The organism is Streptomyces sp. NPDC001594 (genome assembly GCF_042893675.1).
Classification (GTDB): domain Bacteria; phylum Actinomycetota; class Actinomycetes; order Streptomycetales; family Streptomycetaceae; genus Streptomyces.
Map to the genome: position 1 here is coordinate 56,263 of NZ_JBIAVB010000003.1, position 451,826 is coordinate 508,088.

General features: G+C 72.7%; 409 protein-coding genes, 2 tRNA genes, 2 pseudogenes and 2 riboswitches (2 of these 415 only partly in view). Of the genes and pseudogenes, 185 read left to right on the forward strand and 228 right to left on the reverse strand.

Features of this window, described 5'->3' with window-relative positions; all coding sequences use genetic code 11:
* A protein-coding gene (locus tag ACFY0O_RS06555) for an IclR family transcriptional regulator (protein WP_358893116.1) crosses the window boundary here: on the reverse strand, positions 1–581 show its 5' portion. 247 nt of this gene lie to the left of the window's left edge; the window shows 581 of its 828 coding nt (coding positions 1–581); it begins with the start codon at positions 579–581; the stop codon falls past the left edge of the window.
* 137 nt (positions 582–718) lie between these two features.
* Between ACFY0O_RS06555 and ACFY0O_RS06560 the strand changes: the two genes are divergently transcribed.
* From ACFY0O_RS06560 to ACFY0O_RS06575, 4 genes are all read left to right on the forward strand, one after another.
* Positions 719–2,242 carry an aldehyde dehydrogenase (NADP(+)) gene (locus tag ACFY0O_RS06560; protein ID WP_388943594.1) on the forward strand — a complete coding sequence of 508 codons (1,524 nt, stop codon included), beginning with the start codon at positions 719–721 and terminating at the stop codon, positions 2,240–2,242.
* A 100-nt stretch (positions 2,243–2,342) separates the two neighbouring features.
* Positions 2,343–2,564: a hypothetical protein gene (locus ACFY0O_RS06565; protein ID WP_358893118.1), complete on the forward strand. Its 222-nt coding sequence runs from the start codon at positions 2,343–2,345 to the stop codon at positions 2,562–2,564.
* A 60-nt stretch (positions 2,565–2,624) separates the two neighbouring features.
* Positions 2,625–3,824 carry a TerD family protein gene (locus ACFY0O_RS06570; protein WP_388943596.1) on the forward strand — a complete coding sequence of 400 codons (1,200 nt, stop codon included), beginning with the start codon at positions 2,625–2,627 and terminating at the stop codon, positions 3,822–3,824.
* 113 nt (positions 3,825–3,937) lie between these two features.
* Positions 3,938–4,114, forward strand: a complete 177-nt coding sequence (locus ACFY0O_RS06575) for a hypothetical protein (RefSeq protein ID WP_358893120.1) — start codon at positions 3,938–3,940, stop codon at positions 4,112–4,114.
* Between the two features lie 61 nt (positions 4,115–4,175).
* On the opposite strand, the gene ACFY0O_RS06580 is transcribed toward ACFY0O_RS06575, so the two are convergent.
* Positions 4,176–5,633, reverse strand: a complete 1,458-nt coding sequence (locus tag ACFY0O_RS06580) for an alkaline phosphatase PhoX (RefSeq protein WP_388943599.1) — start codon at positions 5,631–5,633, stop codon at positions 4,176–4,178.
* Positions 5,634–5,841: 208 nt separating this feature from the next.
* Positions 5,842–7,338 (reverse strand): hypothetical protein, encoded by a 1,497-nt coding sequence (locus tag ACFY0O_RS06585; RefSeq protein WP_388943601.1) that lies wholly within the window; start codon positions 7,336–7,338, stop codon positions 5,842–5,844.
* A gap of 352 nt (positions 7,339–7,690) precedes the next feature.
* Between ACFY0O_RS06585 and ACFY0O_RS06590 the strand changes: the two genes are divergently transcribed.
* The 3 genes from ACFY0O_RS06590 to ACFY0O_RS06600 all read left to right on the forward strand — a co-directional run bounded on the left by ACFY0O_RS06590 (position 7,691) and on the right by ACFY0O_RS06600 (position 10,439).
* Positions 7,691–9,532: an endonuclease/exonuclease/phosphatase family protein gene (locus tag ACFY0O_RS06590; RefSeq protein WP_388943604.1), complete on the forward strand. Its 1,842-nt coding sequence runs from the start codon at positions 7,691–7,693 to the stop codon at positions 9,530–9,532.
* Between the two features lie 58 nt (positions 9,533–9,590).
* Positions 9,591–10,040: a GNAT family N-acetyltransferase gene (locus ACFY0O_RS06595; protein WP_388943606.1), complete on the forward strand. Its 450-nt coding sequence runs from the start codon at positions 9,591–9,593 to the stop codon at positions 10,038–10,040.
* 144 nt (positions 10,041–10,184) lie between these two features.
* Positions 10,185–10,439 carry a hypothetical protein gene (locus tag ACFY0O_RS06600; protein WP_351883552.1) on the forward strand — a complete coding sequence of 85 codons (255 nt, stop codon included), beginning with the start codon at positions 10,185–10,187 and terminating at the stop codon, positions 10,437–10,439.
* 77 nt (positions 10,440–10,516) lie between these two features.
* On the opposite strand, the gene dapD is transcribed toward ACFY0O_RS06600, so the two are convergent.
* Both dapD and ACFY0O_RS06610 read right to left on the reverse strand, forming a co-directional pair.
* Complete coding sequence (dapD, locus tag ACFY0O_RS06605) at positions 10,517–11,497, reverse strand: 2,3,4,5-tetrahydropyridine-2,6-dicarboxylate N-succinyltransferase (protein WP_388943609.1); 981 nt, start codon at positions 11,495–11,497, stop codon at positions 10,517–10,519.
* 9 nt (positions 11,498–11,506) lie between these two features.
* A complete protein-coding gene (locus ACFY0O_RS06610; RefSeq protein WP_388944495.1) occupies positions 11,507–12,922 on the reverse strand; it encodes an MFS transporter in 1,416 nt (471 codons plus the stop codon).
* Positions 12,923–13,018: 96 nt separating this feature from the next.
* Between ACFY0O_RS06610 and ACFY0O_RS06615 the strand changes: the two genes are divergently transcribed.
* A complete protein-coding gene (locus tag ACFY0O_RS06615) occupies positions 13,019–13,894 on the forward strand; it encodes a winged helix-turn-helix transcriptional regulator (protein ID WP_388943612.1) in 876 nt (291 codons plus the stop codon).
* A 47-nt stretch (positions 13,895–13,941) separates the two neighbouring features.
* On the opposite strand, the gene ACFY0O_RS06620 is transcribed toward ACFY0O_RS06615, so the two are convergent.
* Positions 13,942–14,481, reverse strand: a complete 540-nt coding sequence (locus ACFY0O_RS06620) for a TetR/AcrR family transcriptional regulator (protein WP_388943614.1) — start codon at positions 14,479–14,481, stop codon at positions 13,942–13,944.
* A complete protein-coding gene (locus tag ACFY0O_RS06625) occupies positions 14,481–14,804 on the reverse strand; it encodes a DMT family transporter (RefSeq protein WP_388943615.1) in 324 nt (107 codons plus the stop codon). The genes ACFY0O_RS06620 and ACFY0O_RS06625 overlap by 1 nt, the downstream gene beginning before the upstream one ends.
* Positions 14,805–14,911: 107 nt before the next feature.
* On the opposite strand from ACFY0O_RS06625, the gene ACFY0O_RS06630 reads away from it, so the two are divergent.
* Positions 14,912–15,763 (forward strand): hypothetical protein, encoded by an 852-nt coding sequence (locus ACFY0O_RS06630; RefSeq protein ID WP_388943616.1) that lies wholly within the window; start codon positions 14,912–14,914, stop codon positions 15,761–15,763.
* Here the strand turns inward: ACFY0O_RS06630 and ACFY0O_RS06635 are convergent.
* The 9 genes from ACFY0O_RS06635 to ACFY0O_RS06675 form a co-directional block, all read right to left on the reverse strand.
* The gene (locus tag ACFY0O_RS06635; protein ID WP_388944498.1) at positions 15,750–17,069 is read right to left on the reverse strand and encodes a hypothetical protein; all 1,320 of its coding nucleotides are present in this window, start codon (positions 17,067–17,069) and stop codon (positions 15,750–15,752) included. The genes ACFY0O_RS06630 and ACFY0O_RS06635 overlap by 14 nt on opposite strands.
* A gap of 257 nt (positions 17,070–17,326) precedes the next feature.
* A complete protein-coding gene (locus ACFY0O_RS06640; RefSeq protein ID WP_007263433.1) occupies positions 17,327–17,671 on the reverse strand; it encodes a metal-sulfur cluster assembly factor in 345 nt (114 codons plus the stop codon).
* Complete coding sequence (gene sufU / locus ACFY0O_RS06645) at positions 17,668–18,129, reverse strand: Fe-S cluster assembly sulfur transfer protein SufU (protein WP_388943618.1); 462 nt, start codon at positions 18,127–18,129, stop codon at positions 17,668–17,670. The genes ACFY0O_RS06640 and sufU overlap by 4 nt, the downstream gene beginning before the upstream one ends.
* A gap of 25 nt (positions 18,130–18,154) precedes the next feature.
* Positions 18,155–19,411 (reverse strand): cysteine desulfurase, encoded by a 1,257-nt coding sequence (locus ACFY0O_RS06650; RefSeq protein ID WP_358893131.1) that lies wholly within the window; start codon positions 19,409–19,411, stop codon positions 18,155–18,157.
* A complete protein-coding gene (gene sufC, locus ACFY0O_RS06655; RefSeq protein ID WP_358893132.1) occupies positions 19,408–20,172 on the reverse strand; it encodes a Fe-S cluster assembly ATPase SufC in 765 nt (254 codons plus the stop codon). Before sufC ends, ACFY0O_RS06650 begins: the two co-directional genes overlap by 4 nt.
* 7 nt (positions 20,173–20,179) lie before the next feature.
* Positions 20,180–20,497 (reverse strand): bifunctional 3-phenylpropionate/cinnamic acid dioxygenase ferredoxin subunit, encoded by a 318-nt coding sequence (locus ACFY0O_RS06660; protein WP_042820167.1) that lies wholly within the window; start codon positions 20,495–20,497, stop codon positions 20,180–20,182.
* A complete protein-coding gene (gene sufD / locus ACFY0O_RS06665) occupies positions 20,497–21,675 on the reverse strand; it encodes a Fe-S cluster assembly protein SufD (protein WP_358893133.1) in 1,179 nt (392 codons plus the stop codon). Before sufD ends, ACFY0O_RS06660 begins: the two co-directional genes overlap by 1 nt.
* 64 nt (positions 21,676–21,739) lie before the next feature.
* Positions 21,740–23,155, reverse strand: a complete 1,416-nt coding sequence (gene sufB / locus ACFY0O_RS06670) for a Fe-S cluster assembly protein SufB (RefSeq protein WP_358893134.1) — start codon at positions 23,153–23,155, stop codon at positions 21,740–21,742.
* Complete coding sequence (locus ACFY0O_RS06675) at positions 23,152–23,907, reverse strand: helix-turn-helix transcriptional regulator (RefSeq protein ID WP_388943622.1); 756 nt, start codon at positions 23,905–23,907, stop codon at positions 23,152–23,154. The genes sufB and ACFY0O_RS06675 overlap by 4 nt, the downstream gene beginning before the upstream one ends.
* 210 nt (positions 23,908–24,117) lie before the next feature.
* Here ACFY0O_RS06675 and ACFY0O_RS06680 point away from each other — a divergent pair, with 210 nt between their 5' ends.
* From ACFY0O_RS06680 to ACFY0O_RS06695, 4 genes are all read left to right on the forward strand, one after another.
* On the forward strand, positions 24,118–25,044 hold the full coding sequence (locus tag ACFY0O_RS06680; RefSeq protein WP_388943625.1) for an ABC transporter ATP-binding protein: 927 nt from the start codon (positions 24,118–24,120) through the stop codon (positions 25,042–25,044).
* Positions 25,041–25,808 (forward strand): ABC transporter permease, encoded by a 768-nt coding sequence (locus ACFY0O_RS06685; RefSeq protein ID WP_388943627.1) that lies wholly within the window; start codon positions 25,041–25,043, stop codon positions 25,806–25,808. The genes ACFY0O_RS06680 and ACFY0O_RS06685 overlap by 4 nt, the downstream gene beginning before the upstream one ends.
* Before the next feature lie 197 nt (positions 25,809–26,005).
* On the forward strand, positions 26,006–27,142 hold the full coding sequence (locus ACFY0O_RS06690; protein WP_388943630.1) for a hypothetical protein: 1,137 nt from the start codon (positions 26,006–26,008) through the stop codon (positions 27,140–27,142).
* Positions 27,143–27,146: 4 nt separating this feature from the next.
* Entirely contained in the window at positions 27,147–28,136 is a 990-nt protein-coding gene (locus ACFY0O_RS06695) for a heme A synthase (RefSeq protein ID WP_388943632.1), read from the forward strand.
* Positions 28,137–28,187: 51 nt separating this feature from the next.
* Here the strand turns inward: ACFY0O_RS06695 and ACFY0O_RS06700 are convergent, their stop codons facing one another.
* The 3 genes from ACFY0O_RS06700 to ACFY0O_RS06710 all read right to left on the reverse strand — a co-directional run bounded on the left by ACFY0O_RS06700 (position 28,188) and on the right by ACFY0O_RS06710 (position 30,718).
* Positions 28,188–29,282, reverse strand: coding sequence for an amidohydrolase (locus ACFY0O_RS06700; RefSeq protein ID WP_388943634.1), 1,095 nt, complete (start codon positions 29,280–29,282; stop codon positions 28,188–28,190).
* Between the two features lie 95 nt (positions 29,283–29,377).
* Complete coding sequence (locus tag ACFY0O_RS06705) at positions 29,378–29,737, reverse strand: hypothetical protein (protein WP_388943637.1); 360 nt, start codon at positions 29,735–29,737, stop codon at positions 29,378–29,380.
* 39 nt (positions 29,738–29,776) lie between these two features.
* Positions 29,777–30,718, reverse strand: coding sequence for a heme o synthase (locus ACFY0O_RS06710; protein ID WP_388943640.1), 942 nt, complete (start codon positions 30,716–30,718; stop codon positions 29,777–29,779).
* Between the two features lie 320 nt (positions 30,719–31,038).
* Between ACFY0O_RS06710 and tkt the strand changes: the two genes are divergently transcribed.
* The 5 genes from tkt (at position 31,039) to pgl (ending at position 37,843) form a co-directional block, all read left to right on the forward strand.
* The gene (gene tkt, locus ACFY0O_RS06715; RefSeq protein ID WP_388943642.1) at positions 31,039–33,141 is read left to right on the forward strand and encodes a transketolase; all 2,103 of its coding nucleotides are present in this window, start codon (positions 31,039–31,041) and stop codon (positions 33,139–33,141) included.
* Positions 33,142–33,175: 34 nt separating this feature from the next.
* On the forward strand, positions 33,176–34,294 hold the full coding sequence (gene tal, locus ACFY0O_RS06720) for a transaldolase (RefSeq protein ID WP_388943645.1): 1,119 nt from the start codon (positions 33,176–33,178) through the stop codon (positions 34,292–34,294).
* 2 nt (positions 34,295–34,296) lie between these two features.
* A complete protein-coding gene (gene zwf / locus ACFY0O_RS06725) occupies positions 34,297–35,826 on the forward strand; it encodes a glucose-6-phosphate dehydrogenase (protein WP_388944501.1) in 1,530 nt (509 codons plus the stop codon).
* Positions 35,823–36,860, forward strand: coding sequence for a glucose-6-phosphate dehydrogenase assembly protein OpcA (gene opcA / locus ACFY0O_RS06730; protein ID WP_388943648.1), 1,038 nt, complete (start codon positions 35,823–35,825; stop codon positions 36,858–36,860). Before zwf ends, opcA begins: the two co-directional genes overlap by 4 nt.
* Positions 36,861–37,060: 200 nt before the next feature.
* A complete protein-coding gene (gene pgl, locus ACFY0O_RS06735) occupies positions 37,061–37,843 on the forward strand; it encodes a 6-phosphogluconolactonase (protein ID WP_358893145.1) in 783 nt (260 codons plus the stop codon).
* 64 nt (positions 37,844–37,907) lie between these two features.
* On the opposite strand, the gene pgi is transcribed toward pgl, so the two are convergent.
* The 13 genes from pgi to ACFY0O_RS06800 form a co-directional block, all read right to left on the reverse strand.
* On the reverse strand, positions 37,908–39,560 hold the full coding sequence (gene pgi, locus ACFY0O_RS06740) for a glucose-6-phosphate isomerase (RefSeq protein WP_388944504.1): 1,653 nt from the start codon (positions 39,558–39,560) through the stop codon (positions 37,908–37,910).
* A 162-nt stretch (positions 39,561–39,722) separates the two neighbouring features.
* A complete protein-coding gene (locus ACFY0O_RS06745; protein WP_007263454.1) occupies positions 39,723–40,058 on the reverse strand; it encodes an RNA polymerase-binding protein RbpA in 336 nt (111 codons plus the stop codon).
* Positions 40,059–40,165: 107 nt separating this feature from the next.
* Positions 40,166–40,399: a preprotein translocase subunit SecG gene (gene secG, locus ACFY0O_RS06750; RefSeq protein ID WP_358893201.1), complete on the reverse strand. Its 234-nt coding sequence runs from the start codon at positions 40,397–40,399 to the stop codon at positions 40,166–40,168.
* A gap of 115 nt (positions 40,400–40,514) precedes the next feature.
* Positions 40,515–41,303 carry a triose-phosphate isomerase gene (gene tpiA, locus ACFY0O_RS06755; protein ID WP_358893146.1) on the reverse strand — a complete coding sequence of 263 codons (789 nt, stop codon included), beginning with the start codon at positions 41,301–41,303 and terminating at the stop codon, positions 40,515–40,517.
* 6 nt (positions 41,304–41,309) lie between these two features.
* Positions 41,310–42,524, reverse strand: coding sequence for a phosphoglycerate kinase (locus ACFY0O_RS06760; protein WP_388943652.1), 1,215 nt, complete (start codon positions 42,522–42,524; stop codon positions 41,310–41,312).
* A 138-nt stretch (positions 42,525–42,662) separates the two neighbouring features.
* The gene (gene gap, locus ACFY0O_RS06765; protein WP_358893148.1) at positions 42,663–43,670 is read right to left on the reverse strand and encodes a type I glyceraldehyde-3-phosphate dehydrogenase; all 1,008 of its coding nucleotides are present in this window, start codon (positions 43,668–43,670) and stop codon (positions 42,663–42,665) included.
* Between the two features lie 231 nt (positions 43,671–43,901).
* Entirely contained in the window at positions 43,902–46,859 is a 2,958-nt protein-coding gene (locus tag ACFY0O_RS06770) for a M14 family zinc carboxypeptidase (RefSeq protein WP_388943657.1), read from the reverse strand.
* Between the two features lie 167 nt (positions 46,860–47,026).
* The gene (gene whiA / locus ACFY0O_RS06775; RefSeq protein WP_030237199.1) at positions 47,027–48,022 is read right to left on the reverse strand and encodes a DNA-binding protein WhiA; all 996 of its coding nucleotides are present in this window, start codon (positions 48,020–48,022) and stop codon (positions 47,027–47,029) included.
* Positions 48,013–49,077 carry a uridine diphosphate-N-acetylglucosamine-binding protein YvcK gene (gene yvcK / locus ACFY0O_RS06780; protein WP_388943659.1) on the reverse strand — a complete coding sequence of 355 codons (1,065 nt, stop codon included), beginning with the start codon at positions 49,075–49,077 and terminating at the stop codon, positions 48,013–48,015. Before yvcK ends, whiA begins: the two co-directional genes overlap by 10 nt.
* Entirely contained in the window at positions 49,074–50,021 is a 948-nt protein-coding gene (gene rapZ / locus ACFY0O_RS06785) for an RNase adapter RapZ (protein WP_358893151.1), read from the reverse strand. The genes yvcK and rapZ overlap by 4 nt, the downstream gene beginning before the upstream one ends.
* On the reverse strand, positions 50,018–52,018 hold the full coding sequence (uvrC, locus tag ACFY0O_RS06790; RefSeq protein WP_388943662.1) for an excinuclease ABC subunit UvrC: 2,001 nt from the start codon (positions 52,016–52,018) through the stop codon (positions 50,018–50,020). The genes rapZ and uvrC overlap by 4 nt, the downstream gene beginning before the upstream one ends.
* A 119-nt stretch (positions 52,019–52,137) precedes the next feature.
* Positions 52,138–52,944, reverse strand: a complete 807-nt coding sequence (locus ACFY0O_RS06795) for a hypothetical protein (protein WP_388943665.1) — start codon at positions 52,942–52,944, stop codon at positions 52,138–52,140.
* 4 nt (positions 52,945–52,948) lie between these two features.
* Positions 52,949–53,569 carry a papain-like cysteine protease family protein gene (locus ACFY0O_RS06800; RefSeq protein WP_358893154.1) on the reverse strand — a complete coding sequence of 207 codons (621 nt, stop codon included), beginning with the start codon at positions 53,567–53,569 and terminating at the stop codon, positions 52,949–52,951.
* Between the two features lie 241 nt (positions 53,570–53,810).
* On the opposite strand from ACFY0O_RS06800, the gene ACFY0O_RS06805 reads away from it, so the two are divergent.
* Entirely contained in the window at positions 53,811–54,779 is a 969-nt protein-coding gene (locus ACFY0O_RS06805) for a hypothetical protein (protein ID WP_388943667.1), read from the forward strand.
* Between the two features lie 12 nt (positions 54,780–54,791).
* On the opposite strand, the gene ACFY0O_RS06810 is transcribed toward ACFY0O_RS06805, so the two are convergent.
* Positions 54,792–55,223, reverse strand: coding sequence for a Rieske (2Fe-2S) protein (locus ACFY0O_RS06810; protein WP_388943670.1), 432 nt, complete (start codon positions 55,221–55,223; stop codon positions 54,792–54,794).
* An 82-nt stretch (positions 55,224–55,305) separates the two neighbouring features.
* On the opposite strand from ACFY0O_RS06810, the gene ACFY0O_RS06815 reads away from it, so the two are divergent.
* Positions 55,306–56,193: a carbohydrate kinase gene (locus tag ACFY0O_RS06815; RefSeq protein ID WP_388943672.1), complete on the forward strand. Its 888-nt coding sequence runs from the start codon at positions 55,306–55,308 to the stop codon at positions 56,191–56,193.
* Here ACFY0O_RS06815 and ACFY0O_RS06820 read toward each other — a convergent pair.
* Entirely contained in the window at positions 56,183–56,788 is a 606-nt protein-coding gene (locus ACFY0O_RS06820) for a TetR/AcrR family transcriptional regulator (protein WP_388943675.1), read from the reverse strand. The genes ACFY0O_RS06815 and ACFY0O_RS06820 overlap by 11 nt on opposite strands.
* Before the next feature lie 69 nt (positions 56,789–56,857).
* Here ACFY0O_RS06820 and ACFY0O_RS06825 point away from each other — a divergent pair, with 69 nt between their 5' ends.
* Positions 56,858–57,508 carry an NAD(P)-dependent oxidoreductase gene (locus ACFY0O_RS06825; protein ID WP_388943677.1) on the forward strand — a complete coding sequence of 217 codons (651 nt, stop codon included), beginning with the start codon at positions 56,858–56,860 and terminating at the stop codon, positions 57,506–57,508.
* Between the two features lie 141 nt (positions 57,509–57,649).
* Here ACFY0O_RS06825 and uvrA read toward each other — a convergent pair whose 3' ends face one another.
* Positions 57,650–60,589, reverse strand: coding sequence for an excinuclease ABC subunit UvrA (gene uvrA, locus ACFY0O_RS06830; RefSeq protein WP_388943679.1), 2,940 nt, complete (start codon positions 60,587–60,589; stop codon positions 57,650–57,652).
* Between the two features lie 189 nt (positions 60,590–60,778).
* Here uvrA and ACFY0O_RS06835 point away from each other — a divergent pair, with 189 nt between their 5' ends.
* The 5 genes from ACFY0O_RS06835 to ACFY0O_RS06855 all read left to right on the forward strand — a co-directional run bounded on the left by ACFY0O_RS06835 (position 60,779) and on the right by ACFY0O_RS06855 (position 66,516).
* Complete coding sequence (locus tag ACFY0O_RS06835) at positions 60,779–61,474, forward strand: maleylpyruvate isomerase family mycothiol-dependent enzyme (RefSeq protein WP_388943682.1); 696 nt, start codon at positions 60,779–60,781, stop codon at positions 61,472–61,474.
* A gap of 9 nt (positions 61,475–61,483) precedes the next feature.
* The gene (locus tag ACFY0O_RS06840) at positions 61,484–62,140 is read left to right on the forward strand and encodes an MBL fold metallo-hydrolase (protein ID WP_388943685.1); all 657 of its coding nucleotides are present in this window, start codon (positions 61,484–61,486) and stop codon (positions 62,138–62,140) included.
* A 139-nt stretch (positions 62,141–62,279) separates the two neighbouring features.
* Positions 62,280–63,563, forward strand: a complete 1,284-nt coding sequence (locus ACFY0O_RS06845; protein WP_388944506.1) for an MFS transporter — start codon at positions 62,280–62,282, stop codon at positions 63,561–63,563.
* A gap of 385 nt (positions 63,564–63,948) precedes the next feature.
* Positions 63,949–64,311, forward strand: coding sequence for a hypothetical protein (locus tag ACFY0O_RS06850; protein ID WP_388943688.1), 363 nt, complete (start codon positions 63,949–63,951; stop codon positions 64,309–64,311).
* An 87-nt stretch (positions 64,312–64,398) separates the two neighbouring features.
* A complete protein-coding gene (locus ACFY0O_RS06855; RefSeq protein WP_388943691.1) occupies positions 64,399–66,516 on the forward strand; it encodes a hypothetical protein in 2,118 nt (705 codons plus the stop codon).
* Between the two features lie 59 nt (positions 66,517–66,575).
* Here ACFY0O_RS06855 and ACFY0O_RS06860 read toward each other — a convergent pair whose 3' ends face one another.
* From ACFY0O_RS06860 to uvrB, 4 genes are all read right to left on the reverse strand, one after another.
* The gene (locus ACFY0O_RS06860) at positions 66,576–67,562 is read right to left on the reverse strand and encodes a TerC family protein (protein WP_388943694.1); all 987 of its coding nucleotides are present in this window, start codon (positions 67,560–67,562) and stop codon (positions 66,576–66,578) included.
* A 251-nt stretch (positions 67,563–67,813) separates the two neighbouring features.
* Positions 67,814–69,757 carry a TerD family protein gene (locus ACFY0O_RS06865; protein WP_388943696.1) on the reverse strand — a complete coding sequence of 648 codons (1,944 nt, stop codon included), beginning with the start codon at positions 69,755–69,757 and terminating at the stop codon, positions 67,814–67,816.
* Positions 69,758–69,803: 46 nt separating this feature from the next.
* On the reverse strand, positions 69,804–70,382 hold the full coding sequence (locus ACFY0O_RS06870) for a TerD family protein (RefSeq protein WP_358893165.1): 579 nt from the start codon (positions 70,380–70,382) through the stop codon (positions 69,804–69,806).
* 77 nt (positions 70,383–70,459) lie between these two features.
* Positions 70,460–72,619 (reverse strand): excinuclease ABC subunit UvrB, encoded by a 2,160-nt coding sequence (uvrB, locus tag ACFY0O_RS06875; protein ID WP_388943698.1) that lies wholly within the window; start codon positions 72,617–72,619, stop codon positions 70,460–70,462.
* Positions 72,620–72,887: 268 nt separating this feature from the next.
* Between uvrB and ACFY0O_RS06880 the strand changes: the two genes are divergently transcribed.
* From ACFY0O_RS06880 to ACFY0O_RS06890, 3 genes are all read left to right on the forward strand, one after another.
* Positions 72,888–73,790 carry a glycerophosphodiester phosphodiesterase gene (locus ACFY0O_RS06880; protein WP_388943701.1) on the forward strand — a complete coding sequence of 301 codons (903 nt, stop codon included), beginning with the start codon at positions 72,888–72,890 and terminating at the stop codon, positions 73,788–73,790.
* Positions 73,791–73,936: 146 nt separating this feature from the next.
* On the forward strand, positions 73,937–74,500 hold the full coding sequence (locus ACFY0O_RS06885; RefSeq protein ID WP_388943703.1) for a methylated-DNA--[protein]-cysteine S-methyltransferase: 564 nt from the start codon (positions 73,937–73,939) through the stop codon (positions 74,498–74,500).
* Between the two features lie 163 nt (positions 74,501–74,663).
* Positions 74,664–75,974 (forward strand): MFS transporter, encoded by a 1,311-nt coding sequence (locus ACFY0O_RS06890; protein WP_388943705.1) that lies wholly within the window; start codon positions 74,664–74,666, stop codon positions 75,972–75,974.
* An 18-nt stretch (positions 75,975–75,992) separates the two neighbouring features.
* Here ACFY0O_RS06890 and ACFY0O_RS06895 read toward each other — a convergent pair whose 3' ends face one another.
* Positions 75,993–76,367, reverse strand: coding sequence for a cupin domain-containing protein (locus ACFY0O_RS06895; RefSeq protein ID WP_358893170.1), 375 nt, complete (start codon positions 76,365–76,367; stop codon positions 75,993–75,995).
* Between the two features lie 159 nt (positions 76,368–76,526).
* On the opposite strand from ACFY0O_RS06895, the gene ACFY0O_RS06900 reads away from it, so the two are divergent.
* Positions 76,527–77,459 carry a pseudouridine-5'-phosphate glycosidase gene (locus ACFY0O_RS06900; RefSeq protein WP_388943708.1) on the forward strand — a complete coding sequence of 311 codons (933 nt, stop codon included), beginning with the start codon at positions 76,527–76,529 and terminating at the stop codon, positions 77,457–77,459.
* Positions 77,456–78,349 (forward strand): carbohydrate kinase family protein, encoded by an 894-nt coding sequence (locus tag ACFY0O_RS06905; RefSeq protein ID WP_388943710.1) that lies wholly within the window; start codon positions 77,456–77,458, stop codon positions 78,347–78,349. Before ACFY0O_RS06900 ends, ACFY0O_RS06905 begins: the two co-directional genes overlap by 4 nt.
* A gap of 18 nt (positions 78,350–78,367) precedes the next feature.
* Here ACFY0O_RS06905 and ACFY0O_RS06910 read toward each other — a convergent pair whose 3' ends face one another.
* Complete coding sequence (locus ACFY0O_RS06910; RefSeq protein ID WP_388943712.1) at positions 78,368–79,009, reverse strand: uridine kinase; 642 nt, start codon at positions 79,007–79,009, stop codon at positions 78,368–78,370.
* Positions 79,010–79,101: 92 nt separating this feature from the next.
* On the opposite strand from ACFY0O_RS06910, the gene ACFY0O_RS06915 reads away from it, so the two are divergent.
* Positions 79,102–80,547, forward strand: coding sequence for a WGR domain-containing protein (locus ACFY0O_RS06915; protein ID WP_388943714.1), 1,446 nt, complete (start codon positions 79,102–79,104; stop codon positions 80,545–80,547).
* Between the two features lie 97 nt (positions 80,548–80,644).
* On the opposite strand, the gene ACFY0O_RS06920 is transcribed toward ACFY0O_RS06915, so the two are convergent.
* On the reverse strand, positions 80,645–81,016 hold the full coding sequence (locus ACFY0O_RS06920; protein WP_388943716.1) for a cupin domain-containing protein: 372 nt from the start codon (positions 81,014–81,016) through the stop codon (positions 80,645–80,647).
* 152 nt (positions 81,017–81,168) lie between these two features.
* On the opposite strand from ACFY0O_RS06920, the gene ACFY0O_RS06925 reads away from it, so the two are divergent.
* A complete protein-coding gene (locus ACFY0O_RS06925) occupies positions 81,169–81,828 on the forward strand; it encodes a DUF2293 domain-containing protein (RefSeq protein WP_388943718.1) in 660 nt (219 codons plus the stop codon).
* Here the strand turns inward: ACFY0O_RS06925 and ACFY0O_RS06930 are convergent.
* Positions 81,821–82,504 carry a chaplin gene (locus ACFY0O_RS06930; protein ID WP_388943721.1) on the reverse strand — a complete coding sequence of 228 codons (684 nt, stop codon included), beginning with the start codon at positions 82,502–82,504 and terminating at the stop codon, positions 81,821–81,823. The two genes, ACFY0O_RS06925 and ACFY0O_RS06930, sit on opposite strands and share 8 nt — an antisense overlap.
* Positions 82,505–82,633: 129 nt before the next feature.
* Here ACFY0O_RS06930 and ACFY0O_RS06935 point away from each other — a divergent pair, with 129 nt between their 5' ends.
* Positions 82,634–83,182, forward strand: a complete 549-nt coding sequence (locus tag ACFY0O_RS06935) for a hypothetical protein (RefSeq protein ID WP_358893180.1) — start codon at positions 82,634–82,636, stop codon at positions 83,180–83,182.
* Here the strand turns inward: ACFY0O_RS06935 and ACFY0O_RS06940 are convergent.
* On the reverse strand, positions 83,163–84,368 hold the full coding sequence (locus ACFY0O_RS06940; protein WP_388943724.1) for an SWIM zinc finger family protein: 1,206 nt from the start codon (positions 84,366–84,368) through the stop codon (positions 83,163–83,165). The genes ACFY0O_RS06935 and ACFY0O_RS06940 overlap by 20 nt on opposite strands.
* Positions 84,365–87,160, reverse strand: coding sequence for an SNF2-related protein (locus tag ACFY0O_RS06945; protein WP_388944509.1), 2,796 nt, complete (start codon positions 87,158–87,160; stop codon positions 84,365–84,367). Before ACFY0O_RS06945 ends, ACFY0O_RS06940 begins: the two co-directional genes overlap by 4 nt.
* Positions 87,161–87,421: 261 nt before the next feature.
* On the opposite strand from ACFY0O_RS06945, the gene ACFY0O_RS06950 reads away from it, so the two are divergent.
* Positions 87,422–87,682: a DUF6343 family protein gene (locus tag ACFY0O_RS06950; protein WP_358893182.1), complete on the forward strand. Its 261-nt coding sequence runs from the start codon at positions 87,422–87,424 to the stop codon at positions 87,680–87,682.
* A gap of 39 nt (positions 87,683–87,721) precedes the next feature.
* Here the strand turns inward: ACFY0O_RS06950 and ACFY0O_RS06955 are convergent, their stop codons facing one another.
* From ACFY0O_RS06955 to rpsA, 4 genes are all read right to left on the reverse strand, one after another.
* Complete coding sequence (locus ACFY0O_RS06955; RefSeq protein ID WP_388943726.1) at positions 87,722–88,126, reverse strand: tetratricopeptide repeat protein; 405 nt, start codon at positions 88,124–88,126, stop codon at positions 87,722–87,724.
* Between the two features lie 226 nt (positions 88,127–88,352).
* Positions 88,353–88,988 (reverse strand): dephospho-CoA kinase, encoded by a 636-nt coding sequence (gene coaE, locus ACFY0O_RS06960; protein ID WP_388943728.1) that lies wholly within the window; start codon positions 88,986–88,988, stop codon positions 88,353–88,355.
* 82 nt (positions 88,989–89,070) lie between these two features.
* A complete protein-coding gene (locus tag ACFY0O_RS06965) occupies positions 89,071–90,009 on the reverse strand; it encodes a PAC2 family protein (protein ID WP_388943730.1) in 939 nt (312 codons plus the stop codon).
* A 202-nt stretch (positions 90,010–90,211) separates the two neighbouring features.
* A complete protein-coding gene (gene rpsA, locus ACFY0O_RS06970) occupies positions 90,212–91,726 on the reverse strand; it encodes a 30S ribosomal protein S1 (protein ID WP_042812805.1) in 1,515 nt (504 codons plus the stop codon).
* A gap of 372 nt (positions 91,727–92,098) precedes the next feature.
* On the opposite strand from rpsA, the gene ACFY0O_RS06975 reads away from it, so the two are divergent.
* Together ACFY0O_RS06975 and ACFY0O_RS06980 are read left to right on the forward strand one after the other, a co-directional pair.
* Positions 92,099–92,947 carry a class I SAM-dependent methyltransferase gene (locus ACFY0O_RS06975; protein ID WP_388943732.1) on the forward strand — a complete coding sequence of 283 codons (849 nt, stop codon included), beginning with the start codon at positions 92,099–92,101 and terminating at the stop codon, positions 92,945–92,947.
* Positions 92,948–92,951: 4 nt separating this feature from the next.
* Positions 92,952–95,603: an ATP-dependent RNA helicase gene (locus tag ACFY0O_RS06980; protein WP_388943734.1), complete on the forward strand. Its 2,652-nt coding sequence runs from the start codon at positions 92,952–92,954 to the stop codon at positions 95,601–95,603.
* Here ACFY0O_RS06980 and ACFY0O_RS06985 read toward each other — a convergent pair.
* The 3 genes from ACFY0O_RS06985 to ACFY0O_RS06995 all read right to left on the reverse strand — a co-directional run bounded on the left by ACFY0O_RS06985 (position 95,590) and on the right by ACFY0O_RS06995 (position 98,019).
* Entirely contained in the window at positions 95,590–96,567 is a 978-nt protein-coding gene (locus ACFY0O_RS06985; protein WP_388943737.1) for a DUF3068 domain-containing protein, read from the reverse strand. The two genes, ACFY0O_RS06980 and ACFY0O_RS06985, sit on opposite strands and share 14 nt — an antisense overlap.
* Positions 96,568–96,579: 12 nt before the next feature.
* Positions 96,580–96,723 (reverse strand): SPW_0924 family protein, encoded by a 144-nt coding sequence (locus tag ACFY0O_RS06990; protein WP_358893189.1) that lies wholly within the window; start codon positions 96,721–96,723, stop codon positions 96,580–96,582.
* Positions 96,724–96,813: 90 nt separating this feature from the next.
* On the reverse strand, positions 96,814–98,019 hold the full coding sequence (locus tag ACFY0O_RS06995; RefSeq protein WP_388943740.1) for a lytic murein transglycosylase: 1,206 nt from the start codon (positions 98,017–98,019) through the stop codon (positions 96,814–96,816).
* Positions 98,020–98,174: 155 nt separating this feature from the next.
* On the opposite strand from ACFY0O_RS06995, the gene ACFY0O_RS07000 reads away from it, so the two are divergent.
* On the forward strand, positions 98,175–99,032 hold the full coding sequence (locus ACFY0O_RS07000; protein WP_388943742.1) for a DUF4184 family protein: 858 nt from the start codon (positions 98,175–98,177) through the stop codon (positions 99,030–99,032).
* 95 nt (positions 99,033–99,127) lie between these two features.
* On the opposite strand, the gene polA is transcribed toward ACFY0O_RS07000, so the two are convergent.
* On the reverse strand, positions 99,128–101,848 hold the full coding sequence (polA, locus tag ACFY0O_RS07005) for a DNA polymerase I (protein ID WP_388943744.1): 2,721 nt from the start codon (positions 101,846–101,848) through the stop codon (positions 99,128–99,130).
* Positions 101,849–101,951: 103 nt separating this feature from the next.
* On the opposite strand from polA, the gene ACFY0O_RS07010 reads away from it, so the two are divergent.
* The 8 genes from ACFY0O_RS07010 to ACFY0O_RS07045 all read left to right on the forward strand — a co-directional run bounded on the left by ACFY0O_RS07010 (position 101,952) and on the right by ACFY0O_RS07045 (position 111,559).
* Positions 101,952–104,222: an FdhF/YdeP family oxidoreductase gene (locus ACFY0O_RS07010; protein WP_388943747.1), complete on the forward strand. Its 2,271-nt coding sequence runs from the start codon at positions 101,952–101,954 to the stop codon at positions 104,220–104,222.
* 48 nt (positions 104,223–104,270) lie between these two features.
* Positions 104,271–104,735: a PaaI family thioesterase gene (locus ACFY0O_RS07015; protein ID WP_388943749.1), complete on the forward strand. Its 465-nt coding sequence runs from the start codon at positions 104,271–104,273 to the stop codon at positions 104,733–104,735.
* Positions 104,736–104,877: 142 nt separating this feature from the next.
* On the forward strand, positions 104,878–105,531 hold the full coding sequence (locus ACFY0O_RS07020) for a Tat pathway signal sequence domain protein (protein ID WP_388943751.1): 654 nt from the start codon (positions 104,878–104,880) through the stop codon (positions 105,529–105,531).
* 299 nt (positions 105,532–105,830) lie between these two features.
* Positions 105,831–107,063 carry a branched-chain amino acid ABC transporter substrate-binding protein gene (locus ACFY0O_RS07025; RefSeq protein WP_388943753.1) on the forward strand — a complete coding sequence of 411 codons (1,233 nt, stop codon included), beginning with the start codon at positions 105,831–105,833 and terminating at the stop codon, positions 107,061–107,063.
* A gap of 101 nt (positions 107,064–107,164) precedes the next feature.
* Positions 107,165–108,094: a branched-chain amino acid ABC transporter permease gene (locus ACFY0O_RS07030; RefSeq protein ID WP_388943756.1), complete on the forward strand. Its 930-nt coding sequence runs from the start codon at positions 107,165–107,167 to the stop codon at positions 108,092–108,094.
* A complete protein-coding gene (locus tag ACFY0O_RS07035; protein WP_388943759.1) occupies positions 108,091–109,914 on the forward strand; it encodes a branched-chain amino acid ABC transporter permease in 1,824 nt (607 codons plus the stop codon). The genes ACFY0O_RS07030 and ACFY0O_RS07035 overlap by 4 nt, the downstream gene beginning before the upstream one ends.
* Positions 109,915–109,916: 2 nt before the next feature.
* Positions 109,917–110,846 (forward strand): ABC transporter ATP-binding protein, encoded by a 930-nt coding sequence (locus ACFY0O_RS07040; RefSeq protein ID WP_388943761.1) that lies wholly within the window; start codon positions 109,917–109,919, stop codon positions 110,844–110,846.
* Positions 110,843–111,559 carry an ABC transporter ATP-binding protein gene (locus ACFY0O_RS07045; protein WP_079425826.1) on the forward strand — a complete coding sequence of 239 codons (717 nt, stop codon included), beginning with the start codon at positions 110,843–110,845 and terminating at the stop codon, positions 111,557–111,559. The genes ACFY0O_RS07040 and ACFY0O_RS07045 overlap by 4 nt, the downstream gene beginning before the upstream one ends.
* 70 nt (positions 111,560–111,629) lie before the next feature.
* Here the strand turns inward: ACFY0O_RS07045 and ACFY0O_RS07050 are convergent, their stop codons facing one another.
* Positions 111,630–112,286 carry an ANTAR domain-containing response regulator gene (locus ACFY0O_RS07050; protein WP_079425828.1) on the reverse strand — a complete coding sequence of 219 codons (657 nt, stop codon included), beginning with the start codon at positions 112,284–112,286 and terminating at the stop codon, positions 111,630–111,632.
* A 99-nt stretch (positions 112,287–112,385) separates the two neighbouring features.
* On the opposite strand from ACFY0O_RS07050, the gene ACFY0O_RS07055 reads away from it, so the two are divergent.
* Together ACFY0O_RS07055 and ACFY0O_RS07060 are read left to right on the forward strand one after the other, a co-directional pair.
* Positions 112,386–112,460 (forward strand) — tRNA-Leu (locus tag ACFY0O_RS07055).
* A 110-nt stretch (positions 112,461–112,570) separates the two neighbouring features.
* Positions 112,571–113,317 carry a transcriptional regulator gene (locus ACFY0O_RS07060; protein WP_388943765.1) on the forward strand — a complete coding sequence of 249 codons (747 nt, stop codon included), beginning with the start codon at positions 112,571–112,573 and terminating at the stop codon, positions 113,315–113,317.
* Here the strand turns inward: ACFY0O_RS07060 and ACFY0O_RS07065 are convergent.
* From ACFY0O_RS07065 to ACFY0O_RS07080, 4 genes and pseudogenes are all read right to left on the reverse strand, one after another.
* A complete protein-coding gene (locus ACFY0O_RS07065; RefSeq protein ID WP_388944512.1) occupies positions 113,286–113,801 on the reverse strand; it encodes a GNAT family N-acetyltransferase in 516 nt (171 codons plus the stop codon). The two genes, ACFY0O_RS07060 and ACFY0O_RS07065, sit on opposite strands and share 32 nt — an antisense overlap.
* Positions 113,798–114,688 carry an MFS transporter gene (locus ACFY0O_RS07070; RefSeq protein WP_388944515.1) on the reverse strand — a complete coding sequence of 297 codons (891 nt, stop codon included), beginning with the start codon at positions 114,686–114,688 and terminating at the stop codon, positions 113,798–113,800. The genes ACFY0O_RS07065 and ACFY0O_RS07070 overlap by 4 nt, the downstream gene beginning before the upstream one ends.
* 34 nt (positions 114,689–114,722) lie before the next feature.
* Positions 114,723–114,932: pseudogene (locus ACFY0O_RS07075) on the reverse strand (MFS transporter); the annotation flags it as partial.
* 123 nt (positions 114,933–115,055) lie between these two features.
* Complete coding sequence (locus ACFY0O_RS07080) at positions 115,056–115,493, reverse strand: Rrf2 family transcriptional regulator (protein ID WP_388943767.1); 438 nt, start codon at positions 115,491–115,493, stop codon at positions 115,056–115,058.
* Positions 115,494–115,595: 102 nt separating this feature from the next.
* Between ACFY0O_RS07080 and ACFY0O_RS07085 the strand changes: the two genes are divergently transcribed.
* The 3 genes from ACFY0O_RS07085 to ACFY0O_RS07095 all read left to right on the forward strand — a co-directional run bounded on the left by ACFY0O_RS07085 (position 115,596) and on the right by ACFY0O_RS07095 (position 117,785).
* Positions 115,596–116,261 carry a MerR family transcriptional regulator gene (locus ACFY0O_RS07085; RefSeq protein ID WP_388943772.1) on the forward strand — a complete coding sequence of 222 codons (666 nt, stop codon included), beginning with the start codon at positions 115,596–115,598 and terminating at the stop codon, positions 116,259–116,261.
* 38 nt (positions 116,262–116,299) lie between these two features.
* Positions 116,300–116,551 (forward strand): EF-hand domain-containing protein, encoded by a 252-nt coding sequence (locus ACFY0O_RS07090; protein WP_079431655.1) that lies wholly within the window; start codon positions 116,300–116,302, stop codon positions 116,549–116,551.
* Positions 116,552–116,684: 133 nt separating this feature from the next.
* Positions 116,685–117,785 (forward strand): serine hydrolase domain-containing protein, encoded by a 1,101-nt coding sequence (locus ACFY0O_RS07095; protein ID WP_388943774.1) that lies wholly within the window; start codon positions 116,685–116,687, stop codon positions 117,783–117,785.
* A 74-nt stretch (positions 117,786–117,859) separates the two neighbouring features.
* On the opposite strand, the gene pyk is transcribed toward ACFY0O_RS07095, so the two are convergent.
* Together pyk and ACFY0O_RS07105 are read right to left on the reverse strand one after the other, a co-directional pair.
* A complete protein-coding gene (pyk, locus tag ACFY0O_RS07100; RefSeq protein ID WP_079425842.1) occupies positions 117,860–119,287 on the reverse strand; it encodes a pyruvate kinase in 1,428 nt (475 codons plus the stop codon).
* Between the two features lie 156 nt (positions 119,288–119,443).
* Positions 119,444–120,163, reverse strand: coding sequence for an SIMPL domain-containing protein (locus ACFY0O_RS07105; RefSeq protein WP_388943776.1), 720 nt, complete (start codon positions 120,161–120,163; stop codon positions 119,444–119,446).
* 153 nt (positions 120,164–120,316) lie between these two features.
* Here ACFY0O_RS07105 and ACFY0O_RS07110 point away from each other — a divergent pair, with 153 nt between their 5' ends.
* Positions 120,317–122,122, forward strand: a complete 1,806-nt coding sequence (locus tag ACFY0O_RS07110; protein WP_388943779.1) for a bifunctional metallophosphatase/5'-nucleotidase — start codon at positions 120,317–120,319, stop codon at positions 122,120–122,122.
* Between the two features lie 61 nt (positions 122,123–122,183).
* On the opposite strand, the gene ACFY0O_RS07115 is transcribed toward ACFY0O_RS07110, so the two are convergent.
* Both ACFY0O_RS07115 and ACFY0O_RS07120 read right to left on the reverse strand, forming a co-directional pair.
* The gene (locus tag ACFY0O_RS07115; RefSeq protein ID WP_388943781.1) at positions 122,184–123,593 is read right to left on the reverse strand and encodes a lysine N(6)-hydroxylase/L-ornithine N(5)-oxygenase family protein; all 1,410 of its coding nucleotides are present in this window, start codon (positions 123,591–123,593) and stop codon (positions 122,184–122,186) included.
* Positions 123,590–124,963, reverse strand: a complete 1,374-nt coding sequence (locus tag ACFY0O_RS07120) for a pyridoxal phosphate-dependent decarboxylase family protein (protein WP_388944517.1) — start codon at positions 124,961–124,963, stop codon at positions 123,590–123,592. Before ACFY0O_RS07120 ends, ACFY0O_RS07115 begins: the two co-directional genes overlap by 4 nt.
* A gap of 283 nt (positions 124,964–125,246) precedes the next feature.
* Here ACFY0O_RS07120 and ACFY0O_RS07125 point away from each other — a divergent pair, with 283 nt between their 5' ends.
* Positions 125,247–127,064 (forward strand): hypothetical protein, encoded by a 1,818-nt coding sequence (locus ACFY0O_RS07125; RefSeq protein WP_388943784.1) that lies wholly within the window; start codon positions 125,247–125,249, stop codon positions 127,062–127,064.
* On the opposite strand, the gene pepN is transcribed toward ACFY0O_RS07125, so the two are convergent.
* The 5 genes from pepN to ACFY0O_RS07150 all read right to left on the reverse strand — a co-directional run bounded on the left by pepN (position 127,061) and on the right by ACFY0O_RS07150 (position 132,921).
* Positions 127,061–129,580, reverse strand: coding sequence for an aminopeptidase N (gene pepN, locus ACFY0O_RS07130; protein ID WP_388943786.1), 2,520 nt, complete (start codon positions 129,578–129,580; stop codon positions 127,061–127,063). The two genes, ACFY0O_RS07125 and pepN, sit on opposite strands and share 4 nt — an antisense overlap.
* A gap of 84 nt (positions 129,581–129,664) precedes the next feature.
* A complete protein-coding gene (locus tag ACFY0O_RS07135; RefSeq protein WP_388943789.1) occupies positions 129,665–130,003 on the reverse strand; it encodes a chorismate mutase in 339 nt (112 codons plus the stop codon).
* 77 nt (positions 130,004–130,080) lie between these two features.
* The gene (locus tag ACFY0O_RS07140; RefSeq protein ID WP_388943791.1) at positions 130,081–131,229 is read right to left on the reverse strand and encodes a sensor histidine kinase; all 1,149 of its coding nucleotides are present in this window, start codon (positions 131,227–131,229) and stop codon (positions 130,081–130,083) included.
* Positions 131,230–131,235: 6 nt separating this feature from the next.
* Complete coding sequence (locus ACFY0O_RS07145; protein ID WP_388943794.1) at positions 131,236–131,892, reverse strand: response regulator; 657 nt, start codon at positions 131,890–131,892, stop codon at positions 131,236–131,238.
* 210 nt (positions 131,893–132,102) lie between these two features.
* Positions 132,103–132,921 carry a serine protease gene (locus ACFY0O_RS07150; protein ID WP_388943797.1) on the reverse strand — a complete coding sequence of 273 codons (819 nt, stop codon included), beginning with the start codon at positions 132,919–132,921 and terminating at the stop codon, positions 132,103–132,105.
* Between the two features lie 221 nt (positions 132,922–133,142).
* Between ACFY0O_RS07150 and ACFY0O_RS07155 the strand changes: the two genes are divergently transcribed.
* On the forward strand, positions 133,143–133,826 hold the full coding sequence (locus ACFY0O_RS07155) for an HAD family acid phosphatase (protein WP_388943800.1): 684 nt from the start codon (positions 133,143–133,145) through the stop codon (positions 133,824–133,826).
* 139 nt (positions 133,827–133,965) lie between these two features.
* Here the strand turns inward: ACFY0O_RS07155 and ACFY0O_RS07160 are convergent, their stop codons facing one another.
* The 4 genes from ACFY0O_RS07160 to ACFY0O_RS07175 form a co-directional block, all read right to left on the reverse strand.
* Positions 133,966–134,643 carry a DUF4360 domain-containing protein gene (locus ACFY0O_RS07160; RefSeq protein ID WP_388944519.1) on the reverse strand — a complete coding sequence of 226 codons (678 nt, stop codon included), beginning with the start codon at positions 134,641–134,643 and terminating at the stop codon, positions 133,966–133,968.
* A 75-nt stretch (positions 134,644–134,718) separates the two neighbouring features.
* On the reverse strand, positions 134,719–135,390 hold the full coding sequence (locus ACFY0O_RS07165) for a DUF4360 domain-containing protein (protein WP_388943803.1): 672 nt from the start codon (positions 135,388–135,390) through the stop codon (positions 134,719–134,721).
* 502 nt (positions 135,391–135,892) lie between these two features.
* Positions 135,893–136,801 carry an SDR family oxidoreductase gene (locus ACFY0O_RS07170; RefSeq protein WP_388943805.1) on the reverse strand — a complete coding sequence of 303 codons (909 nt, stop codon included), beginning with the start codon at positions 136,799–136,801 and terminating at the stop codon, positions 135,893–135,895.
* Positions 136,802–137,175: 374 nt separating this feature from the next.
* Positions 137,176–137,973: an SDR family oxidoreductase gene (locus ACFY0O_RS07175; protein ID WP_388943808.1), complete on the reverse strand. Its 798-nt coding sequence runs from the start codon at positions 137,971–137,973 to the stop codon at positions 137,176–137,178.
* Positions 137,974–138,029: 56 nt separating this feature from the next.
* Here ACFY0O_RS07175 and ACFY0O_RS07180 point away from each other — a divergent pair, with 56 nt between their 5' ends.
* Genes ACFY0O_RS07180 through ACFY0O_RS07200 form a run of 5 tightly spaced genes read left to right on the forward strand, consistent with a single transcriptional unit; the run spans position 138,030 to position 142,422 of the window.
* Positions 138,030–138,770: an enoyl-CoA hydratase family protein gene (locus ACFY0O_RS07180; RefSeq protein ID WP_388943810.1), complete on the forward strand. Its 741-nt coding sequence runs from the start codon at positions 138,030–138,032 to the stop codon at positions 138,768–138,770.
* 11 nt (positions 138,771–138,781) lie between these two features.
* The gene (locus tag ACFY0O_RS07185) at positions 138,782–139,633 is read left to right on the forward strand and encodes a CoA transferase subunit A (protein ID WP_388943813.1); all 852 of its coding nucleotides are present in this window, start codon (positions 138,782–138,784) and stop codon (positions 139,631–139,633) included.
* Positions 139,630–140,358: a CoA-transferase subunit beta gene (locus ACFY0O_RS07190; RefSeq protein ID WP_388943816.1), complete on the forward strand. Its 729-nt coding sequence runs from the start codon at positions 139,630–139,632 to the stop codon at positions 140,356–140,358. Before ACFY0O_RS07185 ends, ACFY0O_RS07190 begins: the two co-directional genes overlap by 4 nt.
* A gap of 1 nt (position 140,359) precedes the next feature.
* Positions 140,360–141,457 (forward strand): NAD(P)H-dependent flavin oxidoreductase, encoded by a 1,098-nt coding sequence (locus tag ACFY0O_RS07195; RefSeq protein ID WP_388943819.1) that lies wholly within the window; start codon positions 140,360–140,362, stop codon positions 141,455–141,457.
* A gap of 29 nt (positions 141,458–141,486) precedes the next feature.
* Complete coding sequence (locus tag ACFY0O_RS07200) at positions 141,487–142,422, forward strand: tyrosine-protein phosphatase (RefSeq protein ID WP_388943821.1); 936 nt, start codon at positions 141,487–141,489, stop codon at positions 142,420–142,422.
* Positions 142,423–142,500: 78 nt separating this feature from the next.
* On the opposite strand, the gene ACFY0O_RS07205 is transcribed toward ACFY0O_RS07200, so the two are convergent.
* The 5 genes from ACFY0O_RS07205 to ACFY0O_RS07225 form a co-directional block, all read right to left on the reverse strand.
* Positions 142,501–144,189 (reverse strand): DEAD/DEAH box helicase, encoded by a 1,689-nt coding sequence (locus ACFY0O_RS07205; RefSeq protein WP_388943824.1) that lies wholly within the window; start codon positions 144,187–144,189, stop codon positions 142,501–142,503.
* 102 nt (positions 144,190–144,291) lie between these two features.
* Positions 144,292–144,495, reverse strand: a complete 204-nt coding sequence (locus ACFY0O_RS07210) for a cold-shock protein (protein WP_030010141.1) — start codon at positions 144,493–144,495, stop codon at positions 144,292–144,294.
* Positions 144,496–144,730: 235 nt separating this feature from the next.
* Complete coding sequence (locus ACFY0O_RS07215; RefSeq protein ID WP_388943826.1) at positions 144,731–145,888, reverse strand: acetyl-CoA C-acetyltransferase; 1,158 nt, start codon at positions 145,886–145,888, stop codon at positions 144,731–144,733.
* A 30-nt stretch (positions 145,889–145,918) separates the two neighbouring features.
* On the reverse strand, positions 145,919–146,581 hold the full coding sequence (locus ACFY0O_RS07220; protein ID WP_388943828.1) for a TetR family transcriptional regulator: 663 nt from the start codon (positions 146,579–146,581) through the stop codon (positions 145,919–145,921).
* 15 nt (positions 146,582–146,596) lie between these two features.
* On the reverse strand, positions 146,597–147,403 hold the full coding sequence (locus tag ACFY0O_RS07225; protein WP_388943830.1) for an SDR family oxidoreductase: 807 nt from the start codon (positions 147,401–147,403) through the stop codon (positions 146,597–146,599).
* 71 nt (positions 147,404–147,474) lie between these two features.
* Here ACFY0O_RS07225 and ACFY0O_RS07230 point away from each other — a divergent pair, with 71 nt between their 5' ends.
* On the forward strand, positions 147,475–148,620 hold the full coding sequence (locus ACFY0O_RS07230) for an acyl-CoA dehydrogenase family protein (RefSeq protein ID WP_388943833.1): 1,146 nt from the start codon (positions 147,475–147,477) through the stop codon (positions 148,618–148,620).
* A complete protein-coding gene (locus ACFY0O_RS07235) occupies positions 148,620–149,705 on the forward strand; it encodes an acyl-CoA dehydrogenase family protein (RefSeq protein WP_388943835.1) in 1,086 nt (361 codons plus the stop codon). Before ACFY0O_RS07230 ends, ACFY0O_RS07235 begins: the two co-directional genes overlap by 1 nt.
* On the opposite strand, the gene ACFY0O_RS07240 is transcribed toward ACFY0O_RS07235, so the two are convergent.
* The 4 genes from ACFY0O_RS07240 to ACFY0O_RS07255 form a co-directional block, all read right to left on the reverse strand.
* On the reverse strand, positions 149,672–150,397 hold the full coding sequence (locus ACFY0O_RS07240) for a class I SAM-dependent methyltransferase (protein ID WP_388943836.1): 726 nt from the start codon (positions 150,395–150,397) through the stop codon (positions 149,672–149,674). The genes ACFY0O_RS07235 and ACFY0O_RS07240 overlap by 34 nt on opposite strands.
* A gap of 117 nt (positions 150,398–150,514) precedes the next feature.
* A tRNA-Lys gene (locus ACFY0O_RS07245) sits at positions 150,515–150,588 on the reverse strand.
* A gap of 354 nt (positions 150,589–150,942) precedes the next feature.
* On the reverse strand, positions 150,943–151,878 hold the full coding sequence (locus ACFY0O_RS07250; RefSeq protein ID WP_388943838.1) for an alpha/beta hydrolase: 936 nt from the start codon (positions 151,876–151,878) through the stop codon (positions 150,943–150,945).
* Positions 151,875–152,603 carry an SDR family NAD(P)-dependent oxidoreductase gene (locus ACFY0O_RS07255; RefSeq protein WP_388943841.1) on the reverse strand — a complete coding sequence of 243 codons (729 nt, stop codon included), beginning with the start codon at positions 152,601–152,603 and terminating at the stop codon, positions 151,875–151,877. The genes ACFY0O_RS07250 and ACFY0O_RS07255 overlap by 4 nt, the downstream gene beginning before the upstream one ends.
* A 119-nt stretch (positions 152,604–152,722) precedes the next feature.
* Between ACFY0O_RS07255 and ACFY0O_RS07260 the strand changes: the two genes are divergently transcribed.
* The 4 genes from ACFY0O_RS07260 (at position 152,723) to ACFY0O_RS07275 (ending at position 155,223) form a co-directional block, all read left to right on the forward strand.
* Complete coding sequence (locus ACFY0O_RS07260) at positions 152,723–153,349, forward strand: PadR family transcriptional regulator (protein ID WP_388944522.1); 627 nt, start codon at positions 152,723–152,725, stop codon at positions 153,347–153,349.
* Positions 153,346–154,080, forward strand: a complete 735-nt coding sequence (locus ACFY0O_RS07265) for a VWA domain-containing protein (RefSeq protein ID WP_388943843.1) — start codon at positions 153,346–153,348, stop codon at positions 154,078–154,080. The genes ACFY0O_RS07260 and ACFY0O_RS07265 overlap by 4 nt, the downstream gene beginning before the upstream one ends.
* A 36-nt stretch (positions 154,081–154,116) precedes the next feature.
* The gene (locus ACFY0O_RS07270) at positions 154,117–154,626 is read left to right on the forward strand and encodes a pyridoxamine 5'-phosphate oxidase family protein (protein WP_388943845.1); all 510 of its coding nucleotides are present in this window, start codon (positions 154,117–154,119) and stop codon (positions 154,624–154,626) included.
* 165 nt (positions 154,627–154,791) lie between these two features.
* Positions 154,792–155,223 (forward strand): hypothetical protein, encoded by a 432-nt coding sequence (locus ACFY0O_RS07275; RefSeq protein ID WP_388943848.1) that lies wholly within the window; start codon positions 154,792–154,794, stop codon positions 155,221–155,223.
* Positions 155,224–155,247: 24 nt separating this feature from the next.
* Here the strand turns inward: ACFY0O_RS07275 and ACFY0O_RS07280 are convergent, their stop codons facing one another.
* Entirely contained in the window at positions 155,248–155,682 is a 435-nt protein-coding gene (locus tag ACFY0O_RS07280) for an ATP-binding protein (protein WP_388944525.1), read from the reverse strand.
* 138 nt (positions 155,683–155,820) lie between these two features.
* On the opposite strand from ACFY0O_RS07280, the gene ACFY0O_RS07285 reads away from it, so the two are divergent.
* Entirely contained in the window at positions 155,821–156,363 is a 543-nt protein-coding gene (locus ACFY0O_RS07285) for a GntR family transcriptional regulator (RefSeq protein ID WP_388943850.1), read from the forward strand.
* Positions 156,360–157,142: a GntR family transcriptional regulator gene (locus tag ACFY0O_RS07290; protein ID WP_388943853.1), complete on the forward strand. Its 783-nt coding sequence runs from the start codon at positions 156,360–156,362 to the stop codon at positions 157,140–157,142. The genes ACFY0O_RS07285 and ACFY0O_RS07290 overlap by 4 nt, the downstream gene beginning before the upstream one ends.
* A gap of 121 nt (positions 157,143–157,263) precedes the next feature.
* Here the strand turns inward: ACFY0O_RS07290 and ACFY0O_RS07295 are convergent, their stop codons facing one another.
* The 3 genes from ACFY0O_RS07295 to ACFY0O_RS07305 all read right to left on the reverse strand — a co-directional run bounded on the left by ACFY0O_RS07295 (position 157,264) and on the right by ACFY0O_RS07305 (position 164,435).
* Positions 157,264–158,724 carry a glutamate synthase subunit beta gene (locus ACFY0O_RS07295; protein WP_388943856.1) on the reverse strand — a complete coding sequence of 487 codons (1,461 nt, stop codon included), beginning with the start codon at positions 158,722–158,724 and terminating at the stop codon, positions 157,264–157,266.
* A complete protein-coding gene (gltB, locus tag ACFY0O_RS07300; protein WP_388944528.1) occupies positions 158,717–163,300 on the reverse strand; it encodes a glutamate synthase large subunit in 4,584 nt (1,527 codons plus the stop codon). The genes ACFY0O_RS07295 and gltB overlap by 8 nt, the downstream gene beginning before the upstream one ends.
* Positions 163,301–163,703: 403 nt before the next feature.
* Positions 163,704–164,435 carry a VIT1/CCC1 transporter family protein gene (locus tag ACFY0O_RS07305; RefSeq protein WP_358896938.1) on the reverse strand — a complete coding sequence of 244 codons (732 nt, stop codon included), beginning with the start codon at positions 164,433–164,435 and terminating at the stop codon, positions 163,704–163,706.
* 270 nt (positions 164,436–164,705) lie between these two features.
* On the opposite strand from ACFY0O_RS07305, the gene ACFY0O_RS07310 reads away from it, so the two are divergent.
* The 7 genes from ACFY0O_RS07310 to ACFY0O_RS07340 all read left to right on the forward strand — a co-directional run bounded on the left by ACFY0O_RS07310 (position 164,706) and on the right by ACFY0O_RS07340 (position 173,411).
* Positions 164,706–165,686: an ADP-ribosylglycohydrolase family protein gene (locus ACFY0O_RS07310; protein WP_388943858.1), complete on the forward strand. Its 981-nt coding sequence runs from the start codon at positions 164,706–164,708 to the stop codon at positions 165,684–165,686.
* A gap of 587 nt (positions 165,687–166,273) precedes the next feature.
* Positions 166,274–167,530, forward strand: coding sequence for an ADP-ribosylglycohydrolase family protein (locus tag ACFY0O_RS07315; RefSeq protein WP_388943861.1), 1,257 nt, complete (start codon positions 166,274–166,276; stop codon positions 167,528–167,530).
* The gene (locus ACFY0O_RS07320) at positions 167,527–168,672 is read left to right on the forward strand and encodes an ADP-ribosylglycohydrolase family protein (protein WP_388943863.1); all 1,146 of its coding nucleotides are present in this window, start codon (positions 167,527–167,529) and stop codon (positions 168,670–168,672) included. Before ACFY0O_RS07315 ends, ACFY0O_RS07320 begins: the two co-directional genes overlap by 4 nt.
* Positions 168,669–170,459 carry an ADP-ribosylglycohydrolase family protein gene (locus tag ACFY0O_RS07325; RefSeq protein WP_388943865.1) on the forward strand — a complete coding sequence of 597 codons (1,791 nt, stop codon included), beginning with the start codon at positions 168,669–168,671 and terminating at the stop codon, positions 170,457–170,459. Before ACFY0O_RS07320 ends, ACFY0O_RS07325 begins: the two co-directional genes overlap by 4 nt.
* Positions 170,456–171,376 (forward strand): ribokinase, encoded by a 921-nt coding sequence (rbsK, locus tag ACFY0O_RS07330; RefSeq protein WP_388943867.1) that lies wholly within the window; start codon positions 170,456–170,458, stop codon positions 171,374–171,376. Before ACFY0O_RS07325 ends, rbsK begins: the two co-directional genes overlap by 4 nt.
* Positions 171,373–172,605 carry a CaiB/BaiF CoA transferase family protein gene (locus tag ACFY0O_RS07335; protein WP_388943870.1) on the forward strand — a complete coding sequence of 411 codons (1,233 nt, stop codon included), beginning with the start codon at positions 171,373–171,375 and terminating at the stop codon, positions 172,603–172,605. The genes rbsK and ACFY0O_RS07335 overlap by 4 nt, the downstream gene beginning before the upstream one ends.
* Positions 172,602–173,411, forward strand: coding sequence for an HpcH/HpaI aldolase/citrate lyase family protein (locus tag ACFY0O_RS07340; protein WP_388943873.1), 810 nt, complete (start codon positions 172,602–172,604; stop codon positions 173,409–173,411). Before ACFY0O_RS07335 ends, ACFY0O_RS07340 begins: the two co-directional genes overlap by 4 nt.
* Before the next feature lie 128 nt (positions 173,412–173,539).
* Here ACFY0O_RS07340 and lgt read toward each other — a convergent pair whose 3' ends face one another.
* The 11 genes from lgt to hisI all read right to left on the reverse strand — a co-directional run bounded on the left by lgt (position 173,540) and on the right by hisI (position 182,572).
* The gene (gene lgt, locus ACFY0O_RS07345; protein WP_388943876.1) at positions 173,540–174,496 is read right to left on the reverse strand and encodes a prolipoprotein diacylglyceryl transferase; all 957 of its coding nucleotides are present in this window, start codon (positions 174,494–174,496) and stop codon (positions 173,540–173,542) included.
* A gap of 89 nt (positions 174,497–174,585) precedes the next feature.
* Positions 174,586–175,512, reverse strand: coding sequence for a thioredoxin domain-containing protein (locus ACFY0O_RS07350; RefSeq protein ID WP_388943879.1), 927 nt, complete (start codon positions 175,510–175,512; stop codon positions 174,586–174,588).
* Positions 175,513–175,607: 95 nt separating this feature from the next.
* Positions 175,608–176,450 carry a tryptophan synthase subunit alpha gene (trpA, locus tag ACFY0O_RS07355; RefSeq protein WP_388943881.1) on the reverse strand — a complete coding sequence of 281 codons (843 nt, stop codon included), beginning with the start codon at positions 176,448–176,450 and terminating at the stop codon, positions 175,608–175,610.
* Entirely contained in the window at positions 176,447–177,700 is a 1,254-nt protein-coding gene (gene trpB / locus ACFY0O_RS07360) for a tryptophan synthase subunit beta (protein WP_388943884.1), read from the reverse strand. The genes trpA and trpB overlap by 4 nt, the downstream gene beginning before the upstream one ends.
* Before the next feature lie 216 nt (positions 177,701–177,916).
* The gene (trpM, locus tag ACFY0O_RS07365) at positions 177,917–178,126 is read right to left on the reverse strand and encodes a tryptophan biosynthesis modulator TrpM (RefSeq protein WP_045950210.1); all 210 of its coding nucleotides are present in this window, start codon (positions 178,124–178,126) and stop codon (positions 177,917–177,919) included.
* Between the two features lie 7 nt (positions 178,127–178,133).
* Positions 178,134–178,943, reverse strand: a complete 810-nt coding sequence (gene trpC / locus ACFY0O_RS07370) for an indole-3-glycerol phosphate synthase TrpC (RefSeq protein WP_388943887.1) — start codon at positions 178,941–178,943, stop codon at positions 178,134–178,136.
* A gap of 182 nt (positions 178,944–179,125) precedes the next feature.
* Positions 179,126–179,608, reverse strand: coding sequence for a DUF2752 domain-containing protein (locus tag ACFY0O_RS07375; protein WP_388943889.1), 483 nt, complete (start codon positions 179,606–179,608; stop codon positions 179,126–179,128).
* Positions 179,609–179,661: 53 nt separating this feature from the next.
* Positions 179,662–179,913: an HGxxPAAW family protein gene (locus ACFY0O_RS07380; protein WP_358896960.1), complete on the reverse strand. Its 252-nt coding sequence runs from the start codon at positions 179,911–179,913 to the stop codon at positions 179,662–179,664.
* A 142-nt stretch (positions 179,914–180,055) separates the two neighbouring features.
* The gene (locus tag ACFY0O_RS07385; protein WP_358896962.1) at positions 180,056–180,691 is read right to left on the reverse strand and encodes a TIGR02234 family membrane protein; all 636 of its coding nucleotides are present in this window, start codon (positions 180,689–180,691) and stop codon (positions 180,056–180,058) included.
* 14 nt (positions 180,692–180,705) lie between these two features.
* Positions 180,706–182,196: an anthranilate synthase component I gene (locus tag ACFY0O_RS07390; RefSeq protein ID WP_388943892.1), complete on the reverse strand. Its 1,491-nt coding sequence runs from the start codon at positions 182,194–182,196 to the stop codon at positions 180,706–180,708.
* A gap of 19 nt (positions 182,197–182,215) precedes the next feature.
* On the reverse strand, positions 182,216–182,572 hold the full coding sequence (gene hisI / locus ACFY0O_RS07395; RefSeq protein WP_351883298.1) for a phosphoribosyl-AMP cyclohydrolase: 357 nt from the start codon (positions 182,570–182,572) through the stop codon (positions 182,216–182,218).
* Positions 182,573–182,664: 92 nt separating this feature from the next.
* Here hisI and ACFY0O_RS07400 point away from each other — a divergent pair, with 92 nt between their 5' ends.
* Together ACFY0O_RS07400 and ACFY0O_RS07405 are read left to right on the forward strand one after the other, a co-directional pair.
* Positions 182,665–183,297, forward strand: coding sequence for a TIGR03085 family metal-binding protein (locus tag ACFY0O_RS07400; RefSeq protein ID WP_388943896.1), 633 nt, complete (start codon positions 182,665–182,667; stop codon positions 183,295–183,297).
* A 289-nt stretch (positions 183,298–183,586) separates the two neighbouring features.
* On the forward strand, positions 183,587–184,030 hold the full coding sequence (locus ACFY0O_RS07405; RefSeq protein WP_388943899.1) for a hypothetical protein: 444 nt from the start codon (positions 183,587–183,589) through the stop codon (positions 184,028–184,030).
* A gap of 65 nt (positions 184,031–184,095) precedes the next feature.
* Here the strand turns inward: ACFY0O_RS07405 and hisF are convergent, their stop codons facing one another.
* The 8 genes from hisF to hisD are packed head-to-tail and all read right to left on the reverse strand — an operon-like array spanning position 184,096 to position 189,809.
* Positions 184,096–184,851 (reverse strand): imidazole glycerol phosphate synthase subunit HisF, encoded by a 756-nt coding sequence (gene hisF / locus ACFY0O_RS07410; RefSeq protein WP_388943902.1) that lies wholly within the window; start codon positions 184,849–184,851, stop codon positions 184,096–184,098.
* A complete protein-coding gene (locus tag ACFY0O_RS07415) occupies positions 184,848–185,258 on the reverse strand; it encodes a RidA family protein (protein ID WP_388943905.1) in 411 nt (136 codons plus the stop codon). Before ACFY0O_RS07415 ends, hisF begins: the two co-directional genes overlap by 4 nt.
* Positions 185,255–185,986, reverse strand: a complete 732-nt coding sequence (gene priA, locus ACFY0O_RS07420; protein WP_344154086.1) for a bifunctional 1-(5-phosphoribosyl)-5-((5-phosphoribosylamino)methylideneamino)imidazole-4-carboxamide isomerase/phosphoribosylanthranilate isomerase PriA — start codon at positions 185,984–185,986, stop codon at positions 185,255–185,257. The genes ACFY0O_RS07415 and priA overlap by 4 nt, the downstream gene beginning before the upstream one ends.
* A complete protein-coding gene (gene hisH / locus ACFY0O_RS07425) occupies positions 185,986–186,627 on the reverse strand; it encodes an imidazole glycerol phosphate synthase subunit HisH (RefSeq protein ID WP_358896974.1) in 642 nt (213 codons plus the stop codon). The genes priA and hisH overlap by 1 nt, the downstream gene beginning before the upstream one ends.
* A complete protein-coding gene (locus ACFY0O_RS07430; RefSeq protein ID WP_167747577.1) occupies positions 186,624–186,791 on the reverse strand; it encodes a hypothetical protein in 168 nt (55 codons plus the stop codon). Before ACFY0O_RS07430 ends, hisH begins: the two co-directional genes overlap by 4 nt.
* Before the next feature lie 2 nt (positions 186,792–186,793).
* Entirely contained in the window at positions 186,794–187,387 is a 594-nt protein-coding gene (gene hisB / locus ACFY0O_RS07435) for an imidazoleglycerol-phosphate dehydratase HisB (RefSeq protein ID WP_079426023.1), read from the reverse strand.
* Positions 187,384–188,490 carry a histidinol-phosphate transaminase gene (locus ACFY0O_RS07440; protein ID WP_358896977.1) on the reverse strand — a complete coding sequence of 369 codons (1,107 nt, stop codon included), beginning with the start codon at positions 188,488–188,490 and terminating at the stop codon, positions 187,384–187,386. Before ACFY0O_RS07440 ends, hisB begins: the two co-directional genes overlap by 4 nt.
* Positions 188,487–189,809: a histidinol dehydrogenase gene (gene hisD / locus ACFY0O_RS07445; protein WP_388943910.1), complete on the reverse strand. Its 1,323-nt coding sequence runs from the start codon at positions 189,807–189,809 to the stop codon at positions 188,487–188,489. The genes ACFY0O_RS07440 and hisD overlap by 4 nt, the downstream gene beginning before the upstream one ends.
* Positions 189,810–189,931: 122 nt before the next feature.
* On the opposite strand from hisD, the gene ACFY0O_RS07450 reads away from it, so the two are divergent.
* The 3 genes from ACFY0O_RS07450 to ybaK are packed head-to-tail and all read left to right on the forward strand — an operon-like array spanning position 189,932 to position 192,807.
* Positions 189,932–191,533: an oxidoreductase gene (locus ACFY0O_RS07450; protein WP_388943913.1), complete on the forward strand. Its 1,602-nt coding sequence runs from the start codon at positions 189,932–189,934 to the stop codon at positions 191,531–191,533.
* 34 nt (positions 191,534–191,567) lie between these two features.
* The gene (locus tag ACFY0O_RS07455) at positions 191,568–192,308 is read left to right on the forward strand and encodes an LON peptidase substrate-binding domain-containing protein (protein ID WP_388943915.1); all 741 of its coding nucleotides are present in this window, start codon (positions 191,568–191,570) and stop codon (positions 192,306–192,308) included.
* A 4-nt stretch (positions 192,309–192,312) separates the two neighbouring features.
* The gene (ybaK, locus tag ACFY0O_RS07460; protein ID WP_388943918.1) at positions 192,313–192,807 is read left to right on the forward strand and encodes a Cys-tRNA(Pro) deacylase; all 495 of its coding nucleotides are present in this window, start codon (positions 192,313–192,315) and stop codon (positions 192,805–192,807) included.
* A 35-nt stretch (positions 192,808–192,842) separates the two neighbouring features.
* Here ybaK and ACFY0O_RS07465 read toward each other — a convergent pair whose 3' ends face one another.
* Genes ACFY0O_RS07465 through ACFY0O_RS07480 form a run of 4 tightly spaced genes read right to left on the reverse strand, consistent with a single transcriptional unit; the run spans position 192,843 to position 196,632 of the window.
* On the reverse strand, positions 192,843–193,472 hold the full coding sequence (locus ACFY0O_RS07465; protein WP_388943921.1) for a hypothetical protein: 630 nt from the start codon (positions 193,470–193,472) through the stop codon (positions 192,843–192,845).
* A gap of 34 nt (positions 193,473–193,506) precedes the next feature.
* Positions 193,507–194,283: an ABC transporter permease gene (locus ACFY0O_RS07470; RefSeq protein WP_388943923.1), complete on the reverse strand. Its 777-nt coding sequence runs from the start codon at positions 194,281–194,283 to the stop codon at positions 193,507–193,509.
* Positions 194,280–195,317: an ABC transporter ATP-binding protein gene (locus ACFY0O_RS07475; RefSeq protein WP_388943925.1), complete on the reverse strand. Its 1,038-nt coding sequence runs from the start codon at positions 195,315–195,317 to the stop codon at positions 194,280–194,282. Before ACFY0O_RS07475 ends, ACFY0O_RS07470 begins: the two co-directional genes overlap by 4 nt.
* A 28-nt stretch (positions 195,318–195,345) precedes the next feature.
* Positions 195,346–196,632, reverse strand: a complete 1,287-nt coding sequence (locus tag ACFY0O_RS07480) for an NYN domain-containing protein (protein ID WP_388943928.1) — start codon at positions 196,630–196,632, stop codon at positions 195,346–195,348.
* A 212-nt stretch (positions 196,633–196,844) separates the two neighbouring features.
* Between ACFY0O_RS07480 and ACFY0O_RS07485 the strand changes: the two genes are divergently transcribed.
* Positions 196,845–197,012 (forward strand): hypothetical protein, encoded by a 168-nt coding sequence (locus ACFY0O_RS07485; RefSeq protein ID WP_358896992.1) that lies wholly within the window; start codon positions 196,845–196,847, stop codon positions 197,010–197,012.
* A 121-nt stretch (positions 197,013–197,133) separates the two neighbouring features.
* Here the strand turns inward: ACFY0O_RS07485 and dnaE are convergent, their stop codons facing one another.
* The gene (gene dnaE, locus ACFY0O_RS07490) at positions 197,134–200,673 is read right to left on the reverse strand and encodes a DNA polymerase III subunit alpha (protein WP_358899349.1); all 3,540 of its coding nucleotides are present in this window, start codon (positions 200,671–200,673) and stop codon (positions 197,134–197,136) included.
* A 169-nt stretch (positions 200,674–200,842) separates the two neighbouring features.
* Between dnaE and ACFY0O_RS07495 the strand changes: the two genes are divergently transcribed.
* The 5 genes from ACFY0O_RS07495 to ACFY0O_RS07515 all read left to right on the forward strand — a co-directional run bounded on the left by ACFY0O_RS07495 (position 200,843) and on the right by ACFY0O_RS07515 (position 206,793).
* On the forward strand, positions 200,843–202,168 hold the full coding sequence (locus ACFY0O_RS07495) for a DUF2252 domain-containing protein (RefSeq protein WP_358899350.1): 1,326 nt from the start codon (positions 200,843–200,845) through the stop codon (positions 202,166–202,168).
* 85 nt (positions 202,169–202,253) lie between these two features.
* Positions 202,254–202,946, forward strand: a complete 693-nt coding sequence (locus tag ACFY0O_RS07500; RefSeq protein WP_388943932.1) for a hypothetical protein — start codon at positions 202,254–202,256, stop codon at positions 202,944–202,946.
* Positions 202,947–202,990: 44 nt separating this feature from the next.
* Positions 202,991–203,785 carry a DsbA family protein gene (locus ACFY0O_RS07505; protein ID WP_388943934.1) on the forward strand — a complete coding sequence of 265 codons (795 nt, stop codon included), beginning with the start codon at positions 202,991–202,993 and terminating at the stop codon, positions 203,783–203,785.
* Between the two features lie 127 nt (positions 203,786–203,912).
* Positions 203,913–205,592 carry an alkaline phosphatase D family protein gene (locus ACFY0O_RS07510; protein ID WP_388943936.1) on the forward strand — a complete coding sequence of 560 codons (1,680 nt, stop codon included), beginning with the start codon at positions 203,913–203,915 and terminating at the stop codon, positions 205,590–205,592.
* Between the two features lie 232 nt (positions 205,593–205,824).
* Positions 205,825–206,793 (forward strand): zinc metalloprotease, encoded by a 969-nt coding sequence (locus ACFY0O_RS07515; RefSeq protein ID WP_388944530.1) that lies wholly within the window; start codon positions 205,825–205,827, stop codon positions 206,791–206,793.
* A gap of 84 nt (positions 206,794–206,877) precedes the next feature.
* Here ACFY0O_RS07515 and ACFY0O_RS07520 read toward each other — a convergent pair whose 3' ends face one another.
* A complete protein-coding gene (locus ACFY0O_RS07520; RefSeq protein WP_358899354.1) occupies positions 206,878–207,456 on the reverse strand; it encodes a dienelactone hydrolase family protein in 579 nt (192 codons plus the stop codon).
* Between the two features lie 64 nt (positions 207,457–207,520).
* Between ACFY0O_RS07520 and ACFY0O_RS07525 the strand changes: the two genes are divergently transcribed.
* A complete protein-coding gene (locus ACFY0O_RS07525; RefSeq protein ID WP_388944533.1) occupies positions 207,521–208,558 on the forward strand; it encodes a mechanosensitive ion channel family protein in 1,038 nt (345 codons plus the stop codon).
* A 5-nt stretch (positions 208,559–208,563) separates the two neighbouring features.
* Here ACFY0O_RS07525 and ACFY0O_RS07530 read toward each other — a convergent pair whose 3' ends face one another.
* The 4 genes from ACFY0O_RS07530 to ACFY0O_RS07545 all read right to left on the reverse strand — a co-directional run bounded on the left by ACFY0O_RS07530 (position 208,564) and on the right by ACFY0O_RS07545 (position 213,066).
* Positions 208,564–210,156, reverse strand: a complete 1,593-nt coding sequence (locus tag ACFY0O_RS07530) for a Na+/H+ antiporter (protein WP_388943939.1) — start codon at positions 210,154–210,156, stop codon at positions 208,564–208,566.
* A 74-nt stretch (positions 210,157–210,230) separates the two neighbouring features.
* Positions 210,231–211,172 carry an RluA family pseudouridine synthase gene (locus ACFY0O_RS07535; RefSeq protein ID WP_388943942.1) on the reverse strand — a complete coding sequence of 314 codons (942 nt, stop codon included), beginning with the start codon at positions 211,170–211,172 and terminating at the stop codon, positions 210,231–210,233.
* Between the two features lie 52 nt (positions 211,173–211,224).
* Positions 211,225–211,791, reverse strand: coding sequence for a signal peptidase II (gene lspA, locus ACFY0O_RS07540; protein WP_388943945.1), 567 nt, complete (start codon positions 211,789–211,791; stop codon positions 211,225–211,227).
* 66 nt (positions 211,792–211,857) lie between these two features.
* On the reverse strand, positions 211,858–213,066 hold the full coding sequence (locus tag ACFY0O_RS07545) for a TraR/DksA family transcriptional regulator (RefSeq protein ID WP_388943948.1): 1,209 nt from the start codon (positions 213,064–213,066) through the stop codon (positions 211,858–211,860).
* A gap of 587 nt (positions 213,067–213,653) precedes the next feature.
* Here ACFY0O_RS07545 and ileS point away from each other — a divergent pair.
* Positions 213,654–216,800, forward strand: coding sequence for an isoleucine--tRNA ligase (gene ileS, locus ACFY0O_RS07550; protein WP_388943950.1), 3,147 nt, complete (start codon positions 213,654–213,656; stop codon positions 216,798–216,800).
* Between the two features lie 147 nt (positions 216,801–216,947).
* Here ileS and ACFY0O_RS07555 read toward each other — a convergent pair whose 3' ends face one another.
* The 16 genes from ACFY0O_RS07555 to rsmH all read right to left on the reverse strand — a co-directional run bounded on the left by ACFY0O_RS07555 (position 216,948) and on the right by rsmH (position 234,897).
* The gene (locus ACFY0O_RS07555) at positions 216,948–218,168 is read right to left on the reverse strand and encodes a DivIVA domain-containing protein (protein ID WP_358898570.1); all 1,221 of its coding nucleotides are present in this window, start codon (positions 218,166–218,168) and stop codon (positions 216,948–216,950) included.
* A gap of 82 nt (positions 218,169–218,250) precedes the next feature.
* Complete coding sequence (locus tag ACFY0O_RS07560; RefSeq protein WP_362055456.1) at positions 218,251–218,547, reverse strand: YggT family protein; 297 nt, start codon at positions 218,545–218,547, stop codon at positions 218,251–218,253.
* A gap of 60 nt (positions 218,548–218,607) precedes the next feature.
* Complete coding sequence (locus ACFY0O_RS07565; RefSeq protein WP_045949551.1) at positions 218,608–219,225, reverse strand: cell division protein SepF; 618 nt, start codon at positions 219,223–219,225, stop codon at positions 218,608–218,610.
* Positions 219,226–219,374: 149 nt separating this feature from the next.
* The gene (locus tag ACFY0O_RS07570; protein WP_388943955.1) at positions 219,375–220,094 is read right to left on the reverse strand and encodes a YggS family pyridoxal phosphate-dependent enzyme; all 720 of its coding nucleotides are present in this window, start codon (positions 220,092–220,094) and stop codon (positions 219,375–219,377) included.
* Positions 220,095–220,097: 3 nt separating this feature from the next.
* Positions 220,098–220,829, reverse strand: a complete 732-nt coding sequence (gene pgeF, locus ACFY0O_RS07575) for a peptidoglycan editing factor PgeF (protein WP_388943958.1) — start codon at positions 220,827–220,829, stop codon at positions 220,098–220,100.
* Positions 220,826–222,028 (reverse strand): cell division protein FtsZ, encoded by a 1,203-nt coding sequence (gene ftsZ / locus ACFY0O_RS07580; protein ID WP_007263607.1) that lies wholly within the window; start codon positions 222,026–222,028, stop codon positions 220,826–220,828. Before ftsZ ends, pgeF begins: the two co-directional genes overlap by 4 nt.
* Positions 222,029–222,308: 280 nt before the next feature.
* Positions 222,309–223,142 (reverse strand): cell division protein FtsQ/DivIB, encoded by an 834-nt coding sequence (locus ACFY0O_RS07585; protein WP_388943961.1) that lies wholly within the window; start codon positions 223,140–223,142, stop codon positions 222,309–222,311.
* Between the two features lie 23 nt (positions 223,143–223,165).
* Positions 223,166–224,257 (reverse strand): undecaprenyldiphospho-muramoylpentapeptide beta-N-acetylglucosaminyltransferase, encoded by a 1,092-nt coding sequence (gene murG, locus ACFY0O_RS07590; RefSeq protein WP_358898578.1) that lies wholly within the window; start codon positions 224,255–224,257, stop codon positions 223,166–223,168.
* A 6-nt stretch (positions 224,258–224,263) separates the two neighbouring features.
* Positions 224,264–225,625 carry a putative lipid II flippase FtsW gene (ftsW, locus tag ACFY0O_RS07595; RefSeq protein WP_388943964.1) on the reverse strand — a complete coding sequence of 454 codons (1,362 nt, stop codon included), beginning with the start codon at positions 225,623–225,625 and terminating at the stop codon, positions 224,264–224,266.
* A gap of 68 nt (positions 225,626–225,693) precedes the next feature.
* Entirely contained in the window at positions 225,694–227,139 is a 1,446-nt protein-coding gene (gene murD / locus ACFY0O_RS07600; protein ID WP_388943967.1) for a UDP-N-acetylmuramoyl-L-alanine--D-glutamate ligase, read from the reverse strand.
* On the reverse strand, positions 227,121–228,191 hold the full coding sequence (mraY, locus tag ACFY0O_RS07605; RefSeq protein ID WP_358898583.1) for a phospho-N-acetylmuramoyl-pentapeptide-transferase: 1,071 nt from the start codon (positions 228,189–228,191) through the stop codon (positions 227,121–227,123). The genes murD and mraY overlap by 19 nt, the downstream gene beginning before the upstream one ends.
* A complete protein-coding gene (murF, locus tag ACFY0O_RS07610) occupies positions 228,188–229,606 on the reverse strand; it encodes a UDP-N-acetylmuramoyl-tripeptide--D-alanyl-D-alanine ligase (RefSeq protein ID WP_388943970.1) in 1,419 nt (472 codons plus the stop codon). The genes mraY and murF overlap by 4 nt, the downstream gene beginning before the upstream one ends.
* Entirely contained in the window at positions 229,603–231,297 is a 1,695-nt protein-coding gene (locus ACFY0O_RS07615) for a UDP-N-acetylmuramoyl-L-alanyl-D-glutamate--2,6-diaminopimelate ligase (RefSeq protein WP_388943972.1), read from the reverse strand. Before ACFY0O_RS07615 ends, murF begins: the two co-directional genes overlap by 4 nt.
* Before the next feature lie 43 nt (positions 231,298–231,340).
* Complete coding sequence (locus tag ACFY0O_RS07620; RefSeq protein WP_388943973.1) at positions 231,341–233,305, reverse strand: peptidoglycan D,D-transpeptidase FtsI family protein; 1,965 nt, start codon at positions 233,303–233,305, stop codon at positions 231,341–231,343.
* Positions 233,306–233,422: 117 nt separating this feature from the next.
* Complete coding sequence (locus ACFY0O_RS07625) at positions 233,423–233,971, reverse strand: hypothetical protein (RefSeq protein ID WP_388943975.1); 549 nt, start codon at positions 233,969–233,971, stop codon at positions 233,423–233,425.
* Complete coding sequence (gene rsmH, locus ACFY0O_RS07630) at positions 233,968–234,897, reverse strand: 16S rRNA (cytosine(1402)-N(4))-methyltransferase RsmH (RefSeq protein ID WP_358898633.1); 930 nt, start codon at positions 234,895–234,897, stop codon at positions 233,968–233,970. The genes ACFY0O_RS07625 and rsmH overlap by 4 nt, the downstream gene beginning before the upstream one ends.
* Positions 234,898–235,175: 278 nt before the next feature.
* Between rsmH and ACFY0O_RS07635 the strand changes: the two genes are divergently transcribed.
* From ACFY0O_RS07635 to ACFY0O_RS07650, 4 genes are all read left to right on the forward strand, one after another.
* Positions 235,176–235,790 carry a beta-class carbonic anhydrase gene (locus tag ACFY0O_RS07635; RefSeq protein ID WP_388943978.1) on the forward strand — a complete coding sequence of 205 codons (615 nt, stop codon included), beginning with the start codon at positions 235,176–235,178 and terminating at the stop codon, positions 235,788–235,790.
* 137 nt (positions 235,791–235,927) lie between these two features.
* Positions 235,928–236,938 carry an AAA family ATPase gene (locus ACFY0O_RS07640; protein ID WP_388943981.1) on the forward strand — a complete coding sequence of 337 codons (1,011 nt, stop codon included), beginning with the start codon at positions 235,928–235,930 and terminating at the stop codon, positions 236,936–236,938.
* Positions 236,938–238,299: a DUF58 domain-containing protein gene (locus ACFY0O_RS07645; RefSeq protein WP_388943984.1), complete on the forward strand. Its 1,362-nt coding sequence runs from the start codon at positions 236,938–236,940 to the stop codon at positions 238,297–238,299. Before ACFY0O_RS07640 ends, ACFY0O_RS07645 begins: the two co-directional genes overlap by 1 nt.
* A complete protein-coding gene (locus tag ACFY0O_RS07650) occupies positions 238,296–240,722 on the forward strand; it encodes a transglutaminaseTgpA domain-containing protein (RefSeq protein WP_388943987.1) in 2,427 nt (808 codons plus the stop codon). The genes ACFY0O_RS07645 and ACFY0O_RS07650 overlap by 4 nt, the downstream gene beginning before the upstream one ends.
* A 322-nt stretch (positions 240,723–241,044) precedes the next feature.
* On the opposite strand, the gene ACFY0O_RS07655 is transcribed toward ACFY0O_RS07650, so the two are convergent.
* From ACFY0O_RS07655 to ACFY0O_RS07665, 3 genes are read right to left on the reverse strand one after another with little or no spacing between them, the layout of a single operon-like run.
* Positions 241,045–241,686, reverse strand: coding sequence for a TetR/AcrR family transcriptional regulator (locus tag ACFY0O_RS07655; protein WP_358898597.1), 642 nt, complete (start codon positions 241,684–241,686; stop codon positions 241,045–241,047).
* A 14-nt stretch (positions 241,687–241,700) separates the two neighbouring features.
* Complete coding sequence (locus tag ACFY0O_RS07660) at positions 241,701–243,788, reverse strand: YhgE/Pip family protein (RefSeq protein ID WP_388943990.1); 2,088 nt, start codon at positions 243,786–243,788, stop codon at positions 241,701–241,703.
* Complete coding sequence (locus tag ACFY0O_RS07665) at positions 243,760–244,638, reverse strand: ATP-binding cassette domain-containing protein (protein ID WP_388943993.1); 879 nt, start codon at positions 244,636–244,638, stop codon at positions 243,760–243,762. Before ACFY0O_RS07665 ends, ACFY0O_RS07660 begins: the two co-directional genes overlap by 29 nt.
* Before the next feature lie 202 nt (positions 244,639–244,840).
* Here ACFY0O_RS07665 and ACFY0O_RS07670 point away from each other — a divergent pair, with 202 nt between their 5' ends.
* The 5 genes from ACFY0O_RS07670 (at position 244,841) to ACFY0O_RS07690 (ending at position 249,062) form a co-directional block, all read left to right on the forward strand.
* Positions 244,841–245,323, forward strand: coding sequence for an SAV_6107 family HEPN domain-containing protein (locus ACFY0O_RS07670; protein ID WP_388943996.1), 483 nt, complete (start codon positions 244,841–244,843; stop codon positions 245,321–245,323).
* Positions 245,324–245,399: 76 nt separating this feature from the next.
* Positions 245,400–246,158 (forward strand): class I SAM-dependent methyltransferase, encoded by a 759-nt coding sequence (locus tag ACFY0O_RS07675; protein ID WP_388944000.1) that lies wholly within the window; start codon positions 245,400–245,402, stop codon positions 246,156–246,158.
* Between the two features lie 312 nt (positions 246,159–246,470).
* Positions 246,471–246,872, forward strand: a complete 402-nt coding sequence (locus ACFY0O_RS07680) for a DUF3040 domain-containing protein (protein WP_358898606.1) — start codon at positions 246,471–246,473, stop codon at positions 246,870–246,872.
* Positions 246,873–246,962: 90 nt separating this feature from the next.
* Positions 246,963–247,577: a DUF4126 domain-containing protein gene (locus ACFY0O_RS07685; protein WP_388944002.1), complete on the forward strand. Its 615-nt coding sequence runs from the start codon at positions 246,963–246,965 to the stop codon at positions 247,575–247,577.
* 51 nt (positions 247,578–247,628) lie between these two features.
* Positions 247,629–249,062 (forward strand): phytoene desaturase family protein, encoded by a 1,434-nt coding sequence (locus ACFY0O_RS07690; RefSeq protein WP_388944005.1) that lies wholly within the window; start codon positions 247,629–247,631, stop codon positions 249,060–249,062.
* 75 nt (positions 249,063–249,137) lie between these two features.
* Here the strand turns inward: ACFY0O_RS07690 and ACFY0O_RS07695 are convergent, their stop codons facing one another.
* The 5 genes from ACFY0O_RS07695 to ACFY0O_RS07715 form a co-directional block, all read right to left on the reverse strand.
* On the reverse strand, positions 249,138–250,028 hold the full coding sequence (locus ACFY0O_RS07695; RefSeq protein WP_388944008.1) for a hypothetical protein: 891 nt from the start codon (positions 250,026–250,028) through the stop codon (positions 249,138–249,140).
* A gap of 52 nt (positions 250,029–250,080) precedes the next feature.
* Entirely contained in the window at positions 250,081–250,995 is a 915-nt protein-coding gene (gene metF, locus ACFY0O_RS07700) for a methylenetetrahydrofolate reductase [NAD(P)H] (RefSeq protein WP_388944011.1), read from the reverse strand.
* Between the two features lie 138 nt (positions 250,996–251,133).
* Positions 251,134–251,781, reverse strand: coding sequence for a thiamine phosphate synthase (gene thiE, locus ACFY0O_RS07705; RefSeq protein ID WP_388944013.1), 648 nt, complete (start codon positions 251,779–251,781; stop codon positions 251,134–251,136).
* Positions 251,782–251,858: 77 nt separating this feature from the next.
* On the reverse strand, positions 251,859–252,224 hold the full coding sequence (locus ACFY0O_RS07710; protein WP_042803199.1) for an Rv2175c family DNA-binding protein: 366 nt from the start codon (positions 252,222–252,224) through the stop codon (positions 251,859–251,861).
* Between the two features lie 206 nt (positions 252,225–252,430).
* Positions 252,431–253,597 carry an NAD(P)/FAD-dependent oxidoreductase gene (locus ACFY0O_RS07715; RefSeq protein ID WP_388944537.1) on the reverse strand — a complete coding sequence of 389 codons (1,167 nt, stop codon included), beginning with the start codon at positions 253,595–253,597 and terminating at the stop codon, positions 252,431–252,433.
* A 197-nt stretch (positions 253,598–253,794) separates the two neighbouring features.
* Positions 253,795–253,907: riboswitch (TPP riboswitch) on the forward strand.
* Here ACFY0O_RS07715 and thiO point away from each other — a divergent pair.
* The 3 genes from thiO (at position 253,905) to ACFY0O_RS07730 (ending at position 256,134) form a co-directional block, all read left to right on the forward strand.
* A complete protein-coding gene (gene thiO / locus ACFY0O_RS07720) occupies positions 253,905–255,137 on the forward strand; it encodes a glycine oxidase ThiO (protein WP_388944016.1) in 1,233 nt (410 codons plus the stop codon). It overlaps the preceding riboswitch by 3 nt.
* Complete coding sequence (gene thiS, locus ACFY0O_RS07725) at positions 255,134–255,334, forward strand: sulfur carrier protein ThiS (RefSeq protein WP_358898620.1); 201 nt, start codon at positions 255,134–255,136, stop codon at positions 255,332–255,334. Before thiO ends, thiS begins: the two co-directional genes overlap by 4 nt.
* Before the next feature lie 5 nt (positions 255,335–255,339).
* Positions 255,340–256,134 (forward strand): thiazole synthase, encoded by a 795-nt coding sequence (locus ACFY0O_RS07730; RefSeq protein WP_388944018.1) that lies wholly within the window; start codon positions 255,340–255,342, stop codon positions 256,132–256,134.
* Between the two features lie 359 nt (positions 256,135–256,493).
* Here ACFY0O_RS07730 and ACFY0O_RS07735 read toward each other — a convergent pair whose 3' ends face one another.
* Positions 256,494–256,751: a hypothetical protein gene (locus ACFY0O_RS07735; RefSeq protein ID WP_388944021.1), complete on the reverse strand. Its 258-nt coding sequence runs from the start codon at positions 256,749–256,751 to the stop codon at positions 256,494–256,496.
* A gap of 319 nt (positions 256,752–257,070) precedes the next feature.
* Between ACFY0O_RS07735 and ACFY0O_RS07740 the strand changes: the two genes are divergently transcribed.
* The 5 genes from ACFY0O_RS07740 (at position 257,071) to ACFY0O_RS07760 (ending at position 262,558) form a co-directional block, all read left to right on the forward strand.
* Positions 257,071–258,327, forward strand: a complete 1,257-nt coding sequence (locus tag ACFY0O_RS07740) for a helix-turn-helix transcriptional regulator (protein WP_388944023.1) — start codon at positions 257,071–257,073, stop codon at positions 258,325–258,327.
* 14 nt (positions 258,328–258,341) lie between these two features.
* Complete coding sequence (locus tag ACFY0O_RS07745; RefSeq protein ID WP_388944024.1) at positions 258,342–258,707, forward strand: hypothetical protein; 366 nt, start codon at positions 258,342–258,344, stop codon at positions 258,705–258,707.
* Positions 258,708–259,110: 403 nt separating this feature from the next.
* Positions 259,111–261,024 (forward strand): Stk1 family PASTA domain-containing Ser/Thr kinase, encoded by a 1,914-nt coding sequence (pknB, locus tag ACFY0O_RS07750; RefSeq protein ID WP_388944027.1) that lies wholly within the window; start codon positions 259,111–259,113, stop codon positions 261,022–261,024.
* Positions 261,025–261,030: 6 nt separating this feature from the next.
* The gene (locus ACFY0O_RS07755; protein ID WP_388944030.1) at positions 261,031–261,891 is read left to right on the forward strand and encodes a deoxyribonuclease IV; all 861 of its coding nucleotides are present in this window, start codon (positions 261,031–261,033) and stop codon (positions 261,889–261,891) included.
* 100 nt (positions 261,892–261,991) lie between these two features.
* A complete protein-coding gene (locus ACFY0O_RS07760) occupies positions 261,992–262,558 on the forward strand; it encodes a DUF4396 domain-containing protein (RefSeq protein ID WP_388944032.1) in 567 nt (188 codons plus the stop codon).
* A 7-nt stretch (positions 262,559–262,565) separates the two neighbouring features.
* Here ACFY0O_RS07760 and ACFY0O_RS07765 read toward each other — a convergent pair whose 3' ends face one another.
* Positions 262,566–263,198 carry a sulfite oxidase-like oxidoreductase gene (locus ACFY0O_RS07765; RefSeq protein ID WP_358899409.1) on the reverse strand — a complete coding sequence of 211 codons (633 nt, stop codon included), beginning with the start codon at positions 263,196–263,198 and terminating at the stop codon, positions 262,566–262,568.
* 172 nt (positions 263,199–263,370) lie between these two features.
* Between ACFY0O_RS07765 and bfr the strand changes: the two genes are divergently transcribed.
* Positions 263,371–263,847: a bacterioferritin gene (gene bfr / locus ACFY0O_RS07770; RefSeq protein ID WP_037926968.1), complete on the forward strand. Its 477-nt coding sequence runs from the start codon at positions 263,371–263,373 to the stop codon at positions 263,845–263,847.
* A gap of 4 nt (positions 263,848–263,851) precedes the next feature.
* Here the strand turns inward: bfr and ACFY0O_RS07775 are convergent, their stop codons facing one another.
* Both ACFY0O_RS07775 and ACFY0O_RS07780 read right to left on the reverse strand, forming a co-directional pair.
* Positions 263,852–264,109, reverse strand: a complete 258-nt coding sequence (locus tag ACFY0O_RS07775; RefSeq protein ID WP_388944036.1) for a bacterioferritin-associated ferredoxin — start codon at positions 264,107–264,109, stop codon at positions 263,852–263,854.
* A gap of 154 nt (positions 264,110–264,263) precedes the next feature.
* Positions 264,264–265,628: a class II 3-deoxy-7-phosphoheptulonate synthase gene (locus ACFY0O_RS07780; protein ID WP_362055387.1), complete on the reverse strand. Its 1,365-nt coding sequence runs from the start codon at positions 265,626–265,628 to the stop codon at positions 264,264–264,266.
* Positions 265,629–265,958: 330 nt separating this feature from the next.
* On the opposite strand from ACFY0O_RS07780, the gene ACFY0O_RS07785 reads away from it, so the two are divergent.
* A complete protein-coding gene (locus tag ACFY0O_RS07785; protein ID WP_388944038.1) occupies positions 265,959–267,860 on the forward strand; it encodes a chorismate-binding protein in 1,902 nt (633 codons plus the stop codon).
* A gap of 217 nt (positions 267,861–268,077) precedes the next feature.
* On the opposite strand, the gene ACFY0O_RS07790 is transcribed toward ACFY0O_RS07785, so the two are convergent.
* The 4 genes from ACFY0O_RS07790 to ACFY0O_RS07805 all read right to left on the reverse strand — a co-directional run bounded on the left by ACFY0O_RS07790 (position 268,078) and on the right by ACFY0O_RS07805 (position 272,004).
* On the reverse strand, positions 268,078–269,109 hold the full coding sequence (locus tag ACFY0O_RS07790) for a 6-phosphofructokinase (RefSeq protein ID WP_358899414.1): 1,032 nt from the start codon (positions 269,107–269,109) through the stop codon (positions 268,078–268,080).
* A 156-nt stretch (positions 269,110–269,265) separates the two neighbouring features.
* A complete protein-coding gene (locus ACFY0O_RS07795) occupies positions 269,266–269,910 on the reverse strand; it encodes a response regulator transcription factor (RefSeq protein WP_358899413.1) in 645 nt (214 codons plus the stop codon).
* Between the two features lie 83 nt (positions 269,911–269,993).
* Complete coding sequence (macS, locus tag ACFY0O_RS07800; protein WP_388944041.1) at positions 269,994–271,208, reverse strand: MacS family sensor histidine kinase; 1,215 nt, start codon at positions 271,206–271,208, stop codon at positions 269,994–269,996.
* Positions 271,209–271,254: 46 nt separating this feature from the next.
* Positions 271,255–272,004 (reverse strand): lysophospholipid acyltransferase family protein, encoded by a 750-nt coding sequence (locus ACFY0O_RS07805; protein WP_388944540.1) that lies wholly within the window; start codon positions 272,002–272,004, stop codon positions 271,255–271,257.
* Positions 272,005–272,196: 192 nt separating this feature from the next.
* On the opposite strand from ACFY0O_RS07805, the gene ACFY0O_RS07810 reads away from it, so the two are divergent.
* Both ACFY0O_RS07810 and ACFY0O_RS07815 read left to right on the forward strand, forming a co-directional pair.
* Complete coding sequence (locus ACFY0O_RS07810) at positions 272,197–272,976, forward strand: alpha/beta hydrolase (protein ID WP_388944044.1); 780 nt, start codon at positions 272,197–272,199, stop codon at positions 272,974–272,976.
* On the forward strand, positions 272,969–273,520 hold the full coding sequence (locus ACFY0O_RS07815; RefSeq protein ID WP_388944047.1) for a hypothetical protein: 552 nt from the start codon (positions 272,969–272,971) through the stop codon (positions 273,518–273,520). The genes ACFY0O_RS07810 and ACFY0O_RS07815 overlap by 8 nt, the downstream gene beginning before the upstream one ends.
* A 665-nt stretch (positions 273,521–274,185) precedes the next feature.
* Here ACFY0O_RS07815 and ACFY0O_RS07820 read toward each other — a convergent pair.
* The 8 genes from ACFY0O_RS07820 to ACFY0O_RS07855 form a co-directional block, all read right to left on the reverse strand.
* Positions 274,186–275,055: an IS3 family transposase gene (locus ACFY0O_RS07820; RefSeq protein WP_388944050.1), complete on the reverse strand. Its 870-nt coding sequence runs from the start codon at positions 275,053–275,055 to the stop codon at positions 274,186–274,188.
* The gene (locus ACFY0O_RS07825) at positions 275,052–275,348 is read right to left on the reverse strand and encodes a transposase (protein WP_388944053.1); all 297 of its coding nucleotides are present in this window, start codon (positions 275,346–275,348) and stop codon (positions 275,052–275,054) included. Before ACFY0O_RS07825 ends, ACFY0O_RS07820 begins: the two co-directional genes overlap by 4 nt.
* A 356-nt stretch (positions 275,349–275,704) precedes the next feature.
* Entirely contained in the window at positions 275,705–276,493 is a 789-nt protein-coding gene (locus ACFY0O_RS07830) for an endonuclease/exonuclease/phosphatase family protein (RefSeq protein WP_388944055.1), read from the reverse strand.
* Positions 276,494–276,568: 75 nt separating this feature from the next.
* Positions 276,569–277,510, reverse strand: coding sequence for an ROK family glucokinase (locus ACFY0O_RS07835; protein ID WP_358897497.1), 942 nt, complete (start codon positions 277,508–277,510; stop codon positions 276,569–276,571).
* Between the two features lie 62 nt (positions 277,511–277,572).
* Positions 277,573–278,049 carry a DUF5304 family protein gene (locus ACFY0O_RS07840; protein WP_388944057.1) on the reverse strand — a complete coding sequence of 159 codons (477 nt, stop codon included), beginning with the start codon at positions 278,047–278,049 and terminating at the stop codon, positions 277,573–277,575.
* Between the two features lie 64 nt (positions 278,050–278,113).
* On the reverse strand, positions 278,114–279,286 hold the full coding sequence (locus ACFY0O_RS07845; RefSeq protein WP_388944060.1) for an ArsA family ATPase: 1,173 nt from the start codon (positions 279,284–279,286) through the stop codon (positions 278,114–278,116).
* Between the two features lie 496 nt (positions 279,287–279,782).
* A complete protein-coding gene (locus ACFY0O_RS07850) occupies positions 279,783–280,226 on the reverse strand; it encodes an SRPBCC family protein (RefSeq protein ID WP_358897503.1) in 444 nt (147 codons plus the stop codon).
* A gap of 119 nt (positions 280,227–280,345) precedes the next feature.
* Positions 280,346–281,128, reverse strand: a complete 783-nt coding sequence (locus ACFY0O_RS07855) for a metallophosphoesterase (protein ID WP_388944063.1) — start codon at positions 281,126–281,128, stop codon at positions 280,346–280,348.
* Between the two features lie 254 nt (positions 281,129–281,382).
* Here ACFY0O_RS07855 and ACFY0O_RS07860 point away from each other — a divergent pair, with 254 nt between their 5' ends.
* Positions 281,383–283,179, forward strand: coding sequence for an AMP-dependent synthetase/ligase (locus ACFY0O_RS07860; RefSeq protein WP_388944065.1), 1,797 nt, complete (start codon positions 281,383–281,385; stop codon positions 283,177–283,179).
* Positions 283,180–283,188: 9 nt separating this feature from the next.
* Here the strand turns inward: ACFY0O_RS07860 and ACFY0O_RS07865 are convergent, their stop codons facing one another.
* The 7 genes from ACFY0O_RS07865 to ACFY0O_RS07895 form a co-directional block, all read right to left on the reverse strand.
* Positions 283,189–284,805, reverse strand: coding sequence for a GMC oxidoreductase (locus ACFY0O_RS07865; RefSeq protein ID WP_388944068.1), 1,617 nt, complete (start codon positions 284,803–284,805; stop codon positions 283,189–283,191).
* A gap of 105 nt (positions 284,806–284,910) precedes the next feature.
* Positions 284,911–286,053, reverse strand: a complete 1,143-nt coding sequence (locus ACFY0O_RS07870; protein ID WP_358897510.1) for a glycosyltransferase family 4 protein — start codon at positions 286,051–286,053, stop codon at positions 284,911–284,913.
* 21 nt (positions 286,054–286,074) lie between these two features.
* Positions 286,075–287,208: a hypothetical protein gene (locus ACFY0O_RS07875; RefSeq protein WP_388944071.1), complete on the reverse strand. Its 1,134-nt coding sequence runs from the start codon at positions 287,206–287,208 to the stop codon at positions 286,075–286,077.
* Positions 287,209–287,408: 200 nt separating this feature from the next.
* Positions 287,409–288,464: an NlpC/P60 family protein gene (locus ACFY0O_RS07880; protein WP_388944074.1), complete on the reverse strand. Its 1,056-nt coding sequence runs from the start codon at positions 288,462–288,464 to the stop codon at positions 287,409–287,411.
* 249 nt (positions 288,465–288,713) lie between these two features.
* Positions 288,714–289,766, reverse strand: a complete 1,053-nt coding sequence (locus ACFY0O_RS07885) for an NlpC/P60 family protein (protein WP_388944077.1) — start codon at positions 289,764–289,766, stop codon at positions 288,714–288,716.
* 254 nt (positions 289,767–290,020) lie between these two features.
* Positions 290,021–291,385 carry an NYN domain-containing protein gene (locus ACFY0O_RS07890; RefSeq protein WP_358897566.1) on the reverse strand — a complete coding sequence of 455 codons (1,365 nt, stop codon included), beginning with the start codon at positions 291,383–291,385 and terminating at the stop codon, positions 290,021–290,023.
* A gap of 39 nt (positions 291,386–291,424) precedes the next feature.
* Positions 291,425–291,667: a hypothetical protein gene (locus ACFY0O_RS07895; protein WP_079426254.1), complete on the reverse strand. Its 243-nt coding sequence runs from the start codon at positions 291,665–291,667 to the stop codon at positions 291,425–291,427.
* A 125-nt stretch (positions 291,668–291,792) separates the two neighbouring features.
* On the opposite strand from ACFY0O_RS07895, the gene ACFY0O_RS07900 reads away from it, so the two are divergent.
* Positions 291,793–292,515, forward strand: a complete 723-nt coding sequence (locus ACFY0O_RS07900) for a rhomboid family intramembrane serine protease (protein ID WP_388944080.1) — start codon at positions 291,793–291,795, stop codon at positions 292,513–292,515.
* Positions 292,512–292,793, forward strand: coding sequence for an Lrp/AsnC ligand binding domain-containing protein (locus tag ACFY0O_RS07905; protein WP_344153804.1), 282 nt, complete (start codon positions 292,512–292,514; stop codon positions 292,791–292,793). Before ACFY0O_RS07900 ends, ACFY0O_RS07905 begins: the two co-directional genes overlap by 4 nt.
* 70 nt (positions 292,794–292,863) lie before the next feature.
* On the opposite strand, the gene ACFY0O_RS07910 is transcribed toward ACFY0O_RS07905, so the two are convergent.
* The 6 genes from ACFY0O_RS07910 to ACFY0O_RS07935 all read right to left on the reverse strand — a co-directional run bounded on the left by ACFY0O_RS07910 (position 292,864) and on the right by ACFY0O_RS07935 (position 300,106).
* Positions 292,864–294,264, reverse strand: a complete 1,401-nt coding sequence (locus ACFY0O_RS07910; RefSeq protein ID WP_388944082.1) for an aminotransferase class V-fold PLP-dependent enzyme — start codon at positions 294,262–294,264, stop codon at positions 292,864–292,866.
* A 231-nt stretch (positions 294,265–294,495) separates the two neighbouring features.
* Positions 294,496–294,612, reverse strand: a riboswitch (SAM riboswitch).
* A 78-nt stretch (positions 294,613–294,690) separates the two neighbouring features.
* Complete coding sequence (gene trpD / locus ACFY0O_RS07915) at positions 294,691–295,755, reverse strand: anthranilate phosphoribosyltransferase (protein WP_388944083.1); 1,065 nt, start codon at positions 295,753–295,755, stop codon at positions 294,691–294,693.
* 166 nt (positions 295,756–295,921) lie between these two features.
* Complete coding sequence (locus tag ACFY0O_RS07920; RefSeq protein WP_388944086.1) at positions 295,922–297,547, reverse strand: cytochrome bc complex cytochrome b subunit; 1,626 nt, start codon at positions 297,545–297,547, stop codon at positions 295,922–295,924.
* On the reverse strand, positions 297,544–298,602 hold the full coding sequence (locus ACFY0O_RS07925; RefSeq protein ID WP_358897526.1) for a Rieske 2Fe-2S domain-containing protein: 1,059 nt from the start codon (positions 298,600–298,602) through the stop codon (positions 297,544–297,546). The genes ACFY0O_RS07920 and ACFY0O_RS07925 overlap by 4 nt, the downstream gene beginning before the upstream one ends.
* Positions 298,599–299,408 (reverse strand): c-type cytochrome, encoded by an 810-nt coding sequence (locus ACFY0O_RS07930; protein ID WP_388944090.1) that lies wholly within the window; start codon positions 299,406–299,408, stop codon positions 298,599–298,601. The genes ACFY0O_RS07925 and ACFY0O_RS07930 overlap by 4 nt, the downstream gene beginning before the upstream one ends.
* 77 nt (positions 299,409–299,485) lie before the next feature.
* On the reverse strand, positions 299,486–300,106 hold the full coding sequence (locus ACFY0O_RS07935) for a heme-copper oxidase subunit III (protein WP_045946897.1): 621 nt from the start codon (positions 300,104–300,106) through the stop codon (positions 299,486–299,488).
* A gap of 200 nt (positions 300,107–300,306) precedes the next feature.
* On the opposite strand from ACFY0O_RS07935, the gene ACFY0O_RS07940 reads away from it, so the two are divergent.
* Positions 300,307–300,711, forward strand: a complete 405-nt coding sequence (locus tag ACFY0O_RS07940) for a hypothetical protein (protein WP_388944093.1) — start codon at positions 300,307–300,309, stop codon at positions 300,709–300,711.
* Between the two features lie 100 nt (positions 300,712–300,811).
* Here ACFY0O_RS07940 and ACFY0O_RS07945 read toward each other — a convergent pair whose 3' ends face one another.
* The 4 genes from ACFY0O_RS07945 to coxB form a co-directional block, all read right to left on the reverse strand.
* Positions 300,812–302,062, reverse strand: a complete 1,251-nt coding sequence (locus ACFY0O_RS07945; RefSeq protein WP_388944096.1) for an Ig-like domain-containing protein — start codon at positions 302,060–302,062, stop codon at positions 300,812–300,814.
* 138 nt (positions 302,063–302,200) lie between these two features.
* Positions 302,201–302,599 (reverse strand): cytochrome c oxidase subunit 4, encoded by a 399-nt coding sequence (locus tag ACFY0O_RS07950; RefSeq protein WP_358897530.1) that lies wholly within the window; start codon positions 302,597–302,599, stop codon positions 302,201–302,203.
* Positions 302,596–304,323 (reverse strand): cytochrome c oxidase subunit I, encoded by a 1,728-nt coding sequence (gene ctaD, locus ACFY0O_RS07955; protein WP_358897531.1) that lies wholly within the window; start codon positions 304,321–304,323, stop codon positions 302,596–302,598. Before ctaD ends, ACFY0O_RS07950 begins: the two co-directional genes overlap by 4 nt.
* Positions 304,320–305,294, reverse strand: coding sequence for a cytochrome c oxidase subunit II (coxB, locus tag ACFY0O_RS07960; protein ID WP_358897532.1), 975 nt, complete (start codon positions 305,292–305,294; stop codon positions 304,320–304,322). The genes ctaD and coxB overlap by 4 nt, the downstream gene beginning before the upstream one ends.
* A gap of 338 nt (positions 305,295–305,632) precedes the next feature.
* Here coxB and ACFY0O_RS07965 point away from each other — a divergent pair, with 338 nt between their 5' ends.
* Positions 305,633–307,015 carry a cysteine desulfurase/sulfurtransferase TusA family protein gene (locus tag ACFY0O_RS07965; protein ID WP_388944099.1) on the forward strand — a complete coding sequence of 461 codons (1,383 nt, stop codon included), beginning with the start codon at positions 305,633–305,635 and terminating at the stop codon, positions 307,013–307,015.
* 169 nt (positions 307,016–307,184) lie between these two features.
* On the opposite strand, the gene ACFY0O_RS07970 is transcribed toward ACFY0O_RS07965, so the two are convergent.
* Positions 307,185–308,159, reverse strand: a complete 975-nt coding sequence (locus ACFY0O_RS07970) for a carbohydrate kinase family protein (protein WP_358897536.1) — start codon at positions 308,157–308,159, stop codon at positions 307,185–307,187.
* Positions 308,160–308,349: 190 nt separating this feature from the next.
* Between ACFY0O_RS07970 and ACFY0O_RS07975 the strand changes: the two genes are divergently transcribed.
* Both ACFY0O_RS07975 and ACFY0O_RS07980 read left to right on the forward strand, forming a co-directional pair.
* Positions 308,350–308,550: a hypothetical protein gene (locus ACFY0O_RS07975; RefSeq protein WP_388944102.1), complete on the forward strand. Its 201-nt coding sequence runs from the start codon at positions 308,350–308,352 to the stop codon at positions 308,548–308,550.
* A 92-nt stretch (positions 308,551–308,642) separates the two neighbouring features.
* Complete coding sequence (locus ACFY0O_RS07980) at positions 308,643–310,124, forward strand: hypothetical protein (RefSeq protein ID WP_388944105.1); 1,482 nt, start codon at positions 308,643–308,645, stop codon at positions 310,122–310,124.
* A gap of 103 nt (positions 310,125–310,227) precedes the next feature.
* On the opposite strand, the gene ACFY0O_RS07985 is transcribed toward ACFY0O_RS07980, so the two are convergent.
* Entirely contained in the window at positions 310,228–310,584 is a 357-nt protein-coding gene (locus tag ACFY0O_RS07985; protein WP_030029080.1) for an iron-sulfur cluster assembly accessory protein, read from the reverse strand.
* 336 nt (positions 310,585–310,920) lie between these two features.
* Between ACFY0O_RS07985 and nadA the strand changes: the two genes are divergently transcribed.
* Positions 310,921–312,108, forward strand: a complete 1,188-nt coding sequence (gene nadA, locus ACFY0O_RS07990; RefSeq protein WP_358897544.1) for a quinolinate synthase NadA — start codon at positions 310,921–310,923, stop codon at positions 312,106–312,108.
* Positions 312,109–312,168: 60 nt separating this feature from the next.
* On the opposite strand, the gene ACFY0O_RS07995 is transcribed toward nadA, so the two are convergent.
* The 3 genes from ACFY0O_RS07995 to ACFY0O_RS08005 all read right to left on the reverse strand — a co-directional run bounded on the left by ACFY0O_RS07995 (position 312,169) and on the right by ACFY0O_RS08005 (position 317,017).
* Positions 312,169–315,288 carry an efflux RND transporter permease subunit gene (locus ACFY0O_RS07995; protein ID WP_388944109.1) on the reverse strand — a complete coding sequence of 1,040 codons (3,120 nt, stop codon included), beginning with the start codon at positions 315,286–315,288 and terminating at the stop codon, positions 312,169–312,171.
* 154 nt (positions 315,289–315,442) lie between these two features.
* Positions 315,443–316,162: a response regulator transcription factor gene (locus ACFY0O_RS08000; protein ID WP_358897548.1), complete on the reverse strand. Its 720-nt coding sequence runs from the start codon at positions 316,160–316,162 to the stop codon at positions 315,443–315,445.
* Positions 316,163–316,195: 33 nt separating this feature from the next.
* A complete protein-coding gene (locus ACFY0O_RS08005; RefSeq protein ID WP_388944112.1) occupies positions 316,196–317,017 on the reverse strand; it encodes an adenosylcobinamide-GDP ribazoletransferase in 822 nt (273 codons plus the stop codon).
* A 70-nt stretch (positions 317,018–317,087) separates the two neighbouring features.
* Between ACFY0O_RS08005 and ACFY0O_RS08010 the strand changes: the two genes are divergently transcribed.
* A complete protein-coding gene (locus ACFY0O_RS08010; protein ID WP_388944115.1) occupies positions 317,088–317,885 on the forward strand; it encodes a hypothetical protein in 798 nt (265 codons plus the stop codon).
* Positions 317,886–317,954: 69 nt separating this feature from the next.
* Here the strand turns inward: ACFY0O_RS08010 and ACFY0O_RS08015 are convergent, their stop codons facing one another.
* Together ACFY0O_RS08015 and ACFY0O_RS08020 are read right to left on the reverse strand one after the other, a co-directional pair.
* Positions 317,955–318,233 carry a hypothetical protein gene (locus tag ACFY0O_RS08015; protein WP_388944117.1) on the reverse strand — a complete coding sequence of 93 codons (279 nt, stop codon included), beginning with the start codon at positions 318,231–318,233 and terminating at the stop codon, positions 317,955–317,957.
* 14 nt (positions 318,234–318,247) lie between these two features.
* The gene (locus tag ACFY0O_RS08020; RefSeq protein ID WP_358897555.1) at positions 318,248–319,042 is read right to left on the reverse strand and encodes a PspA/IM30 family protein; all 795 of its coding nucleotides are present in this window, start codon (positions 319,040–319,042) and stop codon (positions 318,248–318,250) included.
* Between the two features lie 261 nt (positions 319,043–319,303).
* Here ACFY0O_RS08020 and ACFY0O_RS08025 point away from each other — a divergent pair, with 261 nt between their 5' ends.
* A complete protein-coding gene (locus ACFY0O_RS08025) occupies positions 319,304–319,903 on the forward strand; it encodes a DUF3043 domain-containing protein (RefSeq protein ID WP_388944120.1) in 600 nt (199 codons plus the stop codon).
* A gap of 77 nt (positions 319,904–319,980) precedes the next feature.
* Positions 319,981–320,724 carry a class I SAM-dependent methyltransferase gene (locus ACFY0O_RS08030; protein ID WP_358897568.1) on the forward strand — a complete coding sequence of 248 codons (744 nt, stop codon included), beginning with the start codon at positions 319,981–319,983 and terminating at the stop codon, positions 320,722–320,724.
* 52 nt (positions 320,725–320,776) lie between these two features.
* Here ACFY0O_RS08030 and ACFY0O_RS08035 read toward each other — a convergent pair whose 3' ends face one another.
* Complete coding sequence (locus tag ACFY0O_RS08035; RefSeq protein WP_045946916.1) at positions 320,777–320,986, reverse strand: hypothetical protein; 210 nt, start codon at positions 320,984–320,986, stop codon at positions 320,777–320,779.
* 93 nt (positions 320,987–321,079) lie between these two features.
* Between ACFY0O_RS08035 and ACFY0O_RS08040 the strand changes: the two genes are divergently transcribed.
* The 5 genes from ACFY0O_RS08040 to ACFY0O_RS08060 all read left to right on the forward strand — a co-directional run bounded on the left by ACFY0O_RS08040 (position 321,080) and on the right by ACFY0O_RS08060 (position 327,393).
* Entirely contained in the window at positions 321,080–322,294 is a 1,215-nt protein-coding gene (locus ACFY0O_RS08040) for a bifunctional adenosylcobinamide kinase/adenosylcobinamide-phosphate guanylyltransferase (RefSeq protein WP_388944123.1), read from the forward strand.
* Between the two features lie 53 nt (positions 322,295–322,347).
* Positions 322,348–323,427, forward strand: coding sequence for a nicotinate-nucleotide--dimethylbenzimidazole phosphoribosyltransferase (gene cobT, locus ACFY0O_RS08045; RefSeq protein WP_358897560.1), 1,080 nt, complete (start codon positions 322,348–322,350; stop codon positions 323,425–323,427).
* 81 nt (positions 323,428–323,508) lie between these two features.
* Positions 323,509–325,398, forward strand: coding sequence for a phosphatidylglycerol lysyltransferase domain-containing protein (locus ACFY0O_RS08050; RefSeq protein ID WP_388944126.1), 1,890 nt, complete (start codon positions 323,509–323,511; stop codon positions 325,396–325,398).
* Positions 325,395–326,120 carry a hypothetical protein gene (locus tag ACFY0O_RS08055; RefSeq protein ID WP_388944129.1) on the forward strand — a complete coding sequence of 242 codons (726 nt, stop codon included), beginning with the start codon at positions 325,395–325,397 and terminating at the stop codon, positions 326,118–326,120. The genes ACFY0O_RS08050 and ACFY0O_RS08055 overlap by 4 nt, the downstream gene beginning before the upstream one ends.
* Positions 326,121–326,211: 91 nt before the next feature.
* Positions 326,212–327,393 carry a sensor histidine kinase gene (locus ACFY0O_RS08060; RefSeq protein ID WP_388944544.1) on the forward strand — a complete coding sequence of 394 codons (1,182 nt, stop codon included), beginning with the start codon at positions 326,212–326,214 and terminating at the stop codon, positions 327,391–327,393.
* A 708-nt stretch (positions 327,394–328,101) separates the two neighbouring features.
* Here ACFY0O_RS08060 and ACFY0O_RS08065 read toward each other — a convergent pair.
* Together ACFY0O_RS08065 and ACFY0O_RS08070 are read right to left on the reverse strand one after the other, a co-directional pair.
* On the reverse strand, positions 328,102–328,416 hold the full coding sequence (locus ACFY0O_RS08065) for a 4a-hydroxytetrahydrobiopterin dehydratase (RefSeq protein WP_358895711.1): 315 nt from the start codon (positions 328,414–328,416) through the stop codon (positions 328,102–328,104).
* Between the two features lies 1 nt (position 328,417).
* Positions 328,418–329,686: a Twin-arginine translocation pathway signal gene (locus ACFY0O_RS08070; protein WP_388944132.1), complete on the reverse strand. Its 1,269-nt coding sequence runs from the start codon at positions 329,684–329,686 to the stop codon at positions 328,418–328,420.
* Between the two features lie 91 nt (positions 329,687–329,777).
* Here ACFY0O_RS08070 and ACFY0O_RS08075 point away from each other — a divergent pair, with 91 nt between their 5' ends.
* Positions 329,778–329,906: a hypothetical protein gene (locus tag ACFY0O_RS08075; protein ID WP_388944135.1), complete on the forward strand. Its 129-nt coding sequence runs from the start codon at positions 329,778–329,780 to the stop codon at positions 329,904–329,906.
* Positions 329,899–330,156, forward strand: coding sequence for a hypothetical protein (locus ACFY0O_RS08080; RefSeq protein WP_388944138.1), 258 nt, complete (start codon positions 329,899–329,901; stop codon positions 330,154–330,156). The genes ACFY0O_RS08075 and ACFY0O_RS08080 overlap by 8 nt, the downstream gene beginning before the upstream one ends.
* A gap of 467 nt (positions 330,157–330,623) precedes the next feature.
* On the opposite strand, the gene ACFY0O_RS08085 is transcribed toward ACFY0O_RS08080, so the two are convergent.
* The 5 genes from ACFY0O_RS08085 to ACFY0O_RS08105 form a co-directional block, all read right to left on the reverse strand.
* Complete coding sequence (locus ACFY0O_RS08085) at positions 330,624–331,445, reverse strand: endo alpha-1,4 polygalactosaminidase (protein WP_388944141.1); 822 nt, start codon at positions 331,443–331,445, stop codon at positions 330,624–330,626.
* Positions 331,442–332,131, reverse strand: a complete 690-nt coding sequence (locus ACFY0O_RS08090) for a spherulation-specific family 4 protein (RefSeq protein ID WP_388944143.1) — start codon at positions 332,129–332,131, stop codon at positions 331,442–331,444. Before ACFY0O_RS08090 ends, ACFY0O_RS08085 begins: the two co-directional genes overlap by 4 nt.
* The gene (locus ACFY0O_RS08095; protein ID WP_388944145.1) at positions 332,128–333,726 is read right to left on the reverse strand and encodes a hypothetical protein; all 1,599 of its coding nucleotides are present in this window, start codon (positions 333,724–333,726) and stop codon (positions 332,128–332,130) included. Before ACFY0O_RS08095 ends, ACFY0O_RS08090 begins: the two co-directional genes overlap by 4 nt.
* Positions 333,723–335,252 carry a GT4 family glycosyltransferase PelF gene (pelF, locus tag ACFY0O_RS08100; RefSeq protein ID WP_388944148.1) on the reverse strand — a complete coding sequence of 510 codons (1,530 nt, stop codon included), beginning with the start codon at positions 335,250–335,252 and terminating at the stop codon, positions 333,723–333,725. The genes ACFY0O_RS08095 and pelF overlap by 4 nt, the downstream gene beginning before the upstream one ends.
* Positions 335,253–335,391: 139 nt before the next feature.
* Positions 335,392–337,428 carry a hypothetical protein gene (locus ACFY0O_RS08105; RefSeq protein WP_388944151.1) on the reverse strand — a complete coding sequence of 679 codons (2,037 nt, stop codon included), beginning with the start codon at positions 337,426–337,428 and terminating at the stop codon, positions 335,392–335,394.
* A gap of 357 nt (positions 337,429–337,785) precedes the next feature.
* Here ACFY0O_RS08105 and ACFY0O_RS08110 point away from each other — a divergent pair, with 357 nt between their 5' ends.
* The 5 genes from ACFY0O_RS08110 (at position 337,786) to aceE (ending at position 346,661) form a co-directional block, all read left to right on the forward strand.
* Entirely contained in the window at positions 337,786–339,315 is a 1,530-nt protein-coding gene (locus ACFY0O_RS08110; RefSeq protein ID WP_388944154.1) for a leucyl aminopeptidase, read from the forward strand.
* 342 nt (positions 339,316–339,657) lie between these two features.
* The gene (lpdA, locus tag ACFY0O_RS08115; RefSeq protein ID WP_079426331.1) at positions 339,658–341,046 is read left to right on the forward strand and encodes a dihydrolipoyl dehydrogenase; all 1,389 of its coding nucleotides are present in this window, start codon (positions 339,658–339,660) and stop codon (positions 341,044–341,046) included.
* Between the two features lie 57 nt (positions 341,047–341,103).
* Complete coding sequence (gene sucB, locus ACFY0O_RS08120; RefSeq protein WP_388944157.1) at positions 341,104–342,861, forward strand: 2-oxoglutarate dehydrogenase, E2 component, dihydrolipoamide succinyltransferase; 1,758 nt, start codon at positions 341,104–341,106, stop codon at positions 342,859–342,861.
* Between the two features lie 212 nt (positions 342,862–343,073).
* Positions 343,074–343,700, forward strand: coding sequence for a GntR family transcriptional regulator (locus tag ACFY0O_RS08125; protein WP_388944546.1), 627 nt, complete (start codon positions 343,074–343,076; stop codon positions 343,698–343,700).
* A 279-nt stretch (positions 343,701–343,979) separates the two neighbouring features.
* Entirely contained in the window at positions 343,980–346,661 is a 2,682-nt protein-coding gene (gene aceE / locus ACFY0O_RS08130; RefSeq protein WP_388944159.1) for a pyruvate dehydrogenase (acetyl-transferring), homodimeric type, read from the forward strand.
* 52 nt (positions 346,662–346,713) lie between these two features.
* Here the strand turns inward: aceE and ACFY0O_RS08135 are convergent, their stop codons facing one another.
* Entirely contained in the window at positions 346,714–348,093 is a 1,380-nt protein-coding gene (locus ACFY0O_RS08135; protein ID WP_388944161.1) for a protein kinase, read from the reverse strand.
* 126 nt (positions 348,094–348,219) lie between these two features.
* On the opposite strand from ACFY0O_RS08135, the gene ACFY0O_RS08140 reads away from it, so the two are divergent.
* The gene (locus ACFY0O_RS08140; RefSeq protein ID WP_388944549.1) at positions 348,220–348,738 is read left to right on the forward strand and encodes a DUF4240 domain-containing protein; all 519 of its coding nucleotides are present in this window, start codon (positions 348,220–348,222) and stop codon (positions 348,736–348,738) included.
* A 19-nt stretch (positions 348,739–348,757) separates the two neighbouring features.
* On the opposite strand, the gene ACFY0O_RS08145 is transcribed toward ACFY0O_RS08140, so the two are convergent.
* A complete protein-coding gene (locus tag ACFY0O_RS08145) occupies positions 348,758–349,528 on the reverse strand; it encodes an SDR family NAD(P)-dependent oxidoreductase (RefSeq protein WP_388944164.1) in 771 nt (256 codons plus the stop codon).
* 87 nt (positions 349,529–349,615) lie between these two features.
* On the opposite strand from ACFY0O_RS08145, the gene ACFY0O_RS08150 reads away from it, so the two are divergent.
* Entirely contained in the window at positions 349,616–350,269 is a 654-nt protein-coding gene (locus tag ACFY0O_RS08150; RefSeq protein ID WP_388944167.1) for a TetR/AcrR family transcriptional regulator, read from the forward strand.
* Positions 350,270–350,314: 45 nt separating this feature from the next.
* On the opposite strand, the gene ACFY0O_RS08155 is transcribed toward ACFY0O_RS08150, so the two are convergent.
* Together ACFY0O_RS08155 and glnA are read right to left on the reverse strand one after the other, a co-directional pair.
* Entirely contained in the window at positions 350,315–350,575 is a 261-nt protein-coding gene (locus tag ACFY0O_RS08155; protein ID WP_388944170.1) for a hypothetical protein, read from the reverse strand.
* Positions 350,576–350,751: 176 nt separating this feature from the next.
* Positions 350,752–352,161 (reverse strand): type I glutamate--ammonia ligase, encoded by a 1,410-nt coding sequence (gene glnA / locus ACFY0O_RS08160; protein ID WP_042815812.1) that lies wholly within the window; start codon positions 352,159–352,161, stop codon positions 350,752–350,754.
* 190 nt (positions 352,162–352,351) lie between these two features.
* Between glnA and ACFY0O_RS08165 the strand changes: the two genes are divergently transcribed.
* Positions 352,352–352,819 (forward strand): RDD family protein, encoded by a 468-nt coding sequence (locus ACFY0O_RS08165; RefSeq protein ID WP_388944173.1) that lies wholly within the window; start codon positions 352,352–352,354, stop codon positions 352,817–352,819.
* 94 nt (positions 352,820–352,913) lie between these two features.
* Here the strand turns inward: ACFY0O_RS08165 and ACFY0O_RS08170 are convergent, their stop codons facing one another.
* From ACFY0O_RS08170 to ACFY0O_RS08190, 5 genes are all read right to left on the reverse strand, one after another.
* Complete coding sequence (locus ACFY0O_RS08170; protein ID WP_358895694.1) at positions 352,914–353,606, reverse strand: DUF4191 domain-containing protein; 693 nt, start codon at positions 353,604–353,606, stop codon at positions 352,914–352,916.
* 10 nt (positions 353,607–353,616) lie between these two features.
* Positions 353,617–353,814: a hypothetical protein gene (locus tag ACFY0O_RS08175; RefSeq protein WP_079426347.1), complete on the reverse strand. Its 198-nt coding sequence runs from the start codon at positions 353,812–353,814 to the stop codon at positions 353,617–353,619.
* A 225-nt stretch (positions 353,815–354,039) separates the two neighbouring features.
* A complete protein-coding gene (lipA, locus tag ACFY0O_RS08180; RefSeq protein ID WP_358895693.1) occupies positions 354,040–354,987 on the reverse strand; it encodes a lipoyl synthase in 948 nt (315 codons plus the stop codon).
* Positions 354,988–355,097: 110 nt separating this feature from the next.
* Positions 355,098–355,907 carry a lipoyl(octanoyl) transferase LipB gene (lipB, locus tag ACFY0O_RS08185; RefSeq protein WP_358895692.1) on the reverse strand — a complete coding sequence of 270 codons (810 nt, stop codon included), beginning with the start codon at positions 355,905–355,907 and terminating at the stop codon, positions 355,098–355,100.
* 77 nt (positions 355,908–355,984) lie between these two features.
* The gene (locus tag ACFY0O_RS08190; RefSeq protein ID WP_388944178.1) at positions 355,985–356,293 is read right to left on the reverse strand and encodes a hypothetical protein; all 309 of its coding nucleotides are present in this window, start codon (positions 356,291–356,293) and stop codon (positions 355,985–355,987) included.
* Between the two features lie 174 nt (positions 356,294–356,467).
* Here ACFY0O_RS08190 and ACFY0O_RS08195 point away from each other — a divergent pair, with 174 nt between their 5' ends.
* Complete coding sequence (locus tag ACFY0O_RS08195) at positions 356,468–357,907, forward strand: regulator (RefSeq protein ID WP_388944181.1); 1,440 nt, start codon at positions 356,468–356,470, stop codon at positions 357,905–357,907.
* 285 nt (positions 357,908–358,192) lie between these two features.
* Here the strand turns inward: ACFY0O_RS08195 and ACFY0O_RS08200 are convergent, their stop codons facing one another.
* From ACFY0O_RS08200 to ACFY0O_RS08210, 3 genes are all read right to left on the reverse strand, one after another.
* Positions 358,193–359,443, reverse strand: a complete 1,251-nt coding sequence (locus ACFY0O_RS08200; RefSeq protein ID WP_388944184.1) for an FAD-dependent oxidoreductase — start codon at positions 359,441–359,443, stop codon at positions 358,193–358,195.
* A gap of 193 nt (positions 359,444–359,636) precedes the next feature.
* The gene (locus ACFY0O_RS08205; protein ID WP_388944187.1) at positions 359,637–360,527 is read right to left on the reverse strand and encodes a TIGR01777 family oxidoreductase; all 891 of its coding nucleotides are present in this window, start codon (positions 360,525–360,527) and stop codon (positions 359,637–359,639) included.
* A 245-nt stretch (positions 360,528–360,772) separates the two neighbouring features.
* Positions 360,773–361,462 carry a VIT family protein gene (locus ACFY0O_RS08210; RefSeq protein ID WP_388944190.1) on the reverse strand — a complete coding sequence of 230 codons (690 nt, stop codon included), beginning with the start codon at positions 361,460–361,462 and terminating at the stop codon, positions 360,773–360,775.
* A gap of 186 nt (positions 361,463–361,648) precedes the next feature.
* On the opposite strand from ACFY0O_RS08210, the gene ACFY0O_RS08215 reads away from it, so the two are divergent.
* Positions 361,649–362,680: a PP2C family protein-serine/threonine phosphatase gene (locus tag ACFY0O_RS08215; RefSeq protein WP_388944192.1), complete on the forward strand. Its 1,032-nt coding sequence runs from the start codon at positions 361,649–361,651 to the stop codon at positions 362,678–362,680.
* A 52-nt stretch (positions 362,681–362,732) separates the two neighbouring features.
* Complete coding sequence (locus ACFY0O_RS08220) at positions 362,733–363,638, forward strand: nuclease (RefSeq protein ID WP_388944195.1); 906 nt, start codon at positions 362,733–362,735, stop codon at positions 363,636–363,638.
* Between the two features lie 41 nt (positions 363,639–363,679).
* Here the strand turns inward: ACFY0O_RS08220 and ACFY0O_RS08225 are convergent, their stop codons facing one another.
* A complete protein-coding gene (locus ACFY0O_RS08225; protein WP_388944198.1) occupies positions 363,680–363,937 on the reverse strand; it encodes a hypothetical protein in 258 nt (85 codons plus the stop codon).
* Between the two features lie 106 nt (positions 363,938–364,043).
* Between ACFY0O_RS08225 and ACFY0O_RS08230 the strand changes: the two genes are divergently transcribed.
* Positions 364,044–364,415, forward strand: a complete 372-nt coding sequence (locus ACFY0O_RS08230; RefSeq protein ID WP_388944201.1) for an ArsC/Spx/MgsR family protein — start codon at positions 364,044–364,046, stop codon at positions 364,413–364,415.
* A gap of 10 nt (positions 364,416–364,425) precedes the next feature.
* Here ACFY0O_RS08230 and ACFY0O_RS08235 read toward each other — a convergent pair whose 3' ends face one another.
* Positions 364,426–365,283, reverse strand: coding sequence for an alpha/beta fold hydrolase (locus ACFY0O_RS08235; RefSeq protein ID WP_388944204.1), 858 nt, complete (start codon positions 365,281–365,283; stop codon positions 364,426–364,428).
* A 66-nt stretch (positions 365,284–365,349) separates the two neighbouring features.
* Between ACFY0O_RS08235 and ACFY0O_RS08240 the strand changes: the two genes are divergently transcribed.
* Positions 365,350–365,790: a MarR family winged helix-turn-helix transcriptional regulator gene (locus tag ACFY0O_RS08240; protein WP_388944207.1), complete on the forward strand. Its 441-nt coding sequence runs from the start codon at positions 365,350–365,352 to the stop codon at positions 365,788–365,790.
* Between the two features lie 40 nt (positions 365,791–365,830).
* Here the strand turns inward: ACFY0O_RS08240 and ACFY0O_RS08245 are convergent, their stop codons facing one another.
* Positions 365,831–366,178: a hypothetical protein gene (locus ACFY0O_RS08245; protein WP_388944210.1), complete on the reverse strand. Its 348-nt coding sequence runs from the start codon at positions 366,176–366,178 to the stop codon at positions 365,831–365,833.
* Positions 366,179–366,318: 140 nt separating this feature from the next.
* Between ACFY0O_RS08245 and ACFY0O_RS08250 the strand changes: the two genes are divergently transcribed.
* Positions 366,319–366,852: a hypothetical protein gene (locus ACFY0O_RS08250; protein WP_388944213.1), complete on the forward strand. Its 534-nt coding sequence runs from the start codon at positions 366,319–366,321 to the stop codon at positions 366,850–366,852.
* Here ACFY0O_RS08250 and ACFY0O_RS08255 read toward each other — a convergent pair.
* A complete protein-coding gene (locus ACFY0O_RS08255) occupies positions 366,845–367,789 on the reverse strand; it encodes a Gfo/Idh/MocA family protein (protein ID WP_388944552.1) in 945 nt (314 codons plus the stop codon). The two genes, ACFY0O_RS08250 and ACFY0O_RS08255, sit on opposite strands and share 8 nt — an antisense overlap.
* A 203-nt stretch (positions 367,790–367,992) precedes the next feature.
* Between ACFY0O_RS08255 and glnII the strand changes: the two genes are divergently transcribed.
* Positions 367,993–369,012, forward strand: a complete 1,020-nt coding sequence (glnII, locus tag ACFY0O_RS08260) for a glutamine synthetase (RefSeq protein ID WP_388944215.1) — start codon at positions 367,993–367,995, stop codon at positions 369,010–369,012.
* 411 nt (positions 369,013–369,423) lie between these two features.
* Entirely contained in the window at positions 369,424–370,059 is a 636-nt protein-coding gene (locus ACFY0O_RS08265; protein WP_388944218.1) for a winged helix-turn-helix domain-containing protein, read from the forward strand.
* A gap of 60 nt (positions 370,060–370,119) precedes the next feature.
* Here the strand turns inward: ACFY0O_RS08265 and ACFY0O_RS08270 are convergent, their stop codons facing one another.
* Together ACFY0O_RS08270 and ACFY0O_RS08275 are read right to left on the reverse strand one after the other, a co-directional pair.
* Positions 370,120–371,616 carry a PepSY-associated TM helix domain-containing protein gene (locus ACFY0O_RS08270; RefSeq protein WP_388944220.1) on the reverse strand — a complete coding sequence of 499 codons (1,497 nt, stop codon included), beginning with the start codon at positions 371,614–371,616 and terminating at the stop codon, positions 370,120–370,122.
* Between the two features lie 77 nt (positions 371,617–371,693).
* The gene (locus tag ACFY0O_RS08275) at positions 371,694–372,866 is read right to left on the reverse strand and encodes a hypothetical protein (RefSeq protein ID WP_388944223.1); all 1,173 of its coding nucleotides are present in this window, start codon (positions 372,864–372,866) and stop codon (positions 371,694–371,696) included.
* Between the two features lie 65 nt (positions 372,867–372,931).
* Here ACFY0O_RS08275 and ACFY0O_RS08280 point away from each other — a divergent pair, with 65 nt between their 5' ends.
* The 7 genes from ACFY0O_RS08280 (at position 372,932) to ACFY0O_RS08310 (ending at position 379,919) form a co-directional block, all read left to right on the forward strand.
* Positions 372,932–373,555: a rhomboid-like protein gene (locus ACFY0O_RS08280; RefSeq protein ID WP_388944226.1), complete on the forward strand. Its 624-nt coding sequence runs from the start codon at positions 372,932–372,934 to the stop codon at positions 373,553–373,555.
* Positions 373,556–373,682: 127 nt separating this feature from the next.
* Positions 373,683–374,477, forward strand: coding sequence for a tyrosine-protein phosphatase (locus tag ACFY0O_RS08285; protein WP_388944229.1), 795 nt, complete (start codon positions 373,683–373,685; stop codon positions 374,475–374,477).
* Between the two features lie 68 nt (positions 374,478–374,545).
* A complete protein-coding gene (locus ACFY0O_RS08290; protein WP_388944232.1) occupies positions 374,546–376,471 on the forward strand; it encodes a hypothetical protein in 1,926 nt (641 codons plus the stop codon).
* A gap of 176 nt (positions 376,472–376,647) precedes the next feature.
* The gene (locus ACFY0O_RS08295) at positions 376,648–377,544 is read left to right on the forward strand and encodes a metal-dependent hydrolase (RefSeq protein WP_358895671.1); all 897 of its coding nucleotides are present in this window, start codon (positions 376,648–376,650) and stop codon (positions 377,542–377,544) included.
* Entirely contained in the window at positions 377,541–378,584 is a 1,044-nt protein-coding gene (locus tag ACFY0O_RS08300) for a PDR/VanB family oxidoreductase (protein WP_388944235.1), read from the forward strand. The genes ACFY0O_RS08295 and ACFY0O_RS08300 overlap by 4 nt, the downstream gene beginning before the upstream one ends.
* Positions 378,585–378,622: 38 nt before the next feature.
* Positions 378,623–379,339 carry a TetR/AcrR family transcriptional regulator gene (locus ACFY0O_RS08305; RefSeq protein WP_388944238.1) on the forward strand — a complete coding sequence of 239 codons (717 nt, stop codon included), beginning with the start codon at positions 378,623–378,625 and terminating at the stop codon, positions 379,337–379,339.
* 55 nt (positions 379,340–379,394) lie between these two features.
* A complete protein-coding gene (locus tag ACFY0O_RS08310; protein ID WP_365146430.1) occupies positions 379,395–379,919 on the forward strand; it encodes a GNAT family N-acetyltransferase in 525 nt (174 codons plus the stop codon).
* 51 nt (positions 379,920–379,970) lie between these two features.
* Here ACFY0O_RS08310 and pulA read toward each other — a convergent pair whose 3' ends face one another.
* Complete coding sequence (gene pulA, locus ACFY0O_RS08315; RefSeq protein WP_388944242.1) at positions 379,971–385,355, reverse strand: pullulanase-type alpha-1,6-glucosidase; 5,385 nt, start codon at positions 385,353–385,355, stop codon at positions 379,971–379,973.
* A gap of 82 nt (positions 385,356–385,437) precedes the next feature.
* On the reverse strand, positions 385,438–387,132 hold the full coding sequence (locus ACFY0O_RS08320) for a carbohydrate-binding module family 20 domain-containing protein (RefSeq protein ID WP_388944245.1): 1,695 nt from the start codon (positions 387,130–387,132) through the stop codon (positions 385,438–385,440).
* A 250-nt stretch (positions 387,133–387,382) separates the two neighbouring features.
* Between ACFY0O_RS08320 and ACFY0O_RS08325 the strand changes: the two genes are divergently transcribed.
* Positions 387,383–388,060, forward strand: coding sequence for an HNH endonuclease family protein (locus ACFY0O_RS08325; RefSeq protein WP_388944555.1), 678 nt, complete (start codon positions 387,383–387,385; stop codon positions 388,058–388,060).
* 58 nt (positions 388,061–388,118) lie between these two features.
* Here the strand turns inward: ACFY0O_RS08325 and ACFY0O_RS08330 are convergent, their stop codons facing one another.
* Positions 388,119–389,669: a M4 family metallopeptidase gene (locus ACFY0O_RS08330; protein WP_388944248.1), complete on the reverse strand. Its 1,551-nt coding sequence runs from the start codon at positions 389,667–389,669 to the stop codon at positions 388,119–388,121.
* A 384-nt stretch (positions 389,670–390,053) separates the two neighbouring features.
* Here ACFY0O_RS08330 and ACFY0O_RS08335 point away from each other — a divergent pair, with 384 nt between their 5' ends.
* The 6 genes and pseudogenes from ACFY0O_RS08335 to ACFY0O_RS08360 form a co-directional block, all read left to right on the forward strand.
* Positions 390,054–390,365, forward strand: coding sequence for a hypothetical protein (locus ACFY0O_RS08335; protein WP_388944251.1), 312 nt, complete (start codon positions 390,054–390,056; stop codon positions 390,363–390,365).
* Positions 390,289–390,819, forward strand: coding sequence for a DUF6879 family protein (locus ACFY0O_RS08340; RefSeq protein WP_388944254.1), 531 nt, complete (start codon positions 390,289–390,291; stop codon positions 390,817–390,819). Before ACFY0O_RS08335 ends, ACFY0O_RS08340 begins: the two co-directional genes overlap by 77 nt.
* 13 nt (positions 390,820–390,832) lie before the next feature.
* Positions 390,833–391,681, forward strand: a complete 849-nt coding sequence (locus tag ACFY0O_RS08345; RefSeq protein WP_388944257.1) for a helix-turn-helix domain-containing protein — start codon at positions 390,833–390,835, stop codon at positions 391,679–391,681.
* Positions 391,682–391,908: 227 nt separating this feature from the next.
* Positions 391,909–392,136 carry a hypothetical protein gene (locus ACFY0O_RS08350; protein ID WP_388944260.1) on the forward strand — a complete coding sequence of 76 codons (228 nt, stop codon included), beginning with the start codon at positions 391,909–391,911 and terminating at the stop codon, positions 392,134–392,136.
* Between the two features lie 59 nt (positions 392,137–392,195).
* On the forward strand, positions 392,196–392,729 hold the full coding sequence (locus tag ACFY0O_RS08355) for a class IV adenylate cyclase (protein ID WP_388944262.1): 534 nt from the start codon (positions 392,196–392,198) through the stop codon (positions 392,727–392,729).
* Positions 392,730–392,794: 65 nt separating this feature from the next.
* Positions 392,795–393,274, forward strand: a pseudogene (locus ACFY0O_RS08360) (radical SAM protein); the annotation flags it as partial.
* A gap of 381 nt (positions 393,275–393,655) precedes the next feature.
* Here ACFY0O_RS08360 and ACFY0O_RS08365 read toward each other — a convergent pair.
* The gene (locus ACFY0O_RS08365) at positions 393,656–394,087 is read right to left on the reverse strand and encodes a VOC family protein (protein ID WP_388944557.1); all 432 of its coding nucleotides are present in this window, start codon (positions 394,085–394,087) and stop codon (positions 393,656–393,658) included.
* A gap of 195 nt (positions 394,088–394,282) precedes the next feature.
* Between ACFY0O_RS08365 and ACFY0O_RS08370 the strand changes: the two genes are divergently transcribed.
* From ACFY0O_RS08370 to ACFY0O_RS08380, 3 genes are all read left to right on the forward strand, one after another.
* A complete protein-coding gene (locus ACFY0O_RS08370) occupies positions 394,283–395,527 on the forward strand; it encodes a helix-turn-helix domain-containing protein (RefSeq protein WP_388944265.1) in 1,245 nt (414 codons plus the stop codon).
* A gap of 88 nt (positions 395,528–395,615) precedes the next feature.
* Positions 395,616–395,765 (forward strand): hypothetical protein, encoded by a 150-nt coding sequence (locus ACFY0O_RS08375; RefSeq protein ID WP_388944268.1) that lies wholly within the window; start codon positions 395,616–395,618, stop codon positions 395,763–395,765.
* The gene (locus ACFY0O_RS08380) at positions 395,758–396,015 is read left to right on the forward strand and encodes a hypothetical protein (RefSeq protein WP_388944271.1); all 258 of its coding nucleotides are present in this window, start codon (positions 395,758–395,760) and stop codon (positions 396,013–396,015) included. Before ACFY0O_RS08375 ends, ACFY0O_RS08380 begins: the two co-directional genes overlap by 8 nt.
* Positions 396,016–396,221: 206 nt before the next feature.
* Here ACFY0O_RS08380 and ACFY0O_RS08385 read toward each other — a convergent pair whose 3' ends face one another.
* The 5 genes from ACFY0O_RS08385 to ACFY0O_RS08405 are packed head-to-tail and all read right to left on the reverse strand — an operon-like array spanning position 396,222 to position 402,071.
* Complete coding sequence (locus tag ACFY0O_RS08385; RefSeq protein ID WP_388944273.1) at positions 396,222–397,220, reverse strand: LacI family DNA-binding transcriptional regulator; 999 nt, start codon at positions 397,218–397,220, stop codon at positions 396,222–396,224.
* 4 nt (positions 397,221–397,224) lie between these two features.
* On the reverse strand, positions 397,225–398,823 hold the full coding sequence (locus ACFY0O_RS08390; protein ID WP_388944275.1) for a glycoside hydrolase family 13 protein: 1,599 nt from the start codon (positions 398,821–398,823) through the stop codon (positions 397,225–397,227).
* A gap of 52 nt (positions 398,824–398,875) precedes the next feature.
* Positions 398,876–399,763, reverse strand: coding sequence for a sugar ABC transporter permease (locus tag ACFY0O_RS08395; protein ID WP_388944278.1), 888 nt, complete (start codon positions 399,761–399,763; stop codon positions 398,876–398,878).
* Positions 399,764–399,765: 2 nt separating this feature from the next.
* On the reverse strand, positions 399,766–400,788 hold the full coding sequence (locus ACFY0O_RS08400) for a carbohydrate ABC transporter permease (protein WP_388944281.1): 1,023 nt from the start codon (positions 400,786–400,788) through the stop codon (positions 399,766–399,768).
* An 8-nt stretch (positions 400,789–400,796) separates the two neighbouring features.
* The gene (locus tag ACFY0O_RS08405) at positions 400,797–402,071 is read right to left on the reverse strand and encodes an extracellular solute-binding protein (RefSeq protein ID WP_388944284.1); all 1,275 of its coding nucleotides are present in this window, start codon (positions 402,069–402,071) and stop codon (positions 400,797–400,799) included.
* 222 nt (positions 402,072–402,293) lie between these two features.
* On the opposite strand from ACFY0O_RS08405, the gene ACFY0O_RS08410 reads away from it, so the two are divergent.
* The 3 genes from ACFY0O_RS08410 to ACFY0O_RS08420 all read left to right on the forward strand — a co-directional run bounded on the left by ACFY0O_RS08410 (position 402,294) and on the right by ACFY0O_RS08420 (position 406,270).
* Positions 402,294–404,186, forward strand: a complete 1,893-nt coding sequence (locus tag ACFY0O_RS08410; RefSeq protein WP_388944286.1) for an alpha-amylase family glycosyl hydrolase — start codon at positions 402,294–402,296, stop codon at positions 404,184–404,186.
* A gap of 26 nt (positions 404,187–404,212) precedes the next feature.
* Positions 404,213–405,250 (forward strand): LacI family DNA-binding transcriptional regulator, encoded by a 1,038-nt coding sequence (locus ACFY0O_RS08415; RefSeq protein ID WP_388944289.1) that lies wholly within the window; start codon positions 404,213–404,215, stop codon positions 405,248–405,250.
* A gap of 102 nt (positions 405,251–405,352) precedes the next feature.
* Positions 405,353–406,270 (forward strand): phosphatase PAP2 family protein, encoded by a 918-nt coding sequence (locus ACFY0O_RS08420; RefSeq protein ID WP_388944292.1) that lies wholly within the window; start codon positions 405,353–405,355, stop codon positions 406,268–406,270.
* Positions 406,271–406,285: 15 nt separating this feature from the next.
* Here the strand turns inward: ACFY0O_RS08420 and ACFY0O_RS08425 are convergent, their stop codons facing one another.
* From ACFY0O_RS08425 to ACFY0O_RS08435, 3 genes are all read right to left on the reverse strand, one after another.
* Positions 406,286–406,624 carry a hypothetical protein gene (locus ACFY0O_RS08425; RefSeq protein ID WP_388944295.1) on the reverse strand — a complete coding sequence of 113 codons (339 nt, stop codon included), beginning with the start codon at positions 406,622–406,624 and terminating at the stop codon, positions 406,286–406,288.
* Between the two features lie 149 nt (positions 406,625–406,773).
* Positions 406,774–407,286: a hypothetical protein gene (locus ACFY0O_RS08430; RefSeq protein ID WP_388944297.1), complete on the reverse strand. Its 513-nt coding sequence runs from the start codon at positions 407,284–407,286 to the stop codon at positions 406,774–406,776.
* A 67-nt stretch (positions 407,287–407,353) separates the two neighbouring features.
* Complete coding sequence (locus tag ACFY0O_RS08435) at positions 407,354–410,341, reverse strand: bifunctional [glutamine synthetase] adenylyltransferase/[glutamine synthetase]-adenylyl-L-tyrosine phosphorylase (RefSeq protein ID WP_388944300.1); 2,988 nt, start codon at positions 410,339–410,341, stop codon at positions 407,354–407,356.
* A gap of 223 nt (positions 410,342–410,564) precedes the next feature.
* On the opposite strand from ACFY0O_RS08435, the gene ACFY0O_RS08440 reads away from it, so the two are divergent.
* Both ACFY0O_RS08440 and ACFY0O_RS08445 read left to right on the forward strand, forming a co-directional pair.
* Positions 410,565–412,958, forward strand: coding sequence for a PIG-L family deacetylase (locus tag ACFY0O_RS08440; RefSeq protein ID WP_388944303.1), 2,394 nt, complete (start codon positions 410,565–410,567; stop codon positions 412,956–412,958).
* Positions 412,959–413,240: 282 nt separating this feature from the next.
* Positions 413,241–415,319 carry a PIG-L family deacetylase gene (locus tag ACFY0O_RS08445; protein WP_388944306.1) on the forward strand — a complete coding sequence of 693 codons (2,079 nt, stop codon included), beginning with the start codon at positions 413,241–413,243 and terminating at the stop codon, positions 415,317–415,319.
* 65 nt (positions 415,320–415,384) lie between these two features.
* On the opposite strand, the gene ACFY0O_RS08450 is transcribed toward ACFY0O_RS08445, so the two are convergent.
* Entirely contained in the window at positions 415,385–416,746 is a 1,362-nt protein-coding gene (locus ACFY0O_RS08450) for a glutamine synthetase family protein (RefSeq protein ID WP_358899530.1), read from the reverse strand.
* 174 nt (positions 416,747–416,920) lie between these two features.
* Between ACFY0O_RS08450 and ACFY0O_RS08455 the strand changes: the two genes are divergently transcribed.
* The 3 genes from ACFY0O_RS08455 (at position 416,921) to ACFY0O_RS08465 (ending at position 418,772) form a co-directional block, all read left to right on the forward strand.
* Complete coding sequence (locus tag ACFY0O_RS08455; RefSeq protein ID WP_388944309.1) at positions 416,921–417,337, forward strand: hypothetical protein; 417 nt, start codon at positions 416,921–416,923, stop codon at positions 417,335–417,337.
* A 71-nt stretch (positions 417,338–417,408) separates the two neighbouring features.
* Positions 417,409–418,059, forward strand: coding sequence for a DUF3105 domain-containing protein (locus ACFY0O_RS08460; RefSeq protein WP_388944310.1), 651 nt, complete (start codon positions 417,409–417,411; stop codon positions 418,057–418,059).
* Positions 418,056–418,772, forward strand: a complete 717-nt coding sequence (locus tag ACFY0O_RS08465) for a DUF305 domain-containing protein (protein WP_388944313.1) — start codon at positions 418,056–418,058, stop codon at positions 418,770–418,772. Before ACFY0O_RS08460 ends, ACFY0O_RS08465 begins: the two co-directional genes overlap by 4 nt.
* On the opposite strand, the gene ACFY0O_RS08470 is transcribed toward ACFY0O_RS08465, so the two are convergent.
* Both ACFY0O_RS08470 and ACFY0O_RS08475 read right to left on the reverse strand, forming a co-directional pair.
* Positions 418,741–419,667 (reverse strand): alpha/beta fold hydrolase, encoded by a 927-nt coding sequence (locus ACFY0O_RS08470; protein WP_388944316.1) that lies wholly within the window; start codon positions 419,665–419,667, stop codon positions 418,741–418,743. The genes ACFY0O_RS08465 and ACFY0O_RS08470 overlap by 32 nt on opposite strands.
* A complete protein-coding gene (locus ACFY0O_RS08475; RefSeq protein WP_388944319.1) occupies positions 419,664–420,371 on the reverse strand; it encodes a DUF998 domain-containing protein in 708 nt (235 codons plus the stop codon). The genes ACFY0O_RS08470 and ACFY0O_RS08475 overlap by 4 nt, the downstream gene beginning before the upstream one ends.
* Before the next feature lie 275 nt (positions 420,372–420,646).
* On the opposite strand from ACFY0O_RS08475, the gene ACFY0O_RS08480 reads away from it, so the two are divergent.
* Together ACFY0O_RS08480 and ACFY0O_RS08485 are read left to right on the forward strand one after the other, a co-directional pair.
* Positions 420,647–422,323 (forward strand): DUF4352 domain-containing protein, encoded by a 1,677-nt coding sequence (locus ACFY0O_RS08480; RefSeq protein WP_388944321.1) that lies wholly within the window; start codon positions 420,647–420,649, stop codon positions 422,321–422,323.
* Between the two features lie 78 nt (positions 422,324–422,401).
* Positions 422,402–424,156 carry an NAD+ synthase gene (locus tag ACFY0O_RS08485; protein ID WP_388944323.1) on the forward strand — a complete coding sequence of 585 codons (1,755 nt, stop codon included), beginning with the start codon at positions 422,402–422,404 and terminating at the stop codon, positions 424,154–424,156.
* A 63-nt stretch (positions 424,157–424,219) separates the two neighbouring features.
* On the opposite strand, the gene ACFY0O_RS08490 is transcribed toward ACFY0O_RS08485, so the two are convergent.
* Positions 424,220–425,269, reverse strand: a complete 1,050-nt coding sequence (locus tag ACFY0O_RS08490; protein ID WP_388944325.1) for an endonuclease/exonuclease/phosphatase family protein — start codon at positions 425,267–425,269, stop codon at positions 424,220–424,222.
* Between the two features lie 307 nt (positions 425,270–425,576).
* Between ACFY0O_RS08490 and panB the strand changes: the two genes are divergently transcribed.
* The 3 genes from panB (at position 425,577) to ACFY0O_RS08505 (ending at position 428,405) form a co-directional block, all read left to right on the forward strand.
* Positions 425,577–426,437 carry a 3-methyl-2-oxobutanoate hydroxymethyltransferase gene (gene panB, locus ACFY0O_RS08495; RefSeq protein ID WP_388944328.1) on the forward strand — a complete coding sequence of 287 codons (861 nt, stop codon included), beginning with the start codon at positions 425,577–425,579 and terminating at the stop codon, positions 426,435–426,437.
* Between the two features lie 106 nt (positions 426,438–426,543).
* The gene (locus ACFY0O_RS08500; protein ID WP_388944331.1) at positions 426,544–427,566 is read left to right on the forward strand and encodes an ATP-binding cassette domain-containing protein; all 1,023 of its coding nucleotides are present in this window, start codon (positions 426,544–426,546) and stop codon (positions 427,564–427,566) included.
* Positions 427,563–428,405, forward strand: a complete 843-nt coding sequence (locus ACFY0O_RS08505; protein ID WP_388944334.1) for an ABC transporter permease — start codon at positions 427,563–427,565, stop codon at positions 428,403–428,405. The genes ACFY0O_RS08500 and ACFY0O_RS08505 overlap by 4 nt, the downstream gene beginning before the upstream one ends.
* 62 nt (positions 428,406–428,467) lie before the next feature.
* On the opposite strand, the gene ACFY0O_RS08510 is transcribed toward ACFY0O_RS08505, so the two are convergent.
* Complete coding sequence (locus tag ACFY0O_RS08510; RefSeq protein WP_388944337.1) at positions 428,468–431,926, reverse strand: BTAD domain-containing putative transcriptional regulator; 3,459 nt, start codon at positions 431,924–431,926, stop codon at positions 428,468–428,470.
* Positions 431,927–431,989: 63 nt separating this feature from the next.
* Here ACFY0O_RS08510 and ACFY0O_RS08515 point away from each other — a divergent pair, with 63 nt between their 5' ends.
* Positions 431,990–432,790, forward strand: coding sequence for a site-2 protease family protein (locus ACFY0O_RS08515; RefSeq protein ID WP_388944340.1), 801 nt, complete (start codon positions 431,990–431,992; stop codon positions 432,788–432,790).
* Between the two features lie 4 nt (positions 432,791–432,794).
* Here ACFY0O_RS08515 and ACFY0O_RS08520 read toward each other — a convergent pair whose 3' ends face one another.
* Positions 432,795–432,977 (reverse strand): hypothetical protein, encoded by a 183-nt coding sequence (locus ACFY0O_RS08520; protein ID WP_388944342.1) that lies wholly within the window; start codon positions 432,975–432,977, stop codon positions 432,795–432,797.
* 175 nt (positions 432,978–433,152) lie between these two features.
* Here ACFY0O_RS08520 and ACFY0O_RS08525 point away from each other — a divergent pair, with 175 nt between their 5' ends.
* On the forward strand, positions 433,153–435,210 hold the full coding sequence (locus ACFY0O_RS08525) for a TerD family protein (RefSeq protein WP_388944345.1): 2,058 nt from the start codon (positions 433,153–433,155) through the stop codon (positions 435,208–435,210).
* A 40-nt stretch (positions 435,211–435,250) separates the two neighbouring features.
* Here the strand turns inward: ACFY0O_RS08525 and npdG are convergent, their stop codons facing one another.
* A complete protein-coding gene (gene npdG / locus ACFY0O_RS08530; RefSeq protein ID WP_358899495.1) occupies positions 435,251–435,955 on the reverse strand; it encodes an NADPH-dependent F420 reductase in 705 nt (234 codons plus the stop codon).
* 96 nt (positions 435,956–436,051) lie between these two features.
* Between npdG and ACFY0O_RS08535 the strand changes: the two genes are divergently transcribed.
* Positions 436,052–436,675 (forward strand): hypothetical protein, encoded by a 624-nt coding sequence (locus tag ACFY0O_RS08535; RefSeq protein WP_388944348.1) that lies wholly within the window; start codon positions 436,052–436,054, stop codon positions 436,673–436,675.
* A 13-nt stretch (positions 436,676–436,688) separates the two neighbouring features.
* Here the strand turns inward: ACFY0O_RS08535 and ACFY0O_RS08540 are convergent, their stop codons facing one another.
* Positions 436,689–436,943: a hypothetical protein gene (locus ACFY0O_RS08540; protein WP_388944350.1), complete on the reverse strand. Its 255-nt coding sequence runs from the start codon at positions 436,941–436,943 to the stop codon at positions 436,689–436,691.
* Between the two features lie 81 nt (positions 436,944–437,024).
* Here ACFY0O_RS08540 and map point away from each other — a divergent pair, with 81 nt between their 5' ends.
* Positions 437,025–437,882, forward strand: a complete 858-nt coding sequence (gene map, locus ACFY0O_RS08545) for a type I methionyl aminopeptidase (RefSeq protein WP_358899498.1) — start codon at positions 437,025–437,027, stop codon at positions 437,880–437,882.
* 131 nt (positions 437,883–438,013) lie between these two features.
* Positions 438,014–438,661, forward strand: a complete 648-nt coding sequence (locus tag ACFY0O_RS08550; protein ID WP_388944352.1) for a heme oxygenase (biliverdin-producing) — start codon at positions 438,014–438,016, stop codon at positions 438,659–438,661.
* 33 nt (positions 438,662–438,694) lie between these two features.
* Here ACFY0O_RS08550 and ACFY0O_RS08555 read toward each other — a convergent pair whose 3' ends face one another.
* On the reverse strand, positions 438,695–439,345 hold the full coding sequence (locus ACFY0O_RS08555) for a PhzF family phenazine biosynthesis protein (protein ID WP_388944354.1): 651 nt from the start codon (positions 439,343–439,345) through the stop codon (positions 438,695–438,697).
* Between the two features lie 328 nt (positions 439,346–439,673).
* Here ACFY0O_RS08555 and efeO point away from each other — a divergent pair, with 328 nt between their 5' ends.
* From efeO to efeU, 3 genes are read left to right on the forward strand one after another with little or no spacing between them, the layout of a single operon-like run.
* Positions 439,674–440,825, forward strand: coding sequence for an iron uptake system protein EfeO (gene efeO, locus ACFY0O_RS08560; RefSeq protein WP_388944357.1), 1,152 nt, complete (start codon positions 439,674–439,676; stop codon positions 440,823–440,825).
* A 31-nt stretch (positions 440,826–440,856) separates the two neighbouring features.
* The gene (gene efeB, locus ACFY0O_RS08565; RefSeq protein WP_388944360.1) at positions 440,857–442,143 is read left to right on the forward strand and encodes an iron uptake transporter deferrochelatase/peroxidase subunit; all 1,287 of its coding nucleotides are present in this window, start codon (positions 440,857–440,859) and stop codon (positions 442,141–442,143) included.
* 22 nt (positions 442,144–442,165) lie between these two features.
* Positions 442,166–443,002, forward strand: a complete 837-nt coding sequence (gene efeU / locus ACFY0O_RS08570) for an iron uptake transporter permease EfeU (RefSeq protein ID WP_388944361.1) — start codon at positions 442,166–442,168, stop codon at positions 443,000–443,002.
* A gap of 85 nt (positions 443,003–443,087) precedes the next feature.
* On the opposite strand, the gene ACFY0O_RS08575 is transcribed toward efeU, so the two are convergent.
* Positions 443,088–443,849 (reverse strand): SDR family oxidoreductase, encoded by a 762-nt coding sequence (locus ACFY0O_RS08575; RefSeq protein WP_388944363.1) that lies wholly within the window; start codon positions 443,847–443,849, stop codon positions 443,088–443,090.
* Between the two features lie 109 nt (positions 443,850–443,958).
* Here ACFY0O_RS08575 and ACFY0O_RS08580 point away from each other — a divergent pair, with 109 nt between their 5' ends.
* Complete coding sequence (locus ACFY0O_RS08580; RefSeq protein ID WP_388944366.1) at positions 443,959–445,296, forward strand: multidrug effflux MFS transporter; 1,338 nt, start codon at positions 443,959–443,961, stop codon at positions 445,294–445,296.
* Between the two features lie 9 nt (positions 445,297–445,305).
* A complete protein-coding gene (locus tag ACFY0O_RS08585) occupies positions 445,306–446,322 on the forward strand; it encodes a small ribosomal subunit Rsm22 family protein (protein ID WP_388944367.1) in 1,017 nt (338 codons plus the stop codon).
* On the opposite strand, the gene ddaH is transcribed toward ACFY0O_RS08585, so the two are convergent.
* The gene (gene ddaH / locus ACFY0O_RS08590) at positions 446,319–447,128 is read right to left on the reverse strand and encodes a dimethylargininase (protein ID WP_358898417.1); all 810 of its coding nucleotides are present in this window, start codon (positions 447,126–447,128) and stop codon (positions 446,319–446,321) included. The two genes, ACFY0O_RS08585 and ddaH, sit on opposite strands and share 4 nt — an antisense overlap.
* A gap of 151 nt (positions 447,129–447,279) precedes the next feature.
* On the opposite strand from ddaH, the gene ACFY0O_RS08595 reads away from it, so the two are divergent.
* A complete protein-coding gene (locus ACFY0O_RS08595; RefSeq protein WP_388944370.1) occupies positions 447,280–447,930 on the forward strand; it encodes a TetR/AcrR family transcriptional regulator in 651 nt (216 codons plus the stop codon).
* A gap of 164 nt (positions 447,931–448,094) precedes the next feature.
* The gene (locus ACFY0O_RS08600) at positions 448,095–448,844 is read left to right on the forward strand and encodes a bifunctional DNA primase/polymerase (RefSeq protein ID WP_388944373.1); all 750 of its coding nucleotides are present in this window, start codon (positions 448,095–448,097) and stop codon (positions 448,842–448,844) included.
* Between the two features lie 52 nt (positions 448,845–448,896).
* Here the strand turns inward: ACFY0O_RS08600 and yaaA are convergent, their stop codons facing one another.
* Both yaaA and ACFY0O_RS08610 read right to left on the reverse strand, forming a co-directional pair.
* On the reverse strand, positions 448,897–449,697 hold the full coding sequence (yaaA, locus tag ACFY0O_RS08605; protein ID WP_388944376.1) for a peroxide stress protein YaaA: 801 nt from the start codon (positions 449,695–449,697) through the stop codon (positions 448,897–448,899).
* A 276-nt stretch (positions 449,698–449,973) separates the two neighbouring features.
* Positions 449,974–450,930 carry a winged helix-turn-helix domain-containing protein gene (locus tag ACFY0O_RS08610; RefSeq protein ID WP_358898411.1) on the reverse strand — a complete coding sequence of 319 codons (957 nt, stop codon included), beginning with the start codon at positions 450,928–450,930 and terminating at the stop codon, positions 449,974–449,976.
* A 309-nt stretch (positions 450,931–451,239) separates the two neighbouring features.
* On the opposite strand from ACFY0O_RS08610, the gene ACFY0O_RS08615 reads away from it, so the two are divergent.
* Positions 451,240–451,826 carry the beginning of an RNB domain-containing ribonuclease gene (locus ACFY0O_RS08615; RefSeq protein WP_388944379.1) on the forward strand. 868 nt of this gene lie beyond the right edge of the window, so only the first 587 of its 1,455 coding nucleotides appear in the window; the start codon lies at positions 451,240–451,242; its stop codon lies off the right edge, out of view.

The window sequence follows — 451,826 nt, forward strand, 5'->3', positions numbered from 1 at the left end:
ATGGTGTGCTCGGTGACGGCCTCCAGCCGCTTCGGGAGCATCCGGCGCACCTCCTCGTCGGTGTGCGTGGCCAGCAGCGCCTTGCCGAGGGCGGTCGAGTGGACGGGCAGCCGCCGGCCGACCCGGGTGAAGGGGCGCAGGTAGTGCCGTGAGGGCCGGGTCGCGAGGTAGACGACGCTGGTCCCGTCGAGGCGGGCCAGGTGGATGGTCTCGGTGGTGTCGTCGGAGAGCCGGTCCAGGCTCGGCCGGGCGGCGGCGACCACCTCGTCCCCGTCGATGTAGGAGCTGCCGACGAGCAGGGCCCGGACGCCGATGCCGTAGCGGGTGCCGGTGGCGTCCGTCTCCACCCAGCCCAGGTTCACCAGGGTGCGCAGCAGCATGTAGAGGCTGGACTTGGGCAGGGAGAGGTCGCTCTGGATGTCGGCGAGGCTGTGCAGTCCCGGATGGGCCGCGAAGTGCTCCAGCAGCAGGACCGTGCGCACCGCCGACTTCACCGGCGGCGCCGCGGCGGGGAGTCCCGTCCCGGCCGTCGCGGGAGGGCCGTCCGTACCGTCCGTACCGTCCGTCTCGGCTGTCGTCATGCGCCTGGTTCCCCTCTGGTCGGCCCGATCGCCTCTTGTCACCCGGTGGACGCGGAACCTAGAGTCCGCAGCAGAAGTGATCATTCATTCACCGGAACGGCGTTCAGAGTACTGAACGATCCGGGGAGGAGCGGGCCATGACGGCGAATCCAGTCTGGAGTGTGGACCCCCGCACCGGGAAGCAGCGCGAACGGGTTGCGGTGGAGGCCACAGCCCCGGACGTGGACCGGGCCGTGCGGGCGGCCCACGCCGCCCGCGGCGCCCTGGCGGACGCGGGCGCCCGGGCCGCCTTCCTGCGGGCCGCCGCCGACCTGCTCGACGGGGCCGCCACCCAGGTCGTGGCGACCGCCGACGCCGAGACGGCCCTGGGCGCCGCCCGCCTCACCGGCGAGCTCGCCCGCACCACCGGCCAGCTGCGGGCCTTCGCCGACGTGGTCGAGGAGGGTGCCTACCTCGACGTCCGGATCGACCGGGCCGACCCCTCCCTCACCCCGCCGCGCCCCGAACTGCGCCGCTACAAGGTGCCGCTGGGGGTGGTCGCCGTCTACGCCGCCTCCAACTTCCCGCTCGCCTTCTCCGTGCCCGGCGGGGACACCGCGAGCGCCCTGGCCGCCGGCTGCCCGGTCGTCGTCAAGGCCCACCCGGACCACCCGGCCACCTCCGAGCTGTGCGGGGAGCTGCTGCGCCGGGCGGCCGTGGCGGGCGGGCTGCCGGCCGACGTGGTGACGGTGGTCCACGGCTTCGACGCCGGTCTGGAACTGATCCGCCACCCGCTGGTCTCCGCCGCCGGGTTCACCGGTTCCATCCGGGGCGGCCGCGCCCTGTTCGACGCGGCTGCCGCCCGGCCGGTGCCCATCCCCTTCCACGGCGAGCTCGGCTCCCTCAACCCCGTCGTGGTCACCCCGGCGGCCGCCGCGGAGCGCGCCGAGGAGATCGGCTCCGGACTCGCCGCCTCCGTGACCCTGGGCGTCGGCCAGTTCTGCGTGAAGCCCGGCCTGGTCCTGGTCCCCGCGGGGGCGGACGGGGACCTGCTCACCGCCGCGCTCGCCAAGCAGCTCGGGCAGACCGCTCCGGGCGTGCTGCTCGACCACCGGATGCGGGAGAACTTCGTGGCCGGGGTCCGGGAGCGGGCCGCCCTCCCCGGGGTCGGCGCCCCCGTCGCCCCCGGGCCCGGCGGGGAGCACACCGTCGGCGCCGGGTACCTGGACGTGGCGGCGGCGCGCCTGCTGGAAGGCGGCCCGTACGAGCTGCTCCTGGAGGAGTGCTTCGGCCCGGTGACCGTCGTGGTCCGCTACTCCGGCGCGGACGAGGCCGCCGCCGTGCTGGGCCGGCTCGGCGGGAACCTGAGCGCCACGCTCCAGCTGTCACGGGCCGAGACCGAAGGCGCCCCGGGCCCGGCCGCCGCGCTGATCGCGCAGGTCACGGGGCTCGCGGGGCGGATCGTGGTGAACGGCTGGCCCACCGGCGTCGCGGTGGCCCCGGCCCAGCACCACGGCGGCCCGTACCCGGCCGCCACCTCGCACTCGACCTCCGTCGGCGGCACGGCGATCGAGCGCTGGCTGCGCCCGGTGGCCTACCAGTCGGTGCCGGACCCGCTGCTCCCGCCGGAGCTGCGCGAGGACAACCCGCTGGGCCTCCCGCGCCGGGTCACCGGCCCCTGAGCCGGCCCCGCAGGGGTGGGGCGCCGGAGCGGGGCGACCGGGCGGGGGCGGGGCGGTAATTCCGTTGCCGCCCCTCCCCCGCCGGGGCAGGCTGCGCCCCATGAGCCGGGCACAGGGATTCTCGTACGCAGCACACGGCGACGGCACGGTCGTCATCACGCACCGGGGCCGCACCGCGGCCACCCTGCGCGGCGGGCGGGCCGGGAAGTTCCTCGCGGAGGTGGAGTCGGGCGACGCCCAGCTGGTGATGGCCCGCTGGACCGGCTCCTACAAGTTCGGCAACGAGCGCACGGCCCGCGACCACCCCCGCAACCGGCGCTGAAATCCGCCGAGGGTAAGGGAACGGCAAAGCGGTGCCGGTCGTTCTCCCGGCATGACCGCTATGACCCCTGGTTCCAACCTGCCGCTCAACACCACCCGCGTGACGGTGGACGTGGCCGCTCCGGTACGGCTCGACGTTTCGGGCCTGCTGCTCGCGGCGGACGGCAAGGTGCGCTCCGACGCCGACTTCATCTTCTACAACCAGCCCACCGGGCCCGGCGTCAGCTACCGGTCCGGCGGCGGGACGGCGCCGGACTCGATCACCGTGGACACGGGCGCGCTGCCGCCCGGTATCGAGCGGATCGTGGTCACGGCCAGCCCGGACGCGGCGGGCCAGAGCTTCCAGGGCGTCGAGCCCACCGCCACCGTGCGGGACGCGGCCGGCGGCGCGGTGATCGCCACCTTCACCCCGCCCCGGCTCGGGACGGAGACCGCCCTGGTGGTCGTGGAGGTCTACCAGCGCGGCGGGGTGTGGAAGGTGCGCGCGGTCGGCCAGGGGTACGCCAACGGGCTGGCGGGCATCGCCACCGACTTCGGGGTCTCCGTCGACGAGGAGCCGGCCGCCCCCGCCGCGCCGGCGGTCCCCGTGGCCGCCCCGCCCATGCCCTCGGTGCCCCCGGCCGCCCCCTCCGCTCCCCCGGCCCCGGCCCCGGCCTCCGCGCCCGCGCCCGCCGCCGCCTCGGGGAAGATCAACCTGGACAAGGGCCGGGTCAGCCTGCAGAAGAACCAGACCGTCTCCCTCGTCAAGGGCGGCCGCCCGCTGCTGTCGCAGGTCAAGATGGGCCTCGGCTGGGAGCCCGCGTTCGGCGGCCGCGACATCGACCTCGACGCGTCCGTCATCGCCTACGGGCCGCAGCGCAACTTCGTCGACGCCTGCTACTTCGGCAAGCTGTCCATCCTGGGCGGCTCGGTCAAGCACTCGGGCGACAACCTGACCGGTGAGGGCGCCGGGGACGACGAGGTGATCGTCGTGGACCTCGGGCGGCTGCCCGCCGAGATCAGCGGGCTGGTCTTCACCGTCAACTCCTTCTCCGGCCAGAAGTTCACCGAGGTCGCCAAGGCCTACTGCCGGCTCATCGACGCGGCGACCGACGAGGAGCTCGTGCGCTTCGACCTGACCGGCGCCGAACCCCAGACCGGCGTCATGATGGCCAAGCTGATCCGGCAGTTCTCCGGCGAATGGGAGATGACCGCCATGGGCGACTTTGTGAAGTCCCGCACAGTGCGCGGCATGGTCAAACCGGCCGCCGAGTCACTCTGAGCAGGTCGGCGGGCCTGTGCGGCCGCCGGTCACCCGAGCCGCCGCGGCCCGGGTGACCGATGCCACGCGTAATCCGGAGGTGGCTGTCAGTGCTCAGCCGTAGCCTTGGAGGCATGCAGACTCCACTCCGGCCCGCGGGTCCCGCTCGCCCGTCCGCCGCCGAGGCGAACGAGGCGATACGGCTGCTCGTCGAGACCCGGGCGGACGGGGAGTGGCCGTCGGAGGCGTACGAGTTCCTCCTGGAGGAGTGGGCCGCGGCCTCCCGCGAGGAGATGGCCACGGCCCTCTAGCGCCACCGGCAGGGCTCCCGCGCCGCCCGGCGGGACCTCCGCGGCGCGGGGTGAGACGCCGTCAGCGCGGGGAGCGCCGCCAGGGGCCGGTGATCGCGAGCATGATGCCCGGCTCCTGGATGTTGGCGTACAGGGTGCGCCCGTCCGGCGAGAAGCAGACCCCGGTGAACTCCGAGTACTCGGGCTTCTCGGGCGTCCCGATGTTCAGTTCGTTGCGCGCCAGCGGGTAGACGCGGCCCGACTCGGTGGCCCCGAGCAGGTGCTGGAGCCCGTTGCCGTCCTCGGCGATGACCAGGCCCCCGTACGGGGAGACGGTGATGTTGTCGGGGCCGTCGTAGCCGCCGTCGGCCCCGGGGTCGGCGTTCACCCCGATGAGGACGACGAGGCGGATCGTGCGCCGCTTGGGGTCGTAGAACCACACCTGCCCGTCGTGCGCGGCGCCGGGGCTCTCCTCGCGCGCGTAGGAGGAGACGAAGTAGGCGCCGCCGTCGGCCCACCACATGCCCTCCAGCTTGCGCGCCCGGGTGACGGCGCCCGCCGCGAACTGCTTGCGGACCGACAGGCTCCGCGCGTCACGGTCGGTGACCTCTACCCAGTCGACCCCGTACACGGTCCCGGTCTTCGTGGCGCGCGAGAGGTCGTCCACGAACTGCCCCGCCTTGTCGAAGCACTTGGCGGCAGCCAGCACCCCGGCGCCGTCGGCGAGGGTACGCAGCCGGCCGCGCCCGTGCCGGAAGCCCTGCGGCGGGGTCCAGCGGTAGAGCAGCCCGTTGGGGCCCGAGGCGTCCTCGGTCAGGTAGGCGTGGCCCTGGCGCGGGTCGATGACCACGGCCTCGTGCGCGTACCGCCCGAAGGCCTTGACCGGCCGCGGGTCGCGGTTGGCCCGCCGGTCGTGGGGGTCCACCTCGAAGACGTAGCCGTGGTCCTTGGTCATGCCGTTCTTGCCGGCCAGGTCCTCGGTCTCCTCGCAGGTCAGCCAGGTGCCCCATGGGGTGGCCCCGCCCGCGCAGTTGGTGGAGGTGCCCGCGATGCCCACCCATTCGGCGACCTCGCCGCCGCGCCTGACCTCGACGACGGTGCAGCCGCCGGAAGCGGCCGGGTCGTAGACGAGGCCCTCGGTCAGCGGGACGGGGTGCGTCCAGCCCGTCCGCGGGCCCTTCAGCTCGTGGTTGTTGACGAGGAGGGTGGTGCCGCGGGCCCCCTCGAAGGCGGCGGTGCCGTCGTGGTTGGACGGGGTGCTCTCGCCCGAGTCGAGGGTGGTGACACCGCTGTGGGTGATGACGCGGTAGCTGAACCCGGCGGGCAGCGCGAGCAGTCCGGCGGGGTCCGGCACGAGCGGGCCGTAGCCGGGCGTGCCCGGGTGGCCGTGCCCCCGCGCCGCGTCGGCCGCGCCGGGGCCCGGGTCGTCTGCGGCCAGCGCCCCGGGGGCGGTGGCGAGGGCGCCCACCGTTCCGGTGAGGGCGACGCCCGCACCGGCGAGGGCGGTGCGGGCGGTGAAGTCTCTGCGGCTGAGGGGCATCGGATCTCCTGGGGTGGGGAGGTGGTGCGCCTGACGTACGGTCGTCGGCGCACACGCTCCCGGCCGTACGTGAACGGCGGCTGAACTACCCCCGAACACGGACCGGCCCCTTGCCCCCGGCCGGAATGGCGAACTCCGGCCGCGGGAACGGCCTGTTACGGTCCCTTCCCCACAGCACCCCACGCCCTCCCCCGACCCGTGCCTCAGGTCAGGACTGCCGGGACCGCGCCTTGAACGCGGCCTTCCGGGCCTCCTTCGCGGCCTTCTTGTCCGGATGCAGCCGCCCCATGGCCTCCAGCACGTGGGCCGTCGCCGGGTGCTCCACCCGCCACACCTGGTCGAAGAAGCCAGCGTGGTGCTCAGTCAGGCTCCCCATCAGCAGGGGCAGCTCCTCGGTCTCCCCGTCGGCGGCGAGCTGCGCCGCGATGGTGTCCACCGTCAGCCAGAACACCATCTCCTGGTCCGGGACCGGCACGTCCGCCGCCCCGTGCTCCGCCAGCCAGACCCGGGCCAGCCCGCCCAGCTGCGCGTCGTCCAGCACGGCCCGCACCGCCGGCTCGGCCTCCGGTCCGGCCGGGGTGAGGGCCTGCTGGCAGCGCAGCCGGCGCAGCGGCGCGGCCTCGTCGTCACCGCGGGCCGCGGCGAGCAGTTCGGCGACGGCGTCCGGCAGGTCCCGGCCCGCCAGCCACTGCTCGATCTCGGCCTGGGCGGCGTCCTCGGGGTAGAAGGAGACGGCGTCGAGCAGCGCGTCGGCGCCCTTGCCGGCCAGCTCCCCGACGGCGGGGGCCTCCACCCCGGCCTCCAGCATCCGGGCGCGGACGCCGTAGAGCCCGAGCGGGGTCAGGCGGACCATCCCGTAGCGGGTGATGTCCTCGTCGTCAGCGGCATCGGCAGCGGCATCGGCATCGGCGTCAACGAGGTCGTCGGCCTCCGCCATCAGGGCCTCGTCGACGGGCTGGTAGTCGACCAGTCCGATCGGCTCCAGCTGCCGGAACTGGTCGTCCAGGCGCATCATCGCGTCCGAGACCTGCTCCAGGACGGCGTCGGTCGGCTCTCCCCCCTCGTCCGGAATGATCATCGACGCGGCGAGCACGGGCAGCGGGATCCGGCCGTCGGCCGGGGCGCCCTCGGAGACGCTGAGCAGGTAGAGGTTGGCGAGCACCCCGTCGAGGAAGTCCGCCTCGCGCTGCGGGTTCCAGTCGAGCCGGTCGAAGTCGATGTCGCCGCCCGCGTCCATCGCGTCGACCAGGTCGTCCAGATCCGGCACGGCGGCGTCCGCGAGGACCGAGTCCATGGCCGCCAGCCACAGGTCGAGCACGTCGGCGGGGGCCCCGCCGGTCAGCAGCGGGAGGTCCTCCCCGGGGGCGGCCATGCCGTACTCGGGTTCGGCGCCGTCCGCCCCGTCGCCGCCGTCGTCCTCCGGCTCGGTCACGTCGACCAGGCCGGTGTCCACGGCCACCCTCCAGGCCTGGCTCGCGTACACCGGGGCGTCCTCGTCGGCGGGATCGAGGCCGAGCACCTCGGCGGCCGCCGGCAGCTGGTCGGCGACGAGTTCGCCGCCGACGTCGACGCGGATGCCGGGTCCGGCCCAGCGGGCGAGGCGTACGGCGCGGGCGAACAGCGGGGCGACGAGGGCGTCGCGGGCCAGCTCCGCATCGGAGTGCAGCCGTACCGGCGGCAGCGTGGAGTGCGGCTCTGCGGACATGGGGTGGTTCTCCTCGGACGGGGCGCACGGGACGGGCGGGGCGGATCGGAACGGGCGGGGCTATCGGGACGGAGCGGGATGGAGCGGAACGGCAGGAGGAACGGCATCGGCAGCGGTCGGGGTCGGGGTCGGTCACGGAGGGACCGTCAGACCGGGTGCGGCGATCCAGCGTAGACGCATCCAGGGCGCCCCCGGTGGAGCGGAACCGTCAGTTCATCCCACAGTCAGCCGTCGTATTTCCTGGAGACCTTGACAACTTTGCTGGTCGCACAGGACATTGACGCGCGTAGACGTTAAGGGACCGTCAAATCCCACCCCCCTCTTCTTCCTCCACACACCGGAGTTCCCTCACATGCGCTCATCGCATCCCCGTTCCGCCGCCGTCGCCGCCCTCGTCGCCGCCGCGCTGGCCTCCGGCCTGCTCGCGGGCACGGCCGACGCGGCCGAAGGCGCCGTGTCCGCCGATCCGGTACGCATCCACGACATCCAGGGCACCACCCGGATATCGCCCCTCAACGGCAAGGCCGTCGCCGACGTGCAGGGCATCGTCACGGGCGTGCGCACCTACGGCTCGCGCGGCTTCTGGATCCAGGACCCCGACGCCGACGACAACCCCGCCACCAGCGAGGGCATCTTCGTCTTCACCAGCTCCGCCCCGACCGTGACCGTCGGCGACGCCGTCAAGGTCTCGGGCACGGTCGGCGAGTACGTCCCCGGCGGCGCGGCCTCCGGCAACCAGTCGGTCACCCAGATCGCCAAGCCGACCGTGACCGTGCTCTCCTCCGGCAACGCACTGCCCGAGGCCACCGCCGTCAACGAGTACTCCGTCCCGGCTGAGTACGCCCCGGCGGGCGACCCGGCCGCCGGCGGCAGCATCAACGGCCTGACCCTGGAGCCCTCGCGCTACGCCCTGGACTACTACGAGTCCCTGGAGGGCATGAACGTCCGCATCGGCAACTCCCGCGTGGTCGGCGCCACCGACCCGTACGCGGAGATGTGGGTGACGGTGAAGGGCTGGGAGAACACCCTCAAGCGCGGCGGCACCCTCTACGGCTCGTACGAGTCCCAGAACACCGGCCGCCTCCAGGTCCAGCAGCTCGCGCCGCTCGCGCAGCAGCCCTTCCCGGTGGCCAACGTCGGCGACAAGCTGACCGGTACCACCGAGGGCCCCCTCGACTTCAACCAGTTCGGCGGCTACACCCTGGCGGCCCGCACCCTGGGCACGGTCAAGGCGGGCACCCTCGCCCCCGAGAAGACCAAGGCCCAGTCGCCGGGCGAGCTCGCGGTGGCCACGTACAACGTGGAGAACCTCGACCCGAGCGACCCGCAGGAGAAGTTCGACAACCTGGCCAAGGCGGTCGTCCAGAACCTGGCCTCGCCCGACATCGTGGCCCTGGAGGAGATCCAGGACGACAACGGCGCCAAGAACGACGGCACCGTCTCGGCCGAGGAGACCATCAAGAAGTTCACCGCGGCCATCGTCGCGGCGGGTGGCCCGGCCTACCAGTGGCGCTCCATCAGCCCCGAGAACAACAAGGACGGCGGCGAGCCCGGCGGCAACATCCGCCAGGTGTTCCTCTTCAACCCGGCCCGGGTCTCCTTCACCGACCGCGCGGCGGGCGACGCGCTGACCGCGACCGGCGTGGCCAAGGAGAACGGCAAGGCCGCCCTGACCCACTCCCCCGGCCGGATCGACCCCGCGAACCCGGCGTGGGCCGACAGCCGCAAGCCGCTGGCCGGCGAGTTCGTCTTCCGCGGCCGCACGGTCTTCGTGATCGCCAACCACTTCAGCTCGAAGGGCGGCGACGAGGGCCTGACCTCGCAGCACCAGCCCCCGGTGCGCAAGTCGGAGGACAAGCGGCTGCTCCAGGCGCAGGCGGTGAACACCTTCGTCAAGGACATCCTCGCGGCCGACAAGAACGCGGACGTGCTCGCCCTCGGCGACATCAACGACTTCGAGTTCTCGAACACGGCCAAGGCGCTGGAGGACGGCGGGGCGCTGTACTCGGCCATCAAGTCGCTGCCGAAGGCGGAACGTTACTCCTACGTGTACCAGGGCAACGCCCAGGTACTGGACCAGATCCTGGTCAGCCCGGCGATCAAGAACTACGCCTACGACAGCGTGCACATCAACGCCGAGTTCTCGGTCCAGAACAGCGACCACGACCCGCAGGTCCTGCGCTTCCGCCCGTAACCCCCGCCGCACGGGGCCCGGCCGCCGCCACGGCCGGGTCCCCTGCCACACTCCGGTCATGATCTTCCGCACCGCGACCCGCCAGGACCTGCCCGCCGTACTCGCCCTGCTGGCCGACGAGGAGCGGGTCGTCGACCCGGCCTCGGTCCTCGTCGGCGAGGCGCACGAACGGGCCTTCGCCGACATCGAGGCGGACCCGCGCAACGAGATGCTGGTTCTCGTGGACGGGGAGGCGGTCCTCGGCTGCCTCCAGCTGACGTACATCCCGGGCCTGGGCCAGGGCGGCCGGGAGCGGGCGCTGGTGGAGGCCGTACGGATCCGCGCCGACCGGCGCGGCGGGGGGCTGGGCGCGGAGCTGATGCGGCTGGCCGCGGAGCGGGCCCGCGCACGGGGCTGCGGGCTGGTCCAGCTGACCAGCGGCAAGCGGCGCTCGGCCGCGCACCGCTTCTACGAGCGGCTCGGCTACGCCCGTAGCCACGAGGGTTTCAAGCTGCGGCTTGAGCCCTGAGCGGACCCCTGGCGCGGCAGCCGAAGACCTCCACGCTCCGGCGTGACGCTGGACACACCGGTGCCCACATGGGCCGGTTGTGGTGTTGAGTGTCCCCCACGCCCGATCTTGTCCGTCTTGTACCGCCCGCATTCTGGAGGCCGCGTGTTCCCCTCCATCTCCCTCGTCCAGGAAATCGGCGTCGCCGTCCTGCTCGTGGCCGCCCTCGTCTGGGTGTTCGGTCTGGGCCACATGCTGTGGGACAGCCGCTTCCACCCCCCGGAGCCGGACGCCCGCGAGGGCCTGCCGGTCATCCCGTCCCAGCGCACGGCGTCGGCACATCCGATGGAGTCGGTGGAACTGACCCAGGCGGAGAAGGATGCCTTCGCGGGCCTCATCCGCACCCTCCCCCTGCACTGACCGCACCCGGCACACGGCGAAGCGCCCCCCACCCCTCGCCGGGGTGGGGGGCGCTTCGGCCGTCCGGCCCGCGCGGGTCAGTTGTGGCTGTGGAGGACCTCGTTGAGGCCGCCCCAGTTCGCCTTGTACGGGCGGGCTTCGACGGCGCCGGTGACCGAGTTGCGGCGGAAGAGGATGTTGTCGGCGCCGGAGAGCTCCAGGGCCTTGACGATCTGACCGTCCGGCAGGGTCACCCGGGTGCCGGCGGTGACGTAGAGGCCGGCCTCGACGACGCACTCGTCGCCCAGCGCGATGCCGATGCCCGCCTCGGCGCCGATCAGGGTGCGCTCGCCGATCGAGATGATCTGCTTGCCGCCGCCCGAGAGGGTGCCCATGGTGGACGCGCCGCCGCCGATGTCGGAGCCGTCGCCGACGACGACGCCCGCGGAGATGCGGCCCTCGACCATGGAGGTGCCCAGGGTGCCGGCGTTGAAGTTGACGAAGCCCTCGTGCATGACGGTGGTGCCCTCGGCGAGGTGCGCGCCGAGGCGGACGCGGTCGGCGTCGGCGATGCGCACGCCCTTGGGGGCGACGTAGTCGGTCATGCGGGGGAACTTGTCGATCGAGGTGACCTGGAGGTGCAGGCCCTCGGCGCGGGCGTTCAGCCGGACGGTCTCGACCTGGTCGACGGGGACCGGGCCCAGCGAGGTCCAGGCGACGTTGGCGAGGAGGCCGAAGAGGCCGTCCAGGCTCTGGCCGTGCGGCTTGACCAGGCGGTGGCTGAGCAGGTGCAGGCGCAGGTACGCGTCGTGCGCGTCGAGCGGCTTGTCCTCGAGGGAGGCGATCACGGTGCGGACGGCTACGACCTCGACCCCGCGGACCGCGTCCGAGCGGATGGCCTTGGCCGCGGCGGCGCCGAGGAGCTCCACGGCCTGCTCGGCGGTGAGGCGCTCGGTGCCGGCCGGGCCGGGCTCGGCGGAGAGCTCGGGGGCGGGGAACCAGGTGTCGAGGACGGTGCCGTCGGCGGCGAGGGTGGCAAGTCCGGCGGCGACGGCGCCGGTGGTACGCGTAGCAGTCATGCCCGAAACCTAACCGGCGACGGGCCGCGGCCGCGAACCGGTCTCATGTGCCGGGCGCGCGTCGCGGCCGCCCTCCGCGTCCCCGGCCGCCCCGGGCTCCGCCCCGGCCACGCCGCCGGCCACGCCCCCGGCCGCTTCCCGCCCGCCTTCCCCGGCGCCTTCCCCGGCGGCTTCCCGGAGGGTCTCCGCTGCCTGCGGGCGGGCCCCTGCGGCCGCGCGGCCCTGCCGCCGCGACAGCCGGAGCAGCACCGCCCCGGCCCCGGCGGCCAGCGCCGCGCACACGGGCCACAGCAGCCAGGGCGCCGCGGCGTAGAGGGCTCCGCCGGCCGGCGGGGCGAGGACGGTCCCGCTGACCGAGACGCCGGCGTACAGGCTCTGGAAGCGGCCGACGGCGTGGGCGGGGGCCTGGTCGGCCACGTAGGCGGTGGCGGTGGTCTTGTAGAGGATCTCGCCGAGGCTGACCAGCACCATCATGGCGACGGCGGTGGCCACTCCCGCGCCGGCCGTCAGCGCGGCGTACCCGGCGCCGACCAGGAGCAGCCCGGTGCCGGTGACGGCGAGCGGCGGCCTGGAGCGCAGGGCGACGGCGGCGGGCAGTTCGAGGAGCAGGATCACGGCTCCGTTGAGGGCGATGACCAGCCCGAAGGCACGCACGTCGAGGCCGTGGTCGGCGAGGAACACCGGGAAGGTGAAGTACTGCTGCCGGTACACGGTGTCCGTGACGAGGATCGCGCCGAGCAGCACCAGGACGGCGGGCCGCGCCCGCAGTTCGGCCCACACCCCGCCGCGGCCCCGACCCCCGTCCGGGGCCGCTGGGGGCACCTCCCGTGCCCGAAGGGCTACGGGGGAGGGGGTGCGGACGGCGCCGCGCGCCGGGACGACGCGGGCGGTCCAGAGGGCGAAGAAGAGGGTGCCGAGGCCGTCGGCGAGGAAGAGCCAGTCGTACGAGAGCCCGGCCGCGACCACGGCCCCCAGCGGCGGGCCGAGGGTGAAACCGCCGTTGGACACGCACCGGACGACGGCGTAGGCCTGCCGGCGGGCCCCCTCGGGGACGGTGACGGCCACCAGCGCGGAGTTGGCCGCCCGCACCACCCCGTTCGCGTACTGGGCCAGCGGCAGGGCCGCGTACAGCAGCGGGGTCGCCAGCAGCGGAAGGGTCGTCAGGGTCAGCCCGCCGAGGGCGGAGGCGGCGAGCAGCACCCGGCGGTGGCCGAAGCGGTCGCCGTACCAGCCGCCGGTGAAGTTCCCCGCCACCAGGCCGATGCCGCCGATGCCGGTGACCACGCCGGCCTGGGCGGCGCCGAGGCCGCGCGGGCCGGTCAGGTAGAGGAAGACGAAGACGAAGGTGAAGCTGACGACGGCGTTGACGAACACCCCCGCAGCCAGCAGCCACACGACCCTCGGTACGTCCTTGAACCCCTGCAGCACACCCGTGCCCCCTCATCCCGTCGGAGTAAGTTCCTTTTGGGAACGGACTATGTCAGCATGACAGCCTGGGGTCAACGGACATAAGGAGTTCCCATGGCCCAGCGCACGCACCTCGGTGACGCGGACTGCTCCATCGCCCAGGCCCTCGACGTGGTGGGCGACTGGTGGACGCTGCTGATCGTGCGCGACACCGCGCGCGGGCTGTACCGCTTCGAGGAGCTCCAGCGGGAGCTGGGGGTGTCCCGCAAGGTGCTCGCCGAGCGGCTGAAGCTGCTGGTCGAGGCCGGGGTGCTGACGCGCGAGCCGTACCAGGAGCGCCCGGTGCGGCACGAGTACCGGCTGACCCCGCGCGGGCGGGGGCTGCTGCCGGTCCTGGTGGCCCTCCAGGACTGGGGCGACACCTGGGTCCTGGGAGAGGGAGAGATGACCGCGACGACGGAGGAGTCCTCGAAGGAGGCCGCGCGGGTCCACGCGCTGCGCGGCACCCGGCTGCCGGAGCTGCTGCTGCCGGACGCCTCCGGCGGGCTGCGCGACCCGGTGGCGGACACCCCGTTCACCGTCCTGTACTGCTTCCCCGGCGCGTACGCCCGCGCCGAGTCCTACCCGCCCGGCTGGGGCGGGATCCCGGGCGCGCGGGGCTGCACGCTGGAGTCCTGCACCTTCCGCGACCAGCTGGCGGAGTTCACCGCGGCCGGCGCCACCGTGCACGGGGTCTCGACGCAGCGGCCGGACGAGCAGCGGGAGTTCGCGGAGGCCGAGCGGCTGCGGTTCCCCCTGTTGTCGGACGCGGACCTGGGGCTGGTGACGGCCCTGCGGCTGCCGACGTTCCGCGCGGCGGGGGTGAGCCGGATCAAGCGGTTGACGCTGGTGCTGGACCGGGAGCGGGTGGTGCGGGAGGTGTTCTATCCGGTGCGGGACATCGAGGCGGGCGTGGCCGCCGCACTGGCCGCGGTGCGGGCGGCGGAGTAGCGGGGGTCCGCTGCGCGGGGCCGTCTCCCGGCCTCGCGCAGCGGACCCTAGGCCGGGGGGAGCAGCCGGGTCAGGAGGGCGCGGGCGGAGCGCTCGTCGTACGGGGTGTCCGTCAGGAGGGTCTGGAGGGTGAGGCCGTCCAGCAGCGCCACCAGAGCCCGTGCCGTCACCGGATCGGTGTGGTCCGCCAGGGCGTCCACCACCGCCTCGCACCACTCGGCGGCGACCGGCCGCAGCGCGGGGCGGCGCAGGGCCTCCAGGTAGAGCTCGTACTCCAGCTCCGCCCGGCCCCGGCCCGCTCCCAGCAGCTCCCCCGGCAGGCGGGCCAGCGCCCCCGCCAGGTCCTCCCCCGGGCGCAGCACCAGCTCCGGCGCGTACGCCTCGTTGGCCTGCCGCAGGGCCGCCACCAGCAGGTCGTCCAGGGTCTTGAAGTGGTACGTGGTCGAGCCCAGCGGAACGTCCGCCTCCGCCGCCACGCTGCGGTGGCTCAGCCCGGCGATCCCCTTGGCCCCGACCACCCGGATCGCGGCGTCGACGATCCGCTGCCTGCGCCCGGGGTCGTACCGGCGCACCGGGGCGGCGGCCATCAGTGGGTCGCCCCGCCCACGTTGAGCAGGACCACCCCGGCGATGACCAGCGCGATCCCGGCGACCTTCGCGGCGGTGGCGGCCTCGCCCATGAACACCATGCCGATCGCGGCGATGGCGGCCGTACCGACCCCGGCCCAGATCGCGTACGCCGTGCCCACCGACATCGACTTGAGGGTCTGGGCGAGCAGGGTGAAGGCGATGGCGTAGCCCAGCAGGGTGCCCAGCGAGGGCCACAGCCGGGTGAAGCCCTCGCTGTACTTCATGGCGGTGGTGCCCGCGACCTCGGAGACTATGGCCAGGGCAAGCAGTACGTACGGCATGCGTACGACTGTACGCATCGATGCGTACACATGTACACACGCAGACCCCGGGACACCGGCGCGCATCGGAGCTACGGTGTCCCCACTCAGGGGACAGGGGGCCGCTCATGGCGATGCATCATGGGACCCATCCGGGCGGCGGCTGGCTGCCCCCGGGGCGGCCCGGGCCCGGGGTGGTGCCCCTGCGGCCGCTCGGGACCTCGGACATCCTCGGCGGCGCCCTCGCCGCCCTGCGCCGTTACGGCGGCACGCTGTGCGGGGCGCTGCTGCTGGGGCAGCTGATGGCGGGGCTGCTGGTCGCCGCGGCGGCCGGGGCCGCGACGCTGGCCTCGCTCAGCCCGAGGTCGGGCAGCCGGGTCTTCGTCTGGACCCTCTTCCCCGCGGCGGGCCTGTTCCTGCTGTTCACCTGCGCGCTGGCCACCGCCCTGATCGCGGCCCTGCTGCGCCCGGCGGTACTCGGTCGCCCCGTGACCGCGCCGGGACTGCTGCTCGCCGCGCTGCCCCGCACCCCGGCGGTGCTCGGCGCCCAGCTGCTGGCCCTGCTGGCCGCGGCCGGCCCCCTCGCGGTCCTGCTCGCGCTGGGCGTGCCGCCCCTGGCGGTGCTCCCCCTGCTGCCCGTCGCGCTGTGGCTCGGGGTGCTGTCCTCCCTGGCGCCGACCGCCGCCGGGTACGAGCGGCTCGGGCCGGTGGCGGCGCTGCGGCGCTCGGCGCACCTGGTGCGCGGCGCGTGGTGGCGGGCCCTGGCCGTGACCGCCCCGGCGGTGGTGTTCACCGGGGCGGCGGCGTACGGGCTGCTGCTGTGGCTCGGGCTGCCCGGCGCCCTGTCGGCGCTGGTGCTGCTGCCGGCGTTCCCGCAGCTGCCGGCCGGACTGCTCTACGTGGACCGGCGGATCCGCCGCGAACACCTCGCCGAGGCGTTCGCGGCCGATGGCCGGCCCGGAGCCCCTAGGACAGGGTGAACCAGGCGGCGCGGGACTTCTTGAACTCCGGGTGCGTGAGGTCCTTGGCCTCGATGCCGTCCCCGTAGAGGTCGGCCGATCCGCTGTCGGTGATCAGCTGGACGCGGGCGCCCGGCACCGACAGGTCGGGGACCTCGACGACGGCCTCCCAGCCGCCGGGGTCGGTGGTGGGCAGGTCGGCCCGCTTGACCGGCGCGTGTCCGGCGACGCCGTCCCACTGGTAGAGGGCGTACGGGGCTGCATTGTCGCCGTTGGCGACGGCCTCGTCCCAGGAGCCGGCCAGGATCAGGTACTGGTCCTGGGCGTTCTTGCGGATGTCGCGGACCGACAGCCCGCCGAGGTCCAGCTCGATCGCGGAACCGAACGTCGCCGCCGACCCGTTGGAGAGGACCTTGTCGAAGTTGGTGACGGGGACCAGGAGTGCCTTGCCGCCGGGCACCGCCGGGGCGAGCGGGGCGCGGAAGCCCACGTAGGCGGTGGTGGTCGAGCCGGGGGCGAACTCCAGGCCCTCCACGTTGAACCCGTCGATCTGCTTGGGCGCCTGGCCCGTCGCCGTGCCCGCCGCGAAGCCGTACGCGTCACCGTGCGCCTGGTCCCAGGCGACGAGGTCCTCGCGCAGGTGCTTGTACGAGCGCCCGTACGCGAGCTGCGTGGCGGAGCCGGAGCCGCTGACGGTGGTGGTGAACACCGTGTTGCGGGGGGCCTTGTACTCGCCGTCCTTGTTGTTGCCGAGCGAGCCGGTCCAGTAGACGGTGTTGCCGATCCGGGTGGCGCCCTCGATGTCCACCTCCTTCGTCACCCCGAGCTGGGAGCTGAAGTCCCAGGTGCGCACGGGCGCGTCGGAGCGGGAACGGTCGTACAGGCGCAGCACGTTGTTCTCGTCGTCGGCGACCACGGTGAACCCGCCGCCGACGTCCACGGCGGCCGAGGAGTCCGAGGCGCCGCTGAAGTAGCGGGCGTCGGCCGGGTTCTGGACGGCGGCGGAGGCGGCGTAGGAGAGGGTCTTGGTGGCGGTCTTGCCGCCGAGCCCGGTGACCTTGATCGTCAGGGTCGTGTAGCCGCGGCTGTGCGCGGTGACCGCCAGCCGGCGCACGGCGCCGGCGCCGGTGACCGTGACGTCGCCGGTGCCGGCGACGGAGGCCTTGCTGGAGGCGGAGGCGCTGACGGTCAGGGCGGAGACGTCGGCGCCGCTCTGGCCGACGGTGACGTCGACGGTCTGGTCGCCGACCCCGGCCACCGAACCCGACAGGTAGCCGGCGGACAGCGAGATGGTCGGGGTCCCGTAGGTGACCGCGTGCGCGGGCATGACCGTCGCGGCGACGATCAGAGCGGCGATTCCCGCGGTACTCGCGATACCGAGCTGCTTCTTCAAGGTGGCGTCCTCTCCCTCACGGCGGCGTCACACCGTGACGGCCGTCGAGAAGATTCGGCCACCACGGCCAACTCCCGGTGCACACCGTCCGTCCGCCGGAAGAACCCGGAAGAACGGGCAGGGCAGGGCCCGCGGAAGCAGGGAGGGCCCCCGGCACGACCGTGCCGGGGGCCCTCCTGCGACCGCGTGGGTCAGACGTTGAAGCCGAGCGCGCGGAGCTGCTCACGGCCGTCGTCCGTGATCTTGTCCGGGCCCCACGGGGGCATCCAGACCCAGTTGATGCGGAGCTCGTTGACGATGCCCTCCGTCGCCGACTTCGCCTGGTCCTCGATGACGTCCGTCAGCGGGCAGGCCGCCGAGGTCAGGGTCATGTCGAGGGTGGCGATGTTCGCGTCGTCGATGTGGATGCCGTAGATCAGGCCCAGGTTGACGACGTCGATGCCCAGCTCGGGGTCGACCACGTCGTAGAGGGCCTCGCGGACCTCCTCCTCGGTGGCCGGCTTGATCGACGCCTCGGGCGTCGCGTTCTCGGTCATGCCGTCTTCCTCTCCGCGTCACCCAGTGCCTGGGCGGTCGCGTCCTTCCACGCCATCCAGCTCAGCAGAGCACACTTCACGCGCGCCGGATACTTGGAGACACCGGCGAACGCGACCGCGTCCTCCAGCACCTCCTCCATCTCCCCGTCCGGCTCGATCTTGCCCTTGGACTGCATCAGCTCCAGGAACACGGCCTGGATCTTCTGCGCCTCGGGCAGCTGCTTGCCGACCAGCAGCTCGTTCAGCACGGACGCGCTGGCCTGGCTGATGGAGCAGCCCTGGCCCTCGTAGGAGACGTCGGTGAGCGTCTCCCCGTCGTACTTCACGCGCAGGGTGATCTCGTCGCCGCACGTCGGGTTGACGTGGTGCACCTCGGCGTCGCCGTCGCGCAGGCCGCGCCCGTGCGGGTGCTTGTAGTGGTCCAGGATCAGTTCCTGGTACATCGAATCCAGCTTCACAGCGTCCTCGTCCTCATCGCCTTCGTCAGCCGAAGAAGTTCCGTACGTGCTCCAGCCCGTCGACCAGCGCGTCGACGTCGGCGGGAGAGGAGTACAGGTAGAAAGACGCCCGCGTGGTCGCAGGAATTCCGTAGCGCAGGCAGACCGGGCGCGCGCAGTGGTGTCCCACGCGGACCGCGATGCCCTGCTCGTCCAGGACCTGGCCCACGTCGTGCGGGTGGATGTCGCCGAGCACGAAGGAGATCGCGGCGCCGCGGTCCTCGGCCGTGGTGGGGCCGATGATCCGCAGGTCGGGGACCTCCTGGAGGCGCTTGACCGCGTACTCGGTGATCGCGTGCTCGTGGGCGGCGATCTTGTCCATGCCGATCGAGGTCAGGTAGTCCACGGCCGCGCCGAGGCCGACGGCCTGGGCGATCGGGGGCGTGCCCGCCTCGAACTTGTGGGGCGCCGGGGCGTACGTGGAGGAGTGCATCGAGACGGTCTCGATCATCTCGCCGCCGCCGAGGAACGGGGGCAGGTCCTCCAGGAGCTCCTGGCGGCCCCACAGGACGCCGATGCCGGTCGGGCCGCACATCTTGTGGCCGGTGAAGGCAACGAAGTCGGCGCCGAGCGCCTGCACGTCCAGCGGCATGTGCGGAGCGGCCTGCGAGGCGTCGATCAGCACCAGCGCGCCGACCTCCTGCGCCCGCCGGACGATCGCCTCGACCGGGTTGACCGTGCCCAGGATGTTGGAGACCAGCGTGAAGGAGACGATCTTCGTCTTCTCCGTGATGACCTCTTCGATGTTGGACAGGTCGAGCCGGCCGTCGTCGGTGAGGCCGAACCACTTCAGCTTCGCGCCCGTGCGCTGCGAGAGCAGCTGCCACGGCACGATGTTGGAGTGGTGCTCCATCTCCGTGATGGCGATCTCGGTGTCGCGGTCGACCCGGTAGGGCTCGTCGGCCCAGCCGAGCATGTTCGCGACCAGGTTGAGCGACTCCGAGGCGTTCTTGGTGAAGATCACCTCGTCGCGGCTCGGCGCGTTGATGAAGGCGGCGACCTTGTCGCGGGCGCCCTCGTACAGCGCCGTGGCCTCCTCGGCGAGCACGTGCACGCCGCGGTGGACGTTGGCGTTGTGCTGCTCGTAGTACTCGTTCAGCGCGTCGAGCACCTGGCGCGGCTTCTGCGAAGTCGCCGCGTTGTCCAGGTAAACGATCTTCTTCCCGTCGTGGACCACACGATCCAGCAGGGGGAAGTCCTTGCGGATCGCCTCGATGTCGAGGAGGCCAGGCAGCTGTGTCACGCGGTCGCGCCACCCTTCACGTACTTGTCGTAGCCCTCGTTCTCCAGCTGGTCGGCGAGCTCGGCGCCGCCGGACTCGGCGATGCGGCCGTTCGCGAACACGTGCACGAAGTCGGGCTTGATGTAGCGCAGGATGCGCGTGTAGTGGGTGATCAGCAGGGTGCCGACCTCACCGGTCTCGCGGACGCGGTTGACGCCCTCGGAGACGATGCGCAGGGCGTCGACGTCAAGGCCGGAGTCGGTCTCGTCGAGGATCGCGATCTTCGGCTTGAGGAGCTCCAGCTGGAGGATCTCGTGGCGCTTCTTCTCACCGCCGGAGAAGCCCTCGTTGACGTTGCGCTCGGCGAAGGCCGGGTCCATCTGGAGCTGCTCCATGGCGGACTTGACCTCCTTCACCCAGGTGCGCAGCTTGGGGGCCTCGCCGCGGATGGCGGCGGCGGAGGTCCGCAGGAAGTTGGAGACCGAGACGCCGGGGACCTCGACCGGGTACTGCATGGCGAGGAAGACGCCGGCGCGGGCGCGCTCGTCGACGGACATCTCCAGGACGTCCTCGCCGTCGAGGGTCACGGTGCCACCGGTGATGGTGTACTTCGGGTGACCGGCGAGGGAGTACGCCAGGGTGGACTTGCCGGAGCCGTTGGGGCCCATGATGGCGTGCGTCTCACCCTGCTTGACCGTCAGGTCGACACCCTTGAGGATCTCGCGGGCGCCGTTCTCGGCCTCGACGGAGACGTGCAGGTCGTGGATTTCAAGCGTTGCCATGGGTACCTCAGGACTCCTGGGTGAGGGAGACGAGCACGTCGTCCCCTTCGATCTTTACGGGGTAAACGGGGACGGGGCGCGTCGCGGGCAGACCGGAGGGCTTGCCGGTGCGCAGGTCGAAGGCCGACCCGTGCAGCCAGCACTCGATCATGCAGTCCTCGACCTCACCCTCCGAGAGCGAGACGTTCGCGTGCGAGCAGATGTCGTTGATCGCGAACACCTCCCCCTCGGTGGAGACGATGGACACCGGCGTGCCGTCGAGTTCCACCCGCTTGGGGGTGTTCTCCTCCAGCTCGCTCAGCGCGCAGGCCTTGACGTACGTCATCAGACGGCCGCCGCCAGCTCGGCCTCGATCTTCGCGATGAGGCGCTCCTCGATGTCCTCGACACCGATCTGCTGGACGAGCTCGGCGAAGAAGCCGCGCACGACGAGGCGGCGGGCCTCGTCGGCCGGGATGCCGCGCGCCTGGAGGTAGAAGAGCTGCTCGTCGTCGAAGCGGCCGGTGGCCGAGGCGTGGCCGGCGCCGACGATCTCGCCCGTCTCGATCTCCAGGTTCGGCACCGAGTCGACGCGCGCGCCGTCCGTCAGGACGAGGTTGCGGTTCATCTCGTAGGTGTCGGTGCCCTCGGCGGACTTCTGGATGAGGACGTCGCCGATCCAGACCGCGTGGGCGTCCTGGCCCTGGAGCGCGCCCTTGTAGACCACGTTGGACTTGCAGTGCGGGGCGTCGTGCGTGACCAGGAGGCGGTGCTCCTGGTGCTGGCCGGCGTCCGTGAAGTACAGGCCGAGCATCTCGGCCTCGCCGCCGGGGCCCGCGTAGGTGACGCGCGGGTGCAGGCGGACGAGGTCGCCGCCGAAGGTCACGACGACGGACTTGAAGCTCGCGTCGCGGCCGATGAGGGCGTTGTGCTGCGAGGTGTGGACCGCGGTGTCGTCCCAGTCCTGGACGGACACGAAGGTCACCTTGGCGCCGTCGCCGACGAGGACGTCGACGTTGGCGGCGCGCACGCCGTCACCGGTGTGGTCGATCACGATGATCGCCTCGGCGAACGGCTTGATGTCGAAGACGGTGTGCCCGAAGGTCGTGCCGCCCTCACCGTGCAGGGCGACCCGGATGGGCTCGGCGAGCACGGTCTCCTTGGGCACGGTGACGACCGTGGCCTTGGCGAACGAGGAGAAGGCCTGGGCGGCGACGCGGTCGACGGGGGTGCCGGCCTTGCCGATCCGCTCGTCGTCGCGCTCGACGGACTCGACGGTGACGCCCTCGGGGGCGTCGATCTGGGCCTTCATGGTTCCGTTGGCGACCGCGGTGCCGTCGTGCAGGCCCTTGAGGCGGGCGAGCGGGGTGAACCGCCACTCCTCCTCGCGGCCGTGCGGGACCGGGAAGTCGGCCACGTCGAAGGACGGGGGCGCGCTCATCCGGGTGGCGACGGTGGACTCGGCGGCCACCGCGATCGCGCCGGCGGTCGTGGAGCCCGCGGCGATGTTCTGAGCCTCAGCCATGGCTGTCGTTCTGCTCTCTTCCTGCGTCAAAGAATGTGCTGCGGGTGGACGGGAGGGCCGGTGCTTAACCGACCGAGCCCTCCATCTGCAGCTCGATCAGCCGGTTCAGCTCCAGCGCGTACTCCATCGGCAGCTCCTTGGCGATCGGCTCGACGAAGCCGCGCACGATCATGGCCATGGCCTCGAACTCGGTGAGGCCGCGCTGCATGAGGTAGAAGAGCTGGTCGTCGGAGACCTTGGAGACGGTGGCCTCGTGGCCCATCGTCACGTCGTCCTCGCGGACGTCGACGTAGGGGTAGGTGTCCGAGCGGGAGATGGTGTCGACCAGGAGCGCGTCGCACAGCACGTTGGACTTGGAGCCCGCGGCGCCCTCGCCGATCTCGACCAGGCCGCGGTAGGAGGTGCGGCCGCCGCCTCGCGCCACCGACTTGGAGACGATGTTCGAGGAGGTGTTCGGCGCCATGTGGACCATCTTGGAGCCGGCGTCCTGGTGCTGGCCCTCGCCCGCGAAGGCGATGGACAGGGTCTCGCCCTTGGCGTGCTCGCCCATCAGGTAGACGGCCGGGTACTTCATGGTGACCTTGGAGCCGATGTTGCCGTCGATCCACTCCATGGTCGCGCCCTCGTACGCCACGGCGCGCTTGGTGACCAGGTTGTAGACGTTGTTCGACCAGTTCTGGATGGTCGTGTAGCGGCAGCGGCCGCCCTTCTTGACGATGATCTCGACCACGGCGCTGTGCAGCGAGTCCGAGGAGTAGATCGGGGCGGTGCAGCCCTCGACGTAGTGGACGTAGGCGTCCTCGTCGACGATGATCAGCGTCCGCTCGAACTGGCCCATGTTCTCCGTGTTGATGCGGAAGTAGGCCTGGAGCGGGATGTCCACGTGGACACCCTTGGGGACGTAGATGAACGAGCCGCCCGACCACACCGCGGTGTTGAGCGAGGCGAACTTGTTGTCGCCGACCGGGATGACCGTGCCGAAGTACTCCTGGAAGAGCTCCGGGTGCTCCTTGAGCGCGGTGTCCGTGTCGAGGAAGATGACGCCCTGCTCCTCCAGGTCCTCGCGGATCTGGTGGTAGACGACCTCGGACTCGTACTGGGCCGCGACACCGGCGACGAGGCGCTGCTTCTCCGCCTCGGGGATGCCGAGCTTGTCGTACGTGTTCTTGATGTCCTCCGGCAGGTCCTCCCAGGAAGCGGCCTGCTTCTCGGTGGAGCGCACGAAGTACTTGATGTTGTCGAAGTCGATGCCCGAGAGGTCGGAGCCCCAGTTCGGCATGGGCTTCTTGTCGAACAGCTTGAGGCCCTTGAGGCGGAGGTTCAGCATCCACTCCGGCTCGGACTTCTTCGCCGAGATGTCGCGGACGACGTCCTCGGACAGACCCCGCTTGGCAGCGGCGCCGGCCGCGTCGGAGTCGGCCCAGCCGTATTCGTAGGTGCCCAGGCCATCGAGCTCAGGGTGAGCAGTCTCCGTGGTCATGCGGGGTTCCTCCCGGCCGTACTTGCAGATGCTGGTGTGTCGTGCTGTGCCGCGCTTCGCGGGATGAACGTGGTGCACACCCCGTCGCCGTGGGCGATGGTGGCGAGGCGCTGCACATGCGTCCCGAGCAGGCGGGAGAAGACCTCGGTCTCCGCCTCGCACAGCTGCGGGAACTGCTCGGCGACGTGTGCGACCGGGCAGTGGTGCTGACAGAGCTGTTCACCGCTGTGCGGACCGGGAGCGCTCTTCGCCGTAGCAGCGTACCCGTCCGCGGTCAACGCCTTCGCGAGGGCCTCGGTACGGTCCGCCGGTCCGGCCGCCTCGACGGCTTCCCGGTAGGTCTCCGCCTGCGCCGCCATCCTCGCCCGGGCGAAGGCGGCGACGGCCGCCTCGCCCTTCTCGCCGCCGCCCACGGACTGCGCGATCCAGCGCAGGGCGTCCGCGGCGAGCTTGTCGTAGGACTGGTCGAAAGCGTCGCGTCCGCAGTCGGTGAGCGCGAAGACCTTGGCGGGCCGGCCCCGGGTGCGTGCGCCGTACACACGCTGCTCACGGGGTGCGACCACGTCGTCGGCGACGAGCGTGTCGAGGTGGCGGCGGACGGCGGCCTGGGTGAGGCCGAGACGCTGCGCGAGGTCGGCGACGGTGGAGGGACCGTGGTCCAGGATGGACCTCGCGACCCGGTTGCGGGTTGACCGCTCCCCGGTCGCGAGCTCCCCCTGGGGGGCCTCGCTCGTCCGTTCGCCGTATTTCACAACGCCATTGTTGCGTAATTACCGGAGCCCCGACAAGCCGTGACGGACGCCACTACTGGTGTCCTCCATCACTAAGGGTTACCTAATCTGTCCACGGAGAGTGATCGAAAGCGCCCGGCTCCACCACCCCTGGCCAGGGAGGATGCCCGCCAAGGGGGAACCTTCCCCCGGCACCCGTGAGAGCCCCTACCGCTCCGTAGACTCACCCGCATGAGCAACGACCCCGCCGTGGAAATCCGCGGACTGGTGAAACGGTACGGATCGAAGACGGCCGTCGACGGCCTGGACCTCACCGTCCCCGGCGGCGCGGTCACCGCGGTCCTCGGCCCCAACGGCGCGGGCAAGACCACCACGATCGAGACCTGCGAGGGCTACCGCCGCCCCGACGCCGGCACCGTCCGCGTCCTGGGCCTGGACCCGGCGGCCGAGCCGGAGGCCCTGCGCCCGCGGATCGGCGTGATGCTCCAGTCCGGCGGCGTCTACTCCGGCGCCCGCGCCGTCGAGATGCTGCGCCACATGGCCAAGCTGTACGCCGACCCCCTGGACGTCGACACCCTGGTCGAGCGCCTCGGCCTCGGCAGCTGCGGCCGCACCCCCTACCGCCGGCTCTCCGGCGGCCAGCAGCAGCGGCTCTCCCTGGCCATGGCCGTCGTCGGCCGCCCCGAGCTGGTCTTCCTGGACGAGCCCACGGCCGGCCTGGACCCGCAGGCCCGCCGCGCCACCTGGGAGCTCGTACGGGAGCTGCGCGCCGACGGGGTCGCCGTCGTCCTCACCACCCACCACATGGACGAGGCCGAACAGCTCGCCGACGAGGTGGCCATCGTGGACGCCGGCAAGGTCATCGCCCACGGCAGCCCCGAGCAGCTGTGCCGCGGCGGCGCCGAGAACACCCTTCGCTTCTCCGGCCGCCCCGCCCTCGACCTCGCCTCCCTCCTCAAGGCCCTGCCCGACGGCACCGAGGCCGCCGAGCTCACCCCGGGCTCCTACCGGGTCACCGGCGACGTGGACCCGCAGCTGCTGGCCACCGTCACCTCCTGGTGCGCCCAGCACGGGGTGATGCCCAGCAGCCTCACCGTGGAACGGCACACCCTCGAGGACGTCTTCCTCGAACTGACCGGTAAGGAGCTGCGCGCATGAGCGCCGGTACGTTCACCCCCCGGCCGGGGGCCGCGCCGGTCTCCCGGATGATCTGGGCGCAGACCGCGCTGGAGACCCGGATGCTGCTGCGCAACGGGGAGCAGCTGCTGCTCACCGTGATCATCCCGGCGCTGCTGCTGACCCTGTTCTCCGTCGTCGACATCGTCGACACCGGTGCCGAGAACTCCGTGGACTTCCTCGCGCCGGGCGTGCTGGCGCTCGCCGTGATGTCCACCGCCTTCACGGGCCAGGCCATCGCCACCGGTTTCGACCGCCGCTACGGGGTCCTCAAGCGGCTCGGGGCCTCCCCGCTGCCGCGCTGGGCGCTGATGGCCGCGAAGACCCTGTCGGTGCTGGTCACCGAGGTGCTCCAGATCGCCCTGCTGACGGTGATCGCCCTCGCGCTGGGCTGGTCCCCGCACGGCAACCCGCTCGCGGTGGCGGCGCTCGTCCTGCTGGGTACCGCCGCCTTCTCCGGTCTCGGGCTGCTGATGGCGGGCACCCTCAAGGCCGAGGTGACGCTGGCCGCCGCCAACCTGGTGTTCCTGCTGCTGCTGGTCGGCGGCGGGGTGATCGTGCCGCTGGAGAAGTTCCCCGGCGCGGCCCAGGCCGTCCTGGGGCTCCTGCCGGTCTCGGCGCTGTCCCACGGCCTGCGCGAGGTGCTCCAGCACGGCGCCGGGCTCCCGCTGGGCGACGTGGCGGTCCTGGCCGGCTGGGCGGTCCTGGGGCTCGGCGCGGCCGCGAAGTGGTTCCGCTGGGAGTAGGGGGGCACGGCGGGCGGAGCCGGCGCGGCGCGGTACCGACGCCGCCGGTCCGGCTCCGGTTCCGCCGGGGCGGGGTGACGCTGCTCTCCGCCCCGCGGCCGTCCGGCGGGAGTGAATCACCGCCGCCGGACGTTGGGCATGCGGGAGGCTGACCACCTCCACGGACAGCGGACGGGCGACGCCGGGGGACGACGGGCATGGGGCAGCGGGAGGCCGTACTACGGCTGGACGGGCAGTGGGCGCGGATCCGCTCGGGGGCCGCGCAGGCGGATCCCGGCGAGGCGGACCGGCTGCTCGGCGAACTGATCGGGGCGCTGCGCGAGCCCGCCCGGACCGACCCCGAGTGCGCGGCCCGGCTGGGGCTGCGCCTGGGCGACCTCGCCGGGCGCCGGTTCGCCGCCGGGGACCGGGCGGGGGCGCTGTCCGCCATCGAGGAGGGCCTGCGGCACGCGCAGCAGGCCGCGGGGCACGCGCCCGAGTACGCCCGGTGGTACGCCCGGGGGCTGATCAACCAGGGGGTCTGGCTGGCCTGGCCGCTGAGCGACGCCGCCCGGCTGCCCCGGCATCCGCTCGGCGAGGCCGGGGAGGAGCGCCCGGGCGCGATGGAACGGGCGGCCGGCGAGCGGGCCCGTGACCTGACCCGGGCCGCCGTCGAGGTGTGGGCCGGGCTCGACCAGGACGACCCCGTCAACCGGCGCGGGCTCGCCCAGGCCAAGGTGTTCCTCGGCGACCGCCTGGCGGAGCTGGGCCTCGCCGCCGACGCCGTCGCCTGGGCGGTGGACGCCGAGGCCGGGTTCCGCCGGCTGCTGCTCGCCTCCCCCGGGCCCGAAGAGGCCCAGGAGGCGGAGGAGGCCCTCGACCACATCGGCCGCCAGCTGGAGCTGCGGCTGCGCTACCTGTCGTTCGACTCCCTGGCCGGGCTGCGGACCGGCGGGCTGCTGCCCGAGCGGCTGCTCCCGCAGGCCGTGGTGGCCGCCCGGATCCAGGGGGCGTCCGAGGAGGACGTCGCCGCCCGGCTGGGGCTGGAGGCCGAGCAGGTCGCCACCATGCTGGAGGTCACCCCCTGGCGTGCGGTGTGGCGCGTCGAGGTGCGCGGCGCCGACGGGCTGTGGGCCGTGGTGCCCGCCCCCTGGCGGGGCTCGGCCGAGGTGCGCGGGCGCACCGCCGAGGAGGTGGGGACGGAGGTGGTGCGGGGCTTCATGGCCTCCCCGCAGTACCCCGGCGACGCCGCCCTGTGGCGGGTGCGGGTGTGGTGGCACGAGGAGGGCGACCCGGCCGGAGCCAGGTTCCGCCTGGTGGTCGGGCCCGACGCCCCCGCGGCCACCCCCTCGTGAAAGTTTGCACAAAGCGGCGCATACGATAGGGGCCGTGTTGAACCCATTCGCATACCTCGCCGCCCGCTGGACCCCGTCACCCCGGATCGTCCAGCGTGCCGCCGCCATCGCGGTCCTGATGAGCGTCGTCATCGTCGTCACCGGCGGCGCGGTGCGGCTGACCGGTTCCGGTCTCGGCTGCGACACCTGGCCCAAGTGCACGGACGACAGCCTGATCGTCACCCAGGCGCAGGGCTTCCACGGCGCCATCGAGTTCGGCAACCGGATGCTCACGTACGTGCTGTGCGCGGCCGTCGGCGGAGTGATCCTCGCGGCCCGCTCCGCCAAGCCCTGGCGGCGCTCCCTGACGAAGCTCGGCTGGACCCAGTTCGCCCTCGTCATGGGCAACGCCGTCCTCGGCGGCATCACCGTCCTGACGGGCCTGAACCCGTACAGCGTGGCCGGGCACTTCCTGCTGGCCACCAGCCTGATCACGGTCACGACGATCACCTGGCAGCGCACCCGCGAGGGTGACGCGGCCCCCCGCCCGCGCGTGCCGGGCCCGGTGCGCAAGCTGTCGTGGGCGCTGATCGCCACCACCCTGGTGCTGATCGCGGCGGGCACGGTCGTGACCGGCTCCGGGCCGCACGCCGGCGACAAGAGCGAGATCAAGCGGATGCCGTTCGACTGGGCGGCCACCGCCCACGTCCACGCGATCGCCGCCTGGCTGGTGTGCGCGCTGGGCGTGGCGATGTGGCTGGTGCTGCGCGTGGTCGACGCCCCCGCCGACACCCGGGCGCGCGCCCGCGACCTGCTGGTCGTGCTGCTCGCCCAGGGCGCGATCGGCTACGTGCAGTTCTTCACCTCGCTGCCCGAGGTGCTGGTCGCCGTCCACATGCTCGGCTCCTGCCTGGTGTGGATCTCCGTGCTGCGCCTGGCCCTGAGCCTGCGCGAGCGCTCCGACACCGCGATCGAGACCCCGGCGCCCGAGGACGCGCGGCTCTCGGCGGTCTGACCGAAGGCCGAAGGCCGCACGGCCGCAGGCCGGACGGCCGGCCCGGAGCACTCAGCTCCCTTCGTCCAGCCGGTAGACGCGGCGGGCGTTGCCCGCCGCGAGCATGGCCGCGACCCGGTCGGCGTCCCGCCAGGACCAGGCCCCGTCGGCCACCCAGCCGCCCAGCACCCGCCCGAGCGCCTCGCGGAACACCAGGGCGCCGACGGCGTGCAGCTCGGGCAGGCCTCGACCCCCGCTGGAGAACAGCAGCTTCCCGAAGGGCGCGAGCTCCAGCAGCTCGGCCAGTACGGCCGCCGCCCGCGCCCCCGTGCGGGCGAGGGCCGGCCCGAGGTCGGCGTGGACGTGCGGGTACGCCGCCGCGAGCCGCGCCGCGTGCCGGTGGTGCGGGTACCCCCCGAGCAGGACGAGCCGCGCCCCCGGGCCCTCCGTGGCCCGGGCGACCCCGGTAAGCGCCTCCGGTGCGGCCCCGCCGGTGTGCAGTTGGAGCGGCAGCCCACAGGTCACCGCGCTCCACAGCAGGTGCCGCAGCAGCACGGGGTCCCGTACCGGCCCGCCCCTGGCCCGCGCGGCCAGCCACCGCCCGGCCGCCCCGCGCACCTCGCCGGGCCCGGGCGGCTGCGGGTGCGCGGCCAGCGCGGCGGCGTACCCGGCGTGCGGCCCGCAGCCGAAGGCGACGGCGCCGGAGGCGGCGTGGTGGACGGCTCCGGCGAGGTCGGCGAGGAAGGCGGTGACGCTCCCCGAGGTGTCGGCGGCCTGCTCGGCGAGCGACTCCAGCCGGACCACCTCGAAGGCCTCGGCGTCCCCCGCGAGGGCCAGCTCCTTGGGGCCGGTGAGGTCCCCGGGGACTCCCGTGTCGACCAGGTACGCGCCCGCCCCGGAGCCCCGCAGCAGCCTGCGCGCGCTCTCGGCGGCCCCGAGTTCGCGCCGCCGGGCCAGGTAGCGGGCGGGCGCGCAGTGCGGCTCCAGGCCCAGCAGGGGCGGGCACCAGCGGCGTACGGCGAAGCCGGTCTGGGTGTCGAAGAAGGTGGTTCCGGGGGCGGGCGGGCCGGCCGAGTGGACCAGCTGGGCCTCGAAGGTGGCGAGCCCGAGCTCGCTGCGGAGCACCCCGTGGCAGTGCTGGTCCACCAGGGGCGGCGTTTCGATCATCCGGTCACCCCGTCGCGGACGTGAGGAAGCGGCTTCCACACGTCCTAACGGGTGAGCGGGGTATGAAGTATTGCCCCGGTCGTTGACCGGCCGGTTCAGGCGGCGGGGTTGGCCGGTCCGCCCACCTGGATCCCGGCCATGCGGGTCCACTCGTACGGGCCGGTCTTCACGCGCGCGGCGAGCTCCCCGTCGAAGTCCTCGTGGAGGGTCAGCCCGGCCTTCTCGGCGGCGAGCTGCGCCACGGCGTACGTGGGGGCGACCAGGTCGCCCCAGCCGCCGTCGGTGCCCACGAGGACGATCCGGGTGCCGGCCTGGCCGATGTGGGCGAGCTGGCCCTCGGCGCCGCCGTGCTGCTTGGCGAACGCGCCGATCTGCCGGGCCAGCTTCGCCGCCGTGCGGCTGTGCTTCTTGTCCGCGGCCTCTGCGGTCTGTGCGGTGTCTGCGGTGTCTGCCATGGACCGCATGCTACCGGCGGGTAATCAAGGGAGGAAGTGTCAGCGGAGGAAGGGATCCACGGCCACGGCCACGAACAGCAGCGACACATAGGTGATCGACCAGTGGAACAGCCGCATCTCCTTGAGCTTCGCGCCCGTGACCCCGGCCTTGGCCCGGGCGTTCAGCGCGTGCGCCTCCCACAGCCACCAGCCGCCCGCCAGCAGCGCGACGGAGGTGTAGAACCAGCCGGTGTACCCCAGCGGGGTGAGCAGCAGCGAGACGGCGACCATCACCCAGCTGTAGATGACGATCTGGCGCGCCACGGCCTTGTTGCCCGCCACGACCGGCAGCATCGGCACGCCGACACGCGCGTAGTCGTCCTTGACCTTCATGGACAGCGGCCAGTAGTGCGGCGGCGTCCAGAAGAAGATGACGAGGAAGAGGATGACGGCGGCCCAGGAGACCTCGTTGCGCACGGCCGACCAGCCGATGAGCACCGGCATGCAGCCGGCGATCCCGCCCCAGACGATGTTCTGCGCGGTCCGCCGCTTCAGCAGCATCGTGTAGACGACCACGTAGAAGAGGAGCGCGCCGAGGGCGAGCGCGGCCGACAGCCAGTTGACGAGCAGGCCGAAGAACAGGGTCGAGACGACCCCGAGCGTGATGCCGAAGACCAGGCACTCGCGCGGGCTCACCATGCCGGTCACCAGCGGCCGCTGCGACGTGCGGTCCATCAGGGCGTCGATGTCCCGGTCGATGTACATGTTGAGCGCGTTCGCGCCGCCCGCCGACAGATAGCCGCCGAAGCAGGTGGCGAGCACCAGCCACAACGACGGCACGCCCTGTTCGGCGAGGAACATCACCGGCACTGTGGTGATCAGCAGAAGTTCGATGATCCGCGGCTTGGTCAAAGCCACGAAAGCCATGGCCCGGGCCCCGAACGGCCGGTGACCGGGGCTCGTCCCGAGCACCCCCGCTGGACGGGATTCGACGGCCGTCACGCACACCCCTGAGAGAGAATCCAGCAAGCTTCCGAAGCGATGCCTCCAGTAAATGAAGGCTCGGTAAAGGCTTGCGCGTACCACGCCACTGTAGACGTAGCTCTTGCCCCGCCCTGCGCGGGGGTCGCCTCGTGTTGAGCCGATCGGACCGCCGGCAAGATCATCGGCGGCGGATCCCAGGTGAACAGCGGACACCGGGACGGCGACGCACGACCGGCACTCGAATAGCCGCACGCGCTGGCGGGGGTAGGCTCGGAATCGCCCCGGTGTCACCGTTCGTCACCGGGAAAACAACATGTGGAGAGGAGCCCTGACCAACGGTGAGCACCAAGCCGACCACCCCAGAGCTCGAGTGGACCGAACTGGACCAGCGGGCCGTCGACACCGCCCGCATCCTGGCCGCCGACGCGGTCCAGAAGGTCGGGAACGGACACCCCGGTACGGCGATGAGCCTGGCCCCCGCCGCGTACACGCTTTTCCAGAAGGTCATGCGCCACGACCCGTCCGACCCGCAGTGGGTCGGCCGCGACCGTTTCGTGCTCTCCGCGGGGCACTCGTCCCTGACCCTCTACACCCAGCTCTACCTCGGCGGCTTCGGTCTGGAGCTGGAGGACCTCGAGTCCTTCCGCACCTGGGGCTCCAGGACCCCCGGCCACCCGGAGTACGGCCACACCCCCGGCGTCGAGACCACCACCGGCCCGCTGGGCCAGGGCGTCGCGAACGCGGTGGGCATGGCCATGGCCGCCCGCTACGAGCGCGGCCTGTTCGACCCGGAGGCCGCGACGGGCGCCTCCCCCTTCGACCACATGGTCTACGCGATCGCGGGTGACGGCTGCCTGCAGGAGGGCATCTCCCACGAGGCGTCCGCGCTGGCCGGCCACCAGAAGCTCGGCAACCTGGTGCTGCTGTGGGACGACAACCACATCTCCATCGAGGGTGACACGGAGACGGCCGTCTCCGAGGACACCATGAAGCGCTACGAGGCGTACGGCTGGCACGTCCAGCGCGTCGAGCAGCAGGAGAACGGCGACCTCGACCCGAAGGCCCTCTTCGCCGCCCTCCAGGCCGCCAAGGCCGAGACCGGGCGCCCGTCCTTCATCGCGGCCCGCTCGATCATCGCCTGGCCCGCCCCGCACGCCCAGAACACCGAGGCCGCCCACGGCTCGGCCCTCGGCAACGACGAGGTCGCCGCGACCAAGCGCGTGCTCGGCTTCGACCCGGAGAAGACCTTCGAGGTCTCCGACGAGGTCCTCGCCCACACCCGCGGCCTGGTGGACCGCGGCCGCGAGGCCCGCGCCGCCTGGGAGAAGGACTTCTCCGCCTGGCGCACCGCCAACCCGGAGCGCGCCGCCTCCTTCGACCGCATCGAGTCCAACGAGCTGCCCGAGGGCTGGGAGGACAAGCTCCCCGTCTTCGAGACCGGCAAGGGCGTCGCCACCCGCGCGGCCTCCGGCAAGGTCCTGGAGGCGCTCGGCGCGGTCATCCCGGAGCTGTGGGGCGGCTCGGCCGACCTGGCCGGCTCCAACAACACCACCATCGACAAGACCTCGTCGTTCCTGCCGGTGGGCAACCCGCTGCCGGAGGCCGACCCGTACGGCCGGACCGTCCACTTCGGCATCCGCGAGCACGCCATGGCCGCGACCATGAACGGCATCGCCCTGCACGGCCACACCCGCATCTACGGCGGCACCTTCCTGGTGTTCTCCGACTACATGCGCAACGCCGTCCGCCTGTCCTCCCTGATGCACCTGCCGGTGACGTACGTGTGGACGCACGACTCCATCGGCCTCGGCGAGGACGGCCCGACCCACCAGCCGGTCGAGCACGTCGCCTCGCTGCGCGCCATCCCGGGCCTGAACGTGATCCGCCCGGCCGACGCCAACGAGACCGCCATCGCCTGGCGCGAGATCCTGCGCCGCCACACCAAGGTGTTCGGCAAGGGCGCCCCGCACGGCCTGGCCCTCACCCGCCAGGGCGTGCCGACGTACGACCGCAACGAGGACGCGGCCAAGGGCGGCTACGTGCTGTTCGAGGCCGAGGGCGGCCCCGCCCAGGTGGTCCTGATCGGCACCGGCTCCGAGGTCCAGCTCGCCGTCGCCGCGCGCGAGGCGCTGCAGGCCGAGGGCGTGCCCGCCCGGGTCGTCTCGATGCCCTGCGTCGAGTGGTTCGAGGAGCAGTCCCAGGAGTACAAGGACAGCGTCCTGCCGCCTTCCGTCAAGGCGCGAGTCGCGGTCGAGGCCGGCATCGGCCTGACCTGGCACCGTTACGTCGGGGACGCGGGCCGGATCGTCTCGCTGGAGCACTTCGGTGCCTCGGCCGACGGCGCCGTGCTGTTCCGCGAGTTCGGCCTCACCGCCGAAGCCGTGACCGCAGCCGCCAAGGCCAGCATCGATTCAGCACGTCTCACCGCCGCTGCGCGCTGACCCGGTACAAGAACCAGTAGGAGATGCAATTCCGATGACAGACGCACTCAAGCGCCTCTCCGACGAGGGCGTGGCGATCTGGCTGGACGACCTGTCCCGCAAGCGCATCACGTCCGGCAACCTCGCCGAGCTGATCGACCAGCAGCACGTGGTCGGTGTCACCACCAACCCGTCGATCTTCCAGAAGGCCATCAGCAGCGGTGACGGCTACGAGCAGCAGCTCGCCGACCTCGCCGCCCGCAAGGTCACCGTCGACGAGGCCATCCGCATGATCACCACGGCGGACGTCCGCGACGCCGCCGACATCCTGCGGCCGGTCTTCGACGCCACCGACGGCCAGGACGGCCGGGTCTCGATCGAGGTCGACCCGCGCCTGGCCCACGACACCAAGGCCACCGTCGCCGAGGCCAAGCAGCTCGCCTGGCTGGTGGACCGCCCCAACACGCTCATCAAGATCCCGGCGACCAAGGCCGGCCTGCCGGCGATCACCGAGGTCATCGGCCGGGGCATCAGCGTCAACGTCACGCTGATCTTCTCGCTGGAGCGCTACCGCGAGGTCATGGACGCCTACCTCGCGGGCCTGGAGAAGGCCAAGGCCGCCGGCCTGGACCTCTCCCTGATCCACTCGGTCGCCTCGTTCTTCGTGTCCCGCGTGGACACCGAGATCGACAAGCGCCTGGACTCCGTCGGCACCGACGAGGCCAAGGCCCTGAAGGGCAAGGCGGCCCTCGCCAACGCCCGTCTGGCCTACGAGGCGTACGAGGAGGTCTTCTCCTCCGACCGCTGGGCGGCCCTGGACCGGGCCCACGCCAACAAGCAGCGCCCCCTGTGGGCGTCCACCGGCGTCAAGGACCCGGCGTACAAGGACACCCTGTACGTGGTGGACCTCGTCGCCCCCGGCACCGTCAACACCATGCCCGAGGCGACCCTGGACGCCACCGCCGACCACGGCGAGGTCACCGGGGACACCATCCGCGGCACGTACGGGCAGGCGCGCGCCGAGCTCGACGCGGTCGCGAAGCTGGGCATCTCGTACGACGATGTGGTGCAGCTGCTCGAGGACGAGGGCGTCGAGAAGTTCGAGGCGGCCTGGAACGACCTGCTGAAGTCGACCGAGGCGGAGCTCAAGCGCCTGACCCCCGCGGAGGACTGAGTATTTTGTCGGTGAACGGAGCGAACCCGCTTCGTGACGCACAGGACCGGCGGCTCCCGCGCATCGCGGGACCGTCCGGCCTGGTGATTTTCGGCGTTACGGGTGACCTGTCGCGCAAGAAGCTCATGCCCGCCGTCTACGACCTCGCCAACCGCGGCCTGCTGCCCCCGGGCTTCTCGCTGATCGGTTTCGCCCGCCGCGAGTGGCAGGACGAGGACTTCGCCCAGGAGGTGTACGAGGCCGTCAAGCAGCACTCGCGCACCCCCTTCCGTGAGGAGGTCTGGCAGCAGCTGGTGCAGGGCTGCCGGTTCGTCCAGGGCGAGTTCGACGACGACGCGGCCTTCGAGACGCTCAAGCAGACGATCGACGAACTCGACAAGGCCCAGGGCACGGGCGGCAACTTCGCCTTCTACCTCTCGGTGCCGCCGAAGTTCTTCCCCAAGGTGGTCCAGCAGCTCAAGAACCACGGGCTGGCGCAGAAGGAGGGCTCCTGGCGGCGTGCCGTCATCGAGAAGCCCTTCGGTCACGACCTCAAGAGCGCGGAAGAGCTCAACCAGGTCGTCCACGAGGTCTTCCCCCGGGACGAGGTCTTCCGGATCGACCACTACCTCGGCAAGGAGACCGTCCAGAACATCCTGGCGCTCCGCTTCGCCAACACCATGTTCGAGCCGATCTGGAACCGGTCGTACGTCGACCACGTGCAGATCACCATGGCGGAGGACATCGGCATCGGCGGCCGGGCCGGCTACTACGACGGCATCGGCGCCGCCCGTGACGTCATCCAGAACCACCTGCTCCAGCTGCTGGCGCTCACGGCGATGGAGGAGCCCGGCTCCTTCCACCCCAAGGCCCTGGTGGCGGAGAAGCTGAAGGTGCTCAGCGCCGTCGAGGTCCCCGAGGACCTGGGCAAGCACACCGTGCGCGGCCAGTACTCGGCGGCCTGGCAGGGCGGCGAGAAGGTCAAGGGGTACCTGGAGGAGGACGGGATCAACCCGAACTCCAAGACCGACACCTACGCGGCCATCCGCCTGGAGATCAACAACCGCCGCTGGGCGGGCGTCCCGTTCTACCTGCGCACGGGCAAGCGCCTGGGCCGCCGGGTGACCGAGATCGCGGTGGTCTTCAAGCGGGCGCCGTACCTGCCGTTCGAATCGGGCGCGACCGAGGAGCTGGGGCAGAACGCCCTGGTCATCCGGGTCCAGCCGGACGAGGGCGTGACGGTCCGCTTCGGCTCCAAGGTGCCCGGCACCTCCATGGAGGTCCGGGACGTCACGATGGACTTCGCCTACGGCGAGTCCTTCACGGAGTCCAGCCCCGAGGCCTACGAGCGGCTCATCCTCGACGTCCTCCTCGGCGACGCGAACCTCTTCCCGCGCCACCAGGAAGTCGAGCTGTCCTGGAACATCCTCGACCCGATCGAGGAGTACTGGGACAAGCACGGCAAGCCCGCGCAGTACCCGGCGGGCACGTGGGGGCCGGTCGAGGCGGACGAGATGCTCGCACGAGACGGACGGAGCTGGCGCCGGCCATGAAGATCGACCTCACGGAGACCACCTCCAGCAAGATCAACGCCGCGTTGGTGCAGGCGCGCCGGGACATCGGCACGCCGGCCATCGGCATGGTCCTCACGCTGGTGATCGTGACCGACGAAGAGAACGCGTACGACGCGCTCAAGTCGGCGAACGACGCCTCCCACGAACACCCTTCGCGGATCGTCGTCGTGGTCAAGCGGGTCAGCCGCTCCCCGCGCAGCCGCCGCGAAGCCCGGCTCGACGCGGAGATCCGTGTCGGAGCGGACTCCGGTACCGGCGAAACCGTCGTACTGCGCCTGCACGGCGAACTGGTCGACCACGCCCAGTCCGTCGTACTGCCCCTGCTGCTGCCGGACGCCCCCGTGGTGGTCTGGTGGCCGGAGGGCGCTCCGGCGGACCTGGCGGGCGACCCGCTGGGCGCACTGGGGCAGCGCCGGATCACGGACACGTACTCCTCCGAGCACCCGATCGAGGCGCTCGGCGCCCGGGCGGCGGCGTACGCCCCGGGTGACACGGACCTGTCCTGGACCCGGATCACCCCGTGGCGCTCGATGCTGGCCGCCGCGCTGGACCAGGTGACGCTGTCGCCGGTCGTCTCGGCGACCGTCGAGGGCGAGGACGAGAACCCGAGCTGCGAGCTGCTGGCCATGTGGCTGGCGGACCGTCTCGGGGTCCCGGTCAACCGGACCCTGTCAGGGGGGCCGGGGCTGACCGCCGTGCGCATGGAGACCAAGGACGGCTCGATCGTCCTGGACCGCGCGGACGGCTCGCTGGCCACGCTGTGCATGCCGGGGCAGCCCGACCGGGCGGTGGCGCTGAAGCGGCGTGAGACGGCCGAGCTGCTGGCGGAGGAGCTGCGCCGGCTGGACCCGGACAACACGTACGAGGCGTCCCTGAAGTTCGGCGTCTCCCGGCTGTCCGCCGAGGCTCCGGCGGCGCCGGCGGCTCCGGCTCCCGCCGAGGCGGAGGCTCCGGCGGAGAAGCCGGCCGCCGCCAAGCCGGCGCGCGCGTCGAAGCGGGCCTCGGCGAAGTAGCCGGTCCGCCGGGGGCGGGGCGGGGGGGTTCCTCTCCCCGCCCCGCCCTTCGCCCGTTCCTCCCCCAGCTACCGCTGGGAGGTGCCCCCAGGGGCTCCGCTCCCGGACCCCCGCGCCTCAAACGCCGGCGGGGCCGTAAACAGCCCGCGCGGCGTTTGAGCGCACCACCAGAACTACCGAGAAGGCGGCAGCACATGGGTATGACGACTCCCCAGGTGGTCGTCCACCGGGACAAGGAGCTGATGGCCCAGGCCGCAGCCGCCCGGCTCATCACCAAGATCGTGGACGCGCAGGCCGCCCGCGGCAGCGCCTCCGTCGTCCTGACCGGCGGCCGCAACGGCAACGGCCTCCTCGCGGCCCTCGCCGCGGCCCCCGCCCGGGACGCGATCGACTGGTCGCGCATCGACCTCTGGTGGGGCGACGAGCGCTACGTCCCCGCCGACGACCCCGAGCGCAACCACGTACAGGCCCGTGAGGCCCTCCTGGACGCCGTCCCGGTGGACCCGGCGCGGGTTCACGCGATGCCCGCCTCCGACGGCCCGTACGGCGCCGACGTGGACGCCGCCGCGGCCGCGTACGCCGCCGAGCTGGCGCGGGCGGCCACGCCCGAGGACCACGGCCCGGTCCCCCGGTTCGACGTGCTGATGCTGGGCGTCGGCCCGGACACCCACGTGGCCTCCCTGTTCCCCGAGCACCCCGCGTCCCGTGAGACCGACCGCACCGTCGTCGGGGTCCACGGCGCCCCCAAGCCCCCGCCGACCCGCGTCTCGCTCACCCTCCCCGCGATCCGCGCGGCCCGTGAGGTGTGGCTGCTGGCGGCCGGCGAGGACAAGGCGGGGGCGGTCGCCATCGCCCTCGGCGGGGCGGGCGGGGTGCAGGCCCCGGCGGCCGAGGCCTACGGCCGCAGCCGCACGCTCTGGTTGCTGGACCGCGCCGCCGCGGCCAAGCTCCCCTCCGGGCTGTACCCGCCGGCCTCCTCCTGAGCCGGGAAACGACGAGCGCCCCGTCCCGGTCGCCCGACCGGTACGGGGCGCTCCGCCGTTCCCGCTACCGCCCGCGCAGCTCCCGGTAGGCGGCCACCAGGGCCCGCGTCGACGGGTCCAGGCCCGGGACGTCCGCGCCCTCCGTCAGCGCCGGCTCCACCCGCTTGGCGAGCACCTTGCCGAGCTCGACGCCCCACTGGTCGAAGGAGTCGATGTTCCACACCGCGCCCTGGACGAACACCTTGTGCTCGTAGAGGGCGATGAGCTGGCCCAGCACGGCGGGGGTCAGCTCACCCGCGAGGATCGTCGTCGTGGGGTGGTTGCCCTGGAAGGTCTTGTGCGGGACGAGCGCCTCGGCGACGCCCTCCGCCCGCACCTCCTCGGCCGTCTTGCCGAAGGCCAGGGCCTGGGTCTGGGCGAAGAAGTTGGCCATCAGCAGGTCGTGCTGGGCCTTGAGCTCCGGCTCCAGCTCCGCGACCGGGCGGGCGAAGCCGATGAAGTCCGCCGGGATCACCTTGGTGCCCTGGTGGATCAACTGGTAGTACGCGTGCTGCCCGTTGGTGCCGGGCGTGCCCCACACCACGGGGCCGGTCTGCCAGTCCACCGGGTTGCCGTCGCGGTCCACGGACTTGCCGTTGGACTCCATGTCCAGCTGCTGCAGGTAGGCCGTGAAACGGGAGAGGTAGTGGCTGTACGGGAGCACGGCGTGCGACTGGGCGTCGAAGAAGGCCCCGTACCAGATGCCCAACAGGCCCAGCAGCAGCGGGGCGTTGTCCTCGGGCGCCGCGGTGCGGAAGTGCTCGTCCACGGTGTGGAAGCCGCCCAGCAGCTCCCGGAAGGAGTCCGGGCCGATCGCGATCATCAGCGAGAGCCCGATGGCCGAGTCGAAGGAGTAGCGGCCGCCGACCCAGTCCCAGAAGCCGAACATGTTGGCCGGGTCGATGCCGAACTCGGTGACCTTCTCGGCGTTGGTGGACAGGGCCACGAAGTGCCGTGCCACGGCGGCCTGGTCCCCGCCGAGGCCGGCCAGCAGCCACTGGCGGGCCGAGGTGGCGTTGGTGATGGTCTCGATGGTGGTGAAGGTCTTGGACGCGATGATGAACAGCGTCTCGGCCGGGTCCAGGTCCCGTACGGCCTCGTGGAGGTCGGCGCCGTCGACGTTGGAGACGAAACGCACCGTCAGGGAGCGGTCGGTGAAGGCGCGCAGGGCCTCGTACGCCATCGCCGGACCGAGGTCGGAGCCGCCGATGCCGATGTTGACGACGTTCCTGATGCGCCGGCCGGTGAAGCCGGTCCACTCCCCCGAACGGACCTGGTCGGAGAAGGCCGCCATCTTGTCGAGGACCTCGTGGACGGCGGGGACGACGTTCTCGCCGTCGACCTCGACGACCGCGTCAGCGGGGGCGCGCAGCGCGGTGTGCAGGACCGCGCGGTCCTCGGTCACGTTGATCTTCTCGCCTCGGAACATGGCGTCCCGCAGCTCGCTCACGCCGGTCGCCGCGGCCAGTTCGCGCAGCAGCGTGAGGGTCTCGTCGGTGACGAGGTGCTTCGAGTAGTCGATGTGCAGGTCGCCGACCCGCAGGGTGTATCCGGTGCCCCGTTCCGGATCCGTCTCGAACAGCTCCCGCAGATGCGTCTGCCCCAGCTCTTCCCGGTGCTTGCCGAGCGCGTTCCACTCGGGCAGCCGGTTGAGCCTCGTACGGCTTTCCGCGTTCATCTCGGACATCAACCCACTTCTTCCGTCCTGTTGTGCCCCGCCACCTCCAACCTAAGGGATCCGAAGGGGGACAACGCACACAAAGGGGCCCGGCCCGCGGGATTCGTACTCCCACGGGCCGGGCCCCCAGTCACGTTCGAGCGTGGCCCGGCCGAAGCCGTCTCAGATCTCGCCGCGGAGCTTGGCGAGGGCCTCGGCGAGGATCGCCTCGCCGTCGGCGTCGGTGCGGCGCTCGCGGACGTAGGCGAGGTGCGTCTTGTACGGCTCGGTGCGCGGCGGCGCGGGCGGGTTGTCCCGGTCCTGGCCGGCGGGGAAGCCGCAGCGCGGGCAGTCCCAGGTGTCGGGGACCTGTGCGTCGCTGGCGAAGCTGGGCTGCGTCTCGTGCCCGTTCGAGCACCAGAAGGAGATGCGCAGGCGGGGCGCGGATTCACCGCGCTCGGCCTCGCCCATCGGCCCGGCTCCGACCCGACTTCCACGAATCGCGTTGCCACTTGCCACGGTCGTAACTCCCTGCGTGATGGTGCCGCCCAGCGTGAGGGTATACCCGCTGTGGGCGCCTCAGTTTACGTAAAGACCGAGCGGGCCGGGCGAAATGGCCGGAACCGTCAGCTGCCGTTCGACTTCATGAGCAGGCCGAGCGCGACGATGCAGGCGAACCACAGCAGGCCGATGACGACCGTGATGCGGTCGAGGTTGCGCTCCGCCACGGAGGAGCCGCCGACGGAGGACTGCATGCCGCCGCCGAACATGTCGGAAAGGCCGCCGCCCTTGCCCTTGTGCATCAGCACGAGCAGCATCAGCAGAGCGCTGAAGACGATCAGGGCGATCGAGAACCCCATAACCACGGCTGACTCCTACTTTTTCTGGGCTTGCTGAGAGGAAGCGGGGCCGGCTGCCGCGCGTACGCGGCCCCCGGCCCCCGCAAGGGTACGACGGATCGGCCCTACCGCATACTCACTGGTCGCGGAAGCGGACGATCTTGACGAACTCGTCCACGTCCAGCGCCGCGCCGCCGATCAGGGCGCCGTCGACATCGGGCTGGGCCATGATCGCGGCGATGTTGCCGGACTTGACGGAGCCGCCGTACTGGATGCGGACCTTGTCGGCCAGCTCCTGGGAGTACAGCTCGGCGAGGCGGCCGCGGATCGCCCCGCAGACCTCCTGGGCGTCCTCGGGGGTGGCGACCTCGCCGGTGCCGATCGCCCAGACGGGCTCGTAGGCGATCACGATGGACTCGACCTGCTCGGCCGGGACGTCCTTGAGGCCGCCGTCGACCTGGGCGAGGGTGTGCGGGACCTGCTGTCCGGCCTTGCGGACGTCGAGCCCCTCGCCGACGCAGAGGATCGGGGTGATCCCGTTGCGGTAGGCGGCCTTGACCTTGGCGTTGCAGATCTCGTCGGTCTCGCCGTGGTACTGGCGGCGCTCGCTGTGGCCGACGGCCACGAACGTGCACTTCAGCTTGGCGAGCATCGGGCCGGAGATCTCGCCGGTGTAGGCGCCGGAGTCGTGGGCCGAGATGTCCTGGGCACCGTACTTGATCTTCAGCTTGTCGCCGTCGACCAGGGTCTGGACCGAGCGCAGGTCGGTGAAGGGCGGGAGTACGGCGACGTCGACCGCGTCGTAGTCCTTGTCGGCGAGCGCGAAGGCGAGCTTCTGGACGTGGGCGATGGCCTCGAGGTGGTTGAGGTTCATCTTCCAGTTGCCCGCCATGAGCGGGGTGCGGCCGTTTTCGACAGACGTCATTGTGGTTCAGCCCTCCAGGGCGGCGAGGCCGGGGAGCGTCTTGCCTTCGAGGTATTCGAGGCTGGCGCCACCACCGGTGGAAATGTGACCGAAGGCGTTCTCGTCGAAGCCCAGGATCCGGACGGCCGCGGCGCTGTCGCCGCCGCCGACCACGGTGAAGGCCTCGCTGTCGACGAGGGCCTGTGCGATCGCGCGGGTGCCGTTCGCGTAATCGGGGTGCTCGAAGACACCGACGGGTCCGTTCCAGAAGACGGTCTCGGCGTCGGCGATCTTCGAGGCGTACAGCTCGCGGGTCTTGGGGCCGATGTCCAGGCCCTCCTTGTCCGCGGGGATCTGGTCGGCGTCGACGGTGGTGAAGTCGGCCGGGGTGCCGCCCTTGATGTCGGGGAAGTCCGCGGAGGCGAGGATGTCGACGGGGAGGACCAGCTCGACGCCGTTCTTCTCGGCGCGCTCCATGTACTCCGTGACCGTCGGGATCTGGTCCTGCTGGAGGAGGGAGATGCCGACCTCGTAGCCCTTGGCCTTGAGGAAGGTGTACGCCATGCCGCCGCCGATGAGGATGCGGTCGGCCTTGCCGAGGAGCTGGTCGATGACGGCGAGCTTGTCGGAGACCTTGGCGCCGCCGAGCACGACCACGTAGGGGCGCTTGACCTCGGCGGTCAGCTTCTTCAGGACGCCGACCTCGGTGGCGATGAGGTAGCCGGCCGCGTGCGGGAGCAGCTTGGGCAGGTCGAAGACCGAGGCGTGCTTGCGGTGGACGGCGCCGAAGCCGTCGCCGACGTAGAGGTCGGCGAGCTCGGCGAGCTGCTCGGCGAAGGCCACGCGCTCGGCCTCGTCCTTGGAGGTCTCGCCGGCGTTGAAGCGCAGGTTCTCGATGACGGCGACCTGGCCGTCATCGAGGGCGGCGACCGTCTCCCGGGCGGAGGATCCGACGGTGTCGGTGGCGAAGGCGACCTTCGCGCCGAGCAGCTCGCCGAGCCGCTTGGCGGCGGGGGCGAGGGAGAAGTCGGGCTCGGTGCCGGTGCCCTTGGGGCGGCCCAGGTGCGAGGCGACGACCACGCGGGCGCCCGCCTCGGCGAGCTTGGCGATGGTGGGCTGGACGGCGCGGATGCGGCCGTCGTCGGTGATGACGCCTTCCTTGAGCGGCACGTTGAGATCGGCGCGTACGAAGACCCGCTTGCCGGCGACGCCGTCCGCGAGGAGTTCGTCGATCGTCTTCATGTGTTTCTACTCCTTGTCCCCATACAGGGCTGTTACAGGTGCAGGGCGGATGGGACGGGGCAAGCGACAGGGCCCGTACGGCGCCTCATCGCGCCGAGCGGACCCTGTGCTCACATGGTGTTGCCTTGCCCTACGTTCTCAGAGCTGACCGCCGACGAAGACGGTGAGGTCGACGAGGCGGTTGGAGTAGCCCCACTCGTTGTCGTACCAGCCGACGACCTTGACCTGCGTACCGTCCTGCACCATGGTCAGCGAGGAGTCGAAGGTGCACGAAGCCGGCCAGTTCACGATGTCGGAGGAGACGATCGCGTCCTCGGTGTAGTCGAGGATGCCCTTGAGCTGGCCCTCGGCGGCCTTCTGGAAGGCGGCGTTGATCTCTTCCTTGGTGGTCTCGCGGGAGAGCTCCAGGACGAGGTCGGTGACCGAGCCGGTGGGGACCGGGACGCGCATGGCGATGCCGTCGAGCTTGCCCTTGAGCTGCGGCAGGACCAGCGCGGTCGCCTTGGCGGCACCGGTGGAGGTCGGGATGATGTTCTCGGCGGCGGCGCGGGCGCGGCGCAGGTCGGAGTGCGGGAAGTCCAGGATGCGCTGGTCGTTCGTGTACGCGTGGACCGTCGTCATCATGCCCTTGACGATGCCGAAGTTCTCGTCGAGGACCTTGGCCATCGGCGCCACGCAGTTGGTGGTGCAGGAGGCGTTGGAGATCACGTGGTGCTGGGCGGCGTCGTACTTGTCCTGGTTGACGCCCATCACGATGGTGATGTCCTCGTCCTTGGCCGGGGCCGAGATGAGGACCTTCTTCGCGCCGGCCGCGATGTGCTTGGCGGCATCGGCCTTCTTCGTGAAGATGCCGGTGGACTCGATCACGATGTCGGCGCCCAGCTCGCCCCAGGGGAGGTTCGCGGGGTCCCTCTCGGCGAAGGTCTTGAAGGTCATGTCGCCCACGGTGATGGTGTCATCGGTGTGGGAGACGTCGTGCTTCAGACGGCCCAGGATGGTGTCGTACTTGAGCAGGTGCACCAGGGTGCCGTTGTCCGTCAGGTCGTTGACACCGACAACCTCGATGTCCGCCCCCTGCTCGAGAAGCGCCCGGAAGTAGTTGCGGCCAATGCGGCCAAAACCATTGATGCCTACGCGGATCGTCACGAACCGATCTCCTCGTTGGTGCGCCGGCCTGTCCCGCCGGCGAGCTGTATGGGATGTCCCCGACCGCTTACGACCCTACCTCTCCGTGAGCTTCGGAGTGGAATCGACCGGGGACTGACACTCCCCCGCTTCGCGGGGGTACCCACCCGGGGCCTGGACCACTGCCGTGGCAAGGGACCCCGGGGGGCTTTGGTCCCGGTCACTCAACGTGAGCGCCGGAGGGGTCGTTGATCAGCCGTTCAGGGCGCGGAGGGCCTTACCGATCAGTAGGGCGCGGTCGGCCGCGGCCGGGAGGTGTTCCAGCCCGAAGCCGAACAGGACCGTGTCACGCGTAGTGACGGCCGCGTAGGACTTGAACAGCTCTCCGGTCCTGGACCAATCTCCCGGGACGTCAGGACTTCCGGCAGGGGCACCCTGGGCGGTCCAGGCTCCGAGGGAGGTCTCGAAGCCCTCCACGGCCTGGTCGGTGCCGCCCACGGAGACCCGGGCGTCGTCCGCGAAGACGCCGCGGCCGCCGGAACCCGGGTCGGTGATGTACGACAGGGAGACCTCGACGGTCTTGCCCGCGTAGGGGCTCAGGTCGAAGGAGACCTGCTTCCAGCCGTCGGACGAGCCGGTGAAGCTGTTCCACGCCCCGCTGGTTCCGCTCGGTGAGCAGCCGCCGCTCCCGACGGTGAGGTAGTGGCGCAGGAACGGGTGGTCGTTGACGAGGAACCCGGCCCCGCACTCCGCCGGGACGGTGGTGGAGCTCAAGCCGCCCACGTCCGGAAGTGTGGTCCAGTCCTCCGCGCCGACCGTGTGGGCCTCCAGGACGGCGTGGTCGTAGCCCTGCTCGGTGTTCCAGTTGAGGGCCGTCTTCAGCTTCGGCTGGTCGGCGGCCGTGACCTTGGTGAGGTCGACGGTGCGGGTGAGGCGCTTCCAGTCGTCGTCCTCGTGGGTGGCCGACGCCATGCCGGTGCCCGAGTAGGGGGCGTACGGGTTCACGATGCCGGCGTACTGGCCCGCCTGCGCGCTCTTGAACTGCGGGAACTGCGCCGGCGGCAGGGAGTCGGAGGTGACGCTGAAGGCTCCGGGGGTGTTCAGCGGGTTGCCGGCGGCGTCGCCGAGGGCGCCGCCCGCTCCGGCGAGGGCGCCGGCGCCGGTGAAGCCGCTGGGGCCCTTGGTCGTGGCCCGGGTGTAGGCGCCGAGGTAGTACTGGCTGAAGTCGTCGGTCAGGGCCCGGCCGACCTGGGCCCGGCCGCCCGCGAGTTCACCGGCCTCGACGAGCTTGCCGCCCTCGTTGAGGAAGTCGCGGACCGCCAGCTGCGTGGGGCCGCCGGGGGCGCCCGCGCCGGTGTAGTGGACGGCCGTGCGGAAGTGGGAGAGCACGCCGAGGTGGTGCGGGGCGCCCTGGGTCGCCACGTCCCACACGGCGGCGGACTTCCCGTTGGCCCGCAGCGCGTCCACGTAGCTCTGGGCGTGCTGCGCCTTGGCTCCCTCCTCCGCGATCACCAGGACGTCCGCGCGGGGGCGTTCGGCCACGGTGTAGGTGAAGTGCTCGCTGGAGACGGGCTTGCCGCGGTCGCGGCCGGTGAACCAGACCTCGACCTTGTCGCCCGGCTTGGCGCCGTCGACCTTGGCCCGGTACTCGTCGAACCAGTTGTTGTCCTCGCCGCCGTAGACGTCGCCGCCCTTCCAGGCCTTGAGCTCGTCGTCGTGCGTACGGCCGCCGTTGATCCGGAAGTTGAGGAGCTTGTCCCCCAGCGCCTTGCGGGCGGTGACGGAGACCGTCTGGTCCTCGCCGCGGGCGACGTAGGAGGTGGTGAAGGGGTCGAGGGTGAAGTCGGCGGCGCTCATCCCGACCGAGGAGACGGGCTTGTCCGGGTGGGCGGCGCTCTCCCCGACGGACAGCGCGAAGGGGACGTTCTTGGCGAACTCCTGCCGGATCAGCTTCTCGTCGTCCGGAAAGTTGAAGCCGGACGCGCAGTCCTCGGGCTTCCAGCGGTCGTTCGGGTCGATCGCGGAGGCCGTCTGGCAGGTGGTCATCTCCGGCGTGAACATCATGACGCCGTTGGCGTTGGCGGCGTGGCCGTCGGCCTCGCCGTTGGTGGTGTACAGCTCGGAGGAGATCTGCGGGTAGTAGCCGGGGACGGCCGGGTGCTCCGGGGTGCCGGCGAGGGCCTTGTAGGCGACGTCGTCCGGGGTCGGGGTGGCGACCTGCCAGCCGACTCCGTACAGCAGGAGCTCGGAGGCCGAGTGGTAGTTGATCGCGTACCGGAAGCCGATCCGCTTCTCGAAGGTGTCGAGGGCGACGGTCTCGGGCTCGGACCGGGCCTTGGGGCCGCGGTAGGTCTCGCTGGAGGGGCTCGGTGAGGAACCCTCGTTGTCCCAGCCCCACTTGTAGGCGAAGTTGCGGTTGAGGTCGACCCCGTCCACTGCGGTGATCCGGCCGTCGCCGTTGTTGTCGTGCAGGTTCTTGCGCCAGAGGCGGGCGTCGTCGGAGGTGAAGGTGTAGTCGTAGCCGTCGGGGTTGGCGGAGAGCAGGAACCACAGCTCGGTGGAGTCCACCAGCCGGGTGATCCGGGCGTCCTTGCCGTAGTTGTCGAGGGTGTGGTGCATCAGCCGCCGGGTCATCTCGGGGGTGATCCACTCGCGGGCGTGCTGGTTGGACATGTAGAGCACGGACGGCTTGTCGCCGTCCCGGGTCCGCTTCGCGTCCTTGGTGACCTTGAGGGCGAGGATGTCCTTGCCCAGGACGGTCTTGCCGATGGAGACGACCTTGGTCAGGCCGGGGTTCTCCTGCGCGGTCCGCAGGATCTCCTCCTGGAGGCCGCCCTTGCCGCTGTAGGGGCGGAAGACCCCGTCGCCGGCGGCCTTGGTGCGGGCCAGGCCCTGGGCGGAGAGCTTGCGCTCGGCGAGCTTGACCCCCTGGGCGGCGAGCGCCGCGGCCTGCTCCCCGGTGAGGAAGAGCTCGACCTTCGCGGTCCCGGCCTGCGGTGCCCGTTCGGCGAGCTCCTGGGCGTCCTGGCCGGCGGCGAGGACGAGCGGGACCTGGTCGCGGGTGATGTCGGCGTCGTAGACGTGTACCTCGTCGGCGCCGGGTGCGGCGCCGGAGGCGGGCCGCGCCTGGGCCGCCGCGGGCATGGCGGCCAGTGTGGTCCCGATGACGAGTGCGCTTGCCGCGAGGATCGTTCTCGCGCGTTGCCTCATGTGCCCCCCTGGGCGTCGTCAGCCACGAAAGCGTTCGGGGGCCAGGCTCACGATCCGGCGATGCCCATGTCAATGGGACAAACGGGACCCGGCCCGCACGGACGATCGTGCGGGCCGGGTCCGCCGGGCCCGGCGGGGTGGGCGGGCGCGGACGGGGAACTCCCGTCTCAGCCGGCCATGTTGTCCGCCAGCTCCTCGCTGAGGTCCAGGTTGGACTCGGTGCCGGGGATGCCGAGGTCCTGCGCCCGCTTGTCGGCCATCGCCAGCAGGCGGCGGATCCGGCCCGCGACGGCGTCCTTGGTCAGCGGCGGGTCGGCGAGCGCGCCCAGCTCCTCCAGGGAGGCCTGCTTGTGCTCCATGCGCAGCCGGCCGGCCGCGGCGAGGTGCTCGGGGACCTCCTCGCCGAGGATCTCCAGCGCGCGCTGGACCCGGGCTCCGGCGGCCACCGCGGCCCGCGCCGAGCGGCGCAGGTTGGCGTCGTCGAAGTTGGCGAGGCGGTTGGCCGTGGCGCGCACCTCGCGCCGCATCCGCCGCTCCTCCCAGGCCAGCACCGACTCGTGCGCGCCGAGGCGGGTCAGCAGGGCGCCGATCGCGTCGCCGTCGCGGACGACGACCCGGTCCACGCCGCGCACCTCGCGCGCCTTCGCGGCGATCGAGAGCCGTCGGGCGGCACCCACCAGGGCCAGGGCTGCCTCGGGGCCGGGGCAGGTGACCTCCAGCGAGGAGGAGCGGCCCGGCTCGGTGAGGGAGCCGTGGGCCAGGAAGGCACCGCGCCAGGCCGCCTCGGCGTCACAGGTCGCCCCGGAGACCACCTGCGGGGGCAGCCCGCGGATGGGGCGGCCGCGGCCGTCCACGAGGCCGGTCTGGCGGGCCAGCTGGTCCCCGCCGGCGACGACCCGGACCACGAAGCGGCTGCCGCGGCGCAGGCCGCCCGGGGCCATGACCACCAGGTCGGAGGAGTGGCCGAAGATCTCCAGGATGTCCTTGCGCAGCCGTCTGGCGGCGATCCCGGTGTCCAGTTCCGCCTCGATGACGATCCGGCCGCTCACCAGGTGCAGGCCGCCCGCGAACCGAAGGATCGCCGAGACCTCCGCCTTCCTGCAGCAGGTCCGGGTGACGGGGAGGCGGGAGATCTCATCCTTCACCGCAGGCGTCATCGCCATGGGCCGATCCTTCCATGCATCCGAAAAATACGGTCGTACGCGGCGGCCAGCAGCTCCGGGTCGTGCTTCGGAGAGCCGTCCTGCCTGGCCACCGGCGCCAGCTCGACCGCCGCACCGAACCGCTTCGCGGCATCGGCGAGGGACTCGCGGTCGGGCACGGCGGCCTCGTCGGCCAGCACCACGTCCAGGGCGAGTTTAGGGGCGTGTCGGGCCAAAACCTCCAAATGACGCTGCGGAGAGAAGCCCTCTGTTTCGCCCGGCTGGGGGGCGAGGTTCAGCGAGAGGACCTTGCGGGCCTTCGTCGCCGCCAGCGCGTCCAGCAGCTCCGGCACCAGCAGGTGCGGGATGACGGAGGAGAACCAGGAGCCCGGCCCGAGCACCACCCAGTCGGCGTCGAGCACGGCGGCGACGGCCTCCGGCACGGCCGGCGGGTCGCCCGGCACCACCTGGACGGAGAGCACCTCGCCCGGGGTCAGGGCCACGGTGGCCTGCCCCCGGACGGTGTCCACCTCGTCCGGGCGCGCCGGATCGTGCCCCTTGACCAGGGCCTGGAGCTCCAGCGGCACCGCCGACATCGGCAGGACCCGGCCCTGCGCCCCGAGGAGCTTCCCCACGAGGTCGAGGGCTTGGACGGGGTCGCCGAGCTGCTCCCACAGGGCGACGATCAGCAGGTTGCCGACGGCGTGCCCGTGGAGGTCCCCCTGGGACTGGAAGCGGTGCTGGATGACGCGGGCCCAGGTCTGGCCCCAGTCGTCGTCCCCGCACAGCGCGGCCAGCGCCTTGCGCAGGTCGCCGGGCGGCAGCACGCTCAGCTCCTCGCGGAGCCGGCCGCTGGAGCCGCCGTCGTCGGCGACGGTGACCACCGCGGTGAGCTCCCCGGTGATCCGGCGCAGGGCGGCGAGGGAGGCCGACAGGCCCATGCCGCCGCCGAGGGCGACGACCTTGGGCGCGACCACCTTGGCGGCCCCGCGGCGGCCGGCGCGGCCCGCGCCGTCCTCGCCCCGGGCGGGGGTCAGACGGCGCAGGCGGCGCAGCCGCAGGGTCCGTCCGGTCACTCGCGCCCCATGTCCCGGTGGACGACGACGGTCTCGACTCCCTCGGAGGCGAGCCGGGCGGCGAGCTTCTCGGACATGGCGACGCTGCGGTGCTTGCCGCCGGTGCAGCCGACCGCGATGGTCACGTACCGCTTGCCCTCGCGCCGGTAGCCGGCGGCGATGAGCTGGAGCAGCTCGGTGTAGCGGTCGAGGAACTCCTTGGCGCCGGGCTGGCTGAAGACGTAGCCCGACACCTCCTCGTTGAGCCCGGTGAAGGGGCGCAGCTCGGGGACCCAGTGCGGGTTGGGGATGAAGCGGCAGTCGACGACGAGGTCGGCGTCGACGGGCAGGCCGTACTTGAAGCCGAAGGACATCACGGTGGCCCGCAGCTCGGGCTCCTCGTCGCCCGCGAACTGGGCGTCCATCTTCGCGCGCAGCTCGTGCACGTTCAGGCTGGAGGTGTCGATGACCAGGTCGGCGTCCCCGCGCAGCTCGCGCAGCAGGTCGCGCTCGGCGGCGATGCCGTCGACGATGCGGCCGTCGCCCTGGAGGGGGTGCGGGCGGCGCACCGATTCGAAGCGGCGGACCAGGGCGTCGTCGGAGGACTCCAGGAAGACGATGCGGCGGGTGACCCCGCGGGCCTCCAGGTCGGCGAGGGACTCGCGCAGGGCGTCGAAGAACTGGCGGCCGCGGACGTCGACGACGACGGCGATGCGCGCCACGTTGCCCTGGGAGCGGGCGCCGAGCTCCACCATGGTGGGGATCAGCGCGGGCGGCAGGTTGTCGACGACGAACCAGCCGAGGTCCTCCAGGCACTTGGCCGCCGTGCTGCGGCCGGCTCCGGACATGCCGGAGATGATCACCAGCTCGGGGATGGCGGCCTCGGCGTTGTCGCCGGACTCCGCTGTCGTGCCCGTACTCACCTGTGCTCCGTCTCGGTCGTGCTCGGTCTCGTGCTCGGTCATTGCTCGGTCCCCCGTTCGGACGCAGGCCCCGCGGGCGCGGGGGCCTCGTCCTCAATGATCTCTCCTGTCGCCGTGTTGACGGCAGGACCGGCGGGAACGGCCTGGGCGAGGGCCGCCGCCACGGTCTCGGCCGTCTTGCGGCCTATGCCGGGGACCTCGCAGATCTGGTCGATTGTCGCCTGTCTCAGCTTCTTCACCGAACCGAAGTGCTTCACGAGGGCGAGCCGGCGGCTCTCGCCGAGGCCGGGCACCTCGTCCAGGGGGCCCGCTTTCAGCCGCTTGCCGCGCTTGCTGCGCTGGTACTGGATGGCGAAGCGGTGGGCTTCGTCACGCACCCGCTGGAGCAGGTAGAGGCCCTCGCTGGTGCGGGGCAGGACCACCGGGTCGTCCTCACCGGGCAGCCAGACCTCCTCCAGCCGCTTGGCGAGGCCGCACACGGCGACGTCGTCGATGCCGAGCTCCTCCAGGGCCCGCTTGGCCGCCGCCACCTGGGGCTGCCCGCCGTCGACGACGACGAGCTGGGGCGGGTAGGCGAACCGCTTGGGGCGGCCGTCATCCTCAGGCTCGCCGTCCTCGGGGGACCACTCCCCCGTCTTCAGCTTCTCCTGGAGGTAGCGCTTGAAGCGCCGCGAGACGACCTCGTGCATGGAGCGGACGTCGTCCTGCCCCTCGAAGCCCTTGACCTGGAACCTGCGGTACTCGCTCTTACGGGCGAGTCCGTCCTCGAAGACGACCATGGACGCGACCACGTCCTCGCCCTGGAGGTGGGAGATGTCGAAGCACTCGATGCGCAGGGGCGCCCCGTCGAGCTCCAGCGCCTCGGCGATCTCCTCCAGGGCGCGGGAGCGGGTGGTGAGGTCGGCGGCGCGTTTGGTCTTGTGCAGGGCGAGGGACTGCTGGGCGTTGCGGTGGACGGTCTCCATCAGGGACCTCTTGTCCCCGCGCTGCGGGACGCGCAGGCTGACCTGGGACCCGCGCCGCTGCGCCAGCCACTGCCCGAGCGCGGCCGCGTCGTCGGGGACCACCGGGACGAGCACCTCCTTGGGCACGCTCTCGCCGCTCTCCTCCCCGTAGAGCTGCTGGAGGGCGTGCTCGACGAGCCCGGCGGTGTCGACGGCCTCGACCTTGTCGGTGACCCAGCCGCGCTGGCCGCGGACCCGGCCGCCGCGGACGTGGAAGATCTGCACGGCCGCTTCCAGCTCGTCCTCGGCGACGGCGATCAGGTCGGCGTCGGTGGCGTCCGCGAGGACGACGGCGTTCTTCTCCATGGCCCGGCGCAGGGCCCCTATGTCGTCGCGCAGCCGGGCGGCCTTCTCGTACTCCATCTCCTCGGCCGCCGCGTGCATCTCCTTCTCCAGCCGGGAGAGGTAGGCGCCGGTGCGGCCGGCCATGAAGTCGCAGAACTCCTCGGCGAGTTCGCGGTGGTCCTCGGGGCTGATCCGGCCGACGCAGGGCGCCGAGCACTTGCCGATGTAGCCGAGCAGACAGGGCCGGCCGATCTGGGCGGAGCGCTTGAAGACCCCGGCCGAGCAGGTGCGCACGGGGAACACCCGGAGCATCAGGTCGACGGTCTCGCGGATCGCCCAGGCGTGCCCGTAGGGCCCGAAGTAGCGCACGCCCTTCTTCTTGGGCCCCCGCATGACCTGCACGCGCGGATACTGCTCGTTCAGGGTGACGGCGAGGGACGGGTAGCTCTTGTCGTCCCGGTACTTCACGTTGAACCGGGGGTCGAACTCCTTGATCCAGGAGTACTCCAGCTGCAGCGCCTCGACCTCGGTGGAGACGACGGTCCACTCGACGGAGGCGGCCGTGGTGACCATGGTGGCGGTGCGCGGGTGCAGGCCGGCGAGGTCCTGGAAGTAGCTGGCCAGCCGCTGGCGCAGGCTCTTGGCCTTCCCGACGTAGATCACCCGGCGGTGCTCGTCGCGGAACTTGTAGACCCCAGGGGAGTCGGGAATCTCCCCGGGCTTGGGTCGGTAGCTGGAAGGGTCGGCCATGCCGCCCACCCTACTGGCGCGCTACGACAACGAACCGTACCGGCGGCCATCCACAGCCTCGCGGGGCCCGGCCCGGCCACCACGGCCGGGCCGGACCCCGCGGGAAGGGGGCCCGGGGGTCAGCCCCCGGCGGTGCGGCGCCGCCGCAGGAGGGCGACGGCCCCCGCCGCGCCCAGCGCCAGCGCCCCGGCCCCGCCGGCGAGCACCACCCCCGGCCCGCCCCCGGCACCGGTACCGTCACCGGCGGCGGACGGCCCCGCCTCGGTGTAGCCCCCCGCCAGGCCCCGCCGCGCGTACGCGGACCCCGGCAGCTTGTCCCCGTACGCCGTGGCGACCCGCGCCCGGTACGCCCCGAGCGAGACCCCGGCCGGGCCCACGGCCCGCACGGCGTCCTCGTCCAGCGGCAGCACCCGCTCGCCCCCGGCGACGTACCAGGCGTCGATCTGCGGCTCCCGGAACACGGTCCCGCCGGGCAGTTTCGCGGCTCCGAGCGCCGCGTAGCGGAACTCGTCGTCGCCAGTGGCGATGTTCACGACCTGCCAGCCGGCCCCGGTCTTCGCGGTCCACAGGGCCGCCTTCTGCCCGTCCGAGGACACGGCCTGGGAGGCCAGGAACTCCAGCCTGGCCACGGGGGCCCCGGCCTTCCCTGCGACGAAGTCCGGCGCCAGGTAGCTGACGGGGACCGCGTCCCCCTCGATCCGGGGCCGGGCCGCGGCCACCGACACCTTCCCCTCCCGGGCGAAGAACCTGGACAGGGTCGCCAGGGTGTCCGGCGCGGCGGCGGCCTCGTGGGCGGCGGCCCGGTTCTCGGCGGTGGCGGTCGGCGGCGGGGGGACGGGCGCGGCCGAGGCCTGTCCGCCCAGGGCGGCGGCCAGGGCGGCGGCCGCGAGGGCCACGGCGGCGGCGCGTGCGGTCTTGGCGGTCACGCGGTCACGCCCCGATCCGGTAGAGGGAGTGGGTCCAGGAGAAGGTGTCGTTGTCCACGTACCAGGCGTGCGAGGCCCAGTTGTAGCGGTCGTTCGAGGGCCAGGGGTCGCCCCAGTAGACCCAGCTGCTCGCGGTGTCGTACCCGTAGAGGACGTGCATGTGGCCGCCGCCGCCCGACCACTGGATCCGGGTCTCGACGGGCCGGTTGGCGTTGATCTCGGTCTGGACGGTGGAGTACTGGAGCCAGCCGGTCACGTAGCTGCCGGAGTTGATGCCGGCCCAGCGCAGCGCGGTCTGGACGTTGCCCAGCGTGGCCTGGTTGTTGGGGCACTCGGTGCCCTGCTGGCGGTTGAAGGCGGCGTTGCAGAACTGGTTCTGGCTGTAGGCGCGGCCGAACCAGGTGGCGATGGTGTTGCCGCTCGCGGCCCAGCACCAGTTGTTCTTCTGCTGCGCCTGCATGGTGATGTCGAGCCGCTTGTACGCCAGTGCCTGGGCGGCGGCGCCCGGGTCCGCGGCCGGGGCGGCGGTTGCGGTGCCGGCGCCGAGACCGAGGGGCAGCAGTACGAGCAGCAGGGCGGATATCAGTGAGGCGGCCGGCGAAAGCCGCCCTCTTCTGTTGCGCATCGCGTTCCTCCCGAGGTGGGGACCCGAGGTGGTGGGGGGGATGGAGGAGCGCGTCCGGACGCTGTGGAGGAGCATCAGGGTGTTGTCGCGATCAGGTCAACACGCTTCAATACGCGGTGACATTGCAGTGTGAACGGTGGGACTGCGGTGTGAACGGTTGCTCTCGTTCCACCTGGTCTCCCGGACCCGCGGCCCGGCCCCCCACCCCGGCGCGTGTGAACGTTCACAGAGGAGAGTCGCCATGCGGCCGACCGGCGACACGCCCGCCGCGGCGGACCCCGCGGACACCACGGACGCGGCCGGACTCGGGCGGCTGCTGCACGCCGGCCCCTTCCACCTGGCCCTGCGCGCCGCCCTCGCCGCGCGCGGACTGCCCCTGCACCGGGTGCAGCACCGGCTCGCGGCGCGCGGCATCAAGCTCGGGGTGACCAGCCTCAGCTACTGGCAGCAGGGCGCCCGGCGCCCGCGCCACCGGGAGTCGCTGCGGGCCGTGTCCGCCCTGGAGGAGATCCTGGAGCTCCCCCGGGGCTCCCTGCTGCGCCTGCTGGCCGAACCGGCCCCGCCCCCCGGCCCGGCCCGCCCGGCCGCCCGCCCGTACCGGGCCCTGGTGAGCGTCGGCGCCGTGGTGGAGGGGCTGGTGGCGGCGATGGAGCTGCCGGCGGACGGCGGCCTGCACTCGGTCGGCCACCACGAGCGGGTCCGCATCGGCCCGGACGGCGAACTGCGCACGCGCGAGTCGCAGCAGATCGTGCGGGCCCACCGCGACGGGGTCGACCGCTACCTGGCCGTCCACCACGGCGACCCCGGCTGCGACGCGGCCCGGGTGGCGGTGACGGCGTACGAGAACTGCCGCACGGGCCGGGTGCGCTGCCACCAGGAGGCCGGGGTGGTGGTGGCGGAACTGCTCTTCGACGCGCGGCTGCGGCGCGGGGACACGTACGTCTTCGGCTACGGCGTCGAGGACGGCACGGGCGCGCGCAGCACGGAGTACGTCCGCGGGTTCAGCTACGCGGGCGGCCAGTACATGCTCCAGGTCCGCTTCGACGAGGCGGCGCTGCCGGTCCGCTGCCACCGCTTCGCCCGCGCCTCCCCGCAGGCCCCGCGCCGGGGCCTGGCCGACCTCACCCCCAGCGGCGGACACCGCGCGGTCCACCTGGTGGAGCAGGCGGTCCGCCCGGGGATCCTGGGCATCGCCTGGGACTGGGGTTAGCGGCCGCCCCGGTCAGCCCGCGATCAGCTTGCCGTTCTCCGCCTTGACCGGGACGGCCGGGAGGGGCTCGGCGGCCGGGCCGCGCAGGACCTTGCCGGTGGTGACGTCGAAGCGGCTGCCGTGGCAGGGGCAGTTGCCCTCGCCCTTGTCGACCGTGTCGAGGACGCAGCCGGCGTGGGTGCACTGGGCGCTGAACGCCTTGTACTGGCCCTCCGTCGGGCAGCTGACGACGAGCTTGTGCTCACGGAACAACTTCGCGCCGCCGACCGGGACCTCCGTCGCGGCACCCAGCTCGACCGGCTCCTTCGGGACGGCGGGGCCGCCCGCGCCGCTGCCGCCCCCGGTCGAGCAGGCGGAGAGCGCCGTCCCCGCGCCCACGGCCCCGGCGAGCGCGGCGGCGCCCTTGAGGACGGTACGGCGGGCGGCGGGCTGGGACGCGGACATGCGGTTCTCCTGGCACGAGGTGGCGGGCCCCGGGCGGGGCCCACCCGACCCTACCGGCGCCCGATGGGATAGCTTCCCCCGCGTGATCGTCGTCGGCGGAGAAGCCCTGATCGACCTCGTGCCCCTGGCGCAGCCGCCGGGCGCGCTGCTGCCCCGGCCCGGCGGCGGCCCGTACAACACCGCTCTGGCGCTGGGCCGCCTCGGAGCCGCGGTGGCCTTCTGCTCCCGGGTGTCGGCGGACGGCTTCGGCGAGACCCTGCTGGCCGGGCTGCGGGCCGCCGGGGTGGACCTGGCGCTGGTGCAGCGGGGGCCCGAGCCGACCACGCTGGCCGTGCCCTCGCTGGGCCCGGACGGCTCGGCCGCGTACGGGTTCTACGTGGAGGGCACCGCCGACCGGCTGTTCGCCCTGCCGCCCGCGCTGCCGCCGGGGGCGCGGGCCCTGGCGCTGGGGACCTGCTCGCTGGTGCTGGAGCCGGGGGCGAGCGCGTACGAGGCGCTGCTGCGGCGGGAGTCGGGGCGCGGGCTGCTGACCCTGCTGGACCCCAACATCCGCCCGGCCCTGATCGCGGACCCGGCCGGCTACCGGGCGCGGTTCCTGGCGCGGCTGCCGTACGTGTCCGTGCTGAAGCTGTCGGAGGAGGACGCGGACTGGCTGGGCGGCCGGGTCGGGGACTGGCTGGCGGCGGGGCCCTCGGCGGTGGTGCTGACCCGGGGCGCGGCGGGGCTGACGGTGTGGACGGCGGACGGGGCCGAGCACAGCGCCGCGGCCCGCCCGGTGACGGTCGCGGACACGATCGGCGCGGGCGACACCGTCAACGCGGCGCTGCTGCACCGGCTCGCGGGGGCGGGGGACCCCGGCGCGGCGGACTGGCCCGACGTGCTGGCGTACGCGGCCCACGCGGCCGCGCTGACCTGCACCCGGGCCGGCTGCGAGCCGCCGTACGCGGCCGAGCTCGGCCTCAGCCGATAGCGGCCCACAGGGTACGGGCGAGCGCGGGGGCGAACTCCTCGACCGGCTGGACCGTCTCGGCGCCGGAGAAGTGCAGGAAGAACGCCCGCTGGAAGCAGGCGCCCAGCAGCAGCGCGGCGGTGGCGCGGGGGTCGGCGTCCGCCCGGAGCCGGCCGGCGTCGAGCTCCCGGCGCAGCCGTCCTTCGAGGGCGTCGCGCACCACGTGCGGGCCCTGGCCGATCTCCTGGACCCCCTCGCGGTGGCGGGTGAGCAGGGCGGGCTCGGCGAACAGGGAGGCGGCCATCGGCATGGCCTCGGCGTAGAACAGCGAGGCGTGCCGCGCGATGTCGGCGAGTGCCTCCTGGAGGGGGCCCTCGCCGGGGCCGCCGCCCAGCGCGGCCATGAGCGGCCCGGCGTTGGGCGTGCGCTCCATGAGCACCCGCACGAACAGCTCCTCCTTGTTGGCGTAGTGCTTGTAGAGCGCGGCCTCGGAGCAGCCGGCCTCCCGGGCGATGGCCTTGGTGGTGGTGTTGGCGAGGCCGACGGTGCGCATCAGGGTCTCGGCGGCGTCCAGCAGCCGCTCGGAGGCGGGGCGGGTTGACTTCGGGGTGGGCATTCACTCACCCTAGTGGACAAGGGGGTGAGTGAATACTCACCCACCACTTCTCACCGACAGGGACCCACGATGAAGATCACGGTGTTCGGAGCGACGGGCGGTGTCGGCCGCGAGGTGGTCCGGCAGGCCCTGGCGGCCGGCCACGAGGTGACCGCGGTCGTCCGCGACCCCGCCCGGCTGGACGTGCCCGCCCAGGACCGCCTCACGGTGGCGGTGGTGGCCGACCTGACGCAGGAGTCGGCCCTGCTGCCGGTCCTGGCGGGGCGCGACGCGGTGGTCTCGGCGCTCGGCGCCGCGGGCAACAAGCAGGCCCGGCTGGCGCCGGTCACCGGCCCGGCCCTGCGGTCGGTGGTCGCGGCGATGGAACGGACGGGGGTCGGGCGTCTCACGGCGGTCAGCGCGGCGCCGCTGGGGCCGGACGCGGAGGGGGACGGCCTGCTGCTGCGGAAGGTGGGCTACCCGCTGCTGAAGTGGGCGCTGCGCGACCTGTACGCGGACCTGGCGGTGATGGAGGCCGCCATCGCCGCGAGCGGACTCCGCTGGACGGTCATCCGCCCGCCCCGCCTCCTGAACCGGCCCGGCACCGGCCGCTACCGCCGCGCCCTCGACGCCAACGTCCCGGCCGGCCGTGTCATCGCCCGCGCGGACGTGGCCACGGCACTCCTGGACACCCTGTCCGACCCCTCGACGGCGGGCCACGCGGTGGGCGTAGCCGCATAGCCCCCACCGCCCCCACCCAGCCCCGCCGGCGATTGAGGCGCGGGCGCGGTAGCGCCGTGTGGTGAGCCGCACCGGCGCCCGAGGTGGAAACGGAGAAAGGGCGGGGCGGGGAGCGACTCCCCGGCCCCGCTCCGGGCTCGGCTACGCCTTGCGCCGCGCAGCGGCCCGCTTCGCCGGCGCGGCCGCCGCCTTCTTCCGCGCGCCCCGCGCCGCCGGCACCGGCGCCGCGTCGGAGATCCGCTCCGCCCCCAGGATGTCCCGCAGGAACTTCCCCGTGTGGCTCGCGCCCACCGACGCGACCTGCTCCGGCGTGCCCTCGGCGACGACGAGACCGCCCCCGTAGCCGCCTTCGGGGCCCATGTCCACGACCCAGTCCGCGGTCTTGATGACGTCCAGGTTGTGCTCGATGACGATCACCGAGTTCCCCTTGTCCACCAGCCCCGACAGCACCTTGATCAGCTTCGAGATGTCCTCGAAGTGCAGACCGGTCGTCGGCTCGTCCAGCACGTACACCGTCCGCCCCGTCGACCGCTTCTGCAGCTCCGACGCCAGCTTCACGCGCTGTGCCTCGCCGCCCGACAGGGTCGGCGCGGACTGGCCGAGGCGGACGTAGCCCAGCCCCACCTCGTTCAGCGTCTTCAGGTGCCGCGCGATCGTCGGGACCGCCTCGAAGAACTCCAGCGCCTCCTCGATCGGCATGTTCAGGACTTCCGCGATGGACTTGCCCTTGTAGTGGACCTCCAGCGTCTCCCGGTTGTACCGGTCGCCGTGGCAGACCTCGCACGGGACGTACACGTCCGGCAGGAAGTTCATCTCGATCTTGATCGTGCCGTCACCGGAGCAGTTCTCGCACCGGCCGCCCTTGACGTTGAAGGAGAAGCGCCCCGGCAGGTAGCCGCGGACCTTCGCCTCCATCGTCTCCGCGAACAGCTTGCGCACGTGGTCGAAGACGCCCGTGTACGTCGCCGGGTTGGACCGCGGGGTCCGGCCGATCGGGGACTGGTCGACATGCACGACCTTGTCGACCAGGTCGTCGCCCTCCACCCGCGTGTGCCGGCCGGGTACGGACCGTGCGCCGTTCAGCTCGCGCGCCAGGTGCGTGTACAGGATGTCGTTGACCAGGGTGGACTTGCCGGAGCCCGACACGCCCGTGACCGCCGTGAGGACGCCCAGCGGGAAGGACACGTCGATGTCCCGCAGGTTGTTCTCCTTGGCTCCGTGGACGGTGAGCCGGCGCTCCCCGTTCACGGGCCGGCGGACGTCCGGGACGGGGATGGACCTCTTGCCGGACAGGTACTGCCCGGTCATCGACTCGCCGTTCTTCAGCAGCTCCTTCAGCGAGCCGCTGTGCACCACCTTGCCGCCGTGCTCCCCGGCGCCCGGGCCGATGTCCACGACCCAGTCGGCCACCTTGATGGTGTCCTCGTCGTGCTCGACGACGATGAGCGTGTTGCCCATGTCCCGCAGCCGCACCAGCGTCTCGATCAGCCGGTGGTTGTCACGCTGGTGCAGGCCGATGGACGGCTCGTCCAGCACGTAGAGCACGCCGACCAGGCCGGAGCCGATCTGCGTGGCCAGCCGGATGCGCTGGGCCTCGCCGCCCGACAGGGTGCCGGCGGCGCGGTTGAGGGAGAGGTAGTCCAGGCCCACGTCGACCAGGAAGCGGAGCCGCTCGTTGACCTCCTTGAGGACCCGCTCGGCGATCTTCTTGTCGCGGGCGTCGAGCTTGAGCCGGCCCAGGAAGTCGGCGCACTCGCTGATCGACATCGCGGCGACCTCGGCGATGGAGCGCTCCATCACCGTCACCGCGAGGACGATCGGCTTCAGGCGCGTGCCCTCACAGGTCGGACAGGGCACCTCGCGCATGTAGCCCTCGAAGCGCTCGCGGCTGGCGTCGCTCTCGGACTCGGCGTGCCGCCGCTTGACGAACGGCACGGCGCCCTCGAAGGCCGTGGTGTAAGCGCGCTCGCGCCCGTACCGGTTGCGGTAGCGGACCTCGATCTGGGTCTTGTGCCCGTACAGCAGGGCCTTCTTGGCCCGCTGCGGCAGTCCGGCCCACGGGATGTCGGTACGGAAGCCCAGCTCCCCGGCGAGCGCGCCGACCAGCCGCTGGAAGTAGTCCTTGGTGTGCCCCAGCGACCAGGGCGAGACCGCGCCCTCGTCCAGCGACTTGTCCTCGTCCGGGACGATCAGCTCCGGGTCCACCTCCATCCGCGTACCGATGCCGGTGCACTCGGGGCAGGCGCCGAAGGGGGAGTTGAAGGAGAAGGAGCGCGGCTCCAGCTCCTCGAAGGACAGGTCGTCGTACGGGCAGTAGAGGTGCTCGGAGTACATCCGCTCACGCTCGGGGTCGTCCTCGGCGAGGTCGACGAAGTCCAGGATGACCATGCCGCCGGAGAGGCCGAGCGCGGTCTCGACGGAGTCGGTGAGCCTGCGCTTGGCGCTGTCCTTGACGGTGAGGCGGTCGATGACCACCTCGATGGTGTGCTTCTCCTGCTTCTTCAGCGTGGGCGGCTCGGAGAGCTGGATCGTCTGGCCGTCCACCCGGGCGCGGCTGTAGCCCTTGGTCTGGAGGTCGGCGAAGAGGTCGACGAACTCGCCCTTGCGCTCACGGACCAGCGGGGACAGCACCTGGAAGCGGCTGCCCTCGGGGAGCGCGAGGACCTTGTCGACGATCGCCTGCGGCGACTGCCGGGAGATCGGGCGCCGGCACTCGGGGCAGTGCGGCTTGCCGATGCGGGCGAAGAGCAGGCGGAGGTAGTCGTAGACCTCGGTGATCGTGCCGACGGTGGAGCGGGGGTTGCGCGAGGTCGACTTCTGGTCGATCGAGACGGCCGGGGAGAGGCCCTCGATGAAGTCGACGTCGGGCTTGTCCATCTGCCCCAGGAACTGGCGGGCGTACGACGAGAGCGACTCGACGTAGCGGCGCTGGCCCTCGGCGAAGATCGTGTCGAAGGCCAGGGAGGACTTGCCCGAGCCGGAGAGTCCGGTGAAGACGATGAGGGAATCGCGGGGCAGGTCGAGCGAGACGTTCTTCAGGTTGTGCTCGCGAGCGCCACGAACGATGAGACGGTCGGTCACGCCGGTCCGCACCTTTCTTGAGAGAGCGGGGGCACAGGCCCCCGGCTTGTCCAGGGTATGGGGGGCGCCTCTGCGATGGACTGTGTCTGGACTATCGAGCGTATAGCACGCACATTCGATTTACGGCACGCGCAAGAGGGCTTCACCCGATCGTGTGGCGGCGCCCTCCCGGCCACTAGGCTCGGACCCATGACTGATCATGTGCACGACCTGGCCTCTGTACGTGAAGCCACCGAACGGCTGCTGAACGCGGTCGCGAAACTGGACAACGCCTCCCTCTCCGAGGAGTCACATCTCCCGGGCTGGACCCGCGGCCACATCCTGGCCCACCTGGCGCGCAACGCCGACGCCCTCGTCAACGTCTTCGAGGGCCGCCCCATGTACGAGAGCGCCGCCGCCCGCGACGCGGACATCCAGCGCGACTCCGGCCGGCCCCTGGAAGAACACCTGACGGACCTCCGTGATTCCGCGGCCCGCTTCCTCGCCACCGCCGAGCCCGCCCAGGACTGGCAGCGCACCGTCGAGCTGCGCAACGGGGTCACCGACCTGGCGGCGAACGTGCCGTTCCGCCGGCTCGTCGAGGTCGAGCTCCACCACGTCGACCTGAACATCGGCTACGAGCTCTCCGACCTCCCGGACGAGTTCGCCGAGCGGGAGATCGCCTTCCTCGCCGACCGCTGGTCCGGCCGCCCCGACGTCCCGCCGGTCACCCTGCAGTACCCGGACGGCCGGTTCGTCGCGCGCACGGGCGGCACCGAGGGCACCCCGGTGGTCCTCAGCGGCGCGCAGGACGACCTGCTCGGCTGGCTGGCCGGCCGCGGACCCAAGGGCGCCCACCTCGCCATCGAGGCCGGCGACGCCGTGCCCGAACTCCCCGCGCTCTAGGATTCCGACATGACGTACAGCGGAGCGGTGAAGGTCGGCGGTCCCGCCGACGTGCACGAACTCGCGGACCTGATGATCTCCAAGGTCGCCGTGGGTTCCATGAACAACAACGCGTACCTGCTGCGCTGCCGGGCCACCGGCGAGCAGCTCCTGATCGACGCGGCGGCCGAGCCGGACACGCTGCTGAACCTGATCGGCGACGACGGCATCGCGTCCGTCGTCACCACGCACCGGCACGGCGACCACTGGGGCGCGCTCCAGGCCGTCGTCGACGCCACCGGGGCGCGGACCTACGCGGGCGCCTTCGACGCGGAGGGCATCCCGGTCCCCACGGACGTCCCGGTCCAGGACGGGGACACCATCACGGTCGGACGGGTCTCGCTGACCGCCCGCCACCTGGTCGGCCACACCCCGGGCTCCATCGCCCTGGTCTACGACGACCCGCACGGGCACCCGCACGTGTTCACCGGCGACTGCCTCTTCCCCGGCGGCGTGGGCAACACCGGGGGCGACGCGAAGAACTTCGCCAGCCTGATCGACGACGTCGAGACCAAGATCTTCGGTCAGCTGCCCGACGAGACCTGGGTCTACCCGGGCCACGGGAACGACACCATGCTCGGCACGGAGCGCCCCCACCTCGCGGAATGGCGCGAGCGGGGCTGGTGACCGGGCGCATGTGCCGCCGTCAACGTCCGGCGGCACATGCGCTCCTTCCGGTCGACCTCGACCGAACGCGTGTCCCGGGGCGGCCGGCCGGTGTAGTTGCTGCACCATGCGACAGCACCCCTCCCCGCCCCCCGTCCCGATGCTGCGGCTCGCCTTGGCCTCCCTGGTCGGGACCGCCATCGAGTTCTACGACTTCTTCGCCTACGGCACGGCCGCCGCCCTGGTGCTCGGCCCGCTGTTCTTCCCCTCGTTCTCCCCGCTCGCGGGAACCCTCGCCGCCTTCGGCACGTTCGGCGTCGGCTTCCTCGCCCGCCCGCTGGGCTCCGTCCTCTTCGGGCACGTCGGCGACCGCTACGGGCGCCGTCCGGTGCTGCTCGCCTCGCTGCTGCTGACCGGCCTGGCCACGGTGGGCGTCGGGTGCGTGCCCTCGTACGCCTCCCTCGGGACCGCCGCGCCCCTGCTGCTGCTCCTGCTGCGCTTCCTCCAGGGGCTCGGACTCGGCGGGGAGTGGGGCGGGGCGGTGCTGCTGACCGCCGAGCACGCCCCCGAGGGGCGGCGCGGGCTGTGGTCCAGCTTCCCGCAGATGGGGCCGGCCGCCGGGTTCCTGCTGGCCAACGGCCTCACCCTGGCCCTGTCCGGCCTGCTGAGCGAGGCGCGGTTCGCCGCGTGGGGCTGGCGGGTGCCGTTCTGGTGCGCCGGGCTGCTGGCGCTGGCCGGGCTGTGGCTGCGCCGCTCGGTGGAGGAGACCCCGGAGTTCCGGGCCCTCACCGAGACCGGCCGGCGGGCGGAGGCCCCGCTCCCGGAGGTGCTGCGCGTCCACTGGCGGCTGCTCCTGCTGACCGGCGGGGCGATGTCGGTCGGGTACGCCGTCTTCTACGCGGTCACCACCTGGTCCCTGGCCTACACCACCGGCCCGCTGCACATGGACCGCACCCTGATGCTGGCCGTGGTGATGGCCGCCGTCCTGCTGAAGGGCCTGGTGACGGCCCCGCTGGCGGCGCTGGGCGACCGCTGGGGGCGGCGGCCGATGTGCCTGGCCGGCAGCGCCGCCTGCGCACTGTGGATGTTCCCCTTCGTGGCCCTGCTGAGCAGTGGGGATCCGCTGCTGGCGGCGGTGGGCTGCGTCGGCGCGCTGCTGGCGATGGTCCTGATGTACGCGGTGGTGGGCGCGTACCTGCCGGAGCTGTACGCGCCGCGGATCCGCTGCACCGGCGCGGCCGTCGGCTACAACCTGGGCGGGGTCCTGGGCGGGGCGCTGACCCCGATCGTGGCGACGGCCCTGGCGACCGGCTCCGGCCCGCCGTGGGGCGTGGCGGTGTACCTGACGGCGGTGGCCCTGACCAGCCTCGCCTGCTTCGCCCTCCTGCCGGAGACCGCGCCGTCCCCGGCACGCGCGGCGCGGAGCGAGCCCGCTGTGGCGTGACCCGCCCCGATCCGGAACCGGTACAGCGGCAAGTCGGCCATCCGTCGGACCGGCATAGCCCAAATGGTGTATCCATATGCACGGAGCGCGCCTCATGCCGGGCCTAACTCCCGCGGCCCGTACGGGAATGCACCCGAAGGGCCAGGTCTCGCATGCGCTCCGTCCGGTTCCGGCGGAGCGCGGGGATGGCGGGTGCAGCGCATGGAGAGGCGGTCGGTGTTCGGCTCATACCGTCATCAGGCGGCAGCGGACCGCGGGCGGCTACCGGCCAGGCGTACGCGCGTGCGGCCATCAGCCCACTCCCCGACGCCCCGCCCGGGTGCGTCGGCGGACGAGCCGGACGGACCGGCCTGACGCGGCGAACGCACCGCTCCGAGGATCACTCATGACACCCGCACCCGACGACCCCTCCGCTCCCGTCGCCCAGGGCGGAAGCCAGCACTTACCGGCGGCGGCCTTCTTCGCCCCGCAGTACGCGCCGCAACAGCCCGTCCTCCTGCCCCACGCCTGGCCGGGTCCGGGGTACCCGGCGGCGGACTTCCACTCCGAGCTGAGGGCCCTGCGCGAGTCCCTCGCCGGCATGTCCTCGAAGCTCGACGGGATCCGGGATTCAACCGACCGGATCACGGACCACGAATCCCGCCTGAGGGCTCTGGAGAGCCGCCGCTGGCCGATCCAGGTGGTGATGGCGGTCACGGCCGTACTGGCCGCCGGCGCAGCCCTCGTGGCGCTCTTCCTCAAGAAGTAACCCGCCCGGCCTCCATGCGGCGCCCCCTGCCGTATGGAGGCCGGGCACAGCCGTTCAGCGCCAAGTCCCGCAGAGTGGAGAACCAACATGTCCGCGCCACCTCCCGGCCCCTTCCCCCTGCCGTCCACCCGCGAGTGGCAGGAGAGGTGGGTGGAGGCCGTTCTGGCCACCCCGGGCGTCACCGCGCCCCGGGCCGCACTGGAGAGCATCGCGCCGTTCATAGTCCGTCCGAAGGACTCCCTCACGAATCCCGAGGAGGAACCCGACGGTGTCCGGCGGCTGCGGGCCGACCGATTCCGGTGGGTGCGCACCGACGCCGGACAGATGATGCTGGCCACGGTGAACATGCACGGCGTCGGGGGCGTCGTCTGGGAGCACAACGAGCGCATCAGCTCGGGGTGGCACTCCGTCGCGAACCCGGCCCAGCCCCACGGCTCCCCCACCCTGTCCCGCGTGCGGCCGTGGTCGCGGCTGACGGAGGACGGGGCGGAGCGGACCTTCACGGCGCTGGAGAGCGCCGCCGCCACCCGGCACTCCCTGGTCGCCCGGGTGGACCAGGCCGCCAACTCCCTGGAGAACCACGACGGGATGCGTGCGTACGACCTGCTTGAGGATCTGGCCCTCAACGGGCAGGTCGAGCCCTGCATGTACGTCGCCCAGCACTTCAGCCTGGACGAGGAACCCCCCGAGCAGCCGGACGGCCGGACGCGCTATCCGTCGTCCTACTGGGGCTGGATGGCCGTACGCGGCAACAACAGGACGAAGTACCGCCAGGAGCTCTTCGACATCTCCTCCTCCGAGGTGCTGACCGGCGTCCCGTTCAAGAAGCTGGGGCAGGAGGACAACCGCATCTCGGTCAACCCGAGCTACTGGCTTGCAGCCCTGTCGGAACTGCTCAACCAGGAGTACGCGGAAGCCGAGCAGGCCGGGAACACGGACAGCCGGGCGCACCGCGCCAAGGCCATCGCGTCGGTCGAGTCCCAGCTGGTGATCGGCTCCTCCGCACCCGAGCGGCTGTTCCGCATCGTGCAGGGCAGCAACCGGCGCGACCACGTGCACCCGCCGCTCGAGTTCGGGCCCAACGACCGCGGGCGGGCCCTGGGCCGCGGTGTGCTCGGCGCGTACTCCGCGCAGGGGCTGCTGGACGACCGGACCGCCGACGTGCTCGCCGGTCTCGCCCCGGTGACCGAGCTCCCCGGGATTCCCGCCGACGCGACGACCGCAGAACTGCGCGACATCCGCTCGATGCGGCTGCTCATGGAGCTGTTCCCCGTCCAGTCACAGTCTTCCAAGCGGGCACAGATCCGGTCCGCCCTGGGCGAGCCGGCGGCGTCGCAGCTCATCGGCAAGGACATCAACCGCAGGGTCAGGGCATGGTCCGCCCTGACGTCGGAGTCCTTCGCCAGCCCGTGGAACCCTCGTGTCGCCGAGGTCCTCACCAAGGCGCACGGGCACAAGGGCGTCACGCTGTCCGGCCGGCGGCTTCCGGAGCTGCTGGCCTCGGCCGAGACGGACCGGGAGGCATTCGACGAGCTCCTCCTCTTCCGCGCGCCCCACTGGCTGGCCTCATTCGACATCATCGACGCCGACCGCGGTTCCATCGTCGGCCAGCGCGAGGACGACGAGGGCAAGGAAGCGCAGAAGGTACGCCGTACCGTGGCGAACGTCCTGGAGGCGATGCGCAAGAACCCGGTGATGGCCGTCGGTCTGCTACGGGAGATCTTCAACGCCATGAATGAGGGGGACCGCAGGCCGGGACAGGTCGACGCGACCGGCGCTCCGACGCCCGGCACTGCCACCCGGGCCTGGTTCAACCGGACGTTCACGAAGGAGTCCGGCACCCGCGCCTACACCAGACGGGGCACCACGGCCGGAAACGACCCCGACGCGCCGGTGACCGCCGACGCGGATCCGGCGGACGAGTCCTTCGTCGATCCCACGGCTCCGGCCGACGCCCTGGACGAGACGCCGACGCAGGCCCTGCACCGGTTGGTGCAGGAACTGGACCGCCAGGTGACGGCGGCCGCCGAGATCGTGACGGACCTGGCCGACCACGTGAAGGACGTGCGCGAGGCGGCCACGGCGGCGGGCCTGGACCACGCGATGGAAGCGGCGGAGGCGGACGAACTCGCGACGCGGGTGACCCGGATACTCCGCAGCCTCCGGAAGATTCCGGAGACCGTCTCCGACCTCGGCCCGTTGTAGCGGGGACGACGACGGGCCCGGGAGGGTGCTCCCGGGCCCGTCGTGTGCGCGGGCGCTCGTCAGGCGTCCACGCTCCGGGTCTCCTGGGCGGCGGTTTCGGTCGCCGCCTGCTTCTTCGAGGCGATCAGGCTGGTGATCGTGGTGATCACCAGGACGCCGCAGATGACGCCCAGGGAGACCGGGATGGAGATCTGCGGGACGTGCACCCCGGACTCGTGCAGGGCGTGCAGCACGAGCTTGACGCCGATGAAGCCCAGGATCACGGACAGGCCGTAGCTGAGGTGGACCAGCTTCTTGAGCAGGCCGCCGATGAGGAAGTACAGCTGGCGCAGGCCCATGAGGGCGAAGGCGTTGGCGGTGAAGACGATGTACGGGTCCTGGGTGAGGCCGAAGATCGCGGGGATGGAGTCCAGGGCGAAGAGGACGTCGGTGGTGCCGATGGCGAGCATGACCACCATCAGCGGGGTCAGGATCCGCTTGCCGTTGTCGCGGATGAACAGCTTGGTGCCGTGGTAGCGGTCGGCGACGCCGAACTTCTTCTCGATGGACTTCAGGAGGCGGTTCTCCTCGAACTCCTCTTCCTCCTCGCCCTTGCGGGCCTCCTGGATCAGCTTCCAGGCGGTGTAGACGAGGAAGGCGCCGAAGATGTAGAAGACCCACGAGAAGCTGGTGATGATCGCGGCGCCCGCGGCGATGAACACCGCGCGCAGGACCAGGGCGATCAGCACGCCGACCAGCAGGACGCGCTGCTGGAGGTGGGAGGGCACCGAGAACTTCGCCATGATCAGGACGAAGACGAACAGGTTGTCCACGCTCAGGGACTTCTCGGTGATGAAGCCGGCGAAGAACTCCTGGGAGGCCTGGCCGTTGCCGAAGAACAGCAGGCCCAGACCGAAGAGGACGGCGAGGACGATCCAGACGACCGTCCAGATGCCCGCTTCCTTGACGGACACGTCATGGGGCTTGCGGCCGATGAAGAAGTCGGCGCCGATGAGGATGCCCAGACCGAGAATGGTCAGCACCCATAGGGTCAACGAAACGTCCACGGTATTCACGCCTCCGGCGGATGGCTCAGCACAGGGTCAGCGTCATCGCTGCCGGAGGTCTCTTCCACCCGGGCGGCTCGCGGGCCGCGGGCCGGCGCCCCGGGACCACTGCGTCGATGGAACCGAGCAGTCCGTATTGACGGGTACGCCGCGCAGGAAATAGCAGGAATACTCCCCTCCGCAGGCTCCAGAGTACCCGCGGAAGGGGTCAAAGGTAAAGGGATCCCCAAAGAAGGGTCACCCGATGGTCATCAGCGGGCCCGTGCGACGCGCTCCAGTGCCTGCTCCAGGACCCGGCTGCCCTGCGGGGGCAGGTCCGGCTCGAAGGTCCAGGCGTGCTGGACCCAGGGGTCGGCGAGGTGGTGGTCCGGTACGGGAGACAGCCTCATCAGCGAACGCCACAGCGGGTCCAGCAGCGGCCCGTACGCCGAGGCCTCGTCCCGGTCCGCCACCATCAGCAGGTGCACGCCGACCGAGGGGCCCTCGTCCGCCAGGTAGCGCAACTGGGTGACGGCCCGGTCGTCGAAGCCGTGCGGGAAGTCGTGCACGACGAGCAGCTGCTCGGCCGGGTCCAGGTCCGGGGGAAGGTCCTCGGGCGCGCCCGCGCGCAGGGCCATCTGCACGAGGTCCACCCGGCGGGTCAGCCGCGCGAGGGTCTGCGCCACCCCGGCGGCGCCCGTCGCGGGCGGCCCGGCCAGCACCCCGGCGCGGACCAGCGGGGCCAGCGAGGCGGCACCCGCGCCGGCCGCGTCGATCACGTGGACGGAGATCCGGCCTGCCGGGTGGACGGCGAGCAGCCGGGCGGCGTGGGCGACGGCCATGTCCATGGCGGCGCGGCGCAGCCGGTCGGTGTCCATCGTCATGGCGGCTTCGGAGCCGGTGCGGCCGTTGTCGATCCACAGGCCGCGCTCCATCGGGAGCCGCATCAGCATGGGGATCTTCAGCCCGGGGCTCTCGGGCAGGCTGAGGTTGCCCAGGCGCAGGGCGAGGGGGCCCTCCTCCGGGACGCCCTGGCCGTGCCAGACGGGGTTGTCCCAGCGGGCGTACGCGGCGGGGAGGGCGGGTTCGACCACGTCGGACTCGGCGGTGAGCTGGGCCAGGTCCCGGTCGAGGACGGCGCGGGCCTGGGCGACCAGGTCGTCGCGGCGGGCCCGGGCGGTCTCCCGGGCGTCGCCGCCGGCGCCGCCGAGGCGGTGGCGCGGGTCGGACAGGGCCTCGTCCAGCTCCCGGTCCAGCCGGGAGTCGGCGAAGTCGACGGCGCCGCGGTAGGCCGCGACGCTGCGGGCCAGGTCCTCGAACATGCCCCAGACCTGGTTGTAGAGCCGCTCGTCCATGGACCAGCCGGTGGCGTCACCGGCGACGGGGACGGGCGGCCCGTCGGGGTCGGCGGGGGCGGCCGCGGGGCGGGGGGCCGGTTCGGGCGCCTCGGTGGTGGTGCGGCGGCGGCGCGGGTGGGCGTAGTCGACGGTGGGCCGGCCGTCGGCGGGCGCGGCCGGGGCGGGGTCCGGGGTGCCGGCGTAGGGGACCCCGGAGACCGGGAGCGGCTCCGGCGGCCCGGGTGCTGCCGCGGGCTCCGGCGGGGCCGGCTGGCGCGCGGTGTCCCGCGCGTGCGGCGGAAGGGCGGCGAGCGAGCGGTCGCCGCCCCCGGTGGGCGCGGCCGTGCGCAGGGCGTCGGCGGCCAGGGCCTCGGCCTCGGGCGCGGCCAGTCCCCCGTCGGCGAGGAGGGCGGCGAGTCCGGCGGCGTACCCCTGGCCGACGGCCCGGACCTTCCAGGCGCCCTGGCGGCGGTAGAGCTCCAGGGCGATCAGGGCGGTCTCGGCGTCCAGATCGGTGAGGGCGAAGGAGGCGAACTCGCTCCCGCCCGCCTCTGCCACCGCGAGGTGCGGGGCGGGGACGGCGCCGAAACGCGGGGGGCCGCCGGGCGGCAGGACGAGGAGCAGGCCGATCCGGTGGACCTCCGCCGCGACGGCGTCGAGGTCGACGGCCAGGGTGTGCCGGTCGCCGGGGGCGGCGGGCACCTGGACCCCGGGGAGGCCGGGGGCGCCGGGGTGGGCCAGGGCCCCGGGGCCGGTGAGCAGGCCCCGCTCGTCGGCCAGCGAGGCCAGCGCGAGCACCGCGGTGCCGGCCGAGACCCTGACCTCCACCCGGCTGTGGGGCACGGGGTGGTTCTGCCCCCGGACCAGTTCGGCCGTCATCGTGCAGCCCCTCCCCCGTGCCTTCTTCTCTTGTTCCCCGTCGTGCTTACAGGTGCGGCAGGATCGCCGGCATGAGGTCCTGGAAGGTCCGGCCGTTGGCCGGGTTGCCGAGGGCCGTCATCTGCCAGCCGGAGCCGACCCGGGACACCTTCGCCATGATCTGCGCGGTGTACTGGCCGCCGCCGTCGAGGGTGTAGCGGGCCAGTTCCTGGCCGTTGGTCTCGTCGACGATGCGGCAGAACGCGTTCTGCACTTCCTGGAAGGTCTGGCCGGTGAAGGAGTTCACCGTGAAGACGATCGTGTCGATGTGCACCGGCACGCGCTGGAGGTCGACGAGGATGGCCTCGTCGTCCCCGCCCTGGCCGACGCCGCCGACCAGGTTGTCACCGGTGTGCCGGACCGAGCCGTCGTCGCTCTGCAGGTGCCGGAAGAACACCACGTCCACGGGCTGCTTGTCGGCGAACAGCACCGCGGAGGCGTCCAGGTCGATCTCGCGGGTGCGCGAGCCGAACAGCCCCCGGCGCTTGGCCGCCTGCCAGCCGAGGCCCATCCGGACCGCGGTCAGCGTGCCGCCGCCCTGCTTCTCCAGGCTGATGGCCTGACCCTTGGTCATGTTGACCGTCACGCGCGTCCCCTCTCCATAGCCACCCCCAGGCAGCGTGTACCTGCGGCCGTTCCCACACCCTACTGACCGGCCCCGGGTCAGGCGAGGCCCGCTTCGCGCATCTGCCGGAGCTCCTTCTTCAGCTCGCCCACCTCGTCGCGGATCCGGGCCGCGACCTCGAACTGGAGCTCGGCGGCGGCCCCCCGCATCCGCTCGGTCATCTGCTCGATGAGGGCGGCCAGTTCGGCGGCGGGCCGGTCCGTGAGCACCTCGGCGGCCTTGGCGCCCTTCGCCGCCTTCGCCCCCTTGGCCGCCTTGCCGGCCTTCGCCGACGCGGCCGCGCCCAGGGCCGGGACGGGGGCCTTGGCGCCCTTGCCGTCCTTGGCCTGCCGGTAGCCGGTGCCGAGCAGCTGTTCGGTGTCGAGCTCCTCGCGGGCGATGGTCGCGACGATGTCGTTGATCTTCTTGCGGAGCGGCTGCGGGTCGATCCCGTTGGCCGTGTTGTACGCGATCTGCTTCTCGCGGCGCCGGTTGGTCTCCTCGATGGCCCTCTCCATCGCCGGGGTCATCTTGTCCGCGTACATGTGGACCTGGCCGGAGACGTTGCGCGCGGCGCGGCCGATGGTCTGGATGAGGGAGGTCCCGGAGCGCAGGAAGCCCTCCTTGTCCGCGTCGAGGATCGCCACGAGCGAGACCTCGGGCAGGTCGAGGCCCTCGCGCAGCAGGTTGATGCCGACCAGGACGTCGTACTCGCCGGCGCGCAGCTCGCGCAGCAGCTCGATGCGGCGCAGGGTGTCCACGTCGCTGTGCAGGTAGCGGACCTGGATGCCGAGCTCCAGGAAGTAGTCGGTGAGGTCCTCGGCCATCTTCTTGGTGAGGGTGGTGACCAGGACGCGCTCGTCCTTCTCCACCCGGGCGCGGATCTCGTGCACCAGGTCGTCGATCTGGCCCTCGGTGGGCTTGACGACGACCTCCGGGTCGACGAGGCCGGTGGGGCGGATGATCTGCTCCACGAAGCCGTCGGCGCGGGAGAGCTCGTAGTTCCCGGGGGTGGCCGACAGGTAGACGGTCTGGCCGATCCGCTCCTGGAACTCCTCCCACTTCAGCGGACGGTTGTCCAGCGCGGACGGCAGCCGGAAGCCGTGGTCGACCAGGGTCCGCTTGCGGGAGGCGTCGCCCTCGTACATGGCGCCGATCTGCGGCACGGTGACGTGCGACTCGTCGATGACGAGGAGGAAGTCCTCGGGGAAGTAGTCGATGAGGGTGTTGGGCGCCGAGCCGCGCTCGCGGTCGTCCATGTGCAGCGAGTAGTTCTCGATGCCGGAGCAGGAGCCGATCTGGCGCATCATCTCCAGGTCGTAGGTGGTGCGCATGCGCAGCCGCTGGGCCTCCAGCATCTTGCCCTGCTTCTCCAGCTCGGCGAGGCGCTCGGCCAGCTCGGCCTCGATGCCGCGGATCGCCTTCTCCATCCGCTCGGGGCCGGCGACGTAGTGGCTGGCGGGGAAGACGTACAGCTCGCGGTCCTCGCTGATGACCTCGCCGGTCAGCGGGTGCAGCGTGGAGAGCGCCTCGATCTCGTCACCGAACATCTCGATGCGGACGGCCAGTTCCTCGTAGACCGGGAAGATCTCGATGGTGTCGCCGCGCACCCGGAAGGTCCCCCGGGTGAAGGCGACGTCGTTGCGGGTGTACTGGATGTCGACGAAGCGGCGCAGCAGCTGGTCCCGGTCGATCTCCTCGCCCACCTTGAGCGGGACCATCCGGTCCACGTACTCCTGCGGGGTGCCGAGGCCGTAGATGCAGGACACCGAGGCGACGACGATCACGTCGCGCCGGGTGAGCAGCGAGTTGGTCGCGGAGTGGCGCAGCCGCTCCACCTCCTCGTTGATCGAGGAGTCCTTCTCGATGTAGGTGTCCGACTGCGGAACGTAGGCCTCGGGCTGATAGTAGTCGTAGTACGACACGAAGTATTCGACGGCGTTGTTCGGCAGGAGCTCGCGGAACTCGTTCGCCAGCTGGGCGGCGAGGGTCTTGTTCGGCGCCATCACCAGGGTCGGGCGCTGGAGCTTCTCGATCATCCACGCGGTGGTGGCCGACTTGCCGGTGCCGGTCGCACCGAGCAGGACGACATCCTTCTCACCTGCGCGGATGCGCTTCTCCAGCTCGGCGATGGCCGCCGGCTGGTCGCCGCTGGGCTGGTAGGGGCTGACGACCTCGAAAGGCGCCACCGTGCGTTCGATCTTCGATACGGGCCGCATGACTCCACCGTACGGCCCCCCACTGACACTCGGGCGCCCGCACGCGCCCCGCCCCCCTGACCCGGTGGTCCGGCGGGCGTCCGAAGGGTCCGTCGGACGGAGCGGGCCTCCTCCTTTCTGGTCCGTTTGTCGTAGTTCGGTGGCGTCCGCGTGATCTTCGAGCCCATGATCGCGGTGAACGCTCCGCCGTGAAGTGCACAGCCACAACGACTGCCGCTCCGCACCCGTCTGACGCAGGAACAGGGCTCACGACCCGAGGAGAACGCACATGTACGTCCGAACCGCCGCCGCGGCAGCCGCCGCCTTCCTGGGCCTCACCCTGACCGTGCTGGGCGGGACGGCGTGGCCCGCCGCCACGGGCCCCGGATCCTCACCGGGCTCGTCGGGGCTCCTGGGCCCCACGGTGTACGCCCACCGGGGCGCCTCCGCGTACGCCCCGGAGAACACCCTGGCGGCGATCGACCTGGCGATGCGGCTGGGCTTCGACTGGGTCGAGAACGACGTCCAGCGGACCAAGGACGGCGAGCTGGTGGTGGTCCACGACGACACCCTGGCCCGCACCACCGACGTCGAGCAGGTCTTCCCCGACCGCAAGCCGTGGCGGGTCAAGGACTTCACGGCGGCGGAGATCGCCCGGCTGGACGCGGGGAGCTGGTTCTCCCCGCGGTTCGCCGGCGCCCGGGTGCCGACCCTGCGGCAGTACATGGAGCGGGTCCAGGACAACCACCAGCGGCTGCTGCTGGAGATCAAGAAGCCGGAGCTCTACCCCGGGATCGAGGAGCAGACGCTGCGGGTCCTGCGGGAGACCGGCTGGCTGGACGCCCGGCACGTCTCGCGGCGCCTGGTGGTGCAGAGCTTCAGCGCCGACTCCGTGCGCGTCGTGCACCGGCTGCGCCCCGACCTGGTCACGGCCTTCCTGGGCACCCCGACCGTGGCCGACCTGCCGAAGTACGCGGAGTTCACCGACCGGATCAACCCGTGGCACACGACGATCTCGGCCGACTGGGTGGCGGCGGTGCACGCGCTGCGGGGGGCGCACGGCAGGACGATGGAGGTGGACACCTGGATCGTCGACGACGCGCCGACGGCCCGGAAGGTGCGGGAGATGGGGGTGGACGGGATCATCACCAACGCCCCGGACGTCGTACGGGGAGCCGTGGGCGGCTTCTAGGCCCGGCGCGTGGCCCCGGGCGCGGGCGCGGACCGTGGCCCGGCGCGTGGCCCCGGGCGCGGGCCCGGCGGCGGGCGCGGACCCGTGGCGCGGGCCGGCCCGGCGGCGGGGGCGGGGCTGTCGGTGGGGCGCCGTACCGTTGAGGCGTGGACAGCACCGAGCGGCCCCGCGGGCCGCACCTCGAATGGACCGTCCTCCCGAGCGAGGTCGGTCCCCTGCTCCTGGCCGCGACCCCCGAGGGTCTGGTCCGGGTGGAGTTCCATGCCGGGCCCGACCGGGTCGGCCGGATGATCGGCGCGCTGGTCTCCCGGCTCGGCGCCGATGCCTGGCGGCCGGACCCGGGCCGGGAAGTGCTGCTGGCCGAGCCGATACGCCAGCTCAAGGCCTATTTCGCCGGCACGCTGCGCCGCTTCGACCTGCCCCTGGACTGGCGGCTCAGCTCGGGGTTCAACCGCCAGGTGCTGCTGGAGCTCGACCGCTCGGTGCCCTACGGCTCGGTGGTCGGCTACGGGGAACTGGCGGCCCGGGTCGGACAGCCGGGGGCGGCCCAGGCCGTGGGCAACGCCATGGGCTCGAACCCGCTGCCGCTGGTGGTGGCCTGCCACCGCGTGGTGGAGAACGACGGGGGCATCGGGGGCTTCGGGGGCGGTGTGGAGGCCAAGCGGACCCTGCTCGCGCTGGAGGGCGTCCTGCCGCAGCCACTGTTCTAGAGGCGCGCGCCCTCTGGACCCCCCTGCTCCCCCACCACCCGGTTCCCCCCGGCGGTAAGGGGTGGCACACTGCCGCGGTGACTACTCCTGCCGCCTGCGGCCCCACCGCGTACGGTCCTGCCCCGGACGTCCCGCCCGCGCCCCCGCGACGGGGGTGTCCGGCATGACCGCCTCCCCCGCGACCCCGCCCGCCGCCTCCGCCGCCGCCCCCACAGCCGCGTCGTCCGTCACCGCGGCGGATCTGCCGCGCATCCAGCGCCGGATCTCCTCGGTGCTGATCGCCGGGCAGATGCTGGGCGGCCTGGGCGTGCCCATCAGCATCGCCCTGGCCCCCGTGCTGGCCACCGAGATCAGCGGCACCGAGGCCCTGTCCGGGTTCGCCTCCACCGCCGCGGTGATCGGCACCGCCCTGGTCTCCCTGCCGCTCGCCGCCCTGACCACCGCGCGCGGCCGCCGGGCGGGGCTGCTGACCGGGTACGCGATCGGCACGGTCGGGGCGGTTCTGGTCGTCCTGGCCGCCTCCGTGCGGAGCTTCCCGCTGCTCATGCTCGGCATGGCCGCCTTCGGCGCCGCCTCCTCCGCCAACCTCCAGGCCCGCTTCGCCGCCGCCGACCTCGCCGCCCCGGACCGCCGGGCCCGGGCGATCTCGGTGGTCGTGTGGGCCTCCACCATCGGCGCGGTGCTCGGCCCGAACCTCTCCGCCCCGGCCAGTGACAGCTTCGCCGGCACCTCCATACCCCCGACGGCCGGGCCCTTCGTGTGGGCGGCCGCCGTCTTCGTCCTCACCGCCACCCTGCTCGGCGTACTGCTGCGGCCCGACCCGCTGCTGACCGCCCGGGCCCTCGCCGGGCCCGGGGAGGAGTCCCGGCAGGGCCGCTCGCTGCGGGCCGGGCTCGCCGCCGTGAAGGCCTCGCCGCGGGCCCGGCTCGCGCTGCTCACCGTCGCGGTGTCGCACACCACCATGGTCTCGATCATGGTGATGACCCCGGTCGACCTCGGTCACCACGGCGCCGGCCTGAAGCTGGTCGGGCTGGTGATCAGCGGGCACATCGCGGGCATGTTCGCGTTCTCGCCCGCCATGGGCTGGCTCGCCGACCGGCTCGGCCGGCTCTCCGTGATCGGCCTGGCGGCCGGGCTGCTCTCGGTCGCCGCCCTGCTGGCCGGTACGGCCGCCGGGAACCACGCGCAGAGCGCGGCGGGGCTCTTCCTGCTCGGCCTCGGCTGGTCCGCCGGCATGGTCTCCGGCTCGGCACTGCTGACCGACTCGGTGCCGCAGCCCGCGCGGGCCGCCGTCCAGGGCCTGAGCGACCTGACGATGAACGCGGCGGCCGGTCTGGGCGGCGCGGCCGCCGGTCTGGTGATGTCCCAGGCGGGCTACGGCTGGCTCAACGCCATCGGCGCCTCGCTGCTGCTGCCGATGGCCGCGCTGGCCCTGTTCACCGCCCGGCGCCACCCGGTGGCCGGCGCGCGGTGAGGACTGCCGCCGGGCCCCTCAGAGGTTGATGTGGTAGGCCTTGCGCAGCGTCTCGTGGACCGTCCAGGTGGTCTTGTCGCCCTCGCGCAGCACGCAGGCGGAGCCGGGGCCGACCTCGAGCGTCCCGCCGCCCTCGACCTCGACGGTGGCGCGGCCGCTGACCACCACGAACAGCTCGTCGGCCTCGGTGTCGGTGACCACCCCCGGGGTGATCTGCCAGATGCCCCGGATCTGGGAGCCGTCGGCGGACTCCCAGAGCACCTTGCCGGTCACCACCGGGGTACCGGAGACGATCTGTGCGGGGTCGAGGTCCTCGGCCTCCAGCTCGCTGTCGGGGACGTCCGCGACGGAGACGGCGAAGGAGGCGGGGGCGCTGTGGTCACTGGTGCTCATGGTGCGTCAGCCTAGGGGGGTCGCAGGGGCGGCGGGGTGAACACAGCGTCCAGCGCGGACGCGGCGCACACGTCACTCCGTCGAGCCGAGGGGGCGGCTTCGCGCCGTCGTGGGGAGGGGCGCGTTTGGGGGCGCGCGTGCCGTGCCATGGATGGGGACATGCCACAGCACGCAGCAGCCGAGGTCCCGGTCCTGTCGGAAGAGGTGCGCGAGGCGCTCGCCGCGCGCAGGCCCGTCGTCGCCCTGGAGTCGACGATCCTCGCGCACGGCCTGCCCCGGCCCCGCAATCTGGCGGTGGGCCTGGAGCTGGAGGAGCTCGTCAGGGCGGAGGGTGCGGTGCCGGCGACGGTCGCGGTGGTCGACGGGGTGGCGTACGCGGGCCTGGACAAGGCCCGTCTGGAGCGGATCGCGGCGGGCGAGGGGGTGCGCAAGCTCGGCCACCGCGACCTGGCGCCGGCGCTCGCCTCCGGTGCCACGGGCGCCACGACCGTCTCGGCCACGGCCTTCCTGGCCGCGCGGGCCGGGCTGCGGGTCTTCGCCACGGGCGGGCTGGGCGGCGTGCACCGGGAGTTCGCGCGGAGCCAGGACGAGTCGGCGGACCTGTCGCTGCTGGCCCGCACCCGGATCACGGTGGTGTGCGCGGGGGTGAAGTCGATCCTGGACGTCCCCGCCACGCTCCAGCGGCTGGAGACGCTCGGCGTCGCCGTCGTCGGCTACCGGACCCGCGCCTTCCCCGGCTTCTACCTGGCCGACTCCGGCGAGCCGGTCGACTGGACGGTGGAGGAGCCGGCCGAGGTGGCGGAGCTGATGGCGGCCCAGGACCTGCTGGGCGGAGCGGAGTCGGCCCTGCTGGTGGCCAACCCGGTCCCCGTCTCCGAGCAGCTGGACCCCGCGCTCCACGACCGCGTCCTGGCGCAGGCCCTGGCCGAATGCCGGGAGCGCGGGATCACGGGGCAGGCGGTGACACCGTTCCTGCTGGGGTTCCTGGTACGGGCGACGGGCGGGGCCTCGCTGGAGGCGAACCTGGCGGCGGTACGGGGCAACGTACGGCTCGGCGCCCGGATCGCCGGGGCGTGGGCGGCGCGGGCATGACGGCGTCGACGGGTGCGCTGCTGGTCGTCGGGGACGTGGTCACGGACGTGGTGGCGGTGCACCGCGAGCCCCTCGCCCCGGCCACCGACACCGCGGCCCGCATCCGCACCCTGCCCGGCGGCGCCGGCGCCAACGCGGCCTGCTGGGCGGCCCACACGGGCACCGCCGAGGTACGGCTCCTGGCGCGGGTCGGCTGCGAGTCGGCGCGCTGGCACGAGCGGGCGCTGGTCGACGCGGGGGTGCGGCCCCGGCTGGTGGTGGACCCGGCCGAGCCGACCGGGACGGTGGTGGCGCTGGTCGGGGCGGACGCGGAGCGGACGTTCCTGACCGACAGCGGGGCCTCCCTGCGGCTGTGCCCGGCCGACTGGGCGCCCGCCCTGCTGGACGGGGCGGCCCACCTCCACCTGTCCGGCTACCTGTTCTTCGCCGACTCCAGCCGGGAGCTCGCCCTGGTCGCGCTGCGGGCCGCGCGGACCCGGGGGGTGCCGGTCAGTGTGGACCCCGCCTCGGCGGGGTTCCTGGCCGGGCTGGGCCCCGAGGACTTCCTGGCGGCGGTGGCGGGCGTCGGGACCCTCCTGCCCAACGAGGACGAGGCCCGGCTGCTGGCCGGGGTCGCGGACACGGCCCGGGCCGCGGAGTCGCTCAGCCGGCGGATCCCGCTGGTGGTGGTGACCCGCGGCACGGGCGGGGCGCTCGTCGCCGAGGGCGGCCGGATCACGGCCGAGGTCGAGGCGGAACCGGCGGACGCGGTGGACACCACCGGCGCGGGCGACGCCTTCACCGGCGGCTTCCTGGCGGCCCGCCTCTCCGGCGCCACCCCACCCACCGCGGCCCGCGCGGGCTGCCACGCGGCAGCCCACGCGATAACCCGCCTGGGCGGCCGCCCCTAGCCGGCTCGCCCGACGGGGCTAGCGTTCGCGGATGTCGGTCCAGGCCGGGTGGCGGGGGTCGTCCGCGCGGACCAGGGCGTTCGCGGTGGTCGCGGGGTCCGTGTCGCGGGCGTAGCGGGCGAATGCCGGGAGGGTCCAGTGGTCCGCGGGGGCCGTGCGGCGGGCCAGGGCCGCGGGGGAGAGGCTGATGTGCACGGTGAGGTCGAAGGGGAACCAGTGGCCCAGCAGCAGCGGGCCGTGCAGGATCAGGACGCCGCCCGGCGGGAGTTGCGTGTAGGGGCTGCGGGTGGCGCGGTCGGTCACCGGGTCCCACAGGTCCGGCAGGACGCGGCCGGTGCCGCCCGGGTCCGTCGGCGCGAAGACCTCCCGCCAGAGCGCGCCCGTGTCGTACCAGCCGCCGAGGTAGGCGTCCACGTCCTGCCGGCCGAACTCGAACCGCAGCGACGCCGGCCGCAGGAAGCCCCCGGCCGCCACCACCAGCGCGGAACGCCCGCGCCGGCGCAGGGCGTCGGCCAGTTCGGCCGCGAGGACCCCGGTGTCGGCGGCGGGCGCGCCGTCGATGCCCACGCGCTGCCAGGGGCCGCCGTCCGCGGGCGGTGCGTCGAGGTGGCCGGCGAGCCGCTCGGCCATCCGCTGCCAGGTGATCGCTTCCAGCTTCACGGACCCATTGTCAGTGGTCGCCCTTAGCGTTTTTCACGAGGGATCACCGGTGAACAGGAGCCGGCGGCCCGACTCTTGGGGAGGGGTCTGTCATGGCTCGGGAGACGACGTACCTGGAGCTGTCGCAGGAGGACGGCGCGGCGCACAAGTTCTACGAGGTGAGCGTCGACGGCGTCCTCGTCTCGGTGCGCTACGGCCGTATCGGCGCGGCCGGCCAGCTGCAGAGTTCGTCGTTCCCGACCGCGGAGAAGGCGCGGGCCGCCGCGGCCAAGAAGATCGGCGAGAAGGTCCGCAAGGGGTACGCCCCCGCGGTCCGGGGGGCGCGCGCGGCGCGGTCGGTGACCCGCCGGCAGGTGGCCTCGGCGCCGTCGACGGCCCGGGCGGTGGCCCCGGTCCTGTGGCGCTTCCGCACCGGGTCGGCGGCCTTCGGCATCCATGTGGACGAGGACCGCTGCTGGGTGGGCAACCAGGCGGGCGACGTCTACACGGTCAGCCACGGCGGGGAGGTGCTGGCCCGGTACTCGCTGCCGGACGGGGTGAAGTGCCTGGTCGCCGACGAGTTCTGGATCTACGCGGGCTGTGACGACGGCACGGTGTACGACCTGTCGTCCAAGGTGCCGTTCGGGGCGTACGGGATAGCCGCGGACGTGGACATCTACTGGCTCGACATCCACGAGGGCGTGCTGCACGTCTCGGACGCCAACGGCGGCCTGACGGTCATCGACCACGAGGACGAGCACCAGTGGTCGCGCAAGTCCGCGGGCAACGGCGCCTGGATGGTCCGCGCGGACGAGCGGGCGGTGTACCACGGTCACGGCGGCGGTGTGACGGCCTACGCGGCGGACGGCACGGGCCAGTTGTGGCACACGGGCACGCCGGGCGGGGTGCTGTTCGGCTGGCAGGAGCAGGACGCGGTGTACGCGGGGACGGTGCGCAACACCGTGCAGCGGCTGTCGAAGGCGACGGGCGCGGTCGAGGCCTCGTACCGGTGCGACGCGGCGGTGTACTCGTGCGCGACCTCGCCGGACGGGAGGCACGTGTTCGCCGGTGACTCCTCGTCCTCGGTGTACTGCTTCGACGCCGCCGGGCGGCGGCTGTGGAAGTTGGGCACCGGGAGCGGGTCGGCGCTGTCGATGCAGTACCTGGACGAGCGGCTCTACCTGGTGACGACGGACGGTTCGCTGGTGTGCGTGGACGCGAGCGAGGCGGCGATCGCGGCCGCCCAGCTGGGCTCCGTGCCGACCGCGGTGGACGTGAAGTCGGCGGCGGCGCTGCCGGTGTTCACCCCGGCGGCCTCGGCCGCCGCCGTGGCGACGGTGTCGGTGGCTGCGGTGCCCTCGGGGGGCGTGGTGGTCGAGTGCGTCCAGGTGGGCGGGCGGATGCGGGTGCAGGTGGTGTCGGACGGTTTCGAGCCGAGCTGGAACGTGCAGTTCCCGCGGGGGATACGGGAGGCCGGGGCCCGCTACGTGGTGGACGGTCTGCATGCGGCGACCGGAGGCTTCTACCGGGTGCGGGGCGAGATACGCCGGCTGGTCTGACCGGGCGGCCGGGGGCTGCCGGGACCGGGGGGGCCGCTGCGGCCCGCGCGGGGGGTGCCGTGGTGGACGGGGGTCTCCACGGCACCGCCCGGGCGGGTCAGGGCGTGTGGTCCGGGCAGCCGCAGGGGGCGGCGCCGAGCGGGGCGGGGGCGGGGAGGGCCCAGGGGTCGTCGTCGGCGAGTGCGCAGGTGACGTGGAGGACGACGGGGGCGGGGCCGAGGTTGCGGCCGAGGTGGACGTGGTCGTGGCCTTCGGGTTCCACGAAGGTGGCCCCCGTCGGGTGGACCTCCACGGTGCCGTCGGACAGGATCCGGGTGAGGGTGCCCGAGGTGACCGCCGCCATCAGCGGTACGAGGTGGTAGTGCCAGCCGGTGCAGCCGCCGGGCGGTATGACGACCTCCCGGCCCGAGAGGTACGCGGGGAGCCGCGTTCCCGTGCGTCTCTCCGTCGTCGCCTGCCGTATGCCCATGTGCTCTCCTCCACGGGCTCGCCGCGTCCCGTACCGGCTCCCGTACCGGGCCACGCTAAGTGGAGGTCATGAGGTCCGGACAGATTTTGCGAACAACCAATTACCCATCTCCACAAGGTGATATAGGGAGCGGTCGGCGGTATCACACCGGCATGAGTCTCGTCGTCTTCGAGTCACTGAGACCGATCCACTGCGCCGAGTGCCGGCGGGGTCCGCTGCGGCACCTCGTCCGCGAGTCCGGGGTGCCGCGCTGCCTGGACTGCGCCGACCTCGGGCACCTCGTGTACCTGCCGCGCGGAGACGCGGCGCTCACCCGCCGGGCGCGGGAGGCCAGTTCGCTGTCGGCCGTGGTGGTGCGCCGGCACCGGGGGCGCCGGCGCTACGAGCGCCAGGGGCTGCTGGTCGAGGACGCCGCCCTGGCCCGGGCCGAGCGCGCCTGCCTCGCGGACGCCGACGCCCGGGCCCGGCGCCGGGAGCGCGACCGGCTGCGCCGGGCGGCCGAGGACGTACGGTTCACGGCCGCCTTCGGCGCCGAGATCCTGCGGCTGTTCCCCGGCTGTCCGCCCGAGCGGGCGCGGGCGATCGCCGCCCACGCCTCGGTGCGCGGTAGCGGCCGGGTCGGCCGCACCGCGGCCGGCCGGGCCCTGGACGAGCAGGCGGTGTCGATGGCGGTCCGGGCGGCCGTGCGGCACACCGACACCGAGTACGACGCGCTGCTGATGGCCGGGGTGCACCGGTTCGAGGCCCGCGCCCGGCTGGCGGCGCGGATCGACGCGATCCTCGACGGCTGGCGCGCGGGGCCCGTCAGCTGACGCGGAAGCGCCGGTAGAGCATCACCCCGCCGAACAGCAGGGCGCCGCTGCCGGGCAGCAGGTAGCCGAGCCCTTCGGAGCCGGTGTGGGCGAGGGCCGCCGGACCGCCCGGCGGGAGCGAGGGGGCCGGGGTCGCGGGCGGGGTGACGGGCCGTTCGGTGACCGGCGGCAGCGGCTGGGGCGGCTTGGGGCCGCTGGGGGTCTCGCCGTTGACGGAGGTGTTCCCGTGGGAGGCGTTGCCCGCGCCGACGACGCTCACCGAGTTCCCGCTGAGGTTCAGCGGGAGGTCGACGGGGAGCTGGATGCCGTTGCCGGACAGGACCCCCGGAGAATCCTTTCCGCGCCCCTGCGCCTCAGCCCCTCCCCCTTGGCCGGCCCCGGGTTTCGACGGATGGGAGGGCCGGGGATCGGGATGCCCGCCGTCCGGGCCCGCCTGGGTACAGCGGTTGCCCGAGGCCGGGTTGAGCACACCGACCACGCTCACCGTGTTCCCGCACACGTTCACCGGGACGTGGACCGGCAGCTGCACCAGGTTCCCCGAGAGCAGCCCCGGCGAACGCTCGGCGGTCCCGCCCGCGTCGGAGTCGGCGTGGGCGAAACCGCCCACTCCCGCCACCGCCAGGCCGCCACCCGCGACCATCGCCGCGATCAAGCCGTTCCGACGACTGTGACGCATCAGCATTTCCTGCCTTCCGGAGGGGTTTCACGGGCGTCGGGCCCGTACCGGGGACAACGCGGTGGACCCGTTCGGGTTATAGAGCCGGTAGGCATTTCACTCCATCGTGTACTGGGTAGTGCCTACTTCATGACAGAACGACCGCTGCTCCTGCTGGACGTGGACGGCCCGCTCAACCCCTTCCGGTCCCTCTCCGCGGGCCTGCGCGGCTACACCAGCCACCGCATGCGCCCGGACGTCTGGCTCTCCTACCGCGACCCGGAATCCCGCCGGGCCCGGCGCGGGGTGCGGGTGCGCCTGCACCCCTCGCACGGGGCACGCCTGCTGGCCCTGCCCTTCGAACTCGCCTGGGCCACCGCCTGGACCCACCAGGCCAACACCCTGATCGCCCCGCACATCGGGCTGCCCGCCGACCTCCCCGTGGTCGACTGGCCGCAGCTGTTCGCCCGCGATCCGGACGGCCTGTCCTGGAAGACCCGCCACCTGCTCGACTGGGCGGCCGGGCGGCCCTTCGCCTGGGTCGACGACATGATCACCCCGCAGGACCGGGCCTGGGTCCGCGAGCACCATCCGGCTCCGGCCCTCCTGCTGCGCGTCCTGCCCCGCCACGGCCTGCGCGACCGGGACTTCGCGGCCCTGTCCTCCTGGGCGGCCGGGCTCAGCCCCGCAGGGCGCTGACCGGGTCCGGGGAGGGCCGGCCGGTGGGCCACCAGTCGTCCGTCCCCGGACGGGACTCGTAGGCGTACCAGAGGCCGTCGCGGCCCAGGCGCAGCTGGCGGGTGAGGTCCGTGAGGCGGTTGCGTGCGGGGCGGAAGGAGCCCAGGCCGGCGGCGAGCAGGGCGGGGCGGGCCCGGTCGAAGGGCCCGGCCGGCGGGTCCCACGGCTCGTCGAGGACGGTCAGCGCGGGCAGCCCGCCCTGCCGCCAGGCCGCCGCGGCCCGGGCCAGGTCGGTGGTGGTCCGCCCGGTGGCCCGGGCCAGGTCGCGGTAGAGGGCGCGGGCGGCTCCGGTCAGCCCCGCCGTGGGGTGCGCGGAGGCCAGCCGGACGGCGTCCTGCCAGAGGCCGAGCCCGCCGATCGGGTCCTCACCCGTGGTGAGCAGGGCCAGGGCGCGGGCGGCGGCGTCACCGGCGAGCTGCTCCAGCGCCAGCGGGTCCGGGGCCGCCGGGTCGGACGGGTAGGCGGGCGGCGCCCCCACCGCCGCCGGGGCGGCGAGCGGGGCGGGCAGCGGGGGCAGGACGGTGCGGGCCACCGCGGCGCGGGCGGGGACCGCGGGGAAGTCCGGCGCGGTATCGGGCCGTTCGCGCGCGGCGTGCGCCGCGTTGCGCCGGGTCAGGTCCTCCAGGAGCTCCCGCTCGCCCCGGCCCCGCAGGAGCAGCAGGACGAACGGGTCGGTGTCCAGGAGGCGGGCGGCCCGGTAGCAGAGGGCCGCCGCGTGCTTGCAGGGCGGACGCGCGGGGTCCGGGCAGGAGCAGCGCGCCCGCAGTTCGCCAGCCCGGGGCAGGACCAACCCGGCGAGGGACTGCGGGACCTCCCGCTCCAGCAGCGCGGCCAGCGCGGCGGGATCCGCGGCCACCGCCTCCAGCGCCTCGGCCCACTCGGCGTCGTCGAAGGCGGCCAGGGCCAGCTCGGTGCGGTAGGGGCGGGCCCGGCTGCCCCGGACGTAGGCCACGATCCGGCCGGGGGTGACCGTCACCGCGTCGACGTGCCCCTCGGTGGCGTACGCACGGCCGCGCGCGAGGCGGGCCGGATCCGGGGCGCGCTCCTCCAGGGCGCGCACCCAGGCCCGGCCCCACCAGGTCACGGCCTCCGGCCCGGCGGGCACGGTCTCGAAGGTGCGGCGGCGGTCGTCCCGCGCGGTGATCACGCGGGCCTCCGCAGGGAGACGAGGTCGGCCAGCTCGCGGTCGGTGAGCTCGGTCAGCGCGGACTCGCCGGAGCCCAGCACCGCGTCGGCGAGGGCGCGTTTGGCTTCGAGGAGTTCGGCGATGCGGTCCTCGACGGTGCCTTCGGCGATGATGCGGTGGACCTGGACGGGCTGGGTCTGGCCGATGCGGTAGGCCCGGTCGGTGGCCTGTTCCTCGACGGCCGGGTTCCACCAGCGGTCGTAGTGCACGACGTGCCCCGCGCGGGTGAGGTTGAGGCCGGTGCCGGCGGCCTTGAGGGAGAGCAGGAAGACGGGCACGGCCCCGGACTGGAAGCGGTCGACGAGCTCCTCGCGGCGGGGCACCGGGGTGCCGCCGTGCAGGAGCTGGGTGGGGACGCCCCGGGCCGCGAGGTGCCGTTCGAGGATGCGGGCCATGGTCACGTACTGGGTGAAGACCAGGACCGAGCCGCCCTCGGCCAGGATGGTGTCCAGCAGCTCGTCGAGCAGGGCGAGTTTGCCCGAGCGGTGCGGGATGCGCGGCTCGGCCTCCCGCAGGTACTGCGCCGGGTGGTTGCAGATCTGCTTGAGCGAGGCCAGCAGCTTCATGATCATGCCGCGCCGCTCGATGCCCTCGCTGCCCTCGATCACGGCCATCGCCTCCTGCACCGCCGCCTGGTAGAGCGAGACCTGCTCCCGGGTCAGGGACACCGGATGGTCGGTCTCGGTCTTCGGCGGCAGCTCGGGGGCGATCCCGGGGTCGGACTTCTTGCGGCGCAGCAGGAACGGCCGCACCAGCGCGGCCAGCCGGGCGACGGCCGCCTCGTTGCCGCCGTCCTCCTCCTGCTGGTGCTCCACGGGGCGGGCGTGCCGGGCGCGGAAGGCCGGGAGCGGGCCCAGCAGCCCGGGGGTGGTCCAGTCGAGGAGCGCCCACAGCTCGGAGAGGTTGTTCTCCACCGGGGTACCGGTCAGCGCCACCCGCGCCGGGGCCGGGATCGTCCGCAGCGCCTTCGCGGTCGCCGAATGCGGGTTCTTCACGTGCTGTGCCTCGTCGGCGACGACCAGCCCCCAGCGCTGGGCGGCCAGCCGCCCGGCCGAGGCCCGCATCGTCCCGTAGGTGGTGAGGACGAAGCCGCCGTCGAGGGAGTCGAGGCTGCGGTCCCCGCCGTGGAAGCGGCGCACCGGCGTGCCGGGCGCGAACCTCTCGATCTCCCGCTGCCAGTTCCCCAGCAGCGACGCCGGGCACACCACCAGCGTGGGCTCCGGGCGGGCCCGGTGCAGGTGCAGCGCGATCAGCGTGACCGTCTTGCCCAGCCCCATGTCGTCGGCGAGACAGCCCCCGAGCCCCAGCGAGGTCATCAGGTCCAGCCAGGCCAGGCCCCGCAGCTGGTAGTCCCGCAGGGTGGCCTTGAGCCCCGGCGGGGCCGCGACGGGGGCCAGCTCGCCCGTCAGCCGGTCCCGCAGCGCCGCGAGCGCGCCCACCGGGACCGCCTCCACCGGCTGTCCGTCGACCTCGGCCGTCCCCGTCAGCACGGTGGCCAGCGCGTCCACCGGGTCCAGCAGGCCCAGCTCCCGCTTGCGCGCCCTGCGCACCAGCTCGGGGTCGACCCGCACCCACTGGTCGCGCAGCCGCACCACCGGCCGGTGGGCCTCGGCGAGGGCGTCCATCTCCGAGGGGGTGAGCCGGTCCCCGCCGAGCGCGAGCTCCCACGAGAAGGCGAACAGCCCGGCGGCGTCGAAGAAGGCCGTGCCGTCGGTGGCGGAGCCGGGCGCGGCCGGGCGGACGACGGCGGTGGCGGTGAGGGTACGGGCGAGCTCGCGCGGCCAGTGCACCACGACCCCGGCCCGCTCCAGCCGGGTCGCGGCGGCGCCCAGCAGGTCTTCGAGCTCCGGGTCGGACAGCGCGAGGGCGTCGGGCACGGGCTGGTCGAGCAGGCGCAGCAGCGGCGGCCAGACCCGGCCGGCCCGGCGCAGCGCGAGCACCGCGTCGATCCGGGCGCGCGGCCCGAAGCCGGCCGCGGCGGCCCCGGCCCACAGCTGCCCGGCGTCCGTCACCAGGGTCGGGTCGGCGAGGCTGTGCACCTGGACCACGGCCGCCCCGGCGCGGCGGACGTCCTCCGGCTCGGCCTCGTCGAAGAGGCGGAAGGCGGACAGGTCGAGCCGCAGGGAGATCCCCACCCCGGCATCGGCGCCGGCCGCGACCTGCGCGGCCCATTCCCGTATCCCGGGCACCTGCTGCGGCTGCACCGCCGCGAAGGGCGCTCCGACGGCGACCGGCGCGGCCGGGGTGCGCGGCAGGGTGTCGGCGACGGCGTCGAGGAAGGCCCGGACCAGGGCCTGTGGTTCGGGCAGCGCCAGCGGACGGCGCCCGGGGAGCGGGGTCGCGTACCCCTCGTACGGGAGGGCGGCGGCGACGGCGCGCAGGTGGCCGACGTCATCGGCGTCGAGCGGACCGGCCCGCCAGGCGTCGACCCCGCCGGGCGTGAGCCCGGGCAGCAGGCGGCCCCGCGCCGCGAGGGCGAGGGCCTGGACGGCGGCGGTGCCCCAGGCCCGCGTGGCGGGATGGGCGGCGGGGCTGTGCGCGGCCCGGGTGAGCAGGGGCAGGGCGTCGGCCACGGAGAGGGTCAGGGCGGGCACGGTACGGGTGCGGACCCCGGAGCCGTGCGGCCGCACCACCGGCAGCGGATGCGGGGTCCCGGGGCCCTCGGGCAGCGGCTCCCCCTCGGGGCACCAGAAGGCCACCCGCCCCTCGCGCGGGACCTCGGCGGGGAGGAACACCGCGGCCCGGCGCAGCAACGGCGGCGGCGCCGACGCCGGATGCGGCGCCTGCCGGTACGGCGATGCCTGATGCGGCGGCGGCTGGTACGGCGACCGCTGGTGCGGCTGCGTGGTCACGGGTCCCCCTCCCTGCTCCTCGGTGCTCCGCCCTGTCATGGCGGATCCCATGCCGCCGAGTCTAGGTGCGGCCACTGACAACGCCGCTGACCTGCGCATACGCGAAGCCCGCGAGGCGTGCCACCATGGAAGGGAGGTCTCCGTCGGGGCGAGGGGATGGCCATGCGAAGCGGAAACGAGCCCCTGACCGCCCGCAGCCCGCTGCGGCTGCGGTTCTGGCTCAGTGTGTGGGGGCTGATCTGGGCGGCCGCCGGCGCGGCCGCGTTCTCCCTGGCCGAACGGCCCGGCTGGGCCGCGGCCTGCGCGGCCCTGGCGGTGCTGGCCGCGGTGGACCTGGCGGTGGTGGTCCACCACATCCATCAGGGCCCGCACTACCAGCCGGGCCGCGACGTCCCCCCGTACGAGCCCCCGCGCAGCCGCTGACGGGCGCCGACGGGCGCGCGCGTCCTGCCGGGCTGACCGTCAGCCCTCGAAGCGGGCCGCCTCCAGGTACGCGGGCTGCGGGTCGAGGGCGGCGGCGAGCCGGAAGTGCCGCCGGGCCCGCTCGGGCCGGCCCGCGCGCTCGTGGGTGCGGGCGAGGGCGAAGTGGGCGAAGGCGTTGTCCGGCTCCCGCTCCAGGACCAGCTCGAACTCCAGCTGCGCGGGCCGCAGCTGGGCCGCCGCGAAGAAGGCCCGGGCACGCAGCAGGCGCGCCGCGGTGTTCTCGGGGTGGGCGGCTATGACGGAGTCGAGCAGCCGGACCGCGCCGCGCGGGTCGCGGGCTTCGAGGAGCTGCTCGGCGGCCCGGTAGTCGATGACGTGCGTCTCGGGGCTCGGGGGGCCTGCGGGCTCCCGCGGGGACGGCGGCGTGGGCGTGGTGTCGGGCACAGTATGTCTCCTTCCCTCTGCGCACGCCCTCAACGCACCGCCGCACCACGGTTGTTCCCCGGTGACGCGCCGGCCGCGCCGCGCTACTCCGCGCGGGCCGGGCGCTCTGCGGCCCCCCGTGCCCGGGCGTGCCGCACGCGCACACGCCACGCCCGCGGCCCACGCCACGAGCACCCCCGCGGCGAGCGGCCCCACGCCGGGAGCACCCGCGCGGCGAGCCGCCCGCCTACTCCGCCGAAGCGGTGCGTTCCGCGTTCTCCTCGCGCTCCGCGGCCCGTTCGCGGAGGCGCTCCCACACCGCGCGGACCTGGGGCTCCAGTGCCTCCAGCGGGCCGTCGTTGTCGATCACCAGCGTGGCCACCGCCAGCCGCTGTTCCCGGGTGGCCTGCGCGGCCATGCGGGCGCGGGCCTCCTCCTCGGTCATCCCGCGCAGCGCGGTGAGCCGGGCCAGCTGCGTCGCCGGTGCGGCGTCCACGACGACCACCAGGTCGTACAGCGGCGCGAGGCCGTTCTCGGTGAGGAGCGGTACGTCGTGGACCACGATCGCGTCGGGTCCGGCGGCCCCCTCCAGCTCGGCGGACCGGGCCCCGACCAGCGGGTGCACGATCGCGTTCAGCGTGCGGAGCTTCTCGGGGTCGGCGAAGACGATCGCCCCCAGCTTCGGCCGGTCCAGCGTCCCGTCGCCGGCCAGCACGGACTCCCCGAAGGCCTCCACCACGGCCGCCAGGCCTGGCGTGCCGGGCTCCACGACCTCCCGTGCGATCCGGTCGGCGTCCACGACGACCGCCCCGTACCCCGCCAGCAGCCGCGAGACCTCGCTCTTGCCGGCACCGATTCCGCCTGTCAGGCCCACCTTCAGCATGCCCAGCACCCTAGCGTCCCGTCCCCTGGCGGCTCCGGCCGCATCCCCCGCTTCCCGGCCCCGCCGCCCGTTCCGGTCACGCCTACGCGTCGCCCTCGCGCTCCGCGAGGAACCGCTCGAACTCGCGGCCGAGCTCGTCGGCCGTCGGGATCTCGGCCGGCTCGGCGATCATGTTGCCCCGGGTCTCGGCCCCGGCGGCGGCGTCGTACTGGTGCTCCAGCCCCTGGACGAGGCCGACGAGTTCCTCGTCGCCCTCACGGATCTGCCGGTCGATCTCCGTCTGCGTGCGGTGCGCCTCGGTGCGCAGGGCGTGCGCGACGGCCGGCAGGACCAGGCCGGTCGCCGCCGTGATCGCCTCGAGCGCGGTGAGCGCGGCGTCCGGGTACGGGGAGCGGGCGACGTAGTGCGGCACGTGCGCAGCGACGCCGAGCACGTCGTGCCCGGCCTGGCCGAGGCGGAACTCGACGAGCGACTCGGCGCTGCCCGGGACCTGGGCCTCGTCGAAGGGGCTGCGGTGTCCGGGCATCAGGTCGGTGCGGTTGCCGTGCGGGGTGATGCCGACGGGCCGGGTGTGGGGCACGCCCATGGGGATGCCGTGGAAGTTGACCGAGAGCCGGACGCCCAGCCGCTCGACGATCTGGCGGACGGCGACGGCGAAGCGCTCCCACTCCACGTCCGGCTCGGGGCCGGACAGGAGCAGGAAGGGGGCGCCGGTGGCGTCCTGCACGAGGCGGACCTCCAGGCGGGGCTCCTCGAACTCCGTCCAGTGGTCGCGCTGGAAGGTCAGCAGCGGGCGGCGTGCCCGGTAGTCCACCAGCCGGTCCGCGTCGAAGCGGGCCACCACCTGGTGGGGCAGGGTGTCGAGGAGCCGTTCGACGATCTGCTCGCCGGTCTCGCCGGCGTCGATGTAGCCCTCGAAGTGGTAGAGCATGACCAGTCCGGCCGAGTCCTGGGCCAGCGCCATGTCGGCCACCGCCAGACCCTTGGCGTCCCATTCGTACAGACCCTGTGGATCACGCACCGTCACCACTCCTCCCTCGCGCCGTGTTCTCTGCAAGGAACGTCCAAGGAGGCCCGACCATTCCCCGGTTGGCCGCATTCACCGGAACGCAACACGAGCGGGCGCGGCACGGGAAACGCGACGAGGCCCGCCCCCCGAAGGGGACGGGCCTCGCCGTTCAGCTCACTTCACGCCGGAGCGTGGAGCACTCGCTGCGCTGCGATCAGCTCTGGCCGCCGGCCAGCTTCTCGCGGAGCGCGGCCAGGGCCTCGTCGGACGCCAGGGCGCCGGAGGTCTCGTCCGCACCCTCGGAGGAGTAGGAGCCACCGGAGATGCCCGCACCGGCGTTGCCACCGGCGGCCGGGGCGGTCTCGCCCGCGGCGGCAGCGGCCTCGTCGGCCTCGCGGCTCTTGATGACCTGCGCCTGGTGCTGCTCGAAGCGGACCTGCGCCTCGGCGTACTGGCGCTCCCACGTCTCGCGCTGGGTCTCGTAGCCCTCGAGCCAGTCGTTGGTCTCGGGGTCGAAGCCCTCGGGGTAGATGTAGTTGCCCTGGTCGTCGTAGGACGCGGCCATGCCGTACAGGGTCGGGTCGAACTCGACCGACGCCGGGTCGGCACCGAAGGACTCGTTGGCCTGCTTGAGGGACAGCGAGATCCGGCGACGCTCGAGGTCGATGTCGATGACCTTGACGAAGATCTCGTCGTTGACCTGGACGACCTGCTCCGGGATCTCCACGTGGCGCTCGGCCAGCTCGGAGATGTGGACCAGACCCTCGATGCCCTCGTCCACGCGGACGAACGCACCGAACGGAACCAGCTTGGTGACCTTACCCGGGACGACCTGGCCGATCTGGTGGGTCCGGGCGAACTGCTGCCACGGGTCCTCCTGCGTCGCCTTCAGCGACAGGGAGACGCGCTCGCGGTCCATGTCCACGTCGAGGACCTCGACGGTGACTTCCTGACCGACCTCGACGACCTCGGACGGGTGGTCGATGTGCTTCCAGGACAGCTCGGAGACGTGGACGAGACCGTCGACGCCGCCCAGGTCCACGAACGCACCGAAGTTGACGATCGAGGAGACGACGCCGGAGCGGACCTGACCCTTCTGCAGGGTGGTGAGGAACGTCTGGCGAACCTCGGACTGGGTCTGCTCGAGCCAGGCGCGGCGGGACAGGACCACGTTGTTGCGGTTCTTGTCCAGCTCGATGATCTTCGCCTCGAGCTCCTTGCCCACGTAGGGCTGGAGGTCGCGGACGCGACGCATCTCGACCAGGGAGGCCGGAAGGAAGCCGCGGAGGCCGATGTCGAGGATGAGACCACCCTTGACGACCTCGATGACGGTACCGGTGACGATGCCGTCTTCTTCCTTGATCTTCTCGATCGTGCCCCAGGCACGCTCGTACTGAGCGCGCTTCTTGGACAGGATCAGGCGGCCTTCCTTGTCCTCCTTCTGGAGAACCAGGGCCTCGATCTCGTCACCGACCTTGACGACCTCGTTCGGGTCGACGTCGTGCTTGATCGAGAGCTCGCGGCTCGGGATCACGCCTTCCGTCTTGTAACCGATGTCGAGCAGGACCTCGTCCCGGTCGACCTTCACGATGACGCCGTCGACGATGTCGCCGTCGTTGAAGTACTTGATCGTCTCGTCGATCGCGGCCAGGAAGGCTTCCGCGTTACCGATGTCGTTGACCGCTACCTGCGGAGTGGTGGTGGCGGTGGTCTCGGTGCTGCTCGTCATGTGGGAAAGGGCTCCGGTTACGGACAGAAAGTCGTAGGTACTGCTACGCCGGGAGCCCTTATCGGCATCTGCCGATGAAGCCGGACAGCCAAGGAAGCCCATCCCCCGCAAGGGGTAGGGGCCTCGAAAACCGAGGGGACATTCAACAGATGCAAGCGCAGCCTGCTACGTCTGAGGAGCACAGGCTCGCAGCGCAACTTGTAGCATACGGGGGCAGTCGGACCGGGTCAATGCGCGAAGGCGCACACCGCGGGCGGATCGCCGCATAACCGGCACAATTCGTGGGCGGCAACGCCCTGATGAGCGATCCGCACGGATTTTCAGCCGTCCGGGTGCCATACCAGCCATCCGCAGACTACGACGACGGGCCCCATGAACCAAGAGGACCGCACCCCCGAAGACGCCTACGAGGCGCAGGACGTGTCCGAGGACGACGCCGAGGCCACCCGCCGCGCGGCCGGGGAGGCGGAGAGCAGCCGCGCCAGCCGCGGCTGGTGGGACCGCAACGCCGACGAGTACCAGAGCGAACACGGCGCGTTCCTGGGCGACGACCGCTTCGTCTGGGGCCCCGAGGGCCTGGACGAGGAGGAGGCCGCGCTGCTGGGCCCGGCCGCCTCCCTCAAGGGCAAGGACGTCCTGGAGATCGGCGCCGGCGCCGCCCAGTGCTCGCGCTGGCTCGCCGCGCGGGGGGCCCGCCCGGTGGCGCTGGACCTCTCCCACCGCCAGCTCCAGCACGCCCTGCGCATCGGCGGCGAGGTGCCGCTGGTGGAGGCGGACGCCGGCCGGCTGCCCTTCCGCGACGCCTCCTTCGACCTGGCCTGCTCCGCGTACGGTGCGGTCCCCTTCGTGGCCGACCCGGTGGGCGTGATGCGCGAGGTGCACCGCGTGCTGCGCCCCGGCGGCCGCTGGGTCTTCTCCGTCACCCACCCCATCCGCTGGGCCTTCCCCGACGAGCCCGGCCCGGAGGGGCTGTCGGTGTCCGCCTCCTACTTCGACCGGACCCCGTACGTCGAGCAGGACGAGGAGGGCCGCGCCCTCTACGTGGAACACCACCGCACCGTCGGCGACCGGGTCCGCGACGTGGTCGCGGGCGGCTTCCGGCTGCTGGACCTGGTGGAGCCGGAGTGGCCGGAGTGGAACGCCCAGGAGTGGGGCGGCTGGTCCCCGCTGCGCGGCAACCTGATCCCGGGCACGGCGATCTTCGTGTGCGAGAGGGACTGATCCCTTGACCCCCGCGCTCCGCCGCTCCGCCCTCGACGCCCTCCCCGTGCGGGAGGCCGTGCCCGCCCTCGTCTCCGCCCTGGACGGCCACGGCGCGGCCGTGCTGTGCGCCCCGCCCGGCACCGGCAAGACCACGCTGGTCCCGCTGGTGCTGGCCGGGCTGGTGGGCGGGGGCCCGCGGGGCCGGGTGGTCGTCGCCGAGCCCCGGCGGATCGCCGCCCGGGCCGCGGCCCGGCGCATGGCCTGGCTGCTGGGCGGGGCCGTCGGGGACTCGGTGGGCTTCACGGTGCGCGGGGAGCGGCTCGCGGGCCCTTCCACCGTGGTCGAGGTGGTGACCACCGGGGTGCTGCTCCAGCGGCTGCAGCGCGACCAGGAGCTGGCCGGCGTGGACGTGGTGGTCCTGGACGAGTGCCACGAGCGGCACCTGGACGCCGACACGGTGGCCGCCTTCCTGCTGGACGTGCGCGAGACCCTGCGGCCGGAGCTGCGCCTGGTCGCGGCCTCGGCGACGACGGACGCGGCGGGCTGGTCCCGGCTGCTGGGGGACGCGCCGGTGGTGGAGGCGGCCGGGGTCTCGTACCCGGTGGAGACGGTGTGGGCGCCGCCGGCCCGGCCGGTGCGGCCCCCACACGGGATGCGGGTGGACCCGGCGCAGCTGGCGCACGTGGCCTCCGTGGTGCGGCGGGCCCTGGAGGAACGTTCCGGCGATGTGCTGTGCTTCCTGCCCGGCGTGGGCGAGATCGCCCGGGTGGCGGGGCAGCTGGGTGGGGTGGACGCGGAGGTGCTCCAGGTCCACGGGCGGGCCCCGGCGGCCGTGCAGGACGCGGCGCTGACGGCGTCGGCGCACCGGCGGGTGATCCTCGCGACGGCGGTCGCGGAGTCGAGCCTGACGGTGCCGGGCGTACGGGTGGTCGTGGACTCGGGGCTGGCGCGCGAGCCGCGGGTGGACCACGCGCGGGGGCTGGGCGCGCTGGCGACCGTACGGGCCTCCCGTGCGGCGGGCCGCCAGCGGGCGGGGCGGGCCGGGCGGGAGGCGCCGGGCGTGGTGTACCGGTGCTGGGAGCGGGCGGAGGACGGGCGGCTCCCGGTCTTCCCCTCCCCCGAGATCCGGATCGCGGACCTGGCGCAGTTCGCGCTCCAGGCCGCCTGCTGGGGCGACCCGGACGCGTCGGGGCTCGCGCTGCTGGACGCGCCGCCGGCCGGGGCGATGGCCGCGGCCCGGGAGGTGCTGTCGGCCGTCGGCGCGGTGGACGCGGCCGGGCGGCCGACGCCGCGGGGGCTGCGGATGGCCCGGCTGGGGCTGCACCCGCGGCTGGGCCGGGCCCTGCTGGACGGCTCCGCCCTGCTCGGTGCCCGGCGGGCGGCGGAGGTGGTGGCGCTGCTGAGCGAGGAGGCTCCGCTGGGGTACGGGGACGACCTGGCCGCCGCCTGGCGGTCGGCCCGTCGGGGCGGCGACGCGTACGCGTCCCGCTGGCGGGCGGAGACGGGCCGCCTGGAGCGCGCGCTGGGCTCCGCCGGACCTGCGGGCACCGCTGCGCGGGGCTCTTCCCCCACCCCGCCCCTGCCCGAAACCGGGGGCGAGCCCCCGACCCCCTCCCGGGACTCCGCCCCGCACCCCACTCCTCGAACGCCGGAGGGGCTGGATTTTGGTGCGGGCCGTCTCGAAACGCCTGGCGGTGACGACCACGCCGCCGGGCTGGTCGCGGCCCTGGCGTTCCCCGAGCGGGTGGCGAAGGCCAGGGGGGCGGGGGCGTTCCTCATGGCCTCCGGGACCGGGGCCGAGGTCGCGGACGGGTCCTCGCTGCGGCCGGCGGACTGGCTCGCCGTCGCCGTCGCCGACCGGGCCCCGCACTCCGCGTCGGCCCGCGTGCGCATGGCCGCCGTCCTCGACGAGGACACCGCCCGGGCCGCCGCCGCGCACCTGCTCGCCTCCGGCGAGGAGGTGCGCTGGGAGGACGGGGACGTCGTCGCCCGGGCCGTCGAGCGGCTCGGGGCCATCGGGCTGGTGGAACGCCCGCTGCGGGACCCCGACCCGGCGCTCGTGCGGGCCGCCCTGCTGGACGGGCTGGGCGCCGAGGGCCTCGGCCTGCTGCGCTGGAGCGCCGACGCCCTCGCGCTCCGCGCCCGCCTCGGCTTCCTGCACCGCACGCTCGGCCGCGCCTGGCCGGACGTGGCGGACGACGCGGCGCTGGTGGAGCGGGCCGACGACTGGCTGGAGCCCGAGCTGTCGCGGGCCCGCCGCCGGGCCGACCTCGGCCGGATCGACGCCGGCCAGGCCCTGCAGCGGCTGCTGCCCTGGGCCACCGGCGAGGCGGCCCGGCTGGACGAGCTGGCCCCCGAACGGATCGAGGTGCCCAGCGGTTCCCGCATCCGGGTGGACTACTCGGCCGAGCAGCCGGTGCTGGCCGTGAAGCTCCAGGAGCTGTTCGGGCTGGCCGAGACGCCGAGGGTGGCGGGGGTCCCCGTACTCGTGCACCTGCTCTCGCCCGCCGGGCGCCCCGCCGCCGTCACCGCCGACCTCGCCTCCTTCTGGCGGGGCGGCTACCGCGCCGTCCGCGCCGAGCTGCGCGGACGCTACCCGAAGCACCCGTGGCCGGAGGACCCGGCGACGGCCGAGCCCACCCGCCACACCAACGCCCGGCTCAGGGGCCGCTGACCGGGACGCCCGGGGCCCGGCGGCCCCGGGCCTCCAGCCAGAGGGCGGCCGCGAGGAGGGCGAGGCCGGCGAGGGCGAGGCCGGCCGGGGCGTACGTGTGCAGCGCGAGGACCTTCGTACGGTTGGCGGCGACCAGGTCGCGGGTGTACTGGGCGTAGTCCTCGCGCATCGCCACGTGCCCGGCGAAGGCGGTCAGCCGGCCCTCGGGGGCGCTCGCCGCGATGCCGCCGCGCATCTCCTGCTGGATGTCCTGCTCGGCGTTGACGGGCGCGCCGGTCACCGGATCGACCCAGAAGCGGGCCTTGACCGTGTACCAGAGGGTGGTTCCGGTGGTCTGCTCGATGGTCGCCGGGTCGATGCCCTCGATCGGCATCTTCTTCGGCATGGGGACCTTGGTCCAGGGGACGGTCTGCTCGAAGTAGTAGACGTCCATGCCCCGGTAGGTGCGCGGTCCGACGTAGTGGATGGGCGAGGAGGTCCTCGTCTGGGCGTCGAAGTAGAGGTAGTCGCGCGGCTCGGTGAAGAAGGGCCACTTGAACTCGATGCCCTCGCGCTTGACGGGGTCGCCGTCGACCGTCTCGCCGGTGGCGTGCACCGGGTCCTGGGTGTGGGCGTCGAAGATGTAGCGCTCGGGGATCTGCGAGACCATCTTGCCGTCCGGGCCCGCGATGTAGGTCAGGGTGTCCCAGACGACGACGTCCTTGCCCGCGTCGGCCTCGATCTGCCTGGACGCCTCGACGTTGCCCTTGAGGGTCTGGACGATGGTGACCTTGTCGACCTTCTTGGGCTGCATCCCGCCCGTGTAGTCGAGGAGGGTGGCGTCCTTGGCCTCCAGGACGACCGCCTGGTACTGGTTCGCCGGGATCTTGGCCAGGCGGGGGTACGCGTACCAGCGCAGCAGTGGTGCGAGGGCTGCGCAGAACACCGCGAAGGCAAGCAGGACGAGGCTCGCTCTGCGTCGCACGGCCGGACCTCCTTACTCCTGTCCGGGCGCGGGGGGCGCGGTGGTGAGCAGGGGCTTGGGCGAGGTCCTGCCTTCGGGCGCCCCGAACGCCGTGACGGCGAGGACGAGGGCCAGCGCGGCGGCCAGCCCGACGGCGGCGGCGACGAGTGCGCGCACGGCGGGGCCTCCCTGGATCTGATGGGTCGTCAGGGAGGCGTACCGTAGCAACGCGGGGGTCAGATGAGAACCGTCGGGCGGCCCCGCGCGCTAGCCGGCGGCGGGGGTGGGCTTCGGGGAGGCGGACGGGGCGGCCGTGGGCGTGGCGGCGCCGGTCGGCTTCGGGGAGGCCGAGGGGCTCGGGGTCGCGCTCGGCTTCGGCGTGGGGGTCGGGGTGGAACTCGGCTTCGGGGTCGGGGTCGGGGTCGGCGTCGGCGTCGGGGTCGGCGTGGGGGTGGGCTTCGGGGTCGGGGTCGGCGTCGGCGTGGGGGTGGGCGTCGGCGTGGGGGTCGGCTTCGGGCTCGGCGTCGGGGTGGGGGTGGGGGTCGGCGACGGCGTCGGCTTCGGCTTCGGCTTCGGCTTCGGGGTCGTCGGGGTGCCCGGGAGCGGGAGCGGGGTGCCGCTGCCGTCGGGGATCTCGTGCGCCCCCTGGAGGTAGTACGCGTACCAGGACCGCACCGTCCGCAGGTACTCCGCCGACTGGTTGTACGAGAGCACCGCCCGGTCCAGGCCGCCGCCGGTCCTCAGGTCACGGCTGCCCGCGCACAGGTAGCGGCTGGCCGCCAGCGCCGCGTCGTAGACGTTGTTGGGGTCGCGCCGGCCGTCTCCGTTGCCGTCCTGGCCCCAGGCCGCCCACGTGGAGGGGATGAACTGCATCGGGCCGACGGCCCGGTCGTAGCGGGCGTCGCCGTCGTAGGCCCCGCCGTCGGTGTCGGAGATGTCCGCGAAGCCGTTGCCGTTCAGCACCGGCCCCAGGATCGGCCGCAGGGTGGTCCCGTTCGCGTCGACCCGGCCGCCGCCGGCCTGCCCGGACTCGACCTTGCCGATCGCCGCGAGCAGCTGCCAGCGCAGCCCGCACCCGGGGTCGCTCTCGCCCACCCGCTGCTCGGCCCGCCGGTAGGCGGCGAGCACGCTCGCCGGTATGCCCTGCGCCCCCTCCCCCGCCGGCTGCACCGCGGCCGGTGCGGACGCGGGGTCGGACGGGGCGGCGGGGGCCGTCGCCCCGCCGTCCGGCAGGAGCGCGGCCGGCGGCGCGGGGCTGTCCAGCGGAGGGAGTTCCGTGAAGTACGAGGAGTCCCCGCCCGCGCCCGACGCGGCGGCGGGCGGTTGCGCGCCGCCCTCCCCGGCGGCCGCGATCCCTTCCGGGCCCGCTACGGCCGGCCCCTGGGAGGCCGTCATCGCGGCGGCCACCAGCGCCGATACCAGTACCGCGGCCGCGCCCCGGCGCAGACCGCGTCCGCATATTCGTGCCGACATGAGCAGGACCCTCCCCTGGACGTCCGAACGTCCGCGTGACCCTACGTCAACTCCCTGCACACGGCACGCAATGTGGTCCCGACATTCACCACATCCCCACGAGCCTGCGCAGTTCACGCATACTGTCCCGACACCGGCAACCTCAGGGAGGCTCCGTGCCGTTCACTCTCAGCCACGCGGCCGCCGTACTTCCGGCCATCCGCCGCACCGGACGGGCGCGGGGCCCGCTGGTCGCCTCGGCGCTGGTGCTGGGGTCGTTCGCGCCGGACACCCTCTTCTTCGCGGACTCGCTCGTCGGCGGCCTCATGCACTACGGCGAGTTCACCCACTCGCTCCTCGGGGTGATCACCGCGGACGCCGTCCTCACCGCCGCCCTCGCCGCGTGCTGGCTGCTGCTGCGCGAGCCGCTGCTCGCCCTGCTGCCGGGCTCCTGGCGGAGCCGGGTCCACGCCCTGGTCCGCGGCGAGAGCTGGCGCGGCCGACCGGCCGCCGCGCTCGTGCTGCGCTTCTACCTGTCGGCGGTCGCCGGGTCGCTCACCCACGTGGTGTGGGACAGCTTCACCCACGGGGACCGCTGGGGGACGGACGCGCTGCCGCGGCTCACCCGGCCCCTCGCCCTCGGCCTGCCCGCGTACACCTTCCTCCAGTACGGCACCTCCGCGGTGGCCGCGTGCGCCCTGCTCTGGTTCACGGTGAGCGCCCTGCGCCGCGCGCCGGTGCGCCCGGTGCCGCCGTCGGTGCCGGTGCTCGGCCGGGCGGAGCGGTGGTGGGCGCTGCTCCTGGTCGCCGCCTGCACGGCGATCGGTACCGCCCTGAGGCTGATCCGCTTCTTCGCCGCCCACCCGCGGATCCGCACCCCCCTCGACATCATCCCGACGCTCTGCTTCGGAGCCGGCGGCGGACTCGTGGTCGGCCTCCTGCTGTACGGGGCCCTGGTACGGGCCCGCCACCGCCGCGACCGGGACCCCCACCGCCCGGACCGGGAAACGCGGACGCCCGTCCCCGCCGCATAGGCGGGGACGGGCCCGCGGCCGTCCCATCAGTGTCAGGCCGTCTCTTCCGGATCTCGCCTGACCCGCGCCGCCCGGCAAGATCCGGAAGAGACGGCCTAGTGCGCGGCGGACTCCCAGTCGCCGCCCACGCCCACGGACACGTCCAGCGGGGCCCGCAGCTCGACGGCCGCGCCCATCTCGCGGCGCACCAGCTCCTCGACCCGCTCCCGCTCGCCGGGGGCGATCTCCAGGACGATTTCGTCATGGACCTGGAGCAGCATCCGCGAGGCCAGCCCGGCCTCGGCCAGGGCCTTGTCCACGCGCAGCATCGCGACCTTGACGATGTCGGCGGCGGTGCCCTGGATCGGGGCGTTCAGCGCCATCCGCTCGGCGGCCTCGCGGCGCTGGCGGTTGTCGCTGTTGAGGTCGGGCAGGTAGCGGCGACGGCCGAAGACGGTGGCCGTGTAACCGGTGGCCCGGGCCTCGTCGACCACCCGCTGGAGGTAGTCGCGGACCCCGCCGAACCGCTCGAAGTACGTCTCCATCAGACCGCGCGCCTCGGCCGGCTCGATGTTCAGCTGCTGGGAGAGGCCGAAGGCGGACAGCCCGTACGCCAGACCGTAGGACATGGCCTTGATCTTGCGGCGCATCTCGGCGTCGACCTGGTCGCGCTCGACGGAGAACACCTGGGAGGCGACGGTGGTGTGCAGGTCCTCACCGGAGGTGAACGCCTCCAGCAGGCCCTCGTCCTCGGAGAGGTGCGCCATGACGCGCAGCTCGATCTGGCTGTAGTCGGCGGTCATGAGGGATTCGAAGCCCTCGCCGACGACGAACCCCCGGCGGATGGCCCGGCCCTCGTCGGTGCGCACCGGCACGTTCTGCAGGTTGGGGTCGGTGGAGGACAGGCGGCCGGTCGCGGCGACGGTCTGGCTGAAGCTGGTGTGCACCCGGCCGTCGGCGCCGATCGTCTTGACGAGGCCCTCGACGGTGACGCGCAGCTTGGCCTGCTCCCGGTGGCGGAGCATGATCACCGGCAGTTCGTGGTCGGTCTGCGTGGCCAGCCAGGCCAGCGCGTCCGCGTCCGTGGTGTAGCCGGTCTTGGTCTTCTTCGTCTTCGGCAGGTCCAGCTCGCCGAAGAACACCTCCTGGAGCTGCTTGGGCGAGCCGAGGTTGAACTCGTGCCCGACCGCCGCGTGCGCCTCCTTCACCGCCTGCTGCACGGCTCCGGCGAACTGCTGCTCCATCGCCTCCAGGTGGTCGCGGTCGGCGGCGATGCCCGCCCGCTCCATCCGGGCCAGCAGCTCCGAGGTGGGCAGCTCCATGTCGTGGAGCAGCTCCGTGGCGCCGACCTCCTCCAGCTTGCCGGTGAAGGCCTCCCCGAGGTCCAGGACGGCGCGGGCCTGCGCCATCAGGGCCTCCGCCTCGGCGGTCTCGTCGGCGCCGAAGGCCAGCTGGCCGTCGGCGGCGGCAGGCTGGAGCTCACGGTGCAGGTACTCGTTGGACAGCACGTCCAGCGCGAAGGAGCGACGGCCCGGCTTGACCAGGTAGGCGGCGAGCGCGGTGTCCATGGTGACGCCGGCCAGGCTCCAGCCGTGCTCGGGGAAGACCCGCATCAGGCCCTTGGCGTTGTGCACCACCTTGGGGCGCGCCGGGTCGGCGGCCCAGGCCGCGAAGGCCTGCTCATCGGCCTCGTCCAGCACGGACGGCTCGAACCAGGCGGCGGCCCCGCCGGCCGCGGCCAGCGCGACCTCGCTGACATTCCCCTGGCCCAGCGCCCAGCTGTCCACGGTGGAGATGCCCAGCGGCCCGCCCGCGTGGGCGGCCAGCCACGGCGCCAGCTCGCCCGCGCCGATCACGGTCGCGTCCAGCTCCACGCCGGGGGCCGGAACCGGGGCCTCCTCCTGCGCGGCGCCCGGGTCCACGGCCAGCAGCCGCTCGCGCAGCGAGGCGTTGCGGATCTCCAGCACGTCCAGCACGCCCGTGACCGCGGAACGGTCGTAGGGGGCGCGGGCCAGGTCGGCCGGGCTCTTGGGCAGCTCCACGTCCTTGACCATCTCGGTCAGGACCCGGTTGAGCTTCACGGCCTCCAGGTGGTCGCGGAAGTTCTGCCCGGCCTTGCCCTTGACCTCCTCCGCCCGCTCCACCAGCTCCGCGAACGAACCGAACTGGTTGATCCACTTCGCCGCGGTCTTCTCGCCGACGCCCGGGATGCCGGGCAGGTTGTCCGACGGGTCACCGCGCAGCGCCGCGAAGTCCGGGTACTGCTGCGGGGTGAGCCCGTACTTCTCCTCGACCTTCTCCGGCGTGAACCGGGTCAGCTCCGAGACGCCCTTCGTCGGGTACAGCACCGTCGTGTGCTCGGAGACCAGCTGGAAGGAGTCCCGGTCACCGGTGACGATCAGCACCTCGAACCCGAGGGCCTCGGCCTGCGTCGCCAGCGTCGCGATCACGTCGTCGGCCTCGAAGCCGTCGACCGCGAACCGCGGCACCTTCATCGCGTCCAGGAGCTCGCCGATCAGCTCCACCTGCCCCTTGAACTCGTCAGGGGTCTTGGAACGGTTCGCCTTGTACTCGGGGAACTCCGTCGAACGCCACGTCTTGCGCGAGACGTCGAACGCCACCGCGAAATGCGTGGGCGCCTCGTCGCGCAGCGTGTTCGCCAGCATCGACGCGAAGCCGTAGATGGCGTTGGTCGGCTGGCCCGTCGCCGTCGTGAAATTCTCCGCGGGCAGCGCGAAGAACGCCCGGTACGCCAGGGAGTGCCCGTCCATGAGCATCAGGCGGGGGCGGTCCGCTGCGGTCGTCTGGTCGGTCTTCTTCGATGCTGTCTCTGCCACGCCCCCGATCCTAGGCGCCCCCACCGACAAATCCGCCGTCGGCGATGTCGGCGGAGCGTGACAGGATCGGGGTGGACGAGAAAACTGCTCGAAGGGGAGCGCCATGGCCACCAAGCCGCCCGCAGGTGATCCGGTACAGGACGCGCCGCACGTCGGACCCCCTGCGCACGCCGCGGCCGGCCTGCCCGCCATCGGCCACACCCTCAAGATCGCGAACGAGCAGATGGGCCCGGTCCGCACCGCCCGGACCCTCCTCAAGGTCAACCAGAAGAACGGCTTCGACTGCCCGGGCTGCGCCTGGCCCGAGGGCGACAAGCGGCACACCGCCGAATTCTGCGAGAACGGCGCCAAGGCCGTCGCCGAAGAGGCCACCCTGCGCCGCGTCACCCCCGCCTTCTTCGCCGAGCACCCCATCGCCGAACTCGCCGGACGCTCCGGCTACTGGCTCGGCCAGCAGGGCCGCATCACCCACCCCGTGTACCTGCCCGAGGGCGGCGACCGCTACGAGGCCGTCAGCTGGAAGCGGGCCTTCGAGATCATCGCCGAGGAGCTGAAGGCCCTCTCCTCCCCCGACGAGGCCGTCTTCTACACCTCCGGCCGCACCAGCAACGAGGCCGCGTTCCTCTTCCAGCTCTTCGCCCGCGAGTTCGGCACCAACAACCTGCCCGACTGCTCCAACATGTGCCACGAGTCCTCCGGCTCCGCGCTCAACGAGACCATCGGCATCGGCAAGGGCAGCGTCTCCCTCGAAGACCTCCACCAGGCCGACCTGATCATCGTCGCCGGGCAGAACCCGGGCACCAACCACCCGCGCATGCTCTCCGCCCTGGAACAGGCCAAGAAGGCCGGCGCGAAGATCATCTCGGTGAACCCGCTCCCCGAAGCCGGCATGGAGCGGTTCAAGAACCCCCAGACCCCCCTCGGCATGGTCAAGGGCACCCCCCTCAACGACCTCTTCCTCCAGATCCGCATCGGCGGCGACCAGGCCCTCTTCCGCCTCCTCAACAAGCTCGTCATCGAAACCGACGGCGCCCTCGACGAGGCCTTCATCCGCGAGCACACCCACGGCTACGAAGAGCTCGCCGCCGCCGCCAAGGACGCCGACTGGGACGAGACCCTCAAGGCCACCGGCCTGACCCGCCCCGAGATCGAACGCGCCCTCGCGATGATCCTCGCCTCGAAGCGCACCATCGTCTGCTGGGCCATGGGCCTCACCCAGCACAAGCACGCCGTCGCCACCATCCGCGAGGTCGTCAACCTCCTCCTGCTCCGCGGCGACATCGGCCGCCCCGGCGCCGGCGTCTGCCCCGTCCGCGGCCACTCCAACGTCCAGGGCGACCGCACCATGGGCATCTTCGAACGCCCCGCGCCCGCCTTCCTCGACGCCCTCGACCGCGAGTTCTCCATCACCTCGCCCCGCGCCCACGGCTACGACGTCGTGCGCGCCATCGAGGCGCTGCGCGACGGCAAGGCCAAGGTCTTCTTCGCCATGGGCGGCAACTTCGTCGGCGCCACCCCCGACACCGACGTCACCGAGGCCGCCATGCGGAACGCCTCCCTGACCGTCCACGTCTCCACCAAGCTCAACCGCTCCCACGCGGTGACCGGCCGGCGCGCCCTGATCCTGCCCACCCTCGGCCGCACCGACAAGGACGTCCAGGCCGGCGGCAAGCAGTTCGTCACCGTCGAGGACTCCATGGGCATGGTCCACGCCTCCCGCGGCAACCTCGCCCCCGCCTCCCCCCACCTGCTCTCCGAGCCCGCCATCGTCGCCCGCATGGCCCGCGCCGTCCTCGGCACCGCCTCGAAGACCCCCTGGGAGGACTTCGAAGCCGACTACGCCGCCATCCGCGACCGCATCGCCCGCGTCGTCCCCGGCTTCGAGGACTTCAACGCCCGCGCCGCCCGCCCCGGCGGCTTCCGGCTCCCCCACGCCCCCCGCGACGAGCGCCGCTTCCCCACCAAGACCGGCAAGGCCAACTTCACCGCCGCCCCCGTCGAATACCCCGAGGTCCCCGCCGGCCGGCTGCTCCTGCAGACCCTGCGCAGCCACGACCAGTACAACACCACCATCTACGGCCTCGACGACCGCTACCGCGGCATCACCGGCGGCCGCCGCGTGGTCATGGTCCACCCCGACGACGCCGCCGAGCTCGGCCTCGCCGACGGCTCCTACACCGACCTCGTCAGCGAGTGGAAGGACGGCGTCGAGCGCCGCGCCCCCGGCTTCCGCGTCGTCCACTACCCCACCGCCCGCGGCTGCGCCGCCGCCTACTACCCCGAGACGAACGTCCTGGTCCCCCTGGACTCCACGGCCGACACCAGCAACACCCCCGCCAGCAAGTCCGTCGTCGTGCGCTTCGAACCGGCCTGATAGAACCGGACCAGAAGGTTAACGATCGTTGACGAACGGAGCAGGCCCATGGCCGACGAGCAGCAGCACGCCGTGAAGTTCCCCCAGGAAGTCCTCGACGAGTACGCGGCCCTGGGCATAGACCTGCCCGCCCTGTTCTCCGCCGGCGCCCTCGGCGAGCGGATGGAGATCAGGATCCTGGAGGCCTCCGCCGACCGCGTCGTCGCCACCATGCCCGTCAAGGGCAACACCCAGCCCTACGGGCTGCTGCACGGCGGCGCCTCCGCCGTCCTCGCCGAGACCCTCGGCTCGGTCGGCGCCATGCTGCACGGCGGAAGCAGGAAGATCGCCGTCGGCGTCGACCTCAACTGCACCCACCACCGGGGCGCGCGCGACGGCGTCGTCACCGGCACCGCCACCCCCGTCCACCGCGGCCGCTCCACCGCCACCTACGAGATCGTCATCACCGACGAACAGGACCGCCGCGTCTGCACCGCCCGCCTCACCTGCCTCCTGCGCGACACGGAGTCCTGACCCCCGCTTCCACGGACGTCACGCAGCCTTAACAACCGGCCCGAGACGGCCCGTTGTGCAGCCACCGGCGCCGGTCTAGCGTTCCCGACATGGGAACCGGACCGGCGCCGCGGCGCTTCACGCCCACCCCCGGCGGCCCCCGGTGAGCGGCGGGGGCGCCGGCGGGGGCATAGGCCCCCTGGAGCCGGGCGAGGGCACCTGGGACGGCGAGGGCTCGCGCACGGAGCCCCGTACGCCCCTGCCACCCGGCTGGACCGGCCGCCCGCGCGCCTTCTACGCCCGCCACCGCCGCGTCGTCCTCACGGTCGCCTCGGCCGCCGTCCTGGCCGCCGCCGCCTTCCGGATCTACACCACCCGCCCCGAGCCGCCGGTGGTGCTGCCGCCGTCCGCGCCCTCCCAGACCCTCTCGCTGGCCTACGGGCAGCCGGTGGAGCCGGCGCCCGACGGGGCCGCCTTCGCGTTCACTGTCCGTGTGCGGACCTCGTCCGGACCGCCGGTCACCGTGGAGCGGATCGGGCAGCCCTCGCCGGCCCTCGGCGTCACGATCAAGCCACGCCTCCCGGCCGCGGTCGCCGCCGGAGAAGAACGAGAGCTCCTCGTGCTGATCCAGACAAAAGACTGCGTGCATGTAGCACGGAATTCCGGACTCCCATTCCTGGAAGTAACCCTCAGTAATGGAATCCAGAAAGAGGATCACAGTTACATCCCCGGTGACCGATATGCCAGGGATCTTTCCGTGGCACTGACCAGGGCATGTCCCGAAGACCGAGACGAGCCCACCCCGAGCCCGTCATGACCAAAAACCCCTAGAGTCCTGGCGTGTCAGGAGCCAAACCGGCACATGCTCCTGCCGCATCTCAGCATCCGGACAAGACGAACCGGCCTGAATTCCCCCGTTCCACCCGCACACATCCGCTATGTATTACGCCGTGGCATAACAAGAGAGTCACATCATTGGCCTCAGCCCTCCATATCCCCCGATGAGCCGCCTAGAGTCACGGCCAGTTACCGCGACCGCCGGATTTCCTCAGTTCGGTTCCCCGCGTTCTACTCGACGCGTCCCACGGGGGACGCGGCGCCAGGAAAGGACTGCTTGTGCGCTCTCGTCAGCTCATCGCCGTGACCGCCGCCCTCGCCGCGGGCGCTCTCACCCTCACCGCCTGCGGCTCGCGCAACGACAACGGCGGAGCCAGCGGCGACAGTGGCAACACCACGGTCACCATCGCCGTCGACGCCCCGCTGACGGGCGACCTCTCCGCCCTCGGCCTCGGCATCAAGAACTCCGCCGAGCTCGCCGTCAAGCAGGCCAACGAGAAGAAGTACGTCAAGGGCGTCACCTTCAAGTTCACGGCCCTCGACGACCAGGCCCAGGCCACCTCCGGCCAGCAGAACGCCACCAAGCTCGTCGCCGACAAGGACGTCCTCGGCGTGGTCGGCCCGCTGAACTCCTCGGTGTCCGAGTCGATGCAGAAGGTCTTCGACGACGCCAAGCTCACCCAGATCTCCCCGGCCAACACCAGCCCCTCCCTGACCCAGGGCCCCAAGTGGGCCGAGGGCCAGAAGACCCGCACCTACAAGAGCTACTTCCGCACCGCGACCACGGACGCCATCCAGGGCCCCTTCGCCGCGCAGTACCTCTTCAACAAGGCGGGCAAGAAGAAGGTCTTCATCATCGACGACAAGAAGACCTACGGCGCCGGCCTCGCCGGAACCTTCAAGGGCGAGTTCACCAAGCTCGGCGGCCAGATCGCCGGCGAGGGCCACATCGACCCCGACTCCAAGGACTTCTCGGCCGTCGTCACCCAGGTCAAGTCCTCCGGCGCCGACGTCGTCTACTACGGCGGCGAGTACCCCGCGGCCGGCCCGCTCAGCAAGCAGATCAAGGCCGCCGGCGCCAACATCCCGCTCGTCGGCGGCGACGGCATCAAGGACAAGAAGTACGTCGAGCTCGCCGGCCCCGGCGGCCAGGGCGACCTGTGCACCTCCGTCGGTGCCCCCGTCGAGACCCTGCCCTCCGCCAAGGAGTTCATCGACAACTACAAGAAGGCCGGCTACAAGGACGACTACTCCGCCTACGGCGGCTACTCCTACGACTCCGCCTGGGCCATCATCGAGGGCGTCAAGAAGGTCGTGGACGCCAACAACGGCAAGCTCCCGTCCGACGCCCGCGCCAAGGTCCTCGAAGCCGTCCAGGGCGTCTCCTTCGACGGCGTGACCGGCAAGGTCTCCTTCGACGAGTTCGGCGACGCCACCAACAAGCAGCTGACCGTCTACAAGGTCGACGGCGACGACTTCAAGTCCGTCGAGTCCGGCACCCTCGCCGGCTGACCCTCCGCCAGTCCCCTGCACAACCCCTCACTTGCCGCGCGGGGCGCGAACCAAGCGCCCCGCGCGGTGTCACATCCGTCGAAAGACTCGGAGGACCTGCGGTGCACGAACTGCCGCAACAGCTGGTCAACGGCCTGCTACTGGGATCCATGTACGGGCTCGTCGCCATCGGCTACACGATGGTCTATGGCATCGTCCAGCTCATCAACTTCGCGCATGGCGAGATCTTCATGACCGGCGGCTTCGGAGCCCTCACCGTCTGGCTGATGCTCCCCACCGGCACCACCATGTGGATCGCGCTGCCGCTCATGCTCATAGGCGCGGTCATCGTCGCCACCCTCATAGCCGTCGGCGCCGAACGCTTCGCCTACCGGCCCCTGCGCAGCGCACCCCGCCTCGCACCGCTCATCACCGCCATCGGCCTCTCCATCGTCCTCCAGCAGGCGGTATGGGCCTGGTACCCCGACGCGAAGTCCTCCGTCAAGTTCCCCGAAATCCCCGGCGGCCCCTTCCACATCGGCAGCATCACCATCCAGACCGGTGACCTCTTCCTCGTCATCGCCGCCCCCGTCTCCATGGCCTTCCTCGGCTTCTTCGTCAAGAAGACCCGCACCGGCCGCGGCATGCAGGCCACCGCCCAGGACCCCGACACCGCGAAGCTCATGGGCATCAACACCGACCGCATCATCACGATCGCGTTCGCCCTCGGCGCCACCTTCGCCGCCGTCGGAGCCGTCGCCTACGGCCTCAAGTACGGCGAAGTCCAGTACCGCATGGGCTTCATCCTCGGCCTCAAGGCCTTCACCGCAGCCGTCCTCGGCGGCATCGGAAACATCTACGGCGCCATGGTCGGCGGCCTCGTCCTCGGCCTCGCCGAAACCCTGACCACCGCCTACATCGCCGACGTCCCCGGCATGCACCAGCTCGGCGGCCAGTCCTGGGGCAACACCTGGGCGTTCGTACTCCTCATCCTCGTACTCCTCTTCCGGCCCCAGGGCCTGATGGGTGAGCGCGTGGCGGACAGGGCGTGAGAACCATGACGACCATCACCGCGGACACCGCACAGACCACCGCAGCCGACACCGGCTTCATCGCCATCCCCGAGAAGACGGCCCGCCTCCTCGCCACCGCCGGCGGCCTCCTCACCGTCATCTCCTGCTTCCTGTCCTGGACCTGGACCCGCGAATTCCCCGGAGACCTCACCGTCTACGGCTACCCCGGCGGCCTCCAGTGGCTCGTCCTCGTCGGCGGCGCACTCACCGCCCTCTTCGGACTCGCCTCCTACGGCATCAAGGGCCTCGGATGGCTCGTCCCGGCAGGCGCCGACGCCGCCATCAAGCTCGCCGCCCTCGCCGCCTTCACCACCGCCTGGTTCACCATCATCATGATCACCGCCGAACTCGGCGGCATCGTCAACCTCGAACCCGGCGGCTACATCGTCGCCCTCACCAGCCTCGCCACCCTCCTCGGCGCCCTCGCCCTGCCCTTCAAGCGCCCCACGCTCGAACAGGCCGACCCCGACGACGGCGCCTGGGACACCTTCAAGCACAACGCGGGCAACGTCGCCACCACCATCAAGGCCGGCTTCGCCGCCCGCACCCCCGCCCCCGCCCGCGCCCTCCCCGGCTGGGCCGAGATCCTGGTCATCGCCGCCGTACTCGCCTTCGCCCTCGGCGTCTTCACCTACGGCATCACCACCCCCTACCAGGAACTCTTCATGGGCTTCCTGATCGCCGCCGGCTTCGGCTTCGGCGCCCTCAACAAGAGCGGCCTCGTCGCCCGCTTCACCGCCCTCACCGCCAAGCACCGCAACGTCGCCCTCATCGGCGCCTTCGTCGCGGCCATGGCCTTCCCCCTCACCCAGACCGACGACCAGTACGCCACCGTCGGCGTCAACATCCTCATCTTCGCCACCGTCGCCCTCGGCCTGAACATCGTCGTCGGCCTCACCGGCCTCCTCGACCTCGGCTACGTCGCCTTCCTCGGCGTCGGCGCCTACACCGCCGCCCTGGTCTCCGGTGCCCCCAACTCCCCCTTCGGAGTCCAGTTCCCCTTCTGGGCCGCCATCATCATCGGCGCCGTCGCCTCCATGGTCTTCGGCGTCCTCATCGGCGCCCCCACCCTCCGCCTGCGCGGCGACTACCTCGCCATCGTGACGCTCGGCTTCGGTGAGATCTTCCGCATCACCATGAACAACTTCGACGGCGTCTCCGGCCCCAACGTCACCAACGGGTCCAAGGGCATCTCGAACATCCCCAACGTCGACCTCTTCGGCTTCGACTTCGGCGCCAGCCACACCATCGCCGGCTTCACCATCGGCCGCTTCGCCAACTACTTCCTGCTGCTCCTCCTGGTCACCCTCATCGTGGTCATGGTCTTCCGCCGCAGCGCCGAATCCCGCATCGGCCGCGCCTGGGTCGCCATCCGCGAAGACGAGACCGCCGCCGAAGCCATGGGCATCAACGGCTTCCGCGTCAAGCTCATCGCCTTCGCCCTCGGCGCCACCCTCGCCGGCCTCGCCGGCGCCGTACAGGCCCACGTCCAGTACACGGTCACCCCCGACCAGTACCAGTTCGCCAACTCCCTCCCCCCGAACTCCGCGTTCCTGCTCGCCGCGGTCGTCCTCGGCGGCATGGGAACCATCTCCGGACCCCTCGTCGGCGGATCCCTCCTCTTCCTGATCCCCAACAAGCTCCAGTTCCTGGGCGACTACCAGCTCCTCGTCTTCGGCGTCGCACTCGTCATCCTCATGCGCCTGCGCCCCGAAGGCCTCATCCCCAACCGCCGCAACCAGCTCGAGCTCCACAAGGACCTCGAAGCGCCGGCAGTCCTCAGCAAGGCAGGGGCCTGACCATGACGACGACCACCACCGAAACGGTCCTCGACGCCCGCGGCGTCACCATGCGCTTCGGCGGCCTCACCGCCGTCAAGAACGTGGACCTCACCGTCAACAGCGGCGAGATCGTCGGCCTCATCGGCCCCAACGGCGCCGGCAAGACCACCTTCTTCAACTGCCTCACCGGGCTCTACATCCCCACCGAAGGCGAAGTCCGCTACAAGGGCACCGTCCTGCCCCCCAAGTCCTTCAAGGTCACCGCGGCCGGCATCGCCCGCACCTTCCAGAACATCCGTCTCTTCAACAACATGACGGTCCTGGAAAACGTCCTCGTCGGACGCCACACCCGCACCAAGGAAGGCCTCTGGTCGGCCCTCCTCCGGCTCCCCGGCTTCCACAAGGAAGAAGCCGCCAGCCGCGAGAAGGCCATGGAACTGCTCGAGTTCATCGGCCTCGACCACAAGGCCGAACACCTCGCCCGCAACCTCCCCTACGGCGAACAGCGCAAGCTCGAAATCGCCCGCGCCCTCGCCAGCGACCCCGGCCTCATCCTCCTCGACGAGCCCACCGCCGGCATGAACCCCCAGGAGACCCGGGCCGCCGAAGAACTCATCTTCGCCATCCGGGACAAGGGCATCGCCGTCCTCGTCATCGAGCACGACATGCGCTTCATCTTCAACCTCTGCGACCGCGTCGCCTGCCTCGTCCAGGGCGAAAAGCTCATCGAAGGCACCGCCACCGAAGTCCAGAGCGACGAACGCGTCGTCGCCGCCTACCTCGGCGAACCCTTCGAAGGCGCCCCCGGCGCCGACGAGGTCGCCGAAGTCGAGGCCGCCGAAGCCCACGCCGAGGAAGCCCACACCGAGGAAGCCCCCGAAGCACAGGCAGAGGCCCCCGCCGAGGACAGCACCACCAGCACCACCAGCACGGACGGAGAGGCCAAGTGACCGCACTCCTGGAGGTCGAAGACCTCCGCGTCGCCTACGGCAAGATCGAAGCCGTCAAGGGCATCTCCTTCACCGTCGAAGAAGGCCAGATCGTCACCCTCATCGGGACGAACGGCGCCGGCAAGACGACCACCCTGCGCACCCTCTCCGGACTGATCAAGCCCAAGGGCGGCCAGATCAAGTTCCAGGGCAAGTCCCTCAAGAAGGTCCCCGCACACGACATCGTCTCGCTCGGCCTCGCCCACTCCCCCGAGGGCCGGCACATCTTCCCCCGCATGAGCATCGAGGACAACCTCCTCCTCGGCGCCTTCCTCCGCAGCGACAAGGAAGGCATCCAGAAGGACGTCCAGCGCGCCTACGACCTCTTCCCCATCCTGGGAGAACGCCGCAAGCAGGCCGCCGGCACCCTCTCCGGCGGCGAACAGCAGATGCTCGCCATGGGCCGCGCGCTCATGTCCCAGCCCAAGCTGCTCATGCTGGACGAGCCCTCCATGGGCCTCTCCCCGCTGATGATGCAGAAGATCATGGCGACCATCGCGGAGCTCAAGGCGTCGGGCACCACCATCCTGCTCGTCGAGCAGAACGCCCAGGCCGCGCTCTCCCTCGCCGACCAGGGTCACGTCATGGAGATCGGCAAGATCGTCCTGACCGGCCCGGGCCGTGAGCTCCTCGTCAACGAGGACGTCCGCAAGGCGTACCTCGGCGAGGACTGACCCCGCCGCCCCGAAACCCGTGCGGCCCGCCTCCCCTCGGGGGGAGACGGGCCGCACGCGTGTTCCCGGGCTACTTCCCGGCGGCGTTCTGCTTCTTCTCCTCGGCGTCCTCGATGACCGCCTCGGCGACCTGCTGCATCGACATGCGGCGGTCCATCGACGTCTTCTGGATCCACCGGAACGCGGCCGGCTCGGTGAGCCCGTACTGCGTCTGCAGGATGCTCTTCGCCCGGTCCACCAGCTTCCGGGTCTCCAGGCGCGCGGAAAGGTCCGCGACCTCCTTCTCCAGCGCCTTCAGCTCCGCGAACCGGGACACGGCCATCTCGATGGCCGGCACCACGTCGCTCTTGCTGAACGGCTTCACCAGGTACGCCATGGCCCCGGCGTCCCGCGCCCGCTCGACGAGCTCGCGCTGCGAGAAGGCGGTGAGCATGAGGACCGGGGCGATGGACTCGCCCGCGATCTTCTCGGCGGCGGAGATCCCGTCGAGGACGGGCATCTTCACGTCGAGGATGACCAGGTCGGGGCGGTGCTCACGCGCCAGCTCGATGGCCGTCTGCCCGTCGCCGGCCTCGCCGACCACGGAGTAGCCCTCCTCTTCGAGCATCTCTTTGAGGTCGAGACGGATGAGCGCCTCGTCCTCGGCGATGACGACGCGGGTCGTCAGCGGCGGAACGTGCGACTGGTCGGCGTCGGGCGTGGGCGTCGACTCGTGCTCGGCGGTCACGGGGGCTCCTCTTTGCGGGGCATAACAAGCTCCCCCGAGCCTACCCACCTGCGGTAAGGTGGACCCGCAGCGGGTCGGGCTACACCTTCGATTCCGCGGGCCCCGGTAGCCCAATTGGCAGCAGGCAGTGGATTCAAAACCCACACAGTGTCGGTTCGAGTCCGACCCGGGGCACTTTTCCTTTCTTTCCAAGGTCACGCGATATCAGCGTGACCTTCACCCGTTTTAGGGATGCCCACACAAATGCACCACCTGGGCGAAATGCGTGGGCCAATGTCGATCACATGTACGACATCGCCACACGTAAGCACGCCCTGGCTCTGCTCGGCGACGGGCGCAGCCTGAACTCCGTCAGCAAGGAAACCGGGATATCCAGGGCGGCTATCCGCTCCTGGCTAATCCGCATCGAACCGCTTCCCCGCCTCAACCAGTCAGCGCCCTGTTCGGGCCCTGCCGACGAGACGGCCTACGCATACCTGCTCGGTCTCTATCTGGGTGACGGCTGCATCAGCGATCATCCAAGGGGCGGACACCAGCTCCGCATCGCCTGCGACAACGGTTGGCCCGGCCTCATCGAGCAGTGCCGCGCCGCCATCCTGGCCGTGCGGCCTACGGACAAGGTCTACGTGCTGCAGCGTGAAGGCTGCGTTGCCGTCACCAGCTATGGGCGCCACTGGACGTGCCTGTTCCCGCAGCACGCACCCGGAAGGAAGCACGAACGCCGTATCGCCCTCGAACCCTGGCAGCAGGAGATCGTGGACGCCCACCCCTGGGAGTTCATCCGGGGGCTGATTCACTCCGACGGATGCCGGATCACCAACTGGACCGTTCGGAACGGGAAGCGGTACGAGTACCCCCGGTACTTCTTCACCAACAAGTCGGATGACATCCGGAAGCTCTGCACCGACACCCTTGCCAAGGTCGGGGTCCAGTGGACCATCTTGGCGCGGGGTAGCGACCCCCTGAACGTGTCCATCGCCCGGAAGGAATCCGTCGCCCTCATGGACGCCCACGTCGGGCCGAAGTACTGACGTCCAGGGCGTACACGGTGCAGGGGCGGTCCAGGACCGTGTCCTCGCGGAGGGGGGTGAAGCCGAGGCGGCGGGCGACGGCGGTCGAGGCCGTGTTGCCGTGGTGGATCATGGCGGTGATCCGGTCGAGGGCCAGGGGGCCGAAGCCCCAGGCGAGGACGGCTCGGGCCGCTTCCGTCGCGTAGCCGTGGCCCCAGTGGGGGCGGGCGAAGGTCCAGCCGATTTCGGTTTCGTCGAACTGTTCCCACCAGTTGAGGCCGCAGCGGCCGATGGCCTCGCCGGTGTCGCGGAGTTCGACGGCGCAGAGGCCGTGGCCGCGTTCGGTCCATTGGCGCTGTATGGCGTGGAGGCGGGTGGCGGCCTGGTCCTGGGTGTAGGTGCCTACGTAGCGGGCGACGTCGTGGTCGGCGTGGAGGTGGACCCACCAGTCGGTGTCGTCGGTGGTGAGGGGGCGCAGGCGGAGGCGGTCGGTAGTGATGATCATCGGGGTTCGGTTTCCTTGCGGCGGTGGATGGTCGTGTGGGCGGCTTCTGCCGTGCCGAGGCTCAGTATGAGGAGGGTCGCGCCGAGGGGGCCGAGCCAGTGGGGGCCGTGCCAGGTGAGGGCGGCTTGGCCGGCGAGGGGTGCGGTGGCGACGCCTGTGTAGACGGCTGCGGAGGCGAGGCCGGTGAGGAGGGGTGCGGCGGTGGGGCGGGTGGTGATGAGGCGGTGGGTCTGGGGGGCGAGGAGTCCCCAGCCGCAGGCGCCCCAGACGAGGAGGGCGGCGAGGGTGGTGGGGAGGTGGGCGCTGGTCCAGGGGAGGAGGGCGAAGTTGATCGCGGCGAGGGTGAGGGCGGTGTTGATGATGCGGCGGCTGCCGTAGCGGTCGGTGAGGGGGCCTGAGGTGAGGGTGCCGGCGGTGGCGGCGATGCCCCAGGTGAGGAGGAGGGTGGCGAGGGTGGTGCCGTTGTGGTGGGTGGCGCGGTCGAGGGCGGGGTCGATGAAGGAGTAGACGGTGTAGAGGCCGGTGTAGGCGAGGAGGGTGGTGAGGAGGGTGAGGCCGGTGCGGTGGTCGGTGAGTGGGGTGAGGCGGGTGCGGAGGGGGATGGCGGGTGGGGTGGGAAGGGTGGGGAGGGAGAGGGCGGTGCCTGTGGCGGCGAGGAGGCCGAGGGTGGTGACGAAGAGCATGGTGGTGCGCCAGTTGTCGGTGAGGCTGGCGAGGGCGGTGCCGAGGGGTGAGCCGAGGGCGGTGGCGGCGCTGAGGCCGGTCATGACGGTGGCGATGGCGCGGCCGCGGCGTTGGGGTGGGGCGAGTGCGGTGGCTGCTGCTACGGCGGCGGGGGTGATCATGGCGCCGCCGAGGCCGGCGAGGGCGCGGGCGGCGAGGGCGATGGTGAAGTGGGGGGGTGTAGGCGGTGAGGAGGTTGCCGGTGGTGAAGAGGGTGAAGCCGGTGAGGAAGAGGGTGCGGCGGGGCCAGTGGGTGGTGAGGGTGGCCATGACGGGGCCGAGGAGGGCGTAGGTGAGGGCGTAGGCGGTGAGGAGCCAGCTTGCGGTGGTGAGGGGGACGTGGAGGGTTCGGGCTGCGTCGGGGAGGATGCCGGCGATGACGAAGCTGTCGGTGCCTATGGCGAACATGGCGGTGGCGAGGGTGAGGAGGGGGCGTTGGTGCACGGGTGGGTGGCTCCGGTAGGTCGTTGATGTAACTGGTTTGGTTACGATGGTGGGCGGAAGAAGGGCCGACCCTGGGGGTCGGCCGTGTCAGGTCGGGGTGGCGACGGTGTCGCGGAGGACGTCGGCGATGGTGATGGTGGCGAGTTCGCGTTTCATCGCTTCTTCCGCGCGGTCGTAGGTCTCGCGGAGGACGGGTGGGATGCCGGCGCCGATGGGGCATTTCTGGTTGGGGGTGGCGGCGTGGAGTGCGAGGAGGGGGTCGGGTTCCACGGCGAGGTAGACGTCCCTGAGGGTGATCTCGTGCGGGGGGCGGGTCAGGAGCCAGCCGGCGCCGACTCCGCGTCGTGATTGGACGAGGCCGGCGTCGCGGAGGTGGCCGAGGGTGCGGCGGATGACGACGGGGTTGGTGTTGACGCTGTCGGCGATCTGGTCGGAGGTGACGATGCCGTCGGGGCGTTGGGGGCAGACGAGGGCCATCCAGGTGAGGGTGTGGGTGGCCACGGTCATGCGGCTGTTCGCGCTCATCGGCCTCTCCTGTCGCCGTCCGTGTTGCAACTGATTCTGTTACGACATCGGCCGCAAGTCTAGCCTTGAGTCTCCAGTGGGTGGAGACCTCAGGGTGGGGGCATGGACGGCGCGGCGGAGTGGTTTTCGATCGGGGAGCTGGCCCGGAGGTCGGGGCTGGCGGTGCGGACCATCCGGTTCTATTCCGATGAGGGGATCGTCGTGCCGGCCGGTCGTAGTGGTGCCGGGTACCGGTTGTACGACGTCGGGGCGCTGGTGCGTCTGGAGCTGGTGCGGACGTTGCGGGAGCTGGGGGTGGATCTGCCCAGTGTGCGGCGGGTGCTGGATCGGGAGTTGTCGGTGGCTGAGGTGGCTGCCGTGCATGCCGATGCGGTGGAGGCTCAGATCCGGGTGTTGCGGTTGCGTCGGGCGGTGTTGCGGTTGGTGGCCGAGCGCGGGTCCAGTGATGAGGAGGTTCGGTTGATGCACGAGGTGACGCGGTTGTCGGCGCGGGAGCGGCGGCGGTTGGTGGACCGGTTGGTGGAGGGGGTGGAGGAGTCGGTGGCGGCGATGGTGCGGGTGGCTGCGCCGGATCTGCCGGAGGATCCGTCGGCGGAGCAGGTGGCGGCGTGGGTGGAGTTGGTGGGGTTGATGGGTGATGCGGGGTTCGGTGAGGTGTTCCGGGCGGGGCCCGGGGTGGAGGGGCCGGTGGATCCTCGGGTGGAGCGGTACTGGCGGTTGGTGTGGGCGGTGAACGGGTGGGAGGTCGTGCCGGGGTGGGTGCCCTAGGTTGGGGGCGACCGGAGATCGTATGAAGGGGTGCCTCGGTGAGCGAGAAGGCTCGGAAGTTGTTCGACGCGTTGGATCTGAACCATGACGGTGAGCTGACGCGGCTGGAGGTGATTTCGGCCCTGCGGTCGAAGGGGCCGACGCTGGCGGCGCGGGGGGATCTGCCGTTCTGGGGTCTGGGGGACGCGGACGCGTCGTCGGCGTTGTTCGACGCGGCGGACAAGAACGGTGATCAGGTGTTGAGCTTCGAGGAGTTCGAGGCGGAGGTGGACCGGCGGTTCGGCTGGTAAGGGGGGTTTGCCCCACCTGGGGTCGGGTGGGTAGCGGGATGCCGTCGGGGGCCGGTTCCCGGTGATCGTTGGGTGTGGCACGTAGTGGTGCCGGTTCGGCGATTTCCGGGGAGGGTCCATGGGTGGGCGGCGGATGGTGGCTGCGGTGGCGGTCGGGGTGCTGGCGCTGGGGGTGGCGGCGCAGCCGGTGGCGTTCGCGGCCGGTCGGCCGGATTCCGTTCAACGGGGTCTGGACGGGCTGGTGCGGGAGGGCGGGGTGCCCGGGGCGCTGGCGACCGTGACGGACGGGGACGGCCGGTCGCGGACGTATACCGCCGGGGTCGGTGACGTGGCCACGGGTGCGGGGGTGCCGCGGGACGGGCAGGTGCGGATCGGGAGCAATACGAAGGTGTTCACGTCCGTGGTGCTGCTGCAACTGGTGGGCGAGGGGCGGCTCGGGCTGGACGACAAGGTGGAGGAGCACCTGCCGGGGGTGGTGCGCGGGGACGGTTTCGACGGTCGGCGGATCACGGTGCGGCAGTTGCTCCAGCACACGAGTGGTATCCCGGACTACGAGGCGGAGGTCGGGGAGGCGATCGAGCGGGGGCGGTACATGGCGCCGCGGGAGGTTTTGGAGATCGCGTTCCGGCATCCGGCCACGTCGACGGACGGGAAGACGTTCCACTACAGCAACACGAACTACGTGCTGGCCGGTCTGATCGTGGAGAAGGTGGCGAAGCGGCCGCTGGCGGCGGAGATCGACCGTCGGGTGGTGCGGCGGTTGGGGTTGCGGCACACGTATTTCCCGGCGCCGCGTGATCTGACGATCCGGGAGGCGCATCCGCAGGCGTATCACCAGGATGTCGTGGGCGGGCCGTTGCGGAAGGTGACGGAGATCGATCCGTCGGCGGCGTGGGCGGCGGGTCAGATGGTGTCGACGAACTCGGACATGAACCGGTTCTTCTCGGCGTTGCTGGGGGGTCGTCTGTTGCGGGAGGAGCAGTTGCGGGCGATGCGGACGACGGTGCCGGTGGTCGAGGGGTCGGAGGTGGGGTACGGGCTGGGGCTGATCCGGCGGCCGTTGTCGTGCGGTGGGGTGTATTGGGGGCACGGGGGTGACATCACGGGGTTCGAGACCCGGGGTGGGGTGGGGCCGGACGGGCGGGCGGTGAGTGTCGCGGTGACGACGGATCCGGCGGACTACAAGGTCACGGAGCGGCTGGAGGGGCTGGTGGACGAGGCTCTGTGCCGTTGAGGTGAGGGCCGGGCGCACGAGGACACCGCCGGGACCCCGCCCGTGGGGGCTCCGGCGGTGTTCTCGTGGACGCGTCAGTGGACGGGGTCGCCGATGTGGTGGATGCGGACGAGGTTGGTCTTGCCGCTGACGCCGGGGGGCGAGCCGGCGGTGATGACGACGATGTCGCCGGTCTGGCAGCGGCCGATGCGCAGGAGTTCTTCCTCGACCTGGGCGACCATGGCGTCGGTGGAGTCGACGTGGGGGCCGAGGAAGGTTTCGACGCCCCAGGTGAGGTTGAGCTGGGAGCGGGTGGCGGGGTCGGGGGTGAAGGCGAGGAGGGGGATGGGCGAGCGGTAGCGGGAGAGCCGGCGGACGGTGTCTCCGCTCTGGGTGAAGGCGACGAGGTACTTGGCGTCGAGGAAGTCGCCCATTTCGGCGGCGGCGCGGGCGACGGCTCCGCCCTGGGTGCGGGGCTTGTTGCGGTCGGTGAGCGGCGGGAGGCCCTTGGCGAGGATGTCCTCTTCGGCGGCTTCGACGATGCGGGCCATGGTGCGGACGGTTTCGACGGGGTGCTTTCCGACGCTGGTTTCGCCGGAGAGCATGACGGCGTCGGTGCCGTCGATGACGGCGTTGGCGACGTCGGAGGCTTCGGCTCGGGTGGGGCGGGAGTTGTCGATCATCGAGTCGAGCATCTGGGTGGCGACGATGACCGGCTTGGCGTTGCGCTTGGCGAGCTTGATGGCGCGCTTTTGGACGATGGGGACCTGTTCCAGGGGCATTTCGACGCCGAGGTCGCCGCGGGCGACCATGATGCCGTCGAAGGCGGCGACGATGTCGTCGATGTTCTCGACGGCCTGGGGCTTTTCGATCTTCGCGATGACGGGGAGGCGGCGGCCTTCCTCGTCCATGATGCGGTGGACGTCTTCGATGTCGCGGCCGGTGCGGACGAAGGAGAGGGCGATGACGTCGGCGCCGGTGCGCAGGGCCCAGCGGAGGTCTTCGATGTCCTTGTCGGAGAGGGCGGGGACGGAGACGGCTACGCCGGGCAGGTTGAGTCCCTTGTGGTCGGAGACCATGCCGCCTTCGATGACGCGGGTGTGGACGCGGGGGCCTTCGACGGCGGTGACTTCGAGGGTGACGCGGCCGTCGTCGACGAGGATGCGTTCGCCGGTGGTGACGTCGTGGGCGAGGCCCTTGTAGGTGGTGCCGCAGGTGTGGCGGTCGCCTTCGTGGTCTTCGACGGTGATGGTGAACTCGTCTCCGCGTTCAAGGAGTACGGGTCCTTCGTGGAAGCGGCCGAGGCGGATCTTCGGGCCTTGAAGGTCGGCCAGGATGCCGACGCTGCGGCCGGTTTCGTCGGCGGCCTTGCGTACGCGCTGGTAGCGCTCCTCGTGTTCGGCGTAGGTGCCGTGGCTGAGATTGAGGCGGGCGATGTCCATTCCGGCTTCGACCAGGGCTTTGATCTGGTCGTAGGAGTCGGTGGCGGGGCCCAGGGTACATACGATTTTCGCTCGGCGCATGGGGCGAGGGTATGCCCTACCGAGGGGTAGGAAATGAGGTGGGCGTGTCTGCTCAACAACCTTTGGGCAAAGGCTTGTTGACATTTGTTGAATGTGCGTGGGGGTGCTCCGATGAGCACCCCCACGGGGTCACCGCTTCGGCGTTTCGTACGGGTTTCAGAGCTGCGGCGGGGTCATCGTGAAGCGGGCGTTCACTTGGGCGTAGACGGTCTGCCGCTGGGGTTCGAGGTCGAGGGGCGGAGCGGCCTCCTCCTCGGCCCCGGCGAATGTCATGGAGCGGTAGGCGCCGGCGGGGGCGGCCATGGCGAGGGGGGCGGCGTTCTCGGCGCCGAGGTCGGCGAGCTCGACGAGGGCGGCGAGGTCGGCGCCGAGGGCGTGGGCGTATGCGCGGGCGCGCTGGACGGCTTCGAGGACGGCCTGCCGGCGGGCTTCGCCGTGGGCGGGCGAGGTGGGGCGCAGGGCCCACCAGGGGCCGTCGACGCGGGTGAGGTCGAGGTCGGCGAGGCGGGTGGTGAGTTCGCCGAGGGCGGTGAAGTCGTTCAGTTCGGCGGTGATGTGGACGGTGCCGTGGTAGGCGCGGACGCGTTCGCCGCGGCCGTGGCGGGTGAGTTCGGGGGTGATGGAGAAGGCTCCGGTCTCCAGCTTCTCGACGGGGTCGCCGTAGCTCTTGACGAGGTCGAGGACGGTGTTGTTGCGGCGGGTGAGGTCGTCGAGGGCGCTGCGGCGGTCGGTGCCGCGGGCGGTGATGGTGATGCCGATGCGGGCGATCTCGGGGTCGACTTCGAGGCGGGCTTCGCCGCGGACGGCGACGCGGGGCGCTTCGGGGGTGCCGTAGGGCTGGTGGGTGGCCGGGGTGTGCGTGGCGTCCTGGGTCATGGTTTCACTGTCGCACCGTCGCCCGTTCGGGTCTGGTCATCGGATCGAAACCTGGGTGGGGTGTTGCGGCTTGTTACCCATCGGTCAGAATCTACGCGCGTTGTCCACGCGTTTTGACGCTGTACTGACACACGCCTGACTAGGGGAGATGGCATGGGGTTCGACCGTAGGACGTTCATGGGGGCTTCGGCCGCGACGGGGGCCGCCGTGGCGCTGGCGGGGGCGGCGGCTGCTCCGGCCGCCGCCGCGCCTGCCGCCGAGGCGCCGTCGGGGAAGCAGCGGACGTACTCGTTCACCGTGATGGGGACGACCGACCTGCACGGGAACGTCTTCAACTGGGACTACTTCACGGACAAGGAGTTCGACGACAAGGCGCACAACGACATCGGCCTGGCGAAGATCTCTACGCTGGTGAACCAGGTGCGGGCGGAGAAGGGGCGGTGCAACACCCTCCTGATCGACGCCGGTGACACCATCCAGGGCACGCAGCTGGCGTACTACTACGCCAAGGTGGACCCGATCACGGCGCGCCGGGGTCCGGTGCACCCGATGGCGCAGGCGATGAACGCGATCGGCTATGACGCGGCGGCCATCGGCAACCACGAGTTCAACTACGGCATCCCGGTGCTGCGCAAGTTCGAGGAGCAGTGCCACTTCCCGCTGCTGGGTGCGAACGCGCTGGACGCGAAGACGCTCAAGCCGGCCTTCGCGCCGTACAGCATGCACCGGCTGCGGACCCCGCACGGGCGGGACGTGAAGGTGGCGGTGCTGGGGCTGACCAACCCGGGCATCGCGATCTGGGACAAGGCGAACGTGCAGGGGAAGATGACCTTCCCGGGTCTGGAGGAGCAGGCGGCGAAGTACGTGCCGCGGCTGCGGTCGATGGGCGCGGACGTGGTGATCGTCTCGGCGCATTCGGGGTCGAGCGGTACGTCCTCCTACGGTGACCAGCTGCCCTACATCGAGAACGCGGCGGGTCTGGTGGCCGAGCAGGTGCCGGGGATCGACGCGATCCTGGTGGGCCACGCGCACACGGAGATCCCGGAGTACCGGGTGAAGAACAAGGCGACCGGCAAGGACGTGGTGCTGTCGGAGCCGCTGAAGTGGGGGCAGCGCCTGACGCTGTTCGACTTCGAGCTGGCGTGGGACCGGGGCCGCTGGTCGGTGTCGAAGGTGTCGGCGAAGGTGCTGAACTCGAACACGGCCGCCGAGGACCCGAAGATCACGGGCCTGCTGTCGGACGAGCACCGCAAGGTGGTGGCGTACGTCAACCAGGTGATCGGCACCTCGAAGCTGGCGATGAGCTCGGCGGACGGTCCGGTGAAGGACGTGCCGATCATCGACCTGATCAGCCATGTGCAGGCGGAGACGGTCAGGGGCGCCCTGGCGGGTACGCAGTGGGCGGCGCTGCCGGTGCTGTCGCAGGCCTCGTGCTTCTCGCGGACGGCCTCCATTCCGGCCGGGCAGGTGACGATCAAGGACGCGGCGGGGCTGTACCCGTTCGAGAACACCCTGGAGGCGCGTCTGCTGACCGGTGCGCAGCTCAAGGACTACCTGGAGTACTCGGCGAAGTACTACGTCCAGACGGCGCCGGGTGACGTGGTGGACCCGGCGAAGATCACGAACGCGGAGTCGACCCCGGACTACAACTACGACGCGCTGTACGGGCTGTCCTACGACATCGACATCGCGCAGCCGAAGGGTTCGCGGATCTCGAACCTGTCCTTCCAGGGCAAGCCGGTGGAGGCGGCGGCGCAGTTCGTGCTGGCGGTGAACAACTACCGGGCGTCGGGTGGCGGCAACTTCCCGCACGTGCCGCAGGCCAAGCAGCTGTGGTCGAACTCGGAGGAGATCCGCACCACGATCATCCAGTGGGTGAAGGCGAAGGGGACGATCGACCCGGCGCAGTTCGCTTCGGTGGACTGGAAGCTGACGCGGGCCGGGGTGCCGGTCTTCTAGTACCGCCCGCTCTTCTCGGGGCCGGGTTCCGCCGTGGGGCGGGGCCCGGCCCCGTGCGCGTTCAGGGGTGGTCGACGAGCGGGAGGAGGTCGACTGCGGGGCGGGGGCGGGTGTGTTCGCGCTGTTCCAGGCCGAAGGTGGTGAAGGCGGTGCGGTCGGGCTGGGGGTAGGGCTCTTTGCCGGTGAGGGTGTTGAGGATGGCGGCGCTGCGCCAGGCGGCGAGGCCGAGGTCGGGGGCGCCGACTCCGTGGGTGTGGCGTTCGCCGTTCTGGACGAAGACGGTTCCGCTGACGGAGGGGTCGAGGATCATCCGGTAGCGGTCGTCGATGCGGGGGCGGCCGGAGGAGTCCTTGCGCATGTAGGGGTCGAGGCCGGCGAAGAGGCTGGTCAGGGGGCGTTCGCGGTAGCCGGTGGCGAGGACGACGGCGTCGGTGGTGAGGCGGGAGCGGGTGCCCTGCTGGGTGTGTTCGAGGTGGAGTTCGACCTTGGTGGTGGCGACGCGGCCGGCGGTGCGGACGGTGACTCCGGGGGTGAGGACGGTGTCGGGCCAGCCGCCGTGGAGGGTGCGGCGGTAGAGCTCTTCGTGGATGGCGGCGATGGTGGCGGTGTCGATGCCCTTGTGGAGCTGCCACTGGGCGGGGACGAGGCGGTCGCGGACGGGTTCGGGCAGGGCGTGGAAGTAGCGGGTGTAGTCGGGGGTGAAGTGTTCGAGGCCGAGCTTGGAGTACTCCATGGGGGCGAAGGAGGGGGTCCGGGCGAGCCAGGTGAGGCGTTCGCGGCCGGCGGGGCGGGCGCGCAGGAGGTCGAGGAAGACCTCGGCTCCGGACTGGCCGGATCCGATGACGGTGACGTGTTCGGCGCCGAGGATGCGGGCGCGGTGGTCGAGGTAGTCGGCGGAGTGGATGACGGGGACGGTGGGGGCGTCGGCGAGGGGGCGCAGGGGTTCGGGGACGTAGGGGGCGGTGCCGATGCCGAGGGCGAGGTTGCGGGCGTAGGCGCGGCCGAGGGCTTCGGCTTCTCCGTCGGGGTCGAGCTGGGTGTAGTCGACTTCGAAGAGGTCGCGTTCGGGGTTCCAGCGGACGGCGTCGACCTGGTGGCCGAAGTGGAGTGAGGGCAGGCGGCCGGCGACCCAGCGGCAGTAGGCGTCGTATTCGGCGCGCTGGATGTGGAACTGCTCGGCGAAGTAGAAGGGGAAGAGGCGTTCCTTGTGCTTGAGGTAGTTCAGGAACGTCCAGGGGCTGGCGGGGTCGGCGAGGGTGACGAGGTCGGCGAGGAAGGGGACTTGGAGGGTGGCGCCGTCGATGAGGAGGCCGGGGTGCCAGCGGAAGTCGCGGCGCTGGTCGTAGAAGGCGGTGGCGAGGCGGTCGGCGCCTTGGGCGGGGAGGCCGTGGCTGAGGGCGGCGAGGGAGAGGTTGAAGGGGCCGATGCCGATTCCGACGAGGTCGTGGGGTGCATCGTGCTGGGCGGTCATCGGTGGGTTCTGCCTTCCAGGTGGGCGATGAGGGTGTCCAGGTCCCCGGTCGTGGTGTGGGGGTTGAGGAGGGTGGCCTTGAGCCACAGGCGGCCGTCGGCGGTGGCGCGGCCGAGGACGGCGGTGCCGTCGTGGAGGAGGGTGCGGCGCAGGGTGGCGAGCTGGTCGTCGTCCGCGGGGGTGGGGCGGAAGAGGACGGTGGTGATGGTGGGGCGGGCGTGGAGTTCGAAGCCGGGGTGGGCGTCGAGGAGGTCGGCGAGGTGGTGGGCGGTGGCGCAGGTGCGGTCGATGAGGTGGGCGAGGCCGTCGCGGCCGAGTGAGCGCAGGGTGGTGGCGATCTTGACGGCGTCGGGGCGGCGGGTGGTGCGCAGGGAGCGTCCGAGGAGGTCGGGGAGGCCCGCTTCGGTGTCGTCGGTGGCGTTGAGGTAGTCGGCCTGGTGGGCGAGGGGGGCCAGGAGGCGGGTGTCGGGGACGGCGAGGAGGCCTGCGGCGACCGGTTGCCAGCCGAGTTTGTGCAGGTCGAGGGTGAGGGAGCGGGCGCGGTCGAGGCCGGCGAGTTTGGGGCGGTGGCGGGGGCTGAAGGTGAGGGTTCCGCCGTAGGCGGCGTCGATGTGGAGTTCGGCGCCGTGGTGCTCGCAGACGTCGGCGATCGCGGGGAGGGGGTCGATGAGGCCTGCGTCGGTGGTGCCGGCGGTGGCGGTGACGAGGACGGGCCCGGGGGTGTGGGTGAGGGCGGCGTCGAGGGTGGCGGGGTCGAGGGTGCCGGTGGGGGTGGGGAGGGTGTGGGTGGGGGGTAGGCCGAGGAGCCAGGCGGCGCGCGGGATCGAGTGGTGGGCGTTGGCTCCGTGGACGACGGTGAGGCGGGGGCCGTGGCGTTCGCGGGCGAGGAGGAGGGCGAGCTGGTTGGCTTCGGTGCCGCCGGTGGTGAGGAGGGCGTCGGGGTGGGGGGTGGGGTAGAGCTCGGCGGCGAGGGCGGCGGTGAGGTGTGCTTCGAGGGCGGAGGCGGCGGGGGCCTGGTCCCAGGAGTCGAGGCTGGGGTTGAGGGCGCTGACGGCGAGGTCGGCGGCTGCGGCGACGGCGAGCGGGGGGCAGTGGAGGTGGGCGGCGCAGAGGGGGTCGGCGGGGTCGGCTGCGCCGGCGGCGAGGGTGTGGACCAGGGTGGCGAGGGCTTCGTGGTCGCCGGTGCCGTGGGCGGGCAGGGCCTCGCCGAGGGTGGTGCGGACGCGGGCGGCGGTGGTGTGGGGGCCGCCGGCGGGGAGGGGGCCGCCGCGTTCGGCTGCTCCGGTGCGCAGGGCGGTCAGGACGGTGTCGAGGAGGGGCCGCAGTGCGTCGGCGCCGCCCGGTCCGCCGGCGAGCGGGGGCGTGGGCACGGTCATGGGGCCTCCGGGGTGGGCGGGGTGGGGTGCCTGGGGCGGCTGCTCGGTGGCGGGGGCCGGGCGGGACACCCGGCCGGTACAACGAGCAGACCCGAATGGGGTAACCGTCGGGAGGGGACGGGAGTCGGTTTCCGGCCGTCCGACCGGTACGGGCGCGGGGTGGGGGCGGGCGGGCCGGGATGGGGAAGTCTTGGTGTTCCGGGCTCTGGGCCGCAGGTCGCGGCGGGGCTACAGTGCGGTCGGCACGGGGCGCGCGTGCTCTGCGGGAGGGGACCCGATGGCTGGATCCGGAGTGCTGGCGAGGGTGGCCGGGGCGGTCGGCGGGAAGACGGCGGCGGTGGTCGCCGCGGGGGCCGTCGTGGTCGCGGGTGCGGCCGGTGCGGGGGTGTGGTGGACCTCGCAGGGGCCCGAGCCGGTGGTGGTGGTCCAGCGCAGTACGTCGGTATCGGTGCCGGCGGGCGGGGAGCAGCTGACGGTGGCGGGGTGTCTGCCGCACGAGACGGCGCTGGGCGGGGGGTATGCGATCGCCGGGTCGGGGTTCGCGACGAACAGCCATTTCATCGGGGGTGCGTGGCTGGCGTCGGCGTTGAATCCGGGTGACGCGGCGTCGACGCTGACCTCGTACGCGTTGTGCGTGAACGCGAAGCCGCAGGTGGAGGGTGGCTACGACTTCCAGTGGTCGACGTACGCGTTCCTGGACAGGGCGAGCAAGTTCCCGCCTCCCGGGGGCACTCATGACGTGACGACCGAGGGGCCGTTCAAGGGGGTGACGGCCACGACGACGGCCACCCCGCACTGCGGGGACGGGTTCACGATGGTGGGCTCGGAGTTCAAGGCCGACCGGGTTCTGAAGGGGCGGCCGGTGGCGCCGGTGCCGCTGGATCAGCTGACGCCGCTGGCGGCGGCACCCGGTCCGGACGGCAAGGCGGCCGGCGGGAGCGACTTCGTCACGCATCTGAACCCGGGTACGGAGTTGAGTTCCCGTCCGTTCCCGTTGAAGGACTCCTCCGACGTGCTGCGCATGACGCAACTGCAGGCTCCGCAGCCGCCGCAGGCGAACTTCGCGGTGGGGGTGCGGCCGGTCTGCGTGAAGCTGAAGAGCGTGTCGGTGGTGACGGCCCAGGTGGCGGTCGCGGCGGGTGGCAGCGCGCAGGCGACGGTGGCCTGTCCGAAGAACCGGCTGCTGCTGGGGGGCGGGTTCGTCTTCCCGGCGGCCAACGAGCACGGTGCGCCGGAGGCCCCGCAGCGGTATTTCGGGGACGGCTGGCTGTTCGCGGGGACGAACGGGCCCGCTGCGGCGGGGACGCCGTCGGGGGGCCGGGTGCGCGAGTGGCATGTGACGGGGGTGAACCAGCAGAAGCCGGGCGGGCTGTACCACGATTCGGCGTGGGTCGAGCACAGTGACGCCGAGACCTCGACGGGCAACGTCTACCTGGACGCGCAGGCGCACGGCGGGGACGACCAGATGCTGCGTGGCTCCGGGATACCGGACGCGCAGCCGATGATCGCGAGCGCGGTGTGCGCGACGGTCGACGCGAAGGCCACCTCGCCGGCGAAGGGGCCGTCGCCGACGTCGGTGGGGCGGCCGGACCTCCCGTCGGTGCCGGGGGTGACGGATCCTTCCGTTCCGGCGTCGGGGCCGCCCTCGGCGTCACCGTCCCCGTCGCCCTCGCAGTCCGCGGGACACGGCGCCCCGCCCTCGTCCGGCTCCCCGAACTCCCCCTCCCCCGGCCGGTCCACGGGCGGCCAGGACCCGCGCCCGTCGACGAGTGCCCCGCAGCAGCCGCAGCCCCCGGCGGTGGCGATCCGGCAGCCGGGCGGCGGCGGGCAGCTGCGGCGCGGCTGCGAGGAGACCTTCTCCGGATCGGCGCGGACCCGGCCGGGTGACCGGGCTATCACCGATCCGCAGTACACGTCCTGGCAGTTGAAGGGGCCGAACGGGCCGGTGGCGGTGGGGGCGGGCCCGTCGGGCGGGTTCCTGGTGCCGCTGCTGCCCGACGGGACGTATCCGCTGGTGTTCACCGCGACCGACCCGGACAGCGGGCTGTCGGCCAGTGCCCAGGTGTCGGTGCGGATCGCCGGCTGTATCCGCTAGTCGGCCCGGACGGCCTGGGCGGCGCGGACCCGCAGGGTGCGGGCGAGGTCGTCGAGCTGGTCGACGAGGGCGCGGCGCAGCATCGGGATGATCTCGGGGTCCTCCAGGGCGGTGTAGCCGGCCTGGAGGTGGGTCTGGTCCGCGTGGTGGTCGGGGAAGGCCCAGCGGCCGGCGGCCTGCCCGATGGCGGGGCCGCGGCGGGCTCCGAGGGCGATGGCGTCGGGGTAGTAGCGGGTGACGTATTCCTCGACGAGGGCGCTCTGTTCGGGCTGCCAGAAGCCCTGGGCGGTGGCGGTGAACAGGTAGTTGGACAGGGTGTCGTCGTGGAAGAGGCGCTGCCAGGCGGCGGCCTTGGCCTCGGCGGTGGGCAGGGCGGCGCGGCAGCGGGCGGCGCCCTGCTGGCCGGTGGCGCTGGGGTCGGCGGCGAGGGCTGCGTCGATGGCGTCCTCGTCGGCGGCGCCGAGGACGGCGAGGCGGGCCAGGATGCGCCAGCGCAGTTCCGGGTCTAGTTCGGGGCCGCCGGGGACGGTGCCGTCGGCGAGCCAGGCGGCGAGGGTGTCGGGCTGGGTGGCGCTGTCGATGAAGGCGCGCAGGGCGGCGAGGCGCAGTCCGGGCTCGGTGCCGTCTTCGGTGCGGCGCAGCAGGTCGCGGGCGATGGTGGTGAGGGTGGTGAGGGCGCTGGTGCGGTCGGTGGGGGCGGTGTAGAGATCGGCGACGTGGTGGCGGGCGAAGGCGAGGACGCCCTGGACGATGGCGAGGTCGCCCTCGTCGGGCAGCTGGGCCGCGGCGGTGGTGAGGTAGGCGGCGGGGTCGAGTTCGCCGTCGCGGACCATGTCGCGCAGGGAGCCCCAGACGACGGCTCGGGTGAGGGGGTCGGGGATGCGGGAGAGGCCGCGCAGGGCGGTTTCGAGGGAGGTCTCGTCGAGGCGGACCTTGGCGTAGCCGAGGTCGCCGTCGTTGAGGACGAGGAGGTCGGGGCGGGGGCCGGCGGCGGAGAGGACCTCGTCGGTGGGGACGTCGAGGTCGAGGAGGTCGCTGCGCTCCAGGAGGCCGTCGGTGGCGCGGGTGTAGGTGCCGGCGTTGATGCGGTGGGGGCGGCTGCCGTTGCGGTCGACGGTGAGGGTCCAGCCGCCGGCGCCTTCCTGGATGCGGGGGGTGAGGGTGTCGACGCCGGTGGTGCGCAGCCAGATGTCGGCCCAGGCGTGGACGTCGCGGTCGGTGTGGGCGGCGAGGGAGTCCACGAAGTCGGCGAGGGTGGCGTTGGCGAACTTGTGCCGGGCGAAGTGGGTGTTGATGCCGGCGAGGAAGTCCTTCTCGCCGAGCCAGGCGACGAGCTGGCGCAGGGCGGAGGCGCCCTTGGCGTAGGAGATGCCGTCGAAGTTGAGGAGGGCGGCGGCGGTGTCGGGGACGTCGTCGGGGCCGGGGGCGACGGGGTGGGTGGAGGGGCGCTGGTCGGCGGCGTAGCCCCAGGGCTTGCGTTCCATGCCGAACTCGGTCCAGGTGCCGGTGAAGCGGGTGGCTTCGGTGAGGGTCTGGTAGCCCATGTACTCGGCGAAGGACTCGTTGAGCCAGATGTCGTCGAACCAGGCGAGGGTGACGAGGTCGCCGAACCACATGTGGGCCATCTCGTGGGCGATGACCATGGCGCGGCGCTGGCGTTCGGTGTCGGTGACGGCGGAGCGGAAGACGAACTCGTCGCGGAAGGTGACCAGGCCGGGGTTCTCCATGGCGCCGGCGTTGAACTCGGGGACGAAGGCCTGGTCGTAGGAGTCGAAGGGGTAGGGCTCGGTGAACTTCTCGTGGTAGCGGTCGTAGCAGGCGGTGGTGACGGAGAGGATCTCGTCGGCGTCGGCGTCGAGGTGGGGGGCGAGGGACTTGCGGCAGTGGATGCCGAAGGGGAGCCCGGCGTGTTCGGTGGTGACGCTGTGCCAGGGGCCGGCGGCGACGGCGGCGAGGTAGGTGGAGATGACGGGGGTGGGGGCGGAGGTCCAGGTGCCGGCTCCGTCGCCGGCGCGGTCGCCGGTGCGGGTGGTGGTGCCGTTGGCGAGGACGGTCCAGTGGGCGGGGGCGGTGACGGTGAACTGGAAGACGGCCTTGAGGTCGGGCTGGTCGAAGGCGGGGAAGACGCGCTGGACGTCGTCCATGAACATCTGGGTGTAGACGTACGTCTCGCCGTCGGCGGGGTCGGTGAAGCGGTGGAGGCCCTCGCCGGTGCGGGAGTAGCGCATCCGGGTGTCGAGGCGCAGCTCGTGGGGGCCTTCGGTGAGGCCGGTGAGGGGGAGGCGGTTTCCGGTGAGGGCGGCGGGGTCGAGGGGGTGGCCGTCGAGCGTGGCGGAGCGCAGTTCTTCCGGCTTCAGCTCGATGAAGGTGTCCGCGGGGGTGCGGGCGCTGAAGCGGATGACGGTGGTGGAGTCGAAGGTCTCGTCGCCGGTGGTGAGGTCGAGGGTGACGGCGTAGTGGTGGACGTCGAGGAGCTGGGCTCGGAGCTGCGCTTCGTTGCGCGTCAGTGCGGACATGGGGCCCATGCTGCCGGATGGGGGGCCCGGGTCCTAGGCCGTTTGCGGCCGGTCGGGGCGGGGTGCGGCCGCCCCGACCGGGGGTCAGTCCTCGGCGGCGGCGATGGTCTCGTGGTGGCGGATGACCTCGGCGATGATGAAGTTGAGGAGCTTCTCGGCGAAGGCCGGGTCGAGCTTGGCGTTCTCGGCGAGCTGGCGCAGGCGGGCGATCTGCCTGGCTTCGCGGCCGGGGTCGGCGGGGGGCAGGTGGTGGCGGGCCTTGAGGTGGCCGACCTGCTGGGTGCACTTGAAGCGTTCGGCGAGCATGTGGACAACGGCCGCGTCGATGTTGTCGATGCTGTCGCGCAGGCGGGCCAGTTCGGCGGTGACGTTCTCGTCGATCGCCTCGGGGTCGGTGCCGCTGTCGCGGTCGCTGGTGTTCATGGTCACCGAGCTTACGTGGCGGGCGGGCGTGTCACCCCTGGCATGTCGCTGGGTGAGACGGGGCCCGGAGCGCGTGGTCACAGGGGCAGCAGGGCGGTGACGAGCCAGCCGCCTTCGGGGGCGGGGCCGGCGGCGAGGCGGCCGCCGAGGGCTTCGGCGCGTTCGGTCATCCCGGCGAGGCCGTAGCCGCCGCCGCGGGCCTTCTCGGAGAGCCGGGCGGGGTGTCCGCCGTCGTCGGCGACGCGTACTTCGAGGCCGGCGGGGACGGTGCGCAGGCCGATGCGGACGGCGGTGGCGGTGGCGGCGTGTTTGCCGATGTTGGTGAGGGCTTCGAGGACGATGCGGTGGGCGGTGGCGGCGACGTCGCCGGGGATGCGGTCCTCCAGGCCCTGTTCGACGTAGAGGACGACGGGTGGGCCGGTGAAGCGGCGGGCGAGGTCGCGGATGTCGGCGAGGCCGGCGACGGGGGCGGTGGCGGGGGCCGTGGGGGTGCCGTCGTCCTCGCGGAGGATCCGTACGAGGCGGCGCATGGAGCCGAGGGCCTCGTCACCGGCGGTTTCGATGCGGCCGAAGACCTCGGCGGCGCGTTCGGCGGTGACGCGGGTGAAGCGGGCGGCGCGGGCCTCGACGACGATGCCGGTGACGTGGTGGGCGACGAGGTCGTGGAGTTCGCGGGCGAGTTCGAGGCGTTCGGCGGTGCGTACGGCGTGCAGTTCGCGCAGGCGCTGCACGGACTGCAGGCGCAGCAGGAGCGAGTAGGCGGTGACGACGACGGTGAGGACGGAGAAGAGGAGGGTGAAGCGGCCGGGGTCGGTGTCGCGTACGGGTACGGCCATGCAGCCGAGGCCGAGGAGGGAGCCGAGGACGGCGGCGGTGCGGGCGGAGGTGCGCAGCAGGACCTGGGAGAGCAGGACGAGGAGGGCGATGGCCTCGCCGGCGCCCCAGACGACGGTGGGCCGTTCGCCGAGGACGAGCAGGAGGGTGACGGTCCAGGTGGTGGCGGCGGCGAACCAGGCGCGGGCGAGGAGGGGCAGGCCGGGCCAGGGGGCCGCGCTGAGGCAGACGAGGATGCCGGAGACCCAGACGGTGGCGTGCGGGGGGCTGGGCTGGCGGGCCAGGACGATGCCTTCGAAGGTGACGAGGGCGAGGAGGAGTGCGCAGAGCAGCAGCCGGATGCGGGCGGCGGCGCGGGGGTGGCGGCGGGCCCAGGAGGCGAGGGGGCTCACGGGCTTTCACGCGGTGGTGGCGGCGAGGCCGCTTTCCCAGGCCCAGGCGGCGATCTCGACGCGGTTGCGGGCGGTGAGTTTGGCCTGGACGTTGGCCAGGTGGGTTTTGACGGTGGACAGGGAGACGTAGAGCTCGGCGGCGATCTCGGCGTTGGTGAGGCCGCGGGCGAGGCAGCGCACGACGTCCTGTTCGCGTTCGGTGAGGGGTTCGGAGGGGCGGCGGGCGGCCTGGGGGCCGGCCATGCGGGGGGCCATCTCGCGCAGCAGACGGACGGTGATGGCGGGTGAGACGAGGGCGTCTCCGGCGGCCGCGGCGCGGACGGCTTCGACGAGCATGGCGGGGCTGGCGTCCTTGAGGAGGAAGCCGGAGGCTCCGCCGTGGAGGGCCGCGTGGACGTATTCGTCGAGGTCGAAGGTGGTGACGATGACGATGCGGGGGGTGTCCTGGCCGGAGAGGCGGCGGGTGACCTCAAGGCCGTCGACGCGGGGCATGCGGATGTCGAGGAGGAGGACGTCGGGGTGGTGGGCGGTGACGGCGTCGAGGGCGGCCTGCCCGTCGGCGGCGTCGGCGACGACCTCGATGTCGGGCTGGCTCTCGAGGATCATCCGGAAGCCGGTCCTGACCATGTCCTGGTCGTCCGCGATGACCACTCTGATCGCCATGCGCCGCCTGCCCCACTGTCGCCTGTCGCCCGCTCGCCGGGGTGTCCCCGTCCCATGGGACCCGGGGGTGGGGCGGCCCGCAACCGGACGGCCGGGGGCTCGCCCTTCCGGCCGGCTCGGGTCCGGCCGGAAGGGAGAGGTGCGCGGGTGGGGGGGTGCGCGGGTGGGGGGGTGCGCGGGTGGGGGGGTGCGGGCGGCGGGGCGGTGGGGTTACAGGCCGGCGGCGGCGGCCCGGATGTCGGCGGCGAAGGTGGAGACCTCGGAGTAGACGCCGGGGTATCCGGCGCGGGCGCAGCCCTCGCCCCAGCTGACGATGCCGACCTGGATCCAGGCGTTGGTGTCGTCGCGGCGGAACATGGGGCCGCCGGAGTCACCCTGGCAGGTGTCGGTGCCGCCCTGGTCGTAGCCGGCGCAGATCTCGTCGGAGGGGACGAGGGAGTCGCCGTAGGCGGCCTGGCAGGCGGCGTCGGAGACGAAGGGGACGGTGGCTTTGAGGAGGTAGCGCTGCTGGGATCCGCCTTCGCGGGCGGCGCCCCAGCCGGCGACGGTGAAGGTGCCGTTGTCGTAGGCCTTGGTGTCGGCGATCTTCAGGGTGGGGAGGTTGATCGGCTTGGCGAGCTTGATGAGGGCCCAGTCCTTGCCCTGGCCGTTGTAGCCGGGGGCCTGGAGCACCTTGGTGGACTTGACCTTGATCGCGCTGCTGCTCTGGAGGTCGACGACGCCGGCGGTGGCGGTGATGGAGGTGTTGTTGCCGGAGCCGTTCACGCAGTGGGCGGCGGTGAGGACGATCTGCTGGGTGTAGAGGGCGCCGCCGCAGCCCATGGAGAGGCGGACCATGAAGGGGAACTCGCCCTGGCCGGCGCGGGTGCCGCCGACGACGGGGGTCGGGGAGGCGCTGGCGCCGGTGGGCTGGAGGCTGGCGGCGGCGAGGGCGACGGCGCCGACGGCGAGGCCGCGCTTGAGGATCGTGGCAAGGGTGGACACGGTCAACACACTGCCTTTCGTGGGGGGTTGGGCTGTGCGCGCCATCCGATGAATGACGAGTCCATGACACATCGGCGCCCGGGAGGGCGACAAGAACACGTTTTCGGACAATCCCCGCCACCCGGCGGGCTCCGCGCCCCGGATTCATTTCACGGCCACGAAAAGTTTCCTACCGGCCAGTAGACACGGGTGGGATTCTGGCCAACTCTGGGCACGTACATGCCAATCCCCGGTATATGCCGAGCCGTTCCGAGGAGCGCCCCCCCATGCGCAGCACCCGCCGCACCCGCACGTCCCGTACCGCCGCCGCGACCGTGGCCGCCGCGGCCGCCGTGATGACCCTGCTGCCGGCCGGCTCCGCCGCCGCGGCCCCGGCCGCCACGCCCGCGCCCGCGCCCGCTCCGGCGGCGGTCACGGCCTCGGCGCCGGGCGGCAACGCGGCCATCCTCGGCATCGACTATGCCACCTGGCAGCGCGACGTGGCCTCCGTCGTCGACGCCGCCCGCCCGGCCATCGAGCAGCGGATCGCGGCCGCCCCGGCCGGCGAGAAGCCCGCGATCGTCCTGGACATCGACAACTCCTCGCTGGAGACGGACTTCCACTGGTTCTGGACCTTCCCGACCCCGGCGATCGACAAGGTCCGCGCGCTGACCCAGTACGCGAACCAGCGCGGGGTCGCGATCTTCTTCGTCACAGCCCGCCCGGGCATCGTGTACTCCCTGACCGAGCGCAACCTCAAGGCCGTCGGCTACCCGGTCACCGGGCTGTACGTGCGCGACCTGCCGGCCCTGTTCGAGCAGGTCAGCGCGTACAAGACGGCCAAGCGCGCCGAGATCGAGGCCCGCGGCTACACGATCATCGCCAACATCGGGAACAACGAGAGCGACCTGGTCGGCGGCCACGCCGAGCGCACCGTCAAGCTCCCGGACTACGGCGGCAAGCTCTCCTGACACCGCCGGACCGGATCCGGCGGGCCGGAGGTGGTTCGAACGCGCGGTATGGCGGGTAGTCATATCCCATCGCACGAGTGCCGGGCCCGGCCCCTCGCCAGGGGGCCGGGCCCGGCGCCCGTTCAGCGGGCCGCCGCCGCTACGCCTTCTTCGGCGCGGGGCAGGTCTGCCAGGCGAGGTGGTAGAGCGTGCTGACGCCGGCGTCGGTGGAGTCCATGGCCATGAAGCTGGTGGCCGTCTGCGGGTTCGAGGTGCCGGCGTTCACCCGCAGCTCGGTGTTGATGTTGAAGTTGCGCTTCTCCCCGCACGGGGACCAGACGAGGTCCGCGTACTCCGTCTTGTCGCTGGTCTGCCAGTTGTCGTTCAGCGGGCCGGTGAAGGAGTGCGTGCGCTGGGTGGTCTGCGGCATCCCCTGGAAGTAGTAGTTCGCCCGTTCCTGGCCCGAGGCTCCGGGCTGCAGGAACGCGAACCCCCGGTAGTCCGCCTGGACGATCGCGTAGGTGAACCCGGACGGGACGTGGACGCGCAGGTTGAGCTGGCAGTTCTTGCGGAAGGCCGTCGGCGGGGCGCCGGGGCCGACCTGGGCGAGGTACTCGCTGTAGGTGACGGTGAAGGCCGTGTTGTCGGGGGCCACGGCCACCTGGGCGGTGCCCTCGCGGCAGCCGGAGCCGTTGACGGTGGCGAGCTCGATCACGATCTTGTCGGGCGGAACGGTGATGGGCGGAAGGCCGCCCGAACCCGGGGCGGCGGCCCCGGCGGGGGCGGACGTCGCGATGAGCGCGGCGGCCGCGGCGGCGGTGAGCAGGGTACGGGACAGGGAATGAGACATCGTTGTCACTCCTGACTCCTGGTCCTGGGGTCTGCTGCGCGAAGCCCGGTGTGGACGTGGCCGTCAGGCCGCGGGGCACTCCTTCCACTCGAAGTGGTAGACCGTGCTGACACTGCCGTCGGTGGAGTCCATGCTCATGAAGCTGAGGTTCTGCGAGCCGGACGTGCCCGCGTAGACCCGCAGTTCGGTGTTGACGTTGAGGTTGCGCTCCTCCCCGCAGGGGGCCCAGACGAGGTCGGCGTAGTCGGTCTGGTCGCTCGCCTGCCAGTTGTCGGTGAGGGGGCCGTTGAACTGGTGGGTGCTGCGGGCGGTCTGGGCGTTGCCCTGGAAGTAGTAGTTGGCGCGCTGCTGGCCGTAGGCGCCGCGCTGGAGGTGCGCGAAGCCGCGGTAGTCGGCGCGGGCGATGGCGTACGTGAACCCCTGCGGGACGTGGATCCGCAGGGCCAGCTGGCAGTTCTTGCGGAAGTCCGTCCCGCCGGAGCCGGCGCCGGTCTGGGCGAGGTAGTTGCTGTAGGTGACGGTGAAGGCGGTGTTGTCGGAGGCGGCGGCGACGTCGGCGGTCCCCTGGGGGCAGCCGGAGCCGTTGACCCCGGCGACCTCGACGGTGACCCGGCCGGGCGGGGGGAGGGAGGGGGTGCCGGGGTGGGCCTGGGCCTGGGCGGCGGGGGCGGGGAGGGCGGTGAGGGCCGCCAGGGCCGTGACGGCGGCGCCGAGCGGGAGTCTGCGGAGGGGCATGAGGGGTCTCCGTTCGTGCGGAGGGGGCCCGGATTGGGCATGCACATGCCACCACGGTGTTGCCGGGCGGGGGAGGGTTCGATACGGCCATCGGGGGGCCGGGGGTGGTCGGTCCGTACCGGCTGGCCGATTCCGGCGAGCGGCCGCCCGTCGCTCCGCCGGTCGGCGGCGTCCGCGTCCGGCGGGGCCGGCTCCCGCCGGGCGCCCGGATGTCCGGAACCCGGAGCCGTGGTCCCGCTGCGCGGTGCCGGCCTCCCCGCCCCACCCTTCGCCCGTTCCCGCGGGGGCTGCGCCCCGGACCCCCTGGGGGCTCCGCCCCCAGACCCCCACGCCTCAAACGCCGGCGAGGCTGGATTTGGGCGCGCCTGGTCTGTCGCCCGCGGCAACGCCCGCGCGCACCGGGCGCGGAGCGCCCGGAACGGCGTCAGGGGCGGAGCCCCTGGGAACGGACGAAGGGCGGGTAGGGGAAGGCTCCGCGCAGCGGGACCGCGGTGTCGCCCGGCTACTGGGCCCCGTACGCCGGGAGCGGCGGCTCCGAGAGGGACAGGAGCTTGGCGGCGGCCTCGCCCGCCTCCGACGGGGTCCAGCGCGATCCCCGGTCCACCGTGGCCCCGGGCCGCCAGCCGTCCATCACGGTGATCCGCCCGCCCTCCGCCTCGAAGACCCGGCCCGTGACCCCGGCGGACGCCTCCGCGCCCAGCCACACCACCAGCGGGGACACGTTCTCCGGCGCCATCGCGTCGAAGGCCCCCGCCTCAGGGGCGGCCATCGTGGCCGCGAAGGCCTCCTCGGTCATCCGGGTCCGCGCCGCCGGGGCGATGGCGTTGACCTGGACCCCGTACCGGCCCATCTCCGCCGCCGCCACCAGCGTCAGCCCGAGGATCCCCGCCTTGGCCGCGCTGTAGTTGCCCTGGCCCACGGAGCCCAGCAGACCCGCCCCCGAGGAGGTGTTGACGACCCGGGCCGCGACCGGCCGGCCGGCCTTCGCCTCGGCCCGCCACCAGGCGGCCGCCGCCCGCAGCGGCAGGAAGTGGCCCTTGAGGTGGACCCGCATCACCGCGTCCCAGTCGTCCTCACCGAGGTTGACCAGCATCCGGTCCCGCAGGAACCCGGCGTTGTTGACGAGGGTGTCCAGCCGCCCGAAGGCGTCGAGGGCGCAGGCCACCAGTGAGTCCGCGCCCTCGCCCGTCGCGACGTCCCCGCCGTGCGCCACCGCCTCCCCGCCCCGTGCGCGGATCTCCTCCACCACGCGGGCGGCCGGGCTGCCGGGCCCGGGCAGGCCGTCGAGTCCGACCCCGAGGTCGTTGACGACCACCCGTGCCCCTTCCGCCGCGAAGGCCAGGGCGTGGGCCCGGCCCAGCCCCCGGCCGGCGCCCGTCACGACGACCACGCGTCCGTCCACGATGCCCATGTCAGCTCTCCTCACAGTCGACCCGCCTCCGCCGGCCCCTCCGGCCACCGGTCCCACACCCCGCCGGCCCCCGGCCGGCCGCCTCGCCCCGTCGTTCCGCCCGCCCCCTTCCGGCGTTCCCGCCAGGCCACCCATCCGCCCGCGGCCCGTCAGGCCCGGCTAGCGCGCGCCCAGCCCACCCCGGACCGGCGCCCGACCCACCCGGGCCGCCAGCCCGCCCGCCCGCTCCGACCCCCCGTCCGCCGGCCCCGGCCCCGGGCCCACAGCCCGCCCCGGCCCCCTGGCGCCCGCCGCTCCGGCGACCCACGCGCCCTGCCGGCGGTCCCGTGACCGCCCCCGACGGAGCCACCACCCCCGGACGCCCCCGTGCGCCCTCACCGCGGCGGTGTCGCCGGGGTGTCGGGGGCGGTGGGGGGCCGGTTGGCCGTGGCGGCCGTGAGGAATGCCGGGCGTTCGCCGCCGCCGTGGAGCAGCAGGCTCGCCCCGCTCACGTAGGCCGCGCGGTCCGAGGCCAGGAACACCGCCGCCTCCCCCACGTCCGCCGGCTCCGCCAGGCGGCCCAGCGGGACCGTGGCGGCGACCGCCGCGACGCCCGCCGCGTCCCCGTAGTGCAGGTGCGCCAGCTCGGTGCGGACCATGCCGAGGACCAGCGAGTTGACCCGTACCTCGGGGGCCCACTCCACCGCCATCGAGCGGGCCAGGTTCTCCAGCCCCGCCTTCGCCGCCCCGTACGCGGCCGTGCCCGGCGAGGGGCGGGTTCCGCTGACGCTGCCGATCATCAGCACCGATCCCCGGCTCTCCCGCAGCCACGGGTAGGCGGCCAGCGAGGCCGTCAGCGGGGCCACCAGGTTGAGGGCGACGACCCGCGCGTGCCGCTCGGGCCCGCCCTCCCCCAGCAGCCGGTACGGGGTCCCGCCGGCGTTGTTGACCAGGCAGTCCAGCCGCCCGTGGCGCCCCGCGACCCCCTCCAGGAACTCCCCGACGGCGTCCGGGTCGCGCAGGTCCACGGCGGTGAAGGCCGCCTCCCGCCCGCCCTCCGCCACCGGCGCGTCCGGCGGGCGGCGCGCGCAGACGGCGACCTCCGCGCCCGCCGCGAGGAACGAGCGGGCGATCCCGGCGCCGACGCCCCGTGTTCCGCCGGTGACGACCACGACCCTCCCCTTGAGCTCCATCGGCTGCTACCTTCCTCACCTAACAAATGTTTGGTGGAAAGGTAGCTGATCCGCTCATGGGTGTCTCCACCTCCAGCCCGGACAAGGGCATCGCACTCGTCACAGTGGACTTCCCGCCCGTCAACGCCCTCCCCGTGCACGGCTGGTACGAGCTCGCCGACGCCCTGCGCGCCGCCGGGCGCGACCCCGAGGTGCGCTGCGTGGTCCTGACGGCCGCCGGCCGGGGCTTCAACGCCGGGGTCGACATCAAGGAGATGCAGCGCGACAGCGGCCACGCCGCCCTCATCGGGGCCAACCGCGGCTGCTACGAGGCCTTCGCCGCCGTGTACGAGTGCGAGGTGCCGGTGGTGGCGGCCGTGCACGGCTTCTGCCTGGGCGGCGGCATCGGCCTCGTCGGCAACGCGGACGCGATCGTGGCCTCCGAGGACGCCGTCTTCGGGCTGCCCGAGCTGGACCGCGGGGCCCTGGGCGCGGCCACCCACCTGGCCCGGCTGGTCCCGCAGCACCTGATGCGCGCCCTCTACTACACCTCGCGCACCGCCACCGCCGCCGAACTGCACGCCCACGGCTCGGTGTGGAAGGTGGTCGCGCGGGCGGAGCTGTCCGCCGCCGCCCTGGAACTGGCGGCCGAGATCGCGAAGAAGGACGGCACCCTCATCCGGCTGGCCAAGGGCGCCATCAACGGCATCGACCCGGTCGACGTGCGCCGCAGCTACCGCTTCGAGCAGGGGTTCACCTTCGAGGCCAACCTCAGCGGGGTCGCCGACCGGGTCCGCGACACCTTCGGGAAGGCATAGGGAGGCACCGCATGACGGACAAGACCATGACCCCCGACGAGGTGGTCGGGCGGCTGCGCAGCGGAATGACCCTCGGGATCGGCGGCTGGGGCTCCCGGCGCAAGCCGATGGCCCTGGTGCGGGCACTGCTCCGTTCCGAGATCACCGATCTCACCGTGGTCGCGTACGGCGGCCCCGACGTCGGGCTCCTGGCCGCCGCCGGACGGATCCGCCGCCTGATCGCCCCCTTCGCCACCCTGGACTCCGTCCCGCTGGAGCCGCACTTCCGCGCCGCCCGCGAGAGCGGCTCCCTCGCCCTCACCGAATACGACGAGGCGATGTTCATGTGGGGCCTGCACGCCGCCGCCAACCGGCTGCCCTTCCTGCCCGTCCGCGCCGGCCTCGGCTCCGACGTCATGCGGGTCAACCCCGAGCTGCGCACCGTCACCTCCCCCTACGCCGACGGCGAGGAGTTCGTCGCCGTCCCCGCCCTGCGCATGGACGCGGCCCTGGTCCACCTCAACCGCGCCGACCGCCTCGGCAACGCCCAGTACCTGGGCCCCGACCCCTACTTCGACGACCTCTTCTGCGAGGCCGCCGACGCCGCGTACGTCTCCTGCGAGCAGCTCGTGGAGAGCGCCGAGCTCGCCAAGTCCGGCCCGCCGCAGTCACTCCTGGTCAGCCGGCACTCGGTCACCGGGGTCGTGGAGACCCCGAACGGTGCGCACTTCACCTCCTGCGCGCCCGACTACGACCGCGACGAGGCCTTCCAGAAGCTGTACGCGGCCACACCCTGGCCCGAGTTCGCGGCCCGCTTCCTCTCCGGGGCGGGCGAGCACGACTACCAGAGCGCCGTCCGGACCTGGCGGGAGGAACAGCGATGACCACGCGCGCCGAGTACTGCGTGATCGCCTGCGCCGAGGCCTGGCGCGGCGACGGGGAGGTCCTGGCCAGCCCGATGGGCCTGGTCCCCTCCTTCGGGGCCCGGCTGGCCAAGCGGACCTTCTCCCCCGACCTGCTGCTGACCGACGGCGAGGCGATGCTGGTCGGCCTGGACGGCACGGTCGAGGGCTGGCTCCCGTACCGCCGCCACCTGACCATGGTCACCGGCGGGCGGCGGCACGTGATGATGGGCGCCAGCCAGATCGACCGGTACGGCAACCAGAACATCTCCTGCATCGGCGACTGGGAGCGGCCCTCCCGCCAGCTGCTGGGCGTACGCGGGGCGCCCGTCAACACCCTCAACAATCCGGTGAGCTACTGGGTGCCCCGGCACTCCCCGAGGGTGTTCGTCGAGCGCGTCGACATGGTCAGCGGGGTGGGGTACGACCGCGCGCGGGCGGCCGGGCCGTCCGCGTCCCGCTTCCACCGGCTGCCGCGCGTGGTCAGCGACCTGGGCGTCTTCGACTTCGACGGCCCCGGGCACGTGATGCGGCTGGCCTCCGTGCACCCCGGGGTCACGGTGGAGGAGGTCCGCGCGGCCACCGGGTTCGAGCTCGCGGTCGGTGAGGAGGCCCCGTTCACCCGGGAGCCCACGGCCGAGGAGCTGCGGCTGATCCGCGAGGTGATCGACCCGAAGGGCCTGCGCGAGCGCGAGGTGCGGGGCTGACATGGCGGCGAGGGAGTGGGACACGGCGTTCACCAAGCTGGTCGGGGTCCGGTACCCGATCGTGCAGACGGGCATGGGCTGGGTGGCCGGCCCGCGCCTGGTGTCGGCGGCGGCGGAGGCGGGGGCCCTGGGCATCCTGGCGTCGGCGACGATGACGACCGAGCAGCTGCGCGCGGCGGTCCAGGAGGTGCGCTCGCGCACGGACGCCCCGTTCGGGGTGAACCTGCGGGCCGACGCCGGGGACGCGGCCGAGCGGGTCCGGCTGATCATCGACGAGGGCGTGCGGGTGGCCTCGTTCGCGCTGGCCCCGTCCCGGGAGCTGATCGCCCGGCTGAAGGACGCCGGGGTGGTGGTGATCCCCTCGGTGGGGGCGCGCCGGCACGCCGAGAAGGTCGCGGCCTGGGGGGCCGACGCGGTGATCGTGCAGGGCGGGGAGGGCGGCGGGCACACCGGGGACGTGGCGACGACGGTGCTGCTGCCGCAGGTGGTCGACGCCGTGGACGTCCCGGTGGTGGCGGCGGGCGGGTTCCGTGACGGGCGGGGGCTGGTGGCTGCGCTGGCGTACGGGGCCGCCGGCGTCGCCATGGGCACCCGGTTCCTGCTGACCTCCGATTCGACGGTTCCGGACGCCGTGAAGGCCGAGTACCTGAGGGCGACCGTCAAGGACGTCACCGTCACCACGGCGGTGGACGGGCTGCCGCACCGGATGCTGCGGACCGAGCTGGTGGCCTCCCTGGAGCGTGCGGGCCGGGCGCGGGCGCTGGCCCGGGCGGTGCGGCACGCGGCGGGCTTCCGGAAGCTGTCGGGGCTGTCCTGGTCCCGGATGGTGCGCGACGGCCTGGCGATGAAGCACGGCAAGGACCTGTCCTGGAGCCAGGTCCTGCTCGCCGCGAACACCCCGATGCTCCTGAAGGCGTCCATGGTCGAGGGCCGCACGGACCTCGGTGTCATGGCATCGGGCCAGGTCGCGGGGGTGATCGAGGATCTGCCGTCGTGTGCGGAGCTCGTCGACCGCGTCATGGCCGAAGCGCACGCCGTGCTGGACCGGCTGCACGCGTCCGGTCCGCACCCGCTCGGCACCCTGCCACCACCAGGGTGATCCCCTTCTCCGTCACAGGAGTCGCCCGTATGAGACGTGCCCGCATCCGCCTGGCGACCGCGGCGACCGCCGCCGCGCTCGCCCTCGGGACCCTGCCCGCCGCCGCGTACGCGGCGGCGGCTCCGGCCCCCGCGGCCCGTGCCCGGCACCACCAGCTCCAGTCGCCGTCCCCGGCGATCCGGCAGATCCCCCTACAGGGGGCCGTCAACCTCCGGGACGTCGGCGGCTACGACACGTACACCGGCGGCCGGGTCCGCCAGGGGCTGGTCTACCGCTCCGACGCACTGGGCAAGCTGACCGCGGCGGACATCACCACCGTCTCCGGTCTCGGCCTCACGAAGGTCGTCGATTTCCGCATCCCGATGGAGCTCCAGTACGACGGCGCCGACAAGCTGCCTCCGGGGCTCTCCCCCACCTCCCGTCCGGTCAGCGACCTGGGCCTGTACGCCACCCTGGTCGGCGCGATATCCAGCGGCGACCCCGTCAAGCAGGAGCAGATGCTCGGCGGGGGCCGGGCCGAGGCCTACATGCGGGACGTCTACCGCACGTTCGTGACGAGCCCCGAGAACCGGGCGCAGTTCGCGGCGACGCTGCGGGAGATCGCGGACGGCGGCCAGGGTCCGCTGCTCTACCACTGCACGTCGGGCAAGGACCGGACGGGGTGGATGAGTTACGTCCTGCTGCGCGCGCTGGCCGTGCCGCAGGCGACGGCCGAGAGCGACTACCTGGCCTCGAACACCTTCCGGGCGGCGTACGACGCCCAGGTGCGCGCGGGGTTGAAGCAGTCGGGCCGGATGCAGAACCCGGACCTGCTGATCCCGCTCCAAGAGGTCCGCCAGGACTACCTGGACGCGGCGACGACGCGGATGGAGGCCGACTACGGGAGCTTCTACGGCTACCTGACGGACGGTCTGGGCCTGGACCTGCGGACGCTGTCGAAGCTGCAGAACAAGCTGGTCCGGTAACCGCCGGGGATGCGCGAAGGCGCCGGGCAGCTGCTCTGCCCGGCGCCTTCGGCGTGCTCGTGTCAGGGGGTACGGGGGTCAGACCGCCCGGCGCCGGCCCTGGCCGCCCGTGCCGACCCGGCTGCGGGCCGAGGCCGCGGCCGCGCCGCCGCCGGAGGTGGAGCCGGACCCGGCGCGGCGGCCCTGGCCGGCGGCGGAGCCGGAGCCCTGGCCGCCGCCCTGGGCGCGCCGGGGCTGGCCCGAGCCGGAGCCCGCGGGGGCCTGGCCGGAGCCGGAGGCACCGGAGCCGGTGCGGCGGCCGCGGCCGCCGGAGGCGGGGGCGGCGGAGGCGCCGGAGCGCTGGCCGCCGCCCGAGCGGCGGCGCGAGGAGCCCGAGCCGGAGCCCGAACCGGTGCGCGCCTTGGGCTGCGCGGGCTGCGGGACCTCCAGGACCACGGGGATGCCGGAGGGCACGCGGGCGCCGGTCAGCCGGACGAGTTCCTCGTCGGAGGACTTGATCTGGGCGGTGCGCGGGGAGATCCCCGCGTCCGACATCAGCCGGGTCATGTCCCGCTTCTGGTCGGGCAGGACCAGGGTGACGACGCTGCCGGACTCGCCGGCGCGGGCGGTGCGGCCGCCGCGGTGCAGGTAGTCCTTGTGGTCGACCGGCGGGTCGATGTTGACGACCAGGTCGAGGTCGTCGATGTGGATGCCGCGCGCGGCCACGTTGGTGGCGATCAGCGCGGTGACCTCGCCGGTCTTGAACCAGTCCAGGGTGCGGTTGCGCTGCGGCTGCGAGCGGCCGCCGTGCAGGCCGGAGGCGCGGACGCCGTCCGCGAGGAGCTTCTTGACCATGCGGTCGACGCCGCGCTTGGTGTCGACGAACATGATGACCCGGCCGTCACGTGCGGCTATACGCGTCGCCACGGCCTTCTTGTCGGTCTCGTCCATGACGTACAGGACGTGGTGCTCCATGGTGGTGACCGCGCCGGCCGACGGGTCGACGGAGTGGCCGACCGGGTCGTTGAGGAACATCTTGACGAGCTTGTCGACGTTCTTGTCGAGGGTCGCCGAGAACAGCATGGTCTGCCCGCCGGGCTCGACCTGCTTGAGCAGGGCGGTGACCTGCGGCATGAAGCCCATGTCGGTCATCTGGTCGGCCTCGTCGAGGACGGTGATCGAGACCTGCGAGAGGTCGGCGTCACCGCGGTCGATGAGGTCCTTCAGGCGGCCGGGGGTGGCGACGAGCACCTCGGCGCCGCGGCGCAGGGCGCCGGACTGCCGGTTGATCGACATACCGCCGACGACGGTGGCGAGGCGCAGGTTGACGGCCGTGGCGTACGGGGCCAGGGCGTCGGTCACCTGCTGCGCCAGCTCGCGGGTCGGTACGAGGACCAGCGCGAGCGGCGCCTTGGGCTGCGCGCGGCGGCCGGCGGTGCGGGAGAGCACGGCCAGGCCGAAGGCGAGGGTCTTGCCGGAGCCGGTGCGGCCGCGGCCGAGCAGGTCGCGCCCCGCGAGGGAGTTCGGCAGGGTGGCGGCCTGGATCGGGAACGGCTCGGTCACGCCCTGGGCGGCGAGGGTCTTCAGCAGCGCCTCGGGCATGTCCATGTCCTCGAACGCGGCCACCGGCGGGAGGGCCGGGACCTGCGGTTCGGGCATGGTGAATTCCTGGGGCCGGGCCACGGGTGCGGGCTTCTGCCGGCCCGCACCAGCCTTCGGACGTCCCTGGGCCGCGCCTCGGCCCCGGCTGGGGCGGCGGCTGGGTCGTGCGGAGCTGGAGCTGGTCATGCGGAAAAGCCCTCCTGAAACCGGCAGGTCAGACAAACGGTCGAAACAGCAGACAAGCCGGGGCCCGCACCTCGCGGTGCGGACCCCGGCATGCTGAGAAAATTAGGCGGGGATGATGTTCTCCGCCTGGGGGCCCTTCTGGCCCTGGGTCACGTCGAAGGACACGCGCTGGCCCTCCTGGAGCTCACGGAAGCCCTGGGTGGCGATGTTCGAGTAGTGGGCGAACACGTCCGGACCGCCACCGTCCTGCTCGATGAAGCCGAAGCCCTTTTCCGAGTTGAACCACTTCACGGTGCCAAGTGCCATTTGAATCTCCTGAATAGGCGGCAAGGGCCCCATCCGGGAGAATCCGGCAAAAACAATAAAAGCGCCTGCGGAGCAATCCCGTCAGGCGCACATAAAGTTCATGGGTACCACAACTGCAACGTGACCAAGCTAGCACACTTCCCGCCGATCTCGCTTCCCCGCGCGGACGACAGCGCGGCGTGTCCGGGGCGGGGCGGCGTGCGGCCCCGCCCCGTGCCGGCTCGCGGCGCCCGGATCAGAGGCGTTCGATGATCGTGACGTTGGCCTGGCCGCCGCCCTCGCACATGGTCTGGAGGCCGTAGCGGCCGCCGGTGCGCTCCAGCTCGTGCAGGAGCGTGGTCATCAGCTTCACTCCGGTCGCGCCCAGGGGGTGGCCCAGGGCGATGGCGCCGCCGTTGACGTTCACCCGGGCGGGGTCGGCGCCCGTCTCCTTCAGCCAGGCGAGCACGACGGGGGCGAAGGCCTCGTTGATCTCGACCAGGTCGATGGCGTCCAGGGTCAGGCCCGTCTTCTTCAGGGCGTGCGCGGTGGCCGGGATCGGGGCCGACAGCATCCGGATCGGGTCCTCGCCGCGCACCGACAGGTGGTGGATGCGGGCGCGGGGGGTGAGGCCGTGCTCGGCGACGGCCCGTTCGGAGGCGATCAGCATGGCCGCGGCGCCGTCGGAGACCTGGGAGGAGACGGCGGCCGTGATGGTGCCGCCCTCGACCACCGGCTTGAGGCCGGCCATCTTCTCCAGGGTGGTGTCGCGGCGCGGGCCCTCGTCCACGGTCACGTCCCCGTACGGGACGGTCTCGCGGTCGAAGCGGCCCTCGTCGATCGCGCGGAGGGCCCGCCGGTGGGAGGTGAGGGCGAACTCCTCCATGTCCCGGCGCGAGATCCCCCACTTCTCGGCGATGAGCTGCGCCCCGTGGAACTGGTTGACGGGGGCGTCGCCGTAGCGGGCGCGCCAGCCGGCCGAGCCCGCGTAGGGGCCCTCGGTGAGGCCGAGCGGTGCGGCCGCCTGCCGGGAGGCGAAGGCGATCGGGATCATCGACATGTTCTGGGTGCCGCCCGCGACGACCAGGTCCTGGGTGCCGGAGAGGACGCCCTGGGCGGCGAAGTGCACGGCCTGCTGGGAGGAGCCGCACTGCCGGTCGACGGTGACCCCGGGGACCTCCTCGGGCAGGCCGGCGGCCAGCCAGGCGGTACGGGCGATGTCCCCGGCCTGCGGGCCCACCGTGTCCAGGCAGCCGAAGACCACGTCCTCCACGGCGGCCGGGTCCACCCCGGTGCGCTCGACGAGCGCCTTGAGGACGTGCGCGCCCAGGTCGGCGGGGTGGACCTGGGACAGGCCACCACCGCGCCGGCCCACGGGGGTGCGTACGGCGTCGACTATGTAGGCCTCGGGCATCGGGGGGCTCCTCTGCTGGCTGCGGGTGTCCTAGGGGCGTACGGCGATCCCGTCGAGCACCATCGACAGGTACTGGCGGGCGATCTCCTCGGGGCTGTGCTGGCCGCCCGGCCGGTACCAGGACGCCGCGACCCACACCGTGTCGCGCACGAAGCGGTAGGTGAGGCGGATGTCGAGGTCGGCCCGGAAGACCCGGGCGGCGACGCCCCGCTCCAGCGTGCCCAGCCAGGCCTTCTCGAACTTCACCTGCGAGTCGGAGAGGTAGTGGAAGCGGGGCTGCGCGGAGAGGGTGCGGGCCTCCTTCTGGTAGATCGCGACGGCGGCGCGGTGCCGGTCGATCTCCCGGAAGGACTCGGTGACGAGGGCCTCGATGGTCTCCCGGGGGCCGAGGCCGGCCGCGAGGACGGTGTCGTACCCGTCCCACAGCTCGTTCAGGAAGGCCGAGAGGATCTCGTCGAGCATCGATTCCTTGGAATCGAAGTGGTAGTAGAGGCTGCCGGCGAGCATCCCGGCGGCGTCGGCGATCTTGCGGACGGTGGTGGCGTTGTAGCCCTGGGCGGCGAAGACCTCGGCGGCGGTGTCGAGGAGCTCCCGACGCCGCTCGGGTGAGGCGCTCACCTGCGGCTTCTTCTTCGCCCGCGGCTCGGCGGTCGGCTCTGCGGTCGGCTCGGCGGTCGGCTTGTTCGTTGGCACGCGCCCATTGTGCGGCTAGGCGCGCTGGCTGCTGACCGAGACGGTCTCGCCCGTCATGTAGGACGAGTAGCCGCTGGCCAGGAAGACGATGACGTTGGCGACCTCCCAGGGCTCGGCGTAGCGGCCGAAGGCCTCGCGGGCGGTGAGTTCGGCCAGCAGTTCCTCGCTGGTGACCTTCACCAGGTGCGGGTGCATGGCCAGGCTCGGCGCGACCGCGTTGACCCGTACGCCGAACTCCGCCGCCTCCAGCGCCGCGCAGCGGGTCAGGGCCATCACCCCGGCCTTGGCGGCGGCGTAGTGGGCCTGGCCGGTCTGGGCGCGCCAGCCGATGACGGAGGCGTTGTTGACGATGACGCCGGCGCGGCCGGAGTCCTTGAAGGCGCGCAGGGCGGCGCGGGTGCAGCGGAAGGTGCCGTTCAGGGTGACGTCGAGGACGCGGGTCCACTGCTCGTCCGTCATGTCGACGAGGTCGGCGGTGCCGCCGAGCCCGGCGTTGTTTACCACGACGTCGAGGCCGCCGTGGAGCCGCCCGGCGTGCGCGAACAGGGTCCGGACCTGGTCCTCGTCGGTGACGTCACAGGGCAGGGAGGCGATCCGGTCCGCGCCGAACTCGGCGGTGAGGGCGGCCTCGGTCTCCTTCAGGCGGCGGGCGTGGGCGTCGCCGATCAGGACACGGGCCCCCTCCTCCAGGAAGCGGCGGGCGGTGGCGCCGCCGATGCCCGCGCCGGCCGCGGCCGTGACGACGGCGGTGCGGCCGCGCAGCAGACCGTGGGCGGGGACGTAGGCGGGCGCCCCGTTGCGGGACTCCTCGACGCTGCTCATGGCCGTACGTTAACCTACCAAACACTTGTTAGGGAAGGCGTGCGGGTGCGTGTGAAGGAGGCGGACGGCTGATGGATCTCGACCACTCCCCCGAGGTGGCGGCCTTCCGGGCCGAGGCCCGGGACTGGCTGCACGACCACGTGCCGGATGCCCCCCTTCCCTCGCTGGAGACGGAGGAGGGCTTCGCGGCGCACCGCGCGTGGGAGGCCGAGCTGCACGCCGGCCGCTGGTCGGCGGTGTCCTGGCCCGAGGAGTACGGGGGCCGGGGCGCGGACATCGAGCGGTGGCTGGTCTTCGAGGAGGAGTACTGGGCGGCGGGCGCGCCCGGCCGGGTCTCGCAGAACGGCATCAGCCTGCTGGCCCCGACCCTCTTCGACCACGCCACGCCCGCGCAGCGGGCGCGGGTGCTGCCGTCCATGGCGAGCGGTGAGGTGATCTGGGCGCAGGCCTGGTCCGAGCCGGAGTCGGGTTCCGACCTGGCCTCGCTGAGGTCGCGGGCGGAGCGCACCGAGGGCGGCTGGCTGCTGTCGGGGCAGAAGACCTGGTCCTCGCGGGCCGCCTTCGCCGACCGGGCCTTCGGGATCTTCCGCAGCGATCCGGGGGCCGCCCGACCGCACCAGGGGCTGACGTACCTGATGTTCGACCTGCGCGCGCCGGGCGTGACGGTACGGCCCATCGGGCGCCTCGACGGCAAGCCGGCCTTCGCGGAGCTGTTCCTGGACCGGGTGTTCGTCCCCGACGAGGACGTGATCGGGGAGCCCGGGCAGGGCTGGCGGATCGCGATGTCGACCACCGGCAACGAGCGGGGGCTCACCCTGCGCTCCCCCGGCCGGTTCCTGGCCGCCGCCGGCCGGCTGGCCGCCCTGTGGCGCGAGCGGGGGGACCCGGCGGACACGGCGCTGCGCGACCGGGTCGCGGACGCGGTGGTGGGGGCGCGCGCCTACGAGCTGTTCACCTGGGCCGGAGCCACCCGCTTCGCGGCGGGCGGGGAGATCGGCGCCGAGTCCAGCCTGAACAAGGTGTTCTGGTCCCAGTACGACATCGCCCTGCACGAGACGGCCCTGGACCTGCTGGGCCCGGAGGCGGAGCTGGCGGACGGGCCGTGGGCCGAGCCGTGGGTGTTCTCGCTGGCCGGTCCGATCTACGCGGGGACGAACGAGATCCAGCGCAACATCATCGCCGAGCGGCTGCTCGGCCTTCCGAAGGGCCGCCGCTGATGCGCTTCCAGCCGACCGGTGAACAGTCCGATTTCGCCCGCACCCTGCGCTCCCTGCTGGCCGCGGCGGAGGTCCCGGCGACGGTGCGGGCCTGGGCGGCCGGGGACCACGGGCCCGGGCTGGCCCTCTGGTCCCGGCTCGCGGACACCGGCCTGTGGGCGCTGGCCGCGCCGGAGGCGTACGAGGGGCTGGGGCCGCTCCCGGTGGAGCTGGCCCTGGCCTTCATGGAGCTGGGGCGGGCGGGGGTGGCGGGTCCGGCGGTGGAGACGGCCGCGGCGGCGGTGCTGCTGGGGGAGCTGGCCCGGCTCGGCGAGGAGGGCCCGGCGAAACGCTTCCTCCCGGGGCTGGTGGCGGGAGACACCCTGGCCACCCTGACCCTGCCGGGCGGCTCCCCGTACGCCCTGGACGCGGACGCGGCGACGTACTGCTTCACGGTGTCGGAGCCGGGTGGGCCGCGCCCGGCGGCGGGCACCGCCTCGGGCCCCGCGGGGGCCGGTGCGCGCTCGGAGGCCGTGGAGCTGCGGCTGGCGGGGGGTCGGGGGGAGCGGCTGGCCTCCTTGGACCCGGCGCGCGGGCTCGGGGTGCCGCGGGTGGGCGGGGAGCTGCTGGCGGCCGGTCCGGCGGTGGCGGCCGCCGCCGGGGCCGCCGCGCGGTGGGCGCGGCTGCTGACGGCGGCCCAGTGCCTGGGCGTCGGCGAGGCCCTGCTGGGCCGCACGGTGGAGTACGTGAAGCAGCGCACCCAGTTCGGGGCGCCCGTCGGCAGCTTCCAGGCGGTCAAGCACCGGCTGGCGGACACCCTGCTGGAGCTGGAGTTCGCCCGGCCGCTGCTGTGGGCGGCCGCGCTGTCCCTGTCGGACGGGGACGTCGCGGCGGCGAAGCTGACCGCCGGCGAGGCCGCGTACGGGGCCGCCCGCACCGCCCTCCAGCTGCACGGGGCCGTCGGCTACACGGAGGAGCTGGACCTGTCCCTGTGGCTGCGCAAGGCCCGGCCGCTGCGCGACGCCTGGGGCAGCCCGTCGCAGTGCCGGGCGGCGGTGGTCCGGGGGCTGCCTCAGACGACGGCCACGCGGAGGGTGACCACGTAGGCCTCCTCGACCGTCCCGTCGGGGAACAGCTCCAGCAGCCGTTCCCGCTCGGCCCCGGTGAACTCCCGGGTGGCGCTCTCCCCGAGGAGGAGGAAGGCGGAGTGGCTGGAGAGGTTGGCCAGGTGCGCGTCCAGCGGGATCCGGCGCGACCAGCGGACCTCGCAGGTGGTGAGGCCCAGCTCCTCGGGGTCCTCCCGCGGCTGGGTCCCGGCGGGGACGCCGAGGAGGGCGGCGATCCGCTCGTCCTGCTCGGCGAGCCAGGGAACGGTCAGGTCCAGGTCGTTCCACCAGAGGGCGAGGGCCCCGCCCGGGCGCAGCACGCGGCGGGCCTCGGGGACGGAACGGGCCGGGTCGGTCCAGTGCCAGGCCTGGGCGTAGGTCAGGAAGTCGAGGGAGCCGGAGGCCAGGGGGAGGCGGTCGCCGTCACCGCGCACGATCGGGATCCCGGGGTGCGCGCGGCGGAACTCCGCGGCCATGCCGTCACCGGGCTCCACGGCGAGCACCCGCGCCCCGCGGGCGTGCAGCAGGGCGCTGGCGATCCCGGTCCCGGCCCCCGCGTCCGCCACCCTGGCCCCGCGCAGGCTCGCCCCGGCGAGTTCCTCGACGGCGTCGAACAGCGCGTCGGGGTACCCGGGGCGGGAGGCGTGGTAGAGGGCGGCGGCGGCATCGAAGGACCTGGCACGAGTCGTCATGCCGCCATTCTTTCCCGTGCCCGCGACCAGGAGGAGAGCCTGCCCGGCCAGGACCGCACCGGGCCGGAAACGACTTCGGGCGGCTCCCGGAGAACCGGGAACCGCCCGAAGGTCAGGTGCGCCGCCAGGGACTCGAACCCCGGACCCGCTGATTAAGAGTCAGCTGCTCTAACCAACTGAGCTAGCGGCGCCTTCGAGAAGGAAGGTACCCGCCCGGCGCGACTGCTCCAAATCGCACCCCCTCCGACCGGCCCGTGCCCCCTCCGACTCCGTCCCACCGCACGGGTACGGGCACCGACACCGGACCACCGCGCGGGCCGGGACCACCACCCCGCCCGGGACCGCCGCGCGGGTACGTCGCCGACCTCGCCGTCGGCCCGGCCGTCGGCCACCCCGGCGGCGACCCGCGCCGCCGGCCGCGCCGAGGCAGGCGCGCGACACGGTCACCCCGCCCCGCCGGCCGCCCCGCACCGGTCCGGTCCGGTCCGGTCCGGTCCGGTCCGGCGGCCAGGGTGACCCGCAGGGGCGGGCCCGTATCTTCCGGATCAGGCCCGGCCGCGCCCGCCCGTGGCCGCGATCCAGGCCGCCGCCCCCGCCCGGGCCGCCGCCGCGGCCGGCAGCGGCAGGCCGAGGAAGCCGTGGAAGACCCCCGGGTGGAGCCGGACCTCGCAGTCCACCCCCGCCTCCCCCAGCCGGCGCGCGTACGCGAGCCCCTCGTCCCGCAGCAGGTCGCAGTCGGCGAGGACGATCAGCGTGCGCGGCAGCCCGGACAGGTCCGGCGCGCGCAGCGGCGAGACGTGCGGGTGGGCGGGGTCGCCGCCGTACCTGTCCCAGTACCAGGCCATGTGCGCGGCGGTGTGGAAGTACCCGCTCCCGTACACCGCCACCGACTCCGACCCCATCGAGGCGTCCAGCGGCGGGTACACCAGCAGCTGGCCGGCGAGCAGTTCCGGCGCCCGCAGCGCGGTGACGGCCGCCAGGTTGCCCCCGCTGGAGTCCCCAGCCACCACCACCCGCCCCGGGTCGCAGCCCAGCCGGTGCGCCCCGGCCCGCGCCCACAGCAGCACCGCCAGCGCGTCGTCGGCCGCCGCCGGCCAGGGGTGCTCCGGGGCCAGCCGGTAGCCGGCCGAGACCACCACCGCCCCCGAGGCCGCGGCCAGCTCACGGCAGAGGGCGTCGTGCGTGTCGATCCCGCACATCACCCAGCCCCCGCCGTGCAGGTACACCACGAGCACCCGCCCCCGCTCCCCCGGCGCGGGGTCGTACACCCGCACCGGCACCCCGCCGGCCTCGGTGTCCCGCACCGAGGCCGGTTCCGGCCCCCGCCCACCCGGCCGCTCCGCCCCGGCCGCCACCGCCGCCCGCAGGGCCGCCACGTCCCCGGGCCCCGGGAAGCCCGCCGTCATGACCTCGCACAGCGCCCGCGCCTCGGGCGACAGCCCGTCCCGCGACTCTCGCCCCTCCCCCGAACCCCCGCTCATCGCGCCGTCATCCCCCCGTCGACCACCAACTCGGCACCCGTGACGTACGAGGAGGACTCCGAGCACAGGAAGAGAACCAGCTCCCCCACCTCCCCCGGGCGCCCCATCCGCCCCAGCGGCACGTGCGACCAGTCCCGCCCCTCGACCGCTCCGGCCACCATGGGCGTGTCGATGGCGCCGGGGTGCACCGAGTTGACCCGGATCCCGTCACCGGCCAGGTCCAGCGCCGCCGAGCGGGTCAGCCCGCGCAGGCCGGCCTTCGTGGAGCCGTAGGCCGCGTGGCCCCGGAGGCCGACCAGCCCGGCGGTGGAGGAGACGTTCACGATCGAGCCGCCCCCGCCCGCGCGGAGCACCGGCGCCACCGCCTGGATCCCGAGGAACGGCCCCAGCAGGTTGACCCGCAGCAGCTCTTCGAAGCCCTCCCTGCTCTGCTCCTCCACGTGCGCGGTGCGCCACAGGGCGGCGTTGTTGACCAGCGCCGACACCGTCCCGAAGGCGGCCACCGCCTCCCGGACCACCCCGGCCCAGCTGTCGGCGTCGGCCACGTCGTGCCGTACGAACAGACCCCGGTCGCCCAGTTCCGCGGCCACCGCCCGGCCCTCCTCCTCCCGGAGGTCGGTCACGACGACCCGCGCCCCGGCCCGCGCGCACAGCCTGGCCTCCTCTGCGCCCTGGCCGCGCCCGGCGCCGGTGACGACGACGACCTTTCCGTCCAGCGAGATCACGCTTCCTCCATACGAACAGCGGGAGTTGAACAGCGACCCGACGACTCATATACCTAATAGGCATATACCTAGCAGCCATATCAAACGCAGGGAAGGGCGCCGCCGGAACCGGTCGTAGACTGCGCTGCGTGGCAGACGAGACGACAGTGGAGACCCCCGGCGGGGCGGCCCGGCGTGCGCTCCCCGCGACCAGCTGGGCAGTGCTCGGACTGCTCTCCTTCGGCGAGGAACTCTCCGGCTACGACCTGAAGAAGTGGTCGGACTGGTCGCTGCGCTTCTTCTACTGGAGCCCCTCCTTCAGCCAGATCTACAGCGAGCTCAAGCGCCTGGAGAAGGCCGGCTACGCCTCCTCCCGGATGGTCGCCCAGGACACCGGCACCCGCGACAAGCGGGTCTACCGGATCACCGAAACCGGCATGGACGCCGTACGGCGGTGGGCGCGCGAGGCGCCCGTCGACCCTCCGGTGCTCAAGCACGGGCCGATGCTGCGGTTGTGGCTGGGCCACCTCCTGGAGCCGGAACAGATGCGCGAACTCCTCCTCCAGCAGCAGCGGTTCGCCGAGGGCATGCGGCGCGGAGCGGAGGCCGACGTGGCGGCGGCGCAGGGGGAGGAGGCCTGGGCCTACCCCACCCTGACCCTCAAGTGGGCCGAGCGGTACTACGCCTCCGAGCGCGATCTCGCGGCGGCCATGCTGGAGGACATCGAAGCCCTGAGCGCCCGCCCGCGCACGGACACCGCACCATGACGGGAGGCGGCGGCGCCATCAGCCTGCGCAAGATCGAGGAGACGGCCCCGGCCCTGGTCAGCCTCTACGAGAACGCGGGCGTCTCGCTGCGCAAGCACGGCCTGGAGGGCGGCCGGGCCGCCGTCTACCTGGTCCTGGACCGCTCCGGCTCCATGCGCCCCTACTACGCGGACGGCACCGTACAGGCCTTCGCGGACCTGGTCCTGGGCCTGTCCGCCCAGCTCGACTCCGACGGCCGCGTGCCGGTCGTCTTCTTCTCCACCGACGTCGACGCGATCGAGGAGGTCCCCCTCACCGGCCACGGGGGCCGGGTCACGGAGATCGCCGCCGGCCTCGGCCACATGGGCAAGACCGCCTACCACCTGGCGATGGACGCGGTGATCGACCACTACCTGGACTCGGGCTCCACCGACCCCGCCCTGGTCGTCTTCCAGACGGACGGCGGCCCGGTGAACAAGCTGGCGGCGGAGCGCTACCTGTGCAAGGCCGCCCGCCTGCCCCTCTTCTGGCAGTTCGTCGGCTTCGGCAACACCCGCAGCAGCCAGTTCGACTTCCTGCGCCGCCTGGACGAACTCCCGGTGCCGGACAAACGGGTGGTCGACAACGCGGGCTACTTCCACGCGGGCCCGGACCCGCGCGCCGTACCGGACGCCGACCTGTACGACCGCCTCGTCGCCGAGTTCCCGGCCTGGCTGGCCGCGGCACGCCGGGCGGGCATCGTGCGCGCCTGACCGGCCGCCGGCGGCGGGGCGCGCTTTGATGGACGCATGACGACGAACAACTGGGCAGCGTTCGAGAAGGCGGAACCGGACTTCGCGGAGGCGGTACGGGCCCGCTTCGCGCAGTTCCCCCACCACGTCCTGGCCACCCTGCGCAAGGACGGCTCGCCCCGGCTGACCGGCCTCAACGTGGAGTTCCGCGGCGGGGAACTGTGGCTGGGCATGATGGCGGGCTCACTGAAGGCCCGCGACCTCCAGCACGACCCGCGCTTCGCCCTGCACACCAACCCCGGCCCGGACGACACGATGCCCGACGGGGACGTACGGATCTCGGGCCGCGCCGTCGAGATCGTGGACCCGCCCGAACTCCACCGCTACGCGGAGGAGAAGGACACCCCGCACCCCTTCCACCTCTTCCACGCCGACCTGACCGAGGTGGTCCACACGGCGGTCGACGGCGACGACCTGGTAGTCCGCACCTGGACCCCCACCCACGGCCTCCGCACCCTCCGCCGAGGCAACGACGACGAACCACCCCGCGAGATCCCCGCGTCCTGACCCTCAGGGGGCGCTCCGCACCATCTCCTCCGGTGCCGCCGTACGCCGGGCACGCGCCCGGTCACGGAGCCAGACGGGATCGGCGGCGCCTACCGCACGGCAGCGCGCGTTGTCAGTGCCAGCCCCTAGCGTGGAGGAGACCGACACGGACCCACGGGGGGACCCATGCAGCAGACGTTCCAGCGCCGCCGCCGCACCGCACTCACCCTGGCCCTCGCGGCCACCGCCCTCACCCTGGCCACCGGCACCGCCCAGGCGGCGGACCAGGCCGAACTCCTTCCCTACCCCGGCCCCGACGGGGTGATCTGGGTGCCCGAACAGACCGGCTCCAGCGGCTTCGTCTCGGGCGGCCTCTCTCCCTACCTGGACACCTACACCACCTTCGCCTGCGAGGGCGGCGGCAGCATGGTGGTCTCCTTCACCCTGGACGAACACCCTGACCGCAACCCGGCCCCTTTCACCCTGAACTGCCCCGAGGACACCCCGGCCCAGATCACCATCCCCTTGGGCCCGGGCCTCCACGACGGCTTCGGCGCTGTGGTCACCACCTCGACCCCCACCCTCCGCTGGGGAGCGGTCGTCGTCCAGCCGGAGTAGCCCCCACACACGCCACGGCGCCCGTCATCCCTGGTCGGGGGCATGACGGGCGCCGTGTCGGATCGTGGAGCACTCGAAGCGGACCCACACGGTCTTTCCCACCAGTTGATCGGTGACGCCGAAGTCGTCGGCGAGCTCGGAGACGAGCCACAACCCCCTGCCGCACAGCGCGTCCACCCCGGGCCGCCCGACCACCGGCAGCCCCGGGCCGCTGTCCCTGACCTCGACGCGGACCATGCCCTCCTCCCACACCAGGCGCACGCAGAAGTCGCGCCCGTACGGGACGCCGTGGAGCACGGCATTGGCCGCGAGCTCGGAAGCGCAGAGCCGGATGTCCTCACCCCGATCAGCGATGCCCCACTGCCAGAGCGTGTCACCAGCGAACTGCCGGGCCGCGCGCACCGAGCTGCGTGTCCTGGGAAATCGCTGCTGCCGACAAAGAGTCACGCCACCCACCATCCTGACGCTGAGTTCCAAGGCCGTGACCGACTGTATCGCTGTTCGCGAAAAGCAGCAAGATGATGGAGGCTGAGGTCCGCGGGCGGGCTTCGCATACCGTGGGAGTGCCAACAAAGAGTCGGCGTACGGGAGGACGGCATGAGCGGCAGCGGGTGGACCAGTACGTCGATGCCCTACCTGACCCCACGTACAGCCGGGGCGGCGGACGCGTGGACGGAAGAGACGAGGGCCGCCGGACATCGCGGCGGGCAGCGGATCGTCTACGCCGGCGAAACCTCCGCGAGCTCCGAAGTGGCGGCGCTGCTCGGCACAGACGAGGGCGCGACGGTCGTGGCCCGCCGCCGGATCATTGAACTCGATGGAATCCCTTGTGAGTTGACCGACACCTTCTACCCGGCCCACATCGCATCCGGCACCGCCCTGGCCGGAACCTCGAAGATCCGGGGCGGGTCGGTCTCCCTCCTGGCCTCACTCGGCCACGTCGGAGCACGGGTCGTCGAAACCGTCACGGCGCGGATCCCCACCGACGAGGAGTGCGGACAGCTGGGCATGAGCCGCGAGGAGCCCGTGCTGCGCATCGCCCGCGTCACGTACGACGCGGGCGACACTCCCCTTCAGGCCGACCTCATGGTCATGCCCGCAGGTCGCCAACAGCTGCGCTACGAGACCCAGATCGGATGACCTTGCCCTCCCCTGAAGCCACCGCACCCGACCCCCGCCCCCTGCACGCCCGCATCGCCGCCGACCTGCGCGACGCCATCATGAACGGTGAGCTCACCCCCGGCTCGAACGTACCCTCGACAGCCCGGCTGAAGGAACGCTTCGACGCCTCGAACGCCACCATCCAGAAGGCGCTGCAGCTCCTCAAGGCCGAAGGGCTCGTTGTCGGCCGGGCCGGTGCCGCAGTGACGGTCCGCGAGAACCGGCAGCGGACCGTCCGCCCGGCGTCCTCGCTCACACCGGCAACGGCCGGCGGGGCCCATCCGTGGCTGGCCGAGATCGCCGGACGGCCCGACGCCGAGGTCCATACCGGGCTGATCAGCGTGGGCGAGACCGAGGTACACGGTGACGTCGCTGCCGCCCTCGGCCAGGAGAACGGCTCGTCGGCACTGCTTCGGCGCCAGCTCATCACCCTTGACGGCGAACCCGCCGAACTCGTCAGCTCCTACTACCCGCTGGACCTCACCCGCGGCACCGCCCTCGCCGAACCCCGCAGGATCCGGGGCGGAACCCCGACCTTGCTCACGCAGCTGGGCTTCGCTCCGCGCACGAGCGTGGACCGCGTCTCCGCACGCATCCCCACGCAGGCGGAGCACGCGGCGCTGCGCCTGCACGGCGACCTGCCGGTGCTGCGCACGCTGAGGACCGTCTACAGCGACGGCCACCGGCCGGTCGAGGTCACCGTCATGGTGAAGGCCGGGCACCTGTACGAGCTGCAGTACGAGTTCGCTCCCGAGTAGAACCCGGAAACGCCACGACGCCCGTCATCCCTGGTCGGGGACATGACGGGCGCCGTGTCGAGTGCCGTACTCCGTTGTACGGACCGTATGAGGGGTCTCCCCGGAGGGAGGGGTGACGGGGTTACACCATCAGGGAGCGGTCCGTCGGCTTGACCGGGTACGGGAGGGTGCTCGTGCCCGTGAGGTAGCGGTCCACGCCGCGGGCGGCCGAGCGGCCCTCCGCGATGGCCCACACGATCAGCGACTGGCCGCGGCCCGCGTCGCCGGCCACGAAGACGCCGTCGGCGTTCGTCGCGTACGAGGCGTCGCGGGCGATGTTGCCCCGCTCGTCCAGGTCCACGCCGAACTGCTCGACCAGACCGTTGGCCTGGTCGGTGCCGGTGAAGCCCATCGCCAGGGTGACCAGCTGCGCGGGGAGGACGCGCTCGGTGCCGGGCTTCTGGACCAGCTTGCCGTCCTCGAAGGCGACCTCGACCAGGTGCAGGGCCTGGACGTTGCCGTCCTCGTCGCCCTCGAAGTGGGTGGTGGAGACGGAGTAGATCCGCTCGCCGCCCTCCTCATGGGCCGAGGTGACCTTGTACAGCATCGGGAAGGTCGGCCACGGCATGGCCGCCGGGCGGTCCTCCGACGGGCGGGGCATGATCTCCAGCTGGGTGACCGACAGGGCACCCTGGCGGTGGGCGGTGCCCACGCAGTCCGCGCCGGTGTCGCCGCCACCGATGACGATCACGTGCTTGCCCTCGGCCGTGATGGGGGGCGCCATGAAGTCGCCCTCCTGGACCTTGTTCGCGAGCGGGAGGTACTCCATCGCGAAGTGGATGCCGTTCAGGTCGCGGCCCGGGACCGGCAGGTCGCGGGAGACCGTGGCGCCGGCGGCGACGACGACCGCGTCGAAGCGCTTGCGCAGGTCCGTCGCCGTGATGTCGCGGCCGACCTCGATGCCGGTGCGGAACTTGGTGCCCTCCGCGCGCATCTGCTCGATGCGCCGGTTGATGTGCACCTTCTCCATCTTGAACTCGGGGATGCCGTAGCGCAGCAGCCCGCCGATGCGGTCGGCGCGCTCGTACACGACCACGGTGTGGCCGGCCCGGGTCAGCTGCTGGGCGGCGGCCAGACCGGCCGGGCCGGAGCCGATGACGGCCACGGTCTTGCCGGAGAGGCGCTCGGGCGGCTGCGGGGTGACGTCGCCGTTGTCCCAGGCCTGGTCGATGATCGAGACTTCGACGTTCTTGATCGTGACGGCCGGCTGGTTGATGCCGAGCACGCACGCCGACTCACAGGGAGCGGGGCACAGGCGGCCCGTGAACTCCGGGAAGTTGTTCGTCGCGTGCAGGCGTTCCGCCGCCGCCGACCAGTCCTCGCGGTAGGCGTAGTCGTTCCACTCGGGGATCAGGTTCCCCAGCGGGCAGCCGTTGTGGCAGAACGGGATGCCGCAGTCCATGCAGCGGCCGGCCTGCTTGCTGATGATCGGGAGCAGCGAGCCCTTGACGTAGACCTCGTTCCAGTCCTTGACGCGCTCGGCGACGGGACGGGTGCAGGCGGTCTCGCGGGGGGTGGTGAGGAAGCCCTTCGGGTCAGCCATGGGTCGCCGCCTCCATCATCTTCTCGGTGGTCTCGGACTCGGAGAGTCCGGCCAGCTCAGCGGCGTCCTTGGCGGCGAGCACTGCCTTGTACGTGGTCGGGATGATCTTGCTGAAGCGGGCCGCGGCGGCGTCCCAGTCAGCCAGGAGCTTCGCGGCCACGGTCGAGCCGGTCTCCTCCTCGTGGCGGCGCACCACATCGTGCAGCCACAGCTTGTCCTCGTCCGACGGGGCCTCGACGGCCTCCGCGTTGCCGGAGTTGACCTGGCGGGGGTCGAGGTCGATGACGTACGCGACGCCGCCGGACATGCCCGCCGCGAAGTTGCGGCCGGTCTCGCCGAGGACGACCGCGGTGCCGCCGGTCATGTACTCGCAGCCGTGGTCGCCCACGCCCTCCGAGACGACCAGGGCGCCGGAGTTGCGGACGCAGAAGCGTTCGCCGGTGCGGCCGCGCAGGAACATCTCGCCGCCGGTGGCGCCGTAGCCGATGGTGTTGCCGGCGATGACGGAGTACTCGGCGAGGTGGTCGGCGCCGCGGTCCGGGCGGACCACGACGCGGCCGCCGGAGAGGCCCTTGCCGACGTAGTCGTTGGCGTCGCCCTCCAGGCGCAGGGTGACGCCCTTGGGGAGGAAGGCGCCGAAGGACTGGCCGGCGGAACCCGTGAAGGTCAGGTCGATGGTGTTGTCGGGCAGGCCCGCACCGCCGAACTTCTTGGTGACGTGGTGGCCGAGCATGGTGCCGACGGTCCGGTTGATGTTGCGGATGGCGACCTGGGCGCGGACCGGCTGGGCCGCCTCGGCGGTCTCGGCGTTCAGCGCATCGGCGGCGAGCTCGATCAGCTCGTTGTCGAGGGCCTTCTCCAGACCGTGGTCCTGCTCGATGAGGGCGTGGCGGACCGCGCCCTCGGGCAGGTCCGGCACGTGGAAGAGGGGCTCCAGGTCGAGGCCCTGTGCCTTCCAGTGGGTGACGGCCTTGGTGGTGTCGAGGAGTTCGGCGTGGCCGACGGCCTCCTCGATGGTGCGGAAGCCGAGCTCGGCGAGGATCTCGCGGACCTCTTCGGCGATGAACTCGAAGAAGTTCACGACGAACTCGGGCTTGCCGGAGAACCGCTCGCGCAGGACCGGGTTCTGCGTGGCGACGCCGACCGGGCAGGTGTCCAGGTGGCAGACGCGCATCATGATGCAGCCGGAGACGACGAGCGGCGCGGTCGCGAAACCGAATTCCTCGGCGCCGAGCAGCGCGGCGATGACCACGTCGCGGCCGGTCTTGAGCTGGCCGTCGGTCTGGACGACGATGCGGTCGCGCAGGCCGTTGAGCAGCAGGGTCTGCTGGGTCTCGGCGAGGCCGAGCTCCCAGGGGCCGCCCGCGTGCTTGAGGGACGTCAAAGGAGACGCGCCCGTTCCGCCGTCGTGGCCGGAGATGAGGACGACGTCCGCGTGGGCCTTGGAGACACCGGCCGCGACCGTACCGACGCCGACCTCGGACACGAGCTTCACGTGGATGCGCGCGACCGGGTTGGCGTTCTTGAGGTCGTGGATCAGCTGGGCCAGGTCCTCGATGGAGTAGATGTCGTGGTGCGGCGGCGGGGAGATCAGGCCGACGCCGGGCGTCGAGTGACGCGTCTTGGCGACCCACGGGTAGACCTTGTGGCCGGGCAGCTGGCCGCCCTCGCCGGGCTTGGCGCCCTGGGCCATCTTGATCTGGATGTCGTCCGCGTTGACCAGGTACTCGGAGGTGACGCCGAAGCGGCCGGAGGCGACCTGCTTGATCGCCGAGCGGCGCGCCGGGTCGTAGAGGCGCTCCGGGTCCTCGCCGCCCTCACCGGTGTTGGACTTGGCGCCCAGCTGGTTCATGGCGATGGCGAGGGTCTCGTGCGCCTCCTGGGAGATGGAGCCGTACGACATGGCGCCGGTGGAGAAGCGCTTGACGATCTCGGAGACCGGCTCGACCTCGTCGACGGAGATCGACGGGCGGTCGGACTTGCCCCCCTCGATTCCCTTGATGGCGAAGAGGCCGCGGAGCGTCATGAGGCGCTCGGACTGCTCGTTCACCCGGTCCGTGTACTTGCGGAAGATGTCGTACCGGCGGTTGCGGGTGGCGTGCTGGAGGCGGAAGACCGTCTCCGGGTCGAACAGGTGCGGCTCGCCCTCGCGGCGCCACTGGTACTCGCCGCCGATCTCCAGCGCGCGGTGCGTGGCCGCGATGCCGGAGACGGGGTACGCCTTGGCGTGGCGGGCGGCCACTTCCTTGGCGATGACGTCCAGGCCGGCGCCGCCGATCTTGGTGGCGGTGCCGCTGAAGTAGGTGCCGACGAACTCCTCGTCGAGGCCGACGGCCTCGAAGACCTGGGCGCCGCGGTAGGAGGCGACGGTGGAGATGCCCATCTTGGACATGACCTTGAGGACGCCCTTGCCGAGGGCGTAGATCAGGTTCTTGATGGCCTGCTCGGGCTCGATGCCCTCGATGAAGGTGCCGGCGCGCAGGAGGTCCTCGACGGACTCCATGGCCAGGTACGGGTTGACGGCCGCGGCGCCGTAGCCGATGAGCAGGGCGACGTGGTGGACCTCGCGGACGTCACCGGCCTCGACCAGCAGGCCCACCTGGGTGCGCTGCTTGGTGGCGATGAGGTGGTGGTGCACGGCGGAGGTGAGCAGCAGCGAGGGGATCGGGGCGTGCTCGGCGTCCGAGTGGCGGTCCGACAGGACGATGAGGCGGGCGCCCGCCGCGATGGCGGCGTCGGCCTCGGCGCGGATCTCCTCGATCCGGGCGGCGAGGGCGTCGCCGCCGCCGGAGACCCGGTAGAGGCCGGAGAGCGTGGCGGCCTTCATGCCGGGCATGTCGCCGTCGGCGTTGATGTGGATGAGCTTGGCCAGCTCGTCGTTGTCGATCACCGGGAAGGGCAGGGTGACGCTGCGGCAGGACGCGGCGGTCGGCTCCAGCAGGTTGGACTGCGGGCCGATCGAGGAGAGCAGCGAGGTGACGAGCTCCTCGCGGATGGCGTCCAGCGGCGGGTTGGTGACCTGCGCGAAGAGCTGGGTGAAGTAGTCGAAGAGCAGGCGCGGGCGCTCGGAGAGGGCCGCGATCGGCGAGTCGGTGCCCATGGAGCCGAGCGGCTCGCCGCCGGTGCGGGCCATCGGCGCGAGGATGACGCGCAGCTCTTCCTCGGTGTAGCCGAAGGTCTGCTGGCGGCGGGTGACCGAGGCGTGGGTGTGGACGATGTGCTCGCGCTCGGGCAGGTCCGTCAGCTCGATCTCGCCGGTCTCCAGCCAGTCCGCGTACGGGGCGGCGGAGGCGAGCTCGTCCTTGATCTCGTCGTCCTCGATGATCCGCTTCTGGGCGGTGTCGACGAGGAACATCTTGCCGGGCTGGAGGCGGCCCTTGCGGACGACCTTGGCCGGGTCGATGTCGAGGACGCCGACCTCGGAGCCGAGGACGACGAGGCCGTCGTCGGTGACCCAGTAGCGGCCGGGGCGCAGGCCGTTGCGGTCGAGGACCGCGCCGACCTGGGTGCCGTCGGTGAAGGTGACGCAGGCGGGGCCGTCCCAGGGCTCCATCATCGTGGAGTGGTACTGGTAGAACGCGCGGCGGGCCGGGTCCATGGAGGTGTGGTTCTCCCACGCCTCCGGGATCATCATCAGCACGCTGTGCGGCAGCGAGCGGCCGCCGAGGTGGAGCAGCTCCAGGACCTCGTCGAAGGAGGCGGAGTCGGAGGCGTCCGGGGTGCAGATGGGGAAGATGCGGTCCAGGGCGGCCTCGCCGAAGGCGGAGGTGGCCAGCTGGGACTCGCGGGCCTTCATCCAGTTCCGGTTGCCCTTGACCGTGTTGATCTCGCCGTTGTGCGCGACGAAGCGGTACGGGTGGGCGAGCGGCCAGGACGGGAAGGTGTTCGTCGAGAACCGGGAGTGGACCAGGGCGAGCGCCGAGGCGAAGCGGCGGTCGGAGAGGTCCGGGAAGAAGGGCTCCAGCTGGCCGGTGGTCAGCATGCCCTTGTAGACGATCGTGCGGGCGGAGAGGGACGGGAAGTAGACCCCGGCCTCGCGCTCGGCGCGCTTGCGCAGGACGAACGCCTTGCGGTCCAGCTCGATGCCGGTCGTCCCTCCCCCAGACTCCGTCCGGGAGGTGCCCCCAGAAACGAACAGCTGGGAGAAGGCGGGCATCGTGGTGCGGGCGCCGTTGCCGAGCAGGTCGGGGGTGACCGGCACCTCGCGCCAGCCGAGGACCGTCAGGTTCTCCTCGGCGGCGATGGCCTCGATCTGCTCCACGGCGACGGCCTGTGCGGTGCCGTCGGCGGGGAGGAAGGCGATGCCGACGGCGTAGGCGCCGGCCTCGGGGAGCTCGAATCCCGCGACCTCGCGCAGGAAGGCGTCCGGGACCTGGGACAGGATGCCCGCGCCGTCGCCGGAGTCCGGCTCGGAGCCGGTGGCGCCGCGGTGCTCGAGGTTCCGCAGTACGGTCAGGGCCTGCTCAACAAGGGTGTGGGTGGCCTCGCCGGTGAGGTTCGCCACGAATCCGACGCCGCAGGCGTCCTTCTCGTTGCGCGGGTCGTACATGCCCTGCTGGGCGGGGCGACCGTCCATGGGCGACCAGGCGGTGGTGCTGGGGCCGGTCGCGGAGTGCGTGGATGCGGAACGCATCGGCTCTCCCGTCGTCGTCGTGGCAAATGTGCTGGCCGAGGGACGACGTTGGCCCTCTGCGAAAGTTCGTGCAGGCTACATGATGGCCGTAATTCCGAGAAGCGGATATCACATTCCAACATGCGGACACCACGCGAGGCAGAAAGAAGGGACCTTCGGTGGGCTGCGGGGGGTGGAGCGAGCTTGGAGAGCTTTCCGCGTATACGGCTCGGGATGAAGGCCCCGGCGCGAAAACGGGCATCTTTGCCCGACGCCCTGGTGTGATGCCCGGCGGGGACGGAAGTGAAACCACCGGATTCAGGACTACTTATGTTGCGTCCTGCATAGTGTCTCACTCCCGGCCCGCTTAGCCTATGGCGCCGCCGATCCAGGTTCCCAGGACGTACGTCACACCGGCCGCGGCACCACCCAGGACAAGCTGGCGCATACCGCTGTACCACCAGGACCGGGCCGTGACCCGCGCCACCACCGCGCCGCAGGCGAAGAGGCCGACGAGCGCCAGCAGCACGGCCGGCCACAGGGCGGTCGCCCCGAGCAGGTAGGGCAGCACGGGCAGCAGCGCGCCCAGCGCGAAGGAGCCGAAGGACGACACGGCCGCCACCAGCGGCGAGGGCAGGTCGTCGGGGTCGATGCCGAGCTCCTCGCGGGCGTGGATCTCCAGCGCCTGCTCCGGGTCGCGGGACAGCTGCATGGCCACCTCGCGGGCGAGGGCGGGCTCGACCCCGCGCGAGACGTAGAGCTCCGCGAGCTCCTCCATCTCGTCGACCGGGTGCTTGCGCAGCTGCTGGCGCTCCACGTCGAGCTCGGCGAGGACCAGCTCGCGCTGCGAGGCGACGGAGGTGTACTCGCCGGCCGCCATCGAGAAGGCGCCGGCGGCGAGGCCGGCGAGGCCGGTGATGACGATGGTCGCCGGGGCCACCGCCCCGCCCGCCACACCGGTCATCAGCGCGAGGTTGGAGACCAGGCCGTCCATGGCGCCGAAGACGGCCGGGCGCAGCCAGCCGCCGTTGACGTCGCGGTGGGTGTGGTTGTCGCGGTGGGCGGTGTGCAGCGGCGCTTCGGTGTCGATGATGGACATGCGGCGTATCTCCCCTTTTCGCATGAGTGGGTACGCGAAAGCGACGCGCAGCCGTGCCCTCCCCGGGCACTCCCCTGAACACCTCGAAACTACGCACGATTTGCGGCCGCCGCCAGCAAGGAAGGCCGTACTTACCTGGGCTTTCGCGGGTCGGCGACCGGGTGACGGGGGTGTTCGCGGGGTGTTTCGCGGCGAGCGACAAACCACATGGCGTGGCACAAATCCCCCAGGGGCTCATGATGGGTCCCCATCACGTGGGAGAGGCGCGCCATGGAGTTGGTCGCATGCAATCCGCAGGTCCTCCTCGAACGGGCCCGGGGCGCGCTGCTGGGCCTCGCGGTGGGTGACGCGCTGGGCGCCCCGGCGGAGAACATGAAGCCGTCACAGATCCGGGCGCGGTGGGGCCGGATCGAGGGGTTCGTGTCGGATGACCCGGCGGGGACGGACGACACCGAGTACGCCATCTTCTCCGGCCTGCTGCTGGCGCGCCACGGGTCGGCGCTGACCGTGGCCCACGTCGAACGGGCCTGGCACCATTGGATCGCCGACCTGGACGAGGGGCCGTTCCGCGGGGCCGGCTTCTCGGAGCGGGGCACGCTGGAGAACCTGCGCCGGGGTCTGGCCGCGCCCATCTCGGCGCAGCACCGGCACGCGTGGTCGGACGGGCTGGCGATGCGGGCGGCCCCGTTCGGGGTGTTCGCGGCTGGCCGCCCGGCGGAGGCGGCCCGGCTGGTCGCCATCGACGGGTCGGTCAGCCACGACGGGGAGGGCATCTACGGGGGCCAGGCCGTCGCCGCCGGGGTGGCGGCGGCCATGGCCGGGGGCTCCCCGGCGTCGGTCGTCTCGGCTGCCCTGTCGGTCATCCCGCCGGACTCGTGGACGGCCCGCTCGCTGAGGCGTGCGGTCACGGCCGCCCCGCGCGGGGAGCGGGCGGTGCGGTCGGCGGTGGTCATCGGCGGGTATCCGTGGACGGACCTGGCCCCGGAGGCGGTGGGCCTGGCGTTCGGGGCCTTCGCCGCCTGTGCGGGGGACTTCCCGTCCTCGGTCCTCACGGCGGTGAACATGGGCCGGGACGCCGACACCACGGCGGCGGTTGCGGGCGCCCTCGCGGGCGCCCTGTCCGGCGCCCCGGCCATCCCCGCCGCCTGGTCCTCGGCGATCGGCCCGGTCCGCGGCAGCTGCCTGCCGTCGATGCGCGGCCACCACGTCCTGGACATCGCGGACCTCCTCACCCCGGAGCCGGCCCGATGACCCCACCGTCCCCCACCCCGGCCCACGAGGGCGGCGGGGGCCGGAACGCACCGCGTGTCCTGCTGCCGGGACACGGAGGCGGGGCACGGGGCCTCGCCGGGGCCGGGGAGGCGGGCCGGGGGGCTGGGGGTGCGCCGCAGGTATCCAAGGGCGCACCGGCCGACGCGGTGGGGGAAGGTTTCGCCACCCAGGCCGGAGTGGCCGACGGGGTGGTCCCGGGGCCGAATCGGGCGGCACTGGCCGAGGCCGGATCGCCGGGGCGTGCCCGAAGCGGCCAGGCCCCGGCCGCACCAGCGGCCACAGCGCACGCGGCCCCCACCCACACCGGACTACCGGAACCCACCCGCACCGGGCACGCCCCAGACGCACCACCAGCAACAGCCGACGCGGCCCCCGCCCCCACCCGACTGCCGCAACCCACCCCGACCAGCCAGGCCCCAGACGCACCACCGGCAACGGCCCACACCGGGCTACCGGAACCCACCCGCACCAGGTACGCCCCAGACGCACCACCAACAACAGCCGACGCGGCCCCCACCCACACCGCGCTGCCGGAACCCGCCCGCCCCCAGGGCGTCCTCCCCGCAGTGGTCCCCGCCGCCCTCCCCCGGGCCGCAGCCGCGGATGCGGCCCGCACGGCGCCCGCACGGGCGGACCGTAGTCCGGCCCCGCCGGCGCGGGCGGACCTCGCCGACCGCGGCCGGGGCGGGCTCCGGCGGATCGAGGGGCTGTTGCTCGGGCTCGCCGCAGGCGACGCGGCCGGGTGGCCCTCCGCCCGGCACCGGGCCAGCCGGATGCCCGAGTGGACCCGCCGCCTCACCCGCGAGCTCGACACCTTCGCCGAGCAGAACGCCACCACCACCCTCCCCGTCCCCATCGCCCTCAACCAGCCCCCCGAGCCCCTGCGCCTCGGCCCCTCCGACGACGCCGAATGGGCCGCCTTCGCCGCCGAGTCCGTGCTCACCGCCGCCGGCGCCCTGCTCAGCGACCTCTCCCGGTCCCGCCGTATGCGCGCCGCCCTCGACCTGGCCTGGAACGCCCTGGCCAGCGAGGTCGCCGCGGCGGCGGAACGGGCCCCCGAGGTCGAGTCCGCCGTGCTGCCGATGCGCGCCCGGATCTCCGTACGGGCCGGGCTCGGCAACCTCGCCGCCGGTCTGCGCCCGCCCGCCACCGGCCACGACAACCCGCACTACTTCGACGACGCCGCCTGCGTCCGCGCCTGCGTGCTCGCCGTCGTCCACCCCGGCGACCCCCACGCCGCCGCGGAACTCGCCGAGTTCGACGCCCGTTACACCCAGGACGGCGACGGGGTCCACGGCGCCCGCGCCATGGCCGCCGCCGTCGCGACCGCCCTCGCCGGGGCGGGCACCGAGGCCGCCGTCGACGCCGCCCTGGAACAGCTGCCCGCCGCCACCGAGATCGGCCGCAACGCCCGGCACGCCGTCCAGCTCGCCCGTACCGACGGCGAGGGCGCCTTCGCCCTCGTCCCGCTCCTGGAACACCAGATCGTGGACCACGTCTACAGCTACGGCATCGCCGCCGCCGAGACCGTCCCCGTCGCCCTGGCCCTGGCCACCGCCGCCCGTGGCCGGGCGGCCGAGGCCGTGCCGGCGGCCGCCTGCCTCTCGCGCGTCGCCGACTCCGCGCCCGCCCTCGCGGGCGCCCTCACCGGCGCCCTCGGCGGCGGCGACTGCCTGCCAGCCTCCTGGCGCGAGGCCTGTCGCGTGCTGTCCGGCTGCGCGCTGCCCCGCCTGGCCGGAACCGACCTGGTCGAGCTCGCCGCGCTCCTCACCCGTACGGAACTCACCGCACCGACCGACGCACAAGGGATGATTCGATCATGACGCTCACGCTGGAGGACCGGATCACCGGCTCCCTCGTCGGCGCCGCCGTCGGTGACGCCCTCGGTGGCCCGGTGGAGGGCTGGTCCCCCGAGCAGATCGCCGAACGGCACGGCGGCCGCGTGCACGGGATCGTCGGCCCCTGGTACGAGGACTGGCGCACCGCCCGCCCCATCGCGCCGTACCACAAGGGCGACGGGCACGTCACCGACGACACCCTCATGACGCACGCGCTGGTCCGGGTCTACGCGGCCGTACGGGACCACCTGGACGCGTACGCGATCGCCGAGCACCTCGTGCCCGACCTGATGTCCGTACCGCGCTGGATCCCCGAGCTGGAGGCCGAAGCCCTGCCGCTGCAGCGGGTGTTCCTCGCGGAGAAGTGGATCGTGACGCGGCTGCACTACGCGCACGCCGACCCCCGCGAGGCCGGCACCGGCAACATCGTCAACTGCGGTGCGGCGATGTACATGGCGCCGGTCGGACTGGTCAACGCGGGCAACCCGCGGGGCGCCTACGCCGAGGCGCTGGACATCGCGGGCGCCCACCAGTCCTCGTACGGGCGGGAGGCGGCCGGGGTCTTCGCGGCGGCCGTCGCGGCGGCGTGCCTGCCGGGGGCGACGGCCGCGTCGGTGGTGGAGACCGCGCTGGAGCTGGCCAAGGACGGCACCCGGGCCGCCATCGCGGCGGTCCGGGACGCGGCCCTGCGCCACCGGGACTTCGAGTCCGCGCTCGGGCCGCTGCGGGAGGCGGTGGCTCCGTACGACTCGGTCGGCCCGGACTACCGCGCGCCCTCGCTCGGCGCCCGGCGGCCGTCGCGGCTGCACTCGATCGAGGAACTGCCGATCGCGCTCGGGATGCTGCTGGTCGCCGACGGCGGGTACGAGACTGCGGTGCTCGGCGCCGTCAACTACGGGCGGGACTGCGACTCCACGGCCGGCATGGCGGGGGCGATCGCCGGGGCGCTGGGCGGGGCGGGGGCGGTCCCGGAGGGCTGGGCCAAGCGGGTCGCCGAGGCCAGCCGCCTGGACCTGCACGCCCCGGCGGCGGCCCTGGCCGCCGTGGCCCGCGAGGTCTTCACCCGCGACCACGCCCGCCGCCGCACCCACGAAACGGCCTTCACGGCCCTGGCGACTCCCCGATGACAAAACCCCCCACCGCCCCGCCCGACCGCACCCCGCCGACCACCACCGGCACCCACCCGGCACCACCGGACGTCCCCCCACGGAGCCCGGCGGGGGCCGGCGCGCGTGCCGGAGGCCCCGCGTCGGCCGGAGACGGCGGCGCCTCCGAACCGGTCGCGGGCGCGCCCCGGAGCGCAGCTGCCGAGCCCGCGTCTTCTCCGTCGGGCCGGACGGCCGGGTCGGCGCTCGTACGGCTGACCTGGGCGCAGCCCGAGGACCTGGTCGGGCACGAGCTGCGGCAGGCCGCCGAGGACGGCCGGGACGCCGGGCCGTTGCTGCGGACCTGGCTGGCGGCGGGCGGACACCCGGCCCCCGCCCGGGCCGGCGCCTCCCCCGCCCCGGCGGGGCCGGAGCTGCGTGCCCTCGCCACCCGCCTCCTGGACGAACTCGCGGCCCTCCCCGTCCCGTCGGCCGCCGACGAGCCCACGTCCTGGCCCGCCATCCGCGCGACCTGGCCCCGGGCCGGCCGTACCCCGCTCACCGACCCGGGACCCACCAGCCCCGGACCCCTGCCCGCGGGTACGCGTCGCCCCGACCCGGCGGACGCCCACCGCCCCACCTCCCCGGCCGGACCCGAGCGCTCCCCCGCCCCGGAGCGCGAACCCGCCGCAGCCCCGGCGGCCACCGCACCGCGCGCCGCGCCGGCCCGGGCAGCGGGAGCCGGGGCGGATGGGCCGGCAGCGGGTGCCGACGCCCTCTGTGAGCGGCTGGAGGCCGCCTGGGTGGGGCGGGCCGTGGGGTGCGTGTTGGGCAAGCCCGTCGAGAAGCTGCCGCTGCACGGGATCCGGGCGCTGGCCCGGGCCGCCGGGAACTGGCCGCTCGACGACTGGTTCACCGCCCGCGGCGTCCCCGCGGAGCTGCTCGCCGCCCACCCCTGGAACCGCCGCTCCGCCGCCACCTCCCTCGCCGAGAACATCGACGGCACCCCCGAGGACGACGACCTGAACCACCCCCTCCTCGGCCTGCTCCTCCTCCAGCGCCACGGCCGGCGCTTCACCACCGCCGACCTCGGCCGGCTCTGGCTCGACGAGCTCCCCGCCGGCCGGGCCTTCACCGCCGAGCGGATCGCGTACCGCAACCTGCTCCTCGGCCTGGAACCCCCGCTCACCGCCACCCACCACAACCCCTTCCGCGAGTGGATCGGCGCCCTCATCCGCGCCGACGTCCACGGCTGGACCAACCCCGGCGACCCGGCCGCCGCCGCCGAGCAGGCCTGGCGGGACGCCTCCCTCAGCCACACCGCCACCGGCCTCCACGCCGCCCTCTTCGCCGCCGCCACCCTCGCCGAGGCCGCCTCCGGCCGGGCCGACGTGCACGGCGCGCTGCGGGCCGGACTGGCCGTCGTACCGCCCCGCTCGCGCCTCGCCGAGGCCGTCCGCTTCGGGATCCGCACCGCCCGCGAGGAGGGCGACTTCGAGCGGGTCGTGGACCTGCTGCACGCCCGTTACGGCGGCTACCACTGGGTGCACGCCCTGCCGAACACCGCCCTGATCGCGGCCGCCCTCACCCACGCCGACGGGGACTTCACCCGTTCCGTGTGCGGCGCGGTGTCCGGCGGCTGGGACACCGATTCCAACGGGGCCACCGCCGGCTCCGTCGCCGGACTGCTCGCCGGCTCCCCCGACCGGATCCCCGAGCGGTGGACCGCGCCGCTCCGCAACCGCCTCTCCACCACCGTCGCCGGCTTCGACGGCGTCGGCTTCGACACCCTCGCCCGACTCACCGCCCAGGAGGCAGCCCGACCATGACGGCCATCGCCGTGCTCGGCAGTACGAACATGGACCTCGTCGCCTACGTCCCCAAGGCCCCGAACCCCGGGGAGACCGTCACGGGACGGGAGTTCCGCACCGTCCCCGGCGGCAAGGGCGCCAACCAGGCGGTGGCCGCCGCCCGCCTCGGCGGGGAGGTGGTGATGATCGGCGCGGTCGGCGCGGACGAGTTCGGCGTCCGGCTGCGCGCGGCCCTCGCCGGGGCGGGGGTCGAGACCGCCGCCCTGCGCACCGTCGAAGGGGCCAGCGGCACCGCCCACATCACCGTCGACGACGAGGGCGCCAACAGCATCATCGTGATCCCCGGCGCCAACGGCCGCGTCACCGGTCTGGAGCCGGGTGACGACTCCCGCATCGGCGCCGCCGACTGCCTGCTGCTCCAGCTCGAACTCCCCCTGGAGGCGGTCCTCGCGGGTGCCCGTGCCGCCCGCGCCCACGGGGTGCGCACGGTCCTCACCCCGGCCCCGGTACGGCCCCTGCCGCCCGAACTCCTCGCCGCCACCGACCTGCTGGTGCCCAACGAGCACGAGGCCGCCGCCCTGACCGGGCTCACCGACCCGCACCGGGCGGCGGAGGCGCTGCTGCGGGAGGTCCCGGAGGTGGTGATCACCCTGGGCGCGGCGGGCTCCCTGTACGCGGCCCGGGGGCGTGAGCCGCTGAGCGTGCCGGCGCCCCGGGTGCGGGCCGTGGACACCACCGCCGCCGGTGACACCTTCGTGGGGGCGCTCGCGGTGGCCCTCGGGGAGGGCCGGCCGGTGCGGGAGGCGCTGCGCTGGGCTTCGGTGGCGGCTTCCCTCTCGGTGCAGCGGCCCGGGGCGCAGTCCTCGATGCCGACGCGCACGGAGACGGACACCGCCGCCCAGACCGACCCCGGGACGGCGGGAGAACCCTCATGACCCCGCCCCCACCTCCCCAACCGCCCCCGGCCCCCGGGCCCGACGCCGGGCCGCTGGTCGGGCTGCGGGTGCTGGATCTGGCCACGCTGTTCGCCGGGCCCCTCGCCGCCACGCTGCTCGGGGACTTCGGGGCCGAGGTGGTCAAGGTCGAGCACCCCGGGCGGCCCGACCCCTCGCGCGGGCACGGGCCCGCCAAGGACGGGATCGGGCTGTGGTGGAAGCTGCTCGGCCGGAACAAGCGGACGATCACCCTCGACCTGTCCACCCCGGGCGGCCGGGACACCCTGCTGCGGCTGGCCGCCACCGCCGACGTGGTGGTCGAGAACTTCCGCCCGGGCACCCTGGAGCGCTGGGGCCTGGGCTGGCCCGAGCTGTCGGCGGCCAACCCCCGCCTCGTCCTGGCCCGGGTCACGGCCTTCGGCCAGCAGGGCCCGTACGCCCGCCGCCCCGGCTTCGGCACCCTCGCCGAGGCCATGAGCGGCTTCGCCGCGATCACCGGCGAGCCGGACGGCCCGCCGACCCTGCCGCCGTTCGGCCTCGCCGACTCGATCGCCGCGCTGACCTGCGCGTACGCCGTGATGACCGCCCTCGCCGGACGGGAGCGGACCGGGCAGGGGCAGGTCGTGGACCTGGCGATCGTCGAGCCGATCCTGACCGTGCTGGGCCCGCACCCGCTCTGGTACGACCAGCTCGGCTACGTCCAGCCCCGCACCGGCAACCGCTCCGCGAACAACGCCCCCCGCAACACCTACCGCAGCGCGGACGGCCGCTGGCTGGCGGTGTCCGCGTCGGCCCGCTCCATCGCGGAGCGGGTGGTCCGGCTGGTGGGGCGGCCCGAGCTGGCCGACGAGTCCTGGTTCGAGACCGGCACCGGCCGGGCCGCGCACACGCACCTCCTCGACGAGGCGGTCGGCGGCTGGATCGCCCGCCACAAGGCGGAGGAGGTGGTCACCGCCTTCGAGGAGGCCGAGGCGGCCGTCGCCCTGGTCTACGACGTACGGGACGTGCTGGCCGACCCGCAGTTCGCGGCCCTCCACACGGTCACCGAGGTCGAGGACCCCGAACTCGGACCGCTACGGATGCAGAACGTCCTCTTCCGGCTGTCGGAGACCCCCGGCGGGATCCGCTGGGCGGGCCGCCCGCACGGCGCGGACACCGAAGCCGTCCTCACCGAACTCGGCCTGACCCGGGCCGAGATCACCGCTCTGCGCACGGAGGGTGCGTTGTGATCCTGACCTGGCTGTACGCACCCGGGGACCGCCCGGCGGTGGTGGAGAAGGCCCTGCGCTGCGGGGCGGACGCCGTGATCGTGGACCTGGAGGACTCGGTGTCGGCCTCCCGCAAGGAGTACGCCCGCGCCGCCACCGCCGAGCTGCTCGGCGAACGGCCGCCGGTGCCGGTGCACGTCCGGGTGAACGCGTTCGGCTCCCCCTGGGCGGGCGCCGACCTCGCCGCCCTGGCCCGCCTGCGCGGGCTGGCGGGGCTGCGGCTGCCGAAGGTCGACGCCCCGGAGCAGATCGTCCGGGTCGCGGACCGGATGGGCGGGGTCGCGCTGTACGCGCTGCTGGAGTCCGCGCTGGGGGTGGAACGGGCGTACGAGATCGCCCGCGCGCACCCTTCCCTGCAGGGGCTGACCCTGGGCGAGGCGGACCTCTGCGCGGACCTCGGGGTCTGCGCGGAGGGTGGGCTCGACTGGCCGCGCTCCAGGGTGGTCGTGGCCGCCCGGGCCGCCGGGCTGGCGCCGCCGGCGCAGTCGGTGTTCCCGGACATCCGGGACCTGGAGGCGCTGGCCGCGTCCTGTGCGCGGGGGCGTTCGCTGGGGTTCCTGGGGCGGGCGGCGATCCATCCGCGGCAGCTGCCGGTGATCGAGCGGGCGTTCCTCCCGGGGCCGGAGGAGGTCGTCGCCGCGGAGGAGATCGTCACGGCGGCCCGGGCCGCCCCCGGCGCGCTCGCCCTCCCGGACGGCCGCTTCGTCGACCCCGCGGTCGTGGCGGCGGCCCACCGCACCCTCGCGCTCGCGCGGCGTCCCCAGTAGCCCTGCGGGGCTGATCCCCTACCCGCCCTTCGCCCGTTCCCTGTGGGCTCCGCCCCCAGACCCCCCGCACCGGGTACGCCGAAGGGGGCGCCGCACCTGGTGCGGCGCCCCCTTCGGGCAGCTCGTCGTCAGCTCTTGTCGGGTTCCGGGGCCGCGTCCGCCCCGCCCTTGGTCAGCCCGACCGGCTTCGCGTCGGCCTTGGCGTCTCCCGCCCCCGCAGCGGCGTCGGCCGCAGCCTCCGGCTTCGCCACCTCAGCCCCGCCGGAGGCGGCCGGCTCCGGTTCCACGACCTCCTCGCGCCCCGGCCGCAGCTTCGCCGAGAGGACGAAGTAGACGACCGCGAGGACGAAGACCACGATGGCCGTCCAGACGTTCAGGCGGAGGCCCATGATGTGGTGCGCCTCGTCGACCCGCAGGTACTCGGTCCAGACCCGCCCGGAGCAGTACGCGGCCACGTACAGGGCGAAGGCCCGCCCGTGCCCGAGCTTGAAGCGGCGGTCCGCCCAGATGACCAGCGCGGCGACGCCCAGGCACCACAGGGACTCGTACAGGAAGGTCGGGTGGTAGAGGCCGGCGACCCGGTTCGGGCCCTCGCTGATCTTCAGCGCCCACGGCAGGTCGGTGGGGCGGCCGTACAGCTCCTGGTTGAACCAGTTGCCCCAGCGGCCGAAGGCCTGGGCGATGGCGATGCCGGGGGCGAGGGCGTCGGCCCAGGCGGGCAGCGGGATGCCGCGCAGCCGGCAGCCGATCCAGGCCCCCACCGCGCCGAGCGCGATCGCGCCCCAGATGCCGAGGCCGCCCTCCCAGATCTTGAAGGCGTCGACCCAGTCCCGGCCTTCGCCGAAGTAGAGCTGGTAGTCGGTGATCACGTGGTAGAGGCGACCGCCGACCAGGCCGAAGGGCACCGCCCACACCGCGATGTCCGCGACCGTGCCCGGCTTTCCGCCGCGCGCGATCCACCGCTTGTTGCCGAGCCAGACGGCGACGAAGACGCCGATGATGATGCAGAACGCGTAGCCGCGGAGCGGGATCGGCCCGAGATGGAGCACGCCGGTCGACGGACTGGGGATGTAAGCAAGGGTCATGGCAAGGCTGACGCTACCTTGCCGGGCGGTGGCCACCGCAACCCGCCCGGCAAGCTGATACCGAAACCACACACGGCGGTCGCCGCGGCTCAGTCCTCCGTAGTCCCCTTGGACACCGTCTTCGAGCCGGCGGACCCCGATGCGCCCGCCTTCGGCACGGAACCGGACTTCCCGGAAGCGGAAGCCGACGGGGAGGCCGAAGCGGAAGCCGAGGGCTTCGGGGTCACCCCCGCGTTGGCCTCGACCTTCTCCTTCAGCTTCTGCGGGGTCAGCGGGTTGGCCTGGTCGCCGAAGATGTCCTTGCCGTCGAGCAGCACCGTCGGGGTGCCCTTGAACTTTCCGGCCCGGAACGCCTCGTGCGACTTGGCGACCCAGCTGTTGTGGGTGCCGTCCTCCACGCAGGAGCGGAAGGCCGGGGTGTCGAGTCCGTCGACCTTCTTCGACAGCTCCAGCAGCTTCGCGTTCTTGGCGTAGGCGTCGTCCGTCTCCGGCGGCTGGTTCACGAAGAGGACGTCGTGGTACGCGGGGAACTTGCCGGCGTCCTGCGCGCAGGCCGCCGCGTTCGCCGCGTTCAGGGAGCCCGTGCCGCGCATGTTGCCGTCGATCAGGGTCACCAGGTGGAACTCGATCTTGAGCAGCCCCCTGTTCTCCAGGTCGTGGAGGGTGTCCCGGTAGTTGTCCTCGAAGGCCTTGCAGGCGGGGCAGCGGAAGTCCTCCCACACCGTGAGGGTGGACTTGGCGCCGTCCTTGCCGGTCTGGATGGCGAGCGCGTCCTTGCCGGTGGCGCCCGAGGGGGCCGCCACCGGGCCCTTGGCGGTCTTGTCGCCCTTGCCGGTGTTGGCCGCGATCACGCCGACGACGGCGGCCAGGCCGAGGACGCCGACCACCGCCCCGCCGACCACGAGGGCGCGCCTGCGCTTGTCCTTCCTCTTCTGCTGCTCGCGCTCCTCCTGGAGTCGCTCCCGGGCCGATCGTTTCGTCACATCGCGGTTCGCACCGTCGTTCTTCTCGCTCACGTTCCGCCAAACGAAGCAGGGAGGCACTCGCGTGCCTCCCTGCTCCCGATTCCACCCGATCGGGCTACAGAACCCCCGTAAGGGCCCGCCCGGCGTCAGGACCTGCGTACGCCTTCCGCGAGGTCGCCCGCCAGTGCCCGCACGGCCTCCAGGCCCGCGGGCAGGTCCGGGGCTTCCAGCAGCAGCTTCACGAAGGCCGAGCCGACGATCACACCGTCCGCGAAGCCCGCGACCTCCTTGGCCTGCACGGCGTTGGAGACGCCCAGGCCCACGCAGACCGGGAGCCCACGGCGGGCAGCAGCGGTGGCGCGGGTGCGGCGGACCAGTTCCTGGGCCTCGTGCCCGACCGACTCGCGGGTGCCGGTGACGCCCATGAGGGAGGCGGCGTAGACGAAACCGGAACCGGCCGCGGTGATGGTGGCCAGGCGCTCGTCCTTGCTGCTGGGGGCCACGACGAAGACGGTCGCCAGACCGTGCTTCGCCGCGTGCTCGCGCCACAGCGCGGACTCCTGGACCGGCAGGTCGGGCAGGATGCAGCCCGCACCGCCGGCCGCGGCCAGCTCGGCGGTGAACCGCTCGACGCCGTAGCGGTCGATGGGGTTCCAGTACGTCATGACCAGGATCGGGACCCCGGTGGCCTCGTAGGCCTCGCGCACGGTGCGCATCACGTCGGCGATCTTGACGCCGCCGCGCAGGGCGATGTCGTCGGCGGTCTGGATGACGGCGCCGTCGAGGACCGGGTCGCTGTGCGGCAGGCCGATCTCGACGACGTCGGCGCCGCCGGCGATGACGGCCTTGACCGCCTCGATGCCGCCGTCCACGGTCGGGAACCCGGCCGGGAGGTAGGCGACGAGGGCGGCGCGGTCCTCGGACCTGGCCTTGGCGAGGGTGTCGGTCAGCAGCTGAAGGTTGCCTGAATTCTCGCTGGCCGTGCTCACTTGGTCTCCCCCTCGGGCTCCGTGCCGTCGTACAGCCCGAAGTAGCGGGCCGCCGTGTCCATGTCCTTGTCGCCGCGGCCGGACAGGTTGACGACCAGCAGCCCGTCCTTGCCCAGCTCCTTGCCCAGGTCGAGGGCGCCCGCGAGGGCGTGGGCCGACTCGATGGCCGGGATGATGCCCTCGGTGCGCGACAGCAGGCGCAGGGCCTGCATGGCGGCGTCGTCGGTGACGGCGCGGTACTCGCCGCGGCCGCTGTCCTTGAGGTAGGAGTGCTCGGGGCCGATGCCCGGGTAGTCCAGACCGGCGGAGATGGAGTAGGGCTCGGTGATCTGGCCCTCCTCGTCCTGGAGGACGTAGGAGCGGGAGCCGTGCAGGATGCCGGGCTCGCCCGCGGTCAGGGTGGCCGCGTGCTCGCCGGTCTCCACGCCGTGCCCGGCGGGCTCGAAGCCGACGAGGCGGACGTCCGCGTCGGGGATGAAGGCGTGGAAGAGGCCGATGGCGTTGGAGCCGCCGCCGACGCAGGCCGCGACGGCGTCGGGGAGGCGTCCGGCGCGCTCCAGGATCTGGCGGCGGGCCTCGACGCCGATGACCCGGTGGAAGTCGCGGACCATGGCGGGGAAGGGGTGCGGGCCCGCGACGGTGCCGAAGAGGTAGTGGGTGCGGTCCACGTTGGCGACCCAGTCGCGGAAGGCCTCGTTGATGGCGTCCTTGAGGGTCCGGGAGCCGGACTTCACGGCGATGACCTCGGCGCCGAGCATCCGCATGCGGGCCACGTTGAGGGCCTGGCGCTGGGTGTCGATCTCGCCCATGTAGATGGTGCAGTCGAGGCCGAAGAGGGCGCAGGCGGTGGCGGTGGCGACGCCGTGCTGGCCGGCGCCGGTCTCGGCGATGACGCGGGTCTTGCCCATGCGCTTGGTGAGCAGCGCCTGGCCCAGCACGTTGTTGATCTTGTGCGAGCCGGTGTGGTTGAGGTCCTCGCGCTTGAGGAAGATCCGGGCACCGCCCGCGTGCTCGGCGAAGCGGGGGACCTCGGTCAGGGCGCTGGGGCGGCCCGTGTAGTTGACCATGAGGTCGTTGAGCTCGGCGGCGAAGGCGGGGTCGCCCTTGGCCTTCTCGTACTCGACGGCGACCTCGTCCACGGCGGCGACGAGGGCCTCCGGGATGAACTTGCCGCCGAAGTCGCCGAAGTAGCCCTCGGCGTTGGGGACGGAGCCTTCCGGGTCCGGGATGAAGAACGAGCTGGTGGACATGCCACTACTCCTACGTGGTGCGGTATGCGATGCCGACGGGTGGCTGGGATGCACCGTATTGCGCCGTCGGTCCGGCGCCCGCGCACCCCGCTGGAGGGGGTGGGGGTACGGACGGAGCGGCCCTCGCCGGGAGCCGTCGGGCGGCTCGGGGGACGGGGCCGTACGCGGCCGGCCGGGCCCGGTGCCCACGAGGCTGCCGGGCGGGCGGGACCGTCGTTACGACGCGGCTCCGCCGCGCCATCGCATGCCGTTGACCTGACCGGGCTCGGAGCCGATCACGTAGCGCACCCGCCGCCCGTGGACGCGCCGGGCCGGGGCGCGGCAGCCGCGGGGGCGGCAGCCGCGCGCCAGGGGCGCGTGCGCCGTCGGCACGCCGGCCGGGCCGTGGCCCGGGCGGGTGCGGACGGAGGGGCGGGAGGGGGCCATGGGAGGGTCAGCTCCGCCCGTGGCGCAGGGCGGGGTGGGCGCCGGCGGCGACGAGGTCGGCCACGGCCGCCTTCGGGTCGCGGCCGGTGACCAGGGACTCGCCGACGAGGACGGCGTCGGCCCCCTCGTTGGCGTAGGCGATCAGGTCGTGGGGTCCGCGGACCCCGGACTCGGCGACCTTCACGATGTGGGGCGGGATCTCGCCGACGACGCGCTCGAAGGTGGAGCGGTCGACCTTGAGGTCCTTGAGGTTGCGCGCGTTGACGCCGATGATCTTGGCGCCGGCGGCGACGGCCCGCTCGATCTCCTCCTCGTCGTGGACCTCCACGAGCGGGGTGAGGCCGATGGACTCGGCCCGCTCGATGAGGGAGACGAGGGCCTCCTGGTCCAGCGCCGCCACGATCAGCAGCACGAGGTCGGCGCCGTAGGCGCGGGCCTCCCACAGCTGGTACGCCGTGACGATGAAGTCCTTGCGCAGGATCGGGATGTCGACGCGGGCGCGGACGGCCTCCAGGTCGGCCAGCGAGCCGCCGAAACGACGCTGCTCGGTGAGGACGGAGATGACCGCCGCACCGCCCGCCTCGTAGTCGGCGGCGAGCCCGGCCGGGTCGGCGATCGCGGCCAGCGCGCCCTTGGAGGGGCTGGAGCGCTTGACCTCGCAGATCACCTTGACGCCGTCGCCGCGCAGGGCCGCGACGCCGTCCTTGGCCTGGGGCGCCTTGGCGGCACGCTCCTTGAGCTCGTCGAGGCTCACGCGGGCCTGCCGTTCGGCAAGGTCTTCGCGGACCCCTTCGATGATCTCGTCGAGCACACTCACGCGAGCGGCCCCCTTCCGGGTCGATGACGTTCGGCCGCCTTGCGGACACGTACCACTGCAAGGTCAGCAATCAAATGGTATCCGCAGGTCGCCACGGCCTCCGCACGGAGTTCGCCGCGTCCCAGGGTCTGGACACTCGGAATATGGGGTTCCTCCAGTCCCTCGGCAGGTCCCGCAAGGGCTCAGGGGGCCAAAGCGGATCCGATCGGTAGGTTCCGGACAACCGTGAAGGCGAGCGCCAGCGTGCCGATCGCCCACCACCAGGCGGGCCCGAGCGCGATCCGAGGCACCGGACCGCCGCGGAAGGCCCGCACCAGCCACAGCGCGGTGAAGCCCGCGAACACGAGGTAGCCGACGACGGCCAGGGCGTTGTCGCCCAGGGCCGTCACGAGGTCCCCCCGGGCGAAGGCGTGCGCGCTGCGCAGCCCGCCGCAGCCGGGGCACAGGACGCCGGTCAGCCGGAACAACGGGCAGACCGGGTAGTGGCCGGGCTGGTTGGGGTCCACGGCGCCCACGTACGCGAAGGCGGCCACGGCCCCGGCCAGGGTGAGCGCCGGAGCGGCCAGCCGCCGCGCCCGTGAGGTCCGTGCGGGGCCCAGGGCCTGGGCGGGGCCCGGGCCGGGGGGAGTGCAGGAGGCGTCCACCCGCTGATTCTCTCCGCTCATGACGGAAGGCGCAGCCCGCCCGGGCCACGCCTTCCGTAGGCCAGGGGCTCGGCTCAGGCCTTCGCGGCGAGCTGCTTGGCGGCGATGACCTCGGCGAGGTCGGCGTGGGCCGGCTTGGGCATGCCCATGCCGGCGGCCTTCATCGCGAGGCCGACGACACCGCCGAGCGCGACGACGACCAGGCCCGCCCAGAACCCGATCGGGTTCGCCAGCACCATGAAGGCGCCGGAGACGCAGAAACCGATGAAGGAAATGACGACACCGGTCCAGGCGGCCGGGGTGTGTCCGTGGCTCGTGCCCGCCATGAGTTGCTCCTCGTAGATCTGTCGGGCGTGACGTCTCGCACGCTCGAGGTCATTGTCCCGCACGTGGCGTGCGGATTCACCGGCGGGTGGCCCGTTCGGCCCGTCACCGGGGCCGCGGTGCGCACCGGGTTCGGCCCGGTCCTCAGCCGGTGGGGTCCTCGCCCCGGTCCAGGGCCTTCCACAGGTCCTCGGGCCGGTCCGGGTCCACCGCCGCGGGCGTACGCCGCCGGGGGCTGCCGTCGCGCTCGTAGCGGCCCCCCATCGCGGGCCAGCTCCGGCCGAAGCGCAGCGCCAGCAGCCCGGCGAGCAGGATCAGGGCCGCGCCGGCGGCCGTGATGTAGGGCCACGCCGTGTGGCTCAGCTCCACCACCCGTGCGGCGGTGTCGGCGGTCGCCACGGCGGCCCGCTCGTCCAGCGCCCGGCGGTCGTCGGCGGCGGCCACGGCCGACAGTGCGGCGCCCAGGCCGCTCAGCGCGAGCAGCGCGGAGACCAGCAGCCGACCCCGCCCGCGTACGGCGAACACCGCGACCAGGGCGGCCAGGCCGACGATGGCCAGGGCCGCGGGGAGGCCGGTGACGGCCCGCCCGTCCGCGGTCAGCGGGAGCGAACCGCCCCCGACGGCGGCGCTGCCCCGGGCCCAGACGCGGCCGGAGGCGAGCAGGACGACGGTGGCGCCGAGCGCGCCGAGCAGCAGGGCGACGGCCACCGTGCGGCGGCCCGCGCCGCTCTCGGGGGCGTCGGCGTTCGGGGACAGGGGTACGGCACTCACGTACCCCACTATCCCCTACGCCCTCAGCCGCGGTGGAGGCGGTTCGCCGCTCCCACCGCCCGGAGCACCGCGGCGGCCTTGTTGCGGCACTCGCGGTCCTCCAGCTCGGGCACCGAATCGGCGACCACACCGGCCCCGGCCTGGACGTACGCCGTGCCGTCGCGCAGCAGCGCCGTACGGATGGCGATGGCCGTGTCGGAGTCCCCGGCGAAGTCGAGGTAGCCGACGCAGCCGCCGTAGAGCCCGCGGCGGGTGGGCTCCAGCTCCTCGATGATCTGCATGGCGCGCGGCTTGGGCGCGCCGGAGAGGGTGCCGGCCGGGAAGCAGGCGGTGAGCACGTCGAAGGCGGTCTTGCCCTCGGCGACCCGCCCGGTGACGGTGGAGACGATGTGCATGACGTGCGAGTAGCGCTCGATCGACATGAAGTCGACGACCTCCACCGAGCCCGGCTCGCAGACCCGGCCGAGGTCGTTGCGGCCGAGGTCGACGAGCATCAGGTGCTCGGCGCGCTCCTTGGGGTCGGCCAGCAGCTCGTCGGCGAGGTCGTTGTCCTCCTGCGGGGTGGCGCCGCGGTGGCGGGTGCCCGCGATGGGGTGGACCATGGCCCGCCCGTCCTCGACCTTGACCAGCGCCTCGGGGCTGGAGCCGACCACGTCGAAGCCGTTCTCGAAGCGGAAGAGGTACATGTACGGGGACGGGTTGGTGGCGCGCAGGACCCGGTAGACGTCCAGCGCGGAGGCCTGGCAGGGGGTCTCGAACCGCTGCGAGGGCACCACCTGGAAGGCCTCTCCGGCCCGGATGCGCTCCTTCACGTCCTCGACGGCCGCCTGGTACTTCTCGCCGCCCCACAGGGCCTCGAAGGCCGGCAGCTCGGAGGCGGGCAGGGCGGCGGGCGCGTAGGGGGCGGGCCGGGCGAGGTCGGCCTCCATGGCGTCGAGCCGGGCCACGGCGTCCGCGTACGCCTCGTCCACGCCGGTGTCGAGGTCGTTGTGGTTGATGGCGTTGGCGATGAGCTGGACCGTGCCGTCCCAGTGGTCGAGGACCGCCAGGTCGGAGGTGAGCAGCATGGTCAGCTCGGGGAGCCGGAGGTCGTCCTCGGTGTGGTCGCCGATGCGCTCAAGGCGGCGGACGATGTCGTAGCCCAGGTATCCGACCATGCCGCCGGTGAAGGGGGGCATGCCGTTCGCCAGGTCGCGCGGAGTGTGCAGGGCCTCGACGGTGGCGCGCAGGGCCTCCAGGGGGTCGCCGGCCGTGGGGACGCCGACGGGCGGGGTGCCGATCCAGTGGGCCTCGCCGTCCTTGACGGTGAGGGTGGAGTCGCTGCGCACGCCGACGAAGGAGTAGCGGGACCAGGAGCGGCCGTTCTCGGCGGATTCCAGCAGGAAGGTGCCGGGGCGTTCGGCGGCCAGCTTGCGGTAGAGCCCGACCGGGGTGTCCCCGTCGGCGAGCAGCCGGCGGCTGACGGGGATGACACGGCGGTCGGCCGCGAGCTTGCGGAAGGTCTCGAGATCCATGGGGTGGGACCCTAACTGCCTAGTCGGCGTCGCTGAGCAGGACATCGGCGTCGAAGCAGGTGCGCGCGCCGGTGTGGCAGGCGGCCCCGACCTGGTCGACCTTGACGAGCACGGTGTCGGCGTCGCAGTCGAGGGCGACGGACTTCACGTGCTGGTAGTGGCCGGAGGTGTCACCCTTGACCCAGTACTCCTGGCGGCTGCGGGACCAGTAGGTGCAGCGGCCGGTGGTGAGGGTGCGGTGCAGGGCCTCGTCGTCCATCCAGCCGAGCATGAGCACCTCTCCGGTGTCGTACTGCTGGGCGATGGCCGGGACCAGGCCGTCGGCGGAGCGCTTGAGGCGGGCGGCGACGGCGGGGTCGAGGGGGGACGTACTCATGGGGCCATTGTGCCGCGCCGGGGTGCCCCCCATTGATCTCCGTCCGACTGATGGGCAGCCGCGAAACGGGTTCCGGCCGTAGGCTGGCCGGTATGTCTACCCATGCGAAGCGTGAACGCCTGCTGCTGGCCGATCTGTTGGAGGCCGCCGGGCCGCAGGCCCCGACGCTGTGCGAAGGCTGGACCTGCCGGGACCTGGCCGCGCACGTGGTCGTCCGCGAGCGCCGGCCGGACGCGGCGGGGGGCCTGCTGCTGAAGGTCCTCAAGGAGCGGCTCGACCGGGCCATGGCCGAGTACACGGCGAAGCCGTACGAGGAGCTCGTCCAGCTGATCCGCACCGGGCCGCCCAGGCTGTCCGTGTACGCGCTCAAGCAGGTGGACGAGGCGGCGAACGCGGTGGAGTTCTTCGTCCACGCGGAGGACGTGCGCCGGGCCCAGCCGGACTGGTCGCCGCGGACGCTGGACCCGGTGTTCTCGGACGCGCTGTGGTCCCGGCTGGAGAAGCTGGCCCGGCTGACGGGGCGGCGCTCGCCGGTGGGACTGGTGCTGCGGCGTCCGGACGGGCGTACGGCGGTGGCGCACAAGGGGCTGCCGGTGGTGACGGTGACGGGCGAGCCGGGTGAGCTGACCCTGTTCTGCTTCGGCCGCCAGGCCGCCGCCTCGGTGGACCTGGAGGGCGAGAAGGAGGCCGTCTCCCGCCTGACGGTGGCGCAGCTGGGCATCTGATCCTTCACGCGCCGCTCGCGCGGCTCGGCCGTGGCCGGCCTCACCGGCTTCGCGGCGCTGCGGCGGACTCCGTCCGCCGGCGGCCCGGACCGCGGCCGAAGCGCCGCCGCCCGCGGGTCAGCCGCCGCGCCGGGTCCGGGGCGCGGCCCCCGGGCCCGGTACCGCCGGGCCGGTGAAATCGGGCATGGCGGGCCCAGGGAAAAGGTTTCCGCAGCCCGCCCCGTCCCTACGCTCCGTCACGGATGCCGACCGGTTCGGTGTCGTCACCGTGGAAGGAACGGAACCCCCCATGCGTCTTCGCACCACCGCCGCCGCCCTCGCCGGAGCCCTCGCGCTGGTCCTCCCCGCCGGAGCCCAGGCGTTCGCCGACGACGGCAAGGCCCTGAACTACGTGTACGTGGACCAGAGCAACGCCGAGAAGAGCGCCCAGGTCAAGGACACGGGCGCGGACAAATGCCATGCCCTGCCGTCCGCCGCGTCGGACGTCGTCGAAGCCGTGAACGACAGCGACACGGCCGCGCTGCTCTTCGACAACGACATGTGCGAGGGCGAGCCCCACATCGTCCTCCAGCCGCGCGAGAAGGCCGGCGACTTCAAGGCCGCCGCGGTGGCCTTCGAGCCGGTGCGCAAGCAGGAGCAGCAGGCGGACAAGCAGCAGAGGCCCGAGCAGGGCCAGCAGATGGAGCACGACCACCAGCAGGACGACGCCGACTCGTCCGACGACTTCCGCTAGGGAACCCCGGCGGGGGCACCCGGGGCGGTCCCCGGGTGCCCCCGTCGGCACGTGCGCGGCCGCGGTCAGCGGACGGGGTGGCCCGCCTCGCGCAGGGTCGCCTTGACCTCGGAGATCCGCAGGTCGCCGAAGTGGAACACCGACGCCGCGAGCACCGCGTCGGCGCCCGCCGCGATGGCGGGCGGGAAGTGCTCCAGCTTCCCGGCGCCGCCGGAGGCGATCACCGGGACGGTGACGTGCTTGCGGACGGCGGCGATCATCTCGGTGTCGTAGCCGTCCTTGGTCCCGTCGGCGTCCATCGAGTTGAGCAGGATCTCCCCGGCGCCCAGCTCGGCCGCGCGGTGCGCCCACTCGACGGCGTCGATGCCGGTGCCCCGGCGGCCGCCGTGGGTGGTGACCTCGAAGGAGCCGGACTCGCTGCGGCGGGCGTCGACCGACAGCACGAGCACCTGGCGGCCGAAGCGTTCGGCGATCTCCTGGATCAGCTCGGGGCGGGCGATGGCGGCCGTGTTGACGCCCACCTTGTCCGCGCCGGCCCGCAGCAGCTTGTCCACGTCCTCGGCGGTGCGGACGCCGCCGCCGACGGTGAGCGGGATGAAGACCTGCTCGGCGGTCCGCCGGACCACGTCGTAGGTGGTCTCGCGGTTGCCGGAGGAGGCGGTGATGTCGAGGAAGGTCAGCTCGTCGGCGCCCTCGGCGTCGTAGAGCTTGGCCATCTCCACCGGGTCGCCGGCGTCCCGCAGGTTCTGGAAGTTGACCCCCTTGACGACGCGGCCGTTGTCCACGTCCAGGCAGGGGATCACACGTACGGCGAGGCTCATCGCGCGACCTCCTTGAAGGCCTCTACCTCCACCTCGACGACCATGCCCGGCTCGACGAAGCCATTGACGATGATCATGGAGGCGGCGGGGCGGACGGCGTCGAAGAGGGTCTTGTGGGCGCGGCCCACCTCTTCGACGTCACGGGCGTGGGTGAGGTACATCCGGGTGCGGACCACGTGCTCGGGGCCCATCCCGGCCTCGGCGAGCGCCTTGAAGGCGACCTCGAAGGCCTTGACCGTCTGGTCGTAGGGGCCGCCCGCGTCGGCGGCCGTGCACCCGGAGACCAGGACCAGGCCGTTGGGGAGGGCGACGGCGCGCGAGTAGCCGATCACGTCCTCGTAGGGGCCGCCGGAGGAGATCCGGCGCACGCCGGAGCCGGAGGGGGCGGAGGAGTCGGAGGTGCTCATGCGCGGACCGCCTCCAGGGCCTCTTCCAGGGTGAAGGCCTTGGCGTACAGGGCCTTGCCGACGATCGCGCCCTCGACGCCCAGCGGGACCAGCTCGGACAGGGCCCGCAGGTCGTCCAGGGAGGAGACGCCGCCGGAGGCGACGACGGGCCGGTCGGTGGCGGCGCAGACGTTCCTCAGCAGCTCCAGGTTGGGGCCGGTGAGGGTGCCGTCCTTGCCGATGTCGGTGACGACGTAGCGGGCGCAGCCCTCGGAGTCCAGGCGGGCGAGGGTCTCGTAGAGGTCGCCGCCCTCGCTGGTCCAGCCGCGGCCCTTGAGGGTGGTGCCGCGCACGTCCAGGCCGATGGCGATCCGGTCGCCGTGCTCGGCGATGGCCTTGGCGGCCCACTCGGGGGTCTCCAGGGCGGCGGTGCCGAGGTTGACGCGGGTGCAGCCGGTGGCGAGGGCCGCGGCGAGCGTGGCGTCGTCCCGGATGCCGCCGGACAGCTCCACCTTGATGTCCATGGCGCGGGTGATCTCGGCGACCAGGGCGCGGTTGTCACCGGTGCCGAAGGCGGCGTCCAGGTCGACGAGGTGCAGCCACTCGGCGCCGGAGGCCTGCCAGGCGAGGGCCGCCTCCAGCGGGGAGCCGTAGGAGGTCTCGCTGCCGGAGACGCCGTGCACGAGACGTACGGCCTGGCCGTCGCGGACGTCGACCGCGGGGAGGAGTTCGAGCGTGGGTGCGGTCATCACAGGGTCTCGATCCAGTTGGTGAGGAGCTGGGCGCCGGCGTCGCCGGACTTCTCGGGGTGGAACTGGGTGGCCCACAGGGCCCCGTTCTCCACCGCCGCGACGAACCGCTCGCCGTGCGTGGCCCAGGTGACCTTGGGGCCCCTGATCCTGGGGTTGGTGACCTCCAGGGTCCAGTCGTGGGCCGCGTAGGAGTGCACGAAGTAGAAGCGGGCGTCGGCGTCCAGGCCGGCGAAGGCCTGGCTGTCGGCGGGTGCCTCGACGGTGTTCCAGCCCATGTGGGGGACGACGGGGGCCTTCAGCGGGCCGACGGTGCCGGGCCACTCGTCCAGGCCCTCGGTCTCGACGCCGTGCTCGATGCCGCGCTCGAAGAGGATCTGCATGCCGACGCAGATGCCCATGACGGGGCGGCCGCCGGAGAGCCGGCGGCCGATGATCCAGTCGCCGCGGGCGTCCTTGAGCCCCTGCATGCAGGCGGAGTAGGCGCCCACGCCGGGCACGAGGAGGCCGTCGGCGTCCATGGCCTTGTCGTAGTCGCGGGTGATCTCGACGTCCGCGCCGACGCGCGCGAGGGCGCGCTCGGCGGAGCGGACGTTGCCGAAGCCGTAGTCGAAGACCACGACGTTCTTCTTGGCGCTCATTCCCAGATTCCTTGGATTCGCAGGATCCCGGCGGCCAGGCACATGGCGGAGCCGAGGGCGAGCAGAACGATCACCGACTTGGGCATCTTCTGCTTCTGGAAGGAGTAGACGCCCCCGGCCAGGAACAGGCCGAGGACGATGAGGACGGTGTTGAGGCCGTTCACTTCTAGAGGGCGCCCTTCGTGGAGGGCAGGATGCCGGCCGCGCGCGGGTCGAACTCGGAGGCGTAGCGCAGGGCGCGGGCCAGCGCCTTGAACTGGCACTCCACGATGTGGTGGGCGTTGCGGCCGTACGGGACGTGGACGTGCAGGGCGATCTGGGCCTGCGCGACGAAGGACTCCAGGATGTGCCGGGTCATCGTCGTGTCGTACTCGCCGATCATCGGCGCCATGTTCTCGGGCTCGGTGTGCACGAGGTAGGGGCGGCCGGAGAGGTCCACGGTGACCTGGGCGAGGGACTCGTCCAGCGGCACGGTGCAGTTGCCGAAGCGGTAGATGCCGACCTTGTCGCCGAGGGCCTGCTTGAAGGCGGCGCCCAGCGCGAGGGCGGTGTCCTCGATGGTGTGGTGGCTGTCGATGTGCAGGTCGCCGTCCGTCTTGACCGTGAGGTCGAAGAGGCCGTGGCGGCCGAGCTGGTCGAGCATGTGGTCGTAGAATCCCACGCCCGTCGAGACGTCGACCCGGCCGGTGCCGTCGAGGTTTATCTCGACCAGGACCGAGGTCTCCTTCGTGGTGCGCTCGACCCGTCCGATGCGGCTCATGCCTGCTGCTCCTTCTTCAGTGCGCGAACCGCTTCCAGGAACGCGTCGTTCTCGGCCGGGGTGCCCGCGGTGACCCGCAGCCGGCCCGGTACGCCGTTGTCCCGGACCAGGACGCCCTGGTCGAGGATCTTCTGCCAGGCGGTGTGGGAGTCCTCGAACTTCCCGAACTGGATGAAGTTCGCGTCGGACTCGGTGACCTCGAAGCCGAGGGCCCGCAGCTCGGTGACGAGGCGGTCCCGCTCGGCCTTGAGCTGCTCGACGTAGCCGAGCAGGGTGTCGGTGTGCTCCAGGGCGGCCAGCGCGGTCGCCTGGGTGACGGCCGACAGGTGGTACGGCAGGCGTACGAGCTGCACGGCGTCGACCACGGCGGGGTGCGCGGCGAGGTAGCCGAGGCGCAGGCCGGCCGCGCCGAAGGCCTTGGACATGGTCCGGGAGACCACCAGGTGCGGGCGGCCCTCGATCAGCGGGAGGAGGGAGTCGCGGTGGGAGAACTCCACGTACGCCTCGTCCACGACGACCAGGGAGGGCTTGGCCGCCTGGGCGGCCTCGTAGAGGGCCAGGACCGTCTCCGCCTCGACCGCGGTCCCCGTGGGGTTGTTGGGCGAGGTGATGAAGACGACGTCGGGGGCGTGCTCCGCGATGGCCCGCTCTGCGGCCTCCACGTCGATGGTGAAGTCCTCCCGGCGGGGGCCGGAGATCCAGCCGGTGCCGGTGCCGCGCGCGATGAGCGCGTGCATCGAGTAGGAGGGCTCGAAGCCGATCGCCGTGCGCCCCGGGCCGCCGAAGGTCTGCAGCAGCTGCTGGAGGACCTCGTTGGAGCCGTTGGCGGCCCAGACGTTCTCCCGGGAGACCGGGTGCTTGCCGGTGCGGGTGAGGTACTTCGCGAGCTCGGTGCGCAGCTCGACCGCGTCCCGGTCGGGGTAGCGGTTGAGGGTGCGGGCGGCCTCGGCGACGCGCTCGGCGATGCGCCGGACCAGGGGCTCGGGGAGCTCGTACGGGTTCTCGTTGGTGTTCAGCTGGACGGGGACGTCCAGCTGGGGGGCGCCGTACGGCGTCTTGCCGCGGAGCTCGTCGCGGATGGGCAGGTCGTCGATGCCGGTCACGGGGTCGGCACCTTCCAGCCGAAGCGGGCCTTGAGGGCGGCGCCGTGCGCGGGCAGGTCCTCGGCCTCGGCGAGGGTGACCACGTGGTGGGTGACCTCGGCGAGGGCGTCGCGGGTGTAGTCGACGATGTGGATGCCGCGCAGGAAGGACTGCACGGACAGGCCCGAGGAGTGGCAGGCGCAGCCGCCGGTGGGCAGGACGTGGTTGGACCCGGCGCAGTAGTCGCCGAGGGAGACCGGTGCCCAGGGGCCGACGAAGATCGCGCCGGCGTTGCGGACGCGGGCGGCCCAGCCGGCGGCGTCGGCGGTCTGGATCTCCAGGTGCTCGGCGCCGTACGCGTCGACCACCTTGAGACCCGCCTCCAGGTCGTCGACCAGGACGATCGCGGACTGCTTGCCCGCCAGGGCGGGCTTGATCCGGTCCTCGACGTGCTTGGTCGCGGCGACCTGCGGCTCCAGCTCCTTCTCCACGGCGTCCGCGAGCTCGGCGGAGTCCGTGACGAGGACGGCGGCGGCCATCGGGTCGTGCTCCGCCTGGCTGATCAGGTCGGCGGCGACGTGCGCCGGGTCGGCCGTGGAGTCGGCGAGGACGGCGATCTCGGTCGGGCCGGCCTCGGTGTCGATGCCGATCTTCCCGGTGAAGTAGCGCTTGGCCGCGGCGACCCAGATGTTGCCGGGGCCGGTGACCATGTTCGCGGGGGCGCACTCGTCCGTGCCGTACGCGAACATCGCGACGGCCTGGGCGCCGCCGGCCGCGTACACCTCGTCGACGCCGAGCAGCGCGCACGCGGCCAGGATGGTCGGGTGCGGCAGCCCCTCAAACTCCTTCTGCGGCGGGGAGGCGAGCGCGATGGACTCGACGCCTGCCTCCTGGGCGGGGACCACGTTCATGACGACGGAGGACGGGTACACGGAGCGGCCGCCGGGCGCGTACAGGCCGACGCGCTCGACGGGAACCCACTTCTCGGTCACGGTGCCGCCGGGGACCACCTGGGTGGTGTGCTCGGCGCGGCGCTGGTTGCGGTGCACGATCCGGGCGCGCCGGATCGACTCCTCCAGGGCGGCGCGGACCGCCGGGTCCAGCTGTTCCAGCGCGGCCGTGAGGGCCTGCGCCGGTACCCGGACCTGCGTGAGCTCGACCCCGTCGAACTTCCGCGCGTACTCGATCAGCGCCGCCGTGCCACGATGATGGACGTCCTCGCAGATGGGCCGCACCTTCTCCAGGGCGGCTTCCACGTCGAACTCGGCACGGGGCAGCAGATCGCGCAGGGCGCCACCCTCGGGGAGGGCGTCACCGCGCAGGTCGATACGAGAGATCACGTCCCAATTCTCTCAGACCGGCTCCCACCACCGTCCGCCCGTATCACTGGCTGATACACGCCCCGGATGTCACAGGCTGCGATTAGCTTTCCCGTACACGGGGATGACGGCGGGGGGCTGCCATGGCGGAAGCGCACGAGGACGCGTACGGGGACGGGCGTCCGGACGACCTCACCGATCCCGAGCGGCTCATGTGGGAGACCTTCCGCGCGGGCACCGTCTGCGACCTGAGCACGCACTCGGCCGAAGGGGACGATCCGCACGGGGACCGCCCCTGGGGGCCCGAGCGGCGGGTCCGGGCGGAGGTGGTGGCCCACCTGCTGCTCGCCGGACCCGCGCCGGTGCCCGGCCGGGTCGGCTGCCTGAAGCTGCGCGGCGCCCGGATCACCGGCCGGCTGGACCTCTCCGGCGGCACGGTCGCCCCGTACGTGGAGATCCGCTCCTGCCGCTTCGACGGCGAGGTCCAGGTCTCCGAGACCCGCTTCGGCACCCTGCGGCTCGACAACTGCGCGATCCCCCGGCTGGACGGGGCCCGGCTGCACACCGAGGGCGACCTGCACCTGGCGCGCTGCCGGGTGGCGGCCGGGATCCGGCTGACCGACGCGCAGATCGGCACCGACCTGCTGATCGGCAGCACCGTGGTGCAGCGGGACGGGCGGGGGCGGGCGATCGCCGCCGACGGCCTCGTCGTCGCCCAGGACTTCCAGGCCGAGCTGCTGGAGACGAACGGCGAGGTCAGCCTGCGCGGCGCCCGGATCGGGGCGTCCATGAGCCTGCGCGGGGCCCTGCTGCGCAACCCCTACGGCCGGCGCGCCCTGAACGCGCCCACCCTCAGCGTGGAGCGCACCCTCTACCTGACCTCCGCCGCCCTGGGCCCGGCCACCGGGGACCCCTCGCGCCCGTACGACTGGAGCCGGACGCCGACCCGGGGCGTCCCGACGCGGCCGTTCGAGTGCCGGGGCGGGCTGCGGCTGGACGACGGCCGCATCGGGGACTCCGTCGACTTCTACGGGGCCAGCTTCGAGCTCCAGCCGGAGCAGGAGGTGTCGCTGCGCCGGATCCAGACGCCGGAGCTGCGTTTCGTCGGGGACGCGCCGGAGCAGGGCCGGGTGGTGCTGTCGGGGGCGACGGTGGTGCGGCTGGTGGACCGCTCCACGAGCTGGCCGGGGCCGGGCCGGCTGCTGATGGAGGGCTTCTCCTACGAGACCCTCGCGCCGAGGGGGCACTTCCCGCTGGAGCGGCGCCTGGAGTGGGTGGGGGCGGCCAGCCCCGACTACTCGCCGGAGCCCTACGAGCGGCTCGCCGCCGTGCTGCGGGCCCGCGGGGAGGACTCCGACGCCCGCGAGGTGCTGCTGGCCAAGGAGCGGCGCCGGCGGGCCACGCTCTCGCCGGCCGGGCGGGCCTGGGGGTACCTCCAGGACTGGACGGTGCTCTACGGGTACCGGCCGGGGCGGGCCGCGCTGTGGATGGCGGTCCTGTGGGCGGCGGGCACCCTGCTGTTCCTGCGGCACCGCCCGGAGCCCCTGAAGGCGGACGAGCACCCCGCCTGGAACGCCGCCCTGTACGCCCTCGACCTCCTGCTGCCGGTGATCGACCTCGGCCAGGAGGGCCAGTGGAAGACACAAGGTGCCTGGCAGTGGGCTTCGGCGGCGCTGGTCCTGCTGGGGTGGATCCTGGCCACGACGGTGGCCGCGGGCGCGTCCCGGCTGCTGCGGCGGGGGTGACGGCCCGGCGGCCGCGGCCACTACCCTGTGGGTCGTGACCACCGTTCGCCTGCCCCTCTTCCCACTGAACTCGGTGCTGTTCCCGGGCCTCGTGCTGCCGCTGAACGTCTTCGAGGAGCGGTATCGCGCCATGATGCGCGAGCTGCTGAAGATCGGTGAGGACGAGCCGCGCCGGTTCGCCGTCGTCGCGATCCGCGACGGCCGGGAGGTCGCGCCGACCGCGCCCGGGCTGCCCGACCCGACGTCCCTGCCCGAGAAGGGCCCGGCGGCGGGCTTCGGCGCGGACCCGATCCAGGCGTTCCACCGGGTCGGCTGCATCGCGGACGCGGCCACGATCCGGGAGCGGGAGGACGGCAGCTTCGAGGTCCTCGCCACCGGGACGACACGGGTGCGGCTGCTGTCCGTGGACTCCTCGGGCCCCTTCCTCGTCGCCGAGCTGGAGGAGCTCTCGGAGGACGCCGGGGACGGCGCGGGCGCCCTGTCCGAGGGGGTCCTGCGGGCCTTCCGCAGCTACCAGAAGCGGCTGGCGGGTGCCCGGGAGCGGTCCCTGGCGTCGGCGCCGGACCTGCCGGACGAGCCGTCGGTGGTGTCGTACCTGGTCGCGGCGGCGGCCGTGCTGGACATCCCGTCGAAGCAGCGCCTGCTCCAGGCCCCGGACACCGCGACGCGGCTGGCGGAGGAGCTGAAGCTGCTCCGCACCGAGACCGCGGTGATCCGCCACCTCCCGTCCCTCCCGGCGGTGGAACTGACCCGCGCCCCGACGAGCCCGAACTGAGGCCATGGCCAAGAAGAAGCAGCAGACGGCGGGTACGCCCGCCATCACCTCCCTGACGGCGTCGGGCGTCGAGTTCACCACCCACGCCTACGAGCACGACCCGGCCCACCCCTCGTACGGCGAGGAGGCCGCCGAGGCGCTGGGGGTCTCGCCGGAGCAGGTGTTCAAGACCCTGGTCGCGGAGGTGGACGGGGCGCTGACGGTGGCCGTGGTCCCGGTCTCGGGTTCGCTGGACCTGAAGGCCCTGGCGGCCGCGGTGGGCGGCAAGCGGGCCGCGATGGCGGATCCGGCGCTGGCGGAGCGGACGACGGGGTACGTGCGGGGCGGGATCTCACCGCTGGGGCAGCGCCGCCGTCTGCCGACGGTCCTGGACGCCTCCGCCTCCGGCCATGCCACCATCTGCGTCTCGGCGGGCCGCCGCGGCCTGGAGGTCGAACTCGCCCCGACCGCCCTGGCGACCCTGACGGGCGCGGTCCTCGCCCCGATCGCCCGCCCGTAACGCCTCCCGCTGCGCGAAATCCAGAAGAACAGCCCTCAGTCCTGCGGCGGCTTCGTGTCCGCGTGGACGTGGGGCGGGGGGTACGACCCCGTCCAGGGGGTCGGTTCCGGATCCCGGGGGCCGAAGGCGGCCGTCAGGGCCAGGTGGATCACGGCGGCGGCGATCGGCCACCCCAGCAGCACCCCGTACGCCAGCAACTGCAGCGGCGCGTCGAACGGCACGTCCTCCCCCGCCTTGGCGGCCGCGGCGGCGACATCGGTGCCGGGCCCCAGCCACAGCCCCAGCCGCCACCCCAGCAGCGCGGCGAAGCACGCCCCGACCGTGAGCCCGACGACCAGCGCGACTCCCCCGCGCCGCCGCCACAGGAACACCGCGAGCCCGCTCAGCACGCCCAGCCCCAGCGACAGCAGGAAGAACGTGCCGTCGGCGCCGATCCGCGCCTCGCCCTCGGTGTTCTTCAGGAAGACGGCCGGCCCGTGGGCCACGTACTGCACGCGCGGCGCCAGCCAGGCCCACAGCACCCCGAGGAGCGCCCCGCAGACGCCCACCACCAGGGCGACGGTGGCCCCGTCGCGGACGTCCGCCGGGGTGACGGCGGGCTCCTGGTCGAGAAGGCCGTCGGACGGCGGAGGCTGCGGCAGCGGCGGGGTCACGGCTTCGGTCACCCCCACATCGTGCCAGGTGGTCCCGGCGACCGCGTCAGCGGACCGCCGCCCGCCGGTACGCCCAGGTGGCCACGGCCAGGGAGAGGACCCCCACCGCCGCGCACACGCCGAGGTCGGCGGCGACCGCCGCCCAGTCCGGGTGCGGGGCGAAGGTCCGTGCGAAGGCCTCCACCCCGTAGGTGGAGGGCAGCAGGTCCCGGGCCCACACGACGACCTGCGGCATCCGCTCCGCCGGCAGCACCCCCAGCAGCAGCGCCGCCGACATGCCCAGCTGTCCGGCCAGGGTGGCCAGCTCCTGCCGGGGTGCCAGCAGGCCCAGGGCCGCGCCGAGCCCGGCCAGCGCGGCGCCGGCCAGCGGCACCACGGCGGCCAGGATCCACAGCCCGCCCATCGGCAGCCCGAACAGCACGCACCCGAAGACGGCCGTCACCAGCGTCCCCGGCAGGGTGAAGGAGGCGTACGCGGCGGCCGCGCCCAGCACCACCGAGGCGGGCGGCACCGGCAGGGTGGCGTAGTGGTCGAGCCCGCCGCTCGCCCGGAGCTGGCCGAAGTACTGGGCCAGGAGGTTCAGTGCGACGAAGGCGACGACGAGGACCGACGAGCCGGCGACGACCGCCCGCGCCTCGGAGCCGCCGTCCACCACGCCCCGCATCAGGACCATGATCCCGACGGACTGGAAGGTCGCGACGAAGAGGAGGGGTATCCGGGCGACCCGGGCCCGGGACAGCTGGGCCCGGTAGACGGCCGCGAGGGCGGGCAGCAGCCGGGCCCGGGGGGCCAGGACGGCGGCGGGGGCGGCAGCGGTGGTCACGACTTGACCAGACCCTTCATCCGGCCGCCCAGCGCGAGGTAGACGTCCTCCAGGCTCGGCGTGGCCAACGTGAAATCGTCGAGGGCGGCGAAGGCCGGTCCGCCGGTCACGGCGGCGACGGCGGCGCGGGCCTCGTCCTGGCCCAGCCGGAGCACCCAGCGGCGCCCGGACTCGGCGGCCAGCGGCGCGAGCGCGGCGACCTCGGGCACCTCCAGCGGCGCGGCGGTGCGCCACACCAGTTCCAGGCGGACCTCGTCGGAGACCCGGGCCTTGAGGCCGGCCGGGGTGTCGCAGGCGATGACCCTGCCCTGGTCGATGACGGCGACCCGGTCGAGGACGGTCTCCGCCTCGATGACGTTGTGGGTGACCAGCAGCACGGTGGCACCGTGCCGGTCACGGCGCCGGTCCACGGCCGACCAGACGGCGCGCCGGGCCACGGGGTCCATGCCGGTGGTGGGTTCGTCGAGGACGAGGACCGGCCGCTCCCCCACCAGTGCGGCGGCGAAGCAGGCGAGCCGGCGCTGGCCGCCGGAGAGCTTCTTCAGCGGGCGCCCGGCGAGGGGCGTCAGCCCGAGCTCCTCCAGCACCTCGTCGCGGGCGGTCCGGGCCGCGCGTGCGTCGAGTCCGCGCAGCCGGCCGGTGGTCTCGGCGGCGAGGGCGACGGTGAGCTCGTCGAGGGCGGTGGACTCCTGCCCCAGGTAGGCCAGGAGGCGCGCGGCCCGCTCGGGGTGGCGTACGAGGTCGTGGCCGAGGAGGGTGACGGAGCCGGAGTCGGGACGCAGCAGGCCGGTGAGCTGGCGGACCAGGGTGGACTTGCCGGCGCCGTTGGGGCCGAGCAGTCCGAAGATCTCGCCGCGCCGGACCTCCAGGGAGATCGCGTCGGTGGCCCGGGTCTCGGGGAGGGCGGGCACGCCGCGCCGCCCGCGCACCGCAGGGTAGGTCTTGACCAGGTCCCGCACCGCGCAGACCACCCCGGAAGCCGCCCCCGCGGCCTCTGCCGTGGCGTGTCCTGCCTGCGCTGTGCCCGTACTCACGAGGGAGCAGCCTACGCGGCTTCCGCTCTCACTCGGCCGCCGGGGTCATCGGCGCCGCGGATGCGGAGGCCGTCGCTCCGCCCACGTGCTCGGCCGCGGCGCGGACGTCGATCTCCCTCCAGAACCCGGCGCGGATGGCGTAGCGGTCGTGCTCGTCGATCTGGTCGTCCTTGTGCGCGAGGAGGCCGAACCGCGCGGCGTAGCGCAGCAGCTCCCCGTCGATGCGGTGCGGCACGCGCGGGTACATGGTGGCGAGCCTCTGCAGGTGGCCGGTTTCGGGGAGGCGTTCCATCCAGCGGCGGGCGAAGACCTGGCCGACCTCGAAGGGGTCGCCGCCGACGGTGGTGATGTCCTCCTCCCGGTCGGCCCAGCGCTGTTCGGCGCTGGTGAGCTGCGCGAGGGTGGGAAGGGAGGCGGTCTCGGCGGGTTCACCGAGGGGGCCGGGCCGGTCGATCCACCCCTTGTCGGAGGACCAGCGCAGGGCGCTGCCGGCCGGACTGGGGGCGGGGTGGGGGTGCGTGGCGCCGGAGCCCTGGCCGGGGGCGCGCAGGGCGGCGAGGTCCTTGGGGGTGGGGACCGACGGCTTGGCGCCTTCGGTGGCGGGGGCCGGTACGGCGGCTCCGGCGGAGGGGGCTTCGGGGGTGGCGGGGGTGCCGTTGCGGGCGGCTTCGGCGAGGGCGGCCTCGGGCAGCGGGGCGGAGAGGATGGCGGCGATCTCGGGGCGCGGTGCGGGCGGCGGGGGGCACAGCCCGGCGAGGTCGCGGGCGCGGACGGCGCGGGTGATCCATGCGCGGTCGAGGACGCGGCGTTCGTCGGCCTCGGCGACGAGGTCCTCGGACTGGTTGTAGTCGCCGTCGGCGGCCTGGACGGCCCAGAGGTGGACGGCGACCCCGTGTTCCTTGGCGGACATCAGTCCGGGCAGCAGGTCTCCGTCCCCGGTGACGAGGACCACGTCGGAGCAGGCCCGGTTGCGGGCGAGTTCGGTGAGTTCGGCGTGCATGGCGGCGTCGACGCCCTTCTGGGCCCAGCGGCCGTCGCTGCGGGTCAGGGCGCCCAGGCGGACGGTGACGCGGGGCATGACGCGCAGCCGGCGGTGTTCGGGCTGGGGCACCCGGTCGGGGGCGCCGTCGAACCAGTAGATCCGCAGGAGGGGCTGCTGGGTGTCGGCCTCGGCGCGCTCGCGCAGGCCCTGGATGAGGGCGGAGTGGTCGACGGTGATGCGGGAGCGCGAGGGTTCTCCCGCGAGGAGGCTCGCGGCCGCGCCCAGCAGGTATCCGGCATCCACCAGGACGACGCAGCGGTCCACGCGTTCCACCCTCTTCCGTGGGGGTCCTCGACAGGTTTTCCCCGAGTCTGCCCGACCGCAAGGGCGTTGACGGCCGGAACTGGATCACCGGCGTGGCGTATCTCGCGGAAGGCGCGGCGGTCGGCACCGCTACGGATGGCAATGATCCAAAATGCGCGCTTTGTTGCGGTGTGTGAGGGTGAAGGCGGCCCTGGCCCCTACACCCCCCACGGAGGCATTCCATGGCCAAGAACAAGAACCAGAAGCAGCCGGCGAAGCAGCAGGTGCGCTCGGGCGGGCAGGACATGCCCAAGGGCTCGACGGAGACGTCCACCGATCGCCCCGCGCAGTCGCCCAGTCCGCTGGACATGGCCCACAAGAGCAAGTCGAAGCGCTTCGGCCACAACTGACGCGCGACGGACGCGCGGCCGGCGCCTTCGCGCGAGCGGTGAGAGCGGAAGGGGGCCCGCCCCGGCAGTGCCGGGGCGGGCCCCCTTCCCGTGCGTGCGGCGGGCGCTTCGCCCGTCCGGGCTAGCCGGCCAGGCAGGAGGGGCCGAGGAGCACCTTGAGGTCGCCGAAGAGGGCCGGGTCGGGCTGGACCCGGTGCCGGTCGAGGCGCAGCACGGTGGTGGTGCGCGGTCCCTGGAGCTTGATCCGGACCTCGGTGTTGCCCTTGTGGTGGCGCAGGATCTCGCCCAGACGGGTGACCATCGGCGGGGTGACCTTGACGGTGGGGATGGTGAGGACGACGGGGGCGTTGGTCCCGGCGGAGGAGAGGTCGGGGACCATCATCTCCATCGCGACCAGGCGGGGGACGTCCTCGCGCTTGTCGAGGCGGCCCTTGACGAAGACGACGGTGTCCTCGACCAGCTGGGTGGAGACGAGCTGGTAGGTGGCCGGGAAGAACATGCACTCGATGGAGCCGGCGAGGTCCTCGACGGTGGCGATGGCCCAGGCGTTGCCCTGCTTGGTCATCTTGCGCTGGAGGCCGGAGATGATGCCGCCGATGGTGACGACGGCGCCGTCGGAGTGCTCTCCGCCGGTGAGCTGGGAGATGCCGGCGTCCGTCTTGTCGGAGAGGACGTGTTCCAGGCCGAAGAGGGGGTGGTCGGAGACGTAGAGGCCGAGCATCTCGCGCTCCTGGGCGAGCAGGTAGGACTTCTCCCACTCGACGTCGGAGAACTCCACGTCCAGGCCGAAGCCCGGTTCGCTGCTCTCCTCGTCACCCATTCCGCCGAAGAGGTCGAACTGGCCCTCGGCCTCCTTGCGCTTGACCGCGACCACGTTGTCGATCATCGATTCGTGGTGGGCGACCAGGCCCTTGCGGGTGTGGCCCATCTCGTCGAAGGCGCCGGCCTTGATCAGCGACTCGACGGTGCGCTTGTTGCAGACGACGGCCTCGACCTTGTCGAGGAAGTCGGGGAAGGAGGAGTACTTCCCCTTGGACTTCCTGGTCTTGATGATCGAGTCGACGACGTTCTGCCCGACGTTGCGGACGGCGGTGAGGCCGAAGAGGATCACGTCGTCGCCCTGGGCGGCGAAGTTGGACTCGGACTCGTTGACGTTGGGCGGGAGCACCTTGATGCCCATGCGGCGGCACTCGTTCAGGTAGATCGCGGACTTGTCCTTGTCGTCCTTGACCGAGGTGAGCAGGCCCGCCATGTACTCGGCGGGGAAGTTCGCCTTGAGGTAGGCGGTCCAGTAGGAGACGAGGCCGTACGCGGCGGAGTGGGCCTTGTTGAAGGCGTAGCCGGCGAAGGGGACCAGGACGTCCCAGAGGGCCTGGATGGCCTGGTCGGAGTAGCCGTTCTTGCGGGCGCCCTCCTGGAAGATCGTGAAGTTCTTGGCGAGCTCCTCGGGCTTCTTCTTGCCCATCACGCGGCGCAGGATGTCGGCCTCGCCGAGCGAGTAGCCGGCGATGATCTGGGCGGCCTTCTGCACCTGCTCCTGGTAGACGATCAGGCCGTAGGTGACCGCGAGCACCTCTTCGAGCGGCTTCTCCAGCTCGGGGTGGATCGGGGTGATCTCCTGCTGCTTGTTCTTGCGCAGGGCGTAGTTCGTGTGCGAGTTCATGCCCATCGGGCCCGGGCGGTAGAGCGCGGACACGGCGGAGATGTCTTCGAAGTTGTCGGGCTTCATCAGGCGCAGCAGGGAGCGCATGGGGCCGCCGTCGAACTGGAAGACGCCGAGGGTGTCACCGCGGCTGAGCAGTTCGAAGGTCTTGGGGTCGTCGAGCGGGAGGCCCAGGAGGTCGATGTCGATCCCCTTGTTGGCCTTCACCATCTTGACGGCGTCGTCCATGATCGTGAGGTTGCGCAGGCCCAGGAAGTCCATCTTCAGCAGGCCGAGCGACTCGCAGCTCGGGTAGTCCCACTGGGTGATGGTGACGCCGTCGGTGTGCCGCACCCAGACGGGCACGTGGTCGGTGATCGTCTCGCTGGACATGATCACGCCGGCGGCGTGCACGCCCATCTGGCGGACCAGGCCCTCGACGCCGCGGGCGGTGTCGATGACCTTCTTCACGTCGGGCTCGTTCTCGTACATCCCGCGGATCTCGCCGGCCTCGCTGTAGCGGGGGTGCGAGGGGTCGAGGATGCCGGAGAGCGGGATGCCCTTGCCGAGGACGTCGGCGGGCATGGCCTTGGTGAGGCGGTCGCCCATGGCGTACGGGTAGCCGAGGACGCGGGCGGAGTCCTTGATCGCGTTCTTGGCCTTGATGGTGCCGTAGGTGCCGATCATGGCGACCTTGTCGGCGCCGTACTTCTCGGTCACGTACCTGATCACCTCGACGCGCCGACGCTCGTCGAAGTCGATGTCGACGTCGGGCATGGAGACGCGCTCGGGGTTGAGGAAGCGCTCGAAGATCAGACCGTGGGTGAGGGGGTCGAGGTCGGTGATGCCCATGGCGTAGGCGACGATCGAGCCGGCCGCGGAGCCTCGGCCGGGGCCGACCGCGATGCCCTGGTTCTTGGCCCACATGATGAAGTCGGCGACCACGAGGAAGTAGCCCGGGAAGCCCATCGAGATGATCGTGTCCATCTCGTACTCGGCCTGCTTCAGCCGGTCGTCCGGGATGCCTCCGGGGTAGCGGCGGTGCATGCCGCGCATGGTCTCCTCGCGGAACCAGCTGACCTCGGTGTGGCCCTCCGGGATGTCGAACTTGGGCATGAGGTTGCGGAACTTGAACATGCCCTCGGTGTCGACCTGCTCCGCCACCTTCCAGGTGTTGGCGCAGCCCTCCTGCCAGGCGTCCGAGGAGTCGATGGCGTACATCTCGTCCGTGGACTTCAGGTAGTAGCCGGTGCCGTCGAACTTGAAGCGGTCCGGGTCGGAGAGGTTCTTGCCGGTCTGGATGCAGAGCAGGGCGTCGTGGGCGCCGGCCTCGTGCGCGTAGGTGTAGTGGGAGTCGTTCGTCACCAGCGGCGGGATGCCGAGCTTCTTGCCGATCTCCAGCAGGCCGTCGCGGACCCGGCGCTCGATCTCGATGCCGTGGTCCATCAGCTCCAGGAAGTAGCGGCCCTCGCCGAAGATGTCCTTGTAGTCCGAGGCCGCCTTGATCGCCTCGTCGAACTGGCCGAGGCGCAGTCGCGTCTGCACCTCGCCGGAGGGGCAGCCGGTGGAGGCGATCAGGCCCTCCGACCACTGGGCGATGGTCTCCTTGTCCATGCGGGGCCACTTGGTCAGCCAGCCCTCGGCGTAGGCGTCGGAGGACAGCCGGAAGAGGTTGTGCAGGCCGGTGGCGTTCGCCGCCCAGATCGTCTTGTGGGTGTAACCGCCGGAACCGGAGACGTCGTCGCGCTTCTGGTGCGGCTGGCCCCACTGGATGCGCCGCTTGTTGCGCCGGGACTCGGGGGCGACATACGCCTCGATGCCGATGATCGGGGTGATCCCGGCCTTCTGGGCGGAGTGGAAGAAATCGTACGCGCCGTGGAGGTTGCCGTGGTCGGACATGGCGATGTGCGTCATGCCCATTTCATTGCAGGCCGCGAACATGTCCTTCAGCCGAGCCGCACCGTCCAGCAGCGAGTACTGGGTGTGGACGTGCAGGTGCGTGAAGGGCGTCTTCGACACGGTGGAGGCCTCCGGGGGCGAGAGGGGCGGCAGCTATGAATCCTACGTCCCACCGGTGACAGATCCGGGGCACGGAGAGATACGGTCGGGCGTTGCAGAACCAGGAACACGTGTCCGACGTCCAGTCGGTCAGACCCCGTACCACCCCGTGCACCAGGAGGCATCCGCGATGGCGGTTCCCGAGACGACCGACGAGCAGCGCGCCGAGCAGATACTCGACGTGTTCGACACCGCTTTCGGTGAGCTGCTCGCCGCCGACCCCGCCGCCTTCCAGGTCAAGTTCCGGAAGATGGCCGCCTCGGCCTTCGCCTTCTACCGGGGCACGGCCTGCCTCTTCTACGCCGACCTGGAGCGCGACCGGCACGGCGGCCCCTACCTGGACGAGCGCACCGGCCGGGTCTGGATCCACGGCGATCTCCACGCGGAGAACTTCGGCACCTACATGGACTCCAACGGCCGGCTCGTCTTCAACGTCAACGACTTCGACGAGGCCTACGTCGGCCCCTTCACCTGGGACCTCAAGCGCTTCGCCGCCTCGGTGGCCCTGATCGGCTACACCAAGGCGCTCAGCGACGAGCAGATCAGCGCCCTGGTGCGCACCTACGCGGCCGCCTACCGCGAGCGCATCCACATGCTGGCCACCGGCGCCAAGAACGAGGAAGTGCCCTCCTTCACCCTGGACACCGCGGAGGGCCCCCTGCTGGGCGCCCTGCGCGACGCCCGCTCCCGCACCCGCTTCGCCCTGCTGGACTCGATGACCGAGATCCGCGACCACGAGCGCCGCTTCTCCGAGGGCGGCGGCGCCATCGAGCTGGACGCGGCCACCCGCTACAAGGTGCTGGCCGCCTTCGACGGCTACCTGGAGACCCTGCCGGAGGAATCCCTGGTCCGCCCGGACTCCTACCGGGTCAAGGACGTGGTGGGCCGCCGGGGCGTGGGCATCGGCTCGGCCGGGCTCCCCTCGTACAACATCCTGCTGGAGGGGCACAGCGACGCCCTGGAGAACGACGTCGTGATCTACCTCAAGCAGGCGCAGACCCCCGCCGTCTCCCGGCACATCACGGACCGGGCGGTCCGCGAGTACTTCCAGCACGAGGGCCACCGTACGGTGATCTCCCAGCGGGCCCTCCAGGCGCACGCCGACCCGTGGCTGGGCTGGACCGAGCTGGACGGCGCCGGGCAGCTGGTCGCGGAGGTCTCCCCGTACGCGGTGGACCTGGACTGGTCCGACCTGGACGACCCGGAGGAGATCGCGGCGGTCGTCGCCGACCTCGGCCGGGCGACGGCCACCATGCACGCCTCGGCCGACGAGGCGGAGAGCGGCCAGTCCCTGGTCCCCTTCTCCACCGAGCGGGCCATCGACGCGGCCATCGCCGCCGACGAGGAGGGCTTCGCCAAGCTCCTGGTCGACTTCGCCCACGCCTACGGGGCCCGGGCCCGCGCCGACCACCAGATCTTCGTGGACCTCTTCAGGAACGGCCGGATCACGTCGTGATTCCTGTGGCGTCCGGGACCTGGGGGCACGGATTCACAGGTACCCAGGGCTCGGATCCACAGGGACCCGTGGCAGACTCGCGACGATGGACATATCAGGGGTGAGGATCCGGGGGCTGCGGGCCGCGCTGTTCAGCGCGCTCGTCGTGCTGCTCTCGGCCGGCTCCCACGTGCTCCTGTCCCGGGTGCCGATGCCGCCCGCCCTGCTCGCCGGCGCCTTCGCCGGGGTGTTCGCCCTCGCCTACGCCCTGGCCGGCCGCGAGCGGGGCTTCGGGCCGATCGCCGGCCTGCTGGTCCCGCTGGAGCTGGCGGCCGACACGGTCTTCACCGCCGGGCAGCGCGTCTGCTACGGCCCCGCGGGCGGCCCGGTGGCCGGCCCGCTGCACGCGCTCGGCCTGGACGGGCTGTGCGGCGGCACCCCGGTGGGCGGGCCGCTGACCGAGGTGACCGGGCCGGCCGGCGACCCGGCCGCCCTGCTGGCCGCCCCCGGACCGTGGACGCCCTGGCTGCTGCTCGGCGCGCACGTCGGCGTCGGGCTGCTCGCCGCCGCCTGGCTGCGCCACGGCGAGCGGGCCCTGGTGCGGCTGCTGCGGGCGGTCGCCGCCTTCGCCTTCCGGCCGCTGCGGCTGGCGGCGGCCTCGGTGGCGGCGGTCCCCGGCCGGACCGGGCGGGCGCTGCGCCCGGCGCGGCCCGGCGCGGCGGCCCGTACCCGTTTCCCGGCGCATTCCGTGGGCCGGCGGGGACCTCCCGTACGGACGGCGACGCTCGCGAGCGTCTGACGCGTACGTACGGACAGTCCCCCGCACCTCCCACGGAGATCACCATGAGTTCCCGCAACAGCCAGCAGAGCAAGGCCGCCGCCCGCGAGAAGCTGCGCGTCGAGCGCGAGAGGCAGGCGAAGAAGGACAAGGCCCGCCGCCAGGTGTTCGTCGCCGCCGGCGTCGTCGCCGCCCTCGCCCTGGCCGGCGGCATCGGCTACGCGGTCGTGCGGTCCAACCAGCCCGGCTACTGGGAGAAGGCCGCCGAGGCCCCGCTGGTCAAGCCGAAGAACACGGAGGGCGCGGACGGCCTGACCGTGGTCATCGGCAAGCCCGAGGCGAAGAAGACCCTGGAGCTCTACGAGGACTCGCGCTGCCCCGCGTGCGCCGCCTTCGAGCAGACGGTCGGCGAGCAGGTCCGCAAGGACGTGGACGCGGGCAAGTTCAAGCTCCGGTACATCGGCGCGACCTTCATCGACAACGGCGCCAAGGGCGTGGGCTCGAAGAACGCGCTGAGCGCGCTGGGCGCGGCGCTGAACGTCAGCCCCGAGGCCTTCCTCGACTACAAGGCGGCCCTCTACTCCAAGGCGCTGCACCCCGACGAGACCGTCGACAGCTTCGCCAAGGACGACTACCTGCTGAAGGTCGCGGACACCGTCCCGGCGCTCAAGGGCAACGCCGAGTTCAAGAAGGCCGTCGAGGACGGCACGTACGACCGGTGGGCGATGGACATGTCGAAGTCCTTCGACAAGTCGGGCGTCACGGGCACCCCGACGCTGAAGATGGACGGCAAGAAGATCGACACCCCGGCCACCCCGGAGGCGTTCACCGCGGCCATCGACAAGGCGATCGCGGGCTGATCGGCCGTCAGGCCACCCCTTCCTCCGCATTACCGCCATAACGGGCGGGCGAACTCTCAAAGTTCGCCCGCCCGTTGTCATTCGGTGACTATTCCCGGCCACATACCGATCAGTAATATGAGCGCCCGTGACCAGTCATCTCGCCCCCCTCACCCCTGCCCCGGACTCCGCCGCGACCGCGGCGAATCCGCGCCGCCGCACGGTCGTCCTGGCCGCCGCGGCCACGGCCGCCCTCGCGCCGCTCGCCCTGGGCGCCACCACCGCCCGGGCGGCCGAATCCGCCCCCGCCTTCCTGCACGGCGTCGCCTCCGGCGACCCGCTGCCCGACGGCGTCCTGCTGTGGACCCGTGTCACCCCCACCCCCGAGGCCGTCCCCGGCTCGGGCGTGGGCCCCGACATCGCGGTGGGCTGGGAGGTGGCCGAGGACAAGGCCTTCGCCGGCGTCGTCGCGCGGGGCTCCGTCACCGCGAGCGCCGCCTCCGACCACACGGTCAAGGTGGACGTGCGCGGCCTGCGCCCGCACACCCCGTACTGGTACCGCTTCACCGCCGGCGCCACCGTCTCCCCGGTCGCCCGCACCCTGACCGCCCCGGCGGCCGACGCCTCCACCGCGGGTGTGCGCTTCGGCGTGGTCTCCTGCTCCAACTGGGAGTCCGGCTACTTCTCGGCGTACCGCCACCTGGCCGCCCGCACCGACCTGGACGCGGTCCTGCACCTGGGCGACTACCTCTACGAGTACCAGACCGGCGAGTACCCGGCGGCCAAGTACGTCGTGCGGCCGCACGAGCCGAAGAACGAGATCATCACGCTGGCCGACTACCGGACCCGGCACGGCCAGTACAAGACGGACCGCGACGCCCAGGCGATGCACGCGGCCCACCCGATCGTGGCCATCTGGGACGACCACGAGTTCGCCGACAACGCCTGGTCCGGCGGCGCGAACAACCACACCCCGGGGACCGAGGGCGACTGGGCGTCCCGCGCGGCCGCGGCCAAGCAGGCGTACTTCGAGTGGATGCCCGTGCGCGCCTCCATAGCGGGTACCGTCTACCGTCGCCTGCGCTTCGGCAGCCTGGCCGACCTGCACCTGCTCGACCTGCGCTCGTTCCGCTCGGAGCAGGTCAAGGCCGGCAGCGGCGCGGTGGACGACCCGGAGCGCACCATCACCGGGCGGGCGCAGCTGGACTGGCTCAAGGCCGGACTGGCGGGCTCGACGGCCACCTGGAAGCTGGTGGGCACCTCGGTGATGATCTCGCCGGTGGCCTTCGGCTCGCTGCCCGCGCAGCTGCTCCAGCCGCTCACGCACCTGCTGGGGCTGCCCGAGGGCGGCCTCGCGGTCAACACGGACCAGTGGGACGGCTACACGGACGATCGCAAGGAGCTCCTGGGGCACTTGAAGGACCGGAACATCAAGAACACGGTGTTCCTGACCGGCGACATCCACATGGCCTGGGCGAACGACGTCCCGGTGAACATGGCCACCTACCCGGGATCGGGCACGGTGGGAACCGAGTTCGTGGTCACGTCGGTGACGTCCGACAACATCGACGACACACTGCACGTACTGCCGCACACCGTGTCGGTGGTGGCGGAATCGGCGATCAAGGCCGCGAACTGGCACGTGAAGTGGCTGGACATGGACTCGCACGGCTACGGCGTGCTGGACGTGACGGCCGAGCGCTCGCAGATGGACTACTACGTGGTTTCGGACAAGCGCCGTCAGGACGCGACCTCGTCCTGGGCCCGCTCGTACCGCACCCTGAACGGCACGCAGAAGGTGGAGCGGGTCGACCAGCCCGTCCGCTGAATGCACTGACGGACCGTCAAATCTCCTGTTCAGCGGGGCTCCTGGTGCAGACCAGGAGCCCCAGGTGAACCGCGGGCAACAAATCTTTAACCTCCGGGTACTTGCGGAATGAATGACATGAACACATAAACTTCCGGCCAGCGTGAGGAAATCCCTCACCCCCCACCACGCTCGCCGAGGAGTCACCGTGCGCGCTGCCGGCCGCATATCCCCCCTTCTCCGCCGCCGCCTCATGGGTACGGCCGTCCTGGCCTCCACCCTGGCGTTCGCCCCGCTGACGGCCCCCACCACCGTCGCCGCCGCCGCCCCCAAGACCGGCGCCCAGGCCTGTGCCGACGAGGCCTCCGCCCCGGCCAACGCCCGTGTCGCGAAGCCCAAGAACGACCACGCCGCCGAGCCCAACGAGCTCTCCGAGGCCCAGACCAAGGCCATGGACGCGGACCTCAAGAAGAAGCTCAGCCAGATGCAGCTGTCCCCGCAGCAGCTCTTCGGCGCGCGCGAGGCCGCCCCCTCGCTGGCCGCCGCCGTGACCACCATCCCGGTCTACGTCCACGTGATCACCAACGGCACGCAGGGCAAGCTCACCGCGACGGACATCAACAACCAGATCAACGTCCTCAACGCCGCCTACAGCGGCCAGGGCACCGGCAACGTCAACTCCGGCTTCCAGTTCTCCCTGGCCGGCACGGACTACACCGACAACGCCGCCTGGTACACCGTCTCCGACGGCACCCAGGCCGAGAAGGACATGAAGACCGCCCTCCGCAAGGGCGGCAAGAACGCGCTCAACCTCTACACCGCCAACCTCGGCGGCGGCCTCCTCGGCTGGGCGACCTTCCCGAGCTCCTACAACTCCGCCCCCAACATGGACGGCGTGGTCATCCTCAACTCCTCGCTGCCCGGCGGCTCCGCCACCAACTACAACGAGGGCGACACCGCCACCCACGAGGTCGGCCACTGGATGGGCCTGTACCACACCTTCCAGGGCGGCTGCTCGGGCAGCGGCGACTCCGTCTCCGACACCCCGGCCGAGAAGAGCGCGGCCTTCGAGTGCCCGACCGGCCGTGACTCCTGCACCACCAAGGCGGGCGTCGACCCGATCCACAACTTCATGGACTACACGTACGACTCCTGCATGTACCAGTTCACCGCCGGCCAGGTGTCCCGCATGCAGAGCATGTGGACCGCATACCGCGCCTGACCGCTCTCACCGCTCCACACACACGGCAGGGCCCGGCGCACCGAGCGCCGGGCCCTGCCCGTTCCCGTCGTCCCCGCCGTCCCCCTACAGGCCGTCGAGGAACGCCAGCGCGATCCGCCAGACCTCCCCGGCCGCGTCCGCGTCGTAGTCGTCCAGGTCCGGGTCCGTGAACAGGTGCCCGGCACCCGGGTAGCTGTGGACCTCCACATCGGCCCCGGCCCGCCGCATCCTCAGGTACCAGGCCGTCAGCCAGTCGTGCGTCTCGAAGGGGTCCGGGTCCGCCATGTGCAGCTGCACCGGCAGTTCGTCGGCCGAGGTGTCGTCCTCCAGGTCCGCCGTACCGTGCAGGAGCAGCAGCCCGCGCGCCTTGTCGTCAGCCAGCGCCAGGTGCTGGGCGACGGAGCCGCCGAAGTCGAAACCGGCGTAGACCAGGCCCTGGTCGGAGAAGGGCGCCGCGGCCAGCACCGCCCGCTTGAGCAGCTCGTCGCGGCCCACCTCCTCCAGGTGGGCCACGCCCTCCTCGAACGTCTCGAACGTACGGCCCTCGAAGAGGTCGGGCACCTGCACCTGGTGTCCGGCGGCCCGCAGCCGGTCGGCCGCCGCGTGTACCGCGGGCCGCAGCCCGTACGTCGAGTGGAAGAGCATGATGTTCATGCCTCCCATCGTGCCATTGCCCGCGATGGCAGGAGTCCGGCGGCGCCCTGTGGATAGGTTCTCCTGCATGGAGATGGAGAACGCCCTGCGTCCCGCCACCGTCGTCTGCGCCGTCCTGATCCTCACCCTGCTCGCCGGCTGGGTCCTCGACCTGCTGCTCCGCCAGGCCGACGCCCGGCACGCCGAGACCCCGCTGTGGGGACTGCTGCGCCGCTGCGTCCTGCCGTTCCGGCTGGTCCTGGCCACCGCCGCGCTCCAGGCCGCGTACCGGCCGGCCCACGTCCTGCCCGGCCGCGCGGCCGCCGTCGGCCACGTCCTGACCCTGGTCCAGATCGCCTCGACCGCCTGGCTGCTCGTCGCCGTCGCGACCGCCGTCGTCGACTCCGCCTACGCCCGCTACGCCGCCTCCGCGCCGGACGACGCCCGGGTGCGGCGGGTGCGCACCCAGGTCACCCTGATCCAGCGGGCCCTCACCGCCGTGGCCGTCGTGGTCGCCGCGGCCGCGATGCTGCTGACCTTCCCCGCGATGCGCACCGTCGGCGCCTCGGTGCTGGCCTCGGCCGGGGTCCTCGGCATCGTGGCCGGCATCGCCGCCCAGTCCACCCTGGGCAACCTCTTCGCCGGACTCCAGATCGCCTTCGGCGACACCGTGCGCATCGGGGACACGGTGGTCGTGGACAAGGAGTGGGGCACGGTCGAGGAGATCACCCTGACCTTCCTGGTGGTCCGCACCTGGGACGAGCGCCGCATCACGATGCCGGTCTCGTACTTCACGAGCAAGCCCTACGAGAACTGGTCGCGCGGCGGCGCCCAGATGACCGGCACCGTCTTCTTGCACCTGGACCACTCGGCCCCGGTCGCCCTGATACGGGACCAGCTCGCCGAAATCCTCAAGGGCGTCCCCGAATGGGACGGCCGCACCGGCAGCCTGGCCGTCACGGACACCACCCCGAACACCATCGTGGTCCGCGCGGTGGTCACCGCGAAGGACGCCGACGACCTGTGGACCGTGCGCTGCGCGGTCCGCGAGCGCCTGATCACCTGGCTGGCCGCCGAACACCCCCACGCCCTCCCCCGCGTCACCACCGCGGAGGCGCCCCCGCGCGACTGAGGCCGCTACGCGCTGCGCAGGCTGCGGACGTCCAGGTGGCGCAGTACGCGGTCGACGATCTCCGGGTCGGCCCCCGGCTCGCTGCGGGCCGACAGGACCTCGTGGCGGGCGGCGGACATCATCTCCCGCTGGATGCGCTGGACCTGGCGGATCCGCTCCACCCGCTTCGCGTACGCCTCGCGCCGCTCCTCGTCGACCAGGTCGGGGCTGATCCTCGCGCCCACGTCGTACGCGCGCCGGTACAGGACCTCGACGAGGTCCTCCGGGAGGTCCTCCACCTCCTCGATCTCCCGCAGCCGCCGCTTGGCCGCCTTCGCCGCGCGCAGCGCGAGCGCCCGCTCGGTCTCCCGTTCGGCGTCCGTGTCCGCCTCCACCCCCAGCCGCCGCACCAGCCAGGGCAGCGTCAGCCCCTGGAACACCAGGGTGGCCATGATGACGGCGAAGGCGATGAACACGATCTCGTCCCGGTCGGGGAAGGGCTCCCCGGCGTCCGTCCGCAGCGGGATGGCCAGGGCCAGCGCGACGGAGGCCACCCCGCGCATCCCCGCCCACCACATGACCACGCTCTCCCGCCAGCTGAGCGGGATCTCCTCGTCGTAGTCGCGCCGCCCGTGCAGCTTCTTCGCCAGCCAGCCCGCCGGCAGCAGCCACGCCAGGCGTACGGCGACCACCACCGCGATCACGGCCGCCGCCCAGCCGGCCATCTCCCCCTCACGGCCCCGCGCGACGCCGAAGACGTTGTGCAGCTCCAGTCCGATCAGCCCGAAGGCCACACCGGTGACGAGGACGTCGACGACCTCCCAGAAGGTGTGGCCGGCGAGGCGGCCCAGCACGTCGTCGGCGTCGGTCGCGTACTCGGCGAGGAACAGGGCGGTGGTCAGCACGGCCAGCACCCCCGAGCCCCGGAGCTCCTCGGCCAGCACGTACGAGACGAACGGCACGAGGAGGGTCAGCCCGATCTGGAGGGTGGCGTCCCCGAGCCGGCCCATCAGCCGGTTGGTGGCCCAGCCCAGCGCGAACCCGATGGCCACGGCCACCACGGCGGACAGCACGAACTCCCCGAGCGCGTCGGGCCAGGAGAAGCTTCCGCTCACCGCGGCCGCGACGGCCACGTGGTAGAGGACGATGGCGGTGACGTCGTTGAAGAGCCCCTCGCCCTCCAGGATCGACACCATGCGCCGCGGCAGCCCGAGCGAGCCGGCCACGGCGGTGGCGGCGACCGGGTCGGGCGGGGCGACGAGCGCGCCGAGGGCGACGGCCGCCGCGACGGGCAGCCCGGGGACGACGGCGTTCGCGACGGCGGCCACGGCGGCGGTGGTCACGAAGACCAGGGCCACCGCCAGCAGCAGGATCGGGCGGACGTTGGCCGCGAACTGCCGCCAGGAGGTCCGCTGCGCGGAGGCGTACAGCAGGGGCGGCAGCACCAGCGGCAGGATGTACTCGGGCGGGACGTCGACATTGGGCACGGCGGGCACCAGCGCCAGCACGACCCCGCCCAGGGTCATCAACACGGGCGCGGGCAGCCCCAGCCGGTCCCCGAGCGGAACGGTGACGACGGCCCCGAGCAACAGTACGAAGAGCAGAGCGAGCTGATCCACTCCCCCACCCTGCCAGGGGGCTGCGCCGCTTCCGGGGATTGAGCCCCCGGGAGGTGCGCCCCGCCAGGGGGCTGCTACTGGCTCTCGGCGCGGATGACGTCCAGGGCGTGCTGGAGGTCGGCGGGGTAGCCGCTCTCGAACTCGACCCACTGCCCGTCGGCGGGGTGCTCGAAGCCCAGCCGCACCGCGTGCAGCCACTGCCGGGTCAGACCGAGCCGCTTGGCGACCGTCGGGTCCGCGCCGTACGTCAGGTCGCCCACGCACGGGTGCCGGTGCGCCGACATGTGCACGCGGATCTGGTGCGTACGCCCCGTCTCCAGCTTGATGTCCAGCAGCGACGCCGCCCGGAACGCCTCGATCAGGTCGTAGTGCGTGACCGACGGCTTGCCGTCCTGGGTCACCGCCCACTTGTAGTCCGCGCTCGGGTGGCGCCCGATCGGCGCGTCGATGGTGCCGCTCATCGGGTCCGGGTGCCCCTGCACCAGCGCGTGGTACCGCTTGTCCACGACCCGCTCGCGGAACTGGTTCTTCAGCGAGGTGTACGCGCGCTCCGACTTGGCCACGGCCATCAGGCCGGAGGTGCCGACGTCGAGGCGGTGCACGATGCCCTGCCGCTCGGAGGCGCCCGAGGTGGAGATCCGGTAGCCGGCCGCGGCGAGGCCGCCGATGACGGTGGTGCCGGTCCAGCCGGGGCTCGGGTGGGCGGCGACGCCCACCGGCTTCATGATGACCACGATGTCGTCGTCGTCGTGGACGATCTCCATGCCCGGAACCGGCTCGGCCACCAGCTCGACCGGCCGCGGCGGAGCGGGCATCTCGACCTCCAGCCAGGCCCCGCCGTGCACGCGCTCGGACTTGCCGACGACACTGCCGTCGACCGAGACCTTCCCCTCCGCCGCCAGTTCGGCCGCCTTCGTCCGGGAAAAACCGAACATACGGGCGATGGCGGCGTCGACGCGCTCGCCTTCGAGGCCATCGGGAACGGGCAGGGTGCGGATCTCGGGAATCGTACTCACCCGTCGAGTATGCAGGACTCGGCGGAAGACCATTCCCGCCCGCGCCCCGGCGTCAGTCCTTGTGGACCGTGCCGTCCGGGTCGAGGCCCTTGAACGACAGCAGCACGATCAGGATCCCGCCGCACACGATCGCCGAGTCGGCGAGGTTGAACACGGCGAAGTGGGCCGGCGCGATGAAGTCGACGACGGCCCCCCGGAACACGCCCGGCGAGCGGAAGATCCGGTCGGTCAGGTTCCCCAGCGCGCCGCCCAGCAGCAGGCCCAGGGCGATCGCCCAGGGCAGGCTGTACAGCTTGCGCGCCAGCCGGACGATCACCACGATCACGGTCGCCGCGATCACGGTGAAGATGATCGTGAAGGCCTCGCCGAAGCCGAAGGCCGCGCCGGGGTTGCGGATCGCGTCGAACTTCAGCAGGTTGCCGACGATCTCGATCGGCGGCCGGTGCTCCAGCCGGGCCACGACCAGCATCTTGCTGCCGAGGTCGAGCAGGTACGCCAGCACCGCCACGATCAGCAGCGCCGCGATCCGCCTGCGCCCCCGGGGCGCGCCGGGCTCCGACTGCGGCTCGGCGTCGTCCCCGACCTCCGGCGTACCGATGATGCGCTCCGCCTCTGCCACGTGAGTCCCTCGAACTAGCTCGATCCCGACGAGACACGAGAGTACGTCAGTGTGCGTACGTCCTGGCTAGTGCCTTCGCTCCTGCTTCTGCTTGCAGTCCACGCACAGCGTGGCGCGCGGGAAGGCCTGCATGCGGGCCTTGCCGATGGGCTTGCCGCAGTTCTCGCAGAGCCCGTACGTGCCCGCCTCCAGGCGCTCCAGCGCCCGCTCGGTCTGCTCCAGCATGGAGGTGGCGTTCGCGGCCAGGGCCAGCTCGGACTCCCGGGTGATGTTCTTGGTGCCGGTGTCTGCCTGGTCGTCGCCCGCGCCGTCGCCCGAGTCCCGCATCAGGCCGGAGATCGCCATCTCGGAGGCCTCCAGCTCCACGCGCAGCCGCATCACCTCGGAGAGCAGCTCCGTACGGGCCTCCGCGACCTCCTCGGCGGTCCAGGGCTCCTCCCCGGGGCGTACGGCGAGCTCGCCGGGGGCCGTGGCCGTGAGGCCGCCCGCTGTGTCGTCGGCCGTCTTGCGGGCCGTGCCCGCGGTCTTCTTGGCAACCACTTTCCGAGCTCCCGTCTTCCGCGCGGCCGGGGCCGCCCCCTGGGTCGCGGCCGCCCCGGCCGCGCCCTTTCCCGTACCCCGCCCGGTCACGGCGTCCGCCGTCCCGGCGGGAGCCTCCGCGACCGACCCGACCGCGGCCTTCCCGGCCGCCGCCCTCTTGCCCGCGGCCTTGGCGGCCGAGCCCTCGCCCACCGCCGCCTCCGCAGCCGTCGCCTTGGCGGCCGAAGCCTTGCCCGCCGCCGCCTCCGCACCCGTGGCCTTGGCGGCCGAGGCCTCGCCCGCCGCCGCCTCCGCAGCCGTTGCCTTCTTGGCCGGGGCCTTCTTGGCCGGGGCCTTCTTGGCCGGGGCCTTCTTGGCCGGGGCCTTGGCGGCGGACGCCTCGCCCGCCGCCGCCTCCGCGGCCGTGGTCTTCTTGGCCGTGGCCTTCTTTCCCGGCGCCGGCTTCGCCGCCGCCTTCTTCGCGGGGGCCTTTCCGGCCGCGGCCTTCCTCGGCGCCTTGGCCGCCGTCTTCGCGGCCGCCGCCTCGTGGGCAGCGGCCCCCGGGGCCGACGGCTTCTCGACCGGAGCCTCCTCAGCCACCGCCTTCTCGGCCGTGGCCTTCTTGGCCGTGGCGTTCTTGGCCGACGCCTTCTTCGCCGGGGCCGCGCCGGAGGCGGTCTTCTTCGCCGCGGCCTTCCCGGCCGCCGCCGTTTTCACCGGCGCGGCCCGTTCGGCGGCAGCCGTGGAGCCTGGCACCGCAGCCACCTCCCGTGTCGCCGTCTTCTTCGCCATCATGGCCGCGGCCCCTTTTCACCGGATGTGGCCTTTTTAGCCAAATCGTGCCGGAACGATAAATCGGCTCCGGTCCCACGGCAACGGGGCACGCGTCCATCGAGGTCAACCTGCATCCGTTGTGCCCAGCGGGAGCCCCCGTAATCCGCCCCGCCCGCCCCCGCGGATCCCGGCCGCCCCGCCCGGCCGTCCGGGTCACGCCCCGCACCCCCGCCGCGACCCGCCGCGCCCCGCCGTAAACCGGTCGGCCGAGCCGCGCCCCGGCCCGTACACTGGGCGCAGCGAAAGGCATGGATGGGGACGAGTAGCGTCGGACGCAGCCAGGAGCGACCCGGGGACGGTGAGAGCCCGGGGGCGAGCGCGACGTGAAGGATCACCCCGGAGCCGCCGGAAGAACGCCGCCACCACGGCCAGTAGAACCGGCTTCGCACCCCAATGAGGGGGCCGCCGGACCCGTCCGGAGGCCAAGGAGGGTGGTACCGCGGGAGCAGCAGACGGCTCTCGTCCCTCCGGACGGAATTGACACCCCGCCGGAGGAAGAGTTCAGCCTCATGACCACACCGCCCCAGTACCGCCCGGTACCCGCCCAGGTCGACCTGCCCGCCCTCGAGCACGCCGTCCTCGACTTCTGGCGCGAGAGCAAGACCTTCGCCAAGACGCTGGAGCAGTCCGAGGGACGCCCCGAGTGGGTCTTCTACGAGGGCCCGCCCACCGCGAACGGCATGCCCGGCGCGCACCACATCGAGGCCCGCGTCTTCAAGGACGTCTTCCCCCGCTTCCGCACCATGCGCGGCTACCACGTGGCCCGCAAGGCCGGCTGGGACTGCCACGGCCTGCCGGTCGAGCTCGCCGTCGAGAAGGAGCTCGGCTTCAACGGCAAGCAGGACATCGAGGCGTACGGCATCGCCGAGTTCAACGCCAAGTGCCGTGCGTCCGTGACCCGCCACACCGACGCGTTCGCCGAGCTCACGACCCGCATGGGCTACTGGGTCGACCTGGACGACGCGTACCGGACCATGGACCCCGAGTACGTCGAGTCCGTGTGGTGGTCGCTGAAGGAGATCTTCAACAAGGGCCTGCTCACCCAGGACCACCGCGTCGCCCCCTGGTGCCCCCGCTGCGGCACCGGCCTCTCGGACCACGAGCTGGCGCAGGGCTACGAGACGGTCGTCGACCCCTCCGTCTACGTCCGCTTCCCGCTGACCTCCGGCCCGCTCGCCGGCGAGGCCGCGCTGCTGGTCTGGACGACCACCCCCTGGACCCTGGTGTCCAACACGGCGGTGGCCGCACACCCCGACGTCACGTACGTCGTCGTCACGAACGGCGAGGAGAAGCTCGTCGTCGCCCAGCCGCTGCTGGAGAAGGCGCTCGGCGAGGGCTGGGAGGCCACGGGCCAGAGCTTCACCGGCAAGGAGATGGAGCGCTGGACGTACCAGCGCCCCTTCGACCTCGTCGAGTTCCCGACCGAGGCCCACTACGTCGTGAACGCCGAGTACGTCACGACCGAGGACGGCACCGGTCTGGTCCACCAGTCCCCCGCCTTCGGCGCCGACGACCTCGCGGTCTGCCGCGCCTACGGCCTGCCCGTCGTGAACCCGGTCCGCCCCGACGGCACCTTCGAGGAGGAGGTCCCGCTCGTCGGCGGCGTCTTCTTCAAGAAGGCCGACGAGAAGCTGACCGCCGACCTCGACGCGCGCGGCCTGCTCTTCAAGCACATCGCCTACGAGCACAGCTACCCGCACTGCTGGCGCTGCCACACGGCCCTGCTCTACTACGCGCAGCCGTCCTGGTACATCCGCACCACCGCCGTCAAGGACGCGATGCTGCGGGAGAACGAGAAGACCAACTGGTTCCCCGAGTCGGTCAAGCAGGGCCGCTTCGGCGACTGGCTGAACAACAACATCGACTGGGCTCTCTCCCGCAACCGCTACTGGGGCACCCCGCTGCCGATCTGGCGCTGCGAGGAGGACCACCTCACCTGCGTCGGCTCGCGCGCCGAGCTGAGCGAGCTGTCCGGGCAGGACCACTCCGACCTGGACCCGCACCGTCCGTACATCGACGACGTGACCTTCACCTGCACCGCCGAGGGCTGCTCCCTGGAGGCCGTGCGCGTCCCCGAGGTCATCGACGCCTGGTACGACTCGGGCTCGATGCCGTTCGCGCAGTGGGGCTACCCGTACAAGAACAAGGAGATCTTCGAGAAGCGCTACCCGGCGCAGTTCATCTCGGAGGCGATCGACCAGACCCGCGGGTGGTTCTACACCCTGATGGCGGTCGGCACGCTGGTCTTCGACAAGTCCTCCTACGAGAACGTGGTCTGCCTGGGCCACATCCTCGCCGAGGACGGCCGCAAGATGTCCAAGCACCTGGGCAACATCCTCCAGCCGATCCCGCTCATGGACCAGCACGGCGCGGACGCGGTGCGCTGGTTCATGGCGGCCGGCGGCTCCCCGTGGGCAGCACGCCGCGTGGGCCACGGCACGATCCAGGAGGTCGTCCGCAAGACGCTCCTCACGTACTGGAACACCGTCGCCTTCCAGGCCCTGTACGCGCGGACGTCCGGCTGGGCCCCGTCGGCCGCCGACCCGGCGCCGGCGGACCGCACGGTGCTGGACAAGTGGCTGCTGTCCGAGCTGAACACCCTCGTCTCCGAGGTCACGGAGGCGATGGAGGCGTACGACACCCAGCGCGCCGGCAAGCTGCTGTCCGCGTTCGTGGACGACCTGTCCAACTGGTACGTGCGCCGCTCGCGCCGCCGGTTCTGGCAGGGCGACAAGGCGGCCCTGCGCACGCTGCACGAGGTCGTCGAGACGGTCACCCGGCTGATGGCCCCGCTGACCCCCTTCATCACGGAGCGGGTCTGGCAGGACATGGTCGTCCCGGTCACCCCGGACGCGCCGGAGTCGGTGCACCTGTCCACCTGGCCGACGGCGGACGCCGCGCTGATCGACCCGGTGCTGTCGCAGCAGATGCTGCTGGTCCGCCGCCTGGTGGAGCTGGGCCGTGCGACGCGCGCCGAGTCGGGCGTCAAGACCCGCCAGCCGCTGTCGCGCGCGCTGGTCGGCGCGGTCGGCTTCGACGCGCTGTCGCCGGAGCTCCAGGCGCAGATCACGGAGGAGCTGAACGTCTCCTCCCTGGCCTCCCTCTCCGAGGTGGGCGGCTCGCTGGTGGACACGACGGCGAAGGCGAACTTCCGGGCGCTGGGCAAGCGGTTCGGCAAGGGCGTCCAGGACGTGGCGAAGGCGGTGGCCGCGGCGGACGCCGCGGCTCTGTCCCTCTCCCTCCGTTCCGGCTCGGCGGTCGTGACGGTGAACGGTGAGGAGGTGACCCTCACCCCGGAGGAGGTCATCATCACCGAGACCCCGCGCGAGGGCTGGTCGGTGGCCTCGGACTCCGGTGCGACGGTCGCCCTCGACCTGGAGATCACCCCGGAGCTGCGGCTCGCGGGCCTCGCGCGTGACGCGATCCGGCTGATCCAGGAGGCCCGGAAGAACTCGGGCCTGGACGTCGCGGACCGCATCGCGCTGCGGTGGTCGTCCACCTCCCCGGAGGTCGTCACGGCCCTCACGGACCACGCGGCCCTCATCGCGGACGAGGTCCTGGCGACGGACTTCGCCTCCGGCGACGCGGACGCCACTTACGGCGACCCCTTCACGGACGAGTCCCTGTCCCTGACGTTCCGCCTCCGCAAGGCGTAACCCTCACCAAGGCGGCGCCCTCCCCGTGCGGGGGGGGCGCCGCTTCGTGCGTTTGAGGCGCGCGGGGGTCCGGGTACGGAAACGGGCCGGGCCCGGGTCCCCCTCAGGGGAACCGGGCCCGGCCCGTAGTGACTGCCGACGGCTACGTCAGTTGTCGTCCTCGTCGATCAGGAAGCCCCGCATGGGCGACGGCGCCTGCTGCATCGGCTGCGGAGCAGCCGGCCGCACCGGAGCCATCGGCTGCGTCATGGCCGGGGACATCTGCTGCTGCCCGCCGTAGGACGGGGCACCGCCCATCGGGGACGGGCCGCCCATGGGCGAGGGACCGCCCATCGGGGAGGGGCCGCCCATGCCCATCGCGCCGGCCGGAGCCATCGACGGGGACGGCGACGGCGGAAGGGCCGGGCCGGCCGGGGTGCGCGGCGGGGCCAGGGAGTCGTCGGCCTGGGTCTCCAGCTGGCGCAGCTGCGACTCCAGGTAGGACTTCAGACGAGTACGGTACTCGCGCTCGAAGCCCCGCAGGTCCTCGACCTTGCGCTCCAGCGTGGCACGGGCGGACTCCAGGGAGCCCATCGCGACGCGGTGCTTCTCCTGCGCGTCCCGCTCCAGCGCGTCGGCCTTGGCACGGGCGTCCCGCTCCAGGCCCTCGGCGCGGCTGCGCGCCTCGCCGACGATCTTGTTGGCCTCGGAGCGGGCCTCCGCGATCGCCTGGTCGGCGGTCTGCTGCGCGAGCGACAGGACGCGGGCGGCGCTGTCGCCACCGGGGCCCTGCTGCGGGAGCTGCGGCTGCTGCATCTGCTGCATCTGCTGGCCCATCGGCTGCATCTGCTGACCCATGGGCTGCATCTGCTGGCCCATCGGCTGGCCGAGCTGGTTCTGGCCGCCCATGGACTGCTGCTGCATCTGCTGCTGCATCTGCTGCTGCTGGCCCATCTGCTGCTGCGGCGCCATCGGGTGCTGGCCACCCATGGACTGCTGCTGCATGGGGCCGCCCATCGGGCCCGGACCCTGCGGTCCGTGTCCGCCGGGGCCGGGGGGCAGCTGGGGCTGGCCGCCCGGCAGCTGCGGCGGGCCCATCTGCGGCTGCTGCTGCTGCGGCGGGCCGGATATGGCCGCCGGCACGGGGGCGCCCGGGCCGCGCTGGTCCTGGGGTTCGGGCTTGCGCATGTTGGCCTGCTGCTGGCTCTGCGCGGCGGCGCGCGTGGCGGCGGCCAGCTTCGCGCGCAGGTCCTCGTTCTCGCGCAGCAGGCGCGTCAGCTCGGCTTCGACCTCGTCGAGGAAGGCATCGACCTCGTCCTCGTCATAGCCTTCTCGCAGGCGGACGGTCGTGAACTGCTTGTTCCGCACGTCCTCGGGAGTCAGCGGCATGTCTTCTTCACCTCTACGTAGTCGTCGGCAGTCGGCAGGACCGTATCGGGACTGTCCCCGCAGGCGCGGGGGAGCTCATCGTTCACACGCTTCTCGCAGCGGTGCTCACGAAGCTGATGAGGATGTAAACGATGATCATCAGAACGAAGAAGGACAGGTCGAGCGCCACGCCCCCGAGACGCAACGGCGGAATGAACCGCCGAAGGAGTTTGAGCGGTGGATCGGTGACAGTGTAGGTGGCCTCCAGAACGACCACCATCGCCTTGCCGGGTGCCCATGAACGTGCGAACTGGAACACGTAGTCCATGACCAGTCGGAAGATCAGCACGATGAGGAAGCACATCAGCGCGATGTAGACCACCTGCAGTGCGATGCCCATCCCGCGCTTCCCTCTCCCCTGCTCCCGCTCTGTTCCCGGTCCCGTATCTGACGGATCGGTCTAGCTTTGGTTGAAGAACCCGCCCTCCGCGATGCGGGCCTTGTCCTCCGCCGTGACATCGACGTTAGCAGGCGACAGCAGGAACACCTTCTGTGTCACGCGTTCAATACTGCCGTGCAGACCGAAGACGAGGCCGGCCGCGAAGTCGACCAGACGCTTCGCATCGGTGTCGTCCATCTCCGTGAGATTCATGATCACCGGAGTGCCCTCACGGAAGTGTTCCCCGATGGTACGGGCCTCGTTGTAGGTCCGGGGGTGCAGCGTCGTGATGCGGTACGGCTCCCGCTCGGAGACGACCTTGGGCATGATCACGGGGGCGTTCTTCTCCAGGTTGGTGCGGTCAGGTGTGATGGATGCCACGGGGGCAATTCGCGCGGGACGTCCGTTTTCTGACGGAATTGGGAGGGGTTCGCGCGGCGCCGGCGGCTGCACCGCTCGTACCGGTTCGTCCGTTACGGGCGATTGGTGCACGGGCTGCTGTCGCCGCTCCCGCTCCCGGGGACGCTCGGGCTCCGGCTCGGGCTCGAATTCGTCATCGGGGTCGTACCCCGGGTTGTCGTACCGGTCGTCCTCCACGAGGCCGAGGTAGACCGCCATCTTGCGCATCGCGCCGGCCATTCTCCGAGTCCTCCGCTCTGTGGTGGATCGCCCTGTCGCAGGTGTCGCTGTGTCACCAAAGTCACCAACTGCCCGCGATCCACGTGGTCTGTCCGCTCATCTGCGGAAATGACCATATTTTCTGCTGTGGTCCGACTTTCTTCGCGACGTTACCCGAGCCGGGGTCTCGCGCCGAGTACCGCAGTGCCGACGCGTACATGTGTCGCACCGGCCAGGACGGCCTGTTCCAGGTCGGCGCTCATTCCCGCCGACACCATCGTGGCAGCCGGATGGTCCGCGCGCAGGCCGGATGACAATTCCATCATCCGCTCGAAGGCCGCCTGTTCGCGTCCCGCGTAGAGCCCGGCGAGCGGGGCGACCGTCATGATGCCGTCGATCCGCAGCCCCGGCGCGGCGGCGACGAGGTCCGCCAACTCGGCCAGCTGCTCCGGGGCGGCACCGCCCCGGGTCCCGCGCTCCCCCGACTCGGCGTCGAGGGCGATCTGTACGAGGCAGCCGATCTCCCGGCCCTGCGCCACCGCCGCCGCCGAGAGCGCCGTGACGAGCTTCGGCCGGTCGACCGACTGCACCACGTGCGCGTATCCGGCCACGGAACGGACCTTGTTCGTCTGCAACTGGCCCACGAAGTGCCAGTTCAACGACAGATCCGCGCAGGCCGCCGCCTTGGGGGCGGCATCCTGGTCCCGGTTTTCCGCCACATGACGGACACCCAGGTCCGCCAGCAGTCGTACGTCGGTCGCGGGGTAGGTCTTGGTGACCACGATGAGGGTCACCTCGTCCCGGGCGCGGCCCGCCGCCGCGCAGGCGGAGGCGATCCGCTCCTCCACCCGCGCGAGGTTCTCGGCGAGCTCGGCCTTACGATCCGTCATGAGTCAGTCCAACCAGACATATCCGGCAAGCCGGCCGGTCACCCGGTCGCGGCGGTACGAGAAGTGGTCCCGCGACTCCAGTGTGCAGACCGGGGAACGCCGGCCCTGCGGCACCCCCGCCTCCGCGAGCTGCGCGTGCACCCCGGCGACCACGTCGACGGCCGGTGTCCCCCAGCTGGTCTCGGCCCACGCGGCCGGCACCACGGCGGCGACCGCCTCCCGCATCTCGGCCGGCACCTCGTAGCAGTGCCCGCAGACGGCGGGTCCGGTACGGGCGACGATCCGCGCGGGGTCGGCGCCCAGGGCCGCCATCGCCTCGACGGCGGCGGGCACCACCCCGGCGACCAGCCCGGGCCGCCCGGCGTGGGCGGCCGCGGCGACCCCGGCGACGGGGTCGGCCAGCAGCACGGGGGTGCAGTCGGCGGTGAGCACGGCGAGGGCGAGCCCCCGACGGGCGGTCACCACCGCGTCCACCGAGGGGATGTCGGCGGCGGAGCCCCAGGGCCCGTCGACCACGGCCACGTCCCGCCCGTGCACCTGGTTCATCCAGACCACCTGGTCCGGGTCGATGCCCAGCTCCTTCGCGGCGGCCGCCCGGTTCGCGCGAACGGCGGCCGGGTCGTCTCCGACCGCGCCGCCGAGATTGAGCTCCTCGTACGGAACGGCGCTCACCCCGCCCCACCGGTCGGTGAAGGCGAAGTGCGCGCCGCTCTCGTGATGCTGCTCCAGCGTCACTTCAAGAAGTCCGGTACGTCCAGCTCTTCGGCCGGGCTGTCCTGGTAGGGCCGGGCCGTCGGGACCTGCGGCGGGGCCGGCGCGGTCTCGACCGGGATCTCGACCGGAGCCGGCGGCTCCTCGCGCGGGGTCACGGTGCCGAGCCCGCCGAAGGCCGGGCGGACCGGCTCGGGCGCGCGGACCGGCGCGGGGGCCGGCTCCTCGCGCTTGGTCGACGCGGCGCCGATCACGTTGTCCCGGCGGGCGGGGGGCTGGCCCCCGTCGAAACCGGCCGCGATGACCGTGACGCGGACCTCGTCACCGAGGGCGTCGTCGATGACGGCGCCGAAGATGATGTTCGCCTCGGGGTGCGCGGCCTCGCTCACCAACTGCGCGGCCTCGTTGATCTCGAAGAGACCGAGGTCCGAGCCGCCGGAGATGGAGAGCAGCACGCCGCGGGCGCCGTCGATGGACGCCTCCAGCAGCGGCGAGGAGATCGCCATCTCGGCCGCGGCCACGGCGCGGTCGTCGCCGCGGGCGGAGCCGATGCCCATCAGGGCCGAGCCGGCCTCGGACATCACGGACTTGACGTCGGCGAAGTCGAGGTTGATCAGACCCGGGGTGGTGATCAGGTCGGTGATGCCCTGGACGCCGCTGAGCAGGACCTGGTCCGCCGACTTGAAGGCGTCGAGCACCGAGACCTGGCGGTCCGAGATGGACAGCAGGCGGTCGTTGGGGATGACGATGAGGGTGTCGACCTCTTCGCGGAGCTCGGCGATGCCGTCCTCCGCCTGGTTCGCGCGGCGCCGGCCCTCGAAGGTGAACGGCCGGGTGACCACACCGATCGTCAGGGCGCCCAGCGAGCGCGCGATGTTGGCGACGACGGGCGCGCCGCCCGTGCCGGTGCCGCCGCCTTCGCCGGCGGTCACGAAGACCATGTCGGCCCCCTTGAGGACCTCCTCGATCTCCTCGCGGTGGTCCTCTGCCGCCTTGCGGCCGACGGCCGGGTTGGCTCCGGCGCCGAGGCCCCGGGTGAGTTCGCGGCCGACGTCGAGCTTGACGTCGGCGTCGCTCATCAACAGCGCCTGGGCGTCGGTGTTGATGGCGATGAACTCGACGCCCTTGAGACCGACCTCGATCATTCGGTTGATGGCATTGACACCACCGCCGCCGACACCGATGACCTTGATGACTGCGAGGTAGTTCTGCGGTGCTGCCACGTCGAAGGCCTCTCGCCTCGAGTTACGTGTCGCCGCCTCGCGGGCCTGCGGTGCGACGACTGATGCCGAAATGTGGGACGGTCCGTACGCGCCGACCCGAACCCTAACCCTGAAGTTTAGGGTTATGGATGTGCCTGTTCCTTGGACTCTTCCGAACAGGACACTAAGTCGACAAGTAGCGCGTGTTCAACGAACACGCCGAACCTCCCGTTTTTCTTTTCACCCTATGTGATCACCCGTATCGGTGGCCAACCAGGGTGCGTCGGCCCTCGACCCGACGTCAACTCCCGGACACCGCCGGGGCGGTGGGGACGCTCACGTCGAAGTGGTCGGCTTTGGGCGCGGCCTTCAGCAGGGCGGTCAGCGCCCGGCCTTTGGCCTCACCCAGTTCGCCGCTCCCCCACACCACCGTGCGGCCCCTCGTCAGCTCCAGCACGACCGAGTCGAACGACCGTACCTTGACCTGCAACGTCTCCTTCGCGACTGCGTCGGGAAGGCCTCCCGCGATGCCCACCGCCTCCCGCAACAGCCGCTCCTCGTCGAAGCGGCGCGCGCTCGGCGAGCGGTCCGCGGCCATTTCGAGGAGCGGAACGCCGGCGGGTGCTTTCGCAACGGTGTCGAACCGCACACCCTTCGCGTCCACTTCGATGAAGTCCGCGCCCTTTTTGACGAGCAGGACCGGTTTGCGCTCCGTCACCTTCAGCCCGATCCCGTGCGGCCAGGCCCGCACCACATCGACCGAATCGATGCGGGACAGCCGGCCGCGCACCCGGCTGGCGATCTCGTCGGTGTCGACGCCGACCAGGGGCGCGCCGACGGGCACGGCCGCGGCGGAGACGACCTGCTCGGGGGTGAGCACCTCGGTGCCCGAGGCCGTGACCTTCTCGACGCGCAGCCAGGACGAGCCGTAGAGGGCCCAGGTGCCGCCCCCGGCGAGGAGCGCGGCGGCGGCGAGGGTCACCAGCAGGCGGACCCGGCGCGGTCTCCCGCCGCCGGATCCGCGCGGGCCGGTGCCCTTGGGCGACTTGGGCGGCCGGGACGGTTCGGGCGCGCCCTTGCCGCTCCCGCCCGCCCGGCCGGACGCTCCGCCTCGTGCCGTCGTCGCTCCGGCCACTCCTGTGCCTCCTGGATCGGCGGTTACCCGCGTGCGGCCGCGATCGCCTCGTGGACGAGGCCGACGAGGAGCTCGTCGGCGTCCCGGCGGCCGAACTCGGCGGCGGCGCGGGACATCTCGTACAGGCGGTGCGGATCGGACAGCACCGGCAGGACCTGGCCGAGCACCCAGTCGGGCGTCAGTTCCGCGTCGTCGACGAGGAGGCCGCCGCCGGCCTTGACCACCGGCTGGGCGTTGAGCCGCTGTTCGCCGTTGCCGATGGGCAGCGGTACGTAGGCGGCCGGCAGTCCGACGGCGGCGAGTTCGGCGACGGTCATCGCGCCCGCCCGGCACAGCATCATGTCGGCGGCGGCGTACGCGAGGTCCATCCGGTCCACGTACGGTACCGGGACATAGGGCGGCATCCCGGGCATGTTGTCGACACGCGGCAGTTCGTTCTTCGGGCCGACCGCGTGCAGGATCTGGATCCCGGAGCGCTGGAGGGTCGGCGCGACCTGCTGGATGGTCTCGTTGAGCCGGCGCGCGCCCTGGGAGCCCCCGGAGACCAGCAGCGTGGGCAGGTTGGGGTCGAGGCCGAAGGCGGCACGGGCCTCGGGGCGGACGGCGGCGCGGTCGAGGGTGGAGATGGCGCGGCGCAGCGGGATGCCCACGTAGCGGGCGCCCCGGAGCTTGCTGTCGGGGGTGGAGACGGCGACGGCGTGCGCGTAGCGGGAGCCGATCTTGTTGGCCAGTCCGGGCCGGGCGTTGGCCTCGTGGACGATGATCGGCACCCCGAGCCGCTTGGCGGCGAGGTAGCCGGGCAGGGCCACGTAGCCGCCGAAGCCGACGACCACGTCGGCCTTGGTGCGGACGAGGATCTCCTCGGCGGCCTTGATGGTGCCGCGCAGCCGTCCGGGGACGGTGATCAGCTCCGGGGTGGGCTTGCGGGGCAGCGGTACGGCCGGGATGAGCCCCAGCTCGTAGCCGCGTTCGGGCACGAGGCGGGTCTCGAGGCCGCGCTCCGTGCCGAGGGCGGTGATGCCCACGGTCGGGTCCTGCCTGCGCAGGGCGTCCGCGAGGGCCAGCGCCGGCTCGATGTGGCCGGCGGTCCCCCCACCGGCGAGTACGACATGCACCGAAATTCACCGCTCTCCGGACGGACGCCTCTTGACGCGCCGTCTCATCGACTTCCATATGGGCCCGCTCCGCCTCCAGCCGGCTCCCGGCCGTCGCATCGCGAGCGCCGCGCGCGCCGCCGGCTCCTCCCGCGCGAACGCGATGAGCAGCCCGACCGCGAACATGGTCGGCAGCAGGGCGGACCCCCCGTAGGAGAACAGCGGGAGGGGTACCCCGGCGATCGGCAGCAGACCGAGCACCGCACCGATGTTGATCACGGCCTGGGCCGTGATCCAGGTGGTCACGCCTCCCGCGGCATACCGTACGAAGGAGTCCTCCGTGCGTCCGGCCACGCGGATACCCGCATAGCCTAGAGCCGCGAACAGGGCGAGCACCGACAGCGTCCCCGCCAGGCCCAGTTCCTCACCGGTGATGGCAAAGATGAAGTCGGTATGGGCTTCGGGCAGTTGCCCCCATTTTTCCACACTCGCCCCGAGACCGGAACCGAACCATCCGCCGGATGCGAGGGCGTAGATGCCGTGGACGCCCTGCCAGCAGAGGTCGTTCCTGCCCGGGTCCGTCGCCCCGAGACAGGTGAGCCGGTCCATGCGGTGCGGGCTGGTCTTGATGAGGAGTGCGACGATCACACCCGCGAAGACGAGCACGGCGGCGAACATCCGCGTCGGCGCCCCGGCGAGCCACAACAGGCCGAACAGGACGGCCCCGAGGATCATCGCGGTGCCCATGTCCCCGCCGAGCATGATCAGCCCGAGCAGCAGGAAGGCGACCGGGACCAGCGGCACCAGCAGGTGCTTCCACTGGGTCAGCAGCCCCTTGTCGCCCTTGCGGGCCAGCAGGTCGGCGCCCCACAGGATCAGCGCCAGCTTGCCGAACTCGCTGGGCTGGAGCATGAACGGGCCGCCCAGGGAGATCCAGTTCTGGTTGCCGTTGATCGAGACCCCTATCCCGGGGACCTGGACCAGGACCATCAGGAACAGGGTGCCGGCGAGCACGGGGTAGGACAGCGCGCGGTGCAGTTTGACCGGCATGCGGGAGGCGGCGAACAGCAGGACGCCGCCGATCGCGGCGGCCAGGAACTGCTTCTTGAAGAAGTAGGCGTCTCCCAGGCCCAGCTGGAGGGCCTTGATCATGGACGCCGAGTAGACCATCACCAGGCCGAGCACGGTGATGAGCAGCGAGCTGCCGAAGATCAGGTAATACGCCGTGAGCGGGCGGTCCCAGGCCTTCGTCAACTGCCGCCGCGTACGCCGCAGCCGCTCCAGCGGGCCGCCCCGGGCGGGCCGCTTGGCACCGGGGGCGGGACGTTTGCGGCCCTGCGCCTTGACGGCGGAGGGCCGCCGTCCCGGCAGCATCTGTTTGGCCGGCATCTGTGATCTTCCCCTCCACTCGTACGGGGCGAGCAGCCGGCCGGAGGGAACCTGTCGGGCGCCCTCGGCTAGGCCGTGTCCGCGGCGCTCCCGGAGGCGAGTTCGCGCACCGCGTCGGCGAACGCGTCGCCCCGCTTGTTGTAGTTCGCGAACATGTCCATCGAGGCGCACGCGGGCGCCAGGAGGACGGTGTCTCCGGGTTCCGCGAGCCGGGCCGCTTCCCGGACCGCTGCGAGCATCGCCCCAGTGTCGGTCCGTTCGAGGTCGGTCACCGGGACCTCGGGCGCGTGTCGCGCCAGTGCCTCGGCGATCAGCGCCCGGTCGGCGCCCATCAGGACCACGCCGCGCAGCCGCTTCGCGGACTTCCGCACGAGCTCGTCGAAGGTCGCGCCCTTGGCGAGCCCGCCGGCGATCCAGACGACCGGTTCGAAGGCGGCCAGGGAGGCCTCGGCGGCGTGGGTGTTGGTGGCCTTGGAGTCGTCGACGTAGCGGACCCCGTCGACCTCGTCCACGTACGCCACGCGGTGTGCGTCGGGGCGGAAGTCGCGCAGCCCGTCGCGCACGGCGCGCGGCTCGACGCCGAAGGCGCGGGCCAGGGCCGCCGCGGCGAGGGCGTTGGCGATGTTGTGCGGGGCGGGCGGGTTGACGTCGTCGACGTGCGCCAGCTCCTGGGCGTTCTTCTGCCGGTTCTGCACGAACGCCCGGTCGACGAGGATCCCGTCGACCACGCCGAGCATGGAGGGGCCGGGGGCGCCGAGGGTGAAGCCGATGGCGCGGCAGCCCTCCTCGACGTCGGCCTCCTCGACCAGCCGCTCGGTGGCGGGGTCGGCGACGTTGTAGACGCAGGCGATGGTGTTGCCCTCGTAGATGCGGCCCTTGTCGGCGGCGTAGGCCTCCATGGAGCCGTGCCAGTCGAGGTGGTCCGGGGCCAGGTTGAGGACGGCCGCGGAGTGGGCGCGCACGGAGGGCGCCCAGTGCAGCTGGTAGCTGGAGAGCTCGACGGCCAGGACGTCGTAGTGTTCCCCGCCGGTCACCACGTCGATGATGGGGGTGCCGATGTTGCCGACGGCGGCGGTCTTCAGACCGGCCGCCCGCAGGATCGAGGCCAGCATCTGGGTGGTGGTGGTCTTGCCGTTGGTGCCGGTGATGGCGAGCCAGGGGGCGGCGTCCTCGCCGCGCAGCCGCCAGGCGATCTCGACGTCGCCCACGACGTCCACGCCCGCCTCGGCGGCGGCCGCGAACAGCGGGCTGTCGGGCTTCCAGCCGGGCGAGGTGACGACGAGCTCGGTGCCCTCGGGGAGGGTCTCGGCGTCGCCCAGGCGCACGGTGACGCCCTTGGCCTCCGCTTCCAGCTCGGCCGCGCGGGCCCGGTGGCCCTCGCTGTCGCCGCCGTCGACCACGGTCACGACGGCGCCGAGGCCGGCCAGGGCGCGGGCGGCGCTGATGCCGCTCACGCCGAGGCCGGCGACGGTGATGTTCCGGTCCTGCCAGGGGGTCACTTGTCCGCTGCCCATCCCGCGTAGAAGAGGCCGAGACCCACGATCACGCACATGCCCTGGATGATCCAGAAGCGGACCACGACAAGGACTTCGGACCAGCCCTTGAGTTCGAAGTGGTGCTGGAGCGGGGCCATTCGGAAGACTCGCTTGCCGGTCATCTTGAAGGAGCCGACCTGGATGACGACCGACATCGTGATGAGCACGAAGAGGCCGCCGAGGAGGGCCATCAGGAACTCCGTGCGGGAGCAGATGGCCAGACCCGCGAGGGCGCCGCCGAGCGCGAGCGAGCCGGTGTCGCCCATGAAGATCTTGGCGGGCGAGGTGTTCCACCACAGGAAGCCGAAGCAGGCTCCCATGAGGGCGGAGGCCACCACCGCGAGGTCCAGCGGGTCGCGGACCTCGAAGCAGGCGTTGGGGTTGGTCAGGGTCACCGCGTTGGCGCAGGACTCCTGGTGCTGCCAGACGCCGATGAAGGTGTAGGCGCCGAAGACCATCACGGCGGCGCCGGTGGCGAGGCCGTCCAGACCGTCGGTCAGGTTCACGCCGTTGGACATGGCCAGGATCATGAACAGGGCCCAGACCACGAACAGCACGGGGCCGATGGACCAGCCGAAGTCCGTGACGAACGAGAGCTTCGTCGAGGCCGGGGTCAGCCCGCGCGAGTCCTTGAACTGGAGCGCGAGCACGGCGAAGGCGATGCCGACGATCAGCTGGCCGGCCATCTTGGCCTTGGCCCGCAGACCGAGCGAGCGCCGCTTGACGATCTTGATGTAGTCGTCGAGGTAGCCGACCAGGCCCATGCCGGCCATCAGGAACAGCACCAGCAGGCCCGAGAAGGAGGGCTCCTCGCCGGTGATGACCTTCGTCAGCGCGTACGCGATGAGGGTGGCCAGGATGAAGGAGATGCCGCCCATGGTGGGCGTGCCCTTCTTGCCCGCGTGGCCGCGGGGGCCGTCGTCGCGGATGAACTGGCCGTAGCCCTTGCGGGCCAGCAGCTTGATCAGCAGCGGGGTACCGATGACGGTGAGGAACATGCCGATGACACCGGCGAACAGGATCTGCCTCATCGGCCGGCGACCTCACCCTCGAGCAGCGCCAGCGCCACCCGCTCCAGACCGACCGACCTGGAAGCCTTCACCAGCACGACGTCCCCCGGGCGCAGTTCACTGCGCAACAGGTCGACCGCCGCCTGCGCGTCGGACACGAGCACCGACTCCTCACCCCACGAACCCTCGTTATATGCGCCCAGCTGCAGCCAGGACGCTTCCCTGCCCCCGACCGCCACGAGCCTGCTCACGTTGAGCCGGACGGCGAGCCGCCCCACCGCGTCGTGCTCGGCCAGCGAAGCGTCACCGAGCTCGGCCATGGGACCGAGCACCGCCCACGTGCGTCCCCCGCCCTCCTTGCCGGCGCCGCCCATCGCGGCCAGTGCGCGCAGGGCGGCCCGCATGGATTCGGGGTTCGCGTTGTAGGCGTCGTTGACGATCGTGACGCCGTCCGCCCGCTCGGTGACCTCCATGCGCCACCGGGACAGGGTGCCCGCCCCGGAGAGCGCGGTGGCGATCTCCTCGACTGACATGCCCAGGACATGGGCGACGGCGGCCGCGGCGAGCGCGTTCGACACGTGGTGCTCACCGTACAGGCGCAAGGTCACATCGCTGCACCCGGTCGGTGTGTGGAGTGTGAAGGAGGGCTGTCCCGAGGGGGTCATCCGCACCTCGGTCGCGCGTACGTCCGCGTCCTCGGCCTCGCCGAACAGGACCGTACGGGCCTTCGTCCGGGCGGACATCGCGCGCACCAGCAGGTCGTCGGCGTTCAGGACGGCGACCCCGCCCTCCGCCTCGGACGGGAGGGCCTCGACCAGCTCGCCCTTGGCCTGGGCGATGGCCTCGCGGCCGCCGAACTCGCCGATGTGGGCGGTGCCGACGTTCAGCACGAGGCCGATGCGCGGCGGGGTGAGGCCGGTGAGGTAGGCGATGTGCCCGATGCCGCGGGCGCCCATCTCCAGGACCAGGTGCCGGGTTTCGGCGGTGGCCTTCAGGGCCGTGAGCGGCAGGCCGATCTCGTTGTTGAGGGAGCCGGGCGTCCACACGGTGGGCGCGTGGTGCTGGAGCACCTGGGCGATCAGGTCCTTGGTGGACGTCTTGCCGGCCGAGCCGGTCAGGGCGACCACGTCGGTGCCGAGCCGTCCGACGACCGCGCGGGCGAGGGCGCCGAGCGCCTTCTCCACGTCGTCGACCACGATCGCCGGGACGCCGACCGGCCGGGCGGCCAGGACGGCGGCGGCGCCGGCCGCGACCGCGCGCTCGGCGTAGTCGTGGCCGTCGACCTGCTCGCCGGCGAAGGCGGCGAAGAGGCTGCCGGGCTCCACCTGGCGGGAGTCGATGACGACCGGCCCGTCGACCGTCGCGGAGGGATCCGGTATGTCGTGGGGCCGCCCGCCGGTGATGTCGGCGATCTCGGCGAGGGAGAGGGCGATCACTGGTTCACCTCGGCCTGTCGGGCGCTGAGCTGCTGGTTCTCGATGGCCGCGCGGAGCACGGCACGGTCGTCGAAGGGGCGTACGACGCCCGCCGTGTCCTGGCCCTGCTCGTGGCCCTTGCCCGCGACGAGGACGGTGTCCCCCGCCTCGGCGCGCGCGACGGCGGCGGCGATGGCCGCCGCCCGGTCGGCGTCGACCAGGACGGTGCCCCGCTCCTCGGCGGGGACGGAGACCGCGCCCTCGAACATCGCGGCGAGGATCCTCAACGGGTCCTCGGAGCGCGGGTTGTCGGAGGTCAGGACGGCGGTGTCGGCGTACCGGGCCGCCGCGGCGCCCATGGGGCCGCGCTTGGTGGTGTCGCGGTCGCCGCCGCAGCCGAGCACGATGTGCAGCCTGCCGGTGGTGACCTCGCGCAGGGCGCGCAGCACCGACTCGACGGCGTCGGTCTTGTGGGCGTAGTCGACGACGGCCAGGTACGGCTGTCCCGCGTCGACCCGCTCCAGCCGGCCGGGGACGCCGGGGACCGCGGCCACGCCGTCGGCGGCGGTCTGCGGGTCGATCCCGGCGGCGGCCAGGGTGACGACGGCGGCGACGGTGTTGGCGACGTTGAACGGGCCGGGCAGCGGGGCCTTGGCCCGTACGCGCTGTCCTTCCGGCCCGACCAGGGTCAGGGTGGAGTCCATGTGCCCGCTGACCACGTCCTCGGCGCGCCAGTCGGCGGCCGGGTCGCCGGCGGCGGAGAAGGTGACGACCGGGATCGGCGCCTCCTTGGCGAGGCGGCGGCCGTACTCGTCGTCGACGTTGACCACGCCCAGGCGGGCGCGGCGCTCGGTGAACAGCTGCGCCTTGGCCTGGAAGTAGTCCTCCATGTCGGAGTGGAACTCCATGTGCTCCGGGCTGAGGTTGTTGAAGACGGCGACGTCGAAGACGCAGCCGTCGACCCGGCCCAGCACCAGGGCGTGGCTGGAGACCTCCATGGCGACGGCCTCGACGCCGCGTTCGCGCATGACGGCGAACAGGGCCTGGAGGTCGGTGGCCTCGGGGGTGGTGCGCTCGGACTTGATGCGCTCGTCGCCGATGCGCATCTCGACGGTGCCCACCAGCCCGGTGGCCTTGCCCGCCGCGCGCAGCCCGCCCTCGACGAGGTAGGCGGTGGTGGTCTTGCCGGAGGTGCCGGTGATGCCGAGCTGGAGCAGGGCTTCGCCGGGCCGGCCGTAGATCTCGGCGGCGAGCTCGCCCATGCGGCCGCGCGGGTCCTCGACGGCCAGGACGGGCAGGCCGGTCGCGGCGGCGCGTTCGGCGCCCTGCGGGTCGGTCAGCACGGCGGCGGCGCCGAGGGCGGCCGCCTGGGCCGCGAAGTCGGCGCCGTGCAGCCGGGCGCCGGACAGGGCCGCGTACAGGTCGCCGGGGCGCACGGCACGGGAGTCGTGCGTGATCCCGGTGATCCGGGTGTCGCCGGACTCGGGCAGACCCAGCAGGCCGGCCAGCTCGCCCAGGGGGGTCGGGCGGGCGTTCAGGGGCCGGGGCGCTCCCGGCGGCGCTGCCGGGGCGTCTTTCTGGGCGGTTCTGGGCTGATCAGCGTGGGGCACGGCGGTGAGCGTACCGGGCGCGGCGGGCCGCTCGCGAAGCGAGGGCCCGTCCGGGGCGGCTTCGGCCGTCTGGTTCCCGGGTTTCGGGGTGATCGTTGTCACTGATGGAGCCTCACGCGTGGGTGGTGGGACGGTCGGTTCTCTGTCAGGGCTGCGGGCTGGGCTGCGCGGTCGGCGCGGCGGCGGCCGGCGGAGCGGACGCGTAGGTCACCGGGAGCCCCGCGGGGGCGGCTCCGGTGGGTGCGACCTGGAGGGTCTTGAGTGCGAACTCCATGACGGTCTTGTAGATCGGGCCGCAGATCTGGCCGCCGAAGTAACTGCCCTTGGTGGGGTTCTGGATGGCGCAGTAGACGGTGATCCGCGGGTCGTCGGCGGGGGCGAAACCGGCGAAGGAGGCGGTGTAGCCCTTGTAGCGGCCGGTGGCCGGATCCACCCGGTTGGAGGTGCCGGTCTTGCCGCCGACCCGGTAGCCGGGGATCTTCGCCTTGGTTCCGGTGCCCTCCTGGTCGTCGACCACGGATTCGAGCATCTCGGAGAGGGTCTTGGCGGTCTGCGGGCTGATCACCCGGGTCTTCTCGGGCGCGGGGGCCGGGGTGAACCGGCCGTCGGGGCCCTTGGTGCCGCGGACCAGGGTGGGGGTGACGCGGACGCCGCCGTTGGCGACGGTGGAGTAGACGGAGGCCGCCTGCATCGCGTTGAGGGACAGGCCCTGGCCGAAGGGGATCGTGTACTGCTGCGAGGTGGACCAGGCCTCCGGCCTGGCGAGGATGCCGCGGGACTCGCCGGGGTAGTTCAGGCCGGTGGGCCGTCCGATGCCGAACCGGTCCAGGTAGGAGTACAGGACCTTGTTGGCCTCGGGCTGGGTGGCGCCGAGCTGGCCGGTGGCCAGGATGGTGCCGATGTTGGAGGACTTGGCGAGGACCCCGTTGAGGGTCAGGTACCAGGTGGGGTGGTCGATGTCGTCCTTGAAGAGCCGGTCGCCGCGGTGCAGCCGGTTGGGGACCTCGACGTGGGTGTCGGGGGCGGCCTTCTTCTCCTCCAGGACGGCGGCCATGGAGATCACCTTGGCGGTGGAGCCGGGCTCGTAGACGTCCTGGAGCGCGGCGTTGCCCATGGCGGCGGACTTGGCCCGGGTCAGGTCGTTGGGGTCGAAGCCGGGGGCGTTGGCCATGGCCAGCACCTCGCCGGTGCGGGTGTCCTGGACGACGACGTAGCCGCGGTCGGCGCCGGACTTCTCGACCTGCTCGGCGATGGCGCTCTGCGCGGCCCACTGGATGTCGCGGTCGATGGTCAGCTCGACGTCCTCGCCGGGCACGGCGGGCTTCTCGTGGGACCCGGCGGTGGGCACGCGGCGGCCGCCGGACTGGGCGTAGGTGATCTCGCCCGCCTTGCCGGCCAGCTTCTTGTCGAGGGCGGACTCCAGGCCGCCGGCGCCCTTGCCCTCGGCGTTGACGTAGCCCAGTATCCCGGCGGCGAGGTCGCCGTTCGGGTACACGCGCTTGCTGCTGTTCTCGTTGAAGACCCCGGCGATGACGTTGGCGCCGGGGCCGTTGTTCCGCTTGTCGGCGGCCGCCTTGTCGGCGAAGAGCTTCTTGAGGTCCTTGATCTGGTTCCAGACCTGGGGGGTCTGCCGGCGGGCCAGGACGACGTAGCGGGTGTCCTTGGTCCTGAGCCGGGCGGCGATCTCCTTGGCGTCCTTGCCGAGGATCGGCGCGAGGAGGGCGGCGGCCTGCTCGGGGGCGTCGGGGGCCTTGCTCTCCTGGGGGGTGAACATCCTCGGGTCGGCGGTGATGTCGTACGCGTCGACGCTGGTGGCCAGGGCGACGCCCTTGCGGTCGGTGATCTCTCCGCGCTCGGCGGCCAGGACGTACTTGGCGAAGCGGTTCTCGGTGGCCTTGGCGGAGTACGCGGAGGCGTCGACGGCCTGCACCTGGAGCAGCCGGACGACGAAGACGAGCATCACGAGGGTCAGCGCGACACCGACCAGCCGCAGGCGGGGCTTGGGGCTCCCGAGCCGGATGGTGTGCGGGGCCCGCGGCGCGGGCGTCCGCCCGGCCGGACGGGGCCGCCCCGGCCCCGGCACCCGCCGCGGGGGCTCCTTGGGGCTCACCGGTGCGCTCCGCGACGGCCCGGGGAAACTCCGCCGAGGCTCCTTGGATTTCGGCCGGGGTGGGAACGGAGGAAGGGCGGGGCGGGGAGAAGTCCCGCAGGGAACCGCGTCACGACGTCACCTGCCTGGGGTCGGGGTGGGCAGCGGGGTCCCGCTCGGGGCCGGACCCGCCGGACCGTCCGGGTTCTGCGTGGCGGCCGGGGCCGACGGCGGCGTGGGCGTCGGGGTCGGCGCCGGGGCCGGGGACGGCGGGGGCGGGGCCTCGGCCACCACCGGGGTGCCGGCCGTCTTGCCGTCGGGGCCGAGGAAGACGGGGCTGCCGCCCGGCACCAGACCCAGCTCACGGGCCCGCCGCTGCAGCGCGTCGGGCGCGGAGTACCCGTCGACGTCCCGCTGGAGCGCCTGCTGCTCGTCGGTCAGGGCGGTGGTCTCCTTCTTCAGCCGGCTCAGCTGGAAGGACCCCTGGTTGAGCGCCGAGTTCAGCAGCAGCAGGCTGATCAGGCCGCCCGCCAGCAACGCCACGACCAGCAGCACGAACGGCATCCGCGCCGCCTGCCGGGCTCCGCCGGGGCCGCCCGCGGCGGGGCGGCCCCCGGAGGAGCGGCCCCGCACGAGGCGGGCCGCCCCGCCGCGGGTCAGCGTGGCCACCTTCCCGGCCTTGGTCACGGCCGCGCCTCGCGGATCCGTTCGACGCCGCGGAACCGGGCCGGGGCGGCCCGCCGGTTCTCGGCGATCTCCTCCTCGGTGGGCAGCTCCGCGCCCCGGGTGAGGAGCTTCAGCTTCGGCTGGTACTTCTCCGGGACCACGGGCAGCCCGGGCGGCGCCGTCGAGGTGGCCCCGGCCGTGAAGACCTGCTTCACCAGGCGGTCCTCCAGGGAGTGGTACGACAGGACCGCGATCCGCCCGCCCACCGAGATCCGGTCGACGGCGGCCGGAATGGCCCGCTCCAGCCCGGCGAGCTCCCCGTTGACCTCGATGCGCAGGGCCTGGAAGGTCCGCTTGGCCGGGTTGCCGCCGGTGCGCTTGGCCGCCTGCGGCAGCGCGTCGCGGATCAGCTCCACCAGCCGGGCGCTGTTGCTGAACGGCTCCTTGGCGCGCTCGCGCACGATCGCCGAGACGATCCGCTTGGCCTGCTTCTCCTCGCCGTACTGGCGCAGGATGCGGACCAGCTCGCCGGGGGCGTAGGTGTTGAGGACCTCGGCGGCGCTGATGCCGGTCGTCTGGTCCATGCGCATGTCCAGCGGCGCGTCCTGCGCGTAGGCGAACCCGCGGTCGGCCTCGTCGAGCTGCATGGAGGAGACGCCGAGGTCGAAGAGGATGCCCTGGACGGTGGGGAGCCCCAGGCCGTCGAGGACCTCGGCGAGGTCGGCGTAGATCGCGTGGACGAGGGTGGCCCGGTCGCCGAAGGGGGCCAGTCGCTCGCCGGAGAGGCGCAGGGCCTCCTTGTCGCGGTCGAGGCCGATCAGGCGCGCCTCGGGGAACCGGGTCAGCAGGGCCTCGCTGTGGCCGCCGAGGCCGAGGGTGCAGTCGACGACGACGGCCCCCGGCCTCTCCAGCGCCGGGGCCAACAGGTCCAGGCACCGCTGGAGCATCACCGGGACATGTCGGGACTCGCTAGTCAAAGCGCCCTCTCAGATAACGGCGCGGCAGGCATACGCCGCGCCGCGCACGCGGAGTGTTACCAGGGGGCCGGGGCGGCCGGTGGGGCCGGGCTCCGGCCGGTTCGCGTCACTTTAGTGCAACGCCCGCCCCGGTCAACGAACCGCCCCGCACGCGGTGCGCCCCCGCCCCGACGCACCCGCAAAAGCCGTGAATCACCCGGTCGGCGGACTCCTTCGCACCCTTGTGGGTTAGCTCACAACAATCATGGTTGACCTTCTTTGTCCGTCCTCACCCCCTGCCCGGGCGGCCGGTGACCACTAACGTCGTAGGCATGACGACATCCGCATCCCTGCCCGCACACTCCGCGCCCACGGCATCCGGCGGCGAGTCCGTCACCGACAAGCTCGTCGCGGCCAACCGCCGCTACGCCTCCGCCTTCAGCGACCCGGGCATGGACGCCCGCCCCGTCCTGCGCGTGGCCGTCGTGGCCTGCATGGACGCCCGTCTCGACCTGCACAAGGCCCTCGGCCTGGAGCTGGGCGACTGCCACACCATCCGCAACGCCGGCGGCGTGGTCACCGACGACACCATCCGCTCCCTCACCATCAGCCAGCGTGCCCTCGGCACCCGCTCGGTGATACTGATCCACCACACCGGCTGTGGTCTCGAAAGCCTGACCGAGGACTTCCGGCACGAGCTGGAGGACGAGGTCGGCCAGCGCCCCGCCTGGGCCGTCGAGGCCTTCCGCGACGTGGACCAGGACGTGCGGCAGTCCATGCAGCGGGTCCGGACGAACCCGTTCCTGCTCCACAAGGACGATGTGCGAGGCTTCGTCTTCGACGTGCACACCGGGCTCCTGCGGGAGATCGATCCGGCCACCTGAGTGACACAGCGCCCGGCGCCGTCAAGAATGCGGTGAGACGTCACCCGGAAACCCTCCGGGGTGGTGTCCGTGTTTCGGGGCGGGCCGGACCGTGCGCCATGCGCGTCGGCCCTGGGCAAAGGGCCGAGGAGAACCAGGTGACCACGTACGACGACCGAGCGAGCCTCGCTGATCTGACCAGCACGGCCGAGCGGGTCCGCCAGTCGGTCGAGCGCGTGATCGAGGGCAAGCCCGAGGTGGTCCGGCTCGCGCTGGTGGTCCTGCTCGCCGAGGGCCACCTGCTCATCGAGGACGTGCCCGGCGTGGGCAAGACGATGCTGGCCAAGACCCTGGCCAAGTCCATCGACTGCTCGGTCCAGCGCATCCAGTTCACCCCGGACCTGCTGCCCTCGGACATCACCGGCGTCAGCATCTACGACCAGCAGCGCCGCGAGTTCGAGTTCAAGCCCGGCGCGATCTTCGCGCAGATCGTCATCGGCGACGAGATCAACCGGGCGTCGCCGAAGACCCAGTCGGCGCTGCTGGAGTCGATGGAGGAACGCCAGGTCACCGTCGACGGCACCACCTACGCGCTGCCCAGCCCGTTCATGGTCGTCGCCACCCAGAACCCGGTCGAGATGGAGGGCACCTACCCCCTCCCCGAGGCCCAGCGCGACCGCTTCATGGCCCGCGTCTCGGTCGGCTACCCCAGCCCCGAGGCCGAGCTGGAGATGCTCGACGTGCACGGCGGGCTCTCCCCGCTCGACGACCTCACCGCCGTCGCGCACGCCCACGACGTCGTCAAGCTGATAGAGGCCGTCCGCGAGGTCTACGTCGCCGCCCCCGTGAAGCGCTACGTCGTCGACCTGGTCTCCGCCACCCGCAGCCACCCCGACCTGCGCCTGGGCGCCTCCCCCCGCGCCACCCTGCACCTGCTGCGCGCCGTCAAGGCCTCCGCCGCCCTGTCCGGCCGCGACTACGTCCTGCCCGACGACGTCCAGCGGCTGGCCGCGCCCGTCCTCGCGCACCGCCTCCTGCCCACCGCGCAGGCACAGCTGGGCCGGCGCACCTCCGAGCAGGTCGTCCACGACATCCTCCAGCGCACCCCCGTCCCGGCCACGCACACGCGCGGCGAGGTCCCGCCCGGCGCGGGCGCCCGGAGCTTCTGATGGCGGCCGGTGCCCCGAACGGCGCCGGCGGGCAGGCCGGGATCCCGGGCGGGCTGCGCGCCTCGCTGTCCGGGCTCACCACCCGGGGCCGCTCGTTCCTGGCGGCCGGAGCCGCCGCCGCCGTCTGCGCGTACGTCCTCGGGCAGGGCCAGCTGCTGCGCGTCGGGCTGCTGCTCGTCGTCCTGCCGCTGATCTGCGTCGTCGCCCTGCACCGCACCCGCCAGCAGGTCACCGCCGGACGCCGGCTGACCCCGCCGCGGGTGCCCGCCGGCGGCGAGGCCCGCGTCCAGCTGCGGCTGGAGAACGTCTCCCGGATGCCCACGGGGCTGCTGATGCTCCAGGACCGGGTGCCGTACGTGCTGGGGCCGCGCCCCCGCTTCGTACTGGACCGGGTCGAGCCCGGCGGGCGCCGCGAGGTGTCCTACCGGGTCCGCTCCGACCTGCGCGGCCGCTACCCGCTGGGCCCGCTCCAGCTGCGGCTGACCGACCCCTTCGGCATGGTCGAGCTGACCCGCTCCTTCAGCGCCTACGACACCCTCACCGTCGTCCCGCGCACCCAGCCCCTGCCCCCGGTCCGCATGACCGGCGAGGCGGGCGGCCACGGCGACGGCGCCCGCCGCTCCCTGGCCCTGGCCGGCGACGACGACGTGATCCCCCGCACCTACCGGCGCGGCGACGACCTGCGCCGCGTCCACTGGCGCTCCACCGCCCGCTACGGCGAGCTGATGGTCCGCCGCGAGGAACAGCCCCAGCGCAGCAAGGCCACCGTCCTGCTGGACACCCGCCACCTCGCCTACGAGGGCGCCGGCCCCGACTCCGCCTTCGAGTGGGCGGTGTCGGCCGCCGCCTCCACCCTGCTGCACGTCCTGGAGCAGGGCTTCGCCGCCCGGCTGCTCACCGACACCGGCGACGCGGTGCCCGGCGCGGGCGCCTTCGCCGGCGGGAGCACCGCGGGCGGCCCGGAGTCCGCCGAGGCGGCCGGCCTGATGATGGACACCCTCGCGGTCGTCGGCCACTCCGAGGGGAGCGGGCTGGACCGCGCCTACGGCGCACTGCGCGGCGGCACCGGCACCGGCTCCCCGGGCGGCGACGGACTGCTGGTCGCCTTCTTCGGCGACCTCGACGACGCACAGGGCGAGCTGGCGGCCCGGATGCGGCAGCGCAGCGCGGCCGCGATCGCCTTCGTGCTGGACCCCGCGCTGTGGGCCGGAGCGCCCTCGCGGGTGGAGGAACGGCTGCGCGGGCTGCGCGACGCGGGCTGGACGGCGCTGGCCGTACCGCCCGGCGCGGCCTTCGCCGAACTGTGGCGGCAGGCCGGGAACGTCCCCGTCGGCCCGCGGAACCCGGGAGGCACGGTATGAGCGGGCGGACGCGCGTGACGCTGTTCGGAACGCTGGCGACCCTGCTGACCGCCTGGTCGCTGGCCCCGCTGGTGGAGACCTCCGGCTGGCTGGTCCAGGCGGCGCTGCTGCTGGCCGTGCAGGCCGCGGTGGGCGCGGGGGCGCGGCGGGTACCGCTCGCCAAGTCGCTGACCGTGGGCGCGCAGCTGCTGGTGTCGCTGCTGCTGCTCGCCTTCCTCTTCGCGGGGAAGGCCGAGTCCACCGGGAGCGGGCCGCTCGCCTTCCTCGTCACCGACTTCGCCGGGCTGTTCCAGCAGGGCGTGCGGGACGTCGGCGAGTTCGCCATACCGGCGCCGCTGACGGACGGCATCCGGCTGCTGCTGCTCGCCGGGGTACTGCTGATCGGGCTGCTCGTGGACGCGCTGGCGGTGACGCTGCGGACGGCCGCGGCGGCCGGACTGCCGCTGCTGGCGCTGTACTCGGTCGCCGCCGGGCTCTCGGACGGGCGCGGGCAGCCCTGGATCGCGTTCCTGCTGGCCGGCGCGGGCTACCTGATGATGCTGCTGTCGGAGGGGCGCGACCGGCTGGCCCAGTGGGGGCGGGTCTTCGGCGCGGCCCCGAACGCCCGCACCCCCGCCTCCGCCGGCTCCGGTTACGGCGCGAACGGGGCCGGGGGCACCCGCGCCGTGGCCCCCGTGCGCACCGGGCGGCGGATCGGCGCGGTCGCGCTGGGCCTGGCGCTGGCGGTGCCGGCCGTACTGCCGTCGCTCGGCGGCGGGATGCTGGGCAACCCGGGCGAGGACGCCGCTTCGGCGGGCGGGGGCGGCGGCACGATCTCCGCGGTGAACCCGCTGGTCTCGCTGCAGAGCAGCCTCAACGCCCAGGACAACCGGGTCGTGATGAAGTACCGCACGGACAGCCCGCAGCTCGGCGAGCAGTACCTGCGGATCCTGGCGCTCGACGAGTTCAACGGGGTCAAGTGGGAGGCGTCCGCCCGCCCGCTGACGGACGTCCCGCAGCGGCTGCCCAGCCCGTCGGGGCTCACCGAGGAGGTCCGCCGGTCCGCGGTCGAGGTCCGTACCACCGTCTCGGCGGCGGACACCTACGCCCAGCGCTACCTGCCGATGCCGTACCCGGCGACGCAGGTCGACATCGGCGGCAAGTGGCGCTTCGAACCGGTCGGCCGGACCCTGGTCGGCGACCAGCTGGGCAAGGACCGCTTCCAGAACGTGCAGGGCGCGCAGTACACCGTACGGAGCCTGCTGCTGCGGCCCACGGCGGAGCAGCTGCAGTCGGCGCCGCCCGCGAACGCGGCGGTGCACGCGGAGTACACGAAGCTGCCGGACAACCTGCCGCCGGTGGTGGCGGAGACGGCGCGGCGGGTCACGCAGGGCGCGACGAACGACTACGCGCGGGCGGTGAAGCTCCAGGACTTCTTCGCCGTGAGCGGCGGGTTCCGCTACGACACGAAGGTGTCCTCGGGCACGGGTTCGCAGGCCATCGCCCGCTTCCTGGAGGACAAGGAGGGCTTCTGCGTCCACTTCGCCTTCTCGATGGCGGCGATGTCGCGGACGCTGGGGATACCGGCCCGGGTCGCGGTCGGGTTCACCCCGGGCGAGAAGCAGTCCGACGGCACGGTGAACGTCTCGATGCGGGACGCGCACGCCTGGCCGGAGCTGTACTTCGAGGGCGTGGGCTGGACCCGGTTCGAGCCGACGCCCCGCTCGGGCATCACCCTGCCGGACTACGGCCGCCCGGAGGCCCCGGCCCCGCAGCCGTCCGCGTCGTCCGCGGCGCCCTCGCAGTCGGCGGCCGCGCCGTCGGCGGCGCCCTCGCAGAGCGAGGCGTGCCCGCCGGAGCAGAAGAAGCTCGGCGAGTGCGGGGGGCCGGTGGCCCAGCAGGGCACCGGGTCCGGGTCCGGCGGGGTGCCGGCGGGCGCGGTCCTCGGCTGGGCGGCGGTGGTGCTGCTGGTGGCGGCCGTTCCGCTGCTGCCGTTGCTGTGGCGGCGGCGGGTGCGGGAGCGGCGGCTGGGCTCGGGTGAGGTCCTGGCCGCCTGGCGGGAGCTGGGCGACTGCGCCTGGGACGTGGGCATCCCGCCCGACGGGGCACTGTCGCCGCGCGGTGCGGCGGGGCGGGTCGTGCTGCTGGGGCGGCTGGAGGGTGAGGCCGCCGAGGCGGTGCACCGGGTCGCGGGCGCGGTGGAGCGGGCGCTGTACGCGCCGCCGGGTGCGGCGGGGGCGTACGGGGGTCTGGCCGCGGACGTCCTCGCGGCCCGGGCGTCCCTGCTGGCCGGCGTCGGCCGCCGCTCCCGCCTCCGCGCGCTGCTGCTGCCCCGCTCGGCGGCCCGGCTGACCGCCGCCGCGTCGGCCCGCCTGTCTGCCGCGTCGGCGACCCTGACCCGGCTGATCGGCCGCCTCCGCGTCCCGCTCCGCACCCGGGGCTGAGGCCGGCGGGGCTGGTTTCAGCCCCGCCGGCGTTTGAGGCTGGCGGGGCGGGGAGACGGAGAACGCCGGTGCGGCCGGGCTCGTTCCCCCCGAGCCCCGCCGCACCGGCGTCCTGTTCCCCGGGCGGCAGCCGCCCGCTCCGCGGCCCCGTGTCCGCGGTGCGGGCCGGCCGGCCTGCCCGTGTCCCCGACCCCCAGTCTGCGGTTTCCGCAGGTGGGAGCCCATCCGTACGGGTACTCATCTGTGCACCTAGGTACGGATACTCAGTTCTACGCCGCCGGGGCCCGGCCACGGCACCGCCGACCGGGGGTCACCCGGAGGGTCAGCGGCTGCCGCTCACCCGCCCCCGCAGCAGCAGCGACAGCGCCGAGTGCACGTCGTCCAGCGACCGCTCGCTCTGGAAGGCCTGCCAGTCCAGCGCGGCCACCAGCACCATCCCGACCAGGGCCGCCGCCGTCAGCGGCACGTCGATCTCGGAGCTGAGTTCACCCCGCTCGACCCCCTCCCGCAGCACCGACTCCACCACGGCCACCGCCTGGCCCCGGACCACCATCAGCGTGCCCTGCCAGGCGCGGTTGGTGCGCCAGAGTTCGGCGACGTAGAGCTGGGTGAAGGCCGGGTAGCGGTGGATGAAGACCAGGCCGGCCCGGATCATCGCGTCGAGGGCCTCGATCCGGCTGCCGCCGCGCTGCTCCGTCTCGTCCGCGGCCGCCCGCAGCGAGGCGGTCAGCAGGCCGACCCCGTGCCGCAGGAGCTCCTCGAAGAGGTCGGTCTTGCTCGCGAAGTTGTAGTAGACGGTGCCCTTGGCCACGCCCGCCCGTTCGGCGATCTCGTCGACGGTGGTCGCGGAGAAGCCCTGTTCCGCGATGAGGGTGACGGCCGCCTCGTACAGCTTCTGTCGCGTGGCCTGCCGCCGGGCCCCGCCGGCGGTGGTGCTGCTGCTTTCCATGGCGCTGATTCTCACAGGTCAACAGCCCCTTACAGGCTCAGTTCCGGGTGCAGCCGGTCCATCGTCCACACCTGCTTGCCGCGGGCGGCGAGGGCGGTGAGGGCCAGGGCCCCGGCGGTGAAGGCGAGCAGGACCGCGCCGCCCTGCCACACCGGGGTGAGGTCCCCGCCGGTGATGAGGCGGCGCAGGCTCGCGACGATGTACGACATCGGCAGGTACGGGTGGATGGCGTTGAAGAAGCCGGGGCTGGTCTGGACGGGGTAGGTGCCGCCCGCCGAGGTCAGCTGGAGCATCAGGACCGCGAGGACCAGGATGCGTCCGGCGGCGCCGAACTTGGCGTTGAGCCACTGGACGATCGCCGCGAAGCAGGCGGTGACCAGGAACAGGAAGGCGATGGTCAGGGCCGGGTGGGCCATCTCCAGGCCGAGGCCCCAGTGCAGTACGGACATCAGCGCGCCGACCTGCGCGGCGCCGAGGCCGACCACGGGCAGCCAGCCCGCGAAGGCGATCCGCCAGGCGGAGGCGCCGGCGGCCAGGGCCCGCTTGTTCATGGGGGCGATCAGCATGTAGGCGACCATCGCGCCGACCCAGAGGGAGAGCGGGATGAAGTACGGGGCGAAGCCGGTGCCGTAGTTGGGCGCCTTGTGCAGGGGGTCGCTGGCGAGCTGGACCGGGTCGGCCATGACCTGCGTACGGGCGTCGCGCTGGCGCTGGTCGTAGTCCGGGATCTTGCCGGCGCCGTCGTGGAGGCCGCCGGCGAGTTCGCCGGTGCCGTCGACCAGCTTGACCATGCCGCCGCCCAGCTGCTGGGCGCCGTCGCCGAGCTTGCCCATGCCCTCGCCGAGCTTGCCGGAGCCGCCCGCGGCGGTGCCGATGCCGGCGTGGAGCTTGACCATGCCGTCGGCGACCTGGTGGGCGCCGTCGTTGAGGGCGTTGGCCTTGGCCACGGCGGCGTTGAGGTCGCCGGCCAGGCCCGGGGCCTTGGTGGCGAGCTCGCGGGCCTTGGTCTCCAGGTCGGTGAGCTGGCCCTGGAGCTTGGTGATGTCGCCCTTGCTGTTGCCGAGGACGGTGTTCGCGTCGGCGGTGAGCAGGGCGGCCTCGGCGGCGTCGTCCCTGATCTTCTTCTGGGTCTCGCAGAGGCCCGCGGGCAGCTTGGGGTCGGGCTTGGCGCAGTACTTCGTGTACTGGGAGTCCGCGAGGGCCGCGAGGCTCTTGGTGGCCGCGGCGGCGGCCGGGGCGCGCTCGGCGGCCTTCTGGAGGTGGTTGTTGACGACGTGCGCGGTGTCGGCGACCAGCTTGGCGGTGTCCGCGAGGTTCTTGGGGTCCTTGACGAAGGGGCGGGCCTTGTCGGCGGCGCCGTTCGCCAGGTCGGCGACCTTCTGGGTGCCTTCGGCGACCTCTCGGCTGCCGGTCTCCAGCTTGGCGGCGCCCTCGTTGAGCTTGTTCAGGCCTCCGGTGAGCTCGCCGGACTTCTCCTTGGCGGTGCCGAGGCCGTCGGCGAGGTCCTTGGCGCCCTGCTCGGCCTTGCCCGCCCCGTCCTTGAGCTTGTCGGCGCCGTCGGCGGCCTCGGCGGTCTTGTCGTGCAGGTCGGAGAAGGAGACGAAGATCTTGTCGAGGAACTTGCGGGAGGCCTTGGTGGAGGCGGCCGAGCGGACCTCGGAGAAGACGGTGCGGGAGATCGAGCCGACGATGTAGTTGTTGGCGTCGTTCGTACGGACCTGGAGGGCGCCGGTGGTGGGGTCGGAGCCGCCGCTGGAGGCGACCTTCTCGCTGAAGTCGGCGGGCATGGTCAGGGAGAGGAAGTACTTCCCGTCCTCCAGGCCCTTGGCCGCCTCGTCGGCGCTGACCACGCGCCAGTCGAAGGTCTTGCGCTCGCGCAGGTTCCGGGTGATCTCACCGCCGACGTCGAGGTGCTCGCCACCGACGGTCGCGCCCTTGTCGGCGTTGACGAGGGCCACGGGGACCTGGTCGAGGCGGCTGTACGGGTCCCAGAACGACCACAGGTACAGGGCTCCGTAGAGCAGGGGCAGCAGGAGCAGCGCGACGAGGGCGGCCCGGGGGAGCTTCCCCCGCCCGAACCGCTTCAGCTCAAGCGCGGCCAGTTTCGGCGAGCGCATCGTCCGCCCCCTTCGTGTCTTCGTCGTGGTTGTCCGCGTCGTGGTTGTCCGCGTCGTGGTTGTCCGCGTCGTGGTTGTCTGCGTCGTCGTTGTCCGCGGCGTCCGTCTTGGTGAGGGAGGGTGCGGCCGGCTTCGGGGCGGGGGCCGGCTGGGTCCGCCCGCCCGTACGGACCACCGTCACGTCGTCCGGGGCCTCGCTGCACACCGCGAGGACGGTGATGCCGCGGGCGGCGACCGAGCGGAGCAGGGCCCAGGCCTCTGCGCGTTCGGCGTCCGAGAGCTTGAGGTCGAGGTCGTCGAGGGCCAGCAGCCGGGGGTCGCCCAGCAGGGCGATGGCCACCGACAGCCGGACGGCCTCCAGTCGCTCCAGGTCCCGTACGGAGGTGCGCGGGCCCTTCGGCAGGGTGGCCAGGTCCAGCCCGGCGGCCGCCAGGGCCTGCTCGATCCGGGCGGCGGCCGGGGCGGCGTGGGCGCCGCGGCGGCGCAGCAGGGAGCGCAGCGGGGCGTCGTAGCGGCGCTGGAGCATGGCGCCCTCGCGCAGCTGCTCGGCGACGGTGAGGGCCTGGTCGAGGTCGTTGACCCCGGGGACGGGGCCGAGGGCGGCGATCCGGCGGACGGCGGCCATTTTCTTCGGGAGGCGGTGGCGGCCGATCTCGGCGTGGCCGGCGGTGGGTTTCATCCGGCCCGTGAGGGCCAGGAGCAGGCAGGTACGGCCGCTGCCGGACGGGCCTTCCACCGCGAGGAGCGCTCCGGGTGCGGCGTCGATCGCGATGTCCTGGAAGACCCAGCCGCGCGGGCCCTTGAGTCCGAAGCCCTCGGCTGTGACGGCGGCACCGTGCGGGCTGTCCACGTCCTCCCCCTCCTTTTGAACTGACCAGTCAGTTCAAAAACTAGCAGGTTCGGGGCCAAGGTCGGTACAGCAGGGGGACTTTGGGGGGAAAGGTGCTGGTCAGGGCGATTGTCAGTGGGGGGCGCCACGATGGGTCCAGCAACGGAAACCACGCACGGCCCGGCACCACCCGCCAGCACCACGCAACGACAGGAGGTTCGTCATGGCCACACCGTCCCCGTCCCCTGTCCACCCCGTCCCGCGCAGGTCGGCCGCGCCCCCGGCCGCCCTGGACCTGCTCGCCAAGGCCCGCAGCGGCCTGGCCGAGGCCGCCCTGCTGCCCCGGCCCAACGAGCGGTACGCCACCGCGCACCTCGCCGCCCTGCGCGCCGCCGCGGCGGTGCTCGCCGCGCGCGCCCGGCCCGAGCCGGTGCACCCCAGGCGGCGGCCCCGGATCCGCAGCGCGTGGGAGGTGCTCCCGGAGATCGCGCCGGAGCTGACCGAGTGGAGCGCCCTGTTCGCCTCGGGCGCCGCCCGCCGGGCCCGGGCCGAGGCGGGTATACCGGACGCGGCCTCCGGCCGGGACGCGGACGACCTCGTACGGGAGGCCGGGATGTTCCTGCGCCTGGTGGAGCGGATGCTCGCGCTGCAGCCCGTGGTCCAGCCCCTCCCCCAGCCCCGCCCGGAGCGTCCGGACGCGGGATGAGCTGCGCGGTCGGCCGAGGCAATAGGGTGGGGCAAGCACCGCACCCCGACCCAACGCCGCCGAGGAGCCATCAGCCGTGTCGGACACTTCCCGCCCCCGTGCCTCCCTCCGCACCGCCGTGGTGTGGGAGGTCCTCAAGGAGGCCCTCGACCGCCGGGTGAAGGCGACCGGGCGGGATGTGCTGGACGTCCTCGACACCGGCGGCGGCACCGGCAAGTTCGCCGTGCCCGTCGCCCGGCTGGGCCACCGGGTGACCGTGGTCGACCCCAGCCCGAACGCCCTGTTCGGGCTGGAGCGCCGGGTCGCCGAGGAAGGCGTCGCCGACCTGGTGCGCGGGGTCCAGGGCGACGCCCAGGGCCTGCTGGACGTCGTCGAGCGGGACGCGTACGACGTGGTGCTCTGCCACGGCGTGCTCGAGTACGTGGACGACCCGGCCGAGGGCGTGGCCAACGCCGTGGCCGCGCTGCGCTCCGGCGGCGTGCTCAGCCTGCTCGGCGCCGGCCTCGGCGGGGCCGTCCTCGCGCGGGCGCTGGCCGGGCACTTCACCGAGGCCCGCACCGCGCTCACCGACCCGGCCGGGCGCTGGGGCTCCGGCGACCCGGTGCCGCGCCGCTTCACCGCCGAGCAGCTCGCGGAACTCGTCGGCGGGGCCGGCCTGGAGGTCGGCTCCGTGCACGGGGTGCGGGTCTTCGCCGACCTGGTGCCCGGCGTGCTGGTGGACACCGAGCCGGGCGCGGTGGAGGCGCTGCTGCGCCTGGAGGAGGCCGCCGCCGAGCTGCCCGCCTTCCACGCGGTGGCCACGCAGCTGCACGTCCTGGGGGAGAAGCCGGCCTGATCCACCGCCCGATCCACGCGCTCGCGCGGGGTGACCTGCGCGAGACCCCTCCGTTCCCGCGCCGTGACCCGTATGATCGGACCACCGCTCGGCATGGCGGACCTCTCATTGGGGAATAAGCGCCTCAGTGACCGCGCTGGTGACGGTACGTTTCACGCAGTGGTCGGCCCTGGTTGTCCACGCAGTGGTTTCTCGCTCAGAGATGTGCAGAATGTGGCGTAGAGGGCGGGTATCACGGGGGCGATTCCCCGCCTATCCTGAAGGGGACCCCTGGTCGCTACCCCCCGCGACCGACGGATGAGGAGGACTCCCGTGCCGCTCTCGGAGCACGAGCAGCGCATGCTCGAGCAGATGGAGCGAGCGCTGTACGCCGAAGACCCCAAGTTCGCGACAGCGCTTGAGGGCAGTGGACTGCGCACGTACACCCGGCGACGGGTCTACCAGGCAGTCGCAGGCATTGTGGTGGGTATCGCGCTCCTCATGACCGGTGTGATCTGGCAGGAAGTGCTCTGGATCAGCGTGGTGGGATTCCTCGTCATGCTGGCCTGTACGGTCCTCGTGGTCACCGGTTGGCGCAAGGCACCCAAGCCCGGCGAACAGCCCGTCTCCGGAAGTGCAGGCGGTTCTGCCCGCGGGCAGAACCGGCAGCGTCGGTCGATGATGACCCGTATCGAGGACCGGTGGCAGCGCCGCCGCGACGAGCAGGGGCATTAGCCCCCGCACCCCATTCCGTCCGGTGAGGGACGGCCGCGCGATCGCGGCCGTCCCTCACCTTTTTCCGCGTCCCTGCGGCATGATGCCGGTGTGAGTGTGCTCCCCCTGGTCTTCACCAGCGGCTGGGCCAGCGGGATCAACGCCTACGCCGTGGTCCTCCTGCTCGGCGTCTTCGGCGCGACCGGCCTGACCGACGAGGTCCCGGCCTCCCTCCAGCGCACCGACGTGCTCGTCGTGGCGGGCGTGCTGTTCCTGTGCGAGGCCGTCGCGGACAAGATCCCGTACGTGGACTCCGTGTGGGACACCGTCCACACCGTGATCCGCCCGGTCTCCGGAGCCGTGATCGGCGTCCTGCTGGCCGGACAGAGCGGCTCGCTGCCCGACCTCGCGGCCGGCGCCCTCGGCGGCTCCACCGCGCTGGCCAGCCACCTCGTCAAAGCCGGCACCCGGATGGCCGTCAACACCTCCCCCGAGCCCTTCAGCAACCTCGTGCTGAGCACGGCCGAGGACCTGGGCGTCGGCGGACTCGTCACGTTCGCCATGTTCCACCCCACGGCCGCCGCCGTCATCGCGGCCGTCCTGCTCGCCGCCGGCCTCGCCCTGATCGTCTTCCTCTGGAGCCGGATCCGCCGCTACCGCAGGCGGCGGGCCCAGCGCCGCGAGGAGAAACGTCTGGCGGCGGTCCGCGGGACTCCCCCGTACTGACCCGCTGACCTCGCTCGATAGGGGGGACGATCGCTCGATAGGCTCAGCGCCATGGCAAGAATTGCGGTGATCGGCGCCGGCATGGGCGCGATGGCGACGGCGGCCCGACTGGCCGTGGCGGGCCACCAGGTGACGGTCTACGAGCGCGGCTCCACCTACGGCGGCGCGCTCGGCCGGTTCGAGCGCGACGGCTTCGCCTTCGACACCGGCCCGGGCCTGCTGCACCTGCCCGCCGTCTACCGCGACCTGTTCGTGAAGACCGGCAAGCGGCCGCTGGAGGACCTGGTCGAGATGGTCCAGGTGGACCCGGCCGTCCGGCACGTCCTGGACCACGCCGCCGTCACCCTCCCCGGCACCTCCCGGGGCGGCGTCGCCGCCGCCCTCGACGAGACCTTCGGCACGGGCGCCGGCGAACGCTGGAACGACCTGCTGGGCCGCGCCCGCGACACCTGGGACGCCACCCGCCGCCCCCTGTTGGAGGAGCCGCTGCGCCCCGACTGGCAGGTCCTGGGCCGCGACCCCTACCCGGCGCTGCGCGGCAGCGGCCTGCTGCGCCGCCGCCAGCCGACCCTGGCCGAGGTGGCCCGGCGCGAGCTCGGCGGCGGGCTCGGGGAGCTGCTGCGCGGGCGGGTCCTGGCGTACGGGCTCGACCCCGACTCGGCGCCCGCCGCCGCGGCGGCCCTGCCGTACATGGAACAGACCTTCGGCACCTGGTACGTGCGCGGCGGCATGCGCGAGCTGGCCACCGCCGTGTACGAGCGCTGCCTGGAGCGGAAGGTGGAGTTCGTCTTCGGCGCCGCCGTCAAGGGCGTCCTGACCCGCGACGGCCGGGCGGCCGGGGTCCGGCTGGCCGACGGTACCGAGGCGGCCGCCGACTCCGTGGTCTGCGGGATCGACCCCCGGCAGCTCCCGGCCGGCTCCGTGTCCTGGCCGCGCGGCAGCGTCCCGGCCCGGGGCGGCTCGGTGCCCGGCCGGCTGACCCTGCTGCTCGCCCTGCGCGGCGGCCGCCCCGAGGACGCCGTCCACCGCACGCTGGTGCACTCCCCCGGCTCCGCCGCCGTCCAGCTCGTCACGGTGCTGCGCCCGGACGACCCGTCCACCCGGCCCGACGCGGACCACGAGGCGGTCACCGTCAGCGCCGTCTGCGGCCCCGCCGGCGGGGCCGCGGTGCCGGATCCGGAGAAGCTGCTGGACCTCGCCGCACGGGCCGTCCCCGACCTGCGCAAGCGGCTGCTGTGGCAGGAGGTGCGCACCCCGGAGCACGTGGAGACGGCCACGGGCGCCGTCGGCGGCTCGGTGCCCGCCCCGGCCCTGCCCGGCGACGGCGGACGCCTGCTGTACCCGGCCAACGCCACGGGGCTGCCCGGGCTGTACCTCGCGGGCGGCTGGGCGCACCCCGGCGGCGGGCTCGCGCACGCGGGGATGACGGGGGCCCTGGTGGCCGGCCTGATCGTCGAGGGGGCGGAGTTCCGCGGCTCGCAGTGAGCCTCCGGCGCCGGGGGCGCCGAACGGGGGAGGGCCCGGCTCGTGCGAGCCGGGCCCTCCCCCGTTCGGTCCACCTCAGTGGCGGTACTGCCCGTACTCGCCGTTGCCCTGGTACGGGTACCCCTGCTGCGGCTGCTGCTGCGGGTCCTGCTCCGGGTAGGGCTGCGGGGCCGCGTCGGTGGCGCGCTGCTGCGGGACCCACACCCCGCCGGGCGGGGTGTCCATGGAGTACTGCTGCTGGGCGGGGTCGTAGTGCGGGTAGTCGTACGGCTGGCCCGGGGAGACGGCCCCGCCGGTGCCGATGTACGGGTCGGAGTAGGCGGCGTAGACCTGCTGGTCGCCCGCCGGGTACCCGCCGGAGTAGTCGTAGCCCCCCTGGCCCTGCCCGGGGTCGTAGTAGGCGGCGTGCTGGCCGCCGTGCTGCCCGTCCGCGGCGAACGGGGAGGCGAAGGCGGTGGTGGCGTCCTGCTGCTGGGGGGCGAAGCCCTGTATCCCGTACGAGCCGGTCTCCTCGGGCACCGGCTGCGGCACGAAGACGTTGCGCTCGTCCCGGTCGTCGGCGTCCTCGTGGGCGTCGGCGCGCGGGGCGGCCGGGTCCGGGGAGCCGTACTCCAGCCCGGTCACCTCCAGCGCGGGCTCCGGGCGCTGCGCGCCGCGCCCGGAGCGGCGGCGTCTGCTGTGCGCCTCCTGGCGTGCGGGGCCGCCGTCCTTGCCCTTGCGCAGGGCCCAGCCGGCGACGAAGCCCTTGCGGAAGGAGAGCGTCACCAGGGTCTGGCCGACGGCGAAGGCCGCCGCGCCGACGGCGATGACGAGCACCGACGGCAGTATGACCCCGGCGACGACGCCGAGGAACCCGGCGAAGGCGAGCAGGCGCCAGCGCAGCCGGGCCTTGTACTGCATCAGGACCTCGGCAAGCAGCCACAACGCGACGAAAGCGAACGCGATGTAGAGGACCGTCATTCCCATGCAAGGCCCCTCTCGGTACGGCCGTACCGCGCGGGAGACGGGAGACGGCCGATCAGGCCCGCTGGTGCAGGCCCAGGTTCTCGTAGATTTCGAGGGTCGCCGTGGAATTGTTCAGCGTGATGAAGTGCAGTCCCGGAACACCTTCGGACAGCAGCCGCGCGCAGAACTCCGTGGCGAACTCGATGCCAATGGAGCGTACAGCGGCCGGATCGTCCTTGACGGCGTGCATGCGGTCTTTCACGGCGTCGGGGAAGACCGCGTTGCTCAGCTGGGGCAGCCGGTCGAGCTGCTTGATGCCCACAACAGGCATGACTTCGGGGATGATCGGGGTCTCGCAGCCCGCCTTCTGGACCCGGTCGCGCAGCTGCAGATAATGCTCGGGATCGAAGAACATCTGGGTGATGGCGTAGTCCGCCCCTGCGCGGCACTTGTCCACGAAGTGCCGGATGTCCGTATCCCAGCTCTCGGAGCGGGGGTGCATCTCGGGGAAGGCCGCGACGCCGACGCAGAAGTCGCCGGACTCCTTGACCAGGCGCACGAGGTCGGCCGCGTAGTCCACGCCCTCGGGGTGCCTGACCCACGGGCCCATGGGGTCGCCCGGCGGGTCCCCGCGCAGCGCGAGCATGTTGCGGATGCCGGCGTCGGCGAACTGGCCGATCACGTGGCGCAGCTCGGCGATGGAGTGGTCCACGGCGGTGAGGTGCGCGACGGGGGTCAGGGTGGTGTCGGCGGCGATCTGCTGGGTGGCGCGGACGGTGCCGCCCCGGGTGGAGCCGCCGGCCCCGTACGTGACGGAGACGAAGCTCGGGGCGACCGCCTCGATCCGGCGGAGCGCGTTCCAGAGGTTGCGCTCACCCTTCTCGGTTCGGGGGGCCCAGAACTCGAAGGAATACGAGGCTCCGGACGCGAGGAGGTCGCGGACCGTGTGTGCACGGTCCGACCAGGTGGAAGCGGTACCAAGGGCCATACGGGCAGGTTAGACGCGCCCTGCCGGACGCCGAAGCGCTGTCCATCCATTGGACAGATTTTTGGACACCGGGGCGCCCGCCCGAGCGCGGCCCGAGCCGCCCGCGAGTGCGCGACGGGACCGGCCGCGCGGGATCCGTCAGTCCAGACGGGCGCGGACGCGCTTGGCCAGGTCGGCGGCGGCGGCGCCGGGGTCGGCGGCCTCGGTGATGGCGCGGACGACCACGACCCGGGTGGCCCCGGCGTCGAGGAGCTCGTCCAGGTTCCCGGCGTCGATGCCGCCGATGGCGAACCAGGGGCGGTCCGTCTCCCGGGAGGCCGCGTAGCGCACGAGGCCGAGGCCCGGGGCGTGGCGGCCGGGCTTGGTGGGGGTGGGCCAGCAGGGGCCCGTGCAGAAGTAGTCCACGCCCGGTTCGGCGACGGCGGCGTCGACCTCGGACTCGGCGTGGCAGGAGCGGCCGATCAGGACCTCCCGGCCGAGGATGGCGCGGGCGGCGGGGACCGGGATGTCGCCCTGGCCGAGGTGCAGGACGTCGGAGCCGATGGCGTGCGCGACGTCGGCGCGGTCGTTCACCGCGAGGAGCTTGCCGTGGCGGCGGGCGGCCTCGGCGAAGACCTGGAGGTGTTCGAGTTCCTCGCCGGCCTCCATGCCCTTGTCGCGGAGCTGGACGATGTCGACGCCGCCGGCCAGGACTGCGTCGAGGAACTCGGGGAGGTCCCCCTGGCGCTTGCGGGCGTCCGTGCACAGGTAGAGCCGGGCGTCGGACAGCTGCTGCGTCGACTGCATGGGAGTACCCCCCTGGTGGTGGTGGAATGCGGGCGGGCCGAGGGTACCCGGCCCGCCCGCCTCCGTGGCTCAGCCGCTCAGAGGGCGAGCGCCTGGGCGCGGCGCTTCACCTCCGTGCCGCGGTTCTCGCGCAGCGCCTGCACGGGGGTGCCGGGCAGGGAGGGGTCCTCGGTGAAGAGCCACTCCAGCATCTCCTCGTCGGAGAAGCGGTCGTCGCGCAGTACGGTCAGCAGGCCGACCAGTCCCTTGACGACCTTGTCGCCGTCGATGAACTGGGCCGGAACCTGCAGGGCGCGGTTCTCGCCCCGGCGTACGGCGATCAGCTGCCCTTCCTTGACCATCTGGCGGACCCGGGTCACCTCGATGTCGAGCATCTCCGCGATGTCGGGGAGGTACAGCCAGGAGGGGACGAGGGCATCGATCTTTGCGTCAATCTCGGTCACGGACACAAGCCTGCCACCTCTGCGGGGCGGTCGGTACCCGGCCCCGTCCGTCCGGGTCCGGCCCGGTGGGCGGCGATGTGTCCGGATCGGGGCCCGCGTCCGGGTACGGGCCCCTGCCGGGCCGCCCGCCGCCGGTGCCGCCGGTGCCGGGGCCGCCCGGTGCCGGGGCCGCTCGATGCCCGGCCGCCCGCCGCCGGTGCCGCCGGTCAGGCGACGGCCGATTTCAGCGGGACGCCCGGGTCGGCCGCCTTGGCCGGGTCGACGCGGGTACCCGCCTCGATCAGCTTGCGCCCCTGGGCCAGGTCCCGGGGCCGGCCCACGGCCAGGACGGCCACGAGGGCGCCCCCGCGCAGCCAGCACACCGACCAGCTCTCGCCGTCCGGGTCGCCGCGCCACAGCAGGGTGTCGGCGCCGCCGTGGTGGCCCGCGTACTGCACGAAGCGGCCGAACTGCTCGGACCAGAAGTACGGCACCGGGTCGTAGGCCTGGACGGGCTCCCCGGCGACGATGTTCGCCGCGACGGCGCGGGGGCCCTGGAGGGCGTTGTCCCAGTGGTGGACCAGCAGCCGGGTCCCGTAGCGGGCCGACGGGAAGGAGGCGCAGTCGCCGACGGCGTACACCCCGGGCAGGGAGGTGCGCAGGTGGGCGTCGGCGGTGACGGAGCCGTCGGGGCCCCGCTCGACGCCGCTGCCGGCGAGCCAGTCGGTGGCGGGGCGGGCGCCGATGCCGACGACGACGGCACCGGCGGGCAGCTCGCCGCCGTCCGCGAGGAGCACCCGGCCCTCCTCGATCCCGGCCACCTTGGCGCCGGTGAGCAGGGTGGCCCCGGCCCCGGCGTACCAGCGGGCCATGGGGGCGGCGACCTCGGCGGGCAGGGCCCCGGCCAGGACCCGGTCGGCCGCCTCGACGACGGTGACGGCGCAGCCGGCCTCGCGGGCGGCGGTGGCGAACTCGGCGCCGATCCAGCCCGCCCCGACCACGACGACCTCGGGGGCGGCGGCCAGCACGGGGCGCAGCCGGGCGGCGTCGTCGAGGGTGCGCAGCAGGTGGACGCCGGGGACGCCGCCGGTGCCGGGCAGGGTCAGCGGGGTGGCCCCGGTGGCCAGGACGAGGACCTCGTAGGGCACGGGGCCGGCCTCGGTGTCCAGCTCGTGGTCGGCGGCGCGCAGGCCCGTGACCTCGACGCCCAGGCGCAGGGTGATGCGCAGGCCTTCGAAGTCGACGTCGAAGGCGGAGTCCTCGGCCTTGCCGAGCAGCACCGCCTTGGAGAGCGGGGGGCGGTCGTAGGGCTGGTGGGGTTCGGCGCCCAGCAGGGTCACGGGGCCGGTCCAGCCCTGTTCCCGCAGGGCCACCGCCGTCTGCACGCCGGCCATTCCGGCGCCGACGATCACGACACCGGGCTCCGCCCGTCCCGTCTGTCCCGTCTGTTCCGGCTGCTGCCGCGTCTGCTGCTGCGTCTGCTCGATCACACGCTCAGCCTAGCCACCTGACGACCCGTCAGGAAAGCGGGGGGCGTCCACCGCGGGGAGGCAGCCTTACCCGCCACCGGCCCCGGGGTTAGTCTGGCCACCGTACCTATCGCGGGAGTCCGGGCGCACCGGGCTGAGAGGGAGGCTGGCCGGCCTCCGACCGTACGAACCTGATCCGGGTCATGCCGGCGAAGGGAGGGGCTGGACGCCCATGCACGCATCCGACAAGGGACCCGACCACCCGTCCGGGCAGCGGTCCGAGCCGCGGTCCGAGCCGCGGTCCGGGCACCGGGGCCACGACGTCCTCGTCATCGGCGGCGGGATCATCGGCCTGGTCACCGCCTGGCAGGCGGCCCGGCACGGGCTGCGCACCGCGCTCGCCGACCCCGACCCCGGGGGCGGCGCCGCCCGGGTCGCGGCCGGCATGCTCGCCGCCGTCACCGAGCTGCACTACGGCGAGGAGACCCTGCTGGGGCTCAACCTCGCCTCCGCCGCCCGCTACCCCGAGTTCGCCGCCCAGCTCACCGAAGCCAGCGGCGGCATGGACCTCGGCTACCGCGCCTGCGGCACCCTCGCCGTCGCCCTCGACGCCGACGACCGCCTCCACCTGCGCGAACTGCACGCCCTCCAGCGGCGCTGCGGCCTGGAGTCCGAGTGGCTCACCGGCCGCGAGTGCCGCCGCCTGGAGCCCATGCTCGCCCCGGGGGTACGCGGCGGGCTGCGCGTCGACGGGGACCACCAGGTCGACCCGCGCCGCCTCGCCGCCGCCCTGCTCACCGCCTGCGAACGGGCCGGGGTGCGCATCCACCGCACCAGCGCGCGCCGGCTGCTCGTCACCGCCGACCGGGCCCGCGGGGCGCTCCTCGACGACGGCACCGAGCTCCTCGCCGACCAGGTCGTCCTGGCCGCGGGCTCACTCAGCGGCCGGCTGGACGGCGTACCGGAGCAGGTGCTGCCGCCCGTACGGCCGGTCAAGGGACAGGTGCTGCGGCTGGCCGTACCGCCCGCCTACGCGCCGTTCCTGTCCCGGACGGTACGGGCCGTGGTGCGCGGCAGCCACGTCTACCTGGTCCCGCGCGAGAACGGCGAACTCGTCGTCGGCGCCACCAGCGAGGAACTCGGCTGGGACACCACCGTCACCGCCGGCGGGGTCTACGAGCTGCTGCGCGACGCCCACGAGCTGGTCCCCGGCATCACCGAGCTGCCGCTCGTCGAGACCCGGGCCGGGCTGCGCCCGTGCTCCCCCGACAACGCGCCGCTGCTCGGCCCGACCGACCTGCCCGGACTGCACCTGTCCACCGGCCACTACCGCAACGGGGTACTGCTGACCCCGCTCACCGGCGACGTGATGGCGGAGCTGCTGACCACCGGCGCCGTGCCGGAGATCGCCCGCCCCTTCTCCCCCCGCCGCTTCTCCCCCGCACGTCAGGAGTCGTTCGCATGACCATCTCCGTCAACGGCGAGCCGCGCGAGGTCGCGGCCGGCACCACCCTCGACGCGGTGGTCGCCACCCTCACCGCGGCCCCCTCCGGCGTGGCCGCCGCCCTCAACGAGACGGTCGTCCCGCGCGGCCGGTGGCCCCTGACCCCGGTCGGCGACGGCGACCGGATCGAGGTCCTCACCGCGGTCCAGGGAGGCTGAGCACCATGGCCGACGACCTGTTCACCCTGGGCGGCCGGACCTTCTCCTCCCGCCTGATCATGGGCACGGGCGGCGCCCCGAGCCTGGAGATGCTGGAGCGCGCCCTGGTCGCCTCCGGCACCGAGCTGACCACGGTGGCGATGCGCCGCCTGGACCCGACGGTGCAGGGGTCGGTCCTGTCGGTGCTGTCCCGGCTCGGCATCGCGGTCCTCCCCAACACGGCGGGCTGCTTCACCGCCGGGGAGGCCGTCCTGACGGCCCGGCTGGCGCGGGAGGCCCTGGGCACGGACTGGATCAAGCTGGAGGTGGTCGCGGACGAACGGACCCTCCTGCCGGACGGCGTGGAACTGCTCGACGCGGCGGAGGTCCTGGTCGACGAGGGCTTCACGGTCCTCCCGTACACCAACGACGACCCGGTGCTGGCCCGGAAACTGGAGGACGTGGGCTGCGCGGCGATCATGCCGCTGGGCTCCCCCATCGGCTCCGGCATGGGCATCCGCAACCCGCACAACTTCGAGCTGATCGTGGAGCGGGCCGGGGTCCCGGTCATCCTGGACGCGGGAGCCGGCACGGCCTCGGACGCCGCCCTGGCGATGGAGCTGGGCTGCGCGGCGGTCATGCTGGCCTCGGCGGTGACCCGGGCCCAGGAGCCGGCCCTGATGGCGGCGGCCATGCGCGACGCCGTCTCGGCGGGCCGCCTGGCCCACCGAGCGGGCCGCATCCCCCCACGCCGCTTCGCGGAAGCCTCGTCCCCGATGGACGGCCGCGCCACCCTGGACCCGGAGCGGCCGGCGTTCTGACCCGGGGCCGCACGGCGCGGGCCCGGGTGGTACGGGGCTCCCGGCGCGGGCCCGCCATCGCCCCCTCGAGGGGCAGGGGCGGGCCGGCGGCTGCCCACCCGCCTCCCAGGTGCGGGTGGGTGGGCTGGGGGGCGGGGCCGGGGCCCGGCTCGCCGGGCATCCGGCCCCTCACAGCCCTGATTCCGGGCCGGGGCGCGTCTACCCGCACGAAAAGGCGACGAGATCGTCCTGCGAAGCACCCAAGCGCCCCAGATCGCTACGCGCTCCCCACTTCCCGGCGTCCGGCGGCCGTCCGGGGCTGATACCCGCACCCCAGGACGACCAGAGCGCCCTGAGGAACCGGCGGGCGCATCCGATCGCTACGCGCTCCTCTGATCTCGGCGTCCGCCGCCCGTCATGGGCTGGTCATAGGCGGGCAGGACGTTCTCGACGGCGGTGGTGAATTCGCGGCCGGACGCGCCCCGGATGTAGGCCAGTTCCATCCAGCGCTCGTAGGTGGCGGAGTCCGAGACGTTCTCGTTGATCACAGCCATCAGCTCACCCTCGGCGCCGGAGGCGATGTCGCGGACACGGCGGCGCAGGAGGCGGTGCGGGACGTACTCGTACTGCTCACTCATCGGACGCCGCCTCAAAGGTGTGGAGGAAGCGCTCCCAGCCGGCGAGCGCGCGGTCCAGGAGATCGGCGCTGGGTTCACTCATGGCCATCACCCTGGGCAAGGGCTTGTCCGAGGAGGTGCAGAACGCGTCGTGTCCGCAACTCCGATCGATATTGGGCATTGGCATGTCTGCACCCTTCCGTAGTTCCACAGCCACGTCGTTTGCCACAACACCCACGAAAGCTGCCCGAGTAGAGGACCTCCACGGCATTCATGCGGCAGGCTTGACGCAGATCCGTGCACGGGACCCAACAGGCCCAGAGGCGCAAGAAGGGGTCGTATGGGACTGGCAGAACAGCGCAAGACCCTGGGCTACAGTCAGGAAAAAATGGCCGAGTTGCTCGGCGTGGACCGCACAACGGTTGGACGCTGGGAGAGTGGCAAGACCTCACCCCAGCCGTGTCAGCGGCTGGCCTTGGCAAGCACTCTGAAAATCAGCCTCCAAGACCTGGAAGCCCTCCTTGCGCCGTCACAAGCTGTAGAGCGGGGGGCCGGACGGCCGAAAGCCAGTGACCACCCGAGCTCGGGAGACCCCGACGAGATGATCCGCCGTGAATTTCTCCGCATACTCACTGTCAGCGGCGCGTTGACCGTCCTCCCACTTGACGAGGCAGAGGCGCTGGCCGACGGCGTATACAGGGGCAACCCGGCGGACTTCGCCCGGATGAACAGCCACCTGTGGCAGGTCTACCAACTCGCGCGGACCAAGGGAACGGTCTATCCCGTGGTTCGAGACCAGCTGGCAACGCTGCGGGAGGCCCTGTCCGGCGCACGGCGCGGGAACTCGTTTCCGCTCCTCAACGCAGCGGCCGATCTCTTCCAACTAGCCGGTGAAGTGGCCTTCGACGCCAACCGGTATTCGAACGCGGCGGCCTCCTACGCACTGGCTGCGTCCGTGAGCAAGGAGGCCGGAGCATACGACCTGTGGGCGTGTGCACTCGTACGTCACGCCTACGTGGACATCTCCGAGCAGCGGTATCGCGAAGCGGTCGAGGTCTTGCGCGCTGCGGAGCGCGTCGCGGTCAGGGGCGACAGCGCCCTGTCCACGCGACACTGGGTGGCGTCGGTACTGGCGGAGGCCCTGGCTGGCGTGGGGGACCTGGCCGGATGCGAGGAGGCCCTTGCCCGGGCGGAGGAAGTTCAGGACCTTCCCGAAGGCAGCTCGAACGGCGGATGGCTCCGTTTCGACGGCACACGACTGGCCGAGGAGCGCGGTGCGCGATACGTACAGCTCGGACGCTTCGACCTGGCAGAGGAAGCACTCAAGAAGGCGTTGGACCAGAGCTCACTGGCCATCGGGCACTCGTATCGCCGAAGGGGAGCTGTACTGGCCGACCTGGCAGTAATCGGGGCCAGACATCAGGATCCCGACCAGGTGGTGACGTACGCCCGTGAAGCACTGGGCCTCGCCCGGGCGTCATCATCGGGGTACATCATCCGTAGACTCCGAAGCCTGGGCGACGAGTTCGGCCCGCTGAGTCGAAATCACCGCATTGCGGAGCTGGGGGCGGAGATCGCCGCGTTGAGAGCATCGTGACGAGAGGGATTGGCATGTCGCAGACCGAAGGCGCACGGCTGTTCCGGGAAGCCTGGATCGCGGGGGTGCATCAGCACTTCCCCGGCGAGCCGAAGGCCGGGTACGTGACCCCATGGGCGGACACGCCGGAGTGGGAGCGCGAGGCAGCAGGTGCCGTATACGCGCAGGTGCGCCAGTTCATCGAGATCAGCGGCGGCAAGACGGACCGGCTCTCCCGCGAGCAGAAGGGCCGGTTCGTCGCCATGTGCTGGACCGCCCAGATGTTCAAGCACTTCGACGCTCCGAAGCCGGGCTACGTGGCTGACTGGCCGGACCTTCCGTCCTGGCAGCAGGAGACCGACGCGGACATCTTCGAGGCCATCGAGAAGTCCCTCACCTGAGGTGGTGCCGCCGCCCTCCGCCTGTCGGGCCCGGTGTCCATCGGTGCGGATATCAGCCCCGGACGGCCGCCGGACGCCGAGATCAGAGGAGCGCGTAGCGATCTGGGGCGCTTGGGTGCGCCGCAGGACGATCTCGTCGCCTTATCGTGCGGGTAGACGCGCCCCGGCCCGGAATCAGGGCTGTGAGGGGCCGGATGCCCGGCGAGCCCGCCCCCGGCCCCACCCACCCGCACCCGGGGAGGCGGGTGGGCAGCCGCCGGCCCGCCCCTACCCCTCGAGGGGGCGATGGCGGGCCCGCGCCACGAGCCCCGTACCGTCCGCCCCCGCCCCCCGCATGTCACGGCTGCGCTGCAAGCGTGGACGCACCGGCCGGGGGTGGCGGGGCCCCTCGTAGAATCGCCGGGTGGATACGACCCTGGATGACCCCCTCGTCGGGCGCGTGCTCGACGGCCGCTACCGCGTCGACGCGCGCATCGCCGCAGGCGGCATGGCGACGGTCTACCGGGCGCTCGACACCCGCCTCGACCGCGTTCTCGCGCTCAAGATCATGCACCCGGACCTGGCCGCCGACGCCGGCTTCGTGGACCGTTTCATCCGCGAGGCGAAGTCCGTGGCCCGCCTCGCGCACCCCAACGTCGTCGCCGTGTTCGACCAGGGCACCGACGGCCCCTTCACCTACCTCGCCATGGAGTACGTCTCCGGCTGCACCCTGCGCGACGTCCTGCGCGAGCGCGGCGCGCTCCAGCCGCGGGCCGCGCTCGACATCCTGGAGCCGGTCCTCGCCGCCCTCGGCACCGCCCACCGGGCCGGCTTCGTCCACCGGGACATCAAGCCCGAGAACGTCCTGATCGGCGACGACGGCCGGGTCAAGGTCGCCGACTTCGGCCTCGTCCGCTCCGTGGACGCCGCCACCCAGACCACCGGCTCCGTCCTCGGCACCGTCTCCTACCTCGCCCCCGAGCAGATCGAGGACGGGGTCTACGACACCCGCGTGGACGTCTACGCCTGCGGCGTCGTCCTGTACGAGATGCTCACCGGCTCCAAGCCGCACACCGGCGGTAGCCCCGCCCAGGTGCTCTTCCAACACCTCAACGAGGACGTCCCGCCCCCGTCGGCCGCCGTCCCCGGGCTCCCCGCCGCCCTCGACGAGCTCGTCGCCCAGGCCACCGCCCGCGCCCCCGAGCTGCGCCCCACGGACGCCGCCGCCCTGCTGGGCATAACCCGCGAGGCCCGGGCCCGGATCGGCGAGGCCGAGCTGGACGCCGTACCGCCGCAGGCGCGGTCCGCCGAACGGTCCGCCGCCGAGGACCGCACCAGCGTGATCCCGCGCCCGCCGGCGGGGCAGGCCGCCGAGCCCGTCCTGCACCACACCTCCCGCCTGGAGCGGCCGGTCGCCCCGGCGCCGCAGGCACCCCCGGCCCCCCGCCGGCAGCGGCGCGGCTTGGTCCTCGTCATCGCGGGGGTCCTGCTCGCCCTGGGCCTCGGCACCGGCGCCTGGTACATCACCTCCGGCCAGTTCACCAAGGTCCCCAACCTCCTCGGCAAGACCGAGGACCAGGCCAGGGCGGAGCTCTCCGCCGCCGGCCTCGGGGTCAAGAAGGTGGACCGGAAGTTCAGCGAGGCGTTCGAGCGCGGCACGGTCATGGACTCCGACCCCGCGGGCGGCAAGCAGATCCGCGGCAACGGCGCGGTGACGCTCACGGTCTCGCGCGGCCCCGAGCTGGTCAGCGTGCCCGACCTCAAGGGCCGCCCGCTGGAGGAGGCCAAGGCCGAGCTGACGAAGGCCGGGCTGGCCCCCGGCATCGTCACCCTGGCGTTCAGCCAGGACGTGGCGCAGGGCTCGGTGATCTCCACCGACCCGGCCGGCGGCCAGAAGCGGGCCCCCGACTCCGCCGTCGCCCTCCAGGTCAGCAAGGGCCGCCCGGTGCAGGTGCCGAACGTCACCGGCCAGCCCGCCGAGCAGGCGCGCGCCGCGCTGGAGGCCCTCGGCCTGAAGGTGGCCACCGCCCCCGACCAGGTCAACTCCCCCGCGCCCGCCGGAGCGGTCGCGAACCAGTCGGTGGCCGCGGGCACCCAGGCGGCCGGCGGGGACACCGTCACGCTGACCCTCTCCAAGGGTCCGCGCCCCGTCCAGGTGCCGAACGTCGCGGGCCAGGACGTGGACACGGCCCGCAAGACCCTGGAGGCCCTGGGCTTCAAGGTGAAGGTGGAGCGCCCGTTCCTCTCCTTCAGCAGCACGGTGGACACCCAGTCGGTGCCCGCCGGGCAGAGCGTCCCCGAGGGCAGCACGATCACCGTCAAGACCAAGGGGCTCTGAGCAGCGGTGCTTCGCAATCCCGTGGGCGGGCACGTGCCCGTCGCCGGCGGGCTCGCCTCGGTGGGCCTGACGTACGCCCGTGAGATGCGCGCGGAGGCCGTCCAGGTGTTCGTGGCCAACCCGCGCGGCTGGGCCACCCCGACCGGGAACCCGGCGCAGGACGAGCTGTTCCGCGCCCGGTGCGCCGAGGAGTCGGTCCCGGCGTACGTGCACGCCCCCTACCTGATCAACTTCGGCTCGCACACCGAGGCGACGGTCGAGAAGTCGGTGGAGTCGCTGCGGCATTCGCTGCGCCGGGCCCGGCAGATCGGCGCGCTCGGGGTGGTCGTGCACACCGGCTCGGCCACCGGCGGGCGTCCGCGTGAGGCGGCGTACGCGCAGGTCAGGGAGCACATGCTGCCGCTGCTGGACGAGCTCACGCACGAGGACGACCCGTTCCTGCTGCTGGAGTCGACGGCGGGGCAGGGCTCCTCGCTCTGTTCGCGGACCTGGGACTTCGGCCCGTACTTCGAGGCCCTGGACCACCACGAGATGCTGGGCATCTGCCTGGACACGTGCCACATCTTCGCGGCGGGCCACGACCTGGCGGAGCCGGGCGGCACGAAGCAGACGCTGGACCTGCTGGTGGACACGGTGGGCGCGGGCCGGCTCAAGCTGATCCACGCCAACGACTCCAAGGAGGGCGTCGGCGCCCACAAGGACCGGCACGCCAACATCGGCCAGGGTCACATCGGCCGGGACGCCTTCGCCGAACTGTTCTCGCACCCGGAGACGGCCGGCGTACCGCTGATCATCGAGACGCCGGGCGGCAAGGAGGGGCACGCGGCGGACGTGGCCCTGCTGAAGGAGCTCCGCGACCTGCACTGACACGGCGAAAATCCTTGAGGGAATACCCCTGGGGGGTATACGGTTCCACCAGTCGGCGGGACCGCCACCCGGCATTCCGCCAGACCGTCAGGGGGTAGTCATGGAACAGGCGCACGAACACCACGAACACCACCAGCACCACGAGCACCACGCCCATGAGGGTCATCAGGAACACGAGGGCAACCACGGCAGCCACGGCAACCACGCCGCCCACGCCGCCCACGCCGGACCCGTCGGCTGGGGCATGGCCGCCAAGGCGACCCTCCACTGCCTCACCGGCTGCGCCATCGGCGAGGTGCTCGGCATGATCGTCGGCACCGCCCTGGGCTGGGGGAACCTCCCGACGATGGTCCTGGCGATCGTCCTCGCGTTCGTCTTCGGCTACGCCCTCACCCTGCGCGGCATCCTGGCCGCCGGCGTGGACTTCCGTTCGGCCGTCCGGGTGGCGCTGGCCGCGGACACCCTGTCGATCGCCGTCATGGAGCTGATCGACAACGGCGTCATCGCCGTCTGGCCGGGCGCCATGGACGCCCACCTTTCCGAGGCCCTGTTCTGGATCGTCCTGGTGATCTCGCTGGCGCTCGCCTTCGTCGTCACCACCCCGGTCAACAAGTGGATGATCGGCCGCGGCAAGGGCCACGCCGTCGTCCACCAGTACCACCACTGAGGAGCGGTCAGAGCTCCGGACCGTCCCCCGGCCCCTCCTGGTACGAGTAGCGCTGCTCGCGCCAGGGGTCGCCGATGTTGTGGTAGCCGCGCTCCTCCCAGAAGCCGCGGCGGTCGGCCGTCATGTACTCCACGCCCCGGACCCACTTCGGGCCCTTCCAGGCGTACAGGTGCGGGACCACCAGGCGCAGCGGGAAGCCGTGTTCGGCCGTCAGCGGTTCGCCACCCATGTGGGTGGCGAAGACGGTCCGGTCGGAGGCGAAATCCGCCAGTCTCAGGTTGGAGCTGAACCCGTACTCGGCCCACACCATCACATGCGTGACCTGCGGCGCGGGCGGTGCCAGGGCCAGGATCTCGCGGGCCGGCACCCCGCCCCATTCGGCGCCCTGCATGCTGAACTTGGTGACGCAGTGCAGGTCGGCCACCACGGTGTCGAACGGCAGCGCCGCGAACTGCTCGTGGTTCCAGCAGTGCTTCTCACCGTCGGCCGTCGCCCCGAAGACGCGGAACTCCCAGCGGTCCGGCTTGAACTTGGGCACGGGACCGTAGTGGGTGACCGGCCAGCCCCTCTGCAACCGCTGCCCCGGAGGGAGCTCGAGCTGCTCTGCTCCCGGAAAATCCCGGCTGTCCGGCTGACCCATGCCTCCATGGTGACAGACGTGGCGGGGTGGTCACGACCAGGTACGAAACGAAACGGGCAACTAGCGGCAACTCCCACTAAGGAGGCACTTACTGGACGGCCCCGTACGGCGGTGCAAAGATGCGCGCACTGCCCAGTCACCTAGCTGACATTGCCTGGAAGGAGCCTCTGCGATGCAGGGCGACCCCGAGGTCCTCGAGTTTCTGAACGAGCAGCTGACCGGCGAGCTCACGGCCATCAACCAGTACTGGCTGCACTACCGCATCCAGGACAACAAGGGGTGGACCAAGCTCGCCAAGTACACGCGTGAAGAGTCCATCGACGAGATGAAGCACGCGGACAAGCTCACCGAGCGCATCCTCATGCTCGACGGTCTGCCGAATTACCAGCGCCTCTTCCACGTACGCGTCGGTCAGACGATCACCGAGATGTTCCAGGCCGACCGGCAGGTCGAGGTGGAGGCCATCGACCGCCTCAAGCGCGGTATCGAGGTCATGCGCGGGAAGGGCGACATCACATCCGCGCGCCTCTTCGAGGAGATCCTGGAGGACGAGGAGCACCACATCGACTACCTCGACACCCAGCTGGAGCTCATCGAGTCCCTGGGCGAGGCGCTGTACATCGCCCAGCTCATCGAACAGCCGAGCTGACGCCTCAGGCCGCTTCCGCCAGCAGTGCCGGGGCCGGGTCGGCGGCGAGGACGGCGGCCGCGTTGCCCTTCTCCAGCAGTTCCCGGCGCGGGCACGCGCCACGGCCCAGGATGCCCTGGATGGTCCGCACGCAGGAGCCGCAGTCGGTGCCGGCCTTGGTGGCCGAGGCGATCTGGCGGGGGGTGCAGGCCCCCGCGGCCGCGTGTTCCTTGACCTGCTTGTCGGTGACCCCGAAACACGAGCAGACGTACACGCGGTTCACCTCCCTGAGCGGAATGGTTCTTGCGGCCATCCCCGGTGCGGTGAGGCTTACCTAACCGTACCCAAAGTTAGGTAAGCCTAAAAGGCCCGGAGACGAGGATGGGGCGCGGATCACATGGATCCGCGCCCCGTCCTCACCCAGACCTACCGGCCCGTCACTGGTCGCGGTACATCTCCGCCACCAGGAACGCCAGGTCCAGGGACTGGCTGCGGTTGAGACGCGGGTCGCAGGCCGTCTCGTAGCGCTGGTGCAGGTCGTCGACGAAGATCTCGTCGCCGCCGCCCACGCACTCGGTGACGTCGTCACCGGTGAGCTCGACGTGGATGCCGCCCGGGTGGGTGCCCAGCGCCTTGTGGACCTCGAAGAAGCCCTTGACCTCGTCCAGGACGTCGTCGAAGCGGCGCGTCTTGTGGCCGGAGGCCGCCTCGAAGGTGTTGCCGTGCATCGGGTCGGTGACCCAGGCGACGGTCGCACCGGAGGCGGTGACCTTCTCGACCAGCTCGGGGAGCTTGTCGCGGACCTTGTCGGCGCCCATGCGGACGACGAAGGTCAGCCGGCCCGGCTCGCGCTCGGGGTCCAGGCGGTCGATGTAGGTCAGCGCCTCGTCCACCGTGGTGGTCGGGCCGAGCTTGATGCCGATCGGGTTGGCGATCTGCGAGCAGAACTCGATGTGCGCGTGGTCCAGCTGGCGGGTGCGCTCACCGATCCAGACCATGTGGCCGGAGGTGTCGTACAGCTTGCCGGTACGGGAGTCCGTACGGGTGAGGGCGCCCTCGTAGTCCAGCAGCAGGGCCTCGTGCGAGGAGTAGAACTCCACCGCCTTGAACTCGGCCGGGTCGGTGCCACAGGCCTTCATGAAGTTCAGCGCGTTGTCGATCTCCCGCGCGAGCTGCTCGTAGCGCTGCCCGGACGGGGAGGACTTCACGAAGTCCTGGTTCCAGGCGTGCACCTGGCGCAGGTCGGCGTAACCACCGGTGGTGAAGGCGCGCACCAGGTTCAGCGTGGAGGCCGACGCGTGGTACATCCGCTTGAGCCGCTCGGGGTCCGGGACGCGGGCCTCTTCGGTGAAGGCGAAGCCGTTGACGGAGTCACCGCGGTAGGTCGGCAGGGTCACGCCGTCGCGGGTCTCGGTGTCCTTGGAGCGCGGCTTGGAGTACTGGCCCGCGATACGGCCGACCTTGACGACGGGCACGGAGGCCGCGTACGTCAGGACGGCGCTCATCTGGAGCAGGGTCTTCAGCTTGGCGCGGATGTGGTCGGCGGACACGGCGTCGAAGGCCTCGGCGCAGTCGCCGCCCTGCAGCAGGAACGCCTCGCCCTTGGCGACGGCTCCCAGACGGGCGCGCAGCTGGTCGCACTCGCCCGCGAAGACGAGCGGAGGATACGACTCGAGGTCCGCGACGACAGCGCGCAGGGCCTCGGCATCGGGGTACGAAGGCTGCTGCGCCGCGGGAAGGTCTCGCCAGGTCGCCTTGGCGGCGAGGGCGTGGTTTTCAGCGTTCACGGTCACCTCGTACACATTACGGCGTCATTCGCCGTGTCCGGCCGGACGCCCACCTGGTGAGACGGTGTCGTTCGAAGGCCCGCGGACCCCAGATGAACGGAATTCAAGGTTCATATGGCGGAAGAGGCGGGGTGCGGCAGGGAGACGGCCGCGTGGGCTATGGTGCCTCCCATGTACGCGCTCTCCGTCCAGAACTGGTGGTGGTCCGCTCCCGGCGGCCCACCCCTCGTGCGTACCCACTGACACGAGCGACACGAAGGCCGCCCCGAGGGGCGGCCTTCTGCGTACGCAGGCAGGACCGGGCCGCCCCTCCTCCCGACACCCCACCGGAAGGACGCCCGCCCCATGCCCCAGCCCGAGTTCTCCCTCGCCCGGCTCCTCGACGAGGACGCCCCGCCCTTCGCGCTGCTGCGCCGGCGCACCCCGGGCCGCGACCACGACACCGTCGAGGTGCTCCTGGGCCCGGTCCACGAGGCCGAACGCCTGGCCGACCTGCCGGTCCGCGGGCTGCCGACCCTGGCGCTGGTCCCGTTCCGCCAGATCCGCGAGCGCGGGTTCGACGTGCGCGACGACGGCACCCCGCTGAGCGTGCTGGTCGCCGAGGAGGCCCACGAGATCCCGCTCGCCGAGGCCCTGGCCGCCCTCCCGAACCACCCCGTACGGGTCGGGGGCGGCGGCTTCGACGTCGGCGACGAGGAGTACGCGGCCACCGTCGAGCGGGTGATCCGCGACGAGATCGGCCGCGGCGAGGGCGCGAACTTCGTGATCCGGCGGACGTACGGGGGCCGGATCGACGGCTTCGGCCGGGCCGACGCCCTGGCCCTGTTCCGGCGGCTGCTGGAGGGCGAGCGGGGCGCGTACTGGACGTACGTGGTCCACACCCCGGACCGCACCCTGGTGGGGGCCAGCCCCGAGGTCCACGTCCGCATGACGGGCGGCACGGTGGTCATGAACCCCATCAGCGGCACCTACCGCTACCCGGCCGGCGGCCCGACGGCCGAGTCCCTCCTCGCCTTCCTCGGCGACCGCAAGGAGACCGAGGAGCTGTCGATGGTGGTGGACGAGGAACTGAAGATGATGTGCACCGTCGGCGACATGGGCGGCACGGTCGTCGGCCCCCGGCTGCGGGAGATGGCCCACCTCGCGCACACCGAGTACGAGCTGCGCGGCCGCTCCTCGCTGGACGTCCGGGAGGTGCTGCGGGAGACCATGTTCGCGGCGACGGTGACGGGCTCGCCGGTGCAGAACGCCTGCCGGGTGATCGAACGGTACGAGCACGGGGGCCGCGGCTACTACGCGGGCGCCCTGGCCCTGCTCGGCCTGGACGCGTCCGGCGCCCAGACCCTGGACTCCCCCATCCTGATCCGCACCGCCGACATCGCCCCGGACGGGACGCTGCGGGTGCCGGTCGGGGCCACGCTGGTCCGCCATTCGGACCCGCGGGGCGAGGTGGCCGAGACGCACGCCAAGGCGGCGGGGGTGCTGGCCGCGCTGGGCGTGCGCGAGGCCGCGCCCCGGCCGGTCGCCTCGGGCAGCGCCCGGCTGGCGGACGATCCCCGGGTGCAGGCGGCGCTGGCCGCGCGGCGGGCGGACCTCGCGCCGTTCTGGCTGCGGATGCAGGAGCGGCTGCCGGCGGCCGGCGGGCACGCGCTGGTGGTGGACGGCGAGGACACGTTCACGGCGATGCTCGCGCACGTGCTGCGGGCGGCCGGCCTGGCGGTGACGGTACGCCGCTACGACGAGCCGGGGCTGCGGGAGACGGCGCTGGCCTGGGACGGGCCGGTCGTGCTGGGCCCCGGTCCGGGCGACCCGGCCGACGGGGCGGACCCGAAGATGCGGATGCTGCGCGGGCTGGCGGGCGAACTGCTCGCCTCGCACCGGGGCGGGCTGTTCGGGGTCTGCCTGGGGCACGAACTGCTGGCCGCGGAGATCGGCCTGCCCCTCGTCCGCAAGGCGGAGCCGGCGCAGGGGGCGCAGCTGCGGATCGACCTCTTCGGGCGGCCGGAGGTGGTCGGCTTCTACAACACGTACACGGCCGCCTGCGACGCGGAGACCGAGGCGGAGCTGGCGGCGCACGGGGTCGAGGTCTCCCGCGACCCCGTCACGGCCGAGGTCCACGCCCTCCGCTGCGCGGCGCGCGGCTTCGCGGGCGTCCAGTTCCACCCGGAGTCGGTGCTCACCCTGCGGGGGGCGGAGCTGCTGTCCGCCCTGGTCCGGTCCCTGACCCCGGCGGGGCGGCGGGGCTAGCCCTGCGGGGCCGGTCCCTGGGGCTCCGCCCCAGACCTCCCCCGGCTACCGCTGGGGGTGCCCCCAGCGCCTCAAACGCCGGCGGGGCTGGATTTTGCCGCTGCGCGGCAATTCCAGACCGCGCGGCGTTTGGGGGGGAAGCCCGCCGCGGGCGAACCTCAGGCCGGGCCCGGGACCCGCCCCGCGGTCCGACCTCCCGCAGAGGCGGGGCGGCGGCTCAGCCGAAGAAGACGCCGGCCTCCTCGTACAGCGCCGGGTCCACCGTCTTCAGCCGCGCCGTGGCCTCGGCGATCGGCACCCGCACGATGTCCGTCCCCTTCAGCGCGACCATCTTCCCGAAGTCCCCGTCCCGCACCGCGTCGATCGCGTGCAGCCCGAACCGGGTGGCCAGCCAGCGGTCGAAGGCGCTCGGGGTGCCCCCGCGCTGGATGTGCCCGAGGACCGTCGTCCGGGCCTCCTTGCCGGTGCGCGCCTCGATCTCCTTCGCCAGCCATTCCCCGACGCCCGACAGCCGGACGTGCCCGAAGGAGTCCCGGGACACGGCGTCCTTGAGCACCAGGTCGCCGTCCTTGGGCATGGCGCCCTCGGCCACCACCACGATCGGCGCGTAGCTCGCCTTGAAGCGGGAGGTCACCCAGGCGCACACCTGGTCCACGTCGAAGCGCTGCTCGGGGATGAGGATGACGTTCGCCCCGCCCGCGAGCCCCGAGTGCAGGGCGATCCAGCCGGCGTGTCGGCCCATCACCTCGACGACCAGCACCCGCATGTGCGACTCGGCCGTGGTGTGCAGCCGGTCAATGGCCTCCGTCGCGATGCCGACGGCCGTGTCGAAACCGAAGGTGTAGTCGGTGGCCGACAGGTCGTTGTCGATGGTCTTGGGCACGCCGACGCAGGGGATGCCGTACTCCTCGTACAGCCGGGCGGCCACGCCCAGGGTGTCCTCGCCGCCGATCGCGATGAGCGCGTCGACCTCGGCCTTGGCGAGGTTCTCCTTGATGGAGCGGACCCCGTTCTCCGTCTTGAACGGGTTGGTGCGCGAGGACCCGAGGATGGTGCCGCCGCGCGGCAGGATCCCGCGGACGGCGGGGATGTCCAGCGGGACGGTGTCCCCCTCGACCGGCCCCCGCCAGCCGTCCTTGAAACCGACGAACCCGTATCCGTACTCCTGGACGCCCTTGCGGACGACGCCCCTGATCACCGCGTTGAGCCCGGGGCAGTCGCCGCCGCCCGTGAGCACTCCGACCTTCATGGAATCTCCCTTCGCCATGACGGTCACGCTAGTGGTGACCCAGGTCACAGCGAGGGCTCTGGAGTGGGCAATTCCGGTGGAATTACGGGGCGTTGCGTACGCGTGTTCACTCGTACGGGGAAGTAAGTACGACCGGCGGGTACGCCCGGAGCGCCGTTACGCGTCGTCGAGCCCGCGCTCTATCGCGTACCGGACGAGCTCCACCCGGTTGTGCAGCTGGAGTTTGCCCAGGGTGTTCTGGACGTGGTTCTGCACCGTGCGGTGCGAGATGACCAGCCGCTCCGCGATCTGCTTGTACGACAGCCCCTTGGCCACCAGCCGCAGCACCTCCGTCTCCCGGTCGGTCAGCTGCGGAGCCTTCGGCTCGTCGGCGGCGGCCGGCGCCGGGTCGGTGGCCAGGCGCCGGTACTCGCCGAGGACCAGCCCGGCCAGCCCCGGGGTGAAGACGGGGTCCCCGGCGGCGGTCCGGCGCACCGCGTCGATCAGCTCCTGCGCCCCGGCGGACTTCATCAGGTAGCCGGTGGCCCCCGACTTCACCGCCTCCAGCACGTCCGCGTGCTCCCCACTCGCCGACAGGACCAGCACCCGCAGCGCGGGGTCGGTGCCGACCAGCTCCTTGCAGACCTGGACCCCGGGCATGCCGGGCAGGTTGAGGTCGAGGACCAGCACCCGGGGGGCGGCGGCGCGGGCGCGGCGCACCGCCTCGGGGCCGTCCCCGGCGGTGGCGACCACGTCGAAGCCGGCGGCGGCCAGGTCGCGGGCGACCGCGTCCCGCCACATCGGGTGGTCGTCGACGACCATCACCTTGATGTCGTGGAGCCCGTCGCCCCCGACGCCCAAGCCTTCGGCGCCGGTGCCGCCGCCACTGCCACTGCCGCTGTCGTTCACTGGGTCCTCCCCCTCGGTACTTTCAGTTCCACTTCGGTGCCCTGCCCGGGGACGGACACCAGCTCGGCGCTCCCGCCGAGGTCGCGCAGCCGGCCCCGGATGGACAGGGCCACGCCCATCCGCCCCTCGCCCGCCGCCTGGTCGAGCCGGCCCGCCGGGATGCCCGGGCCGTCGTCCCGTACGGTCACGATCACCTCGTCGCCCCAGTCCTCGACCAGGATCCAGGCGCTGGCCCCCTCCCCGGCGTGCTTGCGCACGTTGTCCAGGGCCGCGCCCACGGCCGCGGCCAGCTCCCGCGCGGCGGGCGCGGGCAGCGGCACCGGGGCGCCCGGTTCGGCGAAACTCACCCGGGAGCCGGCGTGCGGGGCCAGCAGGGCCCGCAGGTCCAGCTCGCCCTCGTCGCCGGCCGGCTCCTCCACCTCGTACGTGTCCACCAGCGCGCCCAGCGACTCGTCGCGCGAGACCCGGGAGGGGCGGACCAGCCCGCTGGAGACCAGCGTGCGCAGCGCCACCTCCTGCTCACCGGCCATCCGGCCCAGCTCCGCGGCCTCGCCGCCCAGCTCGGTGCCCCGCCGCTGGACCATGGCGAGGACCTGGAGGACCCCGTCGTGGATGTCGCGGGCGAGGCGTTCGCGCTCACGGGTCGCCGCCTCGATCTCCAGGGCGCGGGCGAGGGTCGCCTCACTGGCCCGGGCGACCTCGACGACGTAGCCGAGGGCTATGGAGGCCACCCAGACCAGCAGCACGTTGTGCAGGGTGTCCCGGGTGGGGTCGCCGCCGTGGATGGCGATGTTGGCGACGGCCACGAAGGTGGAGGCGATACCGGCCCAGCGCCAGCCGCCCTTGAGGGCGAAGGCGAGGACCGAGCCGGCCGTCCAGATGCTGGGGAGGGTGGGGCCGCCCGCCTGGATGCGGGCGTGGGTGTCGGCGAGCGGGGTGAGGGCGATCCCGGCGAGGGCGACCGTGAGGTCCGCGGCCAGGAAGCCCCTGGTGCAGTGGGCCGCGCCGCCCACCCGGCGGTAGGTGGCCAGGGTCCAGACGGCGAGGACGGCGAGGTAGCCGGCCGCGACCCCGGGACGGACGAAGTCCTTGTGGGCGAAGGCGAACAGCAGCACCGCGTAGACCATGGTGAGCAGCCGGTACGCGGTCAGCGCCCGCCACAGCGGCTGCTCCACCGACATCCGCACGACGCGCTCGCGCTTCGCCGCCATCTCCCCCACCCCCGCCCCGCGGACGGCAGCCTGCCGCCCGCGGGAACTACTCCGCGCCGCCGTCGGCCTTGTCGGCCTTCGCGTTCTTGTCCGCCTTGGCGGCCTTGGCGGCCTTCTCGGCCTTTTCGGCCTCCGCGATCTGCCGCTTGGCGGCCGTCGCGTAGATGTCGACGTACTCCTGGCCGGAGAGCTTCATGATCTCGTACATGACCTCGTCGGTCACCGAGCGCAGGATGAAGCGGTCCCCGTCCATGCCCTGGTAGCGGCTGAAGTCCAGCGGCTTGCCGATCCGGATGCCCGGGCGCATCAGCTTGGGGACCACCTTGCCGGGCGGCTGGATCTTCTCCGTGTCGATCATCGCCACCGGGATCACGGGCGCACCGGTGGCCAGCGCCACCCGGGCGAGACCGCCGGGCTTGCCCCGGTAGAGGCGGCCGTCGGGTGAACGGGTCCCCTCGGGGTAGATACCGAACAGCTCCCCGCGCTCGATGACCTCGATGCCGCTCTTGATGGCGGCCTCGCCCGCACCGCGCGCGCCGGAGCGGTCCACGGGGAGCTGGCCGACGCCCTTGAAGAAGGCCGCGGTCAGCTTGCCCTTGACCCCGGGGGAGGTGAAGTACTCCGCCTTCGCGATGAAGGTCACCTTCCGGTCCAGCACGGCCGGCAGGAAGAAGGAGTCGGAGAAGGACAGGTGGTTGCTCGCGAGGATCGCCGGCCCCTCGGCGGGAATGTTCTCGAGGCCCTCCACCCACGGCCTGAAGGCGAGCTTCAGGGACCCGCCGATGGAGAACTTCATTGCGCCGTAGATCAACTCGAAAGCCTTCCTGTGTCTGTCGATCAGACCATAACCCCTGGCTCCCCCTAGAGCGCCCGACGACCCTGGTCGGTGTCATCCCGGTCGCGTACGGTGAAGTCACACAGCGCGACGCACCCGTACGTACCCGTACCCCGCACGCGTCATCGCCCTCACCCCATCAAGGAGACTGTGGTGCCCGTCCTCCCTGGAGCAGAGCCGTTCCGCCACGAGGGCGGAGAGGTGGGCGTGCTCCTCTGCCACGGCTTCACCGGTTCCCCGCAGTCGCTGCGCCCCTGGGCCGAGTACCTGGCCGAGCGCGGACTGACGGTCTCGCTGCCGCTGCTGCCGGGCCACGGCACGCGCTGGCAGGACATGCAGCTCACCGGCTGGCAGGACTGGTACGCCGAGGTGGACCGGGCGCTGCGGGAGCTGCTGGAGCGGTGCACGCAGGTGTTCGTGTTCGGGCTCTCGATGGGCGGCGCGCTGACCCTGCGGCTGGCCGCCAAGCACGGGGAGGCGATCAGCGGCATCGTCCTCGTCAACCCGGCCAACAAGGTGCACGACCCGCTGGCCGTGACCCTCCCGGTGACCAAGCACTTCATCCGGTCCACGCCGGGGATCGCGAGCGACATCGCCAAGCCGGGCGCGGCGGAGGTCGGCTACGACCGGGTGCCGACGAAGGCCGCGCATTCGCTGAGGAAGTTCTTCCAGCTGGTCGACACCGAGCTGCCGCAGGTCACGCAGCCGGTGCTGCTGCTGCACAGCCCCCAGGACCACGTGGTCCCGCCGGTGGACTCGGAGCGGATCCTGGCGCGGGTGTCGTCGGCCGACGTCACCGAGACCCTGCTGGAACAGAGTTACCACGTCGCGACGTTGGACCATGACGCGGAGCGGATCTTCGCGGACAGCTATGCGTTCGTCGGGCGGCTCGCGGAGAGCGTCGGCAGGGAGGGGGCGGCCAGCGGTGGCTGAGCACGAGGAGTCCTCCGGGGGTGTGCCCCCACTGGACGAGGAAGCGGCGTGGGCCGCGATCGTCGCCGGGTACGGGCAGGAACCGCCGGACCCGCCGGGGGCCCGTCCGTTCCGGCCCATCGAGAACCTGATGCTGCCGGAGGAGGACGTCCAGCCGGAGCCCCCGGCCGCCACGCCGACGACGCCGACGGTCCTGGGCAGCTCGGTGGTCTTCGCCCCGGGCGTCGGCCTCGGCCCCCGCGACCACACCCCGGCGGAGCCGAAGGACGGGGACCTGGCGGGGGAAGCGGCCGACGAGGGCCACTTCGTCCCCCCGGAACCCCCGGAGCTCCCGCAGGCGGACACGACGGCGAAGTTCGCCTGGCTGGCGGTGGTCGGCGGCCCGGTCCTGCTGCTGCTGGCGGTACTGCTCCAGTGGGACATGACCTGGTGGCTGACCACCCTGGGCATCGGCGGCTTCCTGGGCGGCTTCGCCACCCTGGTCGCCCGCATGTCGGGCGACACCGATGACGACGACGACCCGGGGCGCGGGGCGGTGGTGTAGGGGGCGACCCCTCACGGCGACGCCTCGCGGCGCGGGCCCGCCATCTCCCCCTCGAGGGGCAGGGGCGGGCCGGTAGCTGCCCACCCGCCTCCCCAAGCGGCCGGGGCCGGCAGCCCGGCGGGGCCTTGGCCGGGCGGAAGCGGAGAGGCGGCCGGGACGAGGGAGGGCGGAGCCTAGGCGCGGCGGTCTCAGGGAGGGTTGGGGGGTTCCCGCCAGTCTCATCGTCCTTCCGCGTCGGACCGGCCTGTCAAGGGCGCTCCTTCGTCGCGTCGCTTCGCGATCGCCTCCGGCGACCCTTGACAGACCGTCCCGCCACGAAAAGCCGAAGACTGCCGGGAACCCCCCAAAGGAACGGGACGGATGTTCATGGACATGCGGCTCCCTCAGCGACCAGGCGGGATGGTCGGGGGTCGGCAGACATCCCATCCGGGCCGACATGGATGCCTTTCGGGGCCGCCCTCCGCGGCAAATCGCTACGCGCTCCTCTCGTCTCAGCGTCAGCCGCCCGTCTGGGGCCGCTGCCCGCGCCAAAGGCCAACCGGATCGTCATCTGGGGCCGGTGGGCGCGACAGATCGCTACGCGCTCCTCTTTTGCCGGCGTCCGACAGCCGTCTTGGGCTGGTACTGAGGTTGTTCCTGTTTGGCGGACAGGTGTGTTGTGTTGGTCAGGCTGCGGTCGTTTCGTACTGGGCTGGGCTGCGGTAGCCGAGGCTGCTGTGGAGTCGGCGGGTGTTGTACCAGCCTTCGATGTACTCGAAGATCGCGGTCCTGGCGGCAGCGTGGGTGTGCCAGGTGTGGCGGGTGACCAGTTCGGATTTCAGCGTGCTGAAGAAGGACTCGGCGAGGGCGTTGTCCCAGCAGACGCCGGTGCGTCCCACGGAGAGCCGGATGCCGAGGTGGGCGGCCAGGCGGGCGAAGGCGTGGCTGGTGTACTGGGTGCCGCGGTCGGAGTGGAAGATCACCGATCCGGTGGGTCGGCGTTGCCGGCAGGCGGCTTCGAGGGCGTCGGCGGCCAGGCTGGTTCCCAGGTGGTCGCAGGTGGCCCAGCCGATCACGCGGCGGGAGGCGATGTCGATGACGGTGGCCAGGTAGAGCCAGCCTTGGCCGGTGGGGATGTAGGTGATGTCCCCGCACCACCGGGTGTCGATTGCCTGCGGATCGGCGGTGAAGTCCCGCATGGCCAGGTCAGGGCGGCAAGCGCCGGTGGGATCGGCGATGGTGGTGCGGTGCCCGCGACGGCGGTGGCGGCCCTCCAGGCCGGCGTCGCGCATCAGGCGGGCGATCCTGCGCCTGCCGCAGGTGCGGCCCTCGGCCTTGAGGGCCGCGTGGATCCTGGGTGCGCCGTAGGTGCCGCGTGAGCGGGTGTGGACCTCTCTGATCAGCGAGGTCCATTCCGCGTCCCGGCGGGCGCGGGGGCCCGGGGTGCTCTGGCGCCGCTGGTAGTAGGCGGACCGGGAGACCTTCATCAGCTCACACGCCCGTTTGACGCTGTGACCTGCCAGCTTTTCCGCCTCGATGAACGGATCGACCGTCACCGGGTCCCCCTGGCGAAGAAAGCCGTGGCCCGCTTGAGGATCTCGATGTCCTCGCGCAGACGGCGGTTCTCCCGCCGCAGCTCGGCGAGCTCCGCCCGCTCGTCACGTTCCAGGTCCTGGGGCTGGTGGCTCTCGTCGGACTGGGCCAGCCACAGCCGCACCGCGGACTCGGTCAGGTCGAAGTCCTTGCAGACATCGGGTACCGATCGGTCCCCGCGCAGGCACAGCTCCACGATCTCGGCCTTGAAATCGGCAGTGAACTGCCGCCGCTTCCGCGGCTTCCTCTTCGGCATGTTCTCCATCATGGACATCCCTCCCCGGACACAAGCCCGGATCTCGGATGTCCGCCAAACCGAAGCAACCCCAGGCTGTCAAGGGTGGCCGAAGGCCATCGCGAAGCGACGCGACGAAGGAGCGCCCTTGACAGGCCGGCCCGAACCGGAAGGACAGTGGGACTGACGGGAAAGCCCCAAGGCATCCCCGAGACCACTGGCTGATGTCCCGCCCCTGCCCGGTCCCGGGCAGCTGACAGCCACCGCCCGGCGGTCTCCCGATCCCCACCCACCACCCGCACCAGGGGAGGCGGGTGGGCAGCCACCGCCCGACCCCCACCCATCGAGGGGGAGATGGCGGGCGCGGGTCGGCGGGGTCAAGCCCCCAGCCGGACCGCCGCCAGTACGGGCAGGTGGTCCGTCGCGGTGCGGAGGTCCGGGGTCGGGAGGCCCGTGGGGACGCCGCAGGCGAGGACCTCGACGGTCGGGGTGGCGAACACCGCGTCGATGCGGCGGGTCGGGGAGGACGAGGGGAAGGTGTTCTCGCCGCCCCAGGGGGCCGTCGTCCAGCAGTCCTGGAGGGTGGACGCGAGACGGGTGAAGGCGGGGCCGCCCGGGGTTTCGTTGACGTCGGCGGCGGCGATCACGTGCGGGGCGTCCAGGGCGGCGACCCGGTCCAGGAGGAGGTCGGCCTGGGCGGCGCGTTCCGTCGCGTCCAGGGAGAGGTGGGCGCTGACCACGCCCACCCGGGCCGACCCGAAGCGGACCACGGCGGTGGCGAAGCCGCGCCGGTGGAGTCCGGGGGTCAGGGGGAGCAGGACGTCCTCCGTGCGTTCCACGAAGGCCCGGAGCGAGCACAGCAGCAGCGGGCCGGCGGCCGTCGCTCCGCCGCCCAGGACCACCAGGTCGGCCTTGGACGCCAGCCGGGCGGCGTGCTTGCGCCAGCGGAAGAAGCGCGGGGCCTCCTGGATGAACACCAGGTCGGGGGCGCAGGCCCGGATCACCCGGGCCAGTGCCTCCTCGTCGTCGCGCATCGAGCGCACGTTGTAGCTGAGGACGCGGATCACGGCGGAGCCGTCGGGTTCGGTCGCGGACCCGGGCAGTGCGTCGGGGACGGCGTCGGCGTCGGGCAGGGGCTGGGGCAGGGGCAACGTGTCGGGCACCATGCCCGCAAGATACGCAGCCGCCCGCCGCTCCCACAGGGGGCACGGCGGGCGGTTCGAGAGGTGTCCGAGCGGGGCTCAGCCCTGGCGGGCCAGGTCCGCGGCGCCGACCAGGCCGGCCTTGCCGCCGAGCTGGGCGGCGAGGACCTGCGCGTGCGGCCGCCAGGCGCCGCCGATCAGCCAGCGCTTGAAGGACTTGCGGATGGGGTCGAGGACGAGGTCGCCCTCGTCGGAGACCCCGCCGCCGACGATGAACGCCGACGGGTCGAAGAGGGAGGCCAGGTCGGCCAGGCCCGCGCCGGCCCAGCGGGCGAGCTCGCGGAAGGAGTCGACGGCCACCGGGTCGCCCTGGCGGGCGGCCTGGCTGATGTGCTTGCCCTCGATGCCGTCGGGGGTGCCGTCGCCCAGGCCCAGCAGGACCGCCGCGTTCTCGGGGGTGGCGTTGGCGCGCTGCTTGGCGTAGCGGACGAGGGCGCGGCCGGAGGCGTACTGCTCCCAGCAGCCCTGGCTGCCGCAGCCGCACAGCAGGCCGTCGGGGACGACCCGGATGTGCCCGAACTCGGCGGCGACGCCGAAGCGGCCGCGGCGCAGCTTGTTGCCCATGATGATGCCGCCGCCCAGGCCCGTGCCGAGGGTGATGCAGATGACGTCCTCGTGGCCCTGGCCGGCGCCGAAGCGGTACTCGCCCCAGGCGGCGCAGTTCGCGTCGTTCTCGACGACGACCGGGAGGCCGATGCGCTGCTCGACCTTGTCCTTGAGCGGTTCGTGGCGCCAGTTGATGTTGGGCGCGAAGAGGACGGTGGCGCGCTTGTCGTCCACGTATCCGGCGGCGCCGATGCCGACGGCCTCGATGGTGTGGTTGCTGCTGACCTCGGAGACGGCGGCGCAGATCGCCTCCGTCACGCCGTCCGCGGTCGGCGGGGTGGGCACCTTGTACGTCTCAAGGATGGTGCCCTCTTCGTCGACCACGCCGGCCGCGATCTTCGTGCCGCCGATGTCGACGCCGATGGTGAGTCCCATTAGTCCCTCGGTTTTCCGGTCAAGCCCCGCCACGGCCCACCGTACCCGAGCCCGGCGGAGTCTCAGTCGAGATCGATCCGCTGGGCCGGGCCCTCGTCGGGGCCGTCGCCCGGGCCGGCGTCGTCGTCGGTGTGCTTGCGGGGGGCCGGGGGGTCGTCCCGGACCCAGCGGCGTTCATGGCCTTCGACGGCGGAGCGGTAGGCGGCGAGCAGCTCGGATCCGGCGGCGGCCAGGTGGCCGAACACCTCCGGGTTGCGTTCGATGACGGGTTTGGCGGCGGTCTTGGCCTGGTTGACGAACTGGCGTACGGCGTCCTGGGCGGCTGCGGCGAGCTCGGGGTTGTTGAGGGCGGAGACCTTGTCGGCGACGGCGCCGAAGAGTTTGAACAGTTCTTCGGCTGCGGTGCCGGTGGCTCCCGCCCCCGCGCCCGCGCCCTGCTCGCGCTCCGCCCGGCGGCGCTCCCGTTCGGCGGCGAGGTCCTCGGCGCAGGCCTTCGCCCAGGCGTCGTCGTCGGTGGGGCGGTCGGTGGCCTCGCTCATGGCGGACTCTCCTGCGGCTGCGGTAGGGGCTACTTCCGACGGTACCCGAACGGAGGTACGCAGCTCAGCGCGCCCGGGGCCACAGTCGCGGGTCGGGGGTGAAGCGGATGCGGAGCACCCCGTCGGTGAGGGCGGCGCCGGAGACGGTGCAGCGGCGCAGGGCGGAGGGGAGGGAAACGGTCCTGCGGTAGGGGCCGACCGCGAGGTGGAGTTCGTCGCCGCGCCGGACCAGGTCGAGCTCGCTCTTGTGGGCGCGGGGCAGGGGGACCGCCCAGACGAGCACCCCGTCGTCGGCGAGCCGGTCCTCGACGGGCCAGCCGGGGCGGGACGCGGGGGTGGGGGCGGGGGCCGGGGCGAGGGGTTCGGTGCCGGTGAGCTCGCCGGGGTGGCCGGGGTCCCGGCCGAGGTGCGCGAGCGGGACCACGGGGGTGTGCTGCCGCCACCGCGCGAGGTACTCCGCCTGCTGGGCGGCGAGTCCGGCCAGCCACGGGTCGGCGGGGTCCTGCGGGACGAGCCGGTTGGCCACCAGGTCGTGGACGGGCAGCTGGTGCAGGGCGAGGCCGAGCCTCCCGGTGCGCAGGGCGGCGTCGGCGGCGGGTCCTGGTTCGGCGACGAGGCGGACCCGGGTGGTGGGGGCCTCGACGACGGCCTGGACGGCGGCGAGCTCCTCGTCCCAGCGGGCGGCGGTCTCGTAGAGCCACTGGGCGGGCATGGGGACGCCGGCGAGCTGGGCGAGTACGGGGCGCAGGGCGCGGGCCGCCTGGCGTTCGGCCGGCAGCAGGCGGGCCAGGTAGCGGCGCAGCTGGGCGGGGAGGGCGAGGGTGGTCAGGGCCTGGTGCAGCGGGGGCATGTCCACGACGACGAGGTCGGTGGCGGGGGTGGCGGCGGCGCGGCGCAGGCCGCGCAGGAGGGCGAACTGTTCGGCGCCGGGGAGTTCGGTGAGTTCCTCGGCGCCGAGGGGGCTGCCGCCGAGGAGGGAGAGGAGGGTGGCGCCGCGTTCCTGGAGGGCGGCGAGCTCGGTGCGGAACTCCTGGCCGGAGTCGATGCGGGCGAGGCGGAGGCCGTCCGGGGTGGGGGCGCCGGCCCAGGGGTCGTCGGCGCACAGCAGGAGCACGCGCTGCCCGGCGCGGGCCGCGGCGAGCGCGGTGGCGGCGGCGACGGTGGTGCGGCCTGACCCTCCGGGGCCGGTGATCAGCAGGGTGTGCGGCATGGGGCGGCGCTCCGGGTCGTAGATCATCCTCCCCCGCACGCTACGCCGCCCGGCCCGCGGCGCTGGGCCCGGGGGCATGCGGCGCCCGCCGCGCGGGGCGGACCGGCCGGGTTGGTGGGCGGCTGCCGTGCCGCTGCGCGGGCGGAGCCGGGGCCCAGTGGGCGGGGGCCGGGCCGGGGGGCCGGGGCGTTCGGGGCCGGGCCGGTGCCGGCAGGCGGTGGCCGCTGCGCGGGGCGGGGTCCCCTACCCTCCCCCAGACTCCGTCCGGGGGGACCCCCACTTCCACCGTTCCCCGGGGCAAGCCCCGGACCCCAGTACGTGCGCTGCGCGCCCGTCGCCTCAAACGCCGGCGGGGCTGGAATGACCACCCCGGCGCTGCGCCCCCGGCCGCGCCCCGCCCCGCCACCGGCGGACGGAGTCCGCCGCAGCGGCGCGAAGCCGGGGAGGCGCCCCGGCGCCGAGCCGCGCGAGCGGCGCGTCGAAAAGGCAGGGCACCCCGGCGCCGAGCCGCGCGAGGGGGGCGTCAGGAGGGGTGTTCGACGCGCTTCTTCAGGCCTGCCAGGGCGCGGTCGATGATGACCTTTTCCGCCTTGCGCTTGATCATGCCGAGCATCGGGATCTTGACGTCGACGGTCAGCTGGTAGGTGACCTCCGTGCGCCGCCCCCCGTCCAGCGGGGCGAGCCGGTAGGAGCCGTCCAGCTGGCGGAGCATCTGGGACTTGTGGAGGGTCCAGGCGACCTCGTCCTGGCCCTTCCAGCTGTAGGACAGGGTGTGGTCGTCCTTGATCGCGCCCGCGTCCAGCAGCAGCCGCACCTTCTCGGCGCGGCCCTCGGCGTCGGTGGACAGCACCTCGGCCTCCTTCACCTCACCGGTCCACTCCGGGTAGCGGGCGAAGTCGGCGATCACGGCCATGACCTCGGCCGGCGAGGCGTCGATCGTGATGCTCGAGCTGGTGTGTTCCGCCATCGCGGTCGCTCCTCCGGGGGAGAGTGTTCGGCAAGTGTGCGGGGGCCTCCGCCCGCCGCGTGAAGGTTATCGCGCGTAACCGGGCCGACACTGCGGGACCCCGGCCCGCAGGGATGGGATCACCACTCCAGGGCCCACGGCTTGCCCGTCGCCGCGAAGTGGCCGACGTTCACGCACTCCGTGCCCCCGATCCGCATGCGCCGCGCCATCGGCTGGTGGACGTGGCCGAAGAGGGCGTAGCGCGGCCGGGTGCGGCGGATGGCGGCCAGGAGGGCGGCGCTGCCGCGTTCGAAGCGGCGGGCGACCGTGTCGTAGCAGAGTTCGGGGACCTCCGGCGGGATGTGCGAGCAGAGCACGTCGACCTCGCCGAGCGCCTCGACCTTAGCCGCGTACTCGTCCTCGTCCACCTCGTACGGGGTGCGCATCGGAGACGGGAGGCCGCCGCCGACGAAGCCGAAGACGCGGCCGCCGATCTCCACGCGCTGTCCGTCGAGGACGGTGGTGCCGGGGCCGGCGTACTCGTGCCAGAGGGCGGGCATGTCGACGTTTCCGTAGGTGGCGTACGTCGGGGTGGGGAAGGCGGCGAACATCTGCGCGTACTGGCGGCGCACCGCTTCCTCGATCATCCGCTCGCGGTCCAGCCCGTCCCACAGCCGGCGGCCGAATTCGCGCGCTTCGGCGAAGCGGCGCGCCGTGCGCAGTTCGACGATGCGGTGGGCGTTCTCGACGCCGAAGAGGTCGGGGAAGATCCCGCGCGAGTGGTCGGCGTAGTCCAGGAAGAGGACCAGGTCACCGAGGCAGACGAGGGCGTCGGCGCCTTCGCCGGCCCGGGCGAGGGCTTCGGTGTTGCCGTGGACGTCGCTGACGACGTGGACTCGTGTACGCCTCTTGCTGGCACCCATGTCCGCCACCCTAGGGGTGCCGGTGCCCGGCGGGTAGAGCGGGGCTCGCAGGTGGCCGGACCTGCGGTTACTTCCGAGTCCTGGAAGCGGTCGACTACTGTCGGCAGCGCTGTGGCGACGTTTGCGATGCACGGCGAAGTCCAGAATGTGACGCACGGAACATCTGGCCGGTTCCCTCTATCGGGAACCCACTACCGGTGGGTAACGTCCGGTCGGTCCACACGGTGGCGATGGCGCCCAGAGGAGCAGCAGTCTTGCGCGAGTTCAGCCTTCCGGCCCTGTACGAGGTCCCGTCGGACGGGAACCTGACGGATCTCATCCGCCGCAACGCCGCCCAGCACCCAGACACCGCCGTCATCAGCCGCAAGGCCGGCGGCCACTGGCAGGACGTGACCGCGACGGAGTTCCTCGCCGAGGTCCGGGCCGCCGCCAAGGGCCTGATCGCGTCCGGCATCCAGCCCGGCGACCGGGTGGCCCTGATCTCGCGCACCCGCTACGAGTGGGTCCTGTTCGACTTCGCGATCTGGAGCGCGGGCGCGGTCACCGTGCCGGTGTACGAGACCAGCTCCCCGGAGCAGATCCAGTGGATCCTCGGGGACTCCGGCGCCGTCGCGGCGATCGTGGAGAGCCCGGGGCACAGCGCGAACGTGGAGGCCCTGCGCGACCGGCTGCCGGAGCTGCGCGAGGTCTGGGAGATCGAGCAGGACGCCGTCGGCGCGCTGAAGGCCGCCGGGGCCGAGGTCCCGGACGCGGACGTGGACGCCCGCAGCTCCCTCGCCAACGCCGACGACCCGGCCACCATCGTCTACACCTCGGGCACCACCGGCCGCCCCAAGGGCTGCGTGCTGACCCACCGCAACTTCTTCGCCGAGTGCGGCAACGTCGTGGAGCGGCTCAAGCCGCTGTTCCGCACCGGTGAGTGCTCGGTGCTGCTCTTCCTCCCGGCCGCGCACGTCTTCGGCCGCCTGGTGGAGGTCGCGGCGGTACTCGCGCCGATCCGGCTGGGCTGCGTGCCGGACATCAAGAACCTCACCGACGAGCTCCAGTCCTTCAAGCCGACCCTGATCCTGGGCGTGCCGCGGGTCTTCGAGAAGGTCTACAACTCGGCGCGCGCCAAGGCGCAGGCCGACGGCAAGGGCAAGATCTTCGACGCGGCCGCCGAGACGGCGATCGCGTACAGCCGGGCGCTGGACCTGCCCTCGGGGCCGTCCTTCGGCCTGAAGCTCAAGCACAAGCTCTTCTCCAAGCTGGTCTACAGCAAGCTGCACACCGTCCTCGGCGGCCGCGGCGAGTACGCGATCTCCGGCGGCGCCCCGCTGGGCGAGCGCCTCGGCCACTTCTTCCGCGGCATCGGCTTCACGGTGCTGGAGGGCTACGGCCTGACGGAGACCTGCGCGGCCACGGCGTTCCTCCCGTGGGACAGGCAGAAGATCGGCACGGTCGGCCAGCCGCTGCCGGGCTCGGTGCTGCGCATCGCCGACGACGGCGAGGTGCTGGTGCACGGCGAGCACGTCTTCAAGGAGTACTGGAAGAACGAGGCGGCCACCGCCGAGGCGATGTCCGACGGCTGGTTCCACACCGGTGACGTCGGCACCCTCGACGAGGACGGCTACCTCAAGATCACCGGCCGGAAGAAGGAGCTCATCGTCACGGCGGGCGGCAAGAACGTCGCCCCCGCCGTGATCGAGGACCGGATCCGGGCCCACGCGCTGGTCGCCGAGTGCATGGTGGTCGGCGACGGCAAGCCGTTCGTGGCGGCGCTGGTCACCATCGACGAGGAGTTCCTCGGCCGGTGGGCCGCGGAGAACGGCAAGCCGGCCGGGTCGACGGCGGCGGACCTGCGCGAGGACGCGGACCTGATGGCCGCCGTCCAGAAGGCCGTGGACGACGGCAACGCGGCGGTCTCCAAGGCGGAGTCGGTGCGCAAGTTCCGCATCCTGCCCTCGCAGTTCACGGAGGAGTCGGGCCACATCACGCCGTCGCTGAAGCTGAAGCGCAACGTGGTGGCGAAGGACTTCGCGGACGAGATCGAGGCCCTGTACCGGTCCTGAGGCACCCCCCTAGTGCGGGTCCTCGGCGAGGATCCGCTCCATGTTCCGCTCGGCGAGGGCCGTGATCGTCACGAACGGGTTCACGCCGAGCGAGCCGGGGACGAGCGAGCCGTCGGTGACGTAGAGGCCCCGGTAGCCCTTGACCCGCCCGTAGGCGTCGGTGGCCTCGCCGAGGACGCAGCCGCCGAGCGGGTGGTAGGTGAAGGTGTCGGCGAAGGCCTTGTTGTCGCCGAAGAGGTCGTAGCGGTACATGGTGAAGTTCCTGAGGTTGACGCGGTCGAAGAGGTTCTTGGCCGCCGCGACGGAGGGGGCGTTCTGGTCCCGGGTCCACTGCAGGCGCGCCGAGTCGGTGGCGGCGTCGTAGGTGAAGTGGCCGCGTTCGGGGTTCTTGGTGATGGCCAGGTACATCGAGATCCAGTGCTCGATGCCCATGGGGAGCGGGGCGATCTCGGCGAAGACCGGGTTGGCCGCGTTGTCCCAGTCGTCGATGCCGAGGGCGGGCATGGTGGCCTGGTTGGCGCCGACGGTGTCCCAGAGGTGGTTGGCGCGGGCGGTCATGATGTTGCCGTTGGTGCCCCAGTTCTGCCCGACGCGGTCGCTGAGCGCGGGCAGGGCGCCGGTCTCGCGGGCGCGCACCAGGATCTCGGTGGTGCCGAGGCTGCCGGCGCCGAGGAAGAGCCGGTCGCAGCCGAGTTCGCGGACCCGGGTGACCTTGCCCGTGACGTCGCCGGTCTGCACGGTGAGGACGTATCCCCCCGCGGGGTCCGGGCGTACGGCGACCACGCGCTGCATGGTCTCGATGGTGACGTTGCCGGTGCCGAGGGCGGCGGCGAGGTAGGTCTTGTCGACGCTCTTCTTGCCGTGGTTGTTGCCGTAGATGACCTCGCCGGCGAGGGCGGACCTGGTGGCCGTGCCGGCGGCTTCGCGCTGCATGTACCCGAAGTCGTAGACGTTGGGCACGAACGTGGTCTTGAGGCCGGTGTTCTGGGCGTGCTTGCGGGAGATCCGGGCGAAGCGGTACCACTCGGTGGACTCGAACCAGCCGGGGTCGATGCTGTTGACGCCGAGCATGGCGCGGGCGCGCGGGTAGTAGGTGCCGTACATCTCGTCGGCGTCGACCTGGGGCAGCACCTCGGAGAAGTAGGAGCGGCGGGGCGTGGGGGCCATGCCGCCGTTGACGAGGGATCCGCCGCCGACGCCGCGCCCGACGTAGACGGACATGTCGCCGTAGTTCACGCGGTCGAGGACGCCGGGGTAGGGGCTGATGTCGCGGTTGACGACGTCCAGCCAGAGGAAGGTGGCGAGGGGCGCCTCGGTGCGGGTGCGGAACCACATGGAGCGCTGGTCGGGGGCGCTGGTGGACGGGAATACCTTGCCGTCGGGGGCGGGGGTGTCCCACAGCCGCCCCATCTCCAGGACGACGGTCCGGACGCCGGCCTGCCCGAGCCGGAGCGCGGCGACGGCTGATCCGTAGCCGGAGCCGACGACGACGGCGGGCGCGTACCGGGCGGCGGGCGGGGCCTCGGCCGCGGTGGCGGTGGTGAGGCCGATCCGGGTGAGGCCGAGGGCGGCGGCGGTGCGGAGGGCGGCGAGACCGAGTTGACGGCGCGTCAGGTTGGGGGTCATGGCCGCATGATGGGGGGATTCGGCTGAAGCGGCCATAACACGGCCTGCCACGCATCTGAGTGACAGTCAGCCGTGTCTCCCCGCCGGGATCACGCCCCCGGCGGGCTACAGGAGCTCGCGGAGGCGGTCCGCCAGGAGGTCCCAGCGCCACTTCTGCTCGACCCAGGCGCGGCCCGCCGCGCCCATGCGGGCCCGCAGGGCCGGGTCCAGGAGGAGGGGGACGATACGGTCCGCCGCGGCGGCGGGGTCGCCGCCGCGGACCACCCAGCCGGTCTCCCCCGGCAGCACCGCGTCCGGGGCCCCGCCCGAGTCCCCCGCGACCACCGGGAGGCCGGTCGCCGAGGCCTCCAGGTAGACGATGCCGAGGCCCTCCACGTCCAGTCCGCCCCGCCGGGTCCGGCAGGGCATCGCGAAGACGTCCCCGGCCCCGTAGTGGGCCGGCAGCTCCGACCACGGGACGGCGCCCGTGAAGACGACCGCCTCCGCGACCCCCTTCGCCTCCGCCAGCGCCCGCAGGTCCGCCTCGTACGGGCCGCCGCCGACGATCAGCAGCACGGCGTCCGGCACCTGCGCCCGGATCCTCGGCATCGCCTCGATGAGGGTGTCCTGCCCCTTGCGCGGCACCAGCCGCGAGACGCAGACGACCACCGGGCGGTCGCTGAGCCCGAGCCGGGCGCGGACCTCGGCGCCGCCCGAGCCGGGGTGGAAGGTCTTCTCGTCGACGCCGGGCGGCAGTTGCACCATCCTCGCCGCGGCGGACGCCGTCACCGCCGAGGCGATCCGTGAGCGGGTGTACTCCCCCAGGTAGGTGAGGGTGTCCGTGCCCTCGCCGATCCGCCGCAGCAGCTGCCGCGCGGCCGGCAGCTGTGCCCAGCCCGCCTCGTGCCCGTGGGTGGTGGCGACCAGCCGCCGGGCGCCGGCCCGGCGCAGGGCGGGGCCCATCAGCCCGAGCGGGGCGGCCGCGCCGAACCACACCGACGCGCAGCCGTGTTCGCGCAGCAGGGACACCGCCCGCCGGGTCACGCGGGGCGTGGGCAGCAGCATCGTGGTGCGGTCGCGGACCACGGTGAAGGGCTGCTCGGCGTCGAAGGCGGCGGTGGCCTCGCGGCCCTCGGCGCCGTGCTTCCAGGTGGAGGCGTAGACGACGACCCGCTCGGGGTCCAGCCGCAGCGCCATGTTGTGCAGGAAGGCCTGGATGCCGCCCGGGCGCGGCGGGAAGTCGTTGGTCACGATCAGCGTCTTGTGCATCCCCGCCAACGTACCGGACGGTCAGCCGAGCTCCTCGCGCAGCGCCTGCCGCCAGGCCTGGGTGAGGGCGGGCAGGTCGGTGGTCAGGGCCTGGTCGAGGGCGGCCGGCAGGGGTTCGCGGCCGGCGAGCCCGTAGAGGCGGACGAGGGCCGCGTCGCCCCAGCGGGCGGCGATGAGGCGGCAGGCCAGCCAGGCGCCCTCGTAGGCGCGGGCCATGGCGTCCGGGTCGCCGCCGAAGGCGAAGGCCGCGTCCTCGGGGAGGGCGGCGGGGAGGTCGCCGAGGCGGACGGCCCGGGCGAGGGTGGGGGCCGCTTCGGCGGGGCCCAGGGGGCCGCCCCGGTAGGCGGCCCAGTCCGCGAAGCCCTCGGAGAGCCACTGCGGGGTCCGGGCGGTGGTGGCGGTGCGGGTGGCGACGTGGGTGGTCTCGTGGGTGAGGACGATCTGCCGCCCGGCCGAGGAGAGCTGCGCGTAGCCCTCCGGGTTGACCACCACCCGGTCCGCGGGGGCGGGGCCGCCGCCGGTGGCGCCCGTGGTGACGGCCCCCATGCCCCGGTAGGCGTCGGCGGGCCGGCCCAGCAGCGCGGCCATCGCGTCGAGGCCGGCCGGGACCAGCACGACCACCCGCCCCGCCCACGGACCCGGCCAGGCGGCGCTCGCCGCCGGGACGGCCCGGTCGGCCTCGGCCGCGATGTCCGACAGGGTCTGCGGGCTCTGGCCGACGCCGAGGACGAGGGAGCGGGCGCCCCGGACGACGGCCACCTCCCCCTGGTCCCAGAGCTGCGGCGGGGCACCCGGGGCGGGCCCGTCGGCGGTGACCCGCCAGGCGGTACCGCCGCTGCCGGCGCCGCCGCCGCGGGTCAGCGTCAGCTCGCGGGCCGACCCGGCGGGGGCGGTGTCGTAGCCGGCGAGCCGGTAGCGCAGCTCGGCGTGCGCGTGGGCCCGGTCGCCCTCCCGCCGGACCGAGGTGACCTCGTAGGACCAGCCCTCCAGCGGGATCGCGGCGAGCCGGGCGGGCGGGGCCGCCGCCCAGCCGGCCACGGCCCGCCGCACCTGCGCGTCGACGGGCGGGGCGGGCGCCGCGCATCCCGCCGCGGCCACGAGCACGCACAGGGCCGGCAGCAGCAGGCGTACGAGGGCGCGGCGGACGGGATCCATCCGCCGATCGTACGCAGGGGGCGGGAGGGGGTGTCCGCAAAGTAGCGCCGTCCGCCCGAAGGGCGGGCCCCGCGGCCTCCGGCGCGTGCTCTCGCTGCGCCGGGCGCGAGACCTCGTACTGGGGGTACTCGGTCTTGCGCCCGGTGCGGCGAGAGTGCGTGCCGGGCGTCGCGGGGCAGGCGGTACTTGGCGGACACCCCCTAGGGCCGGGTGACGGAGGAGACCGGCATCATCCCGACGGGGTCGTAGCGGACCCGGGCGCCGGGGTAGGGGGCGTGGATGACCTGGCCGTTGCCCACGTACATGCCGACGTGGCTGGCGTCCGAGCGGTACGTCACGAGGTCCCCGGGCTGGGCCTGGGAGAGCGGCACCCGGCGGCCCGCGTACCGCTGGGCCTGGGAGGTGCGCGGCAGGGAGACGCCCGCCTGCCGGTAGGACCACACCATCAGCCCGGAGCAGTCGAAGCCGGAGGGGCCGGTGGAGCCCCACACGTACGGCTTGCCGAGCGCCGCCCGGGCGGCCATCACGGCGGCCATGCCCCGGCCGGAGGCGTGGCCGCCGCCGACGGGGAGGTCGGGCAGGTCCGGCAGGGCGTCGGGGCGGCCGCCGGAGCGCGAGGCCCGCTCGAAGTCGGCGCGTTCTCCGGTGGGCATCCCGTCGAGGAGCCTGCGGGCCTCGGCGAGCTTGGCGGTGACGGCTCGTTTCTGGGTGGCCACCTCGGCGCGCAGGGTCTCCAGTTCGGCGAGCTTGCGGGAGGCCTCCTGGCGCTGCTGGCCGATCCGGCGCTGTTCCTCGCGGAGTTCGGCGAGCTGTCTGGCCTGGCGGCCGCCGAGCCGGTCGAGGACGGCGGCCTTGTCGAGGTAGGCGCCGGGGTCCTCGGAAAGGATCAGCTCGACGGTGGGGTCGAGGCCGCCGGAGCGGTACTGGGCTCCGGCGAAGGTGCCGAGGAGCCCGCGCATGGTGTTGACGCGGTCCTGGGCGCGGGCGACGGCGTCCTGGGCGCGGCCGATCTCGGCGCGCAGCGCGTCGGCCTTCTCCCCGGCCCGGTTGAACTTCTCGGTGGCCTGTTCGGCCTCTTCGAAGAGCCGGTCGACCTGGGCGCGGGAGCTCGTGGCGGGTTCGTGCGGGAGGCCGGGCGCGGCGAGGGCGGGTGCGCCCGTCATGGCCACGGCGGCGGTGGCCGCGGCGGCGGTGAGGACGGTGACCTTGGCGTTCCGGTCGAGGCCGCCGTTCCCGGGCCGGCGATGGGATCCCACGTGGCACCGCTCCCTGTCCGCTGTGCGGGCCCGGGTCCGCCCCCGTGGACGGCCGTGTGCCGGGTTCCGCGCTGGCAGACAGTAGCGGCGGCGGCCACGCACCGGCCAACGGCCGCGGGAGGGCCGTACGGGGGCGCCCCGCCTCTGGCACAGGTCAGGGGCGGGGCGTGCGGTCAGCGCGGGTCCGCGTAATTCCCCCGGATGGGCGGTGTACGGCGCACCCGTGGGGCGGAGGGGCGGGGGTGCGGGTCAGCCGACGCGGACGCCGAACTGGAAGGGCATGTTGCTCATGGCCTCGTAGCGCACGCCGCCGGTGGGGTTGGAGGCGTGGAAGACCTGGCCGTTGCCCGCGTAGAGGCCGACGTGGTGCAGGTCGCTGTAGAAGAAGACCAGGTCGCCGGGCTGGAGCTCGCTGCGGCCGATGCGGGTGCCGTCGTTGACCTGGGTGTAGGTGGTGCGGCTGATGCTGACGCCGGCCTGGGCGTAGGCCCACTGGGTCAGGCCCGAGCAGTCCCAGGAGTTCGGGCCGGTGTCGCCCATGTGGTAGGCGTCGCCCTCCTGGGTGATGGCGGCGGCGAGGGCGGCTCCGGCCCGGCCGGAGCCCTTGGCGGCGCCGGGCTTGGCGCCCGTGCCTCCGCCGGCGGCCTTCGCGGAGGCCGCGCCGTCCTTGGCCGCGTCGTTCTTGAGTTCGCCGCGCTGCTGCGCGGTCAGGGTGTTGAGGAGGGCCTGGGCGTCGGCGAGCTTGCTCTGGGAGGCGGCCTTCTGCTCGGCCAGCTCCTTGCGGACGGCGGCGAGGTCGGCGAGCTTCCCCGAAGCCTCCTGGCGCTTCTGGGCGAGGCTGCGCTGCTTGGCCTGGATCGCCGATATCTGCTCGACCTGCTTGCCGCTCAGCTGCTGGAGGGTGGAGGCCTTGTCGAGGTAGGCGTCCGGGTCGCCGGAGAGCAGGAGCGCGACGGTCGGGTCGATGCCCTCCCCGCGGTACTGGGCGGTGGCCATCGAACCGAGGGCGTTGCGCAGGGAGTTGACCTCGTCCTGGCCGCGTGCGACCTGGTCCTGGAGCTGCGCGATCTCCTTCTCCAGCTTGTCCTGCTGCTCCTTGGCCCCGTTGTACTTCTCGGTGGCCTGCTCGGACTCCTCGTAGAGGGCGTCGACCTTGGTCTTGACCTCGTCCTTGTTCGGCTGGTCCGGGGCGGGTGCGGCCATGGCCGACTGGGAGGAGAGGGCGACGGCCGCGGTGGCGAGGGCGGTGAGGACGCTCACGCGGGTGCGGGTCGGCGGCTTGGGTCGACGGTGGGACGCCACGGACGCGAGCTCCTTAGGCAGCGGACCCCCGTCGACACCCCGAATGAGTGACCTACCGAACGGAGGTTTGAGCAGACCCTAGTGACCCGCCTGTGATCACTTCAAATCCCGGAACGTAAAAATCCGCTCGCCTTCCGGCTTCTTTGCCCACCGCCCACGCTGCGTGCAGCGCCCTTGACGGTACGTCTCCCGGACGTACCGTCAATTCGGGCATCACACACACCGGTTACATCGGGCGCACAAGCCGCCAAGCGCTACGAAACGCGCGCGAGCCGCTTGAGCAGCAGCGCCGACGCCACGGGCCGGGCCCCCACCTTCGCCACCCCGTCGGCCACCTCGCGGTCGGTGGAGACCACGACCACCGGACGGCCGGGCGGCTCGGCCCGCACCAGCTGGCGGATCAACTCGTCCGCCGTCACGCCGGCCTTGGAGAACAGCACCCGCACCCCGCGCGGCGGCGCGAGCAGCACCGGCGCCGCCAGCTCCGCCCCGTCGAAGACGCACGTCATCTCGGCGCCGGTCTGCGCCGCCAGCATCGACAGCCCGCCCAGCAGCCGCAGCCGCTGCTTCTCCAGCGGCATCGTCGGATAGCCGGTCTTCGTCACGTTGTAGCCGTCGACCACCAGGTGCGCCTGCGGCAGCGCCAACAGCTGGTCCAGCAGCGCCGGATCGGTCTCCGACAGAGCCCGCGCCGCGATGTCCTTCGGGGTCATCCGGCCCGGCTCCACGGCGTCCACGGTGTCAGCGGGCCGCGTCGAGACCGGCGGCAGCGCCAGCTCGCGGCGCAGCCCCGCCGCCGCGTCCAGCACCGTGTCCAGCAGCAGCCTCAGCCGCATGTCCTCGACGCTGCGCCCCTCACGGGTGGCCCGGCGCGCGGTCTCCAGCGCCGACTCCGCCTCCGCCAGACGGGACTTCAGCCGCCGGGACTCGCTCTCGGCGGCGGCCACCTGCGCGGCCGCCTCGGCACGGATCCCGTCGATCTCGCCGCCGAGCTTGCGCAGCGCCGCCTCTCCCCGCTTGACGTCGCTCAAAGCACTGCGCAGCTTGCGATGAAGCGATTCCGCTTCCTTGCGCGCGAGCTCCAGATCGGCCCGCACCTGCTCGCCGCCGCTGCGCTGCGCCTCGCGCAGCTGCGCCAGTTCCTCGCGCAGCCGCTCCAGCTCGCGCCGGTTCTCGTCGTCCGCCCGCTCGGCGTCGGCGCGCTGCGCCTCCTCGCCCGCGGCGGCGACCAGCTTCACCCAGCCGGCCGGCCGCAGCACGTACGCGGCGGCCGCCACGTCCAGGGGGTCCGCGGCGGCCGGCGGGGCACCCGACTCCAGTGCCCCGGACAGTTCCGGCTGCGCCTCGCGCACCTTCTCCGCGACCCGGCTGCGGAAGACCCCGTCGCTCTCCACGGCGGCGGCCATCGCGGTGCCCGCGAACTTGGCGCGCCGGGTCGGGGTGAACCGGGCGTACTGGCGCAGCTGCGCGGGCAGGTCGGCGACCGTCAGGCCGCCGAAGGCGTCCGAGACGAGCGCGACGACCCGGCGCCGCACGCCTTCCGGCAGCGGGCGGTCGAGGACCTCCGCGGCGTCGCGGGCCGCGTCGGCCGGCCCGGCGCCGCTTCCTGGCTCCACAATCCGTCACCCCTACCGTGATCTACTGTGGGCCCGGCTCCCTCAGGAGTCGGCGCCCGGCCTGTCGACGAGCTCGATCTGGTCCACCGCGTTGCACCAGCGGCAGCGGACCGACTCGATGGTCTCACTGACCACCTCGCGCTCCTCGACCTTGGGCTCCCCGGCCAGATCGAGGTGGACGTACTCCACGACCTTCGACGATCGGGTGACATCGAACCGCGTGAGGTTGCCGCACAGGGTGCAGCGCCACCGGGTGGTGTCGGTCGGCAGGGGAACCGTCGTCATCAGGCCGCTCTCTCCTTCGTAGCTCATTCAATTAAAGCCTTCCGCGGCCGTCGGCGGACCGCAGCACGTAACCCTACGGCCTGGCACCACCCTCAGGGGGGTCCGCCTGCGTCATGCTCTGTCGCATGATCGTAAAGTGGCGGGCCGTCCGCGAGGCGGCGCGGGGCCCCGTGGTCACCTACGCGCTGATCGCCGGCTGCTGCGCGGCCTTCCTGACGAGCCCGGCTTCCGGCCTGAACCCGTCGTTCGGGACGGGCGAGAGGCTGATGGAGACGGGGACGGCCTACTTCCGGCACTGGGGCGTGGTCCCGGACGAGCTCTTCTCCGGGGGCGTCCGCCCCCTGCTGACCCCGCTGACGGCGCTGTTCGTCCACGGCAGCTGGCTGCACCTGCTCGGGAACATGCTGTTCCTCTACGTCTTCGGCGCCATGACGGAGCAGCGGATGGGCCGGCCGGCGTTCCTCGTCTTCTACCTCTGCACCGGCTACGTGGCCCTGGCCGTCTACGCGGCCGCCAACGCCTCCTCCGACCAGACCCTGGTCGGGGCGTCCGGCGCGATCTCTGCGGCGCTGGGCGCGTTCCTGTGCCTGTTCCCGCGGGCGCGGGTGACGAGCCTGTTCCCGTTCCTGCTGTTCCTGCCGCTGCGCTTCCCGGCGTGGATCGTGCTGATGTTCTGGTTCGGGCTGCAGTGGCTGGCCGCGCACCGGGCCGGGAGCGGGCCGGGGGTGGCGTACCTGGCCCATGTCGTGGGCTTCTCGGTGGGGTTCTGCTACGCGTGGGCGCGATATCGCCGTACGACTAGAGTGAGGCGAACAGTCACTGCCGGCGAGGGAGACAGCCCACCGTGATCACCGCGATCGTGCTCATCAAGACCAGCGTGGACCGGATCCCCGAGATCGCGGAGTCCATCGCGCAGCTGGACAGTGTCAGCGAGGTCTACTCCGTCACGGGTACGTACGACCTGATCGCGCTGGTCCGCGTGGCCCGGCACGAGAACCTGGCGGACGTCATCCCGGGCCGGATCAGCAAGATCCCGGGCGTCGAGGCCACGGACACGCACGTCGCGTTCCGCACGTACTCCCAGCACGACCTGGAAGCGGCCTTCGCCATCGGGCTGGACGCGTAGCCCTCTCCCCGGGCCGCGCCTCAGTCGCCGGCGGGCTGGAAGACCCGGCCCCGCCGGCGACCACAACCCGCTACACGGCCGGGACGCAGCGGCCGTCCTCCGTGCGGTACTGCCACTTCGCGCCGGACGTGACGAGTTCCCGCACCGCGCGGACGAAGCGCTCCACGTGCTCGTCCGGGGTGCCGGCACCGAAGCTGACGCGGATCGCGTTCAGGGACCTCTCGCCCGGCGCCGCCTCGGGCGCCCCGCACTCGCCCTGGGCCTGCGGCTCGCTGCCGAGCAGGGTGCGGACCAGCGGGTGGGCGCAGAACAGGCCGTCGCGCACCCCGATCCCGTACTCCGCGGACAGCGCCGCCGCGAAGTGCGAGCTGTTCCAGCCGTCGACCACGAACGAGATGACGCCGACGCGCGGGGCGTCGTCCCCGAAGAGGGAGAGGATCCGGACGGCCGGGACCTCCGCCAGGCCCTCGCGGACCTTCGCGACGAGGTGCCGCTCGCGGGCGACGAGGCCCTCGAAGCCCGCCTCCTGAAGCGCCCGGCAGGCGGAGGCGATGGAGTAGACGCCGATGACGTTCGGGGAGCCGGCCTCGTGGCGGGCGGCGGTGGTGTGCCACTCGACGTCCACGCCGCCGTCCTCGCGGCGGGCCACCTTGCGGGAGGCGCCGCCCCCGGCGAGGTACGGCTCGGCCTCCTGGAGCCAGTCCGCGCGCCCGGCCAGCACGCCCGAGCCGAAGGGCGCGTACAGCTTGTGCCCCGAGAAGGCGACCCAGTCCACGTCCAGCTCCCGCACCGAGACGGGGTGGTGGGGCGCCAGCTGGGCGGCGTCCAGCACGATCCGGGCGCCGTGGGCGTGCGCGGCGGCGGCCAGCTCCTTGACCGGCCACAGCTCACCGGTGACGTTGGACGCGCCGGTCACGCACACCAGGGCGGGGCCGTAGGGGTCGCGGTCGGCGAGCGCCCGCTCCAGGGTGGCGACGGCCTGGGCCGGGGTGCGCGGGGCGTTGAGGTACGTGACCTGCGCGTCGCGCCAGGGCAGCAGCGAGGCGTGGTGCTCGGTCTCGAAGACGAAGACCTGGCAGTCGGCCGGGAGCACGGCGGCGAGCAGGTTGAGGGAGTCGGTGGTGGACCGGGTGAAGACGACCTGGTCGCCCGCGCGGCAGTCGAGGAACTCGGCGACGGTGGCCCGGCTCTGCTCGAAGAGGTCGGTGGACAGCTGCGAGAGGTAGCCGGCGCCGCGGTGGACGCTGCCGTAGTACGGGGCGTACGCGGCCACGTCGTCCCAGACCCGCTGGAGCGCCGGGGCGCTGGCCGCGTAGTCCAGGGCCGCGTAGGTGACCTCGCCGCCGGTGACGAGCGGGACGGTGACGTCCCGGCCGAGGACGGCCAGCGGCTCGGCACAGCAAGGGCCCTCGGCAGTGGCAGCGGCGGGGGCGCAGGCGTCGGTGGTGGCGGCGTTCAGGGATGCGGACATGGCGGTATCTCCCGGCAGGCAGGGCTGAATGGCTTCGGTGACCCCGTACGCGGGTACGGCGGCGCGCGTCGTCGGCGTCGGCCGTCAGGGGTACGGGAAGTGCCTCGGAAGGGATGCGGGTCCGCGGAAGGGACCCTGTTCCGAGGGATGAAGGAGGGGCGGAGTCGCCCTATCGCATTCGCTTGCTCACGGAAAACGCTCCTCGAGAGACCAGGACCCCTGGTGTCGAGGGATCCGCGCTTGCCGTAGACCTCGCTGCCTACGACCTGGTCATCACCCGGGGCACCCCGCCACGGAAGGAGGGTTGCCGGACAGCAAGCCGGGGCCTAAACGCTGTCACTCGTGACCTTGGAGAGCATCCTGCCACACGGTCCGCCACACGCAAGACCCCGGTCCACATGGTGGACCGGGGCCGAGTGGGAAGGCTCAGGCGTTGCTGGCCGTCACCCAGCGTTCCAGCGCGGCCCGGGCGGCGCCCGAGTCGATGGAATGCGCCGCACGGGTCATGCCCGCGGACAGCTCCTCCTCCAGCGAGCCCGTGCCGGGGTCCAGGGCGACCAGGGCGGAGGCCGCGTTCAACAGGACGGCGTCGCGCACCGGGCCGGTCTCCCCGGCCAGCAGCCGGCGGGCCACGTCGGCGTTGTAGGAGGGGTCGCCGCCGCGCAGGGCGGAGATGTCGACGGTCGTGATGCCCACGTCGCGCGGGTCGAAGGCGTGCTCGGTGATCCCGCCGTCGCGGACCCACCACACGCGGGAGGTGCCGGTGGTGGTCAGCTCGTCCAGGCCGTCGTCGCCGCGGAAGACGAGGGCGGAGGTGTTCCGCTCGGCGAGCACCCCGGCCATGATCGGGGCCAGCCGGCCGTCCGCGACGCCGACCGCCTGGGCGGTGACCCGGGCGGGGTTGGTGAGCGGGCCGAGGCCGTTGAAGGCGGTGCGGATCCCGAGGTCGCGGCGGGCCGAGGCCGCGTACCGCAGGGCGGGGTGGAAGACGACCGCGGCGCAGAAGGTGATGCCGGCCTCCTCGGCGACCTCCGCCACCCGCTTCGGGGTCAGGCCCAGGTTGACGCCGAGCTTCTCCAGGACGTCGGAGGAGCCACTGGCGGAGGAGGCGGCCCGGTTGCCGTGCTTGACCACCTTCGCGCCCGCTCCGGCGGCGACGATGGCCGACATGGTGGAGATGTTGACGGTCTTGGCGCCGTCGCCGCCGGTGCCGACGATGTCCACGGTCCGCCCGGGCACCTCGATCAGGTTGGCGTGGGCGTACATCGTGCGGACCAGGCCCGTGTACTCCTGGACGGTCTCGCCCTTGGCCCGCAGGGCCACAGCGAAGCCGGCGATCTGCGCGTCGGTGGCCTCCCCGCGCATGATCCGCTCCATGGCCCAGGCGGTGTCGTCGGAGGTGAGGTCGCGGCCGCTGAGCAGGGCCTCCAGGATGCCCGGCCAGGTGGGGGCCGCCACGCTGTCGCCGCCTGCCGGGGTCGCAACGTTCATGGTCAGCTCCTGCTGCTCGTCGGGTTCTCCCGTCCAAAGGGAAGGATCTCAGCCTATCCAGCCCCGGAGACGGCAATGAGCCCCCGTCCAGACCCTGGACGGGGGCTCTTGCCGTGGCGACACCAGGATCGACCTGGATCGATCCCTCAAGCGGTCCTACCGGAGATCAGTGGTGGCCGTGGCCCGACTGGATCTCCTTGTACTCCTCCGTGGTGGGCTTGGAGATCTGGTTGCCCTCCGCGTAGAAGCCCTTGCTCAGCTTCGCGCGCAGCTTCTCGCCGCGCGTCACCTTGCGCTCGACACCGTTCTCGTCGACCGTCGGGCCGAGTTCGAGCGGCTTGTACTGCTCGTGCGCCGTGAGGGTGTGCAGCTTGCCCTGCGGCAGCGGCTCGTGGACCTCGACGAACTCACCGTGCGGCAGACGCTTGATGATGCCGGTCTCGCGACCGTGCAGCACCTTGTCGTGGTCCCGGCGCTGGAGGCCGAGGCAGATCCGCTTGGTGGCGATGAAGGCCAGGACCGGGACGACGAAGAAGCCGATCCGGACGAACCAGGTGATCGAGTTGATCGACAGGTGGAAGTACTGGGCGAACATGTCGTTGCCGCCGCCGATGAGGAGCACGATGTACTCCGAGATCCAGGCGACACCGAAGGCCGTACGGGTCGGGACGTTGCGCGGGCGGTCCAGGATGTGGTGCTCGCGCTTGTCGCCGGTGACCCAGGACTCGATGAACGGCCAGACGGCGATCGCGCCGAGGACCAGCGGGAAGAGCAGCAGCGGGATGAACACGCCCAGGACGAGCGTGTGGCCCCACAGGTTGATCTCCCAGCCGGGCATGGCACGGATCAGGCCTTCCGGCATACCCATGTACCAGTCGGGCTGCGCACCGGTGGACACGTGGTCCGGGCGGTACGGGCCGAGCGCCCAGATCGGGTTGATCGAGGCGAGGGCCGCGATGGCCGCGATGACACCGAAGACCAGGAAGAAGAAGCCTCCGGCCTTGGCCATGTAGACCGGCAGCAGCGGCATGCCGACGACGTTGTTGTTCGTCCGGCCGGGGCCCGCGAACTGGGTGTGCTTGTGGTAGAAGACCAGGATCAGGTGCGCCACCAGCAGGCCCAGCATGATGCCGGGCAGCAGCAGGATGTGGATCGAGTAGAACCGGGCGACGAAGTCGCCGCCGGGGAACTCGCCGCCGAAGAGGAAGAACGACAGGTACGTGCCGACGATCGGCACGGACAGGATCGCGCCCTCCATGAAGCGGACACCGGTGCCCGAGAGCAGGTCGTCCGGCAGGGAGTAACCGGTGAAGCCGGTGAACATGCCGAGGACCAGCAGCAGGAAGCCGAAGATCCAGTTGATCTCACGCGGCTTGCGGAACGCGCCGGTGAAGAAGACGCGCATCATGTGCACGACCATCGCGGCGACGAAGATCAGCGCCGACCAGTGGTGGATCTGCCGGATGAGCAGACCGCCGCGGACGTCGAAGCTGATGTCCAGGGTCGAGGCGAAGGCCTCGGACATCTGGACGCCCTGCATCGGCACGTACGAGCCGTGGTACACGACCTCGTTCATGCTCGGGTGGAAGAACAGCGTCAGGTACACACCCGTGAGGATGATGATGATGAAGCTGTAGAGGCAGATCTCACCCAGCATGAAGGACCAGTGGTCCGGGAAGATCTTGCGCATGTTCGCCTTGGCGAGGCTGTAGATCCCCAGGCGGCCGTCCGCCCAGTCGGCTACGCGCTCACCGCGCGGCGCTTTGCGCTCGGTGGTGGTGGCAGTGCTCATCCGCGCTCCCAGAATGCAGGACCGACGGGCTCTTCGAAGTCGCCGAGCGCTTCGAGGAAGCCTTCGTCATTCACGCCGATCCGCAGCTGCGGAAGCGCGTGACCGGCCGGGCCGAAGATGACACGGGCGCCGTCGGAGAGGTCGAAGGTGGACTGGTGGCACGGGCAGAGCACGTGGTGCGTCTGCTGCTCGTACAGGCTGATCGGGCAGCCGACGTGGGTGCAGATCTTCGAGTAGGCCACGATGCCCTCGTGGGACCACTCGAGTTCCTGCTTGTCCTTGATGTCCTCCGGCTTGATCCGGACGAGCATCAGGGCGGCCTTGGCGATCTGGTTCTGGAAGTCGTGCTGGTCCTCTTCCAGGCCCTCGGGCATGGCGAAGGTCAGCGAACCCACCAGGACGTCCTCGGGGCGCAGCGGCTCCATGGTGTTCTGGTTGATGATCAGCTTGCCCTTGGCCCACAGGGTCTTGCGCAGCTTGTCCTCGGGCAGCGTGCCCAGGTCGCGGAGCAGGACCACGCCGGCGAGCGGCACCAGGGACAGCGCACCGATCAGGGTGTTGCGGATGAGCGGGCGGCGGGCGATGCCGGACTCGTTCGCACCGTCGGCGAAGTCCTGCATGACCTTGGCCTTGACGTCCGCCGGCGCCGCGATCTCGTGGCGCTCGTCGGCGACCTCGACATCGGACATCAGGGTGCGGGCCCAGTGGACCGCGCCCGCGCCGATGCAGAAGAGGGCCACGCCCAGGGTCAGACCCAGGGCGAAGTTCAGCGCGCTGACCTTGCCGATCGGGAAGACGTAGATGATCTTCTCGACCGGGATGGACACGTAGGCGGCGATGAAGCCGACGGTGGCCAGCATCGACAGCGTGAACAGCATCGCGACCGTGCGCTCGGACCGCTTGGCGGCCCGCTCGTCGATGTCCTGGATGCGCGGCTTGTGGACCGGCAGGCCCGGGTCGGCGAACGGGTCGTCCGCGACCGCTACGGCACCGTGGTGCGCGTCGCCCTGCTCGCTCGGCAGGTGCTTGTCTTCGGGAATGTCTTGGCTACTCATGACTTCTTGGCCTTAGCGGTGTGGGCCGCGACCCAGACGGCGACAGCGATCAGCGCACCCAGACCGAAGATCCAGCCGAACAGACCCTCGGAGACGGGGCCGAGGCCGCCGAGCTTCAGGCCGCCAGGGCTGACCGACTTCTCGCCGTTCACGGTCTGGAGGTACGCGATGATGTCCTTCTTCTGCTTCTCCGGCATGGTGCTGTCCGGGAAGGAGGGCATGTTCTGCGGGCCGGTGAGCATGGCCTCGTAGATGTGCTTCGGCTCGACGCCCTCGAGGTTCGGGGCGTACTTGCCGTTCGTCAGCGCGCCGCCCTCACCGGTGAAGTTGTGGCACTGCGCGCAGTTGTTGCGGAACAGCTCGCCACCGGCGGCGATGTCGGCGCCGGCCGGGTCGTACTGCTTCCCGGTGGGCGTGATCGGGCCGGCTCCGAGCGAGGCGATGTACGCCGCGAGCTGGTCGATCTGGGCCTGGGAGTAGATGTTCCGCTTCTTCGGCACCTGGGCGCCGGGCTGCTGGGCGGGCATGCGGCCCGTGCTCACCTGGAAGTCGACGGCCGCGGAGCCGACGCCGACCAGGCTCGGGCCGTCAGAGGAACCCTGACCGCCGGTTCCGTGGCAGCTTGCGCAGCCCACGGCGTAGAGCTTCTTGCCCTCCTCGATGGCGAGGGACTGGGCGGTTTCATCGGCCTGCGCCTTGCCCGCGGGCGCGAAGGCGGCGTACAGCCCCCCCGTGACCGCCAGCGCGAAGAGTAGAACGACGACCGCCGCCAGCGGATGGCGTCGTCGTGCGGAAAGCTTTTTCACGGATTACCCCGGTGTCAGGATCTTCTGCGTCGGTGTTTCTGGATGGTGCGCCGGGAACGGGCCCGGCGACGGGTTCGCTACTTGATCAGGTAGATCGTCGCGAAGAGGCCGATCCAGACGACATCGACGAAGTGCCAGTAGTAGGACACGACGATGGCCGACGTGGCCTGTTCGTGGGTGAACCTCTTGGCCGCGTACGTCCGGCCGAGGACCAGCAGGAAGGCGATGAGTCCGCCCGTCACGTGCAGCCCGTGGAAGCCGGTGGTCAGGTAGAACACCGTGCCGTACGGGTCGGACGAGAGGCTCAGGCCTTCCTCCTTGACCAGGTCGGTGTACTCGAACACCTGGCCGCCAATGAAGATCGCACCCATGACGAACGTGATGATGAACCACGTCCGGAGCTTCTTCACATCACCGCGCTCGGCGGCGAAGACGCCGAGCTGGCAGGTGAGGGAGGAGAGCACCAGGATCGTGGTGTTCGTCGCCGAGAAGGGCAGGTTCAAGGCCGAGGCCTGTTCCGTCCAATGCTCGGCGCCCATCACGGATCGCAGGGTGAAGTACATCGCGAAGAGGGCCGCGAAGAACATCAGCTCGGAACTCAACCAGATGATGGTTCCGACGCTGACGAGGTTCGGCCGGTTGACCGTCGGGTGCGCGTGCCCGGTATCTACTGTCGTTGCTGTCGCCACGACCGACATTATGTCGGTCGCTTATCCCGCCCTCACCCCGGGGGGTGCCGTTCGGAGTGTCAGGGGGGTGTGCAAGGCCCGAACGGCCCATCAGATCACCCCTGCGCGGCCTCTCCCACCAGGCTGGCGGAACCGATGTTGACAGGGGGTCGGACGGAGTAGCATCCCGCGCATCATCAGCGTGATTCATGGACACGTGGAGGAACGAAATGCGGGCGACTGCGCGGGTTCTGGTCTACAGCGACGACGCGGGCACCCGGGAGCAGGTGCGGCTGGCGGCCGGGCGCAGGCCGGCCGCGGACCTGCCGCCGGTGGAGTTCCTGGAATGTGCCACTCTTCCAGCCGTCCTCAAGGAACTGGACGCCGGCGGCATCGACGTGTGCGTGCTGGACGGCGAGGCGGTTCCGGCCGGGGGCATGGGGGTGTGCCGGCAGATCAAGGACGAGATCTTCCGGTGTCCCCCGGTGCTGCTGCTGATGGGGCGCCCCCAGGACGCCTGGCTGGCCACGTGGAGCCGTGCCGACGCGGCCGTCACCCTCCCGGTGGACCCGGTGGAGTTCCCCGCGGTCCTGGCGGGGCTGCTGCGCTCCCGGCTGGCCCCCAACGCGGCCTGAGCGGGCCCGGGGCGCGGGCGAGGGCCCGTGGGCGGCGCTGTGGCCGTCTGCGGGCCCTCGTGGGCTTCTCGGGCGTCTTGGGCCCCTCGGGGGCCGCGGGTCAGACCGTGGGGCGCAGGCGGGCCTGGTCGACGGGGCTGCGGCCCTCCTGGGTGCCCTTGAGGAGGTAGCTGCCGTCGCGCCAGTCCTTCCAGTCAAGGTTCCAGTCGCCGTAGCCGTTGCCGAAGGGCTCCATGTCCTCGCCGATGCTGTTGATCACCCGGACGATGTCGCCCTCGCTGATGTTCTCGTAGAACCAGGCGGCGTTGCCCGTGCTCATGCCGGTGCACCCGTGGCTGACGTTCTCGTAGCCCTGGGAGCCGACCGACCAGGGCGCGGCGTGCACGTACTCGCCGCTCCAGGTCACGCGGGTGGCGTAGTAGACGGGCAGGTTGTAGTACTCGCTGCCGCCGATGCCGACGGTGTCCCCGCGCATCTGGACGAAGTACTGCTTGCCCAGCACCACCTTGACCCCGTTGCGGGTGGAGAAGCCGGGCTTTCCGGTGGTCACCGGAATGGTGTTGATCACTTCTCCGTTGCGCTCGAACGTGAGGGTGTGCGCGGCGGCGTCGGTGGTGACCTCGACCCGGTCGCCGATCTCCAGCTTGAGGGGCTTGGAGGCGGATCCGTGGAGGTCGTCCTCGATCTTGACGCCCTCCAGGTTGCTCCGTACGGAGACCCAGGAGTGGGCGGGCCAGTAATCCTTGGGGCGGAAGTGCAGGTTCTTGTCGTCGACCCAGTGCCAGGCGCCCTCGACGGGTTCCGGGGTGTCGATGACCAGACCCCGTTCGACGAGGGCGCGGGCGGCCTTGTCCTTGACGGGTTCGCTGAGTTCGGCCGTGATGGGCTGCCCGACGCCGTATTTGCCCTCGTCGGGGCCGAATTCGACCTTGAGGAGCTTCTTGGCCGGGGTGGTGTCGAAGGCGAGCGTGCGCTGCCCCGGGGCGCCGCTCTGGTCCTCCGTGCTCACCGTGACCGTGTAGTGGACGCCCGCCGCCATGGGCGTGGTGCTGTGCCAGCGGTCCCCCTTGGCGGAGAGTTCGCCCGCCAGGCGGCGTCCGTGGGTGTCCACGGCCGTCACGTCGGTGATACGGGACTTCGTGCCCTTGGCGGTGACCTCGAGGGGCTTGTCGGGGTCGGCGGCGCGGCCGCTGCCGGGCGGCTGGTTGAAGGCCACCTGGTCGCCCGCGTCGTACGGGCGGGCGGACAGCGGGTTGTCTGCGGACCCCCCGCATGCGGTGGCGCCGGCACCGAGGGAGGCGACCAGCAGGGAGCAGCTGACGACCGTCCAAAGACGCGGTGAGTGCTTCATGCGCACAACGCTATGAACATATGACTATTACGTCGCGCGGGGAGACTGCAAACGAGGGGCCCGGACTCCTCCGAAAAGGTGTCCGGGCCCCTCTGCACTGCTTCTGTACCGCTTCCGTACCGCTGGTACGGCTACCGCCTACTGGTTCTGGTTCTCACCGCGGTAGTACTCGTACACCCAGCCCCACAGGCCGATCATGATGATCGGGGCCGAGAAGTACATGAGCCACCAGCCGAAGATGACGCCCATGAACGCGAGCGCGCCGCCGATGCCCAGCGAGAGCGGCTGCCAGCTGTGCGGGGAGAAGAACCCCAGCTCGCCCGCCTCGTCGGCGACGTCGGCCTCCAGGTTGTCCTGGGCCATCTCGTCCACGCGCCGGGCCGTGAAGGCCAGGTAGTAGCCGATCATGGCGCTCAGGCCGAAGGCCAGCGCGAGAGCGGTGGTTCCGACCGGCTCCTTCGACCAGACGCCGTAGACGACGGTCATGATCAGGATGAAGGCGGAGAGCCAGAGGAACATCTTGCCCTGGATCTTCACTTGCCGGCCTCCTTGCCACCGGTGACGGCCTTGACCGGGGCGTGGTCCTCAAGGTGGTCGAGGGCCGCGATCTCCGGGTGGTGCAGGTCGAACGCCGGCGATTCACTGCGGATGCGCGGCAGGGTGAGGAAGTTGTGCCGCGGCGGCGGGCAGGAGGTCGCCCACTCGAGCGAACGGCCGTAGCCCCACGGGTCGTCGACCTCGATCTTCTTGCCGTACTTGGCGGTCTTCCAGACGTTGTACATGAACGGCAGGAAGGAGAGGCCGAGGACGAAGGAGCTGATCGTCGAGATCGTGTTCAGCGTGGTGAAGCCGTCGGCGGCCAGGTAGTCCGCGTAGCGGCGCGGCATGCCCTCGGCGCCCAGCCAGTGCTGCACGAGGAAGGTGCCGTGGAAGCCGATGAACAGCGTCCAGAAGGTGATCTTGCCGAGGCGCTCGTCCAGCATCTTGCCCGTGAACTTCGGCCACCAGAAGTGGAAGCCGGCGAACATCGCGAACACCACGGTGCCGAAGACGACGTAGTGGAAGTGCGCGACGACGAAGTACGAGTCGGATACGTGGAAGTCCATCGGGGGCGAGGCCAGGATGACGCCGGTCAGACCACCGAAGGTGAAGGTGACCAGGAAGCCGATCGTCCAGAGCATCGGGGTCTCGAAGGACAGCGAGCCCTTCCACATGGTGCCGATCCAGTTGAAGAACTTCACACCGGTCGGGACCGCGATCAGGAAGGTCATGAAGGAGAAGAACGGCAGCAGCACACCGCCGGTGACGTACATGTGGTGGGCCCACACGGTCACCGAGAGGCCGGCGATCGCGATCGTCGCGGCGATCAGACCGATGTAGCCGAACATCGGCTTGCGGGAGAAGACCGGGATGATCTCGGAGACGATGCCGAAGAACGGTAGCGCGATGATGTACACCTCTGGGTGTCCGAAGAACCAGAAGAGGTGTTGCCACAGCAAGGCGCCGCCGTTGGCCGCGTCGAACACGTGCGCACCGAACTTGCGGTCGGCCTCCAGCGCGAAGAGCGCGGCGGCCAGGACCGGGAAGGCGAGCAGGACCAGGACACCGGTCAGCAGCACGTTCCAGGTGAAGATCGGCATGCGGAACATCGTCATGCCCGGAGCGCGCATGCAGATGATCGTGGTGATGAAGTTGACCGAGCCGAGGATCGTACCGAAGCCGGAGAAGGCCAGACCCATGATCCACATGTCGGCGCCGATGCCCGGCGAGCGGACGGCGTCCGACAGCGGGGAGTAGGCGAACCAGCCGAAGTCGGCCGCACCCGAGGGGGTGACGAAGCCGGCGACCGCGATGGTCGAGCCGAAGAGGTACAGCCAGTACGCGAACATGTTCAGCCGCGGGAACGCCACGTCGGGCGCGCCGATCTGCAGCGGCATGATCCAGTTGGCGAAGCCGGCGAACAGCGGGGTCGCGAACATCAGCAGCATGATCGTGCCATGCATGGTGAACGCCTGGTTGAACTGCTCGTTCGACATGATCTGCGTACCCGGCCGGGCCAGCTCGGCGCGCATGAAGAGCGCCAGGATGCCGCCGATCAGGAAGAACACGAACGAGGTGACCAGGTACATCGTGCCGATGGTCTTGTGGTCGGTGGTGGTGAGCCACTTGACGACCACGTTGCCCGGCTGCTTGCGCCGCACCGGCAGCTCGTTTTCATACGAGTCGGCGGCGGCACCCTGGGATTCGTTGAGGATGCTCACAGTTTGTTCACTTCCGCATTCCGGGCGGGGTCAGTCTGCTTGATGCCGGCCGGCAGGAAGCCGGTCTGACCCTTCTCCGCCAGCTGCTTCAGGTGGGCCTTGTACTCCGCGGGGGAGACGACCTTCACGTTGAAGAGCATGCGGGAGTGGTCCACGCCGCAGAGCTCGGCACACTTGCCCACGAAGGTGCCTTCCTGGGTCGGGGTGACCTCGAAGACATTGGTGTGACCGGGGATGACGTCCTGCTTGAACAGGAAGGGCACCACCCAGAAGGAGTGGATGACGTCGTTCGACGACAGGATGAAGCGGACCTTCTCGCCCTTGGGCAGGTAGAGGGTCGGCCCCGGGTTGTTCGTGTCCGCGTTCCGGTCGCCGGGGACGCCCTTCTCGTAGACGCCCTCGGCGCCCGCGGGGAAGGCCTTGGTGAAGCGGTCCGGCAGGGAGGCGAGCTCCTTGGGAACCACACCCGCCTTCGGGGTCGCGGCGTCGCCGTCGACGTTCTCGACGTAGTTGAAGCCCCAGCTCCACTGGAAGCCGATCACGTTGATGGTGTGAGCCGGCTTGGCGGAGAGGGTGAGGAGCTTCGACTCATCACGCGCGGTGAAGTAGAAGAGCACCGAGACGATGATGAGCGGGACCACGGTGTACAGCGCCTCGATGGGCATGTTGTACCGGGTCTGCGCGGGGACCTCGATCTTCGTCCGGCTGCGCCGGTGGAAGATGACGCTCCACATGATCAGGCCCCACACCAGGATGCCCGTGATGAGAGCGGCCGCCCAGGATCCCTGCCACAGGGAGAGGATGCGAGGCGCCTCCTCCGTGACCGGGGTGGGCATTCCGAGGCGGGGGAAGTCTTTCCAGGTGTACGAGCAACCAGTGGCGGTCGCCAGGACCACGCCCGCAGTCAGCGCCTGCAGCAGCTTCCGCCGCATCGGGCGCCGCGGCGAGCGGTCGGAGCCGTAGGGACTCACGTAGCGCCTTCCCGAGAGTCTCGGCCCGCGCGGCCGGCCGCGGCCGTGTTCGGGTCGGTCGCCGGCCCTGACGCAGGCAGGGGTTTGGATGTTTATGCGGACCAAACCCTACTGGACGCTATTTGAGGCCGCGCGGGGAGGGTGCCCAACGCGCCGCTACTGCCCCCGAAGGGATGGATCCGCCGTACGGGGGACGGGCCGTACGGCCCTGAACGGCGCACTCCGGACGGCATCTGACGACCCCTGAAACCCGGCCCGACCTGCGCGGGCGGCGCGGACCCCCGCAACACCCCGCTCCCCCGCCGCCCCGCCTGCCGCCCCTGCCTTACGGTGGCCCGATGCCGTACTTCGACACCGCCTCCGCCGCTCCCCTGCACCCCGTGGCCCGGCAGGCGCTGCAGGCCGCACTGGACGAGGGCTGGGCGGACCCGGCCCGGCTGTACCGGGAGGGGCGCCGGGCCCGGCTGCTGCTGGACGCGGCGCGGGAGGCCGCGGCCGAGGCGGTCGGATGTCGCCCCGACGAGCTCGTGTTCACTCCTTCGGGGACGCACGCGGTTCACGCGGGGGTCGCGGGGGCGCTCGCCGGGCGCCGGCGGGTCGGCGGCCATCTGGTGGTCTCGGCGGTCGAGCACAGCTCCGTACTCCACGCGGCGGAGGTCCACGCCGCCGCCGGGGGGACGGTGACGGAGGTTCCGGTGGACCGCTTCGGCGCGGTCGCGCCCGATGCCTACGCTTCCGTCCTGACCTCGACCACGGCTCTGGCGTGTCTCCAGTCGGCCAACCACGAGGTGGGTACGGTCCAGCCGGTGGCGGAGGTGGCCGAGGTCTGCGCGGCGGCCGGGGTGCCGCTGCTGGTCGACGCGGCGCAGTCGCTGGGCTGGGGGCCGGTGGAGGGCCGCTGGTCGGTGCTGACGGCCAGCGCCCACAAGTGGGGCGGGCCGCCCGGGGTCGGACTGCTGGCCGTCCGCAAGGGGGTCCGCTTCGCCCCCCAAGGCCCGGCCGACGAACGGGAGTCGGGCCGCTCCCCCGGCTTCGGCAACCTCCCGGCCGTCGTGGCGGCGGCGGCCTCCCTGCGGGCGGTGCGGGCCGAGGCGGACGCGGAGGCGGCGCGGCTGCGGGTGCTGGTGGACCGGATCCGGCGGCGGGTGGCCCGGCTGGTGCCGGACGTGGAGGTGGTCGGGCACGCGGACCGGCGGCTGCCGCACCTGGTGACGTTCTCCTGCCTGTACGTCGACGGCGAGAGCCTGCTGCACGAACTGGACCGCGCGGGCTGGTCGGTCTCCTCGGGCTCCTCGTGCACGAGCTCCACGCTGACCCCGAGTCACGTGCTGCGGGCCATGGGGGTGCTGTCGGAGGGGAACGTACGGGTGTCGCTGCCGCGGGGCACCTCGGCGGAGGAGGTCAACGGCTTCCTGGAGGTCCTACCGCGGGCGGTGGCGGAGGTCCGGGCGGAGCTCGGCGTCCCGGAGGCCCTGTCGGCCTCCCCGCCGGTGGCGGAGTCGGTGGAGGTCGACGCCGTCGGGCTGCGCTGCCCGCAGCCGGTGATCGAGCTGGCCCGGGCGATCGGGACGGTGCCGGTGGGGGGGACGGTGACGGTGCTGTCCGACGACGAGGTGGCGCGGCTGGACATCCCGGCGTGGTGCGGGATGCGGGGGCACGCCTACCTGGGCGAAACCCCGCGCGACGTCGGCTCCGCCTACCTGATCCGCCGCTCAACCTGACCCACCCCCCGCTGCGCGGGGCCGGCACCGCGCAGCGGCAACGGGCCGCGGGCGGCGGCGGGACCCCAGCCATGGGCCGGCGGCCCCGCCCGGCCGCCGCCGGACGGAGTCCGGCGCAGCGGCGCGAAGCCGGGGAGGCCGCCTGCGGCCGAGCCGTGCGAGCGGCGCGTTAAGAGAGGTGGGCGCGGACCTCGGCGGCGGCTTCGTCGCCGTAGGCCTTCGTGAAGCGCTCCATGAAGTGGGCGCGGGCCAGCGTGTACTCCTGGGTACCCAGGGTCTCGATGACCAGCGTGGCCAGCATGCAGCCCAGCTGCGCGGCCCGCTCCAGGCCGACGCCCCAGCCCAGCCCCGTCAGGAACCCGGCCCGGAACGCGTCGCCGACACCGGTCGGGTCGACCTTCGCCGTCTCCTCCGGGCAGCCGACCACGATCGGCTCCTGCCCGGCCCGCTCGATCCGCACGCCCTTCGCGCCGAGCGTGGTCACGCGGGTGCCGACCTTGGCGAGGATCTCCTCGTCCGTCCAGCCGGACTTCGACTCGATGAGGCCCTTCTCGTACTCGTTCGAGAAGAGGTACGTCGCGCCCTCCATCAGGGTGCGGATGTTGTCGCCGTCCATCCGGGCGATCTGCTGCGAGAAGTCCGCGGCGAAGGGGATCCCGCGCGTGCGGCACTCCTCCGTGTGGCGGAGCATCGCCTCGGGGTCATCGGCGCCGATGAGGACGAGGTCCAGTCCGCCCACCCGGTCGGCGACGGCCTTGAGCTCGATCTGGCGGGCCTCGCTCATCGCGCCCGTGTAGAAGGAGCCGATCTGGTTGTGGTCGGCGTCCGTGGTGCAGACGAAGCGCGCGGTGTGCAGCACCTCGGAGATCCGCACGGAGGCGGTGTCCACGCCGTGCCGGTCGAGCCAGGCGCGGTACTCGTCGAAGTCCGAGCCGGCCGCGCCGACGAGGATCGGGCGGCTGCCGAGCTGGCCCATGCCGAAGCAGATGTTCGGGCCGACGCCGCCCCGCCGCACGTCGAGGTTGTCGACGAGGAAGGAGAGGGAGACCGTGTGGAGCTGGTCGGCGACGAACTGGTCGGCGAAGCGGCCCGGGAAGGTCATGAGGTGGTCGGTGGCGATGGAGCCGGTGACTGCGATGCGCACGGCGTGGATGCTCCTGCGGATGACGGCGGGTGACAGTCAAAGCTACCGTTCCCCGCGTCGGCGGTCACCATCGGCCGGATGCCCGCGCCCGGGCCTGGCCGGTTGTCTCCCACAGGCTCCCGCTCCAAGGGCCGAAACTACCCCGTAGTAGGACTTCCTTCGCCCGACCCGGCGTGCCTACCGTGCCCCCATGACCTCTACCGAGTACAGCGCCTCCGCCGCGCGCCCCGGCTTCGCCCGGCTGCTGGGTGACTGCGCCCGTATGGCCCCCCACTGGGCGGTCCCGCCGGAGCCGCGGCCGCTCCGGGTGGCTCCGTCCCAGATCCACGGGGTCAGCGTCCCGCCCGCCTCCGCCCGGCTGATCGCCGCCACGGCGGAGTACGGGGAGTAGGAGGAGAGGGAGCGGAAAGGGAGGGGAACCGGTTTCGCGGCCGGCGCGTCACACCCGCATCACGTACGGCGGGACACGCGAAGGAGCGAGCGGTGACCAGCGAACAACCCGACACATCACGCGCCACACGACGGCGGCCGGCCTGGGCCATCGGCTCCATCGCGGCAGCCGTCCTCCTGGCCGGCGGCGGTACGGCGTACTGGGCGTCGACGGCCTACGGCGACGCCTCGGGCGGCCACGGCCGTACCGGGGACGCCGCCGCGGTAGCCCCGCGCGATGCCGGGTCCCCCTCCCGGCCGGGCATCGCCCCCGGGGAGCCGGACCCGAACGGCGCCGGGGTGACCTACCGGGCGGACGGCCCGCTCCCCCAGGGCCCGGCCTCCGCGCCCTCCTTCACCTCCTCCGGGGAGGTCGGCTCCGAGGAGGTGGCCCGGCTCGCGCAGGCCCTCGGGATCTCCGGCGCGCCCCGGCTCAGCGGTGAGCAGTGGCTGGCCGGGGAGACCGGCGACGGCTCCGGGCCCCGGCTGAGCGTCACCCGCAAGGCCCCCGGCACCTGGAGCTTCTCCCGCTTCCAGGGCGGCGACGGCACGGGCAGCGGCGCGGGCGACGCCTGTGTGCGCGGCAAGGACACCTGCGGCCCCGCCACGCTCCCCGAGGGGGCCGGAGCGGCGAAGCCGGCGGCGCCGCAGGACGCGGGTGCGGGCACGCCGGTCTCCGAGCAGGCCGCCAAGGACGTGGCGGCGCCGGTGCTCGCGGCGGCCGGCCAGGGCGACGCGAAGGTGGACGCCCGGCTGGTGACGGGCTCGGTCCGGGTGGTGGTGGCCGACCCGGTGGTCGGCGGCCTGCCCACGCAGGGCTGGTCCAGCCGCATCAGCGTCGGGGCGGACGGCCGGGCGGTGGCGGGCAGCGGGGAGCTCAAGGCGCCGGTCCGCGCGGCCGAGCAGCCGGTGGTCGGGGCGGCCGAGGCCCTGGACCGGCTCAACGCGGCGAGCGGGCCCGGGAAGGGCGCCGGCACGGGCCCGAGCGGCTGCGCGACCTCGGTGCCGCTGACCCCGGACACGGCGAACGGGGCCACGGACACCCTGCCCTGCAACCCGGAGCCGCGGCCGATGAAGCCGCCGCGGACGGAGAGCGTGAAGGGGGCGGCGTTCGGACTGGTCGCGGGGACGGTCGACGGCGGGCGGGGCCTGGTGCCGGCCTGGCTGTTCGAGGTGGCCGGTACGGACGGCAAGCCGGGCCGTACGGTGGTCCAGCCCGCGGCGAAGGAGGACGGCGGCACCACGGCGCCGGTGCCCCCGCAGAACCGCACCGTGCCCGGGTTCTCGTACGCCCAGGCCGACCGGACGCTGACGGTCAACTTCTGGGGCGGGGTGTGCAGCACCTACGCGCTGGAGGCGCGGGAGGAGGCCGGCTCGGTCCTGGTGAAGATCACGGACACCCCGACCAAGCCCGGTCAGGGTCAGGCCTGCATCATGCTGGCGAAGGAGATGTCCGTCACGGCGCAGCTCAAGGAGCCGCTGGGCGAGCGCAAGGTGGTCGACGCGACGACCGGCAAGGCCCTGCCGCGCCAGTAGGGGCGCGGGTGCGCGGAAAAGGGACAGGCAAAAGGGCGAGGGCCCGGGCACCGGTCGGATCGACCGGGGCCCGGGCCCTCGCCGTACGCGTCGTCCAGCCGGCTTAGCTGAAGGAGTCGCCGCAGGCGCAGGAGCCCGTGGCGTTCGGGTTGTCGATCGTGAAGCCCTGCTTCTCGATGGTGTCGACGAAGTCGATGGAGGCGCCGCCCAGGTAGGGGGCGCTCATCCGGTCGGTGACGACCTTGACGCCGTCGAAGTCCTTGACGACGTCGCCGTCGAGGGAGCGCTCGTCGAAGAAGAGCTGGTAGCGCAGGCCGGAGCAGCCGCCGGGCTGGACGGCGACGCGCAGCGCCAGGTCATCGCGGCCTTCCTGCTCCAGCAGGGTGCGGACCTTCTCGGCGGCGGCGTCGGACAGGAGGATGCCGTCGCTCACAGTGGTCTTGTCGTCCTGTACGGACATCTGCATTCACTCCCGAAGTGGGCGGCTCCCCGCCGGGCGGCTGGGGAAACGTCGGACTCTTGCCGTCGGTGGCAACCAGGGGGACCGCGGTTTCATTCCGGGTCCGGCGCCTTGTTTCAGATATTCATGCTCGCACACCCGTGGGGAGCGGTGGACCCCTCGCTGAGGGCCGGTGGAGTGTGCCGCTCCGGAGCGGGCGAATGCGTCACATCGACATTATCGCCATCGTCAAAGTGACGTGAAGCGGTTATGATAGATAACGTCATATAGACGAGAAGTCGAAGTGACGCCTTCGGAAGCCCTCTTCGGAAGGCACCTACTCGCAGAACAGAAAGGGTGCGTGTCGTGACCACCGCCCAGCCCTTGGACGTCCAGCCGACGCCCCTCGCCCTGCTGCTGCTCGGCCGCGAGTCCGACCCCAAGAGCGAGCGCGGCGTGGAGTGCCCCGGCGACCTGCCCTCGCCGTCGGACCCGGACCTGGTGGCCCGCGCCCGCGCGGCCAAGGAGAAGCTCGGGGACAAGGTCTTCATCCTCGGGCACCACTACCAGCGCGACGAGGTCATCGAGTTCGCCGACGTCACCGGCGACTCCTTCAAGCTCGCCCGCGACGCGGCCGCCAAGCCGGAGGCCGAGTACATCGTCTTCTGCGGCGTGCACTTCATGGCCGAGTCCGCGGACATCCTGACCTCCGACGACCAGAAGGTCGTCCTGCCCGACCTCGCGGCCGGCTGCTCGATGGCCGACATGGCCACCGCCGAGCAGGTCGCCGAGTGCTGGGACGTGCTCACCGAGGCCGGGATCGCCGGCGCCACCGTGCCCGTCTCGTACATGAACTCCTCCGCCGACATCAAGGCCTTCACCGGCAAGCACGGCGGCACGATCTGTACCTCGTCCAACGCCAAGAAGGCCCTGGAGTGGGCCTTCGAGCAGGGCGAGAAGGTGCTCTTCCTCCCCGACCAGCACCTGGGCCGCAACACCGCCGTCCGCGACATGGGCATGTCCCTGGACGACTGCGTGCTCTACAACCCGCACAAGCCGAACGGCGGGCTGACCGCCGAGCAGCTGCGCGGCGCGAAGATGATCCTGTGGCGCGGCCACTGCTCGGTCCACGGCCGCTTCAGCCTGGACTCGGTCAACGACGTGCGCGAGCGGATCCCCGGCGTCAACGTGCTGGTGCACCCCGAGTGCAAGCACGAGGTCGTCGCGGCCGCGGACTACGTCGGCTCGACGGAGTACATCATCAAGGCGCTGGAGGCGGCCCCGGCCGGCTCCAAGTGGGCCATCGGCACCGAGCTGAACCTCGTCAAGCGGCTGGCGAACCGTTTCGCCGCCGAGGACAAGGAAGTCGTCTTCCTCGACAAGACGGTCTGCTTCTGCTCGACGATGAACCGCATCGACCTCCCCCACCTGGTGTGGACCCTGGAGTCCCTGGCCGAGGGCAACCTCGTCAACCAGATCCAGGTCGACAAGGAGACCGAGAGCTTCGCCAAGCTCGCGCTGGAGCGCATGCTCGCCCTCCCGTAGCGGGCCCGCACACGCGTGAAGGGGCGCCCCCGGGGGGGCGCCCCTTCGGCGTTCAGGGGGTCAGACCGTGACCCGGTCCTCGTCCGACGGGGTCGGGACCACCGTCAGCCTGGCCTGCCGCCTGGCCTCGCGCTTGGCCCGGCGGCGCTCCTTGCGCAGCTCGACCACCGTGTACAGGGTCGGGACGAGCAGCAGCGTCAGCAGGGTGGAGCTGACCAGGCCGCCGATGACCACCACCGCGAGCGGCTGCGAGATGAAGCCGCCCTCGCCTGTGACGCCCAGCGCCATCGGGAGCAGGGCGAAGATCGTCGCCAGGGCCGTCATCAGGATGGGGCGCAGGCGGTGCCGGCCGCCCTCGACGACCGCCTCGACCACGCCGTAGCCCTGGGCCCGGTACTGGTTGACCAGGTCGATCAGGACGATGGCGTTGGTGACCACGATGCCGATGAGCATCAGCATGCCGATCATCGCCGGGACGCCCATCGGGGTTCCGGTGACGACGAGCAGGCCCAGCGCGCCGGTGGCGGCGAAGGGGATGGAGACCAGCAGGATCAGCGGCTGGACCAGCGAGCGGAACGTCGCCACCAGCAGCATGAAGACGATCGCGACGGCCGCGAGCATGGCCAGGCCCAGCGAGCCGAAGGCCTCGTCCTGGTCCTGGGAGACGCCTCCGATGGAGGCCGTGGCCCCTTCGGGGAGGTCCAGGGCCTTGAGCCTGGTCTGGAGGGCGGCGCTGACGGCGCCGGTGTTGTCGCCGACCGGCTTGGCGGTGATGGTGGCGGCGCGGGCGCCGTCGATCCGGGTCATCGCGACCGGGCCGGGGACCTCCTTGACCTCGGCGATGTCGCCCAGCTTGGCGGGGCCGACGGGCAGGTCCCGCAGCTCGGCCAGGGTGGTGGCCGGGTGGGCGGAGCGGATGACGATGTCGCGCTCGGTGTCGTCCAGGACGGCCTTGCCCGCCGGGTTCCCGCGGACGGCCTGGGCGACGATGGCGCCCAGGGCGGCCTGGTTCAGGCCCGCCTCGGCGGTCTTCGGGGTGGCGGTGACCGAGATCCGGGGCACGGACTGGGCGAGGTCGCTCTGGACGTCGGTGACGTCCTTGAGGGTGGCCACCTCGGCGCGGACCTGCTCGGCGGCCTTGGCGAGGACGGCGCCGTCGCCGGCCTTGACGACCACGCTCAGGTTCTGGCTGCCGAAGCCGCCGCCCGCCGAGAGGGAGGTGTCGCCGATGCCCTGGAGCTTGCCGAGGGCGTCCTGGATGCGCTGCTTGACGGCGTCGGAGTGCTTGGCGTCGTCCAGGGTGACCTGGTAGGAGGCCTGGTTGGTGCCCGTTCCGCCGCCGAAGGCCGCGAGGAAGCCGGAGGAGCCGACGGTGACCTGGTAGTCCTTGACGCCCTCGACGGAGGCCAGCGCCTGCTCGACCTTGCGGCTCGCCCCGTCGGAGGCGGCCAGGGAGGTGCCGGCGGGCAGCTCCTGCTTGACGGTCAGGACGTCCTGCTCGCCCTGGTCGAAGAAGTTGGTCTTCAGCAGCGGGGTCATCCCGAAGGTGGCGACCAGGACCACGACGGCGATGGCGACGCTGGTCAGGCGGCGCCGGGTGGCGAAGCCCAGGACCCGGACGTACAGGCGCTGGAGGCGGCTCTTCGCCTCCTTCTCCTCGGCCTCGCGGCGGGCCCTCTCCGGATCCTCGGACGTCCCCTTGGGGGCGCGCAGGAACCAGTACGAGAGCACCGGGACCACCGTCAGGGAGACCAGCAGCGAGGCCAGCAGGGCGGCGGTGACGGTGAGCGAGAAGGAGCCGAAGAGCTCGCCGATCATGCCGCCGACCAGGCCGATCGGCAGGAAGACGGCCACGGTGGTGAGGGTGGAGGAGGTGACCGCGCCGGCCACCTCCTTGACGGCGGCGGTGATCGCGGCCTCGCGCTCCTCGCCGTAGCCGAGGTGGCGCTTGATGTTCTCCAGGACCACGATCGAGTCGTCGACGACGCGGCCGATGGCGATGGTGAGCGCGCCCAGCGTCAGCATGTTGAGCGACAGGTCGCGGGTCCACAGCACGATCAGCGCGAGGACGACGGACAGCGGGATGGACACCGCGGTGACCAGGGTCGAGCGGATCGAGGCCAGGAAGACCAGGATCACGATCACGGCGAAGGCCAGGCCGAGCAGGCCCTCGGTGGTGAGGCCGGAGATGGAGCGGGCCACGGCCGGGCCCTGGTCGCTGACGACGGTCAGCTCGGCGCCGGAGCCGAGCTGGGAGCGCAGCTCGGGCAGCTTGTCCTTGACGGCGTCGGAGATGGCGACGGCGCTGCCGTCCTTGTCCATGGTGAGGACGAGGGCGAGGCTGGGCTTGCCGTTGGTGCGGGTGATCGAGTCGGCCTTGGCCGGCTCCTGCTTGACGGCGGCCACGTCGCCGAGGCGGACGACCGGCTTGCCGGGGCCCGCGGTCAGCCGGAGGTCCTCCAGCTGGGCGAGGGAGGTGTAGCCGGAGCCGACGCGGACGGTGCGGTTCTTGCCCTGCTCGTCGAAGGAGCCGGCCGGGATCGCCGCGCCGCCCGCCTTGAGGCCCTCGGCGAGGGCGGCGCCGTCGAGGCCGGCGGCGGCCAGCTTGGCGTTGTCGGGGGTGATGGTGACCTGGAGGTCGCGCACGCCTTCGACGCTGACCCGGCCGACGCCGTCGAGGTCCTCCAGGACCGGGACGACGGAGCGGTTGAGCTGGTCGGCGAGGGCCTGCTGGTCCTTGTCGGAGGTGGCGGCGAGGACGACGGTCGGGATGTCGTCGGTGGAGCCGGCCACCACCTGTGGGTCGACCTCGGCGGGCAGCCGGACGCGGGCCCGGTTGACGGCCTGCTGGACGTCGGCGACGAGCTGCTTGGTGCCCTCGTCGCCGTAGTCGAAGGTGGCGCGGATGAGGGCGTTGCCCTCGCTGGCGGTGGAGGTGATGCCGGTGATGCCGTCGACACCCTTGAGGGTGCTCTCGATCGGCTCGACGACCTGCTTCTCGACCACGTCGGGCGAGACGCCCTGGTACGGCGCGAGCACGGAGACCATCGGCAGTTCGATGGACGGCAGCAGCTGCTGCTTGAGCTGCGGGATGGCTATGGCGCCGAAGAGCAGGGCGACGATCGACACGAGGCCGATCAGGGCTCTCTGGGCCAGGCTGAAGCGGGACAGCCAGGACATGGGTGTGGGATCTCTCTGCTGTGACGTGGGCGAGGGTCCTCCAGCCTCACCCATGGCGCGGCGCGGCTGCGTCGGCCCCAGGTCCTGTCCTTATGCGCCGCATACCGCGCCCGCAGTACACGGTCGTACTGCGGGGCCGCGCCGGTCGCCGTGGTCAGTCGGCGCGGGGGCGGACCAGGCCCGACTCGTACGCGACGACCACCAGTTGGGCCCGGTCCCGGGCCCCGAGCTTGGCCATGGCCCGGTTGACGTGCGTCTTGACCGTCAGCGGGCTCACCTCCAGCCGGGCGGCGATGCCGTCGTTGGACAGGCCCGCGGCGACCAGGACGAGGACCTCGCGCTCGCGGCCGGTCAGCGCGGCGAGCCGTTCGGCGTGGGCCGACCCGGTGGCGGGGGCGTCGGCGCGGCCGCCCTGGGCGAGGAAGCTGGCGATCAGGCCCTTGGTGGCGGCCGGGGAGAGCAGGGCCTCGCCGGCGGCCGCGACGCGGATGGCGTTGAGCAGCTCGTCGGGCTCGGCGCCCTTGCCGAGGAAGCCGGAGGCCCCGGCGCGCAGGGCCTGGACCACGTACTCGTCCACCTCGAAGGTGGTCAGCATGACGACCCGCACGCCGGAGCACTCCGGGTCCTCGCTGATCAGGCGGGTGGCGGCGAGGCCGTCGGTGCCGGGCATGCGGATGTCCATGAGGACCACGTCCGCCCCGGCCTCGCGGGCCAGGGCGTAGGCCTGGGCCCCGTCGGAGGCCTCCCCCACGACCCGCATGTCGGGCTCGGAGTCGACCAGCACCTTGAACGCGCTGCGCAGCAGCGCCTGGTCGTCGGCGAGCAGCACCTTGATGGGGCCCGCGCCCCGCTCCTGAGCCCCGTTCTCATCCACGCCCCGAGGGTACGCGGACGCCCGGCGGGGTGATCAGCCCAGGGTGAGGACGAGCAGGACGGCCGTGGCGGCGGTCTCGCAGAGGGCGCCGAAGACGTCGCCGGTGACCCCGTCGAAGCGGCGCACGCACCGGCGCAGCAGGGTCTCGGCGGCGAGCAGGCCGGCGAGGACGGCGGCCGCGTGCTGTGCGGTGGCGGCCGGCCCCATGGGGAGGGCGGCCAGCGCGGCGGTGGCCAGGACCAGGGCGGCCACCCCGGCCGCCGCGCGGTGCGGGACCACGCCGGCGACGGCCGCGCCGAGCCCTTCGGGCCGGGCGGCGGGGACGCCCCGGCGGGAGGCCAGGGTCATCGCGAGCCGAGCGGTGACGGCGGCGGTCACGGCGGCGAGCGCGCCCCGGGTCCAGGAGCCGGCGTAGGCGTTGGCGAGGGCGGCGACCTGGATCAGCAGGACGAACAGCAGGGAGATGACGCCGAAGGGGCCGATGTCGGACTGCTTCATGATCCGCAGGGCGTCCTCGGCGGGCTTGGCGCTGCCGAGGCCGTCGGCGGTGTCGGCCAGACCGTCCAGGTGGAGGCCGCGGGTCAGGGCGGCCGGGACGGCGACGGTGACGGCGGCGGCGAGCAGGGGGCCGCCGCCGAGGAACAGCAGCAGGACTCCGGGTACGGTGGCGAGGAGGCCGACGGCGAGGCCGGCCAGCGGGGCGCAGGCCATGCCGGTGCGGGCGGCGGGCCGGTCCCAGCGGGTGATGCGGGCGGGCAGGACCGTCAGCGTGCCGAAGGCGAAGCGGATCCCGTCGGCCAGGGTGGCGCGCTCCCCGGGCGGGAGCGGCGGTCGATCATCGGTGGAATCTGTCATCGGCGCGAACGCTACCCGCTTACGGTGAGCGGTAAATTGCCCATTACGTGTCATATCGGGAGCGGGTGTCGTGGGTCACTGGTGGGTGCGCAACATCGTCGAGCCGGGCAAGCTGCCGCTGCTGCTCGCGTTGCTGTCGTTCGTCCTGTCGTTCCTGGTCACGCGGGTGATCACACGGCTGATCCGGGCGGGCCGGGGCCCCTTCAAGAACATCACCCCGGGTGGTCTGCACGTCCACCACGTGGTGCCCGGCGTGGTCCTGGTGATCATCGGCGGGTTCGGGGCGGTGGGCAGCGGCGGCCACAGTTTCGGCGCGGGGCTGTCGGCCGTGCTCTTCGGGCTGGGCGCCGGGCTGGTGCTGGACGAGTTCGCGCTGATCCTGCACCTGGACGACGTCTACTGGAGCGAGCAGGGCCGCAAGAGCGTGGAGGTCGTCGTACTGACGGCCGCGATGGTCGCCCTGGTCCTGGGCGGGTTCCTGCCCTTCGGGGTCAACGAGCTCACGCCCGGGGAGCGGCACAGCCGCGGGCTCGTCGTCATGAACACCGCCACCAACTTCTTCCTGGCGCTGATCGCCCTGTGGAAGGGCAAACCGCGTACGGCGATCTTCGGGACGGTGATCCCCTTCGTCGCGCTGATCGGCGCGGTCCGCCTCGCCCGGCCCGGCTCCCCGTACGCGCGGCGGTTCTACGCGCACCGGCCGCGCGCCCGCGCCAAGGCCGGGCTGCGGGCCTTCCACCACGACCGGCGCTGGGCCCGGCCGCGCCGCCGGTTCGAGAACTTCATCAGCGGGCTGTCCGACCCGGAGCGCGAGCGGGCGCGCGAGAGGAGCGGCGGTAGGGGCGGGCCGGGGCACGGCTCCGGATGACGCGAAGGGTCCGCCCCCGGACCGGGGGGGCGGACCCTTCGCGCGGGTCGGTGTCCTGCGCGGGCGTAGTCAGCCCGGGATGAGGCCGTCGTCGCTGAGCATGTCCCGGACCTCGTCGAGGGTCGCGTCCGGGGCGGGCAGGATCAGCTCGGAGGGCTCCAGGGCGTCGTCGGGCAACGGGGTGCCCAGCCGCCGCACGGCGTCGAGCAGGGCGCCCAGCGTGCGCCGGAAGCCCGCCTCGTCGCCGGACTCCATCTCCTCCAGGAGTTCGTCGTCCAGCTTGTTGAGCTCGGCGAAGTGGGCGTCGGCCACCTTCACCTGGCCTTCCCCCATGATGCGGACAATCATGACGGGCCCCTGTCCTACTGCTTGTCGAACCGGTGCTGGGTCTGCTGCGGCCGGTCGGTGCCGGGGGCGCCGCCCTCGATGGCCTGCTGCTGCGCGGACGGGCCGCCGGCCAGTTCCGCCTTCATCCGCTGGAGCTCCAGCTCGACGTCGTTCCCGCCGGAGAGGCGGTCGAGTTCGGCCTGGATGTCGTCCTTGGAGCCGAGGCCGCTCCGGTCGTCCAGGGCACCGGAGGCCAGCAGCTCGTCGATCGCGCCGGCACGGGCCTGGAGCTGCGCCGTCTTGTCCTCCGCCCGCTGGATGGCCAGGCCGACGTCGCTCATCTCCTCCGAGATGCCGGAGAAGGACTCCGCGATGCGGGTCTGCGCCTGGGCGGCCGTGTAGGTGGCCTTGATGGTCTCCTTCTTCGTACGGAAGGCGTCCACCTTGGCCTGGAGGCGCTGCGCGGCCAGCGTCAGCTTCTCCTCCTCGCCCTGGAGGGTCTGGTGCTGCACCTCCAGGTCGGCGACCTGCTGCTGGAGCGAGGAACGCCGGGACAGGGCCTCGCGGGCCAGGTCCTCACGGCCCAGCGCGAGGGCCTTGCGGCCCTGGTCCTCCAGCTTGGCGGACTGACCCTGCAGCTGGTTGAGCTGGAGCTCCAGCCGCTTGCGGGAGGTCGCCACGTCGGCGACGCCCCGGCGCACCTTCTGCAGTAGCTCCAGCTGCTTCTGGTACGAGTAGTCGAGGGTCTCGCGCGGGTCCTCGGCCCGGTCCAGGGCCTTGTTCGCCTTCGCGCGGAAGATCATCCCCATACGCTTCATGACACCGCTCATGGGCTTCGCGCGCCCCCTTCTAGACGGACTGTGGTGCAGGTCACCGACAGGACCCACAGTACGGGCCCTGCCTCCATTACCGCACTGTTCGAGTACGGATGCGCTCCTCCTCCAGGACGAGTACCCCTGCGCCGTGTCAGGCGTAAGGAGTAGGTGATCCCCGAGGGCCTCAGGAGCCTCGTACCGGGAAGACGCCCGCCGTTGCCGGATCGTTCCCCGCCGAGGTGGGCCGCCCGCCCCCGACCACGTAGGGTTGTCCCTGTGTTTGGTAGCCGCTCCTCCAAGGAAGAGAAGGCCTCCGCCACCGAAAAGGTGAGCGCCGGCCCCTCGCAGCCCCGTGACCCGCAGGCCCCCAAGGGCCGCCCGACGCCGAAGCGTGCTGTGGCCCAGTCGCAGCGCAAGGCCGTCGTGGCCTCGACCGGCAACCGCAAGGAGGACGCCCGGCGGGCCCGCGAGCGCCGCCGGGAAGAGATGGCCCGCCAGCGCGAGGCGCTGGCCAACGGCGACGAGCGCTATCTGCCCGCCCGTGACAAGGGCCCGGTCCGCCGCTTCGTCCGCGACTTCGTGGACTCGCGCTACTCCGTCGCCGAGATGTTCCTGCCGCTGGCCGTGATCATCCTGGTGCTGAGCATGATCCGGGTGAACTCGCTCCAGACCGTCGCGCTGACGCTGTGGATGGTCGTGATCGCCCTGATCGTCCTGGACTCGATCGGCCTGGTCTTCCGGCTGCGCAAGGCCCTCAACGAGCGGTTCCAGAACGAGCCCCGCCGCGGCGCCATCGCCTACGGCCTGATGCGCACCCTCCAGATGCGCCGCCTGCGTCTGCCCAAGCCGCAGGTCAAGCGCGGGGAACGGCCCTGACCGGAGCGACGCCCGGACCATCTCGGGCGTCGAAGGGGGAGGGCTTCTCGGGGGGCGCCAGGCTCTGGCTTGAGGGCCTGGGCGGACTGCGCAACGCCGTCCGCCAGGAACTCGTCGGCCGACAGGTCGAGGAGCAGATCACGCAGCGCTTCCCCGTCGGGCAGCGGCTGCGCGTCCTCGACGTCGGCATGGGCCAGGGCACCCAGGCACTGCGCCTGGCCCGCGCGGGGCACATGGTCACCGGCCTGGAACAGGACGCCGCCATGCTGGCGGTGGCCCACGCCGCGCTGGCCGCCGAGCCGGCGGGGATCCGCGACCGGGTCGAGCTGATCGAGGGCGACGGCCGGGAGACCGGAGCGCACTTCGGACCGGGCAGCTTCGACGTCGTGCTGTGCCACGGCGTACTGATGTACGTCTCCGAGCCCGACGCCATGCTCGCCGGGCTGGCCCGGATGCTGGCCCCGGGCGGACTGCTGTCCCTGCTGGTGCGCAACGGCGACGCGCTCGCCCTGCGGCCGGGACTGTCCGGGGACTGGTCGGGGGCGCTGGACGCCTTCGACACCGTCGACTACACGAACCGGCTGGGCCTGGAGGTCCGCGCCGACCGGCTCGCCGACCTGACGGGCACCCTGTCCGGGATCGGCGCCCCGCTGCACGCCTGGTACGGGGTGCGCGTGTTCACCGACGGCACCGAGGCGGCCGCCGAGCTCCCTCCGGAAGAGGAGCTGGAACTGCTGCTCGCCGCGGAGGAGCGCGCCGGGCGCACCGACCCCTACCGGTCGGTCGCCGCACTGCTGCACCTGTGCGGGGTGCGGGGCTGAGGAAGCCCGCGCGACGGAAAACCCCCGGGGCCCGCCCCGGGGGTTTCGTACGTCAGGCCTCCGCTGCCGCCTTGAGGCTCATCCGGTAGATCTCCGAGCCGTCCTCGAACAGGGTCACGCTCTCCGCGCCGCCGTCCAGGAGCTCCTTCCAGACCTCGCCGATCCAGGACTCCGCGTCCCCCTGCGTGGTGAACTCCTCCGGTTCCACCGCCGGGCTGGTCTCGCTGCCGTCGGCCGCCTCGAACCGCCACGTCCACGCCATGTCCGCCTCCGTTGCTCGTCCGCTACTCGCCTTGAGTCTGCCCGCAGAGTAACCGGGCGCGCACCCCTACCGGCGAAGCGAGAAGATCTCCGTGTGGAACTCACTCTCCTCGGCACCGGTACCCCCGAAGGACTGCCCCGCCCCGGCTGTCCCTGCGCGGTCTGCGCGGTCTGCGTCGGCGCCCGGTCGCGCGCCGCGACCTCCGTCCTCGTCGACGGCGCACTGCTCCTCGACCTCACCCCCGGCGCGGTGCTCGCCGGGGCCCGCGCCGGGCATTCGCTGGCCGGTGTACGGCAGGTGCTCCTGACCCACCCGCACGACGGGCCGGCCGTCGAGCTGCCGCCCGGGCTGCCCGCCGCCGGACGGGTCCCCGACGGGCGGGAGCTCGCCGTGATCAGCGGGCACCGGGTGCGGGCCGTGCCGATGGACTCCCCCGGCACCGGATACGAGGTCACCGGCCCCGACGGGGCCCGGCTGCTGTACCTGCCGCCCGGCGGGGCACCGGCCGGCACCGAGGGGGTGCCCGCCCGGCACCCGTACGACGTGGTCCTCGCCGACGTGCTCGGCCGGCCCGAGGCCCTGGCCCGGCTGCGCTCCACCGGCGCCGTCGGCCCCGCCACCGACGTGATCGCCGTCCACCTCGACCACGACGTGCCGCCCGGCCGGGAGCTGGAACGCCGCTGCGCCGCCGCCGGGGCCCGGGCCCTCCCCGACGGCACCACCGTGACCTCCGGCGAGTACCACCCCGTACCGGACGTACCCCGCCGCACCCTGGTGCTGGGCGGCGCCCGCTCCGGCAAGTCCGTCGAGGCCGAGCGGCGCCTGGAGGCCTTCCCCGAGGTGACCTACGTCGCCACCGGCGGCACCCGCGCCGGCGACGCGGACTGGGCCCAGCGCGTCGGCCTCCACCGCGAGCGGCGGCCCGCCCACTGGCGGACCGCCGAGACCTGCGACCTGGTGCCGCTGCTGGACCTGCCCGGCACGCCCCTGCTGATCGACTGCCTCGCGCTGTGGCTGACCGACGCCATGGACCGGGCCGGGGCCTGGGACGACGCCGTCTGGGCGGCCGGCGGGCACAAGGAGCTCCGCGCCCGGATCGCCGACCTGGTGGCGGCGGTCCGCGCGACCCGGCGCACGGTGGTGCTCGTGAGCAACGAAGTGGGTTCCGGAGTGGTCCCGGCGACCGCCTCCGGCCGGCGGTTCCGCGACGAACTGGGGCGCCTGAACAACGCGGTGGCCGGCGAGTGCGAACACGTCCTCCTCGTGGTCGCCGGGCAGGCCCTCGCCCTCAAGGAGCCGCCTTCGTGACGGATCGCCGGCCACCCCCGAAGGAGGCTCCGGACGGCTGTAATCTCTGGCAGATGACCACCCTGAATCTCGACGACTTCTCCGATCTGATCGAACGCCCCGACGGGGGCGTGCGACGTGACGCCGAGGAGCGCCGTGGGCGCCTCGCCCTGCCGCCCGGCGCCCTGGGCCGGCTCGACGAGCTCGCCGAATGGCTGGCCGCCGCGCAGGGCCGGGTACCGGTCCGGCCGGTCGAGCGGCCCCGGGTGGTCCTGTTCGCCGCCGACCACGGCATCGCCGCGGCCGGGGTCTCCGCCCGGCCCGCGGGCAGCGCCCACGAACTCGTGCGCGCGGTGCTCGACGGCACCAGCCCGGTCTCGATCCTCGCCGGACGCTTCGGCGCGGGCGTCCGCGTCGTCGACGCCGGCCTGGACTGCGACCCCGCCCTGCTGCCCGAGGACGTCGTCCGCCACCGCGTCCGGCGCGGCAGCGGGCGCATCGACGTCGAGGACGCGCTCACGGCCGAGGAGGCCGAGGCCGCGCTCAGGCTCGGCATCCGGATCGCCGACGAGGAAGCCGACTCCGGCACCGACCTGGTCGTCCTCGGCGACCTCAGCGTCGGCGGCACCACCGTCGCCGCCACCCTGGTCGCCGCCCTGTGCGGCACCGACGCCTCCGTGGTCACCGGCCGCGGCGGCCTGCCCATCGACGACCTGGCCTGGATGCGCAAGTGCGCCGCCATCCGCGACTCGCTGCGCCGCGCCCGCCCGGTGCTCGGCGACCAGACGGCGCTCCTGGCGGCCGTCGGCGGCGCGGACGTCGCCGCCATCACCGGCTTCCTGCTCCAGTGCGCGGTGCGCCGGACACCCGTCATCCTCGACGGGGTGGTCTCGGCCGCCTGCGGACTGGTCGCCCAGCGGGCCGCCTTCCGCGCCCCCGACTGGTGGCTGGCCGGACAGAGCAGCGGCGAGCCGGGCCAGGCCAAGGCACTGGACCGGATGGCACTCAACCCCGTGCTCGACCACGGCGTCACAGTGGGAGAGGGAACCGGAGCCCTGCTGGCGCTCCCCCTGGTCCAGGCGGCCGCCGCGCTCGCCGCGGAACTCCCCGAGACGTCCTACGGAGAGGCGCCGGCGGACCAGAAGACGGACTGAAAGCACCGGGCACCACGGGCCTGACCAGTCCGCAGTGCCCGTACGGCCTGCGGACCGGTGACGCCCATATCATCGCGTTTCATGGGAGAGGTCCGCTTGACCAGCGTAGAAGACCGGAAGAGCCTCGATCAGGCTTCCGGCAAGGGTTCCAACAACAAGAAGGAGAAGGAGCAGGGAGGGGAGGCCGCGGCCAAGCCCGAGACCCGCCGGGGAAGCCCCAGCTCACGGCGCGGCGCGGCCTTCGCGGTCTGGTACCTCCGCGCCGTCACCTTCGTCAACTTCCTCAGCGCGGTGTGGCTTTCGCTCGGGCAGGACCTGCGCCGGCACAACACCGCCGATTTCTACACCCCGTACCTGCTGACGGCCGGCTTCGCCTCCGGCCTGTTCTCGCTGCTGCTCGCGGTCACCATGGGCCGCCGCAAGCGGGCCGCCTGGATCCTGAACCTCGTGGTCGGCGGCCTGCTGCTGCTGGCGTTCGCGGTCGCCGCCTTCGCCCCGTGCACCAGCGGCGAGTTCAGCCTGTGCTACCCCGAGTTCCGCGACCACGCCCAGAACTGGGTCTCGCTCGCCCTGACCGCCGCCTTCGTCGGCGCCCTCCTGGTGGGCCGCCACGAGTTCTACGCAAAGGGCGACCGCTCCAACCCCAAGCTGGCCACCGCCGTCGCCGCCGTCGGCCTGCTGCTCACCTCGCTCGTCGCCGCCCTCCTCGTCGGCGCGACCAACACCGACCCCGACCGGGCCGACGCCACGTTCCTCGCCCGCTGGCGCTACGGCGTGATGCGGCTGATCACCCTGGCGCCCGACGACAAGGCGTACAACGCGATCACCACCCCCGCCTGGGTGGACGTGTTCATCAACGTCATGTCGATGCTGCTGCTCCTCGCCGTGCTGTTCGCCGCCTTCCGCTCCCGCCGCGCCGTCGACCCGCTCACCCCCGAGGACGAGGAGAAACTGCGCGCCCTCCTCGCCAAGCAGGGCGACCGCGACTCCCTCGGCTACTTCGCGCTGCGCCGCGAGAAGTCCGTCATCTGGTCCCCCACCGGCAAGGCCGCCGTCACCTACCGCGTCGTCGGCGGGGTCTCACTGGCCTCCGGCGACCCCATCGGCGACCCCGAGGCCTGGCCCGGCGCCATCGAGCCCTGGCTGGCCGAGGCCCGCGAGCACGGCTGGGTGCCCGCCGTCATGGGCGCCTCCGAGGAAGCCGGGCAGATCTACGCCCGGCACGGGCTCGACGCCCTGGAGCTCGGCGACGAGGCCATCGTGGAGACCGACGAGTTCACGCTGGAGGGCCGCGCCATGCGCACCGTCCGGCAGGCCTACAACCGCGTCAAGCGGGCCGGCTACACCGTCCGCATCCGCCGCCACTGCGACATCCCCGCCGAGGAGATGGCCGTCCTGCTCCAGCGCGCCGACGACTGGCGCGACGGCGCCACCGAGCGCGGCTTCTCCATGGCCCTGGGCCGCCTGGGCGACCCGGACGACGGCCAGTGCGTGATGCTGGAGTGCACCGACGGCAACGGCGAGCTGCGCGCCGTGCTGTCCTTCGTGCCCTGGGGCCCCAAGGGCCTGTCGCTGGACCTGATGCGCCGTGACCGCGACTCCGAGAACGGCCTGATGGAGTTCATGGTCATCGAACTCCTCGAACGCTCCAAGGAGATCGGCGTCACACAGGTCTCACTGAACTTCGCCATGTTCCGTTCCGTCTTCGAGCGGGGGTCCAAGCTCGGCGCGGGTCCGGTGCTGCGCATGTGGCGCTCGCTGCTGAGCTTCTTCTCCCGCTGGTGGCAGATCGAGTCCCTCTACCGGGCCAACGCCAAATACCGCCCGATCTGGGAGCCGCGGTTCATGCTCTTCGAGAAGAGTTCCGACCTGCTGCGCATCGGCATCGCGGCGGGCCGGGCCGAGGGCTTCCTGGAGGCGCCCGGCCTGCCGAAGTGGATGCACCGCAGACATCTGGAGACGATTCGTTGACGTCGTGGACGACGGCCTCACCGCGGCGGTTCGCCCGCCGCGAGTGGGGCCCCCTGTTCTGGACCCTCCGGGACGCACTCGTCCGCGACAAGTGGCGGGCCGTCCCGATGACCCTCGGGGCGGTCTGCCTCACCTCGGTCTTCCAGATCGTCCAGAACACGTCCTGGGGCTTCCAGCCCGTCCAGAACCTCGGGTCCGTCAAAGCCGCCGACCCGCTGTGGCTCGCGCTGCTGCGCACGCCGCTCTCCCTCTTCGTCCCCGCCCTCGACCTGCCGGTGTGGGGGGCGCTCGCGCAGATCCTGCTGGTCTTCGGGATCGCCGAGATCTGCATCGGCTGGTGGCGCACCCTGCTGATCGGGTACATCGCCACCCTCGCCGGCACCACCTACGCCCGCATCGGGCTCTCGCTGGGCCCCGAGCACCCCTTCGGCCTGCCGGTCACCGACCGCGTCGTCAACGACACCGGCCCGTCGGCGGCGGTCGTGGGCCTGGCCCTCTACGTCTGCTGGCGCTACCGGGCCTACCTCACCGGCACGCTGGTGATCCTCGTGATGATCGGGGAGGTCCTCGTCAAGGACAACCTGGCGGGCAAGGAACACCTCGCGGCCATCGCCGCCGTGATGGCGGTGTGCGTGGTACGGGCGAAGTGGGGACCGCCCCGCTCCCGGGCCCCGCTGGGCCGCCGGACCCCGCCCCCGCCGCGGGGGCCCGGCGGGGGCTGAGGCCCGTAAGGGCGCCGTACGCGCGAACCCGTACCGTAGCGGGGTGACCACAGACCTCGGGCCCGGGCCCTTCGCCACCGGACGGCAGTGGATGCGGGCCCACCCGCTCGCCACCGACGCCGTGCTGGCGCTCGGGGCACTGGCGTCCATGGTCCTCGGGTCCTTCGTCGACCCGCACGGCCCGCTCGGGCCCAGCTTCCGCACCCGCGCCCCCGAACCCGTCTCGCTGCTGCTGATGCTGCTCGGTGCGGCCGCCCTCGTCTTCCGCCGCCGCAGCCCGCGCACGGTCCTCGCCGTCACCTGCGGGCTGAGCCTGGTCGAGCTGGCCACCGGTGAGCCGCGGGCGCCCGTCGCGATGAGCGCCGTGATCGCCCTCTACACCGTGGCCGCGCGCACCGACCGGCCCACCACCTGGCGCACCGGGCTGCTGACGATGGCGGGCCTGACCGGGGTGGCCATGCTGGCCGGACCGCTGCCCTGGTACGCGCAGGAGAACATCGGGATCTTCGCCTGGACCGGCATGGCCGCCGCCGCCGGAGACGCCGTCCGCAGCCGGCGGGCCTTCGTCGACGCCATCCGGGAACGGGCCGAGCGGGCGGAGCGGACCCGCGAGGAGGAGGCCCGGCGGCGGGTCGCGGAGGAGCGGCTGCGCATCGCCCGGGACCTGCACGACGTGGTGGCCCACCACATCGCCCTGGTCAACGTCCAGGCGGGGGTGGCCGCACACGTCATGGACAAGCGGCCCGACCAGGCCAAGGAGGCCCTGGCCCACGTACGCGACGCGAGCCGGTCCGCCCTCAACGAACTCCGGGCGACGGTCGGCCTGCTGCGGCAGACCGGCGACCCGGAGGCCCCGACGGAGCCCGCCCCGGGGCTGGCCGTACTGGACGAGCTCCTCGACACCTTCCGGCACGCGGGCCTGCCGGTCGAGGCCACCGTCCAGCTGGGGGCGGGGGCCGGGCCGGACGCGGAGCCGCTGCCGGCGGCGGTGGACCTGGCGGCGTACCGGGTGATCCAGGAGGCCCTGACCAACGTCCGCAAGCACGCGGGCCCGGGTGCGCGGGCGCAGGTCAGCGTGGTCCGGGTCGGCGCCTCGGTGGAGGTCACCGTCCTGGACGACGGCGGCGACTCCGCCGACTCCTCCCCGGGCGACCCGGGCGGCGGCCACGGCCTCCTCGGCATGCGCGAACGCGCGGGCGCCCTGGGCGGCTCCTGCTTCACGGGGCCCCGGTACGGGGGCGGGTACCGGGTCCACGCGATCCTGCCGGTGTGAGGCTCGCGGTGCGGGCCCGCCATCTCCCCCTCGACGGGTCGGGGGCCGGTCGGCGGCTGCCCACCCGCCTCCCCGGGTGCGGGCCGGTGGGACCGGGGCCGGAATCCCGCTGGGCGGGGATGGAAGGCGACCGGGACCGGGGTTTGCCGGGGCCTCAGCCAGCGGTCTCAGAGATGGGTCGGGGCTTTCCCGTCAGTCTCATCGTCCTTCCGCGTCGGGCCGGCCTGTCAAGAGCGCTCCTTCGTCGCGTCGCTACGCGATCGCCTTCGGCGACCCTTGACAGACCGTCCCGCCCCGGAAAAACGAAGACTGCCGGGAAACCCCCAAAGGAACGGGACGGATGTTCATGGACATGCGGCCGTATCAGCGACCCTTCGGGGTCGTCGGGGGTCGCCTCGCCGGGCATCCGGGCCGACATACATGCCATTCGGGGCCGCCCTGCGCGTCAGATCGCTACGCGCTTCGCCCGTCTCAGCGTCTGCCAGCCGTCTGGGGCCGCTGCTGTCACCGAAGGACGACGGATTCGTCATCCGGGGCCGGTGGGCGCGACAAATCGCTACGCGCTCCCCCCGTTTCGGCGTCCGACGACCGTCTGGGGCTGATACCTGCACCAAATGACGAACAGAGCGGCATTCGGGGCCGATTTGGCGCGTCAGATCGCTACGCGGTCCCCGTTTCTCGGCGTCTGCGGCCCGTCATCCATCGGGGTCAGTCCAGGGGGAGGGCTTGGTGGGCGGCCACGATGGCGTCTATGCGGTGGGCGAGGTCGAAGTCGGCTGCGGTGAGGCGGTGTCCCGCGTCGTGGGTGGTGACGGTCGCCCGGAGGTGGTCGATGCGCAGGTCGAGGTCCGCGTGGTGCTGGATGCGGCGGGACCGGTCGGCGATGGTGACGATGGCGGCCACGGCAGCGTGGTAGCGGATCTCGTAGGTCCGGGTGATCTCGTCGCCCTTGCGTTCCCAGCCGGGCAGGTCGGTCAGGTTCTCGGCGATCTCCTCGTCGGACAACACCCTCGGTACGCCCATGTCAGCTCCCCTTGCCAACCGGCGCCAGGATCTCGTTGAGGTCCCGGCCTACGGGTGCATCGTGCCATGGGCGCATGGCCCGTTCCAGGGTGCGCAGTTCCCGCACCATGCGGGCGGATCGGGTTTCGATGGCGAGGTGCACGGCTTCGCGGGCGATCTCGACCGCGTGGTCGGGGTTCCGGGCGGTGGCGGCCGAGGTGGCGTGCCGGGCGAGGTAGACGCCACGGTCCCGCCGGGCGGTCGCGGGGACGACGTCGAGGACCTGAGCCCAGAGCGAATCCGCTTCCCGGCCGAGGCCCAGCCGGCCGTAACAGGTGGCGCGCTGGACCTCCAGGTACCCCGGTGTCCTGCGGCAGGCGTTGCCCCAGGGAAGGTCGTCGTCGACGCGGGACAGCAGCCCTTCGGCGGTGTCGATGAGCTGGTCCACGGCGGCCCGGTCGCCGGTGAGGCTGGCGCCGTGCGCCTGTTGTTGCAGGGCCATGACGCGGATCTTGGGCAGGAGCCCGTCCGACAGGTCCAGGGCGGCCTCGCAGAGGTCGATGACACCGTGCCCGTCGCTCAGGTCCGTGCGGACATGGGCCTGGTTGACCAGGCTGTACCCGATGAGATGGGCATCTCGGGAACGTACCGCTATCTCCTGCGTGACCCCGCGCCAGAACGCGGCGGCACCCAGATCACCCGCATCCTGATAGAGCCAGCCCACCAACGCCGCATAGGCCGCCCCGGCCCGCAGGAGCCCCCGGCGCACCTCCCCCTTCGCAGAGCGGATCAGCTTGTCGATCAGCTGGTACTGCGCGCTGACGGTACCGATCAGGTCGTGGGGACCCAGATACATGTCGGCCCGATAGTGCCCTTCGAGCTGCTGCTCGAAGTAATCGATGAGCGCCGGGTCGACGTGCTGGGACGACATCGGACCGGGCACGAGGGCGGCAGCGGTCACGGAGACGAACTGTCTTCTGTTCACGTCGTCCCCTTGACGGGCCTCGGGGCGGATCCATCCGACAGGCACGGTGAACCCCAGATCTTCCGGCCACCGGCCGAGAGCATCGTGCAGCACGATCGCCGTCTCCTCCGCCGGCCAGCCGGGCCGCTCCCCCTCCCAGCGCCGCCAGGTACGAGGGGAAACGTCGAAGTGCCGGTCCTGGAGAAGCCTCCGCCCGTGCTCGGACAGCCCCTTGGCTGCCTGATCCATCGTGCGCCAGCCGACACGGAGCCTCGCCGCCCGCAGCGCGTCATTGCGTTGACTCATGGGCCCAGCTTGAGGCGTCATCGCATCCGTTCCCGGCCATGGCCACCAGATGGCCACCGATGGCCACGCGATGACCTGTCTGCCCGTCTGTCCGCCCGCCCATCATCTCCGCATGACAGACGAACCGGCCGAGTTGCACGACTGCCACCACCCCAGCCCCGGCCTGCTGGCCCGTGCGGCAGCCGGGTGGGCAAGGTTCCTGCGCAGCGCCCCCGAACAGACGGAGACGGACGATGAGTGAGCAGTACGAGTACGTCCCCCACCGCCTCCTGCGCCGCCGCGTCCGCGACATCGCCTCCGGCACCGAAGGCGAGCTGATGGCCGTCATCAACGAAAACGTCTCCGACTGCCTCACCTACGAACGCTGGATGGAACTCGCCTACATCCGGGGCTCATCCGGCCGAGAGTTCACCACCGCCGTCGAAAACGTCGTACCTGCCTATGACCAGCCCCAGACGGCCGTCGGACGCCGAGATCAGAGGAGCGCGTAGCGATTTGTCGCGCCAGCCGGCCCCGGATGACGACCTCGTTGGCATTTGGTGCGGGTATCAGCCCCGGACGGGCGGCTGACGCTGAGACGGGAGGAGCGCGTAGCGATCTGGCGCGTGGGGGCGGCCCCGATCCGCTGGCGCGGACCCTGGTGCTCGGCGAGGCGGCCCCCGACCACCCCGACTGATCGCCGATCCCGCCGTATGTCCATCGATGGACCGTGCCGTCCTTTTGGGGGTTTCCCGGCAGTCTTCGGCTTTTCGTGGCGGGACGGGCTGTCAAGGGTGGCCGAAGGCCATCGCGCAGCGACGCGACGAAGGAGCGCCCTTGACAGGCCGGCCCGACGCGGAAGGACGATGAGACTGACGGGAAACCCCCAACCGATCTCCGAGACCGCTCAGTGTGGTCCCGGCCCCCTGGTCCCGGTCGTCTTCCATCCCCGCCCAGCGGGATTCCGGCCCCGGGCCCGTCAGCAGGGTTTGCGCCAGGGGCCCAGTTCGTATTTCTTTTCCATCGAGCTCAGTTTCAGTTCTCGTGAGCGGTCGCAGAAGTCACTGGTCGGGACCTCGTATTCGACGTGGAAGACCGCTTTGTTCGCCTTGATGAAGGGGGTCAGGCTGTCGCACTCCTCGTACTGGGCGCACTGTTCGTTCACCGCGAAGTCGAAATCGGCTACCAGCGCAGGGATTTGGTCCAGGTCGTTCTTCAGGCCGACCGACATGCCCCTGTCGTGGGCCAGGCGGGCGATCAGGCGGTTGTAGGTGAGCTGGTGGTCCGCCGTGAGGGGGAAGCCCGTTTTGTTCTTGTAGCCGTCCATGTTGTCCGGTTCGACCGCGTCGAAGCCCTTCTCGCGGCACATGTCGAAGCGCTTCGCCATCAGGGGTTCCAGGGCCGTCGTCTGGCGGATGTCCAGCCAGCGTTCGCCCTTCCAGCCGTTGCCCTCGCCCAGGAGGGATCGGGGGAAGGCGTCGGCGTCGGGGCGGAAGTCCTCCCAGGCGCCCGTGGAGATGTAGCAGATGGTTCGGCGGCCTGCCGCCTTCAGGTCGGCCACCTGGTCCTTCGTCGTGTTGAAGCCGTCCACGTCGTACACCGGCACCTTCACCGAGGTGTCCAGCTTCCCACTCAGCTGCCACTGCCAGGCCGTCCCCGGCCGGGGCTGCCAGCGGCCCCCCGGGGTCTGGGAGGTGTCCGGGGTCGGGGTCTCGTCGTCGTCGCCGTCGTCCGGGCCCGCCGTGCAGGCGGCCGTGAGCAGGAGCAGGCCGGTGACCGCCAGCGCGGTGAAACGCTTCATCCGGCGGTCTCCAAGGTGTGCGGGAGGCTCCCCCACGGGTGGGCGCCGGTGCCGGGGACGGCGCAGTGGACGCCCGCGTGCCGTTCGGCGGCGAGTTCGGCGGTCGGGGCGTTCGGCGGGACGGCGTAGACCAGGTGGCAGAAGCGGTCGGCGGGGTGGTCGGCGGTCCAGGGGGGCGGGGTGGCGGCGCCGTCTCGGTAGGCGTCCCAGGGGCCCTCGAAGGTGACGAGGAGGTCGGCGAGGGCGGCGTAGCCGGGGTGCGGGTGGACGCCGTGGTTGAGGACGAGCGTACGGGCCCCGGCCGCGCGGGCTGCGATGGCGAGGCGGCCGTAGTGGGGCAGCAGTTCGGGGCCGGAGGCGGCCTGGTCGAGGAAGGCGCCGTCGGCGGCGTACCAGTCGCGGTGGCGCAGCAGGTCCTGGACGACGTCGGCGTGGGGCCGGCGCCCGTAGTCGGTGTCGGTGTAGCCGAGGACGGGCACGCCGGCGTTCCGCAGCCGGGCGGCGACGTCGGCGAACCGCTCGTCGGGGGCCTCGCCCGGTCCGCTGGCGGGGTTGAGGACGACGGAGTGCAGCCGGCCGGCGGAGGCGATGAGCCGTTCCCACGCCTCGGGCCGGTCGGCGGGATGCTCGTAGAGCGGAACCATGAGCATGGGGAGCACGGGGGCCTCTTCGTGGTGCGGGCTCATCGGTGGGCCGTCGCACGGCCGAGGAGCAGGCAGACCAGGACGGACAGCACGGCCGCCGCCACGCCGGCCACGCCCAGCTGGACGAGCCGGGGCCGGCCGGCCCCGGCCAGCAGGGCCAGGCTCTGGGCGGCGGCCGCGGCGGCGCAGACCACGGCGGCGGGGCGGACGGCGCCGAAGGACTGCAGGAGCAGCCCGGTCCACATCACGGCGCCGAGCAGCAGCAGGGTGGCGACGCGGTCCCAGGTCAGACCCGGGGCGTGGGGCCACAGCAGGGTTCCGGCGGTGCCGAGCAGGAGCAGCACCCCGAGGTACACGGCGAGGCAGCGGCCCAGGGTGACGAGCATCCGCCGCCGGAACGCCCGGGGCGAGCGGGCCGCGCGCAGCCCGGCGAGGCTGCCGCTGCGGAAGCGGTGCAGGAGCCATTCGGCGGGGCCCATGCTGAGGGTGAGGGCCACCGCCGAGGGGGCCGCGACGGCTTCGGCGGGGCCGCCGGTGAGCACCTCCCCCAGGGCGGCGTACAGCACGAGCAGGCCGGTCCCGAGGCCGAACACCCCGTAGGGCACCGAGTCCGCGATGCGGGGTCCGCGCCGGGTGTGGTCCTCCTCGGCGCCGCGCAGCATCCGCCAGCGCACGGCGCCCCCTTCGCCCGGGTGGGGCTGCGTCCGGTGCCTGATCCTGCGCACCGCGGCCCGTGCCCCTTCGGCGAGCGGCAGCTCCCGCAGGGCCAGGGCGCACGCGGCCGTCAGGGAGACCAGCAGCAGGGCCACCCGCAGGGGCACGGGCGGGTCGGTGAACAGGGCGAGTACCGATCCGGCGGCCATGGGGGCGAGGGCGGTGAGCAGCAGGCGTTCGCGGCGCAGGACGAGCAGGACGGTGGCGGCCCCGACGTAGAGGGCCTGTCCGGCGGCGAAGGCGTAGGAGAACGGGGGCCCGCCGGGTACGGCGAAGGCGGCGGCGGTGCCGAGGAGGGCGCCGGCGGGGGCGCCGACGAGGAGGGTGCGTCCGGCGGCGGCGCGGTCGCCGAGGCCGAGCCAGGTGTAGGCGCGGTGGGAGAGGGTCTGGTCCCAGATCCAGCCGACGAGGGCGCCGGCGAGCAGGGTGAGGGTGCCGGCGGGCAGGCCGAGCCGGTCGGGCGGGCCTTCGAGGAGGGGTTCGCCGAGGAGGTAGGCCAGGCCGGGCAGGGCGAAGATCAGTCCGCGCAGCAGGCAGGCGGTGAGGGAGACCTTCCAGGGGTCGGGGAGGGCGTCGGGCTCTGGGTAGGAGCGGGGGACGCGGGCGTAGAGCTCCTCGGCGAGGGCGAAGGAGTCGGGGCGGCCGTAGGTGAGGCGGATGTACTCGTCGGTCATGCCGTCGGATTCGAGGACGGCGGCGATCTCGTCGGGGTGGACGGCGGCGGCGACGAAGTCGTCGAGTCGTCCGGCGAGTTCGTCCATGGGGTCGGCGCCCGGCGCCTCCCCCGGGCGGGGGAGGACGGGCAGGGTGTCCGTGGCGCCCGCGGCGGCGCCGGGACGGGGGCGGCGGGCGGAGCCCGCGTGGCCGACGGGGACCCAGGAGCCTTCGGGGCCGGGCGGCTTGAGCCAGAGGGATCCGCTCACCACACGCTCCCGTCGGCCGCGAGCTCCTTGTACCAGGGGTCGGCGAGGCGCGGGGTCCACGGGTCGCCGGGGTGGACGGGCAGGACGGGCCGGCCGGCCCGCTGTTGGTCGGAGAGGCCGCGGTAGATGTGGCGGAAGCCGTCCACGGACTGGTGGAGGGTGAACTTCTCGACGACCCGTTTGCGGGCCGTGCGGCCGAGTTCGGCGCGGCGTGCGTCGTCGCGGAGCAGGGCGAGGGTGGCGCGGGCCATGGTCTCGGGTTCGCGGGGCGGGACGACGAGGCCGGTGTCGGCGACGGCTTCGCGGACGCCGCCGACGTCGGTGGAGACGGTGGTGCGGCCGCAGGACATGGCTTCGATGATGCTGAAGGGGAAGCCTTCGCTGATGCTGGAGAGCATGACGACGCTGCCGGCGGCGTAGGCCTTGGCGACCTCGGTGATCCGGCCCTCCCAGGTGATGCCGTCGGCGACGCCGAGTTCGGCGGCGAGCTTCTCCAGGCGGAGCTTGTACTCCTCGCAGCCGGCCGGGACCGGGCCGAAGAGGCGCAGCCGCAGGGCGGGGAGTTCCTCGCGCATGAACGCGTAGGCGCGGATGAGGGTTTCGAGGTCCTTGATCGGGTCGATGCGGCCGCACCAGCTGAGGGTGGGCACCTCGGGTTCGGGGCCGGCCTCGGGGAAGACGTGGGGGTCGACGCCGTTGTAGACGGTGCGGATCCGTTCGGAGTCGGCTCCTCCGCGTTCCTCCCAGCGGCGGTTGTACTGGTTGCAGGGGGTGATGAGGTCGGCCTGGCGGTAGCCCTCGGAGTTCAGCTCCCGGTAGAAGCCGAGCACCAGGGCCTTGACGGGCCAGCGCTGGGCGGCGGTGCGGTAGCCGAGGTAGCGCTCGCGCAGGTAGATGCCGTGTTCGGTGAGGAGGAAGGGGACCCCGTCGAGGTGTTTGGCGGCGAGGGCGGGGAGGGTGGCGAGGCCGCTGCTGACGGCGTGGGCGACGCTGTCGGGCGGGATCCGCACGGCGAGCGGGCGCAGGGCGTGTTCGAGCAGGTCGGTGGCGGTGAGCGCGTCGTGGACGGTGGGGTCGGCGGCGGCGGTGGCCAGGCCGGGGCGGGTCCACACGTCCATCAGCAGGCGCAGGGCGGGTTCGGAGCGCAGGGCCGGGGCGAGCCGGCCGGCGCGGGCGAGGCGGGCCAGTTCGGCCAGGGCCTCGGAGAATCCGCCGTGCTCGGGGTGGATCAGGGAGAGCAGGAAGGTTTCGTAGACCTCGGTGAAGCGGCGGTGGGCCTTGCCGCGGAGGGTGGTGCGGCGGGCTTTGGGGGGCGGTGGGCCCCAGAGCGGGACGGCGGTGTGCCGGTAGACGTTGCGCGGCAGCTCCCAGGTGACCGGCTCGCGTCCGGAGCCGGTCAGGGCTATGACGTTGAAGTCGACTTCCGGCATGCCGCGTACCAGTTGGTCGCACCAGGTGCTGACGCCCCCGTGGACGTGCGGGTAGGTGCCTTCGGTGAGCATGGTGACATGACGCCCATGGCTCATGTGCTGAGTCCCCCCAGGACTGAAAAGGGGCCGGCGCCCGTGGTGGGCGGACGCCGGCGCTGGGTACTGCCGGGTGGAGCGGGTGTGACCGCGGGGCTCCGGGCCCGCCCCGTGGCCGGGGCGGGCGGGAGCGGGCGGCTCAGAGCAGGTGGAGGGTGACCGCCGACTGGAGCAGTTCGGGACCGGTCCAGGTGGAGCGGGTACCGGCGTAGGCGGTGCCGAAGTCGGCGGTGCCGAGCAGGAGCTGCTTCTTGGTGCCGTTGGGGGCGGTGACCGGGGCGAGGACGCCGGAGGGCGCCTTGACGGTGACGTCCTTGCCGATGCGGTAGGCGGTGACCTGGCCGGCGTCGACGGCCTTGTTCCAGGCGGCGCGGCGCTGGAGCTCGACTCCGGTGGCCTTCATGCTCTGGTTGACGATGGGGGCGCTGGCCGCGTAGAGGGAGCGGTAGGTGTCGAGGACCTGGTTGAGCACGGGGTAGAGCGTGCGGTCCTCGGCGAGGTTGGACTGGTGGACGTAGTGCGGCTTGGGGTCGTTGGCGAGGACGTGGCGCAGGGCGGTCTTGGCCTCGGCGGGGACGATGTAGTCCAGGAAGCCGGTGCCGGTGTCGAGCGGGGCCGGCAGGCAGGTGGAGGTCGTGGGGTTGTCCTCGCACAGGCCGCTGCCGCCGTCGGCGCGGCTGGTGTAGATCCAGTTGTACTCGTCGGCCATCTCCGCGTTGGTGCCCGTGTTGTAGTACACGTTCATCGGGTAGCGGGGGACGGTGAGGGCGGCGCCGACGGCCCGCTGGTCGGGCTCGCGGGAGTTGTCGCTGCCGGCCCACTTGACGCCGTTGTCGGCGAGGGCGCCGGCCAGGTTGGGGTTGTCCTGGGGCTGCTGCGGGAGGGTCTTGAGGCCGGAGTGCTCGCCGGTGACCAGCTCGGTGCGGTCGGTGGTGAGACCCTTGGAGGCGGCCCAGTTGTTGTTGTCGCGGATCTGGGCGGAGATGTCGGCCCGGCTCATCCAGTTGGTCTGGCCCTGGGCGTTCTTGGTGCAGGTCCAGGGGCTGACGCTGACGTCCTGGGTGCAGCCGAGGAAGAGGTGGGTGTAGGTGTGGTTCATCCAGCGGTACTTGGCCTTGTCGGCGAGCAGCTGGGCGGTGAGGGCGTCGGTGCCGCCATTCGCCGAGTTCTCAGCCTTCCACTCCTCGCCGGCGCCCGCGTTGAAGAGCAGGTCCAGCTTGAAGTCCTTGGAGGTCTGCCACTGCGCCAGGTACTGGGCGTCGGCGGCGGTCATGCGGATCGTGGACTCCTTGCCCTCGCCGCCCGCGCAGGCGTAGTCGCCGGGGGTGCAGTTGAGGCTCTTGTCCCAGCGGGCGTCCGGGGCGAAGACGTCGTCGACGTGGACGGCGAAGTAGTTGCGCTCCTGACCGAGGTGGACGCCCTGGGTGAGCCACTCGACGAGGCCGCGGGCCAGCAGCCGGAACTGCTGCTGGTACTGGTTGTAGCCGAAGGTGACGACGAGTTCGCTGCGTCCGTCGTGGGTGTACTCGCCGACGAGCGAGCCGCGTCCGGAGCCGACGGGGGCGTCGACGAGGCTGGTGTAGCCGGCCATCGGCTTGGCGATGAACCCGTAGCTCTCCGGAATGAGGGCGGAGTTGTCCTCGAAGGCCACTTGACCGCCGAGGTAGCCGAACGGGCCCGCCTTGCCGGCGGCGGTGACGGCGGCCTGGGTGCCGTCGAGGGTGCCGGCGTAGCCGCCGTTGTCGGTGTACTCCAGGCCGACCTCGGGGTGCGCCCAGGTGTAGGCGTCCACCTGGCGGATCCCGTACGCGGTCTCGTACGCGGTGAGCGCGGCCATCTCGGCGGAGCCGGTGCCGAAGGGGTTCTCGTTCGGCAGGACGACGCCCTGGTACTTGGCGCGCGGCCGGCCGCTGACGGTGTCGCTGAGGAACGCGGCGTCGATCTTCGGACGGCTCGCGCTGCCCAGGTCGATGCGCGTGAACGGGACCCCGGTGTCGCGGAGTTCCGCGGTGATCGCCCCGACCGAGCTGCCGCCGTCGTCGACGACCAGCACCTTCAGGTCGATCCGCGGTGCCACGGTCGCCGCGTGGGCGGTCGTGGCGGGTACGGCAACCGACATCAGCGCCGCTACGCCCATGGCTGCCGCGGCCCTGTTCATCCGGTTCTTGTTGACCATTTCGGCCTTTCCCCCCGCAGGCGTCCCTCGGCGCGGCCCGTGGCGGTCGGCCGGGCCGGGGAGGCTCTGTGGAAATCATGCAAAAGGACCCCGCGTCCTCTTGCGAGAGTGGCTCGATCCTCGCGGACCTCGTCAGGTCTAGGCGGCAAACCTGGAGCAGAGTCCACAGATGGGTGAACCTGACGGCCCGGCTGTCGAACAACTTGACAAACCTTCGAGTGACGTACGGATGACAGGTGGCGCGTAGGCTCGTTTCCGGCGGCCGTCGCGCCCGAATACGATCGCTGCGGAGCGGCCGGCGACCCCGACGCGACAGAAGCGCCCATATAACACAAACGGAAGCGAGACTTCACCACCGTGACTGCTCTGACTCTCAGCACTGCCGGCGCGGCGACGCTGCGCGCCGACGCCCTCGTGGTCGGCGTGGCGAAGGGCCCGAAGGGGCTCGTCGTGGCCGCCGGCGCGGAGGCCGTGGACACGGCGTTCGACGGAAAGCTCGCCGCCGTGCTCGACGCGCTCGGCGCCTCCGGCGCCGAAGGCGAGATCACGAAGCTGCCCTCCCCGGCCGGCCTCAAGGCCCCGGTCGTGCTGGCGGTCGGCCTGGGCTCCGCGCCCGAGCTGGACGAGTCCTTCGACGAGGAGGCCCTGCGCCGCGCCGCCGGCTCCGCCGCCCGCGCCCTGCACGGCTCGAAGAAGGCCGCCTTCGCCCTCCCCCTGGAAGACGCCTCCGCCGTCACCGCCGTGGCCGAGGGCGCGCTGCTGGGCGCGTACGCCTTCACCGCGTACCAGGGGGGCGAGAAGAAGGCCGCGAAGAACGGTGGTCCGAAGCAGCCGCTGGCCGAGGTGGCCCTGCTCGGCGCCAAGCCGCGCGACAAGGAGCACAAGGCCGCCGCCGAGCGCGCGACCGTCGTCGCCGCCGAGGTCAACGTCGCCCGCGACCTGATCAACACCCCGCCGAACGACCTCACCCCCGCCGCCTTCGCCGCGATCGCCGCGGCGACCGCCAAGGAGCTCGGCCTCAAGGCCCAGGTCCTCGACGAGAAGGCGCTGGTCAAGGGCGGCTACGGCGGCATCATGGGCGTCGGCAAGGGCTCCGAGAACCCGCCGCGCCTGGTGAAGATCGCCTACACCCACCCCGAGGCGGAGAAGCACCTCGCCTTCGTCGGCAAGGGCATCACGTACGACTCGGGCGGCATCTCCCTCAAGCCGGCCGGCCACAACGAGACCATGAAGTGCGACATGTCGGGCGCGGCCGCCGTGTTCTCCTCGGTCGTCGCCGCCGCCAAGCTGGGCCTCAAGGTCAACGTCACCGGCTGGCTCGCCCTCGCCGAGAACATGCCGTCCGGCTCCGCCACCCGCCCCGGCGACGTGCTGCGCATGTACAGCGGCAAGACCGTCGAGGTCCTGAACACGGACGCCGAGGGCCGCCTGGTCCTGGGCGACGCCCTGACGAAGGCCTCCGAGGAGAACCCGGACGCGATCGTCGACGTGGCCACCCTGACCGGCGCCATGGTGCTGGCCCTGGGCGACCGCACCTTCGGCATCATGGCCAACGACGACGCCTTCCGGACCTCGATCCACGAGATCGCCGAGGAGGTCGGCGAGTCGTCCTGGCCGATGCCGCTCCCCGAGGACCTGCGCAAGACCATGGACTCCCCCACGGCCGACATCGCCAACATGGGCGTCCGCATGGGCGGCGGCCTGGTGGCCGGCCTCTTCCTCCAGGAGTTCGTCGCCGAGGGCATCACCTGGGCCCACCTCGACATCGCGGGCCCCGCCTTCCACGAGGGCGCCCCGTACGGCTACACCCCGAAGGGCGGCACCGGCTCCGCCGTCCGCACCCTGGTGCGCCTGGCCGAGCGCACCGCCACCGGCGACCTGGGCTGACCCGCCCCCTCCGCCGTCCTCCCGCGGAGCGCGTTCCACCTGGTGGGACGCGCTCCGTGACGGGCACCACGCCCCGGGACCGAGACCTCGGACCCGGGGCGTGTTCGCTCTGGAAGAAATCTTGAGGATCGGTAGGTTTCTACGCCCGGGTAACCCGGACTTCGGGCAGAACGACGGTCCACACCCGGGGCCCGGCGTCCCGCGTTCCCCCGACAAATGCGAAGATGGGTTCTCGGCAGGACAGGGCCCCCACCACAGGGCCGAAGAAACAAGCGGCCGATTACCAGCCGCCGCCCGGTCACAGAGGACCGGTGCCCGGCGCACATGCATGGAGGACGTGACGTGGCGAACGACGCCAGCACCGTTTTCGACCTAGTGATCCTCGGCGGTGGCAGTGGCGGCTACGCCGCGGCACTCCGCGCATCCCAGCTGGGTCTCGACGTTGCGCTGATCGAGAAGAACAAGCTCGGCGGCACCTGCCTGCACAACGGCTGCATCCCCACGAAGGCTCTGCTGCACGCCGGTGAGGTCGCCGACCAGGCGCGCGAAGCCGGACAGTTCGGTGTCAAGGCCTCTTTCGAGGGCATCGACATCGCCGGTGTGCACAAGTACAAGGACGAGGTCATCGCCGGCCTGTACAAGGGTCTGCAGGGCCTGGTCGCCTCCCGCAAGGTGACCTACATCGAGGGTGAGGGCCGCCTCTCCTCGCCGACGTCCGTCGACGTCAACGGCCAGCGCGTCCAGGGCCGCCACGTCCTGCTGGCGACCGGCTCCGTGCCGAAGTCCCTGCCCGGCCTGGACATCGACGGCAACCGCATCATCTCCTCGGACCACGCGCTGGTCCTGGACCGCGTGCCCCAGTCCGCGATCATCCTGGGCGGCGGCGTCATCGGCGTCGAGTTCGCCTCGGCGTGGAAGTCCTTCGGCACCGACGTCACCGTCATCGAGGGCCTCAAGCACCTCGTCCCGGTCGAGGACGAGAACAGCTCCAAGATCCTGGAGCGCGCCTTCCGCAAGCGCGGCATCAAGTTCAACCTCGGCACCTTCTTCCAGAAGGCCGAGTACACCGAGTCGGGCGTCCGCGTGACCCTGGCCGACGGCAAGACCTTCGAGGCCGAGGTGCTGCTGGTCGCCATCGGCCGCGGCCCGGTCTCCCAGGGCCTCGGCTACGAGGAGCAGGGCGTCGCGATGGACCGCGGCTACGTCCTGGTCGACGAGTACATGCGCACCAACGTGCCGACCATCTCCGCCGTCGGCGACCTGGTCCCGACCCTCCAGCTCGCGCACGTCGGCTTCGCCGAGGGCATCCTGGTCGCGGAGCGCCTGGCCGGTCTCAAGACCGTCCCGATCGACTACGACGGCGTCCCGCGCGTCACGTACTGCCACCCCGAGGTCGCCTCCGTCGGCATCACCGAGGCCAAGGCCAAGGAGATCTACGGCGCGGACAAGGTCGTCGCCCTGAAGTACAACCTGGCGGGCAACGGCAAGAGCAAGATCCTCAAGACCGCGGGCGAGATCAAGCTCGTCCAGGTCAAGGACGGTGCCGTGGTCGGCGTCCACATGGTCGGTGACCGGATGGGCGAGCAGGTCGGCGAAGCCCAGCTGATCTACAACTGGGAAGCCCTGCCGGCCGAGGTCGCGCAGCTCATCCACGCGCACCCGACCCAGAACGAGGCCCTCGGCGAGGCCCACCTGGCCCTGGCCGGCAAGCCGCTTCACGCACACGACTAATCCACAGTCACGGGCGCGACGACCACTTCCGCACTTTCGTTAGGAGCAACAGAAACCATGCCGGTTTCCGTAACCCTTCCGGCGCTCGGTGAGAGCGTCACCGAGGGCACTGTCACCCGTTGGCTGAAGGCCGAGGGCGAGCGCGTCGAGGCCGACGAGCCGCTGCTCGAGGTCTCGACCGACAAGGTCGACACCGAGATCCCCTCCCCCGTCTCGGGCATCCTCGCGTCCATCAAGGTCGCCGAGGACGAGACCGTCGAGGTCGGTGCCGAGCTCGCGATCATCGACGACGGCTCGGGCGCCGCTGCCCCGGCCGCCGCTCCGGCCGCCGAGCCCGCCGCCGCCCCGGCCCCCGTCGCCGAGGCGCCGGCCGCCGAGGCCCCGGCCGCCCCCGCACCGGCCGAGACCCCGGCCGCCCCGGCCGCCGCCGCGCCTGCCGCGTCCGGCACCGATGTCGTGCTCCCCGCCCTGGGCGAGTCCGTCACCGAGGGCACCGTCACCCGCTGGCTGAAGGAGGTCGGCGAGTCCGTCGAGGCCGACGAGCCGCTGCTCGAGGTCTCCACGGACAAGGTCGACACCGAGATCCCCGCGCCGGTCTCCGGCACCCTGCTGGAGATCCTGGTCGCCGAGGACGAGACCGCCGAGGTCGGCGCGCGCCTGGCCGTCATCGGCGTCGCGGGTGCGGCTCCGGCCGCCCCGGCCCCGGCCGCTCCGGCTCCGGCCGCTCCGGCCCCGGCCGCCCCCGCGGCGCCGGTCGCCGCTCCGGCCCCGGTGGCTCCGGCCGCTCCGGTCGCCGCCCCGGCCCCGGTGGCCCCGGCCGCCCCGGCTCCGGTCGCCGCTCCGGCTCCGGTCGCTCCGGCTGCCCCCGCCGCTCCGGCCCCGGCCGGTGACGAGGGCGCCTACGTGACCCCGCTGGTGCGCAAGCTCGCCTCGGAGTCCGGCGTCAACCTGGCGACGGTCACGGGCACCGGTGTCGGTGGCCGTATCCGCAAGCAGGACGTCCTGGCCGCCGCCGAGGCCGCCAAGGCCGCCGCCCCGGCTCCGGTCGCCGCTGCCGCTCCGGCCGCCGCCAAGGCTCCGGCCGCGGTGTCCGAGCTGCGCGGTCAGACGGTCAAGATGACCCGCATGCGCAAGGTCATCGGCGACAACATGATGAAGGCCCTGCACTCGCAGGCGCAGCTCAGCTCCGTGGTCGAGGTGGACATCACCAAGATCATGAAGCTGCGCGAGAAGGCCAAGGCCGGCTTCCTCGCCCGCGAGGGCGTCAAGCTGTCCCCGATGCCGTTCTTCGTCAAGGCCGCTGCCCAGGCGCTGAAGGCCCACGCGGTCGTCAACGCCCGGATCAACGAGGACGAGGGCACCATCACCTACTTCGACTCGGAGAACATCGGCATCGCCGTGGACTCCGAGAAGGGCCTGATGACCCCGGTCATCAAGGGTGCCGGTGACCTCAACCTGGCGGGCATCTCCAAGGCGACCGCCGACCTGGCCGCCAAGGTCCGCGGCAACAAGATCACCCCGGACGAGCTGTCCGGCGCGACCTTCACCATCAGCAACACCGGCTCGCGCGGTGCGCTGTTCGACACGGTGATCGTCCCGCCGAACCAGGTCGCGATCCTGGGCATCGGTGCCACGGTCAAGCGCCCCGTGGTCATCGAGACCGAGGAGGGCACCGTCATCGGCGTCCGCGACATGACGTACCTGACCCTGTCCTACGACCACCGCCTGGTGGACGGCGCGGACGCGGCCCGGTACCTCACCGCCGTGAAGGCGATCCTCGAGGCCGGCGAGTTCGAGGTCGAGCTCGGCCTGTAAGGCCAAGGCGCGCAGGGATCTGCCGCTTACGGCGCCCCCGTCCGGATTCGTCCGGGCGGGGGCGCCGTCGTCGTGGGGCCCGCCCGGCCGCCGTTGTAACGAGCCTCACCCTGCGTCCCTGACCACGAACGCATCGGAGCAGGCCACGGCGGCCTTATTGTCTAGGCATCAGGCCCCGCGTGTCCGCCACACACAGGAGTTGAACCCCGATGATCACCCCACCCGTCGTGCACTCGCTGCGCGAGCAGATCCGCGAGCACATCGTGGAGGGGATCGTCAGCGGCCGCTGGAAGCCCGGCGAGCGGATCGTCGAGCGGCGGATCGCGGTCGAGCTGGAGGTCAGCCAGACGCCCGTGCGGGAGGCCCTGCGCGAGCTGGAGACGCTGCGGCTGATCGAGTCGGCCCCGAACAAGGGCGTGCGCGTGCGCAACCTCTCGGCGGCCGACCTGGAGGAGATCTACCCCGTCCGGGCCGGTCTGGAGCAGATCGCGGCCGAGCTGGCGGCGCCCCGGCTGGCGGCCGACTGCTCGGCGCTGGAGCCGCACGTGGCGGCCCTGTGGGAGGCGGACCGGGTCCAGGACGGCACGGCGCAGGTGCGGCACACGGTGGGGTTCCACCGGGAGCTGGTGCGGGCGGCCGGGAACAGCGTGCTGCTGCACACCTGGGAGAGCCTGGGGATCGAGGTCTTCACGGCCCTGTCGATCCGGTGGCTGGGAACCGTCCAGAAGTCGTACGCCGAGGAGCACGAGGCCCTCGTCGCGGCCTTCCGCGGTCAGGACCCGGACATCGGGGTGCTGGTGAAGCGGCACGTGCTGGGCTGCGCCCCGCGCAGCGCCTGACCCCACGGACCCCTCTCTGACCTGCGGTTTTGAGGGATCCTCCAGGGAATCGCCAGCGCTTTGGCGTGTACTGATGAAACCGGCACGGCGTGCCTGAGTTCATGGCACCCGGTGCCGACTTTCGCCTGAGCGTCGAATATTCGTCACTTTTATTTGATCGATCATCGATCAGGGATTTACAGTCACTGCGGGCCCCAACCCGGGTCCTTCGGCCCTGTCCTGCCCGTCAGGGTTTTCTTCACCACCTCCTCTCCTTTGTCCGGAAGGCGGCGCACACCGATGTCCGACCCCGTAGGAAAGCTTCCGAGCGAGCTCGACCAGCTCCCGGACCGCGACACCGAAGAGACCGCCGAATGGGCGGCCTCCCTCGACGCCGTCGCCAAGGCCGCCGGTACGCGCCGCGCCGAATACCTGCTCCGCCGCACGCTCCAGCACGCCGAGGCCGCCGGCCTGGCCCTGCCGAAGCTGCTGGAGACGGACTACGTCAACACCATCCCCACCTCCGCCGAGCCCGAGTTCCCGGGCGACGAGGAGCTGGAAGCCAAGATCACCGCCTGGAACCGCTGGAACGCGGCCGCCATGGTGACCCGCGGCTCCAAGTACGGCGTCGGCGGCCACATCGCCACCTTCGCCTCGGCGGCCTGGCTCTACGAGACCGGCTTCCAGCACTTCTTCCGCGGGAAGGAGGCCGACGGATCGGGCGACCAGCTCTACATCCAGGGCCACGCCTCCCCCGGCATCTACGCCCGCGCCTTCCTCGACGGGCGCATCTCCGAGCAGCAGCTCGACAACTTCCGCCAGGAGTCCGGCGGCAACGGCCTGCCGTCCTACCCGCACCCGCGGCGCCTGCCGTGGCTGTGGGAGTTCCCCACGGTCTCCATGGGCCTCGGCCCGCTCTCCGCGATCTACCAGGCGCGCTTCAACCGCTACCTGCAGAACCGGAACATCAAGGACACCGCCAACTCGCACGTCTGGGCCTTCCTCGGCGACGGCGAGATGGACGAGCCCGAGTCGACCGCCGCCCTGGCCCTCGCCTCCCGCGAGCAGCTCGACAACCTCACGTTCGTCATCAACTGCAACCTGCAGCGCCTCGACGGCCCGGTCCGCGCGAACTTCCGCGTGGTCCAGGAGCTGGAGGCCCAGTTCCGCGGTGCCGGCTGGAACGTCATCAAGACCCTGTGGGGCTCCGCCTGGGACGAGCTGTTCCAGCTCGACACCACCGGCGCGCTGGTCCGCCGCATCCGCGAGGTACCGGACGCGCAGTTCCAGACGTACGCGACCCGCGACGTGGCCTACATCCGCCAGCACTTCTTCGGCGCCAACGCCGAGCTCGTGCAGCTGGCCGGGGTGCTCTCCGACGCGAAGATCGCCGAGTGCTTCCACAGCTCGCGCGGCGGCCACGAGCCCCGCAAGGTCTACGCCGCGTACAAGGCCGCCCTGGCGCACAAGGGCGCGCCGACGGTGATCCTGGCGCAGACCGTCAAGGGCCACACGCTGGGTGCCGGGTTCGAGTCGAAGAACGCGAACCACCAGATGAAGAAGCTCACGGTCGACGAGTTCAAGGACATGCGCGACCTGCTGGGCCTGCCGATCCCGGACAGCGCCTTCGTCGACGGCAAGGTCCCCTACGGCCACCCGGGCGCCGACAGCCCCGAGGTGCGGTACCTGCACGAGCGCCGCGCGGCCCTCGGCGGCCCCGCCCCGGCCCGCAAGGTCCACCACGTGGCCCTGCCGGCTCCGGCCGACCGCTCCTTCGCCCCGCTCATCAAGGGCTCCGGCAAGCAGGAGATGGCCACCACCATGGCCTTCGTCCGCCTCGTCAAGGACCTGATGCGGGACAAGGAGACCGGCAAGCGCTGGGTGCCGATCGTCCCCGACGAGGCCCGTACCTTCGGTATGGAGTCCCTCTTCCCGTCGGCCGGCATCTACTCGCCGCTGGGCCAGACGTACGAGCCGGTCGACCGCGACCAGCTGATGTACTACAAGGAGGCCAAGGACGGCCAGATCCTCAACGAGGGGATCACCGAGGCCGGCGCCATGGCCGACTTCATCGCCGCCTGCACGTCGTACGCGACGCACGGCGAGCCGATGATCCCGTTCTACATCTTCTACTCGATGTTCGGCTGGCAGCGCACCGCCGACCAGATGTGGCAGCTCGCCGACCAGCTCGGCAAGGGCTTCATCGTCGGCGCCACGGCCGGCCGCACCACCCTGACCGGTGAGGGCCTCCAGCACGCGGACGGCCACTCGCACCTGATCGCGTCCACGAACCCGGCGTCGCTCAACTACGACCCGGCGTTCGCGTACGAGATCGCGGTGATCGTCAAGGACGGTCTGCGCCGGATGTACGGCGAGAAGCCGGAAGACGTCTTCTACTACCTGACGGTCTACAACGAGCCGAAGGTGCAGCCGGCCATGCCCGAGGGCGTGGAGGAGGGCATCCTCAAGGGCCTGTACCGCTTCAACACGGCCGCCGCCCTGGAGGCCGCCCCGGCCGCCGACGCCCCGAAGATCCAGCTCATGGCCTCGGGTACGGCGATCCACTGGGTCCTGGAGGCGCAGCGGCTGCTGGCCGCCGACTGGAACGTGGCCGCCGACGTGTGGTCCGCCACCTCCTGGGGCGAGCTGCGCCGCGACGCGCTGGAGTGCGACGAGGCCCTGCTGCGCGGCGAGGAGCGCACCCCGTACGTCACCCGCGTGCTGGAGGGTGCCCCGGGCCCGGTCCTGGCCGTCTCCGACTGGATGCGCCAGGTCCCGGACCAGATCAGCCAGTGGGTCCCGCAGGACTACACCTCGCTGGGCACGGACGGCTTCGGCCTCTCCGACACCCGTGAGGGCGCCCGCCGCCACTTCGGCGTCGACGCGCAGTCCATCGTGGTCGCCGCCCTGGCCCAGCTCGCCCGCCGCGGCGAGGTCCCGGCGTCGGCCGTCAAGGAGGCCCGGGAGCGCTACGGCCTGTAGGCCCCGGCCCGTCCGACCGTGAGGCGGCCCGTCCCTTCGGGGGCGGGCCGCCTCAGCCTTTGCTCTGCTGCCTGGGCAGCTCCCGGTCCGGCGGGGTGGGCTCCGCGCCGGTCAGCTGCGCCAGCATCGCGCGGATCCGTTCGGCCTTGGCGTTGGCGTCGGCCAGGATGTCGACGGCCTGGCCCTGTGCGGTCTCGAGCGTCTGGCGGGCCCGGCGCTCGGTCTCGGTACGGAGCTCCTCGGCCTCCAGGCGCAGCTGCTCGGCGCGGTGCTCGATCTCGGCGAGGCGCTTTTCGGCCCTGGCCTGGCGCAGGGCGATGTCCCGCTCGGACTGCTCGCGGCGTCTGGCCAGGGCGGTCTCGAAGTCCGAGGCGGCCTGGGCGGCCTTGTTGCGGGTCTCCTCGAAGAGTTCGTCGGCCTCCTGCCGTCTGGCGGCCGCGTGTTGCTGCGCGGCCGCGCGGACGGCCATCACGTCGCGTGTGGCCCGCTCCCGCAGTTCCGCGATCTCGCGCTCGGCCTCGGCCCGCAGCCGGTCCAGCTCGGTGGCGCCGCCCGGCGCGGGTGCGGGCGGCTGGTGCGGGGGCCGGCGGTGGGCGGCCAGGAGGCGGTCCACCTCGCGTACGACGGTGGCCGCGTCCGGCGGGCGGTGGGCCGGGTCCTTGGCCAGGAGGTGCATGACCAGGTCGGTCAGGCCGGCGGGGGCCCGGCCCGCGGGCAGGGGGCGGGGCTGTTCGTGGACCTGCTGGTAGAGCAGGGCGTGCGGGGCGGCGTTGGTGAAGGGCGGGTGGCCCGCCAGGCCTTCGTAGAGGAGGCAGCCCAAGCTGTAGAGGTCGGCCCGGTGGTCGATGCCGGAGTCGCCCCGGCACTGTTCGGGGGACATGTACGCGAAGGTGCCCATGGCGGTTCCGGTGACGGTGAGGTCGGCCACGCGCAGGGTCTCGCCGAGGAACTTGGCGAGGCCGAAGTCGAGGACCTTGATCACGCCGGTGGCGGTGAGCATCACGTTCTGCGGTTTGACGTCGCGGTGGACGATGCCGAGTTTGTGGGCGGCGGACAGGGCGGCCGCGATCTGGCCTCCCCAGTGGGCGACGTCGTACCAGGGCACGGGGGTGGGCCCGCGGAACAGGTTCGCGAGGGTCTCGCCGTCGATGCGCTCCATGACCAGGTAGAGGTAGCGGCGGCCCGCGAGCAGGGTCTCACCGCAGTCGTGGACCGTGACCGTGTGCCGGTGCGGCAGGGCGGCCGCCGAGCGCACCTCGTGCATGAAGCGGTGTTCGACCTGGGTCGTGTCCATGCCCGGCACGGCGTGGACGAGTTTGGCGGCGACCGGCCGCAGCATCCGTGTGTCGAGGGCGCTCCAGACCTCGCCCATGCCTCCGCCGCCCAGTCGCGTCTCCAGCCGGTAACGGCCGTCGATCAGTTCCCCCTGCATCCGTACCCCTCCCGCGCCCCGGACCCTTCGGGTTCGAGTATGCGGCCGGGCGGGGGACCCGGGACCGGCCTTTGGCCGTATGAGCGGTGGCGGGGTGGGGGTCGAGCCCGGATGCTGTATTCCGTGATGGACGAGACGGAGTTCTGGGAGATCGTCGACCGTACCCGCGAGGCCGCCGACGGCGACCCCGAGGAGCATGCCGAGCTGCTCGTGGAACGGCTGACGCAGCTGGATCCCGACTCCGTGCTGGATTTCGCGCGGCACTTCGAGTCGCGGTACAACCGTGCGTACACCTGGGACCTGTGGGGCGCGGCCTGGGTGCTGCTCGGCGGGGCCAGCGACGACGCGTTCGACTACTTCCGGTGCTGGCTGATCGGGCAGGGTCGGGAGGTCTTCGAGGGCGCGGTGCACGATCCGGACCAGCTGGCGGAGCTGCTGGGCGAGTTCGACGAGGAGATCGACGGGGACGGCGAGGAGCTCGGCTACGCGGCCGACGAGGCGTACGAGCAGCTGACCGGGGCGGTGGCCCCGGACCTGGGGATCCCGTTGCAGGCGGAGGAGCCGGAGGGCGCCCCGCTGGACTTCGAGAACGAAGCCGTGCTCGCGGAGCGCTACCCCCGGCTCTGGGAGCGCTTCGGGGGCTGACCTGGCCGGCCTGGCCGACCTAGTAGTGCGTGCCGCCGTCGATGCGGATCTCGGTGCCGGTGATGAAGGCGCCGTCCTCGGAGCCCAGCATCGCGACGACGCCGGCGACGGTCGCGGGGCCGGCGAAGCCCTGGCCGAGGGCGGGGGCGAGCTTGGTGAAGAGGGACCAGTCGGTGTCCTCGGGCAGGCCGGGGCCGGTGCCGGTGGTCATGCCGCTCTCGATGGAGCCGGGGGCGACGGAGACGAAGCGCAGGCCCTGCTTGCTGTACTCGGCGGCGAGGGCGTGGGTCATCGACTGGATGCCGCCCTTGCTGGCCGCGTAGGCGGACATGTAGGGGTGCGCGAAGCTGGCCGAGGTGGAGCTGAAGTTCACGACGACCGGCTGGTCGCCCGCCAGGAGGGCGGGGAGGGACTCGCGGATCATCAGGAAGGTGCCGGTCAGGTTGACCGCGATGACCTTGTTCCAGAAGTCGAGGGTGGTCTGGTGGGTGTGCGCGGAGCGCAGGATGCCCGCCGCGTTGACCAGCACGTCCATGCCGCCGAGGGCGTCGACGGCGGCGGCGACGCCTTCCTTGACCGAGGTCTCGTCGGATATGTCCAGCACGGCGGTGGTGAGCCGGTCGGCGCGCCCGTCGGCGGCCGCCTGGTCGGCGGTGGCCTTGAGGCCGGCTTCGTTGACGTCCACGGTGTGGACGCGGCCGCCCTCGGCGAGAATGCGGTGCACGGTGGCCTGGCCGATGCCGGAGCCGCCGCCGGTGATGAGGACGCGACGTCCTTCGTAACGGTTCATGGGGTGCAGCGTACCGAGAAGATGGCACGTTTTGCCAGACTGGCATCGATTGCAACCATCTGATCCGACTGGCGGTAGGCTTCACCCGTGAGATCTCCCCGCCCGTACACCCCCCAGAACGGCTCCGGAACCCAGTCGCTGACGGAGCGCCGCAAGGCCGCCACCCAGCTGGACATCGCCCGCGCCGCCTGCGAGCTCTTCGCCGCACACGGCCCCGACGGGACCACGGCGGAGGACATCGCACACCGGGCGGGGGTCGCGCTGCGCACCTTCTACCGCTACTTCCGCAACAAACAGGAGGCCGTGGCCCCGCTCCTCGCGGGCGGCGGCGACGCCTGGCGCGCCCTGCTGGCCGAGGAGGACCCCGCCACCCCGCTGGCGCAGGCCCTGGAACGGGCCGTGACCCGGGCGCTGAGCGACTCCAAGGCCGTCGAGGAGGGCCTGGAGGTCACCCGCGGCCTGCTGCGCGCGGCCGCCACGGACGAGGCCCTGCGCGCCGTCTGGTACCGGGTGAACCAGGAGTCGGAGGAGCGGCTGGTCCCGATCGTGGCCCGGCTGGCGGGCCCGGAGGCCGGCGAGATGTCCGTACGCCTGGTGTCCGCGGCCGCCACCGACGCGATCCGCGTCGCCCTGGAACTGTGGTCCGCCGGCCAGGCCCCGGTCTCGGGCCCGGGCTCCCCCGCCGACCTCGCGGTGCGCTGCCTGCGGGAGCTGACCGGCGCGATGCCCCTGCTCCGCTGAGGGCGGGGCAGGGGCACCGGTGAGAGGTCGGGGGGTGCGGCGCGGTCAGCGCCAGCCGCCCCAGTCGTGGTACCAGTTGGCGTTGTCCCAGCGGCCCCAGTCGTGGTCGCTCCAGTTGCCGTGGTGGCGCCAGTGGCCGTTGTTGCCGCAGTCGTCGTCATCGTCCCAGTTGTTGGCCCAGCGGGAGTGACTCGAGCGGTTCCAGTTCCCGTCGTGGTCATGGGCGGACGCGCTGCTCAGCGGCAGCAGCGCCAGCGTGACCCCTGCGGCACCCGCGACGGCGGCACCGATGATCCTACGGCGCATCTTCATGCACCTCCGAACATGTATCGCTTATCGGGCTTATCGGGCTTTTACGTCCCACTCAACCGTTACTCCACTCGGGTCCCCTGTCAAAAGCAGAAGGCCCCCCGCCGCTCTCCGAAAGAGCGGCGGGGGGCCTCCCACCAGGCACGATCCCGACGTGCGCCGGGCTCAACTTCTTACAGGTCGAAGTAGAGCTCGAACTCGTGCGGGTGCGGGCGCTGCGCGATCGGGGCGATCTCGTGCGTGCGCTTGTAGTCGATCCAGGTCTCGATCAGGTCGGGGGTGAAGACACCGCCGGCCAGGAGGTACTCGTGGTCCTCCTCCAGGGCCTTGAGGACGTCCTCGAGGCTGGTCGGGACCTGCGGGACGTTCGCGTGCTCGTCCGGGGAGAGCTCGTAGAGGTCCTTGTCGATCGGCTCCATCGGCTCGATCTTGTTCTTGATGCCGTCGAGGCCCGCGAGCAGCAGCGCCGAGAAGGCGAGGTACGGGTTCGAGGACGGGTCCGGCGCGCGGAACTCGACGCGCTTGGCCTTCGGGTTCGAGCCCGTGATCGGGATGCGCATGGCGGCGGAGCGGTTGCGCTGCGAGTACACCATGTTGACCGGCGCCTCGAAGCCCGGGACCAGGCGGTGGTACGAGTTCACCGTCGGGTTGGTGAAGGCGAGCAGCGACGGGGCGTGCTTGAGGATGCCGCCGATGTAGTAGCGGGCGGTGTCCGACAGGCCCGCGTAGCCGGCCTCGTCGTAGAAGAGGGGCTCGCCGCCGGCCCACAGGGACTGGTGGACGTGCATGCCCGAGCCGTTGTCGCCGAAGATCGGCTTCGGCATGAAGGTCGCGGTCTTGCCGTTGCGCCAGGCGACGTTCTTCACGATGTACTTGAAGAGCATCAGGTCGTCGGCCGCGGCCAGCAGCGTGTTGAACTTGTAGTTGATCTCGGCCTGGCCACCGGTGCCGACCTCGTGGTGCTGGCGCTCGACCTGGAGGCCCTGGGCGTCCAGCTCGAGGGAGATCTCGGCGCGCAGGTCGGCGAAGTGGTCGACCGGGGCGACCGGGAAGTAACCGCCCTTGTAGCGGACCTTGTAGCCGCGGTTGTTCTCCTCGGAGCCCGTGTTCCAGGCGCCGGCCTCGGAGTCGATGTGGTAGAAGCCCTCGTTCGCGGAGGTCGCGAAGCGCACGCTGTCGAACACGTAGAACTCGGCCTCGGGGCCGAAGAACGCGGTGTCGGCGATGCCGGTGGAGGCGAGGTAGGCCTCGGCCTTCTTGGCGATGTTGCGCGGGTCGCGGCTGTAGGCCTCACCCGTGATCGGGTCGTGGATGAAGAAGTTGATGTTGAGCGTCTTGTCCTTGCGGAACGGGTCCAGACGCGCGGTGGTGATGTCGGCACGCAGCGCCATGTCGGACTCGTGGATCGCCTGGAAACCGCGGATCGAGGAACCGTCGAAGGCGAGCTCCTCCGCCGGGTCGAACGCTCGCGCCGGGATGGTGAAGTGCTGCATCACACCAGGCAGGTCGCAGAAGCGGACGTCGACGAACTTGACGTCGTTCTCCTCGATGTACTGCTTCACTTCGTCGGCGTTCTTGAACATCCAACTCCTCCTACTCCCGGTCCCCGGGGCAGGGACGGGCTTTATAGCTCGTGGTGCGGTGCGTCAGTGCGGTGCCGCACGCTGACCGACCATAAGCAGACGGGATTTCCCAAGCATGACCCATTTGTTTCGCACAAGTTAACCAGGGTCCCGTCCAGGTCCCGTCGAAGCGCACCGGTACCGTGGTGGAGTGGACAACAGGCAAGCAATCGGTTCCTGGCTCTCCGGCCCCCGCGCGGCCGCCGAGGAGATGGGCGTCGACTTCGGCTATCCGGGCCAGCAGCTCGGCCTGCCGCAGTCGGGTCCCGGCTCCGTGGCCCGCTTCGGGCGCCGGCTGGGCGCGCTGGCCGTCGACTGGATCGGCTGCCAGCTGATCGCATACGGGCTCATCACCCATGGCGACGTGGCCAAGGCCGGCAACTGGACGCTGGGGCTCTTCGTGGTCCTGGCGATCCTGACCGTCGGCACGGTGGGCTTCACCCCCGGCAAGCGGATCCTCGGCCTCCGGGTGATCTCGCAGAACGGCGGCCGCCTCGGCCTGCCGCGCGTGGTGCTCCGCACGGTGCTGCTGGCACTGGTCATCCCGGCGCTCGTCTGGGACCGGGACGGCCGCGGACTGCACGACCGGCTCTCGGGCGCGGTCCAGGTCCGCATCTGAGACGCAAACGGAAGCGAACGCGAACGCGGGAGCGCCCTGCGGGCCGGACGGCTCGCAGGGCGCTCCTGTGTTTCGTATACGTGTACGCGTACGGTCAGCGCGGGCGCTGGCCGCGCATGCCGCGGCCGGGGACCGGGCCCTTCGGGATGGGCATGTTGCTCATCAGGTCGCCCATGGCCCGCAGCTTGTCGTTGACGGCGGTGATCTGGGGGCCCGCCAGGACGCGCGGCAGCTTCAGCAGCGTCGTACGGACCTTCTTGAGCGGCACCTCGCCCTCGCCGTTGCCCACGATGAAGTCGTGGACCGGCACCTCGGGCATGATCCGGGCCAGCTTCTTCTTCTCGGCCGCGAGCAGGGACTTCACCCGGTTCGGGTTGCCCTCGGCGATCAGGACCACGCCCGCCTTGCCGACGGCCCGGTGGACGATGTCCTGGTTCCGGTTCATCGCGACGGCCGGGGTGGTCGTCCAGCCCCGTCCCACGTTGTCCAGTACGGCCGCGGCAGCGCCCGGCTGCCCCTCCATCTGCCCGAAGGCAGCCCGCTCGGCCCGCCGTCCGAAGACGATCGCCATCGCGAGGAACGCCACCAGGAAGCCCAGGATGCCCAGGTAGACCGGGTGGCCGATCAGGAAGCCGATCGCAAGAAAGACACCGAAGGTGACGATTCCCACGCCCGCGACGATCAGACCGACCTTCGGGTCGGCCTTGCGCGTCATCTTGTACGTCAGGGCGATCTGCTTCAGTCGCCCGGGGTTCGCAGCAGTCTCTGCGTTTGACTTCCTCGCCATGAGGCGAAGTTTACGTGGCCTGCGGGGTACGGGTCGCCGCGGCCTCGAGTACGTGCTCGGTTTCCACCCGGTCCTTGGCCCTGCGGCGGTCCTCCAGGACGGCCGTCCAGGCGTTGCGGCGGGCGCCGCTCATGAGCAGCGATTCGATGCCGCGGAAGGCCTCACTGAAGGACGGGATGGCGATGGCGCGGACAGGCGCGGCCTGCATGATGTCGGTCCCTACTCTCGGTACTCGCATCGGTGGCGTGTGCGGTGCGTGGATCCAGCGTCACTCACTGGTGTTACCAGGGCATGACCGGTGGGTCAAACGTGATGAAAGATTGACGCGGCCCGCCGGGCTCTCCCATATGAAAGAGCCTAGGGGCCGCGTCATCGCGCATTACCGGTTAGTAAGTTGTTGTGCCCGACCTCACACGGAGTGTGACGGAGTGGATCACGCCTGGGCGCGCTTCTCCATCGCCTGCCCGTAGAGGCGGCCGGCCCGGTAGGACGAGCGGACCAGCGGACCGGACATCACGCCGGAGAAGCCGATCTCCTCGGCCTCCTTCGCGAGCTCCACGAACTCGGCCGGCTTCACCCAGCGCTCCACGGGGTGGTGGCGCGGCGAGGGACGCAGGTACTGGGTGATGGTGATGAGCTCGCAGCCCGCCTCGTGCAGCTCCTTGAGGGCCTCCGAGACCTCCTCGCGCTCCTCGCCCATGCCCAGGATCAGGTTGGACTTGGTGACGAGGCCGTAGGCGCGGGCCTGGCGGATGACGTCGAGGGAGCGCTCGTAGCGGAAGCCGGGGCGGATCCGCTTGAAGATCCGGGGCACGGTCTCGACGTTGTGCGCGAAGACCTCGGGGCGGGAGGCGAAGACCTCCTCCAGCAGCTCCGGGACCGCGTTGAAGTCGGGGGCCAGCAGTTCGACCTTGGTGTGGCCGCCCTCGCGGCCGGCGGTCTGCTGGTGGATCTGGCGCACGGTCTCGGCGTAGAGCCAGGCGCCGCCGTCGGCCAGGTCGTCGCGGGCGACGCCGGTGATGGTGGCGTAGTTCAGGTCCATCGTGACCACGGACTCGCCGACGCGGCGGGGCTCGTCGCGGTCGAGGGCCTCGGGCTTGCCCGTGTCGATCTGGCAGAAGTCACAGCGCCGGGTGCACTGGTCGCCACCGATGAGGAACGTGGCCTCGCGGTCTTCCCAGCACTCGTAGATGTTCGGACAGCCGGCTTCCTGGCACACCGTGTGCAGGCCCTCGCCCTTCACGAGGTTCTGCATCTTCGTGTACTCGGGACCCATCTTCGCCCGGGTCTTGATCCACTCGGGCTTGCGCTCGATGGGGGTCTGGGCGTTACGGACCTCGAGGCGCAGCATCTTGCGTCCGTCGGGTGCGACTGCGGACACGACCGGCTCCCTGTGACTTCGATTCTTCGGCGCCCACCAGGGTACGCCCGTAATTCGTACGTTCTTACGTCCGGCCAACCCGGGGACGGCGGGACACATTCCCGCGGCCGTCAGCCGGCGGCGGGCTCCGGCTCCCGCTCGATCTCGCGCGGCTTCAGCTCGGCGTGCTCCAGCACGTCCTTCAGGTGCCGCTCGACGACCGGCAGGACCTCGGCGATGGTGATCTCGCGGCCCAGCTCGTACGAGAGCGAGGTCACACCGGCGTCCCGGATCCCACAGGGGATGATCCGGTCGAACCAGGTGCTGTCCGGGTTCACGTTGAAGGAGAAGCCGTGCATCGTGACGCCCTTGGCGACGCGGATGCCGATCGCGGCGAGCTTGCGGTCCTCGCGGCGCTGGCCGGCGTTGGAGGGGGCGTACTCGGGGCCGTTGAGGCGGGCGTCGAACTCGTCGTCGCCTATCCGGGGGTCGAAGTCCAGGGACAGGCCGCCGATCTTCGGGCGCTCCTCCACCGGGTCGCCGAGCACCCAGACGCCGGAGCGGCCCTCGACGCGGGTGGTCTCCACGCCGAACTCGGCCGCGGTGCGGATCAGGGCCTCCTCCAGGCGGCGGACGTGGGCGACCACGTCGACCGGGCGCGGCAGCTTCATGATCGGGTAGCCGACCAGCTGGCCCGGGCCGTGCCAGGTGATCTTGCCGCCGCGGTCCACGTCGATGACGGGGGTGCCGTCGAGCGGGCGCTCGCTGGGGTCGGTGCGCCGGCCGGCGGTGTAGACGGGCTCGTGCTCCACCATCAGGCAGGTGTCGTCGATCTCGTCGGCGAAGCGGGCCGCGTGGACGCGCCGCTGCTCCTCCCAGGCCTCGGTGTACTCGACGGATTCCGGCCCGAAGCCCAGATGGACAAACCGAAGCTCAGTCACCGCAGCGCCTCCTCGTTGAACCTGCTGTGTGCACGTATCCGCACCGGTCAAGAGTACGGCGGCCCGCGCGCGGCCCCTCAGGCCCCCGGCTCGCCCCCGGGCTGCGGCTGCTGCTGCGACTGGGGGGCCGGGAGGCGGGGAGGGTGGCGGCGGCCGGACGGCGGGCGGTCCGGGTCCTCGTCGGCCCGCGGCAGCCGGCGGTGGCCCTCGGAGTGGTCGTTGACCCAGCCGCACACCCCGCAGGCGTAGCGGCCGTCCAGTCCGGCGATGTGGGTGCCGCAGCGGCGGCACTGCCCCTCGGTCAGCTCGGGGGCCGGGAGGGGGGCGCCGGGCTGCGGGTTCGCGTGCGCGTCGGGCGGATGCGCCCCGTGCGGTCGGCGGCTCATGGGGGCGCAGCTTACGCGGAGGTCGTGGACGAGTCCGTAAAGAGCCCCACGCATTCTGCACACGATCGGATGAATGTGGGGCAGAGAGGGCGGCACAGGCGGAGTTGGCCGCTACATTCACGCCGTTCACAGGGCCGGGACTCCGGTCCGTCACGTACGGGAACCGTGGAGCCGATGACGGAACGACCTGCCCAGCGCGTCCCCAACCGGCAGCTCGCGGCGCTGATCGCGGAAGCCGGGTTCTCCAACGCCGGGCTCGCCCGCCGCGTCGACCAGCTGGGGCTGGAGCACGGGCTGGATCTGCGGTACGACAAGACCTCCGTGACCCGGTGGCTGCGCGGCCAGCAGCCCCGCGGCACCACGCCCGCGCTGATCGCGGAGGTCTTCACCAGGCGCCTCGGGCGGCGGCTGTCGGCCCAGGACCTCGGCCTGGACGCGTGCGCGCCCGTGTACGCGGGGCTGGAGTTCGCGGCCACCCCGGAGGAGGCCGTGGACATCGCGAGCGGGCTGTGGCGCAAGGACTCCGGTTCGCACGCCGAGCTGCGCAAGATCGCCTTCACCCCGGCCGGGCTGGTGGTGCCCAGCCGCGACTGGCTGATCGGGCGGCCCGACGAACGGGTGGGCCGCGGCGCGGACCCCGCCGCGGGCCGGGTCCCGTCCCAGGGCCGCACCACGGTGCCCCGGCAGCGGCAGATCGACCGGGGCCCCGGGCAGCGGGTCACGGGCGGTGACATCGCGGCGCTGCGGTCGGTGAGCGAGCTGTTCCGCACGCTGGACCACGCCTACGGCGGCGGGCACGCGCGGCAGGCCCTGGTGCGCTACCTGGAGCACGAGGCCGAGCCGATGCTGCGCGGCACGTACGGGGAGACCACCGGGCGCCGGCTGTTCTCGGCCGCCGCGGACCTGACCCGGCTCGCGGGCTGGACCTCGTACGACATCGCCGCGCACGGGCTGGCCCAGCGGTACTTCGTCCAGGCGCTGCGGCTGGCGCAGGCGGCCGGGGACCGGCCGTACGGGTCGTACGTGCTGGTCACGATGAGCCGTCAGGCGGTCTACCTCGGGCACGGGCGGGAGGCGGTGCAGCTGGCCCGGGTCGCCCAGCAGGGCGTGGGCTCGGGCCCGCCGCCGGTGGTGCAGTCGCTGCTGCACGTGGCGGAGGCGCGGGGGCACGCGGTGCTGGGCGAGGTCCGGGCGGCGACGGCCTCGCTGGTGCGGGCCGAGCGGTCGCTGGGCGCGGCCCGGCCGGGGGACGACGTGCCGCACTGGGCGCGGCCCTTCGACGAGGCGCAGCTGGCGGACGAGTTCGGGCACTGCCACCGCGACCTCCAGCAGTACCGGGCCTCGGCCCAGCACGCGGAGCGCTCGCTCCAGCTGCGCTCGCCCGGGTACGCGCGCTCGCGGCTGTTCTGCCGGGTGGTGCTGGCGACGGCCCGGCTGGGGCTGGGCGAGCTGGAGCAGGCGTGCGCGCTGGGGGCGGAGGCGGCGCAGCAGGCGAGCGAGATGCGGTCGGTGCGGGCGGTGGAGTACGTCCGCGACTTCGAACGCCGCCTGGAGCCGTACCGCGACGCCTCGGCGGTCCGAAACTACCGCGACCGCGTGGCGGCCCTGCCCTGACCCGCGGCCCTCCCCCGGCCGGGGGTTCTGGGCCGGCCGGGGTCCCGGCCCGGGTCCGGGTCCGGGCCGGGTCCGGGTCCGGGCCGGGTCCTGGTCCGGGCCGGGTCCTGGTCCGGGCCGGGTCCTGGTCCGGGCCGGGTCCTCCTGGCCCGGGCCGGGGCTCTCGTCCGGCCCGGGTTCCACCCCGGCGCGGACCCGCCGGGGGTCCTGGCCCGGCCCGCGATCCGGCCCGGCGCGGGATCCCGGCCCGGCCCGGGGGCCTGGGGCCGGGCCGCGGTGCTCGCGTCAGGCCGCTGCTGGGAGGGCTGGGTCCGGGTGGGTTTGGAGGGGGATGCCGAAGTCGCGGAGCAGGGCCGTGGCGGCGCGGCGGGCGGAGTGCAGGGCGCCCTGGACGGTGTTGGAGTCGCGGTGGTCGCCGCAGACGTAGAGCCCGGCCAGGACCCGTACGGGACGCTGCCGGTCGTGCGGCGGGGGCATGGCCGGGACGGCCTCGGGGGTGTGGTGGACGGCCAGCAGCTCCCAGTCCCGGGTCGCGGTGTCGTAGAGCCGGGCCAGCCGGGAGGCGACCGTGCGGGCGGGCGGCGGGGGCCCGTGCACGGTGGTGGTGACCAGGCTGCGGCCGGCCGGGGCCCGGACCGGGTCGACCGCGCTCATCACGGTGGTGTGGGCGAGCGGCCACTTCGGGTCGGCGTCCAGGAGCAGCGAGCCGTCCCAAGGCAGGGGCTCGGGCGTCGCGTGGTGGATGACGGTGACCTCGTGGAAGTCGGGCACCCGCAGCCCGGGGAGCAGTTCGGCCGCGGCGCGGGCGCCCGTGGCGAGGAGGACGGAACGGCAGGCGAAGTCGCCGTGCTCCTCGGTGGTGACGAGGTTCGTCGCCACCGACCGCACCCGGATGCCGGTCCGTACCGTGCCGGGCGGCAGGCCGGCGGCGAGCAGCCGGGGCAGGGCGGCCGCGCCGCCCTCGGGCACGGCGAGCCGGCCGCGGGCGAAGGTGCGCAGCGCCAGGTCGGCGACGCGGCTGGAGGTGGTGAGCTCCGGGTCGCGCAGCAGCGCGGAGAGCAGGGGCCGCAGGATCCCGTTGACGGTGCGCGGGGGCAGGCCGCGGGAGCCGAGGGCGGCGTGGGCGGTGCGTTCTGGCCGGGCGAGGAGGCGGTCCGGGGGCAGCGCGGCGAGGCGTGCGAGGGCCGCGCTGAGCCGGGCCTGGTCCAGGGAGCCGCTGGCCAGGGCGCGGGCGGGGGTCAGGGCCCCGGCGCGCTGCCGTTTGCCGTCGACGCCGTGCACCAGGACCCCGGGCGCGAAGGGGCGCAGGGTCAGCCCCTCCAGGCCCGGGGTGCGGGCGGGTTCGGTGTACGCGGTGTTGAGGAGCTGGCCGACCCGGTCGAGGCGGAAGCCGTCGGCCGATGCGGTGGCCATGCGTCCGCCGGGGTCGTCGGCGGTCTCCAGGACGCTGACGCTGACCCCGGCGGCGATCAGGTGGTGCGCGGCCGCGAGTCCTGAGACTCCGGCTCCTACGATGACGACGTCGCTGCTGAGCACGTGCCCCTCCCCGAGGTCGGCGCGGCGGCTGTGTGGGGATCCTCCTTCCCCCAACGGACTCCAGGAGAACCCGAGTCCGGCGCGGTATTGCGCACAACTCCGGTCGCACGGCGGTCGCATGCGGGTCACAACCGGTCGCACACGGACGGGGAATGCGCCGGACCAGCGCCTGGACCACCGGGCGGGGGCGGGGTCAGGCCAGGGCGGCCCTGATGGCCTCCTCGATCCCGGGGTGGGCGAAGGTGAACCCGGCCTCCAGCAGGCGCGCCGGCCTGACCCGCTGACTGCCCAGCACGTCCTGGGAGAACTCCCCGAGCACGACGCGCAGCACGGGGGCGGGGACGGTGCACAGCGTGGGGCGGCGCAGGACGCGGCCCATCGCGGCGGTGACCTCGCGGTTGGTCAGCGGCTCGGGGGCGGTGAGGTTGAACGGCCCGGACAGGCCCGGGGTTTCGGCCAGGAAACGCAGGGCGGCGATCTCGTCGTGCATGGAGATGTACGACCAGTACTGCCGCCCGTCGCCGAGCCGGCCGCCGATCCCGGCCCGGAAGACGGGGAACAGCCGCCCCCACGCCCCGCCCTCGGCGGCGACCACCAGCCCGGTGCGGGCGAACACGGTCCGGATGCCGGCGTCCCGGGCGGGGGCGGCGGCCGCCTCCCACTCCACGCAGACGGAGGGCAGGAACCCGGTGCCGGCGGGGGCGGACTCGTCGACGGCCCGGTCGCCGGTGTCGCCGTAGTACCCGACGGCGGACCCGCACACGAACACGGCCGGCGGTCCGTCCATCCCGGCGAGCGCGCCGGCGAGGGCGGCGGTGCCGAGCACCCGGCTGTCGCGGATCTCCTTCTTGTAGGCGTCCGTCCACCGGTGGTCCCCGACCCCGGCCCCGGCGAGGTGCACCACGGCGTCACACCCGCGCAGCCCGACGGGGTCGACGTACCCGGCCCGGGGGTCCCAGCGGGCCTCGTCCGGGGCGGCGGGGGCGCGGCGGACGAAGCGGACGGTTTCGTGGCCGTCGGTGTGGAGGGAGCGGAGGAGGGCTTGGCCGATGAGTCCGGAGGCTCCGGTGATGGCGATGCGCATGGGGGCAGTGTGGCGCCTTTCCACGCGCCGCTCGCGCGGTCCGGCCGTCGCGGCGCTGCGACGCCCTCCGTCCGCCGGGCCCCGGGGGGGGTCGGCCGTCGGGTGCGGGTGGGGGCCGCTGCGCGGGCGAGGTCCCCTACCCGCCCTTCCACCGTTCCCAGGGGCTCCGCCCCTGACCCCGAAACCGTGCGCTCCGCGCCCGGTGCGCTCAATCTCCCCCAGCTACCGCAGCGGGGCCGGAGGGGTCAGCCGGCGCCCAGCCAGGTGCCCACCGCGTACGTGACCGCCATCGCCAGGGCCCCGCCGAGCACGTTGCGCAGCACCGCCCGCGGCACCGGCGCCCCGCCCAGCCGCGCGCTCACCACCCCGCACAGCGTCAGCGCCCCCAGCACCGCCCCCACCGTCACCGGCACCCGCCCCGAAGCCCCCGGCAGGACGATCGCCAGCAGGGGCAGCAGCGCCCCCACCGTGAAGGCGATCAGGCTGGCCAGCGCCGCGTGCATCGGGTTCGCCAGTTCGTCCGGCTCGATCCCCAGCTCCACCCGCGCGTGCGCCCTCAGCGCGTCCCGTTCCGTCAGCTGCTCCGCCGCCTCCCGGGCCACCGCCTGGGTCAGGCCCCGCGCGGCCAGCAGCTCCGTCAGTTCGGTCAGCTCCGCCTCCGGGTCCTCCGCCAGCTCGCGGCGTTCCAGATCCAGCGCCGCCCGCTCCGAGTCCCGCTGCGAGCTCACCGACACGTACTCCCCCACCGCCATCGACAGCGAGCCGGCCAGCAGCCCGGCCACCCCGGCCGTGAGGATCTCCGCCCGCGAGGTGGTGGCGCCGGCCACGCCCACCACCAGGCCGGCCGTGGAGATGATCCCGTCGTTGGCACCGAGCACCCCGGCCCGCAGCCAGTTCAGCCGGGTGCTGATCGCCGCGCTCTGCGTCTGCGTCACGGCTCCACTGTCGCGGCCCGCGCCCGCCCCGGCCAGCCCGCCGGGGCCACCCGGCGTGCGCCGCCCCCGACCCCGTACCAGGGTGGAGGGGTGAGAGCTGGGGCGCGACGGAGGGCGAGACGCGGAGGGGACGAGCCCGGCTGGCTGCACGGGGCCCCGCCGCCCCGCTGGGCCAGGATCGCGCCCGTGGTGGCGCTGGCCGTGCTCTGCGCCGCCCAGTGGACCACCTCCACCGCCGAACTCGGCTACTTCCTGGCCGCCCTGCCCGCCGTGGCGGCCTTCTCCTACGGGGCCGCCGGCACCGCCTTCTTCGCCGTCCTCGTGCTGGTCCTGCTCGGCGTCCCCGAGCTGGGCGTGGGGCACGCCCGCGGCGCCGACCTGGCCACCGTGGCCACCGTCGGCCTGCTCAGCGTGGTCATCGCCTGGGTCCGGCGGCGCCGCGACGCCCAGCTGGTCAGCGTCCGTACCGTCGCCGAGGCCGCCCAGCTGGCGGTGCTGCCGCCGGTCCCGGAGCGGGTCGGCGGGGTGAACTGCTCGGGGCTGTACCGGGCGGCCCAGCGGGGCACGCTCATCGGGGGCGACCTGTACGACGTACGGGCCGGGCCGTACGGGGTCCGGGCGGTGGTCGGGGACGTCCAGGGCCACGGGCTGGCCGCCGTCGGCACGGTGGCCTCGCTGCTCGGCGCCTTCCGGGAGGCGGTGCTGGACGACCCGGGCCTGGCGGCCGTCGCGGCCCGGCTGGACCGGCGGCTGACGGCCGACGCGGCGGCGGACTCCGTGGCGCACCCGGAGCTGTTCGCCACGGCCGTACTGCTGGAGTTCCCGCCCGGGCTGGACCTCGTACGGATCGTGTCGTGCGGGCATCCGCCGGTACTGCTGCTGCGGGACTTCGCGGTCACGGAGGTGACCGTGGAACCGGGGCCGCCGCTGGGCCTGGGCGTGGGCGGGCCGGCCCTCCCCGAGGTCGCCGAGCTGCCTCTGCTGCCGGGCGACCGGCTGCTCGCGCACACCGACGGGGTGACGGAGGCGCGTGACGCGAGCGGCTGCTTCTACCCGCTGGCCACCCGGGTCCCGGTCCTGGCGGGTGACCCGGAGGGCCTCGTTCCGGCACTCTGGCAGGACCTCGCGGCCTTCAGCGGGGGCGGGCCCCGCGACGACGTGGCCCTGCTGGTGCTGTCGCCCGATCAGCGGCTGTCCGGCGGGCCGGGGCGTCCGTAGATTCAGGGGGCATGCACTGCGCGTCCTCGTGCCGCCACCAGTAGGAGCCGCCATGTCCATGCCGATGCTGTTGATCAAGGGAACCTTCCGGGTGAGAGGCTTCAAGCCCGACGGCGACACCGTCAACTTCATGCCCGACGACGTGGCCGACTGGAAGCTCGTGCCCGGGGCCAGACCCGTCGTACCGAGGTGGGACGGCAGCGCCGCGATCCGGCTGGAGGGCATCGACGCACCGGAGACCCACTACGGCGCCGAGACCTCGCCGTCGGGTGAGCAGCACCAGCCCCTGCCCCTGGCGCACGAAGCCACGCAAGGGCTCCTGAAGGCGCTCGGCTTCACCGCCTTCGACCGGGACGACCACGATCAGGAGAAGATCAGCAGCAGCACCCCCGAGGCGGCGGAGGGCTACATCCTCACCCGCGGCGCCGACATCTTCGGCCGCTGCGTCGCCCTGGTCGGCCGCAAGTTCCAGCCGGTCCCCAACGGTTACGCCGTCGAGGTCGACGAGCGGATGCTGAGGAACACGGCCAACTACCAGCAGATCGAAGCCGGCCTGGCCTACCCGACCTACTACAGCGAGTTCCCCGAGCTCCTGCGCGCCTCCCTCACCGCCGCGGCGGCCGCCGCGGCAGCCGCCCCCGCACCGGGCAAGAGCGTGTGGGAGAAGGATTCGACCACCACCGGCACGAAGGTCACCGGCCTGGACTCCCTCACCGCCCCCAACGGCGCGGTGATCCTCCCGAAGCTCTTCCGCCGGCTGAAGGACTACCTGGACCTGAGCCCCTCGGACCCCTCCCTGTCCTGCTTCCGCGCCTACCTGGCGGGGGCGTCGGAGGACCGCTTCTACCTCCAGGGGAAGCCGGATGTGTACAGCGGCATGCACCACGTCGTCGAGGTCACCGGCGACACCGTGCGGATGACCCACCCGCCGCAGGAGATCGTCTTCGTCGAGAAGTGAGCGGTCGGGCCGGCCGGGGCACCGGCCGGCCCGCCGCCGCCTCAGCCGGAGTTCGCGACGATGAAGGCGCGGACCATCCGGCAGGTGAGGTTGGACGGCCGGTGGATCCCCACCCGGACGGCCATCGTCCGTATCTTGCGGTTGGTGGCGCGCTTGGCGTCGTACGTCCCCGTGTCGAGCAGGGAGATCGCCAGCCGCATGGCCTTCAGGCGGCGGTTGTGGCTCTCGTACCACTCGCGGGGCAGCCCCGCCGGCAACGGCTTCTTCTTGGGCATCACAATGCTCGCGGCAGCGGCCATCTACAGCCTCCCAAACGGTAGTTGGCTTCCTGTCGTTCTCCCTCGATTTTACCGGGGGGCACTGACAAAAGCCCTGGCCGCAAGGGACCCCACTACCCTTGCGGGCATGGAGATCTGGATCAATCCCGCCTGTTCGAAGTGCCGCAGCGCGCTGACCCTGCTGGACGCGGAGGGCGCCGAGTACACCGTGCGCCGCTACCTGGAGGACGTGCCGTCCGAGGCCGAGATCCGCGAGGTGCTCGGCCGGCTCGGCCTGGAGCCGTGGGACATCACCCGCACCTCGGACCCCCTGGCGAAGGAGACCGGCGTACGGGACCTCCCGCGCGAGGAGACGGACGAGGCCCGGGCCCGCTGGATCGCCCACCTGGCCGCCCACCCGAAGCTGATCCAGCGCCCGATCATCACCGCCGAGGACGGCACGGCGGTCGTGGCCCGCTCCGAGGAGGCGGTCCGCGACGCCCTGTCCCGCACGGCGTAGGCGGGGCCGGTCAGGGGGCGAGGAGGCGGACGAGCTCGCCGGCCTCCGTCAGCGGCAGCGCGTGGTGGGAGGCCCCGCGCAGCAGCCGGACCCGCGCCCCCGGCAGCGTGCGCGTGGCGGTGGCCAGCGCCCGGAGGGGGTCGTGGCAGCGGGCGCGCCCGGCGAAGAGGACGTCGAGGCCGAAGGGGGCGAGCCCGGTCAGGTCCGGGCGGGGCCCGGTGACGGGCCGGGCGGTGGGGAAGGCGGCCGTCTCCTCCTGGAGCCGCAGCCAGGCCGGGTCGAGCGGGACCCCGCCGGTCTCCCAGGCGAGGAAGCAGCGGATCCGCCCCGGGGTGGGCCGCGCCAGTACGGGCAGCGCCCGCAGGACGTAACGGGGGCTCAGGCCGGTGAAGACCTGGGTGGGGTCCAGCAGGACGAGGCGGTCGAGCCGCGGGCGCGGTGCGTACCAGCCCACCCGGCGGGCGGCGTACTGGGCGGCGATCCAGGCCCCGTAGGAGTGGCCGGCCAGGGTGATCCGCCCCTCGGGCACGAGCCCGTCCAGGACCGCGTCCAGCCATCCGGCCAGGTCCTCGGGCGTCCGTATCCCGAGGCCGGGCTCCGGGACGCTCAGCCCCGGATCCCCGACCAGGTCCACGGCGTACACCCGCCGGTCCCGGGCCAGCCCGGCCGCGACGCAGGCGCCCCACACGGTGGAGGTGGCCCCGCCGCCGGGGAGCAGGACCAGCGGGGGCGCCCCGGGGGGACCGCAGCGGTTGACGCGGGTGACCCCGTAGGGCGTGGGCACGTCGACGGCCTCGACGGGCACGGGCCACCGCGCGAGGGCCTCGTCGTAGGCGGCACGGAAGGACGCCGGCACCTCTTTCCCCACGGCACTCCCCCGGTCTCTCGCTGGGCGATAATCTCGCTCAGCGAGAGATCCTAGGCCGGAGGCGACGTGGACGACAACCACCTGGAACCGGTGCACCTGCTGCGGGCGGTGGCCGTCGAATTCGGGCTCCGACAGGCGGAGTTCGCCGCAGCCCACGGCATGCACCCGACGGACGTACGGGCCCTGGTCTGCCTGCTGGACGCCTCCCGCGCCGCCGAACCCGCCACGGCGGGCCTCCTGGGCACCCGTCTGGGACTCAACTCGGCGGGCACGACGGCGGTGATCGACCGCCTGGAGCGCCTGGGCCACGTCGCCCGCACCCGCGACCCCCACGACCGCCGCCGCGTCCTGCTCTCGGTCACCCCGGAGGCGGTCCGCCTGGGCCAGGCGTTCTTCGGCCCGGCGATCGAGACGCTGGCGGGGGTCTCGGCCTCGTTCACCCCGGCGGAACGGGACGCGGTGCGCCGCTTCCTGACCACGGCGCGGGAGGCCTTCGGCGGGGCCTGAGCACTCACCCCCCCCGGGGGCCGTCGGACGGCGTCCGGCGCTACGACCAGCCCAGCTGGGCGAGCACGTCGGTGGCGGTCTCGGGGATCGAGGACGTGGTGACGTCGAGGGTGAAGTCGTCGACCGCCGCCCGTTCCAGGATCGCGGCCAGTTCCCCGGACCCGGCCAGGTGCCAGCGCAGGGCCTCGGGCTCGTGCGCGTGGCGGTGCGTCAGGCGCTGGTGGATGGCCGGGAGGTCGGCCCGGAGGCGGCAGACCGAGAGGCGCGTGCCGAGCGCGTCGGCGATCGCCTCGCGGTCCTCCGCGCCCTCGGCCACCGACGTCTTGCCGACACCGACCGTGCCGTTGATCAGGACGGCGTGGGGTGCCAGGAGGCTTTCCGTATCCATGCGGACGACTCTACGGGCGGCCGACTCCGGCGCCCGGGGCCGTGGCTCTTCACCTCGACCCCACCCGGCACCTCGTAGGGTGGGGACGGAAGCAAAAGGGTTATTCCGCAGCAAACCGCACCCCAGTGCAAGGATCCGCCGTGACCGACCAGCCCCCGCAGCAGCCCGCCCCCGCCGGGCACCCCCTGCCCCCGCCCCGGCGGGGGGCCGACTGGATGTTCGGCGGGGTGTACGGGACCGTGCTGGCCAGCGGGCTGCTGGCGGCGCTCGACCAGAAGGGCGGGGAGTACACCCCCTTCTACGACGCCAGCTGGGTCCTCGTCACCGCCGCCACCGCCGGCCTCGCGCACGGGTACTCGCACCACATGACCACCCACCAGGCCGGTTCGGCGGCGCTCCGGTGGCGGTTGCTGGTGCGGGCACTGTGGAACGAGTGGCCGATGATCGCGGCCACCCTGCCCACCGTGCTGCTGCTGGTCCTCGCCGGGGTCGCGCACTGGGAGTCGTACGGGGTGACGGCCGTCGGGCTGGGGCTGAACACCGCGCTGCTCTTCGCCTGGGGCTCCTTCGTGGCGGTCCGGGTCGGCTACCGGCTCACCTCGGCGCTGCTGATCGGCCTGGCCGACGCCACGATCGGCCTGGCCATCATCGTCGCCAACGCCCTCATCAAATAGCCGCCAGCTGGGCCTCCGCCTCCGCCAGGATCTCCGTCAGCCGGGCGCCGAACTCCGCCCCGCGCGGGTCCGGGACGCCGGTGCGGGCGGCGGTGAGGACGGCGTCGAGGGCGCGCCCGTACGCGCCGGGGACGTCGCTCCAGCCGGGCAGGCCGAAGACGCCCTCGGCACCGCGCAGTTCCAGCCCCACCCCGGCCGCCGCGCGCGGGGAGCTCAGGCTGAGGACGGCGGTGCTGGCGGCGCCCGAGTCGTGCCGCAGGGCGAGCTGGACCAGGTCGGACGGGCCACGGGCGGCGGTGACGGCGGTGACGTCGCCCAGGACCGGGATCAGGACGGACAAGGCGTGCGGGCCGACGTCCCACAGGCCGCCCTTGGCCCTGCGCCAGGGCGATTCGGCGTACGCGCTGGGCTCCCCGTCGGGCGGGTAGACGGCGCCGAGCCAATGGGCGGAGGCGGTGAACCAGCCGCTGCGCTTGGCCTGGTCGAGGACCCACCCGGCGGTGGGTTCGGCGAAGCGGAGGGTCAGGAAGACGACGGAGGCCACGCCGTGCGCGGCGGCCGCGTCGGCGACGGCGCGGGCGTCCGCGGCCGTCGTGGCGACGGGCTTGTCGAGCAGCAGGTGGCAGCCGGCGGCCGCCGCGCGCACGGCGAGCGGGGCCTGGACGTCCGGCGGCAGGGCGAAGGCCACCACGTCGCAGTCGGCGAACAGCTCGTCGGGGTCTTCGTACACCTTCACCCCGTGCGCGCCCGCCAGCTCGGCCGCCGCTTCGGGGCGGCGCCCCCAGACACCGGCGAAGTCGGAGCCGGTGTGGGCGGCGAGGGCGGGGGCGTGGGTGCGGCGGGCCCAGGGGCCGGTGCCGAGCAGGCCGACGCGGGGACGGGGGCGGCCGGGGGCCCACTCGGAGCCCTCCCCGGAAGAGTTCAAATCATACGAAATGCTCACCTGCTCAGTCTGCCCCACCCGGACGGGTGTGCGGCCGGCGACCCGCGCACACCGCCCCACCTGCGGCGTAAACCCCGGTAACAAGGGATTCACATACGGGCAACGGCGGAGAAATCGGGCAGGGGGACGCTTCGGCCAGGACCGCGACACCCGCGCAGCGCCCCCGCAGCACCCGCAGAGTCAGGATGGATGGGCCCGTGAGCTACAAGGCTGAGTACATCTGGATCGACGGCACCGAGCCGACGGCGAAGCTCCGCTCCAAGACGAAGATCCTGAAGGGCGGGGCGGAGCCGCCCGTCTGGGGCTTCGACGGCTCCAGCACGAACCAGGCGGAGGGGCACGCCTCCGACCGCGTGCTCCAGCCCGTCTTCTCCTGCCCGGACCCGATCCGCGGCGGGGAGGACATCCTGGTGCTGTGCGAGGTCCTGAACATCGACATGACCCCGCACGAGTCGAACACCCGCGCGCTGCTGCGGCCGGTCGCCGAGAAGTTCGCCGCGCAGGAGCCGGTCTTCGGCATCGAGCAGGAGTACACCTTCTTCGACGGCGCCCGCCCGCTCGGCTTCCCGGTCGGCGGCTTCCCGGCGGCGCAGGGCGGCTACTACTGCGGGGTCGGCGCGGACGAGATCTTCGGCCGCGAGATCGTCGAGAAACACCTGGACCACTGCCTCGCCGCCGGCCTGGAGATCTCCGGCATCAACGCGGAGGTCATGCCGGGGCAGTGGGAGTTCCAGGTCGGCCCGGTCGGCCCGCTGGAGGTCTCGGACCAGCTGTGGATCGCGCGCTGGCTGCTGTACCGCACGGCCGAGGAGTTCAACGTGTCGGCGACGCTGAACCCGAAGCCGGTGAAGGGCGACTGGAACGGCGCGGGCGCACACACCAACTTCTCCACGAAGGCGATGCGCGAGGACTACCGCGCGATCATCTCCGCGTGCGAGGCGCTGGGCGAGGGCAGCAAGCCGCTGGACCACGTCAAGAACTACGGCGCGGGAATCGACGAGCGCCTGACGGGGCTGCACGAGACGGCCCCGTGGAACGAGTTCAGCTACGGCGTCTCGGACCGGGGCGCGTCGGTCCGGATCCCGTGGCAGGTGGAGAAGGACGGCAAGGGGTACATCGAGGACCGCCGCCCGAACGCGAACGTGGACCCGTACGTGGTGACGCGGCTGATCGTGGACACCTGCTGCACCGGCCTGGAGCGGGACGGCCTGGTCTGACCCGGGCAACGGACGGGAGGAAGCGGCTTTCCTGTTGACGGTTTGTCGGGATTGTGACGGCCTGACGAAGACATGACGACGGAATATGAGATTCCGATCCACCAAGTGAGACGCGGCCTGCCCCAGGCCCGTGCTTTCTGCTTCAATGACGCCCATGGCCAGCCATCCGTACACCCCGACAGGTCGCAGCGACCTGGAGCCGTTCTGGCCGTCCCGTCAGGACCACGATTTCGACCGGGTGTGTTGCCGCGCCGAGAACGCGCCGGCCCTCTAAAGCCTTCCGGGACCTCTCACCAGACCCGCCCGGGGCCTTCGGTCTGCGCGGTACGCAACGACTACGTGCATTCGCACACGTGCTCATGCACACGTACGTCTTCTGCCGACCACTCCGCGTGAAAGAGCTGACCACTCATGGCGAACACCCGCTCCCTCACTTCTGCCGCCTCCGCCGCGACCTCCGCCCCCCTGCCCTTCCCGCCGTTCCCGGCGGCCGGCCCGCGCCATCGGCTGCGGGCCGTGGACCGGGACGAGGTGACCCGGGTGGTGGACCTGCTCCCGCCGGGCGCCACCTGGCTGCCCGCGCCCCAGCACGCCGTGCCCACGCTGCCCGGCCAGCCGCCGATGGTCGGCTACCTGGTCCTCGTACCGGCCGACCAGCAGCCGATCGCCTTCGCCCCGCACTCCGTTCCCGTGGCGGTGCAGGGACCGGCGGCCGGGGCCGTGGCTCCCGTCCAGCCTGCGGCGCAGCCCTCGACCACCACCGGAGACGCGCTCGTGCGGATCGACTCCGCGCAGCGCACGGCGGAGGTGGACGGCGAACTGCTCGACCTCACCTACCTGGAGTTCGAGCTGCTCGCCCACCTGGTGGCGCACCCGCACCGGGTGCACAGCCGGGACCAGCTGGTGACCACGGTGTGGGGCTACGGCCACGTCGGCGACGGCCGGACGGTCGACGTCCACATCGCCCGCCTGCGGCGCAAGCTGGGCACGGCGCACCGCGGCGCGATCCAGACCGTCCGCCGCGTGGGGTACAAGTACACGCCGTGACGGACGACCTGGCCGTGGGCCCGTACCCGCCGGGTGCGTACGGGCCCACCGTCCTGCGCGTTACGCGGCCTTCGGCGCCCGCCTGCGGGCGGCGAGGCCGAGGGCCCCGTCCACGACGAGGAACGCCAGCAGGCTGAGTCCCAGCAGCGGGACGAACCAGCCGACCAGCGCGGTCACGCAGGCGAACGGCAGCAGCACGGTCACCGGCAGCCTGCGCCAGGCGCCGCGCGGCTGGGCGCGGCCGACGGAGAGGGCGCGGTCCTTGGTGGGCCGGCGCATCCACCACATCCGGTAGCCCCAGACGATCAGGAACATCACCGCGACGGCGAGCGCGGCGAGCGCGATCTGGTTGGCGATCCCGAAGGTCAGGCCCATGTGCAGGTCGATCCCGAACCGGGTCAGCTGCGCGAGCAGCGGGTAGTCGGCGAAGCGGAGCTCGTCCATGATCCGGCCGTCGGCGGGGTCGACGGCGACCGAGTCCAGGTGCACGGGCAGGGTCTTGTCGGCCTCCTTGACCACGTAGCCCTTGCCCTTGGCGGGCAGGGTGACGCGCAGACTCTCGGTGACCCCGGCGGCGCGGGCGGCGGCGACGGCCTTGTCGATGCCGATGTCGGTGGCGGGCATCGGCATGGTCATCTCGGTGCCGTCGGGCATGATGTGCCCGGCGTGCTCGCCACCTGCGTCGGCGCCCGCGGCGCCGTCGCCCGGGTTGAGCGTGGCGGAGACGGCGGGGGTGGCCCCGCCGAGCCGGTCCTGGAGCTGCCCGATGTTCTCACCGGCGTACTTGGACCAGGTCAGACCGGTCGCGGAGAGGCCGACGAGGCCCACGGTGGCCCAGAGGCCGATGCTGCCGTGCCACGAGAGGGTCTTGCGGCGGCCGGTGGCCTTGCGGTCGGGGACGAGGAGGGCGGCCTTGCGGGTGCGGCGGCGGCCGATCCACAGGGCGAGGCCGCCGAGGGCGACGATCCAGAGCCAGCTGGCGGCGAGTTCGCTGTAGTTCCGGCCGAACTCCCCGAGCTGGAGGCTGGCGTGGAACTCGCTGAGCCAGGCCCGCAGGGGCAGCGCGTCGCCGCTGGTGGTGAGTTGGCCGCGGACCTCGGCGGTGTAGGGGTCGACGAAGACGGTGCGGGTCTGGCCCTCCGCCAGGCCCGGGGCCTCCATGATCACGCGGGTGGTGGCGTCGGCCTCGGGCGCGGGCCACACGCCGACGACCTTGCCCCGGGGCTCGGCGGCCTGGGCGGCCTTCACCTGGGTGCTGAGCGGGACGGCGGCCTCGCCGACGCGGTCGACGGTCAGCTCGTGGGAGTAGAGGATCCGCTCGGCCTGCCAGGACCCGGCGTAGAGCAGGCCGGTGGCGGCGGCGAGGAAGAGGACGGGGGCTATGAGCAGCCCGGCGTAGAAGTGCACGCGCAGCAACAACGGCCGCACCGCCCCCCATCCCCCGCCCCGCTTGGCTCCACCACGCTCACTGACGGGCGCGGGGTCCGGCTCGGTGCCGGGGGCGGGGGCGGGCTCGGGGGCTCGTTTGGGGGCGGCCGTGAGGTCGTCGAGGGACATGTCGGTCCTAGGGTTCGGCGAAACAGGGGATCGGCCCCCGGTCTCGCACCTCCCCTCGCGGACGGAGGGCGCGCCGGTCAGGCGGCGCGGGCGGGAAGCGGCCGGAGGGCCGTGGTGCGGGTGTCTCGCCGAAGGGGCGGGCCCCGGCGGACGGCCGTGTGGGCGTGCACGGCCCCGCGCAGGCGGCGGGGCGGGCGGTACGAGGGGCGCTGCGCGGGCGGGCCCGGTACGGGGACCGGCCGGGTGCGCAGCAGCGCGAGGACCCGGGCGAGCGGCCGGGCGGCCAGCAGGGCGGTGGCCCCGAGGGCCCCGGCCAGCCGGAACACGGCGGCCTCGCCCCAGGCGAGCCAGAGGGCGCAGAACAGCCCGGCGAGCAGGTGCGCGGCGACCATGCCGAAGCCGCCGTGCCCGGCCATCCCGAGCAGATCGGCGAGCCCGGCCATGCCGTCGGCCGTACCGGTGGTGGAGGCCATCCCGTCCGCCATGCCGTCAGCCATCCCGGCGGCATGGGCCATGCCGGAGTGGGCCATCCCGGCGGCGTCGGCCACTCCGGCGGGGTCGATCAGGCCGGCGGAGTGCGCCAGGGCAGCCGGGTCGTGCACCCCGCCCGCGTGAGCCGCCCCGGCCGCATCGGCCAGCCCTGAAACGTGAGCCGAACCGGCATCCGCCAGCCCCGGGCCATGCCCCATCCCGGCACCGGCCGCACCCGGGGCATGAGCCGCGTCGGCCAGCCCGGAGGCATGGGCCGAACCCGCATCAGCCAGCCCCGAAGCGTGCCCGAATCCGGCACCGGCCGCGTCCCCGGCGTGCGCCGCACCCGGGGCGTGGGCCGCCCCACCGGCCGCGTCCGCGGCGGGCCCGAACCCGGCACCGGCCGGGGCCGTGGCACGGTCCGGACCGGGGACGGCATGGGCCGGGGTGTGTGCATGGCCCGGGCCGGCGCCGGCGTGGGTCGTGCCGGGGTGGTGGTGGGCCGCCGTCGGGGTGGGGCCCTGGGCTGCGGAGAAGGTGACGTGCAGGGCCGCCTGTACCGCCAGCAGGGCCGTCGTGATGCCCAGCGGGCCGCAGCGGCGGCCCGCGGCCGTCCAGGCGAGGGCGGCGGTGGCGGCGAAGGCTCCCAGGAGCCAGGGCAGGGGGATGTCCGTACCCGACATGTGCGCGTGCCCCACGGCGGCCAGCGCCACGCACACCGCAGCGAACATCGCGGCGCGCGGGGCGCGCATCGGCACGCGGGGGCGGGGTTCAGACATGTCCCGGTCATGCTCTCACGGGGCCCGCCGCCGCCCGCGCCGGACCCGTATCCGATCATGGACGGGTGAATCCACTGCCACGGTCATGGTCCCCGCTCCCCCTCGGGCCGCTGGGCGCGCTCTACACCGGCGGGGTCCAGCTGGGGGCCCACGCGCTGGAGCGGCTGGCTCCGGCCGAGCGGGAGCGGATGCTGCGCGACTGCTCGACGAACGTCGACAACCTCGACCGCGGCCGCTGGGAGACCCTGCTGAGCAGTGCGCTGGTCGTCGAGGAGCCGATGCCGCTGCCGTACGCGCTGCTGCTGGTCGCGGTGCTGGGCTACGCGGAGTACGCGTACGGGGCCTGGTGGACGGCCGCAGTGTTCCTCTTCGGGCACGCCTCGGCGACGCTCCTCGTCTACGGGGTGCTGCGCCGGACGGCCGACCGCGAGACCCGCCGGGCCGTGGACGTCGGCACCAGCTACGGGTTCAACGCCGTCCTCGGCGCGCTGACCTCGGCCCTGCCGCGCGGGGCGGTCCGGACGACGGTGCGGGTCGGGCTGCTGGCCCTCGCGGTGCGGCCGGTGCTGCGGCGGGAGCGGACCTTCACCGACGCCGGGCACCTCGTCGCGCTGGGCCTCGGCATGGGGGTCTCGTTCGCCGTCGATTATCTTTCCCGGTCGAACCATCGGAAAATCGCTCATATGTGAGCTATGTGAGCAAGGGACGCGCCGCGGCCGCCACCGCCCCGCGACCCGCAGGACACGCCTGACACGAGTCACCTCACCCCGCCCGGCCGGCCCCCCGCGCCGCGCGCCCAACGCTGGAGCCGCCACGATGACCGCCACGACCTCCACCACCGTCGCCAACCTCCGCGACCTCGGTGGCACCCCGCTCGCCGGCGGCCGTACCGTCCGTCCCGGCCTCGTGCTGCGCTCGGCCGCCCTCGACCGGCTCGACCTCGACGCCGACCCGGCGATCGCCGCCCTGGGCCTGCGCACGGTCATCGACCTGCGCAGCGACGCCGAGCGGGCCGACCACCCGGACCGGATACCGCAGGGCGCCCGGCTACTGGTGCGCGACGTCCTGGCGGACAAGATCAGCGAGTCGCGGATGCCCGCCGCCGCTCAGCTCAAGGACCTCCTGACCGACCCGGTGGTGGCCGAGGAGCACCTGGGCGACGGCAAGGCGCAGGTCCTGTTCGGCTCGGTCTACCGCTCCTTCGTCACCACCGCCTCCGCGCACGCCGCGTACCGCACGCTGCTGACCGAGGCCGCCGACCCGCAGGCGGGCCCGCTGCTGTTCCACTGCACGGCCGGCAAGGACCGCACGGGCTGGGGTGCGACCGTGCTGCTGTCGCTGCTCGGCGCGGACGACGAGACCCTGATGGCCGAATACCTGTCGGTGAACCCGGCGGTGAAGGCGGCCTTCGCCCCGCTGATCGAGGGCTTCACGGCCGCCGGCGGGGACCCGGACATCGCGTTGGCGCTGATCGGGGTGTTCCCCTCGTACCTGGAGGCGGGCCTGGACGAGCTCTACCTGCGCTTCGGGTCGATGGAGAAGTACGTCCGGGAGGGCCTGAAGGTCCCGGACGAGACGGTCGAGGCGCTGCGCGCGCGGCTCGTCGCCTGACCGGCAGTTCGTCCGAACGGGTGCGCCGGTGCGGGTGACCATCCCACGATTCGCTCGTTCTGCTGAACGTGACTGCGCCGGATACCGCCACCCGACCCCTGCCCCCCGACGTCGAGCAGGCCGAGGCCGCCATCGTCGAGCACTACCCGCGGCTGGTGCGGCTCGCCTACCTGGTGCTGCCGCCCTCCCTCGGCCGCAACCGGCGGGTGCTCACCGCCCATTCGCTGGCCCAGCGCGCGCTGCCGCGCGGGCGGCGGGCCTCCGGCACGGAGGCGGAGGTGCAGGGCGGGGTGCCGGCGCAGCGGGGCGGCCTGGGCGGCCCCGAGTCCGGGTACGCGTACGTACGGCTGCGGGTGTTGCGGTCCGCCCTGGAGGCCGGGGTCCCGCTGACGTTCAGGGCGCTCCCGCTGCGCGGGCAGCTGCCGGCGCTGCTCCCGCAGGTGTGGGGGCTGCGGCTGTTCCCGCGCGCGGGCGGGGCCGAGGAGCTGGCGCTGGACCAGTGGCTGGCCACGCTGAACGGCCCCGGCCGGGCGGCGTGCGTACTGCGGGCGCTGGAGGGGCTGGCGGAGCCGGACGTGCTGCGGGTGCTCGCGGAGGCCGGGGTGGCCGATCCGGCGGCGGCCGTGGCGGAGTCCGGGGATCCGGCGCACGACGCCCTGTTCGCCTCCCCCGAGTTCGATCCCTGCGTGCTCCAGGCCCGGCCCACCGACCTGCTGCGCCGGCGCCGCTTCGCCCGGGCGGCGCTGGCCGGGGCGGCCGCGCTCGCGGTGTGCGGGGCGCTGCTGGCGCTGCCGGGCGGCGGCTGGGGCGCGGACGGGCCCGCCGCCCCGCCGTACGCGCAGAACGCGGTGGCGCAGCAGGCCCTGGACCCGGGGAAGCTGGTGCGGGTGGCGGCCACGGCGTGGAAGACGTCCTCCCGTACGGACTACTCCGTCTGGCCGGCGCGCGGCGACCGGGTCTCGGACACCGAGCTGCTGCGGCGGGCGCTGGCCGTATGGGCCCGGCCCGGCGCGTCGGTGGTGGTGTCGGCCACCCCGGGCACCCCGTCGGGGCCGCCGATGGGGCCGCCGCAGCTGCTGTTCGCGGGGACCGTCGACCAGGCGGTGGTGGTGCTGCTGTACGACGGGCTGCGGGTGGTGCGGTACGCCGAGCCGCGCAACGGGACGGCCGGCGCGGCCCTGGACTTCGCGCGGACCGACGGGGCGACGGCGGACACCGCGACCGCCCTGGTGCTCAGCCGGGTCGACGGCAACGTCCGCTATCTGGCGGCCCCGTGGGTCACCGGCGCCGCCGTACGGGACCTGCTCAAGCCCGGTGACCAGCCGACCCCGCTGAAGCTCACCCCGGACGGGCTGACCCCGCCGGTGCTGGGTCCGGCGGCGAACGGCGAGTGCACGAGCTGGAACGCGCTGGCCCTGACGGGCGACGGGGCCACGCGGCTGGTCACCGACCTGGGCGAGCTGACCCCGGCCCGGCTGACCTCGGGTGCGCCGGGTGCCGCGCGGGACGTGACGGAGGCGGCGGAGCTCGGCGAGTGGTCGAAGACGGCGTGCCTGCTGCCGTCGGTGCGGTCGCACGGGGTGCGGTCCGTCAACGCCTGGACGTACGCGAAGCAGCCGTTGCCGGAGGGCGACGGGGCGGCGACCTGGCTGTGTAGCCGGGCGGAGACCTGGCAGGGGGCGGCGGACCGGGTCCAGGTGCAGTTCCTGGCGCCGGGGGCGGCGCTGGCCGCGCAGGCGGCCAAGGCGGAGGGCTCGGCGGCGTGCGGGGCGCGGGAGCCGAGGGTGCTGGCCGGGGTGCTGTGGAAGTCCCGGGCGGGGCAGTGGTACGTCCTGGCGGCGGGCAGCGCGCAGTTCACGTCCCTGACGGCGACGGGGGGCGGGGTGAACGGCACCGCGAACGGCAACCGGCTGGCGGTGAAGGCGCCGGAGGGGGCGCAGGTGGACCTCTCGGGAAAGCTGACGGACGGCACCCGGGCCGGGGCACTCCGCTAGGGCCTGTCCGGCGGGGGGGCCGCTGCGCGGGGCCGCTCCCCTACCCGCCCTTCCTCCGTTCCCCGGGGGCTCCGCCCCCGGACCCCCGCGCCTCAAACGCCGGCGAGGCTGAAAGATGCGGGATCGGCAGTGCCGGAGGGGTTTTCCTTGGGCGTACCCCTCAGTACATTGACGCCATGTCTAATACGCCGCTCGCACCCGCCCCCGTGGAGTCGGAGCACATAGACCTGCAGGCGCGGAACGTCTCCTTCTCCTGGGAGGACACCCCCCTGCACTGGCTGCCCGGCGAGCCGTTCGCCGGGCACACCATCAACGTGCTGCACCTGCTGCTGCCCGCCGGTGAGCGGTGGTTCGTGCACGTCTACAAGCAGGTGCTCCCGTACATCACGGACGAGCGGCTGCGGGCGGACGTCGTCGGGTTCATCGGGCAGGAGGCCATGCACGCCGCCGCGCACGACGACGTGCTCCCCCACCTCAAGCGACTCGGCCTCGACCCGACCCCCTACACCGCGCAGGTCGACTGGCTCTTCGAGAAGCTCCTCGGCGACCGCACCCTGCCGCCCGGCCGGGCCCGGAAGTGGTGGCTGATGGAACGCGTGGCGATGATCGCCGCCATCGAGCACTACACGGCCTTCCTCGGCGACTGGGTGCTCAACGCGCGGGAGCTGGACCGGCGCGGGGCCGACCCGATGATGCTGGACCTGCTGCGCTGGCACGGCGCCGAGGAGGTCGAGCACCGCTCCGTCGCCTTCGACCTGTTCATGCACGTCGACGGCAGCTACCGGCGCCGCGCCCGGACCTGGGCCACCGCCTTCGCCGCCCTGGTGTTCCTGTGGCAGCGCGGCGCCCGCTTCTTCCTGGAGAACGACCCCCTGCGCCCCGGTGCCAAGGCCTCCCTCGGCCAGTTCGTCCGGGCCGGGCGGAAGGGGGTCCTGCCCTCCACCGGGGCGATGGTCCGATCGATCCCGACGTACCTGTCCCGGACCTACCACCCCTCGCAGGAAGGTTCCACCGCCCAGGCCGTGGCCTACCTGGCCTCCTCCCCCGGCGCCAACGGCGGGGTGCGGCCGTGAGGCGGGCCCTGGCCGTCACGGCGGTGGCGGGGGCCGCCGTCCTCACCCGGCGGGCGCTGCGCAGGCGCATCGGCCGCTCCCCCCTGTGGCCGCTGCCCGCACTGGAGACCCCGGTGTCGGGCCACTCCCCGCGCCGCTGGCTGCGCGCCCTGATCGTCTCGCGCACCGAGCCCGCCGAGGGGGTGCTGCGGCTGGTGCTGGAGTCCGACGAGCTGCCGGCCTGGACCCCGGGCGCGCACGTGGACGTACGGCTGCCGTCGGGGCTGGTGCGCCAGTACTCGCTGTGCGGGGACCCGGCCGAAACCGGCCGCTACACGATCGCGGTCCGGCTGGTCGAGGACGGGCGCGGGGGCTCGCGCGAGGCGCACGCCCAGCTGGTGGAGGGGGCCGAGCTGGACGTGCGGGCGCCGCGCAACCGGTTCGAGCTGCTGCCCGCGCCCTCGTACGCCTTCGTCGCGGGCGGCATCGGGATCACCCCGGTCCTGCCCATGCTGCGCGCGGCGACGCGGGCCGGTGCGCAATGGACCCTGCTGTACGGGGGGCGTTCGCGGGCCACGATGCCGTTCCTGGCCGAACTCGCCGGCTACGGGGACCGGGTGACCGTCGTCGCGCAGGACGAGGCGGGCCTGCCCGACCTGGCGCCGCTGGCCGCGCTCCGGCCGGGCACGCTCGTGTACTGCTGCGGGCCGGAGCCGCTGATGGACGCGGTCCTGGCGGCGGCGGCCGATCCCGCGGCGGTGCGCCTGGAGCGGTTCGGCGCGGCGGCGGCCGGGCCGGCCCGGCCCTTCACCGTCGAACTCGCCCGCACCGGCGGCGCGGTGGAGGTCGGGGTCGGCGAATCGGCGCTGAGCGCGGTGCGCCGGGTCCTGCCCGACACCCCGTACTCCTGTGAGCAGGGCTTCTGCGGGACCTGCCGGCACCGGGTGCTGGCGGGCGCGGTCGACCACCGCGACGAGCTGCTGACGGACGAGGAGCGCGCGGACTCGATGCTGCTGTGCGTCTCGCGCGCCGCGTCGGACCGCCTCACGCTGGACCTCTGAACAACTGGCCCGGCCGCCCTCGAAGTAGGGTGTTCGCCATGACGACCGGGGTACGGCGCAGGATGGGTGTCGAGGAGCGGCGGCAGCAGCTGATCGGGGTTGCCCTGGAGCTGTTCAGCCACCGCTCCCCCGACGACGTGTCGATCGACGAGATCGCGGCGGCGGCCGGGATATCCCGGCCGCTGGTCTACCACTACTTCCCGGGCAAGCTGAGCCTGTACGAGGCCGCGCTGCGGCGGGCCGCGGACGAGCTCGCCGAGCGGTTCGTCGAGCCGCACGAGGGGCCGCTCGGGGCCCGGCTGCTGCGGGTGATGGGCCGGTACTTCGCGTTCGTCGACGACCACGGGCCCGGTTTCTCGGCGTTGCTGCGCGGCGGTCCGGCGGCGGGCAGCAGCCGGGCCAACGCGATGATCGACGAGGTGCGGCAGGCCGCCTACGAGCAGATCCTGTCGCACATCGGCGTGGCGGAGCCGCCGGCCCGCCTGGAGCTGGTGGTGCGCTCGTGGGTGTCGCTGGCCGAGTCGACGGCGCTGCTGTGGCTGGACGGGCGGCGGATCCCGCGGGCCGAGCTGGAGCTCCAGCTGGTGCACGACTTCGCCGCGCTGGCCGCCGTGAGCGCCGCGTACGACGCGGAGATGGCGGGGATCCTCGTACGCATCCTCGCGGGCGAGCCGGCCGACGGTCCGTTCGGGGAGCTGGTCGGGCGGCTGGCGGCGCTGGTGCCGGGGCCGCGCGAAGGCGATCGGGACAGCTGACGGTCCGTCGTGGGGGCGGGTGGGACCGGGCGGCGTGGCTGGCGATAATGCCCGCGTGATCATTGACGACGGGATCGTGTTCCGGGCGGCCGAGGAGAAGGACGCCGGAATCCTGGTGAAGCTGTACGACCAGGCCGCCCGGTGGATGCGCAAGCAGGGCATCGACCAGTGGAAGCCGGGCGAGAAGGACGCCGCTCACTTCCGCGGGAAGATGCGCGACGGGGAGGTGTGGCTCGCGGCGGACGCCGACGGGCAGGTCGTCGGGGCGTACGAGCTGTGGTGGTCCGACGAGGAGGCGTGGGGGGTCCAGCCGCCGGTCGCGGGCTACGTGCACCGGCTGATGGTGGACCGTGAGACGGCGCCGCCCGGGGCCGGGCTGCGGATCCTGGAGCACGCCGAGCGGCGGATCGCGCGGACCGGGCGGGAGCGGGCGCGGCTGGACTGCGTGTCCACGAACCCGCGGCTGCTGGCGTACTACCAGGGCGCCGGCTACCGGGTCGTGGGCGAGTTCCCCTCGAAGCAGGGCAAGGACGGCCGGGTGTACGGGGTGATCCTCCTGGAGCGGCGGCTCGACGTGTGAGGGGGCGGGTACCGGACGCCGCCCGGTGCCCGCCCCCTCGGACGTGGTGCGTCAGCTGCGCTTGAACACCGCGACCGTGCGCGCCGGGGTGGTGAACTCCCCCGTCGTCCGGTCGTACGCCGCCGCCTTGACGGCCCGGTCGGCGCCGCTCGCCTGGAGCGGGTGGAGGGCGTAGCCGGTGCCGGCGAGGGCGGCCAGGTGCTGGACCTGGGCGGTGGGGGTGGCGTTGAAGACGACCACCAGGTCGCCGACGGCCATGGTGAGGACGCCCGGGGTCTCGCCCGGCCCCGACAGCGGGAAGGACAGCCGGTCCTGGACCTGCCGGGCCGTGGTGAGGGCGAAGGCGGGTTCGGTCGTCCGGATCCTCAGCAGGTCGCGGTAGGCGGCCGAGGCGCCGTCGATGTCCGCGCAGCCGGGGACCGGACCGGTCAGCAGGGGCTTGGCGTAGGGCCACTTGGCCCGGTTGTCGGCAGCGGGCGGCAGGCCGCGGCCGAAGCCGTTGCCGTCGCGGCAGTCCCAGTGCAGGGCGTTGAACCAGTCGCCGCTGTCGAAGGAGTTGCGGTCCAGGGACTTCGAGCGGAGCAGGTCGCTGCCCGCCTGGGAGAGGGCCGGGCCCTGGGAGAGGGCGGCCGTCGCCATCGCGAGGACCTGCATGCGGGCCCGGTCGGCGGTGGGCGTGCCGGCGGGGAGCTTGTAGGCGAGGGCGTCGTACAGGGACTCGTTGTCGTGGGCGTCGGCGTAGGCGAGGGCGTCGCCGGGGGCGGCCGCGTAGCCGGCCGGGGCGCCGTTGTAGTCGAGTCCGGCGCCCGTGGTGCGGCGGCCGGTGGAGTCGGTGAAGGCGTACGGGGCCAGGTTGCCGGTCAGGCCGACCTTGAGGAGGTCCTGGTCGTGCAGGAGGCGGGCGCGTTGCTGCTCCGGGGTGCCGTTGGCCGGGGAGCCGTTGGGGTCGGTGAACAGGCCGGTCGCGAAGCCCTGGACGCGGGGGTCCTCGTCGAAGGGGCCGCCGCCGCGCACGGCGTCGCGGGCACGGTCGGAGAAGGTGGCGATGCCGGTGCCGGCCATGTTCTTCTGGGTGGCCTGGACGAAGCGGGCGTCGTCGGCGACCTCGCCGAAGTTCCAGCCCTCCCCGTAGAGGACGATCTTCTTCCCGTCGACCCCGTCCTTGGCGACGGTCAGCTCGTCGAGGGCCTTGCGGACGGCGAGGATGTTGGCTTTCGGGTGGTGGCCCATGAGGTCGAAGCGGAAGCCGTCGACCTTGTACTGCCTGGCCCAGGTGACCACGGAGTCCACGACGAGACGGCCCATCATGGCGTTCTCGGGGGCGGTGTTGGAGCAGCAGGTGGAGGTGGCGGTGCTGCCGTCGGCGAGGAGGCGCTGGTAGTAGCCGGGGACGATGCGGTCCAGGACGGACTGGTCGGCCTGCCCGGAGGCGATCGTGTGGTTGTAGACCACGTCCATCACGGTGCGCAGCCCGGCTCCGTTGAGGGACTGGACCATCCTGCGGAACTCGACCGTGCGGGCGGTGCCGTTCGGGTCGCTGGCGTACGAGCCTTCGGGGACGGTGTAGTGCAGGGGGTCGTAGCCCCAGTTGAAGCCGTCCTTGGCGGCTGCGGCCGTCACGCAGGCCTGCTGGGCTTCGGAGTCGGGGGCGTGGGACTTCAGGTCGCAGCCGGGGGTGGTGCGGTTCTTGGGGTCCTCGGGGACGCTGCCGAAGTCGAAGGCGGGCAGCAGGTGGACGTAGGAGGTGCCCGCGGCGGCGAGTTCGCGCAGGTGGCGCATGCCGGCGGAGTCGGTGTCGGTGAAGGCCAGGTACTGGCCGGGGTGCTTGCTGGTGGGGTCCGCGACGGAGAAGTCGCGGATGTGCAGTTCCTGGATCTGGGCGCTGGTGAAGGGGACGGGGGTGGGCTTGCGCAGGTCCTTCCAGCCGGGCGGGGCGAGCTTGGGGTCGGCCAGGTCGACGGCGAGGCTGCGGGCGGAGTCGGTGGTCAGGGCGGTGGAGTAGGGGTCGGTGACCAGGTTGCGGACGATCTGGCGGGTGCTGGGCGCCCAGACGGTGACGGCGTAGCGGTAGGGCTTGCCGGTCCAGGAGCGGTCGCCGCGCACCGACCAGACGCCGGTGGTGTCGTCGCGGTGCAGGGGGACGGTGCGGCCGTCGAGTTCGAGCTCGACCCGCTGGGCGGTGGGGGCCCAGACGGAGAGGGTGGGGCGGCCGTCCTTGAAGACGGGGCCGAGGGGGGTGTGGGCGGCGTTGGCGGCGTACAGGTCGTCGAGGACGCCGGCGAGCTGGACTCCGGTGGCGGCGAGGACGGCCCCGTTGGCGGCGCGGGCGCTGGCGACGAGCTGGCCGCGCAGGGCTTCGCGGACCCGGTCGCGGTCGCGGGGGTCGACGGTGAAGGCGGTGTACGAGGCCAGGTGCGGGAACTTCTGCTTCTGGGCCGGGGTGAGGGCGGAGCGGCTCAGGCGCAGCCACGGGGCGCCGGCCTCGTGCAGGACGCCGCCGTCGGCGGTGATGCGGCCGTCGCGGGAGGCGAGGAGCTGGGCGGAGGCGGCGGTCGCGGAGGCGTTCCAGGCGAGGGTGTCCCGGTCGATCCAGACGGCTTCGGCCTTGGTGAGGTCGAGGGCGGCGCCGGATCCGGCGGGCTGCGGGAGGAGGTACTTCTCGCGTCCGCCGAGCATCCACACCTCGTGACCGGTGGCCTTGAGGTCGAGGGACTGGTCGGCGGGGAGGTCCTTCTCGTCGCCCTTGTGGAGGATGTAGCTCAGGCTGGACGCGCCGGGGGCGAGGGGGACCTCGTAGACGGCGCCGTAGGGGTCGGTGCGGACGGGGAGCAGGGGCTTGGACCAGTCGGTGGGGGTGGCGGCGCCGGCCCATACGTGCAGGCCCCAGCCGTCGTAGGCGCCGTCGGTGCGGTTGTAGTGGAGGACGGCCTTGGCCTGGTCCTGGGGCGGGTAGGCGGGGCGGTCGGTGCGGGCCTGCTCCTTGCCCTGTTCCAGCCAGACCTCGCCGCCGCGGGTCAGGTCGAGGGTGCGGTCGGTGGCGACGTCCTTGGTGCCGTCCTTGTCGATGACGAGGTAGCCGAGGGTGGTGGCGCCGGGCTTGAGGCGGACGTAGGCGAAGGCGCCGTAGGCGTCGCGGCCGGTGAAGGGGTGCCCCTGCGGCCAGGGGGTGGCTTCGCCGTCCGCGAGGTCGCCCCAGGCGTACAGGCGCCAGTCCGTGTAGTTCCCGTCGGGGCGGTTGTAGTGGACGACGGCGTAGTCGCGCTGGGTGGCGGTGGGGGGTGTGGGCGGCGGGGTCTGACCGGCGGTGGTCGCGGCGAGGGCGGAGGCGGTGCGTCCGGTGGGGTCGACGACGACGGCCTTGTAGCGCAGGGGGGTGCCGGCGGGGGTGGCCGGGTCGAGGGGCTGGGTGACCTTGTAGGGGGCGTGGTCGGCGGAGCCGAGGACCTTCCAGGGGCCGTTGCCGGTCTGGGCGGCGAAGACGACGCGGTTCAGCGGGCCTCCCGACGGGGATGCGGACAGCTCGACGGTGCCGGTGGCGCCGGGGGCGGGGGGCGTGAGGGTGAGGGAGGGGCCGGTGGAGGGGGCGGGCAGGGGCGTGGTGGCCTTGAGGACGGTGGTGGCGAGGGCGGGGACGGTGACGGTGATCTTGCCGGCCGGGGAGGCGGTGGTCAGGCCGGTGGACCAGAGGGAGGTGGTAGCGGCGCCGTGGAGGGTGCGGTACCGGGCGCCGGCCGGGGCGTCGAGCTGGACGGTCTTCGGCTCGGCGGTGTTGTTGGCGGCGACCAGGTACTCGGTGCGGGTCTGGGGGTCGGTGCGGGCGAAGGCGTAGACGGCGCCGTCGGAGAGGCGTTCGCTCTGGATGCCGTCGCGCAGGGCCGGGTTGTCCTTCACCAGCTTCGAGAGAGCGCTGATCTGCTGGTAGAGAGGGTGCTCCGGGTCGTAGGCGTCGCTCGCGGCGGTGCGGGGGGTGCCCAGCTCGTCGTCGTCGAGGTAGTCGGCGATCCGGGTGGCGAAGAGGGGCTGGCGGGCGTCCTTGTCGCCGCCGGAGCCGGTGAAGCCCTGCTCGTCGCCGGAGTACACCACCGGGTTGCCGCGGGAGAGGAACATCAGCTCGTTGGCGAGCCGGTAGCGGTCCAGCAGCTCGCCCTCGCCGGCGCCGGGCCGGTCCTGCTTCAGGAAGCTGCCGAAGCGGCCCATGTCGTGGTTGCCGAGGAAGGTCACCTGCTCGTAGGCGTTGGCCTTGTCGGTGGTGTACCGGTAGTCGTCGCCGAGGACGGAGGCGAGCCGTCCGGCGGGGGCGCCCTGGGAGGCGTAGGCGCGGATCGCGTCCTGGAGCGGGAAGTCGAGGGTGGCGTCGAGGCGGCCGCGGGTCACGTAGGGGGAGGTGACGGCGGTGTCGGCGGAGTAGACCTCGCCGAACATGAAGAAGTCCTTGCGGCCGCGCTTGGCCGCGTACTGGTCCAGGGCGGTGGCCCACTGGGTCCAGAAGTCCATGTCGACGTGTTTGACGGTGTCGATGCGGAAGCCGTCGACGTCGAAGTCGCGGACCCACTTCTCGTAGATCTTCTCCATGCCGCTGACGACTTCGGGGCGTTCGGTCCACAGGTCGTCGAGCCCGGCGAAGTCCCCCTGCTCCGCCGATTCCCCGGCGAAGGTGGAGTCGCCGCGGTTGTGGTACATCGACGGGTCGTTGAGCCAGGCCGGGGACTTGAGGTCCTTCTTCGCGGCGGGGACGGTGGGCGTACGGGGGAAGGTGCGGCCGGCGTCGACGGCGGGGAACTTCTTCTTCCCGTCGGCGTAGTCGCTGTCGTCGAAGGGGACGCCGTCCTTGGTGAGGTAGGGGAAGGCGCCCTTGGAGAGGTAGTCGTGGGAGCCCTCCTTGTAGTCGACCACGTCGGCGGTGTGGTTGGTGATGACGTCGAAGAAGACCTTCATCCCCTTGCCGTGCGCCTTGTCGATGAGGCGGGCCAGGTCGGCGTTGGTGCCGAAGTGCGGGTCGACCTGGGTGAAGTCGGTGATCCAGTAACCGTGGTAGCCGGCGGAGGTGTTCACCCCCTCTCCCTGCACGGGCTGGTTCTTGAAGATCGGCGCCAGCCAGATGGCGGTGGTGCCGAGCCCCTTGATGTAGTCGAGCCGGTCGGTGATCCCCTTGAGGTCCCCGCCCTGGTAGAAGCCCTTGTCGGTGGGGTCCAGGCCGGTCTGGAGGCGGCTGCCGGCCAGTCCGCCGGTGTCGTTGCGCGGGTCGCCGTTCGCGAACCGGTCCGGGAGCACGAAGTAGAACTGCTCGCGGGTCAGGTCGTGGCGGGCGGGCTCGGCGGCGAGCTTCGCGTCCGAGGGCGGGGCAGGTGGCGTGGCGGCGGCCGCGCTGTGCGGCAGGGCCGGCAGGAGGGCCGCGGCCAGGGCGGCGGCGGCGAGTCCCGCTGCGGGGCGTGTCAAGGGGGTCTCTCCTCAGGGAGGTGAGGGCCGCCCGGCGTGGCAGGGTCTGGGGTGCCGGGCGGCCCTGGTCGGGGGCGCGGGGTCAGTTGCGCCAGGTGTCGGTCAGGGTGACCTTGCCGTTGGCCGGGACGGTGGCGGAGCGGTTGGCCCCGCTCTCCCAGGTGACGGTGCCGGAGGCGTCCTTGCGGACGTACTTGTAGGAGAAGGCGGTCCCGGCGGGGAGGGTGACGTCCAGCTTCCAGACGGGGTAGGCGGCCGGGTCGAGCTTGAGGGCGGCGCCGGTGTTCCAGTTGCCGAGCTCCGGCAGGTCGCCGGTGACGTGGATGTCCTGGCCGGGGACGGTGGTGGCGTTGACGGCGAACGAGGCCCCGGCGGTCGACGCCGTACAGGTGCGGGCGCCGGTGTGCAGGGCGAGGGCGGTCTGGGGGGCGAGGGTGGCGGTGAACCGGCCGCCGGAGTCGACGGTCACGGCACGGCCGCTCTGCACGTCGCAGTAGTTCCCGGCGGGCAGGGAGGTCTGGAAGGTCCGCGTCAGGGACGAGCCCTCGTGGTTGAGGGCCACGTACGCCTTGGTCCCGCGTCCGAAGGCGATCTGGTTGCCGCCGTTGTCCCACCAGTCGGTGACGCCCTGGCCGCGGGCGGTGTTGCGCAGGCCCACCATGGAGGAGATCTGGGGCCAGGCGTGCTGGCACTTCCAGCCGTCGGTGTAACAGGCGTTGACGGTACCGCCGTTGGGAGGTCCGGCGTCCTTGTCGGTCCACTCGTAGCCGGAGTGGACGTCCGGGGAGCCGTAGGGCCAGGCCAGCATGAAGACGGAGGCGAGGGTGTAGTTGGCGCCGTCCTTGTAGCTGAGGGTGTCGCCGCCGCGCTCGGTGTCGTGGTTGTCGACGAAGACGCCGGACCGATCGCTCGGCATGTACCCCCATGCCTCGCCGAAGTTCTTCAGGTAGGCCAGCTTCTCGCCCTGGAAGACCCGCTTCAGGTCGCGGGCGTACCGGAACTCCTGCACGTCCCCGTTGCCGAGGTACTCGCCGGGCTGCACGGCCTCGCCGGCCCCGTAGATCGCCTCCTGCTTCCAGTAGACCGAGGGGTTCGTGAGGCGGGACTTGACGGCGGCGAGGTCGGCGGCGGGCATGTGCTTGGCGGCGTCGATCCGGAAGCCGTCCACGCCCAGCGACAGCAGGTCGTTGAGGTAGCCGGCGATCCGGCCGCGTACGTACTCCTCACCGGTGTCGAGGTCGGCGAGCTGGACGAGCTCGCAGTTCTGGACGTTCGCGCGGTCCTGGTAGTTGGAGATGGTCGCCCGGCAGTCGTCCATGTCGGCGCCGGAGTAGACGCCCGGGTAGTCGTACTTCGTGTACGAGGACCCGCCGGTCCCGACTCCGTCACCGGCGGCCATGTGGTTGACGACGGAGTCGGCGACGACCTTGACGCCGGCGGTGTGGCAGGTGTCGACCATCCGCTTGAAGGCGGCCCGGTCCCCGAGCCGACCGGCGATCTTGTAGCTGACGGGCTGGTACGAGGTCCACCACTGGGGCCCCTGGATGTGCTCCTGCGGGGGCGACACCTGGACGTACCCGTATCCGGCGGGCCCGAGGCTCTCGGTGCACGCCTTGGCGACGGAGTCGAAGCGCCACTCGAAGAGCACGGCGGTGACGTCCCGCTCCCCGGGCGGCGCGGCCTGCGCCTGCGGCGCCTGGGCGGTGAGGGAGGCGGCGGCGAGCGCGACCACCGCGAGTCCGGCTCTGCCGGTGCGCGCGGAGACGGATCTGGCCATGTGGGGGACCTCCTGGCGGGAAGGTGTGGGGGGTTGCACGCGACCGTAGGGGGAGGCCAGGAGTGTTGCAAGACCTTGCGCAAGAGATTGCAGAATTGTTTCCGACGTAGCCGGGCAAGCTGTGGCATCCGGCCCAGCGCAGTGCCGTTCCTGCAGGTGACTCGACCGTCCGGCCGGCCTAGCCGACGGCTCCGCTTCCGCCGGGGTCCGGGCCGGGGCGACTACACCCCGTGGTGTGATCAAGCACCTGATGACGCGCGGCGCGACCGCGCTCGCGCTGACCGCCCTGCCGCTCCTCGCCACGACCCCGGCCAGCGGGGCCGCCGCCCCCGGAGCGGCCCCGGCCGCCTGGGCGGCACCGGCTCCCCACCGCCGGGTCTTCCCCGAACCCCCGGCCGCCGACGTCGTCCGCACGGAGCTCGACCGGCTCACCGTCGAGGCCCCGCACTCCATGGCCGGCTACAGCAGGGCGATGTTCCCGCACTGGGCCAAGCAGTACGGGGAGTGCGACACCCGCGAGGTCGTCCTGTCGCGCGACGGCCGCGAGGTGACCCAGGACTCCGCCTGCCGCGCCACCACCGGCACCTGGTACAGCGAGTACGACGACAAGACCATCGACTCGGCCTCGAAGGTCGACATCGACCACATGGTCCCGCTGGCCAACGGCTGGCGTTCCGGCGCCGACACCTGGGACACCGCCAAGCGCAAGAGGTTCGCGAACGATCTGGACAACTCCCAGCTCATCGCGGTCTCCGCCGCCTCCAACCGCTCGAAGGGCGACCAGGCCCCCGACCAGTGGGCCCCGCCCAACACCTTCTACTGGTGCACCTACTCCAGAGCCTGGACGCACATCAAGAGCCTGTACGGGCTGAGCGTCACGGCGATCGAACGGACCAGGCTCATCGAGATGCTGAATACCTGCGACTGACCCGCACATGGAAGTGGGGGCGCGGTGATCCGCGCCCCCACCCCTGCTCAGACTGTGGTCACTTGACGTTGACGGCCGTCCAGGCGGCCGCCACCTGCTGGTACTCCACGCCCGTCGAGCCGTACAGGTCGGCCGTCGCCTTCAGGGTCGCCGTGCGGGCGCCCGCGTAGTCGGTCGTGGACGTCATGTACGTGGACAGGGCCTTGTACCAGATCTTGTACGCCTTGGTCCGGCCGATGCCCGCGACGGTGGAGCCGTCGTAGGTGGGCGAGTTGTAGGCGACACCGTTGACCGTCTTCGCCCCGCTCCCCTCGGAGAGCAGGTAGAAGAAGTGGTTGGCGACACCCGACGAGTTGTGGACGTCGAGGCGGCCCACGGTCTTGGACCAGTAGTCGGCGGAGGCGCCGTCCTTGCTGGGCTTGTCCATGTAGCGCAGCGGCTTGCCGTCGCCCCGGATGTCGATCTTCTCACCGATCAGGTAGTCACCCGGGTCGGAGGCGTTGTTGGCGAAGAACTCCACCGACGTGCCGAAGATGTCGCTGGTGGCCTCGTTCAGACCGCCCGACTCGCGGCTGTAGTTGAGCTTGGCCGTGGCGGCCGTGAGGCCGTGGCTCATCTCGTGGCCGGCCACGTCCAGCGCCGTCAGGGGCTTCTGGTTGTTCTGGCCGTCGCCGTAGGTCATGCAGAAGCAGCTGTCGTCCCAGAAGGCGTTCACGTACGCGTTGCCGTAGTGGACGCGGGAGTAGGCGGCCTTGCCGTCGCCGGCGATGCCGTTGCGGCCGAGCTCGGTCTTGTAGAAGTCCCAGGTGACGGCCGCGCCGTAGTGGGCGTCGACGGCGGCGGTCTGGCGGTTCGACGGGGTGCCGTCGCCCCACTTGTCGTCCGCGTCGGTGAACAGCGTGCCCGTACCGGACGTGCCGCCGTTCAGGTCGTAGGTCTTGTGACCGCCGCGCGCGGTGTCGGTCAGGCTGAACGCCGACCCGCTGGGCGCGGTGCCGAGGGTGACCGAGCCGGAGTACTCACTGGCCCCGACACCGGTGTCGATGGCCTCGTACGAGTACAGCTCCGCGCCGGTCGCGGCGTCGGTGACGACGTGCCGCTCGCTGGGCGTGCCGTCGGCCTGGGTACCGCGGACGACGGCCTCGTAGGCGAAGACCGGCTTGCCGGTCGCGGCCCACACCACCTGGCGCGCACCGGCGGGAGCCCGCAGGCTCGAACGGGCGGCGGCCGGGGCTATCTTCGCCTCGACGGCCTTGTCCGTCTTGCGGCTGCCGTCCTTCTTCTGGTGGACGACCAGGTCGCCGCCGAGGACGGGCAGGCCCTGGTAGGTGCGCTCGTAGCGGGTGTGGACGGTGCCGTCCGCGTCCTTGACGACGTCACGGGCCACGAGGGCCTCGTCGCCGGCAAGGCCGATGGCACGCGCGGTGCCGGCGGCGGAGTTCTGCGCCTCGCTGATCGCCTGCGCGCGGGCCCCGGCCGACAGGCTGAGGGCGGTGGCACCGGCCTCGCGCTCGGCGGAGGCACTGGCGGAACCGGTCTGGACGGCGATGGCGACCATGGCCGCCGAGGCGACGATCGCGGCGGCACGCAGCGTGCGGGAAGAGGACATGGGGAAGGTCACTCCTTGGTAGCCGTGGGGGGACTGGCTGAGAGAGTGCCAGGAGAATGGCCGGAGTGACAGGTACGCAACAAGGATTTGACCTGCCGTTGTCCGTTGAGCGACCCCGAAGCACCGCTCATCGAACGAAAACCCCCCATTCCGCTTCCCCCCTCACACAGTTGCCCGACAACTTCCTGCCCTATGGCACCTGACTGGGCCTCTAGGGCCTTTCCTTTCGGATCACCCGGCCGACCAGACGAAGAGGGGGAAGCCGGGACTTCTGCATCTCGGAAGAGTCAACAGGTCTGACCTGAGTCCCTCTTGACGCTGCACGCGCCCAGGGAGAAGTCTCGTGTGCAAGTACCCGCAACTGGCTGGGCAGGGTAGATCACCATGGATCTACAGTTCGTCGGGATGGATCCCAACACCGGCGAGGAGGGTTCTCCCACGGTGTGGGTAGAGGAAGAAACCGCCGACCTGGTCATCCAGGGGGTGACCGCCGAGGAGGTCCTACGGGCACAGATCCACGAGACCCAGTGGGTTCCCGGCCACGCCCCGGGCATCCCCGCGCACGAGACAGTGATCCGTATCCCGGCCCGCATGGTGCCGATCTTGAGGGAGGCATGCAATGCCGCAGACCGCGCCCAGCTTCGCGGAGCTGCTGGAGCAGACGCAGACGTCAGCAGTCCACCTGGAGATGCGTGACAGCTACGGGGTGGCCGGCGAGGCCGACACCTTCGCAGCCTTCCTGCGTGGGGACTGGAACGAGGAAGCCCAGCGGGCGGAGCGCTCCAACTGGCTGAACATGGTCTCGGCCGCCACCGCACGGGGCGTCGTCATCCGCCGTGCTCGCATCGTCTCCGAGCCGGTGAGCGACTACATCCGCTACGAGCACGCCGGCACCCAGATGAACATCGACGCGGGGGAACAGGTCCGCTGGCTCCCCCGGCGCCGCGCCTTCGACATCGCGTTGCCGGGCACGGACTTCTGGCTGTTCGACGGCCAGCTGGTGCAGCTGCACAACTGGACCGGTACCGGCGACTGGCACCCCGATGAGCCGAAGGTGCGGACCGATGACCCCGCCGTGGTGAAGCTGTGCGCGGCGGCGTTCGAGTCGGTGTGGGAGCGCGGGATCCCGCACGACCAGTACACCGTCTGACCCCACCACACCCGTGCCCGCGTCCCCCTCCTCCAGTGCACAGGCGGCCCGCGTAGCCCTCGCCGTGCGCCTGTCCCATCTGCGCAAGGATGCCGGTCTCACCGGGCGGGAACTGTCCGTCCGGTGCGACTGGCACCCCGCGAAGACCACCCGCATCCAGAAGGGCGAGGTGGCGCCGTCGGATTCGGACATCCGCGCATGGTGCGCCGCCTGCGGCGCTGAGGATCAGGTGGACGACCTGATCGCCACCTCCCGCGCCGTCGACTCCATGTACCAGGAGTGGCGTCGCCTCCACCGCACCGGACTGCGCCGGTCCCAGGAGAACGCCTACGCCTCCAACGCCCAGGCGTCGCTCCAGCGCGTCTACGTCTCCAACGTCGTGCCCGGGTTCCTCCAGACCCCCGCCTACGCCACGGCGCTCCTAGGGAGTATCACCCGCTTCCAGGGCACACCCGACGACGTCACCGCAGCCGTGGCCGCCCGCGTCGCCCGCTCTCGCTTCCTCTACGAGGGCAACCACCGGTACGCCGTCTTGATGGAGGAGTGGGTGCTGCGGTCCCGGATCGGTGACGTGGACGCGATGACCGGCCAACTCCGCCATCTGCTCACCGTGATGCCGCTCGCATCGGTCTCCCTCGGCATCATCCCGTTCGCCGCCGAGCGCACCGTGTGGCCGCTGGAGGCGTTCTACCTGTACGACGACCGCCGGGTGGCCGTGGAGACCCTCACCGCGAGGATCGGCGTCACTCAGCCCCGCGAACTCGCCGACTACGCAAAGGCGTTCGAAGAACTGTCGAAGATGGCAGTCTACGGCGACAGCGCCCGCGCGCTGATCTCCGCCGCGCTCGGCGCATTCGGTTGAGTTTCCGCAATTGGCCGCAACTTCGTTGAGGCCAACTCGCCTGACTTCCTACGGTGTTCCTGCACCCCGGAGCGATCCACCCGCTCCGGGAAGTGCGCCCCCAAGCAGCGGGCCGCCGGACCCATCCTCACGCCGCCCTACGACCGCTGCGCCCCCGTCGGAGAGGAACAAGGCCATGCCCTACCGCGTCCCTGCCGCGCGCCGCGCCGGCCTCGAAGGCGGTGACCGTGTCCCGTCCCGGCCGTGACCGCCAGCGCCAGACGATCCCCGGCTGGGTCACCGAGGGGACCGCCATCACCGATCCCCTCGAAGGCCGTAACGGCATCGTGCAGTGGATCGGCGAGTGGGAGGATCCCCAGACCCGCGCCGTCATGGCCAACGCGGTGTTCGTCCGCCCTCCCGGCGGCGGCAGGGAGTGGGTGGTCAAGGGCCCCTCCAGCCTCGAACGGGCCTGACCCCGCAGACTGCCGCGCCGCCTCACGCCATCCGAAGGGACCGCCCTGTGACCACCGCCGTGACCGAATTCGAAGTCAAGGCCCTGGAGATCGACCCCGCCGACTTCGCCGACCGCATCGCGAAGGCCGGCGGCGTGCACGTCACCGACCGGCACATGCGCCGCTACGTCTACGACACCATGCCGGCCGTGCCCGGCAAGTGGGTCCGCCTGCGCGACACCGGCACCGACGTCACCCTGTGCGTCAAGGAGATCACCTCCGAGCAGGTCGACGGCACCCGCGAGACCGATGTCGGCGTCACCGACTTCGACACCACCCACGCCCTCCTCACCGCGACCGGGCTGACCGCCCGCGCCTACCAGGAGAACCGGCGCTCGTCCTGGCTGCTCGACGGCGTGCGCCTGGAGCTGGACCAGTGGCCGCTCATCCCGCCCTACCTGGAGATCGAGGCCGACACCGAAGACGCGGTCTGGGACATGGCCGACCGCCTCGGCCTGGACCGCACAGAGCTGACGGGCGAGAACACCACCGCCGTCTACGCCCGCTACGGCATCGACCTCGACCAGGTCACCGACCTCAGGTTCACCACCTGACCCTGCGTACCACCCCAGCAGTGCGGCCGGACGACGGGGCCCGGCCGCACGGAAGGAGCCGCGACATGCTCTTGCACAAGGTTCCCGTGAAGATCCGCTCCGACGACACCGGCCGCGTAAAGATCAACGATGAGTGCGGTCTGGCCTGCGTCTTCTGCCACAACGAAGGCACGCCCGTCACCGCCGACAACCGTGACGCCGAACCCGGCCAGTACACCGGCACCCCCGGTAAGACCGGCCGCGTGTCCATCTACCTGGCCGACAACGGCGCGAACTTCCTCGCCGCCCGCATCGAGCCCGGCCCGGAATTCGCCCTCGCCCTCGCCGGCCTCCGCGGCAGCATCCGCACCCGCGAGATCCACTTCACGGGCGGCGAGCCCACCCTCCACCCCCGCCTCCCAGCCCTCGTCCGCCAGGTCCGCGACATGGGCTTCACCATCGGCCTCACCTCCAACGGGGAGAACGGCGCAGCCGTCCTGGAGGAGCGCGCCACGGCCGGGCTGGACCGCGTCAACCTCTCCGTCTTCGGCACCGACGCCGCCGAACTCGCCTCCGTCCAGGCCCCCCGGTTCCGCTCCACCACCCTCGCCGAGAAGAAGATCGCCGCCCTCGCGCAGACCATCGAGACCGGCCTCCGCAGCGGCATCAAGGTCTCCGCCAACCTCGTCGTCAGCGACAGCACACAGATCCCCCGCGCCCTGCGCATCATCCAGCAGTACGGCCGCGACGTCACCGTGCGCCTCCTCCTCAACCTGGAGACCGAGAAGCAGTCCCGCCAGGCCATCCTGGACACCCTCGCCGCCCTCGACGCCGTACCGGTCCGCCACATCATCACCGCCGGGACCTCCGACGAACGCACCCGCCCTGCACGCCCTCCCGGCCATCCCCAGCTCCCGGTAGCCGGACCTCGCGCTCTCAGAGGAGAATCAGGCGAGGCAGAACTCGTTGCCCTCGATGTCCTGCATCGTGATGCACGACTCGTTGACGCCATCGGCGCGCTGCGTCAGCACGTGCTTCGCGCCGAGCGCCATCAGCCGTGCGCATTCGGCCTCGAGTGTGGCCAGTCGCTCGTCGCCCACGAGCCCGACGCCGGCCCGCACATCAAGATGCACCCGGTTCTTGACGACCTTGCCTTCGGGAACTCGCTGGAAGAGCAGGCGCGGAGCCACACCCGAGGGATCAGTGCAGGCGAAGTAGATCGCATCCTCGGGCGGCAGCGAGCGGAAGCACTCCTCCCACGTGGCGAAGCCCTCCGGGACCGCCGGCATGACGTACCCCAGCACCTCGCACCAAAAGGCGGCGAGGCGCACAGGCTCCGCGCAGTCGAAGGTCACCTGGAACTGCTTGATCATTGACATCGGCGCACGATAACAGGGGCACTGCCCCGGGGGGACGGCCCCTGCCATCCGCTGCCGTGTCGTGCGGGCCCCGACCATCATCAGACGGACAACGCGGCATGTTTCCGGGCCGCATCGTGTGCGTTCTCGAGCACACGCAACCGGCCCTGCCGCCTACCCTGTCGGTGTCGAGCTGCAAGGAAGGGGCAAGGCCGCATGTCGTACGACGCAACCCCGGACCCGTACTCCGATCCACTGGTGTTCGGCCAGAGAATGCAGATCCTCCGCACCCGACGCGGACTGACCCGCGACCAACTCGGAGGCCTCCTAGGGAAATCGGGCTCATGGGTCAAAGCAGTCGAGACCGGGCGTCTGCGCACCCCGCACCTCCCGCTGGTCCTCCGGGTCGCCGAAGTCCTCCGCGTCCGGAACCTGTCCGAGCTCACCGGTGACCAGTCCCTCCCCGCCGACCTCTTCGCGGGCCCGGGACACCCCCGGTTCGCAGCCGTCCGCGAGGCCCTCAACTCCCTGAACCTCGGCAGCACCCACGAGGCACCCCCGGTCGCGCACCTCACCGCCCGCCTGTCCCGTGCCTGGTCCGCCCGCCATTCGGCCCCCGACCACCGCGAGGTCGTGGGCGCCTTGCTGCCCGGCCTGATCCGGGACGCACAGGCCTCCGTCCGCCAAACAGAGACGGTCGCCGACCGCGAAGCGGCCCAAGCCCGCCTGGCGGAGACCTACTTCCTCGCCCAGTTCTTCTGCGCCTACCAGCCCGACGCTCCCCTGGTCTGGCGGGTGGCCGAACGCGGCATGACGGCCGCCCAGGACTCGGAGGACCCCCACGCCATCGGCCTGGCGGCCTGGCTCACCACCCAGGCCCACCGCGACAGCGCCCACTACGAGGCGGCCGACGCCGTCACCCTCGAAACCCTCCGCTACCTGACCCCGCTCCTCCCCGACGCCACCACGGACGTACGGGCCGTGGCGGGCGCACTCACCGTCGAGGCCGGCCTGACGGCGGCCCGGCGCGGCGAAACCGGCACCGCCTGGCACCACTGGGACCAGGCCCGCCTCCTGGCGGAAACCCTTCCCCCCGCCTACTTCCACCCGGTCACGAGCTTCTCCCGGGCGGTCATCGGCGCCCACGCCGTCACCGTGGCGGTGGAACTCCACGCGGGCGGCGAATCCGTACGCCAGTCCGCCCGCGCCGAGGCCGAGGCGATCCCCTCCCGCCCCCGACGGGCCCGCCACCGCATCGAACAGGCCCGCGCCTACCACCTGGACGCCCAGCCCGACGTAGCCCTGGCCACCCTCGCCCAGGCCCACGAAACAGCCCCCGACACCATCCGCTACAACGGCTACGCCCGCAGGATCATCCTGGAAGAAACAGAAGCCAAATCCCCGTCCCGCCGCCGCCGAGCCTCCGACCTGGCAACCCGCCTGGGCATCCTGACCGCCTGAACAAGGGGGCACAGACTGTGCCCCTGCCCGCCCCGGTCCGCCCCTACCGTCACCACACAACCAACTGACGACGGTAGGGAGCACCGCCATGGCCGCACACGCGCATGCCCCCGAAGCCTCGGACGCACCTGTGACCCGTGTGACGGTCATAGACACCCCCGGCACCGACCTGCTCGACCGCGCCCACGCCGGCTGGCAGCGCTTCCTCGGCACCTTCGAGGAGCCACCCCATGAATGACCAGTACGAGTACGTCCCCCACCGCCTCCTCCGTCGCCGCGTGCGCGACATCGCCTCCGGCGTCGAAGGGGAGCTCATGGCCGTGATCAACGAGAACGTCTCGGACTCCGCCGGATACGAGCACTGGATGGAACTGGCCTATATCCGGGGCGCCTCCGGCCGCGAGTTCACGACTGCCGTGGCCAACGTCCAGCCCGCCTATGACCAGCCCCAGACGGACCGCAGACGCCGAGACGGGAGGAGCGCGTAGCGATCTGACGCGGAGGTCGGCCCCGGGCCGACTGAAGTCGGCCCGGCTGCCCGGTCTGGCGGCCCCCGACCACCCCGCCACGTCACTGCGGGAGCCGGATGTCTGCCGGGAAACCCCCAAGGCAGCTCTGAGACCGTCAGCCGAGGCCCCGACCATCGCCCGGTCCCGATAAGCTGCCCACTACCGCCCAGCGGGAGACCGCCCCCCTACCCCGGCCCCGTGGAGCCCCGGACCACCAGCTCCGGCTGGAAGACGTACTCCGTCCGCTGGACCGGCGTCCCCGCCACCGCCTCCAGCAGCGCCCCCACCGCCGCCGTGGCCATCGCGCGCACCGGCTGGCGGACCGTCGTCAGCGGCGGGTCCGTGAAGGCGATCAGCGGGGAGTCGTCGAAGCCCACCACCGAGACGTCCTCCGGCACCCGCAGCCCCCGTTCCCGGGCGGCCCGTATGACGCCCAGCGCCATCATGTCGCTCGCGCACACCACCCCCGTGCACCCCCGCTCCAGCAGGGCGATGCCCGCCGCGTGGCCCCCCTCGACGGTGAACAGGGTGCGCTGGACCAGGCCCTCCCCGTCGGCCCCCGGCCGCGCGGCCAGGAACCCCTGCTCCTTCCGGGCCGACGGCACGTACCGCGTCGGCCCGATGGCCAGCCCGATCCTCCGGTGCCCCAGCTCCTCCAGGTGCCGCACGGCCATCTCCGCCGCGGCCCGGTCGTCCGGGGAGACGAACGGCGCCTGGACGTGCTCGTTGAAGCCGTTCACCAGCACGAACGGAACCCCGCGCGCCGCCAGCCGCTGGTACCGCGCCGGATCCGACGACGCATCCGCATGCAGGCCCGACAGGAAGACGATCCCGGTGACCCCCCGCTCCTCCAGCTGCTCCACCAGCTCGTCCTCGGTCGCCCCGCCCGGCGTCTGCGTGCACAACACGGGGGTGTACCCGTGCCCGGCCAGCGCCTGCTCGATGACCTGCGCGAACGCCGGAAAGATCGGGTTGGTCAACTCGGGGATCAGCAACCCCACCAACCCGTTGCTCCGCCGCTTCAGCCGCACCGGCCGCTCGTAGCCCAGCAGGTCCATGGCGGCCAGCACCCGGTGCCGGGTGCCGGCCGCCACGCCCGCCTTGCCGTTGAGCACACGGCTGACGGTCGCCTCGCTGACCCGGGCCTGCGAGGCGATGTCCGTCAGCCGCAAGGGGGTACTCACGAACTCACCCCTGCCACCACACCGTGGTGTCGCCGGGCAGCACCTCGGGGTCGGCTCCCAGCTCACCACTGGCCAGGAGCACCGACCCCGCCCCCAGCCCGGCTATCCGCACGTCCTCCCCCGTGGTGTTGACGGTGCACACGAAGCCCCCGCGCCGGAACGCCAGCACCCCCTCCGGCGCCTCCAGCCACTCCACCGCGTCCCCCGCACCCAGATCGGCGTGCTCCCGCCGGATCCGCAGCGCCGCACGGTAGAGCTCCAGCGTCGACCCGGCGTCCCCGGTCTGCGCCTCGACGCTCAACGCGGCCCACTCCCGCGGCTGCGGCAGCCAGCTGCCGCCCTCCCCGAACCCGTACGGGGCGGCGTCCCCCGACCACGGGAGCGGCACCCGGCAGCCGTCCCGCAGCCCGTCCTGACCGTTCGCCTTGAAGAACGAGGGGTCCTGGCGCACCTCGTCCGGCAGCTCGGTCACCTCGGGCAGCCCGAGCTCCTCCCCCTGGTACACGTACGCCGACCCGGGCAGCGCCAGCATCAGCAGCGAGGCCGCCCGCGCCCGCGCCAGGCTGCCGAACCGCGTCCGGTGCCGGACCACGTCGTGGTTGGACAGCACCCAGGTGGTCGGCGCCCCCACGGGCCGCATGGCGTCCAGCGACTCGTCGACGGCGGCCCGCAGCGCGCCCGCCTCCCACCCGGTCGTCAGGTAGTGGAAGTTGAACGCCTGGTGCAGCTCGTCGTGCCGCACGTACAGCGCGGTCCGGGCCACGCTCGGCGCCCACGCCTCGGCGACGCCGATCCGCTCACCCGCGTACTCGTCCAGCACCTTGCGCCACGACCGGTAGATCTCGTGGACCCCGTCCTGGTCGAAGAAGGGCAGCACCTGGTTGCCCAGCAGCTTGAGCTGCTCGTCACGCCCCAGATCGGGCAGCCCGGCGGCCTTCACCAGCCCATGGGCGACATCGATCCGGAACCCGTCCACCCCCAGGTCCAGCCAGAACCTGAGCACGGACCGGAACTCGTCCTGCACAGCCGGGTGTTCCCAGTTGAAGTCGGGCTGCTCGGGCGCGAACAGATGCAGGTACCACTCACCATCCGCCGCCCGCGTCCACGCCGGCCCACCGAAGATGGACTCCCAGTCGTTCGGCGGCTCCTCGCCCGACTCCCCCTTCCCCGGGCGGAAGTGGAACCGCTCGCGCAGCGGGGTCCCCGGGCCTTCCCGCAGCGCCTGCTTGAACCATTCGTGCTGGTCGGAGCAGTGGTTGGGGACGAGGTCGACGATGATGCGCAGGCCCAGCCCATGGGCCTCGCGGATGACGGCGTCGGCGTCGTGCAGGGTGCCGAACATGGGGTCGATGGCCCGGTAGTCGGCGACGTCGTAGCCGGCGTCGGCCTGCGGGGAGGCGTAGAAGGGGCTCAGCCAGACGGCGTCGACGCCCAGCTCCTTGAGGTAGGGCAGTCTGCTCCGGATGCCCTGGAGGTCCCCCATGCCGTCCCCGTTGGAGTCGGCGAAGCTGCGCGGATAGACCTGGTAGATCACCGCGTCTCTCCACCAGCCGGACCGGGTCCCGGTCGGGGTGGGGAGGGCGTCGGCGAGGTGCTGGGTCATGGTGTCCTTGGAGAGATCGGGCCGGTGGAGCACGGGAAAGGGCGCCGGGTGGTCACCCCTTGGTGGCGCCCGCCGTCATACCGGCGACGAGGTGACGCTGGGCGAACAGGAAGAAGACGGCCGCGGGGATGGCGATCAGCACGGAAGCCGCGCTCATCGCACCCCAGTTGGACGTGTACTGCGTGACGAAGGTCTGCAGCCCGCCCGCGAGGGTGAGGTTCTCCTCGCCGACCATGAAGGCCGACGCGTACGCGACCTCTCCCCACGCGGTGATGAAGGCGTAGAAGCCGGTGACGGCGAGGCCGGGCCGGGCGAGCGGGAGGATCAGGCGCCAGAAGGTGCCGAAGGGGTTGAGCCCGTCGACCCGCCCCGATTCGTCGATCTCGATCGGGATGGCGTCGAAGAAGCCCTTCATCATCCAGGCGCAGAAGGGCACGGCGATGGTGAGGTACGTGATGATCAGGCCGAGCGGCTGGTTGAGCAGCCCGAGGTCGCCCATCAGGTTGTAGAGCGGGACGATGAGGATGGCCATGGGGAACATCTGCGTGATGAGCAGGGTCCACATGAGCGGCTTCATGCCCGGGAACTTGAAACGGCTGACGGCGTACCCGGTGGTGGCGGCGATGAACACGCCGAGGACCGTCGTCACGCCCGCCACCACGACCGAGTTCCAGAACCAGCTCAGGAAGTGGCTGGACTCCAGCAGGCCGGAGTAGTTGGCGAGCGTCGGTTCCTTCACGAAGTCCGTGCTGATGGCGTACTTCGCGGGCTTCAGCGAGGTCAGCAGGATCCACAGCACGGGGAAGACGGCGATGACGGACGCGACGAGGAGCGTGGCGTGCAGCCCGAAGGAGGCGAGCGGGGAGCGGCTGCCCCTGGGCCGGACGGCGCCCTGCTTCGAAGCGGTCGTGGACGTGGTCGTGGACGTGGACGTGGACACGGTCACCACACCTCTCCCTGCTTGCGCAGCGAGCGCCGGTAGACCAGCGCGAAGATCATGAGCAGGCCGAGGATCAGCACGCCCCAGGTCGCGGAGCCGGCGAAGTCGCGCGGGCTGGCGACGAAGGCCTGGCGGAAGGCCTGGGTCACGAGGATCTCGGTGGAGTCGCCCGGGCCGCCCCGCGTGAGCAGGAAGATCACCGGGAACATGTTGAAGGTCCAGATGGTGGAGAGCAGGACCACCGTCATGCTGACGGCGCGCAGTCCGGGCAGGGTGATGTGCCGGAACCGCTGCCACGGGCCGGCGCCGTCCATCTCGGCGGCCTCGTACAGCTCCGCGGGGATCGACTGGAGCCCGCCGAGCAGGGCGACCATCATGAAGGGCACGCCGAGCCAGACGTTGACGGCGATGACGGCGACCTTGGCCCAGGTGGGGTCGTCCAGCCACGGCACGGCCGAGATCCCCCCGCCGTCGAGGATCTTGTTGAGGATGCCGTTGTCGCGGTTGAAGAGGAACCGCCAGGCGAAGACGGAGACGAAGCCGGGCACGGCCCAGGGCAGGATCAGCGCCATCCGGTAGGCGGAGCGGCCGCGGAACTGCCGGTTGAGGATGGTGGCCAGGGTGAGGCCGAGGGCGAAGGTGATCGAGACGCAGGCGACCGTCCACACCACGGTCCACACCAGCCGCTGCCAGAAGACGGGGTCGCCGAGGACCGCCGCGTAGTTGTCGAGCCCGACGAACTCGTAGGTGGCCTCGATGTGGCGCACGCCGATCGTCCGGGCGACGTTGCGCTCGCTGGCGTTGGTCAGCGACAGGTAGACGCCGCGGACGAGCGGCCAGCCGACGATGACGCCGAGGACGAGGACGACCGGGGCGACCATGGTCCAGGCGTACCAGTGGGTGGCGAGGGCGCGGCGGGCCGTCGTACGGCCGCTCTGGGCGGTCGTGCGGCCGCGGCCGCGGCCGGCGAGGGTCGTCTCGCCGGCCGCGGCCTCGGTCACCGACCGGCTGGTGTCAGCAGCCATGGTGCGTACTACTTCCAGCCCTTGAGGATCTTGCGGAACTCGACGCCGGCCGCCTTGGCCGCGTCCTCGGGGCTCGACGCCCCGGTGACGGCCTTGGTGTACTCGACCTTCAGCGGCTCGAAGAGGGAGCCGTTCTCCGGGATCCAGGCGCGCTGGACGGACTGGTCGACGGCCGGCTTGAAGAACTGGACCATCTCGCTGCCCTTGACGTCCGGCTGGTCGTAGGCGGCGGTGCGCGTCGGGAGCAGGCTCAGCTCCTTGGCGGACTGCACCTGGACCTCCTGGGAGGTCATGTACTCGACGAAGGCGTGCGCGGCGGCGGTGTTCTTGGAGCCGGCGTAGACGGCGAGGTCGTGGCCGCCCTGCGGGGCGCCGGCCTTGACGGAGCCGGCCGGGACGGGGGCGACGCCGAGGTTGGCCTTGTCCTTGAACTGGTCGCCGGCGTAGCTGTCCTCCACCGCCCAGGGGCCGTTGATCATCATCGCGACCTCCCCGGACTTGAAGGCGGTCTGCATGTTGGTCCAGCCGTCGGTGGCGTTGGTGACCGCGGCGCCGGAGGCGACCAGGTCGCGGGCGGCCTTGAAGGCCTTGACGCCGGCCGGGCCGTCGACGGTGACGGTCTTGTTCTTGGCGTCGACGAGGTCGCCGCCCTCGCCGTAGATGAAGGGCAGGAACCAGTAGGAGTCGTCGCCGCGGAGGTAGAGGCCGGTCTTGCCGGTCTTGGCCTTGATCGCGGTGGCGGCGGTCTTCAGCTCCTCCAGGGTCTTGGGGGGCTGGACGCCGGCGTCGGCGAGCATCTTCTTGTTGTAGAAGAGGCCGAGGGTGTCGATGACCTGCGGGACGGCGTAGGTCTTGCCGTCGAACCTCCCGCTCGCGGCGGCCTGCGGGAGGAAGTCGGCGTCGACCTTCTTGACCTGGTCGGCCGGGACCTCGTCGAGGTAGCCGAGGGAGGCGAAGTCGGCGACCCAGCCGACGTCGGCGCGGATCACGTCGGGGGCGTCGGCGCCGCTGCTGAAGGCGTTCTTGACCTTGTTCTGGGCGTCGCCGTAGGGCACGTTGACGTACTTGACGGTGACCTTGGGGTGCTTCGCGGTGAAGCCTTCGGCGATCTTCTGGAAGGTCGCCTTCTCGGCCTCGTTCGAGGTGTCCCACCAGGTGACGGTGCCGGACAGCTCGCCGCCGGCCTTCGTCTCGCCACCGTCGCCCTTGGTGTCACCGCCGCAGGCCGTCGCCGCGAGCGCCAGGGTCGCGACCAGCGCGGTGGCCGCTATGCCACGCCGCATATGAACTCCTTCGATGATCCCGGCCGCGCCCTCGCGGTCCCGAGTTGCAGGGAACGTAACAAGACTGAAAGCTCACCGAAAGACCTTGCGGCAATTTTCTGCAAGCGGAGGGGATCGTTACATCCGTGTGTCCCGACGGTTGCCGCAGCTTGCTGTTAGTTCGAGGCGGCTTCGATTGCGCAGGCCCGCAACCACGGGCCGTGTACGCGCGTTGACTGCGGTATGAACCACGAGTTGACGGCCGTCCCGCTTGCAAGAGCTTCCAGCGATCCGCCCGCGACCGGCGGCTGGTGGCGTGATGCCGTCATCTACCAGGTGTACGTCCGCTCCTTCGCCGACAGCGACGGTGACGGGGTCGGGGACCTGCGCGGGGTGCGCGAGCGGCTCCCGCACCTGGCCCGGCTCGGGGTGGACGCGGTGTGGCTGACCCCCTTCTACGTGTCCCCGCAGGCGGACGGCGGGTACGACGTCGCCGACTACCGGGCCGTGGACCCGCTCTTCGGCGACCTCGCCGACGCCGACGACCTCGTCCGGGCCGCGCACGCCCTGGGGCTGCGGGTGATCGTGGACGTGGTGCCGAACCACACCTCCGAGCGCCACCCCTGGTTCCAGGAGGCCCTGGCCGGCGTGCCCGGCGCCCGGGAGCGGTACCTGTTCCGGCCGGGGCGCGGGGTGGACGGCTCGCTCCCGCCGAACGACTGGGAGTCCGTCTTCGGCGGGCCCGCCTGGACCCGGGTCCCGGACGGAGACTGGTACCTGCACCTGTTCGCCCCCGAGCAGCCCGACCTCGACTGGGAGCACCCGGAGGTGGCGGAGGAGTTCGCCTCGGTGCTGCGGTTCTGGCTGGACCTCGGGGTGGACGGATTCCGGGTGGACGTGGCCCATGGCATGGTCAAGGCCCCCGGCCTGCCGGACATCGGGCGGGGCGCGCAGGCCACGCTGATCGGCACCGAGCCGCTCCCCTTCTTCGACCAGGACGGGGTGCACGCCATCCACCGCTCCTGGCGGCGGCTGCTCGACTCCTACGGGGGCGGGCGGATCGGGGTCGCGGAGGCGTGGGCGCCGACCTCGGAGCGGCTGGCCCTGTACGTACGCTCCGACGAGCTGCACCAGGCGTTCAACTTCCGGTTCCTGAACTGCCCGTGGGACCCGGCGGCGATGCGGACGGTCATCGACGAGTCCCTGGCCGCGACCTCGGCGGTGGGGGCGCCGACGACCTGGGTGCTGTCCAACCACGACGTCGTACGGCATGTGACCCGGTACGGGGGCGGGGCGCAGGGGCTGGCCCGGGCGCGGGCGGCGGCGCTGCTGATGCTGGCGCTGCCGGGGTCGGCGTACATCTACCAGGGCGAGGAACTCGGCCTCCCGGAGGTCACCGACCTCCCGGCGGAATCCCGCAAGGACCCGGCCTTCAGGCGCCGTTCCCCTGCGGGGTGCCGTACAGGGGCCACCGCGGGCGGGGTCGGCAGCGGGGACGGGGCCGGGGGCGCGCCCGGCATCCCGGCCGGGGCCGACGGACGGGCCGACCGGGCCGGGGCGGGCGCGACGCCGGCCGGGGCGGCCGGGCCGGTCGAGGCAGCCGCGCCGGCCGAGGCAGCCTCGTCGGCCGGGGCAGCCGCGGCGGCCGGGTCCGACGGGCAGGACGGCCTGCGCGACGGGTGCCGCGTGCCCCTCCCCTGGTCCGGGGACACGGCCCCGTACGGGTTCGGGCCGGGTGGGAGCTGGCTGCCGCAGCCCGAGGGGTGGGGCGGTCTCAGCGTGGCCGCGCAGACCGGCGATCCGCACTCCACCCTCGAGCTCTACCGCGCCGCCCTGGAGCTGCGCCGGGCGATGCCGGGCCTCGGGGCGGTCGAGGCGGGCCAGGGCGGCCCGGCCGACGAGTGGCCCGGGACCGGGGCCGGACCCGCCGTGTACGCCCGGGGCATGCGCTGGCGTCCGGCCCCCGAGGGGGTCCTCCTCTTCACCCGGCCCGGCTTCGCCTGCACCGTCAACACCCGCCCCACCGCCGTCGTACTGCCCTCGCCCGGCCGTCCCGTGCTGTCCAGCGCTCCCGTGGAGACCGACGGGCGCACGGTCCGCCTTCCCCCCGATTCCTGCACGTGGTGGGCTTTCTGAGCCGCCTACCGGTACAGTCCCATCCCGTGACCGCACGGCTTGCCGACATCGCAGCCCAGGCGGGGGTCAGCGAAGCCACAGTCAGCCGAGTGCTCAACGGCAAGCCCGGCGTGGCCGCAGGCACCCGTGAGTCCGTGCTGGCCGCGCTCGACGTGCTCGGCTACGAGCGGCCCGTACGGCTGCGGCAGCGCAGTGCCGGTCTGGTCGGCCTGATAACCCCCGAGCTGGACAACCCCATCTTCCCGGCCCTCGCGCAGGTCATCGGGCAGGCGCTGACCCGGCAGGGGTACACGCCCGTGCTGGCCACGCAGACGCCCGGCGGGTCCACGGAGGACGAGCTGACCGAGATGCTGGTGGACCGGGGCGTCTCCGGCATCATCTTCGTCTCCGGGCTGCACGCGGACACCACCGCCGACATGGGCCGCTACGAGCAGTTGCGCGGGCAGGGCGTCCCGTACGTCCTCATCAACGGTTTCTCCGACAAGGTGCGGGCCCCCTTCGTCTCCCCCGACGACCGGGCCGCGATGCACCTCGCGGTGACCCACCTGACGGCCCTCGGCCACAGCCGGATCGGCCTCGCGGTCGGCCCGAAGCGGTTCGTGCCGGTCCTGCGCAAGATCGAGGGCTTCCGCCTCGCCATGAAGGAGCGCCTCGGCCTGGACGAGGCCGGGGCGGAGGAGCTCGTCCAGCACTCCCTCTACACCCTGGAGGGTGGCCAGGCGGCCGCGGCGGCGCTCATCGGGCGCGGCTGCACGGCCGTGGTCTGCGCCAGCGACATGATGGCCCTCGGCGCGATCCGGGCCGCGCGCCAGCAGGGGCTGCGGGTGCCGCAGGACGTCTCCGTGGTCGGCTTCGACGACTCCCCGCTCATAGCGTTCACCGATCCGCCGCTGACCACCATCCGCCAGCCCGTGCAGGCCATGGGGCAGGCGGCGGTGCGGACCCTGCTGGAGGAGATCGGCGGCACGCCGGCCCCGCACAGCGAGTTCGTGTTCCTGCCGGAGCTGGTGGTGCGCGGGTCCACGGCCTCCGGACCCGGGCAGCGGCGCGGCGGGGCAGGGTAGCGGACCTGCGGGACGGTGTCCTCCGCAGGGCTGAGCGCGGGCGCGGAAGACCGTCCGGAGGGATGATCGGAGGCGAGGACGCATCTGGCAGACTCTCTCCCCATGGGTGAAGCGAGCGTGAAGACACTGGAAACTCCCCCGGCCGCCGCCGGGGGCACCCCCAGCACGGACGTCTCGTCGCCCCCCGCGAGCGGGAGCGAGGGCCGCCCGGCAGCGGACTCCGGCCTCCTCCCCCGGCTCCGCGCCCCGCGCCGGCCCCGCATCTGGTTCGAGGTCCTGCTGATCGCGATCAGCTACTGGACGTACTCGCTGATCCGCAACGCGGTCCCGGAGCAGAAGGCCGCCGCGCTCGCGAACGCCGACTGGATCTGGAGCGTCGAGCGGAGCCTCGGCATCGCGGTCGAGCACCACGTCAACCACGCGGTCAACTCGGTGACGTGGCTGGTGGTGGGCATGAACTACTACTACGCCACGCTCCACTTCATCGTGACCATCGGCGTACTGGTGTGGATCTACCGTTTCCATCCGGGTCGTTACGCGGCCACCCGCCTCGTCCTCTTCGCGACGACGGGCGTGGCCCTGCTGGGCTACTTCTTCTTCCCGCTCGCGCCGCCCCGGCTGATGAACGGCGGCCGCTTCGTCGACACCGTGCTGGTGCACCACACCTGGGGCTCGATGGCCTCGGGGAACCTCAAGCACATGTCGAACCAGTACGCGGCGATGCCGTCCATGCACATAGGGTGGTCCCTCTGGTGCGGCCTGACGATCTTCGCGGTCGCCTCGGCCCCCTGGGCCCGGATCCTGGGCCTCCTCTACCCGACGGCGACCCTGGTGGTCATCGTCTCCACGGCGAACCACTTCTGGCTGGACGCCCTGGGCGGCATGCTCTGCCTGGCCTTCGGCTACACGGTCTCGCGCACCTGGTACGGCGCCCTCCCCCACCGCCTCCCCCGCAGCCCCCTGGACACCTCCCCCCACCCGGCGACAGCAGCCGTCCTGAACCGCTTCCGCCGGGCCTGATCCCGCCGCCGGGCCTCAGTCGACGGCCCTGAGGTAGACCCGGCTCCTCTCCCCGTCCACAGCGGCCACCGCCAGTTGCAGGAAGTCCAGGTCCCGCTGGACGCACGGGGCGCACACCTGCGTCTCCCGGACCCCGGGCGCGGAGACCGGCTCGGGCAGCCCGAGCCGGTCGAACAGCCCCCTCTCGCCGGCGAAGGGGACCGCCTGCCGCACGGGGTGCTCGGGCGCGAGCCCGTCGATGAAGCCGTCCACGTCCGCGGCGGGCATCACGAACGCCAGTAGCAGCAGATCGTCGTGCCCCCGCCGCAGCGCGGCCGTCACCCCGGTCGCCGAGACGGGAACCTCCACCTCCATGCGCCGCGCCACCTCCTCCACACCGGCCCCCTCCGCCCAGGAGCCCCCCGCCGACCCGCTCCCACGCCCGGCACACCCCCCGAGAAGCCCGACGATCAGAGCCAGCCCACCCCCGACCACCCCACCCCACAGGCGCCCCCGGGTCGGCATCAGTCGGCGGCCTCGAAGTAGACCCGACTACTCTTCTCATCCACCCGCGCCACCGCCGCGTGCATGAAGTCAACCTCCGCACACGGGGCGCACACCTGTCCCGTGCGGACACCGGGTACGGAATCCGGCTCGGGTAGGCCCACGTGTGCGAAGGGCGCCACCGGCTCGGGGCCGGCAAAGGACTTAGGGCCCGCCTTCACCGGCTCCTGCGGGTCCAGTCGCGCGAGGAAGCCTTCGACGTCGGGGGTGGGCAGCACGAACGCCAGAAGCAGGGTGTCGTCCTGGAGCCCCTTCCGGTAGGCGGACCTGAGATCGCTCGCGGACGCGGGCACCACGACCTGGAGCCTCTGGACGACCTCCGCGGTGGTAACCCCGTCCATCCACCGCGCCTGCGGCTCCGGCCCACCCGCACACCCGGCGCCGAGCCCCGCGCACACCACCAGCAGCCCGCACAGCCTCCCCATCCGACGCCCCGGGCCGGCCTTGGACTTCTCCCACTCCTTCCACCCCATCGGACCATTGCACCACGCGGCGGTGACAGTCTGAGGCCCGGTCAGGACGTTCGGGGTCCGTCCGGTCTCAGGCCCCGTAGAAGAGGTCGTCGACGACCGCGCGGGCTCGGCGGGTGATGCGGCGGTAGTCGTCCAGCATTTCGCCGACGCGCCCCTCCGGGTAGCCGAGGTAGCGGCCGACGGCCGCCAGTTCGCGGGCGTCCGCGGGGAAGGTGTCGCCGGCGCGGCCGCGGACCAGCATCACGGCGTTGCGGACGCGGGTCGCCAGCACCCAGGCCTCGTCGAGGATCTGGGCCTCCTCCGTCGGGATCAGGCCGGCCGCGTGGGCGGCGGCCAGGGCCTGGCGGGTGCGGGTGGTGCGCAGGCCGGGTTCGGCCCAGGCGTGCCGCATCTGCAGGAGCTGGACGGTCCACTCGACGTCGCTGAGGCCGCCGCGGCCGAGTTTGGTGTGGAGGGTGGGGTCGGCGCCGCGCGGGAGGCGTTCGGCCTCCATGCGGGCCTTGAGCCGGCGGATCTCGCGGACCGCGTCCTCGCCGAGGCCCTCGACGGGGTAGCGCAGCGGGTCGATCAGGTCGATGAAGGTGCGTCCCAGGTCGGCGTCGCCCGCGACGGGCTCGGCGCGCAGCAGGGCCTGGCTCTCCCAGGTCAGGGACCAGCGCCGGTAGTAGGCGGCGTAGGAGGCCAGGGTGCGCACGAGGGGGCCGGAGCGGCCCTCGGGGCGCAGGTCGGCGTCGATGAGGAGCGGCGGGTCGGCGGTGGGCAGCTGGAGCAGCCTGCGCATCTCGGCGATGACGGTCTGGGCGGCCTTCGCGGCCTCCTGTTCGTCGACTCCCTCGCGGGGGTCGTGGACGAAGAGGACGTCGGCGTCGGAGCCGTAGCCGAGCTCGTGCCCGCCGAAGCGGCCGACGCCGATGACGGCGAAGCGGGTGGGGAGGGTCTCCCCCCAGTGGTCGCGGACGGCGGCGCGCAGGGCTCCGGCGACGGTGGCGGCGGTGAGCTCGGAGACGGCGTCGCCGACCCGGTCGACGAGGGCCCCGCAGTCCTTCTCGGCGGGGTTCTCCTCGGTGCCGTACGAGGCGATGATGTCGGCGGCCGCGGTGCGGAAGAGTTCCCGGCGGCGGACCCCGCGGGCGGCGGCGACGGCGGCTTCCCCGCTCTCGGCGCGGCCGACGGCGGCCATCACCTCCTGTTCGAGGGCCTCGGGCGTACGGGGCTGGAGGCCTTCGGGGTCGCCGAGGAGGGCGACGGCCTCGGGGGCGCGCATGAGGAGGTCGGGGGCGAGGCGGCCGGCGGACAGGACGCGGGCGAGGTTCTCGGCGGCGGCGCCCTCGTCGCGGAGCAGGCGCAGGTACCAGGGGGTCTTGCCGAGGGCGTCGGAGACCTTGCGGAAGCCGAGGAGCCCGGCGTCGGGGTCGGCGGAGTCGGCGAACCAGCCGAGGAGGACGGGCAGCAGGGTGCGCTGGATGGCGGCCTTGCGGCTGACGCCGGAGGCGAGGGCTTCGAGGTGGCGCAGGGCGGAGGCCGGGTCGGCGTAGCCGAGGGCTTCCAGGCGCTGGCCGGCGGCGGCCGGGGAGAGCCGGGTCTCGCCGGGGGCGAGCTGGGCGACGGCGTCGAGGAGGGGCCGGTAGAAGAGCTTCTCGTGGAGGCGGCGGACGACGGAGGCGTGCCGGCGCCAGGCCTTGTTGAGTCCGGCGACGGGTTCGGTGCGCAGTCCCATGGAGCGGCCGAGGCGGCGCAGGTCGGCCTCGTCCTCGGGGACGAGGTGGGTGCGGCGCAGCCGGTAGAGCTGGATGCGGTGCTCCATGGTGCGCAGGAAGCGGTACGCGTCGTGGAGCTGGGCGGCGTCGGCGCGGCCGACGTAGCCGCCGGCGGCGAGGGCGTGGAGGGCGTCGAGGGTGGTGCCGGAGCGCAGGGTGGTGTCGCTGCGGCCGTGGACGAGCTGGAGCAGCTGGACGGCGAACTCGACGTCGCGCAGGCCGCCGGGGCCGAGTTTGAGTTCGCGGTCGATCTGGGAGGCGGGGATGTTGTCGACGACCCGGCGGCGCATCTTCTGGACGTCGGCGACGAAGTTCTCGCGTTCGGCGGCCTGCCAGACGAGCGGCGTTATGGCCTCGATGTACTGGGCGCCGAGTTCGGGGTCGCCGGCGACGGCGCGGGCCTTGAGGAGGGCCTGGAACTCCCAGGTCTTGGCCCAGCGCTGGTAGTAGGCCAGGTGGGAGGCGAGGGTGCGGACGAGGGGGCCGTTGCGGCCCTCGGGGCGGAGGTTGGCGTCGACGGGCCAGATGGTGCCCTCGACGGTGGTCTCGGAGCAGATCCGCATGAGGTGGGAGGCGAGGCGGGTGGCGGCCTGGATGCCCTTGCCCTCGTCGGTTCCGGGCGCGGCCTCGCCGACGAAGATCACGTCGACGTCGGAGACGTAGTTGAGCTCGTTGCCGCCGCACTTGCCCATGGCGATGACGGCGAGCCGGCAGGCGGCGGCGTCCTGGGGGGCGGCGGCGGAGGCGATGCGCAGGGCGGCGCGGAGGGTGGCGGTGGCGAGGTCAGCGAGTTCGGCGGCGGTCTGGGCGACGTCTATGGTCGCGCAGACGTCGCGGGCGGCGATGGAGAGCAGGCAGCGGCGGTAGGCGACGCGCAGGGTGACGGGGTCGTGGGCGTCGGCGAGGCCCGCTTCGAACTCGGCGAGGCCCGGGTGCAGGTCGGCGGCCTCGTAGGTGACGAGGGCCTGCCAGTCGCGGGGGTGGCGGGCGAGGTGGTCGGCGAGGGCTTCCGAGGCGCCGAGGACGCCGAGGAGGCGGTCGCGCAGGGGTTTGGCGGCCACCAGGGTGTCGAGGAGGAGCGGCAGGTCCTCCGGGGTCTGGGCTTCGGCGAGGCGGACGAGGCCGAGGAGCGCGAGGTCGGGGTCGGCGGTGGCGCCGAGGGCGTCGAGGAGCACCGGGTCGGTGCGTACGGCGGCCAGCGCGTCGGCCTCCAGGAGCCGGGACGCGGCGGTGGGGTCGGTGAATCCGCTCCGCAGCAGCCGGATGAAGGTACTGCTCCTGCGTCCCGGGACTGTCATCCCGCCGCCTCCCGAGTCTGTCGCTGCCGGTGGTCCGGTGCTGCCCGTCACCGCCGGTGGTCTGGTCCTGCCCGGGAGCGAGCCTAGCCGGAGCAGGCGTTCGACTCACCGGGTGCCGTGGCCGATATCATGAGGAGGATTATCGGTTTATCTGCTTACTTTTAGCTCTCCAGATCTGTGCGTCAGGGGCCCGGTCCCCGCCCGACCGGCCGCGAGGAGCCCCATGTCCCACGGACCCCTGTCCTCGCGCCCTGCCACCGCGCGCGTCCCCCAGCCCCGCCCGAGCACGTCTGGGGCGGCCCCCGAGGCCTCCACGACCGTACGGCCCGGCACGGCTGTCCCGCCCGGCCCCGGCGCGACCACCCGGCCCGGCCGTGACACGGCTGTCCCGCCCGGCCGCAACGCGACCACAGGCCCCGCCCGCCACGCGGCTGCCCCACCCGACCCCGGCGCGACCACCCGGCCCGGCCGGGACGCGGTCATCCCCCACCAGCGCGACGCAGTCACCCGGCACGGCCACCACCACGTCGGGCACCCCCGCGCACGCGCCGTCGTCAAGGCCGTCGCCCTCCTCGCCGCCACCGCCGCCGGCGGCATGCTCATCCTGCGCGGCAACGAGGCGCTCGCCGGCCTCGACGCGCCCGCCGGCCCCGGTTCCAGTCCCTCGGCCGCCACCGCCCCCGACGCCCCGGACCCCGGCCGGGTGCTCCAGATCGTCGCCCACCCCGACGACGACCTGTACTTCATGAACCCGGACCTGGGGTACTCCATCGCCGCCGGCCACCCGGTCACCACCGTCTACCTCACCTCCGGCGAGGCCGACGGCATCAACGCCGCCGCCGGCAAGGAGGCCTCCGCCCACGCCGACAAGCCGGCCTACGCCGAGGCCCGGCAGAACGGCATCCGCGCCGCCTACGCCAAGATGGCCACCGGCGACCGCAGCAGCGCCTGGAAGCGCAGCGTCGTCCCGACCAAGGGCGGCGGCCACGCCGAGATCGACGTCCTCGTCGCCCGGCCCCAGATCAACCTCGTCTGGCTCCAGCTGCGCGAGGCGGGCAACGTCTACCAGGACGTCCCCGACAGCCTGCACGGCCTGTGGGACGGCAAGGTCCCCCGCCTGGAGTCGGTGCTCGCCTCCGGCAGCCCGGTCCGGCGCGGGTTCTCGTACACCAAGGACCAGGTCGTCCAGACGATCGTCGGCATCCTGGAGCGCTACCGGCCCACCACCCTCCGCACCCAGGACCCCACCCCCGGCCGCTTCCACGACGCCGCCAAGCGCTACACCGACCACCAGGACCACTTCTACGGCGCCCGGTTCGTGCAGCTGGCCGCCGAGCAGTACGCGCGGGACTTCAAGGACCGGCCGCACTTCGCCGTCCAGAACTACGTCGGCTACTTCAACGGCTCCCTGCCCCGGGCCCTAGACCCCGGCGAGGCCAAGGAGAAGCTGGACATCCTGGACACCTACGCCTGGCTGGACCGGCAGAACCACTGCGGCAGCGACGCCGGCTGCGGAGACCTCAAGGTCGCCGAGCACCCCTCCGGCAACGGCTGGACCCAGTCCATCAACTACGCGCGCGGCACCGGCACCAACTGGCTGACCTCCGACGCCGAGCACGGCCTGTGGGCCTTCAAGGTCCTCGACGGCCAGGTCGCCGTCTGGCACCGCAGCGGCCTCATAGGCCGCTGGAGCGGTCCCCGCCTGCTCCCCGGAACCGGGATGGACCAGGGCATCTCCACCGTCACCCTGAAGGACGGCCGGACCGCCGCCTTCGGCACCCGCACCTCCTTCGGCGACAAGCCCGCCGACTACCGGCGCGAGGTGGTCTACGCCGTCCAGCAGGCCCCCGGCTCCGAGGAGTTCGGCCCCTGGCAGTCCCTCGGCACCCCCGAGGCCTCCGACGCCGACTGGACCTCCGACATCAGCGCGCCCGCCGTGTCCGTCGACGGTACCGGCGCCCTCGCCGTCTACGTCCGCGACGGCGCCTCCACCCTGCGCGGGCGCGTCCGCCAGCCGGACGGCGCGTGGGGCCCGTGGGAGGCCCACGGCGGCTCCGACCTGCACGGCACCCCCGTCACCGGCACCGACGGCGCCGGGCGGCGGATGGTCTTCGCCGCCACCACCACGTCGGTGACCGGCTGGCTCCAGCCCGGCCCCGGCGCCCCCCTCGGCCCCGCCACCCCCACCGGCCTGCCCGAGACCACCCTGCCCCTGACGGCCGAGGGCCGCGAGGGCGGCGTGCGGATCTGGTTCCGCAAGCCCGGCTCCGGCAACGTCCGCACCGCCCTGATGACGGACGCGGAAGGCCTGAAGGCGACCGGCCTCACCGACCTCGGCGGGCTCCAGGGCTTCGGCTCCGTGACGGCCAGCGGACACCTCCTCGCCGGCCGTTCGGCGGGCGGGCTGCTCGGGGCGGACGTCGGCGAGGGCCGGCCCTGGGAGCGCTCGCCGCTGATGTTCGTGGGCGCCCCGTCCAGCACCATGACCGGGAAGAACCTGGTCAGCCTGGCCGTGGTGGGCCTCGACGCCCGGCTGTACGTGACCTCGTCGGCGGACGAACCCGACGCCTACCTCGCCCCCTGGCAGCCGGTGGGCCCGCGCAACACCACCCCGTAACGCCCCCGTTCCACCACGGATCACCCCCACCCCGGGGCATACACCGCACACCGGCTGGACAGACACCATCCGTGCCGGATCATCCCCAAACCCCCACGCCGGGCCCCCTCTTGTGCGGGCCGCCGGCGGCGCACCCGCACGCCCGGCCGCCCTCGGACGGCGCGCGCCCTCACCTGAACCGGTGAAATCGACGGCCCGATCCGAGAACCGACACCGCCGATTTCGCCTCTCAGTGACTGCACAGCGGTTCCACCCGTCCGGAACGACATCGAGGCGTGACCCATGCCCGCATCCCGCCGCCGCTTCCTCCTCGCGGCCGTCGTGCCCATGCTCACCCTGGGCGCCTCCGGCGTGCTCTCCATAGCCTCCGGCCAGCAGACGGCCGCCGAGGCCACCCAGGGCAAGGACCCCGCCGCCCTCCTCCCCGCCAGCACCACCTCCGGCACGGTCGTCCAGATCGTCGCCCACCCCGACGACGACCTGTTCTTCATGAACCCCGACCTCAGCCGCTCCCTGCTCGCCGGGCTCCCCGTCACCACCGCCTACCTCACCTCCGGCGAGGCCGACGGCCGCAACGAGGCCAACGGCGGCCAGGCCAAGGATCCCCAGCAGCCCGCCGACCGCGCCCGCTACGCGGAGGCCCGGCAGAACGGCATCCGCTCCGCCTACGCCCAGATGGCCACCGGCGACCGCACCAGCGCGTGGAAGCGCACGGTCATACCCACCGCCGGGGGCGGCCAGGCCGAGCTCGACGTCCTCGTCGCCCGGCCCCAGGTCAACCTGGTCTGGCTCCAGCTGCGCGAGGCCCGCAACCCGGCCGCCGACAACCCCGACAGCCTGCGCGGACTGTGGAACGGCGAGATACCGGCGCTGGGCTCCCAGCTCACCACCGGCACCCCGGTCAAGCAGCCGTTCTCGTACACCAAGGACCAGGTCGTCCAGGCCATATCCGGCATCCTGGAGCGCTACCGCCCGACGACGATACGGATGCAGGACCCGACGCCGAACCGCTACCCGGACACAGGCAAGTACACCGACCACCAGGACCACATGTACGGGGCCCGGTTCGTGCAGGCCGCCACCGCCGCGTACGCCGAACGGGTCGCCGACCGGCCGCGCTTCTCGGTCCAGAACTACCTCGGCTACCACAACGGCAACCTCCCGCACGCCCTGGACCCGCAGACCGCCGAGACGAAGATCGGCTACCTCAAGACGTACGCCTGGCAGGACCACGCCGACTACTGCGGCTCCCCCGACGGCTGCGGCGACCGCAAGGTGGCCGGCAGCCCCACCGGCCGCAACTGGGCCCAGTCCCTGCGCTACGCCCGGGCCGACAACTCCTCCTGGCTCACGGAGGGCACCCCCGGCCGGCTCTGGGCCTTCGCCGCCCTCGACGGCCGGATGGCCGTCTGGAACCGCGACCGCTCCGGCACCTGGAGCGGCCCCGCCCTGCTCCCCGGCACCGGCATCGACGCCGGCGCCACCACCGCCCGCCTGCCCGACGGGCGCGTCGCGGTCCTCGCCACCCGCACGGTCCTCGGGCCCCGGCCCGCCGACTACCGGCGCGAGGTCGTCTACGCCGTCCAGACCACCCCCGACGGCCCGTTCGGCGCCTGGCAGTCCCTCGGCACCCCCGAACCGGGCGACGAACCCGGGACCTCCGCCATCAGCGCCCCCGCAGCCGCCGTGGACCGGGCGGGCCGCCTGACCGTCTACGTGCGCGACACCCGGCGCACCCTGCGGGCCCGCGTCCAGCAGCCCTCGGGGGCCTTCACCGACTGGCAGAAGCTGGGCGGCGAAGACCTCCAGGGCGACCCGGTCGCCCTCTCGGACGCGGCGGGCCGCCGCCACGTCTACGCCACCACCACGAAATCCGTCATCGCCTGGACCCAGCCCGCCCCGGACGCCCCCCTCTCCGGCCCCTACCCCACCGGCCTCCCCGCCACGACGGTCCCCCTCACGGCGGCCCGCGAGGGCGCGGGCGTCCGCCTCTACTTCCGCCGCCCCGACTCGGGCGTGGTCCGCAGCGCCCTGGTCACCGCCGGCCCGGCCGCCCCGCAGGTCTCCAGCGTCGCGGAATCCGGCGGCCGCGCGGGCTACGGCGCGATCGCCGCGGCGGGCCGCCTCCTGACGGGCCGCGCCGAAACGGGCACGGCCGCCACGACCACCCTGGGCGGCCCCCCGGCCTGGACGGAGTCCCGCATGCTCTTCACCGGCGCCCCCGCCTCGACCCTGGACGCCACGGGCACCCCCACCACCACGGCCCTAGGCCTGGACGCCCACCTCCACACCGCCACCCCCCACCCCACCACCCCCACCCCCCTCTGGCACCCGGCAACCCCACCACCCCCCGCCACCTGACCCCCGCCAAACACCAACGACCCCGCCCCGGAACCCGGGACGGGGCCGCTCACACCACTCCGGCGCTACAGCACCGGGAGGTTCTTGCGGAGTTCGAAGGCGGTTACCTCCGAGCGGTATTCCTCCCACTCCTGCTTCTTGTTGCGGAGGAAGAAGTCGAAGACGTGTTCGCCGAGGGTTTCGGCGACCAGTTCGCTGCGTTCCATCAGGGAGATGGCCTCGCCGAGGTTCTGCGGGAGGGGTTCGATGCCCATCGCGCGGCGTTCGGCGTCGGAGAGGGCCCAGACGTCGTCGTCGGCGCCCGGCGGGAGTTCGTAGCCCTCCTCGATGCCCTTGAGGCCCGCCGCCAGGAGGACGGCGTACGTGAGGTAGGGGTTGGCGCCCGAGTCGATCGAGCGGACCTCGACCCGGGAGGAACCGGTCTTGCCCGGCTTGTACATCGGGACGCGGATCAGGGCCGAGCGGTTGTTGTGGCCCCAGCAGATGTACGAGGGGGCCTCGCCGCCGGAGCCGGCGGTGCGGGAGGAGCCGCCCCAGATGCGCTTGTAGGAGTTGACCCACTGGTTGGTCACCGCGGCGGTCTCCGCGGCGTGCTTGAGGAGGCCCGCGATGAAGGAGCGGCCGACCTTGGAGAGCTGGTACTCGGCGCCCGACTCGTAGAAGGCGTTGCGGTCGCCCTCGAAGAGGGAGAGGTGGGTGTGCATGCCGGAGCCGGGGTACTCCGAGAACGGCTTCGGCATGAACGTCGCCTGGACGCCCTGTTCGAGGGCGACCTGCTTCATGACCAGGCGGAACGTCATGATGTTGTCGGCCGTGGAGAGGGCGTCGGCGTAGCGGAGGTCGATCTCCTGCTGGCCCGGGGCGCCCTCGTGGTGGCTGAACTCGACCGAGATGCCCATGGATTCGAGCATGGTGATCGCCTGGCGGCGGAAGTCCATGCCGACGTTCTGCGGAGTGTGGTCGAAGTAGCCCGAGTTGTCGGCGGGGACGGGACGCGTGCCGTCCAGCGGCTTGTCCTTCAGCAGGAAGAACTCGATCTCCGGGTGGGTGTAGAAGGTGAAGCCCAGGTCGGAGGTCTTGGCGAGGATGCGCTTGAGGACGTAGCGCGGGTCCGCGAAGGACGGGGAGCCGTCCGGCATCAGGATGTCGCAGAACATCCGGGCGGTCCCGGGGGCCTCGGCGCGCCACGGCAGTATCTGGAACGTGCCCGGGTCCGGCTTGGCGATCATGTCGGACTCGTAGACGCGGGCGAAGCCCTCGATCGCGGAGCCGTCGAAGCCGATGCCCTCGTCGAAGGCCTGCTCCAGCTCGGCGGGGGCGACCGCGACGGACTTCAGGAAGCCCAGCACATCGGTGAACCACAGGCGCACGAAGCGGATGTCGCGCTCCTCGAGCGTCCGGAGGACGAATTCCTGCTGCTTGTCCATGCCTTCATCCTCGCAGTTCAGACGATCTGTACACCACCGACCCGGAGGACCGGCGGCGCAGCCCGGCCCGTCCAGTATCCCTAGTGGTGGTTTCCGCCACATTACGCACCCCCCAAGGCCGATGACACCCCCGCTCTGACCTCGGGCCCGTCATGAGCATTACCATCTGCGGCCATGGGGGGCTGGGAGCACACGCGGAGCGGGCGTCACGGGCGTCCCGCCCGTCGTCGTGCCCTCCTGCTGCTGCTCGCCCTCGGGGTGGCGGCCGGGATGGGGTTCCTGTGCGTGCCCGGCGGGGGTCCCGCCCAGGGCGGCGGGGGCGTGGAAGGGCCCGTACGGGTGTACGCCGTACAGGGCGGGCACGGCGCCTCCGGTGAGCGTGCCGCCTGCGCGTCCCCGTACGAGCCGCCCGGCTGTTCCCCCCTGTCCCATGTGACACCGGCCGTCCCGCCGGCCCCGCAGCCCGCCGTCACCGCGGCGCGGCCCGGCCCGGCGTCCGGCGTCCTCGCGGCGGCCACGGGCCCGGTACGGCCGCCGGGGACCCTCGCGCGCGCCCCCGACCTGTACGCCCTGCAAGTGCTGCGGACCTGACGGCTGCGGCGCCGTAGACGACACCACCGGCAACACCCCCACACCCCCCTCAGCAGAAGGAACCAGGGCACATGGCCAGCAGGACGTCCGACAAGAACTCCCGCCAGAACCGCATAGCCGAGATGCGCCGCGCCGAGAAGGCGCGCGACCGGCGCAACAAGATCATCGCGATCAGCGTCTCCGCCGCGGTCGTCGCCGGGCTCATCGGCTTCGGCTCGTGGGTGATCATCGAGCAGAAGCAGAAGGACAAGGACGCGGTCGCGGCCCGCAAGGCGCCGGTCGACGGCGAGAAGACCTGGGACGCGAAGAAGCTCGGCCGCAACCACGTCGAGACCCCGGTCAAGTACGAGATGAACCCGCCGGTCGGCGGCGACCACAACCCCCGCTGGATGAACTGCGACGGCGACGTCTACAAGAACGCGATCCCCGAGGTGAACGCCGTGCACTCGCTGGAGCACGGCGCGGTGTGGGTGACGTACAACGAGAAGGCCGACAAGGCGGACGTCGAGACGCTGGCCGGGAAGGTCGGCAAGACCCCCTACACGCTGATGAGCCCCGACAAGGAGCAGGCGGGCACGATCATGCTCAGCGCCTGGGGCAAGCAGCTGACGGTGGACAAGGCGGACGACCCCCGGGTGGCGCAGTTCTTCACCAAGTACGTGCAGGGCCCGCAGACCCCCGAGCCGGGCGCGGCCTGCACCAACGGGCTGGGCGAGAAGTGACCCGCAGCCCTACGAACCGTACGTACTGGGCGGCGGGCACGGCGGTGGTGCTGGCCGCGCTGTTCGCGGCCGGGGCCACCTTCGCCACGGCGGACGGCGCGGGCTCCCGGGACGCGGGCGGCTCCGCCGCCTCGGGCGCGCCGGCGCTGTACTCCCCCGACGCGGGGTTCGCGCGGGACATGTCGGTGCACCACCAGCAGGCGGTGGAGATGTCCTTCATCGTGCGCGACCGCACCCAGGACGAGCCGGTGCGCGGGCTCGCGTACGACATCGCCAACACGCAGGCCAACCAGCGGGGCATGCTGCTGGGCTGGCTGGACCTGTGGGGGCTGCCGAAGGTGGTGGCCGACGAGCCGCCGATGTCGTGGATGGAGATGGAGATGGGGACGGGGTCCCCGTCCATGGGGTCCATGGACCACTCGGCGGGGCACGGGGGGCAGGCCACCAAGCCGGGCGCGCTCATGCCCGGGATGGCCACCAAGGAGGAGCTCGACCAGCTCCGCACCAGCAGCGGCCGGGACGCCGAGGTGCTCTACCTCCAGCTCATGACCGAGCACCACAAGGGCGGCGTCGCCATGGCCCAGGGTTGCGCCAAGCAGTGCCGGACCCCGGCGGAACGGGCGCTGGCCCAGGGGATGGTCGAGGCGCAGCAGTCGGAGATGAAGCTGATGGCGGACATGCTCAAGGAGCGGGGGGCCGCGCCGCGCTCGTGAGCGGGCGGCCCGGCGGGCGCGGGGCCGCCGCGTGGCGGACCGCCCGTGCCAGTTGGTGCGGGCGGTCCAGCATGACCAGGTGGCCGGCCGGCTCGGCCACCTCGAAGCGGGCGCCGAGCCGGTCGGCGAGGGCCGCCTGCCGGGCGAGCCAGCGCCGGGCGGCCCGGCCGTGGCCCCCGTCGTGCGCGGCGAGGACCGTGGTCGGGGCCGGCAGCGGGTGGCGGGCCCGCAGGGCGAGGAGTTCGGCGGCGGTGTCCGGGTAGCGGGAGTTCTCCAGGAGGACGCCCTGCCAGACCCGGCCGGTGCGGTAGCAGCGGCGTACGAGGTCCGGCGCCGCCGGGTCGGCCGCCCGGCTCCCCGCGCGGGAGGCCCGTACGGCGGCCCGCCGGGCGGCCGGTCCCAGCGCGGCGGGGAGACCGGCGGCGGTGAGGGCCCGGCCCAGCGCGCGGGCGGCGCCGGTGCGCAGCGCGGCGGGCAGGAGCGTACGGGGGGCCTCCTCGACGCTGGAGTCGACCAGGACCAGGGCGGCGGTGCGCTCGGGGTGGAGGCGGGCGAAGGCCTCGGCGTGGAACCCGGCGAGGGAGTGTCCGACGACGGTGACGGGCTCGGTGACGCCGAGCGCGTCCAGCAGGCCGGCGATGCGGCGGGCCTCGCCGACGGCGGTCGGCGGGACGGTGGCGGGGGCGCTGAGGCCGTGGCCGGGGCGGTCGAAGCGGATGACGGTCCGTCCCGCGGCCACGAGCAGCTCGGCGGTCCCGTCCCAGTCGAACCAGGCCATGGCGAGCCCGGCGCTGAGCACGACGGGCGGTCCCTCACGGCCCTCGCCCTCGACGAGGGTGTGCAGGGCGGTGCCGTCCACCCGGACGAGGCGGCCCGGAACGGCCGGCGGGGTCATGTGCGGCGCTCCTGGTGGACGGAGTACGCGAGGAGGCCCAGCCACAGCGCGACGAGCAGCACCTGGAGCCGCTGCCCGGCGCCCAGGGCCCAGGTGCCGTGCCCGGCGGTGAACAGGGAGATGGCGGTCAGGGTCCAAGCGGTGGCGAGCAGTTCCAGGACGACGAGGGCGGGGCCGTAGCGGGCGAGGGGGGCGAGCCGGCCGTAGCGGCGGGCGGCGACGGTGAGGGCCACTGTCCCGACGAGGGCGCCGGTCATGGCGAGGCTGCTGCTGACGGCGTGCGCCTGGTGGGTGGCCGGGACCAGGCCGGCGGTCTCGCGGGCGGCGCACTCGGGGTCGGCGGTGGGCTGACAGCTGAGCGGCAGCCAGGCGTCGGCGGCGGTGGCCGCGCCGAAGAGGGTGACCCCGGCCCAGCCGGCGACCGTCCAGGGGCGGCGGGCCCCGGGGTACCGGACGAGGCGGACGAGGGCGAGGAGCCCACCGAGGAGGACGAGCAGGCCGGCGGTGAAGTCGGTGGCCCGGAAGAGGCCGCCGAGGGGCTGGTCCTGGGCGGCGAGCTCGCTGACGTAGGTCTCGATGGGGTTGAGGCCGGTGGAGAGGACGACTTCGAGCACCCAGGCGGTGTAGGCGGCCGCGCCGAGGCCGACGAGGCCGACGACGGAACCGCTGTGGCTGTCGGGGGCGGGGTCGGCTTGTGTACCCATGGGTGAATGATCCTCGGCAGATCGGGCGGTGAGGCGCGGCGCCCCGCGCGGCGGCGCTGCCGGGGAACGCCGGGGGCCGTCCGGCGCAGTCCCTCACCCCGCAGAACGAGGCTGTGGCCCGGGGCGTTCCCCGGCGGGCGCGGCAGAATCCGACAGATCGTCTGATTTCCGCTGCCGGGGGGAGGCCGGGCGGCCAATGCGGTTGGAGGGGACGGGCGGTCATGGCAGGCTGCCCGCATCTCCGTACGCCGCACTTCGCAAGGACGCCGCCAGGTATGAGCACGCCGCCGACCCCGCCCCCCAGCCCGTCCGGCCCGCCGACGGAACCTGAGGGAACGCCGATACCCTCCGGCCCGACGCCCCCGCCCCCGGCACACCCCGAGCAGCCCGAGCAGCCGGCGCAGCCCGCCGCATCGGAGCCGGCCGCGGAGAGCGCGGAGACCGCCCGGCTGTCGCTGGACAAGCCCGCCACCCAGGCGGAGGAGCCCGCGACGCCCGCCCCGCAGGCCCCGTCGCCCCCGGCCAACGACCTCGCGGAGACCACCCGGCTGTCCCTCGACAAGCCCGCCGCCCCGGCCGACGACCTCGCGGAGACCGCCCGGCTGTCGTTCGACAAGGCCCCCGCCCCGACGGAAGAGCCCGCGACGCCCGCGACGCAGGACCCGGCGGCCCCGGCCGCGGACGTCGCCGAGACCGCCCGGCTCTCGCTCGACAAGCCCGCCGCCCCGACGCAGGAGCCCGCGGCGCCCGCCCCGCAGGTCCCGGCACCCGCCCCGGCCGCCGACCTCGCCGAGACCGCACGGATGCCCGAGGGGGCCGGCGGCCCGGTCGCTTCCGGGGGCCCGCAGCAGCCCGCCCCCGGGGGTGCGGCGCCGGCGGGGCAGGACCCGTGGGCCGCGCCGGCGCCGGGGGCCTTCGCCGCGCCCGGAGCCGGGGCGCACGGCGGCTTCGCGCACCCCGCCGCCCCGCCGCCCGGCCCCGCGTACGGGGCGGCCGGGGCCCCCGGCGGGTCCTGGGGGCCGCCCCCGCAGGGCCAGGGCGGGTACCCCGGTTACCCGGCGGCTCCCGGCCAGCCCGGCTACCCAGGCCAGCCCGGCTACCCCGGATACCCGGGCTACCCCGCGCAGCCGGGTGTGGCCGGGTACTACCCCGCCCCGCCGCCGCAGACCAACGGGCTCGCCGTCGCCGGGCTCGTGCTCGGGCTGCTCGGTCTCCTCCTCGGGATCATCCCGTTCCTCTTCTGGCTCGGCGGCCTGCTGGCCCTCGTCGGGATCGGGCTCGCCGGTGGCGGCGTGGCCCGCGCCCGCAAGGGGGCCGGGCGCCGGACCATGGCCGTGGTCGGCGCCGTCCTCGGCGTCGTCGGCCTCGGCGCGTCCGTCGGCGGCTGGTTCCTGACCACCCTGATCCTCGACAAGGCCCACGACCGCATCTCCCACGAGCGGCTCAACGACCCCGAGTGGGGCGAGGACCCCGAGGACTGGGAGGACGACCCCACCCCCTCAGCCCCGCCCTTCTCCACGTCTCCCAACGCCCCGAAGATCCCCAAGACCCCGTCGGGCCCCGGCTTCGCCACGCCGGTCCCCTTCGGCCAGACGGTGGCCTACCCCGACGGCCTCAAGGTGAGCCTGGCGGCGCCGCGCAAGTACGTCAGCAAGGCCACGTGGATGGAGGTGGGCAACGCGGTGGAGGTGTCCTTCACCATCACCAACAACACCGACAAGCCCCACACCGTCATCTACGCCATGCCCGCGGTGAAGGACGACAAGGGCGGCTCCGCCAAGCTCGTCTTCGACGGCGACACCCCGAAGCGGATCGAGGGCGTGATCCAGCCCGGCCAGTCCGCGACCGGCGTCGCCGCCTTCGAGGTCCCCGAGGGCACGAAGAGCATCAGCGCGGAGCTCTCGCCCGGCATCCTGCTGGACCCGGCGAAGTTCAGCGGCCCCGTCGGATAGGCGGGACCGGAAGGCGGGAAGGCGGCGAAACGGCCCGGGCCCAGGACATCGCGTCAGAAAGACGATTACACTGGGCCCGTGCCTCAACTTCGCCTCGCGCTGAACCAGATCGACTCGCACGTCGGCGACATCGCCGCCAACGCCGACTCGGTCGTGCACTGGACCCGGCACTCCGCCGAGCAGGGCGCCCACCTCGTGGCGTTCCCCGAAATGGCGCTGACCGGGTACCCCGTCGAGGACCTCGCCCTGCGCGGGTCCTTCGTCGACGCCTCCCGCGCCGCACTGGCCGGCCTCGCCCGGCGCCTCGCCGACGAGGGCTTCGGCGGGCTCCCCGTGATCGTCGGCTACCTCGACCGATCCGAGCGGGCCGCCGCCCGCCTCGGCCGGCCGGCCGGGTCCCCGCAGAACGCGGCCGCCGTGCTGCACGGCGGCGAGGTCGTCCTGCGCTTCGCCAAGCACCACCTCCCCAACTACGGGGTCTTCGACGAGTTCCGCTACTTCGTCCCCGGCGACACCCAGCCCGTGATCCGGGTGCGCGGGGTCGACGTGGCGCTGGCGATCTGCGAGGACCTCTGGCAGGAGGGCGGCCGCGTCCCCGCCACCCGCTCCGCCGGGGCCGGTCTGCTGATCTCGGTCAACGCCTCCCCGTACGAGCGCGAAAAGGACGACGTCCGCCTGGAACTGGTCCGCAAGCGGGCCCAGGAGGCCGGCTGCACCCTGGCCTACCTGGCGATGATCGGCGGCCAGGACGAGCTGGTCTTCGACGGGGACTCGATCGTCGTGGACGCCTCGGGCGAGGTGGTCGTGCGGGCCCCGCAGTTCTCCGAGGGCTGCGTCCTGGTCGACCTGGACCTGCCCGCCGCGCGGCCCGACGCCCCCGAGGGCGTCGTGGACGACGGACTGCGCATCGACCGCGTCGTCCTGTCGGAGGAGCCGGTGGAGCCGTACGAGCCGGTGGTGACCGGCGGCTACGCCGACCGCCTGGAGGACGACGAGGAGGTGTACGACGCGCTGGTCGTGGGCCTGCGCGCATACATCCGGAAGAACGGCTTCCGGTCCGTCCTGATCGGCCTCTCCGGCGGCATCGACTCGGCCCTCGTCGCCGCCCTCGCCTGCGACGCGATCGGCGCGCAGAACGTGTACGGGGTGTCGATGCCCTCGAAGTACTCCTCGCAGCACTCCCGGGACGACGCCGCCGACCTGGCCCGCCGGACCGGCCTGAACTTCCGGACCGTCTCGATCGAGCCGATGTTCGACGCCTACACGGGCGCGCTGGAGCTGACCGGCCTGGCGGAGGAGAACCTCCAGTCCCGGCTGCGCGGCACGCTGCTGATGGCCCTGTCGAACCAGGAGGGCCACCTCGTGCTGGCCCCGGGCAACAAGTCGGAGCTGGCCGTGGGCTACTCCACCCTCTACGGGGACTCGGTCGGCGCGTACGGGCCGATCAAGGACGTGTACAAGTCGGACGTCTTCCGGCTCGCCCGCCACCGCAACCGGGCCGCGGCCGAGCGGGGCGAGACCCCGCCGATCCCGGAGAACTCGATCGTGAAGCCCCCGAGCGCCGAGCTGCGCCCGGGGCAGGTGGACACGGACTCGCTGCCGGACTACCCGGTGCTCGACGCGGTCCTGGAGCTCTACGTGGACCGTGACCAGGGGCTGGAGGCGATCGTGGCGGCCGGCTTCGACCGGGAGCTGGTGGCGAGGACCATCCGGATGGTCGACACGGCCGAGTACAAGCGGCGCCAGTACCCGCCGGGCACGAAGATCTCCGCGAAGGGCTTCGGGAAGGACCGCCGGCTGCCGATCACCAACGGCTGGCGCGAGCACCCGTAGGGCGTACGGAGGGGGCCCCGCCGCACCGTGCGGCGGGGCCCCCGTGTGCCCGTGTGCCCGGCGTTACTTGCGGACCGTGAGCCGGGCCGCGACCGGGAGGTGGTCGCTGCCCGTGCGCGGCAGGGTCCAGGAGGCCTCCGGCCGCACCCCGCGGACCATGATCTGGTCGATGCGGGCCATCGGGAACTGGGCGGGCCAGCTGAAGCCGAAGCCGTTGCCGGCGGCGCCCTGGGTGGAGCGCATCTGCGAGGTGACCTCGGAGAGGGAGCGGTCGTTCATCGTGCCGTTGAGGTCGCCGAGCAGGACGACGTTCTTCAGCGGCTCGGCGGCGAGCGCCGCGCCCAGCGCGTCGGCGCTGTTGTCGCGCTGGTTGGCGGTGAAGCCGGCGTTGAGCTTGACGCGGACGGACGGCAGGTGGGCCACGTAGACGCCGAGCTCGCCGAAGGGGCCGGCGACGGTGGTGCGCATGGCCCGGGTCCAGCCCAGCCGGATGTCCACGGGCTTGCTGGAGGTCAGCGGGTACTTGCTCCACACGCCGACCGTGCCCTCGACCGCGTGGTACTTGTACGTCCCCCCGAGGACCTCCTCGTAGACCGGCACGGCGCTCGCCTTGAGCTCGGTGAGGGCCAGGATGTCCGCCCCGGAGGTGGCGACCGAACGGGCCGTGCCGCGCGGGTCTGCGTTGTCGGCGTCGACGTTGTGGGTGGCGACCGTCAGGTTGCCGCCGGAGCCCGACTTGTCGGTGACCAGGCCGCCGAAGAGGTTCACCCAGACCACGGCCGTCAGCAGTATCGCGATCAGGGCCGTCGCGGACCTGCGGACCACCGCGATGGCCAGCAGGACCGGCACGAACACGCCCAGCCAGGGCAGGAAGGTCTCGGTGAGGCTGCCGAGGTTGCCGACGTCGTTGGGCAGCTCGGCGTGGAAGACCATGATCCCGGAGATCAGCAGGGCGAAGGCGGCGGTGACGATCCCCCGCTTCCAGATGCCGGGGTCGCGGCGCAGCTCGTCCAGTTTGCGGCGCAGCGCGGCCCATCGGCGTCGCAGACCGGATCCGGAGGGCCCGGGCTCGGAGCCGCCGTTCCCCGTCTCCGTCATGTACGCCTGTGCCATGCCATGTCCTCGCTGCCGTGCTCGCGCTCCGTCCCCGCCCCTTGACCCTAGGCGATGACGAGAGCCTTCCGTGCCGTCCTTCACGGACGTACGACCGGGAGGACGAACGGCCGTGCGGCCGGGGTTCCGCTTGTCACGAAACGCGCACATTGGCTCCCGCGCTCCTGGAGCCCGGCCAGGAGTGTGACGGACCGGTCGGTGCGCCGCGGCTGCGGCACTTCCGTCCACGCCCGCAGGAGTGCCACCATGGTGGGTGAGTCCGGGGACGCCGTGAGGGCGCCTCGAGATGACACAAGGAGCAGTTGCAATGACGCATGCCGTTTCGCCTGCCCGCGAAGCCTCCTCCCCCACCCTGTACGGAGGCACGGGCACCCGGCGGATCACCGTCCGCGACCTCACCCTCGCCAAGGAGCGCGGCGAGAAGTGGCCGATGCTCACCGCCTACGACGCCATGACGGCGTCCGTGTTCGACGAGGCAGGGATCCCGGTCATCCTCGTCGGCGACTCGATGGGCAACTGCCACCTCGGCTACGAGACCACCGTCCCCGTGACGATGGACGAGATGACCCTGCTGTCGGCGGCCGTCGTACGGGGTACCAGCCGGGCGCTGGTCGTCGGCGACCTGCCGTTCGGCTCGTACCAGGAAGGCGCCGTGCAGGCGCTGCGCAGCGCGACCCGGCTGGTGAAGGAGGCCGGCGTCGGGGCCGTGAAGCTGGAGGGCGGCGAGCGCTCGCTGGCCCAGACCGAGCTGATCGTGCAGTCCGGCATCCCGGTCATGTCCCACCTGGGCCTGACCCCGCAGTCCGTGAACGCGATGGGCTACCGGGTGCAGGGCCGGGGCGACGAGGCCGCGCACCAGCTGCTGCGCGACGCGAAGGCGGCGCAGGACGCGGGTGCGTTCGCGGTGGTCCTGGAGCTGGTCCCGGCCGAGCTGGCCGCGGAGGTCACCCGGTCCCTGCACATCCCGACCGTCGGCATCGGGGCGGGTTCGGAGTGCGACGCGCAGGTGCTGGTGTGGACCGACATGATGGGCCTGACCGGCGGGAAGATGCCGCGGTTCGTGAAGCAGTACGCGAACCTGCGCGCGACCATGGGTGACGCGGCGAAGGCCTTCGCCGAGGACGTGGTCGGCGGAACGTTCCCGCAGCCGGAGCACGCCTTCCACTAGCACCGACGGGCACCGGCCGGTGGCGACGGCCCGCCGACAGCCCCCTCCCGGGCCGTCGGCGGGCTGTCGGCCGGCTGTCGGGGGTTTGTCAGTGGCGGCTGGTCCCATGGTGGACATGACGCGAAACGACAAGCATCCCCACGCCGTCGAAGTGCGGGGGCTGGTGAAGCACTACGGCGACACGAAGGCCCTGGACGGGGTCGACCTGGACGTCCGCGAGGGCACCGTGCTCGGTGTCCTCGGTCCCAACGGGGCCGGCAAGACCACCCTGGTCCGCTGCCTGTCCACCCTGATCGTGCCCGACGCGGGCACGGCGACGGTCGCGGGCTACGACGTGGTCCGCCAGCCGCGGCAGCTGCGCCGCACCATAGGCCTGACCGGCCAGTACGCCTCGGTCGACGAGAAGCTCTCCGGCTGGGAGAACCTCTACATGATCGGCCGGCTGCTGGACCTCTCCCGCAAGGAGGCGCGGTCCCGGGCCGACGAGCTGCTGGAGCGGTTCTCGCTCACCGAGGCCGCGAAGAAGGCCGCCATGCACTACTCCGGCGGCATGCGCCGCCGGCTCGACCTGGCCGCCTCGATGATCGGCCGCCCGGCCGTCCTCTACCTGGACGAGCCGACCACGGGTCTGGACCCCCGCACCCGCAACGAGGTGTGGGACGAGGTGCAGCGGATGGTCGCCGAGGGGGCCACCGTCCTGCTCACCACCCAGTACATGGAGGAGGCCGAGCAGCTCGCGAGCGAGCTGACGGTCATCGACCGCGGCAAGGTCATCGCCAACGGCAAGGTCGACGAGCTGAAGGCCCGCGTCGGCGGCCGGACCCTGCGGATCCGCCCGGTGGCCTCCGCCGACCTGCCGGACATGGCCCGCGCCCTGTCCGGGGCCGGTCTGGACGGGGTGTCCGGGGCGCAGGCCGTCCCGGACGAGGGCGTGCTCCTCGTCCCGATCCTGAGCGACGAGCAGCTGACCGCCGTCGTGGGCCTGCTGGCCGGCCGCGGGTACGCGATCGCCGACCTCGGCACCTACCTGCCCAGCCTCGACGAGGTGTTCCTGTCCATCACCGGACAGCGGCCCGCCCCGTCCGAGGACTCCGTTCCCACCGAGAAGACCGAGGAGGTCGCGGCATGAGCACCGTCACCACCACCAAGCCCGCGGCCCCCCGGGCGGCGGCCGCGGCCCCGGCCGAGGACGGCCGGATCGGCCTGCGGGGCAACCTGCGGCACATCGGCGCCCTGGTCCGCCGCAACGCCCTGCAGATCAAGCAGGACCCGGAGTCGATGTTCGACGTCCTGTTCATGCCGATCATCTTCACGCTGCTGTTCGTGTTCGTCTTCGGCGGCGCGATCTCCGGCAAGGGCAACCAGGGCGAGTACGTCAACTACGTGGTGCCGGGCCTGATGGCGATGATGGGCATGAACATCGCCATGGGCGTCGGCACCGGCGTCAACGACGACTTCAAGAAGGGCGTGATGGACCGCTTCCGGTCCATGCCGATCGCCCGGTCCTCGGTCCTCATCGCGAAGATCGTGGTCGAGCTGGGCCGGATGATGGTCGCCATCGCGATCCTGCTCACCGTGGGCTTCATCCTGGGCCTGTCCATCAAGACCTCGGTACTGGACCTGTTCCTGGCCATCGGGCTGTCGGCCGTCTTCGGCGCCTCCCTGATGTGGATCTTCATCCTGCTGGGTCTGACCCTGAAGACGGCGCAGGCCGTCCAGGGCATGGCGATGATCGTCCTGATGCCGCTGCAGTTCGGCAGCTCGATCTTCGCCCCGCCGACGACGATGCCCGGCTGGCTGCAGAGCTTCACCGACGTCAACCCGCTGTCCAACCTGGCCGACGCGGCCCGCGGGCTGATCAACGGCACCCCGCTGGGCCACTCCGTGTGGGTCACGCTGGCCTGGTCGGTGGGAATCACCGCCGTCACCATGCCGATCGCGGTCCGCAAGTTCCGCCAGAAGACCTGATCCCGGGCGGCCGGTCCGTCCGGATCGCGTCCCGGACGGCCCGCACGGGGGAGCCGGCCGGATCAGATGAGGGCGGTGGCCTCCTCCAGGGAGAGGCCGCCGCCTTCGGCGTACGCCGCCTCGTACCCGGCGTCCCCCAGCGCCGCCCGCGCCCGCTCCCCGGCACGGGCGGCGTCCTCGCGTTCCGTGCTGACGGGGTGGTGCCCGGCCGGCAGGTGGGCGTGGTAGGCGCCGATCAGCCGCGCGCCCTCGTGGGCCGCCCCCGGCCCGCCGAGGCCGATCCGGGCCACGGCGGCCGTCAGCAGGTACAGGGCGGGCATGTGCGGGGCGACCATCATCGCCAGCGGGTGCTGATCGGTTCGCGCCGCCTCGCGGACCAGGGTCAGGGCGTCCTCGTGCTTGCCCTCCTGGTTGTCCAGCCAGGCCGTCGTGGCGAGCAGGAACACGTCGAAGACGGCGAAGGCGCCGAGGGCGAACTCCTCGCGCAGCAGCCGGATCTGCTCCCGGGCCGCGGGGATCCGGCCGGTGCGGCCGTAGATGCCGGCGAGGAACATCCGGCCGGCCGGCGCGGCCTCGTTGCCGAACCGGGCCACCGTGGTGAGGCTTTCCCCGAGGAGGCGCTCGGCCTCCTCGATCCGGCCGCTCTCGACGAGGGAGCCCGCCATCCGCACCCGCAACACCGTCACCTGTGCCTTGGCGCCCAGGCGTTCGGCGTACTCGATCGCCGCGAGGTAGTCCTCGGCGGACAGGGCGTAGTCCCCGCGCTTCTCCCGGGACTCGGCCCGGGCCGACAGGGCCTCGGCGCAGCCCCAGTCGTCGCCGAGTTCACGGAAGAGGGCCAGGCTCTCGTCGGCGTCGCGGGAGGCGTCGCCGGCCCAGTCGGCGCGATTGGCGAGGATGTTGGCCCGCAGCTGGAGGGCGGAGGCGAGCTCCCAGCCGTAGCCGAGCTCGCGGGCGGTCTCGACGGTCGCGTCGACCACCCGCTTGAGCAGGCCGGCGTCCCCCGCGATCATCACGGCGTAGATCCACAGCGCGCCCGGGGTCCGGCAGGTCTGCGGGAGGCCCGGCCGGTAGACGGCGAGGACGCCCGCGACCTGCGCGCGGACCTCCGGGTTGTCCCAGTCGGCGCTCGTCTGGTCCCGGACGGTCAGCCGGACCAGGTGCAGGGCGCGCCAGCCCTCGGCGAGGACCTCGCCGGAGTAGGGCGGGGGCGTGTCGAGGAGCCGCTCGTGGACGGGCCCGGCGGGGACGTGGGGCGGGGCGAAGGGGTCCGGGCCGAGCGCGGCGGCGGCTTCGGTCCAGTGCCGGGTCTCGGCGCGCAGGTCCTGCATGTGCCAGTACCAGGTGAGGGCGTGGACCAGGCACAGCACCTCGCCGACGTCGCGGGTGGCGAGGGCCCGGCGCAGGGCGGTGCGGAGGTTCTCGTACTCGGTGGCGAGGCGGTCGGCGGCCGCGCGCTGGCCGTGGCCGCGCAGCCGGGGCTCGGTGGTGCGGGCGAGTTCGCGGTAGTGGACGAGGTGGCGCTGCTCGGTCTCGTCGCGGTCGGTCTCGCCGAGGCGCTCGGCGGCGTACTCGCCGACGGTCTCCAGGAGCCGGTAGCGCATGTCGCCGGCCGGGCCGGGGGCGGCGACGACGAGGGACTTGTCGACCAGGGCCGCCATGGCGTCGGCGACGTCGAGCCGGCTGCCGTCGCCGCAGACGGCCTCGGCGGCCTCCAGGTCGCAGCCGCCCGCGAAGACGGACAGCCGGCGCAGTACGGCCCGTTCGGGTTCGTCGAGGAGGTCCCAGGACCAGTCGACGACGGCGCGCAGGGTCTGCTGGCGGGGCAGGACGGTGCGGGCTCCGCCGGTGAGCAGCCGGAAGCGGTCGTCGAGGCGGTCGGCGATCTGGCGGGGGGTGAGCAGGCGCAGCCGGGCGGCGGCCAGTTCGATGGCGAGGGGCAGCCCGTCGAGGCGGCGGCAGATCTCGGCGGCGGCCTCCGGGTCGTCGGCGACCCGGAAGCCGGGCTTCGCGGCGGCCCCGCGGTCGTCCAGTAGCCGCAGCGCGACGGGGTCGGGCAGCGGCTCGACGGGCCGCAGCAACTCCCCCGGCACTCCGAGCGGTTCCCGGCTGGTGGCGAGGATCCGCACGCCGGGGCACTGGGTGAGGACGCGTTCGGCGAGCTCGGCGGCGGCGCCGATGACGTGCTCGCAGTTGTCCAGGAGCAGCAGGAGGCGGCGACGGGAGCAGTGTTCGGCGAGCCGGTCCAGGGGGTTGTCGCCGGTGCGGTCGGTGAGGGCGCGCAGTTCCTCGGCGGCGGCGCCGCGCAGCTTGGTCTCGCGGGCGCCGAGGGCGGCGAGGGCGGCCTCGGCGACGTCCTCGGGGTCGTCGACGGGCGCCAGCTCCACGAGCCACACCCCGTCGGGCCAGTCCCCGGCGGGGTGCGCCTCGGCGGCCTCCTGCGACAGCCGCGTCTTGCCGGCCCCGCCGGGCCCGAGCAGGGTGACGAGCCGGGCCCGCGCGAGGTCGCCGCCGATGGCCCGGATGTCCTCCTCCCGCCCGACGAAGGTGGTCAGCCGGGCCCGCAGGTTCCCGGGGGCGGGGGCGGCGGCGTACGCGGGGGCGGCGGGGGCCGGAGCTGCGGCGGCGTGCGACACGGCTGCGGCGCCCGGGTGGTGGGCGGGCGGGGCCGTCGGGTCGGGCCGGGCCGGGGTGGCCGCCGCCGCGGAGGCGGCGGTTGCAGCGGCGGGTGCCACGGCTGCGGCGCCCGGGTGGGGGGCGGGCGGGGCGGGCCAGGCCGGGGTGGCGGACGGGGTCGGTTCCGGGGCGGGGGTGCCCGAGAGGAGTTCCGTGTGCAGGGTGCGCAGGGCCGGCCCCGGGTCGGTGCCCAGGCGGGTGGACAGGTCCCGGCGGACCGTCTCGTAGGCGGCCAGGGCCTCCGCGGGGCGGCCCACTGCGCGGAGGGCCCGGATGCGGAGGGACTGCAGGGACTCGTCCAGGGGGTGGCGGGCGCACAGTTCGGTCAGCTCCGGCAGGGCCTGTTCCGCTTCGCCCAGCGCCAGCGCCGCGCCCAGGCGGCCCCGGCGCGCGTCCATCCGTACGGCATCCCAGCGGGCGGACTCGGCCGCCGGATCGGGGAGGGAGGCCAGCGCGGGGCCCCGCCACAGGGCGAGCGCCTCGTCGTACAGGGCCGCCGTCCGGGCGGGTTCGGCCGCGGCCGCGGCGGAGCGCACGAGCCCTTCGAAGCGGTACAGGTCCACGTCGTCCCGTACGGCCTCCAGCCGGTAGCCGCCCTCCGCGGAGCGCACGGCCCCGTGCCCCAGGGCCCGCCGCAGCCGGGCCACCAGCGCCTGGAGCGCGGCGGGGGCGTCGGCCGGCGGGTCGGCGTCCCACACCTCGGCGACGAGCATCGCGGCGGGCACGGTCCGGCCGGGCCGCAACGCGAGCGCGGTCAGGAGCGCGCGCAGGCGCGCTCCGCCGACGGCGACGGGGGTCCCGTCGTCGCGGATGGCCTGGGCGGTGCCGAGAATCGCGTAACGCACCGGCCCATTGTCCCCCGGGCCCCGGGGGACAACGGGCCGTCGGCCCGGGATAGGTTTCGCCGCATGGTTCACCAGGGCGGCCGCGGCGAGCGGCGTATCAGTTCCGTCTTCCTCGGCATCGTCGCCGTCATGGCGGTCACCGGCTGGGCGGTGTGGACGGGCTTCGCGGCGAACCCGGGTCTCGCCGTGTTCCTCTTCGTCACCTCGGCGTGGGTGGTGTCGCTGTGCCTGCACGAGTACGCGCACGCCCGTACCGCCCTGCACGGCGGCGACTTCACCGTCGGCGCCAAGGGCTACCTCACCCTGAACCCGCTGAAGTACACGCACGCCCTGCTCAGCATCGTGCTGCCGGTGGTCTTCGTGATCCTGGGCGGGCTGGGTCTGCCCGGCGGGGCCGTGTACATCGAACGGGACCGGATCCGAGGCCGCTGGCGGCACAGCCTCGTCTCGGCGGCGGGCCCGCTGACGAACGTGGCCTTCGCGATCGTGTGCACGGCGCCGTTCTGGCTGGACGCCCTGGACGGGGTGCCGCAGCCGTTCCGCTTCGCGCTGGCGTTCCTGGCGCTGCTCCAGGTCTCGGCGGCGATCCTGAACTTCCTGCCGGTCCCCGGCCTGGACGGCTACGGGGTCATCGAGCCCTGGCTCTCCCACCGCGTCCGGCGCGAGCTCGCGCCGCTGGCGCCGTTCGCGCTGATCGGGGTGTTCGCCCTGCTGTGGATCCCGGAGGTCAACGCGGTCTTCTTCGACGCGGTGCGGGGCGTCCTGCGCGCCCTGGGCGTCTCGGACCTGGAGACGTACTGCGGCCGCGACCTGTACCGCTTCTGGACCGGTGAGGACGGCTTCTGCGCGGCCCCCGTCGACTGACGTCCTAGACGGCCTCGCGCCGCTTCTCGGCCTTGGCCTTGCGGATGTAGAACCAGGCCATGTTGGACGTCACGCCGGCCAGCAGCACCCACACGATCCCGAGGAAGCTGCCCTCCACGAAGGCGACCACGGCGGCGGCCACGGCAAGGGCGCAGACGACAACGGCGAACACGGCAAGGCGGGGCATCCGGAACAGCTCCTCGGCAACACGGAACGGGGTCGAGCCCCTCCAGTGTCCCCCATCCGTCCCCCGTCCCCGCCGCAGCTCATTTCCGGCTTTGCCTGATCTTCCGCACTGCTCCCGGTTACGGTTCGCCGGACGCGCGGATCCGGTCGCGCGCCACGAGAGCGGGGGGAACGCGATGCAGGAGATCCGCAAGGGTGCGAACGTCAGCCTGAACGCGCTGAGCGAGGACGTCGGCGCGGTCGTGGTGAGCCTGGGCTGGACCAGTGCGTCGGGCGCGGGGGACGCGGACGTCTCCGTGCTGCTGGTGGACGAGAACGGCAAGATCCGCAGCGAGAACGACTTCTACTTCTACAACAACCCCGCCGCCCCGGACGGGAGCGTGCAGCTCCTGGGCAAGACCCCCACCGACAGCGGCGACGAGGACCGCATCAGCGTCGATCTGACGGCGGTGCCGGCTGACGTGGCACGGATCGTGGTGGCGGCCAGCCAGTACGGCGGGGCCCGCTTCGGCGACCTGGACGACCTGCGGATGACGGTCGCCGACCGGTCGGGTGAGCCGCTGGTGGGCTTCTCCATCGACGACGCGGGCGTGGAGACGGCCTTCATTTTCGGGGAGCTGTACCGGCGGGGTGAGGAGTGGAAGTTCCGCGCCGTGGGCCAGGGGTACGAGACCGGGCTGGCCGGACTCGCCACGGACTTCGGTGTCATGGTCGACGAGTCCGAGGAAGCGGACGGGGCGGACGGGCTGGGCGGGGACGCCGAGGCGGACGTGACGGGCGCCGCCGGCGGCTCCGCGGACCCGGCCGACCCCGCGCAGGCCGTGGCAGACCCGGCCCCCGAGGCCGCCGCGGCCCCGGACTCCGCCGACGGGGCCGGTGACCTCCCCGGGCCCGCCGTTCCGGCGCAGACGCGCGGCAGGAGCCCGCGGACGACCCGGAAGAAGGTCACGCTGCCCAGGGTCCCGGGCAAGTCCCTCGCCGAGAACGACGCCTGGCGCCCCGCGCGGCTCTTCCCCGTCCCCACCCTCAAGAGCGACCGGGAACGCGAGGTGCGCGCCACCTCCGTGCTGCTCGCCGTCATGGCACAGGTGCCCGAGCTGGGCCGTCGGCTGACCGCCGGGTTCGGTGCGCCCGCCGGGCGGATGCAGACCTTCACCGAGGTGTCCCTCCCCCACGGCGACACGCCCCGGCGTCCGGACGGGGTGATCCGGGTCGAGCGGGCGGGCAAGCTGTGGACCGCGCTCGTCGAGACCAAGACCAACGGGAACCCGCTGCGGGCCGAGCAGGTCCAGGAGTACATGGACATCGCCGCGCGCCGGGCCTACGAGGCCGTGATCACGCTCTCCAACGACGTGGCGCTCGACGGGGCCCCCGTGGTGGACGTCAGGACCGACGGCCGGCGCAAGCACAAGGTCAGCCTGTGGCACCTGTCGTGGGCGGAGGTGGCGCACCAGACGCAGTTGCTGATCCGGCACGAGGGCGTGGCCAACGCCGCACACGCCTGGCTGCTCCAGGAGCTGCTGGAGTACCTCCAGCACGAGAACTCCGGCTGCCACGGGTTCCAGAACATGGGGCCCGCCTGGGTTCCCGTGCGCAAGGGGATCGACGACGAGACGCTCAGCGTCGGGGATCCGCGTGCGGTGGAGGTGGTGGAGAGCTGGGAGCGGCTGATCCGGCAGGTCTGCCTGCGCCTGGGCGGGGAGCTGGGGCAGAAGGCGCTGCCGGTGCAGCGGGCCCGGCGCGGCAGTGATCCGCGGGCGCGGCGGGTGGCCGCGGCGGAGCGGCTGTGCCGGGAGGGCCGGCTGGCGGCGGAGCTGCGCATCGAGGGGACGGACCGGGTGATCGCGGTCACGGCGGACCTGCGGACGGCGAAGGTCCGCACCTCGGTGGACGTGCCGGCGCCCGCCGGCTCCTACCCGCTGACCACGGCGAAGCGGCTGCTGCGGATGCTGGCCGAGGCCCCGGCCGACCTGCACGTGGAGAGCCTGGTGGAGGGGGGCGGGGGGCCGCGCGGCACCCTGGAGCGGCTGCGGCCGGAGCCGGCGGACCTGCTGCCCAAGGGCGGTGCGCAGCTCACCGGGTTCCGGCTGTCCCTCATCAAGGGGACGGGCACGGCCCGGGGCAACGCGGAGTCCGGGTTCATCCGCAGCGTGGACGAGGCCGTGGAGCGGTTCCACCACGGCGTGCTGGCGCACCTGGGCGGCCTGGAGCCGCGCGCCGGGCGCAAGGGCTGAACCCCGGGCCCGGCGTGGGGCCCGGGGGGCGGCGGGACGATCAGACGTCGGTGAGGCGGAGGCCCGCGTGGGCCTTGTAGCGGCGGTTGGTGGAGATGAGGTTGGCGACCATCGCCTCCACCTGGTGGGCGTTGCGCAGGCGTCCCGCGAAGACGCCGCGCATGCCGGGGATGCGGCCGGCGAGGGCCTGGACCAGGTCGGTGTCGGCGCGGGATTCGCCGAGGACCATGACGTCGGTGTCGATCTCCTCGACCGAGGTGTCCTGGAGGAGGACCGCGGAGAGGTGGTGGAAGGCGGCGGTGACCCGGGAGTCGGGGAGCAGGGCGGCGGCCTGCTGGGCGGCGCTGCCCTCTTCGACCTGGAGGGCGTAGGCGCCCTGCTTGTCGAAGCCCAGCGGGTTGACGCAGTCCACGACGAGCTTGCCGGCGAGGTCCTCGCGGAGGGCCTCCAGGGTCTTGGCGTGGCCCTCCCACGGCACCGCGATGATGACGATGTCGCTGCGGCGGGCGCAGTCGGCGTTGTCGGCGCCCTCGACGCCGAGGCCCAGTTCCCGTGCGGCGGTCTCGGCGCGGTCGGCGGCCCGGGAGCCGATGATCACCTTCTGGCCCGCCCGGGCGAGCCGGTAGGCGAGGCCGCGGCCCTGGTCGCCGGTGCCGCCGAGGACGCCGACGACGAGGCCGGAGACGTCGGGGAGGTCCCAGGGATCCTTGGCCGGCGGCTTCTGGGTGCTGTCTGAGGAAGTCATGGGGGCGAGCGTACTGCCGGGTACGTGGCGGTCGAAGGGGTGGGAGAGGGGCGAAGTGCCCCCCGGGGCCCCGGGGGGTGCGGCAGGATGCGGGCCATGGATGCCGTGAGGGTGGCTCTGTTGCGCGAGGTGCTCGCGGGAACGCCGTGGCCGGGTGAGGCGCGGAGGTTCGCCGGTTCGCTGCGGCGGGCGGTGGTGCCGGCGGGCGGGGGCCTGCTGCTGGTGGGGACGGAGCGGTACGAGCCCTGGCACCTGGCGGCGCACCTGGTGGACGAGGCCGCCTGGTCGGGGCAGCCGGAGCTGGCGCCGACGCTGGTGCGCCACCGGGTGCTGCCGGGCGAGCCGCCGCACCTGTCGGTCGGGCTGGGCCGGCTGGAGGCGGCCCGGCGCGGGCACACCCTGCTGGTGGTGGCTCCGGAGCGGCCGGGCGAGGGGCTGCTGGAACGGGTCCACGACGCCCGGCGCGCGGGGGCGACCGTGCTGTCGCTGGACGGCGGGGACGCCGACCTGGGCGCCCTCGCGCACGACGCGCTGTCGGTGCCGGCGGCGGACAGCGCCCTGGACCTGGACACGGTGCAGCACCTGGTCGGAGCGGCGGCCGGGGAGAACGGCCTGCCGGTGCGGCGGGGCGCGGGCGGGGCCACGGGCGTGCGGCGGCTGCGGGACCGGCTGGCGCGGCTGGCCGATCAGCTGACCGCCCCGCCGCCCAGCCGCTGGTAGCGGGGGCCGCCCGTCAGGGGGTGGCCGTGCCGGTGCCGTCCGCCTCCCCGTCCCCCTCGCGGGTCTTGTCGTTCCACTTGGGGTCGTTCTGCCATTCGAGGTCGCGTTCCCGTGCCGATTCCATGGCGTGGGCGGCCTCCTCGGGGCTGGCGTACGGGCCGAAGCGGTCCTTTGCGGGGCAGTCGGGACCCTCCTCGACCTTCTTGTGGACCAGGCAGTAGTACCACTCGCCCGGTTTGCCCACCTGGCGCTTCTTGAACAGGGCCATCGTCCCCAGGCTCCTCTCGGTCCCTCTCGGTCCTCTTCTACAGCGCCATGCTGCCCCATGACCGCTGGATACACTCGCTGCATGTCCGGTCAGTCGCTGCTCGTACCAGGCGAGCTCTCTCCCGCCCGTTCCGTTCCCGGAAACATCCGCCGGCCCGAGTACGTGGGCAAGCCCGGCCCCAAGCCGTACACGGGACCGGAGGTGCAGTCCGCCGAGACCGTCGAGGCCATGCGCGTCGCCGGCCGCATCGCCGCGCAGGCGATGGAGGAGGCCGCGAAGCACATCGCACCGGGGGTGACCACGGACGAGCTGGACCGGGTCGCGCACGAGTACATGTGCGACCACGGCGCCTACCCCTCGACGCTGGGCTACCGGGGCTTCCCCAAGTCGCTGTGCGCCTCCCTCAACGAGGTCATCTGCCACGGCATCCCCGACTCGACCGTCCTGCGCGACGGCGACATCGTGAACCTCGACGTGACCGCCTACATCGGCGGGGTGCACGGCGACAACAACGCCACCTACCTGTGCGGCGAGGTGGACGAGGAGTCGCGGCTGCTGGTGGAGCGCACCCGCGAGTCCCTGAACCGCGCGATCAAGGCGGTCAAGCCCGGCCGCCAGATCAACGTCATCGGCCGGGTCATCGAGTCGTACGCGAAGCGCTTCGGCTACGGCGTGGTCCGGGACTTCACCGGGCACGGCATCAACTCGTCCTTCCACTCCGGCCTGATCATCCCGCACTACGACAGCCCGCACGCCACCACCGTCATGGAGCCGGGCATGACGTTCACGATCGAGCCGATGCTGACGCTGGGCACCCACGAGTACGACATGTGGGAGGACGGCTGGACGGTCGTCACGAAGGACCGCAAGCGGACCGCGCAGTTCGAGCACACACTGGTGGTGACGGAGACGGGGGCGGAGATCCTCACCCTGCCGTAGCGGTTGTGCGCTGCGGGGGCTTTTTACCGACAGGCTGTCGGGAACGCATTGACTCAGGCATGCCCCAGCAGGAGGATCGGGCGTGGTGGCGGTGTTCGCCGTGCCCGATTCCTCTCCTCGGGAGGTCCGTCTTGGACGCCTTCTCCACGGTCATCCGCGTCGCCTCGCACGAGCAGCACACCGAAGCCGAGACCTCCGCGTTCATGGGCGACCTGCTCGGCGGGCGGCTGGGCGTGGAGGCCTACACCCGCTACACCGAGCAGCTGTGGTTCGTGTACCGGGCGCTGGAGGACGCGGCCGACGCGCTCCGCGAGGACCCGGTGGCGGGGCCGTTCATCCGGCCCGAGCTGATGCGGGTGGCGGAGATCGAGCGCGACCTGGCGCACCTGATCGGGCCCGACTGGCGGGAGTCGGTGACGGCCCTGCCGGCGACGCGGGCGTACGCGGACCGGGTCGCGCTGTGCGCGCGGGAGTGGCCCGGCGGGTACGTCGCCCACCACTACACCCGCTACCTGGGCGACCTTTCCGGCGGGCAGATCATCCGGGACAAGGCGGAGCGGACCTGGGGGTTCGCGCGCAAGGGTGACGGGGTGCGGTTCTACGTGTTCGCGGGGATCCCGAACCCGGCGGCGTTCAAGCGGGTCTACCGGGAGCTGCTGGACGCGATCGCGGCGGACGACCTGGAGAAGCAGCGGATCGTGGACGAGTGCAAGCGCGCCTTCGACCACAACGGGGCCGTCTTCCGGGAGCTGGGTGAGGAGTTCCCGCTCAGCGCCTGAGCCCCGCCCCCCGCCCCCCGGCCGGACGCGCGGCTAGGACGCGAAGCGGACGCGGCCGCCCAGTTCCACCGTGCCGTCGGGGGCCGGGGCCGTGAGGAGCTGGGAGCCGGAGCCCTGGGTGATGTTCAGGGCGCGGTTCAGTTCGGCGGTGAGGAGGATCGCCGCCGAGCCGGTGGCCTCGTCCTCGGCGACGGCCCCGTCGGGGCGGCGCGGGAAGCCCCGGGCGCGGATCCGGCCGGCGGGCTCGTCCTCCCAGGCCCACGCGTAGAGCCAGCCCTCGCCGGGCGGCGGGGTGGGCAGCGCCTCGACCTCGGCGGCGCTGGCGTACTGCCGCGTGTGCTTGCCGGTGACCCATTCGGGGCGGGCGGTGATCCAGGTGAACTCCCCGTCGTGGCGGGCCCACACGGATCCGACGGGCGGCCGGAGCTCCTCGAGGTCGAGCAGCCAGGCCAGTCCGACCAGCGGGTGCCCGGCGAAGGACATGCGGGTGCCGGGGGTGCGGATGTCGACGACCCCGCGTTCGGGGTCGTCCACGAACACCGTCTCGCTGTATCCCAGTTCGGCGGCGAGGGCCTGACGGGCCGCGTCGTCCGGGACGGTGCGGCCGTCGCGGACGACTCCGAGCAGGTTGCCGTGCCGGCCGTCACCCGCGCAGAACACCTTGATCACGTCGAGATCGTTCACAGCGGAATTCAAGCACGGGGCGGCCGCGGGCCCCTCCGCCGCGTTGCGGCCCCCCGCGCACCGGTGCGCCCCCGGCGCGCTCCCCCGCCCGGCCCCGGCCGGGCGGAACCGGACGGTAACCCCGCTCCCGCACGGAATGCGGACGGGGCCTTGACTCGTACTTGACCTTCGCTTGAGCCGGTCATGGAGGGGCCGTGACGGCCCCGTGTCCTGGGCCGGAAGGTGAGAGCTGAATCACTGGACGAGTGGGTGTCGGTGAGGTAAGCCTCGGTTAAGTTAGGTCCGCCTCACCAGGCTGCCCCACGCCTCCACCCCGCCAGGAGCCCGCATGCGCCCCGCCCGCTTCACCGTCCTCACCGCGGCCGCAGCCGTCGCCGCGCTCACCGCTGTCACCGGCTGTGCGGAGAAGGGCGACAAGGGCGGCTCGGACGCGATCCACGTGAACGCGACCGACAGCGCCTGCGAGGTCTCCACGACCGACTTCCCGGCGGGCAAGGTCTCCATCGAGGTCGAGAACAAGGGCTCCAAGGTCACCGAGCTGTACGTGCTCTTCCCGGACGACCGCATCGTCGCGGAGCGCGAGAACATCGGCCCCGGCACCAAGGCCACCATCACCGCCGAGATCAAGGCGGGCGACTACCTCTTCGCCTGCAAGCCCGGCATGAAGGGCGACGGCATCCGCACCAAGGTCAAGGCCACCGGCAAGGGCGCCTCCGAGAAGCGCAGCCCCGAGCTGGACGCCGCCGTGGCCTCGTACCGCAAGTACGTCCAGGAGCAGGCCGACGAGACCATGCCGAAGGCGCAGGCCTTCGCCGACGCCGTCAAGGCCGGCGACCTGGAGGCCGCGAAGAAGGCCTACGCCCCCTCCCGCCTGGGCTGGGAGCGCACCGAGCCGGTCGCCGAGTCCTTCGGCGACATCGACCCGAAGGTCGACGTCCGCGAGGACGGCCTGGAGGCCGGCCAGGACCCGGCGAAGGACTGGACGGGCTGGCACCGCCTGGAGAAGTCCCTCTTCCAGGACAACAAGATCGACGACAACGACAAGAAGCTCGCCGACACCCTGATCACCGACCTCACCGCCTGGCAGAAGAAGGTCGGCGAGGCGGAGATCACCCCCACCTCCATGGCCAACGGCGCCAAGGAACTCCTCGACGAGGTCGCCACCGGCAAGGTGACGGGCGAGGAGGAGCGCTACAGCCACACCGACCTGGTCGACTTCAAGGCCAACGTCGAGGGCGCCGAGAAGTCCTACGAGCTCCTCAAGGCCGTCACCGCCAAGAACGACCCGGAGCTCGCCAAGCAGCTGGACACCCAGTTCGCCGCGCTGAACACCCTCCTGGACAAGTACCGCGCCGACAAGAACACCTACGAGTTCACCTCGTACGACAAGGTCGGCGAGGCGGAGCGCAAGGAGCTCTCGGACGGCGTCAGCGCCCTGGCGGAGCCGCTCTCGAAGCTGGCCGCCGCGGTCGCCAAGTAGTCCACAGCCAGGCAGAGCGGGAGATCCCACCATGACCGATGCCCAGGAGCCGAAGGTGTCCGAGGACGCGGCCCAGCAGTCCACCGGGGGCGCGTCCGCGCCCTCGCGCCGCGCCGTCCTCGGCTGGGGCGGGACCGGGCTCGCGCTCGGCGCGGCCGCGGCCGGCGGCGCCGTGGCCGCCTTCGACGGCGGCTCGGACATCACGCCGGCGGCCTCCGCCGGCGCGGCCGTGGCCTTCCACGGCGAGCACCAGGCGGGCATCGCCAGCGCCGTCCAGGACCGGCTGCACTTCGCGGCCTTCGACGTGAAGACCAAGGACCGCGGGGAGCTCGTCAAGCTCCTCAAGGACTGGACGGCCGCCGCCCGCCTGATGACGGCCGGCCTGCCCGTCGGCGACGTGTTCGAGGGCGTGCCCGAGGCCCCGCCGACCGACACCGGCGAGGCCCTGGGCCTCAAGCCGTCCCGCCTGACCCTGACCTTCGGCGTCGGCCCGGGCCTGTTCGCCAAGGACCGCTTCGGCCTGGAGGGCAAGCGCCCCGAGGCGCTGGTGGACCTGGAGGCCTTCCCCGGCGACAACCTGGACCAGGCCCGCTCCGGCGGCGACCTGTGCGTCCAGGCCTGCGCCGACGACCCTCAGGTCGCGGTGCACGCCATCCGCCAGCTGGCCCGCATCGGCTTCGGCAAGGTGGCCGTCCGCTGGTCGCAGCTCGGCTTCGGCAAGACCTCCTCGACCACGCCCGACGAGCAGACCCCGCGCAACATGATGGGCTTCAAGGACGGCACCCGGAACATCGCCGGCACCGACACCGCCGCCCTCGACAAGCACGTGTGGGTCGGCGCGGGCGACGGCAGCGACTGGATGACCGGCGGCTCCTACCTGGTCGCCCGGCGCATCCGGATGCACATCGAGACCTGGGACCGCACCTCCCTGCGGGAGCAGGAGGACATCTTCGGCCGCGACAAGGGCGAGGGCGCCCCGGTCGGCAAGTCCAAGGAGCGCGACGAGCCGTTCCTGAAGGCGATGAAGCCCGACTCGCACGTGCGCCTCGCGCACCCCGACAGCAACAACGGCGCGACCATCCTGCGCCGCGGCTACTCCTTCACCGACGGCACGGACGGGCTGGGCCGGCTCGACGCGGGCCTGTTCTTCCTCGCCTACCAGCGCGACGTCCGCAAGGGCTTCGTCGCGATCCAGCGCCAGCTGTCGAAGAACGACGCGCTGAACGAGTACATCCAGCACGTGGGCTCGGCCGTCTTCGCCGTCCCGCCGGGCGTCCGCGACAAGGACGACTGGTGGGGCCGGACGCTGTTCGCGTAGGTCCACCCGGAGAGGAATCGCCGTGTTCGGCAACTATCTGATCGGCCTGCGCGAGGGCCTCGAAGCGAGCCTGGTCGTCTGCATCCTGGTCGCCTACCTGGTGAAGACCGGGAACCGGGCGGCGCTGCGGCCCGTGTGGCTCGGCATCGGGATCGCCTGCTCGATCTCGCTCGCGTTCGGTGCGCTGCTCACCTTCGGCACGCAGGAGCTGACCTTCGAGGCGCAGGAGCTCCTCGGCGGCAGCCTGTCGATCGTCTCGGTCGGCCTGGTGACCTGGATGGTCTTCTGGATGAAGAAGACCGCCCGGCACCTCAAGAGCGAGCTCCAGGGCAAGCTCGACGCGGCGCTCGCGATGGGCACCGGCGCGCTGGTCGCCACCGCGTTCCTGGCCGTGGGCCGCGAGGGGCTGGAGACGGCGCTGTTCGTGTGGGCGTCGGTCCGGGCCAGCGGGGAGGGTTCCTCCGCGCCGCTGGTCGGGGTGCTGCTGGGCATCGCGACGGCCATCGTGCTGGGCTGGCTGTTCTACCGGGGCGCGCTGAAGATCAACCTGTCGAAGTTCTTCACGTGGACCGGCGGGATGCTCGTCGTCGTCGCGGCGGGCGTCCTCGCGTACGGGGTCCACGACCTCCAGGAGGCCGGGTTCCTCGGCGGCCTCCAGGACAAGGCCTTCGACATCAGCTCGGCGGTCCCGCAGGACAGCTGGTACGGGGTCCTGCTGAAGGGCGTCTTCAACTTCCAGCCGGACCCGACGGTGACGCAGCTGGTGGTGTGGCTGCTGTACCTCGCGGCGGTGCTGACCTTCTTCCTGCTCCCGGCGCGCGTGCGCGGCGCGGCCGAGGCCCCGGCCGCGGCGAAGTAGGCCGCCCCTCCCCCTGACACGGCGCCCGGTTCGCTCCCCCCTCCGCGGGGACGAACCGGGCGCCGTTCGTCTGCGCTGCGGCGGGTCAGCCCCGGCCGATGTAGGGCATGGCCGTGGCCATCACCGTCGCGAACTGGACGTTCGCCTCCAGCGGGAGTTCCGCCATGTGCAGCACCGTCCGGGCGACGTCGGCGGCGTCCATGACCGGCTCGACCGCCAGCTGCCCGTTCGCCTGGAGGATCCCGGTCCGCATGCGCTCGGTCATGTCGGTCGCCGCGTTGCCGATGTCGATCTGGCCGCAGGCGATCCGGTAGGGCCGCCCGTCGAGCGACAGCGACTTGGTCAGGCCCGTCATGGCGTGCTTGGTGGCCGTGTAGGCGACCGAGTTCGGGCGCGGGACGTGCGCCGAGATGGAGCCGTTGTTGATGATGCGGCCGCCCTGGGGGTCCTGGTCCTTCATCACCCGGAAGGCCCCCTGCGCGCAGAGGAAGGAGCCCGTGAGGTTGACGTCGACGACCTGGCGCCAGTCCTCGTAGGAGATGTCCTCCAGCGGGACCCCGGCCGGGCCGAAGGTGCCGGCGTTGTTGAAGAGGAGGTCCAGGCGCCCGTAGCGGGCCCGCACGGTCTCGAAGAGGGCGCTCACGTCCCCCGGGTCGCTCACGTCCGCCCGCACGGGCAGCACGTCCGCGCCCTGCCCGGCCGCCGCCGCGGTCTCCTCCAGGGGGGCGGTCCGGCGCCCGGCCACGGCCACCGACCAGCCGGCCCCGGCCAGGGCGAGGGCCACGGAGCGGCCGATCCCGGAGCCGGCCCCGGTCACTACAGCGATCTTGTTCCCACGTGCGCTCATGGCCCCGCAGGGTACGTCACACCGGACATCCGGCCCGGAACGGTCCGGCAGCTGAGAGCATGGGTCGGTCAGGGGTGCATAAAAGCAGATGAAAAGACTGGAGTTCCGTATGTCGGAGAGAGGCCCCTCCGCGGCCCCCTCGCACGAGCCGTCCCCCTCCCCCTCGACCCCTCCCTCGGCCCCCGCCGCCGCCCCCCTGACCGCGGCGCGCCGCACCGGCCTGCTGGTCACGTTCATCCTGGGCGCGCTGACCGCCCTGCCGCCGCTGTCCATGGACATGTACCTCCCGGCCCTGCCGGAGGTCACCGCCGCCCTGGGCAGCCCGGCCGCGACCATCCAGCTCACCCTCACCTCCTGCCTCGCCGGCATGGCGCTCGGCCAGCTGGTCATCGGGCCCATGAGCGACAAGTGGGGGCGGCGCCGGCCGCTGCTGACCGGCATGGTCGTCTACGTACTCGCCACCGCGACCTGCGCCCTCGCCCCCTCCGCCGAACTGCTGATCGGCTTCCGTCTGCTGCAGGGCCTGGCCGGCGCCGCCGCCATCGTCATCGCACGGGCCGTCGTCCGCGACCTGTACGAGGGGGTCGAGATGGCCCGCTTCTTCTCCACCCTGATGCTCATATCCGGCACCGCCCCGATCGTCGCCCCGCTGATCGGCGGCCAGGTGCTCCGCCTCGCGGACTGGCGCGGGGTGTTCGTCGTCCTCACCGCCGTCGGCCTCGCGCTGACCCTCGCGGTCTGGCGCGGGCTCGGCGAGACCCTGCCGCCCGAGCGGCGCCAGACCGGCGGCGTGGGCGCGGCCCTGCGGACCATGCGGGGGCTGCTCTCCGACCGGGTCTTCGCCGGGTACACGCTGGCGGGCGGCTTCGCCTTCGCGGTGCTGTTCTCGTACATCTCCGCCTCGCCCTTCGTCGTGCAGGAGATCTACGGCGCCTCCCCGCAGGCCTTCAGCCTGCTGTTCGGCCTGAACTCCGTCGGCCTGATCATCGTCGGCCAGGTCAACGGCAAGCTGCTGGTCGGCCGGGTCAGCCTGGACAAGGTCCTCACCGTCGGCATCGCCGTGCTCACCACCGCCTCGGTGGCCCTGCTGCTGATGTCCGCCGGGGTGTTCGGGAAGGCCGGCCTGTTCCCCGTCGCCGCCGCGCTGTTCGTGCTGATGTCGACGATGGGCCTGGTCCTGCCCAACACCAACGCGCAGGCCCTGATGCGCACCCCGCACGCCGCCGGCTCGGCGTCCGCGCTGCTGGGCACCTCCTCCTTCCTCGTCGGCGCGGTGGCCTCCCCGCTGGTCGGGATCGCGGGCGAGCGGACGGCCGTCCCGATGGCCCTGGTCCAGCTGAGCTGCTCCCTGCTGGCGGCGGGCTGCTTCCTCGCCCTGTGCCGCCCCTGGCGGGACCGGGAGCCCATGGCCGCACCGGGCGACCCGGCCGGCCCCGCCGCGCCGTAAACTTCGCTGGTGAACGCCACCGCCCCCACCACCGCCGAAACCCTCCGCAGCGCGCTGGGCGGGCTGCTCGACGGACTCCCGCCGAAGCAGGCCGCGGCCGCCGTCGAGCGGCTGATCGCCAACTACCGGGGCGCCACCCCGACCGACGCGCCCGTGCTGCGCGACCGCTCCGACGTGGCCGCCTACGCCGCGTACCGGATGCCGGCCACCTTCGAGGCCGTGCGGTCCGCGCTGTACGGGCTGGCGGACGCCGCGCCGCGGTGGGCGCCGGGCTCGCACGTGGACGTGGGCGGTGGCACGGGGGCCGCGACCTGGGCGGTGGACGCCGTCTGGGACGGGCCCCGGACGACCACCGTGCTGGACTGGGCCGAACCGGCCCTGGCCCTCGGCAAGGAGCTGGCCGGCCGCTCCGACTCCGCCGCCCTGCGCTCGGCCGACTGGCGCCGGGCCGTCATCGGCGCCGGGATCGCCCTGCCCGACGCGGACCTGGTCACCGTCTCGTACGTGCTGGGCGAGCTGACGGAGGAGGCCCGCCGGGCGGTCGTCGCGGAGGCGGCCCGCGCCGGGCAGGCCGTCGTGCTGATCGAGCCGGGCACACCCGAGGGCTACCTGCGCGTCCGCGAGGCCCGCGACCAGCTGATCGCCGCCGGGCTGAAGGTGGCCGCGCCCTGCCCGCACGACGGGACCTGCCCGATCGAGGTGGGCCAGGACTGGTGCCACTTCTCGGCCCGGGTCAGCCGCTCCTCCCTGCACCGCAAGGTCAAGGGCGGCTCCCTGCCGTACGAGGACGAGAAGTTCGCCTACGTCGCCGCCACCCGCTTCCCCGCCACCCCGGTCCCCTCCCGGATCACGCGCAGGCCGCAGATCCGCAAGGGGCTCGTCCTGCTGGACCTGTGCGGCCCCGAGGAGACCGGGCTCGGCCGGGCCACCGTCACCAAGCGCCACGGCGGCCTGTACAAGGCGGCCCGGGACGTCGAGTGGGGCGAGCAGTGGCCCCCCGCCGACGCCCCGGACGCGGACCTCTAGGGGCGCAGCTCCTGGGTGCAGCACTTGACGCTGCCGCCGCCCTTCAGCAGCTCGCCCAGGTCCATCGGGATCGGTTCGAACCCGCGCTCGCGCAGCGGCGCCAGCAGCCCGGTCGCGGCCTGCGGGAGCAGCACGTGCCGGCCGTCGGAGACCGAGTTCAGGCCGAAGGCGGCCGCGTCCGGTTCGTCCACGAGCAGGGCGTCCGGGAACAGCCGGCGCAGCACGGCCTGGCTGCCCGGGGAGAAGGCCGGCGGGTGGTACATGATCTCGTCGCCGTCGAGCACGCACAGCGCCGTGTCCAGGTGGTAGTAGCGCGGGTCCACCAGGTCGAGGCCGATGACGGGGCGGCCGAAGAACTCCTGCGCCTCGTCGTGCGAGAGCGGGCTGGAGCGGAAGCCCCGGCCCGCCAGGATGTAGCCGGCGGTGACGGCGAAGTCCCCTTCGCCCTCGTTGACGTGCGAGGGCTCGTGGATGTCGGTGAAGCCGTGGGCCCGGAACCAGTCGAGGTGGATCTCCGCCTCGGCGGTGCGTTCCGGGTAGGCGAAGCGGGCCCCGAGGACCCGGCCGTCGATGACGAGGGCGCCGTTCGCCGCGAAGACCATGTCGGGCAGGCCCGGGTCCGGCTCCAGCGTCTCGACGGTGTGGCCGAGGGAGAGGTAGCGGTCCCTCAGGTCCTCCCACTGGGCGAGGGCGAGGGGCAGGTCCACCGGTTTCGTGGGGTCCATCCACGGGTTGATGGAGTACGTGACCTTGAAGTGTGCGGGTGCGCACATCAGGTAGCGCCGGGGTGTGGCGTCTCTGCGCAAAGAAGGCTCCTCACGACTGCGGACTCACGGTACGGGTGTGTACGGAGAGAATCGTCTCCCCTCAGGGTGCGGCCGCACAGTGAACCGATCGGGTGGTTTACCACAACGGCCGGAAGACGAGACGTCTCGCCGGAGTTGGTACGTTGGGCCCGTGACCAAGGCTCCCGACTCCAGCCGCCGCAGCGAGCACTCCCGGCGCGCCATCCTCGACTCCGCCCTCGCCCTCGTCGGCGAGGTCGGCTACAACAAGCTGACCATCGAGGCCATCGCGGCCCGGGCGGGCGTCGGCAAGCAGACCATCTACCGCTGGTGGCCCTCGAAGGCGGCCGTCCTGCTGGACGCCTCGCTCGCCCTGTCCGGGGAGGCCTGGACGGACACGGGCTGGTCCGGATTCCCCGATACGGGTGACCTGGCCGCCGACCTGAAGGCCGTCCTGCGGGCCACGGTGGACGAGTTCGCCGACCCCCGTTACGAGGCCCCCGCGCGGGCCCTGACGGCGGCCGGGGCGACCGACCCCGAGCTGGGGGCCCGCTTCACCGAGCAACTGCTGGAGCCCCAGCTCGCCCTTTACGAGGCGCGGTTGCGGTCCGCCCGGCAGGCCGGGCAGCTCGCGGAGGACGTCGACGTCCGGCTGGTGGTGGAGATGCTGCTGGGTCCCCTGACGTACCGGTGGCTGCTGCGGCTGGCGCCGCTGAGCCACGCCTACACGGACGCGCTGGTCGACTCCGTGCTCGGTGGCGTGGGGGGCGGTTCGGGCGACGGCGGCGCGGGTGGCGGCGTGGCAAAAGTCACCGTCCGATAGCCGGACGCCCGGCGACCTCGGCAAGGCCGAGAACATATGGCCGGATTGTGCGGTTATCGGGGGAAGTAGGCCCGGGGGTCCGATCGGGGGGTGCGGTCACCGGGCCCACGGGATGGTGGGACCATGGATCGGTCTGCCGGGGCAACGGTGAGGTGAGGGGATAGATGGGGTCTGAGTCCGGCCGCGTCAAACGCGGCGAGCAGAGCAGGATTTCCCAGTGGCTGCGCCGCCGCTCGAAACCCGCTCCCGAGGACCCCGGCAAGGAACGCGAAGCGCTCCTCGCGGCCGTCGCCGCCGCCGGACTGCCGGTCGCCCCCGCCGCCCATCCGGTCGGCTACCGCTGTTCGTGCGACCGCATCGGCTGTCCCACACCGGCCCGCCACCCGGTCTCGTTCGCCTGGCAGACCCAGTCGACCACCGACCGCGCCCAGATCGAACGCTGGGCCCGCAACCAGCCGCAGGCCAACTTCATCACCGCCACCGGCATGGTCCACGACGTCCTGGACGTCCCCCTGGAGGCCGGCCGCAGCGCCCTGGAGCGCCTGCTCGCCGCCGGCGTCGAGGTGGGCCCCGTCGCCGAGTCGGGCGGTACGGGCGACCAGGCGCGGATGCTCTTCTTCACGGCGACGCGCGGTACGCCCGAGGACGAGGACGAGTGGTGGCCCTGCGAGCTGGACTGCCACCCCGAGACGATGGACGAGCACCCCGGGCTGCGGTGGCACTGCCGCGGCAGCTACGTCCTGCTGCCGCCGGCGGCGCTGCCGGGTGAGTTCGCGGTGACGTGGGTGCGGGACGTGCGGCACGCGCTGCCGGACCCCCTGACCCTGCTGGAGATCCTCACGGACGCGTGCGCCCAGTACGCCGGCGCGGCCGACCAGACCCCCTCGGCAGTCGCCTGGCCCCTGGGCCGCTAGGGCCCCGGCGGGGCTGTTCACAGCCCCGCCGGCGTTCGGGGCGCGGGAGCGGTCAGTGGATCTGGGTGACGACCACGTCGAGGGACCACGCCTTGCCGGCCTTGGCCGGATCCTCGGCCTCCACCACGTACCCCAGGTCCCGCAGCGCGCCCACCAGCTCCGCAGGACCACCCGGCTCGACCCCCGCGACCAGCAGATCCCGCACCAGTCGCCCCTTCGTCGCCTTGTTGAAGTGGCTCACCACCGACCGCTTCTCCACCCCGTCCACGATCTGCGAGTGCAGCACCCGCACCGTGGCCGTGCGCCCCGCCGTCTCCCCCTTCGGCTTCCACGCCGACGCGTACGCCGACGACCGCAGGTCCAGCACCAGCCCGTGCCCCGCCGCCTCCGGCATGACCTCCGCCATCGGCCCCCGCCAGTACGCGCCCAGCGCGCCCAGCCCCGGCAGCTTCACACCCATCGAGCACCGGTACGAGGGGATCCGGTCGGTCACCCGCACCGCGCCCCACAGCCCCGAGAACACCAGCAGCGTCCGCTCGGCCACGGCCCGCGCGGCCTGCGGCAGCGTCGCCAGGCCGAGGGCGTCGTAGAGGACGCCCGTGTAGACCTCCCCCGCCGGCCGGGCCGCCGCCGACCGCAGTCCGGCGTTCTTGGCGACCTCGCCGCGCAGCCCCTCGCTGAGCCCCAGTACCTCGCGCGCCTTGAGCTCGTCGCCCGCGCACAGCTCGACCAGCTCCTCCAGCACGGCCGCCCGCGCCCCGGCCAGCCCGGGCAGCGACAGCGACGCGGGGTCGAGCGGTGCGCCGGAGCCGCCGGCGGCCTTTCCCTCGGAGGGCGGCAGCAGCACGAGCACGGTGGTTCTCCTATCGGTGGCACGTCGCGGGGGTGCGGCCCCCGGGCCAGGGTAGACGGCCCGCCGCGGGCCGGTCACGGGCGAACGGCCACGGCCGTGCCCCGGGCCGCTGGGCCGGGGCGGGCCGTGGCCGCCGGTGGGGGGTCCGTGGTGGGCGGTACCTCGTCGCCCGTCCTTGCGCGGTGCCGTGTGCCGTGGTGCTGGACCGACTGTCCGCCGCGGCGCACCGCCGCGTCCAGCTGTTTCGAGCAGGTTCGAAAGACCTGGACGGGCACCTCAGCCGCGCAGTAGAAGGGAGCCCAGCGAGGTCGCCGTGTGCAGGACGGAGTTGCGGTGCCTGGCCGAGCTGATCAGGCCCGCCGCGCGCAGCACCGCGGTGTGGTGGCTGACCGAGGCCTGGGACATCCCGACCAGCCGGGCCAGTTCGGAGGTGCTGCGGGAGCCCTCCGAGGTGTGGTGCAGGATCTCCGACCGGGTGCGTCCGATCAGCGGCACGAGCTTGCGCCCGGCGGACCCGTCCGGGGCGACGGTGCGCCGGGCCGGGTAGGTGAGGACCGGCGGGAGTTCCGGGTCGAGGAGCGACACCGGGGTGCGGGCGCGGAACAGGGTGGGGACGAGGAGCAGGCCCCGCCCGCCCAGGTGCAGCTCCTGGTCGACCGGGTACTGGACTTCGAGCACGGGGGGTCTCCAGCGCATGCCGGGCCCCAGTCCCGACAGGACCCCCTCGATCCCGGTCTCCAGGGCCGTCTTCGCCTGCGCCGCGTACTCCGCCCGGACCGTGCTCCGCATCGTCTGTTCCAGGGGTGCCACCGCCGCCGCGTGGTAGCCGCGCAGGGCTCCGGCCAGTCCCCGCAGGGCGTCGGGGCGGCCGGCGGCGAGGTCCCGCGTCCAGGTGGGGAGGGGGCCGCCGGCCCCGAGGACCTCCAGGTCGCCGCGCAGGTGCCGGGCGGGGGTGGCGGTGAGTGCGTCGAGGCCGTGCTCGATGTCGGCGGATCCGTCGGAGGGGGTGAGGAAGTCGGGGAAGTAGCCGAGCGGGCGCACCAGCGGCAACAGCGTGCGCAGGCCGTCGGCCTGCCGGGCCCGGACCGCGCGGCCCCAGGCCTCGGCCGCCGGGTTGCCGGGGCGGTGCTGGAGCATGCGCAGGCTCAGCACCGTCTCCCACAAGGGGTCCGGCCGACTGGCCACGCTCGTGCGGGCCAGGTCGGCTCCCGTGAAGTGAATCCTCAACAGCATGTGCCGCCCCGTGAGTGAGTTCCGATCGGTTCCGGTGGGTTCGGGCGATCCGCCCCCCACATTGCGCCCCGGCCGGGCCCCGCGTTCCAGGAGGTTTCACGCCGTCGTGCGCGGCCGTTTCCGCGCCGTGTTCCGGTGAGCGGGACACGGCGCGGATTTTCCGGACATCCGCACGTCCGCGGACGGGTCGCCCGCGTACGGGAGGCCTCGGACGGGACCCCGCGTGCGGGAGGCCCGTGTGCGGCCGCGGCCGGCGGCCGTGCGCGCCGCCGCCGAGAAGATCTCCCGGGCAGGACATACGCTCGGTCCATGCCACGCCGTCACATGCACATGGCCGGTGCGGACGGTGCCTCCCTGGGCGCCGCGCTGCGGGGGCTGCGGACGCGCCTGGGCGTGCCCGGCGCCTTCCCCGCCGAGGTGCTGGCCGAGGCCGAACGGGCCGCCGCCGCGCCCCGGCTGCCCGCCGAGGACGCCACCGACGTCCCCCTCTTCACCATCGACCCGCCGGCCTCGGTCGACCTCGACCAGGCCATGCACCTGGCGAAACGTCCCGGCGGCGGCTACCGCGTGCACTACGCCATCGCCGACGTCGCCGCCTTCGTCACCCCCGGCGGCGCCCTCGACACCGAGGCCCACCGCAGGGTCACCACCCTCTACTTCCCCGACGGACGGGTCCCCCTGCACCCGCAGGTGCTCTCCGAGGGCGCGGCCAGCCTGCTGCCCGGCCAGGCCCGCCCGGCCCTGCTGTGGCGGCTCGACCTGGACGCCGACGGGCGGGTGGAGACCACCGACGTCCGCCGCGCCCTGGTCCGCAGCCGCGCCAAGCTCGACTACGACGGCGTGCAGAAGGCCATCGACACCGGTACGGCCGAGCCCGCCCTGGCCCTGCTGAAGGA

Coding starts and splice junctions, on each gene's coding strand:
- ACFY0O_RS08370 (WP_388944265.1), top strand. CDS start 394,283: ATGTCGTACGACGCAACCCCGGACCCGTACTCCGATCCACTGGTGTTC.
- ACFY0O_RS06635 (WP_388944498.1), bottom strand. CDS start 17,069: ATGCCCGCGCACGCGGTCACCTACGGGACCCCGACCATCTCGCTGTCC.
- ACFY0O_RS08065 (WP_358895711.1), bottom strand. CDS start 328,416: ATGGGCGTACCGAGGGTGTTGTCCGACGAGGAGATCGCCGAGAACCTG.
- ACFY0O_RS07715 (WP_388944537.1), bottom strand. CDS start 253,597: ATGGCCGGCGTGCAGACGGCGGTGGCCCTGCGGGAACAGGGCTGGACC.
- ACFY0O_RS08375 (WP_388944268.1), top strand. CDS start 395,616: ATGGCCGCACACGCGCATGCCCCCGAAGCCTCGGACGCACCTGTGACC.
- ACFY0O_RS07730 (WP_388944018.1), top strand. CDS start 255,340: ATGGCCGACGACCTGTTCACCCTGGGCGGCCGGACCTTCTCCTCCCGC.
- ACFY0O_RS06570 (WP_388943596.1), top strand. CDS start 2,625: ATGACCCCTGGTTCCAACCTGCCGCTCAACACCACCCGCGTGACGGTG.
- ACFY0O_RS07290 (WP_388943853.1), top strand. CDS start 156,360: ATGACCTTGCCCTCCCCTGAAGCCACCGCACCCGACCCCCGCCCCCTG.
- ACFY0O_RS07795 (WP_358899413.1), bottom strand. CDS start 269,910: ATGGTCGTCGACGACCACCCGATGTGGCGGGACGCGGTCGCCCGCGAC.
- ACFY0O_RS08060 (WP_388944544.1), top strand. CDS start 326,212: ATGCGGGCCCACCCGCTCGCCACCGACGCCGTGCTGGCGCTCGGGGCA.
- tpiA (WP_358893146.1), bottom strand. CDS start 41,303: ATGACGTCTGTCGAAAACGGCCGCACCCCGCTCATGGCGGGCAACTGG.
- ACFY0O_RS08205 (WP_388944187.1), bottom strand. CDS start 360,527: ATGCGCATCGCCATCACCGGAGCCTCCGGACTCATCGGCCAAGCCCTC.
- mraY (WP_358898583.1), bottom strand. CDS start 228,191: ATGAGGCAGATCCTGTTCGCCGGTGTCATCGGCATGTTCCTCACCGTC.
- ACFY0O_RS08425 (WP_388944295.1), bottom strand. CDS start 406,624: ATGGAGGTGGAGGTTCCCGTCTCGGCGACCGGGGTGACGGCCGCGCTG.
- trpM (WP_045950210.1), bottom strand. CDS start 178,126: ATGGCCCCCTCCCGCCCCTCCGTCCGCACCCGCCCGGGCCACGGCCCG.
- ACFY0O_RS08420 (WP_388944292.1), top strand. CDS start 405,353: ATGGGTGAAGCGAGCGTGAAGACACTGGAAACTCCCCCGGCCGCCGCC.
- ACFY0O_RS06565 (WP_358893118.1), top strand. CDS start 2,343: ATGAGCCGGGCACAGGGATTCTCGTACGCAGCACACGGCGACGGCACG.
- ACFY0O_RS07390 (WP_388943892.1), bottom strand. CDS start 182,196: ATGGATCTCGAGACCTTCCGCAAGCTCGCGGCCGACCGCCGTGTCATC.
- ACFY0O_RS07240 (WP_388943836.1), bottom strand. CDS start 150,397: ATGACGACTCGTGCCAGGTCCTTCGATGCCGCCGCCGCCCTCTACCAC.
- ACFY0O_RS07765 (WP_358899409.1), bottom strand. CDS start 263,198: ATGGGTCAGCCGGACAGCCGGGATTTTCCGGGAGCAGAGCAGCTCGAG.
- ACFY0O_RS07925 (WP_358897526.1), bottom strand. CDS start 298,602: ATGAGTAGCCAAGACATTCCCGAAGACAAGCACCTGCCGAGCGAGCAG.
- npdG (WP_358899495.1), bottom strand. CDS start 435,955: ATGACTTCCTCAGACAGCACCCAGAAGCCGCCGGCCAAGGATCCCTGG.
- ACFY0O_RS08015 (WP_388944117.1), bottom strand. CDS start 318,233: ATGATTGTCCGCATCATGGGGGAAGGCCAGGTGAAGGTGGCCGACGCC.
- ACFY0O_RS07235 (WP_388943835.1), top strand. CDS start 148,620: ATGCGCTTCCAGCCGACCGGTGAACAGTCCGATTTCGCCCGCACCCTG.
- ftsW (WP_388943964.1), bottom strand. CDS start 225,625: ATGCCGGCCAAACAGATGCTGCCGGGACGGCGGCCCTCCGCCGTCAAG.
- pyk (WP_079425842.1), bottom strand. CDS start 119,287: ATGCGCCGAGCGAAAATCGTATGTACCCTGGGCCCCGCCACCGACTCC.
- ACFY0O_RS06760 (WP_388943652.1), bottom strand. CDS start 42,524: ATGAAGACGATCGACGAACTCCTCGCGGACGGCGTCGCCGGCAAGCGG.
- ACFY0O_RS07225 (WP_388943830.1), bottom strand. CDS start 147,403: ATGAGCAGCGTCGAGGAGTCCCGCAACGGGGCGCCCGCCTACGTCCCC.
- ACFY0O_RS07920 (WP_388944086.1), bottom strand. CDS start 297,547: ATGAGCACTGCCACCACCACCGAGCGCAAAGCGCCGCGCGGTGAGCGC.
- ACFY0O_RS07415 (WP_388943905.1), bottom strand. CDS start 185,258: ATGAGCACCTCCGACTCCTCCGCCCCCTCCGGCTCCGGCGTGCGCCGG.
- ACFY0O_RS07125 (WP_388943784.1), top strand. CDS start 125,247: ATGGCTGGATCCGGAGTGCTGGCGAGGGTGGCCGGGGCGGTCGGCGGG.
- ACFY0O_RS07500 (WP_388943932.1), top strand. CDS start 202,254: ATGGACATATCAGGGGTGAGGATCCGGGGGCTGCGGGCCGCGCTGTTC.
- ACFY0O_RS08520 (WP_388944342.1), bottom strand. CDS start 432,977: ATGCCCCGCCTTGCCGTGTTCGCCGTTGTCGTCTGCGCCCTTGCCGTG.
- whiA (WP_030237199.1), bottom strand. CDS start 48,022: ATGGCGATGACGCCTGCGGTGAAGGATGAGATCTCCCGCCTCCCCGTC.
- ACFY0O_RS07745 (WP_388944024.1), top strand. CDS start 258,342: ATGTCGCAGACCGAAGGCGCACGGCTGTTCCGGGAAGCCTGGATCGCG.
- ACFY0O_RS07200 (WP_388943821.1), top strand. CDS start 141,487: ATGAGACGTGCCCGCATCCGCCTGGCGACCGCGGCGACCGCCGCCGCG.
- ileS (WP_388943950.1), top strand. CDS start 213,654: ATGACCACACCGCCCCAGTACCGCCCGGTACCCGCCCAGGTCGACCTG.
- ACFY0O_RS07565 (WP_045949551.1), bottom strand. CDS start 219,225: ATGGCCGGCGCGATGCGCAAGATGGCGGTCTACCTCGGCCTCGTGGAG.
- ACFY0O_RS07900 (WP_388944080.1), top strand. CDS start 291,793: ATGATCGTAAAGTGGCGGGCCGTCCGCGAGGCGGCGCGGGGCCCCGTG.
- ACFY0O_RS07805 (WP_388944540.1), bottom strand. CDS start 272,004: ATGAAGTTCTCCATCGGCGGGTCCCTGAAGCTCGCCTTCAGGCCGTGG.
- ACFY0O_RS08140 (WP_388944549.1), top strand. CDS start 348,220: ATGGACGAGACGGAGTTCTGGGAGATCGTCGACCGTACCCGCGAGGCC.
- ACFY0O_RS07945 (WP_388944096.1), bottom strand. CDS start 302,062: ATGAAGCACTCACCGCGTCTTTGGACGGTCGTCAGCTGCTCCCTGCTG.
- cobT (WP_358897560.1), top strand. CDS start 322,348: ATGACCACCCTGAATCTCGACGACTTCTCCGATCTGATCGAACGCCCC.
- ACFY0O_RS08245 (WP_388944210.1), bottom strand. CDS start 366,178: ATGGATACGGAAAGCCTCCTGGCACCCCACGCCGTCCTGATCAACGGC.
- thiE (WP_388944013.1), bottom strand. CDS start 251,781: ATGCAGTCGACGCAGCAGCTGTCCGACGCCCGGCTCTACCTGTGCACG.
- ACFY0O_RS07150 (WP_388943797.1), bottom strand. CDS start 132,921: ATGGCGCGCACAGCCCAACCCCCCACGAAAGGCAGTGTGTTGACCGTG.
- metF (WP_388944011.1), bottom strand. CDS start 250,995: ATGGCCCTTGGTACCGCTTCCACCTGGTCGGACCGTGCACACACGGTC.
- ACFY0O_RS07110 (WP_388943779.1), top strand. CDS start 120,317: ATGGGGTTCGACCGTAGGACGTTCATGGGGGCTTCGGCCGCGACGGGG.
- ACFY0O_RS07525 (WP_388944533.1), top strand. CDS start 207,521: ATGGAGAACGCCCTGCGTCCCGCCACCGTCGTCTGCGCCGTCCTGATC.
- ACFY0O_RS06705 (WP_388943637.1), bottom strand. CDS start 29,737: ATGGCAGACACCGCAGACACCGCACAGACCGCAGAGGCCGCGGACAAG.
- efeO (WP_388944357.1), top strand. CDS start 439,674: ATGCGCCCCGCCCGCTTCACCGTCCTCACCGCGGCCGCAGCCGTCGCC.
- ACFY0O_RS06855 (WP_388943691.1), top strand. CDS start 64,399: ATGTCCGCGCCACCTCCCGGCCCCTTCCCCCTGCCGTCCACCCGCGAG.
- ACFY0O_RS06660 (WP_042820167.1), bottom strand. CDS start 20,497: ATGACGTACGTCAAGGCCTGCGCGCTGAGCGAGCTGGAGGAGAACACC.
- ACFY0O_RS06585 (WP_388943601.1), bottom strand. CDS start 7,338: ATGTCCGCAGAGCCGCACTCCACGCTGCCGCCGGTACGGCTGCACTCC.
- ACFY0O_RS08220 (WP_388944195.1), top strand. CDS start 362,733: ATGTCCATGCCGATGCTGTTGATCAAGGGAACCTTCCGGGTGAGAGGC.
- ACFY0O_RS08005 (WP_388944112.1), bottom strand. CDS start 317,017: ATGACAGATTCCACCGATGATCGACCGCCGCTCCCGCCCGGGGAGCGC.
- ACFY0O_RS08575 (WP_388944363.1), bottom strand. CDS start 443,849: ATGAGCGCACGTGGGAACAAGATCGCTGTAGTGACCGGGGCCGGCTCC.
- map (WP_358899498.1), top strand. CDS start 437,025: ATGTCCGGTCAGTCGCTGCTCGTACCAGGCGAGCTCTCTCCCGCCCGT.
- uvrC (WP_388943662.1), bottom strand. CDS start 52,018: ATGGCCGACCCTTCCAGCTACCGACCCAAGCCCGGGGAGATTCCCGAC.
- trpB (WP_388943884.1), bottom strand. CDS start 177,700: ATGTCCACCAGCTCGTTCTTCATCCCGGACCCGGAAGGCTCCGTCCCC.
- ACFY0O_RS07910 (WP_388944082.1), bottom strand. CDS start 294,264: ATGTCCGCATCCCTGAACGCCGCCACCACCGACGCCTGCGCCCCCGCC.
- ACFY0O_RS08020 (WP_358897555.1), bottom strand. CDS start 319,042: ATGAGCGGTGTCATGAAGCGTATGGGGATGATCTTCCGCGCGAAGGCG.
- ACFY0O_RS06925 (WP_388943718.1), top strand. CDS start 81,169: ATGAGTCTCGTCGTCTTCGAGTCACTGAGACCGATCCACTGCGCCGAG.
- ACFY0O_RS06630 (WP_388943616.1), top strand. CDS start 14,912: ATGGCGATGCATCATGGGACCCATCCGGGCGGCGGCTGGCTGCCCCCG.
- sufC (WP_358893132.1), bottom strand. CDS start 20,172: ATGGCAACGCTTGAAATCCACGACCTGCACGTCTCCGTCGAGGCCGAG.
- ACFY0O_RS07850 (WP_358897503.1), bottom strand. CDS start 280,226: ATGGCGGAACACACCAGCTCGAGCATCACGATCGACGCCTCGCCGGCC.
- ACFY0O_RS06805 (WP_388943667.1), top strand. CDS start 53,811: ATGCGGCCGACCGGCGACACGCCCGCCGCGGCGGACCCCGCGGACACC.
- ACFY0O_RS06890 (WP_388943705.1), top strand. CDS start 74,664: ATGACCGCCTCCCCCGCGACCCCGCCCGCCGCCTCCGCCGCCGCCCCC.
- lgt (WP_388943876.1), bottom strand. CDS start 174,496: ATGACCCTTGCTTACATCCCCAGTCCGTCGACCGGCGTGCTCCATCTC.
- ACFY0O_RS07895 (WP_079426254.1), bottom strand. CDS start 291,667: ATGACGACGGTTCCCCTGCCGACCGACACCACCCGGTGGCGCTGCACC.
- ACFY0O_RS08305 (WP_388944238.1), top strand. CDS start 378,623: ATGACGACCGGGGTACGGCGCAGGATGGGTGTCGAGGAGCGGCGGCAG.
- ACFY0O_RS07065 (WP_388944512.1), bottom strand. CDS start 113,801: ATGATCATCACTACCGACCGCCTCCGCCTGCGCCCCCTCACCACCGAC.
- ACFY0O_RS08075 (WP_388944135.1), top strand. CDS start 329,778: ATGACAGACGAACCGGCCGAGTTGCACGACTGCCACCACCCCAGCCCC.
- ACFY0O_RS06590 (WP_388943604.1), top strand. CDS start 7,691: ATGCGCTCATCGCATCCCCGTTCCGCCGCCGTCGCCGCCCTCGTCGCC.
- ACFY0O_RS08295 (WP_358895671.1), top strand. CDS start 376,648: ATGTCTAATACGCCGCTCGCACCCGCCCCCGTGGAGTCGGAGCACATA.
- ACFY0O_RS07865 (WP_388944068.1), bottom strand. CDS start 284,805: ATGACCCCCAACCTGACGCGCCGTCAACTCGGTCTCGCCGCCCTCCGC.
- ACFY0O_RS06575 (WP_358893120.1), top strand. CDS start 3,938: ATGCAGACTCCACTCCGGCCCGCGGGTCCCGCTCGCCCGTCCGCCGCC.
- hisI (WP_351883298.1), bottom strand. CDS start 182,572: ATGAGTACGTCCCCCCTCGACCCCGCCGTCGCCGCCCGCCTCAAGCGC.
- ACFY0O_RS06895 (WP_358893170.1), bottom strand. CDS start 76,367: ATGAGCACCAGTGACCACAGCGCCCCCGCCTCCTTCGCCGTCTCCGTC.
- ACFY0O_RS07855 (WP_388944063.1), bottom strand. CDS start 281,128: ATGGGTGCCAGCAAGAGGCGTACACGAGTCCACGTCGTCAGCGACGTC.
- ACFY0O_RS07270 (WP_388943845.1), top strand. CDS start 154,117: ATGACGACGAACAACTGGGCAGCGTTCGAGAAGGCGGAACCGGACTTC.
- ACFY0O_RS06580 (WP_388943599.1), bottom strand. CDS start 5,633: ATGCCCCTCAGCCGCAGAGACTTCACCGCCCGCACCGCCCTCGCCGGT.
- ACFY0O_RS08480 (WP_388944321.1), top strand. CDS start 420,647: ATGAGCACGCCGCCGACCCCGCCCCCCAGCCCGTCCGGCCCGCCGACG.
- ACFY0O_RS08600 (WP_388944373.1), top strand. CDS start 448,095: ATGGGGTCTGAGTCCGGCCGCGTCAAACGCGGCGAGCAGAGCAGGATT.
- ACFY0O_RS07965 (WP_388944099.1), top strand. CDS start 305,633: ATGCCGTACTTCGACACCGCCTCCGCCGCTCCCCTGCACCCCGTGGCC.
- ACFY0O_RS07400 (WP_388943896.1), top strand. CDS start 182,665: ATGTCTACCCATGCGAAGCGTGAACGCCTGCTGCTGGCCGATCTGTTG.
- secG (WP_358893201.1), bottom strand. CDS start 40,399: ATGGGGTTCTCGATCGCCCTGATCGTCTTCAGCGCTCTGCTGATGCTG.
- ACFY0O_RS07010 (WP_388943747.1), top strand. CDS start 101,952: ATGGCCACCAAGCCGCCCGCAGGTGATCCGGTACAGGACGCGCCGCAC.
- ACFY0O_RS08580 (WP_388944366.1), top strand. CDS start 443,959: ATGTCGGAGAGAGGCCCCTCCGCGGCCCCCTCGCACGAGCCGTCCCCC.
- tal (WP_388943645.1), top strand. CDS start 33,176: ATGACAGACGCACTCAAGCGCCTCTCCGACGAGGGCGTGGCGATCTGG.
- ACFY0O_RS07940 (WP_388944093.1), top strand. CDS start 300,307: ATGCGGGCGACTGCGCGGGTTCTGGTCTACAGCGACGACGCGGGCACC.
- ACFY0O_RS07185 (WP_388943813.1), top strand. CDS start 138,782: ATGACGGACAAGACCATGACCCCCGACGAGGTGGTCGGGCGGCTGCGC.
- ACFY0O_RS08175 (WP_079426347.1), bottom strand. CDS start 353,814: ATGCAGGCCGCGCCTGTCCGCGCCATCGCCATCCCGTCCTTCAGTGAG.
- coaE (WP_388943728.1), bottom strand. CDS start 88,988: ATGCTGAAGGTGGGCCTGACAGGCGGAATCGGTGCCGGCAAGAGCGAG.
- ACFY0O_RS06685 (WP_388943627.1), top strand. CDS start 25,041: ATGAGCGCCGGTACGTTCACCCCCCGGCCGGGGGCCGCGCCGGTCTCC.
- ACFY0O_RS08365 (WP_388944557.1), bottom strand. CDS start 394,087: ATGTCAATGATCAAGCAGTTCCAGGTGACCTTCGACTGCGCGGAGCCT.
- pgl (WP_358893145.1), top strand. CDS start 37,061: ATGACGACTCCCCAGGTGGTCGTCCACCGGGACAAGGAGCTGATGGCC.
- ACFY0O_RS06920 (WP_388943716.1), bottom strand. CDS start 81,016: ATGGGCATACGGCAGGCGACGACGGAGAGACGCACGGGAACGCGGCTC.
- ACFY0O_RS07280 (WP_388944525.1), bottom strand. CDS start 155,682: ATGGTGGGTGGCGTGACTCTTTGTCGGCAGCAGCGATTTCCCAGGACA.
- ACFY0O_RS08285 (WP_388944229.1), top strand. CDS start 373,683: ATGACCGCCACGACCTCCACCACCGTCGCCAACCTCCGCGACCTCGGT.
- ACFY0O_RS08085 (WP_388944141.1), bottom strand. CDS start 331,445: ATGAAGCGTTTCACCGCGCTGGCGGTCACCGGCCTGCTCCTGCTCACG.
- ACFY0O_RS06690 (WP_388943630.1), top strand. CDS start 26,006: ATGGGGCAGCGGGAGGCCGTACTACGGCTGGACGGGCAGTGGGCGCGG.
- ACFY0O_RS07785 (WP_388944038.1), top strand. CDS start 265,959: ATGCCCCAGCCCGAGTTCTCCCTCGCCCGGCTCCTCGACGAGGACGCC.
- ACFY0O_RS07210 (WP_030010141.1), bottom strand. CDS start 144,495: ATGGCACTTGGCACCGTGAAGTGGTTCAACTCGGAAAAGGGCTTCGGC.
- ACFY0O_RS07495 (WP_358899350.1), top strand. CDS start 200,843: ATGGCGGTTCCCGAGACGACCGACGAGCAGCGCGCCGAGCAGATACTC.
- ACFY0O_RS07485 (WP_358896992.1), top strand. CDS start 196,845: ATGGCCAAGAACAAGAACCAGAAGCAGCCGGCGAAGCAGCAGGTGCGC.
- ACFY0O_RS06640 (WP_007263433.1), bottom strand. CDS start 17,671: ATGACCGAGAACGCGACGCCCGAGGCGTCGATCAAGCCGGCCACCGAG.
- thiO (WP_388944016.1), top strand. CDS start 253,905: ATGCACGCATCCGACAAGGGACCCGACCACCCGTCCGGGCAGCGGTCC.
- priA (WP_344154086.1), bottom strand. CDS start 185,986: ATGACCGCACCCACGCTCGAACTCCTCCCCGCGGTCGACGTCCGCGAC.
- ACFY0O_RS08335 (WP_388944251.1), top strand. CDS start 390,054: ATGGATCTACAGTTCGTCGGGATGGATCCCAACACCGGCGAGGAGGGT.
- sufD (WP_358893133.1), bottom strand. CDS start 21,675: ATGGCTGAGGCTCAGAACATCGCCGCGGGCTCCACGACCGCCGGCGCG.
- ACFY0O_RS07790 (WP_358899414.1), bottom strand. CDS start 269,109: ATGAAGGTCGGAGTGCTCACGGGCGGCGGCGACTGCCCCGGGCTCAAC.
- ACFY0O_RS06560 (WP_388943594.1), top strand. CDS start 719: ATGACGGCGAATCCAGTCTGGAGTGTGGACCCCCGCACCGGGAAGCAG.
- ACFY0O_RS08225 (WP_388944198.1), bottom strand. CDS start 363,937: ATGGCCGCTGCCGCGAGCATTGTGATGCCCAAGAAGAAGCCGTTGCCG.
- ACFY0O_RS06680 (WP_388943625.1), top strand. CDS start 24,118: ATGAGCAACGACCCCGCCGTGGAAATCCGCGGACTGGTGAAACGGTAC.
- ACFY0O_RS08460 (WP_388944310.1), top strand. CDS start 417,409: ATGGCCAGCAGGACGTCCGACAAGAACTCCCGCCAGAACCGCATAGCC.
- ACFY0O_RS07250 (WP_388943838.1), bottom strand. CDS start 151,878: ATGAGCGGGGGTTCGGGGGAGGGGCGAGAGTCGCGGGACGGGCTGTCG.
- ACFY0O_RS07105 (WP_388943776.1), bottom strand. CDS start 120,163: ATGACCCAGGACGCCACGCACACCCCGGCCACCCACCAGCCCTACGGC.
- aceE (WP_388944159.1), top strand. CDS start 343,980: ATGTCCGACCCCGTAGGAAAGCTTCCGAGCGAGCTCGACCAGCTCCCG.
- ACFY0O_RS07735 (WP_388944021.1), bottom strand. CDS start 256,751: ATGAGTGAGCAGTACGAGTACGTCCCGCACCGCCTCCTGCGCCGCCGT.
- ACFY0O_RS06865 (WP_388943696.1), bottom strand. CDS start 69,757: ATGACGGCCGAACTGGTCCGGGGGCAGAACCACCCCGTGCCCCACAGC.
- ACFY0O_RS08475 (WP_388944319.1), bottom strand. CDS start 420,371: ATGGGTACACAAGCCGACCCCGCCCCCGACAGCCACAGCGGTTCCGTC.
- ACFY0O_RS08450 (WP_358899530.1), bottom strand. CDS start 416,746: ATGGACAAGCAGCAGGAATTCGTCCTCCGGACGCTCGAGGAGCGCGAC.
- ACFY0O_RS08610 (WP_358898411.1), bottom strand. CDS start 450,930: ATGCTGTTGAGGATTCACTTCACGGGAGCCGACCTGGCCCGCACGAGC.
- ACFY0O_RS07825 (WP_388944053.1), bottom strand. CDS start 275,348: ATGCCGAAGAGGAAGCCGCGGAAGCGGCGGCAGTTCACTGCCGATTTC.
- ACFY0O_RS06820 (WP_388943675.1), bottom strand. CDS start 56,788: ATGCCCACCCCGAAGTCAACCCGCCCCGCCTCCGAGCGGCTGCTGGAC.
- ACFY0O_RS07215 (WP_388943826.1), bottom strand. CDS start 145,888: ATGCCCGAGGCCTACATAGTCGACGCCGTACGCACCCCCGTGGGCCGG.
- ACFY0O_RS06700 (WP_388943634.1), bottom strand. CDS start 29,282: ATGATCGAAACGCCGCCCCTGGTGGACCAGCACTGCCACGGGGTGCTC.
- ACFY0O_RS07690 (WP_388944005.1), top strand. CDS start 247,629: ATGGCAAGAATTGCGGTGATCGGCGCCGGCATGGGCGCGATGGCGACG.
- ACFY0O_RS06810 (WP_388943670.1), bottom strand. CDS start 55,223: ATGTCCGCGTCCCAGCCCGCCGCCCGCCGTACCGTCCTCAAGGGCGCC.
- ACFY0O_RS08340 (WP_388944254.1), top strand. CDS start 390,289: ATGCCGCAGACCGCGCCCAGCTTCGCGGAGCTGCTGGAGCAGACGCAG.
- rpsA (WP_042812805.1), bottom strand. CDS start 91,726: ATGACGAGCAGCACCGAGACCACCGCCACCACCACTCCGCAGGTAGCG.
- ACFY0O_RS08070 (WP_388944132.1), bottom strand. CDS start 329,686: ATGACGCCTCAAGCTGGGCCCATGAGTCAACGCAATGACGCGCTGCGG.
- ACFY0O_RS07155 (WP_388943800.1), top strand. CDS start 133,143: ATGCGCAGCACCCGCCGCACCCGCACGTCCCGTACCGCCGCCGCGACC.
- dapD (WP_388943609.1), bottom strand. CDS start 11,497: ATGACTGCTACGCGTACCACCGGCGCCGTCGCCGCCGGACTTGCCACC.
- ACFY0O_RS07135 (WP_388943789.1), bottom strand. CDS start 130,003: ATGAACACCAGCGACCGCGACAGCGGCACCGACCCCGAGGCGATCGAC.
- ACFY0O_RS07560 (WP_362055456.1), bottom strand. CDS start 218,547: ATGGGCATCGCACTGCAGGTGGTCTACATCGCGCTGATGTGCTTCCTC.
- ACFY0O_RS08535 (WP_388944348.1), top strand. CDS start 436,052: ATGGATGCCGTGAGGGTGGCTCTGTTGCGCGAGGTGCTCGCGGGAACG.
- ACFY0O_RS07935 (WP_045946897.1), bottom strand. CDS start 300,106: ATGTCGGTCGTGGCGACAGCAACGACAGTAGATACCGGGCACGCGCAC.
- ACFY0O_RS07060 (WP_388943765.1), top strand. CDS start 112,571: ATGTACGACATCGCCACACGTAAGCACGCCCTGGCTCTGCTCGGCGAC.
- ACFY0O_RS07450 (WP_388943913.1), top strand. CDS start 189,932: ATGGCGGAAGCGCACGAGGACGCGTACGGGGACGGGCGTCCGGACGAC.
- ACFY0O_RS06835 (WP_388943682.1), top strand. CDS start 60,779: ATGACTGATCATGTGCACGACCTGGCCTCTGTACGTGAAGCCACCGAA.
- ACFY0O_RS08230 (WP_388944201.1), top strand. CDS start 364,044: ATGGAGATCTGGATCAATCCCGCCTGTTCGAAGTGCCGCAGCGCGCTG.
- ACFY0O_RS08265 (WP_388944218.1), top strand. CDS start 369,424: ATGGCGAACACCCGCTCCCTCACTTCTGCCGCCTCCGCCGCGACCTCC.
- hisH (WP_358896974.1), bottom strand. CDS start 186,627: ATGAGCGCCAAGAAGAACGTCGTGGTCTTCGACTACGGCTTCGGCAAC.
- ACFY0O_RS06900 (WP_388943708.1), top strand. CDS start 76,527: ATGCCACAGCACGCAGCAGCCGAGGTCCCGGTCCTGTCGGAAGAGGTG.
- ACFY0O_RS07145 (WP_388943794.1), bottom strand. CDS start 131,892: ATGGCGATCAGAGTGGTCATCGCGGACGACCAGGACATGGTCAGGACC.
- ACFY0O_RS07165 (WP_388943803.1), bottom strand. CDS start 135,390: ATGCCCCTCCGCAGACTCCCGCTCGGCGCCGCCGTCACGGCCCTGGCG.
- ACFY0O_RS07515 (WP_388944530.1), top strand. CDS start 205,825: ATGGGTACGGCCGTCCTGGCCTCCACCCTGGCGTTCGCCCCGCTGACG.
- ACFY0O_RS07085 (WP_388943772.1), top strand. CDS start 115,596: ATGGACGGCGCGGCGGAGTGGTTTTCGATCGGGGAGCTGGCCCGGAGG.
- ACFY0O_RS06840 (WP_388943685.1), top strand. CDS start 61,484: ATGACGTACAGCGGAGCGGTGAAGGTCGGCGGTCCCGCCGACGTGCAC.
- ACFY0O_RS06825 (WP_388943677.1), top strand. CDS start 56,858: ATGAAGATCACGGTGTTCGGAGCGACGGGCGGTGTCGGCCGCGAGGTG.
- ACFY0O_RS06880 (WP_388943701.1), top strand. CDS start 72,888: ATGTACGTCCGAACCGCCGCCGCGGCAGCCGCCGCCTTCCTGGGCCTC.
- ACFY0O_RS08405 (WP_388944284.1), bottom strand. CDS start 402,071: ATGCGGCGTGGCATAGCGGCCACCGCGCTGGTCGCGACCCTGGCGCTC.
- ACFY0O_RS08490 (WP_388944325.1), bottom strand. CDS start 425,269: ATGGCACAGGCGTACATGACGGAGACGGGGAACGGCGGCTCCGAGCCC.
- ACFY0O_RS07405 (WP_388943899.1), top strand. CDS start 183,587: ATGCGTCTTCGCACCACCGCCGCCGCCCTCGCCGGAGCCCTCGCGCTG.
- macS (WP_388944041.1), bottom strand. CDS start 271,208: ATGGCGGCGAAGCGCGAGCGCGTCGTGCGGATGTCGGTGGAGCAGCCG.
- hisF (WP_388943902.1), bottom strand. CDS start 184,851: ATGAGCCTCGCCGTACGTGTGATCCCCTGCCTGGACGTGGACAACGGC.
- ACFY0O_RS08090 (WP_388944143.1), bottom strand. CDS start 332,131: ATGAGCCCGCACCACGAAGAGGCCCCCGTGCTCCCCATGCTCATGGTT.
- ACFY0O_RS06915 (WP_388943714.1), top strand. CDS start 79,102: ATGGCTCGGGAGACGACGTACCTGGAGCTGTCGCAGGAGGACGGCGCG.
- ACFY0O_RS07080 (WP_388943767.1), bottom strand. CDS start 115,493: ATGAGCGCGAACAGCCGCATGACCGTGGCCACCCACACCCTCACCTGG.
- ACFY0O_RS08515 (WP_388944340.1), top strand. CDS start 431,990: ATGGTTCACCAGGGCGGCCGCGGCGAGCGGCGTATCAGTTCCGTCTTC.
- ACFY0O_RS07740 (WP_388944023.1), top strand. CDS start 257,071: ATGGGACTGGCAGAACAGCGCAAGACCCTGGGCTACAGTCAGGAAAAA.
- ACFY0O_RS08455 (WP_388944309.1), top strand. CDS start 416,921: ATGGGGGGCTGGGAGCACACGCGGAGCGGGCGTCACGGGCGTCCCGCC.
- ACFY0O_RS07975 (WP_388944102.1), top strand. CDS start 308,350: ATGACCTCTACCGAGTACAGCGCCTCCGCCGCGCGCCCCGGCTTCGCC.
- ACFY0O_RS07760 (WP_388944032.1), top strand. CDS start 261,992: ATGGAACAGGCGCACGAACACCACGAACACCACCAGCACCACGAGCAC.
- ACFY0O_RS08105 (WP_388944151.1), bottom strand. CDS start 337,428: ATGGTCAACAAGAACCGGATGAACAGGGCCGCGGCAGCCATGGGCGTA.
- murD (WP_388943967.1), bottom strand. CDS start 227,139: ATGGGCAGCGGACAAGTGACCCCCTGGCAGGACCGGAACATCACCGTC.
- pepN (WP_388943786.1), bottom strand. CDS start 129,580: ATGTCCGCACTGACGCGCAACGAAGCGCAGCTCCGAGCCCAGCTCCTC.
- ACFY0O_RS08080 (WP_388944138.1), top strand. CDS start 329,899: ATGAGTGAGCAGTACGAGTACGTCCCCCACCGCCTCCTGCGCCGCCGC.
- ACFY0O_RS07840 (WP_388944057.1), bottom strand. CDS start 278,049: ATGAGCGAGGCCACCGACCGCCCCACCGACGACGACGCCTGGGCGAAG.
- ACFY0O_RS08410 (WP_388944286.1), top strand. CDS start 402,294: ATGAACCACGAGTTGACGGCCGTCCCGCTTGCAAGAGCTTCCAGCGAT.
- ACFY0O_RS08320 (WP_388944245.1), bottom strand. CDS start 387,132: ATGGCCAGATCCGTCTCCGCGCGCACCGGCAGAGCCGGACTCGCGGTG.
- ACFY0O_RS07285 (WP_388943850.1), top strand. CDS start 155,821: ATGAGCGGCAGCGGGTGGACCAGTACGTCGATGCCCTACCTGACCCCA.
- ACFY0O_RS07985 (WP_030029080.1), bottom strand. CDS start 310,584: ATGTCCGTACAGGACGACAAGACCACTGTGAGCGACGGCATCCTCCTG.
- ACFY0O_RS08275 (WP_388944223.1), bottom strand. CDS start 372,866: ATGTCTGAACCCCGCCCCCGCGTGCCGATGCGCGCCCCGCGCGCCGCG.
- ACFY0O_RS07190 (WP_388943816.1), top strand. CDS start 139,630: ATGACCACGCGCGCCGAGTACTGCGTGATCGCCTGCGCCGAGGCCTGG.
- rapZ (WP_358893151.1), bottom strand. CDS start 50,021: ATGACCGAGCACGAGACCGAGCACGACCGAGACGGAGCACAGGTGAGT.
- ACFY0O_RS08135 (WP_388944161.1), bottom strand. CDS start 348,093: ATGCAGGGGGAACTGATCGACGGCCGTTACCGGCTGGAGACGCGACTG.
- rsmH (WP_358898633.1), bottom strand. CDS start 234,897: ATGCTCCAGCGGTGCCTGGACCTGTTGGCCCCGGCGCTGGAGAGGCCG.
- ACFY0O_RS07650 (WP_388943987.1), top strand. CDS start 238,296: ATGAGCGGGCGGACGCGCGTGACGCTGTTCGGAACGCTGGCGACCCTG.
- ACFY0O_RS08195 (WP_388944181.1), top strand. CDS start 356,468: ATGACGGAACGACCTGCCCAGCGCGTCCCCAACCGGCAGCTCGCGGCG.
- ACFY0O_RS08390 (WP_388944275.1), bottom strand. CDS start 398,823: ATGACCCAGCACCTCGCCGACGCCCTCCCCACCCCGACCGGGACCCGG.
- ACFY0O_RS07170 (WP_388943805.1), bottom strand. CDS start 136,801: ATGGGCATCGTGGACGGACGCGTGGTCGTCGTGACGGGCGCCGGCCGG.
- ACFY0O_RS07835 (WP_358897497.1), bottom strand. CDS start 277,510: ATGGGACTCACCATCGGCGTCGACATCGGCGGCACGAAGATCGCGGCC.
- ACFY0O_RS07335 (WP_388943870.1), top strand. CDS start 171,373: ATGACCCCGCCCCCACCTCCCCAACCGCCCCCGGCCCCCGGGCCCGAC.
- ACFY0O_RS08500 (WP_388944331.1), top strand. CDS start 426,544: ATGGTGGACATGACGCGAAACGACAAGCATCCCCACGCCGTCGAAGTG.
- uvrB (WP_388943698.1), bottom strand. CDS start 72,619: ATGCGGCCCGTATCGAAGATCGAACGCACGGTGGCGCCTTTCGAGGTC.
- ACFY0O_RS08330 (WP_388944248.1), bottom strand. CDS start 389,669: ATGTCCTCTTCCCGCACGCTGCGTGCCGCCGCGATCGTCGCCTCGGCG.
- ybaK (WP_388943918.1), top strand. CDS start 192,313: ATGGCCAAGAAGAAGCAGCAGACGGCGGGTACGCCCGCCATCACCTCC.
- ACFY0O_RS08145 (WP_388944164.1), bottom strand. CDS start 349,528: ATGAACCGTTACGAAGGACGTCGCGTCCTCATCACCGGCGGCGGCTCC.
- opcA (WP_388943648.1), top strand. CDS start 35,823: ATGAAGATCGACCTCACGGAGACCACCTCCAGCAAGATCAACGCCGCG.
- bfr (WP_037926968.1), top strand. CDS start 263,371: ATGCAGGGCGACCCCGAGGTCCTCGAGTTTCTGAACGAGCAGCTGACC.
- panB (WP_388944328.1), top strand. CDS start 425,577: ATGACGCATGCCGTTTCGCCTGCCCGCGAAGCCTCCTCCCCCACCCTG.
- sucB (WP_388944157.1), top strand. CDS start 341,104: ATGCCGGTTTCCGTAACCCTTCCGGCGCTCGGTGAGAGCGTCACCGAG.
- ACFY0O_RS07015 (WP_388943749.1), top strand. CDS start 104,271: ATGGCCGACGAGCAGCAGCACGCCGTGAAGTTCCCCCAGGAAGTCCTC.
- hisB (WP_079426023.1), bottom strand. CDS start 187,387: ATGAGCCGCATCGGACGGGTCGAGCGCACCACGAAGGAGACCTCGGTC.
- ACFY0O_RS07205 (WP_388943824.1), bottom strand. CDS start 144,189: ATGACCAGCTCCAGCTCCGCACGACCCAGCCGCCGCCCCAGCCGGGGC.
- ACFY0O_RS06595 (WP_388943606.1), top strand. CDS start 9,591: ATGATCTTCCGCACCGCGACCCGCCAGGACCTGCCCGCCGTACTCGCC.
- ACFY0O_RS07670 (WP_388943996.1), top strand. CDS start 244,841: ATGGCCACACCGTCCCCGTCCCCTGTCCACCCCGTCCCGCGCAGGTCG.
- ACFY0O_RS08440 (WP_388944303.1), top strand. CDS start 410,565: ATGTCCCACGGACCCCTGTCCTCGCGCCCTGCCACCGCGCGCGTCCCC.
- ACFY0O_RS08050 (WP_388944126.1), top strand. CDS start 323,509: ATGGGAGAGGTCCGCTTGACCAGCGTAGAAGACCGGAAGAGCCTCGAT.
- ACFY0O_RS07320 (WP_388943863.1), top strand. CDS start 167,527: ATGACGCTCACGCTGGAGGACCGGATCACCGGCTCCCTCGTCGGCGCC.
- ACFY0O_RS07310 (WP_388943858.1), top strand. CDS start 164,706: ATGGAGTTGGTCGCATGCAATCCGCAGGTCCTCCTCGAACGGGCCCGG.
- ACFY0O_RS07505 (WP_388943934.1), top strand. CDS start 202,991: ATGAGTTCCCGCAACAGCCAGCAGAGCAAGGCCGCCGCCCGCGAGAAG.
- ACFY0O_RS07830 (WP_388944055.1), bottom strand. CDS start 276,493: ATGGTGCCCGACACGTTGCCCCTGCCCCAGCCCCTGCCCGACGCCGAC.
- pgi (WP_388944504.1), bottom strand. CDS start 39,560: ATGAACGCGGAAAGCCGTACGAGGCTCAACCGGCTGCCCGAGTGGAAC.
- ACFY0O_RS07175 (WP_388943808.1), bottom strand. CDS start 137,973: ATGGAGCTCAAGGGGAGGGTCGTGGTCGTCACCGGCGGAACACGGGGC.
- ACFY0O_RS06845 (WP_388944506.1), top strand. CDS start 62,280: ATGCTGCGGCTCGCCTTGGCCTCCCTGGTCGGGACCGCCATCGAGTTC.
- ACFY0O_RS07040 (WP_388943761.1), top strand. CDS start 109,917: ATGACGACGACCACCACCGAAACGGTCCTCGACGCCCGCGGCGTCACC.
- ACFY0O_RS07870 (WP_358897510.1), bottom strand. CDS start 286,053: ATGCACAAGACGCTGATCGTGACCAACGACTTCCCGCCGCGCCCGGGC.
- pelF (WP_388944148.1), bottom strand. CDS start 335,252: ATGAGCCATGGGCGTCATGTCACCATGCTCACCGAAGGCACCTACCCG.
- ACFY0O_RS06975 (WP_388943732.1), top strand. CDS start 92,099: ATGAACCAAGAGGACCGCACCCCCGAAGACGCCTACGAGGCGCAGGAC.
- ACFY0O_RS08035 (WP_045946916.1), bottom strand. CDS start 320,986: ATGGCGTGGACGTGGCGGTTCGAGGCGGCCGACGGCAGCGAGACCAGC.
- ACFY0O_RS08445 (WP_388944306.1), top strand. CDS start 413,241: ATGCCCGCATCCCGCCGCCGCTTCCTCCTCGCGGCCGTCGTGCCCATG.
- ACFY0O_RS07645 (WP_388943984.1), top strand. CDS start 236,938: ATGGCGGCCGGTGCCCCGAACGGCGCCGGCGGGCAGGCCGGGATCCCG.
- ACFY0O_RS06620 (WP_388943614.1), bottom strand. CDS start 14,481: ATGGCCGCCGCCCCGGTGCGCCGGTACGACCCCGGGCGCAGGCAGCGG.
- ACFY0O_RS08190 (WP_388944178.1), bottom strand. CDS start 356,293: ATGAGCCGCCGACCGCACGGGGCGCATCCGCCCGACGCGCACGCGAAC.
- ACFY0O_RS07660 (WP_388943990.1), bottom strand. CDS start 243,788: ATGCGCTCGCCGAAACTGGCCGCGCTTGAGCTGAAGCGGTTCGGGCGG.
- ACFY0O_RS06995 (WP_388943740.1), bottom strand. CDS start 98,019: ATGTCGGCACGAATATGCGGACGCGGTCTGCGCCGGGGCGCGGCCGCG.
- ACFY0O_RS07195 (WP_388943819.1), top strand. CDS start 140,360: ATGGCGGCGAGGGAGTGGGACACGGCGTTCACCAAGCTGGTCGGGGTC.
- ACFY0O_RS08270 (WP_388944220.1), bottom strand. CDS start 371,616: ATGTCCCTCGACGACCTCACGGCCGCCCCCAAACGAGCCCCCGAGCCC.
- rbsK (WP_388943867.1), top strand. CDS start 170,456: ATGACGGCCATCGCCGTGCTCGGCAGTACGAACATGGACCTCGTCGCC.
- sufB (WP_358893134.1), bottom strand. CDS start 23,155: ATGACCACGGAGACTGCTCACCCTGAGCTCGATGGCCTGGGCACCTAC.
- ACFY0O_RS08435 (WP_388944300.1), bottom strand. CDS start 410,341: ATGACAGTCCCGGGACGCAGGAGCAGTACCTTCATCCGGCTGCTGCGG.
- ACFY0O_RS08325 (WP_388944555.1), top strand. CDS start 387,383: ATGACGCGCGGCGCGACCGCGCTCGCGCTGACCGCCCTGCCGCTCCTC.
- ACFY0O_RS06770 (WP_388943657.1), bottom strand. CDS start 46,859: ATGAGGCAACGCGCGAGAACGATCCTCGCGGCAAGCGCACTCGTCATC.
- ACFY0O_RS07265 (WP_388943843.1), top strand. CDS start 153,346: ATGACGGGAGGCGGCGGCGCCATCAGCCTGCGCAAGATCGAGGAGACG.
- ACFY0O_RS08430 (WP_388944297.1), bottom strand. CDS start 407,286: ATGGGGTGGAAGGAGTGGGAGAAGTCCAAGGCCGGCCCGGGGCGTCGG.
- ACFY0O_RS07305 (WP_358896938.1), bottom strand. CDS start 164,435: ATGTCCATCATCGACACCGAAGCGCCGCTGCACACCGCCCACCGCGAC.
- ACFY0O_RS07375 (WP_388943889.1), bottom strand. CDS start 179,608: ATGAGCGGAGAGAATCAGCGGGTGGACGCCTCCTGCACTCCCCCCGGC.
- ACFY0O_RS06615 (WP_388943612.1), top strand. CDS start 13,019: ATGGCCCAGCGCACGCACCTCGGTGACGCGGACTGCTCCATCGCCCAG.
- ACFY0O_RS08380 (WP_388944271.1), top strand. CDS start 395,758: ATGAATGACCAGTACGAGTACGTCCCCCACCGCCTCCTCCGTCGCCGC.
- ACFY0O_RS07325 (WP_388943865.1), top strand. CDS start 168,669: ATGACAAAACCCCCCACCGCCCCGCCCGACCGCACCCCGCCGACCACC.
- ACFY0O_RS08155 (WP_388944170.1), bottom strand. CDS start 350,575: ATGCGCCGTAGGATCATCGGTGCCGCCGTCGCGGGTGCCGCAGGGGTC.
- ACFY0O_RS07995 (WP_388944109.1), bottom strand. CDS start 315,288: ATGTCCTGGCTGTCCCGCTTCAGCCTGGCCCAGAGAGCCCTGATCGGC.
- ACFY0O_RS08505 (WP_388944334.1), top strand. CDS start 427,563: ATGAGCACCGTCACCACCACCAAGCCCGCGGCCCCCCGGGCGGCGGCC.
- ACFY0O_RS06950 (WP_358893182.1), top strand. CDS start 87,422: ATGCGAAGCGGAAACGAGCCCCTGACCGCCCGCAGCCCGCTGCGGCTG.
- ACFY0O_RS06905 (WP_388943710.1), top strand. CDS start 77,456: ATGACGGCGTCGACGGGTGCGCTGCTGGTCGTCGGGGACGTGGTCACG.
- ACFY0O_RS07230 (WP_388943833.1), top strand. CDS start 147,475: ATGGATCTCGACCACTCCCCCGAGGTGGCGGCCTTCCGGGCCGAGGCC.
- ACFY0O_RS07295 (WP_388943856.1), bottom strand. CDS start 158,724: ATGGCTGACCCGAAGGGCTTCCTCACCACCCCCCGCGAGACCGCCTGC.
- ACFY0O_RS08525 (WP_388944345.1), top strand. CDS start 433,153: ATGCAGGAGATCCGCAAGGGTGCGAACGTCAGCCTGAACGCGCTGAGC.
- ACFY0O_RS08540 (WP_388944350.1), bottom strand. CDS start 436,943: ATGGCCCTGTTCAAGAAGCGCCAGGTGGGCAAACCGGGCGAGTGGTAC.
- ACFY0O_RS06800 (WP_358893154.1), bottom strand. CDS start 53,569: ATGCGCAACAGAAGAGGGCGGCTTTCGCCGGCCGCCTCACTGATATCC.
- ACFY0O_RS07875 (WP_388944071.1), bottom strand. CDS start 287,208: ATGGATCCCGTCCGCCGCGCCCTCGTACGCCTGCTGCTGCCGGCCCTG.
- ACFY0O_RS07380 (WP_358896960.1), bottom strand. CDS start 179,913: ATGGCGGGCACGAGCCACGGACACACCCCGGCCGCCTGGACCGGTGTC.
- ACFY0O_RS07570 (WP_388943955.1), bottom strand. CDS start 220,094: ATGACGGATCGTAAGGCCGAGCTCGCCGAGAACCTCGCGCGGGTGGAG.
- ACFY0O_RS07845 (WP_388944060.1), bottom strand. CDS start 279,286: ATGATCTACGACCCGGAGCGCCGCCCCATGCCGCACACCCTGCTGATC.
- ACFY0O_RS07695 (WP_388944008.1), bottom strand. CDS start 250,028: ATGGGAATGACGGTCCTCTACATCGCGTTCGCTTTCGTCGCGTTGTGG.
- ACFY0O_RS08170 (WP_358895694.1), bottom strand. CDS start 353,606: ATGGCGAGGAAGTCAAACGCAGAGACTGCTGCGAACCCCGGGCGACTG.
- gltB (WP_388944528.1), bottom strand. CDS start 163,300: ATGGACGGTCGCCCCGCCCAGCAGGGCATGTACGACCCGCGCAACGAG.
- ACFY0O_RS06930 (WP_388943721.1), bottom strand. CDS start 82,504: ATGCGTCACAGTCGTCGGAACGGCTTGATCGCGGCGATGGTCGCGGGT.
- thiS (WP_358898620.1), top strand. CDS start 255,134: ATGACCATCTCCGTCAACGGCGAGCCGCGCGAGGTCGCGGCCGGCACC.
- ACFY0O_RS07180 (WP_388943810.1), top strand. CDS start 138,030: ATGGGTGTCTCCACCTCCAGCCCGGACAAGGGCATCGCACTCGTCACA.
- ACFY0O_RS06935 (WP_358893180.1), top strand. CDS start 82,634: ATGACAGAACGACCGCTGCTCCTGCTGGACGTGGACGGCCCGCTCAAC.
- ACFY0O_RS08470 (WP_388944316.1), bottom strand. CDS start 419,667: ATGACCCCGCCGGCCGTTCCGGGCCGCCTCGTCCGGGTGGACGGCACC.
- ACFY0O_RS07520 (WP_358899354.1), bottom strand. CDS start 207,456: ATGGGAGGCATGAACATCATGCTCTTCCACTCGACGTACGGGCTGCGG.
- glnA (WP_042815812.1), bottom strand. CDS start 352,161: ATGTTCAAGAACGCCGACGAAGTGAAGCAGTACATCGAGGAGAACGAC.
- ACFY0O_RS06625 (WP_388943615.1), bottom strand. CDS start 14,804: ATGCCGTACGTACTGCTTGCCCTGGCCATAGTCTCCGAGGTCGCGGGC.
- ACFY0O_RS08400 (WP_388944281.1), bottom strand. CDS start 400,788: ATGGCTGCTGACACCAGCCGGTCGGTGACCGAGGCCGCGGCCGGCGAG.
- ACFY0O_RS07095 (WP_388943774.1), top strand. CDS start 116,685: ATGGTGGCTGCGGTGGCGGTCGGGGTGCTGGCGCTGGGGGTGGCGGCG.
- efeB (WP_388944360.1), top strand. CDS start 440,857: ATGACCGATGCCCAGGAGCCGAAGGTGTCCGAGGACGCGGCCCAGCAG.
- ACFY0O_RS07275 (WP_388943848.1), top strand. CDS start 154,792: ATGCAGCAGACGTTCCAGCGCCGCCGCCGCACCGCACTCACCCTGGCC.
- ACFY0O_RS07555 (WP_358898570.1), bottom strand. CDS start 218,168: ATGCCGCTGACTCCCGAGGACGTGCGGAACAAGCAGTTCACGACCGTC.
- ACFY0O_RS06850 (WP_388943688.1), top strand. CDS start 63,949: ATGACACCCGCACCCGACGACCCCTCCGCTCCCGTCGCCCAGGGCGGA.
- trpD (WP_388944083.1), bottom strand. CDS start 295,755: ATGAACGTTGCGACCCCGGCAGGCGGCGACAGCGTGGCGGCCCCCACC.
- ACFY0O_RS07115 (WP_388943781.1), bottom strand. CDS start 123,593: ATGACCGCCCAGCACGATGCACCCCACGACCTCGTCGGAATCGGCATC.